Source organism: Stenotrophomonas sp. FW305-3-2-15-E-LB1 (assembly GCF_058787375.1).
This window is the reverse complement of record NZ_JBYSZR010000001.1, coordinates 1-349,623: the sequence shown is the minus strand read 5'-3', so window position 1 is coordinate 349,623 and position 349,623 is coordinate 1. Positions and strand designations below refer to the sequence as shown.

329 protein-coding genes, 14 tRNA genes, 2 pseudogenes and 1 riboswitch are annotated in these 349,623 nt (G+C 67.1%); of the genes and pseudogenes, 202 read left to right on the top strand and 143 right to left on the bottom strand.

Going from position 1 to position 349,623, the window contains the following annotated elements:
- The first annotated feature begins 308 nt into the window (after positions 1–308).
- The 4 genes from AC3WL7_RS01725 to AC3WL7_RS01710 all read left to right on the top strand — a co-directional run bounded on the left by AC3WL7_RS01725 (position 309) and on the right by AC3WL7_RS01710 (position 5,116).
- Positions 309–1,919 carry a sensor domain-containing diguanylate cyclase gene (locus tag AC3WL7_RS01725; protein ID WP_492749107.1) on the top strand — a complete coding sequence of 537 codons (1,611 nt, stop codon included), beginning with the start codon at positions 309–311 and terminating at the stop codon, positions 1,917–1,919.
- Positions 1,920–1,953: 34 nt separating this feature from the next.
- Entirely contained in the window at positions 1,954–2,676 is a 723-nt protein-coding gene (locus AC3WL7_RS01720; protein ID WP_492749104.1) for a pseudouridine synthase, read from the top strand.
- A gap of 88 nt (positions 2,677–2,764) precedes the next feature.
- On the top strand, positions 2,765–3,835 hold the full coding sequence (locus AC3WL7_RS01715; RefSeq protein WP_313419829.1) for a sensor domain-containing diguanylate cyclase: 1,071 nt from the start codon (positions 2,765–2,767) through the stop codon (positions 3,833–3,835).
- Between the two features lie 120 nt (positions 3,836–3,955).
- The gene (locus AC3WL7_RS01710; protein ID WP_492749103.1) at positions 3,956–5,116 is read left to right on the top strand and encodes an AAA family ATPase; all 1,161 of its coding nucleotides are present in this window, start codon (positions 3,956–3,958) and stop codon (positions 5,114–5,116) included.
- A 9-nt stretch (positions 5,117–5,125) separates the two neighbouring features.
- Here AC3WL7_RS01710 and AC3WL7_RS01705 read toward each other — a convergent pair whose 3' ends face one another.
- The gene (locus tag AC3WL7_RS01705; protein WP_108746275.1) at positions 5,126–6,073 is read right to left on the bottom strand and encodes a DMT family transporter; all 948 of its coding nucleotides are present in this window, start codon (positions 6,071–6,073) and stop codon (positions 5,126–5,128) included.
- Positions 6,074–6,152: 79 nt separating this feature from the next.
- Here AC3WL7_RS01705 and AC3WL7_RS01700 point away from each other — a divergent pair, with 79 nt between their 5' ends.
- The gene (locus AC3WL7_RS01700; RefSeq protein WP_492749102.1) at positions 6,153–6,767 is read left to right on the top strand and encodes a Pr6Pr family membrane protein; all 615 of its coding nucleotides are present in this window, start codon (positions 6,153–6,155) and stop codon (positions 6,765–6,767) included.
- On the opposite strand, the gene AC3WL7_RS01695 is transcribed toward AC3WL7_RS01700, so the two are convergent.
- The gene (locus AC3WL7_RS01695) at positions 6,688–7,551 is read right to left on the bottom strand and encodes a DUF72 domain-containing protein (protein WP_492749101.1); all 864 of its coding nucleotides are present in this window, start codon (positions 7,549–7,551) and stop codon (positions 6,688–6,690) included. The two genes, AC3WL7_RS01700 and AC3WL7_RS01695, sit on opposite strands and share 80 nt — an antisense overlap.
- A complete protein-coding gene (locus AC3WL7_RS01690) occupies positions 7,548–7,991 on the bottom strand; it encodes a VOC family protein (protein WP_079221227.1) in 444 nt (147 codons plus the stop codon). Before AC3WL7_RS01690 ends, AC3WL7_RS01695 begins: the two co-directional genes overlap by 4 nt.
- A gap of 110 nt (positions 7,992–8,101) precedes the next feature.
- Here AC3WL7_RS01690 and AC3WL7_RS01685 point away from each other — a divergent pair, with 110 nt between their 5' ends.
- The 3 genes from AC3WL7_RS01685 (at position 8,102) to agp (ending at position 12,928) form a co-directional block, all read left to right on the top strand.
- The gene (locus AC3WL7_RS01685) at positions 8,102–9,676 is read left to right on the top strand and encodes a serine hydrolase (protein ID WP_492749100.1); all 1,575 of its coding nucleotides are present in this window, start codon (positions 8,102–8,104) and stop codon (positions 9,674–9,676) included.
- A gap of 112 nt (positions 9,677–9,788) precedes the next feature.
- Positions 9,789–11,621: a multidrug efflux ABC transporter SmrA gene (gene smrA, locus AC3WL7_RS01680; RefSeq protein ID WP_313141928.1), complete on the top strand. Its 1,833-nt coding sequence runs from the start codon at positions 9,789–9,791 to the stop codon at positions 11,619–11,621.
- A gap of 23 nt (positions 11,622–11,644) precedes the next feature.
- Entirely contained in the window at positions 11,645–12,928 is a 1,284-nt protein-coding gene (gene agp, locus AC3WL7_RS01675; RefSeq protein ID WP_492749099.1) for a bifunctional glucose-1-phosphatase/inositol phosphatase, read from the top strand.
- Between the two features lie 357 nt (positions 12,929–13,285).
- Here the strand turns inward: agp and AC3WL7_RS01670 are convergent, their stop codons facing one another.
- Positions 13,286–15,094 carry a DUF885 domain-containing protein gene (locus tag AC3WL7_RS01670; RefSeq protein ID WP_079221231.1) on the bottom strand — a complete coding sequence of 603 codons (1,809 nt, stop codon included), beginning with the start codon at positions 15,092–15,094 and terminating at the stop codon, positions 13,286–13,288.
- Between the two features lie 159 nt (positions 15,095–15,253).
- On the opposite strand from AC3WL7_RS01670, the gene AC3WL7_RS01665 reads away from it, so the two are divergent.
- Positions 15,254–16,048 carry a DUF4349 domain-containing protein gene (locus AC3WL7_RS01665; RefSeq protein ID WP_492749098.1) on the top strand — a complete coding sequence of 265 codons (795 nt, stop codon included), beginning with the start codon at positions 15,254–15,256 and terminating at the stop codon, positions 16,046–16,048.
- 42 nt (positions 16,049–16,090) lie between these two features.
- Here the strand turns inward: AC3WL7_RS01665 and AC3WL7_RS01660 are convergent, their stop codons facing one another.
- On the bottom strand, positions 16,091–16,384 hold the full coding sequence (locus AC3WL7_RS01660; RefSeq protein WP_200732357.1) for a hypothetical protein: 294 nt from the start codon (positions 16,382–16,384) through the stop codon (positions 16,091–16,093).
- 68 nt (positions 16,385–16,452) lie between these two features.
- Positions 16,453–17,397, bottom strand: coding sequence for a LysR substrate-binding domain-containing protein (locus AC3WL7_RS01655; RefSeq protein WP_200732356.1), 945 nt, complete (start codon positions 17,395–17,397; stop codon positions 16,453–16,455).
- Between the two features lie 115 nt (positions 17,398–17,512).
- On the opposite strand from AC3WL7_RS01655, the gene AC3WL7_RS01650 reads away from it, so the two are divergent.
- Positions 17,513–18,385, top strand: a complete 873-nt coding sequence (locus AC3WL7_RS01650) for a DMT family transporter (RefSeq protein WP_108760031.1) — start codon at positions 17,513–17,515, stop codon at positions 18,383–18,385.
- A gap of 305 nt (positions 18,386–18,690) precedes the next feature.
- Here AC3WL7_RS01650 and AC3WL7_RS01645 read toward each other — a convergent pair whose 3' ends face one another.
- Positions 18,691–19,593, bottom strand: a complete 903-nt coding sequence (locus tag AC3WL7_RS01645) for a peptidylprolyl isomerase (protein WP_283221922.1) — start codon at positions 19,591–19,593, stop codon at positions 18,691–18,693.
- A 65-nt stretch (positions 19,594–19,658) separates the two neighbouring features.
- Between AC3WL7_RS01645 and AC3WL7_RS01640 the strand changes: the two genes are divergently transcribed.
- The 3 genes from AC3WL7_RS01640 to AC3WL7_RS01630 all read left to right on the top strand — a co-directional run bounded on the left by AC3WL7_RS01640 (position 19,659) and on the right by AC3WL7_RS01630 (position 22,633).
- On the top strand, positions 19,659–21,203 hold the full coding sequence (locus tag AC3WL7_RS01640; protein ID WP_492749097.1) for a HEAT repeat domain-containing protein: 1,545 nt from the start codon (positions 19,659–19,661) through the stop codon (positions 21,201–21,203).
- A gap of 90 nt (positions 21,204–21,293) precedes the next feature.
- Positions 21,294–21,659 (top strand): PadR family transcriptional regulator, encoded by a 366-nt coding sequence (locus AC3WL7_RS01635; RefSeq protein ID WP_079221238.1) that lies wholly within the window; start codon positions 21,294–21,296, stop codon positions 21,657–21,659.
- The gene (locus tag AC3WL7_RS01630) at positions 21,656–22,633 is read left to right on the top strand and encodes a sensor domain-containing protein (protein ID WP_295519979.1); all 978 of its coding nucleotides are present in this window, start codon (positions 21,656–21,658) and stop codon (positions 22,631–22,633) included. The genes AC3WL7_RS01635 and AC3WL7_RS01630 overlap by 4 nt, the downstream gene beginning before the upstream one ends.
- 82 nt (positions 22,634–22,715) lie before the next feature.
- Here the strand turns inward: AC3WL7_RS01630 and AC3WL7_RS01625 are convergent, their stop codons facing one another.
- Both AC3WL7_RS01625 and AC3WL7_RS01620 read right to left on the bottom strand, forming a co-directional pair.
- On the bottom strand, positions 22,716–24,023 hold the full coding sequence (locus AC3WL7_RS01625; protein WP_079221240.1) for a polyhydroxyalkanoate depolymerase: 1,308 nt from the start codon (positions 24,021–24,023) through the stop codon (positions 22,716–22,718).
- Between the two features lie 93 nt (positions 24,024–24,116).
- Complete coding sequence (locus AC3WL7_RS01620) at positions 24,117–24,707, bottom strand: class I SAM-dependent DNA methyltransferase (RefSeq protein WP_492749096.1); 591 nt, start codon at positions 24,705–24,707, stop codon at positions 24,117–24,119.
- 143 nt (positions 24,708–24,850) lie between these two features.
- Here AC3WL7_RS01620 and AC3WL7_RS01615 point away from each other — a divergent pair, with 143 nt between their 5' ends.
- Positions 24,851–25,306, top strand: coding sequence for a CopD family protein (locus tag AC3WL7_RS01615; RefSeq protein WP_079221242.1), 456 nt, complete (start codon positions 24,851–24,853; stop codon positions 25,304–25,306).
- Between the two features lie 133 nt (positions 25,307–25,439).
- Here the strand turns inward: AC3WL7_RS01615 and AC3WL7_RS01610 are convergent, their stop codons facing one another.
- The 23 genes and pseudogenes from AC3WL7_RS01610 to AC3WL7_RS01500 all read right to left on the bottom strand — a co-directional run bounded on the left by AC3WL7_RS01610 (position 25,440) and on the right by AC3WL7_RS01500 (position 52,791).
- Positions 25,440–26,399 (bottom strand): acetyl-CoA carboxylase carboxyltransferase subunit alpha, encoded by a 960-nt coding sequence (locus AC3WL7_RS01610; RefSeq protein WP_200732353.1) that lies wholly within the window; start codon positions 26,397–26,399, stop codon positions 25,440–25,442.
- Positions 26,400–26,529: 130 nt separating this feature from the next.
- A complete protein-coding gene (gene dnaE / locus AC3WL7_RS01605) occupies positions 26,530–30,129 on the bottom strand; it encodes a DNA polymerase III subunit alpha (protein ID WP_492749095.1) in 3,600 nt (1,199 codons plus the stop codon).
- A gap of 198 nt (positions 30,130–30,327) precedes the next feature.
- Positions 30,328–30,999, bottom strand: coding sequence for a ribonuclease HII (gene rnhB, locus AC3WL7_RS01600; RefSeq protein ID WP_492749094.1), 672 nt, complete (start codon positions 30,997–30,999; stop codon positions 30,328–30,330).
- Positions 30,996–32,159, bottom strand: a pseudogene (lpxB, locus tag AC3WL7_RS01595) (lipid-A-disaccharide synthase); the annotation flags it as partial. The gene rnhB and the pseudogene lpxB, both read right to left, overlap by 4 nt.
- A gap of 92 nt (positions 32,160–32,251) precedes the next feature.
- Positions 32,252–33,043: an acyl-ACP--UDP-N-acetylglucosamine O-acyltransferase gene (gene lpxA, locus AC3WL7_RS01590; protein WP_079221247.1), complete on the bottom strand. Its 792-nt coding sequence runs from the start codon at positions 33,041–33,043 to the stop codon at positions 32,252–32,254.
- 19 nt (positions 33,044–33,062) lie between these two features.
- Positions 33,063–33,518, bottom strand: a complete 456-nt coding sequence (fabZ, locus tag AC3WL7_RS01585) for a 3-hydroxyacyl-ACP dehydratase FabZ (protein ID WP_492749093.1) — start codon at positions 33,516–33,518, stop codon at positions 33,063–33,065.
- The gene (gene lpxD / locus AC3WL7_RS01580; protein ID WP_079221249.1) at positions 33,515–34,537 is read right to left on the bottom strand and encodes a UDP-3-O-(3-hydroxymyristoyl)glucosamine N-acyltransferase; all 1,023 of its coding nucleotides are present in this window, start codon (positions 34,535–34,537) and stop codon (positions 33,515–33,517) included. The genes fabZ and lpxD overlap by 4 nt, the downstream gene beginning before the upstream one ends.
- 459 nt (positions 34,538–34,996) lie before the next feature.
- Complete coding sequence (bamA, locus tag AC3WL7_RS01575; protein ID WP_492749092.1) at positions 34,997–37,420, bottom strand: outer membrane protein assembly factor BamA; 2,424 nt, start codon at positions 37,418–37,420, stop codon at positions 34,997–34,999.
- Positions 37,421–37,494: 74 nt separating this feature from the next.
- Positions 37,495–38,853, bottom strand: a complete 1,359-nt coding sequence (gene rseP, locus AC3WL7_RS01570; RefSeq protein ID WP_492749091.1) for an RIP metalloprotease RseP — start codon at positions 38,851–38,853, stop codon at positions 37,495–37,497.
- 55 nt (positions 38,854–38,908) lie between these two features.
- A complete protein-coding gene (locus tag AC3WL7_RS01565; RefSeq protein ID WP_079221252.1) occupies positions 38,909–40,099 on the bottom strand; it encodes a 1-deoxy-D-xylulose-5-phosphate reductoisomerase in 1,191 nt (396 codons plus the stop codon).
- Positions 40,100–40,101: 2 nt separating this feature from the next.
- The gene (locus AC3WL7_RS01560; protein WP_079221253.1) at positions 40,102–40,938 is read right to left on the bottom strand and encodes a phosphatidate cytidylyltransferase; all 837 of its coding nucleotides are present in this window, start codon (positions 40,936–40,938) and stop codon (positions 40,102–40,104) included.
- Positions 40,935–41,702, bottom strand: coding sequence for a polyprenyl diphosphate synthase (uppS, locus tag AC3WL7_RS01555; RefSeq protein WP_492749090.1), 768 nt, complete (start codon positions 41,700–41,702; stop codon positions 40,935–40,937). The genes AC3WL7_RS01560 and uppS overlap by 4 nt, the downstream gene beginning before the upstream one ends.
- A gap of 5 nt (positions 41,703–41,707) precedes the next feature.
- On the bottom strand, positions 41,708–42,262 hold the full coding sequence (gene frr / locus AC3WL7_RS01550; RefSeq protein WP_079221255.1) for a ribosome recycling factor: 555 nt from the start codon (positions 42,260–42,262) through the stop codon (positions 41,708–41,710).
- Between the two features lie 97 nt (positions 42,263–42,359).
- Positions 42,360–43,088: a UMP kinase gene (gene pyrH / locus AC3WL7_RS01545; RefSeq protein ID WP_079221256.1), complete on the bottom strand. Its 729-nt coding sequence runs from the start codon at positions 43,086–43,088 to the stop codon at positions 42,360–42,362.
- A 119-nt stretch (positions 43,089–43,207) separates the two neighbouring features.
- Entirely contained in the window at positions 43,208–44,746 is a 1,539-nt protein-coding gene (locus tag AC3WL7_RS01540) for a sensor domain-containing diguanylate cyclase (RefSeq protein WP_079221257.1), read from the bottom strand.
- A 295-nt stretch (positions 44,747–45,041) separates the two neighbouring features.
- Entirely contained in the window at positions 45,042–45,917 is an 876-nt protein-coding gene (gene tsf / locus AC3WL7_RS01535) for a translation elongation factor Ts (protein ID WP_079221258.1), read from the bottom strand.
- A gap of 126 nt (positions 45,918–46,043) precedes the next feature.
- Complete coding sequence (gene rpsB, locus AC3WL7_RS01530) at positions 46,044–46,850, bottom strand: 30S ribosomal protein S2 (RefSeq protein WP_079221259.1); 807 nt, start codon at positions 46,848–46,850, stop codon at positions 46,044–46,046.
- Between the two features lie 219 nt (positions 46,851–47,069).
- Positions 47,070–47,786: a fimbrial biogenesis chaperone gene (locus tag AC3WL7_RS01525; RefSeq protein WP_492749089.1), complete on the bottom strand. Its 717-nt coding sequence runs from the start codon at positions 47,784–47,786 to the stop codon at positions 47,070–47,072.
- The gene (locus AC3WL7_RS01520; protein ID WP_492749088.1) at positions 47,786–48,061 is read right to left on the bottom strand and encodes a hypothetical protein; all 276 of its coding nucleotides are present in this window, start codon (positions 48,059–48,061) and stop codon (positions 47,786–47,788) included. The genes AC3WL7_RS01525 and AC3WL7_RS01520 overlap by 1 nt, the downstream gene beginning before the upstream one ends.
- 67 nt (positions 48,062–48,128) lie before the next feature.
- Positions 48,129–49,148, bottom strand: coding sequence for a Csu type fimbrial protein (locus tag AC3WL7_RS01515; protein ID WP_492749087.1), 1,020 nt, complete (start codon positions 49,146–49,148; stop codon positions 48,129–48,131).
- Complete coding sequence (locus AC3WL7_RS01510; protein WP_312738645.1) at positions 49,145–51,490, bottom strand: fimbria/pilus outer membrane usher protein; 2,346 nt, start codon at positions 51,488–51,490, stop codon at positions 49,145–49,147. The genes AC3WL7_RS01515 and AC3WL7_RS01510 overlap by 4 nt, the downstream gene beginning before the upstream one ends.
- Before the next feature lie 28 nt (positions 51,491–51,518).
- The gene (locus tag AC3WL7_RS01505; protein ID WP_200732342.1) at positions 51,519–52,253 is read right to left on the bottom strand and encodes a fimbrial biogenesis chaperone; all 735 of its coding nucleotides are present in this window, start codon (positions 52,251–52,253) and stop codon (positions 51,519–51,521) included.
- Between the two features lie 10 nt (positions 52,254–52,263).
- On the bottom strand, positions 52,264–52,791 hold the full coding sequence (locus tag AC3WL7_RS01500; RefSeq protein WP_108746297.1) for a Csu type fimbrial protein: 528 nt from the start codon (positions 52,789–52,791) through the stop codon (positions 52,264–52,266).
- A gap of 239 nt (positions 52,792–53,030) precedes the next feature.
- Here AC3WL7_RS01500 and map point away from each other — a divergent pair, with 239 nt between their 5' ends.
- The 8 genes from map to AC3WL7_RS01460 all read left to right on the top strand — a co-directional run bounded on the left by map (position 53,031) and on the right by AC3WL7_RS01460 (position 63,526).
- Positions 53,031–53,807, top strand: a complete 777-nt coding sequence (gene map, locus AC3WL7_RS01495) for a type I methionyl aminopeptidase (protein ID WP_108747792.1) — start codon at positions 53,031–53,033, stop codon at positions 53,805–53,807.
- Between the two features lie 2 nt (positions 53,808–53,809).
- Positions 53,810–56,437: a [protein-PII] uridylyltransferase gene (locus AC3WL7_RS01490; RefSeq protein WP_492749086.1), complete on the top strand. Its 2,628-nt coding sequence runs from the start codon at positions 53,810–53,812 to the stop codon at positions 56,435–56,437.
- A complete protein-coding gene (dapD, locus tag AC3WL7_RS01485; protein ID WP_492749085.1) occupies positions 56,437–57,513 on the top strand; it encodes a 2,3,4,5-tetrahydropyridine-2,6-dicarboxylate N-succinyltransferase in 1,077 nt (358 codons plus the stop codon). The genes AC3WL7_RS01490 and dapD overlap by 1 nt, the downstream gene beginning before the upstream one ends.
- 2 nt (positions 57,514–57,515) lie before the next feature.
- Positions 57,516–58,382: a hypothetical protein gene (locus tag AC3WL7_RS01480; protein WP_492749084.1), complete on the top strand. Its 867-nt coding sequence runs from the start codon at positions 57,516–57,518 to the stop codon at positions 58,380–58,382.
- 31 nt (positions 58,383–58,413) lie between these two features.
- Entirely contained in the window at positions 58,414–58,785 is a 372-nt protein-coding gene (locus tag AC3WL7_RS01475; RefSeq protein ID WP_313420485.1) for an arsenate reductase, read from the top strand.
- Complete coding sequence (gene dapE, locus AC3WL7_RS01470) at positions 58,782–59,909, top strand: succinyl-diaminopimelate desuccinylase (protein WP_492749083.1); 1,128 nt, start codon at positions 58,782–58,784, stop codon at positions 59,907–59,909. Before AC3WL7_RS01475 ends, dapE begins: the two co-directional genes overlap by 4 nt.
- Before the next feature lie 359 nt (positions 59,910–60,268).
- Complete coding sequence (gene asnB / locus AC3WL7_RS01465; RefSeq protein WP_492749082.1) at positions 60,269–61,960, top strand: asparagine synthase B; 1,692 nt, start codon at positions 60,269–60,271, stop codon at positions 61,958–61,960.
- A 177-nt stretch (positions 61,961–62,137) separates the two neighbouring features.
- On the top strand, positions 62,138–63,526 hold the full coding sequence (locus tag AC3WL7_RS01460) for a cation:proton antiporter (RefSeq protein WP_492749081.1): 1,389 nt from the start codon (positions 62,138–62,140) through the stop codon (positions 63,524–63,526).
- Positions 63,527–63,591: 65 nt separating this feature from the next.
- Here AC3WL7_RS01460 and AC3WL7_RS01455 read toward each other — a convergent pair whose 3' ends face one another.
- A complete protein-coding gene (locus AC3WL7_RS01455; RefSeq protein ID WP_492749080.1) occupies positions 63,592–65,922 on the bottom strand; it encodes a penicillin acylase family protein in 2,331 nt (776 codons plus the stop codon).
- A gap of 124 nt (positions 65,923–66,046) precedes the next feature.
- On the opposite strand from AC3WL7_RS01455, the gene bfr reads away from it, so the two are divergent.
- Complete coding sequence (gene bfr / locus AC3WL7_RS01450) at positions 66,047–66,535, top strand: bacterioferritin (protein WP_004151115.1); 489 nt, start codon at positions 66,047–66,049, stop codon at positions 66,533–66,535.
- Between the two features lie 251 nt (positions 66,536–66,786).
- Here the strand turns inward: bfr and parC are convergent, their stop codons facing one another.
- On the bottom strand, positions 66,787–69,030 hold the full coding sequence (gene parC, locus AC3WL7_RS01445; RefSeq protein WP_492749079.1) for a DNA topoisomerase IV subunit A: 2,244 nt from the start codon (positions 69,028–69,030) through the stop codon (positions 66,787–66,789).
- 59 nt (positions 69,031–69,089) lie between these two features.
- A complete protein-coding gene (locus AC3WL7_RS01440; RefSeq protein ID WP_079221269.1) occupies positions 69,090–69,998 on the bottom strand; it encodes a helix-turn-helix domain-containing protein in 909 nt (302 codons plus the stop codon).
- A gap of 144 nt (positions 69,999–70,142) precedes the next feature.
- Here AC3WL7_RS01440 and AC3WL7_RS01435 point away from each other — a divergent pair, with 144 nt between their 5' ends.
- The 4 genes from AC3WL7_RS01435 to emrB are packed head-to-tail and all read left to right on the top strand — an operon-like array spanning position 70,143 to position 74,860.
- Positions 70,143–70,586, top strand: a complete 444-nt coding sequence (locus AC3WL7_RS01435) for a MarR family winged helix-turn-helix transcriptional regulator (protein WP_108746304.1) — start codon at positions 70,143–70,145, stop codon at positions 70,584–70,586.
- Positions 70,583–72,076, top strand: coding sequence for a multidrug efflux transporter outer membrane subunit EmrC (gene emrC, locus AC3WL7_RS01430; RefSeq protein ID WP_492749078.1), 1,494 nt, complete (start codon positions 70,583–70,585; stop codon positions 72,074–72,076). Before AC3WL7_RS01435 ends, emrC begins: the two co-directional genes overlap by 4 nt.
- 11 nt (positions 72,077–72,087) lie before the next feature.
- Entirely contained in the window at positions 72,088–73,266 is a 1,179-nt protein-coding gene (gene emrA / locus AC3WL7_RS01425; protein ID WP_079221272.1) for a multidrug efflux MFS transporter periplasmic adaptor subunit EmrA, read from the top strand.
- A 7-nt stretch (positions 73,267–73,273) separates the two neighbouring features.
- Entirely contained in the window at positions 73,274–74,860 is a 1,587-nt protein-coding gene (emrB, locus tag AC3WL7_RS01420) for a multidrug efflux MFS transporter permease subunit EmrB (RefSeq protein ID WP_079221273.1), read from the top strand.
- A 144-nt stretch (positions 74,861–75,004) separates the two neighbouring features.
- Here the strand turns inward: emrB and AC3WL7_RS01415 are convergent.
- Together AC3WL7_RS01415 and AC3WL7_RS01410 are read right to left on the bottom strand one after the other, a co-directional pair.
- Positions 75,005–75,091 (bottom strand) — tRNA-Leu (locus AC3WL7_RS01415).
- A gap of 50 nt (positions 75,092–75,141) precedes the next feature.
- Complete coding sequence (locus AC3WL7_RS01410; RefSeq protein ID WP_492749077.1) at positions 75,142–76,041, bottom strand: LysR family transcriptional regulator; 900 nt, start codon at positions 76,039–76,041, stop codon at positions 75,142–75,144.
- A gap of 98 nt (positions 76,042–76,139) precedes the next feature.
- Between AC3WL7_RS01410 and AC3WL7_RS01405 the strand changes: the two genes are divergently transcribed.
- Positions 76,140–76,886: a sulfite exporter TauE/SafE family protein gene (locus AC3WL7_RS01405; protein WP_492749076.1), complete on the top strand. Its 747-nt coding sequence runs from the start codon at positions 76,140–76,142 to the stop codon at positions 76,884–76,886.
- Positions 76,887–76,975: 89 nt separating this feature from the next.
- Here AC3WL7_RS01405 and AC3WL7_RS01400 read toward each other — a convergent pair.
- Both AC3WL7_RS01400 and AC3WL7_RS01395 read right to left on the bottom strand, forming a co-directional pair.
- Positions 76,976–77,062, bottom strand: a tRNA-Leu gene (locus AC3WL7_RS01400).
- A 161-nt stretch (positions 77,063–77,223) separates the two neighbouring features.
- Positions 77,224–77,308 (bottom strand) — tRNA-Leu (locus tag AC3WL7_RS01395).
- A gap of 128 nt (positions 77,309–77,436) precedes the next feature.
- Between AC3WL7_RS01395 and rnr the strand changes: the two genes are divergently transcribed.
- The 3 genes from rnr (at position 77,437) to rlmB (ending at position 81,428) form a co-directional block, all read left to right on the top strand.
- Entirely contained in the window at positions 77,437–79,902 is a 2,466-nt protein-coding gene (rnr, locus tag AC3WL7_RS01390; RefSeq protein ID WP_492749075.1) for a ribonuclease R, read from the top strand.
- 193 nt (positions 79,903–80,095) lie between these two features.
- A complete protein-coding gene (locus AC3WL7_RS01385; protein ID WP_492749074.1) occupies positions 80,096–80,590 on the top strand; it encodes a GFA family protein in 495 nt (164 codons plus the stop codon).
- Positions 80,591–80,684: 94 nt separating this feature from the next.
- Positions 80,685–81,428: a 23S rRNA (guanosine(2251)-2'-O)-methyltransferase RlmB gene (gene rlmB / locus AC3WL7_RS01380; RefSeq protein ID WP_492749073.1), complete on the top strand. Its 744-nt coding sequence runs from the start codon at positions 80,685–80,687 to the stop codon at positions 81,426–81,428.
- Between the two features lie 888 nt (positions 81,429–82,316).
- Here rlmB and AC3WL7_RS01375 read toward each other — a convergent pair.
- Genes AC3WL7_RS01375 through AC3WL7_RS01365 form a run of 3 tightly spaced genes read right to left on the bottom strand, consistent with a single transcriptional unit; the run spans position 82,317 to position 86,961 of the window.
- Entirely contained in the window at positions 82,317–83,756 is a 1,440-nt protein-coding gene (locus tag AC3WL7_RS01375; protein WP_492749072.1) for an efflux transporter outer membrane subunit, read from the bottom strand.
- Positions 83,753–85,711 (bottom strand): MacB family efflux pump subunit, encoded by a 1,959-nt coding sequence (locus AC3WL7_RS01370; RefSeq protein ID WP_492749071.1) that lies wholly within the window; start codon positions 85,709–85,711, stop codon positions 83,753–83,755. Before AC3WL7_RS01370 ends, AC3WL7_RS01375 begins: the two co-directional genes overlap by 4 nt.
- A complete protein-coding gene (locus AC3WL7_RS01365) occupies positions 85,708–86,961 on the bottom strand; it encodes an efflux RND transporter periplasmic adaptor subunit (RefSeq protein ID WP_492749070.1) in 1,254 nt (417 codons plus the stop codon). Before AC3WL7_RS01365 ends, AC3WL7_RS01370 begins: the two co-directional genes overlap by 4 nt.
- 205 nt (positions 86,962–87,166) lie before the next feature.
- On the opposite strand from AC3WL7_RS01365, the gene AC3WL7_RS01360 reads away from it, so the two are divergent.
- The 3 genes from AC3WL7_RS01360 to AC3WL7_RS01350 all read left to right on the top strand — a co-directional run bounded on the left by AC3WL7_RS01360 (position 87,167) and on the right by AC3WL7_RS01350 (position 92,539).
- On the top strand, positions 87,167–87,895 hold the full coding sequence (locus tag AC3WL7_RS01360) for a response regulator (RefSeq protein WP_079221281.1): 729 nt from the start codon (positions 87,167–87,169) through the stop codon (positions 87,893–87,895).
- Positions 87,896–87,901: 6 nt separating this feature from the next.
- On the top strand, positions 87,902–89,299 hold the full coding sequence (locus AC3WL7_RS01355) for an ATP-binding protein (RefSeq protein WP_492749069.1): 1,398 nt from the start codon (positions 87,902–87,904) through the stop codon (positions 89,297–89,299).
- A gap of 216 nt (positions 89,300–89,515) precedes the next feature.
- Positions 89,516–92,539, top strand: coding sequence for a two-component regulator propeller domain-containing protein (locus tag AC3WL7_RS01350; protein ID WP_492749068.1), 3,024 nt, complete (start codon positions 89,516–89,518; stop codon positions 92,537–92,539).
- 325 nt (positions 92,540–92,864) lie between these two features.
- Here the strand turns inward: AC3WL7_RS01350 and rnt are convergent, their stop codons facing one another.
- The 16 genes from rnt to AC3WL7_RS01270 all read right to left on the bottom strand — a co-directional run bounded on the left by rnt (position 92,865) and on the right by AC3WL7_RS01270 (position 106,356).
- Positions 92,865–93,515, bottom strand: a complete 651-nt coding sequence (gene rnt / locus AC3WL7_RS01345) for a ribonuclease T (protein ID WP_108759671.1) — start codon at positions 93,513–93,515, stop codon at positions 92,865–92,867.
- A 68-nt stretch (positions 93,516–93,583) separates the two neighbouring features.
- Positions 93,584–93,901 carry an RcnB family protein gene (locus AC3WL7_RS01340; RefSeq protein ID WP_492749067.1) on the bottom strand — a complete coding sequence of 106 codons (318 nt, stop codon included), beginning with the start codon at positions 93,899–93,901 and terminating at the stop codon, positions 93,584–93,586.
- Between the two features lie 84 nt (positions 93,902–93,985).
- Complete coding sequence (locus AC3WL7_RS01335) at positions 93,986–94,498, bottom strand: HvfX family Cu-binding RiPP maturation protein (RefSeq protein ID WP_108746313.1); 513 nt, start codon at positions 94,496–94,498, stop codon at positions 93,986–93,988.
- Between the two features lie 27 nt (positions 94,499–94,525).
- On the bottom strand, positions 94,526–95,281 hold the full coding sequence (locus AC3WL7_RS01330) for an HvfC family RiPP maturation protein (RefSeq protein WP_108746314.1): 756 nt from the start codon (positions 95,279–95,281) through the stop codon (positions 94,526–94,528).
- Positions 95,274–96,149: an HvfB family MNIO-type RiPP peptide maturase gene (locus AC3WL7_RS01325; protein WP_312737135.1), complete on the bottom strand. Its 876-nt coding sequence runs from the start codon at positions 96,147–96,149 to the stop codon at positions 95,274–95,276. Before AC3WL7_RS01325 ends, AC3WL7_RS01330 begins: the two co-directional genes overlap by 8 nt.
- A complete protein-coding gene (locus tag AC3WL7_RS01320) occupies positions 96,136–96,492 on the bottom strand; it encodes a hypothetical protein (RefSeq protein WP_492749066.1) in 357 nt (118 codons plus the stop codon). Before AC3WL7_RS01320 ends, AC3WL7_RS01325 begins: the two co-directional genes overlap by 14 nt.
- A 276-nt stretch (positions 96,493–96,768) precedes the next feature.
- Entirely contained in the window at positions 96,769–97,476 is a 708-nt protein-coding gene (gene phoU, locus AC3WL7_RS01315) for a phosphate signaling complex protein PhoU (RefSeq protein ID WP_079221290.1), read from the bottom strand.
- Between the two features lie 65 nt (positions 97,477–97,541).
- Positions 97,542–98,372 carry a phosphate ABC transporter ATP-binding protein PstB gene (gene pstB, locus AC3WL7_RS01310; protein ID WP_079221291.1) on the bottom strand — a complete coding sequence of 277 codons (831 nt, stop codon included), beginning with the start codon at positions 98,370–98,372 and terminating at the stop codon, positions 97,542–97,544.
- Between the two features lie 19 nt (positions 98,373–98,391).
- A complete protein-coding gene (pstA, locus tag AC3WL7_RS01305; RefSeq protein ID WP_492749065.1) occupies positions 98,392–99,255 on the bottom strand; it encodes a phosphate ABC transporter permease PstA in 864 nt (287 codons plus the stop codon).
- Positions 99,255–100,223, bottom strand: coding sequence for a phosphate ABC transporter permease subunit PstC (gene pstC, locus AC3WL7_RS01300; RefSeq protein ID WP_079221293.1), 969 nt, complete (start codon positions 100,221–100,223; stop codon positions 99,255–99,257). The genes pstA and pstC overlap by 1 nt, the downstream gene beginning before the upstream one ends.
- 79 nt (positions 100,224–100,302) lie before the next feature.
- The gene (gene pstS / locus AC3WL7_RS01295) at positions 100,303–101,391 is read right to left on the bottom strand and encodes a phosphate ABC transporter substrate-binding protein PstS (protein ID WP_079221294.1); all 1,089 of its coding nucleotides are present in this window, start codon (positions 101,389–101,391) and stop codon (positions 100,303–100,305) included.
- Between the two features lie 379 nt (positions 101,392–101,770).
- A complete protein-coding gene (pstS, locus tag AC3WL7_RS01290) occupies positions 101,771–102,790 on the bottom strand; it encodes a phosphate ABC transporter substrate-binding protein PstS (RefSeq protein ID WP_079221295.1) in 1,020 nt (339 codons plus the stop codon).
- A gap of 312 nt (positions 102,791–103,102) precedes the next feature.
- The gene (locus AC3WL7_RS01285; protein ID WP_108759662.1) at positions 103,103–104,314 is read right to left on the bottom strand and encodes an OprO/OprP family phosphate-selective porin; all 1,212 of its coding nucleotides are present in this window, start codon (positions 104,312–104,314) and stop codon (positions 103,103–103,105) included.
- A gap of 203 nt (positions 104,315–104,517) precedes the next feature.
- Entirely contained in the window at positions 104,518–105,204 is a 687-nt protein-coding gene (gene nth, locus AC3WL7_RS01280; RefSeq protein ID WP_492749064.1) for an endonuclease III, read from the bottom strand.
- Positions 105,204–105,557: a hypothetical protein gene (locus AC3WL7_RS01275; RefSeq protein ID WP_492749063.1), complete on the bottom strand. Its 354-nt coding sequence runs from the start codon at positions 105,555–105,557 to the stop codon at positions 105,204–105,206. The genes nth and AC3WL7_RS01275 overlap by 1 nt, the downstream gene beginning before the upstream one ends.
- Positions 105,558–105,561: 4 nt before the next feature.
- Positions 105,562–106,356, bottom strand: a complete 795-nt coding sequence (locus AC3WL7_RS01270; protein ID WP_492749062.1) for an enoyl-CoA hydratase/isomerase family protein — start codon at positions 106,354–106,356, stop codon at positions 105,562–105,564.
- A gap of 166 nt (positions 106,357–106,522) precedes the next feature.
- Between AC3WL7_RS01270 and AC3WL7_RS01265 the strand changes: the two genes are divergently transcribed.
- The 3 genes from AC3WL7_RS01265 to AC3WL7_RS01255 all read left to right on the top strand — a co-directional run bounded on the left by AC3WL7_RS01265 (position 106,523) and on the right by AC3WL7_RS01255 (position 109,145).
- Positions 106,523–107,224, top strand: coding sequence for an FKBP-type peptidyl-prolyl cis-trans isomerase (locus AC3WL7_RS01265; RefSeq protein WP_079221300.1), 702 nt, complete (start codon positions 106,523–106,525; stop codon positions 107,222–107,224).
- 209 nt (positions 107,225–107,433) lie between these two features.
- On the top strand, positions 107,434–108,246 hold the full coding sequence (locus AC3WL7_RS01260) for a CoA pyrophosphatase (RefSeq protein ID WP_492749061.1): 813 nt from the start codon (positions 107,434–107,436) through the stop codon (positions 108,244–108,246).
- A complete protein-coding gene (locus AC3WL7_RS01255) occupies positions 108,243–109,145 on the top strand; it encodes a sulfurtransferase (RefSeq protein ID WP_492749060.1) in 903 nt (300 codons plus the stop codon). Before AC3WL7_RS01260 ends, AC3WL7_RS01255 begins: the two co-directional genes overlap by 4 nt.
- A gap of 270 nt (positions 109,146–109,415) precedes the next feature.
- On the opposite strand, the gene AC3WL7_RS01250 is transcribed toward AC3WL7_RS01255, so the two are convergent.
- Positions 109,416–109,982: an N-acetylmuramoyl-L-alanine amidase gene (locus AC3WL7_RS01250; RefSeq protein WP_492749059.1), complete on the bottom strand. Its 567-nt coding sequence runs from the start codon at positions 109,980–109,982 to the stop codon at positions 109,416–109,418.
- A gap of 72 nt (positions 109,983–110,054) precedes the next feature.
- Here AC3WL7_RS01250 and AC3WL7_RS01245 point away from each other — a divergent pair, with 72 nt between their 5' ends.
- On the top strand, positions 110,055–110,582 hold the full coding sequence (locus tag AC3WL7_RS01245; protein WP_079221303.1) for an alpha/beta hydrolase: 528 nt from the start codon (positions 110,055–110,057) through the stop codon (positions 110,580–110,582).
- Between the two features lie 145 nt (positions 110,583–110,727).
- The gene (gene rlmKL, locus AC3WL7_RS01240) at positions 110,728–112,866 is read left to right on the top strand and encodes a bifunctional 23S rRNA (guanine(2069)-N(7))-methyltransferase RlmK/23S rRNA (guanine(2445)-N(2))-methyltransferase RlmL (protein WP_492749058.1); all 2,139 of its coding nucleotides are present in this window, start codon (positions 110,728–110,730) and stop codon (positions 112,864–112,866) included.
- 65 nt (positions 112,867–112,931) lie between these two features.
- Here the strand turns inward: rlmKL and AC3WL7_RS01235 are convergent, their stop codons facing one another.
- The 9 genes from AC3WL7_RS01235 to aptA all read right to left on the bottom strand — a co-directional run bounded on the left by AC3WL7_RS01235 (position 112,932) and on the right by aptA (position 122,816).
- Positions 112,932–113,387 (bottom strand): hypothetical protein, encoded by a 456-nt coding sequence (locus tag AC3WL7_RS01235; protein ID WP_492749057.1) that lies wholly within the window; start codon positions 113,385–113,387, stop codon positions 112,932–112,934.
- 68 nt (positions 113,388–113,455) lie between these two features.
- Entirely contained in the window at positions 113,456–113,785 is a 330-nt protein-coding gene (locus AC3WL7_RS01230; RefSeq protein ID WP_492749056.1) for a DUF3325 domain-containing protein, read from the bottom strand.
- Positions 113,782–115,419, bottom strand: a complete 1,638-nt coding sequence (locus AC3WL7_RS01225) for a PepSY-associated TM helix domain-containing protein (RefSeq protein WP_492749055.1) — start codon at positions 115,417–115,419, stop codon at positions 113,782–113,784. The genes AC3WL7_RS01230 and AC3WL7_RS01225 overlap by 4 nt, the downstream gene beginning before the upstream one ends.
- The gene (locus tag AC3WL7_RS01220; RefSeq protein ID WP_108759651.1) at positions 115,416–115,736 is read right to left on the bottom strand and encodes a DUF3649 domain-containing protein; all 321 of its coding nucleotides are present in this window, start codon (positions 115,734–115,736) and stop codon (positions 115,416–115,418) included. Before AC3WL7_RS01220 ends, AC3WL7_RS01225 begins: the two co-directional genes overlap by 4 nt.
- A gap of 108 nt (positions 115,737–115,844) precedes the next feature.
- Complete coding sequence (locus tag AC3WL7_RS01215; protein ID WP_492749054.1) at positions 115,845–118,043, bottom strand: TonB-dependent siderophore receptor; 2,199 nt, start codon at positions 118,041–118,043, stop codon at positions 115,845–115,847.
- A gap of 261 nt (positions 118,044–118,304) precedes the next feature.
- Positions 118,305–118,688, bottom strand: a complete 384-nt coding sequence (locus AC3WL7_RS01210; RefSeq protein ID WP_492749053.1) for a DUF4124 domain-containing protein — start codon at positions 118,686–118,688, stop codon at positions 118,305–118,307.
- A 392-nt stretch (positions 118,689–119,080) separates the two neighbouring features.
- Entirely contained in the window at positions 119,081–120,367 is a 1,287-nt protein-coding gene (locus AC3WL7_RS01205) for a DUF445 domain-containing protein (RefSeq protein ID WP_492749052.1), read from the bottom strand.
- Between the two features lie 154 nt (positions 120,368–120,521).
- Positions 120,522–121,400, bottom strand: a complete 879-nt coding sequence (locus AC3WL7_RS01200; RefSeq protein WP_079221312.1) for a plasmid replication/partition related protein — start codon at positions 121,398–121,400, stop codon at positions 120,522–120,524.
- A 63-nt stretch (positions 121,401–121,463) separates the two neighbouring features.
- On the bottom strand, positions 121,464–122,816 hold the full coding sequence (gene aptA, locus AC3WL7_RS01195; protein WP_200731987.1) for an omega-aminotransferase AptA: 1,353 nt from the start codon (positions 122,814–122,816) through the stop codon (positions 121,464–121,466).
- 128 nt (positions 122,817–122,944) lie between these two features.
- On the opposite strand from aptA, the gene AC3WL7_RS01190 reads away from it, so the two are divergent.
- Complete coding sequence (locus tag AC3WL7_RS01190) at positions 122,945–124,441, top strand: aldehyde dehydrogenase (protein WP_492749051.1); 1,497 nt, start codon at positions 122,945–122,947, stop codon at positions 124,439–124,441.
- A gap of 109 nt (positions 124,442–124,550) precedes the next feature.
- Here AC3WL7_RS01190 and AC3WL7_RS01185 read toward each other — a convergent pair whose 3' ends face one another.
- Positions 124,551–125,189, bottom strand: a complete 639-nt coding sequence (locus tag AC3WL7_RS01185; protein WP_492749050.1) for a hypothetical protein — start codon at positions 125,187–125,189, stop codon at positions 124,551–124,553.
- 145 nt (positions 125,190–125,334) lie between these two features.
- Here AC3WL7_RS01185 and AC3WL7_RS01180 point away from each other — a divergent pair, with 145 nt between their 5' ends.
- Positions 125,335–126,633 carry an MFS transporter gene (locus AC3WL7_RS01180; protein ID WP_079221316.1) on the top strand — a complete coding sequence of 433 codons (1,299 nt, stop codon included), beginning with the start codon at positions 125,335–125,337 and terminating at the stop codon, positions 126,631–126,633.
- Here the strand turns inward: AC3WL7_RS01180 and AC3WL7_RS01175 are convergent.
- Together AC3WL7_RS01175 and AC3WL7_RS01170 are read right to left on the bottom strand one after the other, a co-directional pair.
- Positions 126,614–127,075, bottom strand: coding sequence for a bacteriohemerythrin (locus tag AC3WL7_RS01175; RefSeq protein WP_079221317.1), 462 nt, complete (start codon positions 127,073–127,075; stop codon positions 126,614–126,616). The genes AC3WL7_RS01180 and AC3WL7_RS01175 overlap by 20 nt on opposite strands.
- Positions 127,076–127,146: 71 nt before the next feature.
- Positions 127,147–128,499 (bottom strand): diguanylate cyclase, encoded by a 1,353-nt coding sequence (locus tag AC3WL7_RS01170; RefSeq protein ID WP_108746323.1) that lies wholly within the window; start codon positions 128,497–128,499, stop codon positions 127,147–127,149.
- Positions 128,500–128,702: 203 nt separating this feature from the next.
- On the opposite strand from AC3WL7_RS01170, the gene AC3WL7_RS01165 reads away from it, so the two are divergent.
- The gene (locus tag AC3WL7_RS01165; RefSeq protein ID WP_254051549.1) at positions 128,703–129,092 is read left to right on the top strand and encodes a hypothetical protein; all 390 of its coding nucleotides are present in this window, start codon (positions 128,703–128,705) and stop codon (positions 129,090–129,092) included.
- Positions 129,093–129,145: 53 nt separating this feature from the next.
- On the opposite strand, the gene AC3WL7_RS01160 is transcribed toward AC3WL7_RS01165, so the two are convergent.
- Both AC3WL7_RS01160 and AC3WL7_RS01155 read right to left on the bottom strand, forming a co-directional pair.
- Positions 129,146–130,786, bottom strand: a complete 1,641-nt coding sequence (locus AC3WL7_RS01160) for an MASE1 domain-containing protein (RefSeq protein ID WP_492749049.1) — start codon at positions 130,784–130,786, stop codon at positions 129,146–129,148.
- A gap of 203 nt (positions 130,787–130,989) precedes the next feature.
- Positions 130,990–132,267 carry an NAD(P)/FAD-dependent oxidoreductase gene (locus tag AC3WL7_RS01155; protein ID WP_492749048.1) on the bottom strand — a complete coding sequence of 426 codons (1,278 nt, stop codon included), beginning with the start codon at positions 132,265–132,267 and terminating at the stop codon, positions 130,990–130,992.
- A gap of 161 nt (positions 132,268–132,428) precedes the next feature.
- On the opposite strand from AC3WL7_RS01155, the gene AC3WL7_RS01150 reads away from it, so the two are divergent.
- The 10 genes from AC3WL7_RS01150 to AC3WL7_RS01105 all read left to right on the top strand — a co-directional run bounded on the left by AC3WL7_RS01150 (position 132,429) and on the right by AC3WL7_RS01105 (position 144,763).
- Complete coding sequence (locus tag AC3WL7_RS01150) at positions 132,429–133,190, top strand: gamma-glutamyl-gamma-aminobutyrate hydrolase family protein (protein ID WP_492749047.1); 762 nt, start codon at positions 132,429–132,431, stop codon at positions 133,188–133,190.
- Positions 133,187–134,584: a glutamine synthetase family protein gene (locus AC3WL7_RS01145; protein ID WP_079221322.1), complete on the top strand. Its 1,398-nt coding sequence runs from the start codon at positions 133,187–133,189 to the stop codon at positions 134,582–134,584. The genes AC3WL7_RS01150 and AC3WL7_RS01145 overlap by 4 nt, the downstream gene beginning before the upstream one ends.
- A gap of 94 nt (positions 134,585–134,678) precedes the next feature.
- A complete protein-coding gene (locus tag AC3WL7_RS01140) occupies positions 134,679–135,788 on the top strand; it encodes a polyamine ABC transporter substrate-binding protein (protein ID WP_108759639.1) in 1,110 nt (369 codons plus the stop codon).
- A 227-nt stretch (positions 135,789–136,015) separates the two neighbouring features.
- Positions 136,016–137,185 carry an HlyD family secretion protein gene (locus tag AC3WL7_RS01135; RefSeq protein ID WP_492749046.1) on the top strand — a complete coding sequence of 390 codons (1,170 nt, stop codon included), beginning with the start codon at positions 136,016–136,018 and terminating at the stop codon, positions 137,183–137,185.
- Positions 137,182–138,738, top strand: coding sequence for a DHA2 family efflux MFS transporter permease subunit (locus AC3WL7_RS01130; protein WP_079221325.1), 1,557 nt, complete (start codon positions 137,182–137,184; stop codon positions 138,736–138,738). The genes AC3WL7_RS01135 and AC3WL7_RS01130 overlap by 4 nt, the downstream gene beginning before the upstream one ends.
- The gene (locus tag AC3WL7_RS01125) at positions 138,738–140,279 is read left to right on the top strand and encodes an efflux transporter outer membrane subunit (RefSeq protein WP_492749045.1); all 1,542 of its coding nucleotides are present in this window, start codon (positions 138,738–138,740) and stop codon (positions 140,277–140,279) included. Before AC3WL7_RS01130 ends, AC3WL7_RS01125 begins: the two co-directional genes overlap by 1 nt.
- A 129-nt stretch (positions 140,280–140,408) precedes the next feature.
- A complete protein-coding gene (locus AC3WL7_RS01120; RefSeq protein ID WP_079221327.1) occupies positions 140,409–141,545 on the top strand; it encodes an ABC transporter ATP-binding protein in 1,137 nt (378 codons plus the stop codon).
- Positions 141,542–142,474: an ABC transporter permease subunit gene (locus AC3WL7_RS01115; RefSeq protein WP_492749044.1), complete on the top strand. Its 933-nt coding sequence runs from the start codon at positions 141,542–141,544 to the stop codon at positions 142,472–142,474. The genes AC3WL7_RS01120 and AC3WL7_RS01115 overlap by 4 nt, the downstream gene beginning before the upstream one ends.
- On the top strand, positions 142,471–143,313 hold the full coding sequence (locus AC3WL7_RS01110) for an ABC transporter permease subunit (protein WP_079221329.1): 843 nt from the start codon (positions 142,471–142,473) through the stop codon (positions 143,311–143,313). Before AC3WL7_RS01115 ends, AC3WL7_RS01110 begins: the two co-directional genes overlap by 4 nt.
- A gap of 85 nt (positions 143,314–143,398) precedes the next feature.
- Positions 143,399–144,763 (top strand): NAD-dependent succinate-semialdehyde dehydrogenase, encoded by a 1,365-nt coding sequence (locus AC3WL7_RS01105; protein WP_492749043.1) that lies wholly within the window; start codon positions 143,399–143,401, stop codon positions 144,761–144,763.
- A 75-nt stretch (positions 144,764–144,838) separates the two neighbouring features.
- On the opposite strand, the gene AC3WL7_RS01100 is transcribed toward AC3WL7_RS01105, so the two are convergent.
- From AC3WL7_RS01100 to AC3WL7_RS01070, 7 genes are all read right to left on the bottom strand, one after another.
- Positions 144,839–145,861 carry a magnesium and cobalt transport protein CorA gene (locus tag AC3WL7_RS01100; RefSeq protein ID WP_492749042.1) on the bottom strand — a complete coding sequence of 341 codons (1,023 nt, stop codon included), beginning with the start codon at positions 145,859–145,861 and terminating at the stop codon, positions 144,839–144,841.
- Positions 145,862–145,867: 6 nt separating this feature from the next.
- Entirely contained in the window at positions 145,868–147,118 is a 1,251-nt protein-coding gene (locus tag AC3WL7_RS01095) for a lipoprotein N-acyltransferase Lnb domain-containing protein (RefSeq protein WP_492749106.1), read from the bottom strand.
- A gap of 23 nt (positions 147,119–147,141) precedes the next feature.
- Positions 147,142–148,023: a CorC family transporter gene (locus AC3WL7_RS01090; RefSeq protein WP_079221333.1), complete on the bottom strand. Its 882-nt coding sequence runs from the start codon at positions 148,021–148,023 to the stop codon at positions 147,142–147,144.
- A gap of 64 nt (positions 148,024–148,087) precedes the next feature.
- Positions 148,088–148,642, bottom strand: a complete 555-nt coding sequence (locus AC3WL7_RS01085; RefSeq protein ID WP_108759632.1) for a hypothetical protein — start codon at positions 148,640–148,642, stop codon at positions 148,088–148,090.
- An 89-nt stretch (positions 148,643–148,731) separates the two neighbouring features.
- Entirely contained in the window at positions 148,732–149,337 is a 606-nt protein-coding gene (locus tag AC3WL7_RS01080; RefSeq protein WP_492749041.1) for a hypothetical protein, read from the bottom strand.
- A gap of 50 nt (positions 149,338–149,387) precedes the next feature.
- Complete coding sequence (gene ybeY, locus AC3WL7_RS01075; protein WP_079221336.1) at positions 149,388–149,873, bottom strand: rRNA maturation RNase YbeY; 486 nt, start codon at positions 149,871–149,873, stop codon at positions 149,388–149,390.
- Positions 149,874–150,020: 147 nt separating this feature from the next.
- The gene (locus tag AC3WL7_RS01070) at positions 150,021–151,004 is read right to left on the bottom strand and encodes a PhoH family protein (RefSeq protein ID WP_313141045.1); all 984 of its coding nucleotides are present in this window, start codon (positions 151,002–151,004) and stop codon (positions 150,021–150,023) included.
- 409 nt (positions 151,005–151,413) lie between these two features.
- Between AC3WL7_RS01070 and AC3WL7_RS01065 the strand changes: the two genes are divergently transcribed.
- The 7 genes from AC3WL7_RS01065 to AC3WL7_RS01035 all read left to right on the top strand — a co-directional run bounded on the left by AC3WL7_RS01065 (position 151,414) and on the right by AC3WL7_RS01035 (position 163,708).
- Positions 151,414–154,593, top strand: coding sequence for a type VI secretion system Vgr family protein (locus AC3WL7_RS01065; protein WP_492749040.1), 3,180 nt, complete (start codon positions 151,414–151,416; stop codon positions 154,591–154,593).
- Positions 154,594–154,595: 2 nt separating this feature from the next.
- Positions 154,596–157,904: a phospholipase D-like domain-containing protein gene (locus tag AC3WL7_RS01060; protein WP_492749039.1), complete on the top strand. Its 3,309-nt coding sequence runs from the start codon at positions 154,596–154,598 to the stop codon at positions 157,902–157,904.
- A 116-nt stretch (positions 157,905–158,020) separates the two neighbouring features.
- A complete protein-coding gene (locus tag AC3WL7_RS01055; RefSeq protein WP_492749038.1) occupies positions 158,021–159,457 on the top strand; it encodes a hypothetical protein in 1,437 nt (478 codons plus the stop codon).
- 281 nt (positions 159,458–159,738) lie between these two features.
- Positions 159,739–159,969 (top strand): hypothetical protein, encoded by a 231-nt coding sequence (locus AC3WL7_RS01050; protein ID WP_492749037.1) that lies wholly within the window; start codon positions 159,739–159,741, stop codon positions 159,967–159,969.
- 300 nt (positions 159,970–160,269) lie between these two features.
- Positions 160,270–160,410 (top strand): hypothetical protein, encoded by a 141-nt coding sequence (locus AC3WL7_RS01045; RefSeq protein ID WP_283222192.1) that lies wholly within the window; start codon positions 160,270–160,272, stop codon positions 160,408–160,410.
- A 114-nt stretch (positions 160,411–160,524) separates the two neighbouring features.
- Positions 160,525–162,078, top strand: a complete 1,554-nt coding sequence (locus AC3WL7_RS01040) for a hypothetical protein (RefSeq protein WP_492749036.1) — start codon at positions 160,525–160,527, stop codon at positions 162,076–162,078.
- Between the two features lie 40 nt (positions 162,079–162,118).
- Complete coding sequence (locus AC3WL7_RS01035; RefSeq protein WP_492749035.1) at positions 162,119–163,708, top strand: hypothetical protein; 1,590 nt, start codon at positions 162,119–162,121, stop codon at positions 163,706–163,708.
- 183 nt (positions 163,709–163,891) lie between these two features.
- Here the strand turns inward: AC3WL7_RS01035 and miaB are convergent, their stop codons facing one another.
- Together miaB and AC3WL7_RS01025 are read right to left on the bottom strand one after the other, a co-directional pair.
- On the bottom strand, positions 163,892–165,307 hold the full coding sequence (gene miaB, locus AC3WL7_RS01030; protein WP_079221345.1) for a tRNA (N6-isopentenyl adenosine(37)-C2)-methylthiotransferase MiaB: 1,416 nt from the start codon (positions 165,305–165,307) through the stop codon (positions 163,892–163,894).
- Between the two features lie 217 nt (positions 165,308–165,524).
- Positions 165,525–166,145 (bottom strand): glutathione S-transferase family protein, encoded by a 621-nt coding sequence (locus AC3WL7_RS01025; RefSeq protein WP_108759624.1) that lies wholly within the window; start codon positions 166,143–166,145, stop codon positions 165,525–165,527.
- A gap of 81 nt (positions 166,146–166,226) precedes the next feature.
- Between AC3WL7_RS01025 and AC3WL7_RS01020 the strand changes: the two genes are divergently transcribed.
- The 7 genes from AC3WL7_RS01020 (at position 166,227) to AC3WL7_RS00990 (ending at position 172,340) form a co-directional block, all read left to right on the top strand.
- Positions 166,227–167,195, top strand: a complete 969-nt coding sequence (locus AC3WL7_RS01020) for a helix-turn-helix transcriptional regulator (protein WP_492749034.1) — start codon at positions 166,227–166,229, stop codon at positions 167,193–167,195.
- Between the two features lie 46 nt (positions 167,196–167,241).
- A complete protein-coding gene (locus AC3WL7_RS01015; protein ID WP_283222196.1) occupies positions 167,242–168,186 on the top strand; it encodes a lytic transglycosylase domain-containing protein in 945 nt (314 codons plus the stop codon).
- Positions 168,187–168,395: 209 nt separating this feature from the next.
- A complete protein-coding gene (gene petA / locus AC3WL7_RS01010; protein WP_004151998.1) occupies positions 168,396–169,016 on the top strand; it encodes a ubiquinol-cytochrome c reductase iron-sulfur subunit in 621 nt (206 codons plus the stop codon).
- Positions 169,016–170,275 (top strand): cytochrome b, encoded by a 1,260-nt coding sequence (locus tag AC3WL7_RS01005; RefSeq protein WP_079221349.1) that lies wholly within the window; start codon positions 169,016–169,018, stop codon positions 170,273–170,275. Before petA ends, AC3WL7_RS01005 begins: the two co-directional genes overlap by 1 nt.
- Complete coding sequence (locus AC3WL7_RS01000) at positions 170,268–171,017, top strand: cytochrome c1 (RefSeq protein ID WP_492749033.1); 750 nt, start codon at positions 170,268–170,270, stop codon at positions 171,015–171,017. Before AC3WL7_RS01005 ends, AC3WL7_RS01000 begins: the two co-directional genes overlap by 8 nt.
- A 134-nt stretch (positions 171,018–171,151) precedes the next feature.
- The gene (locus tag AC3WL7_RS00995) at positions 171,152–171,787 is read left to right on the top strand and encodes a glutathione S-transferase N-terminal domain-containing protein (protein WP_108759619.1); all 636 of its coding nucleotides are present in this window, start codon (positions 171,152–171,154) and stop codon (positions 171,785–171,787) included.
- A gap of 85 nt (positions 171,788–171,872) precedes the next feature.
- The gene (locus AC3WL7_RS00990) at positions 171,873–172,340 is read left to right on the top strand and encodes a ClpXP protease specificity-enhancing factor (protein WP_492749032.1); all 468 of its coding nucleotides are present in this window, start codon (positions 171,873–171,875) and stop codon (positions 172,338–172,340) included.
- A gap of 109 nt (positions 172,341–172,449) precedes the next feature.
- Here the strand turns inward: AC3WL7_RS00990 and AC3WL7_RS00985 are convergent, their stop codons facing one another.
- The 4 genes from AC3WL7_RS00985 to AC3WL7_RS00970 form a co-directional block, all read right to left on the bottom strand.
- A complete protein-coding gene (locus AC3WL7_RS00985; RefSeq protein WP_079221353.1) occupies positions 172,450–172,800 on the bottom strand; it encodes a DUF3301 domain-containing protein in 351 nt (116 codons plus the stop codon).
- A 68-nt stretch (positions 172,801–172,868) separates the two neighbouring features.
- The gene (locus AC3WL7_RS00980; RefSeq protein WP_492749031.1) at positions 172,869–173,807 is read right to left on the bottom strand and encodes a DUF2272 domain-containing protein; all 939 of its coding nucleotides are present in this window, start codon (positions 173,805–173,807) and stop codon (positions 172,869–172,871) included.
- A gap of 116 nt (positions 173,808–173,923) precedes the next feature.
- On the bottom strand, positions 173,924–174,775 hold the full coding sequence (gene nadC / locus AC3WL7_RS00975; protein WP_492749030.1) for a carboxylating nicotinate-nucleotide diphosphorylase: 852 nt from the start codon (positions 174,773–174,775) through the stop codon (positions 173,924–173,926).
- Positions 174,772–175,041: a Trm112 family protein gene (locus AC3WL7_RS00970; RefSeq protein ID WP_492749029.1), complete on the bottom strand. Its 270-nt coding sequence runs from the start codon at positions 175,039–175,041 to the stop codon at positions 174,772–174,774. The genes nadC and AC3WL7_RS00970 overlap by 4 nt, the downstream gene beginning before the upstream one ends.
- Positions 175,042–175,099: 58 nt before the next feature.
- Between AC3WL7_RS00970 and purE the strand changes: the two genes are divergently transcribed.
- Complete coding sequence (purE, locus tag AC3WL7_RS00965) at positions 175,100–175,603, top strand: 5-(carboxyamino)imidazole ribonucleotide mutase (RefSeq protein ID WP_312707173.1); 504 nt, start codon at positions 175,100–175,102, stop codon at positions 175,601–175,603.
- A complete protein-coding gene (locus AC3WL7_RS00960; RefSeq protein ID WP_492749028.1) occupies positions 175,600–176,748 on the top strand; it encodes a 5-(carboxyamino)imidazole ribonucleotide synthase in 1,149 nt (382 codons plus the stop codon). Before purE ends, AC3WL7_RS00960 begins: the two co-directional genes overlap by 4 nt.
- 138 nt (positions 176,749–176,886) lie before the next feature.
- Here the strand turns inward: AC3WL7_RS00960 and AC3WL7_RS00955 are convergent, their stop codons facing one another.
- The gene (locus AC3WL7_RS00955; RefSeq protein ID WP_108759613.1) at positions 176,887–177,465 is read right to left on the bottom strand and encodes a superoxide dismutase; all 579 of its coding nucleotides are present in this window, start codon (positions 177,463–177,465) and stop codon (positions 176,887–176,889) included.
- A gap of 119 nt (positions 177,466–177,584) precedes the next feature.
- Here AC3WL7_RS00955 and grxD point away from each other — a divergent pair, with 119 nt between their 5' ends.
- The 11 genes from grxD (at position 177,585) to AC3WL7_RS00900 (ending at position 191,157) form a co-directional block, all read left to right on the top strand.
- On the top strand, positions 177,585–177,905 hold the full coding sequence (grxD, locus tag AC3WL7_RS00950) for a Grx4 family monothiol glutaredoxin (RefSeq protein ID WP_079221360.1): 321 nt from the start codon (positions 177,585–177,587) through the stop codon (positions 177,903–177,905).
- On the top strand, positions 177,902–178,678 hold the full coding sequence (locus AC3WL7_RS00945; RefSeq protein ID WP_492749024.1) for an SDR family NAD(P)-dependent oxidoreductase: 777 nt from the start codon (positions 177,902–177,904) through the stop codon (positions 178,676–178,678). The genes grxD and AC3WL7_RS00945 overlap by 4 nt, the downstream gene beginning before the upstream one ends.
- 229 nt (positions 178,679–178,907) lie before the next feature.
- Positions 178,908–182,150 (top strand): TonB-dependent receptor, encoded by a 3,243-nt coding sequence (locus AC3WL7_RS00940; protein WP_492749022.1) that lies wholly within the window; start codon positions 178,908–178,910, stop codon positions 182,148–182,150.
- 252 nt (positions 182,151–182,402) lie between these two features.
- Entirely contained in the window at positions 182,403–183,791 is a 1,389-nt protein-coding gene (ppnN, locus tag AC3WL7_RS00935) for a nucleotide 5'-monophosphate nucleosidase PpnN (protein WP_079221363.1), read from the top strand.
- 196 nt (positions 183,792–183,987) lie between these two features.
- The gene (locus AC3WL7_RS00930; protein ID WP_492749020.1) at positions 183,988–184,503 is read left to right on the top strand and encodes a GspH/FimT family pseudopilin; all 516 of its coding nucleotides are present in this window, start codon (positions 183,988–183,990) and stop codon (positions 184,501–184,503) included.
- Entirely contained in the window at positions 184,500–184,976 is a 477-nt protein-coding gene (pilV, locus tag AC3WL7_RS00925) for a type IV pilus modification protein PilV (RefSeq protein ID WP_079221365.1), read from the top strand. The genes AC3WL7_RS00930 and pilV overlap by 4 nt, the downstream gene beginning before the upstream one ends.
- Positions 184,973–186,139, top strand: coding sequence for a PilW family protein (locus AC3WL7_RS00920; protein ID WP_492749018.1), 1,167 nt, complete (start codon positions 184,973–184,975; stop codon positions 186,137–186,139). Before pilV ends, AC3WL7_RS00920 begins: the two co-directional genes overlap by 4 nt.
- Positions 186,140–186,142: 3 nt before the next feature.
- Positions 186,143–186,661, top strand: coding sequence for a pilus assembly PilX family protein (locus AC3WL7_RS00915; protein ID WP_254057272.1), 519 nt, complete (start codon positions 186,143–186,145; stop codon positions 186,659–186,661).
- Between the two features lie 11 nt (positions 186,662–186,672).
- Positions 186,673–190,566 carry a pilus assembly protein gene (locus tag AC3WL7_RS00910; protein WP_492749015.1) on the top strand — a complete coding sequence of 1,298 codons (3,894 nt, stop codon included), beginning with the start codon at positions 186,673–186,675 and terminating at the stop codon, positions 190,564–190,566.
- A 12-nt stretch (positions 190,567–190,578) separates the two neighbouring features.
- A complete protein-coding gene (locus AC3WL7_RS00905) occupies positions 190,579–191,031 on the top strand; it encodes a type IV pilin protein (protein WP_200732016.1) in 453 nt (150 codons plus the stop codon).
- A 49-nt stretch (positions 191,032–191,080) separates the two neighbouring features.
- A tRNA-Asn gene (locus tag AC3WL7_RS00900) sits at positions 191,081–191,157 on the top strand.
- A gap of 56 nt (positions 191,158–191,213) precedes the next feature.
- Here the strand turns inward: AC3WL7_RS00900 and AC3WL7_RS00895 are convergent.
- A complete protein-coding gene (locus AC3WL7_RS00895; RefSeq protein WP_313419217.1) occupies positions 191,214–191,693 on the bottom strand; it encodes a GspH/FimT family protein in 480 nt (159 codons plus the stop codon).
- A 187-nt stretch (positions 191,694–191,880) separates the two neighbouring features.
- On the opposite strand from AC3WL7_RS00895, the gene uvrB reads away from it, so the two are divergent.
- The 3 genes from uvrB to AC3WL7_RS00880 all read left to right on the top strand — a co-directional run bounded on the left by uvrB (position 191,881) and on the right by AC3WL7_RS00880 (position 194,255).
- A complete protein-coding gene (gene uvrB / locus AC3WL7_RS00890) occupies positions 191,881–193,902 on the top strand; it encodes an excinuclease ABC subunit UvrB (protein WP_200732018.1) in 2,022 nt (673 codons plus the stop codon).
- A 104-nt stretch (positions 193,903–194,006) separates the two neighbouring features.
- Positions 194,007–194,081: transfer RNA gene (locus tag AC3WL7_RS00885), tRNA-Val, on the top strand.
- 99 nt (positions 194,082–194,180) lie between these two features.
- A tRNA-Val gene (locus AC3WL7_RS00880) sits at positions 194,181–194,255 on the top strand.
- An 86-nt stretch (positions 194,256–194,341) separates the two neighbouring features.
- Here AC3WL7_RS00880 and AC3WL7_RS00875 read toward each other — a convergent pair.
- The 4 genes from AC3WL7_RS00875 to AC3WL7_RS00860 form a co-directional block, all read right to left on the bottom strand.
- Positions 194,342–194,821, bottom strand: coding sequence for a hypothetical protein (locus AC3WL7_RS00875; RefSeq protein WP_492749011.1), 480 nt, complete (start codon positions 194,819–194,821; stop codon positions 194,342–194,344).
- A 69-nt stretch (positions 194,822–194,890) separates the two neighbouring features.
- Positions 194,891–195,157, bottom strand: a complete 267-nt coding sequence (locus AC3WL7_RS00870; RefSeq protein WP_492749009.1) for a hypothetical protein — start codon at positions 195,155–195,157, stop codon at positions 194,891–194,893.
- 179 nt (positions 195,158–195,336) lie between these two features.
- Positions 195,337–195,624, bottom strand: a complete 288-nt coding sequence (locus AC3WL7_RS00865; protein ID WP_079221374.1) for a hypothetical protein — start codon at positions 195,622–195,624, stop codon at positions 195,337–195,339.
- Between the two features lie 32 nt (positions 195,625–195,656).
- Positions 195,657–196,424 (bottom strand): MipA/OmpV family protein, encoded by a 768-nt coding sequence (locus tag AC3WL7_RS00860; protein WP_492749007.1) that lies wholly within the window; start codon positions 196,422–196,424, stop codon positions 195,657–195,659.
- 143 nt (positions 196,425–196,567) lie between these two features.
- Between AC3WL7_RS00860 and AC3WL7_RS00855 the strand changes: the two genes are divergently transcribed.
- The 13 genes from AC3WL7_RS00855 (at position 196,568) to AC3WL7_RS00795 (ending at position 210,313) form a co-directional block, all read left to right on the top strand.
- Complete coding sequence (locus tag AC3WL7_RS00855) at positions 196,568–197,239, top strand: response regulator transcription factor (RefSeq protein ID WP_108759602.1); 672 nt, start codon at positions 196,568–196,570, stop codon at positions 197,237–197,239.
- Between the two features lies 1 nt (position 197,240).
- Positions 197,241–198,584 carry a sensor histidine kinase gene (locus tag AC3WL7_RS00850; RefSeq protein ID WP_108746353.1) on the top strand — a complete coding sequence of 448 codons (1,344 nt, stop codon included), beginning with the start codon at positions 197,241–197,243 and terminating at the stop codon, positions 198,582–198,584.
- Between the two features lie 68 nt (positions 198,585–198,652).
- On the top strand, positions 198,653–201,040 hold the full coding sequence (locus AC3WL7_RS00845; RefSeq protein WP_492749003.1) for a DNA internalization-related competence protein ComEC/Rec2: 2,388 nt from the start codon (positions 198,653–198,655) through the stop codon (positions 201,038–201,040).
- Positions 201,041–201,043: 3 nt separating this feature from the next.
- On the top strand, positions 201,044–201,706 hold the full coding sequence (locus AC3WL7_RS00840) for a MotA/TolQ/ExbB proton channel family protein (protein WP_108746355.1): 663 nt from the start codon (positions 201,044–201,046) through the stop codon (positions 201,704–201,706).
- 3 nt (positions 201,707–201,709) lie between these two features.
- The gene (locus tag AC3WL7_RS00835; protein WP_108759598.1) at positions 201,710–202,132 is read left to right on the top strand and encodes an ExbD/TolR family protein; all 423 of its coding nucleotides are present in this window, start codon (positions 201,710–201,712) and stop codon (positions 202,130–202,132) included.
- Positions 202,129–203,877, top strand: a complete 1,749-nt coding sequence (msbA, locus tag AC3WL7_RS00830; RefSeq protein WP_079221381.1) for a lipid A export permease/ATP-binding protein MsbA — start codon at positions 202,129–202,131, stop codon at positions 203,875–203,877. The genes AC3WL7_RS00835 and msbA overlap by 4 nt, the downstream gene beginning before the upstream one ends.
- The gene (gene lpxK / locus AC3WL7_RS00825; RefSeq protein ID WP_108746356.1) at positions 203,877–204,896 is read left to right on the top strand and encodes a tetraacyldisaccharide 4'-kinase; all 1,020 of its coding nucleotides are present in this window, start codon (positions 203,877–203,879) and stop codon (positions 204,894–204,896) included. The genes msbA and lpxK overlap by 1 nt, the downstream gene beginning before the upstream one ends.
- A 75-nt stretch (positions 204,897–204,971) precedes the next feature.
- On the top strand, positions 204,972–205,745 hold the full coding sequence (gene kdsB, locus AC3WL7_RS00820) for a 3-deoxy-manno-octulosonate cytidylyltransferase (RefSeq protein WP_079221383.1): 774 nt from the start codon (positions 204,972–204,974) through the stop codon (positions 205,743–205,745).
- Positions 205,742–206,230, top strand: a complete 489-nt coding sequence (locus AC3WL7_RS00815) for a low molecular weight protein-tyrosine-phosphatase (RefSeq protein ID WP_108746357.1) — start codon at positions 205,742–205,744, stop codon at positions 206,228–206,230. Before kdsB ends, AC3WL7_RS00815 begins: the two co-directional genes overlap by 4 nt.
- A complete protein-coding gene (locus AC3WL7_RS00810) occupies positions 206,227–207,639 on the top strand; it encodes a hypothetical protein (protein ID WP_079221385.1) in 1,413 nt (470 codons plus the stop codon). The genes AC3WL7_RS00815 and AC3WL7_RS00810 overlap by 4 nt, the downstream gene beginning before the upstream one ends.
- Positions 207,636–209,480, top strand: a complete 1,845-nt coding sequence (gene uvrC / locus AC3WL7_RS00805; RefSeq protein ID WP_079221386.1) for an excinuclease ABC subunit UvrC — start codon at positions 207,636–207,638, stop codon at positions 209,478–209,480. The genes AC3WL7_RS00810 and uvrC overlap by 4 nt, the downstream gene beginning before the upstream one ends.
- Positions 209,481–209,497: 17 nt before the next feature.
- Positions 209,498–210,124, top strand: coding sequence for a CDP-diacylglycerol--glycerol-3-phosphate 3-phosphatidyltransferase (pgsA, locus tag AC3WL7_RS00800; protein ID WP_079221387.1), 627 nt, complete (start codon positions 209,498–209,500; stop codon positions 210,122–210,124).
- Between the two features lie 113 nt (positions 210,125–210,237).
- A tRNA-Gly gene (locus AC3WL7_RS00795) sits at positions 210,238–210,313 on the top strand.
- 57 nt (positions 210,314–210,370) lie between these two features.
- On the opposite strand, the gene AC3WL7_RS00790 is transcribed toward AC3WL7_RS00795, so the two are convergent.
- Entirely contained in the window at positions 210,371–210,931 is a 561-nt protein-coding gene (locus tag AC3WL7_RS00790; protein WP_295518133.1) for an RrF2 family transcriptional regulator, read from the bottom strand.
- Between the two features lie 284 nt (positions 210,932–211,215).
- Between AC3WL7_RS00790 and AC3WL7_RS00785 the strand changes: the two genes are divergently transcribed.
- The 3 genes from AC3WL7_RS00785 (at position 211,216) to AC3WL7_RS00775 (ending at position 213,876) form a co-directional block, all read left to right on the top strand.
- On the top strand, positions 211,216–212,427 hold the full coding sequence (locus tag AC3WL7_RS00785) for an NAD(P)/FAD-dependent oxidoreductase (protein ID WP_492748995.1): 1,212 nt from the start codon (positions 211,216–211,218) through the stop codon (positions 212,425–212,427).
- Positions 212,428–212,588: 161 nt separating this feature from the next.
- Positions 212,589–213,695 carry an NAD(P)/FAD-dependent oxidoreductase gene (locus AC3WL7_RS00780; RefSeq protein WP_492748993.1) on the top strand — a complete coding sequence of 369 codons (1,107 nt, stop codon included), beginning with the start codon at positions 212,589–212,591 and terminating at the stop codon, positions 213,693–213,695.
- A 105-nt stretch (positions 213,696–213,800) separates the two neighbouring features.
- Positions 213,801–213,876, top strand: a tRNA-Gly gene (locus AC3WL7_RS00775).
- Positions 213,877–213,919: 43 nt separating this feature from the next.
- On the opposite strand, the gene AC3WL7_RS00770 is transcribed toward AC3WL7_RS00775, so the two are convergent.
- Genes AC3WL7_RS00770 through AC3WL7_RS00760 form a run of 3 tightly spaced genes read right to left on the bottom strand, consistent with a single transcriptional unit; the run spans position 213,920 to position 215,134 of the window.
- Entirely contained in the window at positions 213,920–214,288 is a 369-nt protein-coding gene (locus AC3WL7_RS00770; RefSeq protein ID WP_492748992.1) for a hypothetical protein, read from the bottom strand.
- Positions 214,285–214,737: a hypothetical protein gene (locus AC3WL7_RS00765; protein ID WP_492748990.1), complete on the bottom strand. Its 453-nt coding sequence runs from the start codon at positions 214,735–214,737 to the stop codon at positions 214,285–214,287. Before AC3WL7_RS00765 ends, AC3WL7_RS00770 begins: the two co-directional genes overlap by 4 nt.
- Complete coding sequence (locus AC3WL7_RS00760) at positions 214,730–215,134, bottom strand: hypothetical protein (protein ID WP_492748989.1); 405 nt, start codon at positions 215,132–215,134, stop codon at positions 214,730–214,732. Before AC3WL7_RS00760 ends, AC3WL7_RS00765 begins: the two co-directional genes overlap by 8 nt.
- Positions 215,135–215,264: 130 nt before the next feature.
- On the opposite strand from AC3WL7_RS00760, the gene AC3WL7_RS00755 reads away from it, so the two are divergent.
- From AC3WL7_RS00755 to AC3WL7_RS00725, 7 genes are all read left to right on the top strand, one after another.
- Positions 215,265–215,340, top strand: a tRNA-Gly gene (locus AC3WL7_RS00755).
- Positions 215,341–215,482: 142 nt separating this feature from the next.
- Positions 215,483–215,558: transfer RNA gene (locus AC3WL7_RS00750), tRNA-Gly, on the top strand.
- Positions 215,559–215,624: 66 nt separating this feature from the next.
- Positions 215,625–215,698, top strand: a tRNA-Cys gene (locus AC3WL7_RS00745).
- 1 nt (position 215,699) lies between these two features.
- Positions 215,700–216,386 carry a DUF998 domain-containing protein gene (locus AC3WL7_RS00740; RefSeq protein WP_492748987.1) on the top strand — a complete coding sequence of 229 codons (687 nt, stop codon included), beginning with the start codon at positions 215,700–215,702 and terminating at the stop codon, positions 216,384–216,386.
- A gap of 25 nt (positions 216,387–216,411) precedes the next feature.
- Positions 216,412–217,353 carry an ADP-ribosylglycohydrolase family protein gene (locus AC3WL7_RS00735; RefSeq protein WP_492748986.1) on the top strand — a complete coding sequence of 314 codons (942 nt, stop codon included), beginning with the start codon at positions 216,412–216,414 and terminating at the stop codon, positions 217,351–217,353.
- 44 nt (positions 217,354–217,397) lie between these two features.
- Positions 217,398–217,964, top strand: a complete 567-nt coding sequence (locus AC3WL7_RS00730) for a DUF4124 domain-containing protein (protein ID WP_492748984.1) — start codon at positions 217,398–217,400, stop codon at positions 217,962–217,964.
- 225 nt (positions 217,965–218,189) lie between these two features.
- Entirely contained in the window at positions 218,190–218,459 is a 270-nt protein-coding gene (locus tag AC3WL7_RS00725; RefSeq protein ID WP_079221395.1) for a hypothetical protein, read from the top strand.
- A gap of 28 nt (positions 218,460–218,487) precedes the next feature.
- On the opposite strand, the gene AC3WL7_RS00720 is transcribed toward AC3WL7_RS00725, so the two are convergent.
- From AC3WL7_RS00720 to AC3WL7_RS00710, 3 genes are all read right to left on the bottom strand, one after another.
- Positions 218,488–219,252, bottom strand: a complete 765-nt coding sequence (locus tag AC3WL7_RS00720; RefSeq protein WP_492748982.1) for a thioesterase family protein — start codon at positions 219,250–219,252, stop codon at positions 218,488–218,490.
- Between the two features lie 95 nt (positions 219,253–219,347).
- Positions 219,348–220,427, bottom strand: coding sequence for an alpha/beta hydrolase family protein (locus AC3WL7_RS00715; RefSeq protein WP_492748980.1), 1,080 nt, complete (start codon positions 220,425–220,427; stop codon positions 219,348–219,350).
- An 87-nt stretch (positions 220,428–220,514) separates the two neighbouring features.
- Positions 220,515–221,423 carry a LysR family transcriptional regulator gene (locus tag AC3WL7_RS00710; protein WP_492748978.1) on the bottom strand — a complete coding sequence of 303 codons (909 nt, stop codon included), beginning with the start codon at positions 221,421–221,423 and terminating at the stop codon, positions 220,515–220,517.
- A gap of 103 nt (positions 221,424–221,526) precedes the next feature.
- On the opposite strand from AC3WL7_RS00710, the gene AC3WL7_RS00705 reads away from it, so the two are divergent.
- The 3 genes from AC3WL7_RS00705 to AC3WL7_RS00695 all read left to right on the top strand — a co-directional run bounded on the left by AC3WL7_RS00705 (position 221,527) and on the right by AC3WL7_RS00695 (position 223,890).
- A complete protein-coding gene (locus AC3WL7_RS00705; RefSeq protein ID WP_492748977.1) occupies positions 221,527–222,546 on the top strand; it encodes an aldo/keto reductase in 1,020 nt (339 codons plus the stop codon).
- Positions 222,547–222,564: 18 nt separating this feature from the next.
- Complete coding sequence (locus AC3WL7_RS00700; RefSeq protein WP_492748975.1) at positions 222,565–222,975, top strand: SRPBCC family protein; 411 nt, start codon at positions 222,565–222,567, stop codon at positions 222,973–222,975.
- Between the two features lie 81 nt (positions 222,976–223,056).
- Entirely contained in the window at positions 223,057–223,890 is an 834-nt protein-coding gene (locus AC3WL7_RS00695; protein WP_200733337.1) for an AraC family transcriptional regulator, read from the top strand.
- Positions 223,891–223,894: 4 nt separating this feature from the next.
- Here AC3WL7_RS00695 and crcB read toward each other — a convergent pair whose 3' ends face one another.
- Together crcB and AC3WL7_RS00685 are read right to left on the bottom strand one after the other, a co-directional pair.
- Positions 223,895–224,287, bottom strand: a complete 393-nt coding sequence (crcB, locus tag AC3WL7_RS00690) for a fluoride efflux transporter CrcB (RefSeq protein ID WP_079221402.1) — start codon at positions 224,285–224,287, stop codon at positions 223,895–223,897.
- 82 nt (positions 224,288–224,369) lie between these two features.
- Positions 224,370–224,433: riboswitch (Fluoride riboswitch) on the bottom strand.
- Positions 224,434–224,470: 37 nt separating this feature from the next.
- On the bottom strand, positions 224,471–224,911 hold the full coding sequence (locus AC3WL7_RS00685) for a helix-turn-helix domain-containing protein (protein ID WP_234458485.1): 441 nt from the start codon (positions 224,909–224,911) through the stop codon (positions 224,471–224,473).
- Between the two features lie 78 nt (positions 224,912–224,989).
- Between AC3WL7_RS00685 and AC3WL7_RS00680 the strand changes: the two genes are divergently transcribed.
- Positions 224,990–225,199: a helix-turn-helix domain-containing protein gene (locus AC3WL7_RS00680; protein ID WP_492748969.1), complete on the top strand. Its 210-nt coding sequence runs from the start codon at positions 224,990–224,992 to the stop codon at positions 225,197–225,199.
- A gap of 339 nt (positions 225,200–225,538) precedes the next feature.
- On the top strand, positions 225,539–225,775 hold the full coding sequence (locus tag AC3WL7_RS00675) for a hypothetical protein (RefSeq protein ID WP_079221405.1): 237 nt from the start codon (positions 225,539–225,541) through the stop codon (positions 225,773–225,775).
- 1 nt (position 225,776) lies between these two features.
- On the opposite strand, the gene AC3WL7_RS00670 is transcribed toward AC3WL7_RS00675, so the two are convergent.
- Both AC3WL7_RS00670 and AC3WL7_RS00665 read right to left on the bottom strand, forming a co-directional pair.
- Positions 225,777–226,826 carry a 4Fe-4S dicluster domain-containing protein gene (locus tag AC3WL7_RS00670; RefSeq protein WP_492748965.1) on the bottom strand — a complete coding sequence of 350 codons (1,050 nt, stop codon included), beginning with the start codon at positions 226,824–226,826 and terminating at the stop codon, positions 225,777–225,779.
- Positions 226,823–227,110, bottom strand: a complete 288-nt coding sequence (locus AC3WL7_RS00665) for a hypothetical protein (protein ID WP_492748963.1) — start codon at positions 227,108–227,110, stop codon at positions 226,823–226,825. Before AC3WL7_RS00665 ends, AC3WL7_RS00670 begins: the two co-directional genes overlap by 4 nt.
- A gap of 181 nt (positions 227,111–227,291) precedes the next feature.
- Here AC3WL7_RS00665 and AC3WL7_RS00660 point away from each other — a divergent pair, with 181 nt between their 5' ends.
- Together AC3WL7_RS00660 and hemN are read left to right on the top strand one after the other, a co-directional pair.
- Positions 227,292–227,732 (top strand): group III truncated hemoglobin, encoded by a 441-nt coding sequence (locus tag AC3WL7_RS00660; RefSeq protein WP_108746423.1) that lies wholly within the window; start codon positions 227,292–227,294, stop codon positions 227,730–227,732.
- A 44-nt stretch (positions 227,733–227,776) separates the two neighbouring features.
- Entirely contained in the window at positions 227,777–229,186 is a 1,410-nt protein-coding gene (gene hemN / locus AC3WL7_RS00655) for an oxygen-independent coproporphyrinogen III oxidase (protein WP_492748961.1), read from the top strand.
- 13 nt (positions 229,187–229,199) lie between these two features.
- Here hemN and AC3WL7_RS00650 read toward each other — a convergent pair.
- Positions 229,200–229,307 (bottom strand) — tRNA-Leu (locus tag AC3WL7_RS00650).
- A gap of 103 nt (positions 229,308–229,410) precedes the next feature.
- Between AC3WL7_RS00650 and AC3WL7_RS00645 the strand changes: the two genes are divergently transcribed.
- Positions 229,411–229,608, top strand: a complete 198-nt coding sequence (locus AC3WL7_RS00645; protein ID WP_492748959.1) for a hypothetical protein — start codon at positions 229,411–229,413, stop codon at positions 229,606–229,608.
- 198 nt (positions 229,609–229,806) lie between these two features.
- Here AC3WL7_RS00645 and AC3WL7_RS00640 read toward each other — a convergent pair whose 3' ends face one another.
- Positions 229,807–230,355: a super-infection exclusion protein B gene (locus AC3WL7_RS00640; protein WP_492748958.1), complete on the bottom strand. Its 549-nt coding sequence runs from the start codon at positions 230,353–230,355 to the stop codon at positions 229,807–229,809.
- Between the two features lie 102 nt (positions 230,356–230,457).
- Here AC3WL7_RS00640 and AC3WL7_RS00635 point away from each other — a divergent pair, with 102 nt between their 5' ends.
- Positions 230,458–230,625 (top strand): hypothetical protein, encoded by a 168-nt coding sequence (locus AC3WL7_RS00635; RefSeq protein WP_492748956.1) that lies wholly within the window; start codon positions 230,458–230,460, stop codon positions 230,623–230,625.
- A gap of 609 nt (positions 230,626–231,234) precedes the next feature.
- Here the strand turns inward: AC3WL7_RS00635 and AC3WL7_RS00630 are convergent.
- Positions 231,235–231,321 (bottom strand) — tRNA-Leu (locus tag AC3WL7_RS00630).
- Positions 231,322–231,476: 155 nt separating this feature from the next.
- On the opposite strand from AC3WL7_RS00630, the gene AC3WL7_RS00625 reads away from it, so the two are divergent.
- The 5 genes from AC3WL7_RS00625 to AC3WL7_RS00605 all read left to right on the top strand — a co-directional run bounded on the left by AC3WL7_RS00625 (position 231,477) and on the right by AC3WL7_RS00605 (position 236,577).
- Positions 231,477–232,460, top strand: coding sequence for a TraB/GumN family protein (locus AC3WL7_RS00625; protein ID WP_492748954.1), 984 nt, complete (start codon positions 231,477–231,479; stop codon positions 232,458–232,460).
- Positions 232,461–232,524: 64 nt separating this feature from the next.
- Positions 232,525–232,971 carry a BLUF domain-containing protein gene (locus AC3WL7_RS00620; RefSeq protein ID WP_079221411.1) on the top strand — a complete coding sequence of 149 codons (447 nt, stop codon included), beginning with the start codon at positions 232,525–232,527 and terminating at the stop codon, positions 232,969–232,971.
- 108 nt (positions 232,972–233,079) lie between these two features.
- Positions 233,080–234,366 carry a nucleotide sugar dehydrogenase gene (locus tag AC3WL7_RS00615; RefSeq protein WP_492748952.1) on the top strand — a complete coding sequence of 429 codons (1,287 nt, stop codon included), beginning with the start codon at positions 233,080–233,082 and terminating at the stop codon, positions 234,364–234,366.
- A 43-nt stretch (positions 234,367–234,409) separates the two neighbouring features.
- A complete protein-coding gene (locus tag AC3WL7_RS00610; protein WP_079221413.1) occupies positions 234,410–236,032 on the top strand; it encodes an FMN-binding glutamate synthase family protein in 1,623 nt (540 codons plus the stop codon).
- Between the two features lie 83 nt (positions 236,033–236,115).
- A complete protein-coding gene (locus AC3WL7_RS00605) occupies positions 236,116–236,577 on the top strand; it encodes a GNAT family N-acetyltransferase (protein WP_492748949.1) in 462 nt (153 codons plus the stop codon).
- 66 nt (positions 236,578–236,643) lie between these two features.
- On the opposite strand, the gene AC3WL7_RS00600 is transcribed toward AC3WL7_RS00605, so the two are convergent.
- Positions 236,644–237,891: a TIGR03862 family flavoprotein gene (locus AC3WL7_RS00600; RefSeq protein ID WP_492748948.1), complete on the bottom strand. Its 1,248-nt coding sequence runs from the start codon at positions 237,889–237,891 to the stop codon at positions 236,644–236,646.
- A complete protein-coding gene (locus AC3WL7_RS00595; protein WP_079221416.1) occupies positions 237,878–238,312 on the bottom strand; it encodes an FKBP-type peptidyl-prolyl cis-trans isomerase in 435 nt (144 codons plus the stop codon). Before AC3WL7_RS00595 ends, AC3WL7_RS00600 begins: the two co-directional genes overlap by 14 nt.
- A gap of 69 nt (positions 238,313–238,381) precedes the next feature.
- Between AC3WL7_RS00595 and AC3WL7_RS00590 the strand changes: the two are divergent.
- From AC3WL7_RS00590 to AC3WL7_RS00575, 4 genes and pseudogenes are all read left to right on the top strand, one after another.
- Positions 238,382–238,732: pseudogene (locus AC3WL7_RS00590) on the top strand (DUF6164 family protein); the annotation flags it as partial.
- A 127-nt stretch (positions 238,733–238,859) separates the two neighbouring features.
- A complete protein-coding gene (locus tag AC3WL7_RS00585) occupies positions 238,860–239,627 on the top strand; it encodes a sulfurtransferase (protein WP_492748946.1) in 768 nt (255 codons plus the stop codon).
- Positions 239,628–239,815: 188 nt separating this feature from the next.
- Complete coding sequence (locus tag AC3WL7_RS00580) at positions 239,816–240,811, top strand: LLM class flavin-dependent oxidoreductase (protein ID WP_108746429.1); 996 nt, start codon at positions 239,816–239,818, stop codon at positions 240,809–240,811.
- 69 nt (positions 240,812–240,880) lie between these two features.
- Positions 240,881–241,378 (top strand): pyridoxamine 5'-phosphate oxidase family protein, encoded by a 498-nt coding sequence (locus tag AC3WL7_RS00575; RefSeq protein WP_079221420.1) that lies wholly within the window; start codon positions 240,881–240,883, stop codon positions 241,376–241,378.
- A gap of 146 nt (positions 241,379–241,524) precedes the next feature.
- Here the strand turns inward: AC3WL7_RS00575 and AC3WL7_RS00570 are convergent, their stop codons facing one another.
- Positions 241,525–242,196 (bottom strand): exopolysaccharide biosynthesis protein, encoded by a 672-nt coding sequence (locus AC3WL7_RS00570; protein WP_492748943.1) that lies wholly within the window; start codon positions 242,194–242,196, stop codon positions 241,525–241,527.
- Positions 242,180–243,484, bottom strand: a complete 1,305-nt coding sequence (locus AC3WL7_RS00565) for a hemolysin family protein (RefSeq protein WP_079221422.1) — start codon at positions 243,482–243,484, stop codon at positions 242,180–242,182. Before AC3WL7_RS00565 ends, AC3WL7_RS00570 begins: the two co-directional genes overlap by 17 nt.
- A gap of 292 nt (positions 243,485–243,776) precedes the next feature.
- Between AC3WL7_RS00565 and AC3WL7_RS00560 the strand changes: the two genes are divergently transcribed.
- A complete protein-coding gene (locus tag AC3WL7_RS00560) occupies positions 243,777–244,403 on the top strand; it encodes a DUF47 domain-containing protein (RefSeq protein ID WP_492748941.1) in 627 nt (208 codons plus the stop codon).
- Between the two features lie 13 nt (positions 244,404–244,416).
- Entirely contained in the window at positions 244,417–245,538 is a 1,122-nt protein-coding gene (locus tag AC3WL7_RS00555; protein WP_200734495.1) for an inorganic phosphate transporter, read from the top strand.
- Positions 245,539–245,866: 328 nt separating this feature from the next.
- On the opposite strand, the gene AC3WL7_RS00550 is transcribed toward AC3WL7_RS00555, so the two are convergent.
- The 3 genes from AC3WL7_RS00550 to parE form a co-directional block, all read right to left on the bottom strand.
- Positions 245,867–247,363: a S10 family peptidase gene (locus AC3WL7_RS00550; RefSeq protein ID WP_492748938.1), complete on the bottom strand. Its 1,497-nt coding sequence runs from the start codon at positions 247,361–247,363 to the stop codon at positions 245,867–245,869.
- A 109-nt stretch (positions 247,364–247,472) separates the two neighbouring features.
- Positions 247,473–248,051, bottom strand: a complete 579-nt coding sequence (locus tag AC3WL7_RS00545) for a GNAT family N-acetyltransferase (RefSeq protein WP_492748937.1) — start codon at positions 248,049–248,051, stop codon at positions 247,473–247,475.
- Positions 248,052–248,200: 149 nt separating this feature from the next.
- A complete protein-coding gene (gene parE / locus AC3WL7_RS00540; RefSeq protein ID WP_492748934.1) occupies positions 248,201–250,090 on the bottom strand; it encodes a DNA topoisomerase IV subunit B in 1,890 nt (629 codons plus the stop codon).
- Positions 250,091–250,249: 159 nt separating this feature from the next.
- Between parE and AC3WL7_RS00535 the strand changes: the two genes are divergently transcribed.
- From AC3WL7_RS00535 to truD, 10 genes are all read left to right on the top strand, one after another.
- A complete protein-coding gene (locus AC3WL7_RS00535; RefSeq protein WP_108768460.1) occupies positions 250,250–250,486 on the top strand; it encodes a hypothetical protein in 237 nt (78 codons plus the stop codon).
- Between the two features lie 398 nt (positions 250,487–250,884).
- Positions 250,885–252,549, top strand: coding sequence for a CTP synthase (gene pyrG, locus AC3WL7_RS00530; protein WP_079221429.1), 1,665 nt, complete (start codon positions 250,885–250,887; stop codon positions 252,547–252,549).
- Between the two features lie 88 nt (positions 252,550–252,637).
- Positions 252,638–253,468, top strand: a complete 831-nt coding sequence (gene kdsA / locus AC3WL7_RS00525) for a 3-deoxy-8-phosphooctulonate synthase (protein WP_492748931.1) — start codon at positions 252,638–252,640, stop codon at positions 253,466–253,468.
- A complete protein-coding gene (locus AC3WL7_RS00520) occupies positions 253,465–253,821 on the top strand; it encodes a hypothetical protein (protein ID WP_492748929.1) in 357 nt (118 codons plus the stop codon). Before kdsA ends, AC3WL7_RS00520 begins: the two co-directional genes overlap by 4 nt.
- Before the next feature lie 49 nt (positions 253,822–253,870).
- Positions 253,871–254,263 (top strand): hypothetical protein, encoded by a 393-nt coding sequence (locus AC3WL7_RS00515; RefSeq protein WP_492748927.1) that lies wholly within the window; start codon positions 253,871–253,873, stop codon positions 254,261–254,263.
- A 58-nt stretch (positions 254,264–254,321) separates the two neighbouring features.
- Positions 254,322–255,614 carry a phosphopyruvate hydratase gene (eno, locus tag AC3WL7_RS00510; RefSeq protein ID WP_079221433.1) on the top strand — a complete coding sequence of 431 codons (1,293 nt, stop codon included), beginning with the start codon at positions 254,322–254,324 and terminating at the stop codon, positions 255,612–255,614.
- 4 nt (positions 255,615–255,618) lie between these two features.
- Positions 255,619–255,969 (top strand): cell division protein FtsB, encoded by a 351-nt coding sequence (ftsB, locus tag AC3WL7_RS00505; protein WP_079221434.1) that lies wholly within the window; start codon positions 255,619–255,621, stop codon positions 255,967–255,969.
- Positions 255,966–256,664, top strand: a complete 699-nt coding sequence (gene ispD / locus AC3WL7_RS00500; RefSeq protein ID WP_492748924.1) for a 2-C-methyl-D-erythritol 4-phosphate cytidylyltransferase — start codon at positions 255,966–255,968, stop codon at positions 256,662–256,664. Before ftsB ends, ispD begins: the two co-directional genes overlap by 4 nt.
- A gap of 34 nt (positions 256,665–256,698) precedes the next feature.
- The gene (gene ispF, locus AC3WL7_RS00495) at positions 256,699–257,196 is read left to right on the top strand and encodes a 2-C-methyl-D-erythritol 2,4-cyclodiphosphate synthase (RefSeq protein WP_079221436.1); all 498 of its coding nucleotides are present in this window, start codon (positions 256,699–256,701) and stop codon (positions 257,194–257,196) included.
- On the top strand, positions 257,193–258,224 hold the full coding sequence (gene truD / locus AC3WL7_RS00490) for a tRNA pseudouridine(13) synthase TruD (protein WP_079221437.1): 1,032 nt from the start codon (positions 257,193–257,195) through the stop codon (positions 258,222–258,224). The genes ispF and truD overlap by 4 nt, the downstream gene beginning before the upstream one ends.
- A 102-nt stretch (positions 258,225–258,326) precedes the next feature.
- On the opposite strand, the gene AC3WL7_RS00485 is transcribed toward truD, so the two are convergent.
- Positions 258,327–258,866: a Smr/MutS family protein gene (locus AC3WL7_RS00485; protein WP_200733027.1), complete on the bottom strand. Its 540-nt coding sequence runs from the start codon at positions 258,864–258,866 to the stop codon at positions 258,327–258,329.
- Positions 258,867–259,075: 209 nt separating this feature from the next.
- On the opposite strand from AC3WL7_RS00485, the gene surE reads away from it, so the two are divergent.
- The 4 genes from surE to AC3WL7_RS00465 are packed head-to-tail and all read left to right on the top strand — an operon-like array spanning position 259,076 to position 261,945.
- Positions 259,076–259,855: a 5'/3'-nucleotidase SurE gene (gene surE, locus AC3WL7_RS00480; RefSeq protein WP_492748920.1), complete on the top strand. Its 780-nt coding sequence runs from the start codon at positions 259,076–259,078 to the stop codon at positions 259,853–259,855.
- A complete protein-coding gene (locus AC3WL7_RS00475; RefSeq protein WP_492748918.1) occupies positions 259,852–260,529 on the top strand; it encodes a protein-L-isoaspartate(D-aspartate) O-methyltransferase in 678 nt (225 codons plus the stop codon). Before surE ends, AC3WL7_RS00475 begins: the two co-directional genes overlap by 4 nt.
- 19 nt (positions 260,530–260,548) lie before the next feature.
- A complete protein-coding gene (locus tag AC3WL7_RS00470) occupies positions 260,549–261,163 on the top strand; it encodes a YqaA family protein (protein ID WP_079221441.1) in 615 nt (204 codons plus the stop codon).
- Entirely contained in the window at positions 261,160–261,945 is a 786-nt protein-coding gene (locus AC3WL7_RS00465; protein WP_079221442.1) for a peptidoglycan DD-metalloendopeptidase family protein, read from the top strand. Before AC3WL7_RS00470 ends, AC3WL7_RS00465 begins: the two co-directional genes overlap by 4 nt.
- A 281-nt stretch (positions 261,946–262,226) precedes the next feature.
- On the opposite strand, the gene AC3WL7_RS00460 is transcribed toward AC3WL7_RS00465, so the two are convergent.
- Together AC3WL7_RS00460 and yhbY are read right to left on the bottom strand one after the other, a co-directional pair.
- Positions 262,227–262,601: an Mth938-like domain-containing protein gene (locus AC3WL7_RS00460; RefSeq protein ID WP_108759519.1), complete on the bottom strand. Its 375-nt coding sequence runs from the start codon at positions 262,599–262,601 to the stop codon at positions 262,227–262,229.
- Between the two features lie 13 nt (positions 262,602–262,614).
- Positions 262,615–262,920, bottom strand: coding sequence for a ribosome assembly RNA-binding protein YhbY (gene yhbY / locus AC3WL7_RS00455; RefSeq protein WP_079221444.1), 306 nt, complete (start codon positions 262,918–262,920; stop codon positions 262,615–262,617).
- Between the two features lie 65 nt (positions 262,921–262,985).
- Between yhbY and rlmE the strand changes: the two genes are divergently transcribed.
- The 17 genes from rlmE to AC3WL7_RS00370 all read left to right on the top strand — a co-directional run bounded on the left by rlmE (position 262,986) and on the right by AC3WL7_RS00370 (position 280,157).
- The gene (rlmE, locus tag AC3WL7_RS00450; RefSeq protein WP_008265654.1) at positions 262,986–263,618 is read left to right on the top strand and encodes a 23S rRNA (uridine(2552)-2'-O)-methyltransferase RlmE; all 633 of its coding nucleotides are present in this window, start codon (positions 262,986–262,988) and stop codon (positions 263,616–263,618) included.
- Positions 263,619–263,683: 65 nt separating this feature from the next.
- Positions 263,684–265,621 (top strand): ATP-dependent zinc metalloprotease FtsH, encoded by a 1,938-nt coding sequence (gene ftsH / locus AC3WL7_RS00445; protein ID WP_079221445.1) that lies wholly within the window; start codon positions 263,684–263,686, stop codon positions 265,619–265,621.
- A 101-nt stretch (positions 265,622–265,722) separates the two neighbouring features.
- Positions 265,723–265,911: a hypothetical protein gene (locus tag AC3WL7_RS00440; protein WP_200733024.1), complete on the top strand. Its 189-nt coding sequence runs from the start codon at positions 265,723–265,725 to the stop codon at positions 265,909–265,911.
- A gap of 219 nt (positions 265,912–266,130) precedes the next feature.
- A complete protein-coding gene (locus AC3WL7_RS00435; protein ID WP_492748909.1) occupies positions 266,131–266,634 on the top strand; it encodes a hypothetical protein in 504 nt (167 codons plus the stop codon).
- A 115-nt stretch (positions 266,635–266,749) separates the two neighbouring features.
- Positions 266,750–267,646 (top strand): dihydropteroate synthase, encoded by an 897-nt coding sequence (folP, locus tag AC3WL7_RS00430; RefSeq protein WP_492748907.1) that lies wholly within the window; start codon positions 266,750–266,752, stop codon positions 267,644–267,646.
- Positions 267,646–268,599 (top strand): tRNA (adenosine(37)-N6)-dimethylallyltransferase MiaA, encoded by a 954-nt coding sequence (gene miaA, locus AC3WL7_RS00425; RefSeq protein ID WP_492748906.1) that lies wholly within the window; start codon positions 267,646–267,648, stop codon positions 268,597–268,599. Before folP ends, miaA begins: the two co-directional genes overlap by 1 nt.
- Before the next feature lie 96 nt (positions 268,600–268,695).
- Positions 268,696–268,971: an RNA chaperone Hfq gene (hfq, locus tag AC3WL7_RS00420; RefSeq protein WP_079221450.1), complete on the top strand. Its 276-nt coding sequence runs from the start codon at positions 268,696–268,698 to the stop codon at positions 268,969–268,971.
- Between the two features lie 14 nt (positions 268,972–268,985).
- Positions 268,986–270,296 (top strand): ribosome rescue GTPase HflX, encoded by a 1,311-nt coding sequence (gene hflX, locus AC3WL7_RS00415; RefSeq protein ID WP_312738462.1) that lies wholly within the window; start codon positions 268,986–268,988, stop codon positions 270,294–270,296.
- 307 nt (positions 270,297–270,603) lie between these two features.
- On the top strand, positions 270,604–271,911 hold the full coding sequence (locus AC3WL7_RS00410) for an MFS family transporter (RefSeq protein ID WP_108746439.1): 1,308 nt from the start codon (positions 270,604–270,606) through the stop codon (positions 271,909–271,911).
- A gap of 67 nt (positions 271,912–271,978) precedes the next feature.
- A complete protein-coding gene (locus AC3WL7_RS00405; RefSeq protein ID WP_108746440.1) occupies positions 271,979–272,473 on the top strand; it encodes a CinA family protein in 495 nt (164 codons plus the stop codon).
- 35 nt (positions 272,474–272,508) lie between these two features.
- Positions 272,509–274,191 (top strand): 2-polyprenylphenol 6-hydroxylase, encoded by a 1,683-nt coding sequence (ubiB, locus tag AC3WL7_RS00400; RefSeq protein ID WP_283221864.1) that lies wholly within the window; start codon positions 272,509–272,511, stop codon positions 274,189–274,191.
- Positions 274,192–274,378: 187 nt separating this feature from the next.
- Positions 274,379–275,014: a transcriptional repressor LexA gene (gene lexA, locus AC3WL7_RS00395; RefSeq protein WP_079221455.1), complete on the top strand. Its 636-nt coding sequence runs from the start codon at positions 274,379–274,381 to the stop codon at positions 275,012–275,014.
- Positions 275,015–275,232: 218 nt separating this feature from the next.
- Positions 275,233–276,270 (top strand): recombinase RecA, encoded by a 1,038-nt coding sequence (recA, locus tag AC3WL7_RS00390; protein ID WP_079221456.1) that lies wholly within the window; start codon positions 275,233–275,235, stop codon positions 276,268–276,270.
- Between the two features lie 111 nt (positions 276,271–276,381).
- A complete protein-coding gene (recX, locus tag AC3WL7_RS00385) occupies positions 276,382–276,870 on the top strand; it encodes a recombination regulator RecX (RefSeq protein WP_492748896.1) in 489 nt (162 codons plus the stop codon).
- A gap of 111 nt (positions 276,871–276,981) precedes the next feature.
- Positions 276,982–279,630, top strand: coding sequence for an alanine--tRNA ligase (gene alaS / locus AC3WL7_RS00380; protein ID WP_492748894.1), 2,649 nt, complete (start codon positions 276,982–276,984; stop codon positions 279,628–279,630).
- 151 nt (positions 279,631–279,781) lie between these two features.
- Complete coding sequence (gene csrA, locus AC3WL7_RS00375; RefSeq protein ID WP_079221459.1) at positions 279,782–279,985, top strand: carbon storage regulator CsrA; 204 nt, start codon at positions 279,782–279,784, stop codon at positions 279,983–279,985.
- A 79-nt stretch (positions 279,986–280,064) separates the two neighbouring features.
- Positions 280,065–280,157: transfer RNA gene (locus AC3WL7_RS00370), tRNA-Ser, on the top strand.
- 77 nt (positions 280,158–280,234) lie between these two features.
- Here AC3WL7_RS00370 and AC3WL7_RS00365 read toward each other — a convergent pair.
- Genes AC3WL7_RS00365 through AC3WL7_RS00345 form a run of 5 tightly spaced genes read right to left on the bottom strand, consistent with a single transcriptional unit; the run spans position 280,235 to position 283,091 of the window.
- Positions 280,235–280,438 (bottom strand): helix-turn-helix transcriptional regulator, encoded by a 204-nt coding sequence (locus AC3WL7_RS00365; protein ID WP_021202704.1) that lies wholly within the window; start codon positions 280,436–280,438, stop codon positions 280,235–280,237.
- Entirely contained in the window at positions 280,425–280,739 is a 315-nt protein-coding gene (locus AC3WL7_RS00360) for a hypothetical protein (RefSeq protein ID WP_492748889.1), read from the bottom strand. Before AC3WL7_RS00360 ends, AC3WL7_RS00365 begins: the two co-directional genes overlap by 14 nt.
- Positions 280,736–281,323, bottom strand: coding sequence for a hypothetical protein (locus AC3WL7_RS00355; protein WP_492748887.1), 588 nt, complete (start codon positions 281,321–281,323; stop codon positions 280,736–280,738). Before AC3WL7_RS00355 ends, AC3WL7_RS00360 begins: the two co-directional genes overlap by 4 nt.
- Complete coding sequence (locus AC3WL7_RS00350; RefSeq protein ID WP_492748886.1) at positions 281,320–282,804, bottom strand: DNA cytosine methyltransferase; 1,485 nt, start codon at positions 282,802–282,804, stop codon at positions 281,320–281,322. The genes AC3WL7_RS00355 and AC3WL7_RS00350 overlap by 4 nt, the downstream gene beginning before the upstream one ends.
- Positions 282,804–283,091 carry a hypothetical protein gene (locus AC3WL7_RS00345; protein WP_492748884.1) on the bottom strand — a complete coding sequence of 96 codons (288 nt, stop codon included), beginning with the start codon at positions 283,089–283,091 and terminating at the stop codon, positions 282,804–282,806. Before AC3WL7_RS00345 ends, AC3WL7_RS00350 begins: the two co-directional genes overlap by 1 nt.
- 82 nt (positions 283,092–283,173) lie before the next feature.
- Between AC3WL7_RS00345 and AC3WL7_RS00340 the strand changes: the two genes are divergently transcribed.
- Together AC3WL7_RS00340 and AC3WL7_RS00335 are read left to right on the top strand one after the other, a co-directional pair.
- Positions 283,174–283,398, top strand: coding sequence for a hypothetical protein (locus AC3WL7_RS00340; RefSeq protein WP_492748882.1), 225 nt, complete (start codon positions 283,174–283,176; stop codon positions 283,396–283,398).
- A 75-nt stretch (positions 283,399–283,473) separates the two neighbouring features.
- Positions 283,474–283,701: a hypothetical protein gene (locus AC3WL7_RS00335; RefSeq protein ID WP_492748880.1), complete on the top strand. Its 228-nt coding sequence runs from the start codon at positions 283,474–283,476 to the stop codon at positions 283,699–283,701.
- Between the two features lie 32 nt (positions 283,702–283,733).
- Here the strand turns inward: AC3WL7_RS00335 and AC3WL7_RS00330 are convergent, their stop codons facing one another.
- The 8 genes from AC3WL7_RS00330 to AC3WL7_RS00295 form a co-directional block, all read right to left on the bottom strand.
- On the bottom strand, positions 283,734–283,946 hold the full coding sequence (locus AC3WL7_RS00330; protein ID WP_492748878.1) for a hypothetical protein: 213 nt from the start codon (positions 283,944–283,946) through the stop codon (positions 283,734–283,736).
- A 77-nt stretch (positions 283,947–284,023) separates the two neighbouring features.
- Positions 284,024–284,266, bottom strand: coding sequence for a hypothetical protein (locus AC3WL7_RS00325; RefSeq protein ID WP_492748876.1), 243 nt, complete (start codon positions 284,264–284,266; stop codon positions 284,024–284,026).
- Positions 284,266–284,433: a hypothetical protein gene (locus AC3WL7_RS00320; RefSeq protein WP_492748875.1), complete on the bottom strand. Its 168-nt coding sequence runs from the start codon at positions 284,431–284,433 to the stop codon at positions 284,266–284,268. The genes AC3WL7_RS00325 and AC3WL7_RS00320 overlap by 1 nt, the downstream gene beginning before the upstream one ends.
- Positions 284,430–284,858 carry a hypothetical protein gene (locus tag AC3WL7_RS00315; protein WP_492748873.1) on the bottom strand — a complete coding sequence of 143 codons (429 nt, stop codon included), beginning with the start codon at positions 284,856–284,858 and terminating at the stop codon, positions 284,430–284,432. Before AC3WL7_RS00315 ends, AC3WL7_RS00320 begins: the two co-directional genes overlap by 4 nt.
- The gene (locus tag AC3WL7_RS00310) at positions 284,855–285,082 is read right to left on the bottom strand and encodes a hypothetical protein (protein ID WP_492748872.1); all 228 of its coding nucleotides are present in this window, start codon (positions 285,080–285,082) and stop codon (positions 284,855–284,857) included. Before AC3WL7_RS00310 ends, AC3WL7_RS00315 begins: the two co-directional genes overlap by 4 nt.
- Positions 285,079–285,303, bottom strand: coding sequence for a hypothetical protein (locus AC3WL7_RS00305; RefSeq protein WP_108767911.1), 225 nt, complete (start codon positions 285,301–285,303; stop codon positions 285,079–285,081). Before AC3WL7_RS00305 ends, AC3WL7_RS00310 begins: the two co-directional genes overlap by 4 nt.
- Before the next feature lie 151 nt (positions 285,304–285,454).
- Complete coding sequence (locus AC3WL7_RS00300) at positions 285,455–285,796, bottom strand: hypothetical protein (RefSeq protein ID WP_492748870.1); 342 nt, start codon at positions 285,794–285,796, stop codon at positions 285,455–285,457.
- A complete protein-coding gene (locus tag AC3WL7_RS00295) occupies positions 285,738–286,235 on the bottom strand; it encodes a helix-turn-helix domain-containing protein (protein ID WP_108767912.1) in 498 nt (165 codons plus the stop codon). The genes AC3WL7_RS00300 and AC3WL7_RS00295 overlap by 59 nt, the downstream gene beginning before the upstream one ends.
- A gap of 81 nt (positions 286,236–286,316) precedes the next feature.
- On the opposite strand from AC3WL7_RS00295, the gene AC3WL7_RS00290 reads away from it, so the two are divergent.
- From AC3WL7_RS00290 to AC3WL7_RS00120, 35 genes are all read left to right on the top strand, one after another.
- Positions 286,317–286,748, top strand: a complete 432-nt coding sequence (locus tag AC3WL7_RS00290; protein ID WP_108767913.1) for a transcriptional regulator — start codon at positions 286,317–286,319, stop codon at positions 286,746–286,748.
- A 110-nt stretch (positions 286,749–286,858) separates the two neighbouring features.
- Complete coding sequence (locus AC3WL7_RS00285) at positions 286,859–287,389, top strand: phage regulatory CII family protein (protein WP_108767914.1); 531 nt, start codon at positions 286,859–286,861, stop codon at positions 287,387–287,389.
- A complete protein-coding gene (locus AC3WL7_RS00280; RefSeq protein WP_492748868.1) occupies positions 287,386–287,697 on the top strand; it encodes a winged helix-turn-helix domain-containing protein in 312 nt (103 codons plus the stop codon). Before AC3WL7_RS00285 ends, AC3WL7_RS00280 begins: the two co-directional genes overlap by 4 nt.
- Before the next feature lies 1 nt (position 287,698).
- The gene (locus tag AC3WL7_RS00275; RefSeq protein ID WP_492748867.1) at positions 287,699–288,595 is read left to right on the top strand and encodes a helix-turn-helix domain-containing protein; all 897 of its coding nucleotides are present in this window, start codon (positions 287,699–287,701) and stop codon (positions 288,593–288,595) included.
- Complete coding sequence (locus tag AC3WL7_RS00270; protein WP_492748865.1) at positions 288,585–289,256, top strand: hypothetical protein; 672 nt, start codon at positions 288,585–288,587, stop codon at positions 289,254–289,256. The genes AC3WL7_RS00275 and AC3WL7_RS00270 overlap by 11 nt, the downstream gene beginning before the upstream one ends.
- Entirely contained in the window at positions 289,253–289,447 is a 195-nt protein-coding gene (locus AC3WL7_RS00265) for a hypothetical protein (RefSeq protein ID WP_108762330.1), read from the top strand. Before AC3WL7_RS00270 ends, AC3WL7_RS00265 begins: the two co-directional genes overlap by 4 nt.
- Positions 289,447–289,815, top strand: a complete 369-nt coding sequence (locus AC3WL7_RS00260) for a Ref family recombination enhancement nuclease (RefSeq protein WP_492748863.1) — start codon at positions 289,447–289,449, stop codon at positions 289,813–289,815. Before AC3WL7_RS00265 ends, AC3WL7_RS00260 begins: the two co-directional genes overlap by 1 nt.
- A 59-nt stretch (positions 289,816–289,874) precedes the next feature.
- Positions 289,875–290,015, top strand: coding sequence for a hypothetical protein (locus AC3WL7_RS00255; protein ID WP_492748862.1), 141 nt, complete (start codon positions 289,875–289,877; stop codon positions 290,013–290,015).
- Between the two features lie 41 nt (positions 290,016–290,056).
- Positions 290,057–290,431: a hypothetical protein gene (locus AC3WL7_RS00250; RefSeq protein ID WP_492748861.1), complete on the top strand. Its 375-nt coding sequence runs from the start codon at positions 290,057–290,059 to the stop codon at positions 290,429–290,431.
- A gap of 92 nt (positions 290,432–290,523) precedes the next feature.
- Positions 290,524–290,715: a hypothetical protein gene (locus tag AC3WL7_RS00245; RefSeq protein ID WP_313141816.1), complete on the top strand. Its 192-nt coding sequence runs from the start codon at positions 290,524–290,526 to the stop codon at positions 290,713–290,715.
- On the top strand, positions 290,712–291,410 hold the full coding sequence (locus AC3WL7_RS00240; protein ID WP_492748859.1) for a hypothetical protein: 699 nt from the start codon (positions 290,712–290,714) through the stop codon (positions 291,408–291,410). The genes AC3WL7_RS00245 and AC3WL7_RS00240 overlap by 4 nt, the downstream gene beginning before the upstream one ends.
- Positions 291,411–291,599: 189 nt before the next feature.
- Positions 291,600–291,797, top strand: coding sequence for a hypothetical protein (locus AC3WL7_RS00235; protein WP_108767924.1), 198 nt, complete (start codon positions 291,600–291,602; stop codon positions 291,795–291,797).
- The gene (locus AC3WL7_RS00230) at positions 291,794–292,258 is read left to right on the top strand and encodes a lysozyme (protein ID WP_492748856.1); all 465 of its coding nucleotides are present in this window, start codon (positions 291,794–291,796) and stop codon (positions 292,256–292,258) included. The genes AC3WL7_RS00235 and AC3WL7_RS00230 overlap by 4 nt, the downstream gene beginning before the upstream one ends.
- Positions 292,255–292,722, top strand: coding sequence for a lysis system i-spanin subunit Rz (locus AC3WL7_RS00225; protein WP_492748854.1), 468 nt, complete (start codon positions 292,255–292,257; stop codon positions 292,720–292,722). Before AC3WL7_RS00230 ends, AC3WL7_RS00225 begins: the two co-directional genes overlap by 4 nt.
- Positions 292,715–292,924, top strand: a complete 210-nt coding sequence (locus AC3WL7_RS00220) for a hypothetical protein (RefSeq protein ID WP_492748852.1) — start codon at positions 292,715–292,717, stop codon at positions 292,922–292,924. Before AC3WL7_RS00225 ends, AC3WL7_RS00220 begins: the two co-directional genes overlap by 8 nt.
- A complete protein-coding gene (locus tag AC3WL7_RS00215) occupies positions 292,924–293,256 on the top strand; it encodes an HNH endonuclease (protein ID WP_492748850.1) in 333 nt (110 codons plus the stop codon). The genes AC3WL7_RS00220 and AC3WL7_RS00215 overlap by 1 nt, the downstream gene beginning before the upstream one ends.
- A gap of 110 nt (positions 293,257–293,366) precedes the next feature.
- Positions 293,367–293,804 (top strand): hypothetical protein, encoded by a 438-nt coding sequence (locus AC3WL7_RS00210; RefSeq protein WP_492748849.1) that lies wholly within the window; start codon positions 293,367–293,369, stop codon positions 293,802–293,804.
- 1 nt (position 293,805) lies between these two features.
- Positions 293,806–295,506 carry a terminase large subunit gene (locus tag AC3WL7_RS00205; RefSeq protein WP_492748848.1) on the top strand — a complete coding sequence of 567 codons (1,701 nt, stop codon included), beginning with the start codon at positions 293,806–293,808 and terminating at the stop codon, positions 295,504–295,506.
- 8 nt (positions 295,507–295,514) lie between these two features.
- Positions 295,515–296,789 carry a phage portal protein gene (locus tag AC3WL7_RS00200; RefSeq protein WP_492748846.1) on the top strand — a complete coding sequence of 425 codons (1,275 nt, stop codon included), beginning with the start codon at positions 295,515–295,517 and terminating at the stop codon, positions 296,787–296,789.
- Complete coding sequence (locus AC3WL7_RS00195) at positions 296,767–297,609, top strand: head maturation protease, ClpP-related (RefSeq protein ID WP_492748844.1); 843 nt, start codon at positions 296,767–296,769, stop codon at positions 297,607–297,609. The genes AC3WL7_RS00200 and AC3WL7_RS00195 overlap by 23 nt, the downstream gene beginning before the upstream one ends.
- An 11-nt stretch (positions 297,610–297,620) precedes the next feature.
- Positions 297,621–298,865, top strand: coding sequence for a phage major capsid protein (locus AC3WL7_RS00190; RefSeq protein ID WP_492748843.1), 1,245 nt, complete (start codon positions 297,621–297,623; stop codon positions 298,863–298,865).
- Between the two features lie 65 nt (positions 298,866–298,930).
- Entirely contained in the window at positions 298,931–299,440 is a 510-nt protein-coding gene (locus tag AC3WL7_RS00185; protein ID WP_492748842.1) for a hypothetical protein, read from the top strand.
- A 1-nt stretch (position 299,441) separates the two neighbouring features.
- A complete protein-coding gene (locus AC3WL7_RS00180) occupies positions 299,442–299,921 on the top strand; it encodes a head-tail connector protein (RefSeq protein WP_492748840.1) in 480 nt (159 codons plus the stop codon).
- Positions 299,918–300,253 (top strand): phage head closure protein, encoded by a 336-nt coding sequence (locus AC3WL7_RS00175; protein WP_492748839.1) that lies wholly within the window; start codon positions 299,918–299,920, stop codon positions 300,251–300,253. The genes AC3WL7_RS00180 and AC3WL7_RS00175 overlap by 4 nt, the downstream gene beginning before the upstream one ends.
- Positions 300,246–300,749 (top strand): HK97-gp10 family putative phage morphogenesis protein, encoded by a 504-nt coding sequence (locus AC3WL7_RS00170; RefSeq protein ID WP_492748837.1) that lies wholly within the window; start codon positions 300,246–300,248, stop codon positions 300,747–300,749. The genes AC3WL7_RS00175 and AC3WL7_RS00170 overlap by 8 nt, the downstream gene beginning before the upstream one ends.
- A complete protein-coding gene (gene gp17, locus AC3WL7_RS00165) occupies positions 300,746–301,108 on the top strand; it encodes a tail completion protein gp17 (protein WP_492748836.1) in 363 nt (120 codons plus the stop codon). The genes AC3WL7_RS00170 and gp17 overlap by 4 nt, the downstream gene beginning before the upstream one ends.
- 83 nt (positions 301,109–301,191) lie before the next feature.
- Complete coding sequence (locus AC3WL7_RS00160; RefSeq protein WP_313465637.1) at positions 301,192–301,668, top strand: phage tail tube protein; 477 nt, start codon at positions 301,192–301,194, stop codon at positions 301,666–301,668.
- Between the two features lie 124 nt (positions 301,669–301,792).
- Complete coding sequence (locus tag AC3WL7_RS00155) at positions 301,793–302,167, top strand: hypothetical protein (RefSeq protein ID WP_492748834.1); 375 nt, start codon at positions 301,793–301,795, stop codon at positions 302,165–302,167.
- A 77-nt stretch (positions 302,168–302,244) separates the two neighbouring features.
- Positions 302,245–302,460, top strand: coding sequence for a hypothetical protein (locus AC3WL7_RS00150; protein WP_492748832.1), 216 nt, complete (start codon positions 302,245–302,247; stop codon positions 302,458–302,460).
- Between the two features lie 3 nt (positions 302,461–302,463).
- Positions 302,464–304,431 carry a hypothetical protein gene (locus tag AC3WL7_RS00145; protein WP_492748830.1) on the top strand — a complete coding sequence of 656 codons (1,968 nt, stop codon included), beginning with the start codon at positions 302,464–302,466 and terminating at the stop codon, positions 304,429–304,431.
- A gap of 22 nt (positions 304,432–304,453) precedes the next feature.
- On the top strand, positions 304,454–305,200 hold the full coding sequence (locus AC3WL7_RS00140) for a hypothetical protein (RefSeq protein WP_492748828.1): 747 nt from the start codon (positions 304,454–304,456) through the stop codon (positions 305,198–305,200).
- A 511-nt stretch (positions 305,201–305,711) separates the two neighbouring features.
- Entirely contained in the window at positions 305,712–310,280 is a 4,569-nt protein-coding gene (locus AC3WL7_RS00135) for a tape measure protein (RefSeq protein ID WP_492748826.1), read from the top strand.
- A gap of 12 nt (positions 310,281–310,292) precedes the next feature.
- Entirely contained in the window at positions 310,293–315,134 is a 4,842-nt protein-coding gene (locus tag AC3WL7_RS00130; RefSeq protein ID WP_492748825.1) for a carbohydrate binding domain-containing protein, read from the top strand.
- Between the two features lie 48 nt (positions 315,135–315,182).
- A complete protein-coding gene (locus AC3WL7_RS00125; RefSeq protein WP_492748823.1) occupies positions 315,183–315,380 on the top strand; it encodes a hypothetical protein in 198 nt (65 codons plus the stop codon).
- 794 nt (positions 315,381–316,174) lie between these two features.
- Complete coding sequence (locus AC3WL7_RS00120; RefSeq protein ID WP_492748821.1) at positions 316,175–316,663, top strand: BLUF domain-containing protein; 489 nt, start codon at positions 316,175–316,177, stop codon at positions 316,661–316,663.
- Here AC3WL7_RS00120 and AC3WL7_RS00115 read toward each other — a convergent pair.
- Complete coding sequence (locus AC3WL7_RS00115) at positions 316,623–316,895, bottom strand: hypothetical protein (RefSeq protein WP_492748820.1); 273 nt, start codon at positions 316,893–316,895, stop codon at positions 316,623–316,625. The genes AC3WL7_RS00120 and AC3WL7_RS00115 overlap by 41 nt on opposite strands.
- A gap of 65 nt (positions 316,896–316,960) precedes the next feature.
- Between AC3WL7_RS00115 and AC3WL7_RS00110 the strand changes: the two genes are divergently transcribed.
- Complete coding sequence (locus AC3WL7_RS00110) at positions 316,961–317,575, top strand: hypothetical protein (RefSeq protein ID WP_492748818.1); 615 nt, start codon at positions 316,961–316,963, stop codon at positions 317,573–317,575.
- Positions 317,576–317,998: 423 nt separating this feature from the next.
- On the opposite strand, the gene AC3WL7_RS00105 is transcribed toward AC3WL7_RS00110, so the two are convergent.
- Positions 317,999–318,277 (bottom strand): hypothetical protein, encoded by a 279-nt coding sequence (locus AC3WL7_RS00105; RefSeq protein ID WP_492748816.1) that lies wholly within the window; start codon positions 318,275–318,277, stop codon positions 317,999–318,001.
- A 149-nt stretch (positions 318,278–318,426) separates the two neighbouring features.
- Between AC3WL7_RS00105 and AC3WL7_RS00100 the strand changes: the two genes are divergently transcribed.
- The 4 genes from AC3WL7_RS00100 (at position 318,427) to AC3WL7_RS00085 (ending at position 321,778) form a co-directional block, all read left to right on the top strand.
- On the top strand, positions 318,427–318,654 hold the full coding sequence (locus tag AC3WL7_RS00100) for a hypothetical protein (protein ID WP_492748814.1): 228 nt from the start codon (positions 318,427–318,429) through the stop codon (positions 318,652–318,654).
- Positions 318,655–319,587: 933 nt separating this feature from the next.
- Positions 319,588–320,085 (top strand): hypothetical protein, encoded by a 498-nt coding sequence (locus AC3WL7_RS00095; protein WP_492748813.1) that lies wholly within the window; start codon positions 319,588–319,590, stop codon positions 320,083–320,085.
- Between the two features lie 251 nt (positions 320,086–320,336).
- Positions 320,337–321,185, top strand: a complete 849-nt coding sequence (locus AC3WL7_RS00090) for a hypothetical protein (RefSeq protein WP_492748810.1) — start codon at positions 320,337–320,339, stop codon at positions 321,183–321,185.
- On the top strand, positions 321,182–321,778 hold the full coding sequence (locus AC3WL7_RS00085) for a hypothetical protein (RefSeq protein WP_492748809.1): 597 nt from the start codon (positions 321,182–321,184) through the stop codon (positions 321,776–321,778). The genes AC3WL7_RS00090 and AC3WL7_RS00085 overlap by 4 nt, the downstream gene beginning before the upstream one ends.
- A gap of 37 nt (positions 321,779–321,815) precedes the next feature.
- Here AC3WL7_RS00085 and AC3WL7_RS00080 read toward each other — a convergent pair whose 3' ends face one another.
- The 6 genes from AC3WL7_RS00080 to AC3WL7_RS00055 all read right to left on the bottom strand — a co-directional run bounded on the left by AC3WL7_RS00080 (position 321,816) and on the right by AC3WL7_RS00055 (position 331,570).
- On the bottom strand, positions 321,816–322,994 hold the full coding sequence (locus AC3WL7_RS00080; protein ID WP_492748807.1) for a tyrosine-type recombinase/integrase: 1,179 nt from the start codon (positions 322,992–322,994) through the stop codon (positions 321,816–321,818).
- A 240-nt stretch (positions 322,995–323,234) separates the two neighbouring features.
- Entirely contained in the window at positions 323,235–324,203 is a 969-nt protein-coding gene (locus AC3WL7_RS00075) for a DUF1684 domain-containing protein (protein ID WP_492748806.1), read from the bottom strand.
- A 5-nt stretch (positions 324,204–324,208) separates the two neighbouring features.
- The gene (locus AC3WL7_RS00070; protein WP_492748804.1) at positions 324,209–327,223 is read right to left on the bottom strand and encodes a TonB-dependent receptor domain-containing protein; all 3,015 of its coding nucleotides are present in this window, start codon (positions 327,221–327,223) and stop codon (positions 324,209–324,211) included.
- A 105-nt stretch (positions 327,224–327,328) separates the two neighbouring features.
- The gene (locus AC3WL7_RS00065; protein WP_492748803.1) at positions 327,329–328,519 is read right to left on the bottom strand and encodes an OsmC family protein; all 1,191 of its coding nucleotides are present in this window, start codon (positions 328,517–328,519) and stop codon (positions 327,329–327,331) included.
- A gap of 159 nt (positions 328,520–328,678) precedes the next feature.
- Positions 328,679–329,110, bottom strand: a complete 432-nt coding sequence (locus tag AC3WL7_RS00060) for a DUF4189 domain-containing protein (RefSeq protein ID WP_492748802.1) — start codon at positions 329,108–329,110, stop codon at positions 328,679–328,681.
- 114 nt (positions 329,111–329,224) lie between these two features.
- Positions 329,225–331,570, bottom strand: coding sequence for a TonB-dependent receptor (locus tag AC3WL7_RS00055; protein ID WP_492748800.1), 2,346 nt, complete (start codon positions 331,568–331,570; stop codon positions 329,225–329,227).
- 91 nt (positions 331,571–331,661) lie between these two features.
- Here AC3WL7_RS00055 and AC3WL7_RS00050 point away from each other — a divergent pair, with 91 nt between their 5' ends.
- Positions 331,662–336,347: an ATP-dependent helicase gene (locus AC3WL7_RS00050; protein ID WP_492748799.1), complete on the top strand. Its 4,686-nt coding sequence runs from the start codon at positions 331,662–331,664 to the stop codon at positions 336,345–336,347.
- Positions 336,348–336,583: 236 nt separating this feature from the next.
- Here the strand turns inward: AC3WL7_RS00050 and AC3WL7_RS00045 are convergent, their stop codons facing one another.
- On the bottom strand, positions 336,584–338,695 hold the full coding sequence (locus AC3WL7_RS00045) for a phosphocholine-specific phospholipase C (RefSeq protein WP_492748797.1): 2,112 nt from the start codon (positions 338,693–338,695) through the stop codon (positions 336,584–336,586).
- Between the two features lie 7 nt (positions 338,696–338,702).
- Positions 338,703–341,081: a TonB-dependent receptor domain-containing protein gene (locus AC3WL7_RS00040; RefSeq protein ID WP_492748795.1), complete on the bottom strand. Its 2,379-nt coding sequence runs from the start codon at positions 341,079–341,081 to the stop codon at positions 338,703–338,705.
- 308 nt (positions 341,082–341,389) lie between these two features.
- Here AC3WL7_RS00040 and AC3WL7_RS00035 point away from each other — a divergent pair, with 308 nt between their 5' ends.
- Entirely contained in the window at positions 341,390–342,754 is a 1,365-nt protein-coding gene (locus tag AC3WL7_RS00035) for an OmpA family protein (RefSeq protein WP_492748793.1), read from the top strand.
- Positions 342,755–342,758: 4 nt separating this feature from the next.
- Here AC3WL7_RS00035 and AC3WL7_RS00030 read toward each other — a convergent pair whose 3' ends face one another.
- Complete coding sequence (locus tag AC3WL7_RS00030) at positions 342,759–343,682, bottom strand: c-type cytochrome (protein ID WP_492748792.1); 924 nt, start codon at positions 343,680–343,682, stop codon at positions 342,759–342,761.
- Positions 343,679–345,025 carry a c-type cytochrome gene (locus AC3WL7_RS00025; RefSeq protein ID WP_492749105.1) on the bottom strand — a complete coding sequence of 449 codons (1,347 nt, stop codon included), beginning with the start codon at positions 345,023–345,025 and terminating at the stop codon, positions 343,679–343,681. The genes AC3WL7_RS00030 and AC3WL7_RS00025 overlap by 4 nt, the downstream gene beginning before the upstream one ends.
- 183 nt (positions 345,026–345,208) lie before the next feature.
- Between AC3WL7_RS00025 and AC3WL7_RS00020 the strand changes: the two genes are divergently transcribed.
- Positions 345,209–346,354 (top strand): alpha/beta hydrolase, encoded by a 1,146-nt coding sequence (locus tag AC3WL7_RS00020; RefSeq protein ID WP_492748790.1) that lies wholly within the window; start codon positions 345,209–345,211, stop codon positions 346,352–346,354.
- A 9-nt stretch (positions 346,355–346,363) separates the two neighbouring features.
- Here AC3WL7_RS00020 and AC3WL7_RS00015 read toward each other — a convergent pair whose 3' ends face one another.
- The gene (locus AC3WL7_RS00015; protein ID WP_108746455.1) at positions 346,364–347,503 is read right to left on the bottom strand and encodes an MFS transporter; all 1,140 of its coding nucleotides are present in this window, start codon (positions 347,501–347,503) and stop codon (positions 346,364–346,366) included.
- Between the two features lie 172 nt (positions 347,504–347,675).
- Positions 347,676–348,377 carry a pirin family protein gene (locus AC3WL7_RS00010; RefSeq protein ID WP_079221472.1) on the bottom strand — a complete coding sequence of 234 codons (702 nt, stop codon included), beginning with the start codon at positions 348,375–348,377 and terminating at the stop codon, positions 347,676–347,678.
- A gap of 140 nt (positions 348,378–348,517) precedes the next feature.
- Between AC3WL7_RS00010 and AC3WL7_RS00005 the strand changes: the two genes are divergently transcribed.
- The gene (locus AC3WL7_RS00005; protein ID WP_079221473.1) at positions 348,518–349,432 is read left to right on the top strand and encodes a LysR family transcriptional regulator; all 915 of its coding nucleotides are present in this window, start codon (positions 348,518–348,520) and stop codon (positions 349,430–349,432) included.
- Positions 349,433–349,623: the final 191 nt, after the last annotated feature.

Below are 349,623 nucleotides of genomic sequence, written 5' to 3'. Positions count from 1 at the left end.
GTGAGCGGCATGGATGCCGCGACCAAGCCTACATGGACGTATTTACGGCGTCCCCCTCAACCGGACCCACCCCGCCATCCCACGGATAGCACGCTTTTGCTGTTGCTTCGGCAGGTGCAGGGCTGCAAGCCCTGCCAACCAACACCCCCCACCTACCACCATTGGCCTACACATTCCTGGCGCATTCCGCTGCGATAATGCCCGCCAGGGGCGACGCGCAGCGGGCGCGGGCGTGAGCAGAAACAGGATGTAGCGTGGTCGGCAGGCAGTGGCGTTACGGAACGGGGGCGGTGCTGGTCGTCCTGCTGATGGTGCTCGCCGCACCTTGGCTCGGCCATGCGCGCACGGTCGAGAACGGCCGCGATTACCTGCTGGTCGGTGCCGCGACCGATGAACCCACCCCCCATCGTGCCTGCACGCCGCAGATGCTGTCCGGCGATCGCCAGCAGGTCACCGTCCAAGCGCCGCCCGGAGGGTGGTCCGGCGAGCCGCAGGCGCTGGACGTGTTTAACGTGTTTGCCGGCGAAGTGCGCCTCAAGCACGGCGACCGCGAGATCTGCGGCAACATGCATGACGCGCGGACCCGCGATTCGCGCTTCCGCGCCGGCATCGGCATGGTCGCCGTGCCGCCGGCCGGCAGCCATGAACCGTTCGTGGTGTCCTGGCAGCGGCCGTTGAAGGCACGCTGGGTGCCGACGCTGCTGCTGGGCGCGCCCAGCCCCGTGCAGCAGAACGACACCGCGCGCCTGCTGGTGCGCGCGGCCTGCATCGCGGTGGCCATCGCCCTGGCACTGTCGGCGCTGATGGCCTACCTGACGACGCGTGATCGCAGTTTCCTGTTCTACATCGCCGCCACCGTGGTGCTGGTGCTGTGGCAGTCCATCCTCGGCGGTCTCAGTGGCTACCCCGAGCCGTGGTTGCCGGTCGGCCAGCGCGGCCCGTGGTGGTTGCTGTCGCTGACCGCGGCCACGCTGGCGCTGGTGTTGCCGGCGCTGTGGCGGCTCAACGGCGGTGATCGCGTGCTGCCACGCTCGCGCCTGGCCCAGCAGCTGCTGCTGTGGGGGCTGATGGGCGTGGCCGTGATGGTGCCCTGGCTGCAGCGGGAGACCCTGGCGCCGGTAGCGCGGGTGCTGCAGGCCTGCTTCATCGGTGGCTGCCTGCTGTCGCTGGCCATGGGCGTGTGGGCGCGCCTGCGCGGGGACGCCTGGGCCGTGGCCGGGCTGGCGTCGCTGTCGCCGATGCTGGTGCTGGTGGTGGCCGATGCGACCCGCGCGCAATGGCTGTTCGAGTACCGCGTGGAGGCACTGCAGCTGGCGGTCACCTGGCTGCTGATGATGGCCGCCTACGCGCTCAACCTGCGCCTGGGCCGGCTGCGCCAGCAGCGGGACGAGATGCGCCAGCTGGCCGAGACGGACATGCTGACCGGCCTGCCCAACCGCCGCGCCGGCCTGCAGCAGCTGGCCCAGCAGCTGGAACGGGTGCAGCGCGACGGCGGCCCGCTGGTGATCGGCTTCCTCGACATCGATCTGTTCAAGGACATCAACGACCGCCACGGCCATGCGGTCGGGGACCAGGTGCTGGTGGCCGTGGCCCAGGCCCTGCGCGCGGCCGTGCGCAACCAGGACGAAGTGGTGCGCATGGGCGGGGAGGAGTTCCTGCTGCTGCTGCCGGGCATGCCGCGCGACACGGCCGCCGCCCGCCTGGAGCAGCTGCGCCAGCGCATCACCGAGCTCTGCCAGGACCTGCAGGTGCCGGGCCTGGAGGTGACCGCCAGCATCGGCCTGGCGCAGTGGCGCCCGGGCGAGGACGACCTGGCCGCGCTGCTGCGGCGGGCCGACCATGCCATGTACGTGGCCAAGCGCAGCGGCCGCAACCGGGTCTTCGACGGCGAAACCGTCGATCCATTGCTGCCGGCGTGACCCGGGCGGGGCGGGGATGGCCGATAATGGGGCCATGACCACCCGACTCAACAAATACATCGCCGAAACCGGCTTCTGCTCCCGCCGCGAGGCCGATCGCCTGATCGCCGCCCGCCGGGTCACCGTCAACGGCCACCCCGGGGGTACCGGCGCGGTCGTCGGCGAGGGCGATACCGTCCTGGTGGACGGCCAGCCGCTGCAGGTGCGCGTGGCCCGCAAGCCGGGCGCCCGCCGCCACGTCTACATCGTGCTGAACAAGCCGGTGGGCGTGACCTGCACCACTGAAAGCTCGGTGAAGGGCAACATCGTCGACTTCGTCGGCCACGAGCAGCGCATTTTCCCGATCGGCCGCCTGGACAAGGATTCCGAGGGCCTGATCCTGATGACCAGCAACGGCGACATCGTCAACCAGATCCTGCGTGCCGAGAACGGCCACCAGAAGGAGTACCTGGTGGCGGTCAACAAGCCGGTCACCGATGAATTCCTGCGCGGCATGGCCCGCGGCGTGCGCGTCCACGACCAGATGACCCTGCCGTGCCGCACCTCGCGCATCGCCAAGTTCGGCTTCCGCATCACCCTGGAGCAGGGCCTGAACCGGCAGATCCGCCTGATGGCCGCCGCGTTCGATTACCGCGTCACCCAGCTGCGCCGCGTGCGCATCGACAACATCAAGATCGGTGCGCTGAAACCGGGCCAGTGGCGCAACCTGACCGAGCAGGAACTGCGCGGGCTGCTGCCCAAGCAGCAGAACTGGTAACCGACGCCTGCAGAGCCGGGCCCATGCTCGGCTGGCGGGCGGCATCATCGGCTAGACTCGGCAGTGACCTGCCGGAACATGACGCTGCATGATCAAGCCCGACAAGCCTGCCAACGAGGCCCAGCGCCTGGACGCGCTGTACCGCTACCGCATCCTCGATTCGGAGCGCGAGAAGTCTTTCGATGACCTGGTGGTCATCGCCAAGGCGGTGTGCGGCACGTCGATGGCCGCCGTCACCCTGATCGACGTTGAACGGCAATGGTTCAAGTCGATCCAGGGCATCGATGCCACCGAGAACCTGCGCAGCGAATCGATGTGCGGCCACGCCATCCTGCAGCCGCGCGAGCTCATGGTGGTGGAGGATGCGCAGCAGGACATCCGCTTCCACGACAACCCGGTGGTGACCGGCGATCCGCACGTGCGTTTCTACGCCGGTGCGCCGCTGATCAGCAGCGACGGCCTGCCGCTGGGCACGCTGTGCGTGTTCGATCCCACCCCGCAGCACCTGGCCCCGGACAAGGCCGAGGCGCTGGCCGCGCTGTCACGCCAGGTCATGCTGGTGATGGAACTGCGCCGCTTCGCGCTGGATATCCAGAGCCACATGGTGCAGCGCGATGACTACGAGCGCCTGCTGTCGGAGTACCACGACGTGCTGCTGGCGCAGAACGCCGACCTGACCGAACAGAGCCGCACCGATGCGCTGACCGGGCTGCCGAACCGGCGCGCGATGGCCGCTGCCCTGCAGGACGCGGTGGCCAGCGCCGATGGCCAGCCGCGGCAGACCTGCGTGGCCCTGGTGGACATCGATCACTTCAAGCACATCAACGATTTCCAGGGCCATGCCACCGGCGACCGGGTACTGGCCGAACTGGGCGTGCTGCTGCGTTCGCACTTCGCCGGCCGCGGCCTGGCCGCGCGCTATGGCGGCGAGGAATTCGTGGCGCTGATGCCGGACGTGGACCTGCGCACCGCCGAACTGCAATGCGAGTTCCTGCGCATGGCGGTGGCCGACCTGCCACTGGGCTTCCCGGTGACGGTCAGCATCGGCGTGGCCCAGCATCAGGCCGGCGAAACCACCGACCAGACCCTGGCGCGCGCCGACGCGGCGCTGTACCGCGCCAAGGCCAACGGCCGCAACCGGGTGGAGCTGGCGCCGTAAACCCGCGACGTGGCACGGGGGGCCACGACCTGACGGGCGCCTGCCTCTGGCGGGCCGTCTCAACCACTGCGATGCCATCGCCACATCATGGCGTCCTCCCCCTCTGCAAGGACGCCGCCCATGCTGCAGACCCTGGCCGTTGCCCACTACCGTTCGTTGCATGACCTGGTACTGCCGCTGCAACGGTTGAACGTCGTCACCGGGGACAACGGCAGTGGCAAATCCAGCCTGTACCGCGCGTTGCGCCTGCTGGCTGAAAATGCACAGGGAGGCGTGGCCGCCGCGCTTGCCCGCGAAGGCGGGCTGGGTTCGGCACTGTGGGCTGGCCCGGAAAAGATCGATGCGCGCGTGGTGCGCGGTGAAATTCCCTTGCAGGGCACCGCGCGGCAGGAATCGGTCAGCTTGAAGCTGGGCTTTGCCACCGACGAGATCGGCTACGCCATCGACCTGGGCTACCCGCCGCCCAGCCTGTCCGCGTTCGCGTTGGACCCGCAGATCAAGAGCGAGGCGATCTGGGCCGGCCCGTTTCTGCGCAGTGCCACTCAGCTGGTTGACCGGCGCGGCATGCTGCTTCGCCGGCGGCGTGGGACAGGGTGGGGCGTGGTTGACGATCGCCTGTCCGTGTTCGACAGCCTGTTCACCCAGGCCGGTGATCCGCAGCGCATGCCTGAGGCCATCGCGTTGCGCGAATACATCCGCCGCTGGCGTTTCTACGATCACTTCCGCAGCGATGCTGAGGCACCCGCGCGGCAGCCGGCGATGGCCACGCGAACGCCGGTACTGCACCACGATGGGCACGATCTTGCCGCCGCCTGGGTGACGATCCTTGAAATCGGCGATCCACAGGCACTTGCCTGTACCGTCGACGATGCGTTCCAGGGCGCGACGGTGAGATTCGAGCAAGGCGATGGAAGGCTGGCCCTGCGCTTCCATCAACCCGGCCTGCTGCGTCCGCTGTCGATGGCCGAACTGTCCGACGGTACGCTGCGCTTCCTGTTGCTGGCCGCTGCGCTGCATACGCCGCGGCCACCGCCGCTGCTGGTACTCAACGAGCCGGAAACCAGCCTCCATCCTGACCTGCTGCCCGCGCTCGCGCGTTTGATCATCGCCGCCAGTGCGCGCAGCCAGGTCTGGGTAGTGTCCCATTCCAGCCGACTGATCGCAGCCTTGGAGCAGGCGCCGGACTGCCATTCGCTGCACCTCCACAAGGAACAGGGCCGCACGTTGTTGAGTGGTCAGGGGTTGCTTGACGCTCCCGCATGGCATTGGCCGCGGCGTTGACGCCCCGCCTTACTCGGCGATGTTGCGCGCCTCGGCCGTGCCCAGGATCTCCGGATGCTGCACCGGCTTGCGGCGGTTCAGCAGCGGATGCAGGAACACCGCACCGACGATGATCGCCACGCCCAGGTAGAACCACGGCGTCACTTCATGCTGCTCACGCAGCAGCACCACCGCCAGCAGCACGGCATAGACCGGCTCCAGGTTGGTCACCAGCTGCACGGTATAGGCGCTGAGGTGGCGCAGCGCGACCAGCGCCAGGGCGAACGGCAGCAGCGTGCAGGCGCCCGCCAGCACCAGCAGCAGGATGCCATCGTGCAGGTCGGGCACCACCCACAGGGGGCTGGCAAGCGCCGGCAGCAGGTACGGCAGCACCGGCGCCAGCAGGGTGAGGGTGAGCGTGCCGGCGCCCAGTTCCAGCGCGGTCACCGTCAGCGGATCGGCATGGCTGACCATGCGCTTGTTGAGCGAGCCGAACACCGCCACCAGCAGCGCCGACAGTGCGCCGACCAGCACGCCCAGGCGCATGCCATCGGGCACGCCGCCGACCACCAGGGCCACCCCCGGCAGCACCGCCAGGCCGAAGGCCAGCTCGCGTACCTGGAAGGGCCGCTTGGCCACCCACGGTTCGATGATGGAGGTGAACACCGGCGCCAGTGCGATGCAGGTGGCGGCCACCGAGGCATTGGCCAGCTTCACCGCGCCATAGAACGTCAGCCAGTGCAGGGCGACCAGCGCACCGATGCCGGCATAACCGGCCACCAGCCGCAGCGGCAAGGTGCGCAGCCCGCGCCAGACCCGCGGCAGCAGGGCCAGCATGGCCACCACCAGCAGCATGCGCCACCATACCAGCGGCAGCGCCGGCAGGGTGATCAGCTTGCCGAGGATGGCGGTGACGCCCCACAACAGGACACAGAAATGGATCTGCCAGAGCGCTTTGCGGGTGTCGGGGGTCGTCATCGGTGTATTGTGCGGCAAGCGCAGGGCGGCCGGCGATGCCGGTGGCCTGCCCGCTGCATCCTGTCCCTGGAGCCCGTGCATGCCTGCCGACCGTTCGCTGCTGCGGGGTTGGGCCGCGCTGACCGCGCTGGTCGCCGCCGCGTCACTGCTGCTGCAGTACCTGTTGCTGGTCACCGGCCCCGGCGGCAGCGCGGGCATTGCCGCGGCGACGCTGCGGTTCTTCGGCTACTTCACCATCCTCAGCAACCTGGCGGTGTGCGTGGGCTGCCTGTGCCTGGCGTCGGGACGCGCGCTGCGGGCGACCCCGGCGGCGGTGCTGGCGCTGGGCATCGGCGTGACCAGCCTGGTCTATGCGGTGGCCCTGCAGGGGCTGTGGCAGCCCACCGGCCTGCAATGGTGGGTCGACATGGGCCTGCACTACGCGGTGCCGCTGCTGTACCTGGGCGGCTGGCTGCTGCTGTTGCCGCACGGGCACCTGCGCTGGCGCGCGCTGGGCAGGGTGCTGCTGGTGCCGGTGGCCTACCTGGGCTGGGCGATGGCGGTGGCCGCCATGCTCGGCCAGGCGCCGTACCCGTTCCTGGACTGGCAACGGATCGGTGCAGCGGCATTCGCGCTCAACGTGCTGCGGGTGGCCGGCGTGTTCGTGCTGGGCTGGAGCCTGCTGTGGGCGCTGGATCGCTGGCGCCGTCGCTGAGCCGCTGCAGGGCCATCGCTGCCGCCGGGTTGCGTGCCTTGCCCGCGCCGATGCACAGCAGGTAGACCTCGCGTGGCTGCGGCACGGCGGGCTCGGCGAGGCAGGGCAGGTCGTCCACGGGTTCGCCGCGGGACCAGCGCTGCGCGCGTTCAGCCCAGCGTTGTTGCTGCGGTCGCGGCAGGCCCTCGCGCAGGCGCGCCTGGCTGCGCTTGATGCGCGCGTAGACGAAGCCGGCGCTGACATCGCCGTGCAACGGTGCCTCGTCGCTGTCTTCGATCACCAGGGCCACGCCATGGCGGCGCGCGGCGGCCACCAGCTCCGGCCCGTGCACCTGCGCATTGCGCACTTCCAGCGCGTGCTGCAGCGGCACGCCCTGCAGGGTCTGCGGCAGTGCAGCCATCAGCGCTTCGAATGCCTTCGCGTCAGCCGGGTGCCTGGGGTCGAACTGCCACAGCAGCGGGCCCAGCCGGTCACCCAGCGCCAGCGCGGCCTGCAGGAAGGGTGTGGCCGCTTCGACGGTGGACGACAGATCGCGGCGCTGCACGAGGTAGCGCGGCGCCTTCATTGAAAAGCGGAAACCGTCCGACGTCTGTGCAGCCCACTGCGCGCACTGCGCTTCGGTGGGCGTGCGGTAGAAGGTGCCGTTGATCTCGATGCAGCGCAGCGTGTGGCTGGCGTGGGCCAGCTCTTCGCGCTGCGGCAGGCCGTCGGGGTAGAACACCCCGCCGCGCCACGCCGGAAACACCCAGCCGCCAATGCCGCAGCGGATCGCTGCGGCTGTCACTGGCCGTGGTCCGCGCGCCAGGGATCGTAGCTGCCGAACCACCACAGGTAGCCTTCCGGATCGGCGCAGGCGTAGCCCCTGCCGCCGTAGTCCTGGTCGGCGATGTCGATGACGATGCGCGCGCCGGCGGCCTTGGCCCGCGCGTAGTGAGCGTCGGCATCGGGAACGATGACGCACGCGCTCTGCGTCTGCCGCCCATCGACCTCGTCGGGCATCACCGCCAGCTTCGACCATTCACCGCTGCTGCTGGCCGAGCCGAGCATGACCATGCCCTGGCCGAACACCAGCTGCGCGTGGAAGACCGTTTCGCCTTCGGCGTACACCGCCTGCGCATGGAAGCCGAACGCGCGCTGCAGCCAGTCGATGGCGGCCAGTGCGTTGCGGTAGCGCAGGCACGGAATGATGGTGGAACCGGTGCTGGATGGATCGCTGTGGGCCATGACACCCCTCCTATGGCACAGGGCAGGATCGGCTGCTGGCCGTTACCATCGCGCGAAACCCCGGTGATGGCCTGCACACGGCCGCAACCCCCGTTCGGAGATGGTGCTGGATGAACAACTGGATTGGAGGCGCCGTGCTGCTGGCCTGCGCGACGATGGCACATGCGGCTGAAACCGCGCCGACCCCGGCGCAGCTGCAGGACCTGGATGCGACCGTCGAGCGCGTGCGCGCGCAGTTCGACGTGCCCGGCGTGGCCGTGGCCGTGGTCAAGGACGGCAAGGTGGTGCTGGAGCGCGGCTGGGGCGTGCGTGAGCTGGGCAAGCCGGCGCCCGTGCAGGCCGACACCCTGTTCGCCATCGCGTCCAACACCAAGGCCTTCACCGCCACCTCGCTGAACCTGCTGGCCGAGGACGGCAAGCTGAAGATGGACGACAAGGTGATCGACCACCTGCCGTCGTTCCGCATGTCCGACCCGTTCGTGACCGGGCAGATGACCCTGCGCGACCTGCTTTCGCACCGCAGCGGCCTGAGCCTGGGGGCCGGCGACCTGCTGTTCTGGCCGACCACGTCCTACAGCAATGCCGAGGTGGTGCAGCGGCTCGGCCAGGTGCCGCTGAAGGGTGGTTTCCGCGAGCGCTACGCCTACGACAACATCCTCTATGCGGTGGCCCAGCAGGTCATCGAGAAGGTGTCGGGCATGAGCTACCAGCAGTTCCTGCAGACGCGCATCTTCGACAAGGTGGGCATGGCCGGCACGCGCTACAACGCCGACCACCTGCAGGCCGGTGACAACGCGGCGATCGGCCACGCCAAGTACGATTTCAAGGACCTGCGCACGGTCGCGCCGCTGACCTGGTCGAACAACGCCGGTGCCGGCGGCATCTATTCCAGCGCACATGACATGGCGCGCTGGATGCAGGTGCAGCTGGCCGAGGGCACGCTGGCCGACGGTACGCCGCTGTTCAGTGCCAAGACCCAGAAAGAGATGTGGCAGATGATCACGCCGCAGGCCATTGCCGCGCCGAGCGTGCCCGAGCTGGAGCCGGCGCGCGCCAACTTCGCCGGTTACGGCGAGGGCTGGAGCCTGAGCGACTACCGGGGGCAGAAGCTGGTCTGGCACACCGGTGGCTGGCCGGGCATGGTTTCGCGCCTGACCCTGGTGCCGGGGCACAAGCTGGGCGTGGTGGTGCTGACCAACCAGGAAGCGGGCGCGGCATTCAATGCCATCACCCTGAGCGTGCTCGATGCCTACCTGGGCGGCGAAAAGCACGACTGGGTGGACGCCTATGCCAAGGGCGTGGCCAAGGGGCAGGACAAGGCTGATGAAGCCTGGGCCAAGCACCAGGCCGAGCGCGCCAAGGGCAGCACGCCGTCGCTGCCGCTGGCGCGCTATGCCGCCACGTACCGCGACCGCTGGTATGGCGACATGGTGGTGTCCGCAGAGGGCAAGGGCCTGCGCCTGCGTTTTGCCAAAACGGCGCAGTTGAGCGGCCGCCTGGAGCACTGGCAGCACGATACGTTCATCGTGCGCTGGGATGACCGCTCGCTCAACGCCGATGCCTTCGTCAACTTCAGCCTGGACCCGGACGGCAAGGTGCGCGAAGTGCGCATGCAGCCGATCTCGGACCTGACCGATTTCAGCTTCGACTTCCAGGACCTGCTGTTCACCCCAGTCAAAGAGTAACGGTAGTGCCGGCCGCTGGCCGGCATGACCACTAACCCGGGCCATGCCCGGCGAACGCCGGGAACACACCGGCCATGGGATAATCCCCGCGCTGATCTGGCGAGGGAATGTGATGTTTCGTTGGTTTGAATCCCTGATTCCGGTGTTCCCGCCCGTGGACGGCCGCATGCCGCCGCAGAAGGTGCTGCCGTTCTACCTGCACTACCTGCGCCCGGTGTGGCCGGTGCTGCTGGCCACGCTCATCGCCGGCCTGCTGCTGGCGCTGGTGGAAGTGGCGATGTTCGATTACCTGGGCCGCATCGTCGACATGGTCGCCGAGCAGCCCGGTGCCGGTTTCTTCCAGCGCCATGCCAACGAACTGGGCTGGATGCTGTTCATCACGGTCATCGCGCGGCCGATCCTGGTCGGCCTGCACAACCTGCTGGTCAACCAGGCCATCGTGCCCGGCCTGAGCAACCGCTCGCGCTGGCTGATGCACAACTACGTGGTGCGGCAGAGCCTGAGCTTCTTCCAGAACGACTTTGCCGGCAGCGTCGCCAACCGGGTGATGCAGACCGGTACCTCGCTGCGCGAATCGGCCGTGCAGATGGTCGATTCGCTCTGGTACATCGTGGTCTACACCGGCACCGCGCTCTACCTGTTCGCGCAGGCGGACTGGCGCCTGATGGTGCCGCTGATCCTGTGGCTGCTGGCCTACGCGGTGATCCTGGCCTACTTCGTGCCGCGCGCGAAGGAACGGGCCTGGATTGCGTCGGAGGCACGTTCCAAGGCGATGGGCCGCATCGTCGATGGTTACACCAACATCCCCACGCTGAAGCTGTTCGCCCACGGCGGGCGCGAGCAGGCCTACGTGGCCGAGTCGATCCAGGAACTGGCGGTCAAGCACCGCGCGCAGACCCGCATCACCACCGGCATGGACCTGACCATCGCCATCGTCAACGGCTTCCTGATTGCCGGTACCTGCGGCCTGGCGCTGTGGCTGTGGAACGGCGGGCACATCACGGTGGGCGCGATCACCCTGGCCACCGGCCTGGTCATCCGCATCCACAACATGTCCGGCTGGATCATGTGGACCATCAACGGCATCTTCGAGGACATCGGCACCGTGCAGGATGGCATCACCACCATCGCCCAGCCGCTGACCGTGCAGGACCGCGAAGACGCCGTGCCGCTGCAGGTGGCCCACGGTGGCGTGCACTTCCAGGACATCCACTTCCACTACGGCAAGAAGGGCGGGGTGATCGCCGGGCTGGACCTGGTGGTGAAGCCCGGCGAGAAGATCGGCCTGGTCGGTCCGTCCGGTGCCGGCAAGTCGACCCTGGTCAACATCCTGCTGCGCCTCTACGACCTGGAAAGCGGACGCATCCTGATCGACGGCCAGGACATCGCCCACGTCACCCAGGAAAGCCTGCGCCAGCAGATCGGCGTGGTCACCCAGGACACCTCGCTGCTGCATCGCTCGATCCGCGACAACCTGCTGTACGGCCGCCCCGACGCGACCGATGAGCAGCTGCGCGCTGCCGTGGCCAAGGCACGTGCCGAAGCCTTCATCGACACGCTGGTGGACGGGCAGGGGCGCCGTGGGTATGACGCGCATGTCGGCGAGCGCGGCGTGAAGCTGTCCGGTGGCCAGCGCCAGCGCATCGCCATTGCCCGCGTGCTGCTGAAGGACGCGCCGATCCTGGTGCTGGACGAAGCAACTTCGGCGCTGGATTCGGAAGTGGAAGCGGCGATCCAGGACAGCCTGGACGAGCTGATGGGCGGCAAGACGGTCATCGCCATCGCGCACCGCCTGTCGACCATCGCGCGCATGGACCGGCTGGTGGTGATGGACCAGGGCCGCATCGCCGAAACCGGCACCCATGCCGAACTGATCGCCGCCGGTGGGCTGTACGCGCGCCTGTGGGCGCGGCAGACCGGTGGGTTCGTGGCTGCCGACCAATGATGGGATCGGGGTCGGAGACCCGCATGATCCGTTCTCTACGCCCCCTGGTGCTGGCGCTGGCGCTGGCGCTGGCACTGGTCGCCACGACCGCAGCCGCTGCATCGTCATCAGTGGAAGGCGAAGCCCTCGAGCAGGTCGTCCTGCTCAGCCGCCACAACCTGCGCGCACCGCTGGTGTCTTCGGGCGCGCTGGCCGACGCCACGCCACACGCGTGGGCCACCTGGGACGTTGCCGCCGGCGAGCTGAGCACCAAGGGCGGCGTGCTGGAGGTGTACCTGGGCCGCTACCTCGGCCAATGGCTGCGCCAGCAGCAGGTACTGCCGGCAACGGGTTGCCCGCAGGAGGGCGATTTCCACGCGCTGGCCAACAGCCTGCAGCGCACCCAGGCCACCGCGCAGTTCTTCGTTGCCGGGGCGTTTCCAGGCTGCCACGTCACGGTGCAACAGCGCAGGCCGCTGGGCACGATGGACCCGCTGTTCGACCCGGTGCTCCACCGCGACGACGCCGGCTTCCAGCGCCGCGCGCTGCGGGCCATGCAGAAGGCCGAATCGCAGGCACGGCTGGGCCCGGACCTGCAGATCGTCGAGGGCGTGGTGGAACACGCATCCTCGCCGGCCTGTGCCGGGCGCAGCCCGTGCGCGCTGCAGGCCGGCGACAGCCGTTTCCGCGCCGAAGCGGGCAGGGAGCCGGGGGCCTCGGGTTCATTGGCGCTGGCCAACGGCATGGTCGATGCGCTGCTGATGCAGGACTACCAGAATGGCAGCGGAACACCGGCAGGTTGGGGCCGCGTGCACGGTGACGCCCAGTGGCAGGCCCTGGCGCGGGTCCGCAACGGCGACCAGGACATCCTGTTCGGCACCCCGGAGGTGGCACGCGACGTGGCCGCGCCGCTGCTGTCGCACATTGAGGGCCTGTTCGCCGATCCGCAGTCGCCGAAGGTGAGCCTGCTGGTCGGCCACGATTCCAACATCGGCGCCGTGCTGGCGGCATTGGGTACCGCGGATTACACGCTGCCGGGCCAGCTTGAGAAGACGCCGATCGGCGGCCTGCTGCAGTTCGAGCGCTGGCGCGTGCACAGCGGCGAAGCGCGCTACCGGCTGGTGTATGTCTATCCCACCCGCACGCAGTTGCGTGATGCGCTGCCGTTGAGTGAGGCACAGCCGCCCGGACGGGTGGAGCTGGCGCTGCCCGGATGTGGGCAGGGCGGATGCAGTGACGAGCAGTTCAAGCGCCTGCTGCATCGCGCGGTGGATGAACCTATCCGCAGTGCGGACCAACGGTCCGCACCCACCACCGGGGTGCAGTAGATCCACGCCATGCGTGGATGAGCCTATCCGCAGTGCGGACCAACGGTCCGCACCCACCACCGGAGTGCAGTAGATCCACGCCATGCGTGGATGAACCTATCCGCAGTGCGGACCAACGGTCCGCACCCACCATCGGAGTGCAGTAGATCCACGCCATGCGTGGATGAACCTATCCGCAGTGCGGACCAACGGTCCGCACCCACCACCGGAGTGCAGTAGATCCACGCCATGCGTGGATGAACCCATCCGGAGTGCGGACCAACGGTCCGCACCCACCACCGGAGTGCAGTAGATCCACGCCATGCGTGGATGAACCTATCCGCGGTGCGGACCAACGGTCCGCACCCACCTTCCAACTCACTCGATCGGCTGGTCCAGCATCAGCTGCCGTGCGAAGCGCACCGGCGGCGCGCCGTAGGACAGCATCTGGTCGTGGTAGGCCTTCAGGTTGAACTTGTCGCCCAGCTTGTCCTGCATCGCCTTGCGGGTGTCGAAGTGTTCCTGCGCACCGACGAAGTAGGTCGGCAGCTGCGCCGAGGTCAGCTGCGCGCGCACCCACTTGCCCGAGGCTTCGCTTTCCTGCTGGAACGCGTCGTGGGTCATCAGGTGCATCGCCTTCTCGCGATCCCAGTTGTCCACGTGCACGCCTTGGTCGAGGATCGCGTTGGAGATCGTGCGCAGGTAGAACTTCAGCTGCACAAGGTGGAACAGCGGGTCGTTGTCGAGGTAACCCTGCTCCTGCATCATGCGCTCGGTGTAGACCGCCCAGCCTTCGGCGAACAGGCCCGAACGCAGCACCGCACGCAGGGTCGACGGGAACTTGGCCGAGTGCCAGCCTTCCAGGTAATGACCCGGCGTGCCTTCGTGGATGCTCAGCAGGTGGATCATGCGCGAGTTGTACTCACGCAGGAACGAATCGACCTGCTTGTCGCTCCAGTCGTCCGGAATCGGCGAGACGGCGTAGAAGGTCTTCAGGTTCTTGTCCAGCGGGCCCGGCGAATCGCAGTAGGCCACGGCCACGCCGCGCTGGAACTCGGGCATCAGGATGATGTCGACCGGCGCATCGGGCAGGGTCATCAGGTCGTGTTCGCGCACGAACGCGGTGGACTGCTCCAGCGCGGCCTTGGCATCGTCCACCACCTTGTCGCGCGCCGGCTTGTCGGCGTACGCCAGCTCCAGCGCGGCCTCGATGGCCTTCTGCTGCTGCTCGTCGGTCGGCTGCGCCGGCATCTCCGGTGCGCCCGGCTTGTCCTTCAGCACGGTCTGCGCGATGCCGTACATGTCCTCGCGCACGCGCTTGAGTTCGGCGCGTGCACGCTCGCCGATCTCCTGGCGCGACAGCGAGGAATTCAGCGCGAACTTCAGCTTCTGGTCGTACTTTTCCGCACCGATGCGGAAGTCACCCTTGGCGTTCGGCACCAGGGTCTTGTCCAGCCAGGCCTGCTGTTCGTCCACGGCCTTCTTCAGGCCGTCGATGGCAGCCTGCAGGCGCTGCTGGTCGGCCTGCGGCAGTTCGCCGATATGCGGGGTGATGAAGGTATCGACGATGCTGAGGATGCCCTTGTTCTGCTTGGCCACCGTCTCGGCGTGGATCTTCGGCACGCGTGCCGGGTCGAGGTTCTCGCGGGCCTGGGCGAAGATCGCCGGCAGCTTTTCCATGCGCGCGGTGGCCGACTTCAGGCGGTCGGGCAGCGGTGCGAACTCACGGGCCATCAGGCCGTACAGGGCGCTGCCGGCCAGGCCGTTGTAGAGCTGCGGGTCCCACTTGCCGGACTGCAGCACCTCGCTGTTCCAGATTTCCGACTGCAGCTGGTTGCGCAGGATCGCCGCGTCGACCTGGTTCTCGCGGCCCAGCTTGGCCACGTCGATCTTGTCCAGCTCGGCGAGCAGGCCCTTGTACGCGTCCACGGTCTTCTGCTGGCCGGCCGCGCTCAGGTCGTCGATCTCGCTGTCATAGCGGTGGTCGCCGATCTGGGTGGCGCTGACCGGGGACAGCTGCATCCAGGTGTCCAGCGCACGCTTGGACAGGTCGGCGAAGGCGGCATCGACCGCCGCGTCGCCGGCCTGCTGGCTGGCGGCCGGGGTGGAACCGTTGGTCGGGGCGTCGGCCGGCTGGCAACCGGCCAGGGCGGCGACCAGGGCAAGGGCAAGGAGATGCGGGCGCATCGGCGTTCCTGTACTGGGATCAATCCCCGAGCATAGGGCGCGCGGGGCGCTTTGTCCCCCTGCCATAGGATTACCATGGGCGCTGGCAGGAATCCCACGCCCCAGGAGGGCAACAAAATGCAGGTTCAAGGAAGAAGCGTTTTCCCCGGGCGGGGCGCGATGATCGCGCTGCTGGCACTGGTGGTCCTGGGAGGCACCAGCTGCGCCAACAAGGAGCGCGCACCCGGTGGTGGCGCGCCCGCACCCATGGCCGCGATCAAGCAGGGCGAGGGTCAGTTCCTGGCCTACACCCACGAGGTCCGCGTTGAACTGGACGGCGACCGCATCGGCCCGCGCCTGCAGGCCCTGGCCGAGTCCTGCCAGAAAGCCCAGTTTGGTGAATGCACGCTGCTGGAGATGAGCGAAGGCGATTACACGCCACGCCCCGACGCGCTGCGTCACGAGGCGCGCATCCGCGTCCGTCTCGCGCCCGACGGGGTGGGGCCGTTCATCGCACTGGCCGGCCGCGACGGGCACGTTGCCAACCGGTCCACCGATGCGGAAGATCTTGCCGAGCAGGTGGCCGACACCCGCCGCACGCAGGACCGCCTGCAGCGCGAATACGAAAAGCTGTCGGTGATGCAGCAGCGGGCCGACGTCAAGGTGGCCGACCTGCTGGCCATCTCGCAGCGCATGTCGGAAATCGAGGCCGGCCTGGAAGCCGCCAACCGCGAGGCTGCACAGCAGCGCCGCCGCATCGATACGCAGCTGGTGACCGTGCAGCTGGAACCGCCGTCGGGCGAAACCGGGCGCAGCGAGATCGGCGCCGCGGTACGCGACTTCGGCGGCGTGTTCACCAGCAGCGTGGCCTTCGTCATCCGCGCCGTTGCCGCACTGGTACCTGTGGGCGTGGTGCTGTGGCTGCTGGGCTGGGTGGGGCTGGCGCTGTGGCGCAGGCGGCGCCGCAAGGCGTAGGCGCCGGCAACGGGTGACGCCGGGCCAGGCCCGGCGAAGCCCTCAGCCCTCGTCGGTCTCGTACTCGACGAACACGTCCAGTTCCAGTGCCAGTTCCTGCACCGCATCGCGCACCTTCTGCGCGGTGGTTTCGTTGCCGACTTCCACTTCCAGTTCGTGGATGCCCGGGCCGATGTCATCGGACAGGCCGGCCGAGCTGGAATCATCGTCGTCCATGTGCGGCATCAGGTCGTCGGTTTCTTCGACATGTTCGATGCCTTCCAGGCCCAGCAACAGGTCGCTGATGGCGCGGGCGTCGTCTTCGGTTCCGGTGATGCGCAGTCGCAGCATTGGCATGGCGGGTACACAGAGTGGGGTTGCCTGCAGCCTAGCCAGCGAAGGGAAAAGACCGGGTGAGGGCGCAGTCAGCCGGCCGTGGGCGGGCGCCCCAGCAGGCTGTCGGGCAGGGCGGGGATGGGCGTGCGCTCGTCCTGCGCCTGGGCCAGCAGCCAGTCGATGAACACGCGTGCGGCCGGGCTGGGCGGCTGCGCTTCGGCATGCACCACGTAGTAGGCGTAGCGCGCCTTCAGGGCCGGGCCGGGCAGGCGCACGACTTCATAGCGCTGCAGGTAGGGCTGGGCGACGTGGGTACGCGCCAGCACCGCGCCCATGCCGTACACCGCCGCGCGCATCGCATCGGTGCTGTCGGCGAAGGTGTGCATGGGCGGCAAGGGCGAGGGCGGCCGCACGCCGGCATGGCGGAACCAGTCGCGCCAGCCCTGCGGCGAGAGATCGGTCAGCAGGGGCAGCTCGGCGATGCGCGCGGGGTCCTGCAGTGCTTCCACGCCGGGCAGCGCCGGCGAGGCCACCGGGAACAGGTTGTCGTCCATCAGGTGCTGCGCATGCAGGCCCGGCCACTGGCCCAGCCCGTAGCGGATGCCGACCTCCGGCCCGTTCTCGTCGTAGCGGTCCAGGCCGCTGCCGGTGTGCAGTTCGATGCGGATGTGCGGGTGCGCCTGGGTGAAGCGCGGCAGGCGTGGCAGCAGCCAGCAGTAGGACAGCGAGCGCAGGGTGGTGATGCGCAGCGGCACGCTGTCCGCATCCGGCTGCAGGTGGTGGGCGACGGCGGCGACATCGGTGAACGCGGCACTGGCGGCGTCGGCCAGCTGCCGGCCCTCGGCGGTCAGGCGCACGCCGCGCGCATGGCGCAGGAACAGGCGCACCTCCAGCACCTCCTCCAGGCGGCGCACGTGGTGGCTGACCGCGCTGGCAGTCAGGTGCAGCTCCTGGGCGGCCTGGGCGAAGTTCTGGTGGCGCGCGGCCACCGCGAACACGGCCAGTGCGGGGAGCAGGGAAGGGCGTAGCTGCATGTCGAGCCTCAAACCATATTTGTGGCTGGCAGCGATACTACGCGCTTGTGCAGCGGGCGTCTGCGGATGATCCTGTCGGCCCAGACACAGTGCAGGCGCAGGACGGAGGCAGGGCATGAACGCGGTACCGCAGGTGGCTGAGCGCGATTGGCGCACCCCATTGGAGCTGACCCTGCTGGGTGCGATCTGGGGCTGCTCGTTCCTGTTCATGCGCGTGGCCGTGCCCTCGTTCGGCCCGTTCGCGCTGGTGGAGGTGCGGTTGGTGCTGGGCGCACTGGTACTGATGCCGTTCCTGTGGCGTGCCCGCGCGCAGTTCCCGCCGCGCCGCTGGCTGTGGCTGGCGCCGATCGGCCTGATCAACTCGGCGCTACCGTTCGTGCTGTTCGCCTATTCGGCCGAGCAGGCGCCGGCGGCCATCGGCGCCATCTGCAACGCGATGACGGTGCTGTTTGCCGCGTTGATCGCCTTCCTGTTCTTCGGCGAGAAGATCGGCGTGCGCCGTGCCGGCGCGCTGCTGGTCGGCTTTGCCGGTGTAGTGGTGCTGGCCACGGCCAAAGTGTCCGGCCTGAGCATCGGCATGGCGGTGCTGGCCGGCGCGGCCGCCTCGCTGCTGTACGGCCTCGGCGTGAACCTGGTGAAGCGGCACATGACCGGCCTGCCATCGGCTGCAGCGGCGGCGGCAACGCTGGGCTGTGCCTCGCTGTGGATGCTGCCGATGGCGGTGACGCACTGGCCGCAGGCTGCGATTCCGGGCAAGGCCTGGGGCGCAGCGATCGCGCTGGGCGTAGCCTGCACCGGCCTGGCCTTCCTGATGTTCTACCGCCTGATCGGCCGCATCGGTCCTTCGCGTGCGTCGACGGTGACCTACCTGATTCCGCTGTTCGGCGCCGCATTCGCGTGGCTGTTCCTCGACGAACCGGTGACCCTGCAGATGCTGATTGCCGGCGGCCTGATCCTCGGCAGCGTGGCCGTCAGCCAGAAGGGCTGAGCGTACCGACGCACGGGTCGTGCCGGGCGCTGCCCGGCAGCGTCCTCCATGCTTGCGCGCGCGGCTGTGGATCTTGATCTGGGTCCGCCTTGGAGCGCAGGGAACCGGCGCGCAGCGCCGGCTCGCGGACGGCGGCGCGTTTCTTTTGGTTACTTTTCTTGATGGCGCACATCCATGCGCGCCCCCCTTCGGGCCGGCTTCGCCGTTCCGCGCTGCTCCTGCAGCGCGGTGCGCGGGCAAAGAAAAGTGACGCCCATGAACAATGAAGCGCCTTCAGTGCGCGTCAACTGAAAAAAGCCGAAGTACTACCGCACCGGCACCGGAATATTGCACAGGTCGATATGCCCGGCCGGGCGCTTGTAGAAATCATCCACGCGGTTGCGGCGTGCTTCCACCGTATCGGCGAAGGTCTTCGAATCGGTGCGCAGTACCTGGATCGGCGTGCGCTCGGCCGCCGGCACATCGCTCGCCCGGCGGATCGAGACGATCGGCGTGCGCAGCTTCGGGTCTTCATAGAAGCCCATCGGCGCCGGCCCGCGCGGGATCGCGCTGAGCAGTTCCATGCCCTTCAGCACGCGGCCGACCAGGGTGATGTTGCGGTCCAGCTGGCGCGGCGACTGCCCGGTCACCACGTACAGTTCGGCGCCGATGCTGCTGTCTTCTTCATTGCTGCGGCCGGCACCCAGCATGCCGTAGCAGTGCGCCAGCCAGGCCTTGCCGGCCTGCGGGTCCTGGCCCACCGGGAAGCCATCGACGAAACCGGTCTGCGCCGCCCAGCCATCGCGGTCGGGCAGCACGCCTACCTTCAGGCCGGCGCTGGCGCGTTCGAATTCGGCCGGCAACTTGCGCGCGGCGCTGCCGAACGGCTTGGCCTTGGCCGCGTCATCGGCGTCGGCATCGCCGAACTGCACCACGAAATTGTCCTGCGAGCGGTAGATGCTGGTGCCATCCCAGAAGTGCTCATGCGCGAAGGTCTGGATGTTGGCGACATGGCGCGGAGCAAACTGCGGCGCCAGTTCGATGATGACCCGCCCGGCCGGCAGGTCCATGTACAGCAGGTTGGCCGGGTCCGGCGTGCGCCAGTCGCTGGCCGCCGACGCATCGAGAATCTGCTGGGGGCTGCGGTACGGCGTGGCCGCGCTGGCCAGGGCCGGCAGCAGGCAGGCGAGGGCGAGGGTGGTCAGGGCAAGGCGACGGCGGTGCGACATGGGAACCCCGGAACAGGAACGAGGCCTCGATTCTGCGCGAGAGTGCGCGCCTGTGCCACGGTGGCGTGCTGGCCCTGGCCGTCTGCGTCCTGCACGATGGCCATTCTCCCTGGTGGAAGCAGATGATGTTGATACCGCATCCGGACGCGCCTGAGGCCGCACTGCGCGCGATGATCGAGCAGATCCTGAAGGGATTCGTCGATGAGGGCGTGGATCGTGTGCATTGGTTGCAGACCTTGTCGCCACTGGGGCTGTTCGATCTTGATGGGCGTCGGCGCAGTTGGTGGGCCGCCAATGATGATGGCCTGCTCGCCTGTCTGCAGGCCTGTGCAGCAGTGCCGGTGGGTGTGCAGACGGCAGCACTCTTCCTTGCCGGATCCGATGGCAATGGCCGAACGCGCGAGGCCGCGTTGCAGGTGATGCGCTCGGTGCCCAGCCATCTAACGTTGTCCTGTGCCTTGCTCCGCTGCAATGACTGGGTGGCCGAGGTGCGTGCGGTGGCGCAGGATGTCGTGATGTCACTGCTCGGGCAGTGCGCTGTACACGACGTGCTGAAGGCCTGGCCGGTGGCCGTGCGCCTGCGCGCTGCGCAGCGCGTTGACCGGGCGTGGCTCGAGGGCACCCTGTTCGCATGGTTGTCATCGCCCTCCAATCGCGCAGTGCTTGAAGGACTGCTGGACCATCCCGACGCACGCACCCGGCTGGTGGCCCATGTCGTCGCCCTGCGCAGTCATCCAGACCGGGCAGCGTTGCGCGCGCACGCGATTCTGGACAGCGATCCACACGTCTCGCACCTGGCGCTCGCCGATCTTCTGCGGCACGGTGAGCCTGGGGAGATCGAAGCGCAGGGCGCGCTGGCCTTGTCCGCCCCATCAACCAGGGTGCGTAGCGCCGCGCTGCGTGCGCTGGTCGAGCGCGAGGTGGCCGGCATGGATGCATACATCGAAGCCGCGGCTTTCGACCGTTCGCGTGGCGTGCGCCGGTTGGCGGCGTGGCTGCTCCAGCAGCGGCAGGCCACGCCGGCCATCGCGCTGTGGCGCGACGAACTCAAGCACCGGCGCCGAGGGCGATGGCGCGAAGCAGTGGAAGCGATGGCCGATCACGCAGAGGCGGACGATGTGCCGACGCTGCGCGCCTTGTTGCCCGCGGTATCGCCGCGCCACCAGCGCAATTGCCTGCGCGGCTGGGTGCGGGCCGAGGGCGGCGTCGGCCTGGCGGTGCTGCGTGAAGCGCTGGAGATACCGGGGCGGACGGTGCAGGCGTTGCTGGCCAGCGCCACCGCCCTATGGGCGGCAGAGCTGGACCCGGCACGCCTGCTCGCGTTCTGTCATGACGGTCCTTCGCCGATGGCACAGGCGGGCCTGCTTGCGCAGCTGACGAAGCTGCCCCTGTGGCAGCACCTCGACCTGCTGCTGGATGCGGTGCCGCAACGCGAGGATGAACGTGCATGGCACCTGCGGCTCGTGCATGACTGGCTTCGGGTGAGCGGGCAGTACTCGCCGCTGGGGACCTCCCGGCGGCAGGCCCTGGTCAGCCGCCTTGAAGAGGGCAGGCACGCTTTGCCCGAGGCCGTGGCCGTCCGGGTTCTGGCAGCGGTGCGGGGGGCCTGACTCCCTCGCCGCACGGCAGGGTGACTAACGACACATTCGCTATACCGGACTTCGCACTACTGTTGACTCCAACATAGTGGAGGGCCGGTCATGACCGAAGACGACGTCCACCTGAAGAAGTTCCAGAAGGAGCTCAGCGCCGGAACGGTGTCGCTGGCCCTGCTGGCGGTGCTGGCCCGGGCGGGGGAGCCGCTGTACGGGTACCTCATCGCCAAGGAGCTGGAGCGCGTGGGTGAGGGCGTGCTGAGCGGCAAGCAGAGCGCGCTGTACCCGGTGCTGCGCAACCTGGAAGGCGCCGGCCTGCTCGAGAGCCATGTCGAGCCGTCCAGCAGCGGGCCACCGCGCCGCTACTACCGCATCAATGAACGTGGCCACGAAGTGCTGGCGCAGTGGCGCCAGGCCTGGCAGGCCACCCGCGATTCCGTCGATTCCGTGTTGGAGGGGGTACCGCAATGAACGAGCAGAACCTGGCAGGCACTGGCCTGCCCACCACGATCACCCAGTACCTGGCGCAGCTGCGTGCGGCGCTGCAGGGCGCCGACGCGGCGATGGTGCAGGACGCGCTGTACGACGCCGAGGAATACCTGCGTTCCGAACTGGCCGCACAGCCGGGCCGCAGCGAAGCCGAGGTGATCGCCGATGTCGCCAGCAGCTACGGCGCACCGGCGGAAGTGGCGGAGATCTATCGCGAAACCGAGGTGACCGTGAACCGCGCGCTGCGCACGCCGCGTGCCGACACCAGCCCGGTGCTGCGCGCCGCCGCCGAAGCCAGCGGCGTGGCACCAGCCGCGCCGACACCCGCACCGGTGCAGCGTTCGCTGGCGGCACGCTTCTTCGGCGTGGTGATGGATCCGCACACCTACGGCGCACTGTTCTACATGCTGCTGTCGCTGGCCACGGGCACCTTCTTCTTCACCTGGGTGGTGACCGGCCTGTCGCTGTCGCTGGGCCTGCTGATCCTGATCATCGGCATACCGCTGACCGTGCTGTTCTTCGGCTCGGTGCGTGGGCTGGCCTTGCTGGAAGGGCGCCTGGTGGAAGCGCTGCTGGGCGAGCGCATGCCGCGCCGGCCGCGCTACACCGACCGCAGCCGCACGTGGCTGCAGCGCATCGGCGACATGTTCACCGACGGCCGCACCTGGCTGACGCTGCTGTATTTCCTGCTGATGCTGCCGCTGGGCGTGGTCTACTTCACCATTGCTGTGACGCTGCTGTCGGTGTCGCTGGCCTTCATCTGGTCGCCGGTGGCGGCGCTGTTCGACTCGACCGCGGCGTCCATCTACATCGACGGCACCAACGTGCTGCCGCTGGCTGCAACCCCGGTGCTGGCGGTGGTGGGCGCGCTGCTGCTACTGCTGACGATGCACCTGGCCCGCGGCATCGGCAAGCTGCACGGTCTGCTGGCCAAGCACCTGCTGGTGCGGCTGTAACAGCCTGGGGTCGGATCCTGCTGTGGTAGGTGCCAACCTTGGTTGGCACCCACCAGAACCAGGCCAACGGCAAGGCGGGGAATCAACCCGCCTTGCGCCGCAACGGGGTGACGTTGCTCTTCTTCTTCGTGGCCTTGGCAGCCGGTGCCTCGGCATGGGCGGCGAAGAAATCGCGCACCTTCGGGTACACCACTTCGCGCCAGCGGCGGCCGCTGAAGATGCCGTAGTGGCCGGCGCCTTCGACGATGAAATGCTCGCGGCGGTCGGCCGCGATGCCGGTGCACAGCGCCTGCGCGGCTTCGGTCTGGCCGAGGCCGGCGATGTCATCCAGCTCGCCTTCGATGCTCAGCAGCGCGGTATCGCGGATGGCCGACGGGTCGACCTTCTCGCCATTGACCACCCACTCGCCACGCGGCAGCAGGAAGTCCTGGAACACCACCGAAATGGTGTCGAGGTAGTACTTGGCCGGCATGTCCAGCACCGCGTTGTACTCGTCGTAGAACGTGCGGTGCGCGTCGGCGTCTTCCAGGTCGCCCTTGACCAGGTCGGTGTAGAAATCCCAGTGCGAACTGAAGTGGCGGCTGGGGTTCATCGACAGGAAGCCGGCGTGCTGCAGGAAGCCCGGATACACGCGGCGGCCGGCGCCGGGGTAGCTGGCCGGCACGGTGTGGATGACGTTGTTCTCGAACCACGACAGCGGGTTCTGCGTGGCCAGGTTGTTCACTGCGGTCGGGCTGCAGCGCGCATCGATCGGGCCACCCATCATCACCAGCGAGCGCGGGGTCGGCTCGCCACGGCTGGCCATCAGCGAAACCGCGGCCAGCACCGGCACCGTCGGCTGGCACACGCTCACCACGTGCAGGCGTTCGACGCCGAGATGGCGGATGAATTCCTGGATGTAGGCGATGTAGTCGTCCAGCCCGAACTCACCTTCGCTGGCCGGCACCATGCGCGCATCCACCCAGTCGGTGACGTACACGCGGTGATCGCGCAGCAGCGTGCGCACGGTATCGCGCAGCAGCGTGGCGTGGTGGCCCGACAGGGGCGCCACCACCAGCACGAACGGCTGGTTGAGCATCGTGTGCAGCTGGTCGGCTTCGTTGCTGTGGCGCTTGAAGCGCAGCAGCTTGCAGAACGGTTTGCTCACTTCCTCGTGCACGACGATCGGCACGCGCTCGCCTTCGACGTCGATTTCGTTGATGCCCCATTCGGGCTTCTCGTAATCCTTGCCGATGCGATGGAAGAGTTCATTGACCGCCGCCAGGCGATCAGCGCCCGGCATCTGCGACCACCAGTGGCCCTGGTTGGCGAAGAACTTGGCGTTGGCCTGGGCCTGGTGCACCCAGGGGGCGAGCAGGTTGCGGGTCAGTTCGTGTAGTTGATAGAGCATGACGACCGAATATGTATGGTCATATGTTGCCGCGCAGCATATCCCATCCGGGCGTCCCACAGGTTAAGTGGGACAAAAATAATGAATCCGGATTCACATCTTTTCCAGCGCGGCGGCCTCGCTGGCCAGACCCGGGCCCAGCCACAGGTGTGAACCAACGGCCTGCAGGCCCTGGCGGGCCAGCTCGCGGCGGTACCAGCGCGCCGGCCGGGCCTGGAAGCCCTCGTGGTCGCCGTCGAACGCATCCTCGGCGGCGAAGGTCTCCAGGAAGGCCACCCCGGCGGTCAGCTCGCCCACGCCGGCCAGGCCAGCGCGCAGCTCGCGGTCGGGCACGTAGTGCATCACGTCCGAGCACACCAGCAGGTCGACCGGGGCACAGGGCCGCAGCCAGGCGAAATCGCCGAAGCTGGCCATGTGCAGGTTGCGGGTGCGTCCGTAACGGCGCACAGCGTACTCGCTGCTGTCGAAGCCGAGGTATTGGACCTTCGGACGCAGCTTCAGCAGCGGCGCGCGCCAGGCGCCTTCGCCGCAGCCGATGTCGAGCACGCTGCGCACCGGCCGCTCCAGGTAGTACTCGGCGGTGGCCACGGCCAGGGCGACCTTGCGCGCCAGGCGGGCGCTGCCGCCGACATCGGCCCGGCGGTACCAGCGTTGGAAGTAGGCGGCGTCGTAGGTCTTGTCCATGGGGCAGGGCACGCTGAGGGCGGAAACGGCGCCTATCGTACGGCGTCGCGGCCGTGATGCGGCAATTGGCCGCGGCAGCCACCCACGGGGTGGCTCTACTGCGACAATGGGCGCCCATCACCGCCAGCCGCCGGAGCGAGCGCATGCAGAGCTACTACTGGGTCAAGACCTTCCACATCGTGTTCGTGGTGGCGTGGATGGCAACCGTGTTCTACCTGCCGCGCATCCTGGTGAACCTGGCCGAGACCGCGGGCCAGCCGGCGGTGGGCGAGCGCCTGCAGCTGATGGGCCTGCGCCTGTACCGTTTCGGCCATTCGATGTTCGGGCTGGCCTTCGTGCTGGGCCTGGTGCTGTGGCTGGGCTACAAGGTCATCCCGGATTTCCCGACCATGGTCGCGCCCGGCGGCGCCGGCTGGCTGCACGCCAAGCTGGGCCTGGTGGTGCTGCTGCTGGTGTACTTCATCTGGACCGGGCGCCTGCTGAAGGGCGTGGCCAAGGGCCGCACGCTGCCGTCCTCGCGCGCGCTGCGCTGGATCAACGAGATTCCGTTGCTGGCCTTCATCCCGATTGTCTGGCTGGTGCTGGCCAAGCCGTTCTGAGGCGAGGATGCCGTCAACGCGCAAACGAAGAGAGCCGGGCATCTGCCCGGCTCTTTCGTTTCTGCAATCGCCTGCATGTTGCCGGCCAGCGGCCGGCACTACCGGGTTTGGCCAGCGGCCGGCACTACCTGGCTTACGCGGCTTCGTAGGTGCCGTAGCTGCGCAGGCGCGCGTAGCGGCGCTCCAGCAGCTGCTCGGTGGACAGGCCGTCCAGTGCTTCCAGCTCGTTCAGCAGCACGGCCTTCAGGCGCTTGGCCATCTGGGTCGGGTTGCGGTGGGCGCCGCCGGTCGGCTCACGCACCACCTTGTCGACCAGGCCCAGGCTCTTCAGGCGCGGAGCGGTCAGGCCCAGCTGCTCGGCAGCGTCCTTGGCCTTGCCGGCATCCTTCCACAGGATCGAGGCGCAGCCTTCCGGGGTGATGGTCGAGTACACCGCGTATTCCAGCATCACGGTGCGGTCGCCCACGCCCAGCGCCAGCGCGCCACCGGAGCCGCCTTCGCCGATCACCGTGCAGATCACCGGCACCTTCAGCTCGGCCATCTCCATCAGGTTGCGGGCGATCGCTTCGGACTGGCCGCGCGATTCGGCGTCGATGCCCGGCCAGGCGCCGGCGGTGTCGATCAGGGTCAGCACCGGCAGGCCAAAGCGTTCGGCCATCTTCATCAGGCGCAGGGCCTTGCGATAGCCCTCCGGCTTGGGCATGCCGAAGTTGCGCTTGATCTTTTCCTTGGTGTCGCGGCCCTTCTGGTGGCCGATCACCATCACCGAACGGCCGTTGATGCGGGCCAGGCCACCCATGATGGCCTTGTCGTCGGCGAAGGCGCGGTCACCGGCCAGTTCCTGGAACTCATCGAAGATGATGCGCAGGTAATCGGCGGTGTACGGGCGCGACGGATGGCGGGCCAGCTGCAGCACCTGCCAGGAGGTCAGGTTGCGGAAGATCTGCGCGGTGCGCAGGCGCAGCTTGTCCTGCAGGGCGTGAACCTCGGCCTCGACATTGACCGCCGGTCCGGCACTGGCGTTGCGCAGTTCCTGGATCTTGGCTTCCAGGTCGGCGATGGGTTGCTCGAAGTCGAGGTAGTTCGGATTCATCGGAAGCCGTCGTGTAAAGAAGAGGGGAATTCTAGCCGAATGCGCAGCAATGGCCCGTACGCCTTCGTCTGGAAGGCGACGGTACCCCAGCCGGGCAGGGGGCGCCAGTCAGCCGGGGCGTGGGCCAGCCTCAGTTGGCCCACGGCGGGCTGTAGCGCACTTTCAGCGTGCGCACGGCCGGGTCGGCGCGCAGCGCCTCCATCAGCTTGGAATCGATGCGCACCGCGCTCTGCCCGGAGACATCGAGCATGCCGGCCACGCCGCCCTGCGGGCCCTTCAGCAGCAGGTCCAGGCGCAGCGGCGTGCGCCCGGGGCGGTGGCGGTCGAGCACGGCATTGACGCGTTCCCAGACCGGCCGCTGCTGGCGCAGGTCCAGGCGCAGCGACAGGCGCGTGGCGTAGTTGGCGCAGACCTCGTCGAAATCCCAGCACTGGCGGATGCGCAGCGCATAGCCGCCGTTGAACTCGTCCTCGCGCAGGCCGCCCTTGACCACCAGGATGCGGTCCTTGGTCATCAGGTGGCCGAACTCGGCCATGGCATCGGAGAACGCGCTGCACTCGACGCGGCCGCGACCGTCCTCGAGCTGGATGAAGATCTGGCTTTCGCCCTTGCGGCGCACGCCGACCACCTGGCCGGCCAGCACGGTCGGCACTTCCGGGCGCCAGCGCTTTTCGCCGCCGTTGCCACCACCGCCACCGCTGTTGCTGGAACTCCAGATCTTCTCGACCGAACCCAGGTCGTTGCCGACCAGGTCGCGCACATCGTCGCGCCACGGATCGAACGGGTGGCCGCTGAGGTAGAAGCCGAGCGTGTCGCGCTCGCCGTTCAGGCGCTGCAGCAGCGGCCATTCCTCGGCTTCGACCAGGTCCAGCTGGATGGTCGCCGTGCTCGGGTCGGGGCCGCCGAACAGCGAGTTCTGGCCCGAGGCACGCTCGCGCGCCATCTGCTCGGTGGCCTTGATCACTTCCGGCAGCTGCAGCATCAGCGAGGCGCGGTTGTGGCCCAGCTCGTCCAGCGCGCCGCAGTTGATCATCGCTTCCAGCGTGCGCCGGTTGAGCTTGGCCGAACCGATGCGGGTGCAGAAGTCGAGCAGGTCCTTGTACTGGCCGCCCTTCAGGCGTTCGTCCACGACCGCTTCGCAGGCACCCTGGCCGACGCCCTTGATCGCGCCCAGGCCGTACTGGATGGTGTCCGGCGTGGCCGCTTCGAACATGAAGGCGGACTGGTTCACCTTCGGCGGCAGCACGGTCAGGCCGAGGTTGCGCACCTCGTCCAGGAAGCCGACCACCTTGTCGGTGTTGTCCATGTCCGAGGACAGCGTGGCGGCCATGAACTCGGCCGGGTAATGGCGCTTGAGCCAGGCGGTCTGGTAGCTGACCAGCGCGTAGGCGGCAGCGTGCGACTTGTTGAAGCCGTAGCCGGCGAACTTCTCCATCAGGTCGAAGATCGCGTCGGCCTTGGCCTCGTCGACGCCGTCCTTGGCCGCACCTTCGCGGAAGATTTCGCGGTGCTTGGCCATTTCGGCCGGCACCTTCTTGCCCATCGCACGGCGCAGCAGGTCGGCGCCGCCCAGCGAGTAGCCGCCGACGATCTGCGCCATCTGCATCACCTGCTCCTGGTACACCATGATGCCGTAGGTGTCCTTCAGGATCGCTTCGGTGCGCGGATCGGGATAGATGATCTCTTCCTGGCCGTGCTTACGCGCGTTGAAGGAGGGAATCAGGTCCATCGGGCCGGGTCGGTACAGCGACACCAGCGCGATGAGGTCTTCGAAGCGGTCGGGCCGCGCGTCCTTCAGCAGGCGGCGCATGCCCGAGGATTCGAACTGGAACACCGCACCGGTGTTGCCGTTGGCGAAGATGTCCTTGTAGGTGGGCGCATCGTCCAGCGGGATCGCGGCGATATCCACCGGCGGGATGCCGGCGCGCTCGTGGCGCTTGTTGATCGCCTTCACCGCCCAGTCGATGATCGTCAGCGTGCGCAGGCCGAGGAAGTCGAACTTCACCAGGCCGACTTCTTCCACGTCGTTCTTGTCGAACTGGGTGACCGGGTTCTTGCCCAGGCCGTTCTCATCGTGTTCGGCGTACAGCGGGCAGAACTCGCTCAGCGGCTCGGGCCCGATCACCACGCCACCGGCGTGCTTGCCGGCGTTGCGGGTCAGGTCTTCCAGCTGCAGCGCCAGGTCGATCAGGTCGCGGACATCGTCCTCGCTCTCGTAGCGCTGGATCAGTTCGGCCGAGGCCATTTCCGAGCTCGGGCCTTCCTTGCCCTTGCCCAGCGCATCCTTCAGGTGGATGCCCAGGATGTTCGGGATCAGCTTGGAGACGCCGTCGACCAGGCCGTACGGGAAGCCCAGCACGCGGCCGGAGTCGCGCACCACCGCCTTGGCCGCCATGGTGCCGTAGGTGATGATCTGGCTGACGCGCTCGCGCCCGTACTTGCGCGCGACGTAGTCGATCACTTCATCGCGGCGGTCCATGCAGAAGTCGATGTCGAAGTCAGGCATCGACACGCGTTCCGGGTTCAGGAACCGCTCGAACAGCAGGTTGTACGGCAGCGGGTCCAGGTCGGTGATCTTCAGCGCCCACGCCACCAGCGAACCGGCACCCGAACCACGGCCGGGGCCGATCGGGATGCCCTGGTTCTTGCCCCACTGGATGAAGTCGGCAACGATCAGGAAGTAGCCCGGGAAGCCCATCTTGATGATGGTGTTGAGCTCGAACTCCAGGCGTTCGAAGTACTCCTCGCGGGTCTTGCCCGGCGCCAGCGGATTCTTCTCCAGGCGTTCTTCCAGGCCATCGCGCGACATCTTCTGGATCCAGGTGTCCAGGGTCTCGTCGTCGGGCACCGGGTAGTTGGGCAGGAAGTAGGTGCCCAGCCGCATCTCGATGTTGCAGCGCTCGGCCAGCGCCAGCGTGTTGTCGATGGCATCGGGGATGTCGGCGAACAGCGCACACATCTCCTCGGCCGACTTCAGGTACTGCTGGTCGCTGTACTCGCGCGGGCGCTTGGGGTCGTCCAGCACGCGGCCGGTGGAAATGCACACGCGCGCTTCGTGCGCGCTGAAATCGGTCGGCGCCAGGAAGCGCACGTCGTTGCTGGCCACCACCGGCAGGCCGCGCTGGCCGGCGGCCATCAGCGCGAAGCGGTTGAAGGTTTCCTCGCCTTCGCGGCCGGTGCGGGTCAGTTCCAGGTGCAGGCCATCGCCGAACGCGCGCTGCCAGTCGGCCAGCTGCTGCTCGGCAAGGTCGTGCTTGCCGTCCAGCGCCAGGCGGCCGGCCAGGCTGTCACGGCCGGCCAGCGCGAACAGGTTGGCATTGCCGGCCTTCAGCCAGTCCGGGTGGATCGCCACGCCGCCTTCGGGCCGATGGCCTTCCATCCAGGCGCGGGTCAGCAGCCGCGACAGGCTCAGGTAGCCCTCGCGGTCGCGGCACAGCAGGGTCATCCGCCACGGGTCCTGGCCTTCCTCGGCGATCATCACGTCGGCGCCGGCGATGGGCTTGATGCCCACGCCTTCGGCGGCCTTGTAGAACTTGACCAGGGCGAACAGGTTGTTGAGGTCGGTTACCGCCAGCGCGGGCAGGCCGAGTTCGACCGAGCGCGACAGCAGGTTGGCCTGCTTGGCCTTCTTCGGGTCGGCCTGGTCCGGCTTGGCCGGCACGCGGATGGTCGAGTCCGCCAGCGAGAACTCGGTGTGGACGTGGAGATGTACGAAGCGGGAGTTGGACATGCCGGACCAGGTTGGAGCGCGCGGGCCCCGGGTGCTGACGGGGAAATCGTCACCGGGGTCGGGAAGCGCTGGAGTGCCCGGTCAGGGTAACGAGGGCAGGGGGTGGCGACAAGGACTTGACGGTGCGGCGATTGCGCGGATCCGCCGGGCGCGGTCACGCGTTCAGGGTAGCGCCGGGCCATGCCCGGCGGCCGTTGTTCAGGCAATCGCGATGTCGGCCGCCACAACCTGCGGCGCTTCCAGGCATTCACGCACCGGCGCGAAGCTGCGGCGGTGCTCGTCGCAGGGGCCGTGGCTGCGCAGCGCGGCCAGGTGGGCGGGGGTGCCATAGCCCTTGTGCTGGTCGAAGCCGTACTGCGGGTGCCGCACGTGCAGTTCCTGCATGTAGCGGTCGCGCGAGACCTTGGCCAGGATCGAGGCCGCCATGATCGCGCGGTCGATGCCATCACCGCCCACCAGCGCCTGCGCCGGCAGCACCAGGCCCTTGGGCACGACGTTGCCATCGATGCGGGCGAAGCCGGCCACGTGGGCCACGGCAGCCACCACGTCGCGCATGCCCTGCAGGGTGGCCTGGTAGATGTTCAGGCGGTCGATGGCGTTCACGTCCACCAGCACCACCTTCCAGGCCAGGGCCCGTTCGATGATGCGGTCGTGCAGCTGCTCGCGGCGCGCGGCGGTCAGCTGCTTGGAATCGTCCAGGCCGTTGATACGCGGCCGCGACGGGTCGAACACCACGGCGGCAACGGCCACCGGGCCGGCCAGCGGGCCACGGCCGGCTTCGTCCACGCCGGCCACCAGGCGTTCGGGCTCGACCACGGCAGCGCCGTCGAACAGGGCCAGGCTGGCCGCCGCGGCCGCGCGACGGCTCATGCGGTTTCCTGCTTGCTGACCAGCAGCTCGCCCACCGCATCGGCGGCGCGCGCCGAGGCATTGCGGCGCAGGCGCTCGTGCAGGCGCTCGTAGGTGCCCTGCAGGTCGGCGCTGCGCTGCGGGTGGTCGAACCACTGCTGGATGGCCGCGGCCAGCTTGTCCGGCGTGCAGTCGTGCTGCATCAGTTCCGGGGCAAGATCCTGCGCAGCGAGGATGTTGGGCAGGGCGAAGCGGTCGACCTTGATCAGCCCCAGCGCCTTCACCAGGCGGTAGGTCAGTTCGTTGACCCGGTAGCCTACCACCATCGGCCGCTTCACCAGCATGGCCTCCAGCGTGGCCGTGCCGGAGGCCAGCACCACCACGTCGGCGGCGATCATCGCCGTGCGGGCCTGCCCATCGAGGACATGCGAGTACGCCACCGGCAGCGCCGAGCGTGACAGCTGTTCCTCGATCAGGCGGCGGCAGGCGGCGTTGGCCGCCGGCACCACCACGTGCAGGCCGGGGATGCGTTCGGAGACCTGCCAGGCCGCCTCGAAGAACGGTTCGCCCAGGCGTGAGATCTCGCCCAGGCGGCTGCCCGGCAGCACCGCCAGCACCTTGGCTGAGGCGGGCAGGCCGAGCGCGGCACGGGCCGCATCGCGGTCACCGTGCAGCGGAATGTCATCGGCCATCGGGTGGCCGACAAACCGCGCATCGATGCCGTGCCTGGCATAGATGGGCGGTTCCATCGGGAACAGGCACAGCACCAGGTCGGCACTGCTGCCGATCTTCTCCGCGCGCTTCTCGCGCCAGGCCCAGACCGAGGGGCTGACGTAGTGCACGGTGGGGATGCCGCGCTGCTTCAGCCAGCGCTCGATGCCCAGGTTGAAATCCGGCGCATCGATACCGATGAAGACATCCGGTTGCCACGCCAGCGCCCGCTCGCGAAACGCCGAGCGCAGCTTGAGCAGGCGTGGCAGGTGACGCAGGACTTCGGTCAGGCCCATCACCGCCAGCTCGCTGGCATCGTGCCAGGTCTGGCAGCCCGCATTGCGCATCGCGTCGCCGCCGATGCCGGCGAACTCGGCATGCGGGAAGCGCGCCTTCAGCTCACGCACCAGGCCCGCGCCGAGCAGGTCGCCGGAGGCTTCGCCCGCCACCAGCGCGATCCGCAACGGGCGCTCGCTGAGCACCCGCTGCGCAGGCACGCTGCCGGCCATCGAGGCCAGCGGGATGACGGCGGCGCCGGCCGGCGCCTGGCCGGTCGTGGCGCTCATCGCAGCAGGTGCCTCTCGGTGTGCTCGATGAAGTCCAGCATGGAGCGGACGTCATCGCTGGCCTGTGCCTGCTCGGCCAGCTGCTGCTTGGCTTCGGCCAGCGGCAGGCCTGCCACGTACAGGGTGCGGTAGGCACGCTTGATGGCGGTGATGCGTTCGGCATCGAAGCCACGGCGCTTGAGGCCTTCGCTGTTGATGCCGCGCGGGCGGCCCAGCGAATCGGTGCCGACCATGGTGAACGGCGGCACATCGCCATTGGTCAGCGCGCCCATGCCGAGGAAGGCGTGGGCACCGATGCGGCAGAACTGGTGGGCACCGGCGAAGCCGCTGATGATCACGTAGTCGCCGACGGTGACATGCCCGGCCAGGGTGGTGTTGTTGGAGAACACGCAGAAATCGCCGACGTGGCAGTCATGCGCCACGTGCGTGTAGGCCAGCATCCAGTTGTCGTTGCCGATGGTGGTGATGCCACCGCCGCCGCCGGTACCGCGGTTGAGGGTGACGAATTCGCGGAACACGTTGCGGTCGCCGATCACCAGTTCGGTGCGTTCACCGGCGAACTTCTTGTCCTGCGGCTCGCCACCGACCGCGACGTGGCCGATGAAACGGTTGTCGCGGCCGATCCGGGTCGGGCCATGGATGCTGCAATGCGGACCGACCTCGGTGCCGGCGCCGATCTCGACGTCGGGCCCGATGATGGTGAACGCGCCCACGCGGACGTCGTCGGCCAGTCGTGCCGACGGATCGATCACGGCGGTGGGATGGATCAGGGGAGCGCTATCGGTCATCTCGGTCCTCCGTACAGGGTCAGTCGCGGGTGCCGGCGCACAGCACCTCGGCGCAGGCGACGACTTCGCCGTCGACCTTGGCCACGCAGTCATACACGGCCATGTTGCGGATCACGCGCTTGATCTCCACGTGCATTTCCAGCACGTCGCCCGGCACCACCTGCTTGGTGAAGCGGGCCTTGTCGACCTTGACCATGTAGAACAGCTTGGACTGCGAATCGCGGCCCAGGGTGAGCTGGGTCAGCACGCCGCCGGCCTGGGCCATGGCTTCGATGATCAGCACGCCCGGCATGATCGGCTGGTTGGGGAAGTGGCCCTGGAAGAACGGCTCGTTGATGCTGACGTTCTTGGTGGCGACGATCTTGCGGGCGTCGTAGTCGATCGACAGAACCTTGTCGACCAGCAGGAACGGGTAGCGGTGCGGCAGCAGCGACTGGATCTGCGCCATGTCCGGCAGGGTCTGGGGCTGGCTCATTCTTTCTCCTTGCTCACAGACAGGATGCGACGGGCCAGTGCATCGAGCTGCTTGAAGCGCGCGGCGTTCTTGCGCCACGTGCGGTTGTCGGTCAGGGGCGTCCCGGACGAGTACTCGCCCGGTTCGGTGATGGAGTTGCGGACCACCGATTTGCCGGTGATCACGACCTTGTCGCAGATTTCCAGATGGCCGACGACGCCGACGGCGCCGCCGAGCAGGCAGTAACGGCCGATCTTGGCGCTGCCGGCGATGCCGGTGCAGCCGGCGATGGCCGAATGGGCGCCGATCTGCACGTTGTGCGCGATCTGCACCAGGTTGTCGAGGCGGACGTCTTCGGCCAGCACGGTGTCTTCCAGCGCACCGCGGTCGACGCAGGTATTGGCGCCGATCTCGCAGTCATCGCCGATGCGGACGCCGCCCAGCTGCGGCACCTTGATCCACTTGCCGGCATCCATCGCCAGACCGAAGCCATCGGCGCCGAGCACGGCACCGGGATGGATGCGCACGCGCTTGCCGAGCTTCACGCGGGTGACCAGGGTGACGCGGGCAATCAGCTCGCAGCCGGTGTCCAGGGTGCAGTCTTCGCCGATGATGCTGCCGGCGCCGATGATGCAGTTCTCGCCGACCACGCTGCGCGCACCGATGGTGACGAACGGGCCGATGTGGGCGCTGGCGGCCACCTGGGCCTGCGGGTCGATGACCGCGCTGGGGTGGATGCCCGGCTCACGCACGGGTGCGACGTCGAACAGCGCGGCGATCTTGGCGAAGGTGGTGTAGGGATCCTTGGCGACGAGCGCGGCGCCGGGGGCGGCTTCGGCGTCCTCGGCACGCAGGACCACCAGCGAGGCCTGGCTGTCGGCCAGCTGGGCGCGGTAGCGCGGGTTGGCGAGGAAGGTCAGCTGGCCGGCACCGGCATGGGCGAGGGTAGCCACGCCACGGATGGCGGTGGCGGGGTCGCCATGGACCTGCAGACCGAACTGATCGGCGAGTTGCTGGGCGGTGTAGGTAGGAGTATTCACGGCGGGAGTTTAACGTGTGACGCCAGTCCGGTCATGCGGGGGCGTTCTGCGGCGCCTGTCTGCTATCGGGGGGGAGGCGGCGGGTGGCCCTGGTCAGGACACGCAAAATCCCCTCCATGGTGCTCGATGGCGCCTTGCTCGTGTGCGCTGTCCTGCGCACACGGCAAGACCGGGGTTGGGCGTCCTGCCCAACCCGCCCTAGGCATGCCTAGGGCCCATGGCGCCAACGGTCCTGGTCAGCCCCCTGCGCCATCACCAGATGATTTCACGCGGTGGCGGTAAAAAGCAGCCAGCATCCGTCCTGCAAAACGAAAACGCCGGGCAGAGCCCGGCGCTTCGTAACCCGTCTGGTGGAGAGCCCCCCTTCTGTTAAGGGGGGCGCGCCAATGGCGCGGGGGATAGGGAGCAGGATAGGCCCCGCGGTTTGCATCGCAAACCGTGGGAACGTTTGGGGGCCAGTTAGAACTGGCCACCAAACGTAAACTGCAGGCGCTCGATTTCGTCGCCGTCCTTCTTCTTCAGCGGGAACGCGTAGCTGATCGAGATCGGGCCGACCGGGGCGCGCCACAGCAGGGCCACACCGGTGGACACGCGCAGTTCGTTGGCCTTGAAGTTATCCACGCCGTTGTAGACGTTGCCGAAGTCCACGAAGGCCGACACGCGTGCCGACGGGCTGTCGAACAGGCGCGGGAAATAGGCTTCCACCGACCCGACGGTCTTCAGCGAACCACCCAGCGGCTGGCCGTTCGAGTAACCATTGATCGCTTCCGAACGCGGGCCAAGGGTGTTGTCCTCGAAGCCGCGCACCGAGTTGGTGCCGCCAGCGTAGAAGTTCTCGTAGAAGGGCAGGCCGGAGGCCTTGACCGTCTTCACGTAGTCCGAGGAGCTCGGGTTGCAGTCGACGGTCTGCGTCGGGTTCGGGTTGGCTTCGGTCGGCGCGGTCCAGCACAGGTCGCGGATCTGGTCCTTGCCGTAGCTGTCGCCGTAGCCGATTTCAGCACGCGTGTTGATCACCAGCGAGGGCATGATCGGCCAATACTTGCTGATCTGGTAGTTCAGCTTGAAGTACTCGACGGTCGAGCCCGGCAGGGTGGTTTCCAGGCCGATGCGCTGGTACGTACCACGGGTCGGCATGAAGTAGTCGTTGCGCGAATCGCGCGCCCAGCCCAGCTCGCTGCGCCACGCATGGAACGTCTTCGTGCCCAGAGCATCGATGTAGTCGATGATCGACTGCGGCGTCGCGTTTCGGTAGGTCGTGATCTGGTTGCTGTCGATGCCGAACATCAGCGAGACGCTGTCGGTCTCGGTCAGCGGCACGCCGAACACCACCTGCGCAGAACCATTGGTGCTGTTGTACTGCGCGGTGTTGAAGTCGGAGTAATCCAGTTCGCGCCAGGACAGGTTGTAGCCCAGCGACACGCCGTCATCGGTGAAGTACGGGTTGGTGTAGCTGAAGCCGTAACGCTGCAGGTAGCTGCTGCGCGAGGCTTCGACCGACACGCGGTTGCCGCCGCCGAGGAAGTTGTTCTGCGACAGCTGCACCGAGGTGGTCATGCCGTAGGACTGCGAGTAGCCCAGGCCGAACACGAAGCTGCCCGACGTGGTTTCCTTGACGTTGTACACCACGTCGACCTGGTCGTTGCTGCCACTGACCGGCGGGGTTTCAACGTCCACCGACTCGAAGTAACCCAGGCGCTGCAGGCGGATCTTGGAACGATCGATCGCCGCCTGCGAGTACCAGGTGTTCTCGAACTGGCGCATTTCGCGACGCAGCACTTCGTCGGAGGTGCGGGTGTTGCCCTTGAAGATGATGCGGCGCACCGACACGCGCGGGCCGGGGACGACCTGCATGTTCACCGCGACCGTCTGCTCGGCACGGTTGGTGGTCGGGATCGGGTTCACCTTGGCGAACGCGTAGCCGATGTTGGACAGCGAATTGGTGATCGCGTCAGAGCTGAACTCCAGCAGCGCACGCGAGAACGTGTCGCCGGCGCGCTGCACGACCATGCGCTCGACATCTTCCTGCGGGAGGATGGTGTCGCCGCTGACCTTGATGTCGGAGATCTTGTACTGGTTGCCTTCGGTCACGCCGGCCGTCACGAACATGTCGCGCTTGTCCGGGCTGATCGAGACCTGGGTCGAGTCGATGCTGAAATCGACGTAGCCGCGGTCCAGGTACCAGGAGTTGAGCTTTTCCAGGTCGCCGGACAGCTTTTCCTTGGAGTACTGGTCATCGCGGCGGTACCACGACGCCCAGTTGTGCTCCTTGGATTCCCAGGTTTCCAGGATGTCTTCGCTGTCGTACTTCTCGGTGCCGACCAGGTTGACGTGGCGGATCTTGGCCGCCTTGCCTTCCTTGATGGCAATGGCGATGTCCACGCGGTTGCGGTCCAGCGGGCTCACCGTCGGGGTGATCTCGACGTTGTACTTGCCACGATCGTTGTACTGGCGGCGCAGTTCCTGCGTCACGCGGTCCAGGCTCAGGCGGTCGAAGGTGCCGCCTTCGGTCAGGCCGATGTCGGACAGGCCCTTCAGCAGCTGGTCGGACTTGATGTCCTTGTTGCCGGTGACGGTCAGCTTGTTGATCGCCGGCCGTTCCTTGACGGTCACGACCAGGATGTTGCCCTGGCGGTCCAACTGCACGTCTTCGAAGAAGCCGGTCTTGTAGAGGGCGCGGATGGTCTCGCCGACCTTGCTGTCGGTGACCGTCTCGCCACGTTCCACCGGCAGGTAGGTGAACACCGTACCCGAGCTGATGCGCTGCAGGCCGTCGACGCGGATGTCGCTGACAGTGAAGGGCTCGGCTGCCTGGGCCAGGGCGGGAGCGCCGGTGACGGCGGCGAGGGCGAGGGCCAGCAGGCGGCGATTGGGGAGTCGCGTCATGTCACGTCCGGTAGGAAGGTCGATTTCATTGGTACGGGGTGCCGGCGCTGTAGACGCCAAAAACGTGGAAAAGTTCATCGCGTGGCCAGGCCGAGGATGTCGTTGTAGAACGCCAGCCCCATCAACCCGGCCAGCAACGCCAGGCCGATGTACTGACCCGCGGCGATGGCACGCTCGCTCAGCGGGCTGCCCTTGACCAACTCGATAAGGTAATACAGCAGGTGCCCGCCGTCCAAGATGGGAATCGGAAGCAGGTTGATGATGCACAGGCTCAGCGACAGCAGCGCGAGGAACTGCAGGAACCAGTCGAGGCCGCGCTTGGCCGAAACATTGGCCACGCGGGCGATGGTGACCGGGCCGGAAACGTTCTGCAGCGAGGCCTTGCCGGTGACGATGCGGGCCATCATGCCCAGCGAATCGGAGGCCAGGCGGCCGGTTTCACGCACGGCCACGGTCACCGCATCGAGCGGGCCGTAGCGCATCAGGGTGTCATAGGCGGGGCTGAAGGCGCCCGGGAAGGCCACGCCGATCTGCCAGACCGGCTTGCCCTGGCCGTCCTTGCCCTGGCGCGGGGTCACTTCCAGCGCCAGGCGCTCGCCCCCGCGCAGCACTTCGATCATGCCGGGCCCGCCACGGCGGCCCAGTTCCTGGATCTGCGGGCTGACCTGGTCGGCCCCGTCGATGCGCTGGCCGTCGATGGCCACGATCACGTCGCCCGCCTGCAGCAGGCCGGCCACGGCCGAATCGGCTGTCAGGCTGTCCACCTGCGCCGGCTGCAGCGCGGCCTGCCACTGCAGGCCCGCCAGGCTGGGCACGCGGCGTTCATCGAAGCCGGCCGGCAGTTGCGACAGCGGCAGGGTGCGGTTGCGCACCTGGTCACTGCTGTCCAGCACTTCGAGGGTGACGTCGCGCCGGTCCATCGCTGCGGCGGTCAGGGCCATGCTGGCATCGCCCAGGGTGACCACGTCGCGGTCGTCCACGCGCAGCACACGGTCGCCGCTGGACAGGCCGGCGCTGGCGGCAATGCCGGTGGTGCGGCCGATGGTGGCCGAATAGTCCTGCTTGCCGATCACGAACATCGCCCACAGCAGCAGGATGCACAGCAGCAGGTTGGCGATCGGCCCGGCAGCGACGATGGCGATGCGCTGCCAGACCGTCTTGTGGTTGAAGGCCTGCCCCCGCTCGTGCGGGTGCACCTCCACCTCGCGCTCGTCGAGGAATTTCACATAACCGCCGAGCGGCAGGGCGGCGATGGCGAACTCGGTGCCGTGCTTGTCGCGGCGCGACCACAGCGGGCGGCCGAAGCCGACCGAGAAGCGCAGCACCTTGACCCCGCAGAGGCGGCCCACGGCGTAGTGCCCGAACTCGTGGAAGGTGACCAGCAGCCCGAGGCTGACGATCATCCACCAGACCGATCCGATGAAGTCAGTCATGCAGGCTCACGGTGGCGGGCAGTGGCAGCGGCGTCATGCGGTATGGGCGTGGCGTTCAGGCGGCGTCGATGGCGTTCAGGGTCAACTGGCGGGCCCGCTGGTCGGCGGACAACAGGCCGTCCAGTGTATCGGCTGCTTCGGTCGGCAGTGTTGAAAGAGCGTTAGCAACCAGCGCGGGAATGCTCAGGAAACCGATCCTGCCCTGAAGAAACGCTGAAACCGCCTCTTCATTGGCGGCATTCAGCACCGCCGGAGCAGTGCCGCCGGCCTGCATCGCCTGCCAGGCCAGGGCCAGGCAGGGGAAGGCCTCGGTATCGGGCGCTTCGAAATCGAGCCGGCCCTGGGCCAGCAGGTCCAGCCCGGATACGCCCGATTCGATGCGCTGCGGCCAGCCCAGGCCGACGGCCAGGGTGGTGCGCATGTCCGGCAGGCCCAGCTGGGCCAGGGTCGAGCCGTCGACGAACTCGACCAGCGAATGGACCAGGCTCTGCGGATGGACCAGCACCTCGATGCGCTCGCCGGGCACCTTGAACAGGTGGTGCGCCTCGATCACTTCCAGGCCCTTGTTCATCAACGTCGCCGAATCGACCGAGATCTTCGGGCCCATCGACCACTTCGGGTGGGCAACGGCCTGGGCCGGGGTCACCTGCTCCAGTTCGGCGCGGCTGCGGCCACGGAACGGGCCACCGGAGGCGGTCAGCAGGATCCGGCGCACGCCGGCCCCGTCCAGGCTGGCATCGCGCGAGCGCAGGCACTGGAAGATGGCGCTGTGCTCGCTGTCGATCGGGATGATCTCGGCGCCGCCGCGTTCGGCGGTGCGGGTCAGCAGCTCGCCGGCCAGCACCAGCGATTCCTTGTTGGCCAGCAGGATGCGCTTGCCGGCAGCGGCAGCGGCCAGGGTCGAGGACAGGCCGGCGGCACCGACGATGGCGGCCACCACGGTGTCACAGGCATCGCTGGCCGCGAGCTGGTCCAGCGCGGCAGCGCCAGCGTGGGCTTCGGTGGCCAGGCCAGCGTCGCGCAGGCCGTCGCGCAGTTCGGCGTACAGGCTGTCATCGGCGATGACGGCATGGGCGGGGCGATGCTGGCGGCACAGCGCCAGCAGGGCCTGCACCTGGCGGCCGGCGGCCAGCACCGTGGCCTGGTAGCGCTGCGGGTGGCGTGCGATCACGTCCAGCGTGGAGGCACCAATCGAGCCGGTGGCGCCGAATACGGCGACCCGGCGCAGGTCTGCAGCAGCATCCATGGTCAGAATCCGAAGATTTCCTTGCCCAGCGCGAACACCGGCAGGGCGGCCAGCACGCCGTCGACGCGGTCCAGCACGCCGCCGTGGCCAGGAATGAGGTGGCCCGAATCCTTGGCGCCGGCGTGGCGCTTGATCAGGCTTTCGTAGAGGTCGCCCAGCACCGAGGCGAACACAGCTACCACCGAGGTGACCAGCAGGCCCGGCAGGTGCGCGACATCCACGCCGGCGAGCAGGCCCAGGCCCACGGCCACGGCGACACCGGCCAGCAGGCCGCCGAACAGGCCTTCCCAGGTCTTGTTGGGGCTGATGCGCGGGGCCAGCTTGTGCTTGCCGAAGTGGCGGCCGGCGAAATAGGCGCCCGAATCGGCGGCCCAGACCAGCGCCAGCGCGGCCAGCAGCCACAGGTGGCCCTGGTGGCCCGGCGGATCGCCACCGGCATGGATCAGCACCAGCGACGCCCATGCCGGGACGATGGCCAGGGTGCCGGCCAGCAGCTTGAGGATGCGTGCCGGGCTGCCCGGCTGCGCGCCGAAGGTGAAGAAGCGCAGCCAGACCAGGGCGGCCAGCCACCAGGCCACGCCGACCAGGGTGGCCAGCTGGAACAGAACCAGCGAGCTGCCATCGGCCCACACCATCAGCACCATCAGCAGCAGGTTCAGCACCAGCAGCACGGTACGGGCCAGGGTGTCTTCGATGCCGGCCAGCTTCAGCCATTCCCACAGGCCGATCAGGAACACGGCGGCGGCGGCCGCAGCCAGCCATTGGGTGGGCAGCAGCAGGATCGCGGCAATGGCCACCGGCGCCATGATCAGCGCGGCGAGGACTCGGGTCTTGGTCATGGGCTGGGCGTCTCGGTGGCCAGGGCGGCGATCTGGGCGCTGGTCAGGCCGAAGCGGCGTTCACGATTGGCGTAGGCGTCCAGCGCCTGCTGCAGCTGCGCGGAATCGAAGTCCGGCCACAGTGCCTCGGTGAACCACAGTTCGGTATACGCCAGCTGCCACAGCAGGAAGTTGCTGATGCGGGTATCGCCACCGGTACGGATGAACAGGTCCGGCGGCGGCAGGTCGGCCAGGGCGACCTGGCGGCCCAGCAGCGATTCGTCGATCTGCTCGGGGAGCAGGCGCCCGGCGGCCACTTCCGCCGCCAGCGCACGGGCGGCGCGGGCGATGTCCTGGCGCCCGCCGTAACTGGCGGCGATCGACAGGGTCAGGGTGGTGTTGTCGGCGGTGCGCTGTTCGGCCAGCTGCATGCGGCTGACCAGCCCTGCACCGAAGCGGTCGCGTTCGCCGATGAAGCGCACGCGCACGCCACGACGGTGCAGCTCGTCCACTTCACGGTCGAGCGCGCCGAGGAACAGCTTCATCAGGGCATCGACTTCTTCCTGCGGGCGGCCCCAGTTCTCGCTGGAGAACGCGAACAGGGTCAGCGCCGGAATGCCCAGTTCAAGGCAACGGTCGATGGTACGGTTGACCGCGCGCGCGCCGGCACGGTGGCCGATCGCGCGCGGACGGCGGCGCTGCTGTGCCCAGCGCCCGTTGCCATCCATGATGATGGCAAGGTGGCGGGGCAGGGCGGCCGGCAAGGGAGGCGGGACTGAAGGCATCGACTTCAGACCGACAACAGTTCCTTTTCCTTGTCGGCGACGACTTTGTCGACGTCCTTGATGCTGGTGTCAGTCAGCTTCTGGATGTCGTCTTCGCCGCGCTTCTTCTCGTCTTCGCTGATGGCCTTGTCCTTGACCAGCTTGGCGATTTCCTTGTTGGCATCCTGGCGGATGTTGCGCACGGCGATCTTGGCGCCTTCGCCTTCCTTCTGCACCTGCTTGGCCAGCTCCTTGCGGCGCTCTTCGGTCGGCGGCGGCATGTTGATGCGGATGGCGGCGCCCAGCGTGTTCGGGGTGAACTCGTGGTTGTACAGGCCCTTCTCGATTTCCTTGATCATGCTCTTGTCGAAGGGCGTGACCAGCAGCGAGTGGGCATCGGCGTTGGAGATCGACGCGACCTGGTTCAGCGGGGTGCTGGCGTTGCCGTAGGCATTGACCGTAACGCGGTCCAGCAGGGCGGGAGTGGCACGCCCGGTGCGGATCGAGGTGAGGGTGTGCTTCAGAGCGTCGATGCTCTTGGCCATGCGCGTCTGCGCGTTGTTCTTGATGTCGTTGAGCATCGCCCGGGTCCTGGATGTAACTGGAATCGGGCGATTATAGGCGAATACGGGACGCTGCCGGGCCTGAATCGGCCCGGAGCACGCCTGGCGCTCAGGCTCAGGCCGGGTCGCGGCCCTGGACCAGGGTGCCGATGTTGGCGCCGCCGAGGATCTTCAGCAGCTCGCCCGGCTGGCCCATGTCGAACACGCGCATCGGCAGGTCGCTGTCGCGGGCCAGCGCGAAGGCGGCCGTATCCATCACTTCCAGGCCGCGGCGGATCACTTCGTCGTAGCTCAGGCTGTCGAAGCGGACCGCATCGCTGTGCTTGTTCGGGTCCTTGTCGTACACGCCATCGACCTTGGTGGCCTTCAGCAGCAGGTCCGCGCCGATCTCGATCGCACGCAGGGCCGCGCCCGAGTCGGTGGTGAAGAACGGGCTGCCGACGCCGGCGGCGAAGATCACCAGGCGGCCCTTTTCCAGGTGGCGGATGGCGCGGCGGCGGATGTAGTCCTCGCACACGTCGTTGATCTTGATGGCGCTCATCACGCGGGCCTTGGCGCCCAGCTTCTCCAGCGCGTCCTGCATGGCCAGGGCGTTGATGACCGTGGCCAGCATGCCCATCTGGTCGCCGGTGACGCGATCCATGCCGCCTGCGGCCAGGCCGGCGCCGCGGAAGATGTTGCCGCCGCCGATCACCAGCGCCACTTCGGCGCCCGCCTGCTGGGCCTCGATCACTTCACGGGCCAGGCGGTTGATGATCTTCGGGTCGATGCCGTAGTCCTCATCTCCCATCAGCGCCTCCCCGGACAGTTTTAGAAGGATGCGGCGATAGGCGAGCTTGGACATATGGACCTCGTGAGCGTGGAAATCGCGGGGGATTCTACGCGCATGCGGCGCGCGGCCAAAGCATTTTGTGCACTGCGGCGCAGAAAGCTTCACCGCCCCGTTCAGCCGGGGCGGCGGGTTCAGCCCAGTTCGGCGCCCGCCGTGGCAGACAGCTCATCATGCCCCAGTTCGCCGGGAGAGCGTGCGATGACACGGTTACGGCCCAGGTTCTTGGAGCGGTACAGCACGTCATCGGCGGCGCGCAGCAGGTCCTGCACGCCGGCAAAGCGCTCGTAACCGCCCTGGGTGGCCACGCCGGCGGAGAACGTCACGAACAGCGGCCCGCTCTCCAGTTCGACCATCGGGGTGGAGACGATGTTGGCCAGCACCCGGCGGATCACGTCCAGGGCGACCGCTTCGCTGGTGTTGGGCAGCAGCGCGACGAACTCCTCGCCGCCGAAGCGGGCGACGGTGTCGCTGTTGCGCAGCTGGCCCTGCAGCTTGTTGGCGAACACGCGCAGCACTTCGTCACCGGTCAGGTGGCCGTGGGCGTCGTTGATCTTCTTGAAATCGTCCAGGTCGATGAAGGCCACCGACAACGGCCAGCCATGCCGGCCGGCGCGCTGGAACTCCTGGTCGAGCACGGTTTCCAGCTGGCGGCGGTTGAGCACGCCGGTCAGGGCGTCGCGGTGGGCCTGGTCGGCCAGGCGCTTGGCCCGTGCCTCGAACTCGTCGGCACGGCGGCGCGCCTGTTCGGCATCCTGCATCTCGCGCAGGTTGCGCAGCGTGGTCAGCTCCTGTGCGTGGTCGATCAGCTCGCGCACGCGCGACGGCGAGCTCAGGCCGGTCTCGAACAGGCTGGCGATGTCCGGCAGCGCGTCGCTGATGCGGGCGAGCACCTGGTCGAAGCGGGCGCTGTCCAGCTGCAGGCGCTCGTGGACCTCGTGCAGGGCGCGTTCGCGGGCGGCGTCGGCATCCGCGTCCAGCCAGATGTCGGCGACCGCGCCGGACAGCTGCACGCAGGCCTGGAACGCATTGTCGGTGGCAGGCTCGGACTCGCTCAGGCGGATGCTGTCCACCAGGTAGCGCGGCAGGCCCCACTGTTCGGCCACCCAGGCGCCGACGTCGGCGTGGGTGCAGCCCAGTTCCTCGCGCTCGCGGGCGATCAGGTCCAGGTTGTCACCGGCTTCGCGCAGCAGCGGCAGGTAACGCTCCGATTCGGCCTGGGCCAGGCACAGCACGCCCATGTCCTGCAGCAGGCCGGCCAGCATCAGTTCTTCCAGCCGGCGCAGGCCGCGGGCCTGGCCCAGCTGGCTGGCGGCCAGGGCGCTGAGGATGCTGCGCTTCCAGGCGCGCTGGCGCAGGTCGTGGTCGGCACCGCTGCCGCCGGTCAGGCCCTGGGTCACAGTGAAGCCCAGGGCGAGGCTGATCGTGGCGTTGAGCCCGAGCATGGTCAGGGCCTGGCCGAGGTTCTCGATGCGGCGCCGGCTGGCGTACAGCGGCGAATTGGCGATGCGCAGCATGCGAGCGCTCAGCGCCATGTCGATGGCGATGATGTCGGCGGCGGTGGCGATGTCCGCTTCCGGGTCCTGGGCCAGTTCGATGATGCGCAGGGCAATACCGGGGGGCGAGGGCAGGTTGCGGCACAGCGCCAGGGCAGCAGTCAGCTCAGGAGGCATGTCGGATCGTTCAATTCCATTAGGACAAGAATACCTAGGAATGCATCACAGTCTGCGACTTCTGTTCCTGTTACGTGATTGCGTATTCCCCTATGCCGAGTATCGGCTTGAATGGGCGATAACGCAAAGATCCTTGTTTGGGATGTGCGCACCAACGGTGCGCACCCACAGGGGGAGAAGGTGTGCGCACCAACGGTGCGCACCCACAGGCCAACGGTGCATGCCTGCAGGCACAAAAAAAGAGCCGCGGTTTCCCGCGGCTCCTTCTGGTCGTTTCGCAGCCGGTGGGCTGGAATCAGACCTGCATCGCCTTGGCAACTTCGGCGGCGTAGTCTTCAACCACCTTCTCGATGCCTTCGCCAACGACCAGCAGCTGGAAGCCAGCCACGTCGGCGCCGGCGGCCTTGACCACCTGCTCGACGGTGGTGTCGCCCAGCACGTAGGTCTGGCCGTACAGGGTCACTTCGCTGACGATCTTGTTGATCTTGCCGCTGATGATCTTTTCCAGGATGTCGGCCGGCTTGGACTTGTCCTTCTCGGACATCTTGGCCAGTTCGATTTCCTTTTCCTTTTCCACGAACTCGGCCGGCACATCGGCAGCCTTGTTGTGCGGCGGCTTCAGCGCAGCCACGTGCATGGCCAGGCCGCGGGCCAGCTCGACGTCGCCGCCGATCAGGTCAACCAGCACGCCGACCTTGCCGTTGGTGTGGACGTAGGCACCGACGTTGCCGGTGGTGTCGACCTTGACCAGGCGACGGATCTGGATGTTTTCACCCAGCTTCTGGATCGCGGTGGCGCGGGCTTCTTCGACGGTCTCGCCGGAGGCCAGCTTGGCGGTCTTCAGGGCTTCGGCGTCAACGGCACCCGATGCCAGGGCGGCAGCGGCGACGGAATCGACGAAGTTCTTGAAGTTGACGTCGTTGGCAACGAAGTCGGTTTCCGAGTTGATCTCGACCAGCACGGCCTTGCCGCCGTCCTGGGCCAGGCCCAGACGGCCTTCGGCGGCCACGCGGTCAGCCTTCTTGTCGGCCTTGGCGGCGCCCGACTTGCGCAGGGCTTCAGCAGCGGCGTTGATGTCGCCGCCGGCTTCGGTCAGCGCCTTCTTGCATTCCATCATGCCGGCGCCAGTGCGCTCGCGCAGTTCCTTGACCAGGGAAGCAGTGATTTCCACGGGATTACCTCACGAAAGAAAGGGGTAGGGCCGGCATGTTGGCCGGCCCGTGTGACAGTGTCCGGTCGCCGCGCCAGTGGCAGCGGTCAGGACAGGTGGGCGCTGGGCGCCCACCGGGGGCCTGGATCAGGCCTGGGCTTCGCCCTTGTCAGCAGCGGCCTTCTTGGCCGGTGCGCGGCGGGCCGGCTTGCCTTCTTCAGCAGCGGCGGCGTCGGCGAAGTCTTCTTCACGCACCGAAGCAGCGTGCGGAGCAGCAGCCTTGCCTTCCAGCACGGCGTCGGCAGCGGCGCGGGCGTACAGCTGCACAGCGCGGATGGCGTCGTCGTTGCCCGGGATCGCGTAGTCGACCAGTTCCGGGTTGTAGTTGGTGTCGACCACGGCGATGACCGGGATGCCCAGCTTCTTGGCTTCCTTGATCGCGATGTCTTCGTGGCCGATGTCGATCACGAAGATGGCGTCCGGCAGGCGGTTCATGTCCTTGATGCCGCCCAGCGAGGCTTCCAGCTTGTCGCGCTCGCGACGCAGGCCCAGCACTTCGTGCTTGACCAGCTTCTCGAAGGTGCCGTCGGTTTCACCGGCTTCCAGTTCCTTCAGGCGGGCAACCGACTGCTTGACGGTACGGAAGTTGGTCAGGGTGCCGCCCAGCCAACGCTGGTTCATGAACGGCATGCCGCAACGCTCGGCTTCTTCACGGATGGTTTCGCGGGCGCTGCGCTTGGTGCCCAGGAACAGGACGGTGCCGCGCTTCTGGGCAACCGACGAGATGAAGTTCATCGCGTCGTTGAACAGCGGGACGGTCTTTTCCAGGTTGATGATGTGGATCTTGCCGCGGGCGCCGAAGATGTACGGAGCCATCTTGGGGTTCCAGTAGCGGGTCTGGTGGCCGAAGTGGACGCCGGCTTCCAGCATCTGACGCATGGTGACCTGGGGCATTGCAAAACTCCTGATGGGGAACCGGCGATTCCGCCCGCGGGATAGGTATGCGGGACGCGTGGAAGCGCTGATGGTTCCGGGGTTGGGCTTCCCTGTTGCCTCCGTGGCCGAACTCCTTGCGGAGCACCCCGGCACGGATGGGGGCAGCAGGTGTGGATTCGCCGATGACGTACGGCGTGGACGGCGTTCCGCGCACGGGGCGGCAGAACATCCGGCGGATTATAGTCCGGAGAGTGCCGGTGGTGCAATGGCAGGCGCGGGCGTGAGCACGGCTTCGCTGCCATCGGCCAGTCGGGCGCGGAACCCGCCGCCGGCATAGCCCCCGTCGCGGGGCGGCAGCGGCCAGCTGCGCCCGCTGCCGGCCAGCACGTAGCCGGCCAGCCCCGGCAGCACGGGCGCGCTGTGCCCCTGTGCGTCGATGAACGTCAGGTCGGCCAGGCGCGCGTGCAGCGTGCCGCTATTGTAAAGCCACAGCCGCGGCGGCTGCCCGGGCCCTGCCAGCAGGGCGGCCTCCAGAGGCAGTGGGCGGGCCGACGCCATCGGCTGCAGGAAAACCGGAAGGGAGTGGCGCTCGGCGCGGCTGGGGGCGGTTCCTGCCTGGGGCGCGATCAGCAGCCGGTACGCACGTTCCTCCCGTTCAGGTGCCGGTCCCAGCCGCACGATCCGCAGCCGTTGCCGCTGGCCGGGCAGGATGTGCAGCCGCGCGGGGCTGACCGCAAGATCGTCTGCCGGGTCCAGGGTGTCCCCCTGGCCAGGCTGGTTCCAGCGGTAGACGGTGGCGTGGCCGGTCCATTCGGTGGCCTCGTCGTTGGTCAGCCACAGCGCGTCGTGGCTGGTTCCGGCCGGGATCTCAACGCCGCTGCGCGACAGTTCCAGGGCCTGGGCAGGGGCGGCCAGCAGCCCGCACAGCAGCGCCCGCAGCACGACCTTCCCCATCAGTAGGTAATCGTCACGAGGCCGGGCGTCGCATCGCCTTCCTGTGCGGGTGGGCTGAGGGCCCGGATCTGCTCCGCATGGCCCCCGGCCGAGTCGCTGCGCTGCAGTGGTGCCTGCGCCGTGCCGGGTGCGCGGATCTGCAGGGTCACCCCGACACCGACCTGCGCGGGAGCGGGGTCAGCCGCCGCAGCGTCGGGCAGGGGGATGTCGCTGGCTGCCGCGGCAAAAACGGGCAGGGCGGCACAGGTCAGGCAGATCAGGCGCAGGGAGGACATGGGCGGCACCAGGGCAATGCAGTCGATATCGGCGGCACTGCCCCGGTCTGAAGCCTGTCGCGCCGCCTCAGTAGGTGATGGTGACCGTGATGGTGTCCGAGTAGCTGCCTGGCGGCGTCGCGGTGCCTGGCGCGGGAGGCACCCGGCCATAGATGGTCAGGTTCTGCGCGGCGCCGGTGCCGGTGCCGCTGGCCGTGGAGGTGTTCAGCACATTGCCCCAGCGCTGGGTACGCGCCGGGTCGCGGTACAGCTCGTAGGGCAGCAGGGCGCCGCTGCTGCCGACCCGCATTCCCCTGTTGCCGGCGCCATCGGCGTGGGTGCCGTTGTCCAGCCCGATCTGGAACGGGCTGCGGTTGACGCAGGTCAGTCTGAAGACGGCCGTGCGGTCGATGTTGGCGGCAACCGTGCCGGTGTTCACGCCGAAATCCATCGGCGCGGTGACATAGGCGCCGCACGCCGGGTTCACCGTCGCCGTGGCAGTGAGGGTCATCGCCGCCGCCTGCAGGTTTGAATTGCCGGTGGCCGCCGGAGGCTGCAGCAGACAGGTCGCGGGGTAGTTGGGCGTGCCCAGCAGCGGCTCGTTGTACGCGTACTGGAAGGTCGCGGCCAGGGCGCTGGTGAACGCGCCTGCTGACAGCACCTGGTTGGCCGGGTAGCGCCCGTACAGCGTGAATGATGCGGTGCCCGAGCCGCCCAGCAGTGGCACCGGATACTGCATCTGCCAGCTCACCCATGTCGGGCTGGTCGCCGCGCCGCTGCCGATCGCGATGGTTCGCGAGGGGTCGCTGTAGATCTGGTAGTTCAACCGGTCACCAAAGCTGTTGGCCAGGGTGCGCCAGGGGGCGATGCCGGTTCCACCGGTGCCGGCGGGCAGCCCCAGGCAGAACGTCACCCGCGCGTTGGCCAGCAATGCGACCGCGCCGGTGGTGCAGGTCACGCTGAACGTCGTGCTGGTGTCGACCAGCCCATTGGAGACGGTGCCGAAGGCCAGCGTCGGGCTGGACAGCGTGCAGGTGGTGGCCGCACGCGCGGGCAGTGCCAGCATGGCCAGCCCGCACAACAGCAACAGCAGCAGCACCCGGTTCACGGTGCAGGCTCCGGCAGGCAGCGCAGCGGCGGCGAGCGGCGCGAGGTGCTGGCCGGCATCTGCACATGGCAGCGCCCGCGCTCGCTTTCGATCAGCAGCCGTGGCGGCTCGCCGCTGAACTCGACCCAGGCCTGGCCATCGTGGCCGACCACCGTCGGGGTCACGCCCGCACCGCTGATCCGCGCGCCCAGCGGCAGCGGCTGGCCTGCTTCGTCGAGCAGGGTCAGCAATGCGCCGCGGCTGTGCACCAGCTTGAAATCCACCCGCATGCCAGCGCCCTGGCGCGGCGTGGCGAAGGTCTCGACACGCTCGGCGCGCATGTCGGCAGGAAGGTCGAGGGTATCGATGCCCAGCCGGTTGCGCTGCCAGGACAGCAGTGGCGTGACCAGCAGCAGCCCGTTCCGGTTGGTCACGCCAACCGGGCGGTTTTCCAGCATCACCGGAATGCCGGGGCGACCGGTGGACACCACCGCGAACGCATCGGGTACTTCGCGGGCGGCAAACACGCTGCCCGCCATCCACACCAGGCTGCCGCTGGCGTTGCCGTAGGCGAAGGTCTGGCCGGCATCGCGGGAAAGCCCGGCCGAGTAGCGGCCGTGGCTGCCCAGCGCGCCGATTTCCGCCAGGCCGCCGTCGTCGCGGGCCTGCAGGCGCCAGCCCGGGCCGCTGCGGCTGCCATCGCCGGGTACCGGCCGCATCACTTCGGCACTGGCGCGATCGACGTCGCCATTGCGCTGCACCGCCAGGGTGGCCTGCCTGTCCTCGCCCAGGCGGGTGCCCAGCGACAGGTAGATGCTGCGGTTCTGCCGCTGGTCGATGTCCTGGGTGGCCGACAGGTAGGCATTCCAGCGGCCGAAGCTGCGCGACCAGAACAGGCTCAGGTAGCGGGTGCGGGTATAGGGCAGGCCGGGGCCGGGCGCCGGTTGCGGTGCATCCAGCACCGGCACGGCCTGGTCAAGCCGCAGGTAGCTCAGGCTCACCGTGCCCAGCCGCTGCAGGTCCACGCCGAAGCTGGCCTGCTCGCTGATGCGCGGCGGCAGGCTGTCCTGCAGGCTGCCCAGGTCGCGGTAGTCGCCGGATGTGCGGCGGCTGGCCAGGTTCACGTTGAACCGGCGGTTGTTCCAGTTGTAGCCCATCCCGTACTGCCGGCCCCGGCGCTGGTCATCCCGGCTCTCGCTCCAGTTCGCACTGAGCACGCCGGCCCGGCCCAGCAGCCATGCGCCACCCACGCCCGCATTGAGGACACCGCCACCGCCTTCGGCATGTGCTTCGAGGGTGAACTGGTTGCTGATGCCGCGGCGCAGGGTGGCGCTGGCGACCGTGTCACTGTCGTAGCGGAACGAGTGGATGCCGAAATCACGCCGCAGCCGGCCGATGCCGGCGGACCAGTCGGACAGGCCGGCGGCCAGCAGCTGCTGCGTGCCGTAGAACGAAAAATCCAGGGTCTGCATGCGGCCGAAGGCATCGGTGACCACCACCTGCGCGGTGCCGGTGCCGCTGATGCCCGGCTGCGTGGCCAGCTGGAACGGCCCCACGGGAACCTGACCGCCGTACTGGCGCAGGCCATCGACATACAGCTCGACGTTGGATGGAACGACGGCTTCGCCCAGGAACGACGGGGTGGGGGTGAGCACCCGGTACGGCTGCAGCCCGTAATTGCGCCCGATCTGGATGCCGGCCATGCGCGCAGGACGCGACCATTCCAGGAATCCGCTGTAGAAATCGCCCACGGTCAGGCTGAGTGCCTGGTCGGGAAGATCCAGGCGCCAGCTTGTGTCCAGCCGCACCGACTGGTGCTGCCAGCCTTCGCCGGGCAGCTGGTAGGTGCGCATCAGGCCGGTGCTGCGCAGGCTGCCGCGGCCGACGCCGAACAGGCGCAGGTCGGTATTGAGGCTCAGGTTGCCCAGCCCGTCGCTGTGGCTGGCATACAGGTCGTAGTTCAACGCCATGCCGGGAGAGGACTGCGCGGCCGGGGTGCCCTGCGCGCTGCGCCCCAGCTGGGCGGTGGGCAGCTGCAGCAGCTGCAGTGGAACCTGCAGGTCCAGGATCTGCAGGCCGGCATCGTAGTGCACGACCACGCCGGCGAGCTGGTCCAGGTAGACCGGACTGTCGCCCTGCACGGGGAAGCCGAGCTGGCGCAGGGTCGCGGCGGGGGCCAGCAGCCGTCCGCCCAGCTCATCGAAACGCAGCAGCCCGCGCGGGGCCTGGTTCAAGGTGGTTTCCAGGTACAGCGCCTGGCTGGCGGTCAGTGGCGTCGGGGGCGGCAGCAACGCGTCGGCAGCGACGTCCATCGCCTCGGCGCCCACCTCGCGCGCCAGGGCCTGCCCGGAAAGCGACGCCATGCCGCTGCAGCAGGCCAGCACGCAGGCCTCAGCGAGCCGGCGGCGTGGCGGGCAATGGAATCGGCTCCGAGCCACCGTTGATCCTCGCGCTGAAGGTGCCGCCCTGCAGTTGCGCAGGGGGCTGCTGCAGCGGCCAGCGCATGGTCTGGCCGGGCAGTACGTATCCCACCAGCCCATCCATCACCGGTGTCCTGTGGCCGCGCACGACCAGGCCGAGATCGGCAATCTGGGCCTGCCCCTGGCCGCTGTTGCTGACCTCCAGCTGCGCCTGCGCGGCGCCGGCTTCCACCAGCCGCGCGGACAGCCGCGGTTCGGGCGGCTTGCCGGCCGGCTGCACCACGACGGGTATCGAATAGCGCAGGACGAACTGCATGCCTTGCCGCGTGGGGTCGTACGCCGGTATTTCATCGACGATCACGCGGTATGCCTGCTGCGTGGCGGGCGCGCCTTCTTCGGCCCGCACGAGCCGGATCAGCTGGCGCTGGCCGGCGGCCAGGGCCTGCATCGGCGGGCTGGGCAGCAGCGCCTGCGTCGGCGTCAACTGGTCACGGCCATCGGCCTGCTGCCACTGGAAGACGCGCACCTGCACCTGCACCGTTTCGGTGCCGCTGTTGCTGATCCACAGGGCCTCGGCCTTCTGCTCCGGCCGCAGCTCGAACTGGGTCGGGGATACCTGCAGGCTGGCGGCCAGGCAAGGGCTCGCGGGCAGGGCCAAAGCAACCCACGCCAGCGTTCGCAGCCAGCGGTCGGTACGCAGCACCATCAGCGCCACCTCAATAGGTGATCGTGGCGGTGATGGTGTCCTGGTAGGCGCCCGGCGCGGCGTTGTTGACGCTCGGGTTGGCCACCTGGCCGTAGACCTGGTAGACCTGGTTGGCGCCCGTGCCGGTGCCTGCCTGGGTGTTGGTGCCGGTGGTGGAGCCCCAGACCACGCTGTGGCCAGCATCCTGGTACAGCTGGTAGCCGACGAAGTTGTTGGCGGTCACGCCGGTATCGGTATTGCGCATGCGCCGTGTGGTCACGTCGGCTGCGGTCCCTGCGTTGAGGCCGGCATTGAGCGCGATCGTGTAGGGGGTGGTCACGCTGCACTGGGCGGTCAGCGTGCCCTGGGCGTTGAGCGGCGTGGTCGAGCTGGCGTCTGCGTTGCCGAAGTTGACGTTGGTCGCGGCGGCAGCAGTGATGGTGCAGGCCTTGTTGATGGTCAGCAGGACATTGAATGTCGTGGTGTCGGCCGCCGATGCGGGGCCGGCCAGGAGCAGGGCCGCGGCCCAGGTGATGGGGGAACGCAGTGCAGATCGCATGTACAGCCTCCCTGACCCGAGGGTCTGTTGGACAGGTCGGAGCGGCACGTTCTGCACCGCGTTGACGACGGTCCTGTTCAGCCTAGGGCGGGTAAGTGTCTGTATTCAGTGATAATTGCGTCGGACAAAGCGTGGGTCGGGTCACGTTTCCGGGCTCCTTGCCGGATCCGTGCATCGTCGATGCGCCCAGTTGGGTGGCGTTCGTTCAGATTGTGGCCGGATCGGCGATAATGGGTGCCATGAGCGTGAATCTGAAAACCCCGCAGGAAATCGAGGCGATGCGCATCGCCGGCCGCCTGGCCAGCGAAGTGCTCGACATCGTCACCCCCCACGTCAAGCCCGGTGTCACCACCGAGGAGCTGGACCGCATCTGCCACGACCACATCGTGAACGTGCAGGGCGCCACGCCGGCCAACGTCGGCTACCGCGGCTTCCCCAAGAGCGTGTGCACCTCGGTCAACAATGTCATCTGCCACGGCATCCCCAGCGAAGGGAAGGTGCTCAAGGATGGCGACATCATCAACATCGACGTCACCGTCATCAAGGACGGCTGGCACGGCGACACCAGCCGCATGTACTTCGTCGGCACGCCGTCGGTGATGGCCCGCCGCCTGGTGGAAGCCACCTACGAAGCCATGTGGCGCGGCATCCGCGCGGTGCGTCCGGGCGCCACCCTGGGCGACATCGGCCATGCCATCCAGAGCTATGCCGAAGGCGAGCGTTTCAGCGTGGTGCGCGAGTACTGCGGCCACGGCATCGGCAAGGTCTACCACGATGAGCCGCAGGTGGTGCATTACGGCCGCCCGGGCCAGGGCCTGGTGCTGCAGCCGGGCATGACCTTCACCATCGAGCCGATGATCAACGAGGGCACCCGCTACAACAAGGTGCTGCCGGATGGCTGGACCGTGGTGACCAAGGACCGCAAGCTGTCGGCGCAGTGGGAGCACATGATCGCGGTCACCGAGACCGGCGTGGACGTGCTGACCCTGTCGCCGGGCGAATCGCAGGTCTCCTGACGATGCTGCCGGCGGGTTCACTGCTGGACGCGCCGGCCGATTCGCTCGACGATCCCGAATGGGCGTCTGCCGCACGGCAGGCGCTGCAGCAGGCCGATGCGCGCCTGTACCGCCGCTTCGACCAGGGCGACAACATCGAGCGCTTGATCGCGCTGCGCGCACGCGCGGCCGACCACCTGATCCGGTTGGCCTGGCAGCGCTGCGTGCCGGCCGGCAGTGGCCTGTCGGTGTTCGCGGTGGGTGGCTACGGGCGTGGCGAACTGTTCCCGCGCTCGGACATCGACCTGCTGGTGTTCGGCGATGCGCCGGCGCAGCTGGCCCATGAAGCCGGGCTTTCGCGCCTGTTCGCGCTGCTGTGGGACTGCGGCCTGGCGGTCAGCCATGCCGTGCGTTCGACGGCGCAGTGCCGCGAGGCGGCCGCCGACCAGACCGTGCTGACCGCACTGATCGAAGCGCGCCCGATCGTGGCCGACGAGGCCGCGCGGCGCGCGCTGCGCGGGGCCATCGATGACCGCGAGCTGTGGCCGGCGCGCACGTTCTTCCTGGCCAAGTTGGAAGAGCTGCGCAACCGCCACCAGCGCTTCGGCGATACCGCCGACAACCTGGAGCCGGACCTGAAGGACGGCCCCGGTGGCCTGCGCGATCTCAACACCCTGGGCTGGATGGCACTGCGCGCCTTCGGCGTGCGTGACCTGGAAGCACTGGTCGGGCTGGGCCACCTGGGCGCCGATGAAGCGGCCGCGCTGAAGCGCGAGCGCGCGGTGCTGGCACGCCTGCGTTTCGGCCTGCACCTGGTGGCGCGGCGCCCGGAAGAACGCCTGCGCTTTGATTACCAGAAGACCCTGGCCGCGCGCCTGGGCTTCGAAGACGACGCCGAGAACCTGGGCGTCGAGAAGATGATGCAGGGGTTCTACCGCGCCGCCCTGGTGGTGCGCCGGATCAGCGACCGCCTGCTGCAGCGTTTCGAGGAACAGTTCGACGGCGAGGCGCAGCCTGAACCCCTCACCGTGGGCTTTTCGCTGCGCCGTGGCTACCTGGCCGCCAACGATGCGGAGTGGCCGTGCGGTGATGTCGGCCAGGTTTTCGCCCTGTTCGCTGGCTGGGCCAACAACCCGCAGGTGCGCGGCCTGCATTCGCTCACCGCACGCGCGCTGGCCGAGGCGCTGCCGCTGCTGCCGGCCTACGACCGCGCCGACGCCAATGCACGCGAGCAGTTCATGGCCCTGCTGCGTGGCCAGCGCCCGGTCGACACGCTTTCGCGCATGGCGCGGCTGGGCGTGCTCGGGCAGTGGATTCCCGCCTTTGCACAGGTCAGCGGGCGCATGCAGTTCGATCTGTTCCATGTCTACACGGTCGACCAGCACACGCTGATGGTCCTGCGCAACATCGGGCTGTTCGCCAGCAGCCGTGCCGATGAACGTTTCTCGATCGCCCACGAAGTCTGGCCGCGCCTGCGCAAGCCCGAACTTCTGCTGCTGGCGGGCCTGTTCCATGACATCGCCAAGGGCCGCGGCGGCGACCATTCCGAACTGGGGGCGGTGGACGCACGCGCGTTCTGCCACGCCCACGCACTGAGCGGCACCGATACCGAGCTGGTGGCCTGGCTGGTGGAGCAGCACCTGCGCATGTCGGTGACCGCGCAGAAGCAGGACATCGCCGATCCGGTGGTGATCCATCGCTTCGCCACCCTGGTCGGCAGCCGTGATCGCCTCGACTACCTGTACCTGCTGACCTGCGCCGACATCGCCGGCACCAGCCCCAAGCTGTGGAACGCGTGGAAGGACCGGCTGCTGGCCGACCTGTACTTCGCCACCCGGCGCGCGCTGCGCGAGGGCCTGGAGCACCCGGTGCCGCCCGCCGAGCGCGTGGCCGAGGCGCGCGACAGCGTGCGCGCGCTGGTGCGCGAGCAGGGCTACGACGATGCCACCATCGACCGCCAGTTCGCGGTGATGCCCGACGAAGGGTTCATGCGCCTGCGCCCGGAGCAGCTGGCCTGGCAGGCCTCGGCGCTGGTGCCGATCAAGCAGGGCCACACCCTTGTGAAGGTGCGCCGGATCAGCGTGGACGACCCGGCACTGGAAGTGTTCGTGCACTCGCCGGACCGTGATGGCCTGTTCGCGGCGATCGTGATGACCCTGGACCGCAAGGGCTACGGCATCCATCGCGCACGCGTGCTGGACGGTCCGTCCGACACCATTTTCGATACCTTCGAAGTGAGCCCGGCCGATACCTTCGCCGATGGCAGCAGTGCCAACCTGGAAGCTGCGTTGCGCGAAGCGCTGAGTGGCGACCTGACCCGCCTGCGCCCGTCGCGGCGGGTGGTGCCACGGCAGCTGCGCCACTTCCGTTTCGCCCCGCGCATCGAGTTCCGCGATGAGCCCGGCGCGACCCGTTTTGCCCTGGTCGCGCCCGACCGCCCCGGCCTGCTGGCCGACGTGGCGTTCGTGCTGCGCAACCAGGGCCTGCGCGTGCATGACGCGCGCATTGCCACGTTCGGCGAACGCGCCGAAGACACCTTCGTGATCAGTGACGAACACGACCTCCCCCTGACCGAACCCGCCCGGCAGCAGCTGCATGACGCGATGCTGGCCTGCCTGGACCCTGATCGAAACGCCGGAGACCCCACCTGATGGCCACCAAGCCTGTGAAGAAAGTTCCACAACAGCCGAAGGCTGGTCAGACTGCTGCGACCGCCAAGAGCGCAGCGGCGAAAAAGACTGCTGCACCGAAGAAGGCCGCCCCGGCCAAGGCGCCGGTGAAGAAGGCTGCCGCTGCGAAGAAGCCGGCCGCGAAGAAGGCCCCGGCCAAGAGCGCCGAAGCCGCCCGCGCCGAAACCATCGCCCGCAAGTCGCTGCGCAAGCCGCCGGTGCCGGGCGTGGAAGAACTGAAATTCGGCATCGAGAGCGCCTTCGAGCGCCGCGCCACGCTGACCCTGCATGAGCTGGAAGGTTCCACCCGGCCGCTGGTCAACCGCGTGATCGATGGCCTGGAAACCGGTGAATTCCGTGTCGCCGAGCCGGATGGCCACGGCGGCTGGAAGGTCAACGAGTGGCTGAAGAAAGCGGTGCTGCTGTATTTCCGCGTCAACGACATGGCCGTGGTCGACGCGCGCCCGGCGCCGTTCTGGGACAAGGTCGAATCGCGCTTTGCCGGCTATGACGAAGCGAAGTTCCGCCGCGGTGGCGTGCGCGTGGTGCCGGGTGCGATCGCCCGCCGCGGTACGTACTTCGGCAAGGACGTTGTGCTGATGCCGAGCTTCACCAACATCGGTGCTTACGTGGGCGAAGGCACCATGGTCGACACCTGGGCCACCGTCGGTTCCTGCGCGCAGATCGGCCAGCACTGCCACCTGTCCGGCGGCGCCGGCATCGGTGGCGTGCTCGAGCCGCTGCAGGCCAGCCCGACCATCATCGAAGACCACTGCTTCATCGGTGCGCGTTCGGAAGTGGTGGAAGGCGTGGTCGTCGGCCACCACAGCGTGATCGGCATGGGCGTGTTCCTCAGCCAGAGCACCCGCATCTACAACCGCGCCACCGGCGAGATCACCTACGGCTACATCCCGCCGTACAGCGTGGTGGTGTCCGGCTCGCTGCCGAGCAAGGACGGCACCCATTCGCTGTACTGCGCGGTGATCGTCAAGCAGGTCGATGCGAAGACCCGCAGCAAGACCAGCGTCAACGACCTGCTGCGCGGCCTGGCCGACTGAAGGTGACTGCGCTGGAAGACCTGGCGCAGTCCGCGATCTACCGGCATCCGTCCGACACTGCGTTCGGGCGGATGCTGCCGCGCCTGTTGCATGCCCCGCAGTGGACCCGGCTGCGCCGCGCGCTGTCGCGGCGCTGGCCCATGCCCGCGCTGGCCAGCGATGTGCGCGACGTGGTCTACGCCAGCTGGTGGGTGGACGTGCGGCACGCGCCGCTGCCACCCCCGGGCCACCATTACGTCGTGCACGAAGGGCGTACCCCGTACACCATCCTCAGCTATCGCCACGGCCACTTCGGCCCGCGTGCGGCCGGCCCGCTGCGTGCGTTGATGCCTTCGCCCCGGCAGAGCAACTGGCGCTGGTACCTGCGCCGCGACGACGACCCGCAGGGCACGCCGGTGGTGCTGTTCGACCGCAACGTGATGGATCAGCTGGCCTTCGTGGCCGGCGCGCGCGCGTTCAGCGATGCCATGCAGCCGCATCTGTCCACGCGCTTTGAGCATGTGGTGCATGCCGATGGCGGTGGGCACACCCTGATCGAAGGCGGGCAGGGCAGTGCCCCGGCCCTGCACCTGCAGTGGTGCGCGGCCGACGGCTGGAATCATCCGGCGTGGGCGGCGGCCTGCGGTGGCCACGCTGCCCTGCTGCGCTTCCTGGCCTGCCAGGACGAAGTCATCGCCCGCACCTGCGACCAGCGCTGGGCCAGTACCCGCATCGATCTGCCGGTGGATATCGCCCGGCTGCAACCGCTGCAGCTGCAGGGCGAGCAGCACTGCCCGCGGCTGCAGGCGATGGGCGTGGACCTGGCTGAAGGCCTGGCATTCCGCCTGCCAACGGTGCCGTTCCGGGTCGTGTCCGAGCGCCTCTTGTGAGATTCTGGCTGCCTGTTTTCCTGCATCACAGATGGCCATGAGCACCACTGTCTACGGTTTGAAGAACTGCGATACCTGCAAGAAGGCGACCAAGTGGCTGGACCGCTTCGGCGTGCCGTACATCTTCGTCGACTACCGCGACCACAAACCCAGCCCGGAGACCCTGCTGGAGTGGGCCGCGCAGCTGGGCGGCCTGGGCGCGATGGTCAACAAGTCCTCCACCACGTGGCGGCAGCTGCCGGACAACCGCAAGGCTGCCGACTCGGATGCCGAGTGGAAGCTGCTGCTGCGCGAGTACCCGCAGCTGATCAAGCGCCCTGTGGTGGTGACCGCCGATGGCACGGTCAGCCAGGGCTTCAGTGACAACGGCTTCAAGGCCCGCTTCGGCGTGGGTGGCGCGTGAGCGCCGTCCTCGACCTGGCCTGCGAGCTGATCGCGCGGCCGTCGGTGACGCCGGATGACGCGGGCTGCCAGGCGCTGCTGTCCGCACGCCTGCAGCAGGCAGGCTTCCAGTGCGAGCACCTGCGCCTGGGCGAGGTCGACAACCTGTGGGCCACCCACGGCAGCGGTGCGCCGGTGCTGGTGCTGCTCGGCCACACCGACGTGGTGCCGCCGGGCCCGCGCGAGGCGTGGCAGAGTGATCCGTTCACCCCGGAAATCCGCGACGGCGTGCTGTACGGCCGCGGCGCCGCGGACATGAAGGGCAGCGTGGCAGCCTTCGTCATCGCTGCCGAGCAGTTTGTTGCCGCCCACCCGGACCATGCCGGCACGCTGGCTGTGCTGCTCACCAGCGACGAGGAAGGCGACGCCATCGACGGCGTGCGCCACGTCGCCCGCCTGTTTGCCGAGCGCGGCCAGCGCATCGACTGGTGCATCACCGGCGAGCCCTCGTCGACGGCGACGCTGGGCGACCTGTTGCGTGTCGGCCGTCGTGGCAGCCTGTCGGCCAAGCTGCGCGTGCAGGGCGTGCAGGGCCACGTGGCCTACCCGGAGAAGGCACGCAATCCCATCCACCAGGCGGCGCCTGCGCTGGCCGAACTGAGTGCACGGCGCTGGGACGAGGGCTATGAAAGCTTCCCGCCGACCAGCCTGCAGATCTCCAACATCCACGCCGGCACCGGCGCCAACAACGTGATCCCCGGCGAACTGGAGGTGGATTTCAACATCCGCTACAACCCGCACTGGGACGCACCGAAGCTGGAAGCGGAGATCACCGCGTTGCTGGACCGGCATGGCCTGCAGTACGCGCTGAAGTGGCACCGCAGCGGCGAGCCGTTCTACACCCCGGAAGGCCCGCTGCGTGCGGCCGCGCGTGCGGTGCTGGCCGAGCACATCGGCCGTGCGCCGGAAGAGAGCACCGGGGGCGGCACGTCCGATGCGCGCTTCATCGCACCGCTGGGTGCGCAGTGCATCGAAGTGGGGCCGGTCAACGCCAGCATCCACCAGGTGGACGAGAACGTGCGCGTGGACGAGCTGGAGGCCCTGCCGGGGCTGTACCAGCGGCTGGTGCAGCGCCTGCTGGCGTAACCCCGCAATCCCGCCCAGGTGGGTGCCGACCGTTGGTCGGCACGGCTCCTGTGGTTGCCAACGCAACTGTTGCACGGCCCCGGAAACCGCGTTACGGTCGGTGCCATGTCGATCCACCTGGCCACCGCCGTCAACACTACCAACCGCAATAATCTGCGCGGGAATAACCGTGCGCGCAATCGTGCGCGGCCGATGCGGGACTGCGCCCTGGGTAGATAGACAGCAACATACGCCCGGACACCAGAAAACCCGCATCGGCCGATGCGGGTTTTTTTGTGCCCGGGCGCAGCCCTCCCGGGCCTGGTTGGCCGGTCGAACACCTTCCCGCCGTGTAATCCCCCACAACAGGAGCGCCACCCATGTGTTCGATCTTCGGAATCTTCGGCCTGCAGGCCGGTGACGATCTTCCCGCCCTGCGCCGACACGCGCTGGAACTGTCGCAGCGGCAGCGCCACCGCGGCCCGGACTGGAGCGGCGTGTACCTGGACGAAGGCGCGCTGCTGGTCCACGAGCGCCTGGCCATCGTCGACCCGGCCGGCGGCTCGCAGCCGCTGCTGTCGGCCGACGGCCAGCTGGCCCTGGCGGTCAACGGCGAGATCTACAACCACCAGGCCCTGAAGGCCACGCTGGCCACCGCGTACGACTTCCAGACCGGTTCGGACTGCGAAGTGATCAACGCGCTGTACCGCCAGGGTGGCTCGCCGGCGCAGTGGCTGGAACAGCTCAACGGCATCTTCGCCTTCGCCCTGTGGGACCGTGATGCCGGCCGCGTGCTGGTGGCGCGCGACCCGGTCGGCGTGGTGCCGCTGTACTGGGGCCACGATGCGCAGGGGCGCCTGCGCGTGGCCTCGGAAATGAAGGCACTGGTCGATTCCTGCGCCGACGTCGCACAGTTCCCGCCGGGCCATTACTACGACAGCGCCAGCGGTGAACTGGTGCGCTACTACCAGCAGCCGTGGCGCGACTATGCCGACGTGGAAGGCCGTCAGGCCGACCTCGCCGAACTGCGCCAGGCGTTTGAACAGGCCGTCGAGCGCCAGTTGATGAGCGACGTGCCCTACGGCGTGCTGCTGTCCGGTGGCCTCGATTCCTCGCTGGTGGCCGCAGTGGCCGCCCGCTACGCCCGCCGCCGCATCGAGGATGGCGGGCAGAGCGAGGCCTGGTGGCCGCGCCTGCATTCCTTCGCGATCGGCCTGAAGGGTTCGCCCGACCTGGCCGCTGCCGCCATCGCCGCCGAAGCACTGGGCACCGTCCACCACGGCTTCGAGTACAGCTTCGAGGAAGGCCTGGACGTGCTGCCCGAAGTGATCCGCCACATCGAAACCTACGACGTCACCACCATTCGTGCATCGACACCGATGTTCCTGCTGGCCCGCCGCATCAAGGCGATGGGGGTGAAGATGGTGCTGTCCGGTGAGGGCAGCGACGAGATCTTCGGTGGCTACCTGTACTTCCACAAGGCGCCGGATGCGCGCGAATTCCACCAGGAACTGGTGCGCAAGCTCGATGCCCTGCACAACTACGACTGCCTGCGCGCCAACAAGTCGATGATGGCCTGGGGCGTGGAGCCGCGCGTGCCGTTCCTCGACCGCGAGTTCCTCGACGTGGCGATGCGTTTCGATGCCGCGCACAAGATGGTCGGCGCCGGTTTCGGTGGCCGCCGCATCGAAAAGGCGGTGCTGCGCGAGGCCTTCGATGGCTACCTGCCCGACAGCATCCTGTGGCGGCAGAAGGAGCAGTTCAGCGATGGCGTCGGCTACGGCTGGATCGATGGCCTGAAGGCACACGCCGAGGCGCAGGTGAGTGACCGCGTGCTGGCAGCGGCCGACAAGCGCTTCCCGCACAACCCGCCGCAGACCAAGGAGGCGTACTACTACCGCCACCTGTTCGAGCAGTTCTTCCCGAGCCGTGCCGCGGCGGAAACCGTGCCAGGCGGCAAGTCGATCGCCTGTTCATCGCCGGCCGCCATCGCCTGGGATGCCAGCTTCGCTGCCGCCGCCGACCCGTCCGGCCGCGCCATCGCCGGCGTCCACGAGCAGGCCCTGGCCTGATGATTGCGCCGGGCACGGCCCGGCGCTGCCGAAGAATGTTTCCGCCGGGCTCGGCCCGGCGCTACCGCAGAATGATTCCGCCGGGCACGGCCCGGCGCTACCTTCCCCGGTAGCGCCGGGCCATGCCCGGCGGGCGCGCGAAGAAGGACGTATCATCGGCCCCCTGCACATTGGGGAATGTTCATGGACGTACAGACCGGGGGCAGCGTGCCGCCAACGAAGTGGGGGTGGCGTTACCTGGCCTGGGCCGGGGTTCCGCTGGCGATCGGCCTGGCGCTTGCGCGTTATGCCGGGCCGGGCGTGCCGTCGGTTGCAGCCAAGGCCGAAGCCGTGGTCGGCAGTGACTGGGCCCACCACCTGTCCTCGCCGCTGGGCCTGTTCCTGCTGCAGCTGCTGGTGCTGCTGCTGGTGGCCAAGGGCGCGGGCGCCCTGTTGAAGTATTTCGGCCAGCCGGCGGTGATCGGCGAAATGGCGGCCGGCCTGATGATGGGCCCGTTGGTGCTGGGCAGCCTGCTGCCACAGCTGCATGGTGCCTTGTTCCCGGCTGCGTCGCTGGGGCCGCTGGGTATGCTCAGCCAGCTGGGCGTGCTGATGTTCCTGCTGGTGGCGGGTGCCGAACTCGACCTCGGCGCGCTGCGCGGCCGTCGCAGATTCGCCTTCACTGTCAGCCATGCAGGCATCGCCCTGCCGTTCGTGCTGGGCGTGGGGCTGGCCATCTGGCTCTATCCCGAACATGGACCGCAGGGCGTCGGCTTCACGGCCTTTGCGCTGTTCGTCGGCATTTCCATGAGCATCACCGCCTTCCCGGTGCTGCTGCGCATCCTCGCCGACCGCGGCATCACGCAGACGCCGCTGGGGCAGACGTCCATCGCCTGTGCGGCGCTGGGCGATGCCACGGCGTGGTGCATGCTGGCGCTGATCGTCGCTGCTGCACAGGCCACCGGCTGGCTGTCGGCCAGCATCAACCTGGTCTGCGTGGTGCTGTTCATCGCGCTGATGCTGGGCGCGGTCAAGCCGTGGTTTGCCCGCCAGCAGATCGCGCCGGGCCGTGAAGGCCGCTGGCTGCTGGGCATCCTGCTGCTGTCACTGGCCAGTGCGCTGGTCACCGAGGTGCTGGGCATCCACGCGCTGTTCGGCGCGTTCGCCGCCGGCGTGGCGGTGTCCTCCAACACGCAGCTGCGCGACCTTCTGGTGGCCAGGGTCGAACCCTTCGCCGCGACCCTGCTGCTGCCGCTGTTCTTCGCCATGACCGGCCTGCGCATGCGCGCCGATGCGTTGCAGACCAGTGATCTCCTGCTGTGCGCGGTGGTCATCGTGGTGGCGACCGCTGGCAAGCTGCTGGGCACCTGGAGTGCCGCGCGCAGCACCGGCATGGAGAACCGCGAGGCCTGGCGCCTGGGGGCGTTGATGAACACCCGTGGCCTGATGGAGCTGATCGTGCTCAACCTGGGCTATGAGCTGGGCCTGCTCGGCGACCGCCTGTTCGCGGTGCTGGTGATCATGGCCCTGGTGACCACGGCGATGACCGGCCCGCTGTTGAACCTGATCGAGCGCCGCAAGGCCTGACCTGGTAGTGCCGGCCGCTGGCCGGCAGCTTCGCGCCTCATTAGGTTGCCGGCCAGCGGCCGGCACTACCGCGCTGGGACCAGCTTCATCACGTGCTGCGCCGGTCCCGGCAGGAACGGGGTGGGGCGGCCATGCACCCAGTCTTCGTGGCCGGCGCCCCAATAGGGTGACAGCGGGTGGCCACTCTGGCCGCCGGGCATGTGCACGATGCCGTCGGCTTCGTGGCCCGGCGAGACCACCATGCGCTGCGAAGCGCCGAAGCTCGGGCCCTGCACGCGCGGCATGTCGCGGTCGCCAGGCAGCTGGTCGGCCGGCATGCACAGCCAGCGGCGGGTGAAGGCGGGCAGGGCACGCGAGACCGGGTGGCAGATGTCGGCGACGTTGCGCTCGCCCCAGGTGCGCTGCTGCAGCGGCCCCTGCTTCTCAAGGTCGGCTTCGAGGGTGTGCGCGGCCTTGGCCAGCAGCGCATCCCAGCTGTCCACGCCCGGCGGCAGCAGGTTGGCCGGGCGCTGTTCCAGCATCGGCCAGACCACACCTTCCAGCTGCGCAAGCCGCGGCGGCAGGTAGTCGTCGCCCAGCCTGGCCTTGGCAGGTGCCAGCAGCGCGCTCTCGATGGCATCCAGCACGTCGCCGCGGAAACCGCGCACGATGCGGTAGCTGGTTGAATGGGTCGAGGCGCGCACGTCCCAGTGTTCGCTGGCGGCAGCCAGGCGCTTCAATGACGGGTCGTCGCTGTGCTCAGCGGTTTGCTGCAGCAGCACCCACCAGCGCTGCAGGAACACCGCACGGTCGTCCAGCTGGATCGCCAGCAGGTCGTGCTCGTCGAAGCGGTCCTGGGTGGCCAGCAGGTTGCGGATCTGCTGGCCGCGCGCGCCCAGGTCATAGCCGGCATTGCCGACCACGGCCAGGGTGGCATCGTCGACCACGCGGCTGTTGGCGGTCCACAGGCGTTGCCCCGGTGGATCGACCAGGGCCGGTGCGGCATCGCTGCGGATCGGCCACGGCGCGCAGTCCGTGCTGTTCTGCGCAGTGTTGAAGCCCTGCGGCACGCAGCCGGGGCCACGGTCCGGGCGCGCACCGACCAGCCGCCAGGCGATGCGCCCGCTGCGGTCGCCGATCACCAGGTTCTGCGCGGGAATGCCCGCGTGATCGGCCGTTGCCAGTGCCTGGTCGAGGTCGCCGGCGCGGGCCATGTCCGCGAAATCCATGCGCACCGCGCCGGGCAGGTGGGCGACCCAGCGCAGGGCATCGCCGCTGCCGTCGGCATGGGTGTGCAGGATCGGCCCCCAGGCGGTTTCGCGCACCGGCAACACGACGTCGCCCTGGCCTGCTACCGCGATGTGTTCCTCGTGCACCGTCACCGCCGCATTGGCCGGTTCGCGGCGGAAGTCGGCGGTGTCGATGTAGCTGTTGGTGAAGCCCCAGGCGACATGCCCGTTGCTGCCCACGATGACCGCCGGTACGCCGGGCAGCGAGAAGCCACTGACGTCGACCTGGCCGCCGGGTGCCTTCGGGTCCGGGTAGCGCAGGCGTACGCGGAACCACAGGCTGGGTGCGCGCAGGGCCAGGTGCATGTCGTCGGCAATGATGGCGCGGCCATCGGCGGTGAGCGCACCGGCCACGGCGAAGTTGTTGCTGCCGACTGCATCGGCCTCGGCGGCAGGCGCCGCGGGTGCGGCGGCCAGCGAGCGCAGGTCCAGCTGCGCGGCATCGGGCAGCTGTGCATCGCCGCGCGGCTCGCCCTGCAGCGGCGCGTCCCAGCTGCTGCCATCATGGGCCAGCAGTGCGTGCAGGGCCGGCGGCACCACGTCGCGGATGCGCGCCAGCGCCAGTTCGTTCTGGTTGTCCGGGTCCTGCAGGTCGGCATACATGGCCAGCCCGGCCAGCACGCTGTCGCTGGCCTGCCAGGGCGCGGGCGATTGCCGCAGCAGCAGGTAGGCCCAGGGCCGCACCGACAGATCGGCCAGGCCTGCGTTGACACCGTCCACGTAGGCGCGCACGGCCTGCGGGTTGTCGCCCAGTGCCTCGTCCAGGTGCGCCTCGGTGCGCGCGCGCAGCCGGTGCACGCGCATGCGCTTGTCGGCGTCGATGGCTACCGGCCCGAACAGGGCCGACAGTTCGCCGGCGGCGCTGCGGCGCATCAGGTCCATTTCGAAATAGCGTTCCTGCGCATGCACATGGCCGAGGGCGCGCATGGCATCGGCCTGGCTGCCGGCGGTAATGGTGACCACGCCCAACGCGTCACGCTCGACGCTGACCGGCGCGGCCAGCCCGGGCAGGGCCTGTTCGCCTTCCAGCTCTGCCAAGCTACCGCGCAGCAGCAGCCACAGGACCAGTGCGGTGACCAGCACGATGGCGATGAGCACTGCCAGTATCCAACGCCAGGTACGTCGCATTGCAGGTCCTTCCGGCACTCGAGGGGGGATTGTAGCCGCAGGCGCAACTGCGACTGATTCCGATTAGATCACCGTATTTTGAAATGCGGCACCCTATGCCGCATCGATCCACAGGAGCACCCCCATGAAAGGCAACCCGGACGTCATCGCCTGCCTGAAGGAACTGCTGCGCGGCGAGCTTGCTGCCCGTGACCAGTACTTCATCCATTCCCGCCGCTACGAGGACCAGGGCCTGTTCGCGCTGTACGAACGCCTGAACCACGAGATGGAAGAAGAAACCCAGCACGCCGACGCGCTGCTGCGCCGCATCCTGTTCCTGGGCGGCGACCCGGACATGCGCCCGCATGCCACCGAGCCGGGCAAGACGGTGGAAGAGATGCTGCAGAAGGATCTCGATACTGAATACGCCGTTCGGAACAATCTCGCCGCCGGCATGAAGCTGTGCGAGGAGAAGGGCGACTACGTGAGCCGCGACATGCTGCTGGCGCAGTTGAAGGACACCGAGGAAGACCACGCCTGGTGGCTGGAGCAGCAGCTGGGCCTGATCAAGCGCATCGGCCTGGAGCTGTACCAGCTGAGCAAGATCGACGGCAACGGCGCCCCGGCGCACTGAGCCGGCGCCCACACCGACCCGGTAGGGCCGACTGTTAGTCGGCCGCTTTTCGGAGAGCAGCCGACCAGCGGTCGGCTCTACCAGGCGCACAAAGCAACGTCGCCCGCCAGCACCGGAGCACCGCCAGCCAGCCTTCGCCCGCCAGCTGCTCCACCGCCCGCCAGCCGACAAACGAAAAAGCCGGGGAATCCCCGGCTTTTTCGTGTCTGGATTTCCGGCAGCAGTTGCCGGCCAGCGGCCGGCACTACCGGTCACTCCACCGACAACCCTTCGACCTTCTGCCAGCCGCGCGGCAGCAGGTGGCCGCGGGTGGCGCGGGCGCCGAGGTAGGTGTCGAGCTCGTTGAACTTCAGGCCCATCGTGCGCTGGCCGCTGCGGACCTGCAGGGTCTGGCCCGGGCTGATCGCCACGATCGCCACCACCCGCTCGGTGGCGAGCTTGGCCTTGGGGATCTCGATGATCTTGTTGCCCTTGCCCTTGTCCAGTTCCGGCAGGTCGTTGGCGGCGATCGCCAGCAGGTTGCCCGAGCTGGTCACCGCCACGATGCGGTCGGTGGCCACGTTGGCCACGGCCGACGGGGTCAGCACCGAGGAACCGGACGACAGGTTCAGCATTGCCTTGCCGGCCTTGTTGCGGCCGATCAGGTTCTCGAAGCGGGTGACGAAGCCGTAGCCGTGGCTGGAGGCCAGCACGAAGCGGGCATCCGGCTCGGCGCTGGCCAGGGTGACGAAGCTGGTGCCCGGTGCCGGCGAGAAGCGGCCGGTCAGCGGTTCACCATTGCCACGTGCCGAGGGCAGGGTGTGCACCGGCGTCGAGTAGGCGCGGCCTTCGCTGTCCAGGAAGGCGACCTGCTGGGTGCTGCGCGCGCGCACCGAACCCTGCAGGGCATCGCCATCGCGGTAGGACAGGGTGGACGCATCGATGTCGTGGCCCTTGGCCGCGCGGATCCAGCCCTTCTCCGACAGCACGACGGTCATCGGCTCGCTGGGCACCAGCTCGGTCTCGTCGATGGCCTGCGCGGCCTGGCGCTGCACCAGCGGCGAACGGCGTGCGTCGCCGAACTTCTTGGCGTCGGCGGTCAGTTCGTCGCGGATCAGCTTCTTCAGCTTGGCCTTGCTGTCGAGGATGCCGAGGATCTTCTCGCGCTCCTTGGCCAGCTCGTCCTGCTCGCCGCGGATCTTCATCTCTTCCAGGCGGGCCAGCTGCTTCAGCTTGGTTTCCAGGATGTACTCGGCCTGGTCTTCGGACAGGCCGAAGCGCGCGATCAGCGCCGCCTTCGGTTCGTCCTCGGTACGGATGATGTGGATCACCTCGTCCAGGTTGAGGAAGGCCACCAGCAGGCCTTCCAACAGGTGCAGGCGGCGCTCGACCTTCTGCAGGCGGTGCTGCAGGCGGCGGGTGACGGTGGTGCTGCGGAACGCCAGCCATTCGCTGAGCAGCATCTTCAGGTTCTTCACCTGCGGACGGCCGTCCAGCCCGATCACGTTGAGGTTGACGCGGTAGCTGCGCTCCATGTCCGTGGTGGCGAACAGGTGGCCCATCAGCTGGTCGGCGTCGACGCGGTTGGAGCGCGGCACCAGCACCACGCGCACCGGGTTGGCGTGGTCGGATTCATCGCGCACGTCTTCCAGCCACGGCAGCTTCTTGGCGCGCATCTGCCCGGCGATCTGCTCGATCACCTTCGACGGCGACACCTGGAACGGCAGCGCGGTGACCACCACGTTGTTCGCTTCCTTGGTGAAGGTCGCACGCGCACGCACGCTGCCGTTGCCGGTCTCGTACATCGTGCGCAGGTCGTTGGCCGGGGTGATGATCTCGGCGGTCGACGGGTAGTCCGGGCCCTTCACGTGCTCGCACAGGTCGCGCACGCTGGCATCGGGATCGTCCAGCAGGTGCAGCAGCGCGCTGACGATCTCGTTGAGGTTGTGCGGCGGCACGTCGGTGGCCATGCCCACGGCGATGCCGGTGGTGCCGTTCAGCAGCAGGTGCGGCAGGCGCGCCGGCATCCAGGTCGGTTCCTGCAGGGTGCCGTCGAAGTTCGGCGCCCAGTCGGTGGTGCCCTGGCCCAGTTCGCCCAGCAGCACTTCGGCGATCGGGGTCAGCTTGGATTCGGTGTAGCGCATCGCCGCGAACGACTTCGGGTCGTCGCTGGAGCCGAAGTTGCCCTGGCCCTCGATCAGCGGGTAGCGGTAGGAGAACGGCTGCGCCATCAGCACCAGCGCCTCGTAGCACGCGCTGTCGCCATGCGGGTGGTATTTACCGATCACGTCACCGACGGTGCGCGCGGACTTCTTCGGCTTGGACGCGGCATTCAGGCCCAGCTCGCTCATCGAATAGATGATGCGGCGCTGCACCGGCTTCAGGCCGTCGCCGATGAACGGCAGGGCACGGTCGAGCACCACGTACATCGAATAGTCGAGGTAGGCGCGTTCGGCGTACTCGCGCAGCGGCAGTTGTTCGAAACCGTGGAACACGGGGCGGGCAGGTTCGGTCATGCGGCGTTGTTACCTATGTCGGGAGGCGAAGACGGCGGTCGGCGCTCTCAATGCACTGATTATCCGGATGCGGCGGGGGATGCCAAGCCACGCGCCGGATCCAGCCCCGGTTCGAGGCCATGGCCGACCCGCGCCAGGTAGCGCCCGGGCGGCAGGCCGAAGTGGCGGCGGAACACGGTGACGAAGGCGCTGGCGCTGCTGAAGCCCAGCGCGTGGGCGATATCGGCCACGCTGCGGCCCTCGCTGAGCTGGCGCAGCGCCTCGGCCAGCCGGGCCTGCTGCCGCCACTGGGCGAAGCTGAGGGTGGTCTCGTCGCGGAAGTGGCGGGTCAGGCTGCGCGGCGACAGACCGGCCCAGTGCGCCCATTCGGCCAGGCTGCGCTCGTCGGAGGGCTCGGCCAGCAGTTGCGAGGCGATCTTCAGCAGGCGGCGGTCGCGCGGCATCGGCAGGTGCATGCGCTGGCGCGGCGCGGTGCGGATCTCATCGCGCATGACGCTGAGGATGTGCTCGCGGTCGTCGCTGAGGACGTAGTCCAGCGGCCATTCGCAGATGCGTTCGGCCACCGCCTGGGCCAGCTTGGACAGGCCCAGCACGCAGGGGTCGGAGGGCAGTTCGGCACAGGCCGGCGCCGCCAGGGCCATGCCCCAGCCGCGCATCGGCCCGTCCAGGCTGACCGTATGCGGTTCCAGCGGCGGCATCCAGCCGGCCGAACCCGGTGCCAGCGACCAGGTGCCGTGCGAGGTGCGGGTGGTCAGCAGGCCGCGTTCGACGTAGATCAGCTGGGCGCGGGCGTGGTGGTGCCAGTCCACTTCACGGGCCAGGCCCTGCGGGCTGTCGAAGCGGAAACCGATGACCGGCGGGCCATCGTTGCGCTCGAACCAGTCCATCGCGACCTCGCGGAGGAGGGTGGGCGGGCCCGGTTCACCTGCCGTCACGACCGGCGGGGGTGGCTGGAATGTGACATTCATTGGCTGGATTGTACTACCGGGCCAGTTCCGGGCGCCATTAAGGTAGCGCCTTCACTGATCGAGCCCGTTGCTGCAACACAGCATTCGATGCCAGATCGAATATTTCCATTGAGAAATATTTTTTTTGGAAGAAAATGCTCCCCCATGATCTGTCCGTCCTCCAACCCCCCCAGCTTCGGCCTGCTGCTGCGCCAGGTGCGCGACGGCCTGGTCCGCCAGCTCGATGCCTCCATGGCCGAAGAAGACCTCGGCATCGGCTTCACCCATTACATCGGCCTGAAGCTGCTGGCCCGCATGGCCCCGTGCACCGCCAACGAACTGGCCCAGGCCATCGACCAGGTGCCCAGCGCGGTCACCCGCCTGCTGGACAAGCTGGAAGCCCTGGGATGCGTGCGCCGCGAGCCGCACAGCCAGGACCGGCGGGCCCTGCAGATCGTTCTGACCGATGAAGGCCGTGCCCTGTGGGCGCGGCTGCAGAAGCGCGGCGACGCGGTGATGGATTTCGCCCTGCGCGACCTGTCCGCCGACGAACGCACGCTGCTGTTGTCCCTCCTGACCCGAATCCGCGATTCCCTGACGACCCCATGAACCCGATCCCGCATCCCACTCTCCGCCGGTCCGGGCGCGCGCTGCTGGTTTCAGCGCTGGCCCTGGCCCTGGCCGCCTGCGCCAGCAGCCGTGGCCTGAACCCGCAGGGCCACGTGCTCGACGTGGACAGCCTGCACAGCGAGCGCACCCTGGCCGACAGCGACCTGAGCGCCACCGGCTTCCCGGCCCAGGACTGGTGGAAGGCACTGGGCGACGCCCAGCTCGACGCCCTCATCAGTGAAGGCCTGGCCGGCCACCCCAGCCTGGACGCGGCCGATGCGCGCCTGCGCCAGGCACAGTCGCAGGTGGGTACGGCGCGTGCCGACCGCCTGCCCAGCCTGTCCGTGTCCGGCGGCTACACCGGCCTGCGCCTGCCCGAATCCATGCTGGGTGATGAGCTAGGCGGCCGCTATGGCGGCAGCAGCCAGGTCGCCTTCGATTTCAGCTACGGCATCGACCTGTGGGGCGGCAAGCGCGCCGCCTGGGAAGCTGCCGTCGATGGCGCCCATGCCGCCACCGTGGACGCCCAGGCCGCGCGCCTGAACCTGTCCACCGGCATTGCCCAGGCCTACACCGAGCTGGCCTATGCCTGGCAGCTCAACGACGTGGCCGAGGAAGAACTGGCGCGTTCGCAGAAGTCGCTGGAACTGACCCGCCAGCGCCGCAGCGCCGGCATCGACAGCGACCTGCAGGTGCGCCAGGCCGAAGCCCGCGTGCCGGCCGCGCAGCAGCAGCTGCTGGCCGCGCAGCAGCGCATCGACGCCGCCCGCACCGCGCTGGCCGCGCTGGTCGGCAAGGGCCCGGACCGCGGCCTGTCGATCGAACGCCCGCAGGCGCTGAACCCGCTGGCCCTGCAGCTGCCGGGCGTGCTGCCCAGCGAACTGCTGGGCCGTCGCCCGGACATCGTCGCCGCGCGCTGGCGCGTGGAAGCGGCCGAGAAGCAGATCAAGGTCGCCAAGACGAAGTTCTACCCGAGCTTCAACCTGACTGCGCTGGCCGGCGTGGTCGCCCCGAACGTGGGCGACCTGCTGAAGAGCAGCTCGACCTTCGCCTACATCGGCCCGGCGCTGAGCCTGCCGATCTTCGAAGGCGGCAAGCTGCGCGCCAACCTGGACAACACCGACGCGCAGTACGACCTGGCGGTGGCCAACTACAACCAGGCCGTGCTGGACGCGCTGCGCGACGTGGCCGACCAGGTCAACGCGGTGCGTTCGCTGGCCCAGCAGGCGCAGGCACAGCAGCAGGCGGTGGATACCTCCCGCGCCGCCTTCGACCTGGCCCAGCAGCGCTACCGCGCCGGCATCGGCAGCTACCTGGACGTGCTCAGCGCGCAGTCCATCCTGCTGCAATCGCAGCAGCAGCTGGCCGGCCTGCAGTCGCAGCAGGTGCAGACCTCGGTGCGCCTGAGCAAGGCATTGGGCGGTGGTTTCCAGCCCAGTGACGCCGACGCCGCACCGATCGCCTCCCATTCCGATTCCTCGCATTCCTGAAGACCCACGCCATGAGCCAGACCCAAGACACCGCGGCCCCGGCCGCCTCCAACCGCCGCGGCAACCTGCTGCGCGGCCTGTTCGTCATCGTCGTGCTGCTGCTTGCCGCACTGGCGCTGTGGTACTTCATGTTCGGCCGTTGGTTCGAAGAAACCGACGATGCCTACGTGCAGGGCAACCAGGTGCAGATCACCCCGCTGGTGGCCGGCACCGTGGTTGCCATCAACGTTGATGACGGCATGCGCGTCGAGCGCGGCCAGCTGCTGGTGCAGCTGGACCCGGCCGACACCTCCGTCGCCCTGCAGCAGGCCGAAGCCAACCTGGCCAAGACCGTGCGCCAGACCCGCGGCCTGTACCGCAGCGTGGAAGGCGCGCAGGCGGATCTGAACGCCCGCCAGGTCAGCCTGAAGCGCGTGCGCGAAGATTTCGCCCGCCGCAAGGACCTGGCCGCCACCGGCGCCATTTCCAACGAAGAACTGGCCCACGCCCGCGACGAGCTGGCCGCAGCCGAAGCCGCCGTGGCCGGTTCGCGCGAGACCGTCGAGCGCAACCGCGCGCTGGTCGATGACACCGTCATCGCCACCCAGCCGGATGTGCTGGCCGCTGCCGCGCAGCTGCGCCAGGCCTTCCTCAACAATGCCCGCGCCGGCATCGTCGCGCCGGTCACCGGTTTCGTCGCCCGTCGTTCGGTGCAGGTCGGCCAGCGCGTGCAGCCGGGCAATGCCCTGATGGCCGTGGTGCCGACCGAGCAGATGTGGGTGGAAGCCAACTTCAAGGAAACCCAGCTGCGCCACATGCGCCTGGGCCAGGAAGTGGAGCTGAAGTCGGACCTGTATGCCGGTGACGTGAAGTACAAGGGCCGCATCGAAAGCCTGGGCCTGGGCACCGGTTCGGCGTTCTCGCTGCTGCCGGCGCAGAACGCCAGCGGCAACTGGATCAAGATCGTGCAGCGCGTGCCGGTGCGCATCGCCATCGATGCCAAGCAGCTGGCCGAACACCCGCTGCGCATCGGCCTGTCGATGAAGGCTGAAGTGAGCCTGCGCGACCAGAAGGGTGAAGTACTGCCGACCGCCGCCGCCAAGGGCACGGTGTTCGACACCGATGTGTATGCCAAGCAGCTGCATGATGCCGATGAGGTGATCCACACGATCATCGAAGGCAACCTGCCGCAGCAGGCCAACGCGGGCTGAGGTCGACATGTCCGCACAAGCTCCAGCGGCGCCCGGCACTCCGGGCGCACCGGCGGCGCCGGGTGCGGCCTCCGGGTTCCTGCCGCCCAGCGTGGCCCTGTGCACCGTCGGCCTGGCGATGGCCTCGTTCATGCAGGTGCTCGACACCACCATCGCCAACGTCTCGCTGCCGACCATCGCCGGCAACCTCGGCGCCAGTTCGCAGCAGGCGACCTGGGTCATCACCTCGTTCGCGGTCAGCACGGCCATCGCGCTGCCGCTGACCGGCTGGCTCAGCCGTCGCTTCGGCGAGCGCAAGCTGTTCATCTGGGCCACCCTGGCCTTCGTCATCACCTCGCTGCTGTGTGGCCTGGCCCAGAGCATGGGCATGCTGGTGCTGTCGCGTGCACTGCAGGGCTTCGTGGCCGGGCCGATGTACCCGATCACCCAGTCGCTGCTGGTGTCGATCTATCCACGCGAGAAACGTGGGCAGGCGCTGGCGCTGCTGGCGATGATCACCGTGGTGGCACCGATCTGCGGGCCCATCCTCGGTGGCTGGATCACCGACAACTACAGCTGGGAATGGATCTTCCTGATCAACGTGCCGCTGGGCATCTTCGCCGCGCTGGTGGTGGGCAACCAGTTGAAGGGGCGCCCGGAGCAGATTGAAAAGCCGAAGATGGACTACGTCGGCCTGATCACCCTGGTGATCGGCGTGGGCGCGCTGCAGCTGGTGCTCGACCTGGGCAACGACGAAGACTGGTTCTCCTCGATGAAGATCGTGGTGCTGGCCTGCGTGGCGGTGGTGGCGCTGACGGTGTTCCTGATCTGGGAACTGACCGACAAGGATCCCATCGTCGACCTGAAGCTGTTCCGCCACCGCAACTTCCGCGCCGGTACGCTGGCGATGGTGGTGGCCTATGCGGCGTTCTTCAGCGTGTCGCTGCTGATCCCGCAGTGGCTGCAGCGTGACATGGGCTACACCGCCATCTGGGCGGGCCTGGCGACGGCGCCGATCGGCATCCTGCCGGTGATCATGACGCCGTTCGTGGGCAAGTATGCCTCGCGCTTCGACATGCGCATGATCGCCTCATTCGCCTTCGTGTTCCTGTCCTTCACCAGCTTCATGCGCTCGGACTTCAACCTGCAGGTGGACTACGCGCACGTGGCCGGCGTGCAGCTGATCATGGGTATTGGCGTGGCGCTGTTCTTCATGCCGGTGCTGCAGATCCTGCTGTCGGACCTGGACGGCCGCGAGATCGCCGCGGGCTCGGGCCTGGCCACGTTCCTGCGTACGCTGGGCGGCAGTTTCGCGGCATCGCTGACCACCTGGCTGTGGGCACGTCGTACCCAGGTGCACCACGCCGACCTGACCGAACACATCTCGGCCTACCAGCCGGGCATGCAGGACCAGGTGGCCGCGATGGGGCAGGGTGACCTGCAGCATGGCGCGGCGGTGCTCAACAACATGATCAACCACCAGGCATCGCAGATGGCGTTCAACGACATCTTCTACCTGCTGGGCTGGACGTTCCTGGCGATCATCGCGTTCCTGTGGCTGGCCAAGCCGCCGTTCGGTGCAGGTGCAGGCGCGGCCTCCGCCGGCGGGCATTGATCGATCGGTGTTGATGGAAAAACAAAACCCCGCCGGAAGGCGGGGTTTTTGTTTGCGGCGCCATCGCGCACGCGTTGCGTGGGTATGCCCGAACGCCGGACATGAAAAAACCCGCTTTCGCGGGTTTGATCATTTGCTGAGTCATGGTGCCCAGGAGAGGACTCGAACCTCCACGAAGTTGCCCCCGCTAGCACCTGAAGCTAGTGCGTCTACCAATTCCGCCACCTGGGCGACTCAGGAGACGAATTATGGGGAACGACTGAGGATGTGTCAACAACATTTCACGCTTTTTTCTGCGGCGGTACGCCGAGGTGTTGCAGCAGGCTGCGCATCGCCGGCGACAGGCGCGTCCAATCCGCGAAGCAGGCGCACAGGCGGCGCTGCGCCCACGCATCTGCAAGTGGCACGCACACCGTCTGCGTGCTGCGCCGATGCTGCCGCGCGATCGTGCGCGGCACGATGCCGACGCCGATGCCGTGGCCCACCATCGTGCACAGGCCTTCGAAGGTCTTCATGCGGATGCGCACATCGAGCCGACGTCCTGCCTCGCCCGCGAGTTCTTCCACATAGGTCTGCAGCGCGTTGCCATCGGCGAGTGCGACGAAGGTTTCGCCCAGCACGTCGACGAAGTCGAGCGAGCGCCGGGCAGCGAAGCGGTGGTCGGCAGGCAGCAGCATCACCAGCGGATCTTCGGACACGACGTGCCGTTGCAGGCCCTCGGCAGGTACCGCGTCGCTGATGATGCCCGCTTCGGCCTGGCCGGCGCTGAGCGCGCGCACGACCTCGGTGCTGGTGCGTTCGTGCAGCTCCACGTGCAGGCGCGGGCGCTGTGCCAGCCAGGGCGCAAGCCGTGAGGGCAGGTAGTTGGTCAGTGCCGCGGTGTTGGCATACAGGTGCAGGGTGCCGCGCGCACCCTGGGCGAAGGCTTCCATCTCGCCGCGCAGCTGCGCCTGCTGCTGCAGGATCAGCCGCGCGTGGTGGGCGAGGGCCGCGCCGGCCTCGGTCAGGCTGACGCCGCGTGGATGCCGGTTCAGCAGTGCGGTACCGGCGTCCGCCTCGATCGCGCGCAGGCGCTCGCTGGCCGAGCCCAGTGCAAGATTGGCCTGGCCGGCGCCGGCGGTGATGCTGCCGGCGTCAGCCACGGCCAGGAACAGGCGCAGATCGGCGATGTCCATCCGCATGGGGGGGGGGCTCCGGTCGGGGCTGCCTTCGGGTGGTCCGAAGGCAGGGGCGGGAAGACCGCATTGTGCGCCCGCACGGCGCCCGCTCCAATGGCGGCATGAACGAGACGTTGTACTTCTATGGGTTGCTGGTGGTGGTGTTCGTGCTGGCCGGCGTGGTCAAGGGCGTGACCGGCATGGGCCTGCCGACGGTGGCGATGGGGTTGCTCGGTGGCGCGCTGTCACCGGTGGCGGCGGCGTCGATGCTGTTCATCCCCACCTTCGTCACCAATGCCTGGCAGCTGCTGTCCGGCCCTTCGCTGGGGCATACCGTGCGGCGGCTGTGGCCGATGATGCTGGCGGTGGTGGTGGTGACGCTGGGTTCGGCCGCGCTGCTGGTGCGGGTGGATCGCACCTGGTCGCGCGTTGCACTGGGCGTGGCGCTGGTGGTGTACGCGCTGTACGCGCTGCTGGCACCGGTGTTCCGCGTACCGCAGCGGCGCGAGCGCTGGCTGGGGCCGCTGGTGGGTGCGATATCCGGCGTGGTGACCGGCGCCACCGGTGTGTTCGTGATGCCGGCGGTGCCATACCTGCAGTCGCTGGGCATGCAGCGCGAGGAGCTGGTGCAGGCGCTGGGCCTGGCGTTCACCGTGTCGACCATTTCGTTGACCACCGGTTTGGTGATCCATGGTGCCTTTGGCGTGCAGCAACTGGGGCTGAGTGCGTTGGCGGTGCTGCCGGCATTGCTGGGGATGTGGTTGGGGCAGGTGATCCGGCAGCGCATCAGTGCACGGGTGTTCCGCGCGTGCTTCCTTGGGTCCCTGCTGCTGCTCGGGCTGGAGCTGGTGCTGCGGCCGTTGTTCTGATTACGTTCGCCGGGCATGGCCCGGCGCTACGCATCCTGGATTGCAGGCAAGAAAAAACCCGCTTGCGCGGGTTGTTTTCTTTCTCGACATGGTGCCCAGGAGAGGACTCGAACCTCCACGAAGTTGCCCCCGCTAGCACCTGAAGCTAGTGCGTCTACCAATTCCGCCACCTGGGCGTCGAGGAGCGAGATTATGGGGTGTTGTTACCGGGGTGTCAACACTTCTCGATAACAATCTCGCTCTGGGGTCAGAGCCCTTTCCTCTGGAAAGGGATCCGACCCCCTGTTCCTGGATGACAGGCAAAAAAAATCCCCGCCGAAGCGAGGAGTTTTTTCGTTGGTGCCCAGGAGAGGACTCGAACCTCCACGGTTTTACCCGCTAGTACCTGAAACTAGTGCGTCTACCAATTCCGCCACCTGGGCGTTCCAGAGGCGCAATTGTGAAGATGAATCCGCAGGCTGTCAACGACTTCCAACAAATATTTCACGCGGTGCTTCCAAAGCCGCCTCTGACCCGCTCTGCACGCCTGCAGCGGCTACCATGTAGGGCGATGACTACCAAAAAACCAAGCAAGGGCGGGAGCAAGTCCCGCAGCCAGGCCCCGACCAAGGGCGCCAAGGCGGGCGCAGCCCGCACCACCAAGCCGGGCAAGCCGTTGCCGGGCTGGTTCCCCGAATTGAATGAAGGCGGTGCACCGCCACGCGGCCGCAAGGGCCGCGGCATGGATGCCGCCACACCGGGCCCGGCCCCGGGCCGCAAGCTGCCGCCCACCGGCAAGATGATCGACGATCCCTATGCCGCGCGCGAAGCCGAGAAGTACGAACAGCCCATCGCCAGCCGCGAGGCCATCCTGGCCCTGCTGGAACGCTGCGAAGGGCCGCAGACCGCCGAGGAACTGGGCGCGCGCCTGGGCCTGACCGCGGCCGACCGTGCCGAGGCGCTGTCGCGCCGGCTGGGCGCGATGGTCCGTGATGGCCAGCTGGTGCAGAACCGCCGCGGCGGCTTCGCGCCGATCCAGACCTTGAACCTGGTGACCGGCGTGGTGATCGCCAATCCGGAAGGGTTCGGCTTCCTGCGCCCGGTCGAGGGTGGCGACGATCTGTTCCTGCCGCCTTATGAAATGCGCAAGGTGATGCACGGCGACAAGGTGCTGGCCCGCGTGACCGGCATCGATCACCGTGGCCGCCGCGAAGGCAGCATCGCCCGCGTGCTCGAGCGCGGCATGACCCGCCTGATCGGTCGCTTCAGCATTGAAATGGGCATCAATTACGTGGTGCCCGATGACAAGCGCATCCAGCGCAACGTGCAGGTGCCGCCGGACCAGACCGGTGGCGCGCGCGATGGCCAGCTGGTGGTCTGCGAACTGACCCAGGCACCGGACAGCCGCCGCCCGCCGATCGGTCGCATCATCGCGGTACTTGGCGACAAGCTGACCGCCTCGCTGGTGGTGGAGACGGCCATCCACGGCCACGAACTGCCGTTCGAATTCCCGCAGGAGGTGCTGGACGAGGCCGCCTCGGTGCCGATGGTGGTCGAGCCGGCGATGATCGGCGACCGCGTCGACCTGCGCAGCACACCGCTGGTGACCATCGACGGCGAGGATGCCAAGGACTTCGATGACGCGGTGTACTGCGAACCGAATGTCGATGGCTTCCGCCTGGTAGTGGCCATTGCCGATGTCTCCAACTACGTGCGCCCGGGCACGCCGCTGGACGAGGAAGCGCAGAAGCGCGCCACGTCCGTGTACTTCCCGGGCTTCGTGGTGCCGATGCTGCCGGAGACCCTGTCCAACGGCATCTGCTCGCTGATGCCCAAGGTCGACCGCATGTGCTTTGTCTGTGACATGCAGATCGACCGCGACGGCGTGGTCACCCATTCGCGCTTCTACGAAGCGGTGATGAACTCGCACGCGCGCCTGACCTACACCCAGGTGTGGAAGGCGGTGGGCGAGGACGATGCCGATACCAAGGCCTGGATGGGCGGGCTGCTGCCGCAGGTGCAGCGCCTGCACCAGCTGTACAAGGTGCTGTCCAAGGCGCGTGCCAAGCGCGGCGCCATCGAGTTTGAAAGCAGCGAAGTGCGCTTCGTGCTGGACAACCGTGGCGAGGTGACCCAGGCCGGCATGCTGGTGCGCAACGATGCGCACAAGCTGATCGAGGAATGCATGATCGCGGCCAACGTGGAGGCGGCCAAGTACCTGCTGTCGCGCCACGTGCCGGCCCCGTACCGCGTCCACGAGAAGCCGCCGGAGACCAAGTTCGCCGACCTGCTGGAATTCCTCAAGGAATTCAAGCTGAGCCTGCCGCCGTGGTCGAAGGTGCGCCCGGGCGACTACACCAAGCTGCTGAAGAAGATCCGCGACCGCCCCGATGCCACGCTGCTGGAATCGGTGCTGCTGCGCAGCCAGAGCCTGGCGGTCTACAGCCCGGACAACCACGGTCACTTCGGCCTGGCGCTGGAGGCGTACGCGCACTTCACTTCGCCGATCCGTCGTTATCCCGACCTGCTGGTACACCGTGCGATCAAGCACGCGCTGTCCGGCAAGCCGCTCGACAAGTTCACCTACAACGCCCGCGAGATGGCTGCGCTGGCGCTGCAGTGTTCCGAGCGCGAGCGTCGTGCCGACGAGGCCGAGCGCGAGGTCGACGAGCGCTACCGCGCGGCATGGATGGAGAAGCATGTCGGTGGCCAGTTCGACGGCGTGATCAGCGGCGTGACCAGCTTCGGCCTGTTCGTGGAACTGGATGATTCCAAGGTGCAGGGCCTGGTCCACGTGACCCAGCTGCCGCAGGACTATTACAAGTTCGACGCCACCCGCAAGACGCTGACCGGCGAACGCCGCGGCGGCAGCTACCGGCTGGGCGACCGCGTGCGCATCCTGGTGCTGAAGGCCAGCATGGAAGAGCGCAAGATCGACTTCCGCCTGGTCGAGCACAAGGGCGGGGACGAGGGCGATGGCCTGCCGCCGCTGCCGGAACGCGGCAGGCCGGCCAAGCGCGAAAAGAAGCAGTATTGAAAGGCGTGCCGACCAACGGTCGGCACCTACCTCATCCGGTAGGTGGGTGCCGTTGGTTGGCAGATTCCTCACCCTGCAGGTGCCAACCGTTGGTTGGCAGATTCCTCACCCGGTAGGTGCCAACCTTGGTTGGCAGATTCTCACCCGGTAGGTGCCAACCGTTGGTTGGCACGACGTTTCGGAGGAACCCAGCATGCAAGGCCAACCCAAATACCACGGCGGCTGCCAGTGCGGCGCCATCCGCTTCGAGGCGCGTGGCGCCCTCACCGACAGCTCGATCTGCCACTGCCGGATGTGCCAGAAGGCCTTCGGCGGGTACTACGCGCCCCTGGTGTCGGTGCGCGGCGTGCAGTTCAGCTGGACCCGTGGCCAGCCGCGCTATTTCCAGTCCTCCAACGTGGTCAGGCGCGGTTTCTGCGGCGACTGCGGCACCCCGCTGACCTACGAGGCCCCTGACGGCATGGCCGTGGCTGCGGGTGCCTTCGACGAACCCGAGCGCCTGCCGCCCACCCGGCAGTACGGCCTGGAGCGCAAGCTGCCGTTCGTGGACGGCCTGGGCCAGCTGCCCGGCACCCGTACTGAGGAGGATGTGGAGGCGCTGGAGTTCCTGGCCACGGTCGTGTCCCACCAGCACCCCGACCACGACACCCCGCATTGGCCGGCGCGCAGCCGTTCAGCCGAAGGATGAACGGCGGGTAGCGCCGGGCCATGCCCGGCGAGCGCGCAGCGCGGCCGACGCCGATGCTCTACCATAGCCACCCCCTTTCCGGTTCGGCCCCCGCATGAGCAAGAACAGCCAGTGGATCGTCGGCGTCAACGCCGTCGCCTCCTCCATCGAGAACGACGCTGACAACGTCCGCGAAGTGCTGGTCGAGGCCGGTGCGAAGAACCCGCGCCTGGGCGAAATCGAGGAAAACGCCCGCCGCAAGGGCATCGACGTGCGCAAGGTCAACAGCCAGGCGCTGGACGGTGTCGGCGGCTCGGTGCGCCACCAGGGCGTGGCCGCGCGCTATGCCGCCGCCCGCACCTACAGCGAGAACGAGCTGGAAGGCCTGGTCACCGCCGCCGAGGGCAAGGCCCTGCTGCTGGTGCTGGACGAGGTGCAGGACCCGCACAACCTGGGCGCCTGCCTGCGCTCGGCCGCCGCAGCCGGTGCCACCGCCGTGATCATTCCCAAGGACAAGTCGGCCACGGTCAATGCGACTGTGCGCAAGACCTCGGCCGGCGCCGCCGACCTCATCCCCGTGGTGGCGGTGACCAACCTGTCGCGTTGCCTGAAGGACCTGCAGAAGCAGGGCGTCTGGATCTACGGCCTGGCCGGTGAGGCCACCGCTTCGCTGTACCAGCTGGACCTGAAGGGCAACATCGCGCTGGTGCTGGGCGGTGAAGCCGATGGCCTGCGCCGCCTGACCCGCGAGAACTGCGATGGCCTGGTCAAGATCCCGATGCCGGGCGAGATCGAGAGCCTGAACGTCTCCGTCGCCGCGGGCGTCAGCCTGTTCGAGGCCGTGCGCCAGCGCGGTTGATCGGCCGGCAGCTTCTGTAGAGCCGAGCCCACGCTCGGCTGTCGTGATCGGGGTCAGATCCCTCCCCAACAGGAGAAGGGATCTGACCCTTTTTTATCGGAAGGATCGTGTCGACCAAGGTCGACACCTACCAGAGCAGAACCAGGGTCAGGGCCCGTGCCGACCAACGGTCGGCACCCACCATCAGCAGCAGATTCCGACAGCTCGTGGGTTCGAGGCCGTGCGCCAGCGCGGTTGATCGGCCGGCAGCTTCTGTAGAGCCGAGCCCACGCTCGGCTGTCGTGATCGGGGTCAGATCCCTCCCCAACAGGAGAAGGGATCTGACCCTTTTTTATCGGAAGGATCGTGTCGACCAAGGTCGACACCTACCAGAGCAGAACCAGGGTCAGGGCCCGTGCCGACCAACGGTCGGCACCCACCATCAGCAGCAGATTCCGACAGCTCGTGGGTTCGAGGCCGTGCGCCAGCGCGGTTGATCGGCCGGCAGCTTCTGTAGAGCCGAGCCCACGCTCGGCTGACGTGATCGGGGTCAGATCCCTCCCCAACGGGATAAGGGATCTGCCCCTTTTTTTATCGAAAGGATCGTGTCGACCAAGGTCGACACCTACCAGGGCAGAACCGGGATCAGGGCCCGTGCCGACCAACGGTCGACACCCACCATCAGCAGCAGATTCCGACAGATCGCGGAAGTCTGTCGAGGGCGGGGTGGGTCCGGTGGCAGGGGTGTGAGCCGCATGGATGCGGCGACCAAGCCCCCATGGAAGGGTTCACGGCGTCCCCTGCCACCGGACCCACCCCGCCATGCCACAGGGAGCCAGCTTTTGACGTTGCCGTTGACGTTGCCGTTGACGTTGCTTCGGCGGGTGCGGGGCGCAGCCCCGCATTGCCTCACCCCGCGCTGCCACCCAGCGCCTTGAACAGGGTCACGTCGTTGCTCAGCTGGCTCTGCCGCACGCGGGCAAGTGACAGTTCGGCATCGCGGCGGGTCTGCTGCGCTTCCAGCCAGGTGCGCAGGTCGGTGGCGCCCACGCGGTAACGCACTTCCTGCGCGCGCTCCACTTCCACCGCCTGGTCATAGGACGCCTGCGAGGACGCCACCTGGCGGGCCAGCTGCTCCCGCGCGGAGAGTGCGTTGTCCACTTCCGAAAGCGCGGTGTACAGCGTCTTGCGGAAGTTGGTCGCGGCGATCTGATAGGCGGTGCCGGCGATGTCCGTGTCCAGCTGCGCACGCTGCAGATTGAGGAAGGGCAGCGACAGCCCGGCGCCGAGCGTGGCCACCGGGTTGCGCAGCACATCCCCCAGCGAGGTCGCACTGGAGCCGAGGCTGCCGGTCAGGCTCAGCGCCGGGTAGTACTGGGTGGCGGTCGCCTTGATGGTCTTCAGGCTGTTGCGCAGGCGCAGTTCGGCGGCCCGCAGGTCGGGGCGGCGGCCCAGCAGGTCGGCCGGCAGGCCTTCGTCGATGCCCGGGCTGCGCGCGGCCTGCAGGTCCTGCGGCTCGTCCTGCTGTGGCCACGGCGTGCCATCCAGCAGCACGGTCAATGCGTTGCGTACTTCCACCCGCTGCTGTTCCAGCGCGCTCTGCGCCGAACGCTGTGATTCCAGGTTCTGCAGCGCCTGGCGCACTTCCAGCCTCGACACCGCACCGGCATCGAAGCGCGCCTGCACCAGGTCGCGTGTGCGCTCCAGCCGCTGCAGGTTCGCTTCGCCACTGGCGATCGACTGGTTGAGGTAGGCCAGCGACCAGTACTGGCTGATCGTGTCGCCGATCACCAGCAGGGCGGTGTTCTGCCGGTCTTCCTCGCTGGCCTGGGCTTCCCAGCGGGCGATGTCGCGCTCGGTGCGCAGGCGGCCCCACAGGTCCACCTCCCACGACAGCGACACGCCGGTGGAATAGCCGCGGCTCCAGTCGGCGGCCTGGTCGGTGGGGCGGCTGCCGCTGGCACTGACGCCGGACGAGGACGGCTGCGGCAACAGGGCGTTGCCGGCCAGGCCGGCCTGCAGGCGGGCGCGCTGCACGGCCAGGCCGGCCGCACCGAGGTCGCTGTTGGCGGCCAGGGCCTGCGTGACCAGGCGGTCCAGGCGCTCATCGCCGAAGCCGGTCCACCAGGTGTCCTGGCGGATATCGCGGCCCGGGGTATCCAGGCTGCTGCGCGGGTCGTCGGCCGGCGCATTGAGGGTGGCATCGCCACGGCCATAGGTCGCGGCCACGGCGGGGTCCGCAGTGGGATAGCGGCCCACCGAGGCGCAGCCGGACAGGGCGAGCAGCACGGCGCCAGCCAGCAGCAGGCGCGAGGGGGCAGGGGAGGTCAGTCGGGTCATCATCTTCATTCGCGGGCCAGGGCCTCCACCGGGTCGAGCTGGGCGGCATTGCGTGCCGGCAGGAATCCAAACGCCACGCCGATCAGGGTCGAGCAGGCAAACGCGGCGATGATCGAGGCGGTCGAGAACACCACCTGGAAGTTGCTGGAGAAGTGGCCGATCAGCGCGCCCACCAGCAGGGCCAGGCCGATGCCGAGCACGCCACCGATCAGGCAGACCAGCACGGCTTCGATCAGGAACTGCTGGCGGATGTCACTCTGCCGCGCTCCCACCGCCATGCGCACGCCGATCTCGCGGGTACGCTCGGTCACCGACACCAGCATGATGTTCATCACGCCAATGCCGCCGACCAGCAGCGCGATGGCGGCGATGGCGCCGATCAGCAGGGTCATCGTGCGCGTGGTCTGCTCGATGGTCTCGCGGATCTCGGCACTGTTGCTGAGGAAGAAATCCTCAGTGCCGTGGCGCAGGGTCAGGAGGCGGGTGATGGCCTCCTGCGCCGCATCCATCGGTGTTTCATCGTTGACGCGCACGGTGATGCTGGAGACATGGCTCTGCCCCAGCATGCGCGACATCACCGTGGTGTAGGGCACGAACACGCCCAGGCTGGTGCTGCCGCCGAAACCGAAGCTTTGCTTCTTGGCCACGCCGACCACGCGTACCGGCACGTTGCCCAGCAGGATCACCTGGCCGATCGGATCGCTGTCAGGGAAGAACTGGGTCTTCGTGTTTTCGTCGATGACACCTTCCTGGGCCAGGCCACGCACCGAATCACTGTCGAAGAAACTGCCCGCGAGCAGGGTCACGCCCTTCACCCGGAAGTACTGCTCGCCCACGCCGCTGACCTGGGCGGTGGCCGACTGGTTGCGGTAGCGCGCCGTGACCGAGGTCGACACGCTGGGCGTGGCGCTGTCCACGTAGCTCTGCTTTGACAATGCATCGGCGTCGCTGGCCTTGAGCGTCTGCACGCGCGCCGAGCGCATGTCACCGAAGCCGCGGCCGGGATAGACGTCGATGGTGTTGGTGCCCAGCGCGCTGATGTTCTGCAGGATCTGCTGCTGCGAGCCGTTGCCCAGCGCCACCACCGAGACCACCGAGGCGATGCCGATGATGATGCCGAGCATCGTCAGGAAGGTGCGCAGGCGGTGTGCGTTCATCGCCAGCAGCGCCATCCGGAACGCTTCGGTGAAGCGGTCGCGCGCCGCGCGCCAGCTGCTGCCATGGGCCACGTCGGTGCTTGGCTGTCGCTGTGCGCGGTAGCTGGGCGCCTTCGGGTTGGCGCGGTCGGCGATGATCTCGCCGTCGCGGATTTCGATGATGCGCTGGGCGTGTTCGGCCACGCTCATGTCGTGGGTGACGAGGATGATGGTGTGGCCTTCGGCATGCAGCTCGCCGAGGATGCCCATTACTTCCTCGCCGGAGCGGGTGTCCAGCGCACCGGTCGGTTCGTCGGCCAGGATCACCTCGCCGCCGTTCATCAGGGCACGGGCGATGGACACGCGCTGCTGCTGGCCGCCGGACAGCTGGCCCGGCTTGTGGTGCATGCGGTCGCCCAGGCCCAGCCGCTGCAGCAGCTGCTCGGCGCGCGCATTGCGGGTTGGCCCGGGGCTGCCGGCGTACACCGCCGGCACTTCCACGTTGCCGCGCGCATCCAGGTCGCCCAGCAGGTGGTAGCGCTGGAAGATGAAACCGAAATGCCCGCGGCGCAGCTCGGCCAGCTCGTCCGGCTCCATCTTGCCGGTCTCGCGGCCGGCCACCTGGTAGCTGCCGCGGGTCGGGCGGTCCAGGCAGCCGAGGATGTTCATCAGCGTGGACTTGCCCGAGCCGGACTGGCCGACGATGGCCACCATCTCACCGGCATGGATGTCCAGGTTGACGTCGCGCAGCACGGCGATGACATCGTCGCCCGCCGGGAACTCGCGGCGCAGGTCACGCAGGCGCAGCAGGGGCGCCGTCGTGCTCATCGGCGCGGGCCCATGCCACCGGGCCCGCCCATTCGCATGGCACCACCGCCGCGGTTGCCGCTGCCGCTGCCGCTGCTGGACGCGGCCGCACCGCCTTCGCCGACCACCACGCGCTCGCCTTCCTTCAGCCCGGACAGGATCTGCGCGGAGGCGCCGTTGTTGATGCCGACCTTGACCTTGCGCGGCTGCGGCTGGCCCTGCGCGTCGACCACGCGCACCACGCGCTCGCCGTCACGGGTCTTCGGGCCCAGCGCCACCGCAGGCACCAGCAGCGCGCCCTTGGCCTGCTGCAGCAGCACCGAGACCTGCGCGGTCATGTCGATGCGCAGGGTGCCATCCGGGTTTTCCACGTCGAACAGTGCGTTGTAGTAGACCGCGCTGCTGGAACTGGAGCTGGAGGAACTGCTGGAACTGGACGAGCTTTCGTTGGCGATGGACGACGGCGCCGGATTGATCTGGCGCAGCGTGGCGTGGTACTTGCGGTCCGGGTCGCCCAGGGTGGTGAAGTACACCGGCATGCCGGCCTTGATCTTGACCACGTCGGCCTCGGACACCTCGGCATTGACCGTGACCACGTCCAGGCGCGCCAGCATGACGATGGTCGGCGCGGTCTGGTTGGCGTTCACCGTGCGGCCTTCTTCGGCCACCACGGCCACCACGGTGCCGTCCATCGGCGCGGTGATGCGGGTGTAGGCCAGGTTGGCGCGGGCGGTGCCCAGCTCGGTTTCGCGGCCCTTGATCTGCGCCTCGTAGGACTGCAGCTGGGCACGGGCGGTCTTCAGCGTGGCCTCGGCGGCATCGTATTCCTGCTTCGAGGTCGCCTCGGCGGCCAGCATCTCCTTCTGCCGGGCGAAGTCCAGCTCGGCCTGGCGCAGGCTGGCCTGCTGCACGGCGCGCTGGGCGATCACCTGGTCCAGCGAGGCCTGCGCGTTGAGCACCTGGTTCTGCTGGGTGGTGGCGTCGATCTCGGCGATCAGGTCGCCTTCCTTCACCGTATCGCCCAGCTGCACCTTCAGCGACTTGATCTGGCCCGAAGCCTGCGCGCCGACGCTGACCAGCTTGTAGGCGTCGATCACGCCGGTGGCTTCCACCGTCTGTTCGATGTCGCCGCGGCTGACCGGGCTGGTGGCCAGGGCCGGGGCGGCGGGCTTGCGCAGCAGCCACCAGGCGCACGCGGCAGCAATCACCACAAGCAGGACAATCACGATCAGACGACCCCGGCGGGTCGCGGGCAACAGGCGGGAGATCACGTGCGGGCTTCACTCAGGCAGGCCGCCGCAGCGGCATTGGTGGGCATTGTGAAGATCGGGCGCGGGCGGGCTCAATCCTCGAGGTGTGTCCATGTGTAACACTGGCGGCCGAAACGCGTAACTGCAGGTATCCCGCCCCGGCGTCGATACAGTGGTACGCACCGGACAGGATGCGGTTCAGCTCCCGACACGGGAAAATCGCGACATGGAGACCGAAAACCCGATGCATCGCCTGTTGATCGTCGACGACGACAATGACATCCGCACCCTGCTGGCCGAACAGCTCGGCCGCGCCGGCTACCTGGTCAGCACCGCGGCCGATGGCACCAGCATGCGCCAGCTGCTGGAACGCGAGCACGTGGACCTGATCGTGCTCGACCTCAACCTGCCGCGCGAGGATGGCCTGACCCTGTGCCGTGACCTGCGCGCGCGCTCGAACACGCCGGTGATCATGCTCACCGCGCGCGCCGAGCCGATCGACCGCGTGCTGGGCCTGGAAATGGGCGCCGACGATTACCTGGCCAAGCCGTTCGAGCCGCGCGAACTGCTGGCGCGCATCCGCAACGTGCTGCGCCGGACCGAGGCGCTGCCGGCCAACCTGGAACCGCTGGCCGTGCGCCGCGCACGCTTCTCGCGCTGGATCTTCGATCTGGAACACCGCCACCTGGTGGACCCCGATGGCCGCGTGGTGGTGCTGTCCGGCGCCGAGTTCCGCCTGCTGCGGGTGTTCATCGCGCACGCCAACAAGGTGCTCTCGCGCGAGCAGCTGGTCGCGCTCAGCAGCGGCCGCAACTACGAAGCGCAGGACCGGGCGATCGACCTGCAGGTCAGCCGGCTGCGCAACAAGCTGGCCGACGATGGCGGCCCCGATGGGCTGATCAAGACCGTGCGCAACGAAGGCTATGTGCTGGCCTCGGCCGTCAACCTGGAATAAGCCGTGATGAAGCGCCTGCGCCACTTCCTGTCCTCGATGGTGGGGCGGCTGTTCGTGATCCTGCTGCTGGGCATGGCGGTGGCCGCGATCGGCGCGACCATGCTGGCCACGTCCAAGCGCCAGCAGGATTTCGAACGGCAGAACCTGAACCGCATTGCCGACCGGCTGCAGGGCTACGTCAACCTGCTCGACGGCAACCCGGAACTGCGCGATCGCCTGCTGGAGATCGGCGGGCCGAGCGTGCGCGCACTTCCGTCCGGTGCGCGCGTGGGGCGCATCGACACCGCGCTGATGGAAGTGCTGGATGACCGTCCCGGACCGGTGGCACGCGCGCACGTGCATTTCACCTCGTTCCGCTCGTGCATCCCCAAGCTGCAGGAACTGCTGCCGCCGCCGCCGCCGGGCCACCGCCGCCCGCCGCGCGAACGCGATCCATCTTTCATTCCGCCCAAGTGCCGCGCCGTGGACGTGGTCCTCAGCGATGGCACCGCGCTGAAGCTGGCGCTGGATTCGCCGGCGGTGGCGCACAACGGCGTGCTGGCCGTGGACCCGCTGTTCCTGACCCTGCTGGTGCTGGCCATCGCGGTGCTGGCCTATATCGTTTCGCGCATGGCCAGTGCGCCGCTGCAGGAACTGGCTTCGGCCGCCGAAGAACTGGGTGACGACCTGCAGCGCGATCCGCTGCCCCTGCGCGGCCCGCGCGAAGTGCAGCGCGCCGCCGAGGCCTTCAATGCCATGCAGCATCGCCTGCAGCGGCACCTGGCCGAACGCACGCAGATGCTGGCGGCGATCACCCATGACCTGCAGACCCCGCTCACCCGGCTGCGCCTGCGCCTGGAAAACGTGACCGACGAGATCCTGCGTGAGCGCCTGATCGGCGACCTGGCGGCGATGCAGGCGCTGGTGCGCGAAGGCCTGGAACTGGCGCGCAGCGCCGAGAGCGCTGAACAGCGCGCTGCGCTCGATCTGGATTCGCTGCTGGAAAGCATCGTCGAGGACACCGCCGAAGCGGGTGCCGACGTGGCCTTTGAAGGTGGCAGCGGCGCGGTGCTGATGCTGCGGCCGCTGGCCATGCACCGGCTGTTCTCCAACCTGGTGGACAACGCGGTGATGTACGCCGAGCGCGTGCGGGTGCGGGTGGACCGCAGCGGCGGTGCGATCACCGTGGTCGTGGCCGACGATGGCCCGGGCCTGGCCGATGAGCAGCTCGAAGCCGTGTTCGACCCGTTCGTGCGGGTGGAGACCTCGCGCTCGCGGCAGACCGGTGGCGCCGGCCTGGGCCTGACCATCGCCCGCGCGCTGGCCGAGAAGGACGGTGCACGCCTGTGGCTGCGCAACCGGCCCGAGGGCGGCCTGGAAGCGGTGGTGCAGTGGCCGGCGGGCAGCCCGGTGGCCGCGCGCTGATGGCAGCGGCCGGGCCCTGACCCCGAACCAGGGCCTGGCTTTCACGCTGCGGTGACGCCGGGAGGGGTGTTTGGCCTATCATTCGCCCCATCTCCCCACAGTTCACGCGATGAGCCAGCCTGTTCGCACCGGCGCGCGGCCCCGTGCCGCCCGGTTGTTCCTGTTCCTGCCTGTTGCCGTGCGCGGCAACCGCACCTGGCCGCCGCCGCTGCAGTAATGGGCGGGCAGGGGGCTGGCAGGCGCCTGGCGGGGCGCCACCCGGAACATCACATCGGTCGCCTGCTGCGGCTCGGTGTGCTGTGGCTGTTGCTGTGGCTGGCCTCGCCGCTGGCGGCGCAGACCGCCGCACCGCCGCTGCGCGATTACGCCATCGACGTGTGGACGTCGCGCAACGGCCTGCCGCACAACTCGCTGCGTGACATCGCCCAGACCCCCGAAGGCCACCTGTGGTTCGCCACCTGGGAAGGCCTGGTGCGCTACAACGGCCTGGATTTCACCGTGTTCGACCGCAGCACGCGGCCCGGGCTGCGCGACAACGGCATCGGTGCCCTGCTGGTGGACCGCCAGGGCGGGCTGTGGATCACGGATTCGCGTGGCAACGTGACCTACCGCAGCAGCGCTGGCCAGTGGCGGGTCTGGGAGCACGAGGCCAACACCCCGGAAGTGCTGATCCAGTCGATGCAGATGGACAGCCAGGGGCGCCTGTGGCTGCTGTACGAAGGCAAGGGCATCGCGTACCTGACGCCCGAAACCGGCATCGTCTACCAGCCGCCGCCGCCGGACCTGCCGCTGGCGATGAGCTTCACCAAGCTGGTGGTCGATGCCCAGGACCGGGTCTGGATCGGCACCCTCGATGGCCTGGTCCTGCGCGACAACGATGGCGAACTCAAGCGTGCACCGGCCGGATGGGGCGTGGGCAAGGGGCTGACCTGGCCCTATCGCGCACCCGATGGCGCGTTGTGGATCGTGGCCGGCGAGCGCCTGTACCGGGTCGAGGATGACCGCCTGGTGCTGGTCCACAGCCTGCCGGGCCAGCTGCACATGACCGCGATGCTGCAGGACCGCCACGGCGATATCTGGCTGGGTACCGAGAACCAGGGCCTGCTGCGTATTTCCAGCCACGGCCTGGAACGCCTGCCGGCCGGCCTGAACCTGCCCGGCGGGCGCGTGGTGAGCCTGCGCGAGGATGCCGAAGGCAGCATCTGGGTCGGCGCCAACGGCGGCCTGTACCGCCTGCGCGAAACGCTGTTCAGCAGCTACACCGAACGCGATGGGCTGAGCGGTGACTACGTGCGCACCGTGTTCGAGGACCGCGATCGCCGGCTGTGGGTGGGCAGCGCCAGCGGCCTGGACCAGCAGACCGCCGACGGCCGCTTCCGGCCGATGGCGTTGCACAACCGTGGCGGCAAGGCCGCGTCGGTGCTGAGCCTGGCCCAGGATCCCGGCGGCGACCTCTGGGTGGGCACCTTTGGCGACGGCGTCTACCGCCTGCGTGCCGATGGCAGCCTGCGCCACAACTACGATGCGGCCGATGGCATGCCGGGTGGCAACATCCGTGCGATCAGCGTCGATCCGTCCGGCGTGGTCTGGGCCGGCACCCAGAAGGGCGTGGTGCGCATCGATGGCGACCGCGTGCGGGTGGCGAACACGCCGGGCATGCCCACCGGCCTGATCACCGCGCTGGAACACGACCACCAGGGCAACCTGTGGATCGGCACCATCGAGGGCATCCGCGTGCTGCGCGGCGACCATGTGCAGTCCATCGATCTGGCCCCGATGGGCGGCGGCCGCAGTGTGTTCGGCTTCCACCAGATCGGCGAGGCGATGTGGATCAGCAGCGACCGCGGGCTGTACCGCTGGTACAGGAACCGCCTGTCGCGGGTCGGCCTGGAGCAGGGCATGCCGGTCGATGCGGTGTTCCAGCTGGTGCCCGACCGGCTGGGCAATGTGTGGATCAGCAGCAACCGGGGCGTGCTGCGCACCGACATGGCGACCTTGAACGCGGTGGCTGACGGCCGCGCGCCGCGGGTGAAGGTGGAGCGCTACAACGAGATCGACGGGATGGCCAACGCACAGGCCAACGGCAGCTCGGCGCCCTCGGCGATCCTGCGCCAGGACGGGACCTTCTGGGTGGTGACCGCCGGTGGCCTGAGCACGGTGGACCCGCAGCGCCTGCAGCGCTTCCGCGAGCGCCCGGCACCGCCGGCGGCGATCGAGAACGTGCAGGTCGATGGCGCGCAGGTGCATTGGGAAGGCCCCGAGCGCAACCTGATTCCCGGCGGGCGCCGGCTGGCGGTGAGCTTCGTCGGCCTCAGCTACCTGATGTCCGACCGCATCCGCTACCGCACGCGCCTGGACGGGCTGGACACCAGCTGGGTCGAGCGCGGCCCGCAGCGCAGCGTCGAGTTCGTCGGCCTGCCGCCGGGCGATTACACCCTGCACGTGGCGGCCTCGCACCCGGGCGGTGCCTGGGGCCAGCAGGAGGCGGTGTGGAGTTTCACCGTCGAACCGTTCTGGTGGCAGCGGCACAGCGTGCAGGCGATGATCGGGCTGCTGCTGCTGGGCGCGCTGGTGGCGCTGTACCGGTTCCTGCTGCAGCAGTACAAGGCCAGCAACCTGCGCCTGGCGCGCCGCGTGGATGAGGCGACCTTCGACCTGCAGGCGCAGACCGTGCACCTGCAGGCGCTGAACCAGGAGAAGACCGAGCTGGCCGAGCGCCTGGCACGGCAGGCCGAAGCGTTCGAACGGCAGGCCCGCGAGGATGCGCTGACCGGTCTGGCCAATCGCCGTGGCTTCGACGAGACGCTGGCCCGTGACTTCGCCCGCTCGCAGCGCAGCGGCCACCCGCTGAGCCTGGTGGTGCTGGATATCGACCACTTCAAGGACGTCAACGATACCTACAGCCACAGCATCGGCGATCTGGTGCTGAAGGAAGTGGCGGAAGTGATCGCCGCGGCGTGCCGCGATTCGGACCTGCCGGCGCGTACCGGCGGCGAAGAGTTCGCGCTGCTGCTCAACGATACGCGCCTGGAAGAAGCAGCCCAGGTCTGCGCGCGCCTGCGCGGCCTGTTCCATGACCATCCGGACTGGGCGGGGGTGAAGGGCCTGCGGGTGACCTTCAGCGCGGGCCTGGTGGAACTGGCGGCCGACGACCGCACCCCGGCGCTGCTGTACCAGCGCGCCGACCGCGCGCTGTACCGCGCCAAGAGCGATGGCCGCGACCGCACCAGCATCGGTTGATGCCTATCCACGCATGGCGTGGATCTACCGGGCAGGTTGAATGGTGGGTGCGGACCGTTGGTCCGCACGGCCGATGCAATTCATCTTGAATGGTGGGTGCGGACCGTTGGTCCGCACAGCCGATGCATTTCATCTTGAATGGTGGGTGCGGACCATTGGTCCGCACAGCCGATGCATTTCATCTTGAATGGTGGGTGCGGACCGTTGGTCCGCACGGCCGATGCAATTCATCCACGCAGGGCGTGGATCTACCGGGCAGGTTGAGTGGTGGGTGCGGACCGTTGGTCCGCACGGCCGATGCAATTCATCCACGCATGGCGTGGATCTACCGCGGCCAGGCGTTGGCGATGGTGCAGAACAGCCGCGCGGTCTGCTCGGTGTCGTACACCGCGCTGTGTGCCTCGTTGGCATCCCAACCCAGCCCTGCGGCATTGGCCGCACGCGCCAGCACCGTCTGCCCGTAGGCGATACCCGCCAGGGTGACCGTGTCGAATACGCTGAAGGGGTGGAACGGGTTGCGCTTGTGGCCGGTGCGTGCCACTGCCGCATTGACGAACCCCAGGTCGAAATGGGCGTTGTGCCCGACCAGGATCGCGCGCTGGCAGCCGTACTTCTTCATTGCCGCGCGCACCGGGGTGAAGATGTGGTCCAGCGCGGCTTTTTCTTCCTTGGCCAGCCGGAACGGGTGGTCGAGGATGATGCCGGTCACTTCCAGCGATTTCGGGTCGATCTCCAGCCCTTCGGCGGGCACCACGTGGGCGCTGGCGGTCTGGCCCGGGTAGAGCAGGCCGTTCTCGTCCATCTCGATCGGCACCGCGGCGATTTCCAGCAGCGCGTTGCGCTGGCTGTCGAAACCGCCGGTTTCCACGTCCACCACCACCGGCAGGAAGCCGCGGAAGCGTTGCGACATCGCGCGCTGCGCCATCGGAACTACGGAAACAGGGGCGGCTTCAGCTGCGGGGGTGGGGTCATTCATGCGCGGATTCTAGCAGAGCGACCCTGAGCGCCCGGCCATGCAGCGCACGGCCGGGACGCTGCATGGGGTCAGCGGTGTGCCAGCACCACGTCGGCGATGAGGCCGCTGGCCACGGCGATCAGCACGTAGCGGCCATCGACCTTGCGCCATTCCTGGCCACGGGCGGGGGCGCGCAGACCATGGTGGCGATAGTCGTGGACGTATTCGCCCCGGTGGTCGTGGGCCAGCCTGTGGCCGCGACGGGGCGGATCGCGGCGGTCGTCGTGGCGGTTCTTGTGGCCGTGATGGTCGTCGCGCCCACCGGCGCCATACGGAGCCGCCATCGCGGGCGAGACGGCGGTGGCCAGCAGGGCCAGGGAAAGGGTGGCAGCAATCAGACGCTTCATGGGGCGACTCCGGGGGAGGGACGTGGTCATCAAGGCCACGGATCCAGCATCGGATTTTTTTTATGAATAGGCGATTAAATCGGGCTATTCCGCAGTTTCGGTGCGTATCGGCGTGTAACGGGCCACCCACGCGTCCACGCTCAGGCGCCCGGCGCCGTTGAACAGCAACGGCAGCAGCATCGCCATGAACAACGCCGGCAGCTTGAAATTGCCAAACCCCTGGTCGCTGATCGCATAGCCCATCGCCAGTTCACCCAGCGAATCCCAATGCATGGGCCAATGCACCGCATACGTGGCCACCACGGTCAGCACCAGCAGGCTGGCAGCCGCAAAACGCGTGCCCAGGCCGAACAGCAGGCAGGCCGCGCCGACCAGTTCGAACCAGGTCGCCAGCTGCCAGTTCACGCTGGCCGGCAACTGGTCGAACGGAAACGGGAACGCGCCCTGCAGTTCGGCAAACCAGTTCTGGCCCTGCAGCTTTTCGCGACCGGACTCGAAGTATTCCCAGGCCAGCAGCAGGCGCAGGCCCAGGGGGGCCAGCCACGGGCCGCAGCGATCCAGCTGGCCGCGCACGGCGGCCAGGGGCAGGGTGTTCATCAGGGGGGAACTCCTCGTTGGGGGGAATCAGGCCACGGCGGGCAGCGGGCCGATCACGCCGGCCTGGAGGAACTGCTGCAGCAGCTGGGTGCCAGGTTCGGCCAATGCGTCGGCGTCGAGGTGGTGCAGGGTGGCCAACTGCTGCAACTGCTGCTGGCCGCTGGCGCCGGGTGCTTCGTCGATCAGGATCAGCAGGTGCGCGGCCAGCGGGCTGAGCTGGGCGAAGCGCACCACGCCATCGGCATCGCGGCGGACCAGCAGGGCGGTGGGTTCCGCGGGCGGGGTGGCCGGTGCATCGTCGGCGCCCAAGCGGTGTACCGGCCACGCGTACAGCAGTGGCCAGGCCAGCGGTGAGCAGCGCAGCGGGGCCTGCAGCGGGTCGACGCCGGGTGCCGGTGGCAGCGGCTGGGCCGCGCGCTGGTACAGGTCGGTTTCCACCCACTCATAGTGGGCCAGCTCGGCCAGTGCCGGGTGCGGCAGCTCGGGCTGTGCCTGCAGCCATTGCACGAACTCGGCCGCCACGGCGGTGAACAGTGGCGCGCGTGCGCGATGGTGGGCGAAGTAATGGCGCACCAGGTCGGCCCACGCAGGTTCGCCGAGCAGGCGCACGCAGACCGGGAACCCCGTGCCGAGCAGCCCCAGCAGGTTGTTGAACAGCAGCCGCTGGTAGACCGCCACCCGCCGCGGGTCCAGGTCGGCCGGGGCCGGCACCTGTTGCGGGTCGCGCAGGTGCGCGGTGAACGCGTGCTGCTGCGCGCGCAGGCGCTCGGGTGCATCAGCCATGGGCAGCCTCGCGCAACGTGCCCTGCAGGCGGCGGATGGTACGCAGTTCGCCCTGCAGCTCGGCATAGGGCGGGAAGTTGAAATCGCGTTCGAGCAGCGTGGGGCGCGGGCCGAAGCGGTCGTAGCTGCGTTCCAGCAGCGCCCACACGGGGTCGATCACCGGGCTGCCGTGGGTATCGATCTTCAGGTCCGGTGCCTCGTCCAGGTGGCCGGCCACGTGCAGGCAGACGATGCGCTGGGCCGGCAGCCCGGCGATGAAGGCGTCGGCATCGTAGCCGTGATTGCAGGCATTGACGTACACGTTGTTGACGTCCAGCAGCAGGTCGCAGTCGGCCTCGGCAAGCACCGCGTTGGTGAAGGCAAGTTCGTCCATCGCCGGCTGCGGCGCCAGGTAGTACGACACGTTCTCCACCGCGATGCGGCGGCCGAGCAGGTCCTGCACGCGGGCGATGCGGGCGGCGGTGTGGCGCACCGCTTCATCGGTGAACGGAATCGGCAGCAGGTCGTAGAGCTGGCCTTCGTCGCTGCAGTAGCTCAGGTGCTCGCTGTACAGCGGTACGCGGTAGCGCTCGAGGAAGCGGCCGACCTGCTGCAGCAGCTGGGTATCCAGCGGTGCGCTGCCGCCCAGCGACAGCGACAGGCCGTGGCAGCTCAGCGGATGGCGCCGGGCCAGTTCGTCCAGCGCATCGCCGGCTGGCCCACCGACGTTGATCCAGTTCTCCGGCGCGCATTCCAGGAAATCGAAATCGCCGGCCGGCGCGTCGTGCAGGTCCTGCAGCAATGCCCGCCGCAGGCCCAGCCCGACGGCCGCCGCTGGAAGCGGCAGCCGCGGGGAAACGACGCTGGCGGCAGCGTCAGTGCTTGGCACCGCACTTGCCTTCGCCACACTTGCCTTCGGTGGCCTTCTTGTCGCCGGCGGTCTTTGCCTTGGCATCGGCGCCCGCGCCGGCCTTGGCCTTGCCCTTGTCGGCGCCGCACTTGCCTTCGGCGCTCTTGCCGTCGGCACCACACTTGCCCTCGGCATGCTTGGCGGCGTCACCGGCCTTGGCGTCGGTTGCCTTGGCATCGCCGGCCTTGGCCGCCTGGCCAGCCACCAGGTAGCCCTGGGCAAGGTCGGTCATGCTCAGGGCCGAAGCACTGGCAGTCACGCCCAGCCCTGCAGCCAGGGCGGTGGCGGTCAGCAGGGACAGGGTCTTGTTGGAACTGCTCATCGGTCGTACTCCTTGGGTGGTGGGCGGGCGCCCGGGGTGAAACGATGGTGCAGCGATCCTACTCAAGGAATCCTCGCCGAGACCTCAAATTTTCGTGAGGATTGCCGCAGGCGGGATGGGGGGGGCCGCGCACGGCATCCACGCATGGCGTGGATCTACAACCGGCCCAGTAGATCCACGCCATGCGTGGATGAATGCCCGGATCGCGCGTACAAAAAAGGCCCCTGTCATGCCGACAGGGGCCTCCGCACGCGCTTGCGCTGTTGCAGCGCAATATCAGACGTGGTCGGTGCTGGACGTCTCGTCGCGCTTCTCGCGGGGCGGCAGCGGCTGCTCGCCGTGCACCAGGAACCACACGTTCTCGGCGATGTTGGTGGCGTGGTCGCCCACGCGCTCCAGGTTCTTGGCCATGAACAGCAGGTGGGTGCACGGGGTGATGTTGCGCGGGTCTTCCATCATGTAGGTCAGCAGCTCGCGGAACAGCGCGGTGTACTGCGCGTCCAGGCGGGCGTCGTCCTGGCGCAGGGCGATGGCGGCTTCGGCGTCGTTGTCGCGGTAGGCGGCGATGGCGCGGCGCACCTGCTGCGCGGCCAGGCGGCCGAGGGCGCGCAGGCCCTGGATCTGCGGCAGCGGCGGCACCTTGCCCAGCGCGATGGAGCGCTTGGCAACGTTGGCGGCGTAGTCACCGATGCGTTCGATGTCGGCCGGAATGCGCAGGCCGGCCAGGATCTCGCGCAGGTCGCGGGCCATCGGGCCACGCAGGGCCAGGCGCATCACGTCGTGGCTGATCTGCTGCTCCAGCTGGTCGATGGCTTCATCGTTGGCGATGATGCGGTGGGCGGCATTCTCGTCGCGCTTCTCGATGACGTCCATCGACGCCTCCAGCTGGGCGACAGCCATCTCGCCCATGCGCACGATTTCGGCCACCAGGCGCTGCTGCTCTTCGTCGTAGCTCTTGACGATGTGGTCGTTGGGAAGATTCATGGTCTGCAATCCGGGTAGAGCCAGGCCACGCCTGGCTGGGACATGTGGCGAGGGGACGACACCGATCAGCCGAAGCGACCGGTGATGTAGTCCTCGGTCTGCCGCTGCGAGGGCTGCGAGAAGATCACTTCAGTACGGTCGTGCTCGATCAGGTCGCCCAGGTACATGAAGGCGGTGTAGTCGGACACGCGCGCAGCCTGCTGCATGTTGTGGGTGACGATGACGATGGTGTACTCGTGCTTGAGCTCTTCCACCAGCTGCTCGATGCGGCTGGTCGAGATCGGGTCCAGCGCCGAGGTCGGCTCGTCCAGCAGCAGCACCGACGGGCGCAGCGCCACGGCACGGGCGATGCACAGACGCTGCTGCTGGCCACCGGACAGGCCCAGGGCGCTCTGCCCCAGCTTGTCCTTCACTTCGTCCCACAGCGCGCCCTGGCGCAGGGCCTGCTCGACGCGGTCGGCCATGTCGGCCTTGCTCAGCTTCTCGTGGTGGCGGATGCCGTAAGCCACGTTCTCGAAGATGGTCATCGGGAACGGAACCGGCTTCTGGAACACCATGCCCACCTTGCTGCGCAGGCGGTTCATCGGGTACTTCGGCGAAAGGATGTTCTCGCCGTCCAGCAGCACCTCGCCACGCGCTTCCAGCTTCGGGTACAGCGCGTAGATGCGGTTGAAGATGCGCAGCAGGGTCGACTTGCCGCAACCGGAGGGACCGATCAGCGCGGTCACGCGCTTTTCCGGAATCTCCAGGTTGATGCCCTTCAGGGCGTGGAACTTGTCGTAGTAGAAGTCCAGACCACGCGCGGCCAGCTTGACCGGCGACGGCGCGTGCAGGTTCTCGTGCGAGGCCGGCACCGCGATGCGCTGCATGGGCACGGCGTTGGAGAGGTCGTTCATGGCGTTATCCACGGAAAGGTCAGTCATGGGAGAAACGGTTGCGCAGCAGGATGCCGCGAGCGGCAAGGCTGACCAGCAACACGAAGACAGTCAGCACCAGGGCACCGGCCCAGGCCAGCACCTGCCAGGATTCATACGGGCTGCCGGCGAACTGGTTCATCACCACCGGCACCGAGGCCATCGGCTGGAAGATGTTGTTGTTCCAGTACTGGTTGCCGAAGGCGGTGAACAGCAGCGGGGCGGTTTCACCGGAAATGCGGGCCAGCGCCAGCAGGATGCCGGTGATGATGCCGGCCGACGCACTGCGGTACAGCACCTGCACGATCACCTTCCACTGCGGGATGCCCAGCGACAGGGCGGCTTCGCGCATCTGCGAAGGCACCAGGCGCAGCATCTCGTCGGTGGTGCGAACCACCACCGGCAGCACGATGAAGGCCAGCGACAGCGCACCTGCGAAGGCGGAGAAGTTGCCGCCGGTCTGCATCACGTACAGGGTGTAGACGAAAAGGCCCAGCACGATGGACGGCGCCGACAGCAGGATGTCGTTGACGAAGCGGACCACGGTGCCGGCCTTGCGGGCGTTGCCGTACTCGGCCAGCCAGGTACCGGCCAGCACGCCCAGCGGGGTGCCGATGCCGATCGCCAGCGCACACATCACCGCGCTGCCGAAGAAGGCATTGGCCAGGCCGCCTTCCTGCATCGGCGGCGGCGTCATCTTGGTGAACAGATCCAGATTGATGCCGGCCAGGCCCTTGGCGGCCAGGGTGAACAGGATCCAGCCCAGGAAGAACAGGCCGAACAGGGCGGTGGCGCAGGACAGCGCGATGGCAATGACGTTGCCGATGCGGCGGCGCAGGTACAGGGAGTCAGCGGTGGTGGACATCAGTTGCCCTCCTTGCGGGACAGGCGCATCAGCATCAGGCGGGCGATGGCCAGCACGACGAAGGTGACGATGAACAGGACGAAGCCGAGCAGCAGCAGCGCCGAGCGGTAAGTTTCAGTGGCTTCGCCGAAATCGTTGGCGATCAGCGCGGCGATGGTGGTGCCCGGTTCCAGCAGCGACGGCGACAGGCGCACGCTGTTGCCGATCACGAAGGCCACGGCCATGGTTTCGCCCAGCGCACGGCCGAGGCCGAGGAAGACGCCGCCGATGACGGCCGAGCGGGTGTAGGGCAGGACGATGTCCCAGCTCACTTCCCACTTGGTCGAACCGAGCGCGTAGGCCGATTCCTTCAGGCGGGTCGGCACGGTCAGGAACACTTCGCGCATCACCGAGGAGATGAACGGGATGACCATGATGGCCAGCACGAAGCCGGCGGTGAGCATGCCGATGCCCAGCGGCGGGCCCTGGAACATCGGCCCGATGATCGGCCATTCGCCCAGGGTTTCGTTGAGGAACGGGGTGACGTACTCGGTCATCACCGGCACCAGCACGAACAGGCCCCACATGCCGTAGATGATCGAGGGGATGCCTGCCAGCAGTTCGATGGCGGTACCGACCGGGCCACGCAGCCAGCGCGGCGCGACTTCGGTGAGGAAGAAGGCGATGCCGAAGCTGACCGGCACGGCGATGACCATCGCGATGAACGCGGTGACCAGGGTGCCGTAGATCGGGGCGAGGGCGCCGAACTTGTTTTCGACCGGATTCCAGTCGGAGGAGAAGAAGAAGCTCAGGCCCTGCATCTGCAGGGCATGGCGGCCGCCCCACAGCATGGACAGCGCGGCGCAGGCCAGGGCGATCAGGACGAAGATGACGGTGCCGACCAGCACCCATCGGAACAGTTTGTCGTTGCGGGCATCACGCGCATCGCGCGTGGACGGGGCTGCTACAGGCTGGGCGATGGCATTCATGGGGACGGCAGGGCCAGGAAAGGGGGCGGCACGACGTGGAAGTGACGGTGCCCGCGCGGGGCGGGCACCGTCGGGTCCATCACTTCAGCTCGGTGCCCCAGTAGGCCTCGATCTGCTTGGTCAGTTCGGCCGGCAGCGGCACGTAGTGCAGCTCATTGGCCTGGGTCTGGCCGTTTTCGAAGGCCCACTTGAAGAAGGCCAGGGTGTCCTGGTTGCGCTTGGCATCCTTCGGCTTCTTCTGCATCAGCATGAAGTTGGTGGCGGTGATCGGCCACGCCTGCTCGCCCGGGGCGTTGGTGATGACCAGGTTGAAGTCCTTGGCGCTGGCCCAGTCGGCGCTGGCAGCAGCGGCGGCGAAGGTTTCAGCGTTCGGCTGCACCCAGGTGCCTGCGGCGTTCTGCAGGGCGGTGTACGGCATGGCGTTCTGCAGGGCGTAGGCCAGCTCGACGTAGCCGATGGAGCCCTTGATCTGCTTCACGTAGGAGGCAACGCCTTCGTTGCCCTTGCCACCGACGCCGTCCGGCCACTGCACCGAGGTGCCTTCGCCGACCTTGGTCTTCCACTCCGGGCTGACCTTGGACAGGTAGTTGGAGAAGTTGAAGGTGGTGCCCGAACCGTCCGAACGGTGGACGATGGTGATCTTGCCGTCCGGCAGGGTCACGCCCGGGTTGGCCGCGGCGATGGCCGGGTCGTTCCAGGTCTTGACCTTGCCCAGGAAGATGTCGGCGAGCAGGGCGCCGGTCAGGCGCAGCTTGCCGGCTTCCAGGCCTTCGATGTTGACGACCGGCACCACGCCGCCGATGGCCGACGGGAACTGGGCCAGGCCGGCCTGGGCCAGCTCGTCGCTGCTCAGCGGCTTGTCCGAGGAACCGAAATCAACGGTGCCGGCCTTGATCTGGGCGATACCGCCGCCCGAACCGATCGACTGGTAGTTGATCTTGGCGCCGGTGGCGGTGTTGTAGTCGGCCGACCACTTGGACACCAGCGGGAAGATGAAGGATGCGCCAGCGCCGGAGACCTCGGCGGTCACCTTGTCGCCGGCAGCGGCCGGGGCGGCGGCTGCGTCGGCAGCCGGCTGCTGTGCAGCCTGCTTGTCGCCACCGCAGGCCGACAGGCCCAGGGCGATGGCCAGGGAAAGGGCGGCGAGGCCGGCCGAGTGCAGTTTCATGTTCACTCCATAGCGGGGAAGAGCCGACGTCGTCGGCGGATGCGGCTATGAAATGATGTTTTTGTTACAGCCGTATGACGTCCATGACAGAGGTGTCGGACATCACGTTCTGACAAGGGTTTCACGGGGTCAGCGGCCCCGTGGCGGGGCTGCCCGGCGCCGTCCGGGGCGCTGGAATGCGCGCGGCGGGCTCTTGTAGAGCCGAGCCCATGCTCGGCTGCGGCCCGTCAGCCGAGCATGGGCTTGGCTCTGCAAGGGCGGGGGCCGGGCCAGCCCCCCCAAAAAAGAAAGGCGCCAGACCCGAAGGTCCAGCGCCCGGTTGGGATCGGCGGGGGAGAGAGGACCCGCCGATCCCCGTTCCTGCGGGGGAACGCCTTGCTCAGTACTTCAGGTTCTGGGTCCAGTAGGTCTCGATCTGCTTGACCAGGGTGTCCGGCAGCGGCACGTAGTCCAGCTGCTTGGCCTGCGCATCACCGTTCTTGTAGATCCAGCGGAAGAACTCCTGGGTCGCCTTGGCGCCGGCCACGTTCTTCGGCTGCTTGCGCACCAGGATGAAGTTGGTGGCGGTGATCGGCCACGCCTGCTCGCCCGGGGCGTTGGTCATGACCAGGTAGAAGTCCTTGGCATTGGCCCAGTCAGCGCTGGCGGCCGCGGCCGAGAACGAGGCGTCCGACGGCTGCACGATCTTGCCGGCAGCATTCTTCATCGCCGCGTAGGACATCTTGTTCTGCAGGGCGTAGGACAGTTCGACGTAGCCGATGCCGCCCTTGATCTGCTTCACGTAGGCAGCGACGCCTTCGTTGCCCTTGCCGCCGATGCCGGCCGGCCACTGGACCGAGGTGCCTTCACCGACCTTGGTCTTCCACTCCGGGCTGACCTTGGACAGGTAGTTGACGAAGTTGAAGGTGGTGCCCGAACCGTCCGAACGGTGGACGATGGTGATCTTGGCGTTCGGCAGGGTCAGGCCGCTGTTCAGGGCAGCGATGGCCGGGTCGTTCCAGGTCTTGATCTTGCCCAGGAAGATGTTGGCCAGGGTCGGGCCGTCCAGCTTCAGCGCGCCCGGGGCGACGCCGGCCACGTTGATGACCGGCACCACGCCGCCGATGACCGACGGGAACTGGGCCAGGCCGGCAGCAGCCAGCTCTTCCGGCTTCAGCGGGGCATCGGACGAACCGAAGTCCACGGTCGCCGCCTTGATCTGGGCGATACCACCACCGGAACCGATGGACTGGTAGTTGACCTTCTTGCCGGTCGCGGTGCTGTAGTCCGCCGACCACTTGGACATGACCGGGTAGATGAACGAAGCGCCCGCGCCGGTGACATCGGCGGCGTTGGCGGCAAACACGGACGATGCAGCCAGGATGGCGACAGCGGCGCGCGACTTGAAGGCGTGGATCACGGGAGAGACTCCTGGGGTGGTCGAAGGGCGGCTGCCCAACGTTTCGGTGCACATTCCATAACGGTTACGTGACATGCCCGCGTCTGTCATATGACGCAACCGTGACACCCGTCATGAATGTCTCGGAACCCGCGCCAGAGAGCCTGCAGGCCCTTCGGGACACGGTCGGAAAGGGAGCCTGGCGGCAGCCGTGGGCACTGCCCGGGCGCGGGTGCTGCGCAGGCGCCGCCGCCCGGGTGGCAGGGCGGCGGGCCCCACAACGACGAAGGCACGGCCGGAGCCGTGCCTTCGTTGCAACGCATGCTTCAGGTCTTACCAGAAGAACTGCGCGCGGGCTTCCAGGATGTTCGGATCGTCGTTGACGAAGCCGCGGGCGGTGGAGCTGTACTTCTTGCTGTCCACCATCACGTAGTTGACCATGAACTTGAAGTTCGAACGCCAGTACCAGTTGGCGCCGACGGTCCAGATGTCCATCTTGCCGCCCAGCACGCCATCGACGATCGGCGGGCGACCGGCGACCGGGTTGGCCGCCAGGTTGCCGTCGTTCAGGTCCATGTGGTCGTAACGCACGCCCAGCTGCCACTGGCCGCCGGCCGGGTTGTTCGGCAGGCCGGTGCCCGGGGTGCCGCCCTTGTAGCTCCAGGTTTCGCCGGTCACGTTCCACACGCCGCTGACGTAGTAGCCGTCGCTGGTGTAGTTGTCGTGGTCGTAGCGCTTGGCCTTGCTGCTGTAGTACTCGGCCTGGGCCTTGAACGGGCCCTGGAAGTACATGGCTTCAGCGCCGAGGGTGCTGACGCGGTCGGTGTCGGTCATGTTGCCGCTGTCGACCAGGCGGGCGGTGGCCAGGTCGGCGTTCGGGCGGGCACGCACGCGCAGGGTGTCGGCGTCGGCGTCGTAGTCGACGTAGCTCAGGCCGAAGTGCAGGACCTGGCCCTTCTCGTTGATCGGGGCGAAGGTGCCGCGTGCGCCGTAGCCGCTGCCGTGGGCCAGGTTGCGGGTCAGTTCGCGGCCGAAGGCGCTGGCGGTGACCGACCAGTTGTCCTGGCCGTAGCTGTAGGCGCCACCGAGGCGGCGGGCGACCGCGTAGGTGTTGGTGACCGCAGCCTTGGAGATGAAATCGTTGTTCTTGGTGCTGGACAGCTCTTCCAGGCTGTTGGGCTGCTTGAACTGGCCGGCCTGGATGAAGTGGTTGGCGTTGCCCAGCAGCTTGTACTTCACGTTGGTGTCGAGGAACTTGTCGGCCTTGGCGTCATAACCGACCACCCACTCCACGTTGCCCGGGCCCTTGCCCTTCAGCACCAGCTCGGCGCGACGCAGTTCGAATTCGCTGTCCTTGCCATTGCCGGCGTCACCGCCGTTGAGGTCCACGACGTCATTGTCGAACCAGTTGCCGTCGGCCTGGACCAGGCCTTCGAAGGTGATTTCCGAACCGCCGATCACATCGATGGCGACTTCAGCGTGAGCAGCCGGCACGTACAGCGCAGCAGCCACGGCCACCGTCAGGAGTTGGTGATGCAGTTTCATGGAGAGGAGCCTTGCAGGCAGGTGGGAAGATGCGCGCAGGCTAAAAGGTAAAGATTGCGTAAATGTGACAGTTCGCGCGCGGCAGGCATCCGCCGCAGGCCCCGTCGCGTCAGGGGCTGACGATGTAAACGCTTGCATGTGACGCTGCGGTTGCGCACGGATTGCAGTAGATCCACGCCACGCGTGGATGCTTGTCGTGCGCCCTACGCAGCGGTCTTTTCCTTGAACCGGCACAGGTCGGCAATCACGCACCCCGGGCAATCCGGCTTGCGCGCCTTGCACACGTAACGCCCGTGCAGGATCAGCCAGTGATGCGCATCGAGCAGGAACTCGGCCGGGATCGCCTTGACCAGGCGGTCCTCCACTTCGCGCACGTTTTTGCCCGGCGCCAGCCCGGTGCGGTTGGCCACGCGGAAGATGTGCGTATCGACTGCCATCACCGGTTCGCCGAACGCGGTGTTGAGCACCACGTTGGCCGTCTTGCGGCCGACCCCGGGCAGCGCTTCCAGCGCTTCGCGATCGCGTGGCACTTCGCCGTCGTACTTCTCCAGCAGGATCGCGCAGGTGGCGATCACGTTCTTCGCCTTCGCGTTGAACAGGCCGATGGTGGCGATGTACTTCTTCAGGCCGTCCTCACCGAGCGCGAGGATACTGGCCGGTGTATTGGCCACCGGGAACAACCGCCGCGTCGCTTTGTTGACGCCCACGTCCGTGGCCTGCGCCGACAGTGCCACGGCCACCAGCAGCTCGAACGGCGAGCTGTATTCCAGTTCCGTCTTCGGGTGCGGATTGAGTTCGCGCAGGCGGGTGAACATTTCCACCACGTCGGCGCGCGGCATCACGCTGCCACGACGCGCGGGAGTGCGCGCGGTCTTCTTTGCAGTGGCCATTACTGTTCCTTGCCTGCGGCGCGGGCCTTGGCCCGGGCGAGAATCGCGGCCGCCGCAGGAGGCAGCGCAGGTTTCACATCTGGTGCCGGCGCGGGTGTGCGACGTGCATCACGTTCGGCTTCGCGGCGCGCCAGGCGCACGGCACGCGCACGATAGCGCTCACGCGCGGCCCAGGCGTTCTGCAGGTCGTGCTGTACCTGCAGCAGGCGCTGCGGAAGTTCCGGGTGGCCGGGTACCAGGCGTGCGTCGGCCTCGCCGGCGACGTAGTCCATCAGGCCGGCCTGCAGGGCGCCATCGAGATCGTCTGCCTGGACCCGGGCGAACAGCTGCGCGGGGTTGGGTCGGGATGCCATGGGGTCAGCGGTTCTGGAAGGCCGGCGGGCGACGCTGCAGGAACGCGCTGGTGCCTTCGCGCATGTCTTCGGTGGCGAACAGCAGGCCGAACTGCGCGCTTTCGTATTCCAGGCCCGCTTCCAGGCTGCATTCGCCGCCCACGTGCACGGCGTCCAGCAGGCCACGCAGGGCCAGCGGTGCCGAGCGGGCCAGCTGCCTGGCGACGTCCTGCACGCGGTTGTCCAGTTCGGCTGCCGGCACCACCTGGTTGACGATGCCCAGCACGAGGGCGCGCCCGGCGTCGATCGGCGCGCCCAGCAGGCACAGTTCCAGGGTGGCCGCGCGGCCGCACAGGCGCAGCAGGCGCTGGCTGCCACCGAAGCCCGGGATCAGCCCCAGGTTGATCTCCGGTTGGCCGACCTTGGCGGTATCGGCCGCGATGCGCAGGTGGCAGGCCATGGCCAGCTCCAGCCCGCCGCCCAAGGCGAAACCGTTGACGCGGGCGATGACCGGCTTGGGCATGCGCTCGATCTGCCGCATCAGGGCCTGGCCCAGCAGGGAAAAATCACGTCCCTGAACCGCGCTGAGGGTGTTCATTTCGGCGATGTCGGCGCCGGCCACGAAGGCCTTGGGGCCGGCGCCGGTCAACACCACCACGCGGACGTCCGGGTCGGCCGCCGCGGCGCTGAACGCCTCGGCCAGGGCCTGCAGGGTGGCCGCGTTGAGGGCGTTGAGCTTTTCCGGGCGCTGCACGGTGAGGGTGCGGATGGCACCATCATCGGTCACGGCGACGGGGTGGTCGGCGGGGGCTGAGGCCACGGAAAGCTCCTGGAACGTTAAAAAAAAGTGAGATTGAACTCTTGAAACGCAGGCGGGTCAAAGCCTGCGTGGTCAGTAGCGGTTACACGTTGTGGCCGGTATCCTAACCCGTCGCCTCAGGGCGGCGCAGAACGTCCCTGAGTTACCACCCCTGGAGAACTGTTTGATGAAGTTGCGTTCTATCGCGGTCGCCGTCGCGGCCCTGGCCCTGACGGGCAATGCCTTCGCCCAGGACGTCTCGTCCGAAAAGGGCAAGCTGAGCTACTACTTCGGTTACGACTACGGCAACAACCTGGCTGAGCTGACCGCCCGTGGTGAGCAGCTGGACATCAACTCGGTGGTGAAGGGCCTGCAGGACGCCTACGCCAAGAAGCAGCCGGCGATCACCGCCGATCAGCTGAAGCCGGCCGTTGAAGCGTTCCAGAAGCGCGAGCAGGGCCGTGCCCAGGCCGCCAAGGCCGAGTACGAAAAGGCTGCTGCCGAAAACAAGACCAAGAGCGACCAGTTCATTGCGGCCAACAAGTCCAAGGCGGGCGTGCAGTCCCTGCCGAGCGGCGTGCAGTACCGCGTGATCGAAGCCGGCAAGGGTGCCAAGCCGACCCAGGCCAACACCGTGCAGCTGGAAGTGGCCGGTCCGTATCCGTTCGGCCAGCGCCCGGCTGAAGCCCGCCCGGCCCAGCAGATTCCGTCGATCAAGGTCAGCGAAGTCGAAATGAAGGCCATGCGCGAGACCCTGCTGCAGATGCCGGCTGGCTCGAAGTGGGAAATCACCCTGCCGCCGGACCAGGCTTACGGTGCCGACCCGCGTACCGGCTTCCCGCCGAACGTGGCGGTGCAGTTCGAAGTCAAGCTGGTCAGCGTCAAGTAAAAAACGAAGCAGTGCAGACAACGCGCCGGTGGCTTCCACCGGCGCGTTTCTGTTTCCGCTGCGGGACGCGTGCGCCAACCCGGTAGAGTCGACCGTTGGTCGACTGCTCTTGCCGCGCTGCGCGCGATCGTCGACTGACAGTCGACTCTACCGCCCATCCGCGTGTCGCGATCGTCCCCAACCGAAGCCATTCGCGCTACTGTTGCAGGGTGCAAACTTCGGAAGAACCGGCGCGTGTTGTTGCAAGCCCCTGCATTGGCGTGTGCAAGCTGGATCACAACCGGCTGTGCGCCGGGTGCGGGCGGCATATCGATGAAATCGCAGGGTGGTCGTCGATGAGCGATCGCGAACGCAGCCGCATCCTGCACCGCGTGCAACCCCTGCGCGAACAACTGCAGCAATCGCTGCGTGGCTCACTGGCCGACCATGAGCGCCTGCTGCGCGCGCTGCATCCGCTGGCCGAACCGCCGAAGGGCGATGGCTGGAACCGCAGCGAACTGAGTGACCTGCTGCCACCCGGCCCGCCGGTGGAAGCCGCCGTGCTGGCCGGTATCGTGCCGCGTGCCGGTGGTGCCCAGGTCATCCTCACCCGCCGCACCGAAACCCTGCGCACCCACGGTGGCCAGGTCGGCTTTCCCGGCGGCCGCACCGAACCCGACGACCGCGACGCACTCGCCGCCGCACTGCGCGAGAGCCAGGAAGAAATCGCACTGGCACCGGGCCAGGTGCAGGCGCTGGGCTACCTCGATCCTTTCGTCACCATCACCGGCTACCGGGTGACCCCGGTGGTGGCGGTGGTCGATCCGGATTTCGTGCCGGTGCCGCAGCCCAGTGAAGTGGCCGAAGTGTTCGAGGTGCCGCTGGATTACCTGATGGCCGCTGACAACCTGCGCCAGGTCGAAATCAACCATCGCGGCCGCGTGCGCCATGTCCTGGAGTACGGCTGGCCTGGCCAGCGCATCTGGGGCGCCACCGCGGCCATCCTCTACAACCTGCGTCGCCGCCTGGAGCAAGTGCAATGAAGCCGATCAATCCGCCGTGGACCACCCTGGTCGATGTCGCCACGCTGGCCGCCGCCCTGGGTGAAGGCGTGCGCGTGGTTGATGCGCGCGCCACCGCCAGCACGGCCGTGCGCGTGGTGGATGCCCGCGCGGCCCTGGCCGATCCGCAGGCCGGGGCAGGGCAGTACGCAGCCGGGCATATCCCGGGCGCGGTACATGCCGATCTCAACCAGGATCTTTCCGACCTGCGCCGCAGCGGCCATGGCCGCCATCCACTGCCCGACAGTGACGCGTTTGCCGCGCGCGTGGGCCAGTGGGGCATCGGCCAGGAGACGCAGGTGGTGGTCTACGACGGCAGCGACGGCAGCATGGCCGCAGCACGCCTGTGGTGGCTGCTGCGCCTGATCGGCCACACCCGCGTGGCCGTGCTCGACGGCGGCATCGCTGCCTGGCAGGCCGCCGGCCATGCACTGGCCACCGGCCACAGCGAGGTGTCTGCGCAGCCGCCGTATCCGGGCCGTTTCGACACCACCCAGGTGGCCTCGGCCGACGAGATCGCCGCGCGCCTCAAGCACGCCCCCGGCTGGCTGGTCGACGCCCGCGCCGGCGAGCGGTTCCGTGGCGAAGTGGAGCCGCTGGACCCGGTGGCCGGCCACGTTCCCGGCGCGGTCAACCGCCCGTTCGCCCTGAACGTCCTCGACGGCCACCTGCGCGACCCGCGGGAACTGCGTGCAGAACTGCAGGGCGTGATCGGCAATCAGGACCCGCAGCGTGTCGTGCTGATGTGCGGCTCGGGCGTGACCGCCTGCCACCTGCTGCTGGCCATGGAAAGCGCCGGCCTGAGCGGTGCCCGCATCTATGCCGATTCCTGGAGCGGATGGGTCAGCGACAGCACCCGCCCGGTGGCGACCGGCGCCTGAAAGCTCCGATTGAATCGACCCCGTGCCGACCAACGGTCGGCACCCACCAGAGCAGAGCGCCGTTCCGACAGATGGATGCCAGTAGATCCACGCCACGCGTGGATGAGGGTCCGATGCCGTGCCGACCAACGGTCGGCACCCACCATCAGCAGCCACCATCAGTCGGCACCCACCAACAGCCAAATTTGGACCCACCCCGCCATCCCACGGAAAGCAGGCTTTTGATCTTGCCTTGGCCTAGGCAGGTGCAGGGCGCAGCCCTGCAAACCCTCACCCCACCGGTTGCAACGGCACCTTCGCCAGCACCCGCGCCCACGGGAACAACGGCCCCGGATCCCGCTTGCGCGCCACCGTCAGCGCCGCATCATCACTGGCCGGCACCTGTTCCAGGTCCAGCTGGTCGTGCCCGGCAATCCGCTGCAGCGAGGGGTAGCGCGCCACCAGCGCCAGCAGCAGCGCCTCCAGCGCCAGCAGCTGCGGCTCCGTGTACGGCTCGTCCATCGCCTGGTGGCGGCTGTCGAACCAGTGCGGGTAGCGGCCGGTGTTGACCAGCTCGATGCCCACCGTATCGGCGTTCATGCCGCGCACGTGGTGGGCGATGCGCTCCGGTGCCACGTACTGCACCACGCTGCCGTCGCGGTCGATGTAGAAGTGGCCGCTGTTGCCGGCGCCGCTGTCGTACAGCACGCGCTCGCCGTATTCGCGGGCCATGGCCAGGTCGGGCAGCTCGGTGCAGTGGATCACCACCATCCGCAGGCTGTCGGCGTCACGCAGGGGCAGGCGGTCGTGGTAGGGCAGGGGCTGCAGCTGCAGGCCGGGCAGGAGCGGGGTGGGCATCCGGCGATGCTAGCATTGCAGGATGAACCTGCCTTCCCGATCGACGTTGAACCGCTCCCTGGGAGCGCATGCATGAGCCGCGGCCACTGCATCCTGTCCCACGGCTTCGAGAGCGGCCCGGAGGCCACCAAGGTCACCGCACTGGCCGAAGTCGCGCAGCGCCTGGGCTGGACCCATGAGCGCCCCGACTACACCGACCTGGACGCGATGAGCGAGATCAGCCGCGTCGGCGACGTGCGCACCCGCCTGCAGCGGCTGGTCGAGCGCGCTGCCGCTGCCGCCGCGCAGGGGCCGGTGGTGCTCGCCGGGTCCAGCCTGGGGGCCTACATCTCCGGCATCGCCTCGCTGCAGGTGCCGGTGGCCGGCCTGTTCCTGATGGTGCCGCCCACCACCATGGGCCCGATGCCGGCGCTGGACGCCGCCGCCGTGCCGACCACCGTGGTCCAGGCCTGGCATGACGAGGTGGTGCCTGCCGCCGGGGTCATCGCCTGGGCGCAGGCGCGCTCGGCACAGCTGCTGCTGGTGGACGACGGCCACCGCCTGGAACGCCATGTGGAGGCCTCCGCGCAGGCCTTCGAGCGCCTGCTGCGCCAGCTGTGAAGCCCGGGCGCACGGCGCGCCCGCCCGCTTTGACTACAATGGCAGCCCCGCCGCCCCCGGCGCGGGCCTGCCGGCCGTGACTACGGCCCTCCTTTCCGACTGGCCCGGCCCCCATGCCGCGCCCGACCACCTGCGAACCGATCCCGTGAAATTCTTCGTCTCCTGCGCCAAGGGCCTGGAATACCTGCTTGCCGATGAACTGTCGGCCCTGGGCCTTGGCAAGGCCACCGCTACCATCGCCGGCGTCAATGCCGACGGCGAGCTGGAGCAGGCACTGCGGATCGTGATGTGGTCGCGCCTGGCCAGCCGCGTGCTGTGGCCGATCGACGAATTCGAGTGCCCGGACGAGCAGGCCCTGTACGACGGCGTGCGTGCCCTGCCGTGGCACGAGCACATCAAGCCGGAAATGACCCTGGCGGTGGATGCGCACGTGTCCGGCGACAAGATCACCCATGCCCGCTTCGCGGCGCAGCGGATCAAGGACGCCATCGTCGACCGCATGCGTGACGAGGGCCTTGAACGCCCCTCGGTCAACACCGACCTGCCCGACGTGCGCGTGAACCTGTCGCTGCGCAAGGGCCGTGCCTCGCTGTCGATCGACCTTGGCGGTGGCCCGCTGCACCGCCGTGGCTGGCGCGGTGCCGCCCACGAGGCGCCGCTGAAGGAAAACCTGGCCGCCGCGCTGCTGATGCGCGCGCAGTGGCCGCGCCTGCACGCCGCCGGTGGTGGCCTGCTGGACCCGATGTGCGGCAGCGGCACGCTGCTGATCGAAGGTGCGCTGATGGCCGCCGACGTCGCCCCGGGCCTGATGCGCCACGGCAGCCTGCCGCCGAGCCGCTGGCTGGGCTTCGACAAGGCCGCCTGGAAGGCGATCCAGAGCGAAGCACGTGATCGCGAGGCCGCTGGCCTGGCCGCGCTGAAGCCGGTCATCCACGGCAGCGACATCGACCCGACCGCGATCCAGGCCGCCCGCGAGAATGCCGAAGTGGCCGGCGTGGCCCACGCCATCCGCTTCACCCGCGCCGACGTGGCCGACCTGGCCGCGCCGGAACAGGAGATCGGTGCGGTGGTCTGCAACCCGCCGTACGACGAGCGCCTGGCCGCCGATCCGGCGCTGTACCGCGCGCTGGGCAATGCCCTGCAGAAGGCGGTGCCGCAGTGGCGCGCCAGCCTGCTGTGCGGCAACGATGAACTGGCCTTCGCCACCGGCCTGCGCGCGGGCAAGAAGTACCAGATGTTCAACGGCGCGCTGGAATGCGCGCTGATCGTCTGCGACCCGATCGCCGTGCCGGGCCGCGACCCGGCGCAGCCGCGCGAGCTGAGCGAAGGCGCGCAGATGGTGGCCAACCGCCTGCGCAAGAACCTGAAGAAGTTCAAGAGCTGGCGCGCGCGCGAGGACATTACCTGCTTCCGTGCCTACGATGCCGACCTGCCGGAATATGCGGCGGCCATCGACGTCTATGAAGAAGACGGTGGCCAGCGTCGCACCTTCCTGCACGTGCAGGAGTACGCCGCACCGGCGGCGATTCCGGAGAACGATGTGCGCCGCCGCCGCAACGAGCTGCTGGCCGCGGCGCGTGAAGTGTTCGGCGTGCCGCCGGAGCAGGTCTCGATGAAGTCGCGCGAGCGCGGCAAGGGCGGCAGCAAGTACGGCCGCTTCGAACAGCGCGACGAGTTCATCGTGGTGCGCGAGAACAACGCGCTGCTGCAGGTGAACCTGTTCGATTACCTCGACACCGGTCTGTTCCTCGACCACCGCCCGCTGCGTCGGATGATGGCCGAGCAGGTGCGTGGCAAGCGCTTCCTCAACCTGTTCTGCTACACCGGCGTGGGCAGCGTGCAGGCGGCGGTGGCCGGCGCGGCCAGCACCACCAGCGTCGATCTGTCGGCCACCTACCTGCAGTGGTGCTACGACAACCTGGCGTTGAATGGGCAGGGCGGCAACCAGCATCTGCTGGTGCAGGCCGATGCGATGGCGTGGCTGGAAGGCGACCGCGGCCAATACGACGTGATCTTCTGCGATCCGCCGACGTTCTCGAATTCGGCCCGCGCCGACGACTTCGACGTGCAGCGCGAGCAGCTGAAGCTGCTGCGTGCCGCCGTGGCGCGCCTGGCGCCGGGCGGCGTGCTGTACTTCTCCAACAACTTCCGCCGCTTCAAGCTGGAAGAGAACGCCATCGCCGGGTTCGCCCAGTGCCGCGAGATCACCGCACGCACCATCGGCCCGGACTTCGAGCGCAACGCCCGCATCCACCGCGCGTGGGAGTTGAAGCGGCTGGGCTGACCGGTAGCGCCGGGCCATGCCCGGCGTGCGCGGCGCTGGTAGATCCACGCCATGCGTGGATGGCCCTACAACACCAGCAACCGACCCGGGGCATGGGCCAACGGCCAATGCCCCTGTTCGTACAGCGCGATCACCGGTTCCCAGTGCGCCGGCAGGCCAAGGTGTACTTCCAGCAACCGCTGCCGCGCGGCGAACATTGCCGTATCACGCGCGACCAGATGCAGGTCATGTGCACCGCAGCGCAGGGCCGGCAGATCAACGGCAGACAGCACGCGCATCAGGGTGCGGTTGAGTTCGCGGCGAGGTTCGGCCAGCTCGGCGGGGCGCGGCAATGCGCCATGGAACGGATCCGGGTCGCCCAGCACGCTGGGCATCCACTCGAAGTCGTCAGCCTCCATGGCCTGCAGCGCTTCGGCCAATGACCCAACGGACGCAACCCCCGCAGTCGCGGGCAGTGTCTCGCCCAGGCGGGAAAAGAAGCGGATTCCAGCGATCCGTTGCAGCAGCGAAGTTGATTCCATGCAGGGAATTGTAGGCCGGTAGCGCCGGGCCATGCCCATGGTAGATCCACGCCATGCGTGGATGGCGGCTACAGCAACGCCACGACCAGCCCGGCTACCGGCAGCACAACCGCCAGCGGTGCGATCCACGCCGGGCGGTACGGGTACAGGCCGAACGCCAGCGGCACCCCGGCCAGGGTCAGCGCACCCAGCCACAGCACCGGGCCCATCGCCCAGCCGTGGTCGACTACGCAGAGCGCGAACGCAACCGTCAGCAATGCCCAGCCCAGCACGCGCCACTGCGTGCGCCGTGCCGGCGTGGCCGCCGCCTTGCCGTGCAGGTCCTGCTGGTGCTTTTCCATCGCCAGCGACAGCGCGGTGAACGCGGAGAAGGACAGTGCCAGGGCCAGCAGCATCATGCGCTGGCCTCCGCCTCGGTTGCCACAGGCGCAGCCGGTGCCTTGGCTGCTGCAGCAGCGGCTGCCGCGCGCTTCTTCTTCTCGGCCGCGCTCAGCGGCGGCGTCCAGCGCTGCATGCGCCAGCCGCACATCGCCAGCATCGCGCCGAAGGCCAGCATCGACAGGTCAAAGCCGGCCAGCACCCAGTCACCCTTGACCAGCGTCACGCCCAGGTGCGCGTGGGTGGTCAGGGCATTGACCACCGGCACCAGCGCGAACGCGGCCGCGCCGATATACAACTGCCACGCCCACATCATCCGCTTGGGCCAGAGGAAGGCGGCCAGCAGGGCCGCGCCCCAGGCGTAGAAGAACACGTTGGCCTCGGCGTTGGAGCGCTCGGCCATCTCCAGCGGCAGCAGGCGGTTGCCCCAGAAGTACGCGGCAAACGCGATCGGCAGGCCGGCTACGGCACCGATGTTGAGCGCATCCACCAGGCGCAGGCCGAAGCCGATGCGCCCGCTCTTGGCATGCTTGGGTCGTTCCTTCACCGCCCACAGCACCACGCCGCTGGCCACCATCAGGCAGCCGGTCAGGCCGGACAGGAAGAACAACGCGCGCAGGCCCCAGTCGGCGAAGCGGGCCAGGTGCAGGCCGTACATCACGCCGCGGGTCGCGGTGGCGCCGCCGGAGGGCGGGCTCTCTTCCAGCAGGGCGCCACTGGCCATGTCATAGCGCAGCGCCGGGGTATCGGTGGACAGGCGCTTGCCGTCGCGCTGGCGGATGTCGATGACCGCGTTGGCGGCGCCCGGGTTGGTCACGGTGAAGCCGGCCACCTCCACGCCCTTCCAATGCGCGCGCGCGCTGTCCAGCAGCTGCGCGATCGGCAGCGGTGCCGCGCGGCCCTCGGCAGGTGCGCTCACTTCGGGCATGCCACCGAAGGCCTCGGCGAAGAACTTGTCCTCGTCCTGCGGGTAGGCCACCTTCACCCCCCACGGCAGGTACATGATCATCAGGGTGACGATGCCGGTGTAGGTGATCATCGCGTGGTAGGGCAGGGCCATCACCGCGCTGACGTTGTGGAAATCCAGCCACGACCGCAGGCCCTTGTCCTTGCGGAAGGTGAAGAAGTCCTTGAAGATTTTCTTGTGGGTGATGACGCCGGTGATGATCGCCACCAGCATGAACATCGCGCAGAAGCCCACCAGGTAGCGCGCCCAGTACACCGGGATGTAGTGCAGGTCGAAATGCAGGCGGTAGAAGAAGTCACCGCCACGGGTGTCGCGCGCCTTCAGTTCGCCACCGGTGTTGGGGTCCAGGGTGGCATCGCCGAACGCACCGCGACGGCCCTTGGAGGGGTCGGCCTGGTCGGCCGGTACGCGCCAGAACGTGCTCATGGCCGGGTTGCGCGGCTGCGGCAGCGTCACGTACCACATCTCGGCATTGCCGGCCTTGTCCTGCAGGAAGTCGATCGCGCGCTGCGCGGCAACGTCCGTGCTGACCTTGGCGTTGGGCAGCTCCGGGCGCATCCAGCGGCTGATCTCTTCGCGGTAGTAGCTGGCGGTGCCGGCCATGAAGATCAGCAGCAGCAGCCAGCCGACCAGCAGGCCGGTCCAGGTGTGCAGCCAGGCCATCGATTGGCGGAATCCGTTCTTCATGCCCAGGCCCCCAGCAGGCGCGATGCGGCGGCCAGCAGCAGGGTGGGGCCGACGATGCCGACCCAGGCGCGCAGCGCACTGCGGGTGGCGAAGGCCCACAGTGCAGCGCAGGCGGCCACCACGATGGCCAGCAGCATGCCGGTCAGCACAGCCTGGCCACGCGCGGCGGGCAGGGCCACGGCACAGAACACGCTGGTCATCGAGGCCAGCGCGTAGCCACCGAAGATCGCGGCCAGGGAACGGGACAGCACTCCCCAGCGTTCGCTGGCAAAGAAGGTGCTGAGGCGGGAGCTGGCAAGTTCGGGCGAGCGGTCCACGGCGGTCCTGCAGGTTCGTAGGAAGAAAGGCCGGCGCACCGAAGTGCGCCGGGGGTGGCCGTCCGTGGCCGGGCACCGGTCGCAGAACCGGCGCCATCCATCAGGGCATCAGAGCTTCCAGCGCAGCGTCACGCTGACGTTGCGCGGTTCGCCCCAGTACACGCCGTTGTAGAAACCGACGTTGTTGTAATACTTCTTGTCCAGCAGGTTGCTGATGTTGAGCTGGGCGCTGAAGTTCTCGTTGAAGCGGTAGCCGCCGGCCAGGTTCAGCAGGTAGAACGCGTCCTGGGTGATGTCGGCCCTGCTGCCATCGGCCTTGGTGCTGGTGCGCCAGATGCGGCTCTGCCAGGTGGCACCGCCGCCCAGCCAGAAGCGGCCATCAATGCCGCCGGGGCGCCAGCTGGCGTTGAGGCGGAAGGTGTCCTGCGGGGTAGGGGTGTTCTGCAGCACACCGGCCTGGCTGCGGCTGACGGCATGGGCAAAGCCGGTCGACAGGTTCCAGCTTTCACCCAGGCTGCCCTGTGCTTCCACTTCCCAGCCGTGCACCTTGTTGCCCTTGCCGGTGGAGCGGTAGGCCTGGGTGCCGTCCGGAAGCGAATTCGGCGGCACCGAATCATCGACCTCGGCCACGTTGTCCTTCTCGCCTTCGAAGATCGCCGCCGAGGCGTTCAGCAGGCCGCCGAAGAACTCGGCCTTCAGGCCGCCTTCGTACATCTTGCCGACCACCGGCTCCAGGTAGCTGCCGTTCCTGTCGCGATAGTTCTGCGGCGCAAAGATGTCGGTGTAGCTGGCATACGCGCTGAGCACGCGGTTGAAGTCGTACACCACGCCGGCGTACGGCGTGGTCTGGTCCTTGGGCTTGTAGCCGGTGCGCGTGGTGCCCGTGCGGTTGCCGCTGCTGTCGTAGCTGTAGCGCCAGGTCTTGGTTTCCCAGTTGCCGTAGCGCACGCCGGCCACGACCAGCAGCGGATCGGCCAGGCGCAGGCGGGTGGCCACGTAGGCCGCCTGCTGGCGCAGCTCATCCTGCGAACCGAGGTAGCCCGGGCGGGTCACCGACAGCGGCGCGACATCGCCGGTCCAGTGGCGCCAGTCGGGAACCTGGGCGTAACTGGCGGGGTACGGGTCGATGGAGGCCGCGGGATACTCGCCCTTGCGCACTGACTGGCCTGCGCCGAACACCACTTCCTGGGTGTGGCCGAACAGGTCGAAGCTGCCGGTGGCGTTGACGTCCACCACATCCATCGTGCTGTCTTCCACGAAATTGCCGATATAGGCGAGCACGCCGGTGCCATCGGCACGCGGGTAGCCCTGCGCGCCATACCAGACCGCGCCATCGGTGTTGCGCTTGGCACGGCTGATCGCGGCCTTCACCGACCAGTGGCTGCCCAGCTGCTGTTCCAACCGCGCGAAGGTGGTCTTTTCCACGATCGGCCAGCTGCTCCAGGACGCAGACAGGTTGGTCGAGCGCGGCAGGTTGGCCGGCGTCCCATCCGGGCCCCAGTACGGCACTACGCCCCAGGTCACGCCGGTGGTGTGCGGCGACTGATACTCATAGCCCACTTCGAACAGCGTGCTGTCGGTCAGGTCGGCCTGGACGATGCCGTAGAACACATCCTTGTCGAGCTTGTAGACATCGCGGAACGAATCGCTCTGCTGCTTGGCGGCGACCACGCGCGCGCGGATGCGGCCGTCCCACGCGATCGGGCCGCCCAGGTCGGCTTCCAGGCGCTGGTTGCCCCAGCGGCCCAGGGTCAGGTTGGCGCCCATCTGGAAGGTGTCGGTCGGGCGCTTGCGCACCATGCTGATGGTGCCCGAGGGATCGCCGGCACCGGTGGTCAGGCCGGTGGCACCGCGGATCACTTCGATGCGCTCGTAGATCACGTTGTCGGTGTTGGTCTTGATCGACCCACCGAAGGTGTTGAGCATGCCGTCGATCTGGAAATTGGTGATGTTGTAGCCGCGCGACACATAGTTGATGCGCTCGCTGTCGGTGACTGCCACATGCACGCCGGTCACCTGGCCCATCACGTCGGACAGCGAGAACAGGCCCATGTCATCCAGCCGCTGGCGGGTGATGACGGTGACCGACTGCGGCGTCTCGCGCAGCGACAGGTCCAGCTTGGTCGCGCTGCGGGTGTTCTTCACTGTGTAGCCGTTCTGGATCTCGCCGTCGGCGGTCACCTTCACCGTGTCCAGCGTGCGCGCATCGGCAGCGGACGGTGCATCGGCGTGGGCCAGCGGGGCACACAACAGCGTGGCCAGGGCCAGCGCCAAGGGTGAAACGACGGGAATGTTCGGTCGGGCCATACAGTGCGATTCCATGCAGGAGAAAAACATCAGCGATGGAATCCATGCGTGCGGGCGCCTGCGCGGAATCGCGCGACCCGAGGCATCTCCCATCGCCACGCGCTGACGGCCAGGGCCGTCGGCGCACGAGGAGCCGGGGATGTACACGGGCGGAAGCGCGGTGGGGGCGCCAGGTGGCTGAGCGTACAACCGATCAGTAAATGATAGGCATTCGCATTTCGTTAATCAAGCACGGCCTGTCCGGGGCAGGTGCCCCGGCCTTCAGCGTGATGCGCAGGCGCGGGCGACCTCGTCGTTGAGTTGCCGTTGCGGCGTGCGCGTGCCGAACCACTCGGCCATTTCTCTGCGCGTGCGGGCCTTGTCGCAGGCCTCGGCGTTGCTGGCGGCCTCGATCACGGCGCCAGTACCCTGCGGCGCACTGCGGCCGGCGTTGGCCTGCAGCTGGCGACGCGCATCGCGCAGCTCGCGGTCCACCCGTTCCGATTCCTGCCAGCTCAGCTTGGGATCACGCACGATCGGCCGCGTCACGCCCGTGTCCTGCCCATTCGGGCACGGCACGGTCTGGTAGACGGTACGGCCACCGTCGTTGCACTTGTACACACGCTGCGCGCACGCATCAGCGGCCGCCGCCAGCAGTGGCAGCAACACCCATATCCTTCGCATGGATCCCCCCACGGGCCACCCTGGCCCGCATGGCGCGGGAGCATAAGGAGTGTGACCCCGGTCGCGCAACAACGGGATCCGCCCCGTGCCGACCAACGGTCGGCACCCACCAACCATCCGACCCCGTGCCGACCAACGGTCGGCACCCACCATCAGCAGCAGGTTCCAACAGCTCGCGGGAAACTGTCAGAGGCGGGGCGGTGTGGGTGGGCAGGACCGTTGGCGCCATGGATGGCGCCATCGAGCCCCCATGGACGGGTTTACGGCGTGTCCTGGCCACCCACACCGCCCCGCCAACCCTCGGGATGCAGGCTTTTGACGTTGACGTTGACGTTGCCTCTGCGGGTGCAGGGCGCAGCCCTGCCAAGCAATCATCAGAACCTGAACACCACCGTCGCCGCATGCAGCAGCAGCCCGATCAATCCACCCACCAGCGTGCCGTTGAACCGGATGAACTGCAGGTCACGCCCCACGCTCAGTTCCAGCTGCTCCACCAGGTGCCGCTCGTCCCAGCCCTTCACCGTCTGCGCGATATGCGTGGTCACGCCCTCGCGCAGGCGCTCGGTCAGTCGTTGCGCGCCCTCCAGCAGGTGCTGGTTGAGGGCATCGCGCAGTGCCGGATCGGCCTGCAGCGTCGCACCCAGCGACGCCAGGCTGCGCTGCAGGTGGCCGACCAGCGCCGAATCCTCGCGCTGCAGGTCAGTGCGCAGGCTGGCATGGATGCGCGCCCACAGCCCCTGCACGTACTCCTGCAGGGCAGGGTGGTCGATCATTTCCTGCTTCAGCTGCTCGATGCGCTCGGCCAGCGCCGGGTCTTCGCGCAGGCGCTGCACGTAGTTGCCCAGCCAGGTCTCGTAATCCTGCCGCAACGGATGCTGCGGTTCGGCCAGCACCTGCTGCAGTTCTTCCAGCACTGCCCGCGCCAGCCGCGCGGCCAGGCTGTCACCGATCTCGTCGATCGGCTTGACCCAGTTCACCGTGCTCGACAGCGTCGGCCACTCGCGCTGGATGTAGCGCACGATCAACTGCGAGGCGCGCTCCTTCACTTCCGGCTGCTCGAGCCAGCGGCCGAGCCGCTGCAGGCCTTCGTCCAGCACGCGCTGGTGGCGGCCATCGGCGGTCAGCAGCGCCAGCAGCTCGCCGGCGGTGGACGCGGCGTTCCACTGCCGCAACTGGTGCACCACGAAGCTGTGCAGCTGCCGGCGTACGGCGCCTTCGTCGAAGAAATCCAGGGCCTGCAGCGCCCAGCCGCGGGCCATGTCGGCCAGCATCCGCGAACGCGCCGGATCGGCCAGCCAGCTGCCGAGGCGGCTGGCCGGATCGAACACCTGCAGCTTGGCCAGCAGCACGCCGGGCTCGAGGAACTGGTCACGCACGAACACGGCCAGGCTGTCGCCGATGCGTTCCTTGCTGCGCGGGATGATCGCCGTATGCGGAACGGGCAGGCCCATCGGCCGCCGGAACAGCGCGACCACCGCGAACCAGTCGGCCAGCGCGCCGACCGCAGCGGCCTCGCAGAAGGCCGATACCCAGGCCCAGCCACCGCGCTCGCCCTGCCAATGGCTGACCGCAAACCCGGCCAGCATCAACACCAGCAGGCCGAGGGCGATGGCTTTCAGGCGGCGCAGCTGCGCGCGGCGCGGATCGATGGCAGACGTCATGGGGAGAGTCTACCTGCCGCACGGTGACGCTGATCTGTAGAGCCGAGCCCACGCTCGGCTGCTTCTGCTGCGGTGCACGGCAGCCGAGCGTGGGCTCGGCTCTACAGCGGCGCGTCTTCCCATCGGTAGCGCCGGGCCATGCCCGGCGGCGCGGTTACTGGGTTTCGAGCTGCCTGCGCAGCGCGGCCAGCTGCGCGCGCAGGGTGTCGTTCTCGCGGGTCAGGGCCACCACGCGGCGACGCAGGGCCGGTGCATCCTCGCCCAGCTGCTCCAGCGCGGACAGCACCTCAGCATCACGGCTGGCGACCTCGTCCTCGCTCGGCTCCTCGAAGTCCATCTCGGCCGCTTCAGGCTTCGGTGCGCGCGGCTTGCGCTTGGAATCGCGCACGCGCTTGGCGGCCTGCTTCAGCTCATCCTTGCCACCGGCGGCAGCCGCACGCTGCTCTTCTTCCGGCAGGTCGGCCACGGCCGCAGCCGCGCTGATCGAGATCACGCCCGCCTTCACCGCTTCCACCACCTCGGCTGCGGCCTGGGCGTGGATACGCTCGATCATGCCCACCTGGCTGGTGCTCAGCTTGGCCTCGCGGGCCAACTCGGCGCGGCTGACCTTCGGTGCCGGTTCCCACGGCGGGCTGTCTTCGCCCGCGTCGTCGGCCGGATCGGCGGTACCGTCGCTCTCACGCTGCAGCTGCGCCTGTTCCACCTGCTTGCGCGCAGACAGGATGTCGCGCTTGCGCAGGGCCAGGACGCCGCGCTGGAAGTCGGAGACGCTGCGGCGGCCCAGGTGCTGCTCGATCATCCACAGGTGCACGTCTTCCATGCTCTGGAAGCGGGTGTTCTGCACGGTGTTGAAGGGCAGGCCGTGCTTCTGGCAGATGCCGAAGCGGTTGTGGCCGTCCACCAGCACATCACCCCACAGCACCAGCGCGTCGCGGCAGCCCTCGGCCAGGATGCTGCGCTCCAGCGCGTCGTGTTCGTCCGCGGTCAGCGGGTCGATGTAGGCCTTCAGTTCTTCTTTGACGACGATGTCCATGGGCACGGCAACAGTCAGGAGCGGAACCGACCATTGTACCCGCTCGCCGCCGCCGGCCCGGCCTCAGGCGGTGGCCCGGATCATCTCGCCCAGGGTGCCGGTGATCTGGTCGATCTGTGCCTTGTCCACGATCAGCGGCGGCGACAGGGCAATGATGTCACCGGTGCAGCGCACCAGCAGCCGCCCATCGTGGAAGCAGCGCCGGTAGACCTCGTAGCCACGGGCACCGGCGGCATCCCTGCGCGGTGCCAGCTCGACCGCACCCACCAGGCCGAAATTGCGGATGTCCACCACGTTGGGAAGCCCCTGCAGGGCATGCAGGCGCTCCTGCCAGTACTCGCCCAGCTCGATGGCGCGCTCGAACAGGCGTTCCTCGGCGTGGATGTCCAGGGTGGCCAGGGCCGCCGCGCAGGCCAGCGGGTGGCCGGAATAGGTATAGCCATGGAACAGCTCGATGGCCTGGGCCGGTCCCTGCATGAAGCTGGCATGCACCGCATCGCCGACCAGTACCCCGCCCAGCGGCACGGCGCCGTTGCTGACACCCTTGGCGAAGGTCAGCAGGTCCGGGGTGACCCCGAAGCGCTGTGCGGCGAAGGGCATGCCCACCCGGCCGAAGCCGGTGATGACCTCGTCGAACACCAGCAGGATGCCGTGCTGGTCGCAGATCTCGCGCAGCCGCTGCAGGTAGCCGGGAGCGGGCAGGATCACCCCGGCCGAGCCGGCCACGGGCTCGACGAACACGGCGGCAATGGTCGACGCATCGTGCAGGGCGATCAGCCGCTCGAGGTCGTCGGCCAGCTCGGCGCCGTGGCGCGGCAGGCCCTTGCTGAACGCGTTGCGCTCCAGGTCCAGGGTATGGCGCAGGAAGTCCACGCCGCCCAGCTGCAGGCCGAACTGCCTGCGGTTGTTGGGCAACCCGCCCAGCGCCATGCCGCCGAAGCCCACCCCGTGGTAGGCCTTCTCGCGGCTGATGAAGCGGGTGCGCTGGCCCTCGCCACGCAGGCGATGGTGGGCCAGCACGATCTTCATCGCGGTATCCACCGCCTCCGAGCCGGAGCTGGTGAAGAACACATGGTTGAGCCCGGCCGGGGCCAGCGCGGCCAGCCGCTGGGCCAGGGCAAAAGCCGGGGGGGAGCCCATCTGGAAGGCGGGTGAATAATCCAGGGTGGCCGCCTGTTCGGCGATGGCCTGGACGATGCGCGGGCGCGCGTGGCCGGCGTTGCAGCACCACAGGCCGGCGGCGCCGTCGAGGATGCTGCGGCCGTCGATGTCCTCGTAGTGCATGCCCTCGGCGCGCACCAGCATGCGGGGGGCGCCTTTGTACTGGCGGTTGGCGGTGAACGGCATCCAGTACGCGTCCAGTGAGTCGGGACGCTGGGTGGCCAGCGCATGCGGGTCGATCGCGGGGTTCTTCATGCCGCCTCCGTCGGTTCCGATGCAGCGACTGTAGCGCAGCCGCGTCATCGCGGTGACAGCGCCGCAGGAGGACGGCCGCATCACGGCCGCGGCGGTATAAACGGGGCAATCGCTGCCTGGAGCCGGACATGGCTGACTTCCCCGACCGCACCCACTGGCAGGTGCTGGCTGGCCAGCTGGCCATTCCCACGCAGGCCTTCATCGATGGCCGCTACGTGGACGCGGCCAGCGGCGCCCGTTTCGACTGCATCAGTCCCATTGATGGCCGCGTGCTCGGCCAGGTGGCCGACTGCGATGCGCAGGACGTGGAGCGCGCGGTGGCAGGGGCGCGGCGTGCCTTCGATGCCGGCCACTGGTCGCAGGCCAGCCCGGCGCAGCGCAAGCGCGTGCTGCTGGCCCTGGCCGCGCTGGTGGAACACCATGCCGATGAACTGGCCCTGCTGGAAACCCTGGACATGGGCAAGCCGGTGCGCGATGCGCGGCGCGTCGACCTGCCCGGCGTGGTGCGTTGCCTGCGCTGGACCGCCGAGGCAGTGGACAAGCTGTATGGCGATATCGCACCGACCGGCCCGCACGAACTGGGCCTGGTCAGTCGCGAGCCGGCTGGCGTGGTGGCGGCCATCGTGCCGTGGAATTTCCCGCTGCTGATGGCCTGCTGGAAAATCGCGCCGGCGCTGGCGATGGGCAATTCGGTGGTGCTCAAGCCGTCGGAGCGCTCACCGCTGAGCGCACTGCGGCTGGCCGCACTGGCCGCCGAAGCCGGGTTGCCCGACGGCGTGCTCAACGTGCTGCCCGGGCAGGGCATGTACGTGGGCGAACCGCTGGCGCTGCACATGGATGTGGACGTGCTGGCCTTCACCGGCTCCACCGCCACCGGCGCCAAGCTGCTGCAGTACGCCGGCCGTTCCAACCTGAAGCGGGTCTGGCTCGAGTGCGGCGGCAAGAGCCCGCACCTGGTGTTTGCCGATGCGCCGGATCTGGATGCGGCAGCCAAGGGCGTGGCGCAGGGCATCTTCTTCAACCAGGGCGAGGTCTGCACGGCCGGTTCGCGGTTGCTGGTGGAGCGTTCGATCCGTGACGATTTCGTACACCAGGTGGTGGCCTATGGCCGGCGCATGCAACCGCGGCATCCGCTGGAGGCCGATGCGCCGATGGGGGCGCTGGTCGATGCTGCGCACATGGACAAGGTGCTGGCCGATATTGCCCGCGCCGAAGGCGACGGCGCACGCCTGCTGCTGGGCGGGCAGCGCGCCGAGGTGGAAGCCGGCGGCTGCTATGTGCAGCCCACCGTGTTCGACCAGGTGCGGCCGGAGCAGGCGCTGGCCCGCGAAGAAGTGTTCGGACCGGTGCTGGCGGTGCTTGGGTTTGACAGCGAAGCCGAGGCGGTGCGGTTGGCCAACGACAGCCGATACGGGCTGGCGGCCGGCCTGTGGACGCGGGACCTGGGGCGCGCGCATCGCGTATCGCGGCAGTTGCGCGCGGGCAGCGTGTGGGTGAACGGCTGGGATGGCGGTGACATGACCGCGCCGTTTGGTGGCTACAAGCAGTCGGGCAATGGTCGCGACAAATCGCTGCACGCGTTCGACAAGTACAGCGAGATCAAGGCGACCTGGATCCAGTTGTAGCGTCGCGCCGCCGGGCATGGCCCGGCGCTACCGGCTTGTTGGAACCGAGCGATGCTCGGCTGCTCACGCTTGGCTGCGCTGCCCGAAAGGCACTCGGGCAAGCTCGACTCTACGGGCACCGCGCGCTCACCACGAGCACCGCATCACGCAGCGCCTGCCGGTCCATCTCCTCCACCGCACCCTGGAAATAGTCCATGTCCTGCTTCCCCAGCTGGCACGGGTCGACGATGTACCCCGGCGGCCACAGGCCCAGCAGCTGTGCCACGCCGTGCACGATCTGTTCGGGCGTCATCGTCCTGCGGATGCGGAAGTAGTTCCGTCGCGGAGCAAAGGCCGGGTGCACCTCGCGGCGGCCGGTCAGGCGTGGCGCAACGCCCGCCGCCGTGATGCCATCACCGCCATCGATGCTGCCGGCCGGCAGCCCCAGCAGGAGAGGTGCCTGTGTCGGCGTGCTGTCGCTTTCCACATCTGCCGGCGGCAGCGGTACAGGCGCGAGCCGCCGCGCGGGGCGGGCAGGCGTCGGTGCCGTGGGCGTCGCCACGGGCACGTCGCGCGGCGAAGGCGGCTGCAGCAACGCCGGCAGCCAACGCAGGCTGATCCGTTCATCATCGCCGGGCGCCGTGCCGGGATGGCTGCCCTGCCACAGCCACGCGCCCAGCAGGGCATGCAGCAGCACCACGAACAGGCAGGCCACCGTGCGCGGCAGCTGCGGTGAGTCGGACCAGCGCAACGCAACCACAGGGGCCATCGGCAAGCATCCATGCAGGGACCGGTGGCGCAGCGTAACCACTGCACGGAAAAATTTCGTTGGCATCGGTGTCGCCTGTAACCATCGTCCCGTCCGGCCGCCCGTGCGTGGCAGAATCGGTCGATCCACCTTCCACGCCTTGCCGATGTCCTCGATCACCGCTGCCGCGCCGCCCGTGAATTCCCCCAGCCGTGTCCTGCTGGCCAGCCTCATCGGCACCACCATCGAGTTCTTCGATTTCTACATCTACGCCACCGCGGCGGTGCTGGTGTTCCCGCACCTGTTCTTTCCGGAAAGCAGCGACAAGGCGGCCCTGCTGCAATCGCTGGCGACGTTCGCGGTGGCCTTCATTGCGCGCCCGGTGGGCTCGGCGGTATTCGGCCACTTCGGTGACCGCATCGGCCGCAAGGCCACGCTGGTGGCGGCGCTGCTGACCATGGGCCTGTCCACCGTGGCCATCGGCCTGCTGCCCACGCACGCGCAGATCGGGCTGTGGGCGCCGGCACTGCTGGCGCTGTGCCGCTTCGGCCAGGGGCTGGGCCTGGGCGGGGAATGGGGTGGGGCGGTGCTGCTGGCCACCGAGAACGCGCCGCCAGGCAAGCGCGCCTGGTACGGCATGTTCCCGCAGCTGGGCGCGCCGTTGGGGTTCCTGCTGTCGGCCGGCATCTTCCTGCTGCTGGGCCGCTGCCTGGGCCAGCAGGATTTCCTGCAGTGGGGCTGGCGCATTCCGTTCGTGGCCAGCGCACTGCTGGTCGGCCTGGGCCTGTGGGTGCGCCTGAACATCCACGAGACCCCCGATTTCCAGCAGGCGCTGGAGCGCAAGGCACCGGTGCGGTTGCCGATGTGGACGGTGCTGCGTGACCACTGGCTGCCCATGCTGCTGGGCACGCTGGGTGCGTTCGCCACCTTCGTGCTGTTCTACCTGATGACGGTGTTCAGCCTGGGCCACGGTACGGCAGTGCTGGGCTACAGCCGCGAGCAGTTCCTGCTGATGCAGATGGGCGCGATGCTGTTCTTCGCGGCGGGCATCCCGCTGTCGGCGCGCTACGGCGACCGCTGGGGCACGCGCCGCACGATGGTGTTCGCCAGCCTGCTGATCCTCGGCTTCGGCGTGCTGTTCGCGCCGCTGTTCCAGGCGCACAGCCCGTGGCTGGTGTTCACCTTCCTGTGCCTGGGCCTGTTCCTGATGGGCCTGACCTACGGCCCGTGCGGCACCTTCCTGGCCGAGATCTACCCGGTGGAAGTGCGCTACACCGGCGCCTCACTGTCGTTCAATCTGGCCGGCATCCTGGGCGCGGCACCGGCGCCTTACCTGGCCACGTGGCTGGCCGAACGCTTCGGCCTGGTCGCGGTCGGCTACTACCTGTGCCTGACCGCGGTGGCCACGTTGTGCGCACTGCTGGCGCTGCAGCGGCGCGCCCAGCTCAACCAAAGACACGCTTGAGCGTGCGGCCCAGCCAGCCGCCGCTCTGGTGCTCGCGTGCGAACTGGTTCAGGTGCGCCTTGACCTGCTCGGCGTAGGCCTGGTCATCGCCGCGGATATGGTTGAACAGCCAGCGCGAGAGCATCGTGCGCAGCTCGTCGGTGATGTCCTCGCCCGCCTTGAAGCGCAGCCGGTACTCGGCCACGCGCTTGATGAAGATTTCATGCACGCGCTTGTGCGCGGCACAGAACGGGTAGCCCGCTTCCTCCATCAGCTCTTCCTCGAACGCGAAGTGGGACATGGTGTAGTCCACCACTTCGTCGATCACCTCGGCCACCACTGCCGTCTGCAGCCCGGCCTGCGCCACGTGCAGATGGTTGAGCATCTCCACGATGCGCCGATGTTGCTGATCGATCACATCGATGCCGATGTTCAGATCGTCCTGCCATACCAGTAGTGCCATCCCCGGCTCCCCTTCATTTTCATGTCGGGGCCGACTGTAGGGCGGCCGCACTCAGGCGGCGTTGATCTGGATCAAAGCGCGCCGGCCATCGCCGCTTCGCGTGGGCGCAGCGGGCTGGCCACGGTGGTGCAGCTGACCCGGTTGCGGCCGGCGGCCTTGGCCAGGTAGAGCTGGCGGTCGGCTTCGGAGATCAGCCGGTGCAGCGCATCGCGCTGCGGGCGCAGGCAGCACAGGCCGATGCTGACGGTCATGCGCAGGGTGGCGGTGCCGATGTCCACTTCCAGCGCGGCGATGCGTTGGCGCAGCTCCTCGAAGTAGACGATGGCTTCATCCTGCTCCATCTCCGGCACCAGCAGGCAGAACTCTTCGCCGCCGAAGCGTGCGATCAGGTCCTGGCTGCGTGCGTGGTCGCCCACCGCACGTGCCACTGCGCGCAGCGCATCGTCGCCGGCCTCGTGGCCATGGGTGTCGTTGATGTGCTTGAAGTGGTCGATATCGATCATCGCCACCGCCACGCACTGGCCATGCAGCTGCAGCTGCGGCAGCTGGCGCTGGCTCTGTTCCAGGAAGCAGCGGCGGTTGGGCAGGCCGGTGAGGAAATCGCGGGTGGCCAGGTCCTGCAGGGTGCCGATCAGCTCCAGCTGGTCGACGTTCTGCGAAACGCGGCAGAAGAACTCCTCGCGCGAAAAAGGTTTCCGCAGGAAATCGTTGGCGCCGTTCTTCAGGAAGCGCGGGATCAGCGACGCGTCGGTGTTGCCGGAGATGCCGATCACCGCCACCTTGTCGCGCGAACGCAGGGTACGCAGGCGGCGGGTGAATTCCACGCCCTGCATGCCCGGCATTTCCTGGTCGACCACCGCCAGGCGGATCGCCGGGTGTGCCTCGATGGCCGCAAGGCCTTCGGCGCCATCGGCGGCCTCGAACACTTCATGGCCGTACATGCGCAGCAGTGCGGCGGCGTAGCCGCGGGCCGACGGTGAATCATCCACCACCAGCGCGGCGATGCGACGGTTGCGTTCGAGCCGCTGCACCAGCCACACCAGGTAGTCGACGCTGCCGGGCGTGTTCTTCAGCACGTAATCGATGATCTGCTGCTGCAGCACGCGTTTGCGCAGGTCTTCGTCATACACGCTGCTGACCACCACGGTGGGCAGGTCACGCTTGAGGAAGAACTCGACGACCGCATCGCGGTCACCGTCGGCCAGCACCAGCCCGGTCAGGACCAGGAACCAGCCGCCTTCGTCGCTCAGCAGTCGGCCCGCCTCGGCCAGGGTGGAGGCCACCACCACCGGCAGTTCCAGACGCTGTTCAATGGCTTCGCGCAGCATTCCAGTGAACGCGCGTGAGTTCTCCACCAGCAGGATCCGCTGCGGAAGGGGGTCGGCCAGGTCGCCATCGACAACGACCTGCGGGAGGACGGGCATGGTGCGGAGGCTCACGTGAGGGAGGGGCGCTCGGGATGGATAGCGGCGGTTGCGGAAGAAACTTTAGGGAAATAGGGTGCAAGTTTCCGTCAGGTGCCATACGCCTGCCGCGAAGGGGTTAGTATCGCGCTGAGGTTCCCGACATCAACTTCGACCTGGAGGTCATTGTGCGATTCCTACGTTCTGGTGCAGCTAGTGGAATCATGTTGCTTGCCGTAGCGCCCGCTTATGCTGGAGGCCCGTCGGATTTTCACGGAAAGCCGCTGGCGACTGCCGGGCTGGGACAGTCCGCGCCGCTGGCTGTCAACCTGAGTCAGGATCCGGCGTGGTTGCTGTATGGATTCCAGCGCGACGGCGTCATGTACCTGCAGGTCAATGACCTGACGGGGAACGTGCAGTTGATCATCGGCAACGCCGGTGGCACCTACTTCGTGCTTCCCGCTGGGAGCAATTCGGCGAAGGTGTCGCTGCCCGAGCAGCGTATCGGCGTGCCCGCCGGAGCCGTTCGCTCGCAGATCTACCAGTCGAGCGACTTCTCGCTGGTCCGTTACCGGAGTGGCGATGAGGTGGTCTGGTCGGTGGAAGCTCCATGAGCTTCAGATGATTCAGACGGGGCGGCGCCGGGCTTCATGGCGCCGCCCTGTTTTCAGGCCCGGGTCTGAGAGTGTTCCCCGTCGAAGGAGGCACTACGATCTGCCGGATGAAACGACGGAAGAGGCGCCGGTGCTCCTGTCTCGATCAACGCAATTCTGATCCGGTTGCGTTGCGACTGCACCGAGCCGCCATACGCCATCGCGCGGCCCGCCAAACGTTCGATGGCCGCCTCGCGGGTTTCCGCTGACAACGCGCGGTAGCCGTCCAGCAGTGCGACGGACATCAGTATGCCGCGACGTGAGCCGACACCGCCGCATCGCGCACGAACCTGGATCTGGCCGGTTTCATGGTTGAGCAGCAACGAAACCGCGTCGTTGAGAGCGCGGTAGGCGGCCAGCTGCAGGCCAGTGCTGAGCTGGCAAGGGTCACCGAGAAGGCGCGGACGCAGGACTCGATTGCTCAGGTCCCAGGCTTCGCGAACGCCGCCTGCCTGAAGGGCAACGTATAGACCCAGATGTTCCAGCGCTGCGGGATACACCATGCTTGTCTGTTCGCGGAACTGTCGTGAATGGACCGAAGCCATGTGTAACAGGCTGTTTGCGACAGTTGGATGTCCCTGCGCGCTCAGCCAGTTCGCGACCTCATCAAGCGAGGTATCAATCCCATCGCCCAACTTCCTGAGGTGTCGTGCGCGTTCGCGAAGGTCCAGCTCGCTTGCGACAAGAGAATTGCGCGCGTGCTTGAGCGCATCTCGTTCGCCGACTTCACCCAGCCGGGAACGGTGATAGTAGTGGGAGATGCGCGATCCCAGCACCAGCAATGCAACACCGGTGGTGGCCATGACCTGCTGGGTTGCGAAAGCGGCTGAATCAAAGGCGCCGGTGTAAGGGCCGGGAGTGGCAAGCCCAATGATCAGGTTGAGGGATGGAACGCCGATGGCAGCACCACGCCAGCCATACAGGCAGGTCATCACCACCACGGGTATCACCATCATCAACTGCATGGACGTTTTGGCATTCACCTCGTCCAATGGCAGCTGTGCCGCGTAGAGTCCCAGCACGATCATCACGGTAAGCGCCGCCCCTGCCTGAAGGACGAAGCCCCGTGTCCAAGCAGGATGTGTGCTTCGGCGTATCCACAGCAGTGCCAGAGGCGCGAGAGTGAGGATGCCGATGAAATCGCCGACCACAAGACGTGCGATGCTCGCCAGTACGGGCATCGCCGGAGGCACCGGCCATAGCAGGTGTGCCAGCACCAGGTTGAGTGACGTGACCGCTACGGCACATGAGGCGGCAACGGAGATAAGCCACGTGTTCCTGCTGGAGGTCATGAACTTTCTGTGCAGATGCACGATCAGCATGACAGCGGGCATCAGCAAGGTCGAACCCAGCACTACCCAGGCCGGTCCATACTTTTCGATCATGGGCACGCGCATCTGCGCGAAATAGGCGTACTCACCCAGCAGCAGATAAGGCCATAGCCGCGGGGGGCAAAGAAGAACCGCCGCGACGCGGACCCCCGCAGGAAGGTAGAACTGATCAAGGGAAAGCTGCCGTGCGCCCCAGCATGCAATCGCGTACAGCGCAGCCAGGGCAAGACCTGCCGGATGGATGCGCAACTTCAACTGCAGGCCTTCATTCCACCAGTTCAATCGTACTTCCCCTTCCTGTCTACGTACCCTGTCAGCTTCCATTCGCCGCGGGCCCCGGTTGGACCGACGGTATCGGCAGGCGTCCGAATATGCAATCGCCGCACGCCTGAATTCCACAAGTGAGAAAGTCATCACACCAATGGTGTGATTTACCTGAAGTACCCTTCAGCGGAAACGCGGTAGCCCTTTGATAATGAGGTCGTTCTGATTGGTGCGTGTGCCGGGATAATCCGGCCGCGGCCGTGTTACCACAGTGCGTCGCGCAGCTTGTACCAGGACATCGCCGCCACCAGCAGCGGCATGCGCAGCAGCCGGCCGCCCGGGAACGGTGCGTGCTGCAGGCGCTGGAACACATCCAGGCGTGCGCTCTGTCCGTCGATGGCGGCAGCAATCACTTCGCCCGCCAGGCCGGCGGCGGCCACGCCGTGCCCGGAGAAACCCTGGGCAAAATAAAGGTTGCCATCCAGCCGGCCCCAGTGCGGCGCACGGTTGCGGGTGATGTCCACATAGCCGCCCCAGACCTGCTCCAGGGCCACGTCGGCCAGCTGCGGGAAGACTTCGTGCATGCGCCGCTGCATCACCCCGCGCAGCCCCGGCGGCGGCAGCGCCGAATAGCTGGCACGGCCACCGAACAGCAGGCGGTGGTCATGGCTGAGGCGGAAGTAATCCAGGGCCCAGGCGGTGTCGGCCACCGCCATGTCGTTGCGGATCAGCTGCCACGCGCGCTCGGCGCCCAGCGGCGCGCTGGCGCCGATGTAGGTGCCGACCGGCATGACGCGGCACTCCAGTTCCGGCAGCAGCCCCTGCAGCAAGGCGTTGCCAGCCACCACCAGGTGCGCGGCACGTACGCTGCCCTGCGCGGTATGCAGGGTGGCCTGCGCGCCGCGCTGCACGCGGGTGACCGGTGAGTGTTCGTGGATGGCCACGCCGGCCGCGCGGGCGGCATCGGCCAGGCCGCGGGCGTAGGCCAGCGGATGCAGGTGCGCGCTGAGCGGGTCGAACATCGCGGCGCGGTAACGCGGGCTGTCCAGCTGGGCGTGCAGGACGTCGCGCTCCCACCATTGCATGGGGTAGTCGTAGTGGCGCTGCAGGTGTTCGCAGCCGGCGCGCAGGTCGCGTTCGTGGCGCGCGCGGATCGCCACGCTGGCATGGCCTTCCACCCAGTGGCAGTCGATGCCGTGCCGCGCGATGCGCTGGCGCATCGACTGCACTGCCTCGCGCGACCAGTCGAACAGGTGGCGGGCGTCGTCGCGGCCGATCTGGCGTTCCAGCTCATCCACCTCGCAGCCGTAGCCCACCAGCGCCTGGCCGCCGTTGCGTCCCGACGCTCCCCAACCGATGCGCTGCGCTTCCAGCAGCACCACGCGGTAGCCGCGCTGGGCCAGCTCCAGTGCGGCGGTCAGGCCGGTGTAACCGGCGCCGAGCACGGCCACGTCGGCCTGCACGTCTCCCCGCAACGGCGGCAGCGCGGCCGGCTCGGGCAGGCTGCTGGCGTACCAGCTCGGCGGGAAATCCGCGCTCACGGCAGGCCTCGCCGGCGCGCGATGCAGGGACAGGGCGGGGGAGGGCGATCACTGTTCACCCGCATAGTCTGGCCGATACGCGCGCGCTGGGGTGTGACGGCGACGACTTGCCGCCTGCGCGTGCCGACGGGTATTTTGGCTCCACGCCAAGGAGTTTCCCCATGCGCCGCCTGCCCTGGGTGGGCCTGCCCACCGACAGCACCGTGCTCGGCCATCACCGTTTCGCGGTGGCTGGGGAAAAGTACGTGCGCGCGCTGGTCGATGCGGCGGCGGTCACTCCGCTGGTGCTGCCCAGCCTGCAGCCGCCGCTGCCGGCTGACGACTGGCTGCAGGGGTTGGATGGCCTGCTGTTGACCGGGGCGGTCAGCAATATCGAACCGCAGCACTATGAAGGCGGCCGCAGCTGGCCGGGCAACCTGCACGACCCCGCGCGCGATGGCAACGCCTTTGCCCTGCTGCAGGCCGCGCTGGCGCGGGACCTGCCGGTGCTGGCGATCTGCCGCGGTTTCCAGGAATTGAACGTGGCACTTGGCGGCAGCCTGCATCCGCAGGTACATGCAGTACCCGGGCTGTCCGACCATCGTGAGGATCCGCAGGCGCCGGTCGAGGTGCAGTATGGCCCGGCGCACGCCGTCAGCCTGGCCCGGGGTGGCTGGCTCGCACAGTGGCAGGGCAGCGAGCGGGCACAGGTCAATTCCGTGCATGGGCAGGGCATCGCGCGGCTGGCCGATGGCCTGCAGGTGGAGGCGTGGGCCGATGATGGCCTCGTTGAAGCTGCACACAGCAGCGACCATTGCTTCGTGCTCGGCGTACAGTGGCACCCGGAGTGGCGTGTCATGCAGGCGCCGTTCTATCACGCTATTTTCCGTGCTTTCGGCCAAGCTTGCCGGCAGTACCAACAGAACCGACTGGATTCCCGATGAGTTCCCGACCTCGCCCGCGCAAGACGGCCACGCCCCCCGCACCGCAGGAAAGCAGCCTGCTGCGCTGGCTGAAGGAGCGGCGCATCACCGAGGTCGAATGCCTGGTACCGGACATCACCGGCAACGCGCGCGGCAAGATCATCCCCGCCGACAAGTTCTCGCACGACTACGGCACGCGCCTGCCCGAAGGCATCTTCGCCACCACGGTCACCGGCGAATTCCCCGACGATTACTACGACCTGACCTCGCCGTCGGACTCGGACATGATGCTGCGGCCCGACCCGGACACGGTGCGCATGGTGCCGTGGGCGGCCGATGCCACCGCGCAGGTCATCCATGACTGCTACACCAAGACCGGCGAGCCGCATGAGCTGGCCCCGCGCAACGTCCTGCGCCGCGTGCTGGCCGCGTACGCCGAACTGGGCCTGCGCCCGGTGGTGGCGCCGGAGCTGGAATTCTTCCTGGTACAGAAGAACACCGACCCGGATTTCCCGCTGCTGCCGCCGGCCGGTCGTTCCGGGCGCCCGGAGACGGCGCGGCAGTCGTACTCGATCGATGCGGTCAACGAGTTCGATCCCATCCTCGACCTGATGTACGACTACGCCGATGCGATGAAGCTGGACGTGGACACGCTGATCCACGAATCCGGCGCGGCGCAGCTGGAAGTGAACTTCACCCACGCCGATGCGATGGACCTGGCCGACCAGGTGTTCCTGTTCAAGCGCACCATGCGCGAGGCGGCGATGCGCCACGGCGTCTACGCCACCTTCCTGGCCAAGCCGATGGAGAACGAGCCGGGCAGCGCCATGCACATCCACCAGAGCCTGGTGCGGGTGAGCGACGGCAGCAACGTGTTCACCGGCGAGACCCATGGCGAGGGCGAGTTCAGCCCGGTGTTCGGCCATTACCTGGGTGGCCTGCAGAAGTACGTGCCGCAGGCGATGGCCTTCTTCGCGCCGAACGTCAATTCCTACCGGCGCCTGGTGTTCGGCGAGGTCTCGCCGAGCAACGTGCACTGGGGCTACGACAACCGCACCTGTGGCCTGCGCGTGCCGCTGGACACGCCAGAGAACATGCGGGTGGAAAGCCGCTTCGCCGGCTCCGATGCCAACCCCTACCTGGCGATGGCCGCGACCCTGGCCTGCGGGCTGCTGGGCATCCGCGAGCGGCTGGCCCCGGACGCCCCGGTGACCGGCAGCGCCAAGGAACTGGGCTACAACCTGCCGCGCTCGCTGGGCGAGGCACTGGACGGGCTGGAACAGTGCGCCGAACTGCAGGCCCTGCTGGGCGAACGCTTCTGCCGGGCCTATATCTCGGTCAAGCGCAAGGAATACGAGACCTTCTTCCGCGTCATCAGCTCCTGGGAGCGCGAGTTCCTGCTGTTGAACGTGTGAAGGGCTGCAATTGATGAATGAGCCGCCGGGGGGTAGGCTGGCACCCGTCGCCGGCCCCGCCGGCCTCCACCCATTCCGCATTCTGGAGCACCCGATGAAGCTGCGTATCCTCACGCTCGGCCTGGCCTCCGCCATGCTTGCCGCCTGTGGCGGTGGCAACGGTGGCGCGCAGGACAGCCAGGTCCTGAACGTCTACAACTACAGCGATTACATTGCCGAGGACACCATCCCGACCTTCGAGAAGGAGAGCGGGATCAAGGTGACCTACGATGTGTTCGACAGCGACGAGATGGTCGAGACCAAGCTGCTGGCCGGCAACAGCGGCTACGACGTGGTGGTGCCGACGCTGAACTTCTTCGGCCGCCAGATCCAGGCCGGCGTGTTCCTGCCGCTGGACAAGAGCAAGATCCCGAACCTGGCCAACCTGGACCCGTCGGTGATGAAGCGCATCGCCACCCAGGATCCGGACAACAAGTACGGCGTGCCGTACATGATCGGCACCACCGGCATCGGCTACAACGTGGACATGCTGAAGGAGCGTTTCGGCGGCAGCGCCGACATCGCCAACAGCTGGGACCTGATCTTCAAGCCGGAAAACATCAGCAAGATGAAGGACTGCGGCGTGACCATCCTGGACACGCCGGCCGACATGATCCCGATCGCCCTGCATTACCTGGGCCTGGACCCGCACAGCGGCGACCCGGCCGAGCTGCAGAAGGCCGCCGACCTGCTGAAGTCGATCCGTCCGTACGTGCAGAACTTCCACTCCTCGCAGTACGTGGGTTCGCTGGCCAACGGCGGTACCTGCCTGGTGGTGGGCTGGTCGGGTGACATCATCCAGGCCCGCGACCGCGCCGAGGAAGCCAGCAACGGCGTGCACGTGGCCTACTCGATCCCGAAGGAAGGCGCACCGCAGTGGTTCGACATGCTGGCGATCCCGAAGGACGCCAAGCACCCGGAAGCGGCCTACAAGTTCATCAACTACCTGCTGGAACCGAAGGTCGCCGCGGCCAACACCAATTTCATCCACTACGCCAACCCGGTGCCGACCGCGACCCCGCTGGTGGACGAAGCCATCCGCACCGACCCGACCATCTACCCGCCGGCCGACGTCGCCGAGAAGATGTTCACCTATTCGATCAACACCCCGGAAACCGACAAGCTCTACACCCGCCTGTGGACCGAAGTGAAGACCGGCAAGTAGGTGCCGACCGTTGGTCGGCACGCTTTCTGGTAGGGCCGACCAACGGTCGGCCTCCACCAAGCAGAAAAACGGAGGCCAACGGCCTCCGTTTTTTTTTGGCCTTTGCCTCTGCTCTGCACCCTGCCAACCGGGAACTAATCGCCGGCGAGCGACAAACGCTTTCACCTCACCTCCGCACCCCTTCCCCTACCGTCCCGTATGGCACCGACCACCGCCACGACGAGACAATGACCGACCACCCCCAGCGCACCGACGCCCCCACCGACGAAGACGCCTCCACCCAAGAGGACAAGCCTTCGCCGCTGAAGAACCCCAAGGTCCGCTGGACCCTGGCCCTCATCGGCATCGTCGTGGTCATCGCGCTGGTCGCCTGGCTCGTCTACCACCTGCTGGTCGGCCGCTACCTGCAGGACACCAACAACGCCTACCTGCAGGCCGACGCCGTCGCCGTCGCACCGCGCATCAACGGCTACGTCACCGAAGTGCTGGTGCAGGACAACCAGTGGGTCAAGGCCGGCGAACCGCTGCTGCGCATCGATCCGCGCACTTACCGCGCCACCCTTGACCAGGCCGAGGCGGTGATCGCCGTGCGCGAAGCCGATATCGCCGCCGCCGCCGCCGGCGTGCAGGGCCAGCAGTCCAGCCTGCTGCAGGCACGCACCCAGCTCACCGCTGCCACGGCCTCGCTGCGTTTCGGCAAGGCCGAGCTGGCCCGTTTCACCCCGCTGGCCGCCAGTGGCGCCGATACCCACGAGCACGTGGAAAGCCTGCGCCACGACGTCGAACGCGCACAGGCCCAGTTCGACGCGGCCAAGGCACAGATCCAGGGCGCGCAGAGCCAGATCGAGGCCAGCCAGGCGCAGCTGGAACAGGCCCAGGCCGGGCTGAAGCAGGCGCAGGCTGATGCCGCGCAGGCACGGGTCGCCTTCGAGGACACCGAGCTGCGCGCGCGCATCGACGGGCGCGTCGGCAACAAGACCGTGCAGGTGGGCCAGTTCGTTGCTGCCGGCACCCGCACCATGACCATCGTGCCGGTCGAATCGCTGTACCTCACCGCCAATTTCAAGGAAACCCAGGTGGGGTTGATGCGCACCGGACAGCCCGCCGAGATCAAGGTCGATGCGCTGCCGGGCACCACCCTGCACGGCACGGTGGAAAGCATCTCGCCGGGTACCGGCTCGCAGTTCGCGCTGCTGCCGCCGCAGAACGCCACCGGCAACTTCACCAAGGTCGTGCAGCGCGTGCCGGTACGCATCCGTGTCGATGCCGGAGCCGAGGCGCGCAAGGTGCTGGTGCCGGGCATGTCGGTGGACGTGACGGTCGATACGCGCAATGCCAAGGACGCGCGCGAGCGCACCCGCGACGAGGCCGAGGCCACGGCCGCACCGGCGCGATGAACGCCACCACCGCTCCCGCAGCACCCGCCGCCGGAGGCAAGGCCGATGCCGGTGCGTGGCTGGCCGTGGCGGCCGGCACCATCGGCTCGTTCATGGCCACGCTGGACATCTCCATCGTCAACGCGGCGCTGCCCACCATCCAGGGCGAAGTCGGCGCCAGCGGCACCGAGGGCACCTGGATCTCCACCGCCTTCCTGGTCTCGGAAATCGTGATGATTCCGCTGACCGGCTGGTTCGTGCGCACGCTGGGCCTGCGCACCTTCCTGCTGATCTGCGCCACGCTGTTCACCGCGTTTTCGGTGATGTGCGGCCTGGCCGATTCGCTGCCGATGATGATCGCTGGCCGGGTAGGGCAGGGCTTTGCCGGCGGTGCGCTGATCCCCACGGCGTTGACCATCGTCGGCACGCGGCTGCCACCGAAGCAGCAGCCGCTGGGCACCGCGCTGTTCGGCATGACCGTCATCCTCGGCCCGGTGATCGGCCCGCTGCTGGGCGGCTGGCTGACCGAGAACGTCAGCTGGCACTACGCGTTTTTCATCAACGTGCCGATCTGCGCCGGCCTGGTCGCGCTGCTGCTGCTCGGCCTGCCGCATGAGAAATCGAACTGGGGCGGGCTGCTGCGCGCCGACTGGCTGGGCATCCTCGGCATGACCGCCGGGCTGTCCGCGCTGACCGTGGTGCTGGAAGACGGCCAGCGCGAGCGCTGGTTCGAATCGACCATGATCGTGGTGCTCAGCCTCGTCTCGCTGCTGGGGTTTGCCCTGCTGGCGCTTTCCCAGTTCACCAGCAAGGCGCCGGTCATCCGCCTCAACATCCTGTTCCAGCGCAGTTTTGGCGCGGTGTTCGTGATGGTGATGGCGGTGGGCATGATCCTGTTCGGGGTCATGTACATGATCCCGCAGTTCCTGGCGATCATCGCCGGCTACAACACCGAGCAGGCCGGCTACGTGCTGCTGCTGGCAGGCCTGCCAACGATCCTGCTGATGCCGTTGATGCCGAAGATGCTGGAAACCGTGGATGTGCGCATCATGGTGTTTGGCGGCATGCTGTGCTTTGCCGCCGCCTGCTTCGTCAACCTGGGGCTGACGCCGGACAGCATCGGCCCGCACTTCGTCATCGGCCAGCTGCTGCAGGGCTGCGGCCTGGCGCTGGCGATGATGGCCCTGAACCAGGCGGCCATCACCTCGGTGCCGCGCGAATACACCAGCGATGCCTCGGGCCTGTTCAACGCCGCGCGCAACCTCGGCGGCTCGATCGGGCTAGCCATCATTTCCACCTTCCAGGAACGCCGCGCCACCCTGCACATCGATGCGATCGGCAGCAGCGTCACCGCCAACTCGACCATCGCCCAGGATGCGCTGCACGCCTATGGCCAGCAGCTGGGCGACGCGACGCAGGCAATGGCGGTGCTGGCGCAGACCGTGCAGCTGCAGGCGATGGTGATGGCCTACAACGACCTGTTCTGGATCTTCGGCCTGATCGTGGTGGCGACCCTGCCCCTGGTCTTCCTGCTCAAGCCCCTGCCCAAGGGCGTTCCATTGGCGATGCACTGATGACTTCGACGACGCTCACCGCTTCCCTTCGCCTGCACCGGCTGTGGCCGGCCACGCTGCCGCTGCTGCTGGCCGGTTGCATGCTCGGGCCGGATTACGTGAAGCCGGACGTGGCTACCGGCGCCACCGCGCAGGCCCGGCTGCCGCGAGCGGCGCAGGCCGGCGTGCAGCCAGCCACGCCGCCCAGCCAGTGGTGGCGCGCACTGAACGATCCGCTGCTGGACCAGCTGGTGGACGAGGCGCTGCGCAACAGTCCCAACCTGCGCGCGGCGCAGGCCAAGCTGCTGGCCTCGCGCGCGCTGCAGCGCCAGCGCCGCGCCGAGCAGCTGCCCAGCGTGGGCGCGGCTGCGGGCTATGCCAACGTCAAGGCGCCTGATTCCCTGGAAAACAGCGTGCGTGGCCTCGGCGAGAACATCGCGGGCGTGGCCGAGGCCAACGGTCGCCCGCAGGAGGCGGCGCAGCTGCGCCAGCAGTTTGCCGATATCGATCTGGATACCGAGCTGTACGTGGCCGGCTTCGATGCCAGCTGGGAACTGGATCTGTTCGGCCGCCGTCGTCGCGCGGCGGAACAGGCCGCCGCCGAAGCCGAGGCCAATGCGGCGGCGCTGGCCGATGCGCAGGTGCAGTTGGCGGCCGAGCTGGCGCAGGTCTACCTGGGCTACCGCAGCAGCCGCGAGCGCATCGCGCTGGCCGAGGACAACCTGCGCGCGGCCGATGACAGCCTGCAGCTGACCCGCCAGCGCCGCCAGCGCGGGGCCGATTCGGACCTGCAGGTCGAGCGCGCGCAGGCCCAGCTGCAACAGCAGCAGGCCGCGCTGCCACCGCTGCAGGCGCAGGCGGATGAGGCCCGCGATGTGCTGGCCCTGATGGTCGGCCGCGAGCCGGGCGCGCTGGATGCGCGGCTGGCCGCGGACCAGGCGCTGCCGGCGTTGCCGGCCAGCGTGCCGGTGGATGATGCCGGTGCGCTGATCCAGCGACGCCCGGATGTACGCAAGGCCGAGCGCGAGCTGGCGGCCTCCTCGGCGCAGATCGGCCAGGCGATTTCAGCCTACTTCCCGCAGGTGACCCTGCTGGGCACCATCGGTGCCGGGGCCACATCGGTATCCGATCTGGGGCCGGATTCGGCGGCCACCATCGTCGCCCCCTTCCTGCGCTGGTCGTTGTTCGATTTCGGGGTGAACAAGGCGCGCGTGGCCCAGGCCCGGGCCGGCAACGAGGCGCGGCTGGCGGCCTACGAAGGCACGGTGCTGGCCGCGCTGCAGGACGCCAACACCGCCTTGGCACGCTTCGGTGCCGCCCGTCAGCAGCTGCAGGCCAGCGTCCGTGCCGAAGCCTCGGCGGACCGCTCGCTGGCGCTGATGAACCAGCGCCGGCAGGCGGGCGCCACCTCGCAGATCGACCTGCTGGACGTGCAGCGCCAGCGCCTGCAGGCGCAGGATGCCGCCGCCCAGGCGCGCCTGCAGCTGCTGGTGCGCTACGTGGGCCTGCAGAAGAGCCTGGGCCTGGGCTGGCAGGACGCCCCGCCGATGGCCGCGCGGTGATGCGTTCCGCCGGGCCACGCCCCCGCGGGCCCTCCGGCCCGGTAGGTGCCGACCGTTGGTCGGCACGCATTTGCGCCCCCCGGCCGGTAGAATGGCCGCCGCTGTCCACCGCCCGCTCCCGGAGCCCCCATGCCCGTTGAAGCCCAGCCGGAAGCCGCCGTCGTCGATGCGAACGGTGCGCCCGGCTATCTTTCCATTCGTGACCTGCGCAAGGAATTCGACGGTTTCGTCGCCGTCGACGACGTCAACCTGGACGTGCGCAAGGGCGAGATCTTTGCCCTGCTCGGTGGCTCGGGCAGCGGCAAATCGACCCTGCTGCGCTGCCTGGGCGGCTTCGAGACGCCCACCAAGGGCAGCATCACCCTCGATGGCCAGCGCCTGGATGCACTGCCGCCGTACCAGCGGCCGGTCAACATGATGTTCCAGTCCTACGCCCTGTTCCCGCACATGACGGTCGAGCAGAACATCGCCTTCGGCCTGAAGCAGGATGGCCTGGCCAAGGATGCGATCAGCCGTCGCGTGGGCGAGATGCTGGACCTGGTGCAGATGGCGCACCTGGGCAAGCGCAAGCCGCACCAGCTGTCCGGCGGCCAGCAGCAGCGCGTGGCGCTGGCACGGTCGCTGGCCAAGGGGCCGAAGCTGCTGCTGCTGGACGAACCGATGGGCGCGCTGGACAAGAAGCTGCGCTCGCAGATGCAGCTGGAACTGGTCAGCATCATCGAATCCTCCGGCGTGACCTGCGTGATGGTCACCCACGACCAGGAAGAGGCCATGACCATGGCCACCCGCATCGCGGTGATGGATGCCGGCTGGATCCAGCAGGTCGGCAAGCCCGATGAGGTCTACGAGCAGCCCGCCAACCGTTTCGTTGCCGGCTTCATCGGCTCGGTCAACCTGTTTGAAGGGGTCATCGACGAGGACCTGCCCGAGTACGTGACCGTGCGCTCGCCGCTGTTCCCGGCCCCGGTCTACATCGCCCACGGCATCACCTGCTACGAAGGGCAGCCGGTCGCGTTCGCGCTGCGCCCGGAAAAGGTGATGATCGGCAAGGACGAGCCGGACGCGCCGACCAACAAGGCGCAGGGCGTGATCGAGGACATCGCCTATTTCGGCAGCCATTCGGTCTACCACGTGCGCCTGCCCAGTGGTGCCAAGGTGCTGGCCAACTTCGCCAACTCGCAGCGCTGGGCCAGCGATGGCCTGACCTGGGGCGACCAGGTGTGGGTGCACTGGCGTGACAACGACGGCGTGGTGCTGACCTCATGAGCGCGGCGGGCCTGAAGCGCTGGCTGCCGGGCACGCGTGCCACGGTCATCGGCATTCCCTACCTGTGGCTGCTGCTGTTCTTCGCGGTGCCGTTCCTGATCGTGCTGATGATCAGCTTCTCGCACAGCCGGGTCGGCTCGCCGCCGTACACCTGGCTGCTGCAGTACGTCGATGGCGCGTTCTCGCTGAAGCTCAACCTCGAGAACTACCTGGCGCTGTTCCGCGACTCGATCTACGCCCAGGCGTTCCTCAGCTCGATCAAGATCGCGGCCATCTCCACCTTCCTCACCCTGCTCATCGGCTACCCGATGGCCTATGCCATCGCCCGCCTGTCGCCAGCCGCACGCAACGTGGCGATGATGCTGGTGGTGCTGCCGTCGTGGACCTCGTTCCTGATCCGCGTGTATGCGTGGAAGGCGATCCTGGACCGCAACGGCCTGCTCGACCAGTTCCTGCAGTTCACCAGCCTGCAATCGCTGATGACCCGCATGGGCCTGCCCAAGCTGCAGCTGATCGACACCCCGACCGCGGCCTACATCGGCATCGTCTACTGCTATCTGCCCTTCATGGTGCTGCCGCTGTACGCCAACCTGGTCAAGCATGACAACCGCCTGCTGGAAGCGGCCTACGATCTCGGCGCCAAGCCCTGGCAGGCCTTCCTGCGCATCACCCTGCCGTTGTCCAAGGCCGGCATCATCGCCGGCTGCATGCTGGTGATGATCCCGGCGGTGGGTGAATTCGTGATCCCGGAAATGCTCGGTGGCTCGGAGACGCTGATGGTCGGCCGCCAGCTGTGGAACGAGTTCTTCAACAACCGCAACTGGCCGGGCGCTTCGGCCATGGCGGTGGCGATGATCCTGCTGCTGCTGGTGCCCATCCTCTGGTTCAACCGGTCCCAGCAGCGCCTGCTGGAAGGGAAGCAGGCATGAGCCCGCGCAGCGCAAAGGGCCTGGGCCTGGGCGTGCTGGTGCTCGGCTTCGCCTTCCTGTACCTGCCGATCCTGCTGTTGATGTTCTATTCGTTCAACAGCTCGCGGCTGGCGATGGTCTGGGCCGGGTTTTCCACCCGCGCCTACAGCGACCTGTTCGCCGACCGCGCGCTGATGGATGCGATGTGGACCAGCCTGGTCGTGGCGTTCTGGACCGCCTGCACCGCCACGGTGCTGGGTACGCTGGCGGCGATGGTGATGACCCGCTTCCGCCGCTTCCGTGGCAAGCAGGTGTTTGGTGCGCTGGTCACCGCGCCACTGGTCATGCCCGATGTCATCCTGGGCTTCTCGCTGATGGCCCTGCTGGCCTCGATGGGCGCCATTCCCGGCTTCCCCGCGCGCGGCCTGGCCACCATCTGGATCGCCCACGTCACCTTCACCCTGTGCTTCGTCACCGTGGTGGTGTCCTCGCGCCTGCAGGAAATGGATCTCTCGCTGGAAGAAGCGGCGATGGATCTCGGCGCCAGCCGGCTGACGGTGTTCGGCCGCATCACCCTGCCGATCATCGCCCCGGCGCTGGTAGCCGGCTGGCTGCTGGCCTTCACCCTGTCGCTGGATGATGTGGTGGTCGCCAGTTTCGTTGCCACTCCCGGCTCGACCACGTTGCCGATGAAGGTGTTCGCCTCGGTGCGCATGGGCATCAGCCCGAAGATCAACGCGCTGGCAACCCTGCTGGTGTCGGCGGTGTCGGTGGCCGCAGTGATCGGCTGGTACATCAACGCGCGTGCCGAAAAGCGCCGCCAGCGCGACCTGCAGCTGGCCCGCCAGGACAACGGCTGAGGCCCGCACGCCGCCGCCATGCGGCGGCAACACCCGGCTCACGGGATCGGGCGCACACTGGGGATCTGCCTGATGGAGATCCCCCATGACCGTCGAAATCGTCAACCCGGCCACCGGCCTGGTCACCTACCGCCATGAACTGCTCGGCGCGGCCGACATCGAGCAGCGCCTGCAGGCCGCCGCCGACGCGTTCCCGGTGTGGGCCGAGCGTTCCCTGCAGGATCGCGGTGCCATCCTCAAGAGCATCGCCGCCCAGCTGCGCGCACGCCGCGATGACCTGCAGCAGGCCATGACCGGCGAGATGGGCAAACTCAAGGCCGAGGCGCTGGCCGAGGTCGAAAAATGCGCGGCCGCCTGCGAGTTCTACGCCGACCACGCCGCCGATTACCTGAAGCCGCAGATCATCGACACCGAGGCGCAGCGCAGCTATGTGCGCTATGAGCCGATCGGCTGCGTGTTCGCGGTGATGCCTTGGAATTTCCCGATCTGGCAGGTGTTCCGTTTCCTCGCGCCGGCGTTCATGGCCGGCAACGTCGCCCTGCTCAAGCACGCCAGCAACGTGCCGCAGTGCGCCGACCTGATCCTGGCAGTGTGCCGTGACGGCGGCCTGCCGGCAGGTGTGTTCGATGTGCTGCATATCAACAACGACCAGGCGGCCGATGTGCTGCGCGATGCGCGGGTGAAGGCGGTGACCCTGACCGGCAGCGAGCGGGCAGGGCGTTCGATTGCCTCCAACGCCGGCAGCCAGCTGAAGAAATCGGTGATGGAGCTGGGCGGCAGCGATGCCTTCGTCGTGCTCGACGACGCCGACCTGGACAAGACCGTCGCCGCCGCAGTGAAATCGCGCTTCGACAACAGCGGACAGACCTGCATCGCGGCCAAGCGCTTCATCGTGGTCGATGCGGTGGCCGATGCCTTCACCGACCGCTTCGTCGAGGCCGCCGGCCAGCGCCAGTACGGTGATCCGAACGAGCGCGGCACCACGCTGGCGCCGATGGCCCGTGCCGACCTGCGCGATGAACTGCACAAGCAGGTACAGGCCAGCGTGGCCAAGGGCGCGCGCGTGCGGGTGGGCGGCGAACCGATTGCCGGCACCCACGCGGGCTACCCGGCCACGGTGCTCGACCAGGTCGGGCCGGGCATGCCGGCCTACGACGAGGAACTGTTCGGGCCGGTGGCTGCGGTGATCCGGGTCAAGGACGAAGCCGAGGCCCTGCGCGTGGCCAACGACACCCGCTTCGGCCTGGGCGGCAGCGTGTGGACCGCCGACGTGGTGCGCGGCGAGCGATTCGCCCAGCGCATGGAATGCGGCGCGGCGTTCATCAACGCCATCGTCAAGAGTGATGCGCGCCTGCCGTTCGGCGGCAGCAAGGAGTCGGGCTTCGGCCGCGAACTGGCCGACCACGGCATCCATGAGTTCATGAACATCAAGACCGTCTACGTGGCCTGATCCCGAACAGTGGTGCCGGCCGCTGGCCGGCATTGCCCACCGGTCCGGTAGGTATCGACCGTTGGTCGATACGCCCTACAGCCATCTGGCACGCTTGAACAACCGGTACAGGCCCACGCACACCACGGCCACGCCGACGATCATCAACGGGTAGGACCACGGCTGGTTGAGCTCGGGCATGTGGCTGAAATTCATGCCGTACCAGCTGGTGATCAGCGTCGGCGCGGCCAGCAGTGCCGCCCACGCACCCAGGCGCTTCACCGTCTCGCCCTGTGCCAGCGTCACCAGCGACAGGTTCACGCTCAGGGCCGTGCCCAGCATCTCGCGCAGCGTGTCGATCACATCGCTGATGCGCGCGGCGTGGTCGTGCACGTCACGCACGTACAGCTTCACTTCGTCGGGAATCAGCTCGCCCTGGTAGCGGCGCAGCTGCGCCAGCACGTCCTGCAGCGGCGCCACCGCCATGCGCATCTTGTTCAGTTCGCGCTTGAGTTCGTACAGGCGCGTCACCGTGCTGCGCTTGTAGGTCTCGGCGAAGATGTCCTTCTCCAGCAGGTCCAGCGTGTCGCGGAAGCGGGTGGTGATCGGCAGGTAGTTGTCCACCACGAAATCGGCCACCGCGTACAGGCAGTAGGACGCGCCCATCTTCAGCAGCTGCGGTTCGCGTTCCACCCGCGCGCGCACCGGTGCATACGACAGCGATGCACCGTGGCGTACCGTCACCAGGAAGCGTGGGCCGAGGAAGGCGTGGGTTTCGCCATACTGGATGCGCTCGTCGACCATCTGCGCGGTGGTCATCACCACGAACAGCGAGTTGCCGTAGGCCTCGGCCTTGGGCCGCTGGTGCGCGTTGCGCGCGTCTTCGATGGCCAGGTCATGCAGGCAGAATTCTTCCTGCAGTTTCAGCAGCACGTCGTCGTTGGGGTCGAACAGGCCGACCCAGACGAAACCGTTGCCACCGGCGATCACGTCGCTGATGGCATCCAGGCTGATGTCGTGGCGCTTGCCCTGGTCATCGTAGTGGACGCAGTTGATGACGCAGGCGGGGTTGTTCGATGCGGGGGCGGAAGCGGAGGCGGGCAATGACATGCCCGCCATCCTGCGTCAGCGGGGTGTTTCGGACAAGTGAGGACGACGCGCCAGCACCCAGGCCAGTGCCACGTGCACCGGCAGCAGCAGCACGATCCACTGCGCGTTGTACTGCGCCTGCAGGCTCAGCCAGTGCAGCACGAGGGCGGCCACCGACTGCGCGGCCAGCAGCCACAGGACGATGCTGAACATGTGCCCGGGCATGCGCCGGCGCAGCAGGGCGATGGCGCCCGGCAGCAGCAGCACCGCCAGCGGCGAGAGCAGCAGCAGGTTGCGGTTGGCCCAGGCGGCGTAGTGGATGCTGAAGCCCCACAGGAACACCAGCACACCGCCGAACAGCGCGCACAGCAGCCAGAACGGCAGCGCCAGCCCGGCCAGCAGGCGTGGGCGGCTGCGCAGGGCCAGCACGCCGGCGGCGATCACCAGGCCGCACAGCAGCCACGGCCACCAGCGACGGGCGAACTCCTTCGGTTCGGCCGCGATGCGGTGCGGCAGCAGTTCCTGCTCGCTCTGCACCAGTGGCCGGCCATCGCTGTTGCGCACCTGGCGCAGCGCATCGGCCAGACGCATCGGCACGAAGGCCTCCTGCCAGCGCGACAGCGGCTGGTCGGCGAAGGGCCCGAGGCCGACGTCGAAGCCCAGCCACATCCACGGTGCCGGCGAGGCCAGGCGCACCGATTCGCTGCGGTAGGTGTTGCCGCGCGAACGCCCGGACAGCTGCGCATGCAGGCCGCCATCCAGTGCTTCGTTCAAGGTGTCGCGCACCATGGTGGCGCAGTTGGCGGTGTAGTAGTCGTAGTGGTAGCGCGCGTTCTCAGGTTTGGCCCGTTCGGCCAGGCCGGCGGCCAGGGCACGCGCCTGGTCCGGGCGCAGGTCCAGCCACTGCACGCTGGCGCCGCGGCCGGTCTCGTCGTAGTACGACAGGTCCTGCTGCAGCGGCAGCGCCACCAGGTAATACATCATGTCGCCGCGTGCGAAGCGGCTGATGAAGTCATCCTCGGACGGATCGAAATAACCGAAGTTGTACGAGATCGCCTCGCCGCTGACCGGGTCGAGGACCACGATGGCGTCGTGGCCGAAGCGCTCGAAGAACACCGTGCCCGGCTGCATGGTCACCACGCCGATGCGCGGCGCCGGTGCCTCCTGCGGGCTGGCGACGCCGGCCGCCGGGGCGGCCGAAGCCGCCTGTGCGAAGGCGGCCTGCGGCAGGGCCGTGGCCAGCACGCACAGTGCCAGCCACAGGGTCAGGCGCGCGGTCAGGCGCAGTGGCGAGAACGGGCCCCGGCGCTTCAAGCGTCGTCCTGCTCGTCCGGCGGCAGCACCGTCACATGGAAGGCCTGCACCCGGCGCGCATCGGCACGCGCCACGCGGAACATGAAGCGGTCCAGCGCCAGTTCGTCGCCCACCTCCGGCAGGTGGCCGATCGCTTCGGTCACCAGGCCGCCGATGGTGTCGTAGTCCTCGTCGGAGAACGTGGCACCGAAACGCTCGTTGAAATCACCGATCGCGGTCAGTGCATCGACCACGTAGCGGCCGTCGGCCTGGATGGCGATCTGCGCCGACTGGTCCTCGGCCTCGTCATGCTCGTCGTCGATCTCGCCGACGATCTGTTCCAGCACGTCCTCGATGGTGACCAGGCCGGCGACACCGCCGTACTCGTCCACCACCATGGCCATGTGGTTGCGCGACAGGCGGAACTCCTTCAGCAGCACGTTGAGCTTCTTCGCCTCGGGGATCAGCACCGCCGGGCGCAGCAGCTCGCGCACGTTGGCCGGCCCGTTGTCGGCTACCACGCCGCGCAGCAGGTCCTTGGCCAGCAGGATGCCAAGGATGTCGTCCTTGTTCTCGCCGTGCACCGGGAAGCGTGAGTGGCCCGATTCGACGACCTGTTTCATCAGGTCCAGGAACGGCGCCTCGACCGGCAGAGAGACCATCTGCGAGCGCGAGATCATCACGTCGCCCACGGTCAGCTCGGCCACCGAAATGGCGCCTTCCATCATCTTCAGGGTATCGGCGGCGATCAGACCCTCCTCCTGCGCGGTGTGCAGGACAGCGACCAGCTCGTCGCGGGTATGGGGTTCGCCGGAGAAGGCGGAGGTCAGGCGTTCAAGCCAGCCGCGCTTCTTTTCATGGGGCTCCAGGGAGGAGCTACTACTGTCGTCTTCTGACATCTCTGGAAAAAGGGCACCCGGCAAGCCGGGCGTTGCCCCAAGTCTAGCAGGATGTTGGGGCCTTTCAGTGACCGCCGCCGGCGGCGGCCGGAACCTCGTCCTCGGCCGGCAGATCCAGGCTGTAGGTGCAGCCGGCCAGGGTCTTGCCGGGGTGGCTGGCCACCGTCGACACGCTGAGGATGATCGATTCGATCTGGGCCTCGCCGGTCCTGGGGTTGGTCACGTCGCGGCTGACCACCTCGCGGCCGGCCATGAACTTGCCGTCCTGGTCGTAGCCGGTTTCCAGTTCCAGGCGCTTGGCCAGCGGGTGCGGGTCGGCCTGGTCGAGCACGGCCATCACGCTGGCGCCGGCCAGGGCCACCCGTTCGGTCTGCTGGCCGAACACGGTGATGGGGTTGGCCAGGCGGAATTCGCTCATGAACTGGTTGCCCTGCGGCAGCGGCTGCAGGCCCTGGGCCACGGCCTTCAGCGGGTCGGCCAGCAGCGGCGCCAGCGCGGCATGCTCGGCCACGCCCTGGCGGCATTCGATCAGGGCCGGCAGGTCCAGCGGGGCGGCCGATGCGGTGGAGGCGAAAGAGGCAAGCAGCAGGGGCAGGGCAGTACGCAGCAGCACAGGCATGGGATCCGCGATGAAGGGTGCCCGGACATGGTAGCGGCGGTGGGGCGCGCCCGCGACCGGACAGGCCGGGGCGCACCCGGGGGGCATGCTCAGCCCTGCGAGGTGCGGCCCAACAGGGACCGCATGCGCCCCAGCGAACGGCGGGCCACGGCGCGCAGCGCCATCACCGGCAGGGCCAGCATCGCCGAGAACAGTGCCACGTGCACCAATTGCAGCACCGCACCCAATGCAAGCTGCAGGGGGCCCGATTCCAGCAGCCAGTCCGGCACATCAGCGACCGAGCGGGGGATGACGCTCATGTATACCGCGGCCAGTACGAACAGCGCCCACAGCTGCGCACGGCTTGCATGGAAAAACGGCAGGCTGCTGCTGTCGCGGCCCAGCCGCTTCTGCAGGACCACGCGCCAGCATACCGGCGCGGAGAACGCGCCGATCAGGATCAGCACCATCGACGTCATCCACAGCGTGCCGTTGCTGCTCACCGGCCCAGGGCCCTCCAGCAGGTGCGGGCCGACCACGCCTACCGCCAGGGCGGCCAGCAGGCTGGACGGCGACAGCACGGCCAGCGTGCGCAGCAGCCAATGCCGGCCATCAGGGTGGCGGGCGCTGAGGCGGTGCAGCAGGTTGGCGGCCACGACCAGCAGCAGGGCAAAGATTGCCGTTTTGGCCAGCATCGGCCCCATGTCACCCATCATCGTCCGTGTCTCCGGGGAGGTTGCAGCTGCAGGATAGCGCCGTACGCGGCTCAGCGCTCGCCGGCGTAGGGGTCTTCGATACCGAGCTCGGCCAGGATCTCGCGCTCGAGCTGTTCCATCGCCTCGGCTTCCTTGTCGTCCTCGTGGTCCCAGCCCAGCAGGTGCAGCACGCCGTGCACGGTCAGGTGCGCGTAGTGGGCGTTCAGGGCCTTGCCCTGCTCGTCGGCCTCGCGGGCGACCACCGGCGCGCAGATCACCAGGTCACCCAGCAGCGGGAACTTCACGCCCTTGGGCAGGCCTTCGGGCACATCGGCCGGGAAGCTGAGCACGTTGGTGGCGTAATCCTTGCCACGGTAATGCCGGTTCAGCGACTGGCCTTCCTTGGCATCGACCACACGGATGGCCAGGTCGGCCTCGCGGATACGGCCCTTCAGGGCCGCGGCCACCCATTTGCGGAAGCTCACCGCCGCCGGCAGCCCGGCGCGGGGCAGGGCATAGCTGATGGCGACATCGAGGCGGACGGGGCCCTTGGTCATGACAATTCCGGCATTCAGATCTGAGAGGCGACAGTATCGCGCGTGTGGCGTCTTACTGCGACGTCCAGTCGCCGGCGTCGTAGTCGATCCTCATCCTTCCGGTACCTTCCAGCGGAGCCCGGGCCGCCTCGCGACGGCAGCGTACGGTTATTCGGCGCCCGGCTTGAGCTGATGCAGGTCGCGGCGGTCGTAGGCATTGACGATGCGTGCCACCAGCGGGTGGCGCACGACGTCGCGTGCCTCGAAGAACGTGAACGTCACGCCTTCCACATCGCGCAGCACGTCGATGGCATCGCGCAGGCCCGACTTCACGTGCTTGGGCAGGTCGGTCTGGGTCAGGTCGCCGGTGACCACTGCAGTGGAGCCGTAGCCCAGGCGGGTCAGGAACATCTTCATCTGTTCGATGGTGGTGTTCTGCGCCTCGTCCAGGATCACGAACGCGTCGTTGAGCGTGCGGCCGCGCATGTAGGCCAGCGGCGCGATCTCGATGACGTTCTTTTCCAGCAGCTTGACCACCTTCTCCACGCCCATCATTTCGTACAGGGCGTCGTACAGCGGGCGCAGGTAGGGGTCGACCTTCTGGCTCAGGTCGCCGGGCAGGAAGCCCAGCTTCTCGCCGGCTTCCACCGCCGGGCGCACCAGGATCAGCCGCTGCACGCGTGACTCGTTGAGAGCCTCGACGGCGCTGGCCACGGCCAGGAAGGTCTTGCCGGTACCGGCCGGGCCGATGCCGAAGTTGATGTCATGCGTGGCGATCTGGTGCAGGTAGCGGCCCTGGTTGGCGCCGCGGCCGCGCACGGTGCCGCGCTTGACCTTGATCGCCACATCCTGCGCTTCGTAGGAACGCTCGGCGATCTGCTCGACATTGGCCTGCGCCAGGCGCAGGTGGATGGCGTGGCTGTCAAAGGTGGTCTCGGCGGCTTCGACATACAGCGCTTCGATCAGCTTCTGCGCCTCGATGATCGCCTCGCCCGGCCCGCTGATGCGGAACACGAAGCCGCGGTTGGCGATCTCCACACCGAGCTTCAGCTCGATCTGTCGCAAATGCCCATCAAAGGGGCCGCACAGGTTGGCCAATCGCTCGTTGTCTTCCGGCGACAGGGTGAAATCTCGATGCTCGATGCTTTTCATTGATCGGGTAGGGCGGAAGCCTTGCACCACAGTGGATTCAAGCAGCAAGGGTAGCGCGCGGCAGGGCCGCACGGCCAGCGTCGGGCGTTTTCCACACCCCGTGTGGACCGGACCGCAGGAAACCTGTGGATAGACGCCTGTATCGCTTGTGCCACAAGCCTCATGACCCGGTGGTGAAAAAACCGTCATGACCGGCGTTGGCGGATGTGACGGGAACTTGACGGCGGCCGGTCCGGGGATGAATATCGGCCCAGAGTCCCAATGGAACAGGGTCTTCCGCGAGGATCGGCGCAGGGCGCCGGGTCAGACGCGACCGCCAAGGGAAGTCGGCGGCCGGGCCTGGTCAGGTCCGCGTGGAAGGTGGCAGCAGGCCATCGCCAGCGCAGGAGCGCCTGGCACAGGAGAAGTCATGGACGCTTCACGTGCGCATTCCGCGCTTGCTTCGCTGGTCGGGCTGGAGCCCGATCAACAGCTGCACCGCCTGCAGGCCGAGGGTCTGCCGCCGTTGTTCGTCGAACAATGGTGGGGCCATGAACACCTGGCCAGCGGATTCGATTACTGGGTGGATGTGCTGCACCCGGATGCCAACCTGCCGCTCGACGCCTGGCTGGGCCGAAGCGGGGCGCTGCTCACCCGCCTCGACGACGGGCAGGACCATCACCGCTGGGGGCATGTTGCCGAGGCCTGCCTGCTCGGCAGCGACGGCGGGCTGGCCCGCTACCGCCTGCATCTTGTGCCATGGACGTGGTTTCTGGGTCATGCCCGGCACAGCCGGGTGTACCAGGAGCGCCCCGTGCGCGACATCGTCGAGGACGTGCTGGGCGGCCATGGCGACCTGGCCCGTTGGCGCTGGAGCGACGATGCCGTGGCTGCCCTGGCCACCGCGCCCGTGCGCAGCTACTGCGTGCAGTACCGTGAGCCGGATCTGGCATTCGTGCTGCGCCTGCTCGCCGAAGAGGGAATTGCCTGCGCCTTCGACGGTGACAGCGGCGACGGACTGACCCTGGTGATGTCGTTCGACAGCACCGTGCAGCCGGAAAACCCACAGTCGGCCCGCGATGGCGGCATCCGCTTCCATCGCAACGACGGCACCGAGGCAACGGACACGCTGCAGCAGCTGGGTCCGCACCGCTTGTTGGGCAGCAACCGCCTGTCCCTTTCCACCAGCGACTATCAGGGGCCGGTGGTGCGCCATGTCCAGCTGCCATTGCAGGGCGCAGGCAGCAGTCCGCGCGAGATCTACGAGCCCGTCGGCGCCCATGCCTTCGCCCATGTAGATGACGGGCAGCGCCGGGCCCGCCGCGCGGCGGAGGCGCATGAAGCGGGCCTGGCCGGTTGGGTGGGGGCGGGGAGTATCCGCAGCCTGCAGGCCGGTCGCTTCATCCGCGTCCTGGGCTCCGGCTCGGGTTCCGCGCCGGTGATCCTGCCGATCGAAGTGCTGCACCACGGGTGCAATCCATCGCCACTGACCAAGGCATCTGCACCGTCGCGCGCCGAGGCACCCGCCGCCTGGCGTGATGCCAGCCAGGCGCTGCCGGGTGCTCCGTTGGACGCCGCGTTGGCCAACGGCTGCGTCAATCGGTTCCGCGCCGTCGACCAGCAGAAGCCCTGGCGGCCCGTGCTGCCCGATGGCACGGGGGAGCGCCTCAATCCGCGCCCGCTTGCACCGGGCTACCAGTCGGCCACGGTCATCAGCGGTGGCGGCCGCGACGATGCGGACCTGCATGCAGACAGCCAGGGCCGGGTCCGCGTGCGCCTGCATCTGCAAGGGGCTGCCGATGCGGACGCGACATGCTGGATGCGCGTGGCGCAGCGCTATGCCGGGCCGGGTGTCGGGTCGCAGTTCCTGCCGCGTGTCGGCCAGGAGGTGCTGGTCGGTTTCATCGAAGGTGACATCGACCGGCCGCTGGTGCTCGGCGCGCTCTACAACGGTCGCGGCGACGCAGGCATCGTTCCCACCCCCGGCGGTACAGCGGCGGGGACCGGTGATTCCGGGCTGTTCGGGCGAGCTACCGACACCGGTGCCAGCGCGCAGGGCAATGCTGCGGGCGGTCACGCGCCGGCCTGGCATGCGATGGCGCCAGGTGAGGGGCAGCACCGTCACGCCGGGGCGTTGTGGGGCATCCAGTCGCGCGAGTGGTCCGGCACCGGCTACAACCGCCTGGTGTTCGACGATTCCGATGCACAGCTGCGCCTGCAGCTGGCCAGCAGCCAGGCCAGCAGTGAATTGAATCTTGGCCATCTGCTGCACACGGCCGACAACCATCGCGGCTCATTGCGCGGTGAGGGTCTGGAACTGCGTACCGATGCGTGGGGCACGCTGCGCGCGGAGCGTGGCGTGTGGCTGACTGCCAGGCCCCATGGCGCGTCGTCGCCAGCCGGGGAGGTGGTTGCGGCCGGCGCGTTGCTGCAGCAGGCTGCCACCCTGGCCCAGGTCAGCCATGCAACGAGCGCCACGCACGGCACGGTTGGCCTGGCCAGCCACGCGCCACCCGACGACAGCGCGGGTCTGGCCGGCCTGCAGCGTGTCGCCCGTGCCAGCGTTTCCGGCCAGACCTATGCACAGGCCTGCGCGGATGGCGCGGGAAAGCCTTCAGCCGCCGGGGTGCCACATACCGATGCGCCCACCCTGGCGCTGCACGGCCATGCCGGTCTTGCCATGGTCGCCGGGCAGTCCCTGCACTGGAGCAGTGCACAGCATGTGGCGCTGGCCAGTGGCCAGCACAGCGACGCCAGCGTGGCGGGCCATGCGCGCCTGCATGCGCGGCAGGCAATCGGCATGCTGGCTGCCGGCAGCCGCAACTTTGCAGGCGATGCGGCGCTGAGCATCGTGGCCGGACAGGCCATGCTGGACATCCGGGCCCAGTCAGACCGGGTCAACCTCATCTCGCGTGCCTCGCAACGTGCTGCCAGTGCGCAGGGGGCGCTGGAAATGGCCGCGCCGCGCACCCTGCACATCGCCACGGCCGGTGGCGCCAGCCTCACCCTGGGAGGCGGCAATCTGGTGGTCAACTGTCCCGGCACCGTGACCGTCCATGCGGGGCAGAAGTCATTCGTAGGCCCGGCACAGCTGACGTATCCCCTGCCGGACATGCCCACCAGCGCGCTCAGCGAACAGATTCCAAAGTTGGCCTTCCGGCTGCAGGACATCCCAGGGCCCCAGGGCCTGCCACTGGCAGGCCAGGCCTGGAAGATCGTGCGCACCCGGAAGGCCTTGGACGCTGAACTGCGTGACGGCGCGCTGGTGCCAGAAAGCTGGGCCGAGACGCTTGCCGAGGGCGAGGCGGATGCGCAGGGTGATGTGAGCCTGGACGATGCACTGTGCGCGAAAATCTGGAACGACGCTGGCCGGTTCCCGGGGCGCCTGTTCCTGGTGCATGGCATCGACGTCATTCCACTGCAGCGACCGCGGCCGTACAGCAGCTCGCCCGGTGTGCGCGCCACGATGGACACCCTCGAGGCGATCAACTACGGCAAGACGCTGGCCGACCTGCCCGACGATGCGGCCCTGTACGCCTACCGGCAGCGCGCCGAGTACGAGTTCCAGTCGCATATCGACGCCGACCCGGCCCAGCGCAAGGAGATCTAGTCATGGCAGATGGCACCACACTGGGCAGCGTCCCGCATACCGCCCTGACCTGCCTGGACGGGCAGAAGGGCACCACCAGCGGTGATTACTACGCACCACCCGATCGCCAATTCGCGCCCGTCCGGCGAGGCAACAAGGTCGATGCGTTCACCGATGGGCGTTCGGCGATGAAGGCAATGGCGGACGCCATCCGCAATGCGCAGAAATTCATTTTCATCGCCGACTGGCAGATGAATTTCGACACCGAGATGGACGAACGCGGAGGCGCCCACGCCAGTCGCCTCAGTGAACTGTTGTTCGACGCCATCAACCAGCGCGGCGTGGATGTACGGGTGCTGCTCTACGACAGTGTCGAGGCGGCGGCCTATACCCACGAAAACGAGGCGCGTACGGCCTTGTACAAGATGCAGGATGCCAACACGCCGGGGCAGGTGCAGGTCGGCCTGCACAACCCGGCCACCGGCCGCACCGATGCCTTCAATATCGCCTTCTCGCACCACCAGAAGATCCTGGTCGTGGATGGGCACATCGGCTTCGTTGGGGGCCTGGACATCGCGCATGGGCGATGGGATGACGGCAACTTCGACGTGGTCTGCGACCCCAGGCTGCATGTGCTCAATGATCACTACAACAACTGCCTGAGCAAGTTCCGCGGCATGACGAGGGCTGAGCAGGACCTGACCCTGGACAAGCCCGATACCAGCCCGGATGCGGCCGGCCGTGTCCGCCCCGGCTTTGCCCAGGCGTACGTGCCGGGCCTGGCCATCGCATTGGACCGGATGAAGGCGCAGTGGGACGCCGGCGCTGCGCTGGCCGAACTGCAGGACTACGCGGACAAGCTGGGTGTGCCGGAGGCGCTGGAACGCGAGGGCATCCGCAAGCTCGCAGAATGGGTCATCCCAGGCATGGAAGAAGCAACAAAGGTGCAGCGTACGGTCGCCAAGACCTTCCTTGCCATCAAGGGCTGGCTGACAGAAATCGAGAAGGAGTACGCCGAGGTCACTGCCGCTTCCAACAGGGCCGCCGACGAGGCGGTCAAGCTCAATGTCGGCGAGGCAGTTGCGGCTGCCGCGCGTGCCGCGGAAGCTTTCGCCAGGATCCCGGCGAAGAAATTCGGTGAATGGTTCGATGAGCGCAAGGCCGCGATCAAGGACGCCATTCTGGGCCCGGTCAACACGGCCACCACCGTTGTGGGATATGTGCGCGATCCCGCCTCGCTGGTCAAGGACGCGGAAGCCAAGTATGCCGAGATCGAGAGCAAGATCGTCAAGGCGAAGCAGGCCTGGGAATCGCTGGTGAAGTGGATCAACGAGCCGGTGGATCGCATCCAGCGGCTGCTCGACAGCGGGCGCCAGCCACGCATGCCGTGGCAGGACGTGCACGCGCGGCTGCAGGGGCCGGCGGTGTTCGATATCTGCCGCAACTTCATGCACCGCTGGAATGCCATGGTCTGGCAGAACCAGCGCGGTGACCGCGAGATCGGCACGGTGGTACGCGAAAGCTTGAACTGGGGAATCCGGGGGGCCAACGGCCTGGTCGGGACGGATGTGCCCGAGCAGACCACGCTGGCGCGCGGGATGGAACTGACGCCCTTGAGTGATCAGTGGCTGCAGTCCATGGGCGGCATGCAGGAACTGTTTGGCGACCTGACCCGACCGGGCAAGGCCGGGAATGTCAGCGTGCAGATCGTGCGATCTTCGGGTACGGCACTGCATGCCCTGGAGAAGAAGGGGTGCAATGAGCTCGGCCTGAAGCTGGATGATGCCAGTTGCCTGCAGCCCTACTGGGAGCGCGACCAGCCGATGCATTCCATCCTTGATGCGATGGTCAACTGCATCGCCTCGGCCAGTGCCTTCGTCTACCTGGAGACGCAGTTCCTGATTTCCGACTGCGGATGGTCCGACGCCGGGCCAGGAAGTGCGGTGGAGACCGCGATCAAGGGGGGCGAGCGCCGGGAAATGACCGAGGCCGAGAAGAAAAAGGCAGGCTACGTCGACAAGGGCGTGGGCATGAGTGGTCCTCTTGGAAAGGCCGGCGTGGTCCAGAACATGGTCACGCGGAAGCAGGGCGTGAAGTCAGCGGCCAGCAACCCCTTGGTGGCGGCCATCGCCGCGCGCATCCGTCGCGCCATCGTGGCCAGGCAGGGGTTCCACGTGTACATCACGTTGCCCGTGCATCCGGAAGGCAGCCTGTTCGACGGTGCCGTGCTGAAGCAGCAGTACTGGGTGCAGCAGACGCTGCTGCGCGGCGACGACAGCCTCATCCGCCGCATCTGCCGTTCACTGATCGCACGCGACAAGGACATCCGCGAGGCGAGCGTGGAAGAGGCCGACCTGCAGGCGGAGGTGAAGGCAGGTCGGTGGAAGGAGTACCTGTCGGTAATGAACCTGAGAAGCTACGGGGTGCTTGCTGACACCAACCACAAGAACCACTACGCGCCGCACACGATCGGCGCGGACCAGGCCACACCCTTGTATGTGGTGACCGAGCAGTGTTACGTACACTCCAAGCTGCTGATCGTGGACGACGCCGTGGCCATCATTGGAAGTGCGAACTGCAACGACCGCAGCCTGCTGGGCACGGGCGATACCGAAATCGCCGCAGTGATCGTGGATGGTGCGGCCCAGTCGCTGGACCTGGGTAATGGCGTAAAGGTGATAACCCGGAAGTTTGCGCGGGATCTGCGGATGAAGCTTTGGAGGAAGTTCCTGGGGCAGGCGCTTGAGACGAAGCCTGAGAAGGGGGGTAAGCAATTCGTCTTTTCTAATGCAACCGAAGACTACTACCCTTGGTTCAGCGAAAAAGTTCCAACCCTGGAGGTCGACAAACCGGCAAGTACCAGAACTTGGACGGGAATCAGGGAGCTTGCGGATGCCAATTCGGAAGCTTATCAGCGTGTCTTCACGAATGTCCCTCGCGACTCATTCCCTCGCTACGACTCTGTGTTTCATGGATTCCCGGCGGCAGGTCTTAGTGACAAAGGGCACGTGAGGCGCATGCTCTACGCGCAGCCGGCAGATCTGCAGCCAGATTTCATGCAGGAGCCAAGTGTTGTGAATGACTACGTGACCGGTGCAGTGGGGCGGCATGACGTGCGTAAGGCGACGGATTTCCTCAGAGGTACCCAAACGCGCCGCGGGATTCAGGGCTTCTGGGTGACCATGCCACTCCTCTGGGGGAGTGAGATGGATGATCCGGCTGCAGCGATGCCGAACGAGATCATCGCGGTCGTACCTATTGAGGGAAATCGGTCAACTGAACTAGCGTACTCGGGTCGACATGGTTCTTGGGGGCACGGAGAGCAGGTATGAGTGGGCATCTACTGTTGAGGGCGATGGTGGCCTTGGGAGGCCTGTGTGGAGTGCAAACCGCGCTTGCAGACTGCGGTTCGTCAAATGAGAAGGGCCTCCGGTTTCAGGATGGTGGGATGGTGATCAAGTTCAGGCCAAGCCCATCAGACGAGGTGGATGCGGTAGGCGCCAGCCTTAGTCGCGCGAACAAAGTTGCCCCCTACGTACGGATCAGTGTCGAACCAAACCTCGGTGAGCTGCACAATCAGCCGTTCAACTCGAATGGTGGTGCTGTTTATTACTTGGAAGAAAGCGCTCAAGGGCAACGGCTGTGCCGCGTTGAAGAGTGGAAGAGGCGGGAATCCAAATTGATTGGGCAGGTGCCGCCTGAGAGCCTGCATCCTGCGGTGAGGCCGGTGTATCCCTATTTCGAGCTGAACAGGAGCTATGAGCTCCATTATGACTTGGCTGGTGGATTGACTTCGATTCAGAATGTTGATGCGAAAGGGCGTAGGGTCACAACGTTCTGTGCACTCTACGACGAAAAGGGTCGCATAGAAGTGGCAAATGAGAGTTCTGGGTTGATTGTCTCGGATAAGCCAGAGTTCCAGTGTTCGCAGCTCCGAGATATGCCATCCCGCGTTACCACTCGGTACTTCACTTATCGGCCGGATGGATTGCGCGCTTCCGATGTAGTCAAGCAGGCCACCCGTAAGCCAGGTGAGGATCCCTACCGCGAGGACACCGGCCTTGGAACGGAGGCGACCGATGGTGCCTGGACTGTGGGGGGCTTCGTCAATGTCGACGATGCTGAACTGAAGCGGATTGTCGGCATTCGCTTCTATGGCAGCGAAAAGCGAGGGCTTGTAGGGGTGCAAAGTCCTTCCGCTACGCTGGTTCCATCTGACGCCACTCCAGTTTTCGCAGAGCGCAGTCGGAGCGTGTCGCAGGAGGTGCGGTACACGTTCCCGGGTGAGCGTGTTCCTCCAGAGGTCGCCAAGGAGTACTTTGAAGGAGTCACAGGCTATACCCGTGTGCGTGAGTATCTGCACCGTTCGGATAGCAGGATTTTCGAAGTATTCGGACCGCAGGCAAAGCATCCGAGCGAACGCCAGTGGCGCAGGCTGGATCTGAATCGTCAGGAGAACTACGACGCAAATGGCAAGCTTACGCGGGTGATTCTGTCCGGCCCGGTCTCTGGTGACGAAGGCTACACCGAAAACCTGCGCGCCTACGCCGAGAAGGGCGTTTTGAAGCTCACGCCGCTCACCAATGGCTACAGCTCTTACCGCGTGTATGACTACGACGCTGCCGGCAAAGAGACCCTGTCGTTCGTGTGCTGGCGCTACGAGGTCTCGACCAACAAGCCCTACGCCCATTTCCCCTGGTGGGAGCCTGACCCCCGCCCCAAGCGCAGTCGTGAAGCCGAGCTGCAGTACGACAGGACGCAGGTGGGCACGCGGTGCGGCACGCCCGACGGCAAGATGATCGTGGAGGGCATGGGCCCGGTGAAGAAGCTGATGGAAACCAAGTACGCCTTTGGGACGACCAAGCTGGGGTTGCCGGGCGAGTAGGGCGAGACTTCTATCCCGACCTCGTGCCAGGCGCCGGCCTGTCGGCGTAGACCACGCTGGCGCGCGGGATGGAACTGACGCCCTTGAGTGATCAGTGGCTGCAGTCCATGGGCGGCATGCAGGCACTGTTTGGCGACCTGGCCCGATCGGGCAAGGCCGGGAACGTCAGCGTGCAGATCGCGCGATCTTCGGGTACGGCACTGCACGCCCTGGAGAAGAAGGGGGGGCAAGGAACTCGGACTCAAGCTGGATAGTGTTACGTACACTCCAAGCTGCTGATCGTGGACGACGCCGTGGCCATCATTGGAAGTGCGAACTGCAACGACCGGAGTCTGCTGGGCACGGGCGATACCGAGATCGACGCGGTGATCGTGGATGGTGCGGCCCAGTCGCTGGACCTGGGTAATGGCGTGCAGGTGATAACCCGGAAGTTTGCGCGGGATCTGCGGATGAAGCTTTTGAGGAAGTTACTGGGGCAGTCGCTTGAGGCGAAGCCTGAGAAGAGGGGGTAATTCGTTTTCTCTGGTGCAATCAAAGGCTACTACCCTTGGTTCAGCACGGCGAGTCCTGATCTACAAATTGAAAAGCCGGCAAGCACCAGAACCTGGCGGAGGATCAGGGAGATTGCTGATGCTAATTCGGATGCCTATCAGCGTGTTTTTACCAATGTCCCTCGCGATTCGTTCGCGCGCTACGATTCTGTGTTTCATGGGTTCCCTGCAGCGGGTCTGAGTGACAAGAGGCACATCAAGCGCATGTTGTACGCACAACCACCTGACCTGCAGCCAGACTTCATGCAGGAACCTAGTGTCGTGAACGACACTGTGACCAGTGCCATCGGTCGGCATGATGTGCGCAAGGCGACGGATTTCCTTCGGGGCAGTAAAGAACGCATCGGTGTTCAGGGCTTCTGGGTCACCATGCCGCTGCTGTGGGGGGAGTGGAATGGATGACCCGGCTGCCACAATGCCCAGCGAAATTATGGCTGCCGCGCCTGCTCAGGGGAATCGATCCATTCAACTCGCTCATTCGAATCGACATGCTGCTTTGAGTCAAGGAGGGAAGGTGTGAGCAAATATTTGCTGCTGAAAGCTCTGGTTGCGTTGAGTTCTCTATGCGTCGCGCAGGCTGCGCATGCAGGCTGTAATTCAATAAAGGAAGGCGTTGATCGTTTTCAAGGCAATGGCCTGGTGATCAAGTTTGAGCCAAGACCGAGGGGGCAGACGGCTGCGGTAGGCGCCAGCCTGGGTCGTGCTTACGAGGTGGCGCCTTACATAAGAATCAGGTTCGGTCCTGAGGTGGCTGAGTTGAAAAACAAGCCATTCGACTCGGAGGGTGGCTCGGTCTACTACCTGGGAAATGGTGCCAACGGCCAACGGATCTGTCGCGCTGAGGAGTGGAAAAAGCGGGAGAAAAAGCTGATTGACGCACAGCCTCCTGCAAGGCTGCATCCTGCAGTCAGGCATGTTTATCCGTACTTCGAGCTTTACAAGGCGTACGATCTTGATTATGACGTGTCAGGTAAGTTGACATCGATTCAACAGATTGACGCCGCAGGACGCAGGGTCACGACATTCTGCGCGCTGTATGACAAATACGGTCGCGTAGAGGTGGCAAATGAGAGTTCAGGTGTCAGTGTATCGGATGATGCAGACTTTACATGTCCCCAGCTTCGCGTGAAGGCGTCCAAAAGTGATGCTTGGTACTTCACCTATCGGCCGGACGGGTCGCTGGCCACTGATTTGACCAAGAAAGCCACGCGTAAGGCGGGTGAGGATCCCTATCGCGAGGACATCGGTATTGGAACAGAGGCGACCGATGGCGCGTGGTACGCGAGCGGAAGTATTTATATCGGAGCTGCCAATCAACGCACGCGGATCGGCAGCATGTTTTATGGTAGCGAGAAAGGAGGAATTCGTGGAATTGAAGACTACTCATTCGTTATCGCTCCCGCCGATGCGACAGCTCTTTTCGCTGAGCGCAGTCAGGACGGTCAACAGATGTTGGTCTACAGATTCCCCGGCGAGCGCGTGCCAATGGAAGTTGCAACGGGGCTGTATGAGGGCATAACCGATTACACCCGCGTGCGCGAGTACCGCCACCGGTCGCACAGCCGGATTTTCGAAATTTTCTCCCCAGGTGCCAAGCATCCCCGCGAACGCCAATGGCGCTCGCTGGATCTGAATCGGCAGGAAAACTACGACGCAAATGGCAAGCTCACGCGGGTGATCCTGTCCGGCCCGGTCCCCGCTGACGGCTACACCGAGAACCTTCGCGCCTACGCCGAGAAGGGCGTTTTGAAGCTCACGCCGCTCACCAATGGCTACAGCTCTTACCGCGTGTATGACTACGACGCTGCCGGCAAAGAGACCCTGTCGTTCGTGTGCTGGCGCTACGAGGTCTCGACCAACAAGCCCTACGCCCATTTCCCCTGGTGGGAGCCCGACCCCCGCCCCAAGCGCAGTCGTGAAGCCGAGCTGCAGTACGGCAGGACGCAGGTGGGCACGCGGTGCGGCACGCCCGACGGCAAGATGATCGTGGAGGGCATGGGCCCGGTGAAGAAGCTGATGGAAACCAAGTACGGTTTTGGGACCACGAAGCTCGGTTTGCCGGGCGAGTAGGACTCTCTACGTAAAGCGATGCATGCAAGGAGGCAGTCATATGAAGTCGATGGATGCGAGAAGTACTCACAAGCGCCAGCAGCGCCTGGGGAAGCTGGCGGGGGGCGTGGTGCTGGCGTATGCCGTGCTCAGCTCCTCGGCCTGGGCCTGTGGGGGCGGTGTGGCAGACGATCCTTGGGTTTCCCCTTGGAAGATGGAGGACGTCAGCGTTCTGACGTCCCCGCTGATCGAACAGTACGCAACGGAGCTGAGGGGCGCATCGCCCACGGCCGATGGTAGCCTCACGGTTCCGCAGATCAGGCTCAGGAGTTCCAGTTCGGCGGCACGCACGCTTCCTTTCTCGCGGTTGGGTGGGAGCATTGTCTATGTCCGGTCGGAAGGCGGGGCCGGTGAGCGTATCTGTCGCGAGGAACTGTGGCAGAGCCGCGAGTACGATAGCTGGGACTCGGCAGCAGCCGGTCTGGTGCCGCGCGAAGTGCCTTTATCCCCTCCAGTCGCCGTCGACATTGATCCTTCAGCGAAAACAGCGGTTGCCGAGCTGCTCCGGACGATTTCCAACGAATTCGTGCTCGCGGAGGCGCGTGATTATCTCTACGACGACCAGGAACGCCTCGTCGAGATCCGCAAGCACGGGCGTGGACCGGATGGCACGTTGTTCAGCCAGTCGGTGAGCTGCATAAGATATGACCGGCAGGGCCGCCCGACATGGTCTGCAGAACCATCGCCCCTTTATCTGCGCCGGGCAGATGCCCCGTCCTGTGACCAGATGGATCAGGGTAATGCGCTGGTGCAACGCCTTCTGCTCGACCAGGAGGGCCGTTTCTATGGTTCTATCGCCTCCAAGCCACCGGCGCCATCGACGGGGCAGAACGTGATGGCATCCGTCAGAGGCACGTACGGTTGGACCGGCGCCGCTGCGTACGCGCGTCCTTCCGGGCGGAGCGGGTCGGGATATCAGGCGTATGCGATGGCTCGGCTCGACCAGGGGGTGGGGGTCTACGTGATCGACGGCATGGAAGAGGATCTGTTACCGGCCGATGCGCAGCCTCTCTATCAGGATGCCGTCACCCGGTTGGGCGTGAAGGGTGCAGACCTGCGGTACGACTTCGTCAACGTCACCATTCCCGCCGAAGTGGGAATGAACGGGTTCTCGAAACTGTCGACCTATCCCCGGATCCGTAGTCATCGCGTTGCGGAGAAGATGCGGGTTCACGAAGTCTTTGATGCAGGTTCCCACAAAATGCGCCGGCGGGTCTGGGCCAACGAGTCCGGGCCGATCTATCGCCAGGAGGATTACGATGAGGCTGGGCGCCTGGTGCAGGTCATCAATGCCTGGGAAAATCCTGACGTACCCATGCCGGAAGACGCCATTGCCGCAGACGGATTCGATGCGCGCGTGCTCCAGGGGTCGGGCCAAGGCTACAGAGTGTTTCGCTTTGACCGGCGGGGCCGTCCCCAGCGCGAGCTGGTGTGCGGAAAAATTGTAGGGGGCGCGGAATCACGCGATGAGATGCACTGCGGCAAAGGTGATCGTAGCGTTGTCGTCTACCAGAACAACGGGGTCAGTGGTTTCCTGACGGACACCTATGGATGGCGCGACCGGCCTCTGGCTGCAGGCTCTCCGCTCTAACGCCCAGCTTTTCCACATCCGTTGTGGAACGAAGCCCAATCAACCTGTGGATAGGTGGCGCAGAGCCTTGCACCAAAAGGCTCTGCATGGCGTGGTGAAAAAATCACCACGCCTGCCGTGCTGGCGAGGTCGGCGCCCCTGCAGGGGTCCGACCGGCAGGGGCCGGCCATTGGCCGGCACGCCTTACTCCGCCACCACGCGTGCTCGCAGCGAATTGGTCAGTGCCTCGGTGATCACCACGTCGACGAACTGGCCGATCAGGCGCGCCGGCGCCGGGAAGTTCACCGAACGCATGTTCTCGGTCTTGCCGGTCAGCTCATTGGGGTTCTTGCGCGAGGGGCCTTCCACCAGCACGGTCTGCACGGTGCCGACCATCTTTTCAGAGATGCCGGCCGCATGCGCGTTGATGCGTTCCTGCAGGCGCGACAGGCGCGCATGCTTCTCCGCATCGCTGATCGTGTCCTCCAGATCGGCGGCCGGGGTACCCGGGCGACGCGAATAGATGAAGGAGAAGCTGTGATCGAAGCCGATGTCCTCGATCAGCTTCATGGTCTTCTCGAAATCGGCATCGGTCTCGCCGGGGAAGCCGACGATGAAGTCCGAGCTGATCGAGATGTCCGGGCGCACCGCACGCAGTTTTCGGATCTTCGACTTGAATTCCAGCGCGGTGTAGCCGCGCTTCATCGCCGACAGCACGCGGTCGCTGCCGGCCTGTACCGGCAGGTGCAGGAAGTTGGCCAGCTGCGGCACATCGCGGAACGCGTCGATCAGCGAATCGCTGAACTCCAGCGGATGCGAGGTGGTGAAGCGGATGCGGCCCACGCCGTCGATCTCGGCGATGGTGCGGATCAGCAGGCCCAGGTCGGCGAACTCGCCATCACCGTAGGGACCGCGGTAAGCGTTGACGTTCTGCCCGAGCAGGTTGATCTCGCGCACGCCCTGCGCGGCAAGCTGCGCCACTTCCACCACCACGTCCTCGAATGGGCGGCTGACCTCGGTGCCGCGGGTGTAGGGCACCACGCAGAACGAGCAGTACTTGGAGCAGCCTTCCATGATGGAGACGAACGCCGAGGCGCCTTCGGCGCGCGGTTCCGGCAGGCGGTCGAACTTTTCGATCTCGGGGAAGCTGATGTCCACCTGCGGGCGCTTCTGCTCGCGGCGGGCGCGGATCAGTTCCGGCAGGCGGTGCAGGGTCTGCGGGCCGAACACCAGGTCCACGAACGGCGCGCGCTTGATGATCGCTTCGCCTTCCTGCGAGGCCACGCAGCCGCCCACACCGATGATGACTTCACGGCCCTTGTTCTTCAGGCTCTTCCACACGCCGAGCTGGCTGAACACCTTTTCCTGCGCCTTCTCGCGGATGGAGCAGGTGTTGACCAGGATGACGTCGGCGTCGTCCGGGGTATCGGTCAGTTCCAGGCCATCGCTGGCGGCAAGCACGTCGGCCATCTTGGCCGAGTCGTACTCGTTCATCTGGCAACCGTGGGTCTTGATGTACAGCTTGCCTTTCACCTGGTCGGGCTTGCGCGGACCGGCGGGCAGGGCAACGAGCGGGGTACCGCCCGGGGCGGGCGGGAAGACGTCTGGCGTCCCGGTCATGGCGCTTAATCCATTCGGGTGGCGGGAAAGCGGGCAATTCTACCCGCATCCCGCGCCGCCCGCCGTGACCCGCGCGGGATCCTTTCGGCTGTTCCGGGCGACCGGTAGCGCCGGGCCGCGCCCGGCGGAATGTCAGGGGCGCCGCGCTGCGCGCTCGCGGGGCATGGCCCCGCGCTACCCGCATCCCGCGCCGCCCGGCGGTCGTTGCCTGCAGCGGTTACGCCGCCACCAGCTCCGCGTCGATCTGGCGGGACCGGTCGAACGCGGCCAGCGTGCTCATCCGGTCGATGTAGGCCGCGGTGGCCGGGGCCGGCTGCACCAGTCCGAACTCGCGCATCCAGCCCAGCGCATTGCCCCACAGGATGTCGGCCGCGCTCAGGGTCTCGCCCAGCAGGTACGGCCCCTGCGCCAGCTGCGCCTCGATCACCTGCAGCACGGTCTCGGCATCGTTGTAGGGCGACATCATCCGCGGCGGCGGCTCGCGATGCATGGCCTTGTCGGTCATGGCCGGCTCGAAGCAGGCACCGTAGAAGGCCATCCAGCGCAGGTAGGGCCCGCGCTGCCCGTCACCGATCGGCGGCGCCAGCCCGGCTTCCGGGTACAGGTCGGCCAGGTACAGGTAGATGGCCACCTGTTCGGTCACCAGCGCGCCGTTGTGGATGATGGCCGGCACCTTGCCCATCGGGTTGATGGCCAGGTAGGCCGGGGCCAGGTTGGCGCCAGCCTTCAGGTCCAGCACCTGCAGGCGGTAGTCGGCGTCCAGGGCTTCGAGCAGGGCGACGGCGCCGCTCGAGCGTGAACGGGCGGCGTGGTAGAGGGTGATCTGGCGTGCGGTCATGGCAGGGCTCCTTGCGAGGGGTGGTGAACCGGGAGGCCATGCTGGGGCACAATCGCGGACGACTTCTGTCCTCGATTCCGCATGCGCCATACCGCCCACCGACTGCTGCGACTGATCGCCCTGCTGCAGGCCCGCCGGCACTGGTCCGGGGCCGAGCTGGCCGAGCGCATGGGCGTGGACCGGCGCAGCATCCGCCGCGACATCGAACGCCTGCGCGAACTCGGCTATCCGGTGCAGGCCTCGGCCGGGGTAGGGGGTGGCTACCGGCTTGGCGCCGGTGCGCCGGTCCTGCCGATGCTGCTGGACGAGGACGAGGCGACCACCCTGGCCATCGCCCTGCGGGCCGCCTCGGCCACCGTGTCCGGCATCGACGACACCGCGCGTGGCCTGTTGTCCAAGCTCGACCCGCTGGTACCGGCACGGCGCCGCCAGCAGGCCGGCGAGGTGCACGCGGCCACCGCCACCCTGTCCGACCTGCCGGCCACCGATGCACGCCTGCTCGGGCGGCTGGCCCAGCACTGCCGGCAGGCGGCACGGCTGGCCTTTGAATACCGCAGCGCGCAGGACGTGGTGACCCAGCGCCAGGTCGAGGCCCAGCATCTGGTCAATTACGGCCGGCGCTGGTACCTGCTGGCGTGGGATCTGGTGCGTGAGGACTGGCGCACCCTGCGCGTGGACCGGATGGGCGCGGTGCAGCCGCAACCGCAGCCTGGCCTGCATCGGCGCACCCCGGCCCCGCCGGACGTGATGGTCCGGCAGGCAGTCAGCCAGGCGCCTTTCACCCTGCAGGCCATCCTTCGCCTGGCGGGCAGCCAGGCCGAGCTGGAGGGTCGCATTCCGCCCTGGTGCGGGGTGCTGGAGCCTGATGGCGCCGACCATTGCCTGCTGCGGATGGGGGCCGAGAGCCGCGGCATGATGCTGGCCCAGATCCTCAGCCTGGACCGGCTGCCGCTGGCCCTGTGGACCTCCCCGCCGGAACTGCGGGATGAACTGGCCCAGCGCCTGGCCGGGCTGGGCAAGCTGCTGGCTGTGCCGGCGGTCACGGACTGAGCGGGGCCGCTTGGCAAGCCCGGGCGAAGCTGGGACACTCGCCGCCATGAAGGGGATACTGGGGACAACGGCGATCATCATCGCTGCGCTGACCGCTGCGCCGGCCAGCGCCGGCACCCTGTTCAAGTGCCAGGGCGCCGACGGCGTCACCAGCTATGTCAGCAAGCGCGTGCCCGGCGCGCGCTGCAGCAGCATCAGCTATACCCGCGACACCCGCCGCCCGGCTGCGCCGCGGGCGGTACCGGCCGCCGCGCCCGTGCAGACCGCCAGCACGGCCCCGGCCCCAACCCAGGTGGCCAGTGCCGAGCGCAATCCGGTCGCGGTAGCCGCCAGCGCTGCCAGCCCCGTCGTCGCCGCCACGCCCGCCGCTGCACCCGCGGCCAAGGCCGCCGCCACGCCGCGCGGTGGCCGCATGGTCAGTGGCCAGGTCTATTCGTACATGCAGGACGGGGTGCGCCACTACACCAGTGCGCGCCCCACCCAGGTGGCCAACCTTGGCCCGGTGCGCACCATCCGCTACAGCTTCATGGAGCGCTGCTACGCCTGCGGGGTCAACCCGCGCGTGGACTTCGGCAGCGTGCGCCTCAACACCACCGCGTTCCAGACCGAGATCGCCTCGGCTGCGCGCGAGTTCGGCGTGGAAGAAGCGATCGTGCGCGCGATCATCCATGCCGAGTCGGCCTACAACCCGACCGCGCTCAGCCGCGCCGGCGCACAGGGCCTGATGCAGTTGATGCCGCCGACCGCCGCACGCTTCGGGGTCAGTGATTCCTACGACGCCAGCCAGAACATCCGTGGCGGCGTGCAGTATCTTGCATGGTTGTTGAAGCGCTTCAATGGCGATCTGACCCTGGCCGCGGCGGGCTACAACGCCGGCGAAGGCGCGGTCGACCGCCACGGTGGCGTACCGCCTTACAGTGAAACCCAGTACTACGTGCGCCGCGTCGGCCAGTTGGCCGATCGCTACCGCACCGAATTGAGCAAGCAGTAGGTGCCGACCGTTGGTCGGCGCGCATTCGGTGGTAGGTGCCGACTGTCGGTAGGTGCCGACTGTTGGTCGGCACGCGTTCAAAAGATTGTTGCAATGCGTTGTGTGGCGCGAGACGGTTCCGCTACACTCGCCCATGATTCAATGCGGCTCTGGCCCCCACCGGATCCGCTGGCAGCCTTAAAGCTACCTAATCAATATCGGAGTGCCGGATGGCCAACGATGGGGTACACGATCCAGTCAACACCGGACGTCGGCGTTTTCTTTCTGCCACCACAGCCGTGGTGGGCGCCGTCGGCGTCGGATTCACCGCAGTTCCTTTCATCAAATCCTGGAACCCCAGTGCCCGCGCCAAGCTTGCCGGCGCACCGGTGGTGGCCGACATCAGCGCCCTGCAGGAAGGCCAACGCCTGATCGTGGAATGGCGTGGGCAGCCGATCTGGATCGTCAAACGGTCCAAGGCGATCCTGGATGCACTGCATGGGCTGGATGGCCGTCTCAAGGACCCCGAGTCCGGCGAGAAGGACCAGCAGCCGGACTACGTGCTCAAGCAGAACCCCGAGCTGCGCTCGATCAAGCCGGACATCTCCGTGCTGGTCGGCCTGTGCACGCACCTGGGCTGTTCGCCTGAAATGGTCGCCGAGATCCGGCCCGAGCCCTACGACCCGCAGTGGAAGGGCGGCTACTTCTGCCCCTGCCACAAGTCGCGCTTCGACATGTCCGGCCGCGTCTTCAAGGACGTGCCGGCGCCGATCAACCTGAAGGTGCCCGCGCACCATTACCAGGACGACAACACCATCATCATCGGTGTCGATCCGCAGGGGGCAGCCTGATGGCCAATATCCTCGCCCGTACCGCCAGCGGCGTGGCCGACTGGGTCAACGCCCGCGCGCCGGGGCTGATGCCGGTCTACCGCAAGCATGTCAGCGAGTACTACGCGCCGAAGAACTTCAACATCTGGTACTACTTCGGTTCTCTGGCGCTGCTGGTGCTGGTCAACCAGATCGTCACCGGCATCTTCCTGACGATGCACTACAAGACCAACGCCGCCGAGGCGTTCGGTTCCATCGAATACATCATGCGGGACGTGGAGTGGGGCTGGCTCATCCGCTACATGCACTCCACCGGGGCCTCGCTGTTCTTCATCGTGGTCTACCTGCACATGTTCCGCGGGCTGCTGTACGGCAGTTACCAGAAACCGCGCGAGCTGGTGTGGATCCTCGGCATGCTGATCTACCTGGTGCTGATGGCCGAAGCCTTCATGGGCTACGTGCTGCCGTGGGGCCAGATGTCCTTCTGGGGCGCGAAGGTCATCATCTCGCTGTTCGGTGCCATACCGGTCATCGGCAACGGCCTGACCGAGTGGATCATGGGCGACTACCTGCCCAGTGACGCCACGCTCAACCGCTTCTTCGCCCTGCACGTCATTGCCCTGCCGCTGGTGCTGCTGCTGCTGGTGGTGCTGCACCTGGGGGCACTGCACGAAGTGGGGTCGAACAACCCTGATGGCGTGGAGATCAAGAAGGGGCCGAAGGGCAACCGCTGGTCGCCGAACGCCCCGGCCGACGGTATTCCCTTCCACCCGTACTACACGCTCAAGGATGGCGTCGGTGCCGGCTTCCTGCTGATCATCGCGGCTTTCATCATCTTCTTCGCGCCGGCCTTTGGTGGCCTGTTCCTGGAGCATGACAACTTCACCGAGGCCAACCGCCTGGTGACGCCCGAGCACATCAAGCCGGTCTGGTACTACACGCCGTACTACGCGATGTTGCGCGTGGTGCCCAACAAGCTGGGCGGCGTGCTGGTGATGTTCTCGGCCATCGCCATCCTGTTCCTGGTGCCGTGGCTGGACCGCGCGCGGGTCAAGTCCTACCGCTACCGAGGCCTGCTGTCGAAGGTGCTGCTGGGGGTGTTCGCGGTGTGCTTCGTCTGGCTGGGCGTGATCGGCTCGGGCCCGGGCACCGACGCGCACGAGACCTACGTCGGGCGGGTGCTGACCTTCCTGTACTTCGCGTTCTTCATCACCATGCCGCTATGGACCAGGTTGGACAGGACCAAGCCGGTACCGGAGAGGGTGACCACCCATGACTGATCGCTGGATGGTCCGGTTGGCCCTGATGGCCACCCTGATGCTGGGCAGTTTCCTGGCCTCCGCCGCCGAGGGTGGCACCAAGCTGCTGCAGGCCGGCAACGACCTGGGTGACCGCGCATCGCTGCAGCGCGGCGCGCAGCTGTACATGAACTACTGCTCCGGCTGCCACGCGCTGAAGTACCTGCGCTATTCGCGCATGGCCCAGGACCTGGGCCTGAGCGAGGAAGAGGTGATGACCAACCTCAACTTCACCGGCTCGGCGATCGGTGATCCGATCCCGGTGGCGATGCCCAAGGAACAGGCCGAGAAATGGTTCGGCAAGATGCCGCCGGATCTCAGCCTGATCTCGCGGGTACGCGGCAGCGACTGGATCTACACCTACCTCAAGTCGTTCTACCTGGACAGCAGCCGTCCGCTGGGCTGGAACAACGCCCTGTTCGCCAACGCGTCCATGCCCAACCCGCTGTGGGAGATGCAGGGCCTGCAGCACGCGGTGCACGGCAAGGCCGAAGCGCCGGGCATGGACCCGCCGGTCACCGGCCTGCGCCTGGAATCGCCGGGCAACGTCGATGCCGGGCAGTACGACCAGGCCGTGCGGGACATCACCAACTTCCTTGAATACGCCGGTGAACCGGCCGCACTGAAGCGCCAGCAGCTGGGCGTGTGGGTGATCCTGTTCCTGGCCCTGCTGACCTTCCTGCTGTACCTGCTGAAGAAGGAATACTGGAAGGACGTGCACTGATTCTGCGGCCGCCCCAGCGCAAAGCCTATTGGCTTTTGTGATGGTCGGTTGCACACTCGGGGAGGAGTCGACCGCCGGCACGGTGCTGGCGGCGCCGATGCGGCAGGCGGTCTCCTGTCGTGGGAGAGCCTTTGATGGCGGCGAGCGTACGCATGCGCAATACACTGACGCTGTTTTCCTCGAACGATGATGTCCTGTGCCACCGGGTACGCCTGGTCCTGGCGGCCAAAGGGGTCAGCTATGACTTCGTTCCTGTCGACCCGCAGAATCCGCCTGAAGATCTGATCGACCTCAACCCCTACCACTCGGTGCCGACCCTGGTCGAGCGCGAGCTGGTGCTGTACGCCGCCTCGGTGGTCAGCGAGTACCTCGACGAGCGCTACCCGCATCCGCCGCTGATGCCGGTCGATCCGCTCTCGCGTGCGCGCATCCGCCTGGCCATGCTGCGCATCGAACACGACTGGGTGCCGCAGGTGCAGGCCATCCAGCTGGGCAACAAGACCCAGGCCGAGGCCGGCCGCAAGCGGCTGAAGGAGCTGCTGACCGCCTCGTTGCCGCTGTTCAAGGCCAGCAAGTTCTTCCTCAACCCGGAAATGAGCCTGGCGGACTGCGCCATGGCGCCGATCATCTGGCGCCTGCAGTCGCTGGACGTGCCGCTGCCCAAGGATGGCAAGGCCATCGAGGATTACGGCAACCGCATCTTCCGCCACCCCGGTTTCGTCCGCAGCCTGACCGACCAGGAAAAGAAGCTGCGCGACCTGCCGGGCTGAGCCTGGCGGCCGCATCCCGTCTGCATGCCCACCGGCGTGCAGGCGATCCGCCCCGGCAGGGGCGTCGGGCGCGTACACTTCACGCATGACCGACGACTTCTTCCACATGACCAGCCACCGCCCGTACCTGCTGCGGGCGCTGGTGGAATGGATCAACGACAACCAGCTGACCCCGCACATCCTGGTCGACGCCGGCGTTCCCGGCGTCCAGGTCCCGCCCTCGGCGGTGAAGGATGGCCGGGTGGTGCTCAACATCGCCGAGCGCGCGGTGGTGCAGTTGATGATCAACAACGAGATGGTGAGCTTCTCGGCGCGCTTCTCCGGCACCAGCTATCCGGTGCAGGTGCCGATCAGCGCGGTGCTGGCCGTGTACGCGCGCGAGACCGGGCAGGGCATGGCGCTGCCGGACGATATTCCGGGCACCGAGCCGGCACCGACCAGCGACGAGCTGCTGCATGAGGGCGAAACGCCGTCAGGCGACACGCCGCCGGACGACCGGCCGCCGACCAGCCCGCCGCCGAAGGGTCGCCCGACCCTGCGCGTCGTGAAGTAACGGTGGGTGCCGACCGTTGGTCGGCACTTCCTCATGCAACGGTGGGTGCCGACCGTTGGTCGGCACGCTTCTGCCGCCGCGCTCGCCGGGCATGGCCCGGCGCTACCGCTTAAATGTCCTCTGCATCCTCGACATCCGCGCGGATCTGGCTGATCCGCGCCGCGCCCGGGCCGGTGAACGAGATCAGCTGGTCGCCGCGCAGCACCATGCGGCCGACATGGCGATCAATGCCGTCGTAGGAATACTCGAACTTGAAGGTGCGCTCGAAGCCGAGCCGGCCATCCTCGCCACGCGACAGGCGCATGCCGGTGGCGTGCACCGCCTGGTCGAGCCACTGCACATCGGCGGCGCGGCACGCATTGCGGCCCAGCTCAACGGCACGTTCGGCAGCCGAACGCGCGGCGTTCCAGAAGAAGTAGACGATGCCGCCGGCGATCAGCAGCAACAACAGGGTAGGCATGGCGTCACGCGTGCAGGTTCGATCCCGCAAAGATGGCGGCGAACACGCAGCGGATCAAGCCACCCCGCTCATTGTCCATTCGGCGGCGGTGGGACCGGCGGCGGTGCCACCCGCGACGCAGGCGCGGTCAGCTGCAGCAGCGCGGCCCAGTCCTGGCGGTTGAAGCTGCACTCATCCTCGCGGCCTGGCGTGCAGGCGGGCTCGATGCCGGTGCTGCTGCGGTCGCGTGCCGGCGGCAGCTGGATCAGGCCCGTGCGGTCCAGCTGCAGCAGGCGCATGGCCACGGTGTTCATCACGTTGCCACCCACCAGGTACAGGGTCTGGTCGCCGCCGAGGTTGGCGGCCACCACCACTTCGCAGTGCGATTTCCAGTGCCCGACCGAGCCGTTGCCCAGCGCCTGCACCAGCCCGCTGTAGCTCAGCGTGCTGCTGCGGTCGCGCAGGAAGCACAGCAGGTCGCCGGGTGCCGGCTTGGCCGTGGCCGGGTCCACCAGCCGGTACGGCACGCCGGACGGCCCGGCCTGGTAGGCGGCGCGGATGTAGTCGATATGCCGCGGCGAGGTGGTGAAGCCGGGCACGCCAGCGCGGGTCATCACCCAGGAAATGAAGGCGGCCGACCACGGGTTGTCCACGAGGAAGGCGCGGCAGTCGCTGTCGGTGTAGCGCGTGCCCAGCGGCGCCAGGCAACTGCTGGCGCCGGGAATGCTGCCCATGGCGTTGAGCGTGCCGCTGTCGCGCCAGTAGCTGGCCACGCGTTGCCAGGCGATCAGGCCGTTGTCGGCCAGGTGCTCGCTTTCAGCTTCGGTGACGCTGAGGCTGGCCGCGCGCCCGTCGCGATCGATGAAGGGGCGGTACCACAGCCGGTGTTCGTTGCAGGCGGCGTTGCGGATGGAGATGGCCAACGGGCTCAGGCCGAAGCGCGGAGGTACGTCGCAGGCTTCGGCGGCGGCGGCTGACAGCGGCGCGGCGGCCAGCAGCAGGCAGGCAGGCAACAGCATCCGGCGCATGCGCGGCTCCTGTGGGGGATGGCCGCAGCGTCGCAGTGACGTCGTGAACGCAGGGTGTGAGAACGGTAGCGCCGGGCCATGCCCGGCGAGCGAAGCGGTAGCGCCCGCGCCCACCCTCAACCCGGCGGCGGCCCCAGCTTCAGCGACAGGTCGATGGCCTGCACGTGCTTGGTCAGTCCACCGATGGAAATGCAGTCCACGCCGTCCTCGGCAATCGCGCGCAGCCCCTCCAGGCCGACGCTGCCGGACACTTCCAGCGGAATGCGGCCGGCGGCGATGCGCACTGCGTCGCGGCGCAACGATGCATCGAAGTCGTCCAGCAGGATGCGCTCGCAGCCCGCGTCCAGCGCCTGCCGCAGCTGGTCCAGGTCTTCCACTTCCACCACCAGCGGCAGCGACGGCCACTGCTGGCGCGCGGCGGCCACGGCGGCGGGCAGCGAGCCGGCCGCGCGGATGTGGTTTTCCTTCAGCATCACCGTGTCGTACAGGCCGAAGCGGTGGTTGTCGCCGCCGCCGCAGCGCACGGCGTACTTCTGCGCCAGGCGCAGGCCGGGCAGGGTCTTGCGGGTATCGAGGATGCGCGTGCCGGTGCCGGCCACCGCAGCCACGTAGCGGGCGGTGGTGGTGGCGGTGCCGGACAGCGTCTGCAGGAAATTGAGCGAGGTGCGTTCGGCGCTGACCAGGCTGCGGCTGCGGCCGTGCAGCAGTGCCAGCACGGTGCCGGCGGCGACGCGGTCGCCCTCGGCCACGCGCCATTCAATGCGGACGTCCGGGTCGAGCGCCCGATGGGTCGCGTCGAACCAGGGGCGGCCGGCGATCACCGCATCCTGCTTGCACAGCAGGTAGGCGCTGTCGGCCTGGTCGGGCAGCAGGGCGGCGGTGACGTCACCGCTGCCCAGGTCCTCGGCCAACGCGCGGGCGATATCGGCCGCGACGAGGGCCGCATCCGGCGTCGGCAGGGCGGTCATGCGGCGGGGAAATCGGCGATCTGCGCGGTCGGGATGGCCTCTTCGGCCAGCAGCACCGGAATGCCGTCGTCCACGCGGAACACCTGCTTGCGGTCGCGGGTCACCAGCGCCTCGCGCAGCGGCTGGGCCAGCGGGTTGCCATCGGACTTGTTCACCGAGCCGGCGGAAATGGCCTTGTTGAGGGCTTCCAGGCCCTTGCCATCCAGCAGGGACAGGGGCTGGCGGGTGTCCGGCGACACCAGCAGGTCAAGCAGCTTGCGATCCATGGTTCTTCGTCTTGCGTGGAAGACGGCTAGAATACGTCTTTAAGGCAGGTGACGGCCAATGACCCCCAACCCGATCGCGCCGCTTGTCGGCATCGTCATGGGTTCCCGCTCCGACTGGGAAACCATGCAGCACGCCGCCCAGAAGCTTGAAGCCCTGGGTGTTCCGTTCGAAGTGAAGGTGGTCTCCGCCCACCGCACCCCGGACGTGTTGTTCAGCTACGCAGAAGAAGCGGGCCCGCGCGGCCTGCGCGCGATCATCGCCGGTGCCGGCGGGGCTGCGCACCTGCCGGGCATGATCGCCGCCAAGACCGCCGTGCCGGTGCTGGGCGTGCCGGTGCAGTCCAAGGCCCTCAACGGCATGGATTCGCTGCTGTCGATCGTGCAGATGCCGGCCGGCATCCCGGTCGCCACCTTCGCCATCGGCAACGCCGGCGCATCCAATGCGGCGCTGTTCGCTGCGGCGATGCTGGCCAGCGACCAGCCGGCCATCGGCCAGGCGCTGGACGCGTTCCGCACGCGCCAGACCGAAGATGTCATGGCCCACGACGATCCGCGCCAATGAGCCTGACCGTCGGCATCCTGGGCGGCGGCCAGCTCGCCCGCATGATGGTACTGGCGGGTGCACCGCTGGGGCTGCGCTTTGAGCTGTACGACCCGGCGGCCGACGCCTGCAGCGGCCCGCTGGCGCCGCTCACCGTGGCCGCCTTCGATGACCGCGAGGCACTGGCGGCGTTCGCCGCCAAGGTCGACGTGGTCACCTTCGATTTCGAGAACGTGCCTGCCGACAGTGCGCAGTGGCTGGCCGGACAGGTGCCGGTCTATCCGCCGCCGTCGGCGCTGGCCGTTGCGCAGGACCGGTTGAGCGAGAAGACGCTGTTCCAGCAGCTGGGGATTCCGCTGCCGGCCTTCGCCGACATCCGCAGCCGCGATGAGCTGGCTGCCAGGGCCGCCGAATTCGGCCTGCCGTGCATCCTCAAGACCCGCCGCCTGGGCTACGACGGCAAGGGCCAGTTCCGCCTGCGCAGCGAGGCCGACATCGACGCGGCATGGGACGCGCTGGGTGCCCAGGTTGAGCGCACCGGCCTGATACTGGAGGGTTTCGTCGCCTTCGAGCGCGAAGTCAGCGTGGTCGCCGTGCGCGGCCGCGACGGCAGCTTCCAGGCCTGGCCGGTTACCGGCAACTGGCATGTCGATGGCGTGCTCTCGGCCAGCGTGGCCCCGGCCGTGCTGTCCGACGCCGAGCATGAGGCGGCGATTGGTTATGCGCGCCGCGTGGCCGAGCACCTGCAGTACGTGGGTGTGTTCGCGCTGGAGCTGTTCTGCCGCGATGGCGAGCTGCTGGCCAACGAGATGGCGCCGCGCGTGCACAACTCCGGCCACTGGACCATCGAAGGCAGCGAGACCTCGCAGTTCGAGAACCACCTGCGGGCCGTGCTGGGCCTGCCGCTGGGCAGCACCCGCATGCTCGGCCATGCCTGCATGTTGAACTGGCTGGGCGCCATGCCTGATGCGGCACCGGTGCTGGGCCAGGCCAGCGGCCACTGGCACGACTACGGCAAGCAGCCGCGCGATGGCCGCAAGGTGGGTCATGCGACCCTGCGCGACGATGATGCCAATGCGCTGGCCGATGCACTGCTGCAGGTCGGCTTGGAGCTGGACCGCCAGGACCAGGTGGCCCCGGCCGTACACGCGTTGCGCAAGGGCTGATCCCGGTAGTGCCGGCGCCGGGATACCCGGCGGCACGCCCCCCCGGTAGTGCCGGCCGCTGGCCGGCAACGCCCACCAAGGTGGGCATCTACGGTAGCGCCGGGCCATGCCCGGCGGCCCGCAATGCCGGCGTCCGCCTCAGCGCAGCTGGCTCTCCGCGAATTCCCAGTTGACCAGTTGCCAGAACGCTTCCAGATAGCGCGCGCGCTCATTCTGGTAGTCGGTGTAGTAAGCGTGTTCCCACACGTCACAGCACAGCAGCGGCGTGCTGTCGCCGGTCAGCGGCGTGCCCGCGTTGCGGGTCGCCTGGATGCCGAGCTGGCCGCCGGGGTGCTGCACCAGCCAGACCCAGCCGGAACCGAACAGGCCCAGCGCAGCGCGGTTGAACTCCTCGCGCAGGCGCTGGCCATCGCCAAACTGGCGCTTGACCAGTTCGCCCAGCCGGCCCTGCGGCTCGCCGCCGCCACGCGGGCGCAGGCATTGCCAGTAGAAGCTGTGGTTCCAGGCCTGCGCGGCCGCATCGAACAGCTTGCCCTGGGCCTGGCGGACGATGTCCTCCAATGTCGCTTCTTCCCATTCCGTGCCGACGATGGCGGCATTGACCGCATCCACGTAGGCGCGATGGTGGCGGCCGTGGTGCAGCTCCACGGTCAGCGCGGACAGGTGCGGCTGCAGGGAGCCGGGAAGGTAGGGCAGGGCAGGCAATTCGACGGGCATGGACAGGTTCGTGGCCAGGGGACGGCGGCAGCCGGTTCCATCGGCTTACAATGGCGGCTACCGTGGGCAGTCTAGCCGACCACTGCGGTCGGTTTGTCCGGCGAAGCAAGGAGTGAGGTGTGGCGGTAATGCAGCAAATCCAGGCCGAGGTGGATCGTTACCCGCTCGTGCTGTTCATGAAGGGCACCCCGCAATACCCGATGTGCGGCTTTTCCAGCCGTGCCGTGCAGGCGTTGATGGCTGCCGGTGCCGTCGCCCTGCGTACGGTCAACGTGCTGGAGGAGCCGGAGATCCGCGCCAACCTGCCGCGCTTCTCCAACCTGCCGACGTTCCCGCAGCTGTTCATCAACGGGGAGTTGATCGGCGGCTGCGACATCGTCATGGAGCTGTTCGAAGCCGGCGAGCTCAAGCGCATCGTCGAAGAGGCCACCCAGGGATGAGTGCCTGGCCATCGACGTCGGCGACCGATACGGCGCTCGATGGCCGTCCGTTGCAGGACCGCGTGGTGCTCATTGCCGGTGCCGGTGGCGGGCTGGGCAGTGCCGCGGCCGTCGCGGCCGCCGAAGCCGGGGCCACCGTGGTCCTGATGGGCCGCAAGCCGCGGCGACTGGACCGGGTCTATGCCCAGGTGCAGGCCGTGGGCCCCGAGCCCCTGCTGTATCCGCTGGACATGGAAGGCGCCGGCCCCGATGACTATGCCGAACTGGCCCAAGCCCTGCAGCGCGAGCTGGGGCGGCTGGATGGCCTGCTGGTCTGTGCCGCGCATTTCCCCGGCCTGACCCCCTTCGAGCTGGCCGACCCGGCCAGTTTCGCCCGCGCCGTGCACGTCACCCTGACCGCCCCGGCGTGGCTGGCCCAGGCCTGCCTGCCGTTGCTGAAGCAGCGCGACGACGCGGCCCTGGTGTTCGCCGTCGATGCGCCTGAAAGGGTGGGGCAGGCCTATTGGGGCGGCTACGGCGTAGCCCAGCACGGGCTGCGCGGGCTGATCGCCAGCCTGCATGATGAACTGGGCCGCAGCCCGGTCCGGGTCAGCGGCCTGTATCCGGGCCCATTGCGTACCGCCCTGCGCGCCCGTGCCTATTCAGTTGACCAGGATCCGGCCGCCCAAGGCCCGGAAAAGGCCGCCGCAGCGGCCGTTGCGCTGCTTTCCGCCGGCGGTGCCGCTTGGCGCGGGCAGGTACTTGACGCCAGTCACACTACTGACGCGAGTTAAGTGGACGATAAGACGGAATGAAGGTTCCGTCACGAACTCGTTGCGATCCCGTGCCGTTTGTCGCACAACCGTCACAATGAAGGCGTAGCGTGTTAATCTAGTGTTAACCGTTGCGGCAGCTGCCGTTCACGGTAGGGAACCCCAGATAAATGTCCAGTCAGCCGCCCGCAAGGCTGGTTGGATGCGCTTTTTTTCCGCCATCGCCAACTCGCATCGAGGCTACCGAAAAATGACCCACCCACTCCGGATGTCCAAGCTTACCCTTGGTCTCGTGGCTGCACTTGCTGCCGCTCCCGCCTTCGCCCAGAGCACCTCCGCCGGTGTCGGCGGCCAGGTCGTGTCCGCTGCAGGCCAGCCTGTGGCCGGTGCTGAAGTCACCATCACCCACACCGAGTCGGGCACCGTTTCGCGTGCCACCACCGATGCGTCGGGTCGTTACAACGCGCGCGGTCTGCGCGTGGGCGGTCCGTACACCATCACCATCAACAAGCCGGGGGAAGGCACCAAGACCGAAGAAGGTGTCTTCCTGAACCTGAACCAGGTCAACACCGTCAACGCCAACCTGGCTGGCGATGTGGCTGCCACCAACCTGGACGCCGTCAATGTCGTCGCCACCGGTGGCGGCCTGGACATCTTCAGCGCCACCAAGATGGGTACCGGCACCAACGTCACCCGCGAAACGATGGACGCGCTGCCGTCGGCCAACCGCAACATCCAGGACTACGTCCGTCTGGACCCGCGCATCTCGCAGGTCAGCAAGGCTGACGGCGCGATCTCGGCCGGTGGCCAGAACACCCGTTACAACGCCATCCGCATCGACGGCATCAGCGCCTCCGATCCGTTCGGCCTGGGCTCCAACAACCTGCCGACCGAGCGTCAGCCGGTGTCGATGGACGCCATCCAGGAAATCAACATCGACCTGGCCAACTACGACACGACCATCGCTGGCGGCACCGGTGCGGTGATCAATGCCGTGACCAAGTCGGGTACCAATGAATTCCACGGCACCGTTTACGGTTCCTACCGCGACAAGGACATGGTCCGCTCGCGCCTGGAAGGTGACACCCAGGACTTCAACGGCTTCGAAGACGAGAAGACCTACGGCATGACCTTCGGCGGCCCGATCGTCAAGGACAAGCTGTTCTTCTTCACCAACTATGAAAAGTACGAGCGTTCGGCCGCCGGCATCAGCCTGAGCGACACCCCGATCGGCCGTGGCACCATCACCCAGCAGCAGATCACCGATGTCCAGAACTATCTGGGCAATCTGGGCTATGACCCGGGCACCCTGTCGGCGCCGAACAGCAAGACCGAGATCGAAGAGTACGCGGTCAAGCTGGACTGGAACATCAACGAGAACCACCGTGCGGCCCTGCGCTACAACAAGATGGAGCAGAACGTCGTTCGCTTCCCGCAGGTCAGCAGCAGCGCCATCTCGCTGAGCAACTTCTGGTACCAGCAGCCGACCGAATACGAAACCTGGATGGGCGAACTGTTCAGCGACTGGTCGGACAACTTCTCGACCGAATTCAAGGTCTCGCACAAGGATTACTCGGCCAACCGCGTTCCGCTGGTCGACATGCCGCAGATCCGTATCCGTTCGGGCAATGACTCGCTGTACGTGGGTACCGAGCAGAACACCCACGTCAACATTGTCGAGTCGAAGGAACTGAGCGCGTTCGGTGCCGGTACCTGGTATGTCGGCGACCACACCGTCAAGTTCGGCTTCGATTACTCGAAGAACGACCTGATGAACTTCTACGGCCGCAACCTCAACGGCGTGTACGAATTCAACAGCGTCAACGATTTCCTGGCCGGCAACGCCTCGCGCTACCAGCTGCGTACCCCGCGTGCCGATGGCACCCGCGCTGACATCCCGGCTGACTTCACCCTGAAGAACACCGGCGTGTTCGTGCAGGATACCTGGGCGATCAACTACAACCTGAGCCTGATGTTCGGCGTCCGCGTCGACATGCCTGACTTCAGCAGCCAGCGCCTGTACAACCCGCGCATCGAACAGCTGTACGGCTTCAACAACACCAAGCTGGTCGACAAGGAACTGGTGCAGCCGCGTGTCGGCTTCAACTACACCTTCGACAGCGAGCGTCCGACCCAGCTGCGCGGCGGCGTGGGCCTGTTCGGCGGCGCTGCCCCGAACGTGTGGCTGGCAGGTGCCTACCAGAACACCGGCCTGAACTACGTCGAGTACGACGAGCGCAACCCGCCGGTCGGTTCGTTCACCCCGGATGGCAACAATCCGTACATCCCGGCCGGTGGCCCGGCTTCGGCCCGTCAGAACGTGGACATCATCGCGCCGGGCACCCGCCTGCCGTCGGTGTGGAAGGCCAACCTGGCGTTCGACCACGAGCTGCCGTGGTACGGCATCGTGGCTTCGGCCGAACTGCTGCTGACCAAGGTCAAGGACGGCATCTACTTCGACCGCCTGGACGTCGGCACGCAGACCGCGGTCGGCCCGGATGGCCGTGCGATCTACTGGAACGCTGCGGGCCGCAACCCGAACAACGGCCGCATGCAGAACGGTACCAACTTCGGCATCACCACCGGCACCAGCGGTGCAGTTGATCGTGCCAACCGCCCGAGCGACATGGGCGATGTGCTGGTCCTGCGCAACACCGACAAGGGTCGTGGTAGCCAGGCTACCTTCTCGCTGGCCAAGCCGCTGACCGAGAACTGGGGCTGGTCGCTGGGTTACACCTACACCCAGTCCAAGGAAGTCAGCCCGCTGTCCAGCTCGCAGAACACCTCGAACTGGAACAACACGCTGATCTTCAACGCCAACGAGAATGTTGATTACAACTCTCGCTACGCGATCAAGGACCGCATCACCGGCACCCTGGAGTGGAAGCACAACTTCTTCGGTGACAACGCCACCCGCGTCGGCCTGTTCTACGAAGGTCGCTCGGGCCGTCCGTACAGCTACATCTTCTACAACGATGCCAACGGCGACGGTGCAGCCACCAACGACCTGTTCTACGTGCCCAGCGGCCCGGGTGACGTGCTGTTCGGCAGCGTGGTCGGCGGTCGCTTCGTGCAGGATGCGGCCATGGAGAAGAGCTTCTTCGACTGGCTGGCAAAGACCCCGGAACTCGACGCCTATCGTGGCAGCGTGGTCCCGGCGAACGAGCACCGCGCCAAGTGGATCAACTCCTTCGACGTCCGCATCAGCCAGGAATTCCCGGGCTTCATGAAGGAGCACAAGGGTGAGATCGCGCTGGACATCATGAATGTCGGCAACCTGATCAACAAGAAGTGGGGCCTGATCGACGACTACGGCTTCTACTCGACCCGCCGCGTTGCCAACTACGGCGGTATCGATCCGGCCACCGGCAAGTACGTGTACTCGTTCACCGGTGCTACGGACAACCCGCAGATCCAGGAAAACAACAACGACAAGGGCAACACCGGCGTGTCGCGCTGGTCGATGCAGCTGACCCTGAAGTACAAGTTCTGATCCGTCAGCACTTGAAGCGGTAAAAGGAAACGGCCGGGGAAACCCGGCCGTTTTCCGTTCAGGCGAAAGTCCTTGCGGTGGTGCAGGCAGGGGCGTAGCATCCGCTCTCGTGCGCGGCGCAATACGCCGCCTGGCGGTCCCGGAAAGGCGAACGCGGGCAGCACATATCCAACGGTCGGGTTTCCCGGCCGTTTTGCTTTTTAAGGGGGCGGCAGTACAGTCGGAAACCTTGAAGGAAGCGAAAAGTTGGATATGACGACGAACGAAAAAGCAGCCCGCGCGCTGCCGGTGCAGGATGCGCGGATCTACCCGCGCGGTGGGCTGGATGTGCTGTCGCGGGCCGAGGTCGCGCGCCTGCGCGATGCCTCCGGTGGTGGCATGCACGAACTGCTGCGCCGCTGTGCGCTGGCGGTGCTGACCAGTGGCAGTGCTTCGGATGATCCGCGCGCGGCGCGTGATCTCTACCCTGATTTCGACATCCAGGTGGCGCAGCAGGATCGCGGCGTGCGCATCGACCTGGTCAATGCCCCGGCGATGGCCTTCGTCGATGGCGAGATCATCCGCGGCGTGGCCGAACTGCTGTTCGCCGTGGTCCGCGACCTGGCCTACATGGCCATCGAGATGGGCCCGGCCTACGCGGCCGAGCTGGAATCCTCGGAAGGCATCACCAACGCGGTGTTCGGCCTGCTGCGCAACGCGCGCATCCTCAACCCGGGCGATCCGAACCTGGTGGTCTGCTGGGGCGGCCACTCGATCGGCCGCGACGAGTACCTGTACACCAAGCAGGTCGGTTACGAGCTGGGCCTGCGTGGCCTGGACATCTGCACCGGCTGCGGCCCGGGCGCCATGAAGGGCCCGATGAAGGGCGCCACCATCGCCCATGCCAAGCAGCGCAAGACGGTCACCCGCTACATCGGCCTGACCGAGCCGGGCATCATCGCGGCAGAGTCGCCAAACCCGATCGTCAACCACCTGGTCATCATGCCGGACATCGAGAAGCGCCTTGAGGCCTTCGTCCGCATCGGCCACGGCATCATCGTGTTCGCCGGTGGCGTCGGCACCGCCGAAGAGATCCTGTACCTGCTCGGCATCCTGCTGCGCGAGGAAAACAAGGACCTGCCGTTCCCGCTGATCCTGACCGGCCCGACCGTGGCTGCGCCGTACTTCGAGCAGATCGACCGGTTCATCCGCCTGACCCTGGGCGACGCGGCGGCCGAGCGCTACGAGATCATCATCGGTGACCCGGTGGCGGTCGCCCGCAAGATGGCCAGCGGCATCAAGCAGGTGCGCGAGCACCGCCTGGCGCAGAAGGATTCGTTCTTCTTCAACTGGTCCATTGAAATTCCGTGGGAGTACCAGCAGCCGTTCGTGCCGACCCACGAGGCGATGGCCGCGCTGGACCTGCACCATGGCCGCGCGCCGCATGCGCTGGCCGCCGATCTGCGCCGGGCGTTCTCCGGCATCGTGGCCGGCAACGTGAAGGAAGACGGCATGCGCCGCATCGAGGAGTTCGGGCCGTTCCAGATCCATGGCGACGCGGACATGATGCAGGCGCTGGACGCGCTGCTGCGCGCCTTCGTCGAGCAGCGCCGGATGAAGATCTCCGGCGAGTACCAGCCCTGCTACCAGGTGCTGGCCTGACCGGTCGGGGCGGCCCGCCACGCCGCCCCGGGAGGGGCCCCCTCCGGGGCTCCGGCCCTTCTCAAGGGCCTCCGGAAGGGCGCGGCGTGTCAACGCTTTGACGCCCGTCGCCCCGTTCTGACCGTTCATCCTGCCGCCGCTTGCCGGCGGCAGCCGGGTGCGCCATCGTGGCCACCAACACGCTGGGGAGCGTTCCATGTCACTACGCCGGTCCAAGGGCTTCACGCTGGTCGAGTTGATGGTCACGGTTGCCGTGGTCGCCATCCTGGGCACCATGGCGCTGCCAAGCTTCCAGAGCACGCTCCGCTCCAACCGCATTGCCTCGGCGGGCAACGAGGTTACCGGCCTGCTGTCGCTTGCGCGCAGCGAGGGTGTCCGCAACAAGCGGGGGGGCGGGGTCTGCGGCAGCTCCGACGGTTCCAGCTGCGATGGCACCTGGAGCGCAGGCATGCTTGCCTGGTCCGACGTGAACGGCAATGGCACCCTCGACTCCGGCGAGACCGTCCTGCGCTTCGTCGCGATCTCCTCCGATTCGGTCACCGTCAGCGGTCCCGCCGCCGAGATCGCCTTCGACAACCGCGGCCGCCTCGTCGCCGCCCCCAGCCGGACGGTCACCATGCAGCCCGTCAAATGCGGCAAGGCGGTGCTGCGCCGTACCCTGACCGTCAATGCGGCGGGCCAGATCAATTCCACCAAGGCCGCCTGCCAATGAGCCGTCGTCTCCCTTCCTTCCCGCGGCGCCAGGCCGGTTTCAGCCTGCTGGAAGTGCTGATCGCCATCCTGGTGCTGGGCTTCGGGCTGCTGGGCTTCGCCATGCTGCAGACGATGAACGTGCGCTTCGTGCAGAGCTCCAATTACCGTACCGAGGCCACCAACCTCGCGTACGACCTGCTGGACCAGATGCGCAGCAACCGGTACCAGTCCGGCTGGTACACCAGCGCGTCGTTCGCGGCAGATTCGGTGAAAACCGCGCAGTGCAGCCGTCCGACCGGTGATGCCGTCACCGTGGCCAAGAACATCGCGCGCTGGCAGTGCCAGGTCGTGCAGGCCCTGGGCGAGGGCGCAAGTGCCACCGTGCTCAACAACAATGGCCGGGTGACCGTGGGTATCAGCTGGGGTGACCAGCGTTGGGATGCAAGCAATCCCGACACCAAGACCACCTTCACCCTGGAGTCGCAACTGTGAGCCGCTCCATTCCCTTCCGGCGCGCGATCGCCGGCATGTCGCTGATCGAAATGATGGTGGCCATGGTCATCGGCCTGGTGCTGATGCTGGGCGTCATCCAGGTCTTCGTGGCCTCGCGCACGGCCTCGATGCTGGCCGAAGGCAATGCGCGCGCGCAGGAAAACGGCCGCTTCGCGCTGGAGTTCCTGCAGCGCGACATCCGCATGGCCGGGCATTTCGGTTGCGTCAACGACCAGGCCCATTTCATCAAGGGAGAGGGCGATCCGCGGGTCAGTACCGGCGCTGCGACGGGCTCGGGCCACCCCCTGGATTTCAGCGTCAGCGTGCAGGGCTATGAAGCGACCTCGACCGGGCCGGGCACCAGCCTGACCCTGGGCGGTGCCTGGAGCGGCGCGGAGAAGCTGCCGGCGTCGATCACCAAGCTCAACCCGCGGGCCGGCAGTGACGTGCTGGTGCTGCGCTATCTTGCGCCGGAAGGCGTGCCGGTCGCCACGCTTGCAACGGGCTCGGACAGCACGGTGGGCTTCGATTCGACCCTGGGGAACCGCTTGACTGAGAATGGCGTCGCCACGCCTCTCCTGTTCGGCGTTGCCGACTGCAGCCATGCGGATGTTTTCAAGGGCACCTATGCTGCCGGCAGCGTCAAGGTGACCGGGCTCGACCTGGGGCGCTACGTAACCCAGCCCAGTGGGCAGACCATGATCTACCGCGCCGAGTCGGTGGTGTATTTCGTTGGCACGTCGGCGACCACCGGCGAGCCGGCGCTGATGCGGGCCCGGGCCGATGGCGGCAATGACTATGCTGCCCCGGAGGAGCTGGTCGAGGGCATCGAGAACCTGCAGGTGCTGTACGGCCTGGACCAGACCACCAACATTTCCAGCGTGACCCCGCCACTGGGCCACATCAGCACCCAGGTCACGGCCACGGGCGTGACGTCCGACGCCGATGCCACAGGTGCGGCGCAGTGGCGCCGGGTCGGGCTGGTGCAGGTGGGCATCCTGGCCCGCAGCCCGCTTTCGACCACCGCCCCGGCCCCGTCAGCGGCGTTGAACTACCCCTCGGCGCTGGGCGTCTCGTTCGCTCCGGCCACCACCCCGGATGGGCGCTACCGGACCACCTACGAATCCACCATCGCCCTGCGCAACCGTCTTTTCGGGAACTGAGCCATGCACGCACGCGCCCCTATGCGCCCAATGCGCCCGATGCCCCGCAGCCAGCGTGGCGCGGTGCTGTACGTCTCGCTGATCATGCTGATCCTTCTGGCCCTGATCGGCATCGCCGGAATGCAGGTGGCGGGCATGCAGGAAAGGATGGCGTCCAACTACTACGCCACCAACGTTGCATTCCAGAATGCCGAAGGCATGACCCGGCGCAGCGAGCAGGCCATCGAAGCCATTGCGAACCGGACGACGGCACCGACCGGCGCGCCGCTGGTGAGCACCGACATCCAGCAGAACTGCGATGTGGCCTTCGATCCGGTTGGCTGGGGGCGCGGCAAGACCACGGCGACGCATGAATCGGTGAATGTCCGCCGTATTGATGCCTGCATCATCGGTGGCGGCTCGCTGGCCATGGGTGATCCGCTTGACCCTGTCACGCCCGTCTACCAGATCACCACCTTCGCCAACGACGCCGTGACGGACCCCACGTCCACCGCGGCGATCGATACCGTCTTCAAGCTCTGAGGCCCGCCGGCATGTCCCGACGCACTTCCAGGTTCATCGCTGCAGCCGCAACGGCCGTCCTCGCGGTTGGTGGCTATTTCGTCTACAACATTTTCGCCGCCCAGGGACAGGGCGCGCTGGCGCAGGCGCCGCTGAACAATACCGCGTCGGTGCAGCCGGCCTTCATCATGGCGGTGGACGACTCGAACTCGATGACGTTCGAGCGCATCTTCCGTGGCGGCGACGGGCGCATGCAGTGGACCGGCAGCAGTTTCTTCAGCTCTGCGGGCCAGTTCTACAACGTGGGTGAAGGCTGCGCCAATGCCTCCACCGATTGTTTCGTCTACCTGTTCCCGCATTCGGGCTTCAACAGCTCCTACTCGCCGGGTCGCGCCATCCCGCCGCTGGATGTGTTCGGCTTCGCACGTTCGCCGACCTACAACGCCGGCTACTTCAATCCGGCGGTCACCTATGATCCCTGGCGCCTGCCGACCACCGACACCTCCACCACCAACCTGTGGGCGCCTGCCAGCACCACGGCGGCGCGTGCCGATCCGCGCAGCAGCACGTATGGCACTTCGTTCAGCACTGCCTACAACGTGACCTACAACCTGGAAGCGGCCAATGGCCGCGCGGTCAACACCGAAACATTCGGCTTCCTGAAGGGCATGGTCATCCCCAAGGGGACGTTCTATGCAACTTCGTCCGAGGTGTGCAACACCACCCGCCGCGTGGGTCGCGTGGATGTCTCCAACAACGACGGCCTGTTCTCGACCCTCGGTCTGTTCGTGGAGATGCCGGCCAACTTCACCATCCAGGCGGACTGCCAGGTTGCCATCCGCTACTTCCCGGCCACCTTCTACCTCCCCTCCGCCAGTCCGGCTCCGGCCGGCTACAAGACCGCGGACACCAACCGGCCGGTGATCGCCAACGCCTGTGGCCCCGGCTGCGACATGCGCCGGTATGAAATCCGCTCGAGCAACTACGACAGCGGTTACGCCGACGCGATCCGCAACTACGCCAACTGGTTCCAGTACCACCGCAACCGCATCCTGGCGATGGTCGGTTCCTCCTCGCACGCCATGGGCGGGGTGGAGAACATGCGCGTCGGTTACTTCACCATCAACAACCGCACCGACGTGACGATGTACGACGTCGCCACCGAGCGTGCGTCGTTGTTCACCCAGATCTACGGCCTCAAGCCGAACGGTGGTACGCCCAACCGACAGGCTGTCGCGTACCTCGGTGAGCAGTTCAAGCGTACGGGCACGGGTGCGCCGGTGCTGCGTGCATGCCAGAAGAACGGCGGCATGCTGTTCACCGATGGCTATACCAATGTCGGCAATTCGGCCGATGGCTACGGCAATGCCGACTCGACAGGCAGCACGCTGCTGCCGACGCTGCCGTTCGCTGACCAGTACAGCGGCACCATTGCCGACATCGCGGCCAGCTACTACGCCGGAAGCAATACCCCGCTGCGTCAGGATACGGGCTTCGCCCAGGGGCTGGTGCCGGTTCCGGACCAGTGCGCGACGCTCAATAAGAGCACCCCGGACTGGAAGCGTCTCGACTGCCAGAAAGACCTGCACATGAATTTCTACGGCGTGACGCTGGGCGCCGAGGGCCTGATCTACGACGTCAATACCGCCGCCACCGACGATCCCTATGCCAATCCGCCGAACTGGAATGCCAATGGTGATCCGCTGCAGGGCGACGACGGCCGCGTCATCGATGAGCTGTGGCACGCTGCCGTCAACACCCGTGGCGAGTTCATCAATGCCAAGACCCCCAATGACGTGACGCTGGCCATGCGGCGCGTGCTGGAAGCGGTGAGTGCGGGTGGCTCGCCTTCGGGCACCTTCGCACTGACCGGCGCACGCATCGGTACCGGCTCGCTGACGGTGTCTCCGCACTACGACGTGAAGAACAACGGTACCGACTGGTCCAGCAAGCTGACGGCGAGCAGGGTGACGGTGGATGCCGCCCGCAGCGCGGTCTTCACCCCGATCTGGGAAGCCAGCACGCAGCTGCCTGCCGCGACGGCGCGCAACGTCTACTTCGACGACGCCGGCACGGTGAAGAAGTTTGGTGGCACGACCATTTCCCTGGCGGGGCTGTGCGGCCTTTCCAATACCCTCTACCCGCAGCAGTCGCTGTGCACCGAGTCGCGCCTGACGGGGCTCGGCGCCACGGCCGACAGTGCAGCCAAGTACCTCCTGGGTGAAACCTCGGGTGAGGTCCGCAACGGCGGCAAGCTGCGCGACCGCACGACGACCCTGGGCGACATCATCAATTCCACGCCCGTCATCAGTTCGCCGATCGACGATTTCGGCTACCGCGCTCTCGGTGAGCCCTACAACACCAGCTATACCGCGTACCTGAATTCCAAGCGGACCGACAAGCGGTACATGGTCTATGCAGGCGCCAACGACGGCATGCTGCACGCCTTCGACGGCGGCATGAACGGTGCGGGCACGGTCGGCGGCAACGGCGGGCGCGAGACTTTCGCCTACATCCCGGCAACGTCGTACCAGCACATGGGCAACCTGCTGCTTCCGTACGATCCGCGGGACAACGCGCAGACCTTCGTCCACAAGTATTTCGTCGATGGTCCGCTGGCCGTCGGTGATACGTACTACAGCAGCGCATGGCACACCACCCTGGTAGGTACCACCGGTGCGGGTGGTCGTGGCGTGTTCGCACTCGATGTGACCTCGCCCGACAGCTTCACCGCCACCAACCGCCTGTGGGAGATCAACGACTTCAGCAGCGATGACACCGTCAAGGCGAACATCGGTTACGTCCTGGGCAAGCCGGTGATCGTGCCGGTTCGCACATCCGCTGGCGCAGTCAGCTGGAAGGCAGTCTTCGGCAACGGTTACTCGAGCTCCAGCGGCAAGGCGGTGCTGTTCGTGGTCGACATCGGCACTGGCAGCGTGCGCATGATCGAGGCGGTCGAGGCGGCCAGCAATCCGGTCATCACCGGCCGCAATGGCCTGGGCAACATCGTCGTGGTCGACCGGTTCAACAACGGAACGCTCGACGCCCAGGGCAAGCCGCTGCCCGTCCGCGATGGGTTCGCCGATACGGTCTATGCCGCCGACCTGAAGGGTGCGGTGTGGAAATTCGACCTCACCTCGACGGCGACGTCGGTTACCGTGCCGGCATTCACCACCGGGACCTACGTTGAATCCGGTTCCACCTATCGGCAGCCGATCACCGGTGGCCTGCAGGTCTCATCCGGCGAGAACGGCGGCGTGCTGGTGATGCTCGGTACCGGCAGCTTCTCGTTCTACGACGACACCACGCCGGCATCCAACTCCCAGGTGCAGAGCCTGTACGGGTTCAACGACACATCCAGTGGCGTGATCACCACGACGTTGACCCGCACCTCGCTTGCGCCGTTCACGGTCAGCACCATCACCGCCTCCGATGGCACCGTGTCGCGGACGCTCACGGCGGGTAACCGTCCCACGACCGTGCGTGGCTGGTCCATCGACCTGCCGGCCGGCGAGCGGTTCGTCGGCTACCCGGAACTGGCATCGGGCATCCTGTTCATGCCCACCTACGCGCCCCTGACGCAGGCCACGGGCTGCAGCACCTCCGGCACCAACTGGCTGTTCGGCCTGAACCCGCGTACCGGTGTGGGCGCGCTGGCCGGCGTGCGCTATGGCGCGATCTCGGGCAAGGCGATGGCGGCCAGTACCGCCGGCATTCCGCTGGATACGGGTGGTACCGCGCCGGTGAAGGATGTTGGCGTCTCGGTTGTGCCGCGCCTGCAGTCACCGATCAATCCCAACGATGGCACCGCTGCGCCTGCGGTACCTGGCACGGCGGGCTGCTGGATGGTCGTGAACGTGGCTGGCGCTGCGCCGATGTACATTCCCTATCCCTGCGGTCGCCAATCCTGGCGGCAGATCCAGTAACGGAGAGTCCTGATGTCTTCAAGCCTGACGCAGGTGATCGCCCGCGCACGCGCCCCGCACCTGCGGTCACGTGGCTTCACCCTGATCGAGCTGATGGTCGTCCTCGTGGTGGTCGCCATCCTGGCCGCGGTGGCGTTCCCGTCCTATACCGAGCAGGTGCGGAAGTCACGCCGGGCGCAGGCCAAGGCCGACCTCGTGGAGTACGCACAGATGGCCGAGCGCTCGCATACGGTGAACAACACCTACACCGCGTTCCGTTTCAGCAACACCACGACCAGCACCCAGTCGCCGCGCGAAGGCGGCACGGCGTACTACACGGTCACGATCAGTGGCACCTCGCAAAGTGCGTTCACCCTGACGGCCACGCCGCAGGGCACCCAGGCGAAGGACAAGTGCGGCACCCTGACAGTCAACCAGGCCAACGTGAAGACGCCCATCGCCAGCAAGGTGGCCGGCTGCTGGTGAAATGAAGGTGTTGCATCCCCTGCGTTGACCGTCTAGAATGCGCCTCCCCGCCCGAATAGCTCAGCCGGTTAGAGCACTTGACTGTTAATCAGGGGGTCGTTGGTTCGAGTCCAACTTCGGGCGCCAGATTCGAAAAAGCCGCGAGAAATCGCGGCTTTTTTCGTTGCCGGCCGGCCGCGGGTTCAGCACTCCGCAGGTGATCCGGCGCGCTCGCTGCGCACCCGGCCGGTGACGTTGACGACCACGCGGCTGTGCTCACGCCCGTCCACGCACAGCACCAGGGACTGGTTGGTTCCCGCGTTGCGCCCGTCCGGAAGAAACTGCACGTGCGGACGGTACTGGCTGGATTGGACGTGGACGCGATCCGGCTGCCGCTCGCGGACATGTACCACCTTGCCCGGCGCGGCCGAAGCCCACGGGGCATCCTCCGTGCGTACCAGCCAGCCATGGCTCCACTGCGGGTTGCAGGTCATGCCATCCAGCGAGCCGCAGACCGTCACCCGCCTGCGCTGGGTGATGGCCGTGCTGCGCGCAAGCGCCAGGCTGGCGGTGAGTTCGGCGCGCAGGGTATCGGCGCGCAGCCGCGCCGCAAGGCGCTGCCACGGGCCCCAGACGACAGCGAGCAGGACCGCGAGCAGCAGCACCACCAGCAGCAGTTCCAACAGCTGGAAACCGGACGCAGGGCGGGGCGGGCGATGCAGGGAGCGGCAGGGCTTCATTGCTTCAGCCTGAACCTCAGCCTGCCATGCCTGCCATCGGCATCGCGCGCAGTGCGGGGCAGGGGGTTTCCTCAACCGGCCGTCACCAAACCGGCCGCTATAATCATCATTCCCGGGACCTGGCAATACCATGAGCGACAGTTTTCAACTCGTCTCGCCGTATTCACCGGCGGGCGACCAGCCCAACGCCATCGCGAAGCTGACCGATAATTTTGAAGCGGGCATCGCCAAGCAGACGCTGCTGGGCGTGACCGGTTCGGGCAAGACCTACACCATCGCCAACGTCATCCAGAACGTGCAGAAGCCGACGCTGATCATGGCACCGAACAAGACGCTGGCGGCGCAGCTGTACGGTGAGTTCAAGGCGTTCTTCCCGCACAACGCGGTGGAGTACTTCGTCAGCTATTACGACTACTACCAGCCCGAAGCCTACGTGCCGTCGTCGGACACCTTCATCGAGAAGGACAGTTCGATCAACGAGCACATCGAGCAGATGCGCCTGGCGGCGACCAAGACGCTGCTGTCGCGTCCGGACGCGATCGTGGTGGCCACCGTGTCGGCCATCTACGGCCTGGGCGCGCCGGAGGACTACCTGTCGCTGCGCCTGATCCTGTCCAAGGGCGAGCGCATCGAGCAGCGCGACCTGATCAACCACCTGACCCAGCTGCAGTACACGCGCAACGAGTACGAGCTGCAGCGCGGTACGTTCCGCGTGCGTGGCGAGGTGATCGACGTGTTCCCGGCCGAATCGGACAGCGAAGCCCTGCGCATCGAACTGTTCGATGGCGAGGTCGAGAAGATCACCATGTTCGATCCGCTCACCGGCGAGACGATCCGCAACATGCAGCGCTTCACCGTCTACCCGAAGACCCACTACGCCACCACGCGCGAGCGTGTGCTGGCCGCGGTGGAGACCATCAAGGTGGAGCTGAAGGAGCGCCTGGAACAGCTGTACGCGGAAAACAAGCTGGTCGAGGCGCAGCGGCTGGCCCAGCGCACCCAGTTCGACATCGAGATGATGGCCGAGGTTGGCTTCTGCAACGGCATCGAGAACTACTCGCGGCACCTGACCGGCAAGAACGCCGGCGAACCACCACCGACCCTGTTCGATTACCTGCCACCGGACGCGCTGCTGGTCATCGACGAATCGCACGTGACCATTCCGCAGATCGGCGCGATGTTCAAGGGCGACCGCTCGCGCAAGGAGACCCTGGTCGAGTTCGGTTTCCGCTTGCCGTCGGCGCTGGACAATCGTCCGCTGCGCTTCGAGGAGTGGGAAGCGCGCTGCCCGCGTGCGATCTACGTGTCTGCAACGCCTGGGCCGTACGAGTACCGGGAGGCCGGTGAGGAGATCACCGAACTGGTGGTGCGCCCGACTGGCCTGATCGACCCGGTGGTCGAGATCCGCCCGGTCGGTACGCAGGTTGATGACCTGATGAGCGAGGCCAACGAGCGCATCAAGGCCGGCGACCGCGTGCTGGTCACCACGCTGACCAAGCGCATGGCCGAAAACCTGACCGAGTACCTCACCGAACATGGCATCCGCGTGCGCTACCTGCACTCGGACGTGGATACGGTCGAGCGCGTGGAGATCATCCGCGACCTGCGCCTGGGCAAGTTCGACGTGCTGGTGGGCATCAACCTGCTGCGCGAGGGCCTGGACATGCCCGAGGTCTCGCTGGTGGCGATCCTGGATGCGGACAAGGAGGGCTTCCTGCGCTCCACCGGCTCGCTGATCCAGACCATTGGTCGCGCTGCGCGAAATGTGCGCGGCAAGGCCATCCTGTACGCGGACAAGATCACCCGCTCGATGCAGGCAGCGATCGACGAGACCGACCGCCGCCGTGCCAAGCAGGTGGAGTACAACGAGGAGCACGGCATCGTGCCGCGCTCGGTGGCCCGGCCGATCGTGGACGTGCTGGAAGGCGCGCGTTCGGACGCGGCCGAGAAGGAGTCCCGCAAGGGCAAGGGCAAGGGCAGGGCGGTGGCCGAGGATGCGGCCGATTACCGGTCGATGTCGCCGGCCCAGCTGGCCACCCGGCTCAAGGCGCTGGAGCAGCAGATGTACCAGCACGCCAAGGACCTGGAGTTCGAAGATGCCGCCCGCGTGCGTGACCAGATCCGGCAGCTGAAGGAGGCCAGCCTCGGCTGAACACGGCAGCGCAGCAATCTTCACAAAAGTGTTGCGCTTGCCCGTCGTCATCCGTAATATACGCGGCCTGCACCGACGCAATCGCGGAAATGCAGAAGCAAAACGGGCGGTTAGCTCAGCGGTAGAGCACTACCTTGACATGGTAGGGGTCACAGGTTCGAACCCTGTACCGCCCACCACGAAGTCCCTTCCAGAGGGGCTGTCGTGACCTGAAAAGCCCGGCCCTGGCGCCGGGTTTTTACGTAGCAAGGCCAGCCTTCGGGCGGCAGGAACAAGATGGGCGGTTAGCTCAGCGGTAGAGCACTACCTTGACATGGTAGGGGTCACAGGTTCGAACCCTGTACCGCCCACCACCTGGCTCCCGGCATTACCGGTGAAGCGGTGGAAACAGGAAAGCCGGCCCGATGGGTCGGCTTTTTTGTTGCATGGCGTCCGCTCCTCAGAACTGGATCATGCTGCACATCCGCACCGGTCGTTCGCTGCGCACCAGGCCCTTGTCCGCACGGCACTGGCGCACGCGCTCCTCGGCCTTGCTGCGGCAGTCCGGGCACAGCGCGGCCAGCGCGCTGTCCTTGCCCTGCGCGGTCGTGCAGACGCGCTCGACGTGGGCGACGCGTGCCTCGCTCGCGCGCTCCGGCGAAACGGTCTCGCCCATGGCATTGACGAAGCGATAGTCCGCGAACGGCTGCGGCAGCGCGCATTCCTGGCGGGTGTTTCCCACATATGCGGCCTCCAGCTGCCGACGCAGCTGCGCACCCTGCCGATCACAATCGGCCGCCAGGGAACGCGATGCGGCAGGCGACAGCTGGGGGTGCACGTAGACCGGGCGGGTGCGGATCTCGCTGCCGAACGGGCAGCAGGCCGCAAGCAGCACGACGGCGACCAGCAGCATCAGGTGGGCAACGGTCCGGGTGTTCATGGCGCATCCTTTCGACAGGGCACCATGCTGTCACCGGGCGTGCCGCTCAGGATGAATCGCGGCTGGCGATCAGTGTGCGGCCGGTGTGCCGACACTGAAGCGATGACGCAGCTGCCAGTGGCCCTCGACCTGGTGCGCGATGCCCAATGCGTGAAACCTTCCACCTTCGGCGCGTTCCCAGCGCAGCACGCTGTCCTGGCGCAGGCGCAGCTGCAGGCAGAGGTCGTCCTTGCTGGCCGGGGCCAGTCCGGTGGCAGGCGCCTGGCCGGCCTCCACGCCGCCGGTGCCGACGCTGGACAGGACCGCGTGCAACAGCAGCAGGGCAAGCATCGGCATGGCGCGGTGCTCCGGACAGGGGAGCCCAGCGTGTCACCGGGGCAGGCGGACCGGAACCGGCATGCGACGAAGCCGGGAAATGCGCGTGCCAAGGGCTGGCAGCGCGGATGAATCCGGGCGCTGGCGGCCTGATCCGCGCGGGAGGGGCCTTGCGGCGTGGGTGGGTCGTGCCGCGACGCTCAGGCCGCGGCGTATACCTGGCGCAGGTTGCGCAGCGTCGACTGGCGATGGGCCGTGGCGCAGGGCTCGTCCATCTCCAGTTCCTGCAGCCGCAGGCCGACCAGGGTCATCGACAGCGCATAACCGCGGGCGGCGTCGGCCACGCGCGACAGGCCAAGGGCGTGGCGCACCAGTGCGTCGATGTGCGCCTGGTCCGGCATCAGGCCGAGATAGGCGCGCTCGGCACTGTCCAGGTCAGGTGCCCGCAGGATCGCGTGCGCATCGGTGGGGAAGGAAACGGAGGCCATGGGGGTGTCCTTGTCCGTTGCAGCGCGCTCGATCAGAACGAGCGCATCAGGGAGATGAAAGCGGAGTTCTGCGCGCCGCGGCGGGCCATCGGGCTGTCCTTGACCGCATCGCCGAACCACTGGCTGGCGACCACGCCGGTGGCACGCCATTTCGTGCCCAGCGGTGTGCTCACCGCGATCTGCAGGCCTGGCGACGTGGCGCTGCCCGGCGCATAGGCGGCCAGGCCCGACCGCAGCGCTTCCTCGTCGCTGATGCCGTAGTAGTAGTCGAGCAGGCGAGCACTGCTGTGCACCACGCCCACGCGCGGCACCCAGGTGAAGCGGCCGGCCTGGATGGGATAGCTGTAGTACAGGCTCGATTCGAGGCCGCCACCGTGGCCGCTGACCTCGCGCTTGACGCTGGCCGACAGTGCGCCCCAGCCGGCGCTGTACTCGGCGCTGACGCCGGCCATCGCCGACATCTGCCGGCTGTGCAGGCGGCGCAGCTGCGCATCGTTCACGTCATCGGTCTTGAAGCGCAGCGTGTACGGCGTGACCACCGCAGATACGCGCAGGCCCTCGTCCTTGAACAGGTACATGCCCAGCGAACCGGGGCTGGCGTAGAAGCGCTTGCCCTGCCATGCCAGTGCCGGCACCACCAGCGGCTTGTCATCGTAGTGCGCATAGGCACCGGTGGTCGCGCCGAAGGTGATGCCGGCCTGCACGCCCGGTGCCTGTTCCTGGGCCTTGGCCAGCAGCGGCGTGGAGAGAACGACGGTGCACAGCAGGGGGCGCAGCAGGGTACGGGACATCGGGAGCATCGAGGGGCACTTTGCAGGGAACCGCGTTGCATCCTGACGGCACAACATTGTCGGAACATTGCGCCCCGGCAATGTCCGCGCAAAGGCCTCCGAGGTGCCCGCAGGCACTATCATCGGCAGCGTTTCCGGTAGCCGAGCCAACGATGCGCATCCTCCTGGTGGAAGACGATCCCGACCTCTCCCGTGCCCTGCAGTCCGGGCTGGAGCGCCAGGGCGTGGTCGCCGATGTGGTCGGCAGCCTGGCCGAAGCGGCGCTGGCCCTGCGCGAACCCGTGCACCAGCTGCTGCTGCTCGACCGTCAGCTGCCCGACGGCGATGGCGCCGGTTTCGTCGCCACCGCGCGTGCACTGCGGCCGAACCTGGCGGTGATCATGCTGACCGCCAAGGGCACGCTGTCGGACAAGGTCGAAGGACTCGATGTCGGCGCCGACGACTACCTGGTCAAGCCGGTGGCGATCGAGGAACTGATGGCGCGGATCCGCGCGGTGTCGCGGCGGCCGTCGGCGATGGTCACCCCTAGCCTGCGGCTGGGAAACTTCGAGTTCGACTTCGAATCGCTGCAGGCGCAGGTGGGCGGCCAGCTGCTGGCCCTGCCGAGGCGGCAGGTGCTGGTGCTGCAGGCGCTGGCGATGCGGCAGGGGCGAACGGTCACCCGCAGCGCGCTGGAGGCGGCGGTGTACGGCTTCGACGATGAGATCCAGTCCAACGCACTGGATGCGCATATCTCCAAGCTGCGCAAGGCGCTGCAGCAGGCGGGTGCGGGCGTGGAGATCCATGTCATCCGTGGCGTCGGCTACCTGCTGGCGGAGACCTGAGATGGCCAGGCAGATCCGTTCGATCACCCTTGGCCTGGCGTGGCGCCTGTTCCTGGCACAGGCATTCACCGTGTTGTTCGCCGTGGTGGCGCTGATCCTGACCTGGGGTGACAAGGAATCCTGGGGCATGGACATGTTCACCGCCGAGGACGTGGCCAAGGCGGTGCACAGCCAGGGCGCGCACCTCGTGCTCGACGAGCCGCGCTGGCAGGCGTTGAACGAGCGCGCCGGTGGCAACCTGTGGTTCGTGGCCGTCGATGACCGTGGCCTCTGGCTGGAGCGCGGCAAGGTGCCTGCGCTGCACGCGCCGCTGCTGGCACGTCTGCCGGCACTGGGTGCCACTGAAGTCGGATCGCTGGTGCCGCCCTATCTGGATGTCGCGCGGGTGATGGTGCGCAACGAGGACGGCCGCCGCATCACTGTGATGGCCGGTGGCGCACCCAAGGGCGGGCTGGTGGATGGCGCGCTGATGGTGCTGCGGCTGATCGGCTTCTGGTTCTTCCTGCCGCTGATCGTGGTCACCCTGCTGGTGATGCCGACGGTCATCCATCGTGCAATGCGCGGTGTGCGCAGGCTGGCGCAGCAGGCCAAGGAGCTGGACATCGGCCAGCCCGGCGCGCGCCTCGACGAACAACTGGTGTCCACCGAGGTCGCGCCGCTGGTGGGGGCCTTCAACGATGCCATCGACAAGGTGCAGCAGGGCTACGCTGCACGCGACAAGTTCCTCGCCGATGCCGCGCATGAACTGCGCGTGCCGATCGCGGTGGTGCAGGCACGGCTGTCGCAGCTGCCGCAGGGCGAACTGAAATCGCAGCTGCTGACCGACGTCGCGCGGCTGGGCAACGTTGCCGAGCATCTGCTCGACCTGCAGCGCCTGGACCGCAACGTCAGCGCGCTGCAGCGGGTGGACCTGGCCCACGTGGTGCGCGAATCGGCGGCCGAGCTGGCGCCGCTGGTGGTCGGCGCGGGGTACGGCTTCGAAGTGGATGCACCGGATGAACCGGTATGGATCCAGGGGGATGGCCTGGCACTGGGCCGGGTGATGGCCAACCTCGTGCACAACGCCATCGTCCACGGTGGCGGCCGCGGCATCATCTGCGTGCGCCTGGACGCGCAGGGCCTGCTGGAGATCAGTGACCAGGGCGCGGGCGTGCCGGTGGGCGACCGCGAGGCAATCTTCGAACCCTTCCATCGCCTGCGCGCTGCCGGCAGTGGCAGTGGCCTGGGCCTGCATCTGGTCAAGGAAATCGTGCAGCACCACGGGGGCACTGTCAGCGTGGCCGAAGCGGTCGGCGGCGGCGCCAGCTTCCGGGTCAACTTCCACCGCGCCACCGTGCGCCGCTGAGGTCGCCCACAGCAACGCGCGGGCTTGCCTGATAGGCAGGCCAGGCGCCGCGCGGCGACGCTGCGCCGATGCGTACCGTTGCCGTGGTTGCACCCCTGCTGGGCCCCGCCTGCGCCGCCGCCCTGGTGCTGGGTGCGCTGGTGTGCGTGCTGTTGCCGGCGCTGCCGCCGCGCTGGCTGTGCATCAGCCTGGTGCTGCTGGCCCTGCCGGGCTGGGCATGGCGGTGGCGCGGACGGGTGCTGGCCGCGGCCGTATTCGGCCTGGCCTGGGCCAGCTGCCACGGGCACGTGGCCCTGCAACAGCAGGTGCCTGCCTCGGCAACGGCGCAGGATGTCCTGGTGCGTGGCCGTATCGTCGAGTTGCCGCAGGTGCGCAGCGACCACAGTCGTTTCCTGTTCGATGTGGCCGAGGCCGAAGGGGCGCCAGCGCTGCAGGGGCGGCGCCTGCAGGTCAGCTGGCATGATCCGCGCCGTGCGGGGGCCGTCGATCCGCTGCGCCGCACGCTGCGTGCCGGCGCGCATTGGGAGCTGCCGTTGCGCGTGCGGCCGCCGCGCTCGCGGATCAATCCCGGCGGCTTCGATGGCGAGCGCCACGCGCTGCTGCAGGGCCTGGCCGGCAGCGCCAGCGTGCGTGTGCCTGGAGGCGCGCGCCAGCTGCGTGCCGCGCACGGCCTGGCCGCATGGCGCGAGCGCTGCAGCGCCGCCATTGCCGTGCAGGTGCGCAGTCCCTCGGCGCGATTCGTGCAGGCCCTGGCGCTGGGCGATACCCGTGGCCTGACCGATACCGACTGGGAGCAGCTGCGCGCGCTGGGCCTGACCCATCTGATCGCGATCTCCGGCTTCCATGTCGGTCTGGTTGCTGGTTTTGCTGCCCTGCTGTGCGCGGGCCTGTGGTGGCTGTGCCCGGCACTGGCACGTGCCTGGCCGCGCCCACAGGCCGCCGCCTGCGCCGCCGCATTGGCCGCTGCGGGCTATACGCTGCTGGCGGGCAGCGAGCTGCCCACCGTGCGAACCGCGCTGATGATCGCTGCCGTGGCGCTGGCACGCGCCAGCCGGCGGCCATTGGGCACGGCGCCAGCGCTGTCGTTGGCGGCGGCGGTGATGCTGCTGCCGGCGCCGCTGGCGGTGCTTTCGGCAGGGTTCTGGCTGAGTTTCGGCGGTGTGCTGTGGCTGCTGTGGTGCCTGCCGCAGCGCCCGCCGGCTGGCATCGGCGGCATGCTGCGCGCGGCGCTGGCCGGGCAGGGCGTGGCCAGCGTGGCGTTGCTGCCGCTGGCGGTGGTGCTGTTCGGCGGCACGTCGTGGCTGGGGCCACTGCTGAACCTGCCGGTCATTCCCTGGTGGAGCCTGCTGGTGGTGCCGCTGGCCCTGCTCGGCACCGGCCTGCAGGCGCTGCATGAGGGGGCGGGCGCGTGGCCGTGGCGCGCGGCGGCCTGGTTGTTCGATCTCAGTTGGGGGCTGCTGCAGCCCGTGGCGCAGCACCCGAAGGCGATGTGGTGGCTGCCGCAGGCGCCCGGCTGGGCGCTGCCGGCGGCCCTGGCGGGGGTGTTCTGGTGGCTGCTGCCGCGTGGCGCCGGAGGGGGGCTGGCGGGCGCGCTGCTGTGCCTGCCCCTGTTGTGGCCGGCCGTGCCCGGGCCGCGGCACGGCGAACTGGAGCTGCTGGTGCACGACGTGGGGCAGGGTGCGGCGGTGCTGCTGCGCACAGCCACGCATGCGCTCTGGTACGACGCCGGGCCACCCGCCGGCGAGGGCCAGGATCGCGTCCTGCTGCCGGCCGTGCGCGCACTGGGGCAGGCGCCGCCGGTGCAGCTGCTGCTCAGCCACGATCATCTCGACCACGCCGGCGCTCTGCCGGCCCTGCGCGGCGCACTGCCGGACCTGCAGGTGCTGGCCCCGCCGGGCAGCCCGGTCAAGGGCGCCCGGCCCTGCACCCAGGGCCTGCGCTGGCAGTGGGATGGGGTGGACTTCCAGGTGCTGCACCCGCCGCCCGATGGCAGCGAGCATGACAACGAGGCCAGTTGCGTGTTGCGGGTGGCCAGTGCGCACGGGGTGATCCTGCTGCCCGGTGACATCGGCCGCCGGGCCGAACAGCAGCTGCTGCAGGCCGGACCTGCGGCACTGCGCGCCGATGTGGTGCTGGTGCCGCACCATGGCAGTGGCGGCAGCTCGACGGCGGCCTGGGTGGCGGCGGTGAAGCCCCGGCTGGCGGTGGTTTCGGCCGGCCACCAGAACCGCTTCGGCCACCCGAAACGTGACGTAGTGCTGCGCTGGCAGGCGGTGGGGGCGGAGGTGCTGAACACGGCCGAGTCCGGCGCCATCCGCGCATGGCTTGGCGCACAAGGGCTGCAGGTGCGTGAACAGCGTATCCACGCGGCCCGGTGGTGGGATGCCGCTGGGCGGGCGCGGTCGGCTGCTATCCTATCGCCGATCGAACAAGCGGCCGTTGGGCCGGAGGGTTGAAACGTGTGGGAACTGGTCAAGGCCGGTGGCTGGCCGATGGTGCCGCTGCTGCTGTTGGGCGTACTGGCTTTGGCGATCGTCCTGGAGCGTTTCTGGTCCCTGCGGCGCAATGAGGTGCTGCCGCCTGGCCTCGGCCAGGAAGTGCGCAACTGGGCCGCACGCGGCAAGCTCGACCCGGCGCACCTGCAGACCCTGCGGGCCAATTCGCCGCTGGGCGCGCTGCTGGCCGCCGCACTGGAAGCCCGCAACCGCCCGCGTGACCAGATCCGCGAGCGCATCGAGGACACCGGTCGCCACCTGGTCCACCGCATGGAGCGCTTCCTCAATGCGCTGGGCACCATTGCCTCGGCGGGCCCGCTGCTCGGCCTGCTGGGCACGGTCATCGGCATGATCCAGATGTTCCTGGGCATCCTCGACCACGGCGTGGGCGATGTGAACCAGCTGGCCGGCGGCATCGGCAAGGCTCTGGTGTGTACTGCCACCGGCATGATCGTGGCCATCCCGGCGCTGATGTTCCACCGCTTCTTCAAGGGCCGGATCCATGGCTACGTGGTGGAGATGGAACAGGAAGCCAGCGCATTGCTGGACACGCTGGACGGTCGCCCGGGGGTGATGAACCCGGCACCGGCCCCGCGTGCCGCCGCCCCTGCCACGGCCAAGGCCTGATCGATGCGCATCGGCAACGACCGATCCCAGGATGAGCCGCATATCGATCTGGTTCCGCTGATCGACGTCATCCTGGTGCTGATCATCTTCTTCGTGGTCACAACCACATTCGACGCGCGCTCGACGCTGCAGGTGCAGCTGCCGACCGCCAGCGACCAGCAGACCAGCGAAGCGCCGCGTTCGCTCAGCGTGCTGATCAACGCCGATGGCCGCTACTTCGTCAACGACCAGGAAGTGCTGCGCACCGACGTGGAGTCGGTCAAGCAGACCATCGCGTCGGTGGCCGGCAGCGACCGCCAGCAGACCGTGCTGCTGCGCGCCGACGCGCGCACTCCCTACCAGGCCGTGGTCACCGCGCAGGATGCGCTGGGCCAGCTCGGCTTCCGCCGTATCGCAATCGCAACAGCGCCAGAGGTGCGTCCATGAGTTCCAATCACGCGCCGGTGTGGCCGATCTACAAACGCCTGCTCGGCTACACCCGGGCCTACTGGGTGTTCATGGTGGCCGCCGTCATCGCGATGGTGGTCGAGGCCCTGGCCGGCTACCACTTCACCAAGCTGATGGAGCCGCTGGTCAACGACGGCTTCGTCGACCCGCAGCCGCGCGCCGCGGTGGTGCTGCCGCTGACCATCCTCGGCCTGTTCCTGATGCGCAGCCTGGCCACCTGGGTCAGCGACTACACGCTGGCCAAGACCGGCCGCAGCGTGGTGCGTGACCTGCGCGAACAGGTCCTGGACAAGTACCTGCACCTGCCGTCCTCGCACTTCGATACCGAAGCGACGCCGGTGATGGTCAGCCGCCTGAACTTCGATACCGAGCAGGTCACCCAGGCCAGTGCGGATGCACTGAAGACCATGGTGGCCGACACCCTGACCATCATCGCCATGCTGGTGGTGATGCTGCAGATGAGCGTCAAGGTGACACTGGCCATGCTGCTGGTGGTGCCGCTGATCGGCGCCATCGTGTCCTACGTGGGCAAGCGCTACCGGCGCATCAGCCGCGGTATCCAGGATGGCATGGGTACCATGGCGCAGACCGCCGAGCAGTCGCTGGCCGCCCAGCAGGAAGTGAAGGTGCACGGCACCCAGCAGCACGAGATCAGTCGCTATTCGCGCCTGGCCAACCGCATGCTGGCGCTGAACATGAAGGTCGAGGTGACGCGCGCGGCCGCCTCCAGCGTGGTCCAGTTCCTGGCTGCGCTGGCGCTGGCGGTCATCGTCTGGGTGTCCACCCGCGAAGCGCTGGCCGGCAAGCTCAACGCCGGCCAGTTCATGGGCCTGATGACCTCGATGATGGCCATCATTCCCTCGCTGCGCCGCCTGACCAGCGTGCAGACCTCGATCTCGCGTGGCGTGGCCGCCGCCGAGCGCCTGTTCGGCATCATCGACATGCCGGTCGAGCGCGACGCCGGCCGCACGCCGCTGCAGCGCGCCCGCGGTGAGCTGGCCTTCGAGCACGTCATGCTGCGCTACCGCGCCGACAGTGGCATCGCCCTGGATGACATCAGCTTCGTCGCGAAACCCGGTACGGTCACCGCCATCGTCGGTCGTTCCGGCAGCGGCAAGACCAGCCTGATCCGCCTGGTGCCGCGCTTCTACGAGCCCAGCGGCGGCCTCATCACCCTGGATGGCGTGGCCCTGGACGACTACGCACTGGCTGACCTGCGCCGCCAGGTGGCCATGGTCGGGCAGAAGGTCATGCTGTTCGACGACACCATCGCCGCCAACATCGCCTATGGCATGGAAGCGACCGAGGAGCAGATCCGTGCGGCGGCCGAGGCGGCCAATGCCTGGGAGTTCATCGCACGCATGCCGCAGCAGCTGCAGACCCCGGTGGGCGAGAACGGTGCGCTGCTGTCCGGTGGCCAGCGCCAGCGCCTGGCGATCGCCCGCGCGATCCTGCGCGATGCGCCGATCCTGATCCTGGATGAGGCCACCGCGGCGCTGGACAACGAATCCGAACGCCTGGTGCAGGACGCCCTGCAGCGCCTGATGCCCGAGCGCACCACGCTGGTGATCGCGCACCGCCTGTCCACCATCGAACACGCCGACCAGGTGCTGGTGATGGACCACGGCCGCATCGTCGAGCGTGGCACCCACAAGGAACTGCTGGAGATGGGTGGCCTGTACCAGCACCTGCACAGCATGCAGTTCCGCGAAAGGCAGGACTGATGGCAGGCAAGGGTACGCAGACCCCGCCGTACTGGTACGACGGCAGCCCGGTTCCATTGCCGATGCGGCTGCTGGCGCCGGTCTACGCCGGCGTGGCCGCCCTGCGCCGGCGCCTGTACCGCAGGGGCTGGTTCAAGCGCCATGCGCTGCCGGTGCCGGTCATCGTGGTCGGCAACATCACTGCTGGTGGCACCGGCAAGACGCCGCTGACCATTGCCCTGGTCGAGCGCCTGCGCGCAGCCGGCTGGAAGCCGGGCGTGGCCAGCCGCGGCTACGGCCGCGAAGAGGCGGACAAGGCGCGCTGGGTCGAAGCCGATACGCCGACCGCGCTGGGCGGTGACGAGCCGGTGCTGATCGCGTGGAAGACCGGCGTGCCGGTGCGCGTGGACAGCGACCGCGTGGCCGCCGGCAAGGCGCTGATCGCGGCCGGCTGCGATGTCATCGTCTGCGATGATGGCCTGCAGCACTACCGCCTGCAGCGCGACATCGAGATCGAAGTCATCGATGCGCAGCGTCGCTACGGCAATGGCCGGATGATCCCCGCAGGGCCGCTGCGCGAGCCGGTCAGCCGCGCCGACGAATGTGATTTCCGCGTGGTCAACCTCGGCCAGGCCGATGAAGCCACCGCCGCCCAGGCCTGCGGCTTCGGCCAGTGGCCGATGGCCCTGCACATCGACAGCGCGCAGCCGCTGCCCGGTGGCCGGCCGCGACCGCTGGCGTACTTCGCCGGCCAGCGCGTGCATGCCGTGGCCGGCATCGCCAACCCGCAGCGCTTCTTCGACATGCTGCGCGCGCGCGGCATCGGGGTGGTGCCGCATGCCTTCGCCGACCACCAGGTCTACCAGCCGCAGGACCTGTCCTTCGGCAGCCAGTTGCCGGTACTGATGACCGAAAAGGATGCGGTGAAGTGCCGCGCCTTCGGCAATGACTGGCACTACGCGGTGCCGCTGCGCGCCGAGCTGCCGGCCGCCTTCTGGGTGGCGCTGACCGACCGCCTGGACAAGCTGCGCCCGAACTGAGCGGCCGCGCGGCGCTTGCAATCGCCTGCCGCCGGCCGCATTCCTGCTGTATCGCGCCTGCCGAGTACCGCCCGCATGACTGAATTCGTCGTCGCCATCCCGGCCCGCTATGCCGCCTCGCGGCTGCCGGGCAAACCGCTCCGCCTGCTGGGCGGCGAGCCGCTGGTGCTGCACGTGGCGCGCCGCGCGCTGCTGGCCGGTGCCCGCGAAGTCTGGGTGGCCACCGATGACACGCGCATCGCCGATGCGCTGGATGGCCTGGCCGAGGTGAACGTGGCGATGACCGCGGTCAGCCACGCGTCCGGTACCGACCGCCTGGCCGAGTGCGCGCGCATCGCTGGCTGGTGCGACGAAACGGTGGTGGTCAACCTGCAGGGCGATGAGCCGTTCGCCCCGGCAGCCGGCATCCGTGCGGTGGCGGAGGCGCTGGTCGAAGGCGATGCGCCGATGTCGACCCTGGCCACGACCGTCGAGGATGCCCACACCCTGTTCGACCCGAACGTGGTCAAGCTGGTGCGCAACGTGCGCAACGAGGCGATGTATTTCAGCCGCGCGCCGATCGCCTGGCATCGCGATGGCTTCGCACGCAGCCGCGAGGCCCTGCCGGAAGGGCATCGCTGGCTGCGCCACATCGGCATCTACGGCTATCGCGCCGGCTTCCTGCAGCAGTTCGCGGCGATGCCGCCGGGTCAGCTCGAGCAGGTCGAGGCGCTGGAACAGCTGCGCGTGCTGGAAGCCGGTTTCCCGATCAGCGTGGCGATCTCGCCCGAAGCCTTCCCGCCGGGCATCGATACGCCCGAAGACCTCGCCCGTGCCGAGGCCCTGCTGCAGTCCATGGCTGCGCGATGAACCTGCTGGTGGTCTGCCTGGGCAACATCTGCCGCTCGCCGATGGCCGAGGGCGCGCTGCGTGCCCGCCTGCAGGCCTCGCCGCTGGCCGGCCGGGTGCAGGTCGATTCGGCTGGCACCGGCGACTGGCATGTGGGTGAGCCGCCTGACCGGCGCGCCATCGCCTGCGCGGCCGGCCATGGCGTGGACATCGCCGGCCTGCGGGCGCGCCAGCTGCAGCCCGGGGATTTTGAGCGCTTCGACTGGATCCTGTGTGCGGACGAAACCAACCTGCGCGACGCCGCGCGGCTGGCCACGGCCGCCCAGCGCGGGCGCCTGTCGCTGTACCTGCCATGGTCGGGCGGGCAGGGCGCGCAGGCGATCCCTGATCCGTATACCGGCGGCAAGGACCATTTCGAGCAGGTCTGGGCGATGGTCGACCAGGCGGCGCAGCGTGCCGTGGCACGACTGTTGCATGACGCCGACTCCGGCATAATCAGGCCATGAACGCACAGCCTGTCCAGGACCTGCCCGAGTTTGCCACCTGGCTCAATGCCGCCCCCTGCACCCTGACCGAACTGCGCGGCCGGCCGGTCGCGCTGCTGTTCGTCAATGCCGCATCGGCCTGGAGCATGCAGCGGTTGGCCGAGTTCGGCCAATGGCTGTCACGCAACCCCGGGCGCCTGCAGCCACTGGTCCTGCACGTGCCGCGCTTTGATTTCGAGCGCGACGCCGGCGCGGCCTTGAAGCTGCTGCGCAGGCAGGGCCTGTCGATGCCGGCACTGCTGGATGCCGACTGGGATGGCTGGCGCCGCTTCGGCGTGACGTCCTGGCCGACCGTCATCCTGCTTGACGCGCAGGGCCGCGAGCAGCAGCGCCTGGTTGGCCTGGGCGCGCCGGGTGAGCTGGAGCGTGCCTTGAACGATCTCTGCGAGGGCGCACCGCCGGCGCCGTCGCGGGGCGGCAGCGAACTGCATCCCGAACTGCCTCATCCGCTGCGTTTTCCGGCGGGCCTGGCGGTCAACCGTGATCGCCTGTACATCGCCGACAGTGGCCGCCATCGCATCCTGGAATGCAGCCACGGCGGGCGCGTGCTGCGCCAGTTCGGGCTGGGCACCGCTGATTTCATGGACGGCAACCTGGCCGAAGCCGCGTTCCACCGCCCGCAGGGGCTGGTGCTTGAGCGCGAGTCGCTGTACGTGGCCGACACCGGCAACCACGCGGTGCGGCGGATCAACCTGGCGACCGGCCAGGTCGATACGCTGTGCGGCAATGGCCGCCCCGGCACGCCCGTCGAGGGCCCGGTGGCGCAGCCGCGGCAGGTGGCGCTGGACCATCCGGTCGGCCTGGCCATCGCCGACAACCAGCTGCATATCGCCATGGCTGGCGACAACCGGCTGTGGAGCTTCCACCTGGGCCTGCGCAGCCTGCAATGGCGTGCCGGCAGCGGCGCCATCGACGAGCGCGACGGCAGCGGGCACATGGCCGCCTTCGCCCAGCCGACAGGCCTGGCGGTGGTGCAGCAGGTGCTGTACGTGGCCGATGCGCTGGGATCCTCGATCCGCGCGGTGCAGCTGCGTGGCGATCTCGTGCAGACCCTGGTCGGGCAGGGCACCTGGCGTTTCGGCGCCGAAGACGGCCCGCGCGGGCAGGCCAGCCTGCAGTACCCGCAGGCCATCGCGTTGAGCCCGGACGCACCCGTGCTGTGGATCGCCGACACCGGCAACGGGCGCCTGCGCACCCTGCGCCTGGGCGGCGGCGATCTGGTCACCCAGCCCCTGCCGCGCCGCCTGCATGGCCCGGCGGGCCTGGCGGTGGGCGCCGGTGCGGTGTGGATCGCCGAGACCGACGCGCACGCCGTGCTGCGTTTCGACCCGGACAGCGGCGTGCTCAGCGAAGTGCCGATCAGCGAATGACCGACGTCACCGCCCCGGCCTTCGACGGCAAGGCCTTCGCGGCCCAGTTGAGCACCGCACCCGGCGTCTACCGCATGTATGCGGCTGACGACACCCTGCTGTACGTGGGCAAGGCGCGCGCGCTGCGCAACCGCGTCGGCAGCTACTTCAACGGCAGCCCGAAGAACGCGCGCATCATGTCGATGCTCTCGCAGATCGCGCGCATGGACGTGACCGTCACGCGCTCGGAAGGCGAAGCGCTGCTGCTGGAAAACCAGCTGATCAAATCGCTGTCGCCGCGCTACAACGTGTCCCTGCGCGACGACAAGACCTACCCGCATGTGCTGCTGACCCGCGAGGATTGGCCGCGCATCGCCCTGCACCGCGGCCCGCGCGCCATTCCCGGCCGCTACTTCGGGCCGTACCCGGGCGTTACCGCGGTGCGCGAGACGCTGAACCTGATGCACAAGCTGTTCAAGCTGCGCAGCTGCGAGGACAGCGTGTTCCGCAACCGCTCGCGGCCCTGCCTGCAGTACCAGATCGGCCGCTGCAGCGCGCCCTGCGTGGACCTGGTACCGGCACAGGAATACGCCGAATCGGTGCGCCGCGCCACGCTGTTCCTGGAAGGCAAGAGCGACGAGCTGACCCGCGAGCTGGGCGAGCAGATGCAGGGCGCCAGCGAGGCGCTGGAGTTCGAGCAGGCCGCGCGCCTGCGTGACCTCATCGCTTCGCTGCGCAGCATGCAGACCCGCCAGTACGTGGATGGCCGCGCCGCCGACCTGGACGTGCTGGCGGTTGCCATGCAGGGCACGCAGGCCTGCGTGCTGCTGCTGGCCTTCCGCGATGGACGCAACCTCGGCACCCGCCCGTTCTTCCCGCGTACCAATGGCGAGGACAGCCCGGAAGAGGTGCTGGCCGCGTTCGTGTCGCAGTACTACATCGAATTCGAGCCGCCGCGCGAGATCCTGCTGGACCGGCAGATTCCCGACGCCGACCTGCTGGTGGCCGCACTCTCTGCCTCGGCCGAGCGCAAGGTGCAGCTGAAGTGGAACGTGCGTGGCGAGCGCGCCGGCTACCTGGAGCTGGCCAGCCGCAACGCGCAGCTGACCCTGGCCACAGAACTGAACAGCCGCAACGCGCAGCACGCGCGCAGCGAGGCCCTGCGCGAGATGCTGGGCCTGGCCGAGCCGGTCAAGCGGGTGGAGTGCTTCGATATCAGCCACACCATGGGCGAAGCCACCGTGGCCTCGTGCGTGGTATTCGATGCCGCCGGCCCGGTGCGTGCGCAGTACCGCCGTTTCAACATCAGCGGCATCGAGCCCGGCGATGATTACGCCGCCATGCACCAGGCCATCGACCGCCGTTTCCGCCGTGCGGTGGAAGAGCAGGGCGTGCTGCCCGACGTGCTGCTGATCGACGGTGGCGCCGGCCAGCTGGCCCAGGCACAGGCCGCCCTGGCCGACCTGGGCGTGGAAGGGGTACTGCTGGTGGGCGTGGCCAAGGGCGTGGAGCGCCGTGCCGGCCACGAAGCGCTGGTGATGCCCGATGGCCGCGAGCTGCGCCCGGGCGCGGCCAATCCTGCGCTGCAGTTCATCCAGCAGGTGCGCGACGAAGCGCACCGCTTCGCCATCACCGGCCACCGCGGCCGCCGGCAGAAGGCCCGCATGACCAGCAAGCTGGAAGACATCCCCGGCATCGGCCCGCGCCGGCGTGCCAGCCTGCTCAAGCATTTCGGCGGCCTGGTCGGCCTGAAAGCCGCCGGTGAAGCGGAAATCGCCAAGGTCGAAGGCATCAATGATGCCCTCGCCGCACGCATCTACGCTAACCTGCACGGGTTGGCCACGCCTGACCCGGCCGAGTAGAGAGAGAAGCAAGCCGCATGAAGTTGACCCTGCCCACCTGGCTGACGTTGTTGCGGATCGTGATGATCCCGGTGCTGGTGCTGGTGTTCTACCTGCCCTACACCTGGACCAATTTCGCATCCGCGGCGATCTTCGGCCTGGCCGCCATCACCGACTGGCTCGATGGCTGGATCGCGCGGCGGTACAAGCTGGAATCGGCGTTCGGCGCCTTCCTCGATCCGGTGGCGGACAAGCTGATGGTGGCCGTGGCGCTGTTCCTGATCGTGCAGGGCCACCCGACGCCGTGGATGGCGTTCTGGGCGGCGGTGATCGTTGGCCGCGAAATCGCGGTGTCGGCGCTGCGCGAGTGGATGGCCGAGCTGGGCCAGCGCGCCAAGGTGCGCGTGGCGATGATCGGCAAGGTCAAGACCACCGCGCAGATGGTTGCGCTGCTGTGCCTGCTGTATTCGGTGGCGCCGAACGTGCCGGTCAACGACATCTGGATGGGCCCGCCGGTGTTCCATATCGGCGACTGGACCCTGGCCATCGCCGCGGTGCTGACCCTTTGGTCGGGCCTGCAGTACCTGCATGCCGCCTGGCCGAGCCTGCGCGAAGACGAGCGTGCCGCGCGCGAGCGTTCGCGGCAGAAGAAGCTGGGTAACTGACCTCCGGGGTCGGATCCCTTTCCGCAGGAAAGGGCTCTGACCCGGCGGTTGAAATTCCCCTGAAAAATAGTGCTTGACGCGCTCCCCAGAACAGGTAGAATTTCGCCTCCCAAGCGGGAATAGCTCAGTTGGTAGAGCGCAACCTTGCCAAGGTTGAGGTCGCGAGTTCGAGTCTCGTTTCCCGCTCCAGATTCAAGAAAAACGCTCCCGCAAGGGAGCGTTTTTCGTTGTGTGGTTACGCCGCCCTCAATCCCCGTCCTGTGCCGACGTCCGCGAACGCATGCCGGTGATGCGTGCTTCCTCGCGTGCCACCTGGCGGTCGGCAAACCACTCCTGCACGTCGCCTGCAAAGCTCGCCGGGCGCCCTTTGCCCTGCACGCCTTCGGCAATCGAGGCCAGGCTGGAACGCGCCAGTTCCTCGCGCATGGCCTTCTGTGCATTGATCATCACCGCGTGGATGCCGCACACCCCGCGGTTGGCCCAGCGCGGCGGCGCGCCGTCGAACAGCGCGCAGCGCCCGCGGATCTCCTGGCAATCGAACAGCGCCTTCTGTCCCTCCACCGCATCGACGACATCCAGCACGCTGATGTCTTCAGGCGCGCGCGCCAACTGGTAACCACCGCGGATGCCGCCGGTGGACTCGACGATGCCGGCCTTTTCCAGCTTGGGGAAGATCTTGGCCATGAAGGCCGCCGGCACGCCCTGCAGTTCGGCAAGGTCGCGGCTGCTGGGGCGCTGCTCCAGCGGCGGGACCAGCCAGAGCAGGCAGTGAAGGGCGTACTCGACGCCCGTTCCAATGTGGGCCATGGGAGAGGTCCAGAAAAATATAACGCGGACTATAGAGGCCTGAGTTACCCGCGGCAAGCGCATGAAGCGCCGTCCAGTGCATTGATTTCATTGGCGTTACGCCTGCGCAAGGGGCGTGTGGGGTTGCCCGCTGTCCTGAACGGAGGCCGCCACCGCGCTTGCGCGACATAACGCGGACTCATATGATCCGCGTTATGTGGTGCGCCGGCGCAGCACATCCCCGTACCCCTGCCGCCTGCGCATCGGGCTGCATGACCCCTCGTTTCCCAGAAGGATTTCTTTCCGTGTCCCAACGCATTCTTGTCATCGGCGCTGGCTTTGCCGGCATGTGGAGCGCGCTCGCCGCCGCCCGTCTTCTCGATCAGGCCGCCCGCCGTGATGTTGAGATCGTGCTGGTTGCACCGTCCCCTGAACTGCATGTGCGCCCGCGCCTGTACGAGAAGGGGCCCGAGCGCATGAAGGCGCCGCTGCAGGCGATCTTCGATGCGGTGGGCGTCCGTTACCTTGCCGGCCGCGTCGAGCACATCGACGTGGCCCGCCAGCAGGTGCAGGTGGTGGACGCGGTGGCCGATGCCGCAGTGCAGACGCTGCACTACGACCGCCTGGTGCTTGCTGCCGGCAGCCGCCTGAACTGCCCGCCGATTCCCGGCCTGCAGCAGCATGCGTTCAACGTCGACCAGATCGCCGATGCAGCGCGCCTGCAGGCGCACCTGCAGGGCCTCGGCGAGCGTGCGCAGAGCGCGGCGCGCAACACGGTGGTGATTGCCGGCGCAGGCTTCACCGGCATCGAAACCGCAGCCGAAATGCCGGCGCGCCTGCGCGACGTGCTGGGTGCCGATGCTGCAGTGGACGTCATCATGGTCGAGCGTGCCGATGCGTTGGGTCCCGACCTGGGCGAAGGCCCGCGGCCGGTCATCACCCAGGCCCTGACCGAGCTGGGCGTGTCCTGGCGGCTGGGTTCGGGCGTGGCCAAGGTGGATGCGGATGGCGTGACGCTGGAAAATGGTGAGCGGATCGACGCCGCGACCGTCATCTGGACTGCCGGTGCACGTGCCAGCGCGCTGACCGCGCAGATCCCCGGCCAGCACGACGCTGTGGGTCGCCTGCACGTGGACCGCACCCTGAAGGCAAAGGGCGTCGACGCGGTGTTCGCCACCGGCGACTGCGCGCATGCTGCCACCGACGACGACGGCAACGTCGCGATGATGTCCTGCCAGCACGCGATGAACCTCGGGCGCTCCGCTGGCCACAACGCTGCAGCCGATCTGATTGGTGGTGCGTTGATCCCCTATGCACAGCCCAAGTACGTGACCTGCCTGGATCTGGGCCCGTGGGGTGCCGTCTACACCGAAGGTTGGGACCGCCAGGTGGTGCTGTCCGGTGCTGAAGCCAAGGCGCTCAAGACCCGCATCAACACCGAATGGATCTATCCGCCCACGGGTGAGCGTGCGGAGATCCTGGCGTCGGCCGACCCGCTGCGGATCGTGGTTGCCTGATGTCGCAGTGAGCTGCCGAGTGCAACGCCCGCGCCAACGGGCGTTGCGCTTCCGGTGCGTTGCGCGCCGTGCAGCGCTTCATCCCCACTTCACCGGCACTCCATCGCCCCGCCACGCGCGCAGGCCACGCTGCGTCTTCGTTCCCCTATGGCGATGCTGCGATGCCCCACATGTCCTCCGCCTACGACCACGATGTAGTCATCGTCGGCGCAAGCTTTGCAGGTGCGGCCTGTGCATTGGCCGCAGCGCAGTACGGTCTTCGCGTCTGCGTGCTTGAACGCAAGGCAGACCCCGGCGAGCGCCTGCACACCACCGGCATCGTGGTGAAGGAGGCGATGGAGCAGACCTGGCTGGGCCACATTCCCGAGCACCTGGTGCAGCGCGTCGCGCGCGTGCGCCTGTATGCGCCCAACCTGCGCAGCGTGCAGCTGCAGGCGCCGGGCTACTACTTCCTCACCACTGACACCCCGAACCTGATGCGCTGGCTCGCTGCCGAGCTGCGTGCCAGTGGTGTCGATCTGCGCCTGCAGCAGTCCTTCCGCCAGGCCGAAGTCGATGGCGATGGCTGGCAGGTGGAGGGGGCAGGGCGGTGTGCCTATCTGGTCGGTGCCGATGGCGCCCGTTCGCGCGTGGCCCGGCGCACCGGCCTGGGCAAGGTGCGCGACCACCTCCATGGGGTCGAGCGTGAGTTCGACGGGCTGCAGCTGGAGCAGGGCGATGCGCTGCATTGTTTCGTCAGCAGGCGCTATGCACCGGGCTACATCGGTTGGGTCGCACAGAATCCCACGGGCGTGCAGGTCGGGCTCGCCCTGCGCCATCAGCCGATGCAGGCGCGGGTGGCCGAGATCGATGACTTCATCGAACACGTGCGCGACATCGTGGGCATCGCGCCTTCATTGCAGCCATCGTCCACCCGTGCCGGACTGGTGCCCTGCGGCCTGCCTGACGGCCCGATCACCGGCCATCGGGTGATCCTCACCGGCGATGCGGCCGGCATCGTCTCGCCGCTGTCGGCCGGCGGCATCCACTCATCGTGGCGGCACGGCTGGGCGGTCGGTGATGCCATCGGCCGGCACCTGCGTGGCAAAGGGCCGCCCGCCGAGCAGGTAGCGCGCCGGGTGGCACCCACCTTCCGCCGCAAGCGCCTGCTGCGCTGGGCGATGGACCACCTGCAGCAGGACTGGCCGGTCAACGCGCTGCTGCGCACGGCGACGATGCGGCGCGTCGCCGAGCAGATCTACTTCCACCAGCGCGGGGTGCGGGCCTGACTGCCAAGCTGAACGACGCGATGCAGGCGACCCGTAAAATCCGGTTGACGCCGTGCAGCAATATCGACACAATAGCGCTCCTTCGACGCAGGTCGAACGGAATCTGCGGGAATAGCTCAGTTGGTAGAGCGCAACCTTGCCAAGGTTGAGGTCGCGAGTTCGAGTCTCGTTTCCCGCTCCAGATCAGGAAGAACGCTCCCGCAAGGGGGCGTTTTTCGTTTGCGTCAGATCTTTCTGCCGGCGGCTGCACGGGGCGCTCCCGTGCGCACGCTGCACCACGTGCGTACGTCCGTGCGGTCGAAGCCCCGGCACGTGTTCTTCTGTGCGATGTACACGTACGGAGCATCGGCCCGATAGGTGAAGTGGTAGTAGTAGGTCTGGTCCTTGCCGTACAGCCAGGCATTGGAGGAGCCATCACTGATCACGTACGGTTCGAAGAAGAAGATCGACGACGGCTCGGGAATGAAGTTGCTCCTGTCCATCATCAGCATCATTGCGTTCGATACCAGCTGGGTCGCAAGGCAGGCTGCGAGCGCGCATGCGGCCAGTACCAAGCCTATGGCGGTGGCCGCATGGCGTCGTGCCGCGCTCACGGTGAAGGAGCTTCGGGTGCGGTGGAAGCGCGGCCGCGAAGCGCCTGCCAGAGGGTGATTGACGACACCGACCACAGGGCCAGGAACAGGCTCAGATCCAGCAGCAGCAACCACAGCAGGTGCGTGCCGTAGACCGGGGACTGATGCATCGCGCCCATCGCCAACGGTAACGACCACGCCAGCAGCAGCGCGAAAGCGATCAGCAGGCGCAGCCAGAGCCGACGCCATCGCCATGGGCGCACGATCAGCGTGACAACAGCTATTTCGACCGTGCTCATCACGGCAAAGATCGCAACTGCGCGGACGGGATAGGGCTGCACTTCGCCGGGTTCCAGCCAGCGCTGCATCCAGTAGTCGGTCTGCGTGCCGGCATGAATCAGCGCGGCCATCACCACCAGCCAGATCGTGGCCGCCGCCAGGTAGTACCACCGGGTGTTGCGATCAATCATGCATGGGCTCCTTGCTCGTGCTGCAGGCCGTGGCGCGCGCGGCGAAGCGTGCGCTGGCGGCGATCGCGGCCAGTGCGAGCACGCCCGGGCCGACGGTGAAGTACAGCATGCGCAGCGGATTGTTGTGCATCAGCGTCCAGCCTGCGAATGCGAGCGGAATGACCAGCACCATCAGCTTGGCTGCAAGCGGCCGCAGTACGGCAACCAGCGGCTGTGCGCCGAGAAACAGCACGAACGCGTAGTACTGCGCGAGGCCCAGGCCGATGTTGCCGTGCGAGCTGAAACCGACATGGTTGCCATACCAGGTCATGCCCAGTGGCATCAGCGTCCAATAGAGCGCGGCCACCAGCAGGTGCAGCAGCAGGGAGATCAGCAAAGGCTTACCGTGCAGGAACATGGGCGCAGGCGTCCGGGCGGGGCAGGGTACCCCACCGCACCAGGCCTAGATCACCGCGTGTGAAGACTGTTGACGGCGTGAAGGAATTTGGACACAATAGCGCTCCTTCGACGCAGGTCGAACGGAATCTGCGGGAATAGCTCAGTTGGTAGAGCGCAACCTTGCCAAGGTTGAGGTCGCGAGTTCGAGTCTCGTTTCCCGCTCCAGATTCTACAGGGCCCCGGTAGGGGCCTTGTTTTTCTCCCGCCACGGCAAGGCGGGGCACGTTGGGCCACAAGGCTTTGCGCGCAGTCAGAAAGATGAAATCGCTGGTGTGTGTTCCGGATTTCCGGTACCATGTCGGCTTACGCGGGAATAGCTCAGTTGGTAGAGCGCAACCTTGCCAAGGTTGAGGTCGCGAGTTCGAGTCTCGTTTCCCGCTCCATGTTTCGACAGGCCCCATCGCGGGGTTTTGTCATGTCAGGGGCATCGTTCCTGGCCGCGGTACGTTGGCCTCATGGCAGAGTGGCTATGCACCGGATTGCAAATCCGTTTACAGCGGTTCGATTCCGCTTGAGGCCTCCAATTGAAAAGCCCTGACTCCGGTCAGGGCTTTTTCTTTTTCTGCCCCCCTGCCAATCCGCACTGCTGGCCCGCAGCCGCCCCTGCTAACGTCCGCCTTCACACTCAGGAAGAGGGGCAGGCAGTGCGCGCGATGGCAATCCGGCAGGCGATCTTCGTTCCCCTCGGCGCGATGTTCGCCGCAATCGCGTTCGGCTTCACCGTGCCCGGATACAGCTCGCTGTCGCAGCACCTCAGTGAAATGGGGCTGATGCCCGGCCTGCCGGCAAACCTGTTGACGGCCTGCATCGCGGTCAATGGTGCGGCCATCATCGTCTTCAGTCTTGCGCTGCTGGGCTGGGGCCGCCGTTTCGCACTCACCGCGCTCACGTCCCTCCTGTTCGGCTTTGCCATGCTCAGCAACGGGGTGTTCACCACGGGCAGCCCGCTGCATGGCATGTACTCCATCGGCATCTTTTCCATCCTGACGCCGCTGTTGTTCCTGGTCGAACTCGGGGCTGATGCCTCCCGGCGCATCGCCTGGGTTGCGCGCGCGACCTCGCTGCTGGGGATGCTCTATCTGTGGTTGATGCTGTCCGGCTTCGATCCGCAGCCCTGGCATGGGCTGACCCAGCGCATCGCGTTGCTGCCTGCCTTTGGCTGGTACACCTTTGCAGCGCTGGAACTGAAACGGGTGTTCGGGAACACCTGATGCCGTGTCTGGTTACACTCGGGGCATGAACCAGATCGACAACTTCCGCGGCGCACTGCTCGGACTGGCCTGCGGCGATGCCGTCGGCACCACGGTGGAGTTCAGGCCGCGAGGCAGTTTCAGCCCGCTCACCGACATGGTCGGCGGCGGCCCGTTCAATCTGAAGCTGGGGCAGTGGACCGACGACACGTCGATGGCGATGTGCCTGGCCGAAAGCCTGGTGCGTTGCGATGAGTTCGACCCACGCGACCAGATGACCCGCTATGCCAACTGGTATCGCAACGGGTACTGGAGCGCGACCGGTGAGTGCTTCGACATCGGCATGGCCACGCGCGCGGCCATCGACCAGTTCCTGCTCAGTGGCGAGCCACTGTCGGGCAATGAAGATCCGCGCAGTGCCGGCAACGGTTCGATCATGCGCCTGGCACCGGTGGCGCTGCGCTATGCAGGAATGCCGGAACTGCCGGCGATGGCCGAGCTGGGTTCGCGCACGACCCATGCCGCGCGCGAATGCCTGGATGCCTGCCGCTTGCTGGCCGCTGCGATCGAGCGCGCGCTGGACGGGCAATCGAAGCAGGCCGTGCTGGACCTGCGTGACATCCCGGTGCAGGGCGAGCGCCTGCAGCAGATCGCCGCGGGACACTACCAGCATGCAGGCCGTGAGCAGATCCGCGGCAGTGGCTATGTCGTGGACAGCCTGGAGGCGGCGCTCTGGTGCTTCCACCAGCACGACAGTTTCGCCGCTGCGGTGCTGGAAGCGGCCAACCTCGGCGACGATGCCGATACGACCGCCGCGGTGCTCGGCCAGTTGGCCGGCGCCTTCCATGGCGCTGCGGGCATCCCCGCGCACTGGCTGCAGGTGCTGGCCATGCGCGCGGAAATCCAGGTGCTGGCGGACGCGCTGTATGAACGGAACCGCGTTGCGCGGGCCGGCCAGGGCTTTGCCGCTGCCGGGAATCCGTCGTAGCGTAATCGCCAGCGGGCCGGCATGGCCACGGACAGGAGGTCTGGATGAACGTGAAAACGGGTATTGGCCTGGCGCTGCTGTTGCTGGCACCGCTGGCTTCGGCGCAGGTCTACAAGTGCAAGGGGTCGTCGGGCGAGACGGTCTATTCGCAGGATCCCTGCGGTGCGGGCAGCGAGCCGATGAAACTGCGCTCCAACCGCGCTGCCTCCGAGAGCGCGGGCGAAGCATCCAACCGCGCGGCGGTGTATCGCACCACCGGCATGAGCGATGCGGGCATTGCCGAGCGCAACTGCCTGCAGGGCGAGCAGTCGCGCATCTATGGTCCGCTCGAGTCGCGCACGCAGGCGGTCAACCGTCAGGTGGCCGAGCTGGACCGGCAGTTGGCAGCCGCCCGCAGCACGCCGCCGGATGCGGGCGGCACGCTGCCCAATGCGACCCGCGAGTCGGGCATCCGTGCGCAGATTTCCAGCCTGCAGCAGTCATTGAGTTCGGAGCGGGTCGCTGCCGATGCGCAGATGTCCACGGCGCGCGATCGCTGTGCGTCCGTGCGCCGTGACCAGGAAGACCGGGTGCAGCAGCAATACGCCGCGCCGGAATCCAACGCGTACTGAGCCTGCGCTGCCCGATGTCTCTGACCTGGACCAGGACGGCATTTCGCAGATTTCAGCCAGGGCGTCCCTGGATCACGCGCTGCATGAACGCGGTCACACTTGCAGCTGCCACCAATCTCAAACCGGGACGACATGGGAAGGGGGTATGGTCGAGGTTCGGTCTTCGGGAGCAGCAATGGCACGCAGGGACATGCAACACCGCATGCAGCACGCGGCAGGCCAGCGATGAGCAGATCCTCCGCGGATGTGCGCTGGCTGACATTCCGGCTCAAGAACGGTCAGTCGATCGGGCCGGATCAACTGAAGGACGGCTGGGTGATCGCCGCCGAAACGCGCCATTGCGGCGTGCGCCGCGAGCGCATCGAGGGCTCGGGCGTGGTCTACGCCCTGTATGGCCCCTCCGACCTGCCATCACCGCGCCGCGCGGAACTGCGCATGCGCGATTTCCTGATGCGCTCGGGTTACACCTTCACGATGGGCACGCTGGGCGGCTGACGCCGCCCGTTGCGGTCACTCCACTGCCTCAGGGCCGCACGGTCAGCACCTGGCCGATGGTGCCGATCGGGCCGCGTTCGTCGTGCAGCACCGTACTGGTCAGGCCGATGCCTTCGCTGCCGAACGAAACCGATGTGTCGAAGCCCAGCCAGTCACCCTGCGGCGTGCCGAACAGATGCACGGTCAGGTCGAGGTTGGGGAAGGCGATCTCCTTTGGATGGGCGCGCACGGCCATGCCGTTGGACAGGTCAAACAAGGTGGCGGCACGTGCCAGCGGGCTCACCGTCTCGCCATCGAGCAGCGGCTGCTTCGCGCGTGCCCAGTAGGTCGCACGGCCGGGGCCCTGGTCATCGCGGCGGATCTGCACGTTCTGGATGAAGCCGCCCGGCCACACCGTCGCCGGGTCCCATTCGGGCAGGGTGTCTGCGGCGGCGATCCGCGCCAGCGGCGTGCCGGCAATGGCGGCGGTATCGTTCGGGCGCATCAGCCACGCACGCACGCGCAGGGCCGCACGGCCCTGGTGGCTGAGAGTGGCTTCGACCAGTTCGATGGTGCGGCCACCGCGCAGCACCTGCACGTGTGCGTCCATCGCTTCGATCGGAATGGTGCCGAGGATGTCGTAGGACAGGCGGCCGATCAGGAAGCCGTGGCCACGCGCGGCGGCATCACGCTCAAGATGGTGGGCGAGCAGGCCCATCGCCGGTGCGATGTGCTGCTCGTGGGTGTTCCAGGCGCCACCCACGTGTGCGGTGGGCAGGTAGCGGGTGTCGCTCAGTCGTTCAAAGAAGGCCATCGGTTCACGGGGCAGTGGAATGGGATGCGCGGCGCGCGGTGCGCTGTACCGCCATCGTAGCGCCGCGCCCGCAGCCTCGCCTGCGCGCGAACCCCTCAACGCGCCGCGGCCGCCTTCAGTGCATCCAGCACCTGTGCGCCTGAAAAGCCGCAATGGCCTTCGCCGGCGAGGGGCAGCACGCGCAGTTTCGCGGCACTGCCCGCACGCGCCGCCTGTTGCGGATACACCGCCTGCATGCGCGGCACGATGGTTGGATCGTCGTGGTTGAACTGGATCACCAGCGGCTTCTGCAGGGTGCCGCTAAAGGCCAGCCGCTCGCGCACGTAGGCTTGCCCTGCCGCGCTGGCCTGCAACCGCTGCACGCCCGCGTTGAAGGCGGCATCGTCACCGAAGCCGCTGTAGACCGTGCCGAGGTTGCCGGCCGGCATGCCGGCGGCGCGCTGCGCCAGTTCGTGCAGGACCAGTGCGTGCAGGCTGATCACACCGGCCAGTGCATCGGGCGCCACCTGCAGGCGGGTGGCCAGCTGTGCGGCAGCTACCGGCCGGGTTGCCAGCGCGGCGGCAATGCCCTGGTACAACGCCATCTGTGGCAGCGCAGCGGCCTCGCGTGAGACCAGGCCGCCTGCAGGCAGGCCGTCGGCTTTGGGAAAGAAGTAATCAAAGGCCACCAGGGTGGTGAGCAGATCCTCGGCCAGCGCTTCGCCCGGCAGATTGGCCCCGCACAGCGAAATGCCGCCGTCGTAGGCCTGCGGATGCTGTTCCAGGCTGGCCACGGTGACCGCGCCGCCCATCGAGAAGCCGAGCATCCACGTCCTGCGCACCTGCTTCAGTTCGGCCAGCGTGTGCTGGCGCAGGCGTTCCATGTCGGCCACCGCGTCGGCCACCGCCCAGCCCTGGCTGGAATAGGCGCTCTGCGCGACCGCGTAACCCGCATCCAGCAGGGCCTGGGTGCTGTCGGCCGCCGCCATCGGCGTCGCGCGCGGCACACCGACCGGCTCGTAGCCATGGGCCAGCATCACCAGCTCGCCGTTCCAGTGCGTGGGTACATCCAGCCGCCATGGTGCGCCCTGCAGTTCGCCGTTGAGCGAGCGTGGCGCAGGCGGGGCGGCGGCGTGCAGTGCGGTCGTGGGCAGCAACAGGCCGATGGCCAAGGCCAGTGGAAGCAGCAGGCGCATCGCGTTCGTCCTTGCAGGAATGTGCCGAGCATAGGCGCAGCCCCTGCGGTGCGCGCGCTGCACTGCGACAGCACGCGCACGCCGGGCTCAGGCCGGCGGCTGGCCGGTCGCGGTTTCGATGAGCGTATGGCGGAAGGTTTCCACCAGCGGCCGCAGGTTGATGCGGTGCCAGGCGGCCCACAACGGCGTGCGGTAGCTGAACCACGGCAGCTCGCGCAGCACCACGCCGGCCGGTGCCTGGTGGTCCAGGCTGCGCTGCAGGGTGGTCAGGCCCAGCCCGGCGGCCACCAGGCCGAGCGCGGCCAGCGGCTCGCTGGCTTCCATGGCGATGCTCGGGGTGAAACCGGCCTTGGCGCAGGCGGCGATGAAGGTGTCGTGGCGTAGCGCGCTTTCCTTGTGCATCACCCCGATCCACTGCTGGCTGGCCAGGTCGTCGGGTGTGATCTGCTCGGCGCTGGCCAGGGGATGTCCTGCGGGCAGGGCCAGCAGCATCGGGTCGTTCAGCACCTGGGTGGCCTGCAGGTCCGGATCGTCGAACGCGGGCGGTTCACAGACCAGGGCGATGTCCAGGCTGCGCTGGCGCAGGCCTTCCAGCTGCACGTCCGATTGCTGGTTGTACAGGGCGATATGCACGGCCGGGCGATCGCCGCGCAGCGCGCGCAGGGCGGTGGGCAATACGCCCGAGTGCATGGCGTATTCCAGGTAGCCGATGCACAGGCCGCCCTCGTCGCCCCGGCCCAGGCGCCGGGCCAGCGACTCCAGCCGGTTGGCGTGGGTCAGCAGGGCCCGCGCCTCCGCCAGGAAGGTGCGGCCATCGGCCGTCAGGCGGATGCGCTGCTGCAAGCGCTCGAACAGCTGCAGCTCCAGCCGTTCCTCCAGCTGGGCGATCTGGCGGCTGAGCGGGGACTGGGAAATGTGCAGGCGCTCGGCGGCGCGGCCGACGTGTTCATCTTCGGCGACAGCCACGAAGTAGCGAAGTTGGCGGAGATCGAGCATAAGACCCTGCGGGACTCAAGATTTGAAAATTATGTCTTGGACAGTCTTATCGGGCAAGCCTAGCCTGTGCCTCAACCTCAACAACCTCCGCAGGAGGACGCCCATGAGCATCCATGAACTGCTGGCCGGCAAGACCCTCGGCTTCGGTACCGCCCCGCTGGGCAACATGTTCCGCGACATCCCGGAAGCCGAGGCCCAGGCCACGGTGGACGCGGCCTGGGAGCAGGGCACGCGCTACTTCGACACCGCCCCGTTCTACGGCGCCGGCCTGGCCGAGATCCGCCTGGGCGACGCGCTGGCCAGGCGCAACCGCGATGATTTCGTGCTGAGCACCAAGGTCGGCCGGCTGATCCTGGATGAAGTGGAAGACACCAGCGCCCGCGACCTGGGCGAGAAGGGCGGCCTCTTCGTTGCCGGCCGGCCCAACAAGCTGGTCAATGACTATTCGGCCGACGCCACCCTGCGCTCCATCGACGACAGCCTGAAGCGGCTGAAGACCGACCGGCTGGACATTGTCTGGGTGCATGACATCGCCCAGGACTTCTACGGCGATGAGTGGCTGTCCTACTTCGAGACCGCACGCCGCGGCGCCTTCCGAGTGCTCACCCGGCTGCGCGAGGAGGGCGTGATCAAGGCCTGGGGCCTGGGCGTCAACCGCGTCGAGCCGATCGAACTGACCCTCGACCTGGACGAGGCGCGCCCCGATGGCTTCCTGCTGGCCGGCCGCTACTCGCTGCTTGACCATGAGCGCGCTCTGCAGCGGGTGATGCCGAAGGCGGCCGAGCGCAACACCGGCATCGTCGTGGGTGGGCCGTACAGTTCCGGCGTACTGGCCGGTGGCAGCCACTTCGAGTACCAGCAGGCCTCGCCGCAGATCCTGGCCAAGGTCGAACGCATGAAGGCCATTGCCGCTGCGCACGGCATCAGCATCAAGGCCGCCGCACTGCAGTTCTCGCTGGCCAACCCCGCCGTCGCGGCGGTGATCCCGGGCGCCAGCCGTCCCGAGCGCATCGCCGAAGACTACGCCGCGCTGAAGGAAGTGATTCCGCCCGCGTTCTGGCAGGAACTGCGCGCGCAGGGCATGGTGTCCGCCGACGCGCCGCTGCCCATCGATCTGCGCTGAGCACGGAGGAGACCTGCCATGGCAACCGCATCTGCATCACTCACCGTACCGGCCAGCGCCGATCGCGTCTGGAACCTGATCGGCGGCTTCGATTCGCTGCCGGACTGGCTGCCGTACATCCCCACCAGCACGCTCAGCGAAGGCGGTCGCGTGCGCCATCTGGCCAACCCCGACGGTGATGCCATCGTCGAGCGGCTGGAGGCGTTCGACCAGGCCGGGCGCAGCTATACCTACTCGATCCTGCAGGCACCGTTCCCGGTGACCGGCTACCGCTCCACCCTGCGCGTGGTCGAACTGGACCACGGTGCGCGCATCGACTGGTCCGGCACGTTCACCCCGGTGGGCGTCAGCGATGAAGCGGCCTCGGCATTGTTCGAAGGCATCTACCGTGACGGACTGAGGGCGCTGCAGGCCACGCTGGCGGGTTGAACAACGCGGTTGCCCACGGCGGGGCCGGATTCGATACGATGGGTCGCATCATCCATCACCTGCTTGATCTGGAGTCCTGCCATGGTCGACCGCCTTGCCATCCTGCTGGAACGTTTCGCGGTCAATGCCTCGGTGTTCCATGCCGGCGCGCTGTGTGGCATCAACAGCCTGCAGGGCGAGGACGAGGCCGGCCAGCTGCATCTGGTGCGGCGCGGGCCGGTGCAGGTCAGCCATGGCCAGCAGACCGTGCAGGTGGATGTGCCGAGCCTGCTGCTGTACCCACGGCCGATGCCGCACCGCTTCAGCACCGATCCGCAGCACGGCGCCGACATGGCCTGCGCCAACCTGCATTTCGAAGGCGGCCGGCTCAATCCGATCAGCGCGGCCCTGCCGGATTTCATCTGCATGCCGCTGGCCGATCTGTATGGCGGCAGCGCAGCGCTGGACCTGTTGTTCGAGGAAGCCTTCGAGCAGCGCTGCGGGCGCACGGTGATGGTCAACCGCCTGTTCGAGGTGGTGATGATCCAGGTGCTGCGGCAGTTGATGGAAGGCGGGCAGATGCGCGGTGGCCTGTTTGCCGGGCTTGGCCACCCGCGCCTGCGGCTGGCCCTGGTGGCCATGCACGAGGCGCCGTCGCAGGCCTGGACGCTGGAGGACCTGGCCGAAACCGCAGGGATGTCGCGCAGTGTGTTCGCCGCCAGTTTCCGCGAGGCGATGGGGACCACGCCCGGCCAGTACCTGCAGGGCTGGCGCGTCAGCCTGGCCCAGCAGGCGCTGCGCCAGGGCCGCCCGCTGAAGCGTATTGCCGACGATGTCGGCTACGGCAGCGAGGCTGCGCTGTCGCGTGCATTCAAGGCGCACACCGGGCAGTCGCCACGGCAGTGGCGCGATCAGGATCGCGCCAGCGCCGCCTGAGCGATCAGCCCATCACCAGCCGGGCCAGCTTCATGCCGCCGAAGAGGCCGGCCAGGCCGAGTGCGACCGAACCGCCGGCATACAGGGCGGCCAGCCCATGCTGGCCGCGCTGCAGCAGCAGGCCGATTTCCAGCGAGTAGGTGGAGAACGTCGTGTAGCCACCGAGGATGCCGGTGGTCAGCAGCAGCCGCAGTTGCGGCGATGCACCGTTGCGCAGGGCGAACGCCTCTACCACCACGCCCATCAACAGCGCGCCGCTGATGTTGATGAGGAAGGTGGACCAGGGCCACGGGCTGCCGACCGCAACCCGCGCGCCGAGCAGGTTGCAGGCGTGGCGCAGGCACGCGCCCGCGCCGCCCCCCAGGAAGACCAGGACATAGTTGTTCAGTGCTTGCATCGTTTGCCTCGAGTGCTGGTTCGCAGGATCGACGGCGTACGCAATGGCGGGCACGGCCTGCCATCGACGAACGCCGGGTTCGTCAACAACAGGAGCCATCAGCCATCAAAGGCGGTTATCGGGGGAGCCCCATCCCCATCACCGTCCATGCTACCAGCGACAGGCTGCCCTGCGCAGGAGCGGTCAGGGCAGGGCAGTCGCCACCACGCGGGCCACCTTGCTGCGGCTGATGCCTTCGCGCAGCAGGTCGTTGGCCATCAACCCCAGCGATGCCTGCCGCCGGAAACCAACGTCGAGCCCGCGCCGGGCCAGGATGTTGGCCACCATTTCATAGGCCGTTTCCCAGACATCCAGATACGCCTCGCTGGGCAGGTACATGTAGGCGGTGCCACGTTCGCCCACTGCGCCATCGACCGGACCGAACAGCAGCTCGCGTGGATCCATCTTCACCGCATCGGCGATGCGGAAGAGCTGTTCGGCTTTTACGTGGTCGGCTTTGACGTTGTCGTTGAGCCAGTTGCTGACGGTGGCCGTGGTGCTTTTCGCGGCGCGGGCCAGGTGAGCCGGGCGGGTATGCCCGGCGTCCTTCATGGCGGCGGCGAGTCGTTGTCCAAGAGTATTCATCTATGCAAGCCAGCTTAACGCGTGGATTCAAAAGAATCCTTGCCACCAAAATAAGTCTGATGACGAAAGAGATCGAAAATGGACGAAAAGTGGTGCAAGCGTCACGTGCGCATGCGGCTGGGCCTGGGCACCGACGCTGAGCTGGCCAGGCTCTTTGGAATCAGCAGATCCGCTGTCTCGCAATGGCCTCGCGACGTTCCGATTCCCGCGCTGCGGCGCTACATGCTGCAACAGCGTTATCCGGATCTGTTCCCGGCGGAAAAGAGCGATCAGGCAGAATCGGTCTGATTAACGACCAAAAATGTCGTATCCGGATCGGTCCACCCATTTTGTTAAGCGTGCTTATCGCCATAGGTGAATTCGATGGACAACGGGACGACGGGTGGACGGCAGGTGCGGAGCGGGCGCCGGTGTCGGCTTTGGCGCGACCCGGGGGTAAGGCGGTGACGTCTCCCGCATCATGAACGATTAATAATTTCAATCACAAAAGTCGCCCCCTGTAATTGACCTGTCGTGAAAATTATGACTAATTGGCATCAACCGGCCGTGAAGACCGGGAGTCTTTCAGTAGCACGCAAGTGGATCGGTTGACCGTCAACGATGCAGGACAAGTCCAACGGAGGTCGTATGGAATACGGCATGCATGGCTTGGCTGAACGGGTACGCCGCGAACTGGAAGCCAGTTACCACAAACACGGATGCGGTCCGGCGTTCTGGGATACCTACCAGCAGGTGCTTGACCGCCTGGTTCCGCAGGGAACCGAGCGTACCGAAGTCACCAATGATCTGGCGCTGATCATCGAGCAGCTCGGCATCGTCCGCCGTGCGCAGCTGGTGCCGCCGGACGGCGGGCGCCCGCGCTGAGTCAGCACAGGCGCCAGGCGCCGCACGCCAGCAGGGCCAACAGCAGCGATGCCAGCGCGGTGGTGCGTGTGCGCCACCAGCGGCGCGCCTGCCCGGCCATGGACTGCGGACTGCAGTAGCGCACCAGCCCTTCGCCGAAGCCGGCACGGTGCTGCTGCTGCGCGCATGCTTCCAGGCAGGCCCCGCAGGCAAGGCAATCGGCCTGCGGCCCATGACGGATATCCAGCTGCATCGGGCAGGCCGTCACGCACGCCGCGCAATCGGTGCAATCCCCCAGCCGGTCCGCACTGAAGGTGGGCATCGGCCCGGCCAGCAGCGGATGGGCGGCGCGGAATACGTAGTCCTGCGCGGTTGTCGGGTCGAGCAGGCCACGGCCGCGACCGAGCACGCCACCCAGGGCGGCAGGCCGCGCGCCGCGCGGTTCGCCGCGGCGGGCGTCGTAGAGCATGCGCGGCGTATGCGGATCGGTCAGCAGTGGTTGCAGGCGCGCGAACGGGCACAGCGAACGGCACACCTGTTCGCGCAGGAAGCCCGCATTGCCGTAGGTGGCTGCGGCATAGAACAGCACCCAGAAGGCTTTCCAGCCAGTCCAGCCGCTTGCAGCGGGCAGGCCAAACAGGCCGTGGATGGGGCTGAACAAGCCGACGAAGGTGATGCCGGTCCACAGCGAGAGCAGGATCCAGCACAGCCGGGTTGCGACCGTGGCCACGCGCGGGGGCAGCCGTCGCGACAGCGCGCGGGCGATGCCATCGAAGGCTCGCATCCACAGCGTCTGCGGGCAGGCATGGCCACACCAGACCCGCCCGGCCAGGTGGGTCAGCAGCGCCAGGCTCACCGCAAGCACCGCCAGCAGGCCCAGCAGCACGCCGACGTCATCGGGCCACAGGGTCCAGCCGAACAGGTCGAAGCGGCGCGCGGCAAGGTCCAGCAGCAACGCCTGGCGCCCGTTCCAGCGCAGCCAGGGCAGCAGATGGAACAGCGCCAGCAGGACGGCGCTGAGGGTGCCACGCCAGCGCCAGGGACGGGGCAGGGAGGGCGCGGCGCAGCTCATCCCAGTGGCAGCTCGTCGTCGTCGCCGTCGCCCATCGGCCGCAGCAGGTAGCCGGTCACCGCGCTGGACAGCGCCGTGACCACCCAGAACATGAAAAAGCCTGCGGTGTAGCCCAGCTCGCGGCTGATCACGCTGGCGGGGAAGCTGATGGCCTGCAGCCGCAGGGGATCGACGAAGGCGAAGAACACCACGCTGGCCACGCCGGCGGCGATGAAGCTGGGCCAGAGGATCGCGCCCCAGTGCTGGATCAGCCGCTGGCGGCGGCTGGAAGACGGTGTGTTCATGCGGTCCCAGGTCTGAGGAAGAGGGCGGCGCGTATACTTCGCGCTGGGCGGCGCAGCATCCGCAGGGCGTGCGTCCTGCAAGCGCGCCAGCCTAGGCGTGCTTGGCCGCCTCGACATTGATCTGGATCAACAGCGGCCGCCGCCGCCTTCGGCACACTGCCGATCCGTACTGGGTAACCCGATGAACGCAGCAACCCCGACCGAACTTCCTGTTGCCTCCCTCGAGCTGTGCAGCGAGGAGGAGGTGACCCGCCTGGTCCACGACTTCTATGCGCGGGTGCGCGAGGAGGAGCGGCTGGGGCCGGTGTTCGAGGGGCATGTGCATGACTGGCCTTCGCACCTGGCCCAGCTGGTCGATTTCTGGTCGGCGATGCTGCGCGGCACCCGCCGTTTCAGTGGTTCGCCGATGTCCAAGCACATGGCCATCGCGCTGGACAAGGATCTGTTCGACCGCTGGCTGGTGCTGTTCCACATCACCACTGCCGAGTGCGGCAACCCGCCGATGCAGGCCCTGGCCGACGATGTCGCCAAGCGCATCGCTGAAACCTTCTGGCGCCGCTACCAGATGCTGCGCTGGCCGCAGGTGGGCCTGCCGGTGCTGGGCGTTCGCGGCCAGGATTGATCCAGGTCAAGGCGGTCGCGTCGCGTCAGCGCGATGCTGGCGCCATGGACACGTACTCTCCCGCTGCTGGTGGCCTGGCCTGGACCTTCGACCCCGATCTGCTGCGCCGGCATGACCGGCCGGGACCGCGCTACACCTCCTACCCGACTGCGCCGCACTTCCACGATGGGTTCGATGCGCCGGCCCTGCGCCAGGCGATCGCTGACAGCAACCAGCAGGCGCGCGCGCTGTCGCTGTACGTGCATGTGCCGTTCTGTTCCAGCCCGTGTTTCTACTGCGGCTGCAACCGGGTGATCACCCGTGATCGCGGCCGTGGCCACAGCTATGTGGCGCGGGTGCTGGCCGAGGCCGACCTGCTGGCACCGCAGTTCGATGACGGGCGCGAAGTGATCCAGCTGCACCTGGGCGGCGGCACGCCCAATTTCCTCGATGCCGAGGCAATGACCACGCTGGTGGAAGGGCTGCGCAGGCGCTTCGATTTCAGTGACTCGTCACAGCGCGATTTCTCCATCGAACTGGACCCGCGTTTCATCGATGCCGGTGACGTGGCGATGCTGGCGCGGCTGGGTTTCAACCGTGCCAGCCTGGGCGTGCAGGATTTCGACCCGCAGGTGCAGGAGTCGATCAACCGCGTGCAGGGCGTGCGGCAGACGCTGGACATCCTGCGTGCCTGCCGGGACAGCGGCATGCGCTCGGTCAACGTCGATCTGATCTACGGCCTGCCCGGGCAGAACCTGGAAGGCTTCGGCCGCACTCTGGAACTGGTGCTGGCACTGCGCCCGGACCGCCTGGCGGTCTATGGCTACGCGCATCTGCCGCACCTGTTCCGCGCGCAGCGGCAGATCGACGAACGCCGGCTGCCTTCGCCGGAAGACAAGCTGGCCCTGCTCGGGCTGGCGGTGGAGCGCCTCTCGGCAGCCGGCTACCAGTACATCGGCATGGACCACTTCGCGCTGCCCGAGGAAGACCTGTCGCGCGCGCAGCGTGCCGGCCAGCTGCATCGCAACTTCATGGGCTATACCACCCATGCCGACACCGACCTGCTGGGCCTGGGCGTCAGCGCCATCAGCCACGTGGGCGCTACCTACAGCCAGAACCCGCGTGACCTGCCATCGTGGGAAGCGGCGGTGGACCAGGGCCAGCTGCCGGTCTGGCGCGGCGTCGCGCTCAGCAAGGATGACCAGCTGCGCGCCGAGCTGATCCAGCAGCTGATGTGCCAGGGCGAGGTGGATGGGCGCGCGCTCGGCCGGCGCCATGGCGTGCAGTTCGAGGAGTACTTCGCGCAGGACCTGCAGGCCGTGCAGCGCCTGCAGCAGGACGGCCTGGCCGAATACAGCGAGGGCGTGGTGCGCACCAGTGAGCCCGGGCGGCCGCTGCTGCGCCTGCTGGCGATGTGCTTCGATCCGTATCTGCGCGCAGCGCAGGAGCAACCGCGGTATTCGCGGGCGATCTGAGGCGTGTCGCGCGTGGTGCCCGGAGCCGGAATCGAACCGGCATGGGGTTGCCCCCGGCGGATTTTAAGTCCGGAAGCTCGTGGGTCTTTTCAAGATCATGCGCACGGTTTACCTTGCGGGCAGAATGTGGTGGCAGCCGCAGTGCTGAGCGGACTCACTATGGTTCACAATGACTCTCCGGCGGCTAAGGCTGGCCGCCGGGAAAAGCTAGGAGAGGTCGTCACATGGGCAAGGCGGAAGCTTTGAAGCAATTGATTTCCACACTTATCACTGATGCTGAGAGGATGCGTGCCAACGTTGAAGAACTGCGGCAGATGGGTGTGTCCAATACGGCGCTTGCGGCAAACCTTCGGTCAACATACGAGACAATTGGAACTTTGATCGAAGACCTCATGGTGGAACTCGGTCTTGGTGCGAAGTGAGCCTGTGCCGCTGCCCAGTTCAATCGGCAGCGGCGCCTACTCGATTGGAAGTCGGCGTGCCGCAAGTCCGTCGCACGAAGGTTGGGGATATTCGACGGAAGTTTCCGCAAGGGATTTAACTGATGAAGTTCGCGCGATTCCCCCTCCATTGAGACCAATGGCCACTACTTCTGGGCCCACTGACCTATCCCGGATCCCTCAGAAGCCCCAAGGACTGTCCGGCTTGTCGCAGCGGTAAAAATTGGTGTCCCCATTAAGCAGAACTGGATTCTCCTTGATGAGCTTCCATGCGTAGTCGCTGATGTTGTACGCGAAGCCCTCGGTCAGTGTGCCGGTGCGAGAAGCAAGGTAAATCACTCCCATCGCCGCCAGTCCAGCAACGACGCCATCCTGGTGGCGGAGGAAATTGGAGCGAGTGTTCAACGCGAAGTAATACCGGAGGATTTGCTTCTCCGGCTCCGTAAGTTTCTGGAGGCGATCCACTATCGCGTCGCGTTTCTGCTTGGTTTCCCACGCAATAAGGGCGAGCCGCCACAACCAAATCAGCGCGGACAGTGTCGTCAGTACTGCGCAGACGGCGAAAACTAAGCCGATCCAGCCCTTGTAAGCGGACACCCAGTCCGACAGGCCGAGACGCTCGTGGATCGAAGCGGGCAGAAAAAGTGCGCCTCCTGTTAGCAGCATTCCTGCGACAAGATAGCGTGGCCCCAATTTCAGTACGTCGGCAATGCCTTTGATCCATTCCATCTACCAACCCCTGTCATATCCGGGGCAATCATATCCCTTCCGGCTTTGATCGGAGTGCTCTGTCAAGGGCGTACACCACATGGAAGGATTTAATTGCACTGCTTGGCCTTTGGGATCGAGAGACTTCACGATGACGACGCTGATTTCCCTTTGAACGAGCCCGAAATCCTCGTGGTGGTCTCCGACTGGATCCTTCGCGAAAAGCGAGCGCGCGAGCGCATCCTCAACACAGGCGGCAAGCGCTTCTATGAGTTCGCTGCGGCGGTTTGACAGGATCGCGCCGAAGGCATGAAGGGGCTGCAGGCCGCCGACCACGCCTCCTGCGAGCGCCAGTGGTTGAAGGACTACTACGACGACAAGTGGCACCACATCGAGGTCCGCGTGGTCAGGACGAACCGATAGCCTTCAACGGCGCCATGTGAAGCATCGAGAGCGACACCGATGGGCACATCGCCACGGTGGCCGGAGACCTATCCCGGGGGATCGGTGATCGCGTCAACTGGAAGAACTACATCGAGCTTCGCATCCGCGCCGTGCACTTCAGGACACAGCCGGTGGTCGTGTGACCGGTCGGAAGTGCCGCGTCACGCATCTTCTGCGAGGTCACGTGGACCCGAAGCACCTACCGCGCCGCGCTCTGCGCGGCTTCAAGCGTAGTCCCTAGCTGGTCCTGCTGGATCACTGATGGGACTGCACCATCGCGCTCTCGCTGAGCACCTACGCACACGTTCGTTCGAGGTACTTGGAGAGGGAATGGGCGCGCTTTATGACCGTCGCAGGTCAGTGTCGGAAGGGAGTACACTCGCGACAATGCGTCGCCCTGCTCCAAGGAGAACGATCCTGCTACTGACGTAAAGTTAAACAAAGTCAGCTGGTTGGTGGTGCCCGGAGCCGGAATCGAACCGGCATGGGGTTGCCCCCGGCGGATTTTAAGTCCGATGCGTCTACCAGTTTCGCCATCCGGGCCTTGCAGCGCGCGCCGATTGTAACGGAATCGCTGCCCATGCCGGCAGATAACACCGCCTTTACGCAACCGGCTGCAGCGCTGGGTACAGTCCGCCAACTCTCCCAGGAATGGCGACATGCACGGATGTGGCAGGCGATGGATGCGGTGCGCGCTGATGTTGGCCGCGTGTCTGGTGGCCGGCCCGCTGTCGGCGCAGCCGGCGCCGCCACCAACCGAAGCGGTGGTCGACCTCGACACCGTGCAGGTGACCGGCGAACAACCCGGCCCGGGCCTGTGGAAAGTGACCGGCCCGCAGGGGCACGTGCTGTGGATCCTCGGCACGGTGTCGCCGCTGCCGGCGCGCATGGAGTGGCGATCGGACGAGGTCGAACGCACCATCGCCGGCGTCGATCATGTGCTGGGTGATCCGGGCTTCGGCCTGGACGCGAAGATCGGCTTCTTCAAGGGCCTGACGTTGCTGCCGCTGGCGAAGAAGACCGCGCGGGACCCGCAGGGACGTACGCTGGACCAGGTGCTGCCTGCACCAACCTATGCACGCTGGTCGGGTCTGAAGCAGACCTACCTGGGCAACGATCGTGGCGTGGAGAAGGATCGCCCGCTGGTGGCCTCCGGCCGGCTTTACCAGGCGTTCCTCAAGCGCAACGGCCTGCGCGACAGCAAGCAGGTCAAGGAGGCGCTCAAGCGGGCCTACAAGGCCCACGACCTGGAACCGGAGGACGTGCAGGTCAAGCTGAAGATCGATGACCTGCGTGGTGCGCTGAAGGAACTGCAGGCCTCGGAAGTGGATGATCGTGCGTGCTTCGAACGGACGCTCGACACGGTGGAATTCCAGGCGCCGGTGCTGCGCGAGCGCGCCAATGCCTGGGCGCTGGGCGATGTCGCCGCGCTGAAGCGGCTGCCCTTGTCCGCGATGGCGCAGAGCTGCCGCGAGATGCTGCAGGACTCGGAGTTCGTGCGCCGCCGCGGCTGGAGCAACCTGCCGCAGCAGGTGCGTGCGCGGTGGCTGCAGACAGCCGACGCAGCGCTGGCAAAACATGCCGCCACGTTTGCGACGATGCCGGTCAGCCAGCTGCTGGGTGAGGGCTATCTGGAAGAGCTGACGCAGCGTGGCTACGTGATCGAGGCCCCGCCGGAATAGCCCACGCTTGAAGTCCCCGTGCTTCCTGTCATATTTCTCCGTATCGGGGGAAGGGGAGCGGGAAATGGCGTTGCATGCGTTTGCCTATGTCAGTACGGCCAGGGAAGGGCTGGAAGTGCCCGATCTCGATGCGCTGCTGGCCGACGCGACGCCCTTCAACCGCATGGCCGGCGTGACCGGTGTCCTGATGTTCGATGGCAGCCGCTTCCTGCAGTACATCGAAGGTCCGCGCGATGGCGTGGCATCGGTGCATGCGCGCATCCTCAACGCGCGCCGCCATGGCAGCATCAGCGAACTGGCCTCCGGCGACCTGCAGTCGCGCTGGTTCCCGCGCTGGACGATGGCCAACCGCATGATCGATGCGGCCACCCTGGACAGCATCGTGACCGCGCCCTGGCAGGGCTTCGACAACGCGCCGGCATCGTGCAGCCACGGTTTCGCGCTGCTGCTGCAGGCCTGGACCGGCGGCCATGGCGAACTGGAGCCGGCTGCGGTCAGCCTGGGCTCCTGAGCGGGGCGTGGCCCGCCGCCGCCGGAGCGGTTAACCTTGGCGGCCTGCTTGCCTGCCTTCGGAAATCCGGATGACCCAGACCCTGTCGCTGCCTGAGAGGCATCGCGCATGAGCGCACCCATCGGTGCTGCACAGCGGCCGCTGCCGGCCGTGATCGGGCTGGGCTACGTCGGCCTGCCGCTGGCCGTAGCCTTCGGCCGGCACATTCCCACCCTCGGCTACGACATCGACGCGGCGCGCATCGCCGAACTGGGCAGTGGCCAGGACCACACCCTGGAGATGGAGCCGGAGGAGCTGGCCGAGGCCACGCAGCTGCGCTACAGCAGCGCCCCCGCGCAGCTGGACGCCTGCAACGTCTACATCGTCACCGTGCCGACGCCGATCGATGCCTACGAGCAGCCGGACCTGGAGCCGCTGCGCTCGGCCACGCGGCTGGTGGCCGGCCACCTGCGCGCCGGTGACCTGGTCATCTACGAATCCACCGTCTACCCCGGCACCACCGAGGAAGTGTGCGTGCCGCTGCTGGAAGAGGGCTCGGGGCTGCGCTTCAACGAAGATTTCTACTGCGGCTACAGCCCGGAACGGGTCAGCCCCGGTGATCGCCAGCGGCGCCTGGCCGACATCCGCAAGATCACCTCGGGTTCGACCCCGGCGGTGGCCGCGGTGGTTGATGGCCTGTATCAGCGCATCATCGCCGCCGGCACCTTCCCGGCGCCGTCGATGCGGGTGGCCGAAGCGGCCAAAGTGGTCGAGAACATCCAGCGTGACGTCAACATCGCCCTGGTCAACGAGCTGGCGCTGATCTTCGATCGCCTTGGCATCGACACCCAGGACGTGCTGGACGCTGCTGGCAGCAAGTGGAATTTCCTGCCGTTCCGCCCCGGCCTGGTCGGCGGCCACTGCATCGGCGTGGACCCGTACTACCTGCTGCATAAATCCGAGAGCGTGGGCTACCACCCGGACCTGATCCACACCGCGCGGCAGGTCAACAACCGTGTCGGCGAACACGTGGCCACGCGCGTGCTGGCGATGCTGGCCGAGCGGGGCCGCGAAGCGGCGCAGTCGCGCATCCTGGTGCTGGGCGTGACCTTCAAGGAAGACTGCCCCGACCTGCGCAACAGCCGTGCGCTGGAACTGGCCCAGCGCCTGCAGTCCGCCGGTGCACAGGTGCAGGTCAGCGATCCGTGGGTGGGGCCGGCCGCGCTGGCCGATGCGGACGTGCATTGGGTGGCCGAACCGCAGGCCGGGCTTTACGACGCGGTCGTGCTGGCGGTGGCCCATGCCAGCTTCAAGACGCTGGATGAAGCGCGCATCCGTGCCCTGCTGGCGCCGGGCGGGCTGGTCTACGACGTGAAGTCGGCCTGGCCCCGCAGCGTGGTCGACGACCGCCTGTAGACACCTGCACGGTAGACTGTGGCGGTTGCAACCGAGGAACGCCATGCACCGGTATATCGTCTACCTGCTCGCCATCCTGCTGTTTCCCCTGTGCCTGTGGCTGGCCACGATCTGGCCGGCCTGGTACTGGGGCGTCGGCCTGACCGCCGCGATGGTGGCACTGGGCACCTGGGACCTGCTGCAGAAGCGCAGCACCCTGCGCCGCAACTATCCGGTGATGGCGCACTTCCGCTACGGCCTGGAATCGATCGGCCCGGAAATCCGCCAGTACTTCGTGCAGAGCGACCTGGAGGACGTGCCGTTCTCGCGGCAGCAGCGTGCGCTGATCTACCAGCGCTCCAAGAACGAAATGGACACGGTGCCCTTCGGCACCCTGCGCAGCACCTATGCGGTGGATTACGAGTGGATCAACCATTCGCTGGCACCCACCACCATCGCCGCGCATGATTTCCGCGTGCTGATCGGTCCCACCTGCGCCAAGCCCTATTCGGCCAGCGTGTTCAACATCTCGGCGATGAGCTTTGGTTCGCTGTCGGCCAACGCGATCCGCGCGCTGAACGAAGGCGCGCGCCGCGGTGGCTTCTACCATGACACCGGCGAGGGCTCGATTTCGCCCTACCACCGCGAGATGGGGGGCGACCTGGTCTGGGAAATCGGCTCGGGCTACTTCGGCTGCCGCGACGAGAAGGGCGGTTTCAGCGAAGAGCGCTTCATCGCCAATGCCACCCAGGATCAGGTCAGGATGATCGAGATCAAGCTGTCGCAGGGCGCCAAGCCCGGCCACGGCGGCGTGCTGCCGGCACCGAAGGTGACCGCCGAGATCTCTGCCACCCGCGGCGTGCCGATGGGCGTGGACTGCGTGTCGCCCTCGCGCCATTCGGCATTTTCCACGCCGGTGGAGCTGCTGCAGTTCGTGGCCCGCCTGCGCGAGCTGTCCGGTGGCAAGCCGGTCGGCTTCAAGCTGGCCATCGGCCATCCGTGGGAATGGTTCGGCATTGCCAAGGCCATGCAGGAAACCGGCCTGCTGCCCGATTTCATCGTGGTCGATGGCGCCGAAGGTGGCACCGGCGCGGCCCCGGCCGAGTTCGTCGACCATGTGGGCGTGCCGATGCACGAGGCGTTGCTGCTGGTGCACAACACCCTGGTGGGCCTGGACCTGCGCGAGCGCATCCGCATCGGTGCGGCCGGCAAGATCACCAGCGCGTTTGAAATCGCCCGCACCATCGCGCTCGGTGCGGACTGGTGCAACGCCGGCCGCGGCTTCATGTTCGCCCTGGGCTGCATCCAGTCGCTGAGCTGCCACACCGACAAGTGCCCGACCGGCATCGCCACCCAGAACCCGGCGCGCTGGAAGCACCTGGATGCGCCGGACAAGGCCACGCGCGTGCACAGCTACCACGAGCACACGCTGCACGCGCTGAAGGAGCTGCTGTGCGCCGCCGGCCTCAACGACCCGGCCGAGCTTGGCCCGGAGCACATCCTGCGTCGCGTTTCGCCTGTCGAGATCCGTTCGCTGGCCTCGCTGTACCGCTACCTGGAACCGGGCGAGCTGCTGCACAAAGTGCCGGACCACGCGGTGTTCCACTCGTTCTGGGCCGAAGCGCGCAGTGATTCGTTCCAGCCGCCGCCGCGCATCCAGGCGTTGCGCGCGAGCAAATCACGGTAACGTGTTGTGTAGAGTCGAGCTTGCTCGACTGCTTTTCGATCAACAAAAGCAGTCGAGCAAGCTCGACTCTACGGAGATGCATCATGCAGTTCAGGACCGGCACGGCCGATGACGTAGCGATGCTGTGGGCACTGCGCACGCGCTGCGTGCGCGAAACCTGCAGCAGCCATTACCCACCCGAGGTAATTGCACCCTGGTCGGCCTCGCCGCCGCCGGCGCAGTACGCGCGCCTGCTGGCGCAGGGGGGCTGCGTGGTGGCCGAGGACAGCCAGGGCGGCCTGCTGGGTTTTGGCGTATTCGATGCCGAAGGCAACGAGGTCGATGCGCTGTTCGTCGATCCGGACAGGGGCGGGCAGGGCATCGGCCAGGCGCTGATGCAGCGCTTGCTGGCGCTGGCCGACCCCGCGCGCGACGTGGTGCTGTCGGCATCGCTCAATGCAGTGCCGTTCTACCAGCGCCAGGGGTTCATCGCCGGAAATGAGGAGGCCTACCCACACCCCAGCGGCGTGGCCCTGGGCTCGGTACGCATGCACCGGAAACTGTAGAGCCGAGCCCACGCTCGGCTGCTGTTGATTGGAGCCGAGCATGGGCTCGGCTCTACAGAATCCGGGTCAGCGCCCGGCAAGCCACGCGATGACGCCTTCGGCCGCGCGCTGGCCACTGGCATAGCACGCCGTCAGCAGGTAACCGCCGGTCGGCGCTTCCCAGTCCAGCATCTCGCCGGCACAGAACACGCCGGGCAGGGTGCGCACCATCAGGCCGTCATCCAGCGCCTGCAGGCGCACGCCGCCGGCGGTACTGATCACCTCGGCCATCGGCCGCGGGCGCAGCAGGCGCAACGGCAAGCGCTTCAGCGTGGTTGCCACGGCCGGCAGATCGTTGCCGGCCTCCTTGCCCAGGATCTCGAACACCAGTGCGGCTTTCACCGCATCCAGCCCGGCCTGGCGGCGCAGGTGCTCGCCGAAGCTGCGGCCCTTGCGCGGGCGCGACAGGTCGGCCAGCAGGCGCGCTTCATCGCGGCCCGGCACCAGATCCAGCCACAGGGTGGCGTGTCCCTCACGGTTGATGGTCTCGCGCAGGTCCGCAGCAAGGGCGTAGACCAGGCTGCCTTCGATGCCGTATTCGCTGGCCACGCATTCGCCCTGCAGCGACTGCGGCTGGCCCTGCAGGTCGATCCAGTGCGCGACCACCGCCTTCAGCGGTGCACCGGCATTGCGCTGGGCAAAGAACGGGGTCCAGTCCACGTCGAAGCCGCAGTTGGCCGATTGCAGCGGGGCGATGTCCACGCCGCGCGCCTGCAACGGCGCGACCCAGGCGCCATCGCTGCCCAGTTGCGGCCAGCTGCCGCCGCCCAGCGCCAGCACGGTGGCGTCGGCGTGCACGTCCACCGGGCCGTCGGCGGTGCTGAAGCACAACGCGCCATCATCGCTCCAGCCCGTCCAGCGGTGGTTGGCGTGCAGGCGCACGCCCTGTTCCTTCAGCCGCCGTACCCAGCCGCGCAGCAGCGGCGCCGCCTTGCGGTCGACCGGGAACACGCGGCCGGAACTGCCCACATAGGTCTCCACGCCGAAGCCGGCCGCCCAGTCACGCAGCGCCTGCGCGTCAAAGCCGTCCAGCCAGCGGCCGACCGCGGCGGACTGCTCGCGGTAGCGGCTGTCGAACAACGGGCGCGGGTCGGAATGGGTCAGGTTGAGACCGCCCTTGCCGGCAATCAGGAACTTGCGGCCGGGCGAACCCTTGGCTTCGTACAGGTCCACGTCCAGCCCTGCCGCGCGCAGGCGCTCGGCGGCGAACAGTCCGGCCGGGCCGCCACCGATGACGGCGACCCGGCGCGGCGGTGCGGCATTACGGTTTGACATCGAGCAGCTCGACATCGAACACCAGCGAGGAACCGGCCGGGATCGGGCCGACGCCGCGGTCGCCATAGCCATAGGCCGGCGGGATCATCAGGGTGCGCTTGCCGCCCACCTTCATGCCGGCCACGCCTTCATCCCAGCCACGGATGACCTGGCCGGCGCCGAGCGTGAAGGTGAACGGTTCGCCGCGGCCGACCGAGCTGTCGAAGGTCTTGCCGTGCTTGCTTTCGGTGCGCTGGTCGTAGATCCAGCCGGTGTAGTGCACGCTCACCTTCTGCCCGGGCACGGCTTCGGCGCCGGTACCGACCTGGGTGTCGATGCGCTCGAAGGTGGCCAGGGTGCCACCCGGCGGCGGACCGGACGGTTCGCGGGCACAGCCGGCGGCGACAAGGGACAGCAGCAGGGGAAGCAGCAGGCGGCGCATCGGCGTCTCCGGGATGGGCGGTGTCGGGGGCGGCAAGGGTAGCGCATCAGCGCCGGGTATCATGGTGGCATGGCCAAACTCCTGCTCAATCTCCGCAACGTCGGTGACGACGAATACGCCGATGTATGCACGCTGCTGGACCAGCATGGCATCGCCTGGTACCGCACCGAACCCAGCCCGTGGGGCATTTCCAACGGCGGCCTGTGGCTGAGCGAGGATGGCGACCAGCCGCGGGCGAAGGCGCTGATGGCCGAGTACCAGGCGGCGCGCGGGGTGCGCGTGCGCGCCGAGCGCGAGCAGGCACTGCGCGAGGGCACGGCCGAGACGTTCGGCAGCCTGTTGCGGCGGCGGCCGGTGTTCGTGGTGCTGGTGCTGCTGGGCATGATCGTGGCGGCGGCGCTGGTGCTGCTGCCGTTCGTGCTGTTGCGGGGCTAAGCCCCCGAGGTAGTGCCGGCCGCTGGCCGGCAAGGGCTCGGATCCCTCCGCCGCGCGGAGGGCTCTGACCCCTGAATCTGTCCATGCGGCCGACAGGCGCTAAAATGGCAGGATGATCGCCAATACCGCTGCCTACCACTTCGCCGTCATCGACGCCCCCCAGGCCCTGTGCGACCAACTGCTGGCGCGCGCCGAGGCGGCGGAGCTGCGCGGAACCATCCTGGTGGCGGGCGAGGGCCTGAACCTGTTCCTGGCCGGGGCGCCGGAGGCGATCGAGGGTTTCTACGCCGCCCTGCATGACGATGCGCGCTTTGCCGGCATGCGGGTCAAGACCAGCTTCAGCGAGCACCAGCCGTTCGCGCGCCTGAAGGCGAAGGTGAAGGACGAGATCATCAGCTTCCGCCGCGATGACGGCCAGCCGCTGGAGTACCCGCGGGCGCCGGCCGTGGACCCGGCCACCGTGCAGCGCTGGCTGCGCCAGGGCCATGACGATGCAGGCAAGCCGGTGGTGATGCTCGACACGCGCAACCTGCAGGAAGTGGAGTACGGCACGTTCAAGGACGCACTGGTGCTGCCCATCCACAAGTTCACCGATCTGCCGGAGGCCCTGGCGCCACACCGCGAGGCGCTGAAGGACAGCACCGTGGTCAGCTTCTGCACCGGTGGCATCCGCTGCGAGAAGGCCGCCCTGTGGATGCTCAACGACGGCATGGACAACGTGCTGCAGCTTGACGGCGGCATCCTTGGTTACTTCGAGGAGGTCGGCGGCGAGGGCTACGAGGGCCGCTGTTTCGTGTTCGATGAGCGCGTGGCGCTGGATGCCGCGCTGCAGCCGATGGTGGACGAGCCGCTGGCCGAACCGCGCCCGAGCGCGTTCTGACCGCGCTTCGGCTGACCGCGCTTCGGTAGAGCCGGCCGCTGGCCGGCTGCTTTTCACCGCCCAACGGCAGCCGAGCATGGGTTCGGCTCTACACCCATCCCGCAGGAATCAGCATCCTGCCACCGTCACTGGCCGTGGCCCCGTCCCGACCCCATGCATGGGGACATCCTGTGACGGAAATACGCCTGATGATCCCGTTGTCGATCCTCGACCTGGCCCCGGTCTGCGAGGGCAGCGATACCACCGCCGCCTTCGCCAACATGCTGGAACTGGCCCAGCACGCCGATGCGCTGGGCTACCGCCGCTACTGGCTGGCCGAACACCACAACATGCCCGGCATCGCCAGCGCGGCCACCGCCGTGCTGATCGGCCACGTAGCCGGCGGCACGAAGCGCATCCGCGTCGGCTCCGGCGGCATCATGCTGCCCAACCACGCGCCGCTGCAGGTGGCCGAGCAGTTCGGCACGCTGGCCTCGCTATACCCCGACCGCATCGACCTGGGCCTGGGCCGTGCACCTGGCACCGACCAGCCCACCGCGCGCGCCCTGCGCCGCTACTTCGACAGCGCCGACCAGTTCCCGCAGGACGTGCGCGAGCTGCTGCATTACTTCGAACCGGTGCAGCCCGGCCAGGCCGTGCAGGCCGTGCCCGGTGGCGGCCTGCGGGTGCCGACCTGGATCCTTGGTTCCAGTCTGTTCGGTGCGCGCATGGCCGCGTCGATGGGCCTGCCGTATGCCTTTGCCTCGCATTTCGCGCCCGACTCGATGGACGAAGCGCTGGCGGTCTATCGTCGCGAATTCCGCCCCTCGGCCACGCTCAAGCAGCCGCACGCGATGCTGGCGCTGAATGTCGTGGCCAGTGACAGTGAAGCCGAATCGCGCCGGTTGTTCACCAGCCAGCAGCAGAGCTTCGTCAACCTGCGCCGCGGCCGCCCGGGCAGGATCCCGGCGCCGATCGACGACATCGAAACCTTCTGGGAGCCGCACGAGAAGCTGGGCGTGGAACGCGCGCTGGCCTGCACCGTGCTGGGCGATCCGCAGCAGGTGGCCGAGGGCATCGCCGCGTTCGTTGATCGCCACACGCCCGACGAACTGATGCTGACCGCCAACCTGTACGACCACCGCGCGCGCCTGCGCTCGTTCGAGCTGGCCATGCAGGCCTGGCATGCCCGCCACGCAGGCTGAACATCTGCATCACGGCGCATTGCACCCGCGCCGGGTCTGATGGGGGCTCCTCATTCCGGAGCCCCCACCATGGCCGATACCCGCGCCGAACACATTGCCCAGCTGGCCGAACTGATCAAGGACGTGGAGGTGGCGATGTTCACCACCGTCGGCGTCGATGGCCGGCTGTACAGCCGCCCGCTGGGCACCCAGCAGGTCGCCTTCGATGGCGACCTCTGGTTCGCCACCGCCGCCGACAGCCCGAAGGTGGCCGAGATCGCGCTCAATCCCCGGGTCAACGTGGCCTATGCCTCGGCGTCGAAGAACACCTACGTGTCGGTGGCCGGGCGCGCGCGCATCGTCGATGACCGGGCGAAGATCGAGGAGCTGTGGTCGCCGCCGATGAAGTTGTTCTTCCCGGGCGGCAAGGATGACCCGAACCTGCGGTTGATCCACGTGCGCGCCGATTCGGCCGAATACTGGGATGGCCCCGGCACGCTGCTGGGCAAGGCGCTGAGTTTCGTGCTGTCGGCGGTGCAGGACGAGCCGGCGCAGCTGGGCGACAACGGGTTCATCGACCTGCGGTGAGGGTCTCATCCACGCCGTGCGTGGACGGTAGTGCCGGCCGCTGGCCGGCATTGCGGCATTCCTGGCAGCGGCCCAGCGGCCGGCTCTACCGGGCGGGGTGTGTGGGGTAGCGCCGGGCCATGCCCGGCGAGCGCAGCGGTCGGCACTCAGAACCAGCGCTGGAACAGCTCCACCGTATAGCCCACCAGCTGTCCCGAACTGAAGCCGAAGAAGGCGATGGCCACCACGCCGGCAATCCAGTTGAACAGCATCAGCGCGCCATCGCGTTCCAGCAGCGCCAGTGCGAACAGCAGCAGCTGGAAGCCGAACAGGAAGTTGGTGAACGGGATCGGCAGCGACAGCAGTACGCCCAGCAGGACCAGCAGCAGGCCGGTGAATGCATGCGGCGGCAGCGGAACCAGCAGTTGCGGCATGCGCGGCGAGAGCATGCGGTCCAGCCGCCGCAGCGGCCGGTCGATGCGGTCCAGGAAGGTGTGCATGGTGCCGCGCTTCGGCCCGCGCCGGGCGATGAAGCCCGGCAGCCAGGGCTTGCGCCGGCAGAACAGCATCTGCAGGCCGATCAGAACCACCAGCGGCCCGCTGACCGCGCCGCCCATGCCCGGGATCGGGATGAAGGAGGGCAGGATGGCCACGAACAGGAACACGCCGAAGGCGCTCTGCTGCAGGTCCTTGAGAATCTGCCCGAGGGGCATGTGCTCGGCCGGGTCACCGGAAGCGAACATCGCCAGCAGGGTACGGATGCCCTCGTTGCGGTAGATCGGGCGCTGCTCGCCCGATCCGTCGTCCGGCACGTGGTTCGGATCAGGCGGTGAGCTCATCGGCCTGCTCGTCGGACAGGGTGCGCAGCAGCAGCTTGTCCACGCGCGCACCGTCCAGATCGACCACCTCGAAGCGCCAGCCGGCCCAGTCGAAATACTCGCCCGCATGCGGGATGCGGCCGAAGTAGTGGATGCACATGCCGGCCAGCGTGTAGTAGTCGCCGTCCTCGGCATCAGGCAGTTCGTTGCTGCCGATCAGCTCGCGCAGGTCCTCGATCGGCAGCGAGCCGTCCACCAGCAGCGAGCCGTCCTCGCGGGTCACCACCAGGGCGTCCTCGTCGGCGTTTTCCACCGCCTGCAGGCGGCCGACCACCGCGCCCATCAGGTCGCTGATGGTCACCAGGCCCTGGATCTCGCCGTACTCGTCCACCACCAGCGCCATCGACTGCTGTTCCTCGCGGAAGATCTCCAGCAGCTTCATCGCGTGAGTGGATTCGGAAACGTACAGCGGCTCGCGCAGGGTCTGGAACAGCGCGTTGTCACCGCGCGCCATGCGCGTGGCCAGTGATTTCAGTTCCAGGATGCCGACCACGTCCATGTCGTTGTCGCGCAGTACCGGGTACCGCGAGAACTCGTGCTCGGCCATGATTTCCAGGTTGCGCTCCAGGCCGGCCTGGGTGTCGAGCCAGGCGATCCGGTTGCGCGGGGTCATCAGGCTGTCGGCGGTACGGTCGCCCAGGCGCATGACGCGGTTCATCATGTCGCGCTCGTGGGTATCGATCACGCCGGCCTCGTGGCTCTCGGCCACCAGCATGCGGATCTCTTCTTCGGTCACCTGGGCGGCTTCGTCCTGGCCCAGGCCCATCACCTTCAGCATCAGCTGGGTGGTCTTGGACAGCAGCCAGACGAAGGGCAGGGCCAGCTTGGCCAGCCAGCTCATCGGCATGGCCACCAGGCCGGCGATGGCTTCCGACCGGGTCAGCGCCAGGCGCTTGGGAACCAGCTCGCCGAAGATCAGGGTGATGAAGGTGATCAGGCTGACGGCCAGCACGGTGCCGATCTTGCCGGCATAGGCGAAGCCGGGCATCAGCCCCTCGATCCATCCGCCGAAGGCTTCGCCCAGCGCTTCACCGCCCAGATAGCCGGTCAGGACGCCGATGACGGTGATGCCGATCTGCACGGTGGACAGGAAGCTTTCCGGCTTCTCGGAGAGCTCCAGCGCCTTGGCGGCCCGCTTGGAGGTGGCGGCCATCTGCTTCAGGCGGCTCTTGCGCGAGGTCATGACCGACATCTCGGACATGGCGAAGAAGCCGTTCAGCAGAACAAGCGCGAAAACAATCAGGATCATTTCAAACACGGGCGTCGTCCCCGGTTGGTGGCAGGGAGGGCGGGTGCTTGCAGTGGCGGCAGGCGCTCAGGAACAGGGTCCGGCGCGGCGCAGGGGGGTAAGGGTCGTCGTCCATAAGGTGCGCCCGGGGGCGCGCTGGCATCTTAGCAAACGGCCATGGTTGGGTGGCAACTGCCTGTTCAGGTTGGGGGTTTCCACCCCCTTGTCGGGGGCGGGGATACCCGGAATGGTCATCTAGCCGTCATAATTCGTCCTGGTGCCGTCCTTCCCGCGACGGCTGACAGGTTTCTCAATGTTCTCTCTGCAGACCATTTTCGGTTCCGGCAAACAGTTCTACACCCTGCTTGATGAGGCTGCCGTCGCGGCCAACGACGCTGCCAAGGCACTGCATTCGATGCTGCGCGAGGCCGACCGCCAGCCCGCGCTGGACGCCTTCAAGCTGGCCCGCCTGCGCGAGCGCGCGGCCTCGGACAAGATCAGCCAGGCGCTGGTGGACAGCTTCATGACCCCGATCGAGCGCGAGGACATCGAAGCGCTGGGTTCGGCGCTGTACAAGATCCCGAAGCAGATCGAGAAGTTCGCCGATCGCTATTCGCTGGCCACGACCCATCTGGAGCACATCGACTTCGCGCCGCGCGCGGCGATGCTGGAACAGGCTGCCGGCGTGGTGGTGGAGATGGTGGCCGACCTGCGCCACATGAACCTGGACCGGATGACCGGGCTCAACGAGAAGCTGCGTTCGCTGGAAAACGAGGCCGACCGCCTGATGCTCGAGCTGTACCGCGACATCTATTCGGGCCGCCTGGACAACCTGCAGATGTTCCTGCTGAAGGAATTCTTCGAGATCCTGGAAAAGGCCATCGACCGCTGCCGCGAGGCCGGCGTGGTGGCGTACCAGATCGTGTTGAAGAACAGCTGACGGACGCCGCCGCATGTTGACCCTTGTCCTGGTGGTGATCCTGGCCGCGCTCGTCTTCGAGTTCATCAACGGCTTCCACGACACCGCCAATTCCATTGCCACCGTGGTGGCGACCAAGGTGCTCTCGCCCGGCTGGGCGGTGATGCTGGCCGCGGTCATGAACCTGATCGGCGCGCTGACCGGCACCGCGGTCGCGTTGACCATCGCCTCCGGCCTGCTCAACACCAACGTCGTGGAGGTCACCCCGCAGGTGATCCTGTGCGCGCTGCTGGGCGGCATCATCTGGAACCTGATCACGTGGTGGAAGGGCCTGCCGTCCTCCTCCTCGCACGCCCTGATCGGCGGCCTGTGCGGCGCCGGCCTGGCCGCGGCCCACAACAACTGGGACGCGCTGATCTGGTCCGAGCGCCTGGGCAGCTGGGCGCAGAACAAGGGCCTGCTGTGGAAGGTGTTCGTGCCGATGATCACCTCGCCGATCGCCGGTTTCCTGCTCGGCATCGTGGTGATGGTGCTGCTGTGGGGCCTGATCGCCGGCCTGGCCAGGATCGGTGGTGCCATCGGCCGCCTGGCCCGCCCGCGCATCGTCAACGCGTTCTTCGGCAAGGCCCAGATCGCCTCGGCGGCCTACATGGGCTTTGCCCACGGCCACAACGATGCGCAGAAGACCATGGGCATCATCGCCATGACGCTGATCGGTGCCGAAGCCACCGGTGCGTTGAACGACCTGCCGTCGTGGCTGGCCTTCATGCACCCGGACGCGCACGCCGGTGACGGCATCGCGATGTGGATCGTGCTGACCTGCGCGGTGGTGATGGCTGCCGGTACCGCCTCGGGCGGCTGGAAGATCATCAAGACGCTGGGCCACAAGATGGTCAAGCTGCACCCGATCCACGGCTTCGCCGCGGAGACCAGCTCGGCCACCATCCTGACCATGGCCGCCCACTTCGGCATGCCGGTCTCGACCACCCACAGCATCTCCACGGCCATCATGGGCGTCGGCTTCGCCAAGAACCCGCGTTCGCTGAAGTTCGGCGTGATCGAGCGCATCGTCTGGGCCTGGATCCTCACGATCCCCGCCGCCGGCGGCTGTGCGTACCTGATCCTGAAGCTGTTCGAGCTGTTCGGCTGGACCTGAGGCCAGCAGCCCGATGAACGAAAAAGCCCGCCGGATTCCGGCGGGCTTTTTTCATGGGCAGAGAATTCTCCCGTACCCATCGTGCCGACCAACGGTCGGCACCCACCAACAGACAGCGCCCGGAAACTGTCAGTGGCGGGGTGGGGTGGGCAGGCGGGGGCGCAGAGCGCCATGGATGGCGCTCTACGAGGCACGCAGGAGCGGATTTTGCCGTCCCCCGCCTGCCCACCCCACCTCGCCAACCCACGGAATGCCAGCTCTTGCTGTTGTAGTGGCAGTTGATCCCCAGCGGGTGCCGGGCCGCAGGCCCGGCCACCACCACTACCAATCAGTTGCGCTGGAACAGCGCCTGCACATCCCTGCGGAACGCCGCCTGGCTGTCCGCGCGACTGTAGAACATGTGCCCGCCCGGATAGCTGCGCACCTGCACCCGGTCCGGGTTGCTGCCCATCGCCGGCATCTGGTCCACCGTCAGGATCGACCCCATGAACGGGCACGACAGGTCGTTCCAGCCATGCACGATCAGCACCTGCAGGTGCGGATCGATCGCCACGGCCTGGCGCAGCTGGGTCACCGCCCCCTGGCGCAGCTCGCCACCGCGGTCCCACAGCCGGTTCACGTCGTAGTTCAGCGCCTGGTAGCGCGCATCGACCTTCCACCCGACCACGCGCGTCACGAAGTCGACCATCGCCGTGGTGGTCGGCGCGATGATGCTGTCCAGCAGGGGATCATTGGCGCGCTGTTCCGGATCGTTCGGGAACGGGTCGAACGCGGTCACATTGGAGTCGTAGCGGCTGCCCAGCGTGCCCTTGTCGCGGAACACCTCGCGCAGGTAAGCCTGGGTTTCCAGGCGGCCACCGGCGCGGCGCACGAACTGCGGGTCCAGCCCGGTCAGCTCGGTCACCCGGCGCAGCATCGCCTCGGTCGCCTGCGGATCGCTGCGGCCCTTCATCAGCGCCGTGGCGTAGTCACCACGCGTGTATTCCACCACCTCGCGCATGGCCGCATCGGTCAGCTTGCCCTGGCGCTCCAGGTGCGCCGCGGCAATGGACGGCAACGTCTGCATCCATGCCATCGGCGAAACATCGGCGTTGTCTTCCAGGGTCGGGCTCAGGTACGGCGACACCAGCACCAGGCCGTTCATCGCCACGCCCAGGCGCGTCTGCAGGTAATGGGTGATGCGCGGGCCACGGTAGCCGCCGTAGCTTTCGCCGGTCAGGTACTTGCGCGCGCCCATGCGCTGGTTGCGCAGCAGCCAGTCGTAGATCGAGCGTGACAGGTACTCGATGTCGGCGCTGGGGTTGTACAGCTGCTTCTTCGCTTCATCATCGCTGATGCGCGCGCGGCTGAAACCCGTGCCGACCGGATCGATGAACACCAGGTCGGTGAAGTCCAGCCAGGTGCCGGGGTTGTCGTGCAGGGTGGCCGGTGCCGAGGCGCTGTCGCCTTCCGAGCCGAAGGTGACCACCTTGGGCCCGATCGCGCCCATGTTGAGGTACACCGACGATGCGCCGGGGCCGCCATTGAGAGCGAAGGTCACCGGGCGGTCCTTGCCGGGCATCGTGTAGGCGGTGAACACCACATCGGCGATCACCTTGCCCTTCTCGTCGCGCACCGGCAGGGTGCCGACGGTGGCGGTGTAGTCGAGGGTGCGGCCGGCCAGGCGCATGCTCTGGCGGGCGGAGGCATCGGCCGGCAGCGCGGGCGCTTCGGTCTTTTCCTCCTGGGTGTCGGGCTTGGATTCGGCGGCCGATGCGGTGAAGGCGCAGGCAGGGGCAACGAGCAGGCCGGCGCAGAGCGCGGCGATGTGCAGCAGGGACTTCATGGCACCAGGACGGTAGCGGAAGAGGATCCCGATGCTAGGCCGCCGCCCGGCGCACCGTATGTGTCCAAAGGCATGGCCGCCGGTGCTGGCCCGTTGCGGCCAGATTCGGTCAAGCGGGCAGGGCGCTCCGCGCCTCGTCGTCGGCCAGCAGGCCGTACACGGCCGAATCGGACAACTCGCCCTGGATGCGCCAGCGCTGGCGCAGCACGCCTTCCAGGTGGAAGCCCAGGCGATCGAGCACGTGTGCGGAGGGCTGGTTGCGCGGGTCGATCTCCGCTTCCACCCGATGCAGGCCCAGGGTGTCGAACAGATAGGCAAGCAGGTGCTGCAGCGCTTCGTGCATGTAGCCCTGGCCCTGCTTGCCGGGGGCCAGCAGGTAGCCGATCTCGGCGCGTGCGGCGTCACGGTCCAGCGCGAACACCACGCAGATGCCCAGCAACGGGCCTTCCAGCGATTCGCGAACGGCCAGCTTGAGCTGGGTGCCGGTGGTGTGCGCGGCGAGGTCGTCGTCGATCTGCGCGCGGGCTTCGGTCGGTCGCGTCCACGCCGGATGGTTCCAGAAGCGCATCACGTCCGGGTCGGACTGCAGGGCGAACAGGGCGGCCGCATCGTCACGGCGGATCGGGCTCAGGACCAGCCGCGCGCTGTGCAACGGCAGTCCCGGGAACAGCAGGGAATGGCTGGCCAATACGAGGGTCCACGCAGAGAGACGCGCATTATGGCGCCGCTGGGTTTGCCGATGGGGGCGTGATGTCCGGGGGGCATCAACCGGTAGTGCCGGCCGCTGGCCGGCAACCTCGACTGCCGGCCAGCGGCCGGCACTACCAGAGGATGGCGTCAGGCTTCCAGGGAAGCCAGGTCGCCCTTGCTCTCCAGCCAGCCCTTGCGATCAGACGCACGCTTCTTGGCCAGCAGCATGTCCATCAGCGAACGGGTCTGCTCGCCGTCATCCACCGTCAGCTGCACCAGGCGGCGCGTATCGGGGTGGATGGTCGACTCGCGCAGCTGCGGCGGATTCATTTCGCCCAGGCCCTTGAAGCGGGTGACATTGACGGCGCCCTTGATCTTCTCGCGTTCGATCCTGTCCAGGATCGAGCGCTTCTCTTCCTCGTCCAGGGCGTAGAACACCTGCTTGCCCACGTCGATGCGGAACAGCGGCGGCATCGCCACGAACACATGGCCGGCATCGACCAGCGCCGGGAAGTGCTTGAGGAACAGCGCGGTCAGCAGGGTGGCGATGTGCAGGCCGTCCGAGTCCGCGTCGGCGAGGATGACCACCTTGCCGTAACGCAGGCCGGCGATGTCTTCCTTGCCCGGGTCGCAGCCGATGGCCACGGCCAGGTTGTGCACTTCTTCGGAGGCCAGCACGCTGTTGGACGACACTTCCCAGGTGTTGAGGATCTTGCCGCGCAGCGGCAGGATCGCCTGGAAGTCCTTGTCGCGCGCCTGCTTGGCGCTGCCGCCTGCCGAGTCACCTTCCACCAGGAACAGTTCGGTGCGCGACAGGTCCTGGCTGATGCAGTCGGCCAGCTTGCCGGGCAGGGCCGGGCCCTGGGTGACCTTCTTGCGGACGACCAGCTTCTCGGTCTTCAGGCGCGCGCTGGCGCGCTCGATGGCGATCTGCGCGATCTTCTCGCCCAGCTCCACGTTCTGGTTCAGCAGCAGGCTGAAGGCGTCGTGCGCGGCGCCTTCGACGAAACCGGCGGCCTGGCGCGAGGACAGGCGTTCCTTGGTCTGGCCGCTGAACTGCGGGTCGGTCATCTTCAGCGACAGCACGAACGACACGCGGTCCCACACGTCTTCCGGGGCCAGCTTGACGCCGCGCGGCAGCAGGTTGCGGAAGTCGCAGAACTCGCGCAGCGCTTCGGTCAGGCCGGTACGCAGGCCGTTGGCGTGGGTGCCGTGCTGGGCGGTGGGAATCAGGTTGACGTAGCTTTCCTGCACCAGCTCGCCTTCCGGCAGCCAGGCCACGGCCCAGTCAACGATCTCCGTATCCTTCTTCAGGTTGCCGACGAACAGATCGGCCGGCAGCGACTCGCGGTCGCCCAGCTCCATTTTCAGGTAGTCGCGCAGGCCGTCTTCGTAGTACCAGGTGTCGACTTCGCCGGTGGCTTCGTCGGTCAGCTTCACGGTCAGGCCCGGGCACAGCACGGCCTTGGCGCGCAGCAGGTGCTTGAGCGCACGCACGGCGAACTTGGGCGTATCGAAGTACTTCGGGTCCGGCCAGAAGCGCAGGCGGGTACCGGTGTTCTTCTTGCCGACCGTGCCGACCACTTCCAGCGGCGAGGCGCGGTCGCCATCGCGGAAGGTGATGCGATGCTCGGCACCGTCGCGCTTGATGTGGATTTCGACCAGGGTGGACAGCGCGTTGACCACGCTGACGCCCACGCCGTGCAGGCCGCCGGAGAAGGTGTAGTTGTTGTTGTTGAACTTGCCGCCCGCGTGCAGGCGGGTCAGGATCAGCTCGACGCCCGGGATCTTTTCTTCCGGATGGATGTCCACCGGCATGCCGCGGCCGTCATCGCTGACCTCCACGCTGCCGTCCTTGTACAGGGTGATCTCGATCGAGCGGGCGTGGCCGGCAAGGGCCTCGTCCACCGAGTTGTCGATCACTTCCTGCGCCAGGTGGTTCGGGCGCGCGGTGTCGGTGTACATGCCAGGACGGCGCTTGACCGGGTCAAGGCCGGACAGGACTTCAATATCGGCGGCGTTATAGCGTGCGTTCATCTATCTTCAAAGCGCGGAGCGACGCGCAAGTGTGCGGCGTGGACGGGAATTTTGCACGCCTGCGGTTCAGCCTCGGCGCCGGGGAGGGGGTAAAATGACAGCCGCTGGAATCTGAACGCCGGCGCCCCCATGTCCAAGCCATACCGCGAGGAGGACTCCATGAAGAAGTTGCTGACCATTGCGATCCTGGCCGCTGCCGCCGTTGCAGTGCCGCTGGTGATGGCGCAGAACGCAGGCCCGTCGGCCCCGCAGCAGGGTGACCAGGCGGACAAGGCCGCGCAGTCCGAGGCGGATGCCAAGGCCAAGCGCCGCGCCCAGGCCAATGCCGAAATGAAGGCCAAAGGCCAGCCGGTCCCGCAGCAGGAAGAAGAAGAGGAAGCGCGGAAGAAGAAGTAAGGCGTCCGCCGCCGAGGCTTCTGCCGCAAGGCTCTGGCCCCTGAACGCCCCGCACTGCGGGGCGTTTTCTTTTAGTGGTGACGCCATCTGCCCCTTGGGTTGGCGGCCATCTATCTGTAAACTATGGCTTTCCGGGAGTAGTGCGTGTCCACCATTTGCGAATGGGCTGGACCGGCCATGCGTGGCCTCCAGCAATGCGGGTCGCAGGTGACGGTCGAATTGGCCGGCACGGCCGCCCCGACCTCGCACGATGGTCCCCGTCCGGCGCCTGCCGCCGACCGGTCCCGCACCTCCCTCGCTGCCCCAGCGAACCGGAAAACCCCCTTTCTGCTCCACGCCCGCCCCTCGGGCAGGCGTGGCGCTGCCGTTTTCCATTTCCAGACAGGATGCTTGCAGCCATGACTCCCTTGATTTTCGTAACCGGCGGCGTGGTGTCCTCGCTCGGCAAAGGTATTGCCGCTGCGTCACTGGCCGCCATCCTCGAAGCGCGTGGCCTGAAGGTCACGATGATGAAGCTCGACCCGTACATCAACGTCGACCCGGGCACCATGAGCCCGTTCCAGCACGGTGAGGTCTACGTCACCGACGACGGCGCCGAGACCGATCTCGACCTGGGCCACTACGAGCGCTTCGTGCGTACCCGCCTGAGCCGCAAGAACTCGGTCACCACCGGCCGCATCTACGAGAACGTGATCCGCAAGGAGCGCCGCGGCGACTACCTGGGCGCGACCGTGCAGGTCATCCCGCACATCACCGACGAGATCCGCCGCTGCATCGACGAAGCCACCGAAGGCTACGACGTGGCCCTGGTCGAGATCGGCGGCACCGTGGGCGATATCGAGTCGCTGCCGTTCCTGGAAGCGATCCGCCAGGTGCGCACCGAGCGCGGCCCGGAGAAGGCGCTGTTCATGCACCTCACCCTGGTGCCGTACATCGGCGCCGCTGGTGAGCTGAAGACCAAGCCGACCCAGCACTCGGTGAAGGAACTGCGCTCGATCGGCATCCAGCCGGACGTGCTGCTGTGCCGTTCCGAGCAGGCTGTGCCGGATTCGGAGCGCCGCAAGATCGCCCAGTTCACCAACGTCTCCGAACGCGCCGTCATCAGCGTGCCGGACGTGGATGTGCTGTACCGTATTCCGTCGGGCCTGCATGCGCAGGGCCTGGACGAGATCGTGGTCAACCAGCTGAAGCTGGCCGACAAGGTCGGCCCGGTCGACCTGTCGATGTGGGAGGACGCGGTCGACGCGACCCTGCACCCGCTGGACGAAGTGACCATCGCCGTGGTCGGCAAGTACGTCGACCACCAGGACGCGTACAAGTCGGTCGGCGAAGCCCTCAAGCACGGCGGCCTGCGCCAGCGCACCAAGGTCAACCTGAAGTGGCTGGAAGCGCAGGACCTGGAAGGCACCGACATGGCCGCGCTGGCCGACGTCGACGGCATCCTGGTGCCGGGCGGCTTCGGTGACCGCGGTTTCGAAGGCAAGGTGCTGACCTCGCAGTTCGCCCGCCAGAACAGCGTGCCGTACTTCGGCATCTGCTACGGCATGCAGGCGGCGGTGGTGGACTACGCGCGCCACGTGCTGGGCCTGGAAAACGCCAACAGCACCGAGAACGACCGCCAGTCGCCGGATCCGGTGATCGGCCTGATCACCGAATGGCGTACCGCCACCGGCGATGTCGAGAAGCGCGATGACAAGAGCGACCTCGGCGGCACCATGCGCCTGGGCCTGCAGGAACAGCGCCTGAAGCCGGGCACGCTGGCCCGCGAGCTGTACGGCAAGGACGTGGTCTCCGAGCGTCACCGCCACCGCTACGAGTTCAACAACCGCTACCGCACCCAGCTGGAAGATGCCGGCCTGGTGATCTCGGGCAAGTCGATGGACGACACCCTGGTGGAAGTGGTCGAGCTGCCGCGTGACGCGCACCCATGGTTCCTGGCCTGCCAGGCGCACCCGGAATTCCTGTCCACCCCGCGCGATGGCCATCCGCTGTTCATCGGCTTCATCCGTGCCGCGCGCGAGCGCAAGGCCGGTGGCGCGCTGCTGGCCGAAGCCCGCGCCTGACTTGTGAAGGGGGGCTTCGGCCCCCATCCTGCATGCTTCAACCCCAGCGCGCCGGCCCTGCCGGCGTAGCGGACAACAAGGAAACGCCATGAAACTGTGTGGATTCGAGGTCGGGCTGGACCAGCCCCTGTTCCTGATCGCCGGCCCCTGCGTGATCGAGTCGATGCAGCTGCAGCTCGATACCGCCGGCAAGCTGAAGGAGATCACCGACCGCCTCGGCGTCAACTTCATCTTCAAGTCGAGCTTCGACAAGGCCAACCGTACCTCGGGCACCGCCTTCCGCGGCCCGGGCATGGAAGAAGGCCTGAAGGTGCTGGCCGAAGTGAAGAAGCAGATCGGCGTGCCGGTGCTGACCGACGTGCATGAATACACCCCGATGGACGAAGTGGCCTCGGTGGTGGACGTGCTGCAGACCCCGGCGTTCCTGGTCCGCCAGACCGACTTCATCCGCAAGGTGTGTGCGGCCGGCAAGCCGGTCAACATCAAGAAGGGCCAGTTCCTGGCGCCGTGGGACATGAAGCCGGTCGTGGAGAAGGCCAAGGCTACCGGCAACGAGCAGATCATGGTCTGCGAGCGCGGTGCCAGCTTCGGCTACAACAACCTGGTCAGCGACATGCGTTCGCTGGCAGTGATGCGCGATACCGGTTGCCCGGTGGTGTTCGATGCCACCCATTCGGTGCAGCTGCCGGGCGGCCAGGGCACCAGTTCGGGCGGCCAGCGCGAGCACGTGCCGGTGCTGGCGCGTGCCGCGGTGGCGGTGGGCATCTCCGGTCTGTTCGCCGAGACCCACCCGGATCCGTCCAAGGCCCTGTCCGATGGCCCCAATGCGTGGCCGCTGGACCAGATGGAAGCCCTGCTCGAGACCCTGATGGAGCTCGACGCGGTGACCAAGAAGCACGGCTTCTCGCGCTTCGCGTGAGTCTTGACCCGTGGGCGGCGCTGGAAGCCCAGCGTCGCCGGCGGCATTGGCGCAGCTGGCCGTGGGGCTGGATGGCGCTGGCGCTGTGCGTGCTGGCGTGGGTCGCGCTCGGTTACATGGTGCTGCTGGGAGCTGCCGGTACGCGCATGCCGGGCGATGGTGCGGCCCCGCACTGGCAGGCCACGATGTTCAAGGTTTCCCTTGCCGCGGTCGCCGTGCTGTATGCGGCGAGCCTTGCAAGCACGGTGCTGGGCTGGCGCCTGCAGCGCGCACGCGGTGCCGCTGGGCTGGCCGCGCTGCTGCTGGCCGTGCCGTCGGCGCTGTTGGCCTGGGCCATCCTTGCCCAGCTGTGATGGTTCACCTGCGGGCATTGGCCCCCTTCATGCGGTACCCATTCATACGATGAACCCGACCTCTTCCGCGCGCGTGCCGCGCCGACCGTGGCCCTGGGGCGCGTGCGCGCTTGGCCTTGCCGTGCTTGCCTGGGCGGCCCTCGCTGCCGGGGTGGTGGTGTTCCTGTCTGCGATCGGCATGCCGGGCGATGGCAGCCATGCGCTGGCCTCCAAGCAGTGGATCCTGATGCTGGCGGTGGCCGTGCTGGCGCTGTCCGCGCTCGGCAGCGGGGTGGCCTCGGTGCTGGCCTGGCGCACCCGGCGTGGCCGTGGCACGGCTGCGGTGGCGGCACTGCTGCTGGCGCTGCTGGGCCTGCTGATTGCGGTGCCGCTGCTGGTGCAGGGCGCGGATCCGGTCGTGGCCGACGACACCATTTGGCAAGCGACGGGCAGCCGGGGATAATCACGCGGCATTTCACATTTGTCGCATTCCCTCCTCCAGACAGGTAACCGGTCCGCTCATGAGTACGATCCGCAGCATCCACGCCCGTGAAATCCTCGACAGCCGTGGCAACCCCACGCTGGAAGCCGAAGTCATCCTGGAGGACGGTTCGTTCGGTCGCGCCGCGGTTCCCTCCGGCGCCTCGACCGGTACCAAGGAAGCGGTCGAGCTGCGTGACGGCGACAAGACCCGTTACCTGGGCAAGGGCGTGCGCAAGGCCGTCGAGAACGTCAACGGCGCCATCGCCAATGCACTGAAGGGCTTCGAAGCCGTCGACCAGGCTGGCCTGGACCGTCGCCTGATCGACCTGGACGGCACCGAGAACAAGGGCCGCCTGGGCGCCAACGCGCTGCTGGCCGTGTCGATGGCAGCCGCGCATGCGGCCGCTGCGTCCAGCAAGCAGGCCCTGTGGCAGTACCTGGCCACCAAGACCGGTGCGACCCCGTCGCTGCCGGTGCCGATGATGAACATCATCAACGGCGGCGCACACGCCGACAACAACGTCGACTTCCAGGAATTCATGGTGCTGCCGGTGGGCTTCACCTCGTTCTCCGAAGCGCTGCGCGCCGGTACCGAAATCTTCCATTCGCTGAAGTCCGTGCTGAAGAGCCACGGCCTGAGCACCGCCGTGGGCGACGAAGGCGGCTTCGCGCCGGACTTCCGCAGCAACGTCGAAGCGCTGGACACCATCCTGGAAGCCATCGGCAAGGCCGGCTACACCGCCGGTGAAGACGTGCTGCTGGGCCTGGACGTGGCCTCCAGCGAGTTCTTCGAGAACGGCAAGTACAACCTGGTGGGCGAGAACAAGCGCCTGACCTCCGAGCAGTTCGTCGACTTCCTGGCCGACTGGGCCGCGCAGTACCCGATCATCACGATCGAGGACGGCCTGGCCGAGAACGACTGGGCTGGCTGGAAGCTGCTGACCGACCGCATCGGCAAGAAGGTGCAGCTGGTGGGCGACGACCTGTTCGTCACCAACCCGAAGATCTTCCAGGAAGGCATCGATTCGGGCACCGCCAATGCGATCCTGATCAAGGTCAACCAGATCGGTACCCTCAGCGAAACCCTGGAAGCGATCGCCATGGCCGACCGTGCCGGCTACGCCGCCGTGGTCTCGCACCGTTCGGGCGAAACCGAAGACACCACCATCGCCGACATCTCGGTGGCCACCACCGCCACCCAGATCAAGACCGGCTCGCTGTGCCGCAGCGATCGCGTGGCCAAGTACAACCAGCTGCTGCGCATCGAGGAAGCCCTCGGCGCCAGCGCGCGTTACGCCGGTCGTGACGCGTTCGTTTCGCTGAAGCGCTGAGCCCATGCGCGACTGGCGCTGGCTGCTGTTGCTGCTGGCCCTGCTGCTGGCATGGCTGCAGTACCGTTTCTGGTTCGGCCCGGGCAATTCGGGTGAAGTGATGATGCTCGAAGCCCAGGTCGCCAACCAGGAGCGGGACAATGAAGGTCTGCAGCAGCGCAACGATGCGCTGGCTGCCGAAGTGAAGGACCTCAAGGAAGGCCAGGCCGCCATCGAAGAACGCGCGCGCAGCGAGCTGGGCATGATCAAGCCCGGCGAGAAGTTCTACCGCGTGGTGGAGGATGCGCCGGTTCGCCCGGCGCAGGCTGCACCGGTCGCGGCGCAGGTCGGCGACCACCCGGCGGACGTGCCGTGAGCGCGGCCATCTGGGCGGTCGTTCCGGCCGCCGGGCGGGGCACCCGTTTCGGCGCGCCGTTGCCCAAGCAGTACCTGCAGGCGGGCGGGCAGATCCTGCTCGCCCATACCCTGGATGCACTGCTGGCGCACCCGGCCGTGGCTGGGGCGATGGTGGTGATCGGCCAGGACGATGCCGATTGGCCGGGCTGGACCGAGTGGTCCGGCAAGCCGGTGCTGACCTGCATCGGCGGCGACACCCGGGCCGCTTCGGTGCTGGCGGGCCTGCAGGCCCTGCCCGACAGTGTGCGCGCCGACGAGTTCGTGCTGGTGCACGATGCCGCGCGGCCCAACCTGTCGCTGGCCGATCTGGGCCGCCTGCTGGAAGTGGGGCGTGCCGACCCGGTCGGCGCGATTCTCGCCGCGCCCGTGCGCGACACCCTCAAGCGAGCCGGTGGCGATGGTGGCATTGATGGCACCGAGCCGCGCGAGCGCCTCTGGCGTGCGTTGACCCCGCAGCTGTTCCGCCGCCACCAGCTGGTCCGCGCGCTGGCCGGTGCTGCCGCCAGCGGTGTCGAGGTGACCGACGAAGCCATGGCCATGGAGCGCCAGGGCCAGCGACCGCTGCTGGTGGAAGGCAGCGAGGACAATTTCAAGGTCACCACCCCGGCCGACCTCGACCGTTTCGAATTCGTACTTTCCCGCCGCGCCGGCTGATCGCCCGCGCGGCCCTGCTGCAAGGGTTGCATCCATGAGCACAGCTCCGTTCCCGCCCGTCCGTATCGGCCAGGGCTACGACGTCCATGCCTTCGGCGAAGGCGACCACATCATGCTGGGCGGCATCCGCGTGGCGCACAGCTGCGGCGTGCTTGCCCACAGCGATGGCGACGTCATCCTGCACGCGCTGTGCGACGCCATGCTTGGCGCGATCGCGCTGGGCGACATCGGCCAGCATTTCCCGCCCAGCGACGATCGCTGGAAGGGCGCGGACAGCAGTGATTTCGTCCGCCATTGCGACAGCCTGCTGCGCGAGCGTGGCTGGCGCGTCGGCAATACCGACATCACGGTCATCTGCGAGCGGCCCAAGGTCGGCCCGCATGCACTGGCGATGCGCGAGCGCATCGGCGGCCTGCTGCAGTTGCCGCTGGACGCGGTCAGCGTCAAGGCCACCACCTCGGAGAAGCTCGGCTTCACCGGCCGTGGCGAAGGCATTGCCGCGCAGGCCGTTGTCCTGCTGGTGGCGGCATGATTCCGTTGCCGCTGGCCTTTGGTGCGCCGCTGCTGAGCGCGCGCATCCGCACCACGCCGGACGACTTCCAGGTCGACGAACTGCCGGCCTTCGAGGCCACCGGCGAAGGTGAGCACCTGCTGCTGCACATCCGCAAGCGCGGCGCCAACACGGTGCACGTGGCCAAGGTGCTGGCGAAGTGGGCGGGCCTGCCGGAGATGGCGGTCAGCTACGCGGGCATGAAGGACCGCAACGCGGTCACCACCCAGCGCTTCAGCGTGCACCTGCCCAAGCGCATCGCCCCGGACCTGGCCAGCCTGGCCAGCGACGAGATCGAAGTGCTCGAGGCCACCTGGCACAACCGCAAGCTGCAGCGCGGTGCGCTGGCCGGCAACCGCTTCAAGCTGGTGCTGCGCGACGTGCAGGGCGACGCCGCGGCCATCGATGAGCGCCTGCAGCAGATTGCCGCGCGTGGCCTGCCGAACTGGTTCGGCGAGCAGCGCTTTGGTCGCGACGGCGGCAATGTTCCGGCCGCGCTGGCGATGTTCGGTGGCCGGCGCATGCGCCAGGACCAGCGTTCACTGCTGCTGTCGGCGGCCCGCTCGGCCCTGTTCAACCGCGTGCTGGCCGCGCGCGTGGAGCAGGGCAGCTGGGACCAGCCGCTGGACGGCGAGGTGTGGATGCTCGATGGCAGCCGCAGCGTGTTCGGCCCGGAGCCGTACACCGACGTGCTGGCCGAGCGCCTGGCGCGCTTCGACATCCACCCCAGCGCGCCGCTGTGGGGCGAGGGTGAGCTGCGCAGCACCGAGGCTGCCCGCACGCTGGAACTGGCGGCGCTGGACGATGAGGAGTCGCAGGCCCTGCGTGCCGGCCTGGAAGGCGCCCGCCTGAAGCAGGAGCGTCGCGCGCTGCGCCTGCGTCCTGCCCTGCTGCAGCACCAGTGGCTGGCCGATGACGTGCTGGAGCTGTCGTTCGCGCTGCCGCCGGGCTGCTATGCCACCGCGGTGCTGCACGAACTGGGCCCGGTGGAAGACGCCTCGCAGGGCTGATCGCGGGGCGGGGTCGGGATATCCACGCATGGCGTGGATCTACCGGCATCGCATGAGACGCCGTGACAGGTCGTAGATCCACGCCAAGCGTGGATGCGGGGATCAACGGCGCGCCAGCAACACCAGCACCGCACCGGTGCCGCCCTGGCCGGTCGGCGCCGAGTGGAACGCAAGCACGTCGTTGCGCAGCCGCAGCAGTCGGTCCACCAGGTTCTTCAACACCGGTGCGCCACCATCGGACTGCAGGCCCTTGCCATGGATGATGCGCACGCAGCCGTACTCGTGCGCGTGCGCCTCCAGCAGGAACTGGCGCAGCAGCATCTCGGCCTGCGCGGCGGTCGCGCCGTGCAGGTCCAGTTCGTCCTGCACCGAATACTGGCCACGCTTCAGGCGCTGGAACATGCGCGGCGGCAGGTTGTCGCGGCGGTAGCTGGCGGTGTCGCCGGCTTCCAGCGGGCTGCTGTCGCGCAGCAGGCGGGCGAACTCACCCGCCGCCTCGGCTTCGTCGCGTTCGGCCATGCGCGCGCGCGGCTTCGGTCGCGGCGCTGCGGGCGCCGGCTCGACCTCCTTGCGCAGCGGCTTCACTTCGCCGATGGCCGCACGGAACAGGGCGGCCGGATCTTCATCTTCAGGGTGCGACATGCGCACAGGGTAAACCGCCCGCGCGGGTCTGCCTATGTCGATTCGATGACGCGCATCACCACCGGCAGGGTAGGACCGGCGGCCCGCTTGCGGCACAATACCCGACGCACTTGCGCGATCGCCGGTCCCCGACAGGGGCGCGGGCGGTCCCGCCCACGCGACAAGGTGACGGAATCGAATTCTTGGAAAATCAAGCGGTTAAATCGAAGATGCGCATCCTGGTCAGTAACGATGATGGCGTCGACGCCGCAGGCATCCGGATGCTTGCCGCCGTGCTGCGCGAGGCCGGCCATGAAGTGACGGTGGTCGCCCCCGACCGTGATCGTTCCGGTGCCAGCAATTCGCTGACGCTGGACCTGCCGATCCGGCTCAAGCGCATCGACCACTACACCGTCTCGGTGGCAGGGACCCCGACCGACTGCGTGCACCTGGCGCTGACCGGCCTGCTCGAATTCGAACCCGACATTGTCGTTTCCGGCATCAACAACGCCGCCAACCTCGGCGACGACGTCATCTATTCGGGCACCGTCTCGGCGGCGATGGAAGGTCGCTTCCTCGGCCTGCCGGCGGTGGCTGTTTCCCTGGTCACCCGCAACCACGATCCGAAGCACTTCGAGACCGCCGCGCGTGCCGCAGTAGAGATCGTCGCCCGCCTGAAGGCCGATCCGCTGCCGGCCGACACCATCCTCAACGTCAACGTGCCCGACCTGCCGTGGAGCAAGGTCAAGGGTTTCGAAGTGACCCGCCTGGGCAACCGTCATCGCGCCGAGGGCTGCATCGCGCAGAAGGACCCGCGCGGCAACGACGTGTACTGGATCGGCCCGGCCGGTCGTGAACAGGATTCCGGCCCCGGCACCGATTTCAATGCCGTGCGCACCGGCCACATCTCGATCACGCCCATCCAGGTCGACCTGACCCGCTACCAGGCACTTGAGAAAGTGGCCAGCTGGGTCGGCGGCCTCAGCGCCGCGCTGGACCAGCCGGCATGAGCCCGCGCCTGCGCCTGCAGCCGGAAGCGGTTGGCATCGGCATGACCTCGCAGCGCGTGCGCGACCGCCTGGTCGATCGCCTGCGCGAAGCCGGCATCGTCGACGAGCCCACGCTGAACGCGATCCGGGTGGTGCCGCGCCATCTGTTCATCGACGAGGCCCTGGCCTCGCGTGCCTACGAAGACACCGCGCTGCCGATCGGCCATGGGCAGACCATCTCGCAGCCGTGGGTCGTGGCCCGCATGACCGAGGCAGTGCTGCAGGTCGCGCCGAAGACGGTGCTGGAAGTAGGCACCGGCTCGGGCTACCAGGCCGCCGTGCTCGGCGCCGTAGGCCTGGAGGTCTACACCGTCGAGCGCATCGGCGATCTGCTGCGGCAGGCCCGCAAGCGCTTCCGCGCACTGGGCATGAACATCCGTACCAAGCATGATGACGGCCGCGTCGGCTGGGCCGAGCACGGCCCCTACGATGCGGTGGTGGTCACCGCGGCCGCGCCGGCTCTGGTCGATGCCCTGGTCGAGCAGCTGGCTGTGGGTGGGCGCCTGGTGGCGCCGGTGGGTGGCCCGGGCGGCCAGTCACTGGTGCAGCTGGACCGCAGGGAAGACGGCAGCATTGAACAACGCGTGCTGGCACCGGTCACGTTCGTGCCGCTGCTGTCTGGCATGCTCGATTGAATCCACGGAGCAGGGTTGCATGAAGATTTTCGGGCCGCTGTACGAGCGGGCGATGAAGTGGGCGGCGCACGAACGAGCGCCGACCTACCTGACGGTGTTGAGTTTCTTTGAAGCCATCATTTTCCCGGTCATGCCGGAAGTGATGCTGGCGCCGATGTGCGTGGCCCAGCCCAAGCGCGGCTGGTGGTTCGCCACGCTCAGCCTGGCCGGCTCCATGGTCGGCGCGGTGGTCGGCTATGCGCTGGGGCATTTCGCCTTCGAGGCGATCAAGCCGGTGTTCGAGGCGCTGGGCATGCTGCCGGCCATCGAGCAGGGCATCGCCACCGTGCAGGCCAAGATGGCCGAGTCGCCGTGGGCGGTGTTCACCTTCCTGGTGCTGGGGGGCTTCATGCCCATCCCGATGAAGGTCTTCACATGGGCTTCGGGTATCGTCGGCGTGCCCATGCCACAGTACCTGCTGAGCATGTTGATCGGCCGCGGCAAGCGCGTGTACGTGCTGGCCGCGGTCATCCGCATCGGTGGTGCGCGTGCCGAAGCGGCGCTGCGCCGCTGGATTGAACCGCTGGGCTGGATCGCCACCGCGCTGGTGGTGGGGCTGGTTGCCTGGCTTGTATGGAGGTCGAAGTTCGCATGAGTGCAGATTGTCTGAGCAAGGGAGTGCGCATCGGCGCGCTGGCGTTGCTGGTATCCACCCTGGCCGCCTGTGGCACCGCCACCGTCGTCCGCCCCGGCGGCAGCAGCGGTGGCACCACTGTCAGCACGCCGAAGACCTCGGTCGCCAAGCCCGGGCAGACCGTGGTCGTGCGCAAGGGCGACACGATCTACGCGCTGGCCCGCATCCATGACATCACGCCGGCCGACCTGATCGCCTGGAACCGGCTGGACAATCCCTCGCAGATCTACCCGGGGCAGGTCATCCGCCTGTATCCGGCCGGCGCCACCGGCGGCCGCGCGCCGACCACGGTGGTGACCCCGCCGCGCGGCACCGCAGGCACGACGACGCCGACGCCGGTCGCGACGGCCCCGGTCGGGCCGGTGAAGAGCAACATCGACTGGCGCTGGCCGGCCGACGGCGCGATCGTCGGTCGTTACGTGGCGGGTGATGCGACCAAGCAGGGCGTGGACATCGCCGGCTCCAGCGGCGCTGCCGTGCGCGCCACCGCCAATGGCGTGGTGGTGTATTCCGGTGCCGGCCTGGTCGGCTACGGCGAGCTGATCATCATCAAGCACAGCGACCAGTGGCTGTCGGCCTATGGCCACAACCGCAAGCGCCTGGTCAACGAAGGGCAGAGCGTCAAGGCGGGTGAACAGATCGCCGAGATGGGCCGCACCGGGGCCAACCGCGACATGCTGCACTTCGAGATCCGCTACAACGGCAAGCCGGTCGACCCGCAGCAGTATCTGCCGGCGCGTTGATCGTCGATTCGCTTTTTGATCCCCGGCCCGGCGTAGCACGCCGGGCGTTCGCCGACGGCGCGGCCCATGGGCCGCAAGCGCCGGCGGCTCACCCGCTACAACGGCAAGCCGGTCGACCCACAGCAGTATCTGCCGGCGCGCTAGCGCAGGCAGATACGGGTAGCGCCGGGCCACGCCCGGCGGCTCTTCGCGACCAAACGAAAACGCCCGAGCATCGGCTCGGGCGCTACAGGCAACCTGTAATCCAGGGTAGCGCCGGGCCACGCCCGGCGGCTCCGGACTCAACCTTCCAGAATGAAGGCGGCGGCCACCTTGCGGCCTTCGCCGGCAAGGATGTTGAACGTGCGCGCGGCGGCCGGATTGTTCATCACTTCCAGACCGATGCCGCGCGACAGGCAGGCCGCCATCACGGCCGCCGGCGGAAATACCTGGCGGTCGCCGGTGCCCAGCACGATCAGCGCAGGGTTCAGCGCAAGAATCGCTTCGATATCGGCCAGCTGCAGGTCGGACGCCTGGCGCACCGGCCACTCCGCGACCAGCTGGTCGGGGGTCAGGAAGAAGCTTTGCCCCAGCACCAGGTCGTTGACCCTGGCCGAGCGGCCGTCGGCGGCGCGCAGGCTGTAGGCGTAATCGGGCGGTTCGTGGTTCAGCTGCATGGGGGCAGGGCGATCAGCCGCGCGGCAGCACGATCTGGCGCTGTTCCTTGCTCGGGCGGTACAGCACGGCGACGTGGCCGATGCGCTGCACCAGCGCCGCCTCGGTGGCTTCGACGATCTCGGCGATCATCGCGTCACGGGCGTCACGGTCCTCGGCGGCAACCTTCACCTTGACCAGTTCGTGGCGTTCCAGGACTTCGTTCAGCTCGGCGATGAAGGCCGGGGTGATGCCCTTGCCGCCGGTCTGCAGCAGGGCCTTGAGGTCGTGGGCGTGGCCGCGCAGGAAACGGGTCTGGGAGGCGGTCAGTGCGATGGACATGCAGGAAAAGGGGGTTGAATGGGACGATCAGGGTATCATGACGACCCCATCAGCCCCTATTTCCAATGGCCACCCGTAGCAAAAGCAGCCAGCGCTGGCTCAAGGAACACTTCTCCGACCCCTTCGTGAAGAAGGCGCAGGCCGAAGGCATGCGCTCGCGCGCGGCCTACAAGCTCGAGGAGCTGCTCGAACGTGACCGGTTGCTGAAGCCGCACATGGTGGTGGTCGACCTCGGTGCGGCCCCGGGCGGCTGGTCTCAGCAGGTCCGGAGACAGATTGGCGATACCGGCCGCGTGCTGGCGCTGGACATCCTGGACATGCCGCCGCTGGCCGGTGTGGAGTTCCTTCACGGTGACTTCAGGGAAGAAACCGTCCTATCGCAGTTTGAAGCCATGCTCGGGGATCAGCCGGTAGACCTTGTGCTGTCGGACATGGCCCCCAATAAGAGTGGTGTGGGCGCGGTCGACCAGCCGCGGATGATGCACCTGGCCGAGCTTGCGCTGGACTTCGCCGACAACCACCTCAAGACCGGTGGGGCGTTCCTGATCAAGCTGTTCCAGGGCGAGGGCTTTGACGACTATGTGCGCGAGATGCGCCGCCGGTACGACAAGGTCTCCATCCGCAAGCCGGAAGCCTCGCGCAAGCGCTCGCCCGAGGTGTATGCCTTGGGACAGGGAAAACGCGCCCACATGAAGTAAGCTCGCCGAGTACGCTCGACCCCAACGCAAGACCCGCACTAAGAGGAACGCCGGAGCCAATGAGGATGAACGACTTGACCAAGAACCTCCTGCTATGGGTGGTCGTCGCCGTCGTGCTGATGGTGGTCTTCCAGAGCTTCTCGCCCAAGTCCTCCGGGGCCGGGGCGCAGGGCGCGACGTATTCGCAGTTCCTGGACCAGGTGGACAGCGGCAACGTGCAGAAGGTCACCTTCGGTGGCGATTCGCGCGGCCTGACCAACCAGATCACCTACACCACCCGTGGCGGCCAGACGGCCACCATCGCCGCGCCGGCTGATCGCGACCTGATCAACGTGCTGCGCACCAAGAACGTGGACATCGTGCAGGAAGAGCCGTCCAGCGGCATTTCCTTCGCGGCCATCCTGATGAACTTCCTGCCGGTCATCCTGATCATCGGCTTCTGGCTGTTCATCATGCGCCAGATGCAGGGCGGTGGCGGCGGTGCCAAGGGCGCGATGTCCTTCGGCAAGTCGCGCGCCAAGCTGCAGGGCGAAGACCAGATCAAGGTCACCTTCGCCGACGTCGCCGGCTGCGACGAGGCCAAGGAAGAAGTGGGCGAACTGGTCGACTTCCTGCGCGACCCGTCCAAGTTCACCAAGCTGGGCGGCAAGATTCCGCGCGGCGTGCTGATGGTGGGCCCGCCGGGTACCGGCAAGACGCTGCTGGCCAAGGCCATCGCCGGCGAAGCCAAGGTGCCGTTCTTCTCGATCTCCGGTTCTGACTTCGTCGAAATGTTCGTCGGTGTCGGCGCCAGCCGCGTGCGCGACATGTTCGAGCAGGCCAAGAAGCACGCGCCGTGCATCATCTTCATCGACGAAATCGACGCCGTCGGCCGCCATCGTGGTGCCGGCCTGGGCGGCGGTCACGACGAGCGCGAGCAGACCCTGAACCAGCTGCTGGTCGAGATGGACGGCTTCGAGGGTGGTGAAGGCGTGATCGTCATCGCCGCGACCAATCGTCCGGACGTGCTGGACCCGGCGCTGCTGCGCCCGGGCCGCTTCGACCGCCAGGTCGTGGTCGGCCTGCCGGACGTGAAGGGCCGCGAGCACATCCTGAAGGTGCACATGCGCAAGCTGCCGCTGGCCGACGATGTCGAGCCGATGGTGATCGCGCGTGGTACGCCGGGCTTCTCCGGTGCCGACCTGGCCAACCTCTGCAACGAGGCGGCCCTGTTCGCCGCGCGTGGCAACGAGAAGGAGGTCCGCATGGACCACTTCGACCGTGCCCGCGACAAGATCCTGATGGGTGCCGAGCGCCGCTCGATGGCCATGAGCGAGGACGAGAAGACCCTTACCGCTTACCACGAAGCCGGCCACGCCATCGTTGGCCGCCTCGTGCCCGAGCATGATCCGGTCTACAAGGTCACCATCATCCCGCGCGGCCGTGCGCTGGGCGTGACCATGTACCTGCCGGAAGGCGACAAGTACTCGATGAACCGCGTGGCGATCAAGTCGCAGCTGTGCTCGCTGTACGGTGGCCGCGTGGCCGAGGAACTGATCTTCGGTGCCGACAAGGTCACCACCGGTGCCTCCAACGACATCGAGCGTGCCACCAAGATGGCCCGCAACATGGTCACCAAGTGGGGCCTGTCCGACCAGCTCGGCCCGATCGCCTATGGCGAAGAGGACGACGAGGTGTTCCTGGGCCGTTCGGTCACCCAGCACAAGAGCGTGTCCAACGACACCGCGCGCCGCATCGACGAGGAAGTGCGCAACATCCTCGACGAAGCCTATGCACGCACCACCGAGCTGATGACGGCCAACATCGACAAGCTGCATGCGATGTCGCAGCTGCTGCTGCAGTACGAGACCATCGACGCGCCGCAGATCGACGCCATCATGGAAGGCCGCGATCCGCCGCCGCCGGCGGGCTGGAACAAGTCCAACAAGGACGGTGGTGGCAACGACAAGGGCGGCGACGCCCGTCCGCTGCCGCCGATCGCCGGCCCGGCCGAGTCGCACTGACGGCCCGCCATTGCTGATTGCAGACGAGGCCGGGGAAACCCGGCCTCGTTGTTTCCGGGCCCGCTGCCCGACTGAATTCACCGCCTTACGCTGGAGCCCGCATGTCCGTTCCCCCGCCGCAACCGATTTCCCATACCGTCGAAATGGTCATCGCCACCATCGTCGGCGTTGCCGTGGGCCTGACCGTGGACAACCTGCTGCTGGGCTGCGGCGTCGGCATCGCCGTCGGCATCCTGCTGAGCATCATCAAGACCCTGTACGTGGACCGGAAGCGCCGCCGGCAGCGTTGAGGGTTTTCCCGGCAGGGCGGCGCCCTGCCTCTGACAGATTCCTGCAACTTTTGGTGGGTGCCGACCGTTGGTCGGCACGGCTCTTGGTAGGTGTCGACCTTGGTCGACACGGCAGATCCACGCCGTGCGTGGATAAGGCCTTGCGCGGTACCTCTGCTGCGCGTCAGGATGCGCCACCACGGCCGCCATAGGGGGAGGCCGGGTTTACAGGGGATCACCATGAAACTGCTGCTTCCGCTTGCCCTCGCAGGGCTGGCGACCGTTGTCCTGCCCGCCGCCGCCGCTGAGATCCGCGTCGTGCAGCCGGTGCCTTTCGCTGATTCAGCGATCATTGCCGACGCCATCAGGAGCGAGTGCACCATCGGTGCCACATTGGCGCAGTCGCTCGCCAGCAATGCCGCCCGCCACGGCAACACCCTGGTGTCCGGGCCGGTGGGTGCCGACAGCGGCAATGGGCGCTCGTTGAGGCTGGAGCTGGTCGAAGCGCAGAGCGCAGGCAACGCCTTTGTCGGGCACTTCAAGTCTGCCGCGGTGCGTGGTGTCCTGTTCGAGGATGGCCACCAGGTTGCGACGGTCACCGCAAGGCGGATCTCCCGCGGGGGTGCCTTTGCTGGCTTCAAGGGCTCCTGCACGGTGCTCGACCGCACCGTCAATGCGATCGGCGAAGATCTGGCAGCGTGGCTGGCTGCACCGACGGACAACGCGCGCCTGGGCGACTTCTGATCGGGGCGGAACTGCCGTATCCGGTTTCGGTGCCGGCGCCCAGCCGGCACCACCCCTGGATGCAGCGTGCGGCCCTGCGGACTTAAACTAACCACCGTTGCCCGCAGGATCACCCATGTTCGATATCTCTCCCCAGCTCGACTGCGCCGGCCGCATCCTGCGCCTGGACCGTGCCCGGGTCATGGGCATCGTCAATGTCACCCCGGATTCGTTCTCCGATGGTGGCGCCCATGACAGCACCGACGCGGCCGTGGCCCATGGCCTGATGCTGGTGGAGGAGGGCGCCGACCTGCTCGACATCGGCGGCGAGTCCACCCGCCCGGGCGCCGCGCCGGTGTCGGTGGAAGAAGAGCTGCAGCGCGTGCTGCCGGTGATCGAACAGCTCGCTGCCCGCACCACCGTGCCGATCAGCATCGACACCTTCAAGCCGGAGGTGATGCGCGCGGCCGTGGCGGCCGGCGCCGGCATGATCAACGACATCTTCGGCCTGCGCCAGGACGGCGCACTCGACGCGGCTGCCGACACCGGCGTGCCGGTGGTGCTGATGCACATGCAGGGCGAACCCGGCCACATGCAGGCCGAACCGCATTACGACGACGTGGTGGCCGAGGTCCATGGCTTCCTCGTACAGCGCCTGTTCGCCGCCGAAATGGCCGGCATCGCCAGGAAGAATCTGCTGATCGACCTGGGCTTCGGTTTCGGCAAGACCACGGCCCACAACATGACCCTGCTGGCCCGGTCCGAGCGTTTCCTGGAACTGGGCGTGCCGATGCTGGCCGGCCTGTCGCGCAAGCGCAGCCTGGGCGAGCTGACCGGCCGTGCGGTGGCGACCGAGCGCGTGGCGTCGTCGGTGGCTGCGCACCTGATCGCGGTCCAGCGCGGCGCCCGCATCGTGCGCGTGCACGACGTGGCCGCTACGGTCGATGCATTGAAGGTCTGGGAGGCCGTGGATGCGGTCCCCGCGCCCCGCGCCGATGCCGCTCCGTCGATCCGCTGGCCGGACGACGAGTGATGGCCGTCGACCAGCGTCCGCTGGCGATCGCGGTGATGGGCCCGACCGCCAGTGGCAAGACCGCCACCGCGATCGCCCTGGCCCGTCAGCTGGACGGCGAGATCGTCAGTGTCGATTCGGCGCTGGTCTACCGCGGCCTGGACATCGGTTCGGCCAAGCCCGATGCCGCCGAGCGGGCGCAGGCACCGCACCACCTGCTGGACCTGCGCGACCCGTGGCAGACCTATTCGGCGGCCGAGTTCGCCGCTGACGCCGGCCGTGTGGTGGCCGACATCGTCGCCCGCGGCAAGACCCCGATCCTGGCCGGTGGCACAGGCCTGTATTTCCGTGCCCTGCTGCAGGGGCTGTCGCCCATGCCCGAGGCCGACCCGGCGATGCGCGAGGTGCTGAGCGCCGAGGCTGCTGAGCGCGGCTGGGCCGCCCTGCATGCTGAACTGGCGCAGGTCGATCCGGCCGCCGCCGCGCGCATCCACGCCACCGATCCCCAGCGCATCCAGCGTGCGCTGGAGGTCTACCGCCTGACCGGCACGCCGATCAGTGAATGGCAGCGCCGCCCCGGCGTGGCGCCCCTGCCGGTGCGCACCCTGAAGCTGATCCTGGCCCCGCGCGACCGCGCCGTGCTGCACCAGCGCATCGAGGCCCGCTTCGACGCGATGCTGGGCCAGGGCTTCCTTGACGAGGTGCGCGCCCTGCGGGCTTTGCCGCAGATGGCGGCCGTGGCCGCGCCGCTGGATCTGCCGGCGGTGCGTGCGGTCGGCTATCGCCAGGCCTGGGAATTCCTGGACGGGCAGGGCGACGCCGCCCGCTTCCGCGACAAGGCCATCTTCGCCACCCGGCAGCTGGCCAAGCGCCAACTGACCTGGCTGCGTGGCGAGCTTGATGCGCGCTGGTTCGATCCCCATATCGACCAGGAGCGCCTGGCAAGCGCGGTGTCGACCTTCGTCGCACGCTGAACCGCCGCTGGCCGTGTAACATCATGGGCCGGCGGGCGGCTCGGGGGCCGTGGCAACCGCCGGCAACCCAATAAGAACAATAATCAGGAGTTAGCAATGTCCAAGGGGCAATCGCTGCAGGATCCTTTCTTGAATGCACTGCGGCGCGAACGCGTGCCGGTTTCGGTGTACCTGGTCAACGGCATCAAGCTGCAGGGCACGATCGAATCGTTCGATCAGTTCGTGGTCCTGCTGCGCAACACCGTCAGCCAGATGGTCTACAAGCACGCCATTTCCACCGTCGTGCCGGCGCGTAACGTGAAGGTCGGGCCGGGTGGTGGCTATGTGCAGTCGGGTGAAAACGGTCAGGCGGGTGATGAAGCAGACGAGTAATTCTGGAGCGGTGAATGTTTGACCGCTCGAAAAAGGGCGAAAACGCCCTGTTGATCCAGCCCCACTTCGGCAAGCTGGAAGACGACGTGCTGGAAGAGTTCGGTGATCTGGCCCGCTCGGCAGGGGCCAGCATTGCTGCCACCATCACCGCGCGCCTTGACCGTCCCAACCCGTCGACCCTGATCGGCAGCGGCAAGCTGGACGAGATCAAGGCGGCGGCCGATGCAACTGGCGCTGACCTGATCCTGGTCAACCACTCGCTGAGTCCGGGCCAGGAACGCAACCTGGAACGTTTCCTGGAGCGCCGGGTGATCGACCGTACCGGCCTGATCCTGGACATCTTCGCCCAGCGTGCGCACAGCCACGAAGGCAAGCTGCAGGTGGAGCTGGCGCAGCTGCGCCACCTTGCCACGCGGCTGGTGCGCGGCTGGACCCACCTGGAGCGCCAGCGCGGCGGTTCCATCGGCCTGCGAGGCCCGGGTGAAACCCAGCTGGAAACCGACCGCCGCCTGCTGCAGAAGCGGGTGGAGCAGCTGCAGAAGCGGCTGGAGAAGGTCGAGGTGCAGCGTACCCAGATGCGCCGCGCGCGCCTGCGCAGTGAGCTGCCGCGCGTTGCCCTGGTCGGCTACACCAACGCCGGCAAGTCGACGCTGTTCAATGCCCTGACCGGCGCCGAGGCGTACGCGGCCGACCAGCTGTTCGCCACCCTTGACCCGACGGTGCGTCGCATCGCCGTGCCCGGTGGCAGCGTCGTGCTGGCCGATACGGTGGGCTTCGTGCGCGACCTGCCGCATGACCTGGTCGCCGCGTTCCGCTCGACCCTGTCCGAGGCGCGCGAGGCCGACTTCCTGCTGCACCTGGTCGACGCCGCCGATCCGCACCGCGAGGAGCGCATCGCCCAGGTCGACGAAGTGCTGACTGCGGTTGGCGCGGGCGACCTGCCGCAGCTGCTGGTGTTCAACAAGATCGACCGCATCGAGGGCGGCGAGGTCCGCCACGACGGCCAGGACGGCATTCCCGATCCCTCGCGCCGCGAGCGGGTCTGGATTTCCGCCCGCGACGGGCAGGGCCTGGAGCTGCTGCAGAGCGTGCTGGGCAAGCGCCTGGGCCTGCAGCACGTCACCGGCGAGCTGCGCCTGCCGCCCAGCGCCGGCCGCCTGCGCGCGCGCCTGCACCAGCTGGAAGTGATCCGCAGCGAACAGGCTGACGAAGACGGCTGGCTGCTGCAGGTGGACATCCCGATCGCCGAAGCTGAAAAGCTGGCTGCCAGCGCCGACGGCGGCCCCATCCGCGCCCTGCTGCCGGAAAAACTGCCGGAGTGGTGAACCACGGCGGGTGGGGTCAGAGCCCTTTGCTGCGCAAAGGGATCGGACCCCGTGCCGACCCCGTGCCGACCAACGGTCGGCACCCACCAAAGCAGATCTCCGTTCCGACTCCCCTCAGAAAGCCGGCTTCTGCTGTTGCTCTGGCTTCGGCTTCTGCGGGTGCAGGGCTGCAAGCCCTGCTGGAACAGTCCATCCCGCACTACCGGCCGATTACCGCACTCCAGCCGCCCGATAGTGCACATCCGCTCACGCCCGTCGGGCGGATGATCCGAGGGTCTGCCCCCACGGCACCCCCGGAGTCCCTTCCATGTCCCACGTCAGCACCGACGCACTCCCCCAGTACACCGCGGCGGAGAAACGCCACCGCGTGTTCGCCATCATGTCGGCCTCGTCCGGCAACCTGGTGGAGTGGTTCGACTTCTACGTCTACGCGTTCTGCGCCATCTACTTCGCCGGCGCCTTCTTCCCGGCGTCCAACCCGACAGTGCAGCTGCTCAACACCGCCGGCGTGTTCGCGGCCGGCTTCCTGATGCGGCCCATCGGTGGCTGGCTGTTCGGCCGCATCGCCGATCGTCTTGGCCGCAAGAAGTCGCTGCTGATCTCGGTCAGCATGATGTGCGGCGGCTCGCTGATGGTCGCCTGCCTGCCGACCTACGCCAGCATCGGTGCGATGGCACCGGTCCTGCTGCTGGTCGCGCGCCTGATCCAGGGCCTGTCGGTCGGTGGCGAGTACGGCACCACGGCCACCTACATGAGCGAGGTTGCTCTGCGCGGCCAGCGCGGCTTCTTCTCCTCGTTCCAGTACGTCACCCTCATTGGTGGCCAGCTGCTGGCGGTGCTGGTCATCGTCATCATGGAAGCCCTGCTGAGCGAAGCGGAGATCCGCGCCTGGGGCTGGCGCATCCCGTTCGTGCTTGGCGCCGTCGCCGCCGTGGTCGCGCTGCTGCTGCGCCGTACCCTGCATGAAACGCAGAGCGAGGCCGACCGTGGTGACAAGGATGCCGGCAGCCTGTCGGCGCTGTTCCGTGACCACAAGGCCGCCTTCTTCACCGTGCTCGGCTACACCGCTGGCGGCTCGCTGATCTTCTACACCTTCACCACCTACATGCAGAAGTTCCTGGTCAACACGGTGCACCTGCCCATCAAGACCGCCAGTTACGTGATGACCGGCGCGCTGTTCCTGTACATGTGCATGCAGCCGCTGTTCGGCATGCTGTCCGACCGCATCGGCCGCCGCACCAGCATGATGCTGTTCGGTGCGCTGGGCGCGCTCACCACCGTGCCGATCCTGATCACCCTGCAGCACGTCACCAGCCCGTGGGCGGCCTTCGGGCTGATCGTGCTGGCGCTGGCCATCGTCAGCTTCTACACGTCGATCTCCGGCATCGTGAAGGCCGAGATGTTCCCGCCGCAGGTGCGCGCGCTCGGCGTCGGCCTGGCCTACGCCATCGGCAACGCGATCTTCGGCGGCAGCGCCGAGTACGCCGCGCTGGGCCTGAAGAGCCTGGGCCATGAGCAGCTGTTCTTCTGGTACGTCACGGTGATGATGGTGGTGGCGTTCCTGGTCAGCCTGCGCCTGCCGCGCCAGGCCCGCTACCTGCACCACGACCACTGAGGGGCAGGGGAGGACAGCGCCGCCGTTCTGCGGTACAAGATGACCGTTGCTACCTCGATCCATGCCGATGTCCTTCCCCTCCGACGCCGATCTCCATGCCCAGGCCGCCGCGCTTGGGCAGCGCCTGCAGCAGGCCTCGCTGCAACTGGTCACCGCTGAAAGCTGCAGCGGTGGCTGGATCGCCAAGTGCATGACCGATATCGCCGGTTCCTCGGCGTTCTTCGACTGCGGCATGGTGGTCTACAGCTATGAAGCCAAGCAGCGCCTGCTGGGCGTGCGCGCGCAGACCCTGGAGCAGTTCGGTGCGGTCAGCCGCGAGGCCGTGCTGGAAATGGTGTCCGGCGCGCTGATCAATTCCGGTGCCGGTATCGCCGTGGCCGTGACCGGCATCGCCGGCCCGGGCGGCGGCAGCCCGGACAAGCCGGTCGGCAGCGTCTGGATCGGCTGGAAGCGCCGCGGCGGCTACGCACGCGCCGAGCTGTTCCAGTTCGACGGCGACCGCGAAGCCATACGGCGGCAGACCGTCGCAGCCGCCCTGCACGGTATCGACGCCCAGCTGTGACATGCTGGCCCGGTACCAAACCGGAGTAGGCATCGATGTGGGAGACGCTGGGTACCGTCCGTGACCTTGGCCGGCTGCAGGAAATCGCGGCCGTCCTGATCCGTTACGGCTTCGGCGACGTGGTCCGGCGCATCGGCCTGGCCACCGTGCTCGAGCGCGCCGGCCGGCTGCTGCACTGGAACGAGGAAAGCCAGCAGATGCTGCGCATGACCGCGCCGGTGCGGGTGCGCAGCGCCCTGCAGGATCTTGGCCCGACCTTCGTCAAGCTGGGCCAGGTGCTGGCCACCCGTGTCGACCTGCTGCCGCCGGAATGGATCGCCGAGCTTTCCGAACTGCAGAACGCGGTGCCGGCGCTGCCGTATGCCGCCATCCGCGAACAGCTGGAAGCCGACCTCGGCGCGGCACCTTCGCAGGTGTTTGCCTTCCTCGATGAAACGCCGATGGCTGCGGCGTCGCTGGCCCAGGCCCATCGCGCGCGTCTGCACGATGGCCGGGAAGTCGTGTTGAAGGTGCGCCGGCCCGGCATCCGCGATGTGGTGGAAGCCGACCTGCGCCTGCTGGCGCGCCTGGCCGAGATCGTCGAGGCGCGCCTGCCCGACCTGCGTCGCTATCGCCCGGCCGAAGTGGTCCAGCAGTTCACCGTATCGCTGCGCCGCGAGCTGGATTTCGCCGCCGAGTGCCGCAATGCCGAGCGCATCGCCCGCAACTTCCACGGTCGCGACGACATCCTGATTCCCGAGGTGCACTGGCAGTGGACCTGCGAGAGCCTGAATGTCCAGGATTTCGTCGACGGCATTCCCGGCCGTGACCTGGCCGGCGTGGATGCGGCGGGGCTGGACCGCCGTGAGCTGGCCCGGCGCGGTGCCGACATCGTGCTGAAGATGGTGCTGGAGGACGGCAGCTTCCACGCCGACCCGCACCCCGGCAACATCATCTACCTGCGCGACGGCCGCATCGGGGTGATCGATTTCGGCATGGTCGGCGCGCTCTCCGAGGTGCGCCGGTTCCAGGTCGCGCAGTTGCTGCACGGACTGGTCGAGCAGGACCCGCAGGGCGTGGCCGACGTGCTGCTGGACTGGGCCGGTGGGGTGGAGGTGGACGAGAACCGGCTGCAGCACGACATCAGCCAGTTCGTCGACCAGTACCGCGGCGTGCCGCTGAAGGACCTGCGCATCGGCCTGATGCTGGGCGACATCACCCAGTTGCTGCGCAGCTACAGCCTGACCCTGCCAGCCGACCTGGCGCTGATGATCAAGGCCTTCCTGACGCTGGAGGGCATGGGCCGCCAGCTTGACCCGGATTTCGACATGGCCAGCGCCGCGCGCCCGTTCCTGGAGCGGGTGGTACTGCAGCGCTACGCGCCGCGGGCCCTGCTCAAGCGCGGACGGCGCAGCCTGCTGGGAATGATCGATTTCGCCGGCGAACTGCCGCGCGACCTGCGCAAGCTGGTCCAGGCTGCGCGCCGCGGGCGCCTGCAGCTGAAGGTGGAAACCAGCGCGCTGCAGGGCTTCGGCGACCAGGTGAACCGCGCCGCCAACCGCCTGGTGATGGGCATCGTCACCGCCGCGCTGATCATCGGTTCGTCCATCGTGATGCACAGCGTGGGCGGCATCTCCAGCCGCTGGCTGCTGGCCCTGGGCGTCTGCGGCTTCGTCGGTGCCGGTTTCTGCGGGGTCTGGATCCTGTTTTCGATATGGAGAAGCGGCAAGCACGCGTAGCGTGCTTACCGCAGCGGTTCCCCCCGGGAACCGCGGAATCGCGGCGCGATTCCTGTAGAGCCGACCGCTGGTCGGCTGCTCTTTCCTCTGCGCTCGCGCATCCCCCATCTGCCGAGCATGGGCTCGGCACTACGGAACCCGCCCGGGGCACTTGTACACCCGTCCATTAGTAGTAATACTACTAACCATGGACCTGACCGACACCCAGCAGGCGATCCTGCAGTTGATCGCCGAGCGTATCGAGAGCGAAGGCGCACCGCCGTCGCAGACTGAAATCGCACGTGCATTCGGCTTCAAGGGCGTACGCGCGGCCCAGTACCACCTGGAGGCCCTGGAGCAGGCCGGTGCGATCCGTCGCATCCCCGGCCAGGCCCGCGGCATCCGCCTGGTACAGGCGCCGCCGATCGAGAAGCTGGCCGAACCCGGGCTGCCCGACAGCGTCCTGCGCCTGCCGGTGCTGGGCCGGGTCGCCGCCGGCCTGCCGATCGGCGCCGACATCGGTTCGGACGATTTCGTGGTGCTGGACCGGGTGTTCTTCTCGCCGGCCCCGGATTACCTGCTGAAGGTGCAGGGCGATTCGATGATCGACGAGGGCATCTTCGACGGCGACCTGATCGGCGTGCATCGCACCCGCGACGCGCATTCCGGGCAGATCGTGGTGGCCCGCATCGACGACGAGATCACCGTGAAGCTGCTGAAGATCGCCAAGGATCGCATCCGCCTGCTGCCGCGCAACCCCGACTACAAGCCGATCGAAGTCCTGCCCGACCAGGATTTCGCGATCGAGGGGCTGTACTGCGGCCTGCTGCGTCCCAACCGCTGAGCCTGCTGCGGCAGCACCGTTCCACCAGCATTACCCCGCGGTCTTTTGTGGCGATTCTCTGGTTCCACTGAGGTTGGTACGGATGTCCGATAATTCTTTTCTGAGCGCCGGGCAGAATCTCAGCCTGTGCGATACATCCGACTTAAAGTGAACCCATGGCAAAGAAGACCCCGAAAGACAGCACCCCCAACGACATGACCTCTGCTAGGAGCAACACGATGGACGAGAACAAAAAGCGCGCATTGGCTGCTGCTCTGGGCCAGATCGAGAAGCAGTTCGGCAAGGGCTCGGTGATGCGCATGGGCGACCGCGTGGTCGAACCCGTTGAAGCGATCCCGACCGGCTCGCTGATGCTCGACATCGCACTGGGCATCGGTGGCCTGCCGAAGGGTCGTGTCGTTGAAATCTACGGTCCGGAGTCGTCGGGCAAGACCACCCTGACCCTGCAGGCCATCGCCGAATGCCAGAAGATGGGCGGCACTGCTGCGTTCATCGACGCCGAGCACGCACTGGACCCGATCTACGCCGCCAAGCTGGGCGTGAACGTGGACGACCTGCTGCTGTCGCAGCCGGATACCGGTGAGCAGGCGCTGGAAATCGCCGACATGCTGGTCCGTTCGGGCTCGGTGGACATCCTGGTGGTCGACTCGGTCGCCGCGCTGACCCCCAAGGCCGAAATCGAAGGCGAAATGGGTGATCAGCTGCCGGGCCTGCAGGCCCGCCTGATGAGCCAGGCGCTGCGCAAGCTGACCGGCAACATCAAGCGCTCCAACACCCTGGTGGTCTTCATCAACCAGCTGCGCATGAAGATCGGCGTGATGATGCCGGGCCAGAGCCCGGAAGTGACCACCGGCGGCAACGCGCTGAAGTTCTATGCCTCGGTGCGCCTGGACATCCGCCGTATCGGCGCGATCAAGAAGGGCGACGAGATCATCGGCAACCAGACCAAGATCAAGGTCGTCAAGAACAAGCTGGCGCCGCCGTTCAAGCAGGTCATCACCGAGATCCTGTACGGCGAAGGCATCAGCCGCGAGGGCGAGCTGATCGACATGGGCGTGGATGCCAAGCTGGTCGAGAAGGCCGGTGCCTGGTACAGCTACGGTGAAGAGCGCATCGGCCAGGGCAAGGACAACGCCCGCGGCTACCTGCGTGACAACCCGACCGTCGCCGCCAAGCTCGAGGCCGAGCTGCGCGAGAAGTTCCAGCCGTCCGAAGCCGCCCGCGAGGAAGGCGACGACGACGGCGACGACGAGTAAGACTTGCTGTGGGGCAGGGCGGCGCCGTCAGTGACGTCGCCCTGTCCCGCAGGTTCGAACCGCCCACGGACGGGCAGGGTGCCAGGGACGGCGCCACCCTTGGAGTAGCAGATGTCCGATGCCGACGCCCCCACCGGCCGCAAGCGCCGGCCGCGCGAACAGACCCCCGTACAGCGTGCCCTGGGCCTGCTGGTACGGCGTGAGCATTCGCGCAAGGAGCTGACCCGCAAGCTGACCGCACGCGGTATTGAAGGCGAGGCCGCCGAGGCTGCCGTCGCCAAGGTGACCGAGGCCGGCTGGCAGGACGACACCCGCTTTGCGGAAAATCTCGTCCGGATGCGCGCCAATACCGGCTATGGGCCGATCCACGTCCGTGCCGAGCTGGGGACCCATGGCCTGGACAGCGCGGCGATTGCCGCCGCGATGGAGACCTACGAGGGCGACTGGCAGGAAAATGCCCGCGATCTGGTGCGCCGCCGCTTTGGCGAGGATGGCCCGCAGGATCTGGCGCAGCGGCGCAAGGCCGCCGATCTGCTGGCCCGGCGGGGCTTCGACGGGGACAGTATCCGCCGTGCGACCCGCTTCGACCCGGATGACTGAGACTGGCGGCGCCGGGCCTGATACCCTTTAGGTTTTCGGCGGTCCGTTACGACCCTGGCCAGTGAGGCCGGCGGTTCGGGGCTGCCGGCCCGCACACTGCCAGCCCCCTCAATGAACGCACCCGCCAAATTCACGACCTCCCAGATCCGCAGCGACTTCCTTGAGTTCTTCAAGGGCAAAGGCCACACCATCGTGCCGTCGGCGCCGCTGGTGCCGGGCAATGATCCGACCCTGCTGTTCACCAACTCCGGCATGGTCCAGTTCAAGGACGTGTTCCTGGGCGCGGAAAAGCGCAGCTACGTGCGCGCGGCCGACGTCCAGCGCTGCCTGCGCGCCGGTGGCAAGCACAACGATCTCGACCAGGTCGGCTACACCGCGCGTCACCACACCTTCTTCGAAATGCTGGGCAACTGGTCCTTCGGTGATTACTTCAAGAAGGACGCCATCGCCTGGGCATGGGAACTGCTGACCCAGGTCTGGAAGCTGCCGGCCGAGCGCCTGCTGGTCACCGTCTACCAGACCGACGATGAGGCCTACGCGCTCTGGCGCGACATGGTGGGCATCCCGGAAGAGCGCATCGTGCGCATCGGCGACAACAAGGGTGCCCCGTACGCGTCGGACAACTTCTGGCAGATGGCCGACACCGGCCCCTGCGGCCCGTGCACCGAGATCTTCTACGACCACGGCGACCACATCGCGGGCGGTCCCCCGGGCTCGCCGGATGAAGACGGTGACCGCTTCATCGAGATCTGGAACCTGGTGTTCATGCAGTTCGACCGCCAGAGCGACGGCACCCTGGTGCCGCTGCCGGCACCCTGCGTGGATACCGGCATGGGCCTGGAGCGCCTGGCGGCGATCCTCCAGCACGTGCACACCAATTACGAGATCGACCTGTTCCAGGCGCTGATCCGCAAGGCGTCCGAGCTGACCGGCATGGCCGACCTGGAGAACAAGTCGCTGCGCGTGATCGCCGATCACATCCGCGCCTGCTCGTTCCTGATCGTCGACGGCGTGCTGCCGTCCAACGAAGGCCGCGGCTATGTCTTGCGCCGCATCATCCGCCGCGCCCTGCGCCACGGCTGGATGCTGGGCGTGCGCCAGCCGTTCTTCAGCAAGCTGGTGCCGACCCTGGTCGAGCTGATGGGTGAGGCTTACCCAGAACTGCCGGCCCAGGCCGACACCGTCGTCCGTGCGCTGCAGGCCGAGGAAGAGCGTTTCGCCGAAACCCTCGATGCCGGCATGAAGATCTTCGAGGACGTGGCGGCCAAGGCCAGCAATGGCGTGATCCCCGGCGTTGACGCCTTCCGCCTGTACGACACCTACGGCTTCCCGCTGGACCTGACCCAGGACATCGCCCGCGAGCGCGAGCTGACGGTCGATACCGACGGCTTCGACGCGGCGATGGAGCAGCAGCGCGAGACCGCGCGTGCCGCCGGCAAGTTCGGTGGCGGCGTGACCCTGCCGGCCGAGCTGGTGGCGACCCTGACCCCGACCCTGTTCCTGGGCTACGACCGCCTGCAGGCCGACGGCCTGACCGTGCTGGCCCTGCTCAAGGACGGCCGTCCGGCGCAGTCGGCAGACGCCGGCGACGCGGTGATCGTCATCACCAACCAGACGCCGTTCTACGCCGAATCCGGCGGCCAGGTGGGTGACACCGGCGTGCTGACCGGCAACGGTGTGCGCCTGGTCGTGAGCGACACCCAGAAGTTCGCGGGCCAGTTCCATGGCCACGTCGGCACCCTGTCCGAGGGCGGCCTGAAGGTCGGCGACGTACTATCCGGCCAGGTCGATGGCGAGCGCCGTGGCGCCACCATCCTCAACCATTCGGCCACCCACCTGCTGCATGCCGCCCTGCGCGAAGTGCTGGGCACCCACGTGCAGCAGAAGGGTTCGCTGGTCGCACCGGACCGCCTGCGTTTCGACTTCTCGCACTTCCAGCCGATCAGTGCCGAAGAACTGGCCGTGATCGAGCGCAAGGTCAACCAGCAGGTGCGCGCCAACAACGCCGCCGAAGTGCACAACATGGGCATGCAGGAAGCGCTGGACTTCGGCGCGATGGCCCTGTTTGGCGAGAAGTACGGCGAGAACGTCCGTGTGCTGAAGATGGGCGATTACTCCACCGAACTGTGTGGCGGTACCCACGTCAGCCGTACCGGTGACATCGGCCTGTTCAAGATCACCTCCGAAGGCGGTGTCTCGGCGGGCGTGCGCCGCATCGAGGCCGTCACCGGCCAGGGTGCCCTGGATTACGTGGACGCCGAGGAAGCCCGCCTGGCCGAAGCGGCCGAACTGCTCGGTGGCAGCGCCGCCGACGTGGTCGAGAAGATCCGTGCCCTCGGCCTGCGCCAGAAGCAGCTGGAACGCGAACTGGAAGCCGTGAAGGCCAAGGTCGCCGCCGGCGCCACTGCGGACCTTTCCAGCCAGGCCGTCGAGGTTGCCGGTGTGAAGGTGCTGGCCGCACGCCTGGAAGGCTTTGATGCCAAGGCCCTGCGTGACGCCATGGACCGCCTGAAGCAACAGCTGGGCAATGCCGTGATCGTGCTGGCCGGCACCCAGGACGGCAAGGCTGCCCTGGTCGCGGGTGTGAACGGCAGTGCAATGGGCAAGGTCAAGGCCGGGGAACTGTTGTCCCACATCGCCAGTCAGATCGGGGGCAAGGGCGGCGGACGCCCGGACCTCGCCCAGGGTGGTGGCGAGGACGGGCCCGCCCTTGCTACCGCTCTGGCCGCGGTCGTCGAATGGGTCAGCCCCCGCCTGTGATGTGAACCCCTGCCGTCCCCCTCCTTGTAGGAGCGGGACGGCTGACGGTACCATTGCGAAATCTTTTCCCTTTGTCGTGGGGACGCTTCTTGACGGAGCGTCAAGCCGGTGGGGGATACCCTTCCACACGGTTCCATGGAGACTTGCAAAAATGTTGATCTTGACTCGCCGCGTCGGCGAAACCCTGATGATCGGAGACTCGGTGAGCGTCACCGTGCTCGGCGTCAAGGGCAACCAGGTGCGTATCGGTATCACCGCGCCGAAGGACGTTGCTGTGCATCGCGAAGAGATCTACCAGCGCATCCAGCGTGGTGACGAAGCCGGCAGCACCGGAAGCGAAAATTCCGGCGAATAAAAGCTTTACCTTCGCGTCTGATTAACGTTATGATTCACGCCCCGCTGAGGTGCACCGCACCAGACGCGGAGAAAACCCCGGAGCGATGCCCGAGTGGCTGAAGGGGCTCCCCTGCTAAGGGAGTATAGGGTCAAAAGCTCTATCGAGGGTTCGAATCCCTCTCGCTCCGCCAGATGTTCAAAAAAGCCCCTAGAAATAGGGGCTTTTTTGTTGCCCCAACATTTCCTACCCGCCCAGCTACCCATCCACCTACAGCGGTCGATTCTGCGCGATCTGCTGCCGAACCCAACCCTGCACCTCGGATTGTATCCACAGTGCGCGGCGGCCGATGCGGATTGAACGGGGGAAGCGGCCGGCTTTGATCTCGCCGTAGATGAAGGTCGTGCCCATACCGGTCATCTGCCGAACGCGATCCAGCGACAGGAGTTCTTCCATTCGCTCAGCGGCGCCCATGGTTGCCTCCCGCGCGCTGCAGCTTTGTCGACTGATCGACCAAGCCGAGGTTGAACTGCACCACGTTGTCGGCGACTTCCGGCGCGGGCGCAGGTCGCGCGCTGCGTGCCGGGCGGTTGATGCGGCGCCACTCGGCCAGAGCCTTCTTCGGATCCTGGCTCTTGCTGGTCGCCCTGCAGGCGCACTCGACCAGGTGGCCACCGCCGGCGGCGGGGCCGCGCAGGTCGTGGATGTGGCGCGCGCGGTGGCCGACGGCGCAGTTCGGCAGGCCTTCGGGATGGCTGATGTGTTTCTGCGTCATGGCTTCTGGCACTCCGGGTATTGAGCTTCAAGCTGTTCGATCAGGAAGGAGGCTTGCTTGGCGCGGTGTTCGCGGTCGTAGCGGTTGAGGGCGCCGGGTCCGGCATCGCGTAGCCATCGCAGGGGTTGGAGCAGCCACCGGGGATCGAATGGCAGCGTTGCGCGCGGCTCCACGGGTTTGGCCGGCGGCATGCAATCCGGCCCGGCCCAGTCCTCGGGATCGCCGCACCTGGTGCAGACGCCCGCCTTGAATGCGTGGTCTCGCTCGGGCTGGGCCACACGTGGGGCTTCCCACAGGGCACGCACGACCCAACCGCGAATGCGAGCGTGATAGACGTGCTCCGGTGTGGCTGTCACCCAGCACCCTGACCCCGTGTCGTTCTTGTTCCGGTACTCCCAGCGCACAGGCGGCTGGGAATACAGCTCTTGGAGCAGGGTGTCGCTCCACTCGCGGACCTGGTCGACGGAGATCGGCGCGCCGGCGGCGCCCAGGCGGCGCATGGTGGCGACGACCGCGGCGACGGGCGAGGATGCTTGGCAGACGTCAGCGGCGGCCTCCGGGCTTGTGGGAAACGTGGTGCTCAAGCGGATGCCTCCTGTGCTGCCTGAATCTGCTTTCCAATCCATCGAATGTTCGGTACTGCGAAGCTGTTGCCCAGCAATCGATAGCGCGGGCCGTCGGCCAGGCGGGGGCCGTTGTCAGCGCTGCCGGAATGCCGCTGCATGTAGTCGGCGTAGTGGGCATCCGGCTCGTTCTTCCGTTGCTTTCTAGCCTTGCCAAGCTTCGGCACCAAGGTCCAGTCATCAGGCGCGCCCTGGAGGCGCTCGCACTCGCGCGGGGTGAGGCGACGCACCTGGTTAGGTGTCAGCAGCGCAGGTGCCGGACTGTTGGCGTCCAGGCAGGTAGTCCGCTCCCTGAACAGCTTTCCCGCGTTGTTGCTGGAGGTATTGTGGAGCTTGGTCGAGTAGGCGACGGCCACTTGGCCGCCCGCATTTGCATGGCCCTCTTGATGCCCCATCGCCCGCAAGGTCGGGGCGACTTGATCGCTCACGCTTCTGGTGGGGTCACTGTCCTTGCAACCAAATGCGATATAGGTTTGCTGCTTCGTACCTGGCTGCGCGGCTAGCGTGCCAGCAATTTCCATGCAGCGAACTTCGTCGCGTTGGTTCTGCGCGAATGCAACCGGCACAAGAGGTGTGCCACGCCCTGTCCCATCCTCGCTTGCATCAAAACCTTCGGCGCGTAGCGTATGGGCGACAGCCGGAATTAGGAGGCCCGCATGGGCGTCCTGATTTGTGGCGCTGCCGGCCGCTTTGTTGTTAGCGCTAAGTGTCCCGGCAACTAAGCCGCCTTGGCACTCAAAGTCCGTTCCGAGCCCGCCGCCACCTTGAGTGCGCGCGCTAAGGGTGCCGGTAACGCTTTCCCCCGTGTCGCGGCGCGGCGCAGAATCCCCGCGCAGGCGATCGGGCTCAAGAAGTACCGGGGGTCTATCGGACCAGTTTCCAGTATCGAGGACAGCGAACACGCGACGGCGCCGCTGCGCCACTCCGAACCACTGCGCGTCAAGCACGGACCATTCGACCAGGCCGTTGTCACCCAGCGCAACGCCTTCGGATCCCCAGCCACCTGGGGGCACAGGCAGGTCGGTTCCTGCCATCGAACCAACCACGACAGCAAAGTCTCTGCCCTGGTTGCTGCTGAAAGCACCTGGGACGTTTTCCCAGACGAGCCAGCGGGTGCCGCAAAAATGTCGAGCTGCATTGAAGATCCTCATCTGGTGGTGGAACAGGCTGGAGCGCGCGCCAGCGAGGCCCGCGCGGCGTCCCGCGACGGACAGGTCCTGGCACGGGCTGCCTCCGATCAGAACGTCGAAAGCGCCCAGAGCCTTGATCTGCTCGTCGGTGATCTCAGTGACGCTTCCGAGATTTGGAACGTGAGGCAGGCGGTAGCGCAGCAGTGCGCAAGCGGCTGGCTCGATCTCGGATACGCCAACGCAGGTCCACCCCAGTGGCGCCCACGCGAGGTGGGCCGCTTCCATGCCGGAGAAGAGAGAGAAGTAGCGCATCAGGCGTGTTCCTTGGGAGCGATCGGGCCGGTGTGGCGGTAGTCACGCAGCGGGTCGGTGAGGAACCGGCCGCGCTCCTGGCGCTGCACGGTGTAGTCGGGGAAGGCTTCGGTGGGCAGGTGGGCGTGCGCTTCTTCCATCAGCGCGACGAAGCGCTGCTGCCACTCCAGCGGCATGGACTGCAGGGTCCGGCGCGGCACGACCACGTAGGCGGAGCGGGTGAGCCCGAAGGCGTCCCACACCGGGCCGTGGTAGTACGGGCACAGGGTTGCGGTCTCGTCAGCCATTGGTCGAATCCTGCGCCGGGCGCGCGCTGTGTATGCTTTTCGGGTAAGCGCACCGGAACGGCGCAGGTGCGAAGGTGATGGGATGCACAGGCAAGAAGACTGGAATCTGAAAATTCGGGGCCGCGACGTGACGGTCCGGGTGGTGCTGGATGGGATTGGCCGGTTTGGCCGCGGGACGATGATTGGTTTCCATGTGGTCTACGGCCCGAGCCGATCGGGCTTGGACATAGCCGTGGAGTCGCGGGAGGACGCGGCTGCCAAGACCGAGGCGCTTCTGTCGGAGCTGATGGGGGCCGACTGGTACTGAGCCGCCAGATCTGGCCCTTTTCATCAGGCTTTGCCGTGAAGTAGATTTGCCATCGCTGACGGTTGGGGAACCGAAATGAAGACAGAGGGCTTTCGCCGGACTCTGCAGGGCGTGATCGATGGGCGCAGGTTCCGCGTCGAGATCACCAGCCAGGTGGAGGACGAATTTGAGTTCACGGCCACGGTGGAAGGTGTCGCCGTGGCCGCGCCGCGCGCCGGCGTGATCCGCAACAAAGGCGACGCCATGCAGCTCGCCATGGCTGCCATCGAGAAGCACATTGCAGACCAGGCTCGAGAGGCCTGAGCCGCGCTGGCCCGGGATGATGCTGTAACTGCTCATGCTCGCGGCTCCTTTGCGCCGTGGATCTGCTGGCCGCCGAGGCCGGCGCTGAATTCCCAGCGCTCTGCCTCGCGGGTGTAGTAGGCGGCGCGCTCCTGGCGCTCGCTTTCGGTGAACTGCTTGTCGGTCAGCGCGTGGTCGGCGGCTTCGCGGTTGGCCTTGGCCATGCGGACCGGGTCGTCCTTGAAGATGTCGAGCTGGTTGCGCATGCGGTTCCCTGGGATGGGTTGCCGGCGAGTGGAAGTCCGGCCGGCGGCGGAGCCCGGTTGCCCGGGCGGGCGGTTGCTCAGTGCGTGTCGTCTGCGGGCATGGCCCGGCGGCGGCGCTCGTCGGTGCGGCGCCGCATTCCGGCGCGGAAGGCAGGCCAGCAGCGGCGTGCGTCCTTCCAGCCGTGCCAGCCGAAGTACGCGATGCCGCCCAAGGAGAGGAGGACGAAGGTATCGGCGCCGGTGTAGAGGGCGCGGGCGAGGATGGCGAGCAGCACGCCGACGATCACGGCGCAGTAGAAGGGCAGGGCCAGGTGGTGCATCACTGGTTCGCTCCGTGCTGCTTCAATGCACGGTCAACCGCATCGCAGTCGTCGCACACGTGGTGGTTGGTGTGGTCGCACTCGCAGCGGGCGGCTGCGGGTGCCGCGGGCGAGGGGATGTGCGGGATGCCGATCTGCATCTGCGCGAAGAAGTCCTGGTCGGTCATGCCTGCAGGCCCGTGAAGCTGAAATTGCAGGCGTGCTGGCAGTTGCCCACCTTGGCTTCCCACCGCAGGGAGGCGATTTCTTCCTCGTGCGGCGCCAGGGCTTCTTTGATGGCCTTGAATGAGCCCTGGTTGAACTCGGGGAAGGCGAACAGCTTCTCGGCCAGCCAGAGGGCGCGGAACGGCGTCGGCAGGCCGCGCAGTACGCAGGCACCAGTGGTGACGTGGGTCACCTGCCATTCGCCCAGCTCGGTGTTGGTGCGATCACCCATCATGGTCGACTCGTCGTCGCTGTAGACGTGATGGCAGAAGAACGGGCCGACGACGAAGCCGGTGAACTTGCTGGGCGGCGAGGCGTCGGCGCGCTGCAGGTCTTCGCCGCGCGGCAGGGTCAGCGTCTGCATTGCGGCGGGGGCGAGGGCGCTCACGCAGCACCGCCTTGCGCGCGCTGCGGGCCACGGCGCAGCGAGTGCTTCATGCGGCTGATGGCAGCCGCGGCGCTGCCGCCGCGCAGGAAGTCGAGCCGTGCCAGGTCGGCGACGGTGTTGGCGAAGTCGGGGCGGTGACCGACGCGCAGGGCTGCGATGCGGACGGCGTCCGCGACGGCGCGGCCGCGCTGCTGCGGGCCTACCAGGATGGCGACGGCGCTCATGCCGCGTCCTTGCCGCTCAGGGCGTCGGTGTACTGCTTGGCGGTGGTGCCGCTCATGCGCAGCGCCTGTGCCGCGCGCTGCAGCTCCAGTGCGAGCTGGTCGGCTTCGGCCGGATCGAGGTAGAGCGAGGCAAAGCCGAGCTTTACGGCAACTTTGCCAAGGGCGTCCATGGAGAGGACGGTGGGCGCGATGCTGGCGGCGCCGAGGGACAGGCTGGCCATGTGTGATCTCCTGCGCCCGGCCCCGGGATGGGGCTGCGTTGGGCGACGGGGCTAAGATCACACAGTGTGATTATTGATGCAACACGAAACGTGATGTTTGGGTGTACATTTTCTGAACGGCGGTAGTTCTGTTCAGAAAAAGAGGGTTGGGCTAGTCGAACTGGTTCCGGATCAGCCCAGCGTCTTCGAAGGACACGTCGTCGCGGATGCACTCGCGGGCGCGGTCCAGATTGCGGTGCAGCTCGATTAGGTCGTCATCGCCGAGGTCATCTATCGATGCGTGCCCCAGCGTTGCTTGGTCGATGATGAGTTGAACGCCGAACGGGCTATAGACCTTGGCCAACGTTCGGATCATGCGCAGATGGCTCTCGCGTGCGACAGCATCGAAGTGCGCGGAGCGCTTCCCTGTAGCCGGGCGGGGCGCAGGCTGTTTGTCAGGCGCGGCGCTTATCCGCTCCATCAGCTTGTGCAGCAGCTCGTCCGTTTTGCTCATGTGTTGCAGTTCCCCTGTGTAGATCGCGCTTCTCGCGCCATGCTGCGAAATCCACCAGGTTCCGCTGATCTGCGGGGCGTTCGTCGTTCAAGATCCATTCGTACACATCCGCGAACAGATCAGCATCCGTCTCGATATCGAAGGCCTTGCCGAGTGTTCCGAACGCCTTGGCCAGGAACCGGTGGGTTTCGGCAAGGATTGCAGGAGCGGGTCGCGGGGACTGAGACGCCGGCGCTTCGCCGAACAGGGACGCGATGCTGACGCCTAGGGCGTTGGCCAGTAGCGGCACTTCTGACACCTTGGGCTCGCGCGCGCTGGCCGCTGATGATTCGTAGTTCGCGATACGGCTTTGACCAGACCAGCCGCAGGCGAGCGCCAGTGCTTCCTGGGTCATGCCGGCATTGATCCGGGCGGCGCGGAGATTGTCAGAGAAGGCCATACCGGGATTCTTCACGGTATGTGATGCGGCGCTAACACGAATTGTGTTGCTTGAAGGATCACGATATGTGATGCTCCTCGCATGGACGCTCTCGACAAAGCCGTAAAAGCCGCTGGTGGCGTGACTTCTCTCGCCGCTGCCCTTGGTGTTCGCCAGAGCGCCGTCAGCAACTGGAAATCCCGGTCCAGCATTCCCGCAGCCCAGGTCCTGGGAATCGAGCGGGCCACGGGAGTTTCCCGGCATGAGCTCTGCCCAGAGATCTTCGGCGCCGCCGCCGACCTTGCTCCGGTCACCAAGCAGCAGCTGCTGGAAAAGCTCGGCCTCAGCACCGACGCCCACTTGGCCATCGTGCTGTCCCTGCCGGTCGAGCAGGTCGCGCTCTGGCCGAGCGCTGGCGCCGTGCCCGCGCTGCCGCAAGTTCTGCGTCTGCTCGGCATTGGCGACCAGGCCCCGGTCGCCCCGGTCAGCCTCGACCCCGATGCCGACCGCATTGGCCCTGTCGACACCGCCTGAAAGGCCATCCCTGGCCGTCGTCCCTGAGTTGTCTCTGTCCATGGCGCCCATCGTGCGCCGCCCGGGTCCAGCCCGAAACCCTGAAACACCGTCCCTCCCAAGGTGACCCGATGACCTGCCGTACCTCCTCGCTCAACTGGCTCGACAACCTCTACAACTCCGTGCGCGAGACGCCGGGTGGTGTGGAAGCTGCTGCCGCTTACCTGGCCCAGCGCCGGGGCAAGTCGATGCATCCCGAAACACTGCGAGCAAAGCTGCGCGGGCTTGAGGGTGAGTCGGTGACGCTCCAGATCGCCGAACTGCTGACCGAGTGGATGCAGGAGCAGGCTGGCGGCGGTGAGCGCGCGCTGGGCTGGCTGCAGTCTTTGGTGGCGCGCTTCGGCATGGCTGCCGACGTGGTGCCGCCGGCGCCGGAAGGCGGCTGGTCCGACGAGATCGGCGCCATCCAGATGAAGCTGCTGGAGATCACCAGCCGGGTGGGGAAGCTGTCCGGCACGGCCGTGGAGGCCATCGCCGACTCGACCATCACGAACGCCGAGGCCGAGCAGATGATTGCCGAGATCCGCGCGCTGCGGACGATGGCCAATCGCCTGGAGCGCAACGTCGCGCGTGCTGCAGCGAAAGGGAGGGCGGCCCGATGACCGGTCTGGCTCGCTCCAACGATCCCAACAGCAGCCATGCGGCTGCGGCGGACCTCGTCGCCACCGGCAAGCTGCTGGACCAGCAGACGCGCGCTGCAGCAGCCGTGCATCGCCACCCTGGGCAGAGCAGCCTGCATCTGGCCGCGCTGACTGGCCTTGACCGCCACATGCTCGGCCGTCGCCTGCCGGAGCTGGCCCGCCAAGGGAAGATCTGGCGCGGCCCTGCAGCGCCGTGTGCCACGACGGGCAAGAGCGCCTGCACGTGGTTCCCGGTAGCCCCGGGCGAAAACCTGTCGCTGGGGCTCTGACATGTCGACCATCATCATGTCGCAGTGCTGGCCGCTGCAGGGCCTGAGCGTCACGCAGAAGGCGGTGCTGATCTCGCTGGCCGACCAGGCGAACGACGACGGCGTGTGCTGGCCGGCAGTTGGGACCATCGCAGCGCGCTGCTGCATGTCCCCGCGCGCTGTGCGCACCGCGATGGATCATCTGGAGGTCGTTGGCCTGCTGACCCGTGATCGTCGGTTCAACAGCAGCACGGTCTACAACGTCACCCCGGCCAACTTCGACAAGGCCGCAGCGCCTTCGAAGGGCACTCGCAAGGCTGGCAAATCGGGTGCTGCACCGGGCGCAGGTGCTGCGCCCCATGCAGGGGGTGCGCCCGCTGCAGGTGGGGATGCGCCCGCTGCAGGAGGGGATGCACCGGGCGCAGGTCTGGAGGTGCGCCCCGTGCCGCCTAACCGTCATATAACCACCAATGAACCGTCAGAAGAACCGTCATCTCCGGCGGGCCTGTCGGCCGCGCCGCTGACGAAGGCGGAGCAGGAAGAGCAGATGCAGCTGGCCTGCAAGGCGACGTGGGCTGCCTACCGGGCTGCATACCGCATCCGTCACGGTGTGGACCCCGTCCGCAACGCCAAGGTCAACACCAACGTTCGGGATCTGGTGAAACGCTTGGGCCGTGAAGAGGCGCCGCTGGTGGCCGGCTGGTTCCTGAGCGTCAACGAGAACTACGCCGTGAAGCGGATGCACGACCTGGGCGTGCTGTTGGCCGGGGCCGAGGCGTACCGCACGCAGTGGGCTACCGGGCGCCAGATGACCGCCACCAGCGCCAACCAGCAGGACCAGACCCAAGCCAACGCCTCCGCCGCCGACGACGCCAAGGCGCTGCTGCGCCGCATGAAGGGGAACGCAAATGCTCAGTGATGCCGAACAGGACACGCTGGTCGAAATGCTGGTGGCCACGGCCGAGGTGATGGGCGAGCAGATCCGTCCGACCGCTGCGGCCTACATGGTCACCGATCTGGTGACCTACCCGCTGCGCGTCCTGGCCGAGGCGCTGACCGCGTGCCGCCGCGAGGTAAAGGGCCGGCTGAGCCTGGCCGCGATCATGGAGCGCATCGACGACGGCCATCCGGCCCCGAACGAAGCATGGGCCGTGGCCATCCGTGCCACTGACGAGGCGGTAACTCTGGTGTGGACCGAGCAGACCCGGGACGCATGGACGGCGGCGCTGCCACTGGTCGAGGAGGGCGACAAGATCGCAGCCCGGCAGGCGTTCCTGGAGGTGTACGCCCGGTTGGTGAAGAGCGCGCGCGCTGTGGGTGGCTGCGCCGTCTACCAGCCGTCGCTGGGCCACGACGCCAGCGCCCGGGCCGCAGCGCTGCAGCTGGCGGTCGACGGCGGCCGGTTGGCGCACCAGCAGGTGGCGGAGCACCTGGCCTTGCTGGCGCCCACGCCCGCGTTCAACCCGTTGGCCCTGCTGGCCGGTCGAGTGGAGGCCAGCCCGGAAGCGAACGAGCGCACCCGGAGGCGGCTGGCGGAGATCGCCGAGCTGTTCGGTTCCACTCAGGACGCCGCGGCATGAGGCAGGACCACGTCGAACTGGAAGTGCGGCCGGCGTCGGAGCCGGTGGCAGAGGCCGGCTGGTATCTGGCCTATGGCTACGGGATCAAGCCGCTGGTGCTGTACGCGACGCGTGGCATGACCGTGTGGCGTGACGGCATGCGCCAGATCCCGATCACCCGCTATGCCGGCCCCGTGCCGGAGCTGCGCTGATGTGGTCGAAGGCACCGCCGCCGACGAAGGAAGAGGCCCGCCGTATTCGGAAGGCAAAGCTGGGGCCGTGCATGGTTTGCATCCTCCTGCACATGCGCAACGTCCTGCCAAAGCACCTCGTCGTCTACGGATGCGACTACCACCACTGCAAGTCGGGAAACATCCGGCGCGGCCACGCGTTCGGGTTCGCCATGTGCCAGTGGCACCACGAACGCATCCCGCAGGAAGGACGGTCGTTCGCGTGGATGGCAAGCGTTTACGGCTGGAGTTTGAAGGATGGCTCCAGGACGTTCCACGAAAAGTACGGCTCGGACGACGAGCTGATTGAACAGCAGACCTACATCAACGAACTGAGGGCAGCAGCATGAAGAAAACGAAGGCCCAGGCACCCCGGGTCAACCCCCAGCGTGCGCCTCGCGAACGGCGGATGGACCACAACACGGTATCCCGGCCCAAGCGCGCGAAGCCGGGGAAGAACGCCGCTGGCCCATCCGAGACGGTGGAGCAGTTCAAGGCGCGCGGCGGCAAGGTGCAGATCCTGACGGCCAGCTGGGAGCAGGCAGCATGAGGCGAGTGGTTGGAATCGACCCAGGTTGCAGCGGTGCCGTCGTGCTGCTGGCCGGCGACCGCGACTTGGTCCCGGTGGAGTGGATCCGTGCCCCGTTGGTGCGGCTGGGGAAGTCGAGCCGACTCGACTCTGCCGCGCTGGCCCGGTTCCTCGGGCACCACGACGTGCAGCACGCCTACATCGAGCAGGTCCACAGCATGCCGCGCCAGGGTGTGGCGTCTTCCTTCGGGTTCGGCCATGCCGCGGGGGTGGCTGAGGGCGTGGTGGCGGCGCTGATGATCCCGACCACGCTGGTGACGCCGCAGGCATGGAAGAAGCGGGCCGGCCTGATCGGTGCAGACAAGGATGCGGCCAGGTCGCGCGCTGTGCAGCTGTGGCCGGCATGGGATGCGCTGGGAAAGAAGGCAGAAGGGTAGGCGCTGGCTGATGCGGCGCTGATCGCTCGGTTTGGCACCGCGCAGTAAGGGTGGTCGCGGCCGTTGCGACGGGCGCGCGCAATGCTGGGTGAATGGACCTGACCCGCTATGACGACAAGGCGCTGGGGCTGCTGAGCAGCCTGCAGCAGGAGATAGCCGAAATGCGATGGAACCGGGCGTGGACGGCACCGGACCAGCGCGGGGAGGCCGAGCAGGCGCTGCGCCGATCACGCGCGCTGCGCCGCGAAATCAACCGACGAGATCGATTAAGGGGAAAGGGATGAAAGACGCGCGCGAGCTGCTGTCCAGCGGGACGGGCCCGAAGGCAATGAGTTTTGACGGCAGCCCTGGTGGGCCGTCTACGGAGACGATCTTGGCCGCCCTGGCATACGTCCACCACGGGCTGGGCCGTGAGCTGATGGAGGCGCTGTGGTGGCCCGAGAGTGGGGCACGCCGCCGTGAGCAGCTGCGACAGGAGGTGATCGGGCTGGTGGCGCCTGAGTTCACCCGCCAGATGCATGCCCTTGCAGATGCCAGGACGAGCTTCGGCATTGCCAAAGCCTGCATTGGCTGGACCGGCGGCCAGACCACCGATAAGCAGCGCCGGGAGCTGCGGCGTACGGAGCAGGCCCTGGATGACGCGCGCGCTGCAGCGTGGCCGAACAACACCATGGAGCAGCTGGGCGTGCTGGCCACGGCGGTGATGGACGAAATGGCCGGCCGCTGCGAGTGCCCGGGCTGCGGTGGGAAGAAGGTCGTTACGGATCCGAATGTTGCTGGCGTCGTGAAGTGCCCCCGCTGCGCCGGAAGTGGCTACGACCCGTTCAGCGGGCGCAGGCGTGCAGCGGCAATCGGTGCTGACTGTTCGGCATACAGCCGGTTTTGGCGGCCGGTGTACGAGTGGATGCTGGCCAGCTTTAGCGCGGCTGAGGCGCGCGCTGTCGTCCAGTTCAACAAGGCCCTTACGCAGGCCGCATAGCGATGACTTCCTAGGTCATCGGAAAAGGGGGCATTCTTGCCACCATCCAATCGCAAGCCCCGGCCAAGCCGGGGCTTTTTCTTTGCCCGCGTCCCAGCCGGACTAACTCTCGTGCCCAGCCGGCGCTAGGGGCGGGCACCTATCAACCGGGAGGGGCATATGCCGAACCGGACAAGCAACGGGGCCACCATGAAGGACGAAATCATTGGCACTGCCGCAGGTGCTGCAGTGAAGGCTGCGCCGCCGGCAGCGGTGGCCAGCGCGGTTGCCGCAGGTGCGAACCTCGACCGCGTGGTGGTGGTGCTGACGATCATCTACCTGGTCGGCCAGATCAGCTATCTCGGGTGGCGCTGGATCCGCGAGTGGCGGCAGAGGGCTCAGGCATGAAGGCCAAGATCCTTGGCGCAAGCGCCGCTGCGGTGATCGCCTTGGCTGCCACCGCGCTGGTGCAGCCGTGGGAAGGCTACTCGCCCACCCCTTACATCGACATGGTAGGTGTGGCCACCTACTGCTACGGCGACACCAGCCGCCCGGACAAGGCGGTCTATACCCAGCAGGAGTGCGCTGAAAAGCTCAATAGCCGGCTAGGCAGCTACCTGAGCAGTGTGAGCCGGTGCATCAAGGTGCCGCTCGGCGAACGTCAGTGGGCGGCGGTGCTGAGCTGGACCTACAACGTCGGCGTGGCGGCAGCCTGCAACTCGACGCTGGTGCGCAAGATCAACGAAGGCCAGCCTGCAGCGGCCTGGTGCCCCGAGTTGGAGCGCTGGGTCTACGCGGGCGGTAATCGCGTGCAGGGGCTGGCCAACCGCCGTGCTGCTGAGCGCGCCATGTGCGAGGGCCGGTCATGACGCACCCTGCAGCAGTGCTCGCCGCGTTCGTCCTCTGGTCCGCAGCCATGTTCGGTGCAGGCTGGGCGTGGCGCGGTGACCGCGCCGAGGGCAGCGAGGCACTGAGCCAGGTGGCAACCGGTAAGCAAGCCTTACAGGTTGAGCAGCAGTCCCGAGCTGTCGAACACCAGCAAGCCGAAGACCTGGCCAACATCGGAGCCAAGCATGAAGAAGACCGTAGTGCGGCCCAGGCCGTCCCTGCTGCTGTTGTGGCTGACCTGCGCGCTGGTCGTCTCCAGCTGCGCGACGACCTCGCCACCTGCAGCACCAGCCTCCTGTCCCAAGCCGTCGCCGGCGCCGTCGAACGTGATGCGCACGCCGAACTACGAGCAGAGGTTGCGGGAGCTGCTGTTCAAATCGGACGTGACGCCGACGACCACGTCCGCGCCAGTCAAGCAGTGATCGAGGTGGACCGTGGTGGATGACCGACTGGACAGGCTGCTGCGGCTGGCTGAGCAGCAGCACGCCACCATCGTGGAGCAGTACAAGCAGATCGCTGAGCTTGGCGCACACGTGGGCCTTTTGGTCCAGGCCGTGGCGCAGCTTCTGGGCGAGGAGGCCGGCATGCCACTGCCGGAAGAAGGCGCCGACCCTGCGCGCGCCGACTTGGATGGGAAGCCCTACTGATGCCACGTCTCCGCACGGTCCCGTCGCGTCTGGCAAGGGTCGGATCGAGGTTCGCGCCGTCACCTATCAATAGACAGGCGACCCGCGCCCTACCCACCAACAGTGCCGCGTGGCGCCGTATTCGGGATTCGGTGCTGCTGCGGGATCACTACACCTGCCGCAGCTGTGGCCGTGTCGTTGGTGGCAAGGGTGAGGCCCACGTGGACCACATCGATGGCGACAGCGGGAACAACCCCGCCGACGGCAGCAACTGGCAGACCCTTTGTGTGAAGTGCCACAGCGTGAAGACGGCGCGTGAGGACGGAGGGTTCGGGAACGCCCAGCGTCGATAGTCGCCTGTGGATAAGTGGGAGGGGGAGGCAAAAGTATCCGACCTCCCGCCATCCGACACGCGTCCCCCCGCACGCGTGGAAAAAAATCCCGCAGGAATGGAAATCAGCAAATGGCAGGTGTCAAAGGCAAGAGCGGCGGCGCGCGTAAGAACGCAGGCGGCGCAAGGCCTGGCGCCGGTCGAAAGCCAAAGCTTTCAACGCCCGCGCCGCCTAAGAAATCAGCAAATACGAAGGCCGCCGCGGAGCCGGCCAAGAAGGCCGCTGCGGTAGAGGTCCAGCTGGAGCCCCAGCCGAAAGGCGGTGCCTTGAAGCGCACCAATGCTGTCGCTGTCGAGCAGGAAGAGACGGACATGCTCACCCTGCTCCAGCGGATCGCCCTTGGCCAGGTCGCGGCTACGGCTATTCAGGTAAAGGCTGCCTCTGCTGCATTGCCCTATACCCACGCGAAGAAGGGTGAGGGCGGCAAGAAGGAGGAGCGGCAAAAGAAGGCCGAGGCGGTGGCGGGCCGATTCGCCCCCTCTGCGCCACCCCGGCCGAGGATGAACTGATATGGGCGTGCCGCTCTATACGACCGCATGCCCCGACTGGGCCGAGAGGCTGGTGGCCGGGCAGTCGATCATCCCGCCACCGATCTATCCCGTTCAGGCCCAGGAGGCGCTGGCGGTGTTCAAGCAGCTGCGTATCGTCGATGCGCCCGGCAGCCCGACCTTTGGTGAGGCATGCGAGTCATGGGTTTTCGACTTCGTCGCGGCCATCTTCGGCGCATACGACGCTGAGACCGGGCGCCGGCTGATTCGCGAAGTGCTGATGCTTATCCCCAAGAAGAACAGCAAGTCCACGCTGGCGGCGGGGATCATGGTGACCGCGCTGATCCTGAACTGGCGCGTGTCGGCTGAGATGATCATCCTGGCGCCGACGGTGGAGATCGCGAACAACGCTTTTGCTCCAGCGCGGGACATGATCAAGGTCGATGACGACCTGTCCGAGCTATTCCATGTGCAGGACCATGTGCGCACCATCACCCATAGAACGATGGGAGCCACCCTGAAGGTGGTTGCCGCAGACAGTGAAACTGTCGGTGGCAAGAAGGCGAGCTGGGTTCTGATCGACGAGGAATGGCTTTTCGGCAAGCGGCCAAATGCTGAGGCGATGTTTCGCGAGGCAGTCGGTGGGTTGGCCTCAAGGCCTGAAGGGATCGTCATCAAACTGACGACTCAGTCCGACGAGCCACCGGCCGGCGTGTTCAGACAGGACCTGCAGCGCATGCGGGACGTGCGCGACGGAAGGATCCTGGATCCCCAGTCGCTGCCCGTGCTGTACGAGCATCCGCCGGAAATGGTCAGCGCAGGTGATCACCTGAAGCTGGAGAACATGCCGCTGGTGAATCCCAATTTCGGGGTCTCTGTGGACTCGGAGTTCCTGCGACGTGAGTACGAGAAGGCCGATCAAGCTGGAGAGCATTCCCTGCGGGGCTTCTTGGCCAAGCATGCCAACGTCGAGGTAGGGCTGAACCTGCGCTCGGACCGCTGGGCCGGAGCTGACTTCTGGCTGCAGCAGGCCAAGCCGGAACGCGTGGCAACACTGGATGACCTGCTACAGCGATGCGAGGTTGTCACCAGCGGGATCGACGGCGGCGGCCTCGATGATCTTCTGGGTTTGGTTGCTGTCGGACGTGAGCGCGGAACGCGAAAGTGGTTGGCCTGGGCCCACGCATGGGCGCATGAGATCGTTCTGCAGCGCCGCAAGGACATTGTCACCAAGCTTCAAGAGTTTGAGGCGGCAGGCGACCTGACAATTGTGAAGCTGCCGGGACAGGATGTTGACCAGGTCGCTGATGCGATCTGCAAGATTAAAGCAGCAGGACTGATGCCGGAGGAGAACGCCATCGGCGTTGATCCAGCCGGCATCGGTGCGATTGTCGACGAACTGACCACGGAGTCACGCGGGGTCGATCTAAAGCAGATCGTAGCGGTGTCTCAGGGCTGGAAGCTCAATGGCGCCATCAAAACGACCGAGCGCGCCTTGGCCGGTGGCGACCTGATCCACGCCGGCCAGCCGCTTATGGCGTGGTGCGTTAGCAATGCAAAGGTGGTTCCTGCCGGGAACGCCATCACGATCACCAAGCAGGTCAGCGGCACGGCAAAGATCGACCCGCTGATGGCGCTGTTCAACGCGGTTTCGTTGATGGCACTCAATCCATCTGCTCGTGGCCCCTCCGTGTACGAGAGCCGCGGCATCAGATTCCTATAAGGAACCACATGTCTCGTTTCAATGCCGAAGCCCTGGCGTCTCTGGACCGGTACTGGAACCCGCCAGCGGCCACTGAGTCACCTTCGACGCCTGGCGCGCGCGCTGAGGCCGGTCACTTCTCCGGGATGAATGATCCCGCCTTGCTGGAGTTCATGCGGTCCCGTGGTGGTCATGGCGGTGGCAGCTTCCAGCTACGCAACATGGCGGTGCTGAGGTGCCTATCCCTGATCTGCGGGACCATCGGCATGCTGCCCCTGAACCTGGTTGAGTCGGGCGGGAAGAAGCGGATCGCGACTGAGCACCCCGCGCATCGCCTGCTCAAGATCAAGCCGAATCCGTGGCAGACGCCGTTGGAGTTCAAGCGGCAGATGGAGCTGGCCCGCCAACGGCACGGCGATGGTTACGCGAGAATCATCTGGTCCGCCGGCCGGCCCATCCACCTGATACCGCTGGACTCCCTCGCGGTTCGCGCTGAGCTCGGCGACGACTGGCGGATGATCTACCGGTACAACAGCAAGAAGCGCGGCGAGGTAATCCTCAAGCAAGAGGAGGTTCTTCACATCCGGGATCTGTCCGTGGATGGCGTGACTAGCCTGTCCAGAATGAAACTGGCAGACCGGGCCATCCGCCTGGCACTGGATGCGGAACATGCAGCGAGCCGGATCTTTGAGACTGGCAACATGGCTGGCGGCGCCATCGAGGTGCCGAATGCGCTCAGTGACGTGGCGTATGACCGGATGCGCAATTCCCTGGACACCGAGTATTCCGGGGCCGCCGCCGCGCAGCGCTGGATGCTGCTGGAAGAGAACGCCAAGGCCAACAAGTTCGGCAGCACCGCCCAAGAGGCCCAACACGTCGAGAACCGCAGCGCGCAGGTGGAGGAAGTGGCCAGGCTATACGGCGTTCCACGCCCGCTCCTGTTCCTGAGTGATACCAGTTGGGGCACAGGCATCGAGCAGCTGGGGATCTTCTTCCTTCAGTACACGATGTTGGAGCACTTCACCAACTGGGAGCAGGCCGTCGCGCGTTCCCTGATCGCCGAGCGGGACCTGGAGCGCTTCCAGCCGAAGTTCAATGTGCGGGCGCTGATGCGCGGCACGCTCAAGGATCAGGCCGATTTCTTCAAGGCCGCTCTCGGCTCGGGTGGCACGGCGCCGTTCCACACGCAGAACGAGGTCCGCGACCTTCTCGACTACCCGGAATCGGATCAGCCCGGGGCCAACGACCTGGTCAACCCCATGACACAGAAGGGAAAGAGCAATGAGCCTTCGGCAGCTGCCTGAAATCCGAGCCGAGCGACGACTCGGCGCCGCCCAGTTCGACATGCGTCCCGATGCCCTGGAGCGCTGGGAGCCCGAAGTACGGGCCGCCGGCAACGACGCGAATAGCATCTCGATCTATGACTCCATCGGCGAGAACTGGGAGGGTACTGGCGTCACCGCCAAGCGGATCAGTGCTGCCCTGCGAGCCATTGGCGATAAGGACGTGGTGGTGAACGTCAACTCGCCCGGTGGCGATTTCTTCGAGGGCGTTGCGATCTACAATCTGCTGCGTGAGCACCCCGGCCGCGTGACCGTGCAGGTCATGGGGCTGGCTGCATCGGCCGCGTCGGTGATCGCGATGGCTGGCGACGAGATCCTGATGGGCGACGGGTCGTTCCTGATGATCCACAACGCTTGGGCAGTGGCCATCGGCAATCGCCACGATATGGCTGACGCAGCAAAGCTGCTGGAGCCGTTCGACGCAGCCATGGCCAAGGTGTACGCCGCCCGCACGGGCATCTCCGAAGCCGAAGCTGCCCGGATGATGGACGAAGAGACCTGGATCGGCGCCGCCCAGGCGGTAGACGATGGCTTTGCCGATGGCCTTCTGGACGGGGCGGCCGCGACCAAGGATGCCAAGCAGGCATCTGGTGGGCGCAAGGCCTTGGCCTTGGTCGAGGCGGCAATGGCGAAGGCCGGGCACTCCCGTTCCATGCGACGCGACACCCTGAAGTCACTGTTCAACGGCAAGCCGAGCGCTGCCGGATCCGCTACGCCGAGCGCTAGCGACAACGAAACCTCGGCCCTGTTGCAGGGCCTTCTCGACAACCTCAGAGCCTAAAGGGCCTACACATGACCAAGATGACCCACGGCCGCATCCCGCGCGGCCTCGTTTCCGTGCACGCCGACGGCGGCAACCAGCCGGACGTCAAAGCGCTGGTGGAGAGCCTGAACAAGGCGTTCGCCGACTTCAAGGCCGAGCACAACAAGCAGCTGGACGAGATCAAGAAGGGCAACGCCGATGCGCTGCAGGCCCTGAAGGTCGACAACATCAACGCCGATATCACCCGCCTGCAGGCCGCTGTCGACCAGGCCAACACCCAGATGGCCGCATTCCAGATGGGTGGCGGCAGCGCCGGCAGTGGTGTCGCGGATGCCGAATACACCGATTCGTTCCGCGCCCATTTCCGTAAGGGTGAAGTGCAGTCCGCCCTCAACAAGGGGGCGGCCGACGAAGGAGGCTACCTGGCGCCGGTTGAATGGGACCGATCGATCACCGACCGCCTGGTGGTCGTCTCGGACATGCGTCAGCTGGCGAACGTCCAGCCCTGCTCTGGCGCTGGCCTGACCAAGCTCTACAACACCGGCGGCACGTCCTCGGGCTGGGTCGGTGAGGAAGATGCGCGACCGGAAACCGCCACGTCCAAGCTGCGCCCTCTGGGCTTCGGCTGGGGCGAGATCTACGCCAATCCGGCCGCGACCCAGCAGCTGCTGGACGATGCCGAGATCGACCTGGAAGCTTGGCTCGCCGGCGAAGTGGAGCTGGAATTTGCCCGCCAGGAGGGTGATGCCTTCTTCTCGGGCAACGGTGTCAACAAGCCGTTCGGCATCCTGACCTACGTGGAAGGCGGCGCCAACGCGGCCAAGCATCCGTTCGGCGCCATCAAGGCTGTGAACAGCGGCGTCGCTGCGGGCATCAACGGTGACAGCATCCTGGATCTGGTCTACGACCTGCCGTCCGCCTTCACCGCCGGCGCCAGGTTCGCGATGAACCGAAAGTCCCAGGGGATGGTCCGCAAGCTGAAGGATGCGCAGGGCAACTACCTGTGGCAGCCGTCGCTGGTGGCGGGTCAGCCGTCGACCCTGGCTGGTTTCGCGCTGCAGGACGTGGCTGCCATCCCGGATGTGGCCGCGAACGCGACCGCGGTGCTGTTCGGCGACTTCAAGCAGACCTACACCGTGTACGACCGCAAGGGCGTGCGGGTGCTGCGCGATCCGTACACCAACAAGCCGTACGTGATGTTCTACACCACCAAGCGCGTGGGCGGCGGTGTGCACAACCCCGAGCCGATGCGCGCCCTTAAGATCGCCGAGTAATCGGCCCTACAGCGACCGGGCGGCATAGCGCCGCCCGGTTTCCATTTTCTGATCTGGGAGCCGCAATGGCCAAATTCATCAAGCCCTTCCGTGGAGTGCCGGAAGGCGAGATCTACCCTGTTCAGTTCGTTGCCGGTGAATCGTGCCCGCCCGAGCTGGAAGCCGGTGCGCTTTCCGTCGGCGCGATTACGCTGAGCCCGGCGCCTGCGACGATCCTCCTGGGATCGGATCTGCAGCCTGCAAAGTTCCATTTCGAAGAGGGTGTCGAGGTCCTGCTTGGCGACGTGGTTGCGCTCGCGCATGGCGCCTCGGGCCTTTCTGCCGAGGACTGGAACGCGCTGAGTGCGGCTACGCGCGAATCGGCAATCGCCGAAGTGGTGCAGCGCCTTTCGGCGGAGGCAGACGAGAAGAAGGCCGCTGCCGCGGCCGTTGCTCCCGCGGCGGCTGCAGGTGAAACGCCGTCTGACGACAAGGCCGCTCTGATCGTGAAGCTGGAAGCATCGGGTATCCCCTTCGACAAGCGCTGGGGTGCGGAGAAGTTGGCCGCTGCTCTGGCCGAGGGCAAGAAGGACTGATATGGCCATCGTCTCTATCGCACAGGCCCGCTCGCATGTGCGGGTGGAGGCGGACTATCCGGTGGAGCAGTTGCAGGATGCTATTGCCGGCGCAATCGACGCTGCGCAGGCGTACCTCAATTGCAGGGTCTACGAGAGTGCCGATGACCTGGCCGCTGCGAGGGCGCTGTACCCGGCATCAGTGAGGGCGGCAGCGGCTGCCAGAGACCAGTCCTTGGCCGATGCTGTCTTCATCGAGAGCGACGAGGAGCGCGCAGCGACCATTCGGATTGCGAAAGTTGCCTATCAGGAGGCCGTGCGGTCCGCCGAGGCAAGCGTCCACGGGGCGGTCGTTAACCCCAGTATTGTCTCGGCGGTGTTGCTCACCATCGGCCATCTGTACGCGAACCGGTCAGACGTGGTCGTTGGAGCTACGGCGGTGGAGCTTCCCCTGGGCGCCAAGAGTCTCCTGCGCCCTTATCGGAGGGTGATGATGCCATGACGCTTCAAGATGGGGACCTGCAGCACCGCATCCGGTTTGAGCGCAAGACCGTGACGCGCGACCCGCTGGGCGGTCCGGACAAAGCGACATGGGTTGAGGTCGTGTCCGTCTGGGCGAAGGCGATCAACAACCTTGCAGCGACAACCGAGGCCGTGGCTGCAGGTGCGGAGCGCTATCGGGAGCAGGTGCGGTTCGATATCCGGCCGAGAAACGTTGATCCGCAGTGGCGAATCGTGTTCCGGGGCCGGAACTTCGACATCAAGAGCATCGCCCCCAGTAATGACCGCAGCGAGATGGCGATCATCGCCATGGCAGGGCTAAGCAATGGTTGACCAGATATCGATCAATGGGCTGGAGGGCCTGCTGCGTTCGCTGCGGGAGGCACCCAAGGCAATCCAAGGCCGGGCCGTGCAATCCGGCATGCGCAGGGGCGGCAACATCATCAGGGATGATGCAAGGCGCAGGGCGCCGCGAGCATCGGGGGTCATGGCCTCGCAGATCGTCACCCGCCGGGCCAATGCCAAGACGCGGCAGCGAGCCGGCGTCGGGCAGGGCGGAGAGTATTTCACCGTTGGGGTGAAGACTGGCCGGCGTCGTAAGTTCGCCAATACCAAACGAAACCGGCGTAACGGCCGCGCAGGGAAGGCCTACGAGGAAACGGGGTGGGCTTATTACTGGCGCTTCGTTGAATTCGGAACAAAGAAGATGCGGGCCTCGCCGTTCCTGACGCCCGCTGGCGAAGCCAAGGGCCCGGAGGCTGCACAGGTGGTTATCGACGAGACTTGGGCGGCACTCGATAATCAATTGAAGAAGGAGGGCTGGCGATGATGGTTCCTCTGGTTCAATCGCTGATGCAGGGCGCTGAGCCGGTCCGGCAGCTGCTTGGCGATCCCGTCAGGCTGTGGCCTCGTAATGCGCCCCAAGACACACCGCTCCCTTACGCGACGTGGGACGTGGTCGGCGGCTCACCTGCCGCGAGTATGTCCGAGCCGCCCCCGGCCGATGGTTGGCGGGTCCGCATCACCGTATGGGGTGACAGTCTCAGCCAGGCCAACGCCGTCGCCGTGGCCATCCGCGCCGAGGTCGAGAGCGTTGGCAGCATCGAATCGTACAACCCGACGCCCGACAGCGACGACACCGCCGCGATGGGCATTTCCTTCGACGCGCGTCTGCTGCAGATCCGCTAGCGGCGCAAGGAATTTTCTATCCGCCGGCGCGAGCCGGCTTTTTTATGCCCGGCTATCGGGCTCAACCAAAGAGGTAAACCGCAATGGGCGTTTTGAAGTCCAAGCACTCCCAGCTGTTCATCGCCATCGCGGCGGCCGAGGTCATCAAGGTTACGCGACTGCGTTCGGTGGGCTTCCCCGATGGCCAGGCCTCCGAGATCGATATCTCGGATTTCGACGACGACTGGGACCAGTTCGTCGCCGGTCGCAAGGCCACGGGAAGCACCAGCATCGAGATCAACTACGATCCGGTGGACCACGAGAAGATCGAGGCTCTGCATGAGTCCGGTGCCATCGTGGACTTCCTGGTCACCGCACCGCTGAGCGAAACCGCTGGCGTTCCGAAGCCGGTCGCTGTTGCTGGCAAGATCACGCCGCCGACCACGGTGGTGTCCAAGCAGTTCCAGGGCTTCGTCCAGAACTTCGCCGTTCAGGTGGCAGACAACGACATCTGGAAGGCCACGATCACGATCCGCGGCACCGGGCCGGTCAAGACCAACAAGGCTACCGGCGCCCCCTGATTCGCGCTACGGCGCGCTCCCGGTCCGCTTCGGCGGGCAACCTCTCTTTGGCAGAGCGCGCGGACCCTCCGCGTGTTAGCCGTGCGCGGCCCGCGCGCTCTGTCGCCATTCAAGGAAACGGCCAATGAGCAAGACCAACGAAACCACCGAAGCCCAGCCGGAGCAGCGCACCAGCATTCTGCAATCGTTCTCCAGCTTGGGAATGTTCGCCTCCAAGGACGTGCATGCAGACACGATCACCTTGCCCAACGGCAACAAGGCCCAGTTCCACGTGCGCGAACTGCCGGATGCCGAGTTCCGAAAGCTGTGGGGTGAGGCAGATCGCGCCAAGCTGATCGCAGCAACCATCTGCGACGAGGACGGCAAGCCTGTCATGGACGAGGCACAGGCCGCCCAGCTCAAGCCGCTGGTGGCTGCAGAGCTGCAGCGCGTGGCGATGAAGCACTCCGGGTTCGGCGACGAGGCCGCCCAGGCCCAGGCTGATGCGGGAAACGGATAAGGCAGCGTGGCGAGGACTGGTTCTGGAGAGTCCTCGCCTGGCACCTGCGTCGCACGGTGTCAGACCTGCGGGCGACCATGTCCCGGCGCGAGTTTCTGGAGTGGTGGGAGTTCCACAAGCGGAACCCCATCGACCCCGTCAGCCTCCATCTCAAGCCCGCTGCCTTCGCCGCGTACATCACTGCATCGCATAGCCAGGCCGGCGCCAAGCGAGATTTCCAGCATTACCTGGATGCGCTGGTGCCGCGTTCCGACGATGACGAGGCGCATGACTGGTTTGAATCACTTGGATGATCCATGGCCGACACCTTCGGGCGCTTCTCGGCGCTCCCCATTGGCCCTCTGCTCGCTGCGCGCGACGGGGGCCTGACACTCGCCACGACAGCCGCCGCCAACGGCGCCAGGTGCGCGCGGTCCGACTTCGCGCTGGGTAGCGGCACGGTAGGGGTGGAGTTCGCCGTGTGGGGCGATGACGCGCTCGCCGCGGTCGTGGGGTTTGTAACCCCGGCCGCATCGCTCAGCCAGTCGCCGGGTGCCAACGCCAACGGCATTGGCTGGGAGCTGGCCACCGGGCGCCTGCTGCAGGGCGTCGGTGCCATCGCCACCGGCCTGCCGGTCGTAGCTCATGGCGATATCGTTGGGTTGCGTATCGCGTTCGGTAGCCCGTCGCGCCTGCAGCTGTACGTGAATGGCGCAGTGGTCCACCAGCGCGATCTGCTGCTCAGCGGCCCTCTGCACTTCGCGGCTGGGTTGGGCGCCACAAAGGCCGGCGGACTGTGCGTGGCGGTGAACGCTGGCCAGTGGGCGCCGCGAAGCGAGGCAGCTGCTGCCGGCTGGCGATTGGATGCCGTCGCTGTCGCCCCAATCCGCCTAGCCGACGCTGACTGGCTCAGTTCCCCGGGGGACAGCCCGGCTAACGCACGTTTTGAGGGGCTGATTGCCGAGGGCGTCAACCTGGTGCAGGAGCTGAGCTTCTGGCCATGGGGTGGCGATCCTGTTTCGCAGACGGCCGCAGCACAGTGTGTCGTTGCCGACGCAGAGGGGCTTTTGGACGCCATGGCGCTGTCGGGCGCCTCGGGCGAGCCGGTGCGGATCCTGATGGTGGATGAATCTGCCATGTTGGCCGACGCCGCCCCGGTGTTCCGCTGCGCGATCGATCAGATCGAGATCAACGACGACGGCAGCAAGACCCTGCACCTGCGGGATGCGCACGACTACCTGGGGCTGACCCTGAACCGCGGGGTTTTCCTCCCCAACGTCGAGTCGCTGGCCTGGAAGCCCCAACCGGTGGTGATCGGTGCCGTGGCCAGTGTTCCGGCGGCAGGCGGCAACTCGGACGCCACGGCGATGTTCGTCGCGGATGGGCGTGTCTACGTCGACGCGGTGATGGACCGTGGCGACCTGATGGAAGCGGGCACGTTCAGCGCTTCTCCGGACGGCCAGCAGCTGCTGATGAAGTCGCCGCCGGTGATGCCGGTGGTTGCGGACATGTCCAGCGTCGGGCCCGCGATGGCGCCGGCCACGCTCGCCGCCGCTGTCGCGGATGTGATGGGCCGGCTGGGGAGCGGGGCATGGTCGCTGGCTGATTGCCAGGCGGTGGATGCTGCAACCGGCTATGCCGGGATCGGATACTACGCAGGGTCGGCAGTCACCGGCCGCGACGCGTTGAACGCGATGCTCCCAAGCTTCGGCACTGGCTGCTATCAGGACGCAACCGGCGTGCTGCGGTTTGTTCGCGTGGCGGCGCCCGAGGCGTTCACCGGCCCGATGGCGTTTGAGCTGTCTGAGGCGCACATGGCAACGGACCTGGTTGGCGTCCCCGATGACGCTCCGAACCTGACGCGACGGATGGCCTATCGCCCCAACGCGCAGGCCCTAGGGGCATCGGATCTGGTTACCGACGTGGTGGACGTGCCTCAGGCGCGACGCGACGAGCTGACAGCCCTGTATCGCGGCCAGGTGTACGCAGCCGGCCCGCTGGACGCGCACTACCGCCGGGCCGATGCGGCTGATCCGGTCGTATCGCTGTTCTGGCGTTCTGTCGATGCCCAGGCCGAGATCGACCGGGTGGTGGGCATCTACCGGCAGCAGCGATTCTTCTACCAGTTCACCGTGCGCGGTGATCAGCAGCTGGCGCCGCTGCCAGGGCAGGTTGGCCGGCTGACCTATGGCAGGTACGGCCTGGCCGATGGCAAGCCGGTGCTGGTGCGCCGGGTCGAGCGAAACCCTGCCACGGGCGATGTGGTGCTGACGGTGTGGGGGTAGCAGCGTGCTCATTGGATTTGGAATGCCGGCGGTTACGACTGCCACCCTCACCGGCGGAACCTGGCTCACGTCCGATCAGGGCTCGGCGCTGTTCGACGGTAAGCCGGGGCGCGCATCGCGCATCCGGCGCACCGGCTCCCTCGCGATCACGGTCACGCTAGCGCAGGCCATCGTGCCGGGCATCGTGGCTGTCCTCGGCTTGAGCGTGCCGGCCGGCGTGCAGGTGCGTGCCGCCGGCGCGGTCGGTACGACCGTCAAGCTGCCGGATGGCAGTGTCTGCGCCTGGCTATTTCCTCAAGGAACAGCGGCGGTGTCGGTGGTGTCGCTCGAGATCGTCACGACGGACACCAACGTCGACATAGGGGAGATCGCAATCTTCCGCGCGGTCGATGTTGGAATCAGCGACGGCTGGGGCGTGGTTCTGGTCGACAGCAGCGCCCACACCAGGACCAAGGGCGGGCAGTTGAACACTGTGGATGGTGCGCTGTATCGGCGCATGACGTGCAACCTGTCCGGAAGGGCTACCGATATTGTGCGCGGCGGCGGTCTGGCTGGTGGTGTGGACTGGGAGACTGTCGCTGCGGCGATGGCCGGGCGTCGTCGGTCGTGCGTGGTTCCCCAGTACAGGGACATGGCTACGAAGGCGTTCAACCCAGCGTTGGCTGCGCGTTCGGCCATCTATGGCTACCCGACCCAGCTGCCGAGCGTCGAGAACATCAGCCGCAACTACTTCTCCGGCACCATGGAGTTTGAAGAAGTGCCAGCGTAGCCATTTGTTGGGGCTGGATGAGGGTGCGAGAATCCGCCAGGAACTTTGATGCGAGGATCGCAATGACAAACTCCATAGCCCTTAAAGCGGCCGCCGTCGTACTTGCGTCCGGAGCGCTCTTGGCGTCCTGCGGCGGAGTTCCGCCGGAGCAGCGTGCCTTTCGTGAGGCGAGCAGGAATTGCCAGCAATGGATCAAGGAGTCGGCCAAGAATCCATCTTCGGCAAAGATTCCAGCGCCAAGCTCCGTTGGCCAAGCCAACGGCCAGATCCTGGTCCAGTGGGGGCACGGTGACGGACTCACTCTCATGAACGGATTCGGTGCGAACGTAGACGCCACCGCGCGATGCCTTATGTCATTGGACGGCCACTTCTTGGAAGAGCTAGTCATCAATGACGAAGTGATTCGAAGATCCACCTCCGAATGATCGATCGTCAATAGAAGCCGCCCAATTGGGCGGCTTTTCTTATTCATCTCGGCCCGCCATGTGCGGGCTTTTCTGTGGACGACGGCATGAGCCTTTACACCCTTACCGTAGACCTGTTGCTGAAGTCGGGCTCTTTCGAGCGAGATAGTGGAAAGGCGGCGCGGATCGTAAAGCGCGACATGGCGACAATCCAGTCATCCATGTCTGACGCAGCCCAGAGGGGGGCGGATCAGGTTGCGTCTGGCTTCCGCAGGGTTGCGTCCGAGGCTGTGGGTATGACCTCGGCTTTGGCTGCCGCAAAGGCGGTCATCGGAAAGGCGGACGAATGGACGAATCTCAACAACCGGCTTCGTCTCGTAACCAAGGACCAAGCTGCCTTCGTTGCCGCCCAGCAGGATGTTCTGCAGATCGCCAAGGCGACCCGCCAGCCCCTGAGTGCCACCGCTGAGCTCTATCAGCGCATCGCGATGAATCAAGAGGCGCTGGGGCTTTCCGGAGCTGGCTTGGCGCGAGTGGTCGAGACCATTAGTAAGACCATGGTCATTAGTGGCAGCAGCGCCGCTTCGGCCGAAGGTGCGCTGATCCAATTGGGACAGGCGTTCGCCTCGGGCACACTGCGTGGCGAAGAGCTGAATTCGGTGCTTGAGGGTGCCCCGGCGCTCGCTCAGGCAATCGCCAAGGGGCTGAACGTTCCGATGGGCAAGCTCCGCGAGCTGGGGCAAGCAGGTCAGCTGAGCGCCGATCAGGTTGTGAAAGCACTGCAGCAGCAGGCCGCGGCAGTCGATAGTGATTTCGGCAAGATGACTGCAACAGTTGGGCAGTCGATGACCCAGCTCAATACCAATCTTTCGGAGATGATCGGTCGTGCCGACGAGGCGACCGGGGCATCGCAGTCGCTTGCAGCAGGAATTGGCCTTGTAGGCAACAACCTCCAGACCGTTGCAGTGGCAAGCGCTGCCTTTGCATCCGGGCCTCTGCTCAAAAGCCTTTTGGCGCGCGTGGCAGCCGCGAACGCGGGCGTTGCCGCTGACAGGGCGGCCGCAGCACAGAATGTGGCTGCTGCACATCAGCTCGAACTCCGCACCCGTGCCGCCATGTTGGACGCTCAGGCAGAGGTGCGTCGCGCCGCGGCAATCGGCGGCAGTGTGTCTGTGAGTTCAAAGGCCGCTGCCGCAACTCTTGAGCATCGGCAGGCGGTTCTCTTGCTGGCGCAGGCCCAAGGCCAAGCCACAGTTGCAAATGCCAGCTGGGTGGCGCGCGCTGGCGCATCGACCCTTGCTTTGTTGGGTGGGCCGGCCGGCATCGTGACGATGTTGGCCACCGCTGCAGCTGGGTGGCTGATCTTCCGCGACAACACCACGGCGGCATCTGCTGCGCTGATTGACTTCAGTGGCGCTGCCGACACAGCTATTGAGAAATTTGAAAAACTGAATCGCCAGCAGCAGGCTGGCGAAATTCTGCGTCTGCAAAAGGAGATCGACGCAAACTATCGCACCATCACCGGTTCCATTACCGAGATGGTTGCGGCGGCTACAAACTTCTCCACTGCAGCCCAGGCGTCAGAGTTCATCCAAGAGACGGAGCGCCTGGATGCGGCGTTCAAGGCCGGCAAGATCAGCGCAGATGACTTCGCCAGCGGCCTCGACGCAGCCTGGCAGGCAATGCTCGACGGTTCGCCAGCCGCCGCATCGGTGGCGAAGGCTCTCACCGAGGAGACCGCCGCGGCAGCGACAGCAGGAAGGGAAGTCGACCGCAAGCGCGCAATTCTCGACGCTTTTACAGGCAGCAGCGCTCAGGCCAAGGGAGCAACCGACGCGCTGTCGGGGTCGTTCGACGTGCTGGGGGAATCGGCCGGCGCGGCCGGCAAGCGGATTTCCTCAGCGATGCAGTCTCTCCCTGGGCAGCTGGCCCGGGTGGGTAAGAGTGCGGCCGAGGTTGCAAAGCTGGATGTGGGCGACTGGTTCAGGGAGGCCCAGGCTAATGGCGTCGACTTTTCCAAGCGCGACGACCCGAAGGTCAAGCAGTACATAGAGCAGGGCGCCAAGTACATCCGGTTGCAGTCAGAACTGGCGTCTGCACAGGATAAGTTCACCGAATCGCGAAAGGCGGCAGCTGCCGCAGATCGTGCAGGAGAGAAGGACCGGAAGGCGGACGCCGAGTCCATCAAGCGATACAACGAGCAAGCGGCCATAGCTGCTGCAACCATGCGAGGGCCGTTGGCCGAGGCGACCGAACGGCAAGTTCAGCTGGAGAAGAAGCTCAAGGAATCGCTGGATGAGGGCAAGATTTCCCGTGCTGCCTACAACGTTTTGGTGAAGGAATCTGAGCAAGTTCTATCCCAGTCGACCGCTGAGATAAACCAGGCGTTGGCCAGTCCGGAATCGCTGCTTGCGACGATGGACGCCGAAGTTGCCATGTTGGGCAAGGTGGGCAGGGCTCGGGAATTGTCGCGTCGGCAGATGATGAACGAGCGCGACATGCGGCAGGAGCTGCAGCGGGCCGTGGAGGCGGCAGGCAGCAAGGAAGCCCTAGCTTTGGCCAAGGGTGTGGACAGCTACGAGGCCTATGAGCGGTCGATGCTGGCCGCCGCCGATGCATCCGCTGCGCTTTCGATCCAGGTGGAGGAGGCTGCAGCCAATGCCGAGGCGTGGGCAAACGTCGTTCTCGATGGCGTGGATGGCGCTGCCGACGCAATGGCCGACTTCGTGGCCAGCGGGCTGCGGGACTTCAACGGTCTGTGGGACGACCTGAAGGATGTAGCGAAGCAGGGCCTGCGTGACATTGCTCGCGAGCTTCTCCGCCAGAAGCTGGTGATCCCGATCCAGACGCAGATCATGAACGGGATCAACGGGCAGGGTGGTGGATTGAGCCTGCAGAGCATCATGGGCCTGTTCGGCGGCAACGGATCTGCAGCTGGTGGGCAAAACCTGAGCAGTGTGGCAGGGCTGCTTTCGCAGGGGCAGGGCCTGTTCGGTGCAGCAACTGGCGCCGCGGGTAGTGGTGTCAGCGCTGGCAGCCTGATGGGCTTCGGCAACAACATCGCCGCGTTCGCCGGCGGTGGCGCATCGGCGGCCGGTGGTACGGCTGCCGCCGGCGCCGGTGCCGCATCGTCTGCGGCTGCGGCGGTCCCGATCATCGGCTGGATCGTGGCCGGCATGATGAAGAACGCCGAACTGTTCGATCAGGGCTGGGACATTGCCAATGGCGAAAGCTGGGCGGGCAAGATTGCCACCGCCGGTGCCGTGGGGCTGGCAGACAAGGGATTCCGCGGCCTCGGCTTCAATGACAAGGTGGCGTCGATCCTGTCGGGGTCGAGTATCCACGCGAAGCTTTTCGGCCGCAGCGCGCCCAAGGTGACCGGCCAGGGCATTACGGGCGATTACGGGTTCGGTGGTTTCAGCGGCCAGTCCTACGCTGATATTAAGGCCAAGGGCGGTTTGTTCCGCAGCGACAAGAAGTGGACGCAGTACGCTGCGTTGGATCCTGGCATTGATCGGACGTTCGACATGGCGGCGCGGCAGGTTCGCGGCGCGGCCACTGACCTGGCCAAGCAGCTCGGCGTGGACCTGTCCGGGCAGCTGGCCGGGGTCAAGGTGTCGCTGGGCAAGCTGCAGCTGTCGGCGGACTCGGCCGAGGCGAAGGCGCAGCTGGAGGCCTATCTGGCCGACATGACTGATCGACTGTTCACCGAGGCAGTGAAGGCGGCGGGCTTCGGTGGGCAGCTGGACGGCCACTTTGAAGCCTCCGACGTGTTCACGGCGCTGGGCGCATCCATCGAGCTGGCCGTGGGCAATGCGGACCAGCTCGGGCGCGCGCTGAATGGGCTGGAGATCGAGAAGGTCAACAAGGCCGTTGACTACTTCCAGGATCTCGCCAGCGTGGCCGGCACGGACCTGGCCACCCAGGTGCAGAAGGTGACGGGGCTGCTGGGCAACTACGCCACGCTGATGGCCGACGTGTCGACGCAGCTCCTGACCGGTGACCTGTCCAGCTACCAGCAGCAAGCGCTCAGCATCGAGCGGACCTATCGCCAGCAGGTGAAGTCGGCCAACGACTACGCCAAGGCGCTGGGCCTGTCCGGGGCGCGCGCGGAGGACCTGGCCAAGATCGAGGCGTTGCGCGCCACGAACATGGGCAAGCTGCAGGCGCAGATCGACAAGGACAAGAGGGCCATGCAGTACGGCCTTTCGATCAGCGACCTGTCGCCCTTGACGGACCAGGAGAAGCTCAGCGAGGCGATGAAGGAGCTGGAGCGCGCCGTGTCCGGCGGCGACACCAGCGCGGCGCAGGCGGCCGCTCAGGCCGCTCTGGGCTTTGGTCGGAACCTCTACGCCAGCGGCAAGGACTACAACGGCCTCTACGAGCAGGTTACCGGCCTGGTCGGTGGCATGAAGGTGGGCGACCTCGATATGGAGGATGGCACCAGCATGGGCGCCCTGGCCGATGCAATCGAGGCCCTGCCGGACAACTTCAGCCGCGCCGTGTTCGACCTAGTCGTGAACAACGACGGCCAAGCCGCGACCACGACCGCGGTGCAGCAGAGCAACGCGCTGCTGACTGACGTGAGGGGGCTGCTGCAAGACCTCCTTTCCACCACTACGCAGGGCGTCCGCACGTCGTCCAGCTCGGCCCTGCGCCAATCGCTCAACGCCTGACGAGGTAACCCAATGCTGCAACGGAAACTCACGCTGGTGGAAATCGGCGGGAGCGATCTGCCGTCTCCGTCGCCGGCCGCGCCGCGGTACTCCAACTGGTTCCCGATGCCGTACAAGGCGGCCGCCGTGCCGCCGGTGGAGGGGGTTACCCCGAACCCGGTGGCCGATGGCGTGCTGATCGAATGGACGGCCGTTGACCAGGTGGGTGTCATCTACGTGATCGAGCGCGGTCCCACCGCGCAAGGTCCGTGGACCGAGATCCACCGCACGACGGAATCCCGCTACCACTACAGCGACGGCAGCGGCCAGAAGTGGTGGTTCCGGATCACCCCGACCGTGCGCGGCAAGCCCGGCGCTGGCAGCACGGTAGAGGTGACGCCTCCCACGACCACTGCGGACCTGGTGGAGCAGCAGGAGAAGCTGGCGGCCGAGACCCTGGCTCGCATGCGGGCCGACGCGGCGGAGGCAGCAGCCCGCGCGGCAGCCATGGCGCAGGCTGCGCAGGATCTGCTTGCCGAAGCAACGCTGCGCCAGCAGCAGTACGCGGACGCCATGCAGGGCATCGCCGATGAGGCCCGTGCCCGGGCGGACGCGGTCCTGAACGAGAAGCTGGCCCGGGAGGCCGCCATCAGCCTGGAGCAGCAGACCCGCCAGAGTGAGGTGGAATCACTGGCGCGCGCGCTGTCCGAGGTGGCCGCCGGCAGCGGCACCCAGTTCGACAGCCGCGCCATCTGGTACTTCGACCAGACGGTGGAGGGGTGGGCCGGCAACGGCACGCCCACGCTCGTGGACGGCTGGCTGCGGCCGGCCAATGCCAGCTCGGCCCCGTGGGTGCAGTCGCCAGCGGCGCTGGCTGTGGACGGCAGTGCCTACCGCTTCGTGAAGCTGCGCGTGAAGCGCGTCGGCTCGCCGACGTGGGCCGGCTTCCTGCAGTGGATCACGCCGTCCGACCAGGCTTGGAATACGCAAAAGCGCGTGGCCATCGCTGAGCCGGCGTGGGACGCCAGCGGCGTGGCCACCGTGGACGTGCAGGACATTACCTGGTGGCCGGGCACGGTCGACCGGATCCGCCTGCAGCTGGGCACGGCTCAGGCTGTGGCCAACTACTTCCTGATCGACTGGGTGGCCGTGGGCCGCCCGACGCCGGGCGCCTCTGTGGCGCTGGTGCAGGCTGAGACCCTGGCCCGTACCAATGCCATTGCCGCCGAGGCCAGCCAGCGCAACACGCTGGCCGTCCAGATGCGCGGCAACTACACCGGCACCGACCCGCAGCAGCTGACCTCCGGCCTGGCCTACGAGGAGCTGAAGGCGCGTGTGGCGGCGGACAGTGCCCAGGTGCAGCGGATCAATGCTATGGAAGCGCGGATGCCGGCTGGAGCTGGCGTTCTCGCTCCTGCGGCGGCTGTGACCGAGGAAGCCCTGGTCAGGGTTAGCGGTGATGCGGCACTCGCGCAGTCGATTACTGCCGTCAACTCCACGCTGCCCGCGATGATCGCGCAGGGCAGCAACATGGTTCTGAACGGTGGCTGGGATCAGGGTGACAATGTGGGCTGGTCGTACAGCAATATGGCCGGCGTCGCCATCGTTGCCGAAGGTCGCACCGGCAAGTGCCTCAAGGTGACCGCGCCAAGCGGAAACCGCAGCATGATCGCGAACGGCGCCGCAGATCTGAACATTCCTGTGGTGGTGGGAAAGAAATACCGCATCAGCGCGTATTACAGGACTGACGCGGATTACAACGGCACCAGTGGCAACGGCAAGGTGCGCATCGCCAATCAGGACAACGGCCTTATCGCAGGCCTGGCGTTTGCTGCCAACCGTACTGACTGGACGCGGCTGGAATGGGTAGGTACTGCAACCACGATCAGCGCGCTGCGCGTGTACGTCAACAGTGACCACACGGCTGGCACGTTGTGGGTTGATGACGTAATGGTCGAGGAAGTGACCGACGTTCTGGCTACAGCTGAGGGACTGCAAGCCCTGTCGAACACGGTCCAGATTCAAGGTGGCCAGATCAGCGCCCAAGCGAATCTAATCAGTGCGCTACGCACAGACGTGGACGGCAAGGCCAGCAACTTAGCTCTGCAGTCGCTGCAGTCCCAGGTGACGTTGCAGGGCAGCGATATCACCAGTCTGGGCACGGCGATCACCAACGTCACAGCCTCCCTGGGTAACGTGGGGGGCGACAATCTGCTGGGTAATAGCGGATTTGAGCAGAGCGGTGCGGGGTGGACCAATAGCAGCGGGGGATTGGCCGGTGGCGTCGTCACGCGTAGCTATGTTGCATCCGCGTTGCCCAGCAGCAGGCTGGCGGCGCGATGGGACTTCGCGAACGTGCCAGTCACGGGATACTGGGAGTTCACGACCACCAGTGCCAGCAAGACCATGTCGGTGGAGCCTGGCAAGCAGGTCACGCTGTCAGCATACGTGCGGGGAACGCCTGGAGCCCGTGTGTTTCTGCAGTTCCGTTGGCAGGACGCCAACAACCAGACGATCAGCTACAGCGGCACGCCTGCCGATCCGGCAAAGTTGGTCACTGCAGCAGGGTGGGATAGGAAAACCTTCACCGCCAACGCGCCGGCAACCGCGGCTTTCTGCCAGGTCTACCTCCGCGCCTATGGCTTGGGCAGCGCTGACCAGTGGGTCGAGTGGGACAACGTGCAGGTGCAACTGGGTAACACCGCCAGTGGCTACAAGCTGTCGACCGACGAGCTAGCCGAGCAGACGGCCATCAACGCTGCTGCCACTACCACACTGACCGGCACCGTCACTGCGCTGCAGGGCACGGTGACTTCCCAGGGCAATGCGATCACCACCGTCACAGCGGTTGTGGATCAGGGGAACCGTGCTGGCAGCAACATGTACCTCGATGGCAGCTTTGAAGCTCGCCCGGTTGGTACGGTCATTCAGACCTGGGCGCTTGTCACCACCGGTGGGCGCACTGGCACCAACGCGATGACTGTCAGCTTTGCCAGCAATACGCGCTCGATCTCGCTGGGCACGTTCGATGTGGCACCTGACCGTGTCTACTACGCAGAGGCTTGGGCGAAGCGCGTGGGGCCAGCAGCAGGCAGCGTACAGCTGCGTTTCAATGTCAGTGAGAATGGCAACTCGGCCAGCTATCCCAACTTTCAGAGCATCAGCCTGTCGGCAATCTCTGAAACCGAGTGGACCAAAGTGAGCGGCTACGTCCGCATTCCCGCTGGCAAGAATCGCGCGATCTTCCAGTTGAATAGCGCCAACGCAACCACGAGTGCAACCCAGCTGATCTGGGATGACTTTGTACTGCAGGATGTGACCGAAGCCTACAACGCGCAGCAGACCGCGGCTGGTGCCGCCAGCGGCGTAAGTGCGCTGAATGCGACAGTGACCCAGCAAGGCCAGCAAATCAGCGCGCAGGCCACGCGGATTGATGGCGTGCAGGCAGCTGTCGGTGGCAAGGCTGACGCTCAGGTTGTGCAGGAGATGGCGGTAAAGGTCAGTAACCAGGGTTCTGGCGAGAACAAGCTGGTCAACTCGATGTTCCAACAGTGGGCGCCTGACGGTTGGGCGTGGGATACGAACAACAGCGCATTCCGTGCGCTGGGCGATCCAACTGGCGGGAATCCTGCGTATCAGATCGCTGGTATGCAGGGTATTGGCTCCGTGTCTGAGCAGACTGTTGCAGCGGGGGTGTCCAGCTGGTTTGGCATCAAGAGCAGGCTGGACGTAACGCCGGGTAAGCGCTACAACATTTCGGCTTGGGTTGATTGCCAGCGTTGTAGCGTGCGTTTGGAAATGATCTTCTTTAACGCTGCAGGCGGATACCTTGGCGCATTCAACACGCCCGTGGTTACCGACAACCAAGGCGATATGTCCAAGGGCTTGGCGAGCCTGCCGAGACTGTCGGTGTTCGGTGTGGCACCGGCCAATGCCGCAACCGTGCTTTTCCGGGTGACGATCATTGGCACCGGTCAGCCTGTGCCATATTTCTGGATGTTCCGTCCAATGCTGGCAGAGGTGGACGCCAGCGCTACCCAGCCGCCGGCGTGGTCTGCAGGCGGTGCTGAAACGTCTGCAGAATGGAGCCTGTCCGTGCGCGCGGACAAGATGATCGCAGGCATCAAAGTGGGTGCCACGGCAGAAACATCTGAGATCAACTTCCTGGCGAATGTGGTGAACATTCTCACGCCAGGCGGGGCTGATGGCTTTGAAATGACCAAGGGCTATCTGCGCGTCTGGTCCGGTAGCTCGCAGCGCATCATCGGTAATGGCTTCGGCACGGATGGCCTGGTGGACTACTTCGGGCCCAACGTCGGCGCGGCCAACGCAAACAAGGCGAACGCGACCATGTGGATGGATCGCAACGGCAATGCGTACTGGGGCGGAGCAATCGCTGCGGGCATCTTGCGTAATGCGAACCAGAGTTCAAGCATCCACACCGTCGGCAACGGTGTCCTGGTCGGACCGTTTGACACCAACGGACGGAACAAGCAGGTGGTTGTCGGCTACAACCGCCGACACATCCGCACCAAGAGTGCGCTCGGCCCGCAGGGCTTTGTGGCCGGGGCTGGCACTAATGGGGGCGTTATCAACCTGTACCGCCAGCTTGAAGGGCAGGCCGAGACCCTGTGGCAGCAGATCTCGATCACCGGGAGCGTGACCATCAATAACGAGATCGACGGGCCTGACACCGCCAGTTCTGGCTGGTCCGCATCGCTCACGCTCAACGACAACATGGATGGGACCACTCGCCGCAGCTACCGCGCCGAGATTGTCAGCTTCACCGAGCAGACCGTTAGTCACCAGTCGGGCAGCTTCGAGGGGCAGACCATCACTCAAAGCCTTTCGGTCATTTCCATCGAACAGCAATAAGCCATGCGGGGCTGGCTCTCGCCCCGCTTTTTCTACAGGAGATACATCATGCTTGCACGTGCACAGCTGTACCAGAGGATCGAGAACGCTGATAACCCCGGGAAGGTGCAGTTGATCTTCCGCGCCACGGATGGATCCGGCGCCATCTTCAACTTCTTCGTGTCCCCGCAGGTTGCGGCTCCGTACGTGACTGCCGCCGAGTACGACTTGGGCGCCGAAGATATCGTGGCCCAGCCACAGGTCTAGGCCACGGCCTCCAACAGTGCCTCAGTGCTGTTGCGCGGGGTGTGAAGCCCTCGGCTTACGCGGTAGGCCTCCGTGGACGGGGGCCATGGCATCCCGTTCACGGGAGGCTCACCGACTGGACGCCATCGTTCAGAGCAAGCTGACAGGGGGCTGCTACGCGCACAAGTGTTGGCGTAGAGAGGCGCTTATCTCTATTGCCTGTAGGTAATTCGCCGTGGAATTGTTGATATCGTTTGCAACCACTTTCTTAGGCGCTTTGATCCTGCTGGTCTTCTTTACTCTTGCTGTGATGCTCTCCAAGGGGGCCTCACGCGGAACTGCGCCAAGGAGACTCCAGATGATTCCCTCTTTCCGCTATGCGTATCGAAAGGCACGCAGCTGGCATGGGTCGGTTCCTGCCTCGATCGTTGCCGGTGTCAGGTACTCGCTGACGGGTGACAGCGGCTACTTCAAGTCGCACGGTGGCTGGAGGATATCCCGCCTGCATCGAGGATCTGACGTCGAAGAGTGATGGTATTCAGGCAACAGGTGTCAGCAGCTGCTCAACGTTGTTCCTCGGAGTGTTCACCGCGCGGCTGATGCGGTATGCCTCCATAGCCAGCGGTTCGCTGGCCATGAGCATGGCCATTGCATCCTCCGCTCCGGCGATTATCCAGGCCTAGATCTGGCCACACCTTGACACCTGTCGAATGAACTGTTCGGGGTGCAGGTCTCTCCTTCACGTCGCGATGACGCCATCTGTTCAGCCCGGTGCTAGCCTCACTGGCTTGGGGGACTGACAGGGAAAATATCCAATGCCGATCAGGGCTGTGGTATACGTGAGCGAGGCTGCGCCGAGGGTAGCTTCTAGCGATTGCGACCTGCCGAGTGCGAAGCTTGAAGAACTGGTAGACGACGCCGCGCGTTTTAATAGAGATGCCGGAGTGACAGGCGTCCTGCTTTTCGACGGAGCAAGGTTTCTTCAGTACCTAGAAGGTCCAGAGGATGGGTTGGCTGTCGCCTACTCCCGGGTGTTGGGATCGCAGAGCCATGGTGCGATTGTCGAGCTTCAGCGCGGTCGGGTTGGACAGCGTCGCCTGCCTTTCTGGCCGATGCGCTGGCTGCCGATAGCGCGCCATGATCTGTCCGGCATTGCCCATGCAGATTGGACCCGCTTCAACAGGCGAGGCGATGCTGAGGCGATGAATGCTACAGCGATGGACCGTTTGGTCAACTTGGCCCAGGTCCGTGCAGCCGCGCCGGTTATCGCTCGGGATGCGCCGCCGCTTCGATCTGCTCTGTGAGCAGGGCCAGCCCTTGGCGCATTGCTGCAGCAGCTAGGGCGGAATCTTCGAGGTGATTGTCAAAGATCCCTGGAACCATGCCCTCCCATACCCTTGTCAATGACGCCGGATCTGGGTGGCTGATGATGAGCGCGCGGACGCAGTACTCCATCGCTTTTAGGTAGCCCCGATGGGCCTCAAGTTCGGTCGTGCAGTTATCGAGGCGGTGCAGAAGCTCGGAAGTGGTAGGCATGGGGCGCTCGTAGACAATTCGCTGAATGAGGGCAATAGTTGGGGCATTCCACATGGCCCCAGGCAATGAGCATCCTCAACGTTCTGCTGTCGCCAAATCAACTATTGGTTGCTGTAGATACCTTGGCTGAGGACTCGCGGACGGGTGCTAAGTCCGCTGGCGCGAAGCTGCTGCTTCTCCCGCAGCACAACCTGGTGCTGGCCAGCCGCGGGAGCGCGCAGTTCTTCCTGCGGATCTACGAACTGGCCCTGCAGGCGAGCTTCCGCGCGGATTTCACCATGGAGCAGCTCGGCAGGGAGCTTGGGCTGGTGATTGACCGGTTGTGGCCCGCGTACGAGAAGGCCGCTCTAGAGGCGGGGATTGCACCGTCTGGTATAGGGACCGAGCTCGTGCTGGGCGGGTGGTCGCCGCAGGCGAACCGTATGGTGGCCACGGCATATGCCAAAAGCGTCAGTGGAGACCCCGCGCGACGGCAGCCGCTGGAGGGTGGTCTGGCCTCCCCTGGGGAGCCATTGAGAGGCAGGCCGGATAGCTTCGAGCTGGAGGCGGTGCTGGAAGCTGGCCGAATTCAGGCGTCATGGCTAAACAATATCAGCGGTCGTCAAGTAGCCGGCGGACGACTTCTTTGTCTAAGCTTGAGCCAATTGAAAGCGAATCTAATTGACCTAGGAGCGATATAGATCGTGTGGATCGATTCCAGCCGACCTCAGCATTCGATCGCGTCTAAGCTGCTGCGTCCACTCTGCGTAGAGGGTTTCATGATTGATATGCTCAACACCTTGGCAAAATGAACATGTCAGCTCCAGTCCGGCAGAGACTTTCGAAAAGCCCATCCCTGCTGTAAGTCGACACTCCTTGTCACAGGCCCCGCATCTGCATTGTATCGCCTGAATGTTGTCAAGCATGCCGTTTGGATGCAGCGACGCTTGGATCCTCAGGATCCGAAATGAGCTAGGGGTAAGCATGTGTCTAGCCAGCTGGGGCCGGACACAGACGCAAATGATTTCGCGCCCGAGAAGAGCCAAGGAACTAGATCTTACCCAAATCGAAGTGTACTTCGCGTGATGGGTGACTCTACGGAGGCAATTGGCTCGGAAAAGCACTCAAGCAGAAATGATTGCCCAGCAGCCACTGGCGATCTCTGCCGCACCCGGGTCGCCGCGCAAACTGGAACGTCGCTGCAGGTGCTCCTTCAACTCCAGTAGCCAGGCAGGCCGATCACCATGAGGGTTCCTCACGTAGATGTCACATGCCAAGCGAATTATGGGAGCAACCTCATGGCGAAAGTTCAACGCAGGTAGGGAACCCGCGTTGAAGGCCAACTCCCAGTGTGCTAGCTCTCTTTCGATGTCGACATAGTCTTTGTTGCGGCGGCTTTCCATGGCAGTTCTCCTTTAGAAGCTTGAACTCTACTCCCTCGATGGTGCAGCCGTTTGCGGCACCGTTCATAAAGCGGGGCTAGCGCCACGCTTAGGTAACAGTGAGTAGAGGAGTGTTTGCAAGGCAGCATCCAGCTGCAGTGGAGTGACGCATGAACAACATCGAGAAAGGCCAAGTAGCAAACAGTAACGACACCAACGATGCAAAGCGCGCTGGTCAGCAAGGGCAGCAGGGCCAGGTCGATGGCGAAGAGCTCGGCGGCGCCCCAGGTGGAAAGAGCGAGAAGGATCCGCAGAAGCAGCAGCAAAGCAGCCAGGATGGCGGCCAACAGGGAAGTGGTAAGGAAAAGCTGGGTGAGCAGCAGGACGCTCGTCGATAGGGCACAACGAGAAGCCGCGCCTTGCGCGGCTTTCTTTTTAGCCGGCAGGAGCTAGGATCAATGGCTTTGCACGAGCAAGCGGTAGGCTTAATGACCAAAATCATGTACCAGTCGCGGCCTGCTGGTACGACGACTATGGGTCCATGCCGATCCTGCCACTCTCCAAGTCCGGGAGGAATGGAGTGTGCTCGCTGCCTAACGGAAGAATTGGGAAGAATCATAAAGAACCGCGGGGCCGCGACCCGCTGGCTTGATTCTTTCCTAAAGGTCCAGCAAGACGAGGCTCAGGTATTTCTGTGCGCTAGCCGCGCCAATCCTGATCCATGCGCCTGAGATCTCGAGAGTATTGGATCGAGCATGAGCTTTCACATCAGCATTTACGACAGGAACGGCAGAGGCCTGCGGCTTCCCGAGGGCTGGTGGATTGATCTATCGCGTGAGTGCCCTGCGCTGGTCAGGCGATCGACACGAATTGATCTACCAATGTCTTCAGTTGACGAGCATCCCAGAATAGACCCCGTCGTCCTGATGGATCTTCATCGTCGTATAGAAGGTGCCCAATGGCTGACCTAGAAAAATACGACCCTGTATGCGTGCGCTGGCTCAGCTTTCGCCTGCGAAACGGACAGTCGATCGGTCCTGAAAAATTGAAGGCTGTATGGTCAGATGCTGCCGAGACCAACAGCTGCAGTGTCCGCAGAGAGCACGGCCCTGACGGTCATGTTGTCTATGTGCTGTATGCGTCACGTGGTCTTCCGATGCCGCGAAGGGCAGAAATGCGTTTGCGGTCAATGCTCGAAGACGCTGGATATGCGTTCACCATGGGGGCAATTGCCGGCCGACATCCGGTCGGTGGGTAAGGGTCCCTTCGCGGTCCTGAATCGGCGAAGGGTCATCTCAGGCTGTGCGACGGCCAGGCGTAAGCTGCTAGGCATGCTCCCTTCGCTCGGCTACCAAGGCTTCCGAACCGCTCCTATCCCTGCCGGGTGGGTGCAAATGGGCGAGCGCTGGGCACTGTGGTGGAACGGCCGGGAGGTGGCCAGCCTCACCCCTGATCGTGCGGGCGGTCTGCGGATGACGCTGAATGCGCTGAAAATGTGGCAGACCAAGAGCGTGAGAGTGGTCAGCCTGCGTCAGGGGAAGCGTTTCGCCGAGCGGTGGTGCGCGGCCAGGCTGTATCCAGACCTGCCACTGCGCGAGGCGGTTGCGCGCCTGACCGACAGCACGCCGATCCAGGCGGCGCCGCCTCTGCCCGGTCTGCCACCGACCCGCGAGCAACTGCAGCAGGCCCAGCGGCTGGACGAGGCGACTGCGGCAGCGTCCGCCCGGGTGAAGGCTGCGCTGGAGCCGATCCGCCCGCCGGCGGAGACCAAGGCTCGGGCAAAAGATCCGATGAAGGCCTGGGTCCGCAACAGCAGGCCTACTGTCTGAATGCGTGAGGTTGTTCAAGAATGCACTGGGGCACCCTCTCGAATCTGGCCGCATAGGGTGCCAACGGGAGTGAAGAGCGAAGACCTTCCTGCATTGCAGTGACGACGGATTGCTTAGCGGATAGAATCCGCCTATACCGTTGACAGGGGGTTGGTGTGGGAACAGTAAACAGGACGTTGCTACTTAAGAGGGTTGTGCAAAAACCTTCTGTTAGATTTCCCGAGCTACCCAAGGTGGAGCTTCATAAATGGATGGACGAAGTTTTTGAGAACTCCGAGACGGTATGGGATAGGCACTATCCGGTCCGCGAAAAGGTTGAAGAGGGTAGGCGCTGTATTTTCTTTAAGCGCGTAGAGAGAAAAGGCGCTGCGGTAGTTTTCAATGCTTACTATTACCGCTCTGGCGTCACTCCGGATCAGGTGTCGTTGGATGATTTGGCAGAAACCATTACCGCCGACAAAATAGTTGGGGCGGACGGGAAGTCTCGGGACATTGCTGACCGGTTTACGATTGTCGTGCTTGGAGAAGTTCTCATCATGGAGGCAGGGCAAGCGCTTGGTGGTGGGCTGCTCGCTATTCACGCAATGCGAGATATGATCAAGCGGCATACAGATGTGCACGTTCCCGTGTTGGCGCTGGACGATGCTCCCACGCTGTCTTTTAAGCAGATGGCAAAGCGGCATGGCGGCGTTGATATGGTAATCGCGCGAATCGCCCGTGATTTCACTGCAGAGCAAGATACCTTCGGTCACGCGATGGAAACTATCGTGGCTGAACAGGGGTTCGATAAGGTGAAGGTGGCAACTACTATTGAATCCCAGTCTGATGACGGTCTGGATATCAACAAGGTCGAGGCGTTGCTGGACGAAAGCGAGTACGAGACGGGACTTTCAAGCATTACCATTCGCTTCAAGGATGGTCGTTTTCTTGGTGATATGGAGCGTTATCGCGAGAAGCTCCCAATCAAGGTTAACGCGACACGTCCAGGTGTTCCAAACGTTAATGAAATTGAGAGTGCGGCCATTAAATATCTGAAGTCTCTTATTAAGATTGATGATGACAATTATCAGTTGATAGATGGGAAAGGCCAGTTCACATGAATTCGGTGATTTCTATGCGCAATTTACCTCCAGAATTTGAGGCGGCCCAACGCACCGTTAAGGCTGCCTCAAAGGATGCGCTTTCAGTTTCGGGTGCGCTGCGGCAGCAGGTTATTGGGTATTTGTTCATAGCTATCGTGGGCACCCTGTGCGGTGCTGGCCTCCTGACGTTCCACGTAATCAGCGCCGGATCTGCTGAGTTTTGGAGGTCTGCGACTACCGTTCTTGCCGTGCTAAGTGGCTTCATGATTGCCACCATGGTGTTCACTGGCAAAATAGACGCAGCCAAGAGCCTGAGTCTAACCGAGCTTCGCCTAGTAGCAGCTAAGATAAATTACATGCTCTTGTATCAGATGGTTACGCTGATAAATCATTTGTCATGCATTGTTCTCATGCTGATTGTTCCCTGGGTGCATTCACGACTTTCCATTCTTGGCGACCTGCTCGGTGCACTTGCTTTAGGCGTACTGCTACTTTCTATTGTGAGAAGTATGCTGATCCCGGCTCAAATTATTGAGCTGCATCGTTTTACCCATGCAGCTCTCCTCCGCGACAAAGCAAGAGAAGTGGATGACGAGTTGAAGGACATCTGAGGCGGCTCGCGAGCTGCCCCGAGTTTGGGGGATTCCCTCATGCTTCGTTGGGTAAGCAGAATTTAGCCCAGGCAGACATTAAAATTCTTCGCTTCTCAAGCATCGATCCCCGCTTGTATGCTGCCTTGGCCTTATCCCGTATTTTGTGCGCCAGCGCCGCCTCCGAAAGGTCGTCAGGAAAGTCCGTGGTTTCGCTCGCCCAATCTTTGAATGTCGACCTGAACCCGTGGACGGTGATGTGACTAAATCCCATGCGTTTCAGTAGAGCCAGCATGGCGTTCTCGCTAAGCGGGTCGGATGTAAGGTCGTTGGGGAAAAGCAGACGCCGGTCCATACGGCGCCGCGCCAGTGCCAATGCGGGCGCCGAAAGGGGAATGGTGTGCTCCACCTTGCCCTTCATCCTGTCCCATGGGACGGTCCAGGTGCCGGCCGCCAGATCCACCTCCCCGGGAGCCGCTCCAAGGGTCATCCCGGTCCTGGCTGCCGTGTAAATCGTGAACTCCAAGGCGCGCGCTGCCTCGCCATGGCGGGATCTGAGCGCGGTCATGAAGGAGGGAAGCTCGGCGTACGGTAGGGCAGCGAAGTTCTCGACCTTCGTGACCGCGGTGGGCTTCGGAAGGATCACGGCCAAGTGCCCCCGCCATCGGGCAGGGTTATCGCCGGTGCGCTTCTTCTGGACGGTGGCCGAGTCCAGCACAGCTTCCACCCGCTGCCGCACACGGCTCGCCGTCTCTGTCTTGGTCGCCCAGATGGGCCTCAGTACAGCCAGGACGTGATCGGTCTCGATACGATCAACCCGCAGGTCTCCCAGCACCGGCTTGGCGTAGGTCTCCAGAGTGCTTGTCCACTGGCCGGCATGCTTGGGGTTCGTCCAGCCCGCTTGGCGTTCCGCGATGTACGCAACAGCTGCCTCCCAAAAGGTCGGGATGGCCGATGTGGCAACAGCTGCCGCTCGCCGCCCCGCAAGAGGGTCTTGGCCGGCCTGAACCAGTTTCCTTGCGGCATCAGCCGCCACCCGCGCATCGGCCAGGCCGATCACATGCAGCGGGCCAAGTCCCATTTCTGGGCGTCTCCCCTCAAAGCGATACCGGAACACCCAGCTCTTTGCCCCGGAGGCGGTAACCTGAAGGTACAGGCCACCGCCGTCTGCGTGGTATCCAGGCTCTGTCACCGTGGCTACCCGTCTCGCCGTCAGGCGATTGATCTTCAAACCCATTTCCTACCCATCCATGTACCCGCCCAGAGGACGCGGCTTCCCGCGAAGGCGTACGAACCAGACCGGATGGTGAAACCTAGCTGGCGCAAGGGCTGAGACTGGTTCCACGAAGGCGCACGAAAGCTAGGGAACCCCCTGAACTCGGACTCTCGCTCCGCCAGATACAAGAAAGCGCCCGTAGATCTTCGATCTGCGGGCGTTTTTCGTTGTGCGTGATTGGTGCGGAACTGCAGGCGCCGATCAATCGTGGGACGCGGAATATTTCCGTTCGCCAGAAAGCACTGCCAGCCGAACGAGCGTGCGGTCTGCATCCTGCTGCGCCAGCCGGTTCTCTGGCGGCGGCAGTGGGCACGTTGCGAATTCGGTGTACGCGCACGGTGGGTTGTAGGCGCGATTGAAATCGAGCGTGACCGAACCGTCCGCAGCGACCGCATCGGTGCGCAGGTAGCGACCGACACCATAGGTCTGCCGGCCCGTCGTCTGATCCTGGAACATCAAGTTCAGCCCCTTGGCCGGATCGCCCAATGCTTCCAGTCTCCATTGCCGCCCCTCTTTTTCAAAGACGACGTAACCAGGATTGGGCGTTTCGGTGACCTCGCCGATGACGCTGGCGATGGGCAGCGTCCTGCCGGCGGGGTGGGGCACGAACTGCGCCTGCAGCCGCCAGCCCTCGTCTGCGGGGAAGAAATCAAGACCGGAAAAGGCCAGGCGAGCGGGTGCATCGGCATGCCGTACCCGCAGCGCAAGGCGTTGGCCGCGGCGGATGACACTGATTTTTCCCTTGCCGTCGTCATAGGTGAGCGTGGTGCCACCGCCGGGGCCCTCCGGTGCCAGGCGAGTGCTGCCCAGCACCGGATTGCCTTCTGCGGTAATGGCCACTCCATCGGCAGGCTGGAAGAACACGCCGTCGCCACGTTGCTCGATCTGGCCCAGGCGAGCGGGTGCAATGGCCAGCCGGATGTCGTTGTCCTCGCTTCCGCCCACGCGTTGTGTACCGACTTCCAGCCAGTGCAGCCCGGTGAGGCTTGTCCAGCCATCCGGCTTGCCCAGGTCCGCGGCGCGCCGACGCACCCACTCGGCGTGTTGTTTCTCGAACGCCGACGCTGCAGGCGTTCCGGTAGCGGCCTGCGCATCGACGGGTTGCCGTGGGCTGCATGCGGTAACGGCCAGTGTCGCCGCAAACAGGAACGCGAGTGGCGGTGTCTTCATGCGGTTCACCAGTTCTTTGAAATGCCGAGGTGGAGATAGCGCCCGTAGGTCTCGTGCAGCGCGCTCAGGTAATTGCCGGAGGCGTTGAGGGGCGGCTCTTTGTTGAACAGGTTGCGCGCTCCCACTTCCACCGCGGTGCCCTGCAGTACGCCCGCGTGGAACTCCTTCTTCACCGACAGTGCCCAGCGCTGGGTGGAGGCGACCACGTACGGCCGGCCATCGGCGTACGCCCCGGCCCTGACACTGTCGATGTAGTCGTCGCGCAGCCGCACGGTCCAGTCCTGCAGGTTCCAGATCAAGGTGGCGCTGGCCCGCCACTCCGGCTTTGCCCCGTTGATGCCGACTTCGTTGGCCGCACCAAGGTCGGGCGCGATGATGTTCAACGCGCCGCGGGCGATCGCGGCGGCGACCTCCTGCACTTCAGCAGGCTTCTGCTGGGTGTACTCCTTCAACTGGCTGACGCTGACCAGCAGCGCGAAGCGACCCCATGCGGTGTCCGGCAACCGCCAGTTGACGTTGTAATCCATGCCGGAGGCCGTCAGCGGACTGCGGTTCTGGTAGCGGTTGTAGATGTTGGTGACCACGCCGGCCGGTTCAAGCCCGGTGCCTGCGAACAGGGCGATGTCTTCGGCAGTTGCCTGCGTGCGTACGACGTTGGGATTGCTGCTGCCTTCGACGACACGCAGATAGGCGTCGTAGAGCAGCTCCTCGCCCATGGTGCTGATCGGGTTCTCGACCTTCACCCGCCACGTGTCCACGCTCAGGCTGATCGAGCCGAAGCGTTCGGGCAGGAAGCGTGGCTCGAACACGGCGCCCCAGGAAGACTGTCGCGTCGTTTCCGGTTTGACGTCATCGCCGTAGGAGGTCACCGAACTGACCGATGGCTTGACCGCCGAACCACTGCTGTAAGCGTTGAGGCAGGCGCTGTAGTTCGGCTGTGCACCCTTGGCGATGAGTGCATGGCAGCGGATGGCGTCGTTGTTGAAGCCGAACCCGTAGGTGGGCGGTGAATTGACCAGTTCCAGCCCCGGCGCGCGGAAGCCGCCACTGACCGAGCCGCGCAGCAGCAGGCTGTCATTGACCTTCCACGCAGCGGCCAGCTTCGGCTTGGCGACCTTGCCGGCGTCGCTGTAGTCCTCCCAGCGCGCGGCCACCTGCAGGTCCAGCGATTGCACCAGCGGCACGCCCTGCGCGGCGGACACCAGGGGGATGGCCAGTTCGATCAGCGCGGAGGTGACGTTGCGGCTGCCATGCACGTCAGGCCGCGGGCTGTGGGTGAAGAAATTGCTGGGCGCCACCGTTCCGGTGTACCAGTCGGTATAGGGGTGGCTGCCATCGATGTTCCCATCGCGGTCATCGCTGCGGCTTTCGTAACGGTACTCCACGCCCGCCGCCACGCCGATGTCGCCGGCATACCACGTCAGCAGATCGGAACGGTCGATCTTGAAATCCCACAACGCCAGCTCGCTGGTGCCTACGCGCGTCGCCTCGCCAATGAACGAGGAGGTGTCATACGGCGTGGCATCGCCAAACCGGATGCTGGCGGGATCGCCGCCGCTGAACGGATTGTAGGCACTGGCATCGGTGCGGTTCACCGCCTCGATGAAGGCATCGGTGAGCCCGCCCTGCTGCACATCGGTGCTGCGCGCGCGTGAGTAAAGCAGTGCGCTTTCCCAGTTCCAGCCGCCTTCGGTCCAGCCACGTACGCCGAGCAGGACGCGCGATTGGTCGTTGTCGACCGTGACGCGGCGGATCCCCGAATCCGCGAACTGATAGTTCAGCAGTCGGATCGCATCGGCACTGCGCAGCGCTTCCGGAACCCAGTAGGCGTCGGGACGGATGTGCAGCAGGAAGCCCTCGCCGCCGAAGCCGGACTCACTGCTCACCCATGACTCGGACCTGGCCCGGTAATAGGCCAGCTCGCCGAACAGCTGCAGCGAGTCGTTGACGTCGAACCGGCCGCTGGCGAACACGTTGCCCTTGCGGATGGCCGGCGCCGAGGTGATGCCCGGCTCGGCGGCCGAGTCATAGTGGTAACGGGTCGGCACCGTGCCGGAGACGAGTGCGCCGGTCGCAGGATCGATGCTCCAGCTGCCGGTGCGCCTGCCATTGGCATAGGTATCGAAGTGGCCCCAGGGCGTCCGCGTGCTGAAGCCGGTGCTGCCATCCGGGTCGGGCACGCTGGTGCCATCTCCCAGTGGCCGACGACCATCGGTCGCCGTGAACCAGGCATCGGAATTGCGCTGCGCCGTCCGCGTGGAGAATCCGTAGAGCAGCGAGATGTTGCCGCGTCCATCGGCGAAGTCGCTGCCCAGGTAGCCATCCAGAGAGACGTCTTCACGATGTCCGTCGGACACCTTGCCGTAGTCCAGGCGGACGCCGCCGCCGTTCTGCAGGTTGGCCGGCGTCACCAGGTCGACCACGCCCGCGACCGCGTCCGAGCCGTAGATGGAGGCTGCGCCGTCAAGCAGCAGGTTGATGCGTTCCAGGCCGAAGGTCGGGATGGCATTGGCGTTGTAGGTCGTGTCGTCGCCGCTGTTGCTGATGGGATGCTGGACGGTGCGCCGACCGTTGACCAGCAGCAGCGTGTACTTCGCGCCGAGGTTGCGCAGGTTGATGGAGCCGACGTCGCCACGGGCGACATTCGAATTGCGCCCGGCGTTGGTGGTGCCTTTCTCGGTGACGGCGACGTCGCCAAACTGCGGCAGGCTGCGGAACAGCTCGTTGCCGTTGGTGGCGCCGGTCGATTCGATCTGTTCGCGGTCCACCGCCACCACCGGCAGCGCTGCCTGGGCGCCACCGCCGGCAATCTGCGAGCCGAGTACGGAGACCTTGTCGAGCAGGCGTGCATTGCCCTCATGCGCGTGCGCGGCGGATGTCTGCTTCTCCTCGGCGGCTTCTGCTGCGGGCGCAAGCAGGGTGCACAGCGCCAGTGCCAGGTGGCGGCGGCGCGCTCGCTGCGGGCGCAGGTTGTACCACGGGCGTTGCACGCTCCAATGCGAGCGCAGGACGAGCTTCATCGAGTATCCCCAGGGATGCTGACAACCGGAGTGAAGGGGCGTCTCCCGGGCCGCTGTGGGCCGGGGAGATCGCCACCGCAAGGTCAACCCATGCAGCGCCTGCGGCTACTGCGCGGCGTCTGCATACGGACCGCGAACAATGCGGCCTTCGAGCTTCTGCTCGTCCTTGACCAGGTTGTAGAGCGGGCAAGTGGCCTCGACCGACTGACGGAGCGCATCGATCTCCTGGGCCGATGCAGGCGACTCGATGCGCACGCGGTAGCGGATGCCGCTGTAGCGTGCCGGCGTGGTGACGCCCTTGCCGAAGCGCGGGCTCAGTTGACCATCAACGGTCAGCTCCAGCGAGTCCAGCAACACGTTGCGGGAGGCTGCCTGTACTTCGAAGATGTGGGTCAGGCAGGTGCCGGTGACGCCCAGCAGGTGCTCCTCCACCGTGGGTGCCAGGCCGTAGCCAAGCAGCCCCGGCGCACTGTCATGCAGCTGCTGGTGGTAGCCATCCTTGCCCAGGAAAACGTGGCGCAGCCCGGTGTGGGGTTCGACGTGGGCGCGGGCGACCAGGGTCTCGGGTTCCCTTGGTGCATCCTTCGGATCGCGTGGCGCCTGCCGGGCGAGTACCGCCGGGCGCTTCTCCTCGGTGATGAAGTCTCGCAGGCCGGGGGGCAGCTTCGGATCGCGCGTGGCACTGCTGTGGACATAGTCCACGTCGGCGTGGCTGACCTGCTGTGGTCGTGTCACCAGATCGATCGCCGAGGAATTCTCGTGCACCGCGCGCTTCAGCGCCTGCAGCTGCGCATCGGATGCCGGCGAATCGATGTAGACGACATAGGAGAGGTTGTTGGGATAGGCAAGGCTTGCGCTCTTGCGCTCGGGAATGCTGGTGAACACCACATCCAGCGCATCCAGCGGGATGTCCTGCACCGCTGCCTGCACGACGTACTCGTCAGCCACCGAGCTGGCGAGCGTACCGACCAGCGAGTCCCAGGAGCCTGCACCCAGGTTGTAGCCGGCGTAGTCCCGGCCACTGTCACTGATGTACTGGAACTCGCCGGTTGGCCCGATGCGCAGGCGCCTGACCCCTGAGCGGCTCTCGGCAGTCACCTTGGCATGGATGGTGGTCGGGACTGCAGGCTGCGCCGACTGCGCTTCGATGGCCGTGCGCTTGGCGGCGACATACGCGCGCAGCGGAGAGACCGCATCTTCAGCGGCAACCGCGCTGGGCGCGGACAGCAACAGCAGGGAGGACAGCGCGGTGGCGCCAATGAACGTCAATGCGGTCCGGGGGCGGGCGAGGGACATGGAAGGAGTGGGCTCCGAGGGCGAACATGAACGAGTGCCCACTGTTTCACGTCTGATCGCCCCGGCTAAATAACGCTTGGCCATTCCCATATACGCGCCCGCGCCAGCCACCCAACGTCATCGACGCTGGGCGGCTGTCTCACCGATCAAAAACCGGTACTAGTAAATGCGGCGGGGCTCCGAAACCGGTGCGGGTGCCGGTGCACCGGGGTGCCACGGCCGCTCGATCACCTGCGACGGCTGCTCGCGCCACATCACCGCCACCGTGCAGTCGTTGGCGCGTTCCCGGCACATCTTTTCTGCCTTGCGCTGCGCGGCTTCCGGACTGGCCTCGGCCAGGGCGAAGCCCATGGACACCGTTCCGGTGAAGATGGCCGAGTAGCCCTCACCGGTGGCGACTGCCGACTGTCCGCAGTTGCGGGAGCGGGCGGCACAGTACTTCACCGCGTTCTGCATCGAGGCGCTCACCGTCGCCTGGTTCATCGAGTAGCCGTAGGTGCCATCTGCATCGTAGGCAATGGCCGAGGCCGCGCCTGCAGTGGACGAAACGCCCAACAGCAGCGCACAGGAAATCGCATGCATCCAGTTCATTGAATCCTCCTTTTCATCGATGGTTGACCGAAGGGCCGACGGTAATCAAGCCTGTGGTGCGCGCAACCGCGCCCGCGGTTCACGTTCCGCGGGCGCAGGGGTGCCGGCCCTGGTTCAGAGCCGCACGGTCACGCCCACCTGGAAGCCACGCCCCGGCAGCGGCGCGATGTACTTCAGCGGCGAGTTGTGCGGGCGCGCCTCCTCATTGAGCAGGTTGCTGCCATTGATGAAGACCTCCATTCCCGCGACAGCGGTCGTGCGCAGCGGAATCTCGCGACTCAGCTGCAGGTCGACCAGGTTGAAGGCATCCAGCGGCACTTCTTCGCTGACGTTGCGGCCGAGGTATTTCTGCGTGTCGTAGTAGGTGCTCGACAGCTGCGCCTTCCAGCCCTCGCGCTGCCATTGCAAGGTCGCGCCGTAGCGGTTGGTCGGCATGTTGGGCAGATACTCGCCGTCGTTGTGGGCACGCAGTGCGTCGGGATGGTCGGCCTTGTTCTTCACCAGGTCGGCGAACGCGGACATCTCCAGGCTGCCGAAGCGGCCGAGTGCCACCGACTGCGAGGCATCGATCTCGAAGCCCTTCACCGTGGTATCGGTCTGCTTCCAGTACTTCAGCGGCAGGCGGTTGGCCGTCTGCAGGCCGGAGTAGCCCAGGTACAGGTAGTTCTCGTAGCGCATCCGGTAGGCGGTGGCGGTGAGCTGGAAGCCGCCCAGGTGGAACACGCCGGCCAGCTCCAGGTTCTTCGCGCGTTCCGGTTCCAGGTTCTGGTTGCCTTCTTCCTGGGTCATCACCGAGTAGTGCGCGTTGCTGGCGTACAGCTCGTTGATCTCCGGCGCGCGCTGCGAGGAGGAATAGCGCAGCTTGGCGGCGAACAGCGGGCCGAGTTCAACGTAGGAGCCGATGCTGTAGCTGTTGAGCCGGAAGTCGCGGTCCTGCAGCGTGGTGTTGGCGGAATTGCGCGCGGTCTTGAAGCTGCTGGGCCGCAATGTGTGGTCCACGCGTTCGTGGCGCACGCCCGCGTCGAACGACGCCCAGTCGAAGTCCAGCGTTTCCTTCAGGAACACCGCCTGGGTGCGGGTGTCGACGTTGGGCAGGTAGCGCTGCGGGCCGCTGCCGGTGACGTCGCGTGACTGCTGGCTGAGGCCGAGCAGGCCGCTCAGCGGGCCCACGCGGCGGTGGGCCAGCAGCAGTTCGGCCTGGGTGCTTTCGAAGTCGTAACCGTTGGCCTTGCGGGCACCCAGGCGTTCGCCGGAGGTGTTGTCCAGCTGCGAGACGCGCAGCTCGGCGCGTTCGATGCCCGGCACCGGGTCGCGCAGCAGGGCTTCCAGTGCATAGCGCTCCTGCTTGATGACCACGCCCACCGGCAGGCCATCGGCGTAGTTGGCGCCGAAGGACAGGTTCTGCATCGAGAAGCCGGGCACGCCGTACTCGCTGTCCTTGGCGTCGATGCTGATGCCCACGTAACCGCGGTCGAAGAACAGGGTCGAGCCGAGCGCCACCTGCGAGCTGCGTGAGTAGCTGTTGCCGAGGCGATGGTGGTAATCCGGGGTGACGTCGTTGTTGATCCGCTTCTGCACGTAGGACGGCGTACCGGCGACATAGTCCGGATTGGCCGGATTGACGTAGGTCTGGCGCTGCCAGACCGAGGTCGGGTTGCTGGTGTAGAAGGAGAACTCGCCATCGGCCCAGTCCGGGTTCTCGGTCATGAACTGGTCGATGTACGGTTGCGATGCCTTGTTGTAGACCTGCTGTACCCGCGCCTCTTTCTGGCAGGCGTCGGCCAGTGCCGAGTTGACCCCGCCGGCAGCCGGGAACAGCTGCGTAGTGCACGCGGCCGCCTTGCTGTTGCCGGGGATGTCGTAGTGCGAGATGCGCTGCCGCGAGACCTGCAGGTTGGTGGAGACGTTGCGCTGGTTGTTGAAGTTCATGCGGAAGCCCTGCGCATCGGCGGCGTTGAAGCCCTTGCGCAGCACCAGTTCCATCGACTGGTCCTTGTCTTCCATCGTGCGCGAAATCAGCCCGGAATCGACCTCGACACTGCCGCCGATGGCATTGCCGCCATGGCGCACGGTATCGGAGGACTTGTTGACGGTGACACTTCGCACGAACAGCGGGTCGAACGGAATGTTGATGTCGCCGCTGATTGCGTTCATGCCCAGGATCGACTGGCCGTCCTGCAGGATCTGCACGCGGCTGCCGCTGAGGCTGCGGATGACCGGGGCACCGGCGTTGGGCCCGAAGGCGCTGCTCTGCACGCCGGAAACGTGTTCGAGAAGGCCGCCGAGGGTGCGGTTCTGTGCCTGCGGGTTGTCGACGGTGACCCGGCTGTCGATGCGCGAGGGCTGGCTGGCTTCCACCTGCAGGGTGGGCAGGGTGGGCGCGTCCGCCGCCCGGGCGGAATGGAGGGCGACGGACTGAAGGGCGAGGGGGATGGCTGCAGCTAGCAGGTGGTGACGCATGACACGCTCCGTAAAAATGGCGTGAAATGTTATAACGTAACGCTACGTAACGACAAACGATTTCTTCGCCGTATCATCGAAGCCATCATCGATGGCGACCGGCCCTGCCTTGGATTCCCTGCAGCACTTCCATCCCGCCACCCGTGACTGGTTCCATTCCGCGTTCGCGGCATCGACGCCGGTGCAGGACGAGGCATGGGCGTCGATCGCCGCAGGCCAGCACACGCTGGTGGTTGCGCCCACCGGGTCGGGAAAGACGCTGGCGGCCTTCCTGCATGCGATCGACCAGGTGTTCGCCGAGCGCGATGGCGATGCACGGCGCGACTCGGCGGCCAAGCCCGTGGCACGCACGCGCGTGCTGTACCTGTCGCCGATCAAGGCGCTGGGCAGCGATGTGCAGCGCAACCTGCAGGTGCCGCTGCAGGGCATCAGTGCGCGCCGCAGCGAACGCGGCGACCCGGCCGTTGCCTTGACCGTGGCCATGCGCACCGGCGATACCAGCAGCAGCGAGCGCGCGCGGCTGGTGCGGCGTCCGCCGGACATCCTGATCACCACGCCCGAGTCGCTGTACCTGATGCTGACGTCACAGGCGCGGGAGATCCTGCGCGATGTGCATACGGTCATCCTCGATGAGATCCATGCCGTGGCCGGCGGCAAGCGCGGCTCGCACCTGGCCCTGAGCCTGGAGCGGCTCGACGCGCTGCTGCAGGTACCCGCACAGCGCATCGGCCTGTCCGCCACGGTGCGCCCGGTCGAGGGCGTTGCGGCCTTCCTCGGCGGTGATCGCCCGGTGCAGGTGGTGCAGCCGCCTTCGCAGCGGCAGCTGGAACTGAAGATCGTGGTGCCGGTGGAGGACATGACCGACCTGGCCATGCACGGCCCGGCGGAAGGGCGGGGTGCCGGCACACGGGCGGGATCGATCTGGCCGCATGTGGAAGCCAGCATCCTCGACAACGTGATGCGGCATCGCTCCACGATTGTCTTTGCCAATTCGCGTGGCGTGGCCGAACGGCTCACTGCGCGGCTCAACGAGCTGCATGCCGAGCGCGCGGACGCTGGGCACGCGAGCGACGCCGACGATGCGGACGCAACCGCCTACGGTTCTTTCACCGGCAGCACGGTGAACCGTGTCACTGCACCCGAGTCAGTGATCGCGCGCTCCCACCATGGCTCGGTGTCCAAGGAGCAGCGCGCCGCGATCGAGCAGGCGCTGAAGTCGGGCGAGCTGCGCTGCGTCGTCGCGACCTCCAGCCTCGAACTGGGCATCGACATGGGCCTGGTGGATCTGGTCATCCAGGTGGCGGCGCCGCCGTCCGTATCCAGCGCATTGCAGCGGGTGGGGCGTGCGGGACACCAGGTCGGCGGCATGTCGCGCGGCCTGCTCTACCCGCGGACACGGCGCGACCTGGTCGATGCTGCCGTGGTGGTGGACAGCATGCTGGATGGGCGCATTGAAGCCATCGATCCACCGCGCAACCCGCTGGATGTGCTGGCCCAGCAGACCGTTGCCGCCGTGGCCATGGAGCCACTCGATGTGGAGGCCTGGTTTGCACGGGTCTGCCGCGCCGCGCCTTACCGCACGCTGCCACGCAGTGCGTTTGATGCGGTGCTGGACATGCTGGCCGGGCGCTATCCGTCCGACGAATTCGCTGGCTTCCGCCCCCGTCTGGTGTGGGACCGGAAGACGGGCACGCTGACCGCGCGCCCGGGTGCCCGGCAGCTGGCGGTCACCAGTGGCGGCACCATCCCGGACCGGGGCATGTACGCGGTGGTGCTGCCTGAGGGCGAGGAGCAGGCCGGTTCGCGTCGGGTGGGCGAGCTGGACGAGGAGATGGTGCACGAGTCGCGGGTGAACGATGTGATCACCCTCGGCGCCACGTCCTGGCGCATCGACCAGATCACCCTTGACCAGGTCGTGGTGACGCCCGCACCCGGGCGCTCGGCGCGGCTGCCGTTCTGGCGTGGCGAGGGCATCGGTCGCCCGGCCGAGCTGGGGCAGGCCACCGGCGCGTTCCTTGCCGGACTGGAGGCCGATCCGGGCGGCGCTGGCGAGCCGTCACCGGCGCTGCTCGCGCGCCTGCGCGAGCGTGGCCTGGACGACAGCGCGATCGGCAACATGCTGGCGCTTGTTGCCGAGCAGCAGCAGGCGACCGGCGTGCTGCCGACCGACCTGCGCCTGGTGGTCGAGCGCTGCCGCGACGAACTGGGCGATTGGCGGGTGATGCTGCATTCGCCCTACGGACGCCGCGTGCACGACCCCTGGGCCCTGGCGGTGGCCGCGCGCCTGCGCGAGCAGGTCGGCATCGATCCGGCGGTGGTGGCCAGCGACGATGGCATCATCGTCCGCATGCCCGACCGCAGCGGTACACTGCCAGGCGCAGAACTCTTCCTGTTCGATGCGTCCCACCTGCGCCAGGTCATCAATCGCTCCGTCGCCGGTTCCGCACTGTTCGCCGCACGTTTCCGTGAGTGCGCCTCGCGTGCCCTGCTGCTGCCACGGCGCACGCCGGGCAAGCGCTCGCCGCTGTGGCAGCAGCGCCTGCGTGCGGGGCAGTTGCTGGAGATCGCGCGCGGCCACGAGGATTTCCCCATCCTGGTCGAGACCGCGCGCGAATGCCTGCAGGATGTCTACGATCTGGACGCGCTGGATGCGCTGATGCTGCGCGTGCAGGCCGGCCAGGTGCAGGTGGTGGACGTGGAGACCGCCGTGCCGTCGCCCTTCGCGGCGAACCTGTTGTTCGGCTATGTCGCCGAGTTCATGTACGAAGCTGACGTGCCTCTGGCCGAACGGCGTGCCTCGGTGTTGTCGCTCGACAGTGGCCTGCTCGCCGAGCTGCTTGGCCAGGTCGACCTCGGTGAGCTGCTGGACGATGACGTGGTGGCCACCGTGGCGCGTGAGCTGCAGCGGTTGGATCCGCCCCGCCACGCGCGGGGCAGCGAAGGCGTGGCCGACCTGCTGCGTGAGCTTGGCCCGTTGCCGGCCAGCGACATCGCGCAGCGCATCACCGAACCCACGCAGGTGGCGGCCTGGCTGCAGGCGCTGCACACCGCTGGCCGCGCCATCCGCGTGACCGTTGCCGGTGTTGAACAGTGGGCAGCGGTGGAAGACGCTGCGCGGCTGCGGGATGCCCTCGGCATCGATCCGCCGGCAGGCATTGCCGAGGTATTCCTGGCACCGGTGCTTGATCCACTCGGTGACCTGCTCGGCCGCCACGCGCGCCACCATGGGCCCTTCAGCAGCGGCAGCGTGGCTGCCCGCTTCGGAGTGGGTGTGGCGGTGGTGGATGACGCGCTGCAGGTGTTGCAGGAGCAGGGCCGGATCATTCGTGGTAGCTTCGGCCTTGATCGCCGCCAGCCCCCCGGCAACGCCACACCGCCTACCGCGCGCGCGGCCCACGAATGGGTGGCCGTCGATGTGCTGCAGCGGCTGCGGCTGCGCTCTTTGCAGGCCGCCCGCGAGGCAACGCGCCCGGTACCGGTGGACGCCTATGTCGGCGTGCTGCTGGAAGGGCAGGGTGTATTGCACGAGGTCGCGCCTGATCGTGGCAGCGAGCGCGTGCTGCAGGTGATCGAACAACTGGCGGGGTTGCCACTGCCAGCCTCGCTGTGGGAGCAGCAGGTGCTGCCTGCACGGGTGCCCGGTTACACGCCTGCGCTGCTGGATGAACTGCTGGCCACCGGTACGGTGCTCTGGGCCGGACACGGCCGGCTGGGCGACGATGACGGATGGGTGTCGCTGCACCTGCGGGAGCATGCGGCCGAAACCCTGCCGCTCATGGACGCGGATGCCAACGCGTCGCCGATGCAGCGGGCGATCCTGCAGGTGCTGGCCGCAGGCGGTGCGTTCTTCGCGCGCCAACTGGCGATGCAGGTACAGACTCAACTCGCGGATGCAGGCAGTGCCGGCGAGGATTTCCAGACGGCGCTGTGGCAGCTGGCCTGGCGCGGGCAGATCAGCAGTGACCTGTGGGCCCCGCTGCGTGCGCTCGACGGCGTGCGCCCGGTGCGGGCGCGCCCGATGCCCGTGTCCCGCCGCCGCCGCGGCTTTGCCTTCCCGCCGCTGGCGGCGGGCAGTGCAGGACTGGAGCTGGCCAGCAGCGCGGGGCCGACGCTGGCCGGACGCTGGTCGCTGCTGCCACAGGAGCGGGCCAGTGACACGTTGCGCGCGCTGGCGCAGACCGAGGCGCTGCTGGACCGCTATACCGTGGTCACCCGCAGCGCGGCGATGAGCGAAGCCGTGACCGGCGGCTTCCCGGCACTGCGCCCGGTGCTGCGCAGCATGGAGGACGCCGGCCAGCTGCTGCGCGGCCGCTTCGTGGAGGGCATGGGCGGTGCCCAGTTCGCCCAGCGCGAGGATGTCGACCGCCTGCGGGCCTGTGCCGAGCGTGCCGGTGGCCCTGGCGGATGGGTTGCACTGTCCGCGCTGGATCCGGCCAGTCCGTTCGGCAGCCTGTTGCCCTGGCCGCAGACGACGGCCGGCGCCAGGCCAGTGCGCCGCGCGGGTGCGCTGGTGGTGATCGGTGGAGGCCGGCTGCAGCTGTATCTGCCGCAGGGCGGCCGGCAGCTGTCCAGTTGGATCGATGAGACAGCCGACGACGTTGCGGCGCGCTGGACGGCGGCGGCACAGGCGCTGGCAGTCGGCCTGCGGCGCGGCCGGCGCCTGTCCTTCACGCTGCACCGGATCAATGAGGAGCCGGTCCACCGCGGGCCTGCCGTGGACGCCCTGCGCGCGGCAGGGTTCAGCAATGAGCCGCGAGGGCTGGGCTGGAACGGCTGACGTCGAGCCATGCTCGGCTGGCTTTGTAGAGCCGAGCCAACGCTCGGCTGCATTTGTAGAGTCGAGCCATGCTCGACTGCATTTTGTAGAGCCGAGCCAACGCTCGGCTGCATTTTGTAGAGCCGAGCCAACGCTCGGCTGCATTTGTAGAGTCGAGCCATGCTCGACTAAGCCGAGCATAGGCTCGGCTCTACAGGACCGCGCAGCCGAGCATAGGCTCGGCGCTACAGAAACCTTCAGCCGTGCTCGAAGCGCAGTGGCTGGCCGCCCATCGCCGGGTCGCTGGTGCCCGGACGGCCGTCTTCCGCGCGGCCGGCCAGGCGCAGTTCGCTGTCACCGGCCACCACGTGCAGGTCATACCACCCGCTGGTGGGTGCAGCGTCCCAAGCGAGCGTGGTCTGCGCACCCGCGGCCAGCATCAGCGTCTGCTCCGGCATGTGCCCGGCGTAGGCACCGGCGCGCACACGGATCGATTGCGCGGTGCTGCCTGCATTGCGCAGCTGCAACCGCAGCTGGCCCTCGACCGGGTCAACCTGCGCCTGCAGCACCGGTGCACCGGCAACGCCGCGGAAGTGGCGATGGAAGCCGTTGGGGCCGAGCAGCCACAGGTCATAGCGACCCTGCGCATCCAGCGCCCAGCGGTCCTGCAGCGGCGCGCCGGGCAGCAGCGTATAGCGGCGTGGCAGGGCGGCCAGCTGCAGGCGGTCATAGACGTGCAGTACGCTGGCGGCACCTTCGCAGGCCAGGTGCAGGGCCACGCCGTCCGCGGCAATCGCCTGCACCTGAGCGTGTGGCCGATACGGCAACGCGCGCGATGGGCGCGTGCCTGCTTCCTGGCGCGCCGCCTGCAGGCCCTCGGGCAGTGCCGGCACGGTGCGTCCCGGCAGGGCTGCCGCGCGCGCGGCGGTGGCGCTCACATCGGGCAGCCCGCGCACGAACGGGCGGGTATCGCGCTGGGCGAAATCGAAGGCGTTGACCAGGTCGCCACACACGGCGCGGCGCCACGGCGAGATGTCCGGCGCGGCCACGCCGAAGCGGCGTTCGATGAGGCGCAGCACCGAGGTGTGGTCGTACACCTGCGAATCGACCCAGCCGCCACGACTCCATGGCGAAATCACGTACAGCGGCACGCGCGGGCCCAATCCATACGGGCGGCCCCGCAGTCCGGCCTCGTCGTACTTCTCGTCGCCCGGTGCCGGGTGCTGGTGGTACTCGCCCTCGGTGCTCACCGATGAAGCGCCTGCCCAGCCGCCACCGGGCTGTGCCGAGGGAGGTGCCGGCGGCGGCACGTGGTCGAAGAAGCCGTCGTTCTCGTCGAACATCAGCAGCAGGGCGGTGCGGCTCCAGACCTCCGGATCGGCCGTCAGCGCATCCAGCACGCGTGCGGTGTAGGCCGCGCCCTGCGCAGGGCTGGACGGGCCGGGGTGCTCGCTGCCAGCGGCATCGGCAATGATGAAGCTGACCTGCGGCAGGCGCCCCTCGATGGCGTCCTGGCGCAGCTGGGCCAGGCCCCGCGTGCTGACCCCGCGCTGGCGCAGCGAGGCATCGTGGCCCGGTGCGGCACGGTAGGCCTGGCGGAAGGTCTCGAAGCCGGCCAGCGGGTTGTCGGTGAAGTTGTCGGCCATGTCCTGGTAGATCTGCCAGGACACGCCCGCCTGCTGCAGGCGCTCGACATAGCTGGCCCAGCGGTACGAATCCGGATGGCCGCCGTGCTCGGGGAAATTGTCATGCGAGTTGGCGATCACCGGCCCGCCGGCACGGGCGAAGGCATCGTTGTGGCCGGTCCACAGGAACACCCGGTTCGGGTTGGTGCCGGCCTGCATGGCGCAGTGGTACGCGTCGCAGATCGTGAACGCTTCGGCCAGGGCGAACTGGAAGGGCAGGTCGGCACGCTGGAAATAGCCCATTGCGTGGTTCTGCTTGGCCATCGGCCAGTGCCCCATGCGGCCCTGGTCCCACGCGCGCTGCGCGTCGGGCCAGGTGTGCGGGGTGCCTTCCACGCGCATGTAGCCGAAGTGCGCGGCCGTATCCAGCGGGAACGGCGCGATCGCACGCTGGCCGCTCGCATCGGGCTGCAGCCACAGGCTGCGCGCGCTGTCCCCGCCGGCCAGGGGCGCGGCAGGGGCAACAAAGCGGTCGCCAAAACCACGTACGCCCGGCAGCGTGCCGAAGTAGTGATCGAACGAGCGGTTTTCCTGCATGAACACCACGATGTGCTGCAGGTCCTGCAGGCTGTGCGTCTGCGCGGCCGGGGCGATGGCCGCAGCGCGGGCGATGCTGGGCAGCAGCGGTGCCAGGCCGGCGGCGACGCCGGCCTGCAACAACCGGCGTCGGCCGATATCAGTCACGAATGCCTCACAGATCCACGCGGAAGGAAATGCCGACGGTGCGCGGTGCGCCGATGAAGGCGGCGTTGGCGCCGTCGACCCCTGCAAGATACCGCTTGTCGGTGAGGTTGCTCACGACCAGGTTGGCACCCATGCCCTTCAGGCGAGGCGACAGGCCCTGCAGGTCAAAGCCGATGTTGGCGTTGAAGACGGTGGCCGAGGGCAGCTTGTTGACGTTGGCCGCGTCCAGGTAGCGGGTGCCGAGGTAGCGGCCGGACAGGCCGAAGTTCCAGTTCTCGCCCTGCCAGTCGGCCGAAAGCACCAGGATCTGTTCGGGCTGGCCGATCACCTTGGCGCCATCGACGATGCCCAGCTGGGTGTCACGCGCGGCGTCGCCGCTGCCCAGGTACTTGGAACGGTTGTAGGTGTAGGCCGCGTTGACCCGCCAGCCGTTGTCCCAGCCATAGCCGAACGCGGCTTCCAGGCCGTTGCTTTCCACGCCGCCGAAGTTCTCGTAGACGCCATCGGTCTCGCCCAGGTAGTCGATGCCGCTGACGAAGCCGGCCGGCAGGTAGACGATGCGGTTGTCGAACTTGATGTTGTACAGGGTGACCGAGGCGGTCAGCGGCCAGCGGCTGATGCGCATGCCCACTTCGATGTTGTCGGCCGTTTCCGGTTCGACGTTGCGGAAGCGCTGCGGATCGGTCTCGCCAAGCACGCCGGAAGGAATCGCGGCGAAGTTCTGCGAGAAGCCGGCGAACAGCTCCATGCCTTCCACGCCCGGCGCCCAGGTGAAGCCGGTGGACAGCAGCGGATCGGACCTGGAATCAGACGTGACGTGTTCGCCGGCGCCGATCACGCGGTTGCGCGACTGGTCGACGAAGAACTGCTTGACGCCCACGCGCGCGCTGAACGGGCCGAAGCGGGCCACGTCCTCGACGTAGTACATCTGCTCGTCCACCTTGTACTTGTCCTCGAACTGCACCCAGTACGGCTGGTGGTCGAAGCCGATGTCCTGGCCGACGTTGAGCAGGCGGTGCCAGTCGCGGCGCGCGGAGCGGTCCAGCTTCTCCACCCACAGGCCGCCGCGGATCGTGTTGTCGACGCCGCCGAAGGTCTGCCGCCATTCGACATCGGCGGTCACGCCCATCCGGTCGTTGTCGTAGTGGGTGTGGCGATAGGACTGCGCACCCAGCACGTTGCCGGCGTAGCAGTTGGGATCGTACTCGGCGCTGAAGCCCACGCGCGGGGTGCAGCCGGCAATCGGCTGGGCGCTGCTGCCATCGGGGTTCACGAAGTAGATCTGGCCCAGGTTGCTGCCGCCGTACACGGTGCTGCCGCCCAGGTATTCGGACTGCGGGCGACCGGCGCCATCATTCGTGACATCGGCCAGGTAAGGCGGCAGCCAGTCGCCGCGGCCCTGCATGCGGTGGCCATAGGCCGCCATCGAGGCCTTGAAGCCGTTGCCGCCGTCGAAGGCGGCGCGCAGGTAGCCGAAGGTGTTTTCGCGCAGCGCACGCGAACCAGAACGGTAGTTCTGGTCCAGGTAGGGGATGCCGGTGAGGGTGCCGACCAGGTTGTCGCGGTCGGGGTTGGTGGCGAAACCCTGCGGCGAGACGCTGGTGTATTCCGGCTCGTCGGCATCGTTGTAGGACAGGTAGCCGGTCAGCGTCCAGCGGTCCAGTTCGGTGATGAACTTGCCGGCGATGTGGTCGTTGCTGGTCTTGCCGCTGCCGTCGATCCAGTCGCTCACCCGGGCCGAGGACGCGCTGACCCAGGCGCGGGTGTGGCCGCCCAGCAGCCCGGTGTCGTAGCGCACGTAGTACTTGCGCGCATCGTTGTCACCGGCGCCGACGACGAAACGCAGGCGGCTGTCCTGCAGCGGATCGCTGGTGAGGAAGTTGAGGGTGCCGCCGAGGGCCTCGTTCGAACGCGAGGAGATATCGGCCGTGCCCTGGCTCACTTCCACCGTCTCCAGGTCGAGCGTGTCGATGTAGCGGTTGGCCATCGAGCCGCCACCGTAGCCCGAGCCGCCGTTGGGCAGGCCATCGATGGTGGTGCCGATCTGCTGCGTGTCGCGGTTGGTGACGAAGCCGCGCATGCTGATCTGCGTGCCCCACACCGATGAACCGGTGGCGTCGGCTTCGCTGACCACCACGCCCGGCACTTCGTTGAGCGCGCCGTTGACGCTGCTGAGCACTGTCTGCCGGTTCAGCGTTTCGGCGCGCACCGAGGTCTTGGCGTAGCTGGTGGCCTGGCCGATGACCTGCACCTGGTCCAGGGTCCGTGCGTCGGCGCTGTGCGTTTCGGCGGCTTCGCCCTGCGGTGCTTCGGCCAGGGCGTCCAGCGCGGGGGCGATCAGCAGGGCAAGCAGCGAGACTCGGGGAAAACGCGCAATCGTTCGCATCGAAACCGGACCTTGAGTGGGGGAAAGCCCGGGAGTTTCGGCAGCGCCAATGACACGGCGGTGACGCGCGAACGCAGGAACGATGGCAATGTGTGGCCCGTCACGGCCATGGGCTATGCTCGGGCCCTTCTCAATGGACGTGAGGTGTGGCGATGCAGGCATGGACGAAGATCTGGCTTGGGGCCGCGGTGCTGCTGGTACTGGCAGGCTGCGAACGGACACCCGTACCGGCGCCGGATGCGGCGACGGCGCCTGCAGACGCACCTGCGGCCCCTCCTGCCGCCAGCGCTGCACCGGCTGCGGACGCCGTGCCGGGCCTCGCTGACCGCGATGGCAAGCCCGTGCCGGTGCTGGCCTTCGACACCACCGCATTGTCGAGCAGCAGCGTGGCCCTGGGGGAACTGCCGTTCTTCAGCCTGCCGCAGGGCTATGCGCCGCAGAACGCTGCCAGCACGCGCGCCTGGGCGCGCTTCCCGTTCCGCATCGGTGATGGCGTGCACTGGGAGGAAGGCCCCAGCTGGTCGGCACGCATCGTGGCGGACACCCGTGCTGCCGTGGACAAGACCTTCTCTGCGCTGGAAGTGCAGCGCAACTTCGACGGCGTGCTGGCGGCGGCCGGTGGGCACAAGGTGTTCGAAGGCAAGCTGCTGCGTGACATCTACTACGGCCCGCAGCTGGAAGACGAAATCGGTGGTGGCTTCATCGATGCGGTGAACATGGACCAGGACGCGGCGACCACGGTGTACGTGGTGCGCCAGGCCGATCGCACGGTCTGGGTGCAGCTGGCCGTGGACAGCAACGGGGCCGGGCTGGTGGTGCTGGATGCCGTGCCGTTCAAGGCCACCGCGCAGTGGTCCGGCAGCTTCCCGCACCTGGCCCTGCCGGCCGGCTACAGCGACCGCAATGCGCCGCAGAAGCGCGACTTCGACGCCTTCCCGTTCTGGAACGGCGAGCGCTTCGAACAGGTGGAAGGACGCACCTGGGCGCAGGATTTCGACAAGGGCGAGCACGCGTATTCGATGCACGAGGTGCGGCGCAACCTTGAGGCGATGATGGCGCAGGCCGGTGGCCGCAAGGTGTTCGAAGGCCGCATCCCGCGAGAGGCGGCCGACGGTGTGCCGCAGGCGGTCAAGGCCGCCTACAGCCATGCCGCCGGCTTCAGCTGGCAGGACTACGACACCGAGGTCTACCAGGTTGAGCTGGCCGATGGTCGCCAGCTCTGGGTCCATGCGCGGCTGGAATATCTCAGCGCCGGCTGGGTGATGGTCGAACGCAAGGGCTTCACCCAGACCGCTGCGCTGCTGCCGGCCGACGCACTGAAGAAGCAGCTGGACAGTGCTGGCCGGGTCGCCATCCAGGTCAACTTCGCCACCGACAAGGCGGACATCCTGCCCACGTCCGAACCGCAGCTGGCGCAGGTGCTGGAGCTGCTGCGTGCCGATCCCTCGCTGAAACTGTCCATTGAAGGCCACACCGACAACAGCGGTGCGGCGGCCCACAACCGCAGCCTGTCCGAAGCCCGGGCGGCATCGGTGGTGGCGGCGCTGGCCGGCAAGGGCATTGCGGCCGAGCGCCTGCAGGCAGCCGGTTTCGGTGCGGACAAACCGGTGGCCGACAATGGCAGCGAAGAGGGCAAGGCACGCAATCGACGCGTCGAGCTGGTCAAGCGCTGACGGGTCAGTAGCGCGCATCCTTGGGCTTGGGGTCGCGCGGCCAGTCCTTGCCCTTGCCGGCGAAATCCGGCCGCGGCTGGTGGATGAAGTAGTCGGCGATGTCCACCGCGTCCTGGTCGGGCATCACCTGCTGGCCCAGCGGTGGTTCGCGGCCCGCCGCCGGCGGCATGTTGTGCTTGACGAAGCTGGCCGCCTTGTACAGCCGTGCCATGCCCGCGCCGATGTTGAAGCTGCGCTCGCCCCACAGCGGCGGGAAGGCGAAATCGCCGCTGCCATCGCGGCGGCCCTCGCCGTTGTCGCCGTGGCAGGCGGCGCACTGCGCTGCATACAGGGCCTGGCCGCGCACGCGGTCGGGCACCAGCGAGGAATCGATCGGCCCTTCGCTTGGCGCCGCCACGCGCGCGCCGTCGGGTACGGGGCGGCTCAGCCAGGCCATGTATTCCAGCATCGCGCGCATCGGTGGTGCGTCGCCGGCCAGCGGCTTGCCGTTCATCGAACGCTGCAGGCAGCCGTTGATGCGTTCGACCAGGCCGATCTCCTTGCCGGGGCGGGTCATGTAGCGCGGGTAGCTGCCGCCGCCGGTGTTGAGGTAGTGGTTGCCGAAAGGCCGCTTGCCCTCGGCCATGTGGCAGGAGTTGCAGTTCAGGTCATTGCCCACGTTGTCCGGCAGCAGGCGTGCGGTCTCGTTGAGCAGGCGGCGGCCGTACATCACCGCATCGCCATTGCCGAGGCTGGCGATCTCTTCGGCGCTGGGCATGTGGTACGCGCCGACCCGCGCGCCCTGTGCGTCGAGGATGTCCAGCGTGGCGGGGGTGGCATCCAGCGACGGATGGCGGTACGCGTACAGCAGTGCGGCGGCTGCGGCCACCACCAGTACGCCGATGGCAATGACGATGGCCGCGCTTCTGCGCTTGCGTGCGCGCCTCATGGTGCCACCTCCTGCGGAACCACATGCACGGGTTTGTCGCGCACCACCCTGCGCATGCGCGCGATGTCGGCTTCGCTCACCGCGCTGGCCTGGTTGCCCCAGCTGCTGCGGATGAAGGTCAGGATCTGCGCGAGCTGGGCGTTGGGCAGATGCTCGAAGCCGGGCATCGAGAAGGCCATCCGGTCGTGCGGCGTGTGCGGCGTGCGGCCACCGGCCAGGGTGACCTGCACCAGCGAAGTCGGGTCATCGGCGAAGACGATGGAGTTGCCGGCCAGGGCAGGGTAGACGCGCGGCATGCCACGGCCATCGGCGCGGTGGCAGGCCTGGCAGTGCTCGGCATAGGCCAGCGAACCCTCCACGCGGTAGTCGCCGTCGCGCAGCGCGGTGGTGGTCGTGTCGGGGCCTGCAATCCACTGCGTGCTGCGGCCGGCGCGCGGCGGCAACTGCTTCAGGTAACGGGCCATGGCCAGCAGGTCGGCGTCGGTCAGGTACTGGGTGCTGTGTTCCACCACATCGGCCATGCCGCCGAACGCGGCGGAGCGATCGGTGCGGCCGGTACGCAGGAACTCGACGATCTCGTCCTGGCTCCAGCTGGCCAGGCCGGTGGCTTCGTTGCGCAGGTTCTTCGCATACCAGCCTTCCAGTACCGAACCGGAGAGGAAGCGGCGGCTTTCGCCATCAGCCATGGCAGTTTCCTGGAAGGCCATCCCGCGCGGGGTATGGCAGGCGCCACAGTGCGCCAGGCCCTCCACCAGTTCGGCGCCGCGCTGCTGGCCGGCATCCAGCGCAGGATCGGCAACGAAGCTGCGGGGGCGGGCAAACAGCAGTTGCCACCATGCCAGCGGCCAGCGCATGCTGGCCGGCCAGGGGATCGTGCTGTCGGCGTTGTGCTGGCGCACCGGCTGCACCGCGCCCATGAAGTAGGCGTACAGCGCCTGGACCTCGTCATCGCTGGCGATCACGTAGGAGGCGTAGGGCATGGCCGGGTACAGCGGCTGGCCGTCGTGGCGGATGCCGCGGCGGACCGCGCGCTCGAAATCGGCATAGTCGTAGCGGCCGATGCCGGTATCCGCGTCCGGGGTGATGTTGGTGGAATAGATCGTGCCCATCGGCGTCTGCATGCCCAGCCCGCCGGCAAAGGCTTTGCCGCCGGGGGCCGTGTGGCAGGCGGCGCAGTCGGCCGCGCGCGACAGGTATTGGCCGCGGGCGATCAGCGCGGGATCGTGGATGTCGACCACGGCGTGCTGGCGCGGCGCGAACCAGTACGGCGTGCTGCGGGCAATGCCCCAGGCCGCACCGGTCGCGGCGGCCAGGACAAGGAGGAGCTTGAACGAGGTACGCATGGGCGCACTGTCGGCAAACGCGCAGGCGCGTTCATTGATCCGGATCAATGCTTTGTCCATATGCGACATCGCACGAAGCTGAATCGATCCCGGCTTGTCATCAACCCGTCATCGAGCTGCGATAGATGCGCCCGGCCGCGCCCGCTAACCTGCCACGCTGTCGCACCTTTTCCCTGATTGCCCATGAAGCGCCCGCTGCTGCTGTTGCTGGCGTGCGCCGGCCTGTGGCTGGCTGCATGCTCATCCTCGATCACCGCCTCGTCCACTTCGCTCAGCGACCAGCTGGTCGCGCCCGGTGGCGTGTCCACCCTGCTGGACCAGCCGCGCATCGCCGCGGCCATCGCCGAGCTGCCCAACCGCCATGGCTTCCTGCCCGGGCGCGACAACGTGCCGATCTTCTGGCGCGTCTTCGACCCGGGCGATTACGGCGCCCGCTACCACTACCTGCCGCAGCGCCATGAAAACGGCCAGCCGTTGGATACCGGGCTGAGCCTGTCGGTGCCGCAGCCGTTCCATGCGCAGGCACCACGCGGCACCGTGGTGCTGCTGCACGGCTGGATGATGAATGGTGATTCGATGCTGCCGTGGTCGTTGCAGCTGGCCGAGTCGGGCTACCGCGTGGTCACCCTGGACCTGCGCAACCACGGGCAGTCCGGGCGCGGCCCGTCCGGCTACGGCACCTACGAATCGGATGACGTGGTCGATGTCATCGGCGAGCTGCGTGCGCGTGGTGAAGTCGCCGGGCCGCTGTATCTGTTCGGCGTGTCCTACGGCGCCGCGACGGCGGTGTTCACTGCAGACAAGCTGGGTGACCAGGTGGCCGGCGTGGTGGCGATGGAATCGTTCGCCAATGCCGGCGTGGCGATCCGCACGATGATCCCGCACCTGATGGCCCTGCAGCCGGAGGGGCTGAAGGCGCAGGCAGTGGCGTCCTATGCGCGCTGGCGTTATGGCGGCCAGGACATCAACCAGGTGATCGCCGCGGCCAGCCGCCGCATCGACGTCGACCTGGACCAGGTGGACGTCGCCCGCGCGCTGGCCGATACCCGCGCCTGCGTGCTGCTGCTGCACGGGCAGGGCGACCAGCACATCCCGGTCAGCCAGGGTCGCGAGCTCGCCCTGGCCAATCCGCGCGCGCACTACATCGAGATGCGCGGCGAAGACCACATCACTCTGCCGCTGCGGCTGGACCTGCTAGCCGGCGTGGTCGATGACTGGATGGCCCAGGACGAACACCACCCCCGCGCAACCTGCCCGGCGCCGCAGCTGCCGGCGCAGGCCGAATGGCGGGTGCGCGATACCGCTGCCGCTGCGCCCACCCGCAGCTGACGCTCCTGCTTACGGCAGGCGGCGTGCCAGCGCCCGCGCCGACGCGGCCACGCCCAGCAGCAGCGCTGCCACGCACAGGAACGCAAAGCCCAGGGTGGTGAGGTGGGCCAGCCCGCCGATCGCCGCCGGGCCGGCGAGGATGCCCGCATAGCCCAGCGTGGTCACGGCCGTGATCGCAATGCTTTCCGGCATCGCACGCTGCTGGCCGGCCATCGAGAACAGCGCCGGTACGATGTTGGCGCAGCCCAGGCCGACCATCACGTAGCCCGCCAGCGCCACCGCGAAGGAAGGCACCAGCGTGGCCAGGGCGAAGCCCGTGGCTGCGGTGATGCCCCCCAGCACGATCGTGCGCGTACGGCCCAGTCGCTCGACGATGCCGTCGCCGAACAGGCGCATTGCGGTCATCGCCAGGGTGAACACCGCAAAGCCGGCGCCGGCCTGGTCGCGCGGCACCTGCCGCACTTCGGCCAGGAACACCGCGCTCCAGTCCAGCATCGAGCCTTCGGCCAGGAACACGATGAAGGCCAGCACGCTGATGAACAGCACCACGCCATGCGGAACGGCCAGCATCGGGCCGTCATGGGCGATGCGCTGCGGGCGCCAGTGGGGTGCCGACAGCAATGCCACCACGAGCATGGCTGCCACCGACAGCAGGGCCGCCATCCACAGCGGCGTGCCCAGCAACAGCAGGCCGGTCATGCAGCCGGCACCGACGAAGCCGCCGATGCTGTAGAACGCGTGGAAGCCGGACATCATCGCGCGGCCGGCATCGCGTTCGACCGCGACGGCCTGCATGTTCATCGTGCAGTCCATCGCGCCAACACCGGCACCGAACAGGAACAGGGCCGCACCCAGTGCCAGCGGCGATGGCGCCAGCGCCAGCAGTGGCAGGGCCAGCAGGATCAACGCCGTGGTGATGACCATCAGGCGACGGCACCCCAGGCGTCCACTCAACGCGCCGGCCAAGGGCATCGCCAGCAGCGAGCCCAGGCCCAGGCAGAGCAGCACCGCGCCCAGGCTGGCATCGGACAAGCCGGCCTTGGCCTTGGCATAGGGCACCATCGGTGCCCAGGCGGCGGTGGCAAAGCCGGGAATGAAGAAGGCGGCGCGGGTGGCGTGCTGCTGGGCACGCGGGGAGGAAGGCGTCATGCGCAGGGAAGGCTCCGGAGGATCCCGGCCATGAAAACGTTTTCAGATCGGCCGGGCAAGTGCCATTTGTGTCATTCCAGTGCGAATACGAATGCAACGTCGCCCGTCGCACGCGCAAAGGCCCGCGATACCGATGGGTATCGCGGGCCTCGCTGCACGGTACTGCTGGTGCTTACAGCGGCAGGTCGAACACCAGCACTTCAGCGTCGTTGCCGTTCTCCAGGGTCAGCTGGGCCTCGTCGCTGACCTGCAGCGCATCACCGGCATCGAGGGTGATGCCGTTGACCTGCAGCTGGCCACGGGCGACCTGCACATAGGCACCACGGCCGTTGCCCAGTGCGTGGTGCAGCTTCTGGCTGCCATCGAGGATGGTGGCGTAGATGCGGGCGTCCTGCTGGATGCGCAGCGAACCGTCGGCGCCATCGGGCGAGGCGATCAGGCGCAGCTGGCCGCGCTTGGTCTCCGGCGCGAAGTGGGTCTCGCGGTAGGACGGCTCGATGTTCTCGCTGTCCGGGAAGACCCAGATCTGCAGGAAGTGCACCGGATCAGTGGCCGAGTGGTTGAACTCGCTGTGGCTGACACCGCTGCCGGCACTCATCACCTGCACGTCGCCGTAGCGCAGCACCGAGCCGGTGCCCATCGAGTCCTTGTGCTCCAGCGCACCGCCCAGCACGTAGGAAATGATTTCCATGTTGCTGTGGCTGTGGGTGCCGAAGCCCTGGCCGCCAATCACCTTGTCTTCGTTGATGACGCGCAGCGGGCCGAAGCTGACGTAGCGCGGGTCGTAGTAGCCGGCGAAGGAGAAGGTGTGGCGGGAAGACAGCCAGCCATGCTCGGCCAGGCCACGGGTAGCGCTCTTGCGGATCTGCAGCATGATGATTTCTCCTTGTTCGATGGTTTCGATGGGGCGGGGTGGGCCGGTAGCCGGTGTGTTTCCCCGTTGGAGAGAAGTATCCGCTTGCACCCGGGGTTTGAAAAACGGATAGTTTTGACAGCCATCATCGAAAATTTCGAATGCTCAAGCTCAGCCTCGACGCCCTGCAGATCCTGGACGCCATCGACCGCCGCGGCTCGTTTGCCGGCGCCGGCAAGGCCCTGCACAAGGTGCCCTCGACCATCTCCTACACCGTGGCCAAGCTGGAGGAGGACCTGGGCGTGCAGCTGTTCGACCGGGTCGGCCCCCGTGCGGAGCCGACCGAGGCCGGTCGCGCCCTGCTGGACGAAGGCCGCCACCTGCTGCGTGCCGCCCGCGAACTGGAGCTGCGGGTGCGCCGGGTGGCCTCCGGCTGGGAGGCCGAGCTGACCCTGGCGGTGGATTCGATGTTCCCGACCTGGCTGCTGGGCCCGGACATCGCTGCGTTTCGTGGGATTGAAGCGCCGACGCGCCTGCGGCTGTTCGGTGAAGCGCTGTCAGGTACCTGGGAAGCGCTGCTGGATCGCCGTGCCGACCTGCTGGTGGGTGCCGCGGGCGAAGGCCCCAGTGGTGGTGGCTATGTCGTGGAGCCGCTGGGCAGCGTCGATTTCGTGTTTGCGGTAGCGCCGGATCATCCGTTGGCGCAGGTGCCGGGCGTGCTGGGCCGCGAGCAGCTGGCCGAGCATTGCGCGATCGCGGTGTCCGATTCCGCGCGCCGCTTGCTGCCGCGGACGGTGGGCTTGTTGATGGGCCAGGAAATGCTGACGGTGCCGGACATGGCCAGCAAGTTGAAGCTGCAGTGCCAGGGCGTGGGCTTCGGTTTCCTGCCCGGGCCGTGTGCACGCGCGGCGGTGGCGCGCGGCCAGCTGGTGATCCGCGAGGTGGAGGAGCCCAAGCCGGAGGAGACATTCTGGCTGGCGTGGCGCACGGGTGAGGATGGTGCGGCATTGCGCTGGTGGCGCGAGCGGTTGCGCAGGCCGGAGCTGCTGGCGCAGTGGTGGCAGGCGATGGGGTAGATCCACGCCATGCGTGGATGTGGGCCTTGTTTGCAGGGCTTGCAGCCCTGCACCTGCCGAAGCCGAAGCAACAGCAACAGCTGGTTATCCGTGGGATGGCGGGGTGGGTCCGGTTGAGGGGGACGCCGTAAACCCATCCATGGGGGCTTGGTCGCGGCATCCATGCCGCTCACACCCCCTCAACCGGACCC

Bases quoted from the DNA above. Each gene is read 5' to 3' on its own strand.
- AC3WL7_RS00025 (WP_492749105.1), bottom strand. From the start codon at position 345,025: ATGCGTACCTCGTTCAAGCTCCTCCTTGTCCTGGCCGCCGCGACCGGT.
- dapD (WP_492749085.1), top strand. From the start codon at position 56,437: ATGGCCACCAAGCCTGTGAAGAAAGTTCCACAACAGCCGAAGGCTGGT.
- surE (WP_492748920.1), top strand. From the start codon at position 259,076: ATGCGCATCCTGGTCAGTAACGATGATGGCGTCGACGCCGCAGGCATC.
- AC3WL7_RS01645 (WP_283221922.1), bottom strand. From the start codon at position 19,593: ATGTCGCACCGCCGTCGCCTTGCCCTGACCACCCTCGCCCTCGCCTGC.
- AC3WL7_RS00015 (WP_108746455.1), bottom strand. From the start codon at position 347,503: ATGACGCCTTCCTCCCCGCGTGCCCAGCAGCACGCCACCCGCGCCGCC.
- kdsB (WP_079221383.1), top strand. From the start codon at position 204,972: ATGACTGAATTCGTCGTCGCCATCCCGGCCCGCTATGCCGCCTCGCGG.
- AC3WL7_RS01170 (WP_108746323.1), bottom strand. From the start codon at position 128,499: ATGCCCGTCCTCCCGCAGGTCGTTGTCGATGGCGACCTGGCCGACCCC.
- AC3WL7_RS00715 (WP_492748980.1), bottom strand. From the start codon at position 220,427: ATGCGCCTGCTGCTTCCACTGGCCTTGGCCATCGGCCTGTTGCTGCCC.
- AC3WL7_RS00140 (WP_492748828.1), top strand. From the start codon at position 304,454: ATGCCGGCGGTTACGACTGCCACCCTCACCGGCGGAACCTGGCTCACG.
- AC3WL7_RS00405 (WP_108746440.1), top strand. From the start codon at position 271,979: ATGTCCTTCCCCTCCGACGCCGATCTCCATGCCCAGGCCGCCGCGCTT.
- AC3WL7_RS00435 (WP_492748909.1), top strand. From the start codon at position 266,131: ATGAAACTGCTGCTTCCGCTTGCCCTCGCAGGGCTGGCGACCGTTGTC.
- rnt (WP_108759671.1), bottom strand. From the start codon at position 93,515: ATGAATGACCCCACCCCCGCAGCTGAAGCCGCCCCTGTTTCCGTAGTT.
- AC3WL7_RS00855 (WP_108759602.1), top strand. From the start codon at position 196,568: ATGCGCATCCTCCTGGTGGAAGACGATCCCGACCTCTCCCGTGCCCTG.
- AC3WL7_RS00030 (WP_492748792.1), bottom strand. From the start codon at position 343,682: ATGAGGCGCGCACGCAAGCGCAGAAGCGCGGCCATCGTCATTGCCATC.
- AC3WL7_RS00465 (WP_079221442.1), top strand. From the start codon at position 261,160: ATGAGTGCAGATTGTCTGAGCAAGGGAGTGCGCATCGGCGCGCTGGCG.
- rlmB (WP_492749073.1), top strand. From the start codon at position 80,685: ATGAGCAAGAACAGCCAGTGGATCGTCGGCGTCAACGCCGTCGCCTCC.
- AC3WL7_RS00110 (WP_492748818.1), top strand. From the start codon at position 316,961: ATGAGCATCCTCAACGTTCTGCTGTCGCCAAATCAACTATTGGTTGCT.
- AC3WL7_RS00710 (WP_492748978.1), bottom strand. From the start codon at position 221,423: ATGCTCGATCTCCGCCAACTTCGCTACTTCGTGGCTGTCGCCGAAGAT.
- miaB (WP_079221345.1), bottom strand. From the start codon at position 165,307: ATGACCGGGACGCCAGACGTCTTCCCGCCCGCCCCGGGCGGTACCCCG.
- AC3WL7_RS00150 (WP_492748832.1), top strand. From the start codon at position 302,245: ATGTCCCGGCGCGAGTTTCTGGAGTGGTGGGAGTTCCACAAGCGGAAC.
- AC3WL7_RS00100 (WP_492748814.1), top strand. From the start codon at position 318,427: ATGAACAACATCGAGAAAGGCCAAGTAGCAAACAGTAACGACACCAAC.
- AC3WL7_RS01405 (WP_492749076.1), top strand. From the start codon at position 76,140: ATGAACGAGACGTTGTACTTCTATGGGTTGCTGGTGGTGGTGTTCGTG.
- bfr (WP_004151115.1), top strand. From the start codon at position 66,047: ATGAAAGGCAACCCGGACGTCATCGCCTGCCTGAAGGAACTGCTGCGC.
- AC3WL7_RS00905 (WP_200732016.1), top strand. From the start codon at position 190,579: ATGTCTTCAAGCCTGACGCAGGTGATCGCCCGCGCACGCGCCCCGCAC.
- AC3WL7_RS01005 (WP_079221349.1), top strand. From the start codon at position 169,016: ATGGCCAATATCCTCGCCCGTACCGCCAGCGGCGTGGCCGACTGGGTC.
- AC3WL7_RS01525 (WP_492749089.1), bottom strand. From the start codon at position 47,786: ATGGGGAAGGTCGTGCTGCGGGCGCTGCTGTGCGGGCTGCTGGCCGCC.
- AC3WL7_RS00815 (WP_108746357.1), top strand. From the start codon at position 205,742: ATGAACCTGCTGGTGGTCTGCCTGGGCAACATCTGCCGCTCGCCGATG.
- AC3WL7_RS01275 (WP_492749063.1), bottom strand. From the start codon at position 105,557: ATGGCATCCCGACCCAACCCCGCGCAGCTGTTCGCCCGGGTCCAGGCA.
- AC3WL7_RS00275 (WP_492748867.1), top strand. From the start codon at position 287,699: ATGTCGACCATCATCATGTCGCAGTGCTGGCCGCTGCAGGGCCTGAGC.
- AC3WL7_RS01350 (WP_492749068.1), top strand. From the start codon at position 89,516: ATGGGCGGGCAGGGGGCTGGCAGGCGCCTGGCGGGGCGCCACCCGGAA.
- AC3WL7_RS01460 (WP_492749081.1), top strand. From the start codon at position 62,138: ATGTTCATGGACGTACAGACCGGGGGCAGCGTGCCGCCAACGAAGTGG.
- frr (WP_079221255.1), bottom strand. From the start codon at position 42,262: ATGCTCAACGACATCAAGAACAACGCGCAGACGCGCATGGCCAAGAGC.
- AC3WL7_RS00005 (WP_079221473.1), top strand. From the start codon at position 348,518: ATGCTCAAGCTCAGCCTCGACGCCCTGCAGATCCTGGACGCCATCGAC.
- AC3WL7_RS01265 (WP_079221300.1), top strand. From the start codon at position 106,523: ATGAAGTTGCGTTCTATCGCGGTCGCCGTCGCGGCCCTGGCCCTGACG.
- phoU (WP_079221290.1), bottom strand. From the start codon at position 97,476: ATGAATCTTCCCAACGACCACATCGTCAAGAGCTACGACGAAGAGCAG.
- AC3WL7_RS01510 (WP_312738645.1), bottom strand. From the start codon at position 51,490: ATGGCGTCGCTTTCCGGGCAGGCCCTGGCGCGCGAGGTGGGCGCCGAG.
- AC3WL7_RS00300 (WP_492748870.1), bottom strand. From the start codon at position 285,796: ATGAGCAAAACGGACGAGCTGCTGCACAAGCTGATGGAGCGGATAAGC.
- AC3WL7_RS01720 (WP_492749104.1), top strand. From the start codon at position 1,954: ATGACCACCCGACTCAACAAATACATCGCCGAAACCGGCTTCTGCTCC.
- AC3WL7_RS01070 (WP_313141045.1), bottom strand. From the start codon at position 151,004: ATGAAAAGCATCGAGCATCGAGATTTCACCCTGTCGCCGGAAGACAAC.
- AC3WL7_RS01615 (WP_079221242.1), top strand. From the start codon at position 24,851: ATGCAGAGCTACTACTGGGTCAAGACCTTCCACATCGTGTTCGTGGTG.
- AC3WL7_RS00040 (WP_492748795.1), bottom strand. From the start codon at position 341,081: ATGCGAACGATTGCGCGTTTTCCCCGAGTCTCGCTGCTTGCCCTGCTG.
- AC3WL7_RS00330 (WP_492748878.1), bottom strand. From the start codon at position 283,946: ATGCGCAACCAGCTCGACATCTTCAAGGACGACCCGGTCCGCATGGCC.
- AC3WL7_RS01160 (WP_492749049.1), bottom strand. From the start codon at position 130,786: ATGGAAGCTGACAGGGTACGTAGACAGGAAGGGGAAGTACGATTGAAC.
- purE (WP_312707173.1), top strand. From the start codon at position 175,100: ATGACCCCCAACCCGATCGCGCCGCTTGTCGGCATCGTCATGGGTTCC.
- AC3WL7_RS00085 (WP_492748809.1), top strand. From the start codon at position 321,182: ATGAATTCGGTGATTTCTATGCGCAATTTACCTCCAGAATTTGAGGCG.
- AC3WL7_RS00160 (WP_313465637.1), top strand. From the start codon at position 301,192: ATGGGCGTTTTGAAGTCCAAGCACTCCCAGCTGTTCATCGCCATCGCG.
- emrA (WP_079221272.1), top strand. From the start codon at position 72,088: ATGAGCCAGACCCAAGACACCGCGGCCCCGGCCGCCTCCAACCGCCGC.
- gp17 (WP_492748836.1), top strand. From the start codon at position 300,746: ATGATGGTTCCTCTGGTTCAATCGCTGATGCAGGGCGCTGAGCCGGTC.
- dnaE (WP_492749095.1), bottom strand. From the start codon at position 30,129: ATGTCCAACTCCCGCTTCGTACATCTCCACGTCCACACCGAGTTCTCG.
- AC3WL7_RS01330 (WP_108746314.1), bottom strand. From the start codon at position 95,281: ATGGCTGATGCACCCGAGCGCCTGCGCGCGCAGCAGCACGCGTTCACC.
- AC3WL7_RS01245 (WP_079221303.1), top strand. From the start codon at position 110,055: ATGAGCCGCGGCCACTGCATCCTGTCCCACGGCTTCGAGAGCGGCCCG.
- csrA (WP_079221459.1), top strand. From the start codon at position 279,782: ATGTTGATCTTGACTCGCCGCGTCGGCGAAACCCTGATGATCGGAGAC.
- AC3WL7_RS00760 (WP_492748989.1), bottom strand. From the start codon at position 215,134: ATGTTCCTGCACGGTAAGCCTTTGCTGATCTCCCTGCTGCTGCACCTG.
- AC3WL7_RS01690 (WP_079221227.1), bottom strand. From the start codon at position 7,991: ATGGCCCACAGCGATCCATCCAGCACCGGTTCCACCATCATTCCGTGC.
- AC3WL7_RS00640 (WP_492748958.1), bottom strand. From the start codon at position 230,355: ATGGAATGGATCAAAGGCATTGCCGACGTACTGAAATTGGGGCCACGC.
- AC3WL7_RS01435 (WP_108746304.1), top strand. From the start codon at position 70,143: ATGATCTGTCCGTCCTCCAACCCCCCCAGCTTCGGCCTGCTGCTGCGC.
- AC3WL7_RS01385 (WP_492749074.1), top strand. From the start codon at position 80,096: ATGCAAGGCCAACCCAAATACCACGGCGGCTGCCAGTGCGGCGCCATC.
- AC3WL7_RS01625 (WP_079221240.1), bottom strand. From the start codon at position 24,023: ATGCTCTATCAACTACACGAACTGACCCGCAACCTGCTCGCCCCCTGG.
- AC3WL7_RS01165 (WP_254051549.1), top strand. From the start codon at position 128,703: ATGTTGCTTGCCGTAGCGCCCGCTTATGCTGGAGGCCCGTCGGATTTT.
- uppS (WP_492749090.1), bottom strand. From the start codon at position 41,702: ATGCCTTCAGTCCCGCCTCCCTTGCCGGCCGCCCTGCCCCGCCACCTT.
- AC3WL7_RS00135 (WP_492748826.1), top strand. From the start codon at position 305,712: ATGAGCCTTTACACCCTTACCGTAGACCTGTTGCTGAAGTCGGGCTCT.
- AC3WL7_RS01100 (WP_492749042.1), bottom strand. From the start codon at position 145,861: ATGGCGGGCATGTCATTGCCCGCCTCCGCTTCCGCCCCCGCATCGAAC.
- AC3WL7_RS00340 (WP_492748882.1), top strand. From the start codon at position 283,174: ATGCACAGGCAAGAAGACTGGAATCTGAAAATTCGGGGCCGCGACGTG.
- AC3WL7_RS00230 (WP_492748856.1), top strand. From the start codon at position 291,794: ATGAAGGCCAAGATCCTTGGCGCAAGCGCCGCTGCGGTGATCGCCTTG.
- AC3WL7_RS00700 (WP_492748975.1), top strand. From the start codon at position 222,565: ATGGCAACCGCATCTGCATCACTCACCGTACCGGCCAGCGCCGATCGC.
- emrB (WP_079221273.1), top strand. From the start codon at position 73,274: ATGTCCGCACAAGCTCCAGCGGCGCCCGGCACTCCGGGCGCACCGGCG.
- AC3WL7_RS00210 (WP_492748849.1), top strand. From the start codon at position 293,367: ATGGCAGGTGTCAAAGGCAAGAGCGGCGGCGCGCGTAAGAACGCAGGC.
- yhbY (WP_079221444.1), bottom strand. From the start codon at position 262,920: ATGTCCATCGCACTGACCGCCTCCCAGACCCGTTTCCTGCGCGGCCAC.
- AC3WL7_RS01015 (WP_283222196.1), top strand. From the start codon at position 167,242: ATGAAGGGGATACTGGGGACAACGGCGATCATCATCGCTGCGCTGACC.
- AC3WL7_RS00270 (WP_492748865.1), top strand. From the start codon at position 288,585: ATGCTCAGTGATGCCGAACAGGACACGCTGGTCGAAATGCTGGTGGCC.
- AC3WL7_RS01660 (WP_200732357.1), bottom strand. From the start codon at position 16,384: ATGCCAATGCTGCGACTGCGCATCACCGGAACCGAAGACGACGCCCGC.
- AC3WL7_RS00875 (WP_492749011.1), bottom strand. From the start codon at position 194,821: ATGAACACCCGGACCGTTGCCCACCTGATGCTGCTGGTCGCCGTCGTG.
- AC3WL7_RS01080 (WP_492749041.1), bottom strand. From the start codon at position 149,337: ATGATGGGTGACATGGGGCCGATGCTGGCCAAAACGGCAATCTTTGCC.
- AC3WL7_RS01215 (WP_492749054.1), bottom strand. From the start codon at position 118,043: ATGGCCCGACCGAACATTCCCGTCGTTTCACCCTTGGCGCTGGCCCTG.
- AC3WL7_RS01175 (WP_079221317.1), bottom strand. From the start codon at position 127,075: ATGGCACTACTGGTATGGCAGGACGATCTGAACATCGGCATCGATGTG.
- pyrH (WP_079221256.1), bottom strand. From the start codon at position 43,088: ATGTCCAAGCTCGCCTATCGCCGCATCCTTCTAAAACTGTCCGGGGAG.
- emrC (WP_492749078.1), top strand. From the start codon at position 70,583: ATGAACCCGATCCCGCATCCCACTCTCCGCCGGTCCGGGCGCGCGCTG.
- AC3WL7_RS01370 (WP_492749071.1), bottom strand. From the start codon at position 85,711: ATGAGCACGACGGCGCCCCTGCTGCGCCTGCGTGACCTGCGCCGCGAG.
- AC3WL7_RS00515 (WP_492748927.1), top strand. From the start codon at position 253,871: ATGAACCCGACCTCTTCCGCGCGCGTGCCGCGCCGACCGTGGCCCTGG.
- AC3WL7_RS01650 (WP_108760031.1), top strand. From the start codon at position 17,513: ATGAACGCGGTACCGCAGGTGGCTGAGCGCGATTGGCGCACCCCATTG.
- AC3WL7_RS01725 (WP_492749107.1), top strand. From the start codon at position 309: ATGGTGCTCGCCGCACCTTGGCTCGGCCATGCGCGCACGGTCGAGAAC.
- AC3WL7_RS00460 (WP_108759519.1), bottom strand. From the start codon at position 262,601: ATGCAGCTGAACCACGAACCGCCCGATTACGCCTACAGCCTGCGCGCC.
- AC3WL7_RS00205 (WP_492748848.1), top strand. From the start codon at position 293,806: ATGGGCGTGCCGCTCTATACGACCGCATGCCCCGACTGGGCCGAGAGG.
- AC3WL7_RS01285 (WP_108759662.1), bottom strand. From the start codon at position 104,314: ATGAAACTGCATCACCAACTCCTGACGGTGGCCGTGGCTGCTGCGCTG.
- miaA (WP_492748906.1), top strand. From the start codon at position 267,646: ATGGCCGTCGACCAGCGTCCGCTGGCGATCGCGGTGATGGGCCCGACC.
- AC3WL7_RS01145 (WP_079221322.1), top strand. From the start codon at position 133,187: ATGAGTTCCCGACCTCGCCCGCGCAAGACGGCCACGCCCCCCGCACCG.
- AC3WL7_RS00285 (WP_108767914.1), top strand. From the start codon at position 286,859: ATGACCTGCCGTACCTCCTCGCTCAACTGGCTCGACAACCTCTACAAC.
- AC3WL7_RS01685 (WP_492749100.1), top strand. From the start codon at position 8,102: ATGAACAACTGGATTGGAGGCGCCGTGCTGCTGGCCTGCGCGACGATG.
- AC3WL7_RS00350 (WP_492748886.1), bottom strand. From the start codon at position 282,804: ATGCGCTACTTCTCTCTCTTCTCCGGCATGGAAGCGGCCCACCTCGCG.
- AC3WL7_RS00615 (WP_492748952.1), top strand. From the start codon at position 233,080: ATGAGCGCACCCATCGGTGCTGCACAGCGGCCGCTGCCGGCCGTGATC.
- AC3WL7_RS00295 (WP_108767912.1), bottom strand. From the start codon at position 286,235: ATGGCCTTCTCTGACAATCTCCGCGCCGCCCGGATCAATGCCGGCATG.
- AC3WL7_RS00240 (WP_492748859.1), top strand. From the start codon at position 290,712: ATGAAAGACGCGCGCGAGCTGCTGTCCAGCGGGACGGGCCCGAAGGCA.
- AC3WL7_RS00990 (WP_492749032.1), top strand. From the start codon at position 171,873: ATGACCGACGACTTCTTCCACATGACCAGCCACCGCCCGTACCTGCTG.
- AC3WL7_RS01125 (WP_492749045.1), top strand. From the start codon at position 138,738: ATGACTTCGACGACGCTCACCGCTTCCCTTCGCCTGCACCGGCTGTGG.
- AC3WL7_RS00260 (WP_492748863.1), top strand. From the start codon at position 289,447: ATGTGGTCGAAGGCACCGCCGCCGACGAAGGAAGAGGCCCGCCGTATT.
- AC3WL7_RS00175 (WP_492748839.1), top strand. From the start codon at position 299,918: ATGACGCTTCAAGATGGGGACCTGCAGCACCGCATCCGGTTTGAGCGC.
- AC3WL7_RS01200 (WP_079221312.1), bottom strand. From the start codon at position 121,400: ATGGACATCGTCGTCAAAGAAGAACTGAAGGCCTACATCGACCCGCTG.
- AC3WL7_RS00605 (WP_492748949.1), top strand. From the start codon at position 236,116: ATGCAGTTCAGGACCGGCACGGCCGATGACGTAGCGATGCTGTGGGCA.
- AC3WL7_RS00730 (WP_492748984.1), top strand. From the start codon at position 217,398: ATGAACGTGAAAACGGGTATTGGCCTGGCGCTGCTGTTGCTGGCACCG.
- AC3WL7_RS01665 (WP_492749098.1), top strand. From the start codon at position 15,254: ATGATCGCGCTGCTGGCACTGGTGGTCCTGGGAGGCACCAGCTGCGCC.
- AC3WL7_RS01610 (WP_200732353.1), bottom strand. From the start codon at position 26,399: ATGAATCCGAACTACCTCGACTTCGAGCAACCCATCGCCGACCTGGAA.
- AC3WL7_RS00955 (WP_108759613.1), bottom strand. From the start codon at position 177,465: ATGCCCGTCGAATTGCCTGCCCTGCCCTACCTTCCCGGCTCCCTGCAG.
- AC3WL7_RS01630 (WP_295519979.1), top strand. From the start codon at position 21,656: ATGAACGAGCAGAACCTGGCAGGCACTGGCCTGCCCACCACGATCACC.
- AC3WL7_RS00705 (WP_492748977.1), top strand. From the start codon at position 221,527: ATGAGCATCCATGAACTGCTGGCCGGCAAGACCCTCGGCTTCGGTACC.
- rnr (WP_492749075.1), top strand. From the start codon at position 77,437: ATGACTACCAAAAAACCAAGCAAGGGCGGGAGCAAGTCCCGCAGCCAG.
- AC3WL7_RS00985 (WP_079221353.1), bottom strand. From the start codon at position 172,800: ATGCCTACCCTGTTGTTGCTGCTGATCGCCGGCGGCATCGTCTACTTC.
- AC3WL7_RS01475 (WP_313420485.1), top strand. From the start codon at position 58,414: ATGGCCATGAGCACCACTGTCTACGGTTTGAAGAACTGCGATACCTGC.
- agp (WP_492749099.1), top strand. From the start codon at position 11,645: ATGATCCGTTCTCTACGCCCCCTGGTGCTGGCGCTGGCGCTGGCGCTG.
- truD (WP_079221437.1), top strand. From the start codon at position 257,193: ATGATTCCGTTGCCGCTGGCCTTTGGTGCGCCGCTGCTGAGCGCGCGC.
- AC3WL7_RS00580 (WP_108746429.1), top strand. From the start codon at position 239,816: ATGATCCCGTTGTCGATCCTCGACCTGGCCCCGGTCTGCGAGGGCAGC.
- AC3WL7_RS00235 (WP_108767924.1), top strand. From the start codon at position 291,600: ATGAAGGACGAAATCATTGGCACTGCCGCAGGTGCTGCAGTGAAGGCT.
- kdsA (WP_492748931.1), top strand. From the start codon at position 252,638: ATGAAACTGTGTGGATTCGAGGTCGGGCTGGACCAGCCCCTGTTCCTG.
- AC3WL7_RS00310 (WP_492748872.1), bottom strand. From the start codon at position 285,082: ATGAGCGCCGTCGCCATCCTGGTAGGCCCGCAGCAGCGCGGCCGCGCC.
- AC3WL7_RS00565 (WP_079221422.1), bottom strand. From the start codon at position 243,484: ATGATCCTGATTGTTTTCGCGCTTGTTCTGCTGAACGGCTTCTTCGCC.
- AC3WL7_RS00790 (WP_295518133.1), bottom strand. From the start codon at position 210,931: ATGGCCCACATTGGAACGGGCGTCGAGTACGCCCTTCACTGCCTGCTC.
- AC3WL7_RS01060 (WP_492749039.1), top strand. From the start codon at position 154,596: ATGGCAGATGGCACCACACTGGGCAGCGTCCCGCATACCGCCCTGACC.
- aptA (WP_200731987.1), bottom strand. From the start codon at position 122,816: ATGAAGAACCCCGCGATCGACCCGCATGCGCTGGCCACCCAGCGTCCC.
- rnhB (WP_492749094.1), bottom strand. From the start codon at position 30,999: ATGAGCCGTCGCGCGGCCGCGGCGGCCAGCCTGGCCCTGTTCGACGGC.
- AC3WL7_RS01700 (WP_492749102.1), top strand. From the start codon at position 6,153: ATGCCTGCCGACCGTTCGCTGCTGCGGGGTTGGGCCGCGCTGACCGCG.
- AC3WL7_RS00930 (WP_492749020.1), top strand. From the start codon at position 183,988: ATGTCACTACGCCGGTCCAAGGGCTTCACGCTGGTCGAGTTGATGGTC.
- AC3WL7_RS01320 (WP_492749066.1), bottom strand. From the start codon at position 96,492: ATGAGCAGTTCCAACAAGACCCTGTCCCTGCTGACCGCCACCGCCCTG.
- AC3WL7_RS00860 (WP_492749007.1), bottom strand. From the start codon at position 196,424: ATGCTCCCGATGTCCCGTACCCTGCTGCGCCCCCTGCTGTGCACCGTC.
- AC3WL7_RS00225 (WP_492748854.1), top strand. From the start codon at position 292,255: ATGACGCACCCTGCAGCAGTGCTCGCCGCGTTCGTCCTCTGGTCCGCA.
- pyrG (WP_079221429.1), top strand. From the start codon at position 250,885: ATGACTCCCTTGATTTTCGTAACCGGCGGCGTGGTGTCCTCGCTCGGC.
- AC3WL7_RS01000 (WP_492749033.1), top strand. From the start codon at position 170,268: ATGACTGATCGCTGGATGGTCCGGTTGGCCCTGATGGCCACCCTGATG.
- AC3WL7_RS01670 (WP_079221231.1), bottom strand. From the start codon at position 15,094: ATGCGCCCGCATCTCCTTGCCCTTGCCCTGGTCGCCGCCCTGGCCGGT.
- uvrB (WP_200732018.1), top strand. From the start codon at position 191,881: ATGAGCGACAGTTTTCAACTCGTCTCGCCGTATTCACCGGCGGGCGAC.
- AC3WL7_RS01375 (WP_492749072.1), bottom strand. From the start codon at position 83,756: ATGAAGATGATGACCCGACTGACCTCCCCTGCCCCCTCGCGCCTGCTG.
- AC3WL7_RS00180 (WP_492748840.1), top strand. From the start codon at position 299,442: ATGGCCATCGTCTCTATCGCACAGGCCCGCTCGCATGTGCGGGTGGAG.
- pstB (WP_079221291.1), bottom strand. From the start codon at position 98,372: ATGAACGACCTCTCCAACGCCGTGCCCATGCAGCGCATCGCGGTGCCG.
- AC3WL7_RS01085 (WP_108759632.1), bottom strand. From the start codon at position 148,642: ATGCCTGTGCTGCTGCGTACTGCCCTGCCCCTGCTGCTTGCCTCTTTC.
- AC3WL7_RS00610 (WP_079221413.1), top strand. From the start codon at position 234,410: ATGCACCGGTATATCGTCTACCTGCTCGCCATCCTGCTGTTTCCCCTG.
- AC3WL7_RS00345 (WP_492748884.1), bottom strand. From the start codon at position 283,091: ATGGCTGACGAGACCGCAACCCTGTGCCCGTACTACCACGGCCCGGTG.
- smrA (WP_313141928.1), top strand. From the start codon at position 9,789: ATGTTTCGTTGGTTTGAATCCCTGATTCCGGTGTTCCCGCCCGTGGAC.
- AC3WL7_RS00280 (WP_492748868.1), top strand. From the start codon at position 287,386: ATGACCGGTCTGGCTCGCTCCAACGATCCCAACAGCAGCCATGCGGCT.
- AC3WL7_RS00645 (WP_492748959.1), top strand. From the start codon at position 229,411: ATGGGCAAGGCGGAAGCTTTGAAGCAATTGATTTCCACACTTATCACT.
- AC3WL7_RS00735 (WP_492748986.1), top strand. From the start codon at position 216,412: ATGAACCAGATCGACAACTTCCGCGGCGCACTGCTCGGACTGGCCTGC.
- AC3WL7_RS01250 (WP_492749059.1), bottom strand. From the start codon at position 109,982: ATGCCCACCCCGCTCCTGCCCGGCCTGCAGCTGCAGCCCCTGCCCTAC.
- pilV (WP_079221365.1), top strand. From the start codon at position 184,500: ATGAGCCGTCGTCTCCCTTCCTTCCCGCGGCGCCAGGCCGGTTTCAGC.
- AC3WL7_RS00685 (WP_234458485.1), bottom strand. From the start codon at position 224,911: ATGAATACTCTTGGACAACGACTCGCCGCCGCCATGAAGGACGCCGGG.
- AC3WL7_RS00290 (WP_108767913.1), top strand. From the start codon at position 286,317: ATGGACGCTCTCGACAAAGCCGTAAAAGCCGCTGGTGGCGTGACTTCT.
- AC3WL7_RS01120 (WP_079221327.1), top strand. From the start codon at position 140,409: ATGCCCGTTGAAGCCCAGCCGGAAGCCGCCGTCGTCGATGCGAACGGT.
- AC3WL7_RS00255 (WP_492748862.1), top strand. From the start codon at position 289,875: ATGGACCACAACACGGTATCCCGGCCCAAGCGCGCGAAGCCGGGGAAG.
- AC3WL7_RS00195 (WP_492748844.1), top strand. From the start codon at position 296,767: ATGAGCCTTCGGCAGCTGCCTGAAATCCGAGCCGAGCGACGACTCGGC.
- AC3WL7_RS00575 (WP_079221420.1), top strand. From the start codon at position 240,881: ATGGCCGATACCCGCGCCGAACACATTGCCCAGCTGGCCGAACTGATC.
- ubiB (WP_283221864.1), top strand. From the start codon at position 272,509: ATGTGGGAGACGCTGGGTACCGTCCGTGACCTTGGCCGGCTGCAGGAA.
- hemN (WP_492748961.1), top strand. From the start codon at position 227,777: ATGGACACGTACTCTCCCGCTGCTGGTGGCCTGGCCTGGACCTTCGAC.
- AC3WL7_RS01335 (WP_108746313.1), bottom strand. From the start codon at position 94,498: ATGAACACCCTGCCCCTGGCCGCCGTGCGCGGCCAGCTGGATCGCTGC.
- msbA (WP_079221381.1), top strand. From the start codon at position 202,129: ATGAGTTCCAATCACGCGCCGGTGTGGCCGATCTACAAACGCCTGCTC.
- AC3WL7_RS00440 (WP_200733024.1), top strand. From the start codon at position 265,723: ATGTCCGTTCCCCCGCCGCAACCGATTTCCCATACCGTCGAAATGGTC.
- AC3WL7_RS01140 (WP_108759639.1), top strand. From the start codon at position 134,679: ATGAAGCTGCGTATCCTCACGCTCGGCCTGGCCTCCGCCATGCTTGCC.
- AC3WL7_RS00410 (WP_108746439.1), top strand. From the start codon at position 270,604: ATGTCCCACGTCAGCACCGACGCACTCCCCCAGTACACCGCGGCGGAG.
- AC3WL7_RS00215 (WP_492748850.1), top strand. From the start codon at position 292,924: ATGCCACGTCTCCGCACGGTCCCGTCGCGTCTGGCAAGGGTCGGATCG.
- petA (WP_004151998.1), top strand. From the start codon at position 168,396: ATGGCCAACGATGGGGTACACGATCCAGTCAACACCGGACGTCGGCGT.
- AC3WL7_RS00810 (WP_079221385.1), top strand. From the start codon at position 206,227: ATGAACGCACAGCCTGTCCAGGACCTGCCCGAGTTTGCCACCTGGCTC.
- AC3WL7_RS00960 (WP_492749028.1), top strand. From the start codon at position 175,600: ATGAGCCTGACCGTCGGCATCCTGGGCGGCGGCCAGCTCGCCCGCATG.
- ftsH (WP_079221445.1), top strand. From the start codon at position 263,684: ATGAACGACTTGACCAAGAACCTCCTGCTATGGGTGGTCGTCGCCGTC.
- AC3WL7_RS01635 (WP_079221238.1), top strand. From the start codon at position 21,294: ATGACCGAAGACGACGTCCACCTGAAGAAGTTCCAGAAGGAGCTCAGC.
- AC3WL7_RS00475 (WP_492748918.1), top strand. From the start codon at position 259,852: ATGAGCCCGCGCCTGCGCCTGCAGCCGGAAGCGGTTGGCATCGGCATG.
- recX (WP_492748896.1), top strand. From the start codon at position 276,382: ATGTCCGATGCCGACGCCCCCACCGGCCGCAAGCGCCGGCCGCGCGAA.
- AC3WL7_RS00185 (WP_492748842.1), top strand. From the start codon at position 298,931: ATGGCCAAATTCATCAAGCCCTTCCGTGGAGTGCCGGAAGGCGAGATC.
- AC3WL7_RS00010 (WP_079221472.1), bottom strand. From the start codon at position 348,377: ATGCTGCAGATCCGCAAGAGCGCTACCCGTGGCCTGGCCGAGCATGGC.
- AC3WL7_RS00020 (WP_492748790.1), top strand. From the start codon at position 345,209: ATGAAGCGCCCGCTGCTGCTGTTGCTGGCGTGCGCCGGCCTGTGGCTG.
- AC3WL7_RS00125 (WP_492748823.1), top strand. From the start codon at position 315,183: ATGCTTGCACGTGCACAGCTGTACCAGAGGATCGAGAACGCTGATAAC.
- AC3WL7_RS00915 (WP_254057272.1), top strand. From the start codon at position 186,143: ATGCACGCACGCGCCCCTATGCGCCCAATGCGCCCGATGCCCCGCAGC.
- AC3WL7_RS01205 (WP_492749052.1), bottom strand. From the start codon at position 120,367: ATGACGTCTGCCATCGATCCGCGCCGCGCGCAGCTGCGCCGCCTGAAA.
- AC3WL7_RS00265 (WP_108762330.1), top strand. From the start codon at position 289,253: ATGAGGCAGGACCACGTCGAACTGGAAGTGCGGCCGGCGTCGGAGCCG.
- ppnN (WP_079221363.1), top strand. From the start codon at position 182,403: ATGACGACGAACGAAAAAGCAGCCCGCGCGCTGCCGGTGCAGGATGCG.
- AC3WL7_RS00845 (WP_492749003.1), top strand. From the start codon at position 198,653: ATGCGTACCGTTGCCGTGGTTGCACCCCTGCTGGGCCCCGCCTGCGCC.
- ftsB (WP_079221434.1), top strand. From the start codon at position 255,619: ATGCGCGACTGGCGCTGGCTGCTGTTGCTGCTGGCCCTGCTGCTGGCA.
- AC3WL7_RS00090 (WP_492748810.1), top strand. From the start codon at position 320,337: ATGGACGAAGTTTTTGAGAACTCCGAGACGGTATGGGATAGGCACTAT.
- AC3WL7_RS01505 (WP_200732342.1), bottom strand. From the start codon at position 52,253: ATGGTGCTGCGTACCGACCGCTGGCTGCGAACGCTGGCGTGGGTTGCT.
- map (WP_108747792.1), top strand. From the start codon at position 53,031: ATGAGCGTGAATCTGAAAACCCCGCAGGAAATCGAGGCGATGCGCATC.
- AC3WL7_RS00725 (WP_079221395.1), top strand. From the start codon at position 218,190: ATGAGCAGATCCTCCGCGGATGTGCGCTGGCTGACATTCCGGCTCAAG.
- lpxA (WP_079221247.1), bottom strand. From the start codon at position 33,043: ATGACCGATAGCGCTCCCCTGATCCATCCCACCGCCGTGATCGATCCG.
- AC3WL7_RS00970 (WP_492749029.1), bottom strand. From the start codon at position 175,041: ATGGATCGCAAGCTGCTTGACCTGCTGGTGTCGCCGGACACCCGCCAG.
- AC3WL7_RS00720 (WP_492748982.1), bottom strand. From the start codon at position 219,252: ATGGCCTTCTTTGAACGACTGAGCGACACCCGCTACCTGCCCACCGCA.
- AC3WL7_RS01655 (WP_200732356.1), bottom strand. From the start codon at position 17,397: ATGCAGCTACGCCCTTCCCTGCTCCCCGCACTGGCCGTGTTCGCGGTG.
- AC3WL7_RS01105 (WP_492749043.1), top strand. From the start codon at position 143,399: ATGACCGTCGAAATCGTCAACCCGGCCACCGGCCTGGTCACCTACCGC.
- AC3WL7_RS01360 (WP_079221281.1), top strand. From the start codon at position 87,167: ATGGAGACCGAAAACCCGATGCATCGCCTGTTGATCGTCGACGACGAC.
- AC3WL7_RS00945 (WP_492749024.1), top strand. From the start codon at position 177,902: ATGAGTGCCTGGCCATCGACGTCGGCGACCGATACGGCGCTCGATGGC.
- eno (WP_079221433.1), top strand. From the start codon at position 254,322: ATGAGTACGATCCGCAGCATCCACGCCCGTGAAATCCTCGACAGCCGT.
- AC3WL7_RS01620 (WP_492749096.1), bottom strand. From the start codon at position 24,707: ATGGACAAGACCTACGACGCCGCCTACTTCCAACGCTGGTACCGCCGG.
- AC3WL7_RS01715 (WP_313419829.1), top strand. From the start codon at position 2,765: ATGATCAAGCCCGACAAGCCTGCCAACGAGGCCCAGCGCCTGGACGCG.
- AC3WL7_RS00595 (WP_079221416.1), bottom strand. From the start codon at position 238,312: ATGCGCCGCCTGCTGCTTCCCCTGCTGCTGTCCCTTGTCGCCGCCGGC.
- AC3WL7_RS01130 (WP_079221325.1), top strand. From the start codon at position 137,182: ATGAACGCCACCACCGCTCCCGCAGCACCCGCCGCCGGAGGCAAGGCC.
- AC3WL7_RS00980 (WP_492749031.1), bottom strand. From the start codon at position 173,807: ATGCGCCGGATGCTGTTGCCTGCCTGCCTGCTGCTGGCCGCCGCGCCG.
- AC3WL7_RS00660 (WP_108746423.1), top strand. From the start codon at position 227,292: ATGAACGCAGCAACCCCGACCGAACTTCCTGTTGCCTCCCTCGAGCTG.
- AC3WL7_RS00560 (WP_492748941.1), top strand. From the start codon at position 243,777: ATGTTCTCTCTGCAGACCATTTTCGGTTCCGGCAAACAGTTCTACACC.
- AC3WL7_RS00585 (WP_492748946.1), top strand. From the start codon at position 238,860: ATGATCGCCAATACCGCTGCCTACCACTTCGCCGTCATCGACGCCCCC.
- crcB (WP_079221402.1), bottom strand. From the start codon at position 224,287: ATGCAAGCACTGAACAACTATGTCCTGGTCTTCCTGGGGGGCGGCGCG.
- AC3WL7_RS01055 (WP_492749038.1), top strand. From the start codon at position 158,021: ATGGTGATCAAGTTCAGGCCAAGCCCATCAGACGAGGTGGATGCGGTA.
- AC3WL7_RS00620 (WP_079221411.1), top strand. From the start codon at position 232,525: ATGGCGTTGCATGCGTTTGCCTATGTCAGTACGGCCAGGGAAGGGCTG.
- AC3WL7_RS00665 (WP_492748963.1), bottom strand. From the start codon at position 227,110: ATGAACACACCGTCTTCCAGCCGCCGCCAGCGGCTGATCCAGCACTGG.
- pstC (WP_079221293.1), bottom strand. From the start codon at position 100,223: ATGAATGCCATCGCCCAGCCTGTAGCAGCCCCGTCCACGCGCGATGCG.
- AC3WL7_RS00305 (WP_108767911.1), bottom strand. From the start codon at position 285,303: ATGGCCAGCCTGTCCCTCGGCGCCGCCAGCATCGCGCCCACCGTCCTC.
- folP (WP_492748907.1), top strand. From the start codon at position 266,750: ATGTTCGATATCTCTCCCCAGCTCGACTGCGCCGGCCGCATCCTGCGC.
- AC3WL7_RS01020 (WP_492749034.1), top strand. From the start codon at position 166,227: ATGCGCCATACCGCCCACCGACTGCTGCGACTGATCGCCCTGCTGCAG.
- AC3WL7_RS00675 (WP_079221405.1), top strand. From the start codon at position 225,539: ATGGAATACGGCATGCATGGCTTGGCTGAACGGGTACGCCGCGAACTG.
- nadC (WP_492749030.1), bottom strand. From the start codon at position 174,775: ATGACCGCCCTGCCGACGCCGGATGCGGCCCTCGTCGCGGCCGATATC.
- AC3WL7_RS00095 (WP_492748813.1), top strand. From the start codon at position 319,588: ATGCTCCCTTCGCTCGGCTACCAAGGCTTCCGAACCGCTCCTATCCCT.
- AC3WL7_RS00865 (WP_079221374.1), bottom strand. From the start codon at position 195,624: ATGGCCTCCGTTTCCTTCCCCACCGATGCGCACGCGATCCTGCGGGCA.
- AC3WL7_RS01230 (WP_492749056.1), bottom strand. From the start codon at position 113,785: ATGATGCTGCTGGCCCTGGCACTGTCCTTCTCCGCGTTCACCGCGCTG.
- AC3WL7_RS00120 (WP_492748821.1), top strand. From the start codon at position 316,175: ATGCCGATCAGGGCTGTGGTATACGTGAGCGAGGCTGCGCCGAGGGTA.
- parE (WP_492748934.1), bottom strand. From the start codon at position 250,090: ATGAACGCACGCTATAACGCCGCCGATATTGAAGTCCTGTCCGGCCTT.
- ybeY (WP_079221336.1), bottom strand. From the start codon at position 149,873: ATGACCAAGGGCCCCGTCCGCCTCGATGTCGCCATCAGCTATGCCCTG.
- AC3WL7_RS01190 (WP_492749051.1), top strand. From the start codon at position 122,945: ATGGCTGACTTCCCCGACCGCACCCACTGGCAGGTGCTGGCTGGCCAG.
- AC3WL7_RS00910 (WP_492749015.1), top strand. From the start codon at position 186,673: ATGTCCCGACGCACTTCCAGGTTCATCGCTGCAGCCGCAACGGCCGTC.
- AC3WL7_RS00320 (WP_492748875.1), bottom strand. From the start codon at position 284,433: ATGACCGACCAGGACTTCTTCGCGCAGATGCAGATCGGCATCCCGCAC.
- rlmE (WP_008265654.1), top strand. From the start codon at position 262,986: ATGGCCACCCGTAGCAAAAGCAGCCAGCGCTGGCTCAAGGAACACTTC.
- AC3WL7_RS00190 (WP_492748843.1), top strand. From the start codon at position 297,621: ATGACCAAGATGACCCACGGCCGCATCCCGCGCGGCCTCGTTTCCGTG.
- AC3WL7_RS01035 (WP_492749035.1), top strand. From the start codon at position 162,119: ATGAAGTCGATGGATGCGAGAAGTACTCACAAGCGCCAGCAGCGCCTG.
- AC3WL7_RS00535 (WP_108768460.1), top strand. From the start codon at position 250,250: ATGAAGAAGTTGCTGACCATTGCGATCCTGGCCGCTGCCGCCGTTGCA.
- AC3WL7_RS00145 (WP_492748830.1), top strand. From the start codon at position 302,464: ATGGCCGACACCTTCGGGCGCTTCTCGGCGCTCCCCATTGGCCCTCTG.
- AC3WL7_RS00060 (WP_492748802.1), bottom strand. From the start codon at position 329,110: ATGAACTGGATGCATGCGATTTCCTGTGCGCTGCTGTTGGGCGTTTCG.
- AC3WL7_RS00360 (WP_492748889.1), bottom strand. From the start codon at position 280,739: ATGACGCAGAAACACATCAGCCATCCCGAAGGCCTGCCGAACTGCGCC.
- parC (WP_492749079.1), bottom strand. From the start codon at position 69,030: ATGACCGAACCTGCCCGCCCCGTGTTCCACGGTTTCGAACAACTGCCG.
- AC3WL7_RS01355 (WP_492749069.1), top strand. From the start codon at position 87,902: ATGAAGCGCCTGCGCCACTTCCTGTCCTCGATGGTGGGGCGGCTGTTC.
- AC3WL7_RS01560 (WP_079221253.1), bottom strand. From the start codon at position 40,938: ATGACCAAGACCCGAGTCCTCGCCGCGCTGATCATGGCGCCGGTGGCC.
- AC3WL7_RS01440 (WP_079221269.1), bottom strand. From the start codon at position 69,998: ATGAATGTCACATTCCAGCCACCCCCGCCGGTCGTGACGGCAGGTGAA.
- hflX (WP_312738462.1), top strand. From the start codon at position 268,986: ATGTTTGACCGCTCGAAAAAGGGCGAAAACGCCCTGTTGATCCAGCCC.
- nth (WP_492749064.1), bottom strand. From the start codon at position 105,204: ATGGCCACTGCAAAGAAGACCGCGCGCACTCCCGCGCGTCGTGGCAGC.
- recA (WP_079221456.1), top strand. From the start codon at position 275,233: ATGGACGAGAACAAAAAGCGCGCATTGGCTGCTGCTCTGGGCCAGATC.
- AC3WL7_RS00995 (WP_108759619.1), top strand. From the start codon at position 171,152: ATGGCGGCGAGCGTACGCATGCGCAATACACTGACGCTGTTTTCCTCG.
- AC3WL7_RS00835 (WP_108759598.1), top strand. From the start codon at position 201,710: ATGCGCATCGGCAACGACCGATCCCAGGATGAGCCGCATATCGATCTG.
- AC3WL7_RS00570 (WP_492748943.1), bottom strand. From the start codon at position 242,196: ATGAGCTCACCGCCTGATCCGAACCACGTGCCGGACGACGGATCGGGC.
- AC3WL7_RS01540 (WP_079221257.1), bottom strand. From the start codon at position 44,746: ATGCCTCCTGAGCTGACTGCTGCCCTGGCGCTGTGCCGCAACCTGCCC.
- AC3WL7_RS00200 (WP_492748846.1), top strand. From the start codon at position 295,515: ATGTCTCGTTTCAATGCCGAAGCCCTGGCGTCTCTGGACCGGTACTGG.
- AC3WL7_RS01520 (WP_492749088.1), bottom strand. From the start codon at position 48,061: ATGTCCTCCCTGCGCCTGATCTGCCTGACCTGTGCCGCCCTGCCCGTT.
- AC3WL7_RS00170 (WP_492748837.1), top strand. From the start codon at position 300,246: ATGGTTGACCAGATATCGATCAATGGGCTGGAGGGCCTGCTGCGTTCG.
- AC3WL7_RS01410 (WP_492749077.1), bottom strand. From the start codon at position 76,041: ATGCGGATGGACATCGCCGATCTGCGCCTGTTCCTGGCCGTGGCTGAC.
- AC3WL7_RS00070 (WP_492748804.1), bottom strand. From the start codon at position 327,223: ATGAAGCTCGTCCTGCGCTCGCATTGGAGCGTGCAACGCCCGTGGTAC.
- asnB (WP_492749082.1), top strand. From the start codon at position 60,269: ATGTGTTCGATCTTCGGAATCTTCGGCCTGCAGGCCGGTGACGATCTT.
- AC3WL7_RS00870 (WP_492749009.1), bottom strand. From the start codon at position 195,157: ATGCCGATGCTTGCCCTGCTGCTGTTGCACGCGGTCCTGTCCAGCGTC.
- pstS (WP_079221294.1), bottom strand. From the start codon at position 101,391: ATGAAACTGCACTCGGCCGGCCTCGCCGCCCTTTCCCTGGCCATCGCC.
- ispF (WP_079221436.1), top strand. From the start codon at position 256,699: ATGAGCACAGCTCCGTTCCCGCCCGTCCGTATCGGCCAGGGCTACGAC.
- AC3WL7_RS01090 (WP_079221333.1), bottom strand. From the start codon at position 148,023: ATGTCAGAAGACGACAGTAGTAGCTCCTCCCTGGAGCCCCATGAAAAG.
- uvrC (WP_079221386.1), top strand. From the start codon at position 207,636: ATGACCGACGTCACCGCCCCGGCCTTCGACGGCAAGGCCTTCGCGGCC.
- AC3WL7_RS01490 (WP_492749086.1), top strand. From the start codon at position 53,810: ATGCTGCCGGCGGGTTCACTGCTGGACGCGCCGGCCGATTCGCTCGAC.
- AC3WL7_RS00550 (WP_492748938.1), bottom strand. From the start codon at position 247,363: ATGAAGTCCCTGCTGCACATCGCCGCGCTCTGCGCCGGCCTGCTCGTT.
- AC3WL7_RS00470 (WP_079221441.1), top strand. From the start codon at position 260,549: ATGAAGATTTTCGGGCCGCTGTACGAGCGGGCGATGAAGTGGGCGGCG.
- AC3WL7_RS00680 (WP_492748969.1), top strand. From the start codon at position 224,990: ATGGACGAAAAGTGGTGCAAGCGTCACGTGCGCATGCGGCTGGGCCTG.
- AC3WL7_RS01150 (WP_492749047.1), top strand. From the start codon at position 132,429: ATGCGCCGCCTGCCCTGGGTGGGCCTGCCCACCGACAGCACCGTGCTC.
- AC3WL7_RS01455 (WP_492749080.1), bottom strand. From the start codon at position 65,922: ATGCGACGTACCTGGCGTTGGATACTGGCAGTGCTCATCGCCATCGTG.
- AC3WL7_RS01710 (WP_492749103.1), top strand. From the start codon at position 3,956: ATGCTGCAGACCCTGGCCGTTGCCCACTACCGTTCGTTGCATGACCTG.
- AC3WL7_RS01565 (WP_079221252.1), bottom strand. From the start codon at position 40,099: ATGGATGCTGCTGCAGACCTGCGCCGGGTCGCCGTATTCGGCGCCACC.
- AC3WL7_RS01185 (WP_492749050.1), bottom strand. From the start codon at position 125,189: ATGGCCCCTGTGGTTGCGTTGCGCTGGTCCGACTCACCGCAGCTGCCG.
- rseP (WP_492749091.1), bottom strand. From the start codon at position 38,853: ATGACTGACTTCATCGGATCGGTCTGGTGGATGATCGTCAGCCTCGGG.
- AC3WL7_RS00065 (WP_492748803.1), bottom strand. From the start codon at position 328,519: ATGTCCCTCGCCCGCCCCCGGACCGCATTGACGTTCATTGGCGCCACC.
- lexA (WP_079221455.1), top strand. From the start codon at position 274,379: ATGGACCTGACCGACACCCAGCAGGCGATCCTGCAGTTGATCGCCGAG.
- AC3WL7_RS00485 (WP_200733027.1), bottom strand. From the start codon at position 258,866: ATGTCGCACCCTGAAGATGAAGATCCGGCCGCCCTGTTCCGTGCGGCC.
- pgsA (WP_079221387.1), top strand. From the start codon at position 209,498: ATGAAGTTGACCCTGCCCACCTGGCTGACGTTGTTGCGGATCGTGATG.
- hfq (WP_079221450.1), top strand. From the start codon at position 268,696: ATGTCCAAGGGGCAATCGCTGCAGGATCCTTTCTTGAATGCACTGCGG.
- AC3WL7_RS00780 (WP_492748993.1), top strand. From the start codon at position 212,589: ATGCCCCACATGTCCTCCGCCTACGACCACGATGTAGTCATCGTCGGC.
- AC3WL7_RS01135 (WP_492749046.1), top strand. From the start codon at position 136,016: ATGACCGACCACCCCCAGCGCACCGACGCCCCCACCGACGAAGACGCC.
- AC3WL7_RS00155 (WP_492748834.1), top strand. From the start codon at position 301,793: ATGAGCAAGACCAACGAAACCACCGAAGCCCAGCCGGAGCAGCGCACC.
- AC3WL7_RS00850 (WP_108746353.1), top strand. From the start codon at position 197,241: ATGGCCAGGCAGATCCGTTCGATCACCCTTGGCCTGGCGTGGCGCCTG.
- AC3WL7_RS00105 (WP_492748816.1), bottom strand. From the start codon at position 318,277: ATGGAAAGCCGCCGCAACAAAGACTATGTCGACATCGAAAGAGAGCTA.
- fabZ (WP_492749093.1), bottom strand. From the start codon at position 33,518: ATGAGCCAGCCCCAGACCCTGCCGGACATGGCGCAGATCCAGTCGCTG.
- AC3WL7_RS01705 (WP_108746275.1), bottom strand. From the start codon at position 6,073: ATGACGACCCCCGACACCCGCAAAGCGCTCTGGCAGATCCATTTCTGT.
- AC3WL7_RS01225 (WP_492749055.1), bottom strand. From the start codon at position 115,419: ATGAAGAACGGATTCCGCCAATCGATGGCCTGGCTGCACACCTGGACC.
- AC3WL7_RS00765 (WP_492748990.1), bottom strand. From the start codon at position 214,737: ATGATTGATCGCAACACCCGGTGGTACTACCTGGCGGCGGCCACGATC.
- AC3WL7_RS00695 (WP_200733337.1), top strand. From the start codon at position 223,057: ATGGTCGACCGCCTTGCCATCCTGCTGGAACGTTTCGCGGTCAATGCC.
- rpsB (WP_079221259.1), bottom strand. From the start codon at position 46,850: ATGCCCCAGGTCACCATGCGTCAGATGCTGGAAGCCGGCGTCCACTTC.
- bamA (WP_492749092.1), bottom strand. From the start codon at position 37,420: ATGACGCGACTCCCCAATCGCCGCCTGCTGGCCCTCGCCCTCGCCGCC.
- AC3WL7_RS01110 (WP_079221329.1), top strand. From the start codon at position 142,471: ATGAGCCCGCGCAGCGCAAAGGGCCTGGGCCTGGGCGTGCTGGTGCTC.
- AC3WL7_RS00115 (WP_492748820.1), bottom strand. From the start codon at position 316,895: ATGCCTACCACTTCCGAGCTTCTGCACCGCCTCGATAACTGCACGACC.
- AC3WL7_RS00555 (WP_200734495.1), top strand. From the start codon at position 244,417: ATGTTGACCCTTGTCCTGGTGGTGATCCTGGCCGCGCTCGTCTTCGAG.
- AC3WL7_RS00625 (WP_492748954.1), top strand. From the start codon at position 231,477: ATGTTGGCCGCGTGTCTGGTGGCCGGCCCGCTGTCGGCGCAGCCGGCG.
- pstA (WP_492749065.1), bottom strand. From the start codon at position 99,255: ATGTCCACCACCGCTGACTCCCTGTACCTGCGCCGCCGCATCGGCAAC.
- AC3WL7_RS00940 (WP_492749022.1), top strand. From the start codon at position 178,908: ATGACCCACCCACTCCGGATGTCCAAGCTTACCCTTGGTCTCGTGGCT.
- AC3WL7_RS01235 (WP_492749057.1), bottom strand. From the start codon at position 113,387: ATGGAATCAACTTCGCTGCTGCAACGGATCGCTGGAATCCGCTTCTTT.
- AC3WL7_RS00050 (WP_492748799.1), top strand. From the start codon at position 331,662: ATGGCGACCGGCCCTGCCTTGGATTCCCTGCAGCACTTCCATCCCGCC.
- AC3WL7_RS01255 (WP_492749060.1), top strand. From the start codon at position 108,243: ATGAAGCCGATCAATCCGCCGTGGACCACCCTGGTCGATGTCGCCACG.
- AC3WL7_RS00075 (WP_492748806.1), bottom strand. From the start codon at position 324,203: ATGAAGACACCGCCACTCGCGTTCCTGTTTGCGGCGACACTGGCCGTT.
- AC3WL7_RS00335 (WP_492748880.1), top strand. From the start codon at position 283,474: ATGAAGACAGAGGGCTTTCGCCGGACTCTGCAGGGCGTGATCGATGGG.
- AC3WL7_RS00670 (WP_492748965.1), bottom strand. From the start codon at position 226,826: ATGAGCTGCGCCGCGCCCTCCCTGCCCCGTCCCTGGCGCTGGCGTGGC.
- AC3WL7_RS01180 (WP_079221316.1), top strand. From the start codon at position 125,335: ATGTCCTCGATCACCGCTGCCGCGCCGCCCGTGAATTCCCCCAGCCGT.
- AC3WL7_RS01115 (WP_492749044.1), top strand. From the start codon at position 141,542: ATGAGCGCGGCGGGCCTGAAGCGCTGGCTGCCGGGCACGCGTGCCACG.
- AC3WL7_RS01500 (WP_108746297.1), bottom strand. From the start codon at position 52,791: ATGCGATCTGCACTGCGTTCCCCCATCACCTGGGCCGCGGCCCTGCTC.
- AC3WL7_RS00365 (WP_021202704.1), bottom strand. From the start codon at position 280,438: ATGGGCGCCGCTGAGCGAATGGAAGAACTCCTGTCGCTGGATCGCGTT.
- AC3WL7_RS00130 (WP_492748825.1), top strand. From the start codon at position 310,293: ATGCTGCAACGGAAACTCACGCTGGTGGAAATCGGCGGGAGCGATCTG.
- AC3WL7_RS01025 (WP_108759624.1), bottom strand. From the start codon at position 166,145: ATGACCGCACGCCAGATCACCCTCTACCACGCCGCCCGTTCACGCTCG.
- lpxK (WP_108746356.1), top strand. From the start codon at position 203,877: ATGGCAGGCAAGGGTACGCAGACCCCGCCGTACTGGTACGACGGCAGC.
- alaS (WP_492748894.1), top strand. From the start codon at position 276,982: ATGAACGCACCCGCCAAATTCACGACCTCCCAGATCCGCAGCGACTTC.
- AC3WL7_RS00600 (WP_492748948.1), bottom strand. From the start codon at position 237,891: ATGTCAAACCGTAATGCCGCACCGCCGCGCCGGGTCGCCGTCATCGGT.
- AC3WL7_RS00080 (WP_492748807.1), bottom strand. From the start codon at position 322,994: ATGGGTTTGAAGATCAATCGCCTGACGGCGAGACGGGTAGCCACGGTG.
- AC3WL7_RS00055 (WP_492748800.1), bottom strand. From the start codon at position 331,570: ATGCGTCACCACCTGCTAGCTGCAGCCATCCCCCTCGCCCTTCAGTCC.
- AC3WL7_RS01065 (WP_492749040.1), top strand. From the start codon at position 151,414: ATGGACGCTTCACGTGCGCATTCCGCGCTTGCTTCGCTGGTCGGGCTG.
- AC3WL7_RS00245 (WP_313141816.1), top strand. From the start codon at position 290,524: ATGGACCTGACCCGCTATGACGACAAGGCGCTGGGGCTGCTGAGCAGC.
- AC3WL7_RS00325 (WP_492748876.1), bottom strand. From the start codon at position 284,266: ATGCACCACCTGGCCCTGCCCTTCTACTGCGCCGTGATCGTCGGCGTG.
- AC3WL7_RS01340 (WP_492749067.1), bottom strand. From the start codon at position 93,901: ATGAAGCGTCTGATTGCTGCCACCCTTTCCCTGGCCCTGCTGGCCACC.